The sequence below is a fragment of the Micromonospora sp. NBC_01699 genome (assembly GCF_036250065.1).
Classification (GTDB): domain Bacteria; phylum Actinomycetota; class Actinomycetes; order Mycobacteriales; family Micromonosporaceae; genus Micromonospora_G.
In genome coordinates this window covers 6,570,001-7,029,904 of sequence record NZ_CP109199.1, presented here as the reverse complement: position 1 = coordinate 7,029,904, position 459,904 = coordinate 6,570,001, and the positions used below count along the sequence as shown (strand labels likewise).

The 459,904-nt window shown below is 70.8% G+C and carries 409 protein-coding genes, 4 tRNA genes, 8 pseudogenes and 1 riboswitch; of the genes and pseudogenes, 256 read left to right on the top strand and 165 right to left on the bottom strand.

Annotation, left to right across the window (positions count from 1 at the left end; all coding sequences use genetic code 11):
- Positions 1-310: 310 nt before the first annotated feature.
- Positions 311-1,261 carry a diacylglycerol/lipid kinase family protein gene (locus tag OG792_RS28850; RefSeq protein ID WP_329104157.1) on the bottom strand — a complete coding sequence of 317 codons (951 nt, stop codon included), beginning with the start codon at positions 1,259-1,261 and terminating at the stop codon, positions 311-313.
- 61 nt (positions 1,262-1,322) lie between these two features.
- On the opposite strand from OG792_RS28850, the gene OG792_RS28845 reads away from it, so the two are divergent.
- Positions 1,323-1,712 (top strand): hypothetical protein, encoded by a 390-nt coding sequence (locus tag OG792_RS28845; protein WP_442932512.1) that lies wholly within the window; start codon positions 1,323-1,325, stop codon positions 1,710-1,712.
- A gap of 99 nt (positions 1,713-1,811) precedes the next feature.
- Here the strand turns inward: OG792_RS28845 and OG792_RS28840 are convergent, their stop codons facing one another.
- Positions 1,812-2,174: an ATP-binding protein gene (locus tag OG792_RS28840; protein ID WP_329111490.1), complete on the bottom strand. Its 363-nt coding sequence runs from the start codon at positions 2,172-2,174 to the stop codon at positions 1,812-1,814.
- A gap of 1,179 nt (positions 2,175-3,353) precedes the next feature.
- Between OG792_RS28840 and OG792_RS28835 the strand changes: the two are divergent.
- The 5 genes and pseudogenes from OG792_RS28835 to OG792_RS28820 all read left to right on the top strand — a co-directional run.
- Positions 3,354-3,683, top strand: a pseudogene (locus tag OG792_RS28835) (Scr1 family TA system antitoxin-like transcriptional regulator); the annotation flags it as partial.
- A 14-nt stretch (positions 3,684-3,697) separates the two neighbouring features.
- Positions 3,698-3,904 (top strand): DUF397 domain-containing protein, encoded by a 207-nt coding sequence (locus tag OG792_RS28830; protein WP_329104154.1) that lies wholly within the window; start codon positions 3,698-3,700, stop codon positions 3,902-3,904.
- Between the two features lie 2 nt (positions 3,905-3,906).
- Positions 3,907-4,068, top strand: coding sequence for a hypothetical protein (locus OG792_RS28825; protein ID WP_329104152.1), 162 nt, complete (start codon positions 3,907-3,909; stop codon positions 4,066-4,068).
- 154 nt (positions 4,069-4,222) lie between these two features.
- Positions 4,223-4,414: an ankyrin repeat domain-containing protein gene (locus OG792_RS34850; protein ID WP_442932319.1), complete on the top strand. Its 192-nt coding sequence runs from the start codon at positions 4,223-4,225 to the stop codon at positions 4,412-4,414.
- A gap of 62 nt (positions 4,415-4,476) precedes the next feature.
- Positions 4,477-5,403: an aminoglycoside phosphotransferase family protein gene (locus tag OG792_RS28820; protein ID WP_329104150.1), complete on the top strand. Its 927-nt coding sequence runs from the start codon at positions 4,477-4,479 to the stop codon at positions 5,401-5,403.
- 101 nt (positions 5,404-5,504) lie between these two features.
- On the opposite strand, the gene OG792_RS28815 is transcribed toward OG792_RS28820, so the two are convergent.
- Positions 5,505-6,395 (bottom strand): IS5 family transposase, encoded by an 891-nt coding sequence (locus OG792_RS28815; protein ID WP_442932452.1) that lies wholly within the window; start codon positions 6,393-6,395, stop codon positions 5,505-5,507.
- Between the two features lie 291 nt (positions 6,396-6,686).
- Between OG792_RS28815 and OG792_RS28810 the strand changes: the two genes are divergently transcribed.
- Positions 6,687-6,908 (top strand): hypothetical protein, encoded by a 222-nt coding sequence (locus OG792_RS28810; RefSeq protein ID WP_329104148.1) that lies wholly within the window; start codon positions 6,687-6,689, stop codon positions 6,906-6,908.
- A gap of 8 nt (positions 6,909-6,916) precedes the next feature.
- Here the strand turns inward: OG792_RS28810 and OG792_RS28805 are convergent, their stop codons facing one another.
- A complete protein-coding gene (locus OG792_RS28805) occupies positions 6,917-7,540 on the bottom strand; it encodes a TetR/AcrR family transcriptional regulator (protein ID WP_329104146.1) in 624 nt (207 codons plus the stop codon).
- Between the two features lie 233 nt (positions 7,541-7,773).
- On the opposite strand from OG792_RS28805, the gene OG792_RS28800 reads away from it, so the two are divergent.
- Both OG792_RS28800 and OG792_RS28795 read left to right on the top strand, forming a co-directional pair.
- On the top strand, positions 7,774-8,205 hold the full coding sequence (locus OG792_RS28800) for a VOC family protein (RefSeq protein WP_329104144.1): 432 nt from the start codon (positions 7,774-7,776) through the stop codon (positions 8,203-8,205).
- A 169-nt stretch (positions 8,206-8,374) separates the two neighbouring features.
- Positions 8,375-9,415 (top strand): helix-turn-helix domain-containing protein, encoded by a 1,041-nt coding sequence (locus OG792_RS28795; RefSeq protein ID WP_329104142.1) that lies wholly within the window; start codon positions 8,375-8,377, stop codon positions 9,413-9,415.
- A gap of 55 nt (positions 9,416-9,470) precedes the next feature.
- On the opposite strand, the gene OG792_RS28790 is transcribed toward OG792_RS28795, so the two are convergent.
- The 3 genes from OG792_RS28790 to sodN form a co-directional block, all read right to left on the bottom strand.
- Positions 9,471-13,250 (bottom strand): S8 family serine peptidase, encoded by a 3,780-nt coding sequence (locus tag OG792_RS28790; RefSeq protein WP_329104140.1) that lies wholly within the window; start codon positions 13,248-13,250, stop codon positions 9,471-9,473.
- Between the two features lie 227 nt (positions 13,251-13,477).
- Positions 13,478-13,909 (bottom strand): GNAT family N-acetyltransferase, encoded by a 432-nt coding sequence (locus tag OG792_RS28785; RefSeq protein WP_329111489.1) that lies wholly within the window; start codon positions 13,907-13,909, stop codon positions 13,478-13,480.
- 104 nt (positions 13,910-14,013) lie between these two features.
- Entirely contained in the window at positions 14,014-14,421 is a 408-nt protein-coding gene (gene sodN, locus OG792_RS28780) for a superoxide dismutase, Ni (protein ID WP_329104138.1), read from the bottom strand.
- A 90-nt stretch (positions 14,422-14,511) separates the two neighbouring features.
- On the opposite strand from sodN, the gene OG792_RS28775 reads away from it, so the two are divergent.
- The 5 genes from OG792_RS28775 to OG792_RS28755 all read left to right on the top strand — a co-directional run bounded on the left by OG792_RS28775 (position 14,512) and on the right by OG792_RS28755 (position 19,663).
- A complete protein-coding gene (locus OG792_RS28775) occupies positions 14,512-14,877 on the top strand; it encodes a S24 family peptidase (RefSeq protein ID WP_329104136.1) in 366 nt (121 codons plus the stop codon).
- Between the two features lie 145 nt (positions 14,878-15,022).
- Complete coding sequence (locus OG792_RS28770) at positions 15,023-16,201, top strand: NAD(P)-dependent malic enzyme (RefSeq protein WP_329104134.1); 1,179 nt, start codon at positions 15,023-15,025, stop codon at positions 16,199-16,201.
- 120 nt (positions 16,202-16,321) lie between these two features.
- The gene (locus OG792_RS28765) at positions 16,322-17,284 is read left to right on the top strand and encodes a zinc-binding dehydrogenase (protein WP_329104132.1); all 963 of its coding nucleotides are present in this window, start codon (positions 16,322-16,324) and stop codon (positions 17,282-17,284) included.
- A gap of 465 nt (positions 17,285-17,749) precedes the next feature.
- A complete protein-coding gene (locus OG792_RS28760; protein WP_329104130.1) occupies positions 17,750-18,949 on the top strand; it encodes a hypothetical protein in 1,200 nt (399 codons plus the stop codon).
- 516 nt (positions 18,950-19,465) lie between these two features.
- Positions 19,466-19,663: a hypothetical protein gene (locus tag OG792_RS28755; RefSeq protein WP_329104127.1), complete on the top strand. Its 198-nt coding sequence runs from the start codon at positions 19,466-19,468 to the stop codon at positions 19,661-19,663.
- Between the two features lie 105 nt (positions 19,664-19,768).
- Here OG792_RS28755 and OG792_RS28750 read toward each other — a convergent pair whose 3' ends face one another.
- The 4 genes and pseudogenes from OG792_RS28750 to OG792_RS28735 all read right to left on the bottom strand — a co-directional run bounded on the left by OG792_RS28750 (position 19,769) and on the right by OG792_RS28735 (position 27,427).
- Positions 19,769-20,995 (bottom strand): acetate/propionate family kinase, encoded by a 1,227-nt coding sequence (locus OG792_RS28750; protein ID WP_329104125.1) that lies wholly within the window; start codon positions 20,993-20,995, stop codon positions 19,769-19,771.
- 112 nt (positions 20,996-21,107) lie between these two features.
- Positions 21,108-23,177: pseudogene (gene pta, locus OG792_RS28745) on the bottom strand (phosphate acetyltransferase); the annotation flags it as partial.
- Between the two features lie 183 nt (positions 23,178-23,360).
- The gene (locus OG792_RS28740; RefSeq protein WP_329104123.1) at positions 23,361-23,540 is read right to left on the bottom strand and encodes a DUF6104 family protein; all 180 of its coding nucleotides are present in this window, start codon (positions 23,538-23,540) and stop codon (positions 23,361-23,363) included.
- 80 nt (positions 23,541-23,620) lie between these two features.
- A complete protein-coding gene (locus OG792_RS28735; protein ID WP_329104121.1) occupies positions 23,621-27,427 on the bottom strand; it encodes a multifunctional oxoglutarate decarboxylase/oxoglutarate dehydrogenase thiamine pyrophosphate-binding subunit/dihydrolipoyllysine-residue succinyltransferase subunit in 3,807 nt (1,268 codons plus the stop codon).
- A gap of 349 nt (positions 27,428-27,776) precedes the next feature.
- Between OG792_RS28735 and OG792_RS28730 the strand changes: the two genes are divergently transcribed.
- The 10 genes from OG792_RS28730 (at position 27,777) to OG792_RS28685 (ending at position 38,687) form a co-directional block, all read left to right on the top strand.
- Positions 27,777-28,574: a GNAT family N-acetyltransferase gene (locus tag OG792_RS28730; protein WP_329104119.1), complete on the top strand. Its 798-nt coding sequence runs from the start codon at positions 27,777-27,779 to the stop codon at positions 28,572-28,574.
- Entirely contained in the window at positions 28,571-29,452 is an 882-nt protein-coding gene (locus OG792_RS28725; RefSeq protein WP_329104117.1) for a lysophospholipid acyltransferase family protein, read from the top strand. Before OG792_RS28730 ends, OG792_RS28725 begins: the two co-directional genes overlap by 4 nt.
- Before the next feature lie 284 nt (positions 29,453-29,736).
- Positions 29,737-30,546 (top strand): DUF4097 family beta strand repeat-containing protein, encoded by an 810-nt coding sequence (locus OG792_RS28720; protein ID WP_329104115.1) that lies wholly within the window; start codon positions 29,737-29,739, stop codon positions 30,544-30,546.
- The gene (locus tag OG792_RS28715) at positions 30,543-31,145 is read left to right on the top strand and encodes a PadR family transcriptional regulator (protein ID WP_329104113.1); all 603 of its coding nucleotides are present in this window, start codon (positions 30,543-30,545) and stop codon (positions 31,143-31,145) included. Before OG792_RS28720 ends, OG792_RS28715 begins: the two co-directional genes overlap by 4 nt.
- Before the next feature lie 125 nt (positions 31,146-31,270).
- Positions 31,271-31,969 (top strand): response regulator transcription factor, encoded by a 699-nt coding sequence (locus OG792_RS28710; RefSeq protein WP_329104111.1) that lies wholly within the window; start codon positions 31,271-31,273, stop codon positions 31,967-31,969.
- A complete protein-coding gene (locus OG792_RS28705; protein ID WP_329104109.1) occupies positions 31,966-33,531 on the top strand; it encodes a sensor histidine kinase in 1,566 nt (521 codons plus the stop codon). Before OG792_RS28710 ends, OG792_RS28705 begins: the two co-directional genes overlap by 4 nt.
- Before the next feature lie 91 nt (positions 33,532-33,622).
- On the top strand, positions 33,623-35,335 hold the full coding sequence (locus OG792_RS28700; protein WP_329104107.1) for a trypsin-like peptidase domain-containing protein: 1,713 nt from the start codon (positions 33,623-33,625) through the stop codon (positions 35,333-35,335).
- Between the two features lie 226 nt (positions 35,336-35,561).
- Positions 35,562-36,050: a BON domain-containing protein gene (locus OG792_RS28695; RefSeq protein WP_329104105.1), complete on the top strand. Its 489-nt coding sequence runs from the start codon at positions 35,562-35,564 to the stop codon at positions 36,048-36,050.
- A gap of 86 nt (positions 36,051-36,136) precedes the next feature.
- Positions 36,137-37,243 carry a glycosyltransferase family 4 protein gene (locus OG792_RS28690; RefSeq protein WP_329111488.1) on the top strand — a complete coding sequence of 369 codons (1,107 nt, stop codon included), beginning with the start codon at positions 36,137-36,139 and terminating at the stop codon, positions 37,241-37,243.
- A 115-nt stretch (positions 37,244-37,358) separates the two neighbouring features.
- Complete coding sequence (locus OG792_RS28685; protein WP_329104103.1) at positions 37,359-38,687, top strand: ABC transporter ATP-binding protein; 1,329 nt, start codon at positions 37,359-37,361, stop codon at positions 38,685-38,687.
- Between the two features lie 109 nt (positions 38,688-38,796).
- Here the strand turns inward: OG792_RS28685 and OG792_RS28680 are convergent, their stop codons facing one another.
- Entirely contained in the window at positions 38,797-39,990 is a 1,194-nt protein-coding gene (locus OG792_RS28680) for a hypothetical protein (protein ID WP_329104100.1), read from the bottom strand.
- 184 nt (positions 39,991-40,174) lie between these two features.
- On the opposite strand from OG792_RS28680, the gene OG792_RS28675 reads away from it, so the two are divergent.
- The gene (locus OG792_RS28675; RefSeq protein ID WP_329104098.1) at positions 40,175-41,758 is read left to right on the top strand and encodes a chitinase; all 1,584 of its coding nucleotides are present in this window, start codon (positions 40,175-40,177) and stop codon (positions 41,756-41,758) included.
- Between the two features lie 289 nt (positions 41,759-42,047).
- Entirely contained in the window at positions 42,048-42,194 is a 147-nt protein-coding gene (locus OG792_RS28670; protein WP_326557325.1) for a hypothetical protein, read from the top strand.
- Positions 42,195-42,399: 205 nt separating this feature from the next.
- On the opposite strand, the gene OG792_RS28665 is transcribed toward OG792_RS28670, so the two are convergent.
- Together OG792_RS28665 and OG792_RS28660 are read right to left on the bottom strand one after the other, a co-directional pair.
- Positions 42,400-43,959 carry a serine/threonine-protein kinase gene (locus tag OG792_RS28665; RefSeq protein WP_329104094.1) on the bottom strand — a complete coding sequence of 520 codons (1,560 nt, stop codon included), beginning with the start codon at positions 43,957-43,959 and terminating at the stop codon, positions 42,400-42,402.
- A gap of 135 nt (positions 43,960-44,094) precedes the next feature.
- Positions 44,095-45,267 (bottom strand): hypothetical protein, encoded by a 1,173-nt coding sequence (locus OG792_RS28660; protein WP_329104092.1) that lies wholly within the window; start codon positions 45,265-45,267, stop codon positions 44,095-44,097.
- Positions 45,268-45,518: 251 nt separating this feature from the next.
- Here OG792_RS28660 and OG792_RS28655 point away from each other — a divergent pair, with 251 nt between their 5' ends.
- The 8 genes from OG792_RS28655 (at position 45,519) to OG792_RS28620 (ending at position 55,124) form a co-directional block, all read left to right on the top strand.
- Positions 45,519-46,256 carry an SDR family NAD(P)-dependent oxidoreductase gene (locus OG792_RS28655; protein ID WP_329104091.1) on the top strand — a complete coding sequence of 246 codons (738 nt, stop codon included), beginning with the start codon at positions 45,519-45,521 and terminating at the stop codon, positions 46,254-46,256.
- Positions 46,257-46,357: 101 nt separating this feature from the next.
- The gene (locus tag OG792_RS28650; RefSeq protein WP_329104089.1) at positions 46,358-47,194 is read left to right on the top strand and encodes a patatin-like phospholipase family protein; all 837 of its coding nucleotides are present in this window, start codon (positions 46,358-46,360) and stop codon (positions 47,192-47,194) included.
- Entirely contained in the window at positions 47,194-48,240 is a 1,047-nt protein-coding gene (locus tag OG792_RS28645; RefSeq protein WP_329104087.1) for a 1-acyl-sn-glycerol-3-phosphate acyltransferase, read from the top strand. Before OG792_RS28650 ends, OG792_RS28645 begins: the two co-directional genes overlap by 1 nt.
- 10 nt (positions 48,241-48,250) lie before the next feature.
- Positions 48,251-48,571 carry a divalent-cation tolerance protein CutA gene (cutA, locus tag OG792_RS28640; RefSeq protein ID WP_329104085.1) on the top strand — a complete coding sequence of 107 codons (321 nt, stop codon included), beginning with the start codon at positions 48,251-48,253 and terminating at the stop codon, positions 48,569-48,571.
- A gap of 82 nt (positions 48,572-48,653) precedes the next feature.
- Complete coding sequence (locus OG792_RS28635; RefSeq protein WP_329104083.1) at positions 48,654-52,433, top strand: SCO7613 C-terminal domain-containing membrane protein; 3,780 nt, start codon at positions 48,654-48,656, stop codon at positions 52,431-52,433.
- 134 nt (positions 52,434-52,567) lie between these two features.
- Positions 52,568-53,599, top strand: coding sequence for a fatty acid desaturase family protein (locus OG792_RS28630; protein WP_329104081.1), 1,032 nt, complete (start codon positions 52,568-52,570; stop codon positions 53,597-53,599).
- A gap of 74 nt (positions 53,600-53,673) precedes the next feature.
- Entirely contained in the window at positions 53,674-53,967 is a 294-nt protein-coding gene (locus OG792_RS28625; protein WP_329104079.1) for a 4a-hydroxytetrahydrobiopterin dehydratase, read from the top strand.
- The gene (locus OG792_RS28620) at positions 53,964-55,124 is read left to right on the top strand and encodes an FHA domain-containing protein (protein ID WP_329104078.1); all 1,161 of its coding nucleotides are present in this window, start codon (positions 53,964-53,966) and stop codon (positions 55,122-55,124) included. The genes OG792_RS28625 and OG792_RS28620 overlap by 4 nt, the downstream gene beginning before the upstream one ends.
- Before the next feature lie 91 nt (positions 55,125-55,215).
- On the opposite strand, the gene rocD is transcribed toward OG792_RS28620, so the two are convergent.
- The 3 genes from rocD to OG792_RS28605 form a co-directional block, all read right to left on the bottom strand.
- Complete coding sequence (gene rocD / locus OG792_RS28615; protein ID WP_442932511.1) at positions 55,216-56,415, bottom strand: ornithine--oxo-acid transaminase; 1,200 nt, start codon at positions 56,413-56,415, stop codon at positions 55,216-55,218.
- An 11-nt stretch (positions 56,416-56,426) separates the two neighbouring features.
- Complete coding sequence (gene ddaH, locus OG792_RS28610; RefSeq protein WP_329104076.1) at positions 56,427-57,248, bottom strand: dimethylargininase; 822 nt, start codon at positions 57,246-57,248, stop codon at positions 56,427-56,429.
- Positions 57,249-57,628: 380 nt separating this feature from the next.
- The gene (locus tag OG792_RS28605; protein WP_329104075.1) at positions 57,629-58,519 is read right to left on the bottom strand and encodes a thrombospondin; all 891 of its coding nucleotides are present in this window, start codon (positions 58,517-58,519) and stop codon (positions 57,629-57,631) included.
- 237 nt (positions 58,520-58,756) lie between these two features.
- Between OG792_RS28605 and OG792_RS28600 the strand changes: the two genes are divergently transcribed.
- Together OG792_RS28600 and OG792_RS28595 are read left to right on the top strand one after the other, a co-directional pair.
- Positions 58,757-59,971 (top strand): low temperature requirement protein A, encoded by a 1,215-nt coding sequence (locus tag OG792_RS28600; RefSeq protein WP_329104073.1) that lies wholly within the window; start codon positions 58,757-58,759, stop codon positions 59,969-59,971.
- Positions 59,972-60,439: 468 nt separating this feature from the next.
- A complete protein-coding gene (locus OG792_RS28595; RefSeq protein WP_329104071.1) occupies positions 60,440-61,108 on the top strand; it encodes a YceI family protein in 669 nt (222 codons plus the stop codon).
- A 35-nt stretch (positions 61,109-61,143) separates the two neighbouring features.
- Here OG792_RS28595 and OG792_RS28590 read toward each other — a convergent pair whose 3' ends face one another.
- Both OG792_RS28590 and OG792_RS28585 read right to left on the bottom strand, forming a co-directional pair.
- Complete coding sequence (locus OG792_RS28590; protein ID WP_329104070.1) at positions 61,144-61,695, bottom strand: GNAT family N-acetyltransferase; 552 nt, start codon at positions 61,693-61,695, stop codon at positions 61,144-61,146.
- A gap of 36 nt (positions 61,696-61,731) precedes the next feature.
- The gene (locus OG792_RS28585; protein ID WP_329104068.1) at positions 61,732-62,229 is read right to left on the bottom strand and encodes a DinB family protein; all 498 of its coding nucleotides are present in this window, start codon (positions 62,227-62,229) and stop codon (positions 61,732-61,734) included.
- A 125-nt stretch (positions 62,230-62,354) separates the two neighbouring features.
- On the opposite strand from OG792_RS28585, the gene OG792_RS28580 reads away from it, so the two are divergent.
- On the top strand, positions 62,355-62,726 hold the full coding sequence (locus OG792_RS28580; RefSeq protein WP_329104066.1) for an MmcQ/YjbR family DNA-binding protein: 372 nt from the start codon (positions 62,355-62,357) through the stop codon (positions 62,724-62,726).
- A gap of 10 nt (positions 62,727-62,736) precedes the next feature.
- On the opposite strand, the gene OG792_RS28575 is transcribed toward OG792_RS28580, so the two are convergent.
- Positions 62,737-63,591, bottom strand: a complete 855-nt coding sequence (locus OG792_RS28575; RefSeq protein WP_329104065.1) for a DUF4262 domain-containing protein — start codon at positions 63,589-63,591, stop codon at positions 62,737-62,739.
- A 79-nt stretch (positions 63,592-63,670) separates the two neighbouring features.
- A complete protein-coding gene (locus OG792_RS28570) occupies positions 63,671-64,066 on the bottom strand; it encodes a hypothetical protein (RefSeq protein ID WP_329104063.1) in 396 nt (131 codons plus the stop codon).
- A 228-nt stretch (positions 64,067-64,294) separates the two neighbouring features.
- Here OG792_RS28570 and OG792_RS28565 point away from each other — a divergent pair, with 228 nt between their 5' ends.
- The 3 genes from OG792_RS28565 to OG792_RS28555 all read left to right on the top strand — a co-directional run bounded on the left by OG792_RS28565 (position 64,295) and on the right by OG792_RS28555 (position 67,202).
- Positions 64,295-64,918, top strand: a complete 624-nt coding sequence (locus OG792_RS28565) for a TetR/AcrR family transcriptional regulator (RefSeq protein ID WP_329104061.1) — start codon at positions 64,295-64,297, stop codon at positions 64,916-64,918.
- 163 nt (positions 64,919-65,081) lie between these two features.
- Entirely contained in the window at positions 65,082-65,891 is an 810-nt protein-coding gene (locus OG792_RS28560) for an Fpg/Nei family DNA glycosylase (protein WP_329104059.1), read from the top strand.
- A 111-nt stretch (positions 65,892-66,002) separates the two neighbouring features.
- On the top strand, positions 66,003-67,202 hold the full coding sequence (locus OG792_RS28555; RefSeq protein WP_329104057.1) for a low temperature requirement protein A: 1,200 nt from the start codon (positions 66,003-66,005) through the stop codon (positions 67,200-67,202).
- Here the strand turns inward: OG792_RS28555 and OG792_RS28550 are convergent.
- From OG792_RS28550 to OG792_RS28525, 6 genes are all read right to left on the bottom strand, one after another.
- A complete protein-coding gene (locus tag OG792_RS28550) occupies positions 67,153-68,343 on the bottom strand; it encodes a low temperature requirement protein A (protein ID WP_329104054.1) in 1,191 nt (396 codons plus the stop codon). The genes OG792_RS28555 and OG792_RS28550 overlap by 50 nt on opposite strands.
- 112 nt (positions 68,344-68,455) lie before the next feature.
- Positions 68,456-69,880, bottom strand: coding sequence for a WGR domain-containing protein (locus tag OG792_RS28545; RefSeq protein ID WP_329104052.1), 1,425 nt, complete (start codon positions 69,878-69,880; stop codon positions 68,456-68,458).
- Between the two features lie 113 nt (positions 69,881-69,993).
- Positions 69,994-71,370 carry an FAD-dependent oxidoreductase gene (locus OG792_RS28540; RefSeq protein ID WP_329104050.1) on the bottom strand — a complete coding sequence of 459 codons (1,377 nt, stop codon included), beginning with the start codon at positions 71,368-71,370 and terminating at the stop codon, positions 69,994-69,996.
- A 9-nt stretch (positions 71,371-71,379) separates the two neighbouring features.
- The gene (locus tag OG792_RS28535) at positions 71,380-72,558 is read right to left on the bottom strand and encodes a carboxylate-amine ligase (protein ID WP_442932510.1); all 1,179 of its coding nucleotides are present in this window, start codon (positions 72,556-72,558) and stop codon (positions 71,380-71,382) included.
- A 168-nt stretch (positions 72,559-72,726) separates the two neighbouring features.
- Complete coding sequence (locus OG792_RS28530; RefSeq protein ID WP_329104046.1) at positions 72,727-74,100, bottom strand: DUF1501 domain-containing protein; 1,374 nt, start codon at positions 74,098-74,100, stop codon at positions 72,727-72,729.
- A gap of 9 nt (positions 74,101-74,109) precedes the next feature.
- Complete coding sequence (locus tag OG792_RS28525; protein WP_329104044.1) at positions 74,110-76,005, bottom strand: DUF1800 domain-containing protein; 1,896 nt, start codon at positions 76,003-76,005, stop codon at positions 74,110-74,112.
- Between the two features lie 161 nt (positions 76,006-76,166).
- Here OG792_RS28525 and OG792_RS28520 point away from each other — a divergent pair, with 161 nt between their 5' ends.
- The 4 genes from OG792_RS28520 to OG792_RS28505 all read left to right on the top strand — a co-directional run bounded on the left by OG792_RS28520 (position 76,167) and on the right by OG792_RS28505 (position 80,516).
- Entirely contained in the window at positions 76,167-76,463 is a 297-nt protein-coding gene (locus OG792_RS28520) for a DUF6412 domain-containing protein (protein WP_329104042.1), read from the top strand.
- A gap of 139 nt (positions 76,464-76,602) precedes the next feature.
- A complete protein-coding gene (locus OG792_RS28515) occupies positions 76,603-77,349 on the top strand; it encodes a YidC/Oxa1 family membrane protein insertase (protein ID WP_329104041.1) in 747 nt (248 codons plus the stop codon).
- A gap of 88 nt (positions 77,350-77,437) precedes the next feature.
- Positions 77,438-78,856, top strand: coding sequence for a carbohydrate-binding protein (locus OG792_RS28510; protein ID WP_442932318.1), 1,419 nt, complete (start codon positions 77,438-77,440; stop codon positions 78,854-78,856).
- Between the two features lie 250 nt (positions 78,857-79,106).
- Positions 79,107-80,516: a chitinase gene (locus OG792_RS28505; protein ID WP_329104039.1), complete on the top strand. Its 1,410-nt coding sequence runs from the start codon at positions 79,107-79,109 to the stop codon at positions 80,514-80,516.
- A gap of 185 nt (positions 80,517-80,701) precedes the next feature.
- On the opposite strand, the gene OG792_RS28500 is transcribed toward OG792_RS28505, so the two are convergent.
- Positions 80,702-81,385 (bottom strand): DedA family protein, encoded by a 684-nt coding sequence (locus OG792_RS28500; RefSeq protein ID WP_329104037.1) that lies wholly within the window; start codon positions 81,383-81,385, stop codon positions 80,702-80,704.
- A 146-nt stretch (positions 81,386-81,531) separates the two neighbouring features.
- Between OG792_RS28500 and OG792_RS28495 the strand changes: the two genes are divergently transcribed.
- Both OG792_RS28495 and fabG read left to right on the top strand, forming a co-directional pair.
- Positions 81,532-83,190: an alpha-amylase family protein gene (locus OG792_RS28495; RefSeq protein ID WP_329104035.1), complete on the top strand. Its 1,659-nt coding sequence runs from the start codon at positions 81,532-81,534 to the stop codon at positions 83,188-83,190.
- Positions 83,191-83,227: 37 nt separating this feature from the next.
- On the top strand, positions 83,228-84,007 hold the full coding sequence (gene fabG / locus OG792_RS28490; RefSeq protein ID WP_329104033.1) for a 3-oxoacyl-ACP reductase FabG: 780 nt from the start codon (positions 83,228-83,230) through the stop codon (positions 84,005-84,007).
- A gap of 53 nt (positions 84,008-84,060) precedes the next feature.
- On the opposite strand, the gene OG792_RS28485 is transcribed toward fabG, so the two are convergent.
- Both OG792_RS28485 and OG792_RS28480 read right to left on the bottom strand, forming a co-directional pair.
- Positions 84,061-84,447, bottom strand: coding sequence for a hypothetical protein (locus tag OG792_RS28485; protein ID WP_329104031.1), 387 nt, complete (start codon positions 84,445-84,447; stop codon positions 84,061-84,063).
- 79 nt (positions 84,448-84,526) lie between these two features.
- Positions 84,527-84,901 carry a hypothetical protein gene (locus tag OG792_RS28480; RefSeq protein WP_329111485.1) on the bottom strand — a complete coding sequence of 125 codons (375 nt, stop codon included), beginning with the start codon at positions 84,899-84,901 and terminating at the stop codon, positions 84,527-84,529.
- A gap of 189 nt (positions 84,902-85,090) precedes the next feature.
- On the opposite strand from OG792_RS28480, the gene OG792_RS28475 reads away from it, so the two are divergent.
- The 7 genes from OG792_RS28475 (at position 85,091) to OG792_RS28445 (ending at position 91,189) form a co-directional block, all read left to right on the top strand.
- Positions 85,091-85,798 (top strand): hypothetical protein, encoded by a 708-nt coding sequence (locus tag OG792_RS28475; protein WP_329104029.1) that lies wholly within the window; start codon positions 85,091-85,093, stop codon positions 85,796-85,798.
- A 120-nt stretch (positions 85,799-85,918) separates the two neighbouring features.
- Complete coding sequence (locus OG792_RS28470) at positions 85,919-86,824, top strand: Gfo/Idh/MocA family protein (protein ID WP_329111484.1); 906 nt, start codon at positions 85,919-85,921, stop codon at positions 86,822-86,824.
- A 93-nt stretch (positions 86,825-86,917) separates the two neighbouring features.
- Positions 86,918-87,043, top strand: coding sequence for a hypothetical protein (locus tag OG792_RS28465; protein WP_329104027.1), 126 nt, complete (start codon positions 86,918-86,920; stop codon positions 87,041-87,043).
- Between the two features lie 178 nt (positions 87,044-87,221).
- On the top strand, positions 87,222-88,193 hold the full coding sequence (erm, locus tag OG792_RS28460) for an ErmE/ErmH/ErmO/ErmR family 23S rRNA (adenine(2058)-N(6))-methyltransferase (RefSeq protein WP_329104025.1): 972 nt from the start codon (positions 87,222-87,224) through the stop codon (positions 88,191-88,193).
- Positions 88,194-88,308: 115 nt separating this feature from the next.
- On the top strand, positions 88,309-88,851 hold the full coding sequence (locus OG792_RS28455; protein WP_329104024.1) for a hypothetical protein: 543 nt from the start codon (positions 88,309-88,311) through the stop codon (positions 88,849-88,851).
- A 19-nt stretch (positions 88,852-88,870) separates the two neighbouring features.
- Positions 88,871-89,875 carry a hypothetical protein gene (locus OG792_RS28450; RefSeq protein ID WP_329104022.1) on the top strand — a complete coding sequence of 335 codons (1,005 nt, stop codon included), beginning with the start codon at positions 88,871-88,873 and terminating at the stop codon, positions 89,873-89,875.
- A 57-nt stretch (positions 89,876-89,932) separates the two neighbouring features.
- Positions 89,933-91,189: an erythromycin esterase family protein gene (locus OG792_RS28445; protein ID WP_329104020.1), complete on the top strand. Its 1,257-nt coding sequence runs from the start codon at positions 89,933-89,935 to the stop codon at positions 91,187-91,189.
- Between the two features lie 37 nt (positions 91,190-91,226).
- Here OG792_RS28445 and manD read toward each other — a convergent pair whose 3' ends face one another.
- Positions 91,227-92,438: a D-mannonate dehydratase ManD gene (gene manD, locus OG792_RS28440; protein ID WP_329104018.1), complete on the bottom strand. Its 1,212-nt coding sequence runs from the start codon at positions 92,436-92,438 to the stop codon at positions 91,227-91,229.
- Between the two features lie 220 nt (positions 92,439-92,658).
- Here manD and OG792_RS28435 point away from each other — a divergent pair, with 220 nt between their 5' ends.
- Positions 92,659-93,351 carry a hypothetical protein gene (locus OG792_RS28435; RefSeq protein WP_329104017.1) on the top strand — a complete coding sequence of 231 codons (693 nt, stop codon included), beginning with the start codon at positions 92,659-92,661 and terminating at the stop codon, positions 93,349-93,351.
- A 171-nt stretch (positions 93,352-93,522) separates the two neighbouring features.
- Here the strand turns inward: OG792_RS28435 and OG792_RS28430 are convergent, their stop codons facing one another.
- The 3 genes from OG792_RS28430 to OG792_RS28420 form a co-directional block, all read right to left on the bottom strand.
- Entirely contained in the window at positions 93,523-94,056 is a 534-nt protein-coding gene (locus tag OG792_RS28430) for a MarR family winged helix-turn-helix transcriptional regulator (protein WP_329104016.1), read from the bottom strand.
- A gap of 191 nt (positions 94,057-94,247) precedes the next feature.
- Positions 94,248-95,258: a coiled-coil domain-containing protein gene (locus OG792_RS28425; RefSeq protein WP_329104014.1), complete on the bottom strand. Its 1,011-nt coding sequence runs from the start codon at positions 95,256-95,258 to the stop codon at positions 94,248-94,250.
- Positions 95,259-95,261: 3 nt separating this feature from the next.
- Positions 95,262-95,393: riboswitch (cyclic di-AMP (ydaO/yuaA leader) on the bottom strand.
- 230 nt (positions 95,394-95,623) lie between these two features.
- Complete coding sequence (locus tag OG792_RS28420) at positions 95,624-96,496, bottom strand: copper resistance CopC family protein (RefSeq protein ID WP_329104013.1); 873 nt, start codon at positions 96,494-96,496, stop codon at positions 95,624-95,626.
- Positions 96,497-96,584: 88 nt separating this feature from the next.
- On the opposite strand from OG792_RS28420, the gene OG792_RS28415 reads away from it, so the two are divergent.
- From OG792_RS28415 to OG792_RS28395, 5 genes are all read left to right on the top strand, one after another.
- Positions 96,585-96,959, top strand: coding sequence for a hypothetical protein (locus OG792_RS28415; protein WP_329104011.1), 375 nt, complete (start codon positions 96,585-96,587; stop codon positions 96,957-96,959).
- Entirely contained in the window at positions 96,956-98,290 is a 1,335-nt protein-coding gene (locus OG792_RS28410) for a hypothetical protein (RefSeq protein WP_329104009.1), read from the top strand. Before OG792_RS28415 ends, OG792_RS28410 begins: the two co-directional genes overlap by 4 nt.
- A 178-nt stretch (positions 98,291-98,468) precedes the next feature.
- Positions 98,469-99,383, top strand: a complete 915-nt coding sequence (locus OG792_RS28405; protein WP_329104007.1) for a cation diffusion facilitator family transporter — start codon at positions 98,469-98,471, stop codon at positions 99,381-99,383.
- A gap of 76 nt (positions 99,384-99,459) precedes the next feature.
- A complete protein-coding gene (locus OG792_RS28400; protein ID WP_329104005.1) occupies positions 99,460-100,068 on the top strand; it encodes a copper resistance CopC family protein in 609 nt (202 codons plus the stop codon).
- A complete protein-coding gene (locus tag OG792_RS28395) occupies positions 100,065-102,122 on the top strand; it encodes a cytochrome c oxidase assembly protein (RefSeq protein WP_329104003.1) in 2,058 nt (685 codons plus the stop codon). Before OG792_RS28400 ends, OG792_RS28395 begins: the two co-directional genes overlap by 4 nt.
- 121 nt (positions 102,123-102,243) lie before the next feature.
- Here the strand turns inward: OG792_RS28395 and OG792_RS28390 are convergent, their stop codons facing one another.
- The 4 genes from OG792_RS28390 to OG792_RS28375 all read right to left on the bottom strand — a co-directional run bounded on the left by OG792_RS28390 (position 102,244) and on the right by OG792_RS28375 (position 106,655).
- Complete coding sequence (locus OG792_RS28390) at positions 102,244-103,071, bottom strand: YcnI family copper-binding membrane protein (protein ID WP_329104001.1); 828 nt, start codon at positions 103,069-103,071, stop codon at positions 102,244-102,246.
- A 65-nt stretch (positions 103,072-103,136) separates the two neighbouring features.
- Positions 103,137-103,811, bottom strand: coding sequence for a response regulator transcription factor (locus tag OG792_RS28385; RefSeq protein ID WP_329103998.1), 675 nt, complete (start codon positions 103,809-103,811; stop codon positions 103,137-103,139).
- Positions 103,799-105,235, bottom strand: coding sequence for a sensor histidine kinase (locus OG792_RS28380; RefSeq protein ID WP_329103997.1), 1,437 nt, complete (start codon positions 105,233-105,235; stop codon positions 103,799-103,801). Before OG792_RS28380 ends, OG792_RS28385 begins: the two co-directional genes overlap by 13 nt.
- A gap of 196 nt (positions 105,236-105,431) precedes the next feature.
- Positions 105,432-106,655, bottom strand: coding sequence for a glycosyltransferase (locus OG792_RS28375; RefSeq protein ID WP_329103995.1), 1,224 nt, complete (start codon positions 106,653-106,655; stop codon positions 105,432-105,434).
- A gap of 125 nt (positions 106,656-106,780) precedes the next feature.
- On the opposite strand from OG792_RS28375, the gene OG792_RS28370 reads away from it, so the two are divergent.
- Together OG792_RS28370 and OG792_RS28365 are read left to right on the top strand one after the other, a co-directional pair.
- Entirely contained in the window at positions 106,781-107,425 is a 645-nt protein-coding gene (locus OG792_RS28370) for a TetR/AcrR family transcriptional regulator (RefSeq protein ID WP_329103993.1), read from the top strand.
- Complete coding sequence (locus OG792_RS28365) at positions 107,410-108,135, top strand: GAP family protein (RefSeq protein WP_329103991.1); 726 nt, start codon at positions 107,410-107,412, stop codon at positions 108,133-108,135. The genes OG792_RS28370 and OG792_RS28365 overlap by 16 nt, the downstream gene beginning before the upstream one ends.
- 7 nt (positions 108,136-108,142) lie before the next feature.
- Here the strand turns inward: OG792_RS28365 and OG792_RS28360 are convergent, their stop codons facing one another.
- Positions 108,143-108,775 carry an NADPH-dependent F420 reductase gene (locus OG792_RS28360; protein WP_329103989.1) on the bottom strand — a complete coding sequence of 211 codons (633 nt, stop codon included), beginning with the start codon at positions 108,773-108,775 and terminating at the stop codon, positions 108,143-108,145.
- 88 nt (positions 108,776-108,863) lie between these two features.
- Here OG792_RS28360 and OG792_RS28355 point away from each other — a divergent pair, with 88 nt between their 5' ends.
- The 4 genes from OG792_RS28355 to OG792_RS28340 all read left to right on the top strand — a co-directional run bounded on the left by OG792_RS28355 (position 108,864) and on the right by OG792_RS28340 (position 113,323).
- A complete protein-coding gene (locus OG792_RS28355; protein WP_329103986.1) occupies positions 108,864-109,391 on the top strand; it encodes a winged helix-turn-helix transcriptional regulator in 528 nt (175 codons plus the stop codon).
- 5 nt (positions 109,392-109,396) lie between these two features.
- Complete coding sequence (locus OG792_RS28350; protein ID WP_329111482.1) at positions 109,397-109,810, top strand: YciI family protein; 414 nt, start codon at positions 109,397-109,399, stop codon at positions 109,808-109,810.
- A gap of 44 nt (positions 109,811-109,854) precedes the next feature.
- Positions 109,855-111,087: an RNA polymerase sigma factor gene (locus tag OG792_RS28345; RefSeq protein ID WP_329103984.1), complete on the top strand. Its 1,233-nt coding sequence runs from the start codon at positions 109,855-109,857 to the stop codon at positions 111,085-111,087.
- A gap of 172 nt (positions 111,088-111,259) precedes the next feature.
- Entirely contained in the window at positions 111,260-113,323 is a 2,064-nt protein-coding gene (locus OG792_RS28340; protein ID WP_329103982.1) for a S8 family serine peptidase, read from the top strand.
- Between the two features lie 70 nt (positions 113,324-113,393).
- Here the strand turns inward: OG792_RS28340 and OG792_RS28335 are convergent, their stop codons facing one another.
- Both OG792_RS28335 and OG792_RS28330 read right to left on the bottom strand, forming a co-directional pair.
- On the bottom strand, positions 113,394-113,792 hold the full coding sequence (locus OG792_RS28335; protein WP_329103980.1) for a DUF5615 family PIN-like protein: 399 nt from the start codon (positions 113,790-113,792) through the stop codon (positions 113,394-113,396).
- Positions 113,750-114,199: a hypothetical protein gene (locus OG792_RS28330; RefSeq protein WP_329103978.1), complete on the bottom strand. Its 450-nt coding sequence runs from the start codon at positions 114,197-114,199 to the stop codon at positions 113,750-113,752. The genes OG792_RS28335 and OG792_RS28330 overlap by 43 nt, the downstream gene beginning before the upstream one ends.
- Before the next feature lie 105 nt (positions 114,200-114,304).
- Between OG792_RS28330 and OG792_RS28325 the strand changes: the two genes are divergently transcribed.
- Positions 114,305-114,700, top strand: coding sequence for a hypothetical protein (locus tag OG792_RS28325; RefSeq protein WP_329103976.1), 396 nt, complete (start codon positions 114,305-114,307; stop codon positions 114,698-114,700).
- A gap of 152 nt (positions 114,701-114,852) precedes the next feature.
- On the opposite strand, the gene OG792_RS28320 is transcribed toward OG792_RS28325, so the two are convergent.
- Positions 114,853-115,656 carry a helix-turn-helix domain-containing protein gene (locus tag OG792_RS28320; protein ID WP_329103974.1) on the bottom strand — a complete coding sequence of 268 codons (804 nt, stop codon included), beginning with the start codon at positions 115,654-115,656 and terminating at the stop codon, positions 114,853-114,855.
- A 138-nt stretch (positions 115,657-115,794) separates the two neighbouring features.
- On the opposite strand from OG792_RS28320, the gene OG792_RS28315 reads away from it, so the two are divergent.
- Positions 115,795-116,139, top strand: a complete 345-nt coding sequence (locus OG792_RS28315; RefSeq protein ID WP_329103972.1) for a DUF1330 domain-containing protein — start codon at positions 115,795-115,797, stop codon at positions 116,137-116,139.
- A gap of 164 nt (positions 116,140-116,303) precedes the next feature.
- Here OG792_RS28315 and OG792_RS28310 read toward each other — a convergent pair.
- From OG792_RS28310 to OG792_RS28295, 4 genes are all read right to left on the bottom strand, one after another.
- Positions 116,304-116,378, bottom strand: a tRNA-Arg gene (locus OG792_RS28310).
- 86 nt (positions 116,379-116,464) lie between these two features.
- Positions 116,465-117,145, bottom strand: coding sequence for a winged helix-turn-helix domain-containing protein (locus OG792_RS28305; RefSeq protein ID WP_329103970.1), 681 nt, complete (start codon positions 117,143-117,145; stop codon positions 116,465-116,467).
- 103 nt (positions 117,146-117,248) lie between these two features.
- Entirely contained in the window at positions 117,249-118,019 is a 771-nt protein-coding gene (locus tag OG792_RS28300) for a DUF305 domain-containing protein (protein WP_329103968.1), read from the bottom strand.
- 27 nt (positions 118,020-118,046) lie between these two features.
- Complete coding sequence (locus tag OG792_RS28295; RefSeq protein ID WP_329103967.1) at positions 118,047-118,874, bottom strand: DUF3105 domain-containing protein; 828 nt, start codon at positions 118,872-118,874, stop codon at positions 118,047-118,049.
- 95 nt (positions 118,875-118,969) lie between these two features.
- On the opposite strand from OG792_RS28295, the gene argS reads away from it, so the two are divergent.
- The 4 genes from argS (at position 118,970) to thrC (ending at position 124,575) form a co-directional block, all read left to right on the top strand.
- A complete protein-coding gene (gene argS / locus OG792_RS28290; RefSeq protein ID WP_329103966.1) occupies positions 118,970-120,637 on the top strand; it encodes an arginine--tRNA ligase in 1,668 nt (555 codons plus the stop codon).
- Positions 120,638-120,640: 3 nt separating this feature from the next.
- A complete protein-coding gene (gene lysA, locus OG792_RS28285; RefSeq protein WP_329103964.1) occupies positions 120,641-122,026 on the top strand; it encodes a diaminopimelate decarboxylase in 1,386 nt (461 codons plus the stop codon).
- Positions 122,023-123,357, top strand: coding sequence for a homoserine dehydrogenase (locus OG792_RS28280; RefSeq protein ID WP_329103962.1), 1,335 nt, complete (start codon positions 122,023-122,025; stop codon positions 123,355-123,357). Before lysA ends, OG792_RS28280 begins: the two co-directional genes overlap by 4 nt.
- 168 nt (positions 123,358-123,525) lie before the next feature.
- The gene (gene thrC / locus OG792_RS28275; RefSeq protein WP_329103960.1) at positions 123,526-124,575 is read left to right on the top strand and encodes a threonine synthase; all 1,050 of its coding nucleotides are present in this window, start codon (positions 123,526-123,528) and stop codon (positions 124,573-124,575) included.
- Positions 124,576-124,629: 54 nt separating this feature from the next.
- Here the strand turns inward: thrC and OG792_RS28270 are convergent, their stop codons facing one another.
- On the bottom strand, positions 124,630-125,091 hold the full coding sequence (locus tag OG792_RS28270) for a MarR family transcriptional regulator (protein ID WP_329111480.1): 462 nt from the start codon (positions 125,089-125,091) through the stop codon (positions 124,630-124,632).
- A gap of 205 nt (positions 125,092-125,296) precedes the next feature.
- On the opposite strand from OG792_RS28270, the gene OG792_RS28265 reads away from it, so the two are divergent.
- The 6 genes from OG792_RS28265 to rho all read left to right on the top strand — a co-directional run bounded on the left by OG792_RS28265 (position 125,297) and on the right by rho (position 134,633).
- Positions 125,297-128,551: an efflux RND transporter permease subunit gene (locus OG792_RS28265; protein ID WP_329103958.1), complete on the top strand. Its 3,255-nt coding sequence runs from the start codon at positions 125,297-125,299 to the stop codon at positions 128,549-128,551.
- 109 nt (positions 128,552-128,660) lie between these two features.
- Positions 128,661-129,908, top strand: a complete 1,248-nt coding sequence (locus OG792_RS28260) for an MFS transporter (RefSeq protein ID WP_329103956.1) — start codon at positions 128,661-128,663, stop codon at positions 129,906-129,908.
- Between the two features lie 70 nt (positions 129,909-129,978).
- On the top strand, positions 129,979-130,833 hold the full coding sequence (locus tag OG792_RS28255; RefSeq protein ID WP_329103954.1) for an SPFH domain-containing protein: 855 nt from the start codon (positions 129,979-129,981) through the stop codon (positions 130,831-130,833).
- A 14-nt stretch (positions 130,834-130,847) separates the two neighbouring features.
- Positions 130,848-131,111: a hypothetical protein gene (locus tag OG792_RS28250; RefSeq protein WP_329103952.1), complete on the top strand. Its 264-nt coding sequence runs from the start codon at positions 130,848-130,850 to the stop codon at positions 131,109-131,111.
- An 85-nt stretch (positions 131,112-131,196) separates the two neighbouring features.
- On the top strand, positions 131,197-132,270 hold the full coding sequence (gene thrB / locus OG792_RS28245; protein WP_329103950.1) for a homoserine kinase: 1,074 nt from the start codon (positions 131,197-131,199) through the stop codon (positions 132,268-132,270).
- A 296-nt stretch (positions 132,271-132,566) separates the two neighbouring features.
- Positions 132,567-134,633 (top strand): transcription termination factor Rho, encoded by a 2,067-nt coding sequence (gene rho, locus OG792_RS28240; RefSeq protein WP_329103948.1) that lies wholly within the window; start codon positions 132,567-132,569, stop codon positions 134,631-134,633.
- Positions 134,634-134,720: 87 nt separating this feature from the next.
- On the opposite strand, the gene OG792_RS28235 is transcribed toward rho, so the two are convergent.
- Complete coding sequence (locus tag OG792_RS28235; protein ID WP_329103945.1) at positions 134,721-135,617, bottom strand: phosphatase domain-containing protein; 897 nt, start codon at positions 135,615-135,617, stop codon at positions 134,721-134,723.
- A gap of 3 nt (positions 135,618-135,620) precedes the next feature.
- Positions 135,621-136,709, bottom strand: a complete 1,089-nt coding sequence (locus OG792_RS28230; RefSeq protein WP_329103943.1) for an RNA ligase — start codon at positions 136,707-136,709, stop codon at positions 135,621-135,623.
- A 214-nt stretch (positions 136,710-136,923) separates the two neighbouring features.
- On the opposite strand from OG792_RS28230, the gene rpmE reads away from it, so the two are divergent.
- Complete coding sequence (rpmE, locus tag OG792_RS28225) at positions 136,924-137,148, top strand: 50S ribosomal protein L31 (RefSeq protein ID WP_121156762.1); 225 nt, start codon at positions 136,924-136,926, stop codon at positions 137,146-137,148.
- 115 nt (positions 137,149-137,263) lie between these two features.
- The gene (gene prfA, locus OG792_RS28220; protein WP_329103940.1) at positions 137,264-138,352 is read left to right on the top strand and encodes a peptide chain release factor 1; all 1,089 of its coding nucleotides are present in this window, start codon (positions 137,264-137,266) and stop codon (positions 138,350-138,352) included.
- Between the two features lie 21 nt (positions 138,353-138,373).
- On the opposite strand, the gene OG792_RS28215 is transcribed toward prfA, so the two are convergent.
- Positions 138,374-139,930, bottom strand: coding sequence for a GGDEF domain-containing protein (locus OG792_RS28215; protein ID WP_329103939.1), 1,557 nt, complete (start codon positions 139,928-139,930; stop codon positions 138,374-138,376).
- Between the two features lie 73 nt (positions 139,931-140,003).
- Between OG792_RS28215 and prmC the strand changes: the two genes are divergently transcribed.
- The 16 genes from prmC (at position 140,004) to OG792_RS28135 (ending at position 153,266) form a co-directional block, all read left to right on the top strand.
- Positions 140,004-140,978: a peptide chain release factor N(5)-glutamine methyltransferase gene (prmC, locus tag OG792_RS28210; protein ID WP_329103938.1), complete on the top strand. Its 975-nt coding sequence runs from the start codon at positions 140,004-140,006 to the stop codon at positions 140,976-140,978.
- Entirely contained in the window at positions 140,978-141,622 is a 645-nt protein-coding gene (locus OG792_RS28205) for an L-threonylcarbamoyladenylate synthase (protein ID WP_329111479.1), read from the top strand. Before prmC ends, OG792_RS28205 begins: the two co-directional genes overlap by 1 nt.
- A gap of 1 nt (position 141,623) precedes the next feature.
- Positions 141,624-142,247 (top strand): arsenate reductase/protein-tyrosine-phosphatase family protein, encoded by a 624-nt coding sequence (locus OG792_RS28200; RefSeq protein WP_329103937.1) that lies wholly within the window; start codon positions 141,624-141,626, stop codon positions 142,245-142,247.
- Between the two features lie 101 nt (positions 142,248-142,348).
- Positions 142,349-143,626 (top strand): serine hydroxymethyltransferase, encoded by a 1,278-nt coding sequence (gene glyA / locus OG792_RS28195; protein WP_329103935.1) that lies wholly within the window; start codon positions 142,349-142,351, stop codon positions 143,624-143,626.
- Between the two features lie 79 nt (positions 143,627-143,705).
- On the top strand, positions 143,706-144,083 hold the full coding sequence (locus OG792_RS28190) for a hypothetical protein (protein WP_329111478.1): 378 nt from the start codon (positions 143,706-143,708) through the stop codon (positions 144,081-144,083).
- A gap of 162 nt (positions 144,084-144,245) precedes the next feature.
- Positions 144,246-144,488, top strand: coding sequence for an AtpZ/AtpI family protein (locus OG792_RS28185; RefSeq protein WP_329103934.1), 243 nt, complete (start codon positions 144,246-144,248; stop codon positions 144,486-144,488).
- A 12-nt stretch (positions 144,489-144,500) separates the two neighbouring features.
- The gene (gene atpB, locus OG792_RS28180; RefSeq protein WP_329103932.1) at positions 144,501-145,295 is read left to right on the top strand and encodes a F0F1 ATP synthase subunit A; all 795 of its coding nucleotides are present in this window, start codon (positions 144,501-144,503) and stop codon (positions 145,293-145,295) included.
- A 67-nt stretch (positions 145,296-145,362) separates the two neighbouring features.
- The gene (locus OG792_RS28175) at positions 145,363-145,596 is read left to right on the top strand and encodes a F0F1 ATP synthase subunit C (RefSeq protein WP_329103930.1); all 234 of its coding nucleotides are present in this window, start codon (positions 145,363-145,365) and stop codon (positions 145,594-145,596) included.
- 31 nt (positions 145,597-145,627) lie between these two features.
- Positions 145,628-146,164: a F0F1 ATP synthase subunit B gene (locus OG792_RS28170; protein ID WP_329103928.1), complete on the top strand. Its 537-nt coding sequence runs from the start codon at positions 145,628-145,630 to the stop codon at positions 146,162-146,164.
- The gene (locus OG792_RS28165) at positions 146,164-146,985 is read left to right on the top strand and encodes a F0F1 ATP synthase subunit delta (RefSeq protein WP_329103926.1); all 822 of its coding nucleotides are present in this window, start codon (positions 146,164-146,166) and stop codon (positions 146,983-146,985) included. The genes OG792_RS28170 and OG792_RS28165 overlap by 1 nt, the downstream gene beginning before the upstream one ends.
- 67 nt (positions 146,986-147,052) lie before the next feature.
- Entirely contained in the window at positions 147,053-148,705 is a 1,653-nt protein-coding gene (atpA, locus tag OG792_RS28160) for a F0F1 ATP synthase subunit alpha (protein ID WP_329103924.1), read from the top strand.
- Positions 148,706-148,714: 9 nt separating this feature from the next.
- Positions 148,715-149,644: a F0F1 ATP synthase subunit gamma gene (locus OG792_RS28155; protein ID WP_329103922.1), complete on the top strand. Its 930-nt coding sequence runs from the start codon at positions 148,715-148,717 to the stop codon at positions 149,642-149,644.
- Complete coding sequence (gene atpD / locus OG792_RS28150; protein ID WP_329103920.1) at positions 149,644-151,080, top strand: F0F1 ATP synthase subunit beta; 1,437 nt, start codon at positions 149,644-149,646, stop codon at positions 151,078-151,080. Before OG792_RS28155 ends, atpD begins: the two co-directional genes overlap by 1 nt.
- Before the next feature lie 192 nt (positions 151,081-151,272).
- Positions 151,273-152,409 (top strand): LCP family protein, encoded by a 1,137-nt coding sequence (locus tag OG792_RS28145; protein WP_329103918.1) that lies wholly within the window; start codon positions 151,273-151,275, stop codon positions 152,407-152,409.
- A gap of 104 nt (positions 152,410-152,513) precedes the next feature.
- Positions 152,514-152,798 carry a F0F1 ATP synthase subunit epsilon gene (locus OG792_RS28140; protein ID WP_329103916.1) on the top strand — a complete coding sequence of 95 codons (285 nt, stop codon included), beginning with the start codon at positions 152,514-152,516 and terminating at the stop codon, positions 152,796-152,798.
- Positions 152,799-152,810: 12 nt separating this feature from the next.
- Positions 152,811-153,266, top strand: a complete 456-nt coding sequence (locus OG792_RS28135; RefSeq protein WP_329103914.1) for a DUF2550 domain-containing protein — start codon at positions 152,811-152,813, stop codon at positions 153,264-153,266.
- 102 nt (positions 153,267-153,368) lie between these two features.
- On the opposite strand, the gene OG792_RS28130 is transcribed toward OG792_RS28135, so the two are convergent.
- Complete coding sequence (locus tag OG792_RS28130) at positions 153,369-153,971, bottom strand: class I SAM-dependent methyltransferase (protein WP_329103913.1); 603 nt, start codon at positions 153,969-153,971, stop codon at positions 153,369-153,371.
- Between the two features lie 175 nt (positions 153,972-154,146).
- On the opposite strand from OG792_RS28130, the gene OG792_RS28125 reads away from it, so the two are divergent.
- The 3 genes from OG792_RS28125 to OG792_RS28115 all read left to right on the top strand — a co-directional run bounded on the left by OG792_RS28125 (position 154,147) and on the right by OG792_RS28115 (position 157,056).
- Positions 154,147-155,328 (top strand): sensor histidine kinase, encoded by a 1,182-nt coding sequence (locus OG792_RS28125; RefSeq protein ID WP_329103911.1) that lies wholly within the window; start codon positions 154,147-154,149, stop codon positions 155,326-155,328.
- Positions 155,329-155,461: 133 nt separating this feature from the next.
- Positions 155,462-156,193, top strand: a complete 732-nt coding sequence (locus OG792_RS28120) for a response regulator transcription factor (protein ID WP_329103909.1) — start codon at positions 155,462-155,464, stop codon at positions 156,191-156,193.
- A gap of 239 nt (positions 156,194-156,432) precedes the next feature.
- Positions 156,433-157,056 carry a DedA family protein gene (locus OG792_RS28115; RefSeq protein WP_329103907.1) on the top strand — a complete coding sequence of 208 codons (624 nt, stop codon included), beginning with the start codon at positions 156,433-156,435 and terminating at the stop codon, positions 157,054-157,056.
- A 54-nt stretch (positions 157,057-157,110) separates the two neighbouring features.
- Here OG792_RS28115 and OG792_RS28110 read toward each other — a convergent pair whose 3' ends face one another.
- Positions 157,111-157,683: a cob(I)yrinic acid a,c-diamide adenosyltransferase gene (locus OG792_RS28110; RefSeq protein WP_329103905.1), complete on the bottom strand. Its 573-nt coding sequence runs from the start codon at positions 157,681-157,683 to the stop codon at positions 157,111-157,113.
- Positions 157,684-157,834: 151 nt separating this feature from the next.
- On the opposite strand from OG792_RS28110, the gene murA reads away from it, so the two are divergent.
- Together murA and OG792_RS28100 are read left to right on the top strand one after the other, a co-directional pair.
- Positions 157,835-159,298, top strand: a complete 1,464-nt coding sequence (gene murA / locus OG792_RS28105; RefSeq protein WP_442932509.1) for a UDP-N-acetylglucosamine 1-carboxyvinyltransferase — start codon at positions 157,835-157,837, stop codon at positions 159,296-159,298.
- 202 nt (positions 159,299-159,500) lie between these two features.
- Positions 159,501-160,349 carry a 3-hydroxyacyl-CoA dehydrogenase family protein gene (locus OG792_RS28100; RefSeq protein ID WP_329103903.1) on the top strand — a complete coding sequence of 283 codons (849 nt, stop codon included), beginning with the start codon at positions 159,501-159,503 and terminating at the stop codon, positions 160,347-160,349.
- A gap of 1 nt (position 160,350) precedes the next feature.
- Here OG792_RS28100 and OG792_RS28095 read toward each other — a convergent pair whose 3' ends face one another.
- The 5 genes from OG792_RS28095 to OG792_RS28075 all read right to left on the bottom strand — a co-directional run bounded on the left by OG792_RS28095 (position 160,351) and on the right by OG792_RS28075 (position 164,288).
- Positions 160,351-161,187, bottom strand: a complete 837-nt coding sequence (locus tag OG792_RS28095) for an ABC transporter permease (protein WP_329103901.1) — start codon at positions 161,185-161,187, stop codon at positions 160,351-160,353.
- Positions 161,187-162,032, bottom strand: coding sequence for an ABC transporter ATP-binding protein (locus OG792_RS28090; protein WP_329103899.1), 846 nt, complete (start codon positions 162,030-162,032; stop codon positions 161,187-161,189). Before OG792_RS28090 ends, OG792_RS28095 begins: the two co-directional genes overlap by 1 nt.
- A 57-nt stretch (positions 162,033-162,089) precedes the next feature.
- Positions 162,090-162,584, bottom strand: a complete 495-nt coding sequence (locus OG792_RS28085) for a levansucrase (protein ID WP_329103897.1) — start codon at positions 162,582-162,584, stop codon at positions 162,090-162,092.
- Positions 162,585-162,661: 77 nt separating this feature from the next.
- Positions 162,662-163,591, bottom strand: coding sequence for a polysaccharide deacetylase family protein (locus OG792_RS28080; protein ID WP_329103895.1), 930 nt, complete (start codon positions 163,589-163,591; stop codon positions 162,662-162,664).
- 79 nt (positions 163,592-163,670) lie between these two features.
- Positions 163,671-164,288 (bottom strand): DUF4126 domain-containing protein, encoded by a 618-nt coding sequence (locus tag OG792_RS28075; protein WP_329103893.1) that lies wholly within the window; start codon positions 164,286-164,288, stop codon positions 163,671-163,673.
- Between the two features lie 116 nt (positions 164,289-164,404).
- Between OG792_RS28075 and nucS the strand changes: the two genes are divergently transcribed.
- Positions 164,405-165,064, top strand: coding sequence for an endonuclease NucS (nucS, locus tag OG792_RS28070; RefSeq protein ID WP_329103891.1), 660 nt, complete (start codon positions 164,405-164,407; stop codon positions 165,062-165,064).
- Positions 165,065-165,239: 175 nt separating this feature from the next.
- On the opposite strand, the gene OG792_RS28065 is transcribed toward nucS, so the two are convergent.
- Together OG792_RS28065 and OG792_RS28060 are read right to left on the bottom strand one after the other, a co-directional pair.
- Complete coding sequence (locus OG792_RS28065) at positions 165,240-165,899, bottom strand: class I SAM-dependent methyltransferase (RefSeq protein WP_329103890.1); 660 nt, start codon at positions 165,897-165,899, stop codon at positions 165,240-165,242.
- An 81-nt stretch (positions 165,900-165,980) separates the two neighbouring features.
- Entirely contained in the window at positions 165,981-167,480 is a 1,500-nt protein-coding gene (locus OG792_RS28060) for an aldehyde dehydrogenase family protein (RefSeq protein ID WP_329103888.1), read from the bottom strand.
- A gap of 211 nt (positions 167,481-167,691) precedes the next feature.
- On the opposite strand from OG792_RS28060, the gene OG792_RS28055 reads away from it, so the two are divergent.
- The 4 genes from OG792_RS28055 (at position 167,692) to OG792_RS28040 (ending at position 172,074) form a co-directional block, all read left to right on the top strand.
- Positions 167,692-168,216, top strand: a complete 525-nt coding sequence (locus tag OG792_RS28055; RefSeq protein ID WP_329103886.1) for an FHA domain-containing protein — start codon at positions 167,692-167,694, stop codon at positions 168,214-168,216.
- A gap of 118 nt (positions 168,217-168,334) precedes the next feature.
- Positions 168,335-169,387, top strand: a complete 1,053-nt coding sequence (locus tag OG792_RS28050) for an alpha/beta hydrolase (protein WP_329103884.1) — start codon at positions 168,335-168,337, stop codon at positions 169,385-169,387.
- The gene (locus OG792_RS28045) at positions 169,384-170,292 is read left to right on the top strand and encodes an alpha/beta hydrolase (RefSeq protein WP_329103882.1); all 909 of its coding nucleotides are present in this window, start codon (positions 169,384-169,386) and stop codon (positions 170,290-170,292) included. Before OG792_RS28050 ends, OG792_RS28045 begins: the two co-directional genes overlap by 4 nt.
- Positions 170,293-170,400: 108 nt before the next feature.
- Positions 170,401-172,074 (top strand): 3-hydroxyacyl-CoA dehydrogenase family protein, encoded by a 1,674-nt coding sequence (locus tag OG792_RS28040; protein WP_329103880.1) that lies wholly within the window; start codon positions 170,401-170,403, stop codon positions 172,072-172,074.
- Here OG792_RS28040 and OG792_RS28035 read toward each other — a convergent pair.
- Positions 172,064-173,158: an FG-GAP-like repeat-containing protein gene (locus OG792_RS28035; RefSeq protein WP_329103878.1), complete on the bottom strand. Its 1,095-nt coding sequence runs from the start codon at positions 173,156-173,158 to the stop codon at positions 172,064-172,066. The genes OG792_RS28040 and OG792_RS28035 overlap by 11 nt on opposite strands.
- 198 nt (positions 173,159-173,356) lie before the next feature.
- Positions 173,357-174,472, bottom strand: a complete 1,116-nt coding sequence (locus tag OG792_RS28030; protein ID WP_329103876.1) for an FG-GAP repeat domain-containing protein — start codon at positions 174,470-174,472, stop codon at positions 173,357-173,359.
- Between the two features lie 182 nt (positions 174,473-174,654).
- On the opposite strand from OG792_RS28030, the gene OG792_RS28025 reads away from it, so the two are divergent.
- Both OG792_RS28025 and OG792_RS28020 read left to right on the top strand, forming a co-directional pair.
- Entirely contained in the window at positions 174,655-174,981 is a 327-nt protein-coding gene (locus OG792_RS28025) for a hypothetical protein (protein WP_329103874.1), read from the top strand.
- A gap of 85 nt (positions 174,982-175,066) precedes the next feature.
- Entirely contained in the window at positions 175,067-175,861 is a 795-nt protein-coding gene (locus OG792_RS28020) for an alpha/beta hydrolase (protein ID WP_329103872.1), read from the top strand.
- Here the strand turns inward: OG792_RS28020 and OG792_RS28015 are convergent.
- The 6 genes from OG792_RS28015 to OG792_RS27990 all read right to left on the bottom strand — a co-directional run bounded on the left by OG792_RS28015 (position 175,849) and on the right by OG792_RS27990 (position 182,192).
- Entirely contained in the window at positions 175,849-176,814 is a 966-nt protein-coding gene (locus OG792_RS28015; RefSeq protein WP_329103870.1) for a glycosyltransferase family 2 protein, read from the bottom strand. The genes OG792_RS28020 and OG792_RS28015 overlap by 13 nt on opposite strands.
- A complete protein-coding gene (locus tag OG792_RS28010; protein ID WP_329103868.1) occupies positions 176,811-177,674 on the bottom strand; it encodes a glycosyltransferase in 864 nt (287 codons plus the stop codon). Before OG792_RS28010 ends, OG792_RS28015 begins: the two co-directional genes overlap by 4 nt.
- Positions 177,671-178,513: a glycosyltransferase gene (locus OG792_RS28005; protein WP_329103866.1), complete on the bottom strand. Its 843-nt coding sequence runs from the start codon at positions 178,511-178,513 to the stop codon at positions 177,671-177,673. Before OG792_RS28005 ends, OG792_RS28010 begins: the two co-directional genes overlap by 4 nt.
- Positions 178,514-178,538: 25 nt before the next feature.
- Positions 178,539-179,891: an O-antigen ligase family protein gene (locus tag OG792_RS28000; protein ID WP_329103864.1), complete on the bottom strand. Its 1,353-nt coding sequence runs from the start codon at positions 179,889-179,891 to the stop codon at positions 178,539-178,541.
- A 35-nt stretch (positions 179,892-179,926) separates the two neighbouring features.
- Positions 179,927-180,841, bottom strand: coding sequence for a Wzz/FepE/Etk N-terminal domain-containing protein (locus OG792_RS27995; protein ID WP_329103862.1), 915 nt, complete (start codon positions 180,839-180,841; stop codon positions 179,927-179,929).
- A 61-nt stretch (positions 180,842-180,902) separates the two neighbouring features.
- The gene (locus tag OG792_RS27990) at positions 180,903-182,192 is read right to left on the bottom strand and encodes a glycosyltransferase family 4 protein (RefSeq protein WP_329103860.1); all 1,290 of its coding nucleotides are present in this window, start codon (positions 182,190-182,192) and stop codon (positions 180,903-180,905) included.
- A 460-nt stretch (positions 182,193-182,652) separates the two neighbouring features.
- Between OG792_RS27990 and OG792_RS27985 the strand changes: the two genes are divergently transcribed.
- Both OG792_RS27985 and OG792_RS27980 read left to right on the top strand, forming a co-directional pair.
- Positions 182,653-186,336, top strand: a complete 3,684-nt coding sequence (locus OG792_RS27985; RefSeq protein ID WP_329103858.1) for a PQQ-dependent sugar dehydrogenase — start codon at positions 182,653-182,655, stop codon at positions 186,334-186,336.
- Positions 186,337-186,961: 625 nt separating this feature from the next.
- On the top strand, positions 186,962-190,699 hold the full coding sequence (locus tag OG792_RS27980) for a PQQ-dependent sugar dehydrogenase (RefSeq protein WP_329103856.1): 3,738 nt from the start codon (positions 186,962-186,964) through the stop codon (positions 190,697-190,699).
- 179 nt (positions 190,700-190,878) lie between these two features.
- Here OG792_RS27980 and OG792_RS27975 read toward each other — a convergent pair whose 3' ends face one another.
- From OG792_RS27975 to OG792_RS27960, 4 genes are read right to left on the bottom strand one after another with little or no spacing between them, the layout of a single operon-like run.
- Positions 190,879-192,402, bottom strand: coding sequence for a lipopolysaccharide biosynthesis protein (locus tag OG792_RS27975; RefSeq protein WP_329103854.1), 1,524 nt, complete (start codon positions 192,400-192,402; stop codon positions 190,879-190,881).
- Positions 192,402-193,316, bottom strand: coding sequence for a glycosyltransferase family 2 protein (locus OG792_RS27970; RefSeq protein ID WP_329103851.1), 915 nt, complete (start codon positions 193,314-193,316; stop codon positions 192,402-192,404). The genes OG792_RS27975 and OG792_RS27970 overlap by 1 nt, the downstream gene beginning before the upstream one ends.
- Before the next feature lie 59 nt (positions 193,317-193,375).
- Positions 193,376-194,545 carry a class I SAM-dependent methyltransferase gene (locus OG792_RS27965; RefSeq protein ID WP_329103850.1) on the bottom strand — a complete coding sequence of 390 codons (1,170 nt, stop codon included), beginning with the start codon at positions 194,543-194,545 and terminating at the stop codon, positions 193,376-193,378.
- The gene (locus OG792_RS27960; protein ID WP_329103848.1) at positions 194,542-195,582 is read right to left on the bottom strand and encodes an NAD-dependent epimerase/dehydratase family protein; all 1,041 of its coding nucleotides are present in this window, start codon (positions 195,580-195,582) and stop codon (positions 194,542-194,544) included. The genes OG792_RS27965 and OG792_RS27960 overlap by 4 nt, the downstream gene beginning before the upstream one ends.
- Positions 195,583-195,760: 178 nt before the next feature.
- On the opposite strand from OG792_RS27960, the gene OG792_RS27955 reads away from it, so the two are divergent.
- Genes OG792_RS27955 through OG792_RS27935 form a run of 5 tightly spaced genes read left to right on the top strand, consistent with a single transcriptional unit; the run spans position 195,761 to position 201,194 of the window.
- Positions 195,761-197,074 (top strand): class I SAM-dependent methyltransferase, encoded by a 1,314-nt coding sequence (locus OG792_RS27955; RefSeq protein ID WP_329103846.1) that lies wholly within the window; start codon positions 195,761-195,763, stop codon positions 197,072-197,074.
- Positions 197,074-197,946 (top strand): sugar phosphate nucleotidyltransferase, encoded by an 873-nt coding sequence (locus OG792_RS27950; protein ID WP_329103845.1) that lies wholly within the window; start codon positions 197,074-197,076, stop codon positions 197,944-197,946. Before OG792_RS27955 ends, OG792_RS27950 begins: the two co-directional genes overlap by 1 nt.
- A complete protein-coding gene (locus OG792_RS27945; protein WP_329103843.1) occupies positions 197,946-198,584 on the top strand; it encodes a PIG-L deacetylase family protein in 639 nt (212 codons plus the stop codon). Before OG792_RS27950 ends, OG792_RS27945 begins: the two co-directional genes overlap by 1 nt.
- Before the next feature lie 22 nt (positions 198,585-198,606).
- A complete protein-coding gene (locus OG792_RS27940) occupies positions 198,607-199,908 on the top strand; it encodes a polysaccharide pyruvyl transferase family protein (protein WP_329103841.1) in 1,302 nt (433 codons plus the stop codon).
- Positions 199,905-201,194 carry a Coenzyme F420 hydrogenase/dehydrogenase, beta subunit C-terminal domain gene (locus tag OG792_RS27935; RefSeq protein ID WP_329103839.1) on the top strand — a complete coding sequence of 430 codons (1,290 nt, stop codon included), beginning with the start codon at positions 199,905-199,907 and terminating at the stop codon, positions 201,192-201,194. Before OG792_RS27940 ends, OG792_RS27935 begins: the two co-directional genes overlap by 4 nt.
- Before the next feature lie 27 nt (positions 201,195-201,221).
- On the opposite strand, the gene OG792_RS27930 is transcribed toward OG792_RS27935, so the two are convergent.
- The 5 genes from OG792_RS27930 to OG792_RS27910 all read right to left on the bottom strand — a co-directional run bounded on the left by OG792_RS27930 (position 201,222) and on the right by OG792_RS27910 (position 209,097).
- Entirely contained in the window at positions 201,222-202,559 is a 1,338-nt protein-coding gene (locus OG792_RS27930) for a hypothetical protein (protein WP_329103837.1), read from the bottom strand.
- Between the two features lie 115 nt (positions 202,560-202,674).
- Positions 202,675-203,694, bottom strand: a complete 1,020-nt coding sequence (locus tag OG792_RS27925) for an AI-2E family transporter (RefSeq protein ID WP_442932508.1) — start codon at positions 203,692-203,694, stop codon at positions 202,675-202,677.
- A 289-nt stretch (positions 203,695-203,983) separates the two neighbouring features.
- Positions 203,984-206,224, bottom strand: coding sequence for a hypothetical protein (locus OG792_RS27920; protein ID WP_329103834.1), 2,241 nt, complete (start codon positions 206,222-206,224; stop codon positions 203,984-203,986).
- 282 nt (positions 206,225-206,506) lie between these two features.
- Positions 206,507-207,751, bottom strand: a complete 1,245-nt coding sequence (locus tag OG792_RS27915) for a cell division protein DivIVA (protein WP_329103832.1) — start codon at positions 207,749-207,751, stop codon at positions 206,507-206,509.
- Positions 207,752-208,116: 365 nt separating this feature from the next.
- Positions 208,117-209,097 carry a TIGR03621 family F420-dependent LLM class oxidoreductase gene (locus OG792_RS27910; protein WP_329103830.1) on the bottom strand — a complete coding sequence of 327 codons (981 nt, stop codon included), beginning with the start codon at positions 209,095-209,097 and terminating at the stop codon, positions 208,117-208,119.
- Positions 209,098-209,262: 165 nt separating this feature from the next.
- Here OG792_RS27910 and OG792_RS27905 point away from each other — a divergent pair, with 165 nt between their 5' ends.
- Entirely contained in the window at positions 209,263-210,144 is an 882-nt protein-coding gene (locus tag OG792_RS27905) for a hypothetical protein (protein ID WP_329103828.1), read from the top strand.
- Positions 210,145-210,218: 74 nt separating this feature from the next.
- On the opposite strand, the gene mce is transcribed toward OG792_RS27905, so the two are convergent.
- Positions 210,219-210,689, bottom strand: a complete 471-nt coding sequence (mce, locus tag OG792_RS27900; RefSeq protein WP_329103826.1) for a methylmalonyl-CoA epimerase — start codon at positions 210,687-210,689, stop codon at positions 210,219-210,221.
- A gap of 65 nt (positions 210,690-210,754) precedes the next feature.
- On the opposite strand from mce, the gene OG792_RS27895 reads away from it, so the two are divergent.
- The 6 genes and pseudogenes from OG792_RS27895 to OG792_RS27870 form a co-directional block, all read left to right on the top strand.
- Positions 210,755-211,954 (top strand): acetyl-CoA C-acetyltransferase, encoded by a 1,200-nt coding sequence (locus OG792_RS27895; protein ID WP_329103824.1) that lies wholly within the window; start codon positions 210,755-210,757, stop codon positions 211,952-211,954.
- 2 nt (positions 211,955-211,956) lie between these two features.
- Complete coding sequence (gene meaB, locus OG792_RS27890) at positions 211,957-212,928, top strand: methylmalonyl Co-A mutase-associated GTPase MeaB (protein ID WP_329103821.1); 972 nt, start codon at positions 211,957-211,959, stop codon at positions 212,926-212,928.
- A 171-nt stretch (positions 212,929-213,099) separates the two neighbouring features.
- Positions 213,100-213,561 (top strand): Asp23/Gls24 family envelope stress response protein, encoded by a 462-nt coding sequence (locus OG792_RS27885; RefSeq protein WP_329103819.1) that lies wholly within the window; start codon positions 213,100-213,102, stop codon positions 213,559-213,561.
- Positions 213,562-213,768: 207 nt separating this feature from the next.
- A complete protein-coding gene (locus OG792_RS27880) occupies positions 213,769-215,457 on the top strand; it encodes an acyl-CoA mutase large subunit family protein (RefSeq protein WP_329103817.1) in 1,689 nt (562 codons plus the stop codon).
- Between the two features lie 256 nt (positions 215,458-215,713).
- The gene (locus OG792_RS27875; protein WP_329103815.1) at positions 215,714-216,643 is read left to right on the top strand and encodes a tetratricopeptide repeat protein; all 930 of its coding nucleotides are present in this window, start codon (positions 215,714-215,716) and stop codon (positions 216,641-216,643) included.
- A gap of 219 nt (positions 216,644-216,862) precedes the next feature.
- Positions 216,863-217,904: pseudogene (locus tag OG792_RS27870) on the top strand (arginase family protein); the annotation flags it as partial.
- Positions 217,905-218,919: 1,015 nt separating this feature from the next.
- On the opposite strand, the gene OG792_RS27865 reads toward OG792_RS27870, so the two are convergent.
- Positions 218,920-220,884 (bottom strand): penicillin-binding transpeptidase domain-containing protein, encoded by a 1,965-nt coding sequence (locus OG792_RS27865; protein WP_329103813.1) that lies wholly within the window; start codon positions 220,882-220,884, stop codon positions 218,920-218,922.
- A 316-nt stretch (positions 220,885-221,200) separates the two neighbouring features.
- Between OG792_RS27865 and OG792_RS27860 the strand changes: the two genes are divergently transcribed.
- A complete protein-coding gene (locus OG792_RS27860) occupies positions 221,201-226,267 on the top strand; it encodes an NAD-glutamate dehydrogenase (protein ID WP_329103811.1) in 5,067 nt (1,688 codons plus the stop codon).
- Between the two features lie 320 nt (positions 226,268-226,587).
- Positions 226,588-227,214, top strand: a complete 627-nt coding sequence (locus OG792_RS27855) for a hypothetical protein (protein WP_329103809.1) — start codon at positions 226,588-226,590, stop codon at positions 227,212-227,214.
- A 72-nt stretch (positions 227,215-227,286) separates the two neighbouring features.
- Here the strand turns inward: OG792_RS27855 and OG792_RS27850 are convergent, their stop codons facing one another.
- The 3 genes from OG792_RS27850 to OG792_RS27840 all read right to left on the bottom strand — a co-directional run bounded on the left by OG792_RS27850 (position 227,287) and on the right by OG792_RS27840 (position 231,851).
- The gene (locus OG792_RS27850) at positions 227,287-229,590 is read right to left on the bottom strand and encodes an esterase-like activity of phytase family protein (protein ID WP_329103807.1); all 2,304 of its coding nucleotides are present in this window, start codon (positions 229,588-229,590) and stop codon (positions 227,287-227,289) included.
- A 190-nt stretch (positions 229,591-229,780) separates the two neighbouring features.
- Positions 229,781-230,527, bottom strand: a complete 747-nt coding sequence (locus OG792_RS27845) for a class F sortase (RefSeq protein WP_329103805.1) — start codon at positions 230,525-230,527, stop codon at positions 229,781-229,783.
- The gene (locus OG792_RS27840) at positions 230,511-231,851 is read right to left on the bottom strand and encodes a hypothetical protein (protein ID WP_329103803.1); all 1,341 of its coding nucleotides are present in this window, start codon (positions 231,849-231,851) and stop codon (positions 230,511-230,513) included. Before OG792_RS27840 ends, OG792_RS27845 begins: the two co-directional genes overlap by 17 nt.
- A gap of 845 nt (positions 231,852-232,696) precedes the next feature.
- Between OG792_RS27840 and OG792_RS27835 the strand changes: the two genes are divergently transcribed.
- On the top strand, positions 232,697-234,484 hold the full coding sequence (locus OG792_RS27835) for a glycoside hydrolase family 6 protein (RefSeq protein WP_329103801.1): 1,788 nt from the start codon (positions 232,697-232,699) through the stop codon (positions 234,482-234,484).
- Positions 234,485-234,571: 87 nt separating this feature from the next.
- Here the strand turns inward: OG792_RS27835 and OG792_RS27830 are convergent, their stop codons facing one another.
- From OG792_RS27830 to OG792_RS27820, 3 genes are all read right to left on the bottom strand, one after another.
- A complete protein-coding gene (locus OG792_RS27830) occupies positions 234,572-234,937 on the bottom strand; it encodes a hypothetical protein (RefSeq protein WP_329103799.1) in 366 nt (121 codons plus the stop codon).
- 202 nt (positions 234,938-235,139) lie between these two features.
- A complete protein-coding gene (locus OG792_RS27825) occupies positions 235,140-235,970 on the bottom strand; it encodes a hypothetical protein (protein WP_329103797.1) in 831 nt (276 codons plus the stop codon).
- Between the two features lie 13 nt (positions 235,971-235,983).
- Positions 235,984-236,637, bottom strand: a complete 654-nt coding sequence (locus tag OG792_RS27820) for a hypothetical protein (protein WP_329103795.1) — start codon at positions 236,635-236,637, stop codon at positions 235,984-235,986.
- A 392-nt stretch (positions 236,638-237,029) separates the two neighbouring features.
- Between OG792_RS27820 and OG792_RS27815 the strand changes: the two genes are divergently transcribed.
- The 5 genes from OG792_RS27815 (at position 237,030) to OG792_RS27795 (ending at position 242,938) form a co-directional block, all read left to right on the top strand.
- The gene (locus OG792_RS27815) at positions 237,030-238,520 is read left to right on the top strand and encodes a catalase (protein ID WP_329103793.1); all 1,491 of its coding nucleotides are present in this window, start codon (positions 237,030-237,032) and stop codon (positions 238,518-238,520) included.
- Between the two features lie 340 nt (positions 238,521-238,860).
- A complete protein-coding gene (locus OG792_RS27810) occupies positions 238,861-241,557 on the top strand; it encodes a sensor histidine kinase (RefSeq protein WP_329103791.1) in 2,697 nt (898 codons plus the stop codon).
- Positions 241,557-241,976 (top strand): roadblock/LC7 domain-containing protein, encoded by a 420-nt coding sequence (locus OG792_RS27805; protein WP_329103789.1) that lies wholly within the window; start codon positions 241,557-241,559, stop codon positions 241,974-241,976. Before OG792_RS27810 ends, OG792_RS27805 begins: the two co-directional genes overlap by 1 nt.
- A complete protein-coding gene (locus OG792_RS27800) occupies positions 241,966-242,355 on the top strand; it encodes a DUF742 domain-containing protein (protein ID WP_329103787.1) in 390 nt (129 codons plus the stop codon). The genes OG792_RS27805 and OG792_RS27800 overlap by 11 nt, the downstream gene beginning before the upstream one ends.
- On the top strand, positions 242,336-242,938 hold the full coding sequence (locus OG792_RS27795; RefSeq protein WP_329103785.1) for a GTP-binding protein: 603 nt from the start codon (positions 242,336-242,338) through the stop codon (positions 242,936-242,938). Before OG792_RS27800 ends, OG792_RS27795 begins: the two co-directional genes overlap by 20 nt.
- 13 nt (positions 242,939-242,951) lie before the next feature.
- Here the strand turns inward: OG792_RS27795 and OG792_RS27790 are convergent, their stop codons facing one another.
- From OG792_RS27790 to OG792_RS27775, 4 genes are all read right to left on the bottom strand, one after another.
- The gene (locus OG792_RS27790) at positions 242,952-243,671 is read right to left on the bottom strand and encodes a LutC/YkgG family protein (RefSeq protein WP_329103784.1); all 720 of its coding nucleotides are present in this window, start codon (positions 243,669-243,671) and stop codon (positions 242,952-242,954) included.
- A 100-nt stretch (positions 243,672-243,771) separates the two neighbouring features.
- Positions 243,772-245,217 (bottom strand): LutB/LldF family L-lactate oxidation iron-sulfur protein, encoded by a 1,446-nt coding sequence (locus OG792_RS27785; protein WP_329103782.1) that lies wholly within the window; start codon positions 245,215-245,217, stop codon positions 243,772-243,774.
- On the bottom strand, positions 245,214-246,020 hold the full coding sequence (locus OG792_RS27780) for a (Fe-S)-binding protein (protein ID WP_329103780.1): 807 nt from the start codon (positions 246,018-246,020) through the stop codon (positions 245,214-245,216). The genes OG792_RS27785 and OG792_RS27780 overlap by 4 nt, the downstream gene beginning before the upstream one ends.
- Before the next feature lie 45 nt (positions 246,021-246,065).
- Positions 246,066-246,749, bottom strand: a complete 684-nt coding sequence (locus tag OG792_RS27775; protein ID WP_329111477.1) for a GntR family transcriptional regulator — start codon at positions 246,747-246,749, stop codon at positions 246,066-246,068.
- Between the two features lie 215 nt (positions 246,750-246,964).
- Here OG792_RS27775 and OG792_RS27770 point away from each other — a divergent pair, with 215 nt between their 5' ends.
- The 3 genes from OG792_RS27770 (at position 246,965) to OG792_RS27760 (ending at position 251,791) form a co-directional block, all read left to right on the top strand.
- Positions 246,965-248,029 carry a lactonase family protein gene (locus OG792_RS27770; protein WP_329103778.1) on the top strand — a complete coding sequence of 355 codons (1,065 nt, stop codon included), beginning with the start codon at positions 246,965-246,967 and terminating at the stop codon, positions 248,027-248,029.
- Between the two features lie 241 nt (positions 248,030-248,270).
- Positions 248,271-250,037, top strand: coding sequence for a substrate-binding domain-containing protein (locus OG792_RS27765; protein ID WP_329111476.1), 1,767 nt, complete (start codon positions 248,271-248,273; stop codon positions 250,035-250,037).
- 269 nt (positions 250,038-250,306) lie between these two features.
- Positions 250,307-251,791 (top strand): sugar transferase, encoded by a 1,485-nt coding sequence (locus OG792_RS27760; RefSeq protein ID WP_442932317.1) that lies wholly within the window; start codon positions 250,307-250,309, stop codon positions 251,789-251,791.
- A gap of 77 nt (positions 251,792-251,868) precedes the next feature.
- Here OG792_RS27760 and OG792_RS27755 read toward each other — a convergent pair whose 3' ends face one another.
- Entirely contained in the window at positions 251,869-253,239 is a 1,371-nt protein-coding gene (locus OG792_RS27755) for an ROK family transcriptional regulator (RefSeq protein WP_329103775.1), read from the bottom strand.
- Positions 253,240-253,313: 74 nt separating this feature from the next.
- Here OG792_RS27755 and xylA point away from each other — a divergent pair, with 74 nt between their 5' ends.
- Both xylA and xylB read left to right on the top strand, forming a co-directional pair.
- A complete protein-coding gene (gene xylA, locus OG792_RS27750) occupies positions 253,314-254,501 on the top strand; it encodes a xylose isomerase (protein ID WP_329103772.1) in 1,188 nt (395 codons plus the stop codon).
- A 57-nt stretch (positions 254,502-254,558) separates the two neighbouring features.
- Positions 254,559-256,004: a xylulokinase gene (xylB, locus tag OG792_RS27745; RefSeq protein WP_329103770.1), complete on the top strand. Its 1,446-nt coding sequence runs from the start codon at positions 254,559-254,561 to the stop codon at positions 256,002-256,004.
- 187 nt (positions 256,005-256,191) lie between these two features.
- On the opposite strand, the gene OG792_RS27740 is transcribed toward xylB, so the two are convergent.
- Both OG792_RS27740 and OG792_RS34845 read right to left on the bottom strand, forming a co-directional pair.
- Positions 256,192-257,232 carry a hypothetical protein gene (locus OG792_RS27740; protein WP_329103769.1) on the bottom strand — a complete coding sequence of 347 codons (1,041 nt, stop codon included), beginning with the start codon at positions 257,230-257,232 and terminating at the stop codon, positions 256,192-256,194.
- Positions 257,233-257,458: 226 nt separating this feature from the next.
- Positions 257,459-257,701 carry a DUF397 domain-containing protein gene (locus OG792_RS34845; RefSeq protein WP_442932316.1) on the bottom strand — a complete coding sequence of 81 codons (243 nt, stop codon included), beginning with the start codon at positions 257,699-257,701 and terminating at the stop codon, positions 257,459-257,461.
- A 514-nt stretch (positions 257,702-258,215) separates the two neighbouring features.
- Here OG792_RS34845 and OG792_RS27730 point away from each other — a divergent pair.
- Complete coding sequence (locus OG792_RS27730; RefSeq protein ID WP_329103767.1) at positions 258,216-259,682, top strand: MFS transporter; 1,467 nt, start codon at positions 258,216-258,218, stop codon at positions 259,680-259,682.
- Between the two features lie 177 nt (positions 259,683-259,859).
- Here the strand turns inward: OG792_RS27730 and OG792_RS27725 are convergent, their stop codons facing one another.
- From OG792_RS27725 to OG792_RS27685, 9 genes are all read right to left on the bottom strand, one after another.
- Positions 259,860-261,464, bottom strand: a complete 1,605-nt coding sequence (locus OG792_RS27725) for a glycoside hydrolase family 13 protein (RefSeq protein ID WP_329111473.1) — start codon at positions 261,462-261,464, stop codon at positions 259,860-259,862.
- A gap of 277 nt (positions 261,465-261,741) precedes the next feature.
- Positions 261,742-262,764 carry a LacI family DNA-binding transcriptional regulator gene (locus tag OG792_RS27720; protein WP_329103766.1) on the bottom strand — a complete coding sequence of 341 codons (1,023 nt, stop codon included), beginning with the start codon at positions 262,762-262,764 and terminating at the stop codon, positions 261,742-261,744.
- A 68-nt stretch (positions 262,765-262,832) separates the two neighbouring features.
- The gene (locus tag OG792_RS27715; RefSeq protein WP_329103764.1) at positions 262,833-263,798 is read right to left on the bottom strand and encodes a carbohydrate ABC transporter permease; all 966 of its coding nucleotides are present in this window, start codon (positions 263,796-263,798) and stop codon (positions 262,833-262,835) included.
- A 1-nt stretch (position 263,799) separates the two neighbouring features.
- Positions 263,800-264,873, bottom strand: coding sequence for a carbohydrate ABC transporter permease (locus OG792_RS27710; protein ID WP_329103762.1), 1,074 nt, complete (start codon positions 264,871-264,873; stop codon positions 263,800-263,802).
- Positions 264,874-264,943: 70 nt separating this feature from the next.
- Entirely contained in the window at positions 264,944-266,290 is a 1,347-nt protein-coding gene (locus tag OG792_RS27705) for an ABC transporter substrate-binding protein (RefSeq protein WP_329103760.1), read from the bottom strand.
- Positions 266,291-266,754: 464 nt separating this feature from the next.
- A complete protein-coding gene (locus OG792_RS27700; protein ID WP_170208550.1) occupies positions 266,755-266,898 on the bottom strand; it encodes a GPGG-motif small membrane protein in 144 nt (47 codons plus the stop codon).
- The gene (locus OG792_RS27695; RefSeq protein ID WP_329103755.1) at positions 266,889-267,665 is read right to left on the bottom strand and encodes a metallophosphoesterase family protein; all 777 of its coding nucleotides are present in this window, start codon (positions 267,663-267,665) and stop codon (positions 266,889-266,891) included. The genes OG792_RS27700 and OG792_RS27695 overlap by 10 nt, the downstream gene beginning before the upstream one ends.
- 10 nt (positions 267,666-267,675) lie before the next feature.
- Complete coding sequence (locus OG792_RS27690) at positions 267,676-267,951, bottom strand: hypothetical protein (protein ID WP_329103753.1); 276 nt, start codon at positions 267,949-267,951, stop codon at positions 267,676-267,678.
- Positions 267,948-268,577 carry a nucleotidyltransferase family protein gene (locus tag OG792_RS27685; RefSeq protein ID WP_329103751.1) on the bottom strand — a complete coding sequence of 210 codons (630 nt, stop codon included), beginning with the start codon at positions 268,575-268,577 and terminating at the stop codon, positions 267,948-267,950. Before OG792_RS27685 ends, OG792_RS27690 begins: the two co-directional genes overlap by 4 nt.
- Positions 268,578-268,803: 226 nt before the next feature.
- On the opposite strand from OG792_RS27685, the gene OG792_RS27680 reads away from it, so the two are divergent.
- The 4 genes from OG792_RS27680 (at position 268,804) to OG792_RS27665 (ending at position 273,104) form a co-directional block, all read left to right on the top strand.
- Positions 268,804-269,556: a dTMP kinase gene (locus tag OG792_RS27680; protein WP_329103749.1), complete on the top strand. Its 753-nt coding sequence runs from the start codon at positions 268,804-268,806 to the stop codon at positions 269,554-269,556.
- A gap of 119 nt (positions 269,557-269,675) precedes the next feature.
- On the top strand, positions 269,676-270,689 hold the full coding sequence (locus OG792_RS27675) for an NAD-dependent epimerase/dehydratase family protein (protein WP_329103747.1): 1,014 nt from the start codon (positions 269,676-269,678) through the stop codon (positions 270,687-270,689).
- Between the two features lie 90 nt (positions 270,690-270,779).
- The gene (locus tag OG792_RS27670; protein WP_329103745.1) at positions 270,780-271,718 is read left to right on the top strand and encodes a MurR/RpiR family transcriptional regulator; all 939 of its coding nucleotides are present in this window, start codon (positions 270,780-270,782) and stop codon (positions 271,716-271,718) included.
- Between the two features lie 396 nt (positions 271,719-272,114).
- Positions 272,115-273,104 (top strand): sigma-70 family RNA polymerase sigma factor, encoded by a 990-nt coding sequence (locus tag OG792_RS27665; protein WP_329111471.1) that lies wholly within the window; start codon positions 272,115-272,117, stop codon positions 273,102-273,104.
- A gap of 83 nt (positions 273,105-273,187) precedes the next feature.
- Here OG792_RS27665 and OG792_RS27660 read toward each other — a convergent pair whose 3' ends face one another.
- Positions 273,188-273,859, bottom strand: coding sequence for a hypothetical protein (locus OG792_RS27660; protein ID WP_329103743.1), 672 nt, complete (start codon positions 273,857-273,859; stop codon positions 273,188-273,190).
- A gap of 9 nt (positions 273,860-273,868) precedes the next feature.
- Complete coding sequence (locus OG792_RS27655; protein ID WP_329103741.1) at positions 273,869-274,831, bottom strand: C40 family peptidase; 963 nt, start codon at positions 274,829-274,831, stop codon at positions 273,869-273,871.
- Positions 274,832-275,542: 711 nt separating this feature from the next.
- Here OG792_RS27655 and OG792_RS27650 point away from each other — a divergent pair.
- A complete protein-coding gene (locus tag OG792_RS27650) occupies positions 275,543-276,091 on the top strand; it encodes a DUF6232 family protein (protein WP_329103739.1) in 549 nt (182 codons plus the stop codon).
- Positions 276,092-276,118: 27 nt separating this feature from the next.
- Here the strand turns inward: OG792_RS27650 and OG792_RS27645 are convergent, their stop codons facing one another.
- Positions 276,119-276,982: a helix-turn-helix domain-containing protein gene (locus tag OG792_RS27645; RefSeq protein ID WP_329103737.1), complete on the bottom strand. Its 864-nt coding sequence runs from the start codon at positions 276,980-276,982 to the stop codon at positions 276,119-276,121.
- 305 nt (positions 276,983-277,287) lie between these two features.
- Here OG792_RS27645 and OG792_RS27640 point away from each other — a divergent pair, with 305 nt between their 5' ends.
- Entirely contained in the window at positions 277,288-277,488 is a 201-nt protein-coding gene (locus tag OG792_RS27640; RefSeq protein WP_329103734.1) for a DUF397 domain-containing protein, read from the top strand.
- Between the two features lie 272 nt (positions 277,489-277,760).
- Here OG792_RS27640 and OG792_RS27635 read toward each other — a convergent pair whose 3' ends face one another.
- Both OG792_RS27635 and OG792_RS27630 read right to left on the bottom strand, forming a co-directional pair.
- On the bottom strand, positions 277,761-278,096 hold the full coding sequence (locus OG792_RS27635) for a DUF3817 domain-containing protein (protein WP_329103732.1): 336 nt from the start codon (positions 278,094-278,096) through the stop codon (positions 277,761-277,763).
- 16 nt (positions 278,097-278,112) lie between these two features.
- Positions 278,113-278,538, bottom strand: a complete 426-nt coding sequence (locus OG792_RS27630; RefSeq protein ID WP_329103730.1) for a hypothetical protein — start codon at positions 278,536-278,538, stop codon at positions 278,113-278,115.
- A 137-nt stretch (positions 278,539-278,675) separates the two neighbouring features.
- On the opposite strand from OG792_RS27630, the gene OG792_RS27625 reads away from it, so the two are divergent.
- The 3 genes from OG792_RS27625 to OG792_RS27615 all read left to right on the top strand — a co-directional run bounded on the left by OG792_RS27625 (position 278,676) and on the right by OG792_RS27615 (position 280,061).
- Positions 278,676-279,029, top strand: a complete 354-nt coding sequence (locus OG792_RS27625) for a DUF6158 family protein (protein WP_329103729.1) — start codon at positions 278,676-278,678, stop codon at positions 279,027-279,029.
- A gap of 4 nt (positions 279,030-279,033) precedes the next feature.
- Complete coding sequence (locus OG792_RS27620; protein WP_329111470.1) at positions 279,034-279,366, top strand: hypothetical protein; 333 nt, start codon at positions 279,034-279,036, stop codon at positions 279,364-279,366.
- A 122-nt stretch (positions 279,367-279,488) separates the two neighbouring features.
- On the top strand, positions 279,489-280,061 hold the full coding sequence (locus OG792_RS27615; protein ID WP_329103728.1) for a DUF1360 domain-containing protein: 573 nt from the start codon (positions 279,489-279,491) through the stop codon (positions 280,059-280,061).
- Between the two features lie 45 nt (positions 280,062-280,106).
- Here OG792_RS27615 and map read toward each other — a convergent pair whose 3' ends face one another.
- Positions 280,107-280,889: a type I methionyl aminopeptidase gene (gene map / locus OG792_RS27610; protein WP_329103727.1), complete on the bottom strand. Its 783-nt coding sequence runs from the start codon at positions 280,887-280,889 to the stop codon at positions 280,107-280,109.
- Positions 280,890-280,955: 66 nt separating this feature from the next.
- On the opposite strand from map, the gene OG792_RS27605 reads away from it, so the two are divergent.
- The gene (locus OG792_RS27605; protein WP_329103725.1) at positions 280,956-281,258 is read left to right on the top strand and encodes a helix-turn-helix transcriptional regulator; all 303 of its coding nucleotides are present in this window, start codon (positions 280,956-280,958) and stop codon (positions 281,256-281,258) included.
- Between the two features lie 29 nt (positions 281,259-281,287).
- Here OG792_RS27605 and OG792_RS27600 read toward each other — a convergent pair whose 3' ends face one another.
- On the bottom strand, positions 281,288-281,494 hold the full coding sequence (locus OG792_RS27600) for a hypothetical protein (protein ID WP_329103724.1): 207 nt from the start codon (positions 281,492-281,494) through the stop codon (positions 281,288-281,290).
- Between the two features lie 363 nt (positions 281,495-281,857).
- Positions 281,858-284,317, bottom strand: a complete 2,460-nt coding sequence (locus OG792_RS27595) for a penicillin-binding protein (RefSeq protein WP_329103722.1) — start codon at positions 284,315-284,317, stop codon at positions 281,858-281,860.
- 229 nt (positions 284,318-284,546) lie between these two features.
- On the opposite strand from OG792_RS27595, the gene OG792_RS27590 reads away from it, so the two are divergent.
- Positions 284,547-285,839, top strand: a complete 1,293-nt coding sequence (locus tag OG792_RS27590) for a M16 family metallopeptidase (protein ID WP_329103721.1) — start codon at positions 284,547-284,549, stop codon at positions 285,837-285,839.
- Positions 285,836-287,182 carry a M16 family metallopeptidase gene (locus OG792_RS27585; protein WP_329103718.1) on the top strand — a complete coding sequence of 449 codons (1,347 nt, stop codon included), beginning with the start codon at positions 285,836-285,838 and terminating at the stop codon, positions 287,180-287,182. The genes OG792_RS27590 and OG792_RS27585 overlap by 4 nt, the downstream gene beginning before the upstream one ends.
- 75 nt (positions 287,183-287,257) lie before the next feature.
- Here the strand turns inward: OG792_RS27585 and OG792_RS27580 are convergent, their stop codons facing one another.
- The gene (locus OG792_RS27580) at positions 287,258-288,424 is read right to left on the bottom strand and encodes a phosphatase PAP2 family protein (protein WP_329111469.1); all 1,167 of its coding nucleotides are present in this window, start codon (positions 288,422-288,424) and stop codon (positions 287,258-287,260) included.
- 191 nt (positions 288,425-288,615) lie between these two features.
- Here OG792_RS27580 and OG792_RS27575 point away from each other — a divergent pair, with 191 nt between their 5' ends.
- From OG792_RS27575 to OG792_RS27545, 7 genes are all read left to right on the top strand, one after another.
- Positions 288,616-289,056, top strand: coding sequence for a hypothetical protein (locus OG792_RS27575; RefSeq protein ID WP_329103716.1), 441 nt, complete (start codon positions 288,616-288,618; stop codon positions 289,054-289,056).
- Complete coding sequence (locus OG792_RS27570) at positions 289,053-290,081, top strand: MFS transporter permease (RefSeq protein WP_329103714.1); 1,029 nt, start codon at positions 289,053-289,055, stop codon at positions 290,079-290,081. The genes OG792_RS27575 and OG792_RS27570 overlap by 4 nt, the downstream gene beginning before the upstream one ends.
- Positions 290,082-290,119: 38 nt before the next feature.
- Complete coding sequence (locus tag OG792_RS27565) at positions 290,120-291,151, top strand: aspartate-semialdehyde dehydrogenase (RefSeq protein ID WP_329103712.1); 1,032 nt, start codon at positions 290,120-290,122, stop codon at positions 291,149-291,151.
- A 77-nt stretch (positions 291,152-291,228) separates the two neighbouring features.
- The gene (locus OG792_RS27560) at positions 291,229-291,669 is read left to right on the top strand and encodes a PPOX class F420-dependent oxidoreductase (RefSeq protein ID WP_329103710.1); all 441 of its coding nucleotides are present in this window, start codon (positions 291,229-291,231) and stop codon (positions 291,667-291,669) included.
- Positions 291,670-291,806: 137 nt separating this feature from the next.
- Positions 291,807-293,042, top strand: a complete 1,236-nt coding sequence (locus OG792_RS27555; RefSeq protein ID WP_329103708.1) for a M20 family metallopeptidase — start codon at positions 291,807-291,809, stop codon at positions 293,040-293,042.
- Between the two features lie 214 nt (positions 293,043-293,256).
- Positions 293,257-294,417 carry a carboxylate-amine ligase gene (locus OG792_RS27550; protein ID WP_329103706.1) on the top strand — a complete coding sequence of 387 codons (1,161 nt, stop codon included), beginning with the start codon at positions 293,257-293,259 and terminating at the stop codon, positions 294,415-294,417.
- 153 nt (positions 294,418-294,570) lie between these two features.
- Entirely contained in the window at positions 294,571-295,170 is a 600-nt protein-coding gene (locus tag OG792_RS27545; protein ID WP_329111468.1) for a nitroreductase family protein, read from the top strand.
- 33 nt (positions 295,171-295,203) lie between these two features.
- Here OG792_RS27545 and OG792_RS27540 read toward each other — a convergent pair whose 3' ends face one another.
- Positions 295,204-296,829, bottom strand: a complete 1,626-nt coding sequence (locus tag OG792_RS27540) for an NAD(P)-binding domain-containing protein (RefSeq protein ID WP_329103704.1) — start codon at positions 296,827-296,829, stop codon at positions 295,204-295,206.
- A gap of 153 nt (positions 296,830-296,982) precedes the next feature.
- Between OG792_RS27540 and OG792_RS27535 the strand changes: the two genes are divergently transcribed.
- The 4 genes from OG792_RS27535 (at position 296,983) to OG792_RS27520 (ending at position 301,261) form a co-directional block, all read left to right on the top strand.
- Entirely contained in the window at positions 296,983-298,053 is a 1,071-nt protein-coding gene (locus tag OG792_RS27535) for a Gfo/Idh/MocA family oxidoreductase (RefSeq protein ID WP_329103702.1), read from the top strand.
- Positions 298,054-298,109: 56 nt separating this feature from the next.
- Positions 298,110-298,526: a CBS domain-containing protein gene (locus tag OG792_RS27530; RefSeq protein WP_329103700.1), complete on the top strand. Its 417-nt coding sequence runs from the start codon at positions 298,110-298,112 to the stop codon at positions 298,524-298,526.
- A gap of 246 nt (positions 298,527-298,772) precedes the next feature.
- Complete coding sequence (locus tag OG792_RS27525) at positions 298,773-299,147, top strand: SCP2 sterol-binding domain-containing protein (RefSeq protein WP_329103697.1); 375 nt, start codon at positions 298,773-298,775, stop codon at positions 299,145-299,147.
- A complete protein-coding gene (locus tag OG792_RS27520; protein ID WP_329103695.1) occupies positions 299,144-301,261 on the top strand; it encodes an amylo-alpha-1,6-glucosidase in 2,118 nt (705 codons plus the stop codon). Before OG792_RS27525 ends, OG792_RS27520 begins: the two co-directional genes overlap by 4 nt.
- Before the next feature lie 20 nt (positions 301,262-301,281).
- Here the strand turns inward: OG792_RS27520 and OG792_RS27515 are convergent, their stop codons facing one another.
- The 7 genes from OG792_RS27515 to OG792_RS27485 all read right to left on the bottom strand — a co-directional run bounded on the left by OG792_RS27515 (position 301,282) and on the right by OG792_RS27485 (position 307,772).
- The gene (locus OG792_RS27515) at positions 301,282-301,542 is read right to left on the bottom strand and encodes a hypothetical protein (protein ID WP_329103693.1); all 261 of its coding nucleotides are present in this window, start codon (positions 301,540-301,542) and stop codon (positions 301,282-301,284) included.
- A gap of 173 nt (positions 301,543-301,715) precedes the next feature.
- A complete protein-coding gene (locus OG792_RS27510) occupies positions 301,716-303,797 on the bottom strand; it encodes an amylo-alpha-1,6-glucosidase (protein WP_329103691.1) in 2,082 nt (693 codons plus the stop codon).
- Complete coding sequence (locus OG792_RS27505; RefSeq protein ID WP_329103689.1) at positions 303,794-304,168, bottom strand: SCP2 sterol-binding domain-containing protein; 375 nt, start codon at positions 304,166-304,168, stop codon at positions 303,794-303,796. The genes OG792_RS27510 and OG792_RS27505 overlap by 4 nt, the downstream gene beginning before the upstream one ends.
- Positions 304,169-304,221: 53 nt before the next feature.
- Positions 304,222-305,475 carry an MFS transporter gene (locus OG792_RS27500; protein ID WP_329103686.1) on the bottom strand — a complete coding sequence of 418 codons (1,254 nt, stop codon included), beginning with the start codon at positions 305,473-305,475 and terminating at the stop codon, positions 304,222-304,224.
- Positions 305,476-305,816: 341 nt separating this feature from the next.
- Positions 305,817-306,509: an ABC transporter permease gene (locus tag OG792_RS27495; RefSeq protein ID WP_329103685.1), complete on the bottom strand. Its 693-nt coding sequence runs from the start codon at positions 306,507-306,509 to the stop codon at positions 305,817-305,819.
- A gap of 82 nt (positions 306,510-306,591) precedes the next feature.
- Positions 306,592-307,437 carry an ATP-binding cassette domain-containing protein gene (locus OG792_RS27490; RefSeq protein WP_329103683.1) on the bottom strand — a complete coding sequence of 282 codons (846 nt, stop codon included), beginning with the start codon at positions 307,435-307,437 and terminating at the stop codon, positions 306,592-306,594.
- A complete protein-coding gene (locus OG792_RS27485; RefSeq protein WP_329103681.1) occupies positions 307,434-307,772 on the bottom strand; it encodes a PadR family transcriptional regulator in 339 nt (112 codons plus the stop codon). Before OG792_RS27485 ends, OG792_RS27490 begins: the two co-directional genes overlap by 4 nt.
- Before the next feature lie 200 nt (positions 307,773-307,972).
- Between OG792_RS27485 and OG792_RS27480 the strand changes: the two genes are divergently transcribed.
- The 3 genes from OG792_RS27480 to OG792_RS27470 are packed head-to-tail and all read left to right on the top strand — an operon-like array spanning position 307,973 to position 310,150.
- On the top strand, positions 307,973-308,497 hold the full coding sequence (locus OG792_RS27480; RefSeq protein ID WP_329103677.1) for a hypothetical protein: 525 nt from the start codon (positions 307,973-307,975) through the stop codon (positions 308,495-308,497).
- 19 nt (positions 308,498-308,516) lie between these two features.
- Positions 308,517-309,332, top strand: coding sequence for an alpha/beta fold hydrolase (locus OG792_RS27475; protein WP_329103675.1), 816 nt, complete (start codon positions 308,517-308,519; stop codon positions 309,330-309,332).
- A gap of 35 nt (positions 309,333-309,367) precedes the next feature.
- On the top strand, positions 309,368-310,150 hold the full coding sequence (locus OG792_RS27470; RefSeq protein ID WP_329103673.1) for a lysophospholipid acyltransferase family protein: 783 nt from the start codon (positions 309,368-309,370) through the stop codon (positions 310,148-310,150).
- Between the two features lie 124 nt (positions 310,151-310,274).
- Here the strand turns inward: OG792_RS27470 and OG792_RS27465 are convergent, their stop codons facing one another.
- Positions 310,275-310,682 (bottom strand): VOC family protein, encoded by a 408-nt coding sequence (locus OG792_RS27465; RefSeq protein ID WP_329103671.1) that lies wholly within the window; start codon positions 310,680-310,682, stop codon positions 310,275-310,277.
- A 115-nt stretch (positions 310,683-310,797) separates the two neighbouring features.
- Here OG792_RS27465 and OG792_RS27460 point away from each other — a divergent pair, with 115 nt between their 5' ends.
- The 10 genes and pseudogenes from OG792_RS27460 to hpnH all read left to right on the top strand — a co-directional run bounded on the left by OG792_RS27460 (position 310,798) and on the right by hpnH (position 322,535).
- The gene (locus tag OG792_RS27460) at positions 310,798-312,171 is read left to right on the top strand and encodes an MGDG synthase family glycosyltransferase (RefSeq protein WP_329103669.1); all 1,374 of its coding nucleotides are present in this window, start codon (positions 310,798-310,800) and stop codon (positions 312,169-312,171) included.
- 30 nt (positions 312,172-312,201) lie between these two features.
- Complete coding sequence (locus tag OG792_RS27455; RefSeq protein ID WP_329103667.1) at positions 312,202-313,044, top strand: DMT family transporter; 843 nt, start codon at positions 312,202-312,204, stop codon at positions 313,042-313,044.
- Between the two features lie 170 nt (positions 313,045-313,214).
- Positions 313,215-314,507: a squalene/phytoene synthase family protein gene (locus OG792_RS27450; RefSeq protein WP_329103665.1), complete on the top strand. Its 1,293-nt coding sequence runs from the start codon at positions 313,215-313,217 to the stop codon at positions 314,505-314,507.
- Positions 314,504-315,397: a presqualene diphosphate synthase HpnD gene (hpnD, locus tag OG792_RS27445; protein WP_329103663.1), complete on the top strand. Its 894-nt coding sequence runs from the start codon at positions 314,504-314,506 to the stop codon at positions 315,395-315,397. Before OG792_RS27450 ends, hpnD begins: the two co-directional genes overlap by 4 nt.
- Entirely contained in the window at positions 315,394-316,743 is a 1,350-nt protein-coding gene (hpnE, locus tag OG792_RS27440; protein ID WP_329103661.1) for a hydroxysqualene dehydroxylase HpnE, read from the top strand. Before hpnD ends, hpnE begins: the two co-directional genes overlap by 4 nt.
- Complete coding sequence (locus OG792_RS27435) at positions 316,740-317,789, top strand: polyprenyl synthetase family protein (protein ID WP_329103659.1); 1,050 nt, start codon at positions 316,740-316,742, stop codon at positions 317,787-317,789. Before hpnE ends, OG792_RS27435 begins: the two co-directional genes overlap by 4 nt.
- A complete protein-coding gene (gene shc / locus OG792_RS27430) occupies positions 317,789-319,996 on the top strand; it encodes a squalene--hopene cyclase (protein WP_329103657.1) in 2,208 nt (735 codons plus the stop codon). Before OG792_RS27435 ends, shc begins: the two co-directional genes overlap by 1 nt.
- A gap of 53 nt (positions 319,997-320,049) precedes the next feature.
- Positions 320,050-320,484, top strand: a pseudogene (locus OG792_RS34840) (5'-methylthioadenosine/S-adenosylhomocysteine nucleosidase family protein); the annotation flags it as partial.
- Positions 320,485-320,574: 90 nt separating this feature from the next.
- Entirely contained in the window at positions 320,575-321,531 is a 957-nt protein-coding gene (gene ispH, locus OG792_RS34835; protein WP_442932507.1) for a 4-hydroxy-3-methylbut-2-enyl diphosphate reductase, read from the top strand.
- Positions 321,528-322,535 carry an adenosyl-hopene transferase HpnH gene (gene hpnH, locus OG792_RS27420; protein WP_329103653.1) on the top strand — a complete coding sequence of 336 codons (1,008 nt, stop codon included), beginning with the start codon at positions 321,528-321,530 and terminating at the stop codon, positions 322,533-322,535. The genes ispH and hpnH overlap by 4 nt, the downstream gene beginning before the upstream one ends.
- Before the next feature lie 221 nt (positions 322,536-322,756).
- Here the strand turns inward: hpnH and OG792_RS27415 are convergent, their stop codons facing one another.
- Entirely contained in the window at positions 322,757-323,518 is a 762-nt protein-coding gene (locus OG792_RS27415; protein WP_329103651.1) for an SDR family NAD(P)-dependent oxidoreductase, read from the bottom strand.
- Positions 323,519-323,780: 262 nt separating this feature from the next.
- Between OG792_RS27415 and OG792_RS27410 the strand changes: the two genes are divergently transcribed.
- The 11 genes from OG792_RS27410 to OG792_RS27360 all read left to right on the top strand — a co-directional run bounded on the left by OG792_RS27410 (position 323,781) and on the right by OG792_RS27360 (position 334,225).
- Positions 323,781-325,127, top strand: coding sequence for a sensor histidine kinase (locus OG792_RS27410; RefSeq protein WP_329103649.1), 1,347 nt, complete (start codon positions 323,781-323,783; stop codon positions 325,125-325,127).
- A complete protein-coding gene (locus tag OG792_RS27405) occupies positions 325,108-325,572 on the top strand; it encodes a roadblock/LC7 domain-containing protein (protein ID WP_329103647.1) in 465 nt (154 codons plus the stop codon). Before OG792_RS27410 ends, OG792_RS27405 begins: the two co-directional genes overlap by 20 nt.
- Positions 325,573-325,704: 132 nt before the next feature.
- On the top strand, positions 325,705-326,028 hold the full coding sequence (locus OG792_RS27400) for a DUF742 domain-containing protein (protein WP_329103645.1): 324 nt from the start codon (positions 325,705-325,707) through the stop codon (positions 326,026-326,028).
- Positions 326,021-326,641, top strand: coding sequence for a GTP-binding protein (locus OG792_RS27395; RefSeq protein WP_329103643.1), 621 nt, complete (start codon positions 326,021-326,023; stop codon positions 326,639-326,641). The genes OG792_RS27400 and OG792_RS27395 overlap by 8 nt, the downstream gene beginning before the upstream one ends.
- Before the next feature lie 29 nt (positions 326,642-326,670).
- Positions 326,671-327,906, top strand: a complete 1,236-nt coding sequence (locus OG792_RS27390) for a styrene monooxygenase/indole monooxygenase family protein (RefSeq protein WP_329103641.1) — start codon at positions 326,671-326,673, stop codon at positions 327,904-327,906.
- Between the two features lie 67 nt (positions 327,907-327,973).
- Positions 327,974-328,477: a DinB family protein gene (locus tag OG792_RS27385; RefSeq protein WP_329103639.1), complete on the top strand. Its 504-nt coding sequence runs from the start codon at positions 327,974-327,976 to the stop codon at positions 328,475-328,477.
- A 109-nt stretch (positions 328,478-328,586) separates the two neighbouring features.
- Entirely contained in the window at positions 328,587-329,546 is a 960-nt protein-coding gene (locus tag OG792_RS27380; protein ID WP_329103636.1) for a VOC family protein, read from the top strand.
- Between the two features lie 249 nt (positions 329,547-329,795).
- The gene (locus OG792_RS27375) at positions 329,796-329,927 is read left to right on the top strand and encodes a hypothetical protein (protein WP_329103635.1); all 132 of its coding nucleotides are present in this window, start codon (positions 329,796-329,798) and stop codon (positions 329,925-329,927) included.
- Positions 329,928-329,980: 53 nt separating this feature from the next.
- Complete coding sequence (locus OG792_RS27370) at positions 329,981-332,065, top strand: DUF6624 domain-containing protein (RefSeq protein ID WP_329103633.1); 2,085 nt, start codon at positions 329,981-329,983, stop codon at positions 332,063-332,065.
- Positions 332,062-333,099, top strand: a complete 1,038-nt coding sequence (locus OG792_RS27365) for a hypothetical protein (protein WP_329103631.1) — start codon at positions 332,062-332,064, stop codon at positions 333,097-333,099. The genes OG792_RS27370 and OG792_RS27365 overlap by 4 nt, the downstream gene beginning before the upstream one ends.
- Entirely contained in the window at positions 333,092-334,225 is a 1,134-nt protein-coding gene (locus OG792_RS27360) for a JmjC domain-containing protein (RefSeq protein ID WP_329103629.1), read from the top strand. The genes OG792_RS27365 and OG792_RS27360 overlap by 8 nt, the downstream gene beginning before the upstream one ends.
- A gap of 55 nt (positions 334,226-334,280) precedes the next feature.
- Here OG792_RS27360 and OG792_RS27355 read toward each other — a convergent pair whose 3' ends face one another.
- Complete coding sequence (locus tag OG792_RS27355; protein ID WP_329103627.1) at positions 334,281-335,549, bottom strand: MFS transporter; 1,269 nt, start codon at positions 335,547-335,549, stop codon at positions 334,281-334,283.
- A 116-nt stretch (positions 335,550-335,665) separates the two neighbouring features.
- Here OG792_RS27355 and OG792_RS27350 point away from each other — a divergent pair, with 116 nt between their 5' ends.
- The 4 genes from OG792_RS27350 to OG792_RS27335 all read left to right on the top strand — a co-directional run bounded on the left by OG792_RS27350 (position 335,666) and on the right by OG792_RS27335 (position 339,184).
- Positions 335,666-336,598: a LysR substrate-binding domain-containing protein gene (locus OG792_RS27350; RefSeq protein WP_329103626.1), complete on the top strand. Its 933-nt coding sequence runs from the start codon at positions 335,666-335,668 to the stop codon at positions 336,596-336,598.
- A 98-nt stretch (positions 336,599-336,696) separates the two neighbouring features.
- On the top strand, positions 336,697-337,503 hold the full coding sequence (locus OG792_RS27345; RefSeq protein ID WP_329103624.1) for an SDR family NAD(P)-dependent oxidoreductase: 807 nt from the start codon (positions 336,697-336,699) through the stop codon (positions 337,501-337,503).
- A 257-nt stretch (positions 337,504-337,760) separates the two neighbouring features.
- On the top strand, positions 337,761-338,117 hold the full coding sequence (locus OG792_RS27340) for a nuclear transport factor 2 family protein (protein ID WP_329103622.1): 357 nt from the start codon (positions 337,761-337,763) through the stop codon (positions 338,115-338,117).
- Between the two features lie 440 nt (positions 338,118-338,557).
- The gene (locus tag OG792_RS27335) at positions 338,558-339,184 is read left to right on the top strand and encodes a hypothetical protein (RefSeq protein WP_329103620.1); all 627 of its coding nucleotides are present in this window, start codon (positions 338,558-338,560) and stop codon (positions 339,182-339,184) included.
- 72 nt (positions 339,185-339,256) lie between these two features.
- Here the strand turns inward: OG792_RS27335 and OG792_RS27330 are convergent, their stop codons facing one another.
- Positions 339,257-339,922, bottom strand: coding sequence for a lysophospholipid acyltransferase family protein (locus tag OG792_RS27330; protein WP_329103617.1), 666 nt, complete (start codon positions 339,920-339,922; stop codon positions 339,257-339,259).
- A 98-nt stretch (positions 339,923-340,020) separates the two neighbouring features.
- On the opposite strand from OG792_RS27330, the gene OG792_RS27325 reads away from it, so the two are divergent.
- Complete coding sequence (locus OG792_RS27325) at positions 340,021-340,641, top strand: TetR/AcrR family transcriptional regulator (RefSeq protein ID WP_329103615.1); 621 nt, start codon at positions 340,021-340,023, stop codon at positions 340,639-340,641.
- A gap of 312 nt (positions 340,642-340,953) precedes the next feature.
- Entirely contained in the window at positions 340,954-341,580 is a 627-nt protein-coding gene (locus OG792_RS27320) for a hypothetical protein (protein ID WP_329103613.1), read from the top strand.
- A gap of 75 nt (positions 341,581-341,655) precedes the next feature.
- Here the strand turns inward: OG792_RS27320 and treZ are convergent, their stop codons facing one another.
- The 4 genes from treZ to OG792_RS27300 form a co-directional block, all read right to left on the bottom strand.
- A complete protein-coding gene (gene treZ, locus OG792_RS27315) occupies positions 341,656-343,389 on the bottom strand; it encodes a malto-oligosyltrehalose trehalohydrolase (RefSeq protein WP_329103612.1) in 1,734 nt (577 codons plus the stop codon).
- Positions 343,386-345,695, bottom strand: coding sequence for a malto-oligosyltrehalose synthase (treY, locus tag OG792_RS27310; RefSeq protein ID WP_329103610.1), 2,310 nt, complete (start codon positions 345,693-345,695; stop codon positions 343,386-343,388). The genes treZ and treY overlap by 4 nt, the downstream gene beginning before the upstream one ends.
- Position 345,696: 1 nt before the next feature.
- A complete protein-coding gene (gene glgX / locus OG792_RS27305) occupies positions 345,697-347,814 on the bottom strand; it encodes a glycogen debranching protein GlgX (RefSeq protein ID WP_329103608.1) in 2,118 nt (705 codons plus the stop codon).
- Positions 347,815-347,934: 120 nt separating this feature from the next.
- Complete coding sequence (locus tag OG792_RS27300; protein ID WP_329111466.1) at positions 347,935-348,924, bottom strand: sigma-70 family RNA polymerase sigma factor; 990 nt, start codon at positions 348,922-348,924, stop codon at positions 347,935-347,937.
- Between the two features lie 199 nt (positions 348,925-349,123).
- Here OG792_RS27300 and OG792_RS27295 point away from each other — a divergent pair, with 199 nt between their 5' ends.
- Entirely contained in the window at positions 349,124-349,486 is a 363-nt protein-coding gene (locus OG792_RS27295; protein WP_329103607.1) for a VOC family protein, read from the top strand.
- Between the two features lie 8 nt (positions 349,487-349,494).
- The gene (locus OG792_RS27290) at positions 349,495-350,100 is read left to right on the top strand and encodes a DinB family protein (RefSeq protein WP_329111465.1); all 606 of its coding nucleotides are present in this window, start codon (positions 349,495-349,497) and stop codon (positions 350,098-350,100) included.
- Between the two features lie 147 nt (positions 350,101-350,247).
- Here OG792_RS27290 and OG792_RS27285 read toward each other — a convergent pair whose 3' ends face one another.
- Both OG792_RS27285 and OG792_RS27280 read right to left on the bottom strand, forming a co-directional pair.
- Positions 350,248-351,525, bottom strand: coding sequence for an MFS transporter (locus OG792_RS27285; protein WP_329103605.1), 1,278 nt, complete (start codon positions 351,523-351,525; stop codon positions 350,248-350,250).
- Positions 351,526-351,611: 86 nt separating this feature from the next.
- The gene (locus OG792_RS27280) at positions 351,612-352,235 is read right to left on the bottom strand and encodes a hypothetical protein (RefSeq protein WP_329103603.1); all 624 of its coding nucleotides are present in this window, start codon (positions 352,233-352,235) and stop codon (positions 351,612-351,614) included.
- Between the two features lie 334 nt (positions 352,236-352,569).
- Between OG792_RS27280 and OG792_RS27275 the strand changes: the two genes are divergently transcribed.
- From OG792_RS27275 to OG792_RS27245, 7 genes are all read left to right on the top strand, one after another.
- The gene (locus OG792_RS27275) at positions 352,570-354,486 is read left to right on the top strand and encodes a sigma-70 family RNA polymerase sigma factor (RefSeq protein ID WP_329103601.1); all 1,917 of its coding nucleotides are present in this window, start codon (positions 352,570-352,572) and stop codon (positions 354,484-354,486) included.
- A 482-nt stretch (positions 354,487-354,968) separates the two neighbouring features.
- Positions 354,969-355,997: a glycoside hydrolase family protein gene (locus OG792_RS27270; RefSeq protein WP_329103599.1), complete on the top strand. Its 1,029-nt coding sequence runs from the start codon at positions 354,969-354,971 to the stop codon at positions 355,995-355,997.
- A gap of 112 nt (positions 355,998-356,109) precedes the next feature.
- Positions 356,110-356,745 carry a DUF305 domain-containing protein gene (locus OG792_RS27265; protein WP_329103597.1) on the top strand — a complete coding sequence of 212 codons (636 nt, stop codon included), beginning with the start codon at positions 356,110-356,112 and terminating at the stop codon, positions 356,743-356,745.
- Positions 356,746-356,852: 107 nt separating this feature from the next.
- On the top strand, positions 356,853-357,371 hold the full coding sequence (locus OG792_RS27260) for a hypothetical protein (protein ID WP_329103595.1): 519 nt from the start codon (positions 356,853-356,855) through the stop codon (positions 357,369-357,371).
- A gap of 130 nt (positions 357,372-357,501) precedes the next feature.
- Positions 357,502-357,975 carry a MarR family winged helix-turn-helix transcriptional regulator gene (locus OG792_RS27255; protein WP_329103593.1) on the top strand — a complete coding sequence of 158 codons (474 nt, stop codon included), beginning with the start codon at positions 357,502-357,504 and terminating at the stop codon, positions 357,973-357,975.
- A gap of 113 nt (positions 357,976-358,088) precedes the next feature.
- Complete coding sequence (locus OG792_RS27250) at positions 358,089-358,361, top strand: hypothetical protein (protein WP_329103591.1); 273 nt, start codon at positions 358,089-358,091, stop codon at positions 358,359-358,361.
- A gap of 149 nt (positions 358,362-358,510) precedes the next feature.
- Positions 358,511-359,341: an FkbM family methyltransferase gene (locus OG792_RS27245; RefSeq protein WP_329103589.1), complete on the top strand. Its 831-nt coding sequence runs from the start codon at positions 358,511-358,513 to the stop codon at positions 359,339-359,341.
- Between the two features lie 257 nt (positions 359,342-359,598).
- Here OG792_RS27245 and OG792_RS27240 read toward each other — a convergent pair.
- Positions 359,599-359,674 (bottom strand) — tRNA-Arg (locus OG792_RS27240).
- A gap of 168 nt (positions 359,675-359,842) precedes the next feature.
- Between OG792_RS27240 and OG792_RS34830 the strand changes: the two are divergent.
- Positions 359,843-360,109 (top strand): annotated as a pseudogene (locus OG792_RS34830) (hypothetical protein); the annotation flags it as partial.
- A gap of 526 nt (positions 360,110-360,635) precedes the next feature.
- Here OG792_RS34830 and OG792_RS27230 read toward each other — a convergent pair.
- Positions 360,636-361,661: pseudogene (locus OG792_RS27230) on the bottom strand (alpha/beta hydrolase); the annotation flags it as partial.
- Between the two features lie 179 nt (positions 361,662-361,840).
- On the opposite strand from OG792_RS27230, the gene ssb reads away from it, so the two are divergent.
- Positions 361,841-362,734, top strand: a complete 894-nt coding sequence (gene ssb, locus OG792_RS27225) for a single-stranded DNA-binding protein (protein WP_329103586.1) — start codon at positions 361,841-361,843, stop codon at positions 362,732-362,734.
- A 70-nt stretch (positions 362,735-362,804) separates the two neighbouring features.
- Here the strand turns inward: ssb and OG792_RS27220 are convergent, their stop codons facing one another.
- Both OG792_RS27220 and OG792_RS27215 read right to left on the bottom strand, forming a co-directional pair.
- Complete coding sequence (locus tag OG792_RS27220) at positions 362,805-363,086, bottom strand: hypothetical protein (RefSeq protein WP_329103584.1); 282 nt, start codon at positions 363,084-363,086, stop codon at positions 362,805-362,807.
- On the bottom strand, positions 363,083-364,303 hold the full coding sequence (locus OG792_RS27215) for a helix-turn-helix domain-containing protein (protein WP_329103582.1): 1,221 nt from the start codon (positions 364,301-364,303) through the stop codon (positions 363,083-363,085). The genes OG792_RS27220 and OG792_RS27215 overlap by 4 nt, the downstream gene beginning before the upstream one ends.
- A gap of 221 nt (positions 364,304-364,524) precedes the next feature.
- Between OG792_RS27215 and OG792_RS27210 the strand changes: the two genes are divergently transcribed.
- Both OG792_RS27210 and OG792_RS27205 read left to right on the top strand, forming a co-directional pair.
- Positions 364,525-365,283 carry a helix-turn-helix transcriptional regulator gene (locus tag OG792_RS27210; protein WP_329103580.1) on the top strand — a complete coding sequence of 253 codons (759 nt, stop codon included), beginning with the start codon at positions 364,525-364,527 and terminating at the stop codon, positions 365,281-365,283.
- Positions 365,284-365,286: 3 nt separating this feature from the next.
- Entirely contained in the window at positions 365,287-365,757 is a 471-nt protein-coding gene (locus OG792_RS27205) for an NUDIX hydrolase (protein WP_329103578.1), read from the top strand.
- Here OG792_RS27205 and OG792_RS27200 read toward each other — a convergent pair whose 3' ends face one another.
- Complete coding sequence (locus tag OG792_RS27200; RefSeq protein ID WP_329103576.1) at positions 365,758-366,306, bottom strand: HD domain-containing protein; 549 nt, start codon at positions 366,304-366,306, stop codon at positions 365,758-365,760.
- A 68-nt stretch (positions 366,307-366,374) separates the two neighbouring features.
- Between OG792_RS27200 and OG792_RS27195 the strand changes: the two genes are divergently transcribed.
- From OG792_RS27195 to OG792_RS27185, 3 genes are all read left to right on the top strand, one after another.
- Entirely contained in the window at positions 366,375-366,767 is a 393-nt protein-coding gene (locus tag OG792_RS27195) for a hypothetical protein (RefSeq protein WP_329103574.1), read from the top strand.
- Positions 366,768-366,883: 116 nt separating this feature from the next.
- Positions 366,884-367,945, top strand: a complete 1,062-nt coding sequence (locus OG792_RS27190; protein WP_329103572.1) for a helix-turn-helix domain-containing protein — start codon at positions 366,884-366,886, stop codon at positions 367,943-367,945.
- A gap of 73 nt (positions 367,946-368,018) precedes the next feature.
- Entirely contained in the window at positions 368,019-368,357 is a 339-nt protein-coding gene (locus OG792_RS27185; protein ID WP_329103571.1) for a PPC domain-containing DNA-binding protein, read from the top strand.
- Positions 368,358-368,366: 9 nt separating this feature from the next.
- Here the strand turns inward: OG792_RS27185 and OG792_RS27180 are convergent, their stop codons facing one another.
- Positions 368,367-369,152: a class I SAM-dependent methyltransferase gene (locus OG792_RS27180; RefSeq protein WP_329103569.1), complete on the bottom strand. Its 786-nt coding sequence runs from the start codon at positions 369,150-369,152 to the stop codon at positions 368,367-368,369.
- A gap of 47 nt (positions 369,153-369,199) precedes the next feature.
- On the opposite strand from OG792_RS27180, the gene OG792_RS27175 reads away from it, so the two are divergent.
- The 7 genes from OG792_RS27175 (at position 369,200) to OG792_RS27145 (ending at position 376,994) form a co-directional block, all read left to right on the top strand.
- Positions 369,200-369,757 (top strand): helix-turn-helix transcriptional regulator, encoded by a 558-nt coding sequence (locus OG792_RS27175; RefSeq protein WP_329103567.1) that lies wholly within the window; start codon positions 369,200-369,202, stop codon positions 369,755-369,757.
- A 339-nt stretch (positions 369,758-370,096) separates the two neighbouring features.
- Complete coding sequence (locus tag OG792_RS27170; protein ID WP_329111464.1) at positions 370,097-371,116, top strand: cobalamin biosynthesis protein; 1,020 nt, start codon at positions 370,097-370,099, stop codon at positions 371,114-371,116.
- Positions 371,113-372,696 carry a cobyric acid synthase gene (locus OG792_RS27165; RefSeq protein WP_329103565.1) on the top strand — a complete coding sequence of 528 codons (1,584 nt, stop codon included), beginning with the start codon at positions 371,113-371,115 and terminating at the stop codon, positions 372,694-372,696. Before OG792_RS27170 ends, OG792_RS27165 begins: the two co-directional genes overlap by 4 nt.
- A 46-nt stretch (positions 372,697-372,742) precedes the next feature.
- On the top strand, positions 372,743-373,417 hold the full coding sequence (locus OG792_RS27160) for a uridine kinase family protein (RefSeq protein WP_442932315.1): 675 nt from the start codon (positions 372,743-372,745) through the stop codon (positions 373,415-373,417).
- 147 nt (positions 373,418-373,564) lie between these two features.
- A complete protein-coding gene (locus OG792_RS27155; protein ID WP_329103563.1) occupies positions 373,565-374,932 on the top strand; it encodes a dipeptidase in 1,368 nt (455 codons plus the stop codon).
- A 95-nt stretch (positions 374,933-375,027) separates the two neighbouring features.
- Positions 375,028-375,234, top strand: a complete 207-nt coding sequence (locus OG792_RS27150) for a hypothetical protein (RefSeq protein ID WP_329103561.1) — start codon at positions 375,028-375,030, stop codon at positions 375,232-375,234.
- A 44-nt stretch (positions 375,235-375,278) separates the two neighbouring features.
- Positions 375,279-376,994, top strand: coding sequence for an ATP-dependent DNA ligase (locus OG792_RS27145; protein ID WP_329103559.1), 1,716 nt, complete (start codon positions 375,279-375,281; stop codon positions 376,992-376,994).
- A 16-nt stretch (positions 376,995-377,010) separates the two neighbouring features.
- On the opposite strand, the gene OG792_RS27140 is transcribed toward OG792_RS27145, so the two are convergent.
- A complete protein-coding gene (locus OG792_RS27140) occupies positions 377,011-377,832 on the bottom strand; it encodes an SURF1 family cytochrome oxidase biogenesis protein (RefSeq protein ID WP_329103557.1) in 822 nt (273 codons plus the stop codon).
- A 226-nt stretch (positions 377,833-378,058) separates the two neighbouring features.
- Here OG792_RS27140 and OG792_RS27135 point away from each other — a divergent pair, with 226 nt between their 5' ends.
- Both OG792_RS27135 and OG792_RS27130 read left to right on the top strand, forming a co-directional pair.
- Positions 378,059-379,645, top strand: a complete 1,587-nt coding sequence (locus OG792_RS27135) for a cobyrinate a,c-diamide synthase (protein ID WP_329103555.1) — start codon at positions 378,059-378,061, stop codon at positions 379,643-379,645.
- Positions 379,642-380,211: a GNAT family N-acetyltransferase gene (locus OG792_RS27130; RefSeq protein WP_329103553.1), complete on the top strand. Its 570-nt coding sequence runs from the start codon at positions 379,642-379,644 to the stop codon at positions 380,209-380,211. The genes OG792_RS27135 and OG792_RS27130 overlap by 4 nt, the downstream gene beginning before the upstream one ends.
- A gap of 21 nt (positions 380,212-380,232) precedes the next feature.
- Here OG792_RS27130 and OG792_RS27125 read toward each other — a convergent pair whose 3' ends face one another.
- Entirely contained in the window at positions 380,233-382,398 is a 2,166-nt protein-coding gene (locus tag OG792_RS27125; protein ID WP_329103551.1) for a transglycosylase domain-containing protein, read from the bottom strand.
- A gap of 123 nt (positions 382,399-382,521) precedes the next feature.
- On the opposite strand from OG792_RS27125, the gene cobC reads away from it, so the two are divergent.
- The 3 genes from cobC to cobA are packed head-to-tail and all read left to right on the top strand — an operon-like array spanning position 382,522 to position 386,110.
- Complete coding sequence (gene cobC / locus OG792_RS27120; protein WP_329103549.1) at positions 382,522-383,640, top strand: Rv2231c family pyridoxal phosphate-dependent protein CobC; 1,119 nt, start codon at positions 382,522-382,524, stop codon at positions 383,638-383,640.
- Positions 383,640-384,809, top strand: coding sequence for a nicotinate-nucleotide--dimethylbenzimidazole phosphoribosyltransferase (locus OG792_RS27115; RefSeq protein WP_329111461.1), 1,170 nt, complete (start codon positions 383,640-383,642; stop codon positions 384,807-384,809). The genes cobC and OG792_RS27115 overlap by 1 nt, the downstream gene beginning before the upstream one ends.
- A gap of 8 nt (positions 384,810-384,817) precedes the next feature.
- Entirely contained in the window at positions 384,818-386,110 is a 1,293-nt protein-coding gene (gene cobA, locus OG792_RS27110; RefSeq protein ID WP_329111460.1) for a uroporphyrinogen-III C-methyltransferase, read from the top strand.
- A gap of 171 nt (positions 386,111-386,281) precedes the next feature.
- On the opposite strand, the gene otsB is transcribed toward cobA, so the two are convergent.
- The gene (gene otsB, locus OG792_RS27105; RefSeq protein WP_329111458.1) at positions 386,282-388,852 is read right to left on the bottom strand and encodes a trehalose-phosphatase; all 2,571 of its coding nucleotides are present in this window, start codon (positions 388,850-388,852) and stop codon (positions 386,282-386,284) included.
- 26 nt (positions 388,853-388,878) lie between these two features.
- Positions 388,879-390,279 carry an alpha,alpha-trehalose-phosphate synthase (UDP-forming) gene (locus OG792_RS27100; RefSeq protein WP_329111456.1) on the bottom strand — a complete coding sequence of 467 codons (1,401 nt, stop codon included), beginning with the start codon at positions 390,277-390,279 and terminating at the stop codon, positions 388,879-388,881.
- A gap of 313 nt (positions 390,280-390,592) precedes the next feature.
- On the opposite strand from OG792_RS27100, the gene ettA reads away from it, so the two are divergent.
- From ettA to OG792_RS27080, 4 genes are all read left to right on the top strand, one after another.
- Positions 390,593-392,269 (top strand): energy-dependent translational throttle protein EttA, encoded by a 1,677-nt coding sequence (gene ettA / locus OG792_RS27095; protein ID WP_329103547.1) that lies wholly within the window; start codon positions 390,593-390,595, stop codon positions 392,267-392,269.
- Positions 392,262-392,726, top strand: a complete 465-nt coding sequence (locus OG792_RS27090; RefSeq protein ID WP_329103544.1) for an acyl-CoA thioesterase — start codon at positions 392,262-392,264, stop codon at positions 392,724-392,726. The genes ettA and OG792_RS27090 overlap by 8 nt, the downstream gene beginning before the upstream one ends.
- Positions 392,727-392,785: 59 nt before the next feature.
- Positions 392,786-393,493, top strand: a complete 708-nt coding sequence (locus tag OG792_RS27085) for a hypothetical protein (RefSeq protein ID WP_329111455.1) — start codon at positions 392,786-392,788, stop codon at positions 393,491-393,493.
- A 149-nt stretch (positions 393,494-393,642) separates the two neighbouring features.
- Positions 393,643-394,245, top strand: coding sequence for a YbjN domain-containing protein (locus OG792_RS27080; protein WP_329103542.1), 603 nt, complete (start codon positions 393,643-393,645; stop codon positions 394,243-394,245).
- Between the two features lie 159 nt (positions 394,246-394,404).
- On the opposite strand, the gene OG792_RS27075 is transcribed toward OG792_RS27080, so the two are convergent.
- From OG792_RS27075 to OG792_RS27065, 3 genes are all read right to left on the bottom strand, one after another.
- On the bottom strand, positions 394,405-394,869 hold the full coding sequence (locus OG792_RS27075) for a globin (protein WP_442932314.1): 465 nt from the start codon (positions 394,867-394,869) through the stop codon (positions 394,405-394,407).
- Positions 394,870-394,902: 33 nt separating this feature from the next.
- Positions 394,903-396,288, bottom strand: coding sequence for an MFS transporter (locus OG792_RS27070; protein WP_329103538.1), 1,386 nt, complete (start codon positions 396,286-396,288; stop codon positions 394,903-394,905).
- Between the two features lie 271 nt (positions 396,289-396,559).
- Positions 396,560-397,618, bottom strand: coding sequence for a mechanosensitive ion channel family protein (locus OG792_RS27065; RefSeq protein WP_442932313.1), 1,059 nt, complete (start codon positions 397,616-397,618; stop codon positions 396,560-396,562).
- Positions 397,619-397,942: 324 nt separating this feature from the next.
- Here OG792_RS27065 and OG792_RS27060 point away from each other — a divergent pair, with 324 nt between their 5' ends.
- Entirely contained in the window at positions 397,943-398,479 is a 537-nt protein-coding gene (locus tag OG792_RS27060; protein WP_329103536.1) for an HNH endonuclease, read from the top strand.
- A 115-nt stretch (positions 398,480-398,594) separates the two neighbouring features.
- Here OG792_RS27060 and OG792_RS27055 read toward each other — a convergent pair whose 3' ends face one another.
- The 3 genes from OG792_RS27055 to OG792_RS27045 all read right to left on the bottom strand — a co-directional run bounded on the left by OG792_RS27055 (position 398,595) and on the right by OG792_RS27045 (position 400,589).
- Positions 398,595-399,434, bottom strand: a complete 840-nt coding sequence (locus OG792_RS27055; RefSeq protein ID WP_329103534.1) for a class F sortase — start codon at positions 399,432-399,434, stop codon at positions 398,595-398,597.
- A gap of 13 nt (positions 399,435-399,447) precedes the next feature.
- Positions 399,448-399,870 carry a hypothetical protein gene (locus OG792_RS27050; RefSeq protein WP_329111453.1) on the bottom strand — a complete coding sequence of 141 codons (423 nt, stop codon included), beginning with the start codon at positions 399,868-399,870 and terminating at the stop codon, positions 399,448-399,450.
- Positions 399,871-400,130: 260 nt separating this feature from the next.
- Positions 400,131-400,589, bottom strand: coding sequence for an Lrp/AsnC family transcriptional regulator (locus tag OG792_RS27045; protein ID WP_329103531.1), 459 nt, complete (start codon positions 400,587-400,589; stop codon positions 400,131-400,133).
- 203 nt (positions 400,590-400,792) lie between these two features.
- Here OG792_RS27045 and OG792_RS27040 point away from each other — a divergent pair, with 203 nt between their 5' ends.
- The 4 genes from OG792_RS27040 (at position 400,793) to OG792_RS27025 (ending at position 403,997) form a co-directional block, all read left to right on the top strand.
- Positions 400,793-401,767 carry a tryptophan 2,3-dioxygenase gene (locus tag OG792_RS27040; protein WP_442932506.1) on the top strand — a complete coding sequence of 325 codons (975 nt, stop codon included), beginning with the start codon at positions 400,793-400,795 and terminating at the stop codon, positions 401,765-401,767.
- A 56-nt stretch (positions 401,768-401,823) separates the two neighbouring features.
- Positions 401,824-403,095 carry a kynureninase gene (gene kynU, locus OG792_RS27035; RefSeq protein ID WP_329103527.1) on the top strand — a complete coding sequence of 424 codons (1,272 nt, stop codon included), beginning with the start codon at positions 401,824-401,826 and terminating at the stop codon, positions 403,093-403,095.
- 169 nt (positions 403,096-403,264) lie between these two features.
- Positions 403,265-403,579 carry an aa3-type cytochrome oxidase subunit CtaJ gene (gene ctaJ, locus OG792_RS27030; protein ID WP_442932312.1) on the top strand — a complete coding sequence of 105 codons (315 nt, stop codon included), beginning with the start codon at positions 403,265-403,267 and terminating at the stop codon, positions 403,577-403,579.
- A 7-nt stretch (positions 403,580-403,586) separates the two neighbouring features.
- Positions 403,587-403,997: a DUF5130 family protein gene (locus OG792_RS27025; protein ID WP_329111451.1), complete on the top strand. Its 411-nt coding sequence runs from the start codon at positions 403,587-403,589 to the stop codon at positions 403,995-403,997.
- Positions 403,998-404,072: 75 nt separating this feature from the next.
- Here the strand turns inward: OG792_RS27025 and pepN are convergent, their stop codons facing one another.
- On the bottom strand, positions 404,073-406,622 hold the full coding sequence (gene pepN, locus OG792_RS27020) for an aminopeptidase N (protein WP_329111450.1): 2,550 nt from the start codon (positions 406,620-406,622) through the stop codon (positions 404,073-404,075).
- 241 nt (positions 406,623-406,863) lie between these two features.
- Here pepN and OG792_RS27015 point away from each other — a divergent pair, with 241 nt between their 5' ends.
- The 4 genes from OG792_RS27015 to OG792_RS27000 all read left to right on the top strand — a co-directional run bounded on the left by OG792_RS27015 (position 406,864) and on the right by OG792_RS27000 (position 409,793).
- On the top strand, positions 406,864-407,466 hold the full coding sequence (locus OG792_RS27015) for a DsbA family protein (protein WP_329111448.1): 603 nt from the start codon (positions 406,864-406,866) through the stop codon (positions 407,464-407,466).
- 171 nt (positions 407,467-407,637) lie between these two features.
- Complete coding sequence (locus OG792_RS27010; RefSeq protein WP_329103525.1) at positions 407,638-407,928, top strand: hypothetical protein; 291 nt, start codon at positions 407,638-407,640, stop codon at positions 407,926-407,928.
- A 110-nt stretch (positions 407,929-408,038) separates the two neighbouring features.
- Positions 408,039-409,238: a DUF1015 family protein gene (locus OG792_RS27005; protein WP_329103523.1), complete on the top strand. Its 1,200-nt coding sequence runs from the start codon at positions 408,039-408,041 to the stop codon at positions 409,236-409,238.
- Positions 409,239-409,322: 84 nt separating this feature from the next.
- On the top strand, positions 409,323-409,793 hold the full coding sequence (locus tag OG792_RS27000) for a ribose-5-phosphate isomerase (protein WP_329103521.1): 471 nt from the start codon (positions 409,323-409,325) through the stop codon (positions 409,791-409,793).
- Between the two features lie 78 nt (positions 409,794-409,871).
- Here the strand turns inward: OG792_RS27000 and OG792_RS26995 are convergent, their stop codons facing one another.
- Complete coding sequence (locus tag OG792_RS26995) at positions 409,872-413,831, bottom strand: S8 family serine peptidase (RefSeq protein WP_329103519.1); 3,960 nt, start codon at positions 413,829-413,831, stop codon at positions 409,872-409,874.
- A 371-nt stretch (positions 413,832-414,202) separates the two neighbouring features.
- Positions 414,203-414,409 (bottom strand): annotated as a pseudogene (locus OG792_RS26990) (hypothetical protein); the annotation flags it as partial.
- A 581-nt stretch (positions 414,410-414,990) separates the two neighbouring features.
- On the opposite strand from OG792_RS26990, the gene OG792_RS26985 reads away from it, so the two are divergent.
- On the top strand, positions 414,991-415,533 hold the full coding sequence (locus tag OG792_RS26985; RefSeq protein ID WP_329103517.1) for a hypothetical protein: 543 nt from the start codon (positions 414,991-414,993) through the stop codon (positions 415,531-415,533).
- A 215-nt stretch (positions 415,534-415,748) separates the two neighbouring features.
- On the top strand, positions 415,749-416,837 hold the full coding sequence (locus OG792_RS26980) for a glycosyltransferase family 2 protein (protein ID WP_329103515.1): 1,089 nt from the start codon (positions 415,749-415,751) through the stop codon (positions 416,835-416,837).
- 79 nt (positions 416,838-416,916) lie between these two features.
- On the opposite strand, the gene OG792_RS26975 is transcribed toward OG792_RS26980, so the two are convergent.
- Positions 416,917-417,705, bottom strand: coding sequence for a polysaccharide deacetylase family protein (locus OG792_RS26975; protein ID WP_329103513.1), 789 nt, complete (start codon positions 417,703-417,705; stop codon positions 416,917-416,919).
- A gap of 375 nt (positions 417,706-418,080) precedes the next feature.
- Here OG792_RS26975 and OG792_RS26970 point away from each other — a divergent pair, with 375 nt between their 5' ends.
- Positions 418,081-418,497, top strand: a complete 417-nt coding sequence (locus OG792_RS26970; RefSeq protein ID WP_442932311.1) for a Fur family transcriptional regulator — start codon at positions 418,081-418,083, stop codon at positions 418,495-418,497.
- Between the two features lie 93 nt (positions 418,498-418,590).
- Here the strand turns inward: OG792_RS26970 and OG792_RS26965 are convergent, their stop codons facing one another.
- The 3 genes from OG792_RS26965 to OG792_RS26955 all read right to left on the bottom strand — a co-directional run bounded on the left by OG792_RS26965 (position 418,591) and on the right by OG792_RS26955 (position 421,702).
- Positions 418,591-419,445: a helix-turn-helix domain-containing protein gene (locus OG792_RS26965; RefSeq protein WP_329103511.1), complete on the bottom strand. Its 855-nt coding sequence runs from the start codon at positions 419,443-419,445 to the stop codon at positions 418,591-418,593.
- A 637-nt stretch (positions 419,446-420,082) separates the two neighbouring features.
- On the bottom strand, positions 420,083-421,132 hold the full coding sequence (locus OG792_RS26960; RefSeq protein WP_329103508.1) for an SMP-30/gluconolactonase/LRE family protein: 1,050 nt from the start codon (positions 421,130-421,132) through the stop codon (positions 420,083-420,085).
- A 105-nt stretch (positions 421,133-421,237) separates the two neighbouring features.
- The gene (locus OG792_RS26955; RefSeq protein WP_329103505.1) at positions 421,238-421,702 is read right to left on the bottom strand and encodes a MarR family winged helix-turn-helix transcriptional regulator; all 465 of its coding nucleotides are present in this window, start codon (positions 421,700-421,702) and stop codon (positions 421,238-421,240) included.
- 79 nt (positions 421,703-421,781) lie between these two features.
- Between OG792_RS26955 and OG792_RS26950 the strand changes: the two genes are divergently transcribed.
- The 3 genes from OG792_RS26950 to OG792_RS26940 all read left to right on the top strand — a co-directional run bounded on the left by OG792_RS26950 (position 421,782) and on the right by OG792_RS26940 (position 425,623).
- The gene (locus OG792_RS26950) at positions 421,782-422,300 is read left to right on the top strand and encodes a hemerythrin domain-containing protein (RefSeq protein ID WP_329103503.1); all 519 of its coding nucleotides are present in this window, start codon (positions 421,782-421,784) and stop codon (positions 422,298-422,300) included.
- A gap of 81 nt (positions 422,301-422,381) precedes the next feature.
- The gene (locus tag OG792_RS26945) at positions 422,382-423,020 is read left to right on the top strand and encodes a hemerythrin domain-containing protein (protein WP_329103501.1); all 639 of its coding nucleotides are present in this window, start codon (positions 422,382-422,384) and stop codon (positions 423,018-423,020) included.
- Positions 423,021-423,514: 494 nt separating this feature from the next.
- Positions 423,515-425,623, top strand: coding sequence for a discoidin domain-containing protein (locus OG792_RS26940; protein ID WP_329103500.1), 2,109 nt, complete (start codon positions 423,515-423,517; stop codon positions 425,621-425,623).
- A 154-nt stretch (positions 425,624-425,777) separates the two neighbouring features.
- Here the strand turns inward: OG792_RS26940 and OG792_RS26935 are convergent, their stop codons facing one another.
- The 3 genes from OG792_RS26935 to OG792_RS26920 all read right to left on the bottom strand — a co-directional run bounded on the left by OG792_RS26935 (position 425,778) and on the right by OG792_RS26920 (position 428,449).
- Positions 425,778-426,608: a CPBP family intramembrane glutamic endopeptidase gene (locus tag OG792_RS26935; RefSeq protein ID WP_329103498.1), complete on the bottom strand. Its 831-nt coding sequence runs from the start codon at positions 426,606-426,608 to the stop codon at positions 425,778-425,780.
- A 154-nt stretch (positions 426,609-426,762) separates the two neighbouring features.
- Positions 426,763-427,035, bottom strand: coding sequence for a hypothetical protein (locus OG792_RS26930; protein ID WP_329103496.1), 273 nt, complete (start codon positions 427,033-427,035; stop codon positions 426,763-426,765).
- A 481-nt stretch (positions 427,036-427,516) separates the two neighbouring features.
- Positions 427,517-428,449, bottom strand: a complete 933-nt coding sequence (locus tag OG792_RS26920) for an SDR family oxidoreductase (RefSeq protein WP_329103494.1) — start codon at positions 428,447-428,449, stop codon at positions 427,517-427,519.
- Positions 428,450-428,542: 93 nt separating this feature from the next.
- Between OG792_RS26920 and OG792_RS26915 the strand changes: the two genes are divergently transcribed.
- Positions 428,543-429,139 (top strand): TetR/AcrR family transcriptional regulator, encoded by a 597-nt coding sequence (locus OG792_RS26915; protein ID WP_329103491.1) that lies wholly within the window; start codon positions 428,543-428,545, stop codon positions 429,137-429,139.
- Positions 429,140-429,233: 94 nt separating this feature from the next.
- Here the strand turns inward: OG792_RS26915 and OG792_RS26910 are convergent, their stop codons facing one another.
- Positions 429,234-429,641 (bottom strand): hypothetical protein, encoded by a 408-nt coding sequence (locus tag OG792_RS26910; RefSeq protein WP_329103490.1) that lies wholly within the window; start codon positions 429,639-429,641, stop codon positions 429,234-429,236.
- A 133-nt stretch (positions 429,642-429,774) separates the two neighbouring features.
- Between OG792_RS26910 and OG792_RS26905 the strand changes: the two genes are divergently transcribed.
- The 3 genes from OG792_RS26905 to OG792_RS26895 all read left to right on the top strand — a co-directional run bounded on the left by OG792_RS26905 (position 429,775) and on the right by OG792_RS26895 (position 432,027).
- Complete coding sequence (locus OG792_RS26905; RefSeq protein WP_329103488.1) at positions 429,775-430,632, top strand: helix-turn-helix domain-containing protein; 858 nt, start codon at positions 429,775-429,777, stop codon at positions 430,630-430,632.
- 79 nt (positions 430,633-430,711) lie between these two features.
- Positions 430,712-431,476, top strand: coding sequence for a hypothetical protein (locus tag OG792_RS26900; protein ID WP_329103487.1), 765 nt, complete (start codon positions 430,712-430,714; stop codon positions 431,474-431,476).
- Positions 431,477-431,664: 188 nt separating this feature from the next.
- A complete protein-coding gene (locus OG792_RS26895; RefSeq protein ID WP_329103486.1) occupies positions 431,665-432,027 on the top strand; it encodes a YciI family protein in 363 nt (120 codons plus the stop codon).
- Between the two features lie 47 nt (positions 432,028-432,074).
- Here OG792_RS26895 and OG792_RS26890 read toward each other — a convergent pair whose 3' ends face one another.
- On the bottom strand, positions 432,075-432,650 hold the full coding sequence (locus OG792_RS26890) for a GNAT family N-acetyltransferase (protein WP_329103485.1): 576 nt from the start codon (positions 432,648-432,650) through the stop codon (positions 432,075-432,077).
- Positions 432,651-432,700: 50 nt separating this feature from the next.
- On the bottom strand, positions 432,701-433,717 hold the full coding sequence (locus OG792_RS26885; RefSeq protein WP_329103484.1) for a glycosyltransferase: 1,017 nt from the start codon (positions 433,715-433,717) through the stop codon (positions 432,701-432,703).
- Positions 433,718-433,987: 270 nt separating this feature from the next.
- Here OG792_RS26885 and OG792_RS26880 point away from each other — a divergent pair, with 270 nt between their 5' ends.
- Positions 433,988-436,240, top strand: a complete 2,253-nt coding sequence (locus OG792_RS26880; RefSeq protein ID WP_329103483.1) for an MMPL family transporter — start codon at positions 433,988-433,990, stop codon at positions 436,238-436,240.
- 87 nt (positions 436,241-436,327) lie between these two features.
- Here the strand turns inward: OG792_RS26880 and OG792_RS26875 are convergent, their stop codons facing one another.
- A complete protein-coding gene (locus OG792_RS26875) occupies positions 436,328-437,140 on the bottom strand; it encodes a DedA family protein (protein WP_329111445.1) in 813 nt (270 codons plus the stop codon).
- A gap of 291 nt (positions 437,141-437,431) precedes the next feature.
- Between OG792_RS26875 and OG792_RS26870 the strand changes: the two genes are divergently transcribed.
- Genes OG792_RS26870 through OG792_RS26860 form a run of 3 tightly spaced genes read left to right on the top strand, consistent with a single transcriptional unit; the run spans position 437,432 to position 441,154 of the window.
- Positions 437,432-437,914: a (2Fe-2S)-binding protein gene (locus OG792_RS26870; protein ID WP_329111444.1), complete on the top strand. Its 483-nt coding sequence runs from the start codon at positions 437,432-437,434 to the stop codon at positions 437,912-437,914.
- On the top strand, positions 437,901-438,920 hold the full coding sequence (locus tag OG792_RS26865) for an FAD binding domain-containing protein (RefSeq protein WP_329103481.1): 1,020 nt from the start codon (positions 437,901-437,903) through the stop codon (positions 438,918-438,920). The genes OG792_RS26870 and OG792_RS26865 overlap by 14 nt, the downstream gene beginning before the upstream one ends.
- Positions 438,917-441,154 (top strand): xanthine dehydrogenase family protein molybdopterin-binding subunit, encoded by a 2,238-nt coding sequence (locus OG792_RS26860; RefSeq protein WP_329103479.1) that lies wholly within the window; start codon positions 438,917-438,919, stop codon positions 441,152-441,154. The genes OG792_RS26865 and OG792_RS26860 overlap by 4 nt, the downstream gene beginning before the upstream one ends.
- 21 nt (positions 441,155-441,175) lie before the next feature.
- On the opposite strand, the gene OG792_RS26855 is transcribed toward OG792_RS26860, so the two are convergent.
- Positions 441,176-441,751, bottom strand: a complete 576-nt coding sequence (locus OG792_RS26855) for a MarR family winged helix-turn-helix transcriptional regulator (protein ID WP_329103476.1) — start codon at positions 441,749-441,751, stop codon at positions 441,176-441,178.
- 156 nt (positions 441,752-441,907) lie between these two features.
- On the opposite strand from OG792_RS26855, the gene OG792_RS26850 reads away from it, so the two are divergent.
- Positions 441,908-442,567: an FMN-dependent NADH-azoreductase gene (locus OG792_RS26850; RefSeq protein ID WP_329103475.1), complete on the top strand. Its 660-nt coding sequence runs from the start codon at positions 441,908-441,910 to the stop codon at positions 442,565-442,567.
- A gap of 106 nt (positions 442,568-442,673) precedes the next feature.
- Here OG792_RS26850 and OG792_RS26845 read toward each other — a convergent pair whose 3' ends face one another.
- The 3 genes from OG792_RS26845 to OG792_RS26835 form a co-directional block, all read right to left on the bottom strand.
- Positions 442,674-443,873, bottom strand: a complete 1,200-nt coding sequence (locus OG792_RS26845) for a low temperature requirement protein A (protein WP_329103473.1) — start codon at positions 443,871-443,873, stop codon at positions 442,674-442,676.
- Positions 443,874-444,115: 242 nt separating this feature from the next.
- Positions 444,116-445,516: a glycosyl hydrolase family 18 protein gene (locus OG792_RS26840; protein ID WP_329103472.1), complete on the bottom strand. Its 1,401-nt coding sequence runs from the start codon at positions 445,514-445,516 to the stop codon at positions 444,116-444,118.
- A gap of 308 nt (positions 445,517-445,824) precedes the next feature.
- On the bottom strand, positions 445,825-446,022 hold the full coding sequence (locus OG792_RS26835; protein ID WP_329103470.1) for a CsbD family protein: 198 nt from the start codon (positions 446,020-446,022) through the stop codon (positions 445,825-445,827).
- A 212-nt stretch (positions 446,023-446,234) separates the two neighbouring features.
- Here OG792_RS26835 and OG792_RS26830 point away from each other — a divergent pair, with 212 nt between their 5' ends.
- Both OG792_RS26830 and OG792_RS34825 read left to right on the top strand, forming a co-directional pair.
- Positions 446,235-447,005, top strand: a complete 771-nt coding sequence (locus OG792_RS26830) for an MBL fold metallo-hydrolase (protein WP_329103468.1) — start codon at positions 446,235-446,237, stop codon at positions 447,003-447,005.
- A complete protein-coding gene (locus tag OG792_RS34825) occupies positions 447,002-447,559 on the top strand; it encodes a DedA family protein (RefSeq protein ID WP_442932310.1) in 558 nt (185 codons plus the stop codon). Before OG792_RS26830 ends, OG792_RS34825 begins: the two co-directional genes overlap by 4 nt.
- Before the next feature lie 978 nt (positions 447,560-448,537).
- Here the strand turns inward: OG792_RS34825 and OG792_RS34820 are convergent.
- A pseudogene (locus OG792_RS34820) lies at positions 448,538-449,431 on the bottom strand (alkaline phosphatase family protein); the annotation flags it as partial.
- Positions 449,432-450,155: 724 nt separating this feature from the next.
- Between OG792_RS34820 and OG792_RS26815 the strand changes: the two are divergent.
- The 4 genes from OG792_RS26815 (at position 450,156) to OG792_RS26800 (ending at position 452,433) form a co-directional block, all read left to right on the top strand.
- Entirely contained in the window at positions 450,156-450,968 is an 813-nt protein-coding gene (locus OG792_RS26815) for an MEDS domain-containing protein (protein WP_329103464.1), read from the top strand.
- Positions 450,965-451,405: an ATP-binding protein gene (locus OG792_RS26810; RefSeq protein WP_329103462.1), complete on the top strand. Its 441-nt coding sequence runs from the start codon at positions 450,965-450,967 to the stop codon at positions 451,403-451,405. The genes OG792_RS26815 and OG792_RS26810 overlap by 4 nt, the downstream gene beginning before the upstream one ends.
- 177 nt (positions 451,406-451,582) lie before the next feature.
- Positions 451,583-451,903 (top strand): ArsR/SmtB family transcription factor, encoded by a 321-nt coding sequence (locus tag OG792_RS26805; protein WP_329103460.1) that lies wholly within the window; start codon positions 451,583-451,585, stop codon positions 451,901-451,903.
- Positions 451,900-452,433, top strand: a complete 534-nt coding sequence (locus OG792_RS26800; RefSeq protein ID WP_329103458.1) for an SRPBCC domain-containing protein — start codon at positions 451,900-451,902, stop codon at positions 452,431-452,433. The genes OG792_RS26805 and OG792_RS26800 overlap by 4 nt, the downstream gene beginning before the upstream one ends.
- 322 nt (positions 452,434-452,755) lie before the next feature.
- On the opposite strand, the gene OG792_RS26795 is transcribed toward OG792_RS26800, so the two are convergent.
- Entirely contained in the window at positions 452,756-453,448 is a 693-nt protein-coding gene (locus tag OG792_RS26795) for a hypothetical protein (RefSeq protein WP_329103456.1), read from the bottom strand.
- A gap of 262 nt (positions 453,449-453,710) precedes the next feature.
- Positions 453,711-453,784: transfer RNA gene (locus OG792_RS26790), tRNA-Gly, on the bottom strand.
- A 215-nt stretch (positions 453,785-453,999) separates the two neighbouring features.
- Here OG792_RS26790 and OG792_RS26785 point away from each other — a divergent pair.
- The 6 genes from OG792_RS26785 (at position 454,000) to OG792_RS26760 (ending at position 459,372) form a co-directional block, all read left to right on the top strand.
- Positions 454,000-454,073: transfer RNA gene (locus tag OG792_RS26785), tRNA-Pro, on the top strand.
- 115 nt (positions 454,074-454,188) lie between these two features.
- Positions 454,189-455,541 carry a trigger factor gene (tig, locus tag OG792_RS26780; protein ID WP_329103454.1) on the top strand — a complete coding sequence of 451 codons (1,353 nt, stop codon included), beginning with the start codon at positions 454,189-454,191 and terminating at the stop codon, positions 455,539-455,541.
- Between the two features lie 171 nt (positions 455,542-455,712).
- Positions 455,713-456,354: an ATP-dependent Clp protease proteolytic subunit gene (locus OG792_RS26775; RefSeq protein WP_329103451.1), complete on the top strand. Its 642-nt coding sequence runs from the start codon at positions 455,713-455,715 to the stop codon at positions 456,352-456,354.
- 11 nt (positions 456,355-456,365) lie between these two features.
- Entirely contained in the window at positions 456,366-457,028 is a 663-nt protein-coding gene (locus OG792_RS26770) for an ATP-dependent Clp protease proteolytic subunit (RefSeq protein ID WP_329103449.1), read from the top strand.
- A 208-nt stretch (positions 457,029-457,236) separates the two neighbouring features.
- A complete protein-coding gene (clpX, locus tag OG792_RS26765; RefSeq protein ID WP_329103447.1) occupies positions 457,237-458,529 on the top strand; it encodes an ATP-dependent Clp protease ATP-binding subunit ClpX in 1,293 nt (430 codons plus the stop codon).
- A 45-nt stretch (positions 458,530-458,574) separates the two neighbouring features.
- A complete protein-coding gene (locus tag OG792_RS26760; RefSeq protein WP_329103445.1) occupies positions 458,575-459,372 on the top strand; it encodes a carbon-nitrogen hydrolase family protein in 798 nt (265 codons plus the stop codon).
- A 111-nt stretch (positions 459,373-459,483) separates the two neighbouring features.
- Here the strand turns inward: OG792_RS26760 and OG792_RS26755 are convergent, their stop codons facing one another.
- Positions 459,484-459,708 carry a hypothetical protein gene (locus tag OG792_RS26755; RefSeq protein ID WP_329103444.1) on the bottom strand — a complete coding sequence of 75 codons (225 nt, stop codon included), beginning with the start codon at positions 459,706-459,708 and terminating at the stop codon, positions 459,484-459,486.
- Positions 459,709-459,904 lie beyond the last annotated feature (196 nt).

The following is a 459,904-nucleotide window of genomic DNA, read 5'->3' as shown; positions in this document are numbered from 1 at the left end:
GTTGTGCGCTTGGGAGCGCCGCGTGAACAACTCGCTTAGCGGGTAGTTCGAGGCAACGTCCCGGTAACTCAAGTTCGCTTGTGAATACTTTCACGAACTCCCGTGATGTCAAGGGGACCGCTCAGAAAAACTCTGGACGGGTGAGCAAGCCCACAACCCTTTTGTCCGAATTCCGGCGCTTGCCGGGACCCGGCGTGCCACAGCCAAGGATCAATATAGTACAGTCCACGCGACATTGCTGGCATTTCCGACACTCGTCCCCTCGTCCGGCTCGCTTTCAGGGGGCCATGGAGGAGGCTGTACCCCAGCGCTAGCAGATTACTCTTAGTGCGGCGCTTACGGAGGCGAATCGAACTTTTTCTCGTTCGCCGAGGTAGTCCCCGTCGAGCTGGAACGCCTGCGGACGACCCGCGACCAGGGAGAACTCCTCCAGGTCGTGCATCCGAAGAATTTGGCGGCCGTGCGGCTGAGTTTTCCGCGAGAGCAGCTGCGTCACCGTACGTGCGGTACTCGGCACTCGGAGCCGGCGTACGGCCATCACGTCGAGCCCGAGGTCGAAGGACGCGTCCGGGTTCGGGTTCACCTCACGGTCGCCGATGTACGTCCACGGGGCGGTGTTCTGGATCGCGACGGTGGCCAGTTCGTTCGCCACCACGCCGTCCGGCAACTCCAGCGTGATGTCCGGGTGCCGGCGCTCGGAACCGACGGCGTACTGCGTGAGCATCGCGCGCAGGTAGAGCGACGGGGTGGAGACCCGACCCCGTCGCCGGGCCTGCTCCACCCGGTGGATCACTGCGGCGTCCAAGCCGAAGCCGGCACAGAACGTGAAGTAGCGGTCATCGGCCCGGCCCAGCCCCACCGACCGGAACCGCCCCAGCCGTACGCCGTCGAGGATCACGCTGGTCGCCTCCGGCCACTCCCGGGGCAGACCCAGTGCACGTGCGAAGACGTTCGTCGAACCACCCGGTACCACCGCCAGTGCCGGCAGCCGCTCGGCCGGGGGACGGTCCGGGTCGGCCGTCGACGGCTCGGCCGTCATCAACCCGTTGACCACCTCGTTGACCGTGCCGTCGCCACCCAGGGTGACGACCAGGTCCATCGCATCCCGTACGGCCTCGCGGGCCAGGGTGACCGCGTGGTCCCGCCGCCGGGTGTACTCGACGGTGAGGTCGACCTCGCTGCGCAGGGCCCGGACGAGCACGTCCCGGCTGCGCTGGCTGGTGGCGGTGGCCTTGGGATTGACCACCAGAAGGGCCCGCATGGGCGGCACTGTACCGCGACAAAGCGCGGGTATCGTTTCGCGCGTGACCACCGACTCACCCGTGACCAGCGAATCTGTCCTGGTGCCCGGTCCGCTGCGCTGGGCCGTGTGGCTGCTGCGCGGCGAGGCGACCGGCCTCGGGTTGCTGGCCGCCTACCTGATCTACGCGGACCTGACCGCGGACGCCACCGACCTGGTGAACGCACTGTTCGTGACCGCTTTCACGGTCGGCGGCGCGCTCGTCCTGTGGCTGCTCGCCGGGGCGCTCGTACGGCGTCGAGCCGGTGCCCGCGCACCCGCGATCGTGCTCCAGTTGATGTTGCTGCCGGTCGGCTACTACATGATCCAGGGCGGGCTGGCCTGGCTCGGCCTCCCGCTGATGGCGCTCGGCGTGTTGGTCATCGGCCTGCTGGTCTGCGCCCCCACCGCCCGCGCCCTCGGCGTCGGCTGACCGCACACGGCTCGCTTTCCGGCCCGGCTCGTGTTCCGGCCGGCTCGTGTTCCGGCCGGGTTCGTCGTGCGCCCGGCCCGGCTCGTGTTCCAGTCGGGTTCAGAACTCGGCGGCGCGACGGGTGAGCAGGGTGATCGTCGCCTGCCGCCCATCGGCGGTGGCGTTGGCGGACGTGGTCAGCGCGGTCAGCACCTTCCAGGCGAACGACGACTCGGCCGGCAGTCGGGCACCCGAGGTGGTCGGCACGGTCACCTCGACGGTGAGGGCGTCGTCGGTGACCGAGAACCGGCACTCAAGCTCGGCGTCGCGGGTGGCGATGGCGAGCAGCATCGCGCACGCCTCGTCCACCGCGATCCGCAGATCCTCGATCTCGTCCAGCGCGAAGTGCAGCCGGGCGGCCAGACCGGCGGTCGCCGTACGCAGCACCCCCAGATACCCGCCGTCGGCGGGCACCGTGAGCATCACGATGTCGTCGTCGACCGTCGGCTGGGTATTTGATCGAGTCACCGGTGCCCATCTCCCTCGGCTGCGTACGCTCGGCGATCACACCGGTCCCCTGAACGGGACCCGCCCCGGCCCGTCGAGCACCCTCACCGTACCGCCCGCCCTCTCCCCTCGCCCCCGCCACCGCCCCACCCCGCACCAACTACTCGTTGATCATGAAGTTAGCGCACCGCCAAGGGCGAAAATCGGTCATTAACTTCATGATCAACGGCTGTTGGGCTCGGGTGGGGAGGGTGGGGTGCAGGGGCAGGGGCAGGGGCAGGGGCAGGGGCAGGGGTGGGGGTGGGGGCGGTGCGGTGCTCGGGGGTCTCGACCGCTCGGCGGTCGTCGCCCAGCTCGGCCGCCGTCGTTGGCCGCCTGTCGCGTCGTGGAGCGGGTGCGGCAAAAACCCGAGGAGTACGTCGTACGTCCGTGCTGGTACGCCAGTCGGGTGTAGTCGGCTGCCTTGGCCATGTCGCTGAGTGGTGGTGGTCGGGCCTGCCCGAGTTGGGCGTGCCCTGATGCAATGTGGAGCGGTTCGGGTTGGCGGTGGTTGGTGTGAGGTCTTTACTGAGAAATAGTTCGACGTTGATTAGTAGTGCGTCGGTGATCTCATTCAGCACCGAGAGCCTGTCGAGTCGGCGGACACTCCGCTCGACCTTCTCCATCCAACTCGTCGGCGTCGGCGGTGGTGGGTATTGGCTGGTGGGCGGCGGGTTGGCGGTCGGTTCGCGGGGTGGCGAGGGCGGGGAGTTGGCAGTCTGGGGCTGCGGAAACGCCTTCCGGGTTGGATTCTGGGTCGGGCATGACGGGGCTCCCGGAGAGCGTCGTGGCAGGGGCCGCCGCGGGGATCGGTGGGGAAGTCGGGGTGGCCCCGTAGTTACGCCCGTACGGGTTCAGTTGAATTTGAGCGTTTTCGCCAGTGACACTCTATTGTGGTCGTAATAGCAATCGATGCACGAGTACGCCCCAAGGCGCTGATCGCGTACTGCGAATCGGCGGCTTCTATGAGCGCCTGGCCATGACGGGGTTGTTGAAGATCGAGGCGTACGCCCACGCGGTCTTCGCCAACGGCGGCCCGCCGCCGCCGGACGAGGCTGAGCGACGGGGTGACCGTCGGGTTGGAGCGACAGGCGGTGCTCAGCCGGGAGAAGCCGCCCGCAGATCGTGGCCATGCTCGACGAGGGGATGCTGCACCGGTCGGTGGGCGGGACCGAGGTGATCCGGCAGCAGTCGCTCCACCTGGTGAAACTCGGCGCCGATCCGCCACGCCTCCGCTTGCGCGTCATACCACCGTCGGTTGGTGGGTACGCTGGTTTGAGCGGCCCCTTCGTGCTTGCCACCATGCCCGACGGGGAAGAGGTCGTGTATCTCGACACCCAGTTGCAGGGTCAGGTGGTGAACGAAACGTTCGGTCTGATGTGGATCCGCAAGGCTTGGGATTCCATCCCGGGCTGGGCGTCGCCCCCCAACAGTCCACCGAGTTGATAAGTGGCGGAGAAATGGATCTGACCAGCGCAAAGTCGCGTGGGAGCACCCGGAGCAGCCGGAGCAGCCAGAACGGCGGCGACTGCGTCGAGGTGGCGGACAACCTGCCGGGCGTGGTCGCCGTACGGGATACGAAGAACCCTGGCGGTGGCGTGCCGACCCTCGCGCCGGCCGCGTGGCGCGCGTTCGTCGGCGCCGTCCCGGCGAAGCGAGGTGGGTGATCGTGTCGGAAGAGTGGCTGGTGGTGATGGCGATGATCGGCATCCCGATCGTCGGAATCGCCGTGCTGTTGTCCGTTCTCGTGCTGCTCGGGCGCCGCGCACGAGCCGGCGTACGTTCCGGCCGTAACACCGCGCGGCCGGGGAACTCGTGGAACAACTTCTGATCCGGCGATGAGCCGATCGGCTGTCAGTCCCGTGCGGGCTGAATCAGGACGTGATGGAAGCGGACCTGGAAAGACTTGATGCCCGCCATCTCGGAGCTTCCTCGTCGAAGTCGGCGTAGCCAGGTCAGCACCGCGGTGATCAGGGCGCGCCGCTGTGTGCGGCCGCGCCTGGGGTCACCCCGACGTCGTACGCGAACTTCTCGCCCACGGTGCGGACGCTGACCTGCACGAGGACCGGGGGAGCGGCGACTCACCACTCGGCTGGGCACTACGCGGCAGCCACCCGGAGACGGTGGAGTTGCTTCGGGTCGCAGGCAGAGAATCTGATGGGTCGAGTTCTCGGTGATGGCTGCCGGCGTACCGGCAAAATCGCTTGCAACCCGTTCACGGTGGCACAACTCTGGTCGAATGGACCGGGACGAAATAGATCAGGTGGATGCCGACGCCTTCCCGACGATCGATGTGGCGCTGGTGCGGCGGCTGGTCCGGGCACAGTTTCCACGCTGGGCCCAGCTTTCGATCCGGCCCGTCGAATCCGGTGGCTGGGACAACCGGACCTTCCACCTCGGCGACGAGATGACCGTCCGGCTGCCCAGCGGACCGGGGTACGAGCCACAGGTCGCCAAGGAACACCGGTACCTGCACAAACTCGCCCCACACCTGCCGCTACCCATCCCGACCCCGCTGGCGTTGGGCGTGCCGGGCGAGGGGTACCCACTGAACTGGTCCGTCTACGGGTGGATCGAGGGTGAGATCGCGGGTCTCGACCGAATCCGTGACCTGACCGAGTTCGCCACCGACCTGGCCGGCTTCCTCAACACCCTGCAACGGGTCGACGCGAGCGACGGGCCGCCGCCGGGACTGCACAGTGCGTTCCGGGGCGGGCCGTTGGAGACGTACGACGACGACACCCGGCGGGCGATCGCCGAGCTGGGCGACAGGATTCCCGGCGATAGGGCCACGGCACTGTGGGAGGCGGCCCTCAGGACGAAGTGGGAACGTACGCCGGTCTGGTTCCACGGTGATGTCGCCCTCGGGAACCTGCTGGTCCGCGACGGCCGGTTGGCGGCCGTCATCGATTTCGGCTGTTCGGGCGTTGGCGACCCGGCCTGCGATGTGACGGTCGCCTGGACCCTGCTCTCCGGGCCGAGCCGCGAGGCGTTCCGGGCCGCGCTCGACGTCGATCCCGACACCTGGACCCGGGGACGTGCCTGGGCCCTGTGGAAGGCGCTGATCGTCGTCGCCGGTTTCGGAGGACTCCACCCCGCCCGCCAGGCAGCAGAAAAGCTGGTCCTCAACGACATCCTCACCGATTACACCCAAACCCCCCGCTAAAACACCCCCGCGTCCCCGCGTACGCGCGCAAGTCGCCCGCGATCTAGGGCAGATGGTTGTTGATAGAGATCAACTAGCACGTATTTGCCCTAGGCCGTGTTTCATAAGCCTGGTCGGAGCCACTCGTTGATCGTGGCGATGTGCACGGTGGCCTGATAGCGGACGGCGAGTTTGTCATAGCGGGTGCCCAGGGCTCGGTTGCGTTTGAGCTGGTTGATGCCGCATTCGACGGCGTGGCGTTGCCGGTAGGTGATGGGGTCGAAGGCTGGTGGCCTTCCGCCCTTCGAGCCCTTCCTCTGTCTGCTCGCGGCCTGGTCGATCTTGATCGGAATGGTCGCGGCGATCCCTCGACGGGCCAGATACAGGCGGTTGGCGCGGGAGCTGTATGCCTTGTCGGCCAAGACCCGGTCCGGTCGCGTACGGGGGCGGCCGGCGCCGGGGCGAGGAACCCGGATACCGGCCAGGACTGGGACGAACTGCGGGCTGTCCCCACGCTGTCCGGCGGTCAACACCGTCGACAGCGGCTTGCGTCCCTGCTCACAGGCGAGATGCAGCTTCGTGGTCAGCCCACCCCGGGACCGTCCCAGGGCGTGATCGTCGGGTTCGTCATCGACACCACCGGGGGACTCGACCTGTAACTCCGGGCGGGTACGGGCGCCGGCGGCGTGCTGGTGGGCGCGGGCACTGGTGGAGTCGACACTGACGTCCCAAGTGATCAACCCAGCCGCGTCCGCCCTCGCCTGCAACCCGGTGACGACGTCCCGCCAGACCCCGGCACGCTGCCACCGACGGAACAGTCCGTAGATGGTCTGCCAGGGCCCATACAGTGCGGGCACGTCCCGCCACGGCGAGCCGACCCGTGTCCGCCACCGGATCCCGTCGATCAACTGCCGTCTGCTCCACTTCGGCGGACGTCCTGACCCACGTGGCCTGGGCAGCAACGGCACCAGCGCCGCCCACTGGGCGTCGGTCAGGTCGTGTCGCCTCGTCACCGCTAAGGTGGCCACGAGGTCTCCGGTTATGGGTTCTTCTTCGTCGTTGAACCACCTACCGGAGACCTCACCGTCTATCGATCACCGACACGCCGAGCTTCGGATCCGACGATCTCCCCTTCTATGCACCGCCAGGCGGCGAAGCTGCCATGCCGCAAGAAGGTCTGCCCAGGCATCATGGTCACCATGAACGCTGATTGGGTCACTATCGCAGCCTACGAGAACACCCCTGGCTGTCCGCGGCCGTTGGCTGCGGCCCGCGCTTGACTGCGTGACCGGGGCATCGATTGGATGCCCTTCGAGTCGAGCGAGGTCTACTGGGGTCTGGCCTGCGGTATTGGCCCTGATGGTCACTGGCACGGCTGGTTCGACGTCCGTATCCAGGCTGCCGCTCTGCGCCGCCTCGGGCTGCATCCCGACCAGCCGACCGCGACGGTCACCGGGCCGACCCCGCCCGGCTGGTGGCATGCCGCCGCAGAACGCAACGCTCAGGGAAACAGCAATCACTTTTGAAACACGGCCTAGATCGCGAGTGGGGTGGGGTGGGGGGAGGGGAGGGGGGGGAGGGGGAGGAGGCCGGTTAGGAGGTGGGTTAGGGCGGTCATGGTGGTGTTGGGGGCGGTTGGGTCGGGGGAGGTGGCCAGCCAGAGGGCGGCCTCGTTCATTGCGCCGGAGAGTAGGCGGGTCAGTGGCTCGACGGGCTGCGGGGCGATTATTCCGGCGGTGATCAGTGCCTTCAACGCCTCGGTCAGGTGGTGGGCGGAGGAGGAGTCGTCCATCGACCGCCACTCGTTCCAGCCCAGCACGGTCGGCGCGTCGATCAGCACGATCCGCCGGATCGCCGGATCCGACCCGGCGGTCAGGAAGGCCCGGCAGCCGGCGAGCAGTTGCTGCCACGGGTCGTCGTACGCGTCTGCGGCGGCCGCCACGCTGTCCGCCAGTTCCTGTTGCGCCTGTTCGACCACGGCGCGGAACAGCCCGGCCTTGCTGCCGAAGTGGTGGTACGCCGCACCCTTCGTCACGCCGACGGCGTGCGCGACCTCCTCCAGCACCACCGCGTGGAAGCCGTCGCGGGCGAACCGTTGCCGGCCCTCCGCCAGCAGCGCGCGCCGGGTCTCGGCCCACTGTTCCGCCCGTCTCACCATGCCCGTCTCACCATGCCCGTCCCACCATCCCCGGCTCCATGCTCGGCTGACCTGACTGACTCACCATGCTCGGCTCACATGACTGACTCGCCATGACTGACTCGCCATGACTGACTCGCCATGACTGACTCGCCATCGGCTGTCCCGTCCGTCGACCACGGTTGACATACCGAGAGTATGTTACTAGCGTCCGTTCGCATACCCAAGGTATGTGACCGGACGACGGAGGTTCCATGGAAACCAGGCTGACCAGTTTCTACCCGGTGATCTGTACCCGCGACGTGGCCGCGTCCCGCGACTTCTACACCCGGCACTTCGGCTTCGAGACCACCTTCGAAGCCGACTGGTACGTCAGCCTCCGCCGCCCCGAGTCACCGCACTACGAACTGGCGCTGCTCGACCACACCCACGAGACGCTGCCCGACGGCTACCGGCGGCCGGTCCAGGGGCTGATCCTCAACTTCGAGGTGACCGATGTGGACGCCGAGCACCGGCGGCTGGTGCACGAGGCCGGGCTAACCGAGCAGCTCTCCCTGCGCAGCGAGGACTTCGGTCAGCGGCACTTCATCGTCGGCGCGCCCGACGGGGTGCTGGTCGACGTGATCACCCCGATCGCCCCCACCGCCGCGTACGCCGCCCAGTTCGCTCCGGCGGCCGACCACTGAAAACCGTACGGCCGGGGCCCCGCACCGTTTTGTGATCAACAAATTTTCGCTTCGGCGGATCCGTGCCGCCGCCCGCACCGTCGAAAGCTTCGCGGCCCACCCGCGCGCCATCCCGGGCAACGGCGGGTTCGTAGAGTTCGACCTGGTGACGGGGTGCAGGGGAGGCACGATGTTCGACGACACCGGGCTGCTGGGGGCCGGGGAGGAAAGGGCGTACCGGCTGCTGCTGCGGCTCTCGGCGGCCAGTCCCGCCGACCTGGCGGGGCTGGCCGCGCTGCCGGTGACCGAGGCGGCGGCACTGCTGGAAGCGTTACGGAGCAAGGGACTCGCGGTGGCCCGACCCGGCCCCGATCCGGTGTTCGAACCACTGCCGCCGGACGTCGCCCTCGGCAACACCCTGTTGCGCCGGCAGGAGTCGCTCGAAACCGCCCGGCAGGCGGTCGCCGCGCTGACCGAGGAGTACCGGGCCAGCGCCCGCCGCCGCGACGCCGACCACCTGGTGGAGGTGGTCGTCGGCGCGGCCGCCTTACGCGACCAGCTTCGGGACCTGCAAAACTCGGCCCGCGAGGAGATCCTCTGGTTCTGCCGGGCCAACCCGCTGGCCATGTCCGGGCCGGAGAACGTCGAGGAATCACCCGCCCTGACCAGGGGAGTGCGGTACCGGGCGATCTACGAACGGGCGCTGCTGGAGATGCCCGGCGAGATGGAGAGCGTCGCCGAAAGCGTACGCGGCGGCGAGGAGGCCCGGACCCTGCCGGCGCTACCGGTCCGGCTCGCCATCGCCGACCGCTCCACCGCTATCTGCCCGCTCGTACCCGACGACAACCAGGGGATTGGCGAACCGACCGCCGCCCTGATCCGGCGCAGTGAACTGCTGGACGCGCTGCTCGCGCTCTTCGAGAGCCACTGGGACCGGGCCAGCCCGATCCGCTGGGACGGCGAGTTCGGCAACCCGGGCGGCGGACTCGGCGCCATTCCCGGCACCGGACCGGGTGTCGTCACCACCGAGACCGGCGACGACAAACTGGACGAGAGCGAACGGTTCCTGCTGTCGCTGTTCGTCGCCGGCTTCCCGGACAAGTCGATCGCGTCGCAACTCGGCATCAGCCGCCGTACGGTGCAACGCCGGCTGGAGCGGCTGATGCTGCTGGCCGGGGTGGACACCCGTACCGGCCTGGCGTTCCAGGCCGCCCGGCGGGGCTGGCTCTGACTCCGGGCGGCGCCCTCGGGCGGGACGACCGGTCGGCCGCCCCGCCCGACGGGACTCAGACCAGGCCGTACGCCCGGATCACGGTCTGGGTGATCGCGTTGCCGGACCGGTCGGTGGCCCTGACCCGCAGCGACACGGTGCCCCGGCCGGCCGGAACGGTCGCCCGGTAGTCCGTACCGCCCCCGGTCACCCTGACCCTCTTCCAGGTGCGGCCCTCGTCGAAGGACACCTCGGCGGTCAGCTCGGTGCCCCGGGGCGCCGACAGCCCGTCCTGGCCGCGCAGGGTCAGACCGAGCGTGTGCTGCCGGTCGGACGCCCGACCGGACAGGTCCACCGGTACGGCGTAGTCCACCTGCAACAGCGGCAGCGGCCTGGCCCGGTCACCCGACTGCTGACCGGAGCGGAAGTCCCACACTGTCTCGGTACGCGTACCCCAGCGCCACTCGTCGTCCACGCGTTCGGTGCTCAGCGCCAACCGGTACCGGGCCTGCGCCGAGGTGGTGCTGACATCCCGGCGCGCGTCCGGCAGCTCGGCCAGCAGCTTCCCGTCCCGCCACAGCTTCGCCTCGACCCGGCTCGCCTCACCGATGGTGAAGTGGCCGTCGGCGTCGACAAACTCGGGCACCCGCAGCGCGAGCGTGTTCCCGGTCCGGGTGGAGACCAGCTCCGGCACCCCGGTCGGCGACGCCGGCCGGACCACCGGGGCGAGCCAGCTCTCCCGCGCGCTACCGGCACGGTAGGCGGTGGGTGCCTCGGTCATGCCGACGGCCAACGCGCCGAAGTCGTTCCACGGCCAGTTGTGCACCACCCGGTGCTGCCACAGTGAGTCCCCGCTCGTCACCCACTCCTCGCGGACCAACGGGGTCGCGACGAAGCGGGACGAGTCGTTCCACGAAAACGTCTGCCAGGGGCGCCATCCGAATCGTTGCTCCTTCTGCCATGAGAGTCCGCCGTTGTCGGCGTAACTGGAGGTGATGCGTACCGAGTTGGCCGGGGTGACCCGGTAGACGATCCGGTCCGGGACCCGGCCGGTTTCGACGTGCTGCACGTCGTACAGGTAGGGGCTGGAGGTGGTCAGGGTCAGGTCCAACCTGGCCCGGCCCCCGGCCGCGCGGGCGATCAGCCTCTCCCCGGCGTCGGCCGCCACGGCCAGCATCGGGATCGGCTCCCGCTCACCGGTCGGCTTCCACACCGTCCACGCCGACCAGTCCGCCGGCCGGACCATCAGGGTCAGCGCCGCACCGGCTGCGGCTGCGGCGGCGGTCACCTCACCCTCGCTCGGCGCGTCCTCACCGCCCGGTTCGTTGCCGGAGCGGATGAGCACGGCGGCACCGCGTACCCTCACCGCCGCCAGCTCGGCTGGCGTCCCCCGACCGGCGAAGACCAGCGGAAACTCGCGCTTGCCGGCGTACGCCGGAGACTGCCCGGTCAGATTGATGTCGAGCGGGCCGGACACCCCGTCCACCTTCGCCTGCACCATCGGCGCGACGAGCTGCCAGCGGGAGGAGAACTCGAACGTCCCGCTCGCCACCTTCCTCGTCGGGGTGACGTTGACCTGCTTGACGGTGCTGTAGTGCATGGTCCCGTGGTCGATCCGCCGACCGGTGCCGGTGACCCGGTGCACGTAGTAGCTCAACACCGCCTGCTGCTCGGCCGGCTTCGGCGTCTCGATCCGGATCGGGGTGCCCTTGCGGGCGTCGAGCAGCACCTCGATGTCCCGGTCGACCCGCAACTCCGGGTCGAGGATCGCCGTCGCCTGCTCGTTCTGTACGCCACCGTCGGAGATCAGCGCGTCCAGCAGGTAGGTGCCCTGCTCGACCTGCACCGTCTGGGTGGTGCCCGCCCACAGGAAGCCGAGGAAGTCAGAGCGGCTGCTGTCGCCCTGGAGGGAGACGAACGGCACCGCCACCGGCCCACCGGCCCGGTCGACCGCGCGCAGGGTCACTGTGTGCCGGGGACCCTCCGAGGTGACCGCCAGCGCCGTCGTGACCAGCACCCCACCGGGACCGGTCGCGGTGATCCAGCCGCCGTACCGGCCGGGGGCGAGCTTCGCCAGGTCGACGGTGACCGGTACGTCCACCGAGCCGCCGGCCGCAACGGTCACCGATCCGGTGCCGGCCGTGATGGCACCGGTCTGCGGGGCACGGGTGCCGAGATTCGACACGTCCACGGCCAGCGTCAGCGTCACCGGCGCGGTTCCGTCGTTGGCGTACGTCACCGTCCGGCTCACCGGCGCGGTGTCCGGCCCGGCGCCGGTGACCAGGCCGAAGTCGGCCACCCCGGTGGCGAACACCCGCTGGCCCACCGCGCGGGCCAGGTCCACCCGACCGGCCCCCTCGGCGAACACCGACAGCTCCCTGTTCGTACGGGCGGTGCTGACCAGGGCGTTCTTCAGTCGTGCCGGTGACCAGTCGGGGTGCTGCTGGGCCAGGAGTACGGCCGCGCCGGCCACGTGCGGGGTGGCCATCGAGGTGCCGGACGCGGCCGTGTAGAGGTCGTCGACCGGCGTACCCATGGTGGTGCCGGCGGCGCGGGCGGCGACGATGTCCACGCCCGGAGCGGTGATCTCCGGCTTGAGGCCCTCGTCGCCGAGGCGCGGGCCCCGGCTGGAGAAGTCGGCCAGCGACTCGTCCCGGTCCACCGCGCCGACGGTCAGCGCCGACGGGGCGACGCCGGGCGTACCGACGCTGTAGTCGGCGCCGTCGTTGCCGGCGGCGATCACGAACAGCGTGCCGTCCTCGGCGGTGATCCGGTCGACCGCCTGGCTGAGCGGGTCACTGCCGTCGGTCGGGCCACCGCCGAGGCTCATGTTGACCACCGCCGCGCCCTCGTCGGCGGCCCACTCCATGCCGGAGATGATCCACGACTCGTAGCCGCTGCCGTCGTCGCCGAGCACCTTGCCGACCAGCAGACTCGCGCCCGGAGCGACCCCCTTGCGGGTGCCGCCGGACCCGGCGCCGGTGCCGGCCACGGTCGCCGCGACGTGGGTACCGTGACCGAAGTGGTCGGTGGTGTCGGCGCTGTCGGTGAAGTTCTGCGCCAACGCCACCCGGCCGGTGAGGTCGGGGTGGGTCGGGTCGATGCCGGTGTCGAGCACGGCCACCCTGACCCCGGTGCCGTCGAAGCCGGCCTGCCAGGCGGCGGGCGCGCCGATCTGGGCGGTGCTCCGGTCGAGCACCGGGTGGATCTTCCCGTCCAGCCAGATTTGGCTGATCCCGGCGCCGAACGCGGGCGTACCGACGGGCGTACCTGAGTTCGCGCCCGGTTTCGCCGAGCGGACGGCCGGGTTCGGCGGTGCGGCGGTTTGCCAGAACCCGGCCAGCGAGTCTTTGCGGGCGGCCAGGGCGGCACCGCCGATGCTGGCCAGCGGGCGGGTGGCGGTCGTACCGGCGAGGGCGGCGCGGGCGGTGGCGCCGGGGTCCCGGTAGCGGACGATGAGCGGCAGGCTGGTCGCCGTACCGTCGCCGTATCCGTCGGCGATCAGCTCCTGGACGTCGAACAGGTCCGCGTCCAGGGTGCCGGCCGAGACGTACGGGACGACGTCGCTGGGCAGCACCCGCAGTCCGCCGTCGACCTCGACGGTGTGGAAGGTGATCCGCTCCCGGCCTGCGGCGGGGTGGACCGACGCGGCGTACCGGCCGTCACCGGCCGGGGCGACCTCGACCACGTCACCGGTGATCAGGGTGATCCTGGACGAGGTGCCGGTCAGCGGGTTCGGTGCCGTTCCCGGTGGTGCGGCCGTCGGTGGTGCGGCCGATGCCGGGGGCGTGCCGGCGGCGGTGATCGCGAGTACGGCCACCAGGCCGGCGGCCGTACGACGCAGGGGGGTGGACATTGCCCAGACTCCTCGGGTTCAGCGGGCGCCATCAAAATGGCGACAGCTCGGAGTCTGTGGCTGGAACATTTCTCTGGTCCCGCATCGGCGGTGCCGCAGAGGCGACATGGCGCTAAGTGGACATCGCGCCGCAGCACGGCGTGAAGCATCGATCAACGGTTGGTGACCGGCCATGAGCAGGCGGAAGTGTCGGCGACGCCGAACGGTTCAGGTGCCCGCGGCCGATCTCAGGCGGTGTGCCGGGCGAGGTCGGTGAGGGCGGCACCGGTGAGGCGGTACGGCAGCCACCCGTCCATCGCGGTGGCACCGATCGCGTGGTAGAACTCGCGGGCCGGGTTCCAGCTCAGCACCGACCAGTCCAGCCGCTCGTAGCCGCGCTCGACGCAGACGGCGGCCAGGGTGGCGAGCAGTCGGCGCCCGGTGCCGGTGCCACGGGCCGCCGGACGGACGTAGAGGTCCTCCAGATAGATCCCGTGTACGCCACGCCAGGTGGAGAAGTTGAGGAACCAGAGGGCGAGCCCGATCGGGTTGCCGTCGGTGTCGACCGCCACGTGCCCGAACAACGCCGGCTGCTCGGCGAAGAGGGCGGCGTGCAACTGCTGCTCGGTGAGGTGGCACTCGTCCGGGGCTCGCTCGTACTCGGCGAGCTCGTGGACCATCGCGACGATGGCCGGCACGTCCGAGGGACGCGCCGGCCGAATCGCGGGTACGGGACTGACGTCCCCCTGGTCGGCGGGAAGCCGGCCGGTGGAAACGGTGGAACTCACGCCTGCTTGGTCTCCCAGAAGATCTTCGAAATCTCGTCGATCTTCTGCAACAGCTCGTCGGCCTTGGCCGGGTCGGTCGACGCCTTGGCGCCGCCACCGCCACCGGCCAGCTTGGTGGCCTCGTTGAACAGCGAGTGCAGGTTCGGGTACTTCTCGAAGTGCAGCGGCTTGAAGTAGTCGGTCCAGAGCACCCACAGGTGGTGCTTGACCAGCTCAGCGCGCTGTTCCTTGATAATCAGGGCCCGGGTCCGGAACTCCGGGTCCGAGTTTGCCTGGTACTTCTCGCAGATCGCCTTGACGGACTCGGCCTCAATCCGAGCCTGGGCCGGGTCGTAGACCCCGCAGGGCAGATCGCAGTGGGCATGCGCGACGAAACGTGGTGTGAGGATGCGTGGAAGTCGCATCAAGGCCCTCCGTGGGATGTTTGCGATGATCCGAGACGACATTACTCCTGACTTACGTCCCCAGGGGCGGGGAGGTGAAACCTGGTGCGGATGGGACCAGCGGTAGACCCGGCGACTCCGCCCGACCGTCCCGTGCCGCCGGGGCGCGGGCTGTTCGCCGTACTCGTGATCGGTCCGTCCATGGTGCCGACGCTGCGTCACGGCGACGCGGTGCTGGTCCGGCGCGGTGGTCGCGCGGTCCGGCCCGGTGACGTGGTGGTCGCGGTCTTCCGCAGCCGCCCCGACCTGGTTGTGGTCAAACGGGTGGTCCGCGCCGAGGACGGCGGCTGGTGGCTGCGTGGTGACAATCCGCTGATCACCGACGACTCCCGAGCGTACGGGGTGGCCGATGTGCTCGGTCGGGTGGTGCTGCGCTACTGGCCGAGCCCCCGGAGGTTCGGTTACCCCTCGGTATGACCCTGCTCACAGGTACGGTAAACAGACGACAGTATGCTCATTGGCCGTGCCCGGGTGATCCCCCCGCACCGCACCGCCGGTCATTCGCCGACCTCGCGTCGAGCCGGTTGGGTCCAACAACTGCTCGACGAATCCTGGAGTTCCCATGTCATCCACTTCTGTGGATCATTCTGATCCGGTCTTCGAACTGCATCGCGGGGGCAAGTTGGCGGTTGCCTCGACCGTACCGCTGACCAGCCGGGAAGACCTTTCGCTCGCGTACACCCCGGGGGTTGCCCGGGTCTGCGAGGCGATCGCCGCCGACCCCGCGCTCGTCGACGACTACACCTGGGTCTCGCACACCGTCGCCGTGGTGACCGACGGGTCGGCCGTGCTCGGGCTGGGCAACATCGGCCCGCGCGCGGCGATGCCGGTGATGGAGGGCAAGGCGGTGCTCTTCAAGCAGTTCGGCGGGATCGACGCGGTGCCGATCTGCCTGGACACGCAGGACGTGGAAGAGATCATCTCGGTGGTGACCGCGCTGGCCCCGTCGTTCGGTGGGATCAACCTGGAGGACATCAGCGCGCCCCGCTGCTTCGAGATCGAGCGCCGGCTGGAGGAGGCGTTGCCGATCCCGGTCTTCCACGACGACCAGCACGGCACCGCGATCGTCGTGCTCGCCGCCCTGCGCAACGCCGCCACGCTGCTCAACCGCAAGCTCGGTGACCTGCGCGTGGTGGTCAGCGGCGCGGGCGCGGCCGGCGTCGCGGTGACCAGGATGCTGGCCGCCGGCGGGGTCAACCCGGACGACATGGTGGTCTGCGACTCGCGCGGCATCCTGCACCGGGACCGGGACGGGCTCACCGAGGTCAAGGCGGAGCTGGCCGAGTTCACCAACGCGGACCGGCGACAGGGCGACATCACCGCCGCGCTGCGCGACGCCGACGTGCTGATCGGTGTCTCCGGCGGGCAGATCCCGGAGCAGGCGATCGCCGGCATGGCTCCCGGTGGCATCGTCTTCGCCCTGGCCAACCCCACGCCCGAGGTGCACCCGGACGTCGCGGCCCGGCACGTCGCCGTGGTCGCCACCGGCCGCAGCGACTTCCCGAACCAGATCAACAACGTGCTCGCGTTCCCGGGCATCTTCCGGGGCGCGCTCGACGCGCGGGCCACCCGGATCACCGACGGCATGAAGGTGGCCGCCGCCGACGCGATCGCCGCGGTGGTCGCCGATAATCTGACCGCCGACGCCATCGTCCCGTCGCCGCTCGACCCTCGGGTCGCCCCGGCGGTGGCCGAGGCGGTCCTCGAAGCCGCCCGCCGCGACGGCGTCGCCCGCGCCTGAGGTCGAGGGCAGGGGCGCCTCCCCGCCGTTCCCGGCCGGGGAACCGCCCCTGCCCGTTCCCCTGCGCGGCGGCGGTTGTGGTGATGGAGGCGGTTCCGGTGGCGGACCGACGCTGTTAGCGTGCGGATCATGCGTGCCGCCTTCGCCTCGACGTTCGATGCCGACAATCCGCTCGCCGCGCTCTCCGTCGGCGACCGGCCGGAGCCGGTCCACCCGGCCGACGACTGGGTGACGGTCGAGGTCAGGGCCACTTCGCTCAACCGGCACGACCTGTGGTCACTGGCCGGGGTCGGGCTCGTCGCGGAGCAGTTGCCGATGATCCTCGGTTGCGACGCCGCCGGAGTCGACCCGGACGGCAACGAGGTGGTCGTCTACCCGGTGGTGGTGGATCCGGCCGACCCGCGCGGGGTGTCGATCCTGTCGGAGCGGTTCCCGGGCACGCTCGCCGACCGGGTCGCGGTGCCGAGGGCGAACCTGGTGCCCGTACCGGTGGGGCTCTCGCTCACCGATGTGGCCTGCCTGCCGACGGCCTGGCTGACCGCGTACCGGATGCTCACCGGCCCGGGGCGCGTCGCCGAGGGCGACGCGGTGCTGGTGCAGGGCGCCGGGGGCGGGGTGGCGACCGCCGCCGTCGTGCTCGCGGTGGCGATGGGCAAACGGGTGTACGCGACCAGCCGCGACGCCGCCAAGCGGGACCGGATAGGCGCGCTCGGTGCGACCGCGCTGGCACCCGGTGCCCGGCTGCCGGAACGCGTCGACGTGGTCATCGAGACCGTCGGCGCGGCGACGTTCGACCACTCGATGAAGTCGGCCGCACCGGGCGCCCGGATAGTGGTGTCCGGCGCGACCTCCGGGTACGAGCCGAAGGTGAACCTGCGCCGGGTGTTCGCCATGCAGTTGGCGATCCTCGGTACCTCGATGGGGACCCCGGCCGAGCTGGCCGAGTTGCTCGCCCTCTGTGTCGAGCGGGGGATCCGCCCGGTGGTCGACTCGGTGTACGGGTTCTCCGAGGCGGCCGACGCGTTCGCCCGGCTCCAGTCCGGCGAGGTGTTCGGCAAGGTGGTGCTGGACCACTCACGGTGAGCGCCCCCGTCCGTTCCGTACGGCGGCACGGGCGTCTCGCGTACGGTAGCGAGTTGAACACGCGCGACCACGCGATTTGAAAATCCGGACCTTTCCCCCTGGGCAAAGCGGGGCAAACGAGCGGGATAAGGCCCTTGAAAAGCGGAGATAAGGCTTGGGAAAGCCACACTTCAGGAAAACTAAAGGTTCGGTTTCCGATCTCCTTGTGATACCTCATGGTCACCTTGTGTGCGCGGTACAGTCAGGCGGCTCTGCTCTGCTGATTGCGGACTATATGTAGGTCGAAGGGGTTAGATCTTGAGGTTCTCGGCGGCGCACAAAGATATTGAACAAGAATCACGATCCTCGCGAGGCGGGCATAAGTTATTTAGCCGACGCCCGCGTTCATTATTGGTAATTCTGACAACCCTCGCTATTGCCGTTGCCGGAATCGGGGTCGCCGTCGCCGGCAACCGCGACGGTTCGATGGCGGTCTACAAGGACGGCACCGTGATCGACGGCGCCGTGATCAACGGCTACCTGCACGTACGGGCGAACAACGTCACGATCAAGAATTCGACCATCCGGTACGGCGGCGCCTCGCACGCGCTGCGCGTCTTCGACGGTTTCTCCGGGACCGTGGTCGAGGACACCAAGATTCATTGTGGTTCGGCCCGGACCAATGGCCTGGTCTTCGGTAACTACACCGCCCGGCGGGTGCAGATCTTCGGCTGCCGCAACGGCTTCATGTACTCCGACTCGTCGCCGGCGACGATTGTCGACTCGACCTGGAACGGCAAGGCGATCACCGCGGGAGCGGAACTCGGGCCGGCGCCCGAGCGACCCCCGGCGGAGGCGACTGCGACCCCCAGCGCCAGCCCCAGCCCCAGCCGTACCACCGCGCCGCCGGCCAGCAACGCCCCGCCGCCCGAGGCGATCGGCCGGATCCCGGACTCGTTCCCCGGCCCGAACACGACCGGCGTACCGGCCGGCGTCACGCTCAAGGCATCCGGCTCGATCAACGCGACCAAGGACGGCCAGGTCTTCACCGGGCTCGACATCAAGGGGTGCGTGACCGTCACCGCGAAGAACGTGGTCCTGCGGAAGTCGCGGATCAGCTGCGGCGGGCTCTACTCGATCAAGACCACCGGCGCGGTCAACCTGGTGGTCGAGGACGTCGAGATCAACGGGCAGGGCAAGAACTCGGCGGCCGTCTGCTGCGGCGACTACACCCTGCGCCGAGTCGAGATCACCAACACCATCGACGGCCCGCGCCTGGGCAGCAACACGGTGATCGAGAACTCCTGGATCCACCATCTCGCCCGGGCCAGCGGCTCGCACAACGACGCACTCCAGACCACCGGTGCCTCGAACATCGTCGTACGCGGCAATTCCCTGGAGGCGTACAACCCGACGACGAAGGATCCGTTCAACGCCTGCATCATGATCGGCTCGACCACCGGCCCGGTCGTGTCGAACCTGACGTTCGAGCAGAACTACTGCAACGGCGGCAACTATTCGATCGGGGTCCGCGAAGACCTCAACGCCTCGAACATCAGGTTCCGGCAGAACGTGTTCGGCCGGGACTACCGGTTCGGTGTGGTCGCCCGACCCGGCCAGGCCGGAATCAGCTGGGACAGGCCGAGCAACGTCTGGGCGGACGACCGCAAGCCGGTTGTCCCGTAACCAGGTCGCACGCTCCGGTAGCCCGGAGCCCGATGCTCTCGTAGCTCCACCCGAGCCACCCCCCGTCGCGGGCCCGTGCACACGCACGGGCCCGCGACGCGCGTTCGAGGCAAAGGGGGTACGGGCGGGCGGTACCGCGACCGGAGATCGAGCGTACGCACGCCGACCGCGTACGTTCTCTCTCCGGCGCTCGACGGGGCGGCGTGTGCACTCGCCCCGGGGCGGCGACCGCCCGCCCGTGACCGGTGTGCGGGCTCGACCGGGCAGGATGACGGACCCGATCGCGGTCGTTTCCGCGCACCACATTGACCGTAAGCGTGCGCTGTGCGTTACGCGGCCACCCGTCCGGCTCTCGTACGGCGGCCAGCCGGTCGATGTTGACCGGCCACCTTGGTGGCCCGAGCGCCGCCGGACGGGTCGGCGCAGGGGTCAGGGGATTGGTCTCGCGGCCCCCGGACCCGGACCGGCCGGCGGGACCCGGCCGACCCGAGGCGGCTGTTCGCTATGGTCTTCGGCATGCCTGACAGTTACCAGGACCCCAGTGGCAACACCGAGGCGTTCCGTGCCTTCGCACACCCGTCCACCGAATCGCCCGCCGAATCGCCCGCCGAATCGCCCGCCGCCGTCAAACCGTCGACCAACCTCCCGTTGATCGTCGGCGGAATCGTCGCCGCCCTGGCAGTCATAGCCCTAATCACCTGGCTGGCCCTCTAACCCCCACCCACCCCACCACCCCACCCCCGCCTCCCACCCCACTCACCTCGTTGATCATGAAGTTAGCGCGACGACACGCCGGTGCCGGGCGCGCTAACTTCATGATCAACCGGGTTGGTGGGTGAGTAGGGCGGCGGTTTGGCGGGCGATCTCCAGTTCCTCGTTGGTGGGGATGACCGCTACTGCGGTGGGGGAGGTGGGGGAGGAGATCAGGCGGTCGCCGGTGGCGTTGGCGGTGTTGCGGGTTGGGTCGACGGTGATACCCAGGTGGTGCAGGTCGGCCAGGGCGGCGGCACGGACGGGGGCGGCGTGCTCGCCGACACCGGCGGTGAAGGTGACCGCGTCGAGCCGGCCGAGCATCGCGAAATACCCACCCACATAAAACTTGATCCGCTGGCAGTAGACCTGGAACGCCAGCTCCGCGGCCGGGTCACCGGCCACCCGACGGCTCAGCACCTCGCGCATGTCGTTCGCCCCGGTCAGCCCGAGCAGGCCGCTGCGGTGGTTGAGTAGGTCGTCGATCTGATCCACCGACATTCCGGCGACCCGCCGGAGCTGGAAGACGACCGTCGGATCCAGGTCACCGCTGCGAGTCCCCATCACCAGGCCGGCTAGCGGCGACATCCCCATCGAGGTGGCGACGCTCCGGCCACCGGCGACCGCACACGCGCTCGCCCCGTTGCCCAGGTGCAACGTGATCGTGTTGACCTGCTCGTACGGCCGTCCGAGCAGCGCCGCCGTACGCCGGGAGACGTACGCGTGCGAGGTGCCGTGGAAGCCGTAGCGGCGGATGCCGTACTTGTGGGCGGTTTCGGCGTCGATGGCGTACGTGGCGGCGGCCTCGGGCATGGTGCGGTGGAACGCGGTGTCGAAGACCGCGACCTGCGGTACGCCGGGCAGCAGTTGCCGGGTGACCGCGATCCCGGTCAGGTTGGCCGGATTGTGCAGCGGGGCGAGCGGCACCAGGTCGGTGATCTCCCCGAACACCTCGTCGCTCACCAGGGTCGGCTCGGCGAACCGCTGCCCGCCGTGCACCACCCGGTGCCCGACCCCGGTCAGCCCGGTGAGGTCGATCCGGTCCAGCACCTGCCGGATCGCATTCTCGTGGTTCGCCGGCCCGCCGCCGGGCTCGCCGATCCGCTCGATTACACCCTGCCCGAGCACCACCGGCCCGCCGCCGGCCCCGGGTGCCCTGTCACCGGCATCGTCGCCATCGGCCACGGCTATCTGGTTCCCGTCCGTCACCGGTCTGTCGTCAGCGGCGTCGACACCGTCATAGAGGCGATACTTCAGCGACGACGAACCGCAGTTCACCACCAGGATCCGGCTCACGACACTGCCCCGTCCCGCACCAGGATCCGGCTCACGACACTGCCTCGTCCCGACGGCCGGGCCGGTCGCTCGTCGAACGGTCCCGGTGGCTCGGCGCATCCCTTTCGGCGGGACCGGTCGCCGCCGCCTGGATCGCGGTGATCGCGACCGTGTTCACGATGTCCTTCACCGTCGCCCCCCGGGACAGGTCGTTCACCGGACGGCGCAGCCCCTGCATCACCGGGCCGACCGCCACCGCCCCGGCCGAGCGCTGCACGGCCTTGTACGTGTTGTTGCCGGTGTTCAGATCCGGGAACACGAACACGGTGGCCCGGCCGGCGACCGTACTGCCGGGCAGTTTCGCCGCCGCGACAGCGGGATCGATCGCGGCGTCGTACTGAATTGGTCCCTCGACCAGCAGGTCCGGCCGGCGGGCCCGGACCAGTTCGGTGGCGGCCGCGACCTTCTCCACGTCGGCGCCCGCACCGGACGCTCCGGTCGAGTACGACAGCATCGCCAGCCGGGGCTCGACACCGAACCGGGCGGCGGTGTCGGCCGAGGAGAGCGCGATGTCGGCGAGCTGGGCCGCGTCCGGGTCCGGGTTGACCGCGCAGTCGCCGTACACCAGCACCCGGTCGGTGAGCAGCATGAAGAAGACGCTGGACGCCACCGAAACCCCGGGCACGGTACGGATGATCTCGAAAGCCGGGCGGATCGTGGCGGCGGTGGTGTGGGTGGCGCCGGAGACCATGCCGTCGGCGTGACCCAGGTGCACCATCATCGTGCCGAAGTAGTTGGGACTGGCCACCACGTCGTGGGCCAGGTCCAGGGTGGCGCCCCGGTGGGCGCGCAGCCGGGCGTACTCGGCGGCGAAGTCGTCCCGCCACGCGTTGGCGGCGGGGTCGACCAGGTCGGCCTGCTCGATGTCGACGCCCAACTCGCGCGCCTTGCGGCGGATCTCGCCCGGATCACCGAGCAGGGTCAGATCGGCCACCCGGCGGCGGAGCAGGATCTCGGTCGCCCGCAGGATCCGCTCGTCCGTACCCTCGGGCAGCACCAACCGGCGGCGGGCCGCGCGGGCCCGGTCGATCAGGTCGTATTCGAACATCAGCGGGGTGACCCGCGCGGACCGGGCGACCCGCAGCCGTCGGGACAACTCCGGGGTGTCGACCGCGGCCTCGAAGGCGCCGAGCGCGGCCTCCACCTTGCGCGGATGAGCGGCGCTCGGCCGACCCTCGATCCGGCTGGACGCGGCGACCGTGTGGTAACTGTCACCCGGCACCGAGAGCACCGCCAGCCCGGTACGCAGCCGTTCCACCAGCCGCATCACCCGAGGATCGGGCTGCTCGCCGAGGGTGAGTACCAGCCCGGCCACCGAGACCTGCCCGGCGACGTGCGCCGCGGCGGCGGCCACCAGCAGGTCGGCCCGGTCCCCCGGAGTGATCATCAGGGCGCCGTCGGTCAGGTGGTCGAGCAGGGTCGGCACATGCGCCGCCCCGACCACGAAGTCGAGCACGTCCCGGTCGAGCGCGGCCCGGTCACCGGCGAGCAGGGTGGCGCCGAGCGCCGCCGCCACCTCGGCCACCGTCGGCGCCGACACCGCCGCCACCTCGGGAATCGCGTACGCGGGCACCGGTAGTTCCGGCAGTCTCATCGGCCCCGGCACCCGGTTGGCGACCACCGCCAGTACGGTCGTACCCAGGTCCTCCAGGTCGTGGTACGCGCTGCGCGCCGCCGCCGCGATCGTCTCCGGCTCCTGGCCGAACCCGTCCACGACCGCAACCACCACGCTGCCGAACTCGTTGGCCAGCCGGGCGTTGAAGGCGAGTTCGCGGGAGAGCCCGCCGGTGCCGCTCTCGACCGCGTCGTCGAAGTCGCTGCCGACCACGACCACGGCCGGACAGCCCCGCTCGACCGCCCGGTAGCGCTCCACGATCCGGGAGATCAGCTCTTCCCGTTGACCGTCGGCGACCAGCGCGGACGCCTCCGCGTAGGTGGTGCCGTACAGGTCGCCGGCCGGGGTGTCGATCCGGTAGCGGTCGCGCAGCAGGGCCAGGATCGGATCCTCGTCGGTCCCGCCGACCAGTGGCCGGAACACGCCGATCCGCTCGACCTGCCGGGAGAGCAGTTCGGCGAACCCAAGCGCGATCGTCGACTTACCCCCGCCATGCCCCAGCCCAGCAACATAGACACTCCGCGCCACGCCCCCAACCTACAAGATCGAGCCCCCCTCCCCCTCCCTTCCCCTCCCCCCCCTCTCCTCCCCCCTCTCCTCCCCCCGCCCCTCTCCCCGTCGATCTAGGGCAAATGGTGGTGATCGGAGATCAACAAGCACGTATATGCCCTAGATCGACGAGGAGAGTGGCGGGGGGGGGAGGGGAGGGGGTTATTCGTCGTGGTCGTCGTCGAGGCGGGCTAGCCAGGTGGCGAAGCGTTCTATGGGGGTTTCGAAGTCGGGGTTGAGGTCTACGAAGTCGCGGAGGCGTTCGGCCAGCCACTCCAGGGTGACGGTCTCGTCGCCTCGGCGCTCGACCAGTTCCTCGATGCCCCGGTCGGTGAAGTACATGGTGGTCCCTTCGGACGACGGGGCGGATCGAGGTGTGCACCTCGATCCGCCCCGGTCTCAACTGCGGCGATACTGATTGATCAGGGGCGGGGAAGTGCCGCCTCGATCAGTGCGGTCTGCTCGACCTCGTGCATCTTGGCCGAGCCCACGGCGGGAGCGGCGGCGGCCGGGCGGGAGATCCGCCGAAGCCGTACGCCCTCCAGGTGCTCCAGCAGGTTGAGCGCCACGAACGACCAGGCACCCTGGTTGGCCGGCTCCTCCTGGACCCAGGCGAAGTCCTCCGCGTTCGGGTACTCGGCCAGGGCCGCCCGGATCTCCTCCACCGGCAGCGGGTAGAGCTGCTCCATCCGTACGATCGCGGTGTCCGTGATCTTGCGCTCGTCGCGGGCCTGGAGCAGGTCGTAGTAGATCTTGCCGGTGCAGAGCAGCACCCGCTTGACCGACTCCGGCTTGGCGATGGTCCGGTCGCCCAGCACCGGCTGGAAACCGCCGGTGGTGAAGTCCGCGACGCTGGAGACACAGAGCTTGTGCCGCAGCAGGGACTTCGGCGTGAAGACCACCAGCGGCTTGCGCTTCTCCGACAGCGCCTGGCGGCGCAGCAGGTGGAAGTGGTTCGCCGGGGTGGTCGGGATGGCCACCCGCATGTTGTCCTCGGCGCACATCTGTAGGAAGCGCTCCGGCCGGCCGGAGGTGTGGTCCGGCCCCTGACCCTCGTGGCCGTGCGGCAGCAGCAGCGTCACCGCCGACTGCTGGCCCCACTTGACCTCGCTGGAGGAGATGAACTCGTCCACCACCGACTGGGCGCCGTTGGCGAAGTCACCGAACTGCGCCTCCCAGAGCACCAGCGCCTCGGTGTTCTCCACCGAGTAGCCGTACTCGAAGCCCATCGCGGCGTACTCGCTGAGCAGCGAGTCGTGGACGAAGAACCGGGACCGGTCGTTGGTCAGCGCGGACAGCGGCAGGTGCTCCCTGCCGGTCTTGGAGTCCACGATGACCGCGTGCCGCTGCACGAAGGTGCCCCGGCGCGAGTCCTGACCGGCGAGCCGTACGGTCACCCCGTCGTGCAGCAGCGAACCGAACGCGATGATCTCGCCGAAGCCCCAGTCGATGTTGCCGTCGGTGGCCATCTTGGCCCGCCGGTCGAGCAACTGCTGGATCCGCTTGTGCGGGGTGAAGCCCTCGGGCAGCGTCGTGTGCGCCGTACCGATGGCATGCACCACGTCCGCGCTGATCGCGGTCTGGACCTGCGGCTCCGGCTCGGCCTGGCGGCGCGGGCGGGCCGGCTGCCGGCCCGGCGTCGCGGCGTCGCGGGTGGCCTTGAAGACCCGTTCGAGCTGGGCCTGGAAGTCGCGCAGCAACTCCTCGGCGTCCTCGACGGTGATGTCCCCGCGCCCGATCAGCTCCTCGGTGTAGAGCTTGCGGACCGACCGCTTTGAATCGATGATCTGGTACATCTGCGGGTTGGACATCGAGGGGTCGTCGCCCTCGTTGTGGCCACGCCGCCGGTAGCAGACCAGGTCGATCACGACGTCCTTGTTGAACGCCTGGCGGTACTCGAAGGCCAGCCGGCCGACCCGGACCACGGCCTCCGGGTCGTCCCCGTTGACGTGGAAGATCGGCGCCTGGATCATCCGGGCGACGTCGGTGCTGTAGAGGCTGGAGCGCGAGTATTCCGGGGCGGTGGTGAAGCCGACCTGGTTGTTCACGACCACGTGTACGGTCCCGCCGGTGCGGTAGCCGCGCAGCTGGGACAGGTTGAGCGTCTCGGCCACCACGCCCTGCCCGGCGAACGCGGCGTCGCCGTGCACCGCCACCGGCAGCACGGTGTAGCCCTCCAGGCGCAGGTCGATCCGGTCCTGCTTGGCCCGGACGATGCCCTCCAGCACCGGGTCGACCGCCTCCAGGTGCGAGGGGTTGGCGGTCACCGAGACCTTGATCGCGTGCTCGCCGTCCGGGGTGCTGAACTTGCCGGCCTGGCCCAGGTGGTACTTCACGTCACCCGAGCCCTGGGTCGACCGCGGGTCGAGGTGCCCCTCGAACTCGGAGAAGATCTTCTCGTACGGCTTGCCGACGATGTTGGCCAGCACGTTCAGCCGACCCCGGTGGGCCATGCCGATGACGATCTCGTCCAGCCCACCCTCGGCCGCCGCCTCCAGCACCTCGCCGAGCAGCGGGATCAGCGACTCGCCGCCCTCCAGCGAGAAGCGCTTCTGGCCGACGTACTTGGTCTGGAGGAAGGTCTCGAACGCCTCGGCCGCGTTCAGCCGGTTGAGTACGTGCTTCTGCTCGTCGGCGGACGGCTTCTCGTACTTGCGCTCGATCCGGTCCTGGATCCAGCGCCGCTCCTCCGGGTCCTGGATGTGCATGTACTCCACGCCGACCCGCCGGCAGTAGGAGTCACGCAGCACCCCGAGGACCTCGCGGAGCTTCATCTTCTGCTTGCCGTTGAAGCCGCCGACCGGGAAGTAGCGGTCCAGGTCCCAGAGGGTCAGGCCGTGCTGGAGCACGTCCAGGTCCGGGTGCTTGCGGATCTTGAATTCGAGCGGGTCGGTGTCGGCCATCAGGTGACCGCGCACCCGGTACGCGTGGATGATCTCGATGACCCGGGCGGTCTTGTCGATCTGACCCTCGGAGGTCACCGCCACGTCGCGCATCCAGCGCACCGGCTCGTACGGGATCCGCAGCGACGTGAAGATCTGGTCGAAGAAGCCGCGCTCGCCGAGGATCAGCTCGTGCATCACCTTCAGGAACTCGCCGGACTGGGCGCCCTGGATGATCCGGTGGTCGTACGTGCTGGTCAGCGTGATGATCTTGCTGACCGCGAGGTCGGCCAGAGTCTCCTCGGACATGCCCTGGTACGGGGCCGGGTACTCCATCGCACCGACACCGATGATCGTGCCCTGCCCGACCATCAGTCGGGGCTGCGAGTGCACCGTGCCGATCCCGCCCGGGTTGGTCAGCGAGACCGTCGTGCCGCCGTAGTCCTCCATGGTCAGCTCGTTGCGCCGGGCCCGCCGGACCACGTCCTCGTACGCCTGCCAGAACTGGCGGAAGTCCATCTGCTCGCACGCCTTGATCGACGGCACCACCAGGTTGCGTGAACCGTCGGGCTTGGCCAGGTCGATCGCGATGCCCAGGTTGACGTGCTCCGGCCGGACCATCACCGGCTTGCCGTCCACCTCGGCGTACGAGTTGTTCATCTCGGGATGTTCGGCCAGCGCCCGGACCAGCGCCCACCCGATCAGGTGGGTGAAGCTGACCTTGCCGCCCCGACCCCGCGCAAGGTGATTGTTGATCACGATGCGGTTGTCCACCAGCAGCTTCGCCGGGACCGCGCGGACGCTGGTCGCGGTCGGCACCGACAGCGACGCGTCCATGTTCTGCACGATCTTCGCCGCGACACCGCGCAGCGCCGTGGTGCTGCTGCCCGCGGCCAGCGGCTGGGCCGGCGCGGCCTTCGGCTTGGCCTGGGGTGCGGCGACCGGAGCACCGGTCTTCGCCGCCGCCTCGGTCTTCGGCGTGGCCCCGGTCTTCGGGGCGGCCTCGGTCGGCTGCGCCGCGGCCGGCTTGGGGGCTGCGGGCTTCGCGTCGGTGGCCGGTACGGTCGCCGGTCGGGTCTGCGCGGCCGGCGGGGGCGGGCTGGCCGCTTCCTTCTTCACCCCCGGCGCAGGCTTGGCCGCTGCTACTGTTTTCGGACCCGACCCGTTGCCGTCAGCCGCGGCCGGAGCCGAGTCGGTTGCCGGTCGGTAGTCGGCAAAAAAGTCGTGCCAGGCTGAATCGACGCTGGTGGGGTCGGCGAGGTAACGCTGGTACATCTCCTCGACGACCCACTCGTTCGGGCCGAAACCCGCCAGTGGGTTGTCCTGCGAAGTCTGCTGGGTCGACACGGCCAGTGATCGCCTCTTTCACGCGGGTTCTGCGGTTCACGCGGGTTCTGGCCGCCGCCCTGGGCCGGGGTCAGAAATCAGTGTCCAGGCTACGCCGTACGCTATCGGCCGGCATTGCCGCATCCGGCCCGTGTCGTGATTCACACCGTGAAAGTGCTGTTCACCTGGTATTCAGTCGGCTGTCGTCGCCCGGTCGGCGGAGACCGGGCCGGTACCGGCCGCCGCGGACCGATCCGTAGCCGCGCGGCGCCCCGCGCCGTCTGCCCTGAACAGGGCCGTTCATCCGATCGACACCCACGCATCCGGTGCGCGACACGCCGACGGTAGGCAGTGACCTTACACATACCCCATGGCTGTTCTGCTTACCGCTCCCGCACCCACCGGGACCAGCGGTTACACCCTGCTGATCGCCGACGACGCGGCCCAGCTCGCCGCCGCGCAGCGGCTGCGCCACGACGTCTTCGCCGAGGAACTCGGCGCCAACCTCCACTCGGACGTCCAGGGACTCGACACCGACGAGTTCGACGCGCACTGCGACCACCTGCTCGTCCGGGACGACAACACCGGCGCGGTCGTCGGGACGTACCGGATGCTGCCGCCGGACCGCGCCGCGCGGGCCGGCCGACGGTACGCCGAGGGCGAGTTTGACCTGTCCGCGTACGCCCCGCTGCGCGACGAGCTGGTGGAGATCGGGCGATCCTGCGTGCACCCGGATCACCGCACCGGCGCGGTGATCAACCTGATGTGGGCCGGCATCGCCCGCTACCTGCACCTGCGCGGGCTGCGCTGGCTGGGTGGCTGCGCCTCGCTGCCGCTGGACGACGGCGGCGCGAACGCGGTCGCGGTCTGGCAGCAGGTCGCCGCCCGCAACCTCGCCCCGCCGCCGCTTCGGGTCCGCCCGCACCGGCCCTGGCTGGCCGAACCCGCCGCGGTGGCGGCGCTCGCCGCCCGTGCCGAGCGGGCCGACAACCCTCCCGCCGCCATGCCCGCCCTGCTCAAGGGCTACCTGCGGCTCGGCGCCTGGGTCTGCGGCGAGCCCGCGTACGACCCCGACTTCCAGGTCGCCGACCTCTACGTACTGCTCTCGATGGACCGGATGCACCCCCGCTACCGGCGGCACTTCCTCGGACTCGGAGACGAAGGATGAACCAGCTCTGGCAGCCCCGTTCGGCCTGCGGGCCGCACTGCCTGCCCCGTCCCGGGGAGACCCCCACGGTGTCCTCGCTCCGGCAGGCCGGCCGGATGACCGCCCTGTTCGGCGCGCTGCTGTTCGGGGCGCTGCTGGTCGGCGTACTCCCGGTGTTGCCGCCGGCGGGCCGGCAGGCCGCCGGGCGCTGGTGGGCCCGGCTGGTGCTCGGCTCGCTGGGGGTGACCCTGCACGTACGTGGCCGGCTGCCCCGGCGGCGGGCGCTGCTCGCCGCGAACCACATCTCCTGGCTGGACATCATGGCCACGCTCGCCGTCTCACCGGCCCGGATGCTGGCCAAGCAGGAGGTACGGCAGTGGCCGCTGATCGGGTCGCTGGCCGCCTCGGGCGGCACCATCTTCGTGAACCGGACCCGGCCGCGGGCGCTGCCGCAGACGGTGGCCAAGGTGGCCGAGGCGCTGCGGGCCGACCGGGTGGTCGCGGTCTTCCCGGAGGGTACGACCTGGTGCGGCAAACCCCGAGCGGCCGACGCCTGCCCGGCGGCGGGACGGTTCCGGCCGGCGATGTTCCAGGCGGCGATCGACGCCGGGGCACCGGTGGTGCCACTCACCATCGGCTACCGCACCGGCCCGGGACGCGACGGTACGACCGCCGCCGCCTTCCTGGGCGAGGACAGCCTCTGGGTGTCGCTGCGACGGGTCCTGGCCGTACGCGGACTCTGTGTCACGGTCACCGCCGCGCCGGCGCTGCACCCGGAGCGGTCCGCGTCCCGCCGCCGCCTGGCCCAGGCCGCCGAGTCAGCAGTCCGCTTCGCCGTCCCCCACCCCGCCACCCCCACCCCTCTCCCCACCCCAACCTCCCTCTCCCTTGCCGCGTAACCCCTCCCCCCTCCCTCCCCCTCCCCCTCCCTCCCCCTCCCCCTCCCTCCCCTGGGCTCGTCGATCTAGGGCAAATGGTGGTGGCTAGTGATCAACTAGCACGTATTTGCCCTAGATCGACGAGGAGAGGGGCGGGGAGGGGGAGGGGGGCGGGGTGGGGAGGGGTGGTGTGTCGCGATGTATCGCGTTAGGGTGGGGTGGATGGTAAGGGGTTTTGTGGGGACGGGGTGGGTGGGATGGGGAGATGGACGGTTGAGGGGCCGCGGCGGCTCACGATCGACGGATTGGTTACGCGGTTGGAGGTCAGCCTGATCGGGGGGCGGCTCAACGTGGTGGCCACCGACGGTCCCGCCCGGGTCGAGATCACCAGGGCCAGTTCCCGGCCGGTGATCACCGTGGAGCACCACGACGGTCGGCTCTCCGTACGTCAGGACTGGACCCGGAACTGGCATCGCCTGTTCTGGTGGTTCGGCCGGCGGTTCCGGGTCGACGTGTCGATCGCGGTGCCGGCGCACGTGCTCGCCGACCTGCGACTGGTCGACGGTTCCGTGATCGTTTCCGGCCTGCGCGAGGACACCAGCGTCAACGTCACCTCGGGGCAGGTCACTCTGATGGGGCTGGCCGGACGGACCAGCGCCAAGGTGGTCTCCGGCCCGGTCGAGGCGCTCGGCGTCTCCGGCGAACTGACCATGGAGACGGTCTCCGGTGAACTGGTCCTCGCGGACGGCTCCGCCACCCGGGTACGGGCCACCACCATCTCCGGCGCGATCACCTGCGACCTTGACAATCCACGGCGCAGCGAGATCCGGCTCAGCACCACCTCCGGCAGCGTCACCGTACGGGTGCGGGCGGACAGCGACCTGGCGGTGCACCTGCACACCACCTCCGGCCGGATCACGAGCGCGTTCCCGCAGCTCAAGACGAGTGCGATGAGCTGGTCGAAGGAGAGTCACGGCCGGTTGGGCGCCGGTGAGGGCAAGCTCTGGGCCAACTCCACCTCGGGCAGCATCGCCCTGCTGGCCCGACCGGCGGACGCGGACGACGACTTCGCGGACGACGACTTCGCCGACGACGAGCGGCGGGAGACGGCATGACCGGGGTGTTCAGCCACGGGCGGCTCCGGCTCTACCTGCTCAAGCTGCTCGCCGACGGGCCCAAGCACGGCTACGAGTTGATTCGGCTGCTGGAGAACAGGTTCCTCGGCCACTACGCGCCGAGTGCCGGCACGATCTACCCACGGTTGCAGCGGCTTGAGGTGGAGGGTCTGGTCACCCACACCGCCGCCGGCGGGCGCAAGGTGTACGAGATAACCGACGCCGGCCGGACCGAGCTGGGTCAGCGGGACAGTGAACTCGCCGATCTCGAATCGGACATCCGCGCCTCCGTGGCGGATCTCTCCAGCCTGGCGGGGGAGATCCAGACCGAGGTACGCGGCTCGGTGCGGGACCTGAAGCGGGAACTGCGCGCGGCCACCCGGGAAACCCGGCACGGCGGCTGGACGGTTCCGGGTGCCACCCGACCCGCCCCGCCGCCCGACGCAGATCTCGGGGCGGAGTTCGACCGTCGGCTCACCGACTTCACCACCGACGTACGCGCGCTGGTGCACAACCGCCGGCTCACCGACAGTCAACTGCGTACCCTGATCCGGATCCTGGACGGCGCGCTCGACGGGCTGCGTCGACTGCTGCGCTGAGAGGTCCGGGGCGAGGCGCCTGTGGGGCCGGGCCGGTCGGGCCTCCCAGCCAACTCCGGGGTGTTCCCAGGCAGTTTTCAGGCTACCTCCAGCCCGCGCGCAGCGGGGCGGCGGATGATGACGACATGGCTGCGCAGACCGAGGCACGACTACTCGTCGTAGAAGACGACCCCAACATCCTGGAGTTGCTCTCCGCCAGCCTGCGGTTTGCCGGGTTCGACGTGGCCACGGCGACGAGTGGCAGTGCCGCCGTCACCGCGGCCAAGGACCGTCGCCCCGATCTGGTCGTGCTCGACGTCATGCTGCCCGACCTGGACGGTTTCGAGGTCATCCGGCTGATGCGGGAGAGCGGTACGCGTACTCCGGTGGTGTTCCTGACCGCGCGGGACGCCACCGACGACAAGATCCGTGGGCTGACCCTCGGCGGTGACGACTACGTCACCAAGCCGTTCAGCCTGGAGGAGTTGACCGCCCGGATCCGGGCGGTGCTGCGGCGTACGGCGACCGGGGAGCAGGCGCCGTCCCGGCTCAGCTTCGCCGACCTGGAGCTGGACGAGGAGACGCACGAGGTGCACCGGGCCGGGCAGCGGGTGCAGCTCTCGCCGACCGAGTTCAAGCTGCTCCGCTACCTGATGCTCAACGCGAACCGGGTGCTCTCCAAGGCGCAGATCCTCGACCATGTCTGGAACTACGACTTCCGTGGTGACGACAACATCGTCGAGTCGTACATCTCCTACCTGCGGCGCAAGGTCGACACCGGTCAGCCCCGGCTGATCCACACCCTGCGGGGCGTCGGCTACGTGCTGCGTAAGCCCGCGGCGTGACCACACCCGTATCGTCGCTGAAGAGCCGGCTGCGCAGTACCCCGCTGCGGTTCAAGCTGGTCACCGCGGTGCTCGCCCTGGTCGCCGCCGCACTGCTGGTGATCAGCGTGATGACCACCGTGTTCCTGCGCAGCTATCTGGTCAGCCAGGTGGACGCGGAGCTGCACACGTCGGAGAGCAGTCTTCAGTCGCTGTCCACCTCGCCGCGCGGCGGGACTTTCTCGCTGCCGCTGGCCGACTACATAGTGGTGCTGACCACCGACGACCCCCAGCAGCCCGACCTGAAGTACGACACCGACCGGTTCCGCCCGGCCGACCTGCCGCCGTGGCCGTCGGACCCGGACGGCTTCGCGAAGTTGAAGGGCGACCCGTTCACGGTCAAGTCGCACGACGGTACGGTGCGCTGGCGGATGCTGTACACCCAGTTGCCCAGCGGTCAGATGGCCGCGGTGGGGCAGCACCTGACCGACATCGACGAGGCGGTGCAGCAGCTCGTCTGGATCGACCTGCTGGTCGGCGGCGCGGTGCTGATCCTGCTCGCCTCGTTGGGCGCGGCGATCGTCCGGACCAGCCTCCGACCCCTGATCAAGATCGAGCAGACGGCGGCGGCGATCGCCGACGGTGACCTGACCCGACGGGTGCCCGATCCCGAGCCGGGGGAGGCGGAGCCGAAGACCGAGCTGGGCCGGCTGTCCCGCGCTTTGAACGCCATGCTCACCCAGATCGAGGCGGCGTTCACCGCTCGGGCCGCGTCCGAGACCGCCGCCCGTAACGCCGAGTTGGGGGCGCGGGACGCGGCGTTCGCCGCCCAGGCGTCCGAGACCCGGGCCCGTCGTTCCGAGGAGCGGATGCGGCAGTTCGTCGCGGACGCCTCGCACGAGCTGCGTACGCCGCTGACCACCATCCGCGGCTTCGCGGAGCTGTACCGGCAGGGTGCGGCCGGCTCGCCCGAGGGCACCGCCCGCCTGGTCCGCCGGATCGAGGACGAGGCGGCCCGGATGGGTTTGCTGGTCGAGGACCTGCTGCTGCTCGCCCGGCTGGACCGGGAACGGCCGCTGGTGCTGGGGCCGGTGGAACTGCCGGTGCTGGCCACCGAGGCGGTGCAGGCGGCGCAGGCCATCGCGCCGCAGCGGCGCATCACGCTGGAGACCACGCCGGGTGCGGGGGACCTGGTCGTCCTCGCCGACGACGCGCGGCTGCGGCAGGTGCTCGGCAACCTGGTGACCAACGCGCTCACGCACACGCCACCGGATGCCTCGGTGACCCTGCGGCTGCGTACCGAGGCCGGCAACCTGGCCGTGGTCGAGGTGGCCGACACCGGTCCGGGTCTTCCACCGGAGCAGGCCGAACGTGTTTTCGAACGGTTCTACCGGGCCGACGCGGCCCGGACCCGGCGGGCCGGTGGCGCCGCCGGTACGGGTCTCGGGCTGGCCATCGTGGCCGCGTTGGTGGCGGCGCACCACGGCAGCGTGGAGGTGTTCGAGACACCGGGCGGCGGCGCGACCTTCCGGGTCAGGTTGCCGCTCGCCCCGACCGTCGCCGACGCGGCCGAGAGCGAGTAGCGGCGGTGTGTCGCGGCGGCGCGCGTGATTCACAGCCAACGTCCAGTGCGATTCCAGGTGGGTCGCAGAGCTACCGGGCAAGGTAGGTGCCATGAGCGAGTACGAGACCGACCCGCAGCGGCCTTCGGCCAACGCCGACGCCGACGCCAAGCCGTCGTATCCCACCGCGGAGTTGTCGCCCGTCGAGCGCGGGCCGGCCGACTCCACCGCCGCGGCCACCGGCCCGGCCACCGGCCCGGCCACCGCCGGCACCGAGCCGTCCACCGTCGCCGACGGGCAGCCGTACCCGGCCCCGACCGGCGCCTCCGAGCAGCAGCCCGGTTCCTATGCCACCACCGGCACGAACGCGGGTGCCGACGCGGGCACCGAGCCGACGACCGGTGGACCGGCCGGGCCGACCGGAGCGACGACCGACCACCCGTACGGCGGCCCGTACGCCGGGCCCGGTGTCCCCGCGCCGCAGCCGGCCGGGCCGTACGCCGGTTATCCGAGGCCGACCGACCCCTACGCCGGCCAGTACGGCGGCGCCCAGCCCGGTCCCGCGGCGCCGGCCGGCTATCCGCCGAGCCCGTGGCACCCGGCCGCCCAGAACCAGCCGACCTGGACCGGCAACCCCAGCTATGCCGGGCAGCACGCGTCCGGTGCCCCGATGCCGCCGCAGCCGCCGCACCTCGGTGGCAACCCGCCGCCGATCTGGGCCCAGGGCCCGGGTGGGCCGGGCCACCCGCAGCGGCCGAGCCGGCTGGGCCGGTTCGCGGCGATCGGTGCCGCCGCGCTGGTGCTGATGGCCGGTTCCGGCATCGCCGGCGGGGCCGTGGCGCTGGCACTGGACGGAGGTTCGTCCGGCACCACCCGGACCTACACCGCCGCGCCGATCATCAACAGCGCCGACCTGCCGAAGATCGCCGCGTCGGTGGAGAACAGCGTCGTCTCGATCACCACCGGCAGCGGTGAGGGCTCGGGTGTGGTGCTCAGCGCCGACGGTTACGTGCTGACCAACAACCACGTGGTGGCCAGCGCCAGCGGTGACACGGTCCGGGTGGTCTTCGCCGACGGCAAGACCGCCCAGGCGAAGATCGTCGGTACCGACCCGAAGACCGATCTCGCGGTGGTCAAGGCGCAGGGGGTCAGCGACCTGAGCCCGGCGAAGTTCGGTGACAGCGACGCGATGCAGGTCGGCGACACGGTGCTCGCCCTGGGGAGCCCGCTGGGTCTTCAGGGCTCGGTGACCGCCGGCATCCTCAGCGCCAAGGACCGGACCATCCAGGCCGGCGGCGAGGAAGAGTCCCAGCCGCAGAACCCGTTCCAGCAGCAACAGCCGCCGCAGGCGGCCAGCTCGATCTCCGGGCTGCTCCAGACCGACGCACCGATCAATCCGGGTAACTCCGGCGGCGCCCTGATCAACACCAAGGGCGAGGTGATCGGCATCAACACGGCCATCGCCACCGCCGGCAGCAACGGCAACATCGGCGTCGGCTTCGCGATCCCGAGCAACAAGGCCAAGGACGTGGCCGGCAAGCTCCAACAGGGCCAGAAGGTCAGCCACCCGTTCCTCGGGGTGAGCGTGACCGAGTCGGACAACGGCGGTGCCGTGGTCAACGGGGTGACCGAGGGCAGCCCGGCCGCCCAGGCCGGCCTCCAGCAGGGCGATGTCATCAGCCGGCTCGGCGACAAGGCGATCAACGACTCCAACGATCTGGTCGGGGCCGTGCAGACGGGCAAGGTGGGCGACCGGTTGCAGGTGACCTTCACCCGAAATGGTGTTGAGAAGACGGCAACCGTGACGCTCGCCGAGACGTCATAGCAGGAGTACCCGTTCGTACCTGAGGGCGATTTCTTCCGTAACCCGGAAGTGCGCCTCCTCCCCAAGCGGCGGGCGATGTGACCAAGGGGGTTGGTCACATCGCCCGCCGCGCCCCTTTTCAGACCCGTACCCGGTTCACCTCGGCGGGGTGACGGGCGGTCACCCCGATCGGCGCGATCCTGGCCGGGACGGGATGTGCAGGGACTCCATCGGGGGTGCGACGGCGATGACCACGGCGACCACGACCCGCGACGACACCGCCATCCGCGGTGATCTGTTGGCGGAGCTGGAGTGGGAGGCGCGGGTGCAGCCCAACGAGGTCGGGGTGATCGTGCGGGCGGGCGTGGTGACGCTGACCGGCCGGGTGGACAGCCACGCGCGGAAATGGGCCGCCGGGCGCACGGCACACCGCATCCGCGGCGTCCGTGCCCTGGCCAACGAGATCGAGGTACGTCCGGCGGACGTGGCCGGGCGTACGGACACCGTACGGGCGGGCGAGCGGGTCAGTCCGGAGGTGCGTAAACGGGACATCCGGCGCGCCCTGGCACGGGTGATCGAGGACAACGCCGATCACATCGTCGTCGACATCGAGGCGGACACCGTCATCCTCGCCGGGACCGTCCGCTCGTGGATGGAACGCGAGGAGGCACGTCGGGCGGCCTGGTCCGCGCCGGGGGTCCGGGAGGTCGACGACCGGCTGGGCATGGGGGTCTGACCCGGTTATCCCCGGCCGAGCAGGGAAACCCGAACTATCCGGCGGGTCAGCCGGAGCGGTGGGGAGGGCTCGACGTCGTGAACCACATGCCGATCGACCGGTTCGACCAGACCGTACCGTTGCGGATCGCGATGGTCGTGCCGCCCTGGTACGAGCTGCCGCCCTCCGGGTACGGCGGGGTGGAACAGGTCTGCGCGGCACTGGTGGACGCGTTGGCCGCTCGGGGGCACGAGGTGACCCTGTTCGGAGCGGGTACGGGTTCCGGCACCGCCGCCCGATTCGTCGGCACGATGCCGGAACTCCAGCACGAGCGCCTCGGGCAGTCGCTGCCGGAACTGGCCCACCTGGCCCGAGCCGACCAGATGATCAACCCGGACGTCTTCGACGTGGTGCACGACCACACCACCATCGGCCCGTTCGTCGCGCCCCGGCGCTCGGTGCCGACGGTGGCCACGGTGCACAACCGGCCCACCGGGGAACTCGGCGACATCCTGGCCGATGTCGACCGTTCGGTCGGACTGGTGGCGATCTCGCACGCCCAGCGACGGCTGCGGCCGTACCTGCCGTGGGCGGCGACGGTGCACAACGGGCTGGCGCTGGACGACGTACCGCACAAGTCGCAGCCCGGCACCGGGCCGGTGCTCTGGCTGGCCCGGTTCAGCCCGGACAAGGGCCCGGACCTGGCCGTACGGGCGTGCCGGGCGGCCGGACTGTCGCTGGTGCTGGCGGGCAAGTGCGACGAGCCGGAGGAGCGGCGTTACCTGGCCGACGTGATCGAGCCGTTGCAGGGCCCGGATCTGACCGTGCTGCGCAACCCGGATCGGGAGACCTGCTTCGAGCTGATGCTCTCGGCCCGTTGCCTGATCATGCCGATCCGGTGGGAGGAGCCGTTCGGCATGGTGATGGTCGAGGCGATGGCCACCGGTACGCCGGTGGTGGCGCTCGACCGTGGCGCCGTACCGGAACTGGTCCGGCCGGGTGAGACGGGCCTGGTCTGCGTCGACCCGGACGACCTGCCGCAGGCGCTGCGCGACGCGGGCGGGCTGGACCCGGCCGCGTGCGTTGCCCACGTGCGCCGCGCGTTCTCGGCCGAGGGCATGGCCGAGGGCTACGAGCGGGTCTACCGGCAGTGGGCCACCACCGCCCGGCACCGCGTCGCCGACTCCGCCCTCGCCCCCACCGGCGCCTGGTAGAGCGGTCGATCGCCTCGGTGGGGTGGCCGAGCACTCCCGGCCGTACACCGACGGCGGTTCGGGGCTGGCGCGGGTGCCGTACCGGCCCGGACGATGGGGGTAGGAGGTGGTCGCCGTGGTCACCATCACCATCGACCGGCTGACGAAGGTCTTCGACGGCGGGGTCGTGGCGGTCGAAGACCTGAGCCTGGAGATCGGGTCCGGGGAGTTCGTCGCGTTGCTCGGGCCGACCGGTTGCGGCAAGTCGACAATCCTGCGGCTGGTCGCCGGGCTGGAGGAGCCGACCACGGGCCGGGTCCTGTTCGACGGTGAGGCGCCGGACGAGCGGGCCGCGACCCGGCAGCGGGTCGCCATGGTCTTCCAGGACCATGCGCTCTACCCGAACCTGACCGTGGCCCAGAACATCGGTTTCCCGCTGCGGCTCGGGGCGGAGCCGGTCGGGGCGCTCGCCGACCGGGTCGCCGAGGCGGCCGCGCAACTCGGCATCACCGACCTGTTGCACCGCCGGCCCGGTCGGCTGTCCGGCGGGCAGCGCCAGCGGGTGGCGCTGGCGCGGGCGATCGTCCGCCGGCCGCACGCCTTCCTGCTCGACGAGCCACTGTCCAACTTGGACGCAGGCGTCCGGGCCGAGCTGCGTACGGAGCTGAGCGGCCTGTCCCGCCGACTCGGCGTGACCACCGTGTACGTCACCCACGACCAGGTCGAGGCGATGACGATGGCGGACCGGGTGGCGGTGCTGCGCCGGGGCCGGCTGCAACAGCTCGGCACCCCGGCGCAGGTGTACAGCGACCCGACCAGCCTGTTCGTCGCCGCCTTCCTCGGCACCCCGCGCCCCGGCCTGTTCCAGGGCGCGGTCCACGTCGAGTCGGCGCGGGTCCTGATCGACCTCGGCTCGCAACTGCTGGAACTGTCCCGGGACGACCCGCGCACCCGTGAACTGGTCGGCCGGCACACCGAGCGGGTGACCCTGGCAATACGCCCGGACGCGCTCACCCCGGTGGTCGGCGACACCGACTCCGGTGCGGTGTTGCGGGGCACCGTACGGTCGGTGGAGCATCTCGGGCACGAGGCGCTGGTGCACGTGGACATCGGTGGGGTGCCGACCTCGGTCGCCGAGTCCCGGCTGGAGCATCCGGACACCGGTACGCACCTGGCCGACGTACTCGCCGAGGAGCCGCCGAGCGGGCACCCGTTCCGGCACACCCTCGGCCGGCTGATCCCGCACCAGCGTACGAGCGAACCGCCCGCGACCGCCCGGACCGAGTACGGCTTCTACCCGGTGTACGACCCCGGCCCCGACGGCGGGCAGCCGCCCCCCGGGGACCTCGTGGTACGGGTGCCCGCCCCGGTCCCGCCCCGCCCCGGTGCCCCGATGATGCTCGCCGTCGACCTGGACCGACTGCTGCTGTTCGACCGGGCCGGCGACCGGATCAGACTCGACTGACCGCCCTCGCACCGGCCCGCCACCGCCGAGGCGCGCTGACTCAGTACGCCGAGGCGGTTCCGCTCAGTACGCCGAGGCAGATCGGCTCAGTACGCCGAGGCGGTTCCGCTCAGTACGCCGAGGCGCGTACCGCGAAGACCGAGCGGCTGCCGGCGTACTCGGTCAGGGACCAGAGCTGGTCCTTCGCCGGCCAGTAGGAGAGGTCCTCGGGGCCGATCGGCAGCGCGTCGGTGTGCATGACCACCGAGCCGCCGGGGCTGAACGTGGCGAGGTCGCCCTTGTTGCCGCTGCCGTCGCTGGTCGACAGGTAGAACCTGCCGTTGATCGCGGTCGCGCCCTGCATGCTGGTGACCGAGACGTCGTACGCCTCGGAACCGTGTGCGTAACCGTCGCTGCCGGTGGTCAGCATCCGGGTGGTGTAGTCGATCGGGAAGCGGACCAGTCGGGTGCCGGTGCCGGGGTTGGCGTACTCGCCGATCACCACGCTGTCCGGGGTGCTGGTGCGGTCCAGCGCGACGAACGAGTGGGTCAGGTTGGCGTACCCGCCGGTGGTCGAGCGGGTGTACGTCAGCGCCTGCGGCAGCACGTACTTGTAGCCGTACGCCTGGTAGCTGCCGTCGGACTGGAGACCGATGACGGCGTCGTTGCCGGTGGCGGTCTGCCAGAGGTGCCGCATGTCGAAGACCCGGAAGCCGGCGCTGGTGGAGGCGACGTAGAGGTAGTGGCCGTACCAGAACATGCCGCCGGCGTGCACGTTCACCGGGCGGAACGAGGCTTGCCCGTCGCTGCGCGCGTACGGCTCGACCAGCAGCACGTGCCGGTAGGTCGGCGCGCTCGGCGTGGAGTAGTCCACGAAGGACACCCGTACGCCCCGGTCGGTTCCGTCGGAGGCGTCGTCGTACCAGCTGACCAGGATGGCAGTGGCGCCCTCGTAGGTGCCGACCTCGTACGCGTCCGCGGTGGTGGTGATGGCCTGCGGGATCCAGTAGGTGACGTTGTTGTCGCCGCTGTTCCAGCAGAACGAGGCGACCCGGTTGGCGGCGGCGGGGGAGCAGGCGGTCGCCGCCCGGTTTCCGTCGCCGACGACGGTCGGCACGCTCACGTTCGGCAGGGCGGCGTCCAGGTCGTCGATCAGGCTGCCGTAGGAGCTGGCCAGGAGCCGGAAGTTGGCCGCGTTCAGGGTGACCGCGGTGGTGGTGGTGGTGCCGGTCGGGTCGCCGGTCGGGCGCGCGGTGGCCGGTCCGGCGGTGGTGACGAGCAGGGTCGCGGCCAGCGCCGTGATGAGCGTTGTCCGAGCTTTCACGAGGATCCTCCTTGGACGGTCGGAAGTGCCCGTTTGGTACGTGACTCTGGCCATGCCCGTACCCGCTGTCAACGTACGTCGATGATCTTTCTCGGTCGCCGGGGCTTTACAGAAACAGTTAACAGTCCTAATAATTAGCCAACTGTCGATGGCCGCGTGAGCCATGACCGGTCGGGAGGACTGGATGAGACGCTCCAGATCGTTGATTGTCGGTGTGGTGGCCGCGTTGGCCGCCGGGGTGGGCGCGATCTCGGTGGCGATGCCGGCGTTCGCCGCCGGCCCGACCGCGACCTTCGTCAAGGTCTCCGACTGGGGCTCCGGTTGGGAGGGGAAGTACACCGTCACCAACGGCGGGACGACGACCCTCTCGTCCTGGACGGTGGCGTTCGACCTGCCGGCGGGCAGCAGCGTCGGGACGTTCTGGGACGCCACGATGACCTCGTCGGGCCAGCGGTTCACCTTCACCAACCGGTCCTGGAACGGGAATCTGGCACCGGGCGCGTCGGCGTCGTTCGGGTTCAACGGCACCGGCGCGGGCAGCCCGGCCAACTGCACCCTGAACGGCGCGGCCTGCGGCGGTGGCACCACCCCCACCACCCCGCCGGCCACCACGGCCCCGCCGACCACCCGCCCGCCGACGACCCCGCCGCCGACCACCCGCCCGCCGACCACGCCACCGCCGCCGAGCACCCCGCCGCCCACCACCCCGCCGCCCACCACCGGCCCGCCGCCGAACACCGGCCTGCCGAAGCACGCGCTGATCGGCTACCTGCACAGCAGCTTCGCCAACGGCTCCGGCTACCTGCGGATGGCCGACGTGCCGGCCGACTGGGACATCATCAACCTGGCCTTCGGCGAACCGACCTCGGTCACCTCCGGCGACATCCGGTTCCAGCTCTGCCCGGTGGCCGAGTGTCCCGGTGTCGAGACCGAGGCGCAGTTCATCGCCGCCATCCGGGCCAAGCAGCAGCAGGGCAAGAAGGTGCTCATCTCGATCGGCGGCCAGAACGGGCAGGTGCAGCTCACCACCACCGCCGCCCGGGACAAATTCGTCAGCTCGGTCGCCGCCATCATCGACCGGTACGGCCTCAACGGGCTCGACATCGACTTCGAGGGGCACTCGCTCTCGCTCAACACCGGCGACACCGACTTCAAGAATCCGACCACGCCGGTGATCGTCAACCTGATCTCGGCGATCCGTACGCTCAAGGCCCGCTACGGTGCCGGCTTCGTCCTCACGATGGCGCCGGAGACGTTCTTCGTGCAGCTCGGCTACCAGTACTACGGCTCGGGGCCGTGGGGCGGACAGGATCCGCGCGCGGGGTCGTACCTGCCGGTGATCCACGCGCTGCGCAACGACATCACGGTGCTGCACGTGCAGGACTACAACTCGGGTCCGATCATGGGGCTGGACAACCAGTACCACACCATGGGCGGGGCGGACTTCCACATCGCCATGACCGACATGCTGCTCGCCGGCTTCCCGGTCGCGGGCAACACCGCCAACGTCTTCCCCGCCCTGCGCGAGGACCAGATCGCCTTCGGGACGCCCGCAGGCAGCAGCGCCGGCAACGGGTACGTCGCACCGGCCGGCGTACAGCAGGCGGTCAACTGCCTGGTCCGGGGCACCAACTGTGGCGGCTACACCCCCCGCAGCGGCACCAATCCCAACTTCCGTGGACTGATGACCTGGTCCATCAACTGGGACCGGTTCTACAACTGGGAGTTCAGGAACAGTCACGAGCCGTTCCTGAACGCCCTACCCTGACCCGACGACCCAGACCAGATAGGAGGAAGGGCCCCGGCATCGCGCCGGGGCCCTTCCTCAATCGAACCAGGGCTTCTGGTTGAGGACGCCCACCGCCGAGCCTGACCCGCGCAGCCGGCTCTGATCGTCCAATGGGCGTGGCCGTCCACGTTCGACTCCGGGTGCGCGACGTGGTGCTGGCTCGACCCTCGTCGGCTGGCTGGCCGCGATTTTGAAGGTTGCCGAAGCTCCGCATTGGGTAGGGGTTCGCTGGTTCACCACTGTCCATCACCAAGCCCGGAGGCCCGCCGTGACCCTCTCGCTATTCCTCTACATTCTCGGCACCATCGCCCTCGCGCTCGAAGCGATCGGCGTCCGGGCCCCCCGGGTCTCGCTCGGCTGGCTCGGCCTGACCCTCATCGCCTTCACCGCGTTGATCCTGCCCGAAATCGATTGACGCTCAGGGCACGTAGAGAGCGCAAGCCCCTCGGCATCGTCTTGAGCCGCCGAGCGTGCCCTGTCGCGGCTGGTGCCGTGACCACCAACGTTCGCCGGGCTGTTCAGGCGGCTCGCGCCCGCTGCGCGGGGCCACCCCGGATTCCCCGCCGGGGTGGCCCCGCCTCCGACGTCGAGGAGGTGCAGACATGTTTGCCTGGCCTCGCTCAGCCGGCGGCGGCGAGCCGGGTCAGGGCGGCGTCGAGCTGTTCGGCGTAGCCGACCGTGATGCCGCCCTCGCGTACTCGGAGGGTGACGGCCCCGCGCATCCGGTCGACCGGCCCCGTCAGGTCGACCGGTCCGTCGATCGTCGACGCCTCCAGATTGCGCACCTGGTTGCGCAGGTCGAGCCCGATGTCCTCGCGGATCGCACCAGTGGCCAGACCGCGACCGACGAGTTGGTCGAACTGGTCCACCGCCTCGCCGACCGAGTCGGGCGGGGCGCCGAGGTCGGGGACGGGCGTGCCCCGGCCGGTCGACGGGTTGCCGGCCGGTGGCGGTGCGGCGGCGGACGTTCGGGACTCGGCACCTGTCGGGGTCGGCGCGCTGGGCAGGCCGACCTGACGGGCCGGCGGTGACTCGTTGAGGAAGACACCGACGAGGACGGCCAGCCCGAGCACGGCCACCGCGCCGAAGGCCAGGCCGATCGTCTCGATCCTGGGCCGCCCGCCACTGCGGCCCGGCCGTCCGGCCGGTGCGTCGGTGCCGGGCGCGAACGCCCTGGGCGCCGGGGCGGGGACCTGCGAGGACAACGGCCCGGCCTGGTCGGGGCGCGGCGGCAGCACCCGTACGCCGGTGGTTGCCCTTTCCCATGCCTGCGCCACCGCGGCCGGTGCCAGCGGTGGCAGGGTGATCATGGCCGGTCGTGCCACCGGCGGGGCGGGCGCCTCGGCGGTGAGCAACTCGTCCCGGAGCAGTTCGCCGACCTCGTACGCGGTCGGCCGGTCGGCCGGGGCGCGGACCAGGCAGCGTAGGCAGGCGTCGGCCACCCTCGGCGGCAGATCGGGTACGCCGGTCAGCGGTGGCACCGGGCCGCCGGTGCGCAGCGCCTCGGTCAGGTCGTCCCAGGTCTCGGCCGGATAGGGCACCCGCCCGGTGAGCGTCTCGTAGAGCAGCACCCCCAGCGAGTACGTGTCCGTCGCGGGCTGGGCCGGGGTGCCGTCGAGCCGTTCCGGCGCCACGTACGCGGGAGTGCCGAACGTCTCGCCGTCCTCGTCCTCGTCCGGGGCGCCGATGTGGGTGGCGATCCCGAAGTCGAGCACCTTCGCCCCGACCGAGGTCATCATGATGTTCGACGGGGTGATGTCCCGGTGCACGATGCCGAGTTCGTGCGCCGCTGCGAGCGCCTCGGCCACCTGGGCGCAGATCTCCACCGCCTCGGCCCACGGCAGCGGCCCGTCCAGCAGCAGGGTTTCCAGCTCCTCGCCGGTGAGCAGTTCCATCACCACGAAGGCGGTGACCGTACCGTTCGGGGCGATCTCCTCGCCGTAGTCGTGCACCGCCGTGACGTGCGGGTGGACGAGTTGGGCGGCGGCACGTGCCTCCTCGCGCACCATGTCGCGGAACCGCGCGTCGGCGGCCAGGGACGCGGCGAGCACCTTGATCGCGATCACCCGGTCCAGCACCTCGTCGCGGGCACGCCAGATGACGGACATGCCGCCGGCGCCGATCTGGTCGATGAGACGGTACCTGCGGGCGAGCAGGCCGCCCGCGTACAGCGCAGACATGGTTCGCAGCACCTGCCTGGGGAGGGGGTCGTATCAGGTTGCGCGAATGTAACCATTATGTCAACGATCAATGGCCCGACCCGGCATTTGCCGCCAACCGCTGGTCGAACCCCTATCCCCGTGCGCTCCGGCGGGTCATTTCGCCGTGCCGGTCTGCCAGACGGTCCGACCGTTCGCCGAGATCACCACGTTGCCGTCGGCCCGCAGGACGAGGACCGCCGCGTTGTTGCGGGGCGTGTGCGAGGACCAGACCGTGGCGCCGACCCGGGAGTAGAGGACCAGGTTCCCGTCGGCCTGGAAGACCAGGAGCTCGCCGCCCCGGCCGCCGGTGTTCGACTTCCACACCGTACGTCCCTGGTCCTTCAGCACGATGTCGCCGCCGTCGGCGAGGGTGAGCTGCAACCGGTTCGAGGTCCACGACTGGCCGACGCGCAGGACCGTGGTCGACCGGACCACCCGCTCCTGCCACACCGGTGTCGGCGGCGCGGCGGTTGTCGGTGCCGGCGAGGCGTTCGTGGCGTTCGACCCGGGCGCGGTCGGGTTGGGGCTCGGCGGCCGGCTGCCGCCCGGCGTCGGGCTCGGCGACGAGGGACCCCGGCGGGTCGGGGTGGCGGACCGGGGCGCCAGCCGATCGTCCCGTTCGTAGTACGCGGTGTAGTCCGACACCATCTCGGCGAACGTACGCAGGCTCGGGGCGTCCGGCACCCCGCCGGCCTCGCGTACGGCCTCGGTCCCCCACTGGAACGCGGCCAGCGCGACCGGATAGGGCTCCCCGTCGAGCTGCTCGAAGTCCTGGACCAGGGCGCACATCGCCACGCCGAGCGCGGGTACGGCCGTGTTCGGATCGGTCGGTGAGGCGGTGGCCGACGGCCCGTACGCCCGCCACAGCTCGGGCCGGAACTGCGCGACGCCCTCCGCGCCGTCCTCGCCGAGCACCTCCGGGTCGAAGCCGGAGGCGGCCATCAACTGCGCCGCGATCCGGGCCGCCGGCACCGCCGGACACACCTTCCCGGCGGCCAGTACGAGCGGGACGTAGCCGTCCGGCAGCGGCTTCGGTGGGGTGCCGGGGCTCGGCGCCACCCCGAGCGGTGCCGCCGCGATGCCCCGGTTGCCGCCGTCGCCGTCGGTTGACCGGGCGTCCACCACCGGTACGCCGCCGAGCCTGGTGCTGACCACGACCCCGACCAGCACCAGGATCCCGACCAGTCCGATCAGCGTGCCGATGGCGACCCAGCGCAGTGGACCGGGAGCACGGAAGATCGTGCGCCGGAGTCGGGTGAGGGCGTCAGAACCGGGCGGTAGGGGCACTTCCTGGTCTCCTCGGCCACCGTTTTCGGGGTTACCCCGAAGGGGCGTTTCGCGATCGGTCCCGCCGGTCGACTGGTCCGGCCGGTGTGGTCCGGAATCGACGCGTCGGTCGAACCGGTCGCGGCGGTCAGTATGGGTGGGCACATGTTACCGAAGCGCGGGGACGGCCGAAACGCCGTCGGTCCGCTGCGCAGTCACGTTAGATTTGGCCTGCTCGGGGGCATCCGCCCGGTCGGGGAAAGGGCAGCGACGTGGCTGAGGAACTGTACGGTCGGTGCGCGCTGGTCACCGGCGGTTCCGGTGGGATCGGCGGGGCGATCTCGCTCAGCCTGGCCGCGGCCGGCGCCGACGTCGTCCTGACCTACTCCGACCACCGGGCCCCGGCCGAGGGGATCGCCGACCAGATCCGGGCCCTGGGCCAGCGGGCCCTCGTCCTCGCCGCCGACCTCCGGATGCCGGATGCGGCGGCGGCCACCGTCGACGCCGCCCGCGCCGAGTTCGGCCAGGTCGACGTGCTGGTGGCGAACGCCGGGGTCGGCCACCAACTCTCCTGGGAGCAGGTCGAGCTGGACCTGTGGGACGAGACGATGGCGGTCAACCTGCGCGCACCCTGGCTGATGACCCGGGCCGTACTGCCGGAGATGATCTCCCGCCGGTACGGCCGGATCCTGTTCCTGTCGTCGATCGCGGCACTCAACGGCGGCGTCATCGGGCCGCACTACGCGGCCAGCAAGGCCGGTCTGCACGGACTGATGCACCACCTCGCCGCCCGGGTGGCCGGTGCCGGGGTGACGGTCAACACCATCGCCCCGGCGCTGATCGCCGGTACCGGGTTCACCGCCGTCAACCCGGACAATCCGGCGATGCCGGTGCCGGTCGGGCGCCTCGGCTCCGCCGACGACGTCGCCGCGATGGTGCTGGCGATGCTGACCAACTCGTATCTCACCAACAAGGTGATCACCCTGGACGGCGGCATCTACCCCGACTGACCGCGCCCGTCCGCCCCCACCCGCGGTGGTCGGGGAACCGATCGGGGCGACCACGGGCCGCGCCGAGTGCGACCGTGACCGGTCGTGCCACGATGAAAGGCATGGTCAAAGGTCCGGTCGCGTTCGTGCTCGGCGGCGGAGGCGTACTCGGCGCGGTCGAGGTCGGCATGCTCCGGGCGCTGTTCCGCGCCGGCATCCGCCCCGACCTCGTCATCGGTACGTCGATCGGCGCGGTGAACGGTGCCCTGGTCGCCGCCGACCCGACCGAGGCGGTGACCGACCGGCTGGTGCGGCTCTGGGCGTCGCCGGAGGCGAGCGAGGTGTACGGCGACTCGGTCGCCCGGCAGCTGCGCCGCTTCGCCGCCCGTACGCACCTGCACTCGCCGCGCCCGCTGCGTCGGCTGCTGGAGGCGGAGCTGGGGGAGCAGACCACCTTCGCCGACCTCAAGGTGCCGTTCCGGTGCTGCGCGGCGAGCATCGAGCGGGCCGCCGAGCACTGGTTCTCCAGCGGGCCGCTGGTCGACGCGGTGCTCGCCTCCGCCTCGGTGCCCGGCCTGCTGCCGCCGGCCCAGATCGACGGGGAGCACTTCGTCGACGGCGGGATCGTCAACTCGATCCCGATCGGCGAGGCGGTGGAGAGCGGCGCCAAGCAGATCTTCGTACTCCAGGTCGGTCGGATCGAACGGCCGCTGACGCCGCCGCGACGGCCCTGGGAGATCGCCCAGGTCGCGTTCGAGATCGCCCGCCGGCACCGGTTCGCCCGCGAGATGGCGGCGCTGCCGGACGACGTGGACGTGCACGTGCTGCCGACCGGCGGGTCGCAGCCGCGCGACGACACCCCGTGGGCCTACCGGGACATGGCGGCGGTCGGGCGACGGATCAGCCGGGCGTACACCGCCTCCCGGCGCTACCTGCACTCGCACGTCGAAGGCGTCTGATGCGGCTGCCGCCCCGGTGGCTGCGGCGGGTGCTGTTCGGTCCGGCCGTGGTGCTGCTCGCGTTCGTACTGGTCAGTGCGATGCCGGTCTGGTTGCTGCTGGCGGCGGCGGCCTCGCCGCTGGTGCCGGGATACCTGCGCCCGCTGCGCGTGCTCTGGATGACGATCATCTACCTGGCCTGGGACGCCAGCGCGCTGATCGCACTCTTCGGCCTCTGGGTCGCCTCCGGCTTCGGCTGGAAGAAACGCTCACCCTGGTTCCAGCGCGCCCACTACGTGTTGACCGGCTGGTTCCTCGACTTCCTCTTCTGGCAGGCCCAGTGGGCGCTGCGGTTGACCATCGAGGTGGTCGGCGCCGACCCGAACAGCGCCCTGCCGGGACGTCCGCAGCTGGTGCTCTGCCGGCACGCCGGTCCGGGTGACTCGTTCATCCTGATCCACGCGCTGGTCAACTGGTTCGACCGGGAGCCGCGGATCGTCCTGAAGGAGACCCTCCAGTGGGACCCGGCGGTGGACGTGCTGCTCAACCGGCTGCCGAACCGGTTCATCGCGCCCGGTCGGGCGCAGGACCCGGCGGTCGGCGCCGACAGTCGGCAGCCGGGCCGGACCCTCACCGAGCAGATCGGGCATCTGGCCGTCGGTCTGGACAGCAACGACGCCCTCGTGATCTTTCCGGAGGGCGGCAACTTCACCCCGCGTCGCCGGATCCGGGCCATCGCCCGGCTGCGGGCCCGCGGGTTGGAGAAGATGGCCGTACGGGCGGAGGGGATGCGGCACGTGCTGGCGCCGCAACCGGGTGGCGTACTGGCGGCGCTGGACGCGGCACCGGACGCGGGGGTCATCTTCGTCGCGCACACCGGACTGGATCGGATGCTCACGGTGGCGGACGTCTGGCGCGAACTGCCGATGGACAAGAAGATCATCATGCGTTTCTGGTCGGTACCGTCGGAGGAAATACCCGCCGGGCGGCAGGAGCGGATCGACTGGCTCTACGACTGGTGGAAACGGATCGACGAATGGGTCGATCTCCACCGCATCAACGCGTAGGGTGCGCGGCGTGGACCAGCTCTGCATCGTGACGACCGTGGTGGATTCCCGGTCGGTGGCGGATCTGCTCGCCGCCGCGGCGGTCGCCGGCCGGCTCGCCGCCTGCGCCCAGGTCGGCGGCCCGATGGACAGCACCTACTGGTGGCAGTCCCGAATGGAAACCACCCGGGAATGGTCGGTGCAGTTCAAGACCGCACCGGACCGGGTGGAGGCGCTGGTCGAGCACCTGCGCAGCGCGCACCCGTACGAGGTGCCGGAGGTGCTGGTGCACTGGGTGGAGGGGGGAAACCCGGACTACACCGCCTGGGTGCACGAGCAGACCCGGACCTGATGTCGGCTATCCGTCCGCCGGAGACCGCCGATGAGTACGCGGACTCTGGGCCGGGCCTCGACTTCGGGACCACCATGCGGGGGTGAGCACTGCGCCGAGTTCCTATCCCTGCCCCGCCTGCGGGGCGGGCGCCAATCTGAGCACCGGGTGCCCGCGCTGCGGCCGGGCACCGGATCCGGTCGCCGCCGAGGTGATCCGGCTCGACGGCGAGATCGTCGCGCTGGCCGGACGGGTCGAGCAGGCCCGACAGGCGTACACGGCGCTGACCGGGGCCCTCGACGAGCTGCGTCGGCGCCGTGCCGACCTGGTCGTCCGGATCCGGACGACGGTGTACGCCAACCGCCCGCTCGTCACCGCGCCGGTTCCGCCGGGCGCCCCGCTCACCGCCGCCCCGCCGGTCGCACCACGGCCGATCCCCGCACAGGTCGGCCCCGTACCGCCGATCCCCGCACAGGTCGGCCCCGCACTGCTGAGCCCCGCACCGGTACGCCCGGAGGCGTCCACCCGGGCCGTACAGAATCTGCTCTTCGTCCTCGGTGGACTGCTGCTCTTCGCCGCCGCCGTTGTCTTCATGGTGGTCACCTGGTCGGTCGTCGGGGTGGCCGGACGGGCGGCGATCCTGGCCGGAATCACCGGGCTGGTGCTGGCCCTGCCGCCACTGGCGAAGCGGCGCGGCCTCACCGCCACCGCCGAGACATTCTCCGTGGTCGGGCTGCTGCTGGTGGCACTCGACGGGTACGCCGCCTGGTCGGTGGACCTGTTCGGGGTCGCCGACTGGTCGGGCAGCTCCTACGCGGCACTGGTCTGCGGGGTCGGCGCCACGGTGGCGGCCGGATACCGGCGACTCACCCGGCTGCGGGCACCCTGGTTCACCGCACTGGTGCTGGCCCAGCCGGTGCTGCCGCTGACCGCGGCATCGTGGCGGCCGGAGACGGCCGGTTGGACGCTGGTCTTCGCCGCGCTGGCCGGGCTCAACCTGGCGGTGCTGCACACCACCCGCGTCGAACCGGATCCGGTCGGCGTGCGTGTCGGCGCTGGGGAATCCGGCGGGGCGGCGCCCGGAGGGGTGGCGCTGGCCCGCCAGGTGCTCGGCTGGGTGGCGTACGCCGTCGCCCTGGCCGGCGCGGGGCTCTGCGGCCTGGCCGCACTGCTGGTGGCCGACGGGCCCGGCTCGCCGGTGCTGGCCGGCGGCCCGCTGCTGGTCGCGGTGGCGGTCCTGGTTGCCGGTGCGGTGCTCGCGCGCAGCGCCGGCTTCCAGGCCGCCGCCGGGCTGGTGGTCGTGGTCAGCCTCGCCGGGGCGGTGCTGCGGCCGGTCGCCGAGTGGGACGCGTCGGTGCTGCTGGTCGCCGGCGGCCTGGTGGTCGCCGGGCTGGCCGGCGCGGTCGCGCTGACCGGGCCACGGCTGCCGGCCGGAGTACGCGGTGGCCCCCGGGTCGGCGGCCTGCTGCTCGCCGGCGGGCTGGGTCTGGTGGTCGGCGCGATGACCATCGCGATCGCGTACGAGGCGGTGACCCGGTCGCTGCCGGTCTGGCGGGGCACCGGCACCGGTCGGGTGAGCATCCTCGACTGGCAGGTGCCGGTCACCGTGCTGCTGCTGGCGGTGGCGTGCGCGGTGCTGCTGCCCCGGTCGGCCCGGGAGCTGATCGGGGTGCTCGGCACCGGGCTCGTGGTGCTCGCGGTCCCGGCGGCGGTGGCGCTGCCCTGGTGGGCGCTTGCCGCCCTGGAGTTGACCGTGGCGGCGCTCCTGCTGGTCGCCGCCGTCCGGCTCCCGGCGCCGGGTGTGCCGACCCTGCTGGTCCGGGCCGGTACGGGAACCGTGCTGACCGGGCACGCGTTCCTGCTCGGCCTCGCCCGCCCGGTGAGCGCGGCCGCCGTACTCGGCGTGATCGTGCTCGTCGGGCTGGGGATCGGCGTACTCGCCGGGCCGGTGCCGGGGGACCGGCTGGCGGGGGTACGGCGGGCGATCGGCGGGATCGGGCTCGGGGTCGGGCTGGTCGCCGTACCGGGCGTGGTGACCGTGGGACTGTTCGCCGCCGGGGTCGCGCCCTGGTGGCAGACACGGGCCGCGCTCGCCAGCGGCGTACTGCTGCTCGGGGCGGTGGTCGTGCTGGGCCGCCGCCGCCCCGACCACCTGCCGTACGCCGACACCGCGCTCACCGCCGCCGCACTGGTGACCGGACTGTCGCCGCTGTTCGGTCGGACCGGTGAACCGGTCGGGCTCTACGCGGCGGTCGGAGTGCTGCTGCTGGTCGCCGCGCTGTATCTCACCGGTTGGCTCGCCACCCGGCCGGTGTCGGCGACCCTGTTCGGCGTACCGGTGCTGGCGTTCTCGGCCGTCGTGGCGGTCACCCCCGCGATCGGGGCGGTGCTGCTCGGCCCGTACGGCTGGCTGGGGCGGATCTGGTCCGGGTCGCCCGCCGGGGCGGGGCTCACCCCGGGCGGGTGGCCGGTCGACGTCCCGTCCGGGGCGGCGCTGGCGGTGCTGGCGGTCGCCGCGACCCTGACCGGCTGGGCCGGGCGCCGGACGGTCACCGGGGCGGTGCTGGCCGGGATGGCGCCCTCCACGGTGGCGGCCCTGGTCGTACTCGCCGGGGCGGGTGCCCGGTGGCCGGTGGTGCCGGCGGTGGCCCTGCTCGGCGGTCTCGCCGCCCTGCTCGCCGCCACCGTTGCGACGCGCCCGACGCCCACACCCGAGGGCGCGCAAGCACCGGACCGGTCGACAGCCCCGGCATCGGACCGGTCGACAGCCCCGGCATCGGACCGGTCGACAGGCCCCGCATCGGATCGGTCGACAGGCCCGACATCGGACCGGTCGGCAGTTCCGTTGACGCAGCCGTCACCGGCCCGGTTGGCGGGGCGCGGCGGTGTCGGTGGCCGGCTGGTGCTCGTACCGCTGGGTCTGCTGCTGACCGGTGCGGGCCTGGCCGGCGCGCTGCCGACCCCGGCCACCACCCTGGTCGCGCTGGGCCTGCTCGTGCTGACCGGCGCGGCGATCGGCGCGGCCGGTGCCGCCGACGGGTCGCCCGGCCGGGTGCCGGCGGTACGGATCGCCGGCTGGCTGGTCGCGATCGGCGCCGGGCTGGTCTTCGCCGTCGCCGCCACCCGGGCCGCCGACCTGCCGCTGCGACTGGCCGCGTTCGCGGTGCTCGGGGTGGCCGCGGTGGCGCTCGCCGGCGGTGCCGTGCTGCGCGGTCGACGGCCGGTGGAGGCGGTCGCGGTCGAGGCGTCCGCGCAGGCCGGTGCGGTGGTCGCGCTGCTGCTCACCACCGGTACGCCCAGGTACGCGGCGGCCGTCGCCACCCTCTGGGGGGTGGCGGTGGGTGTGCGTGCCCTGCGCCCCGGTGAATCGGCCCGGCGCCGGTCGGTGCTGGCCCTGGTGGCCGTCGGTTGTGAACTGCTCGCGGTCTGGCTGCTGCTCGGCTCGGCGGAGGTCGCGCTGCTGGAGGCGTACACCCTGCCGGCGGCGCTCGGTGCGCTGATCGTCGGCGCGCTCGCGCTGCGGGCCCGGCCGGCGCTGAGTAGCTGGGTGACGTACGGCCCGGGGCTGGCGGCGGCGCTGCTGCCGAGCCTCGCCTCGGTCCTGGTGGCCGGGGACCAGCCGTGGCGGCGACTGCTGCTCGGGGTCGGTGCGCTCGTGGTGGTGCTCGCCGGTGCGCACTGGCGGCGGCAGGCGCCGGCGGTGCTCGGCGGCGCCACCCTCGCCATCGCCGCCCTGTACGAGGTGGTCGGTGCGTGGGACCGGCTGCCCCGGTGGATCTTCCTGGCCCTCGGTGGCCTCGCCCTGATCGGCCTGGCCGTCACCTACGAGCGGCGGCGCCGGGACCTGGCCCGGTGGCGTGCGGCGGTCGGTCGGATGAGCTGACCCGGCGCGGTAGGGCTGGCACTACCGCTCATTAGGGGGTTTCCAGGGTTACTCAGTGCAAGCGTGGCCGTGACACTTGAGTGAGCGCGTCTCGCCCGACGCGTCATGAAATCCCAGCATCCTGAGGAGAAGTGATGACGGTCGGCGCGGTGGCGGAGCCTGCTCTCCGCCGGGGAAGCGACTACGCACAGTTATCTCGACGAATCAGTCGGGCGGGTCTGCTCGACCGCCGACCGGGCTGGTACGCCGCCAAGATCGCCATCACCGTCGGTCTCTTCGCCGCCGGCTGGGTCGCGGTCCTCCTCGTCGGCGACTCCTGGTGGCAACTGCCGGTGGCGGTCGGACTCGCGATCGCCACCACCCAGGTCGCCTTCCTCGGCCACGACGCCGGACACCGGCAGATGTTCCGCAACCGCCGGGCCAGCGAGGTCGCCGGACTGCTCGCCGCGAACCTGTGCACCGGCCTCAGCTACGGCTGGTGGATCGACAAGCACAACCGGCACCACGCCAACCCCAACCACGAGGACCACGACCCCGACGTGGGCGCCGGCGCCCTGGTCTGGACCGACGAGCAGGCACGGGAACGGCGCGGCTTCGGGCGCTGGCTGGCCCGGCACCAGGCGTACCTGTTCTTCCCGATGCTCACCCTGGAGGGGCTGAACCTGCACTGGGCCAGCTTCCAGGGGCTGTTCCGCTCGCCGATGCGGTACCGGGCGATCGAGGCGGTGCTGCTGGTCGCACACCTGGCCGGCTACCTCGGCGTACTGTTCACCGTCCTGTCCCCGGTCAAGGCGCTGGTCTTCATCGCCGTACACCAGGGGCTGTGGGGGGTCTACATGGGCTGTTCGTTCGCGCCCAACCACAAGGGCATGCCGGTGCTGACCGCCGAGGACGACCTCGACTTCCTGCGCAAGCAGGTGCTCACCTCGCGCAACGTACGGGGCAGTCGGGTGGTCGACTTCGCGCTCGGCGGGCTCAACTACCAGATCGAGCACCACCTCTTCCCGAGCATGCCCCGGTCCAACCTGCGCCGGGCGCAGCCGATCGTCCGGGCGTACTGCGCCGAGCAGGGCATCCCGTACGAGGAGACCGGCCTCCTCGACTCGTACGCGCAGGCGCTGCGGCACCTGCACAGTGTGGGCGCCGAACTGCGCGCCGACCGGTGAGGCGGGAGCGTCCGGCGGGTGGGCCGGCCACGGTTGCTCACCCCGGTGCCCGACGGCGGCGGTAAGGTCTGCCCATGGCAGAGGTGCTGGACGCCGAGGCGGTCCGCGGCGAGCTGGAGCGGTTGGACGGCTGGTCGGGCCACTCGGCGGTGATCACCCGAACCGTCGAGCTGGGCAGTTTTCCCGAGGCGATCGGCGTGGTGGACCGGGTGGCGGTGGTGGCCGAGGAACTCGACCACCACCCCGACATCGACATCAGGTGGCGCACCGTGACGTTCCGGTGCGCCACCCACTCAGTCGGGGGAGTGACCCGCCGCGACATCCAGCTCGCGCAGCGTATCGACCAGATTCTCGGGGGAACGGCGTGAGATTCGAGATCAGCAAGGTCCTCGACGCGATCGAGGGACGGGTCTGCACCGACCCGGCGCTCGCTCGGGCCGTACTCGACCTGGCCGAGGTGGTCCGCTACACCGATTTCGACGGCGGCCGTCCGGCCAGCATGCTCCGGCTCGGCATCGTCATCGACGCGCTCAGCCGGCAACTGGAGGAGGACAGCGTCCCGGTCTACCCGGTCGTGCACCGGGCCCTGCTCTCCGATGCCGACCTGACCTCGAACGAGCGGATGGTGGTCCGCCGCTGGGCCGACGACGGGCTGGTCGAGGTGCTGCCGAACCCGGTCGAACGGATGCTGGAACTGGCCGACCTGCTCGGCCTGCCGGTGCTCAGCCGGATGCGGTTCGACGGCATGCTCGGCCGCTACCCCTGGCTCGGCTCCCAGCCCGGTCGCCTGCTCGCCCCGGTGACCGGCGCGAACGGCCCGGCCCTGGTGGCGCAGGCCGGTGGCGGCGCGGTCTGGACCTCGCCCGGCCCGTCACCGACCGGGGCGAAGCTGCTGTCCCGGCTCTGGCGCTGCCCCGAGCCCGGCTGCGTACTGTTCGGCGGCGGTGGTGGCGGGGGCGGCGGTTCCTTCGCCGACCTGGCCCGGTCCGATCGCGAACCGGGCGGACAGCCGCCGCCTACCCTGCGCTCCGGCTCCCCGGGCTGCCCCCGGCACGACCTGCGGCTCACCGACGCCGGCCCCCGGCCGGGCACCGAGGTGCTGTCGGTCCGGGTCGGTGGACAGGTCCGCCGCCGGTTCGTGGTGTCGGCCGACCGGCCGGTGACGGTCGGGCGGGCGCCGGAGGAGTCCGGCGGGATCATGCTCGGCCAGTGGCTGAGCGAGGAGGCGCGGCGCTGGATCAGCCGCAACCACGTCCGGTTCGAGTTGCGCGGCGGCGACCTGGTCGCCTTCGACGTCAGCACCAACGGCTCCGGTATCCGACCGGGCGGCTCGATGGACGAGGACGAGCGAATCGCACTTACCCAGCAAACCAACCGGGCGCTGCGCAGCAACGACATCGTCGAGCTCTACCCCGGCGTCCAGATCGGCCGCTCCAGCAACTGGACCTCCGGCGGCGTCATCAACCCCACCTCCGTCATGGCCGAAGCCCCGACGATGGCCATGCGCGTCATAGAACGCCCCTGACCCTGCACGTCCACACTTGTGGAGAAAGAGTGGTTATCCGGGCCCGGATAACCACTCTTTCTCTGAACGAGGCGCCCTCGGGGCGGGTGGGTCAGGTGAGGATGGTACGGAGTTGGGTTACGGCGAAGTCGAGTTCTTCGGGTTCCACCACCAGGGGTGGGGCCAGGCGGATGGTGGAGCCGTGGGTGTCCTTGGCCAGGACGCCGTGTTCGGCCAGGCGCTCGCAGGCTTGGCGGCCGGTCATCAGGGACGGGTCGATGTCGATGCCGGCCCACAGGCCACGGCCGCGTACGGCGACCAGGCCCTCGCCGATCAGCCCGTTCAGGGAGGCGTGCAGCCGGGCGCCCAGCTCGGCCGAGCGGCGCTGGAACTCGCCGGTGGCGAGCAGGCGTACGACCTCGGTCGCCACCGCGCAGGCCAGCGGGTTCCCGCCGAAGGTCGAGCCGTGCTCACCCGGCCGCAGCACGCCGAGTACCGACCTGTCCGCGGCGACCGCGCTGACCGGCACTATGCCGCCGCCGAGCGCCTTGCCCAGCAGGTACATGTCCGGCCGGACACCCTCGTGGTCGAGGGCGAACGTGGTGCCGGTGCGGCCCAGCCCGGACTGGATCTCGTCGGCGAGGAAGAGCACGTTCTGTTCGGTGCAGAGCTGCCGTACGCCGGGCAGGTAGCCGGCCGGCGGTACGACCACGCCCTGCTCACCCTGGATCGGTTCGAGCAGTACGGCGACCGTGTTCTCGTCGATCGCCTCGGACAGGGCGGTCAGGTCCCCGTACGGGACGATCTTGAAGCCGGGGGTGTACGGCCCGAAGTCGTTGCGGGCGTCCGGGTCGGTGGAGAAACTGATGATGGTGGTGGTCCGGCCGTGGAAGTTGCCGTCGGCGACCACGATGGTGGCCTTGCCCGCCGGCACGCCCTTGACCTGGTAGCCCCACTTGCGGGCGACCTTGATCGCGGTTTCGACCGCCTCGGCGCCGGTGTTCATCGGCAGTACGAGTTCGGTGCCGCAGAGGTCGGCCAGCTCATGACAGAAGGTGGCGAACTGGTCGTGCACGAAGGCGCGGCTGGTCAGGGTGAGCCGGTCGAGCTGTTCGTGTGCGGTGGCGACGAGCCTGGGGTGGCGGTGGCCGAAGTTGAGCGCCGAGTAGCCGGCGAGGCAGTCGAGGTAGCGCCTGCCGTCGATGTCGGTCACCCAGGCGCCCTCGGCGGAGGAGATGACCACCGGCAGCGGGTGGTAGTTGTGCGCGGTCCAGCGTTCCGCGTCGCGTACCGCCTCGGGGGTCAGCAGCATATCGTCCACGATCACTTGCTTGCCTCTCGTTCCCGCAGCACCAGCGTGCAGCACTTCGGCCCGCCGCCTGCCTTGAGCAGCTCGGACAAATCAACACCAATTGTGTTGTATCCGCGCTCGCGCAGCCTAGTTGCCAGGCCGGTGGCCCGCGTCGGAAGCACCACATTCCGGCCGTCGCTGACCGCGTTCAGGCCGAACACCTCGGCGTCCGCGATGTCGGCCAGGACCGCGTCCGGGAAGAGCCGACGCAGTACGGCCTGACTCCCGGCCGAGAACGCCTCCGGCAGGTACGCCACGGTCCGCTCGTCGAGCACGCAGAGCGCGGTGTCCAGGTGGTAGAAGCGCGGGTCGACCAGTTGCAGCGTCACCACCGGCCGGCCGAACACCTCCTGCAACTGGGCGTGCGCGGCGTGCGCCGTACGGAACCCGGTGCCGGCCAGCAGCATCCCGTTGACCAGCAGGATGTCGCCCTCGCCCTCGTTGACGTACTTGGCCTCGTGCACCGGATACCCGGCCCGCTCGAACCACGACCGGTACGCCGGGGCCTCGTCGGCCCGCTGGGGGTCGCGGAACTGTACGGCGAGCACCTCGCCGTCCACCACGGTTGCGCCGTTTGCGGCGAAGACCATGTCGGGCAGGCCGGGCACCGGCTCGATCTCTTCGACCGTGTGGCCGAGGTCAAGGTAGGTACGGCGCAGTGTTTCCCACTGTCGGATGGCGAGCGCGGCGTCGACCGGGGCGCTCGGGTCCATCCAGGGGTTGATCGCGTACGAGACGGCAAAATATGTGGGCCGGCACATCAGATAGTGGCGGCGGGTGGCATCAAGCGTCATGCCCTGCTCCCAGTGGTCGGGCGCGCCCGGCCAAGGTCGGCTCACGGGCTGGCGCGATACCCAACGCTATGCGGCGGGAGCCGAGGGAAACCACCGGTGGAAGTTGCGTCGTACCGTTGATCGTTGCGTGTGAGGCGGGTGCCGGCGACGATTTGTTGCGTCTGTGACCGCGGTCGCCCTGCCAAGCTGTTTCGTGCCCCGCCCCGAGCTGTTCCGTGCATCGCTCCGAGCTGGTTCGTGCATCGCTCCGAGCTGGTTCGTACATCGCTGCGGGGGCGGCTTGTCGCCGCCCCCGTCACCGAGTGAGCTCTGGCGGTGAACCACCGCCCGGCGAGCTGGGCCGGAGCGGTGAACCACCGCTCCGACGTCATATGTGCCCCCTAGAACCGGTCCACAAACTGTGCGTCAAGCCACTCCCGGAAGCGCAGCACCCAGTCGCCGTCCGTGGTGGGCCAGGTGAACTGGCCGGTCATCGCGAGGATGCCGATGACCACCGCGGTGAGGCCGAGCCCCAGGCCGAGTAGGGCGTCGGACTTGCCGGCCACGTGCCGACGGCTGGTGGCCGAGATGCCGGCGACGCCGAGCAGCGCACCGAGGGTGCCGACCGCGATGCCGTACCCGGCGAGGGTGCCGGTGAGCACGAAGAGGGCGGCGGCGACGCCGAGGACCAGGCTGAGGGTGGCGAGCAGGCTGGCGCGCGGGCGCGGCCCGGCGGGCACCACCACCGGCGGCTCGCGGTCCGCCCGCTCGTCGATCGTGTCGGTCCGGTCGTCGGTCCGGTCATCGATCGGGTGGCCGGTCCGGTCGTCGGTCCGGTCGTCGGTCCGGTGGTCGGATCGGTCGAGGCCGTCGCGTACCGGGCGGCCGTCGGTGCGGGTGGCGTCGCCGAGCGGACGGCCGTCGGTCCGGGCGGGTCCGCCGAGCGGGCGGGTATCGGTCGCGGTGTCGGTGCCGCGCGATCGGTCGAGCACCGGTGCGGCCGCCGTCGCCGGTCCGGCCGTCGAGCTGCGGTACGTCGCCCGCTCGCTCGCCGGGGTCACGTCACCGGTACGGGCCCGTTCGCTCGCCGGCAGTACGGCGTCGGAGTGCGCCACCGCCCGGTCGGTGCGTGGCGGTGCGGTGTCCGTACTTCGGGCCACCGGGGTGGTGGCGGCCACGGGTGTGGCGTCGCGTTCGTCGATCCGGCCGTCGCCGTTGTTGTCCCGGGTCGGCACGGTCACCGTCTCGGGTGCCTTCTCCGCGCGCCGCGAGAGCGAAGGAATTCTGACCACAACACACCTCCAGTTCGTAGCGCGGCTACCTACGCCTATCCGCCGGTGCCCACGCGGTCTACCCCATCGCCATACCCCGATCCCCCTCCCCCCAACCGCCACCCATGTTGATCATGAAGTTAGCGACCATTTCCGGGCTTGAAATGGTCGCTAACTTCATGATCAACGCGCCGAACTGGAGGGTGGAGGGGAGGGGGTGGGGGAGGGTGGGTGGGGTGGTGAATGGGGGTGGGGTGGGTGGCGGATGTTGGGGACAGTGTTCGGGGGCTGCGGGGGGCGGCGGGGCGTGGGCGGGTCACGTTCGTGGAGTTGTTCTTCGACCTGATCTACGTACTGGCGGTCACACAGCTGACCCATTTGCTGCTCACCCACCTGACTCCGCTCGGAGTGGTGCAGACCCTGCTGCTGTTGCTCGCGCTCTGGTGGGCCTGGGTGGACACCTCCTGGGTCACCAACTGGTTCGACCCGAACCAGCTCGGCGTACGGCTGATGCTGGTCGGCCTGATGCTGCTCAGCCTGATCCTCTCGGCGTCCCTGCCGGAGGCGTACGGGAAGCGGGGCATCTGGGTCGCCGGGGCGTACGCGGCGATCCAGGTGGGGCGCAGCGTCTTCGTCCTGCTGTCCCTGAGCCGACCCGGTGCGGACGAGTCGGCCGAGCAGAAGCGCCAGCGGCTCGGGCTGCGGGTGAACTTCCAACGCCTGCTGGCCTGGAAGGCGGTCACCAGCGCGCTCTGGGTGGCCGGTGGCCTCAGCCACGGCGGGACCCGGCTGGTGCTCTGGGCGGTCGCGGTGGTGATCGAATACTTCGCCGCGATGAGCGGCTTCTGGATTCCCCGGGTCGGCAGGTCCACCCCGTCGGACTGGCCGATCAGTGGTCGGCACCTGGCCGAACGCGGCCAACTGTTCATCCTGATCGCGCTCGGTGAGTCCATCCTGATCACCGGTTCGGTCTTCGGGGACCGGCCGGCCGGGGCACCGCACCTGTTCGCCTTCGTCGTGTCTTTCCTGGGCAGCGTGGCGCTCTGGTGGCTCTACTTCGACCGCAGCGCCGAGGCGGCCAGCGAGGTGATCGACCGGTCCGAGGATCCGGGTCGGATCGGCCGCTCCGCCTACACCTACTTCCAGTTGCCCATGGTCGCCGGCATCATCGTCGAGGCGGTCGGGGACGAGCTGGTGATCGCGCACCCGGACGGCCATACCGGCACGGCGACGATCGTCACCGTGCTCGGCGGGCCGGCTCTCTTCCTGGCCGGCCACGCGCTGTTCAAGCACTCCGTCTTCGGTGGGGTGTCGAAACCCCGGCTGGTCGCGGTCGGTGTGCTGGCGGCCCTGGTACCGGTCGGGCCGGTCGTGTCGCCGGTGGTGCTGGCCGTGCTCGCCACCCTGGTGGTGGCGGGCGTCGGGGTCTGGGACGCGACCCTGCTCCGCCACCGCGCGCCGGCCACCACCTGAGGGTACGGACGTGGTGTCGCCCCACGGAATTGTCCATGGGGGACGGAGCTGTGATTTCGCTTGCCTGTGGCCGGGTGTGGTTTTCGGTGGTATCCGGGCGGGATAGCCGGGCGGAAAACATCCGAAGCTCGGGTCGAGAAGTGAGCGTTCTCACGCTGTCGAGCCGCCAATGGTCACCGGGTCGAGCGCCGCGATCGAACTCGGTCGAATTGTGATTCGACCCACCCTCTCCGAAGTGTCAACGGGGTCGTGAAATGACCGGAATGCGGTGCGAAACCACTGCCGTACGCGCCCATTTCAACAGCGGGGGGTCAGTCTTGATCCACTGTTCGGTGGGGCCCGGGAAGCCGGCCCGAAGCGTCCCTATGCTGGGCGGGAGGGCACGGGAGCCGACGCGTCGGGTGGACCCCGCGTGCCCGGCGGCACAACTGGTAAACACCCGGCACGGTCGGGGGGAAGGCAACAACGATGACCGATTACGTCACACGGATCTGGGACGGCATGACCATCCCGGCTGCCGGCACCTATCTTCTCGATCAGGCGCACAAGCGGATCGGTTTCCTTGCCCGGCACATGATGGTGAGTCCCGTACGCGGAGAGTTCGCCGAGGCGACCGCGCGGATTTTCGTGGCCGACGACCCGTTGGGTTCCTCGGTGAGTGCGACCATCCAGGCGGCGAGCATCACCACCGGAAGTACCGATCGGGACACCCATCTGAGCAGTCCCGACTTTCTCGACGTCGAGCGGTATCCCACCCTCGAATACCGCAGTACGGGCATCAAATGGCAGGCCGCCGAAGAGGACCCGATCTTCTACTGGGCCCGGCTGCGCAACCACCGGCTGGGTCAGCGGGGCAGGACGCAGAACGTGCCGCAGCCCGCCGCCGCCACCCCCGGCCGATTCACGCTCACCGGGGAGCTGACGGTCAAGGGGATCAGCCGGGCGGTCGACCTTGCGGTGGAGTTCGGCGGCGCCAGGCGTGACCCGTACGGGCAGGACATCTTCGGGTTCAGTGCGACGGCGGAGATCAATCGTGAGGACTACGGGCTGATCTGGAACGTGGCACTGGAGAGCGGCGGAGTCCTGGTCGGCAAGAGCGTACGGATCGAGATCGCCGGCGAGGCCATCCGCCAGTGACGGCCGAGCGGCCCCTCGGTCGACGGGGGGACCGGCTAGGCGGCGCCGGGCCACTCGTCGGCGAGTACGGACCAGTACTGCTGGTCCTTGCGGCGCCCCTCGCCGGCCGGTGAGTACTGCCGCAGCACGCCGTCCAGGCTCATGCCCAGCCGCTTGGCCACGTTCACGCTGCGTACGTTGTCCGGCAGGGTGCGCCACTCGGCGCGGGACAGTCCGCGTACCCGGAAAGCCCAGTCGATCATCAAGCGGACCACCTGGGTGATCAGCCCGTGTCCCTCCGCGGCGGGTTCGAGCCAGCAGCCGACCTCGCACACGCCCGAGGCCGCGTTGAAGCTGACGAACATGGTGCCGCCGACGAGGGTGCCGTCGAGCCAGATCCCGTAGATGCGCTGCCGGTCGACGGCCTGGCCGTCGGCGTACCGCTGGAGCACCTCCCGCGCGCCGTCGAGATCGGACGCGACGAACGTCGCGCCCACCCAGGGTGCGATGTGCGTACGGGCGCGCTCCAGGTGGGTGAAGAACTCCTCGGCGTACCACGGTTCGAGCACGCGCAGTTCGGCATTGTCACGCAGCGGGATGGCGAACATCGGTCCTCTTCAGCCGTGGGGACGTCATGAAGGTGATCATATGGCGGCGCGGACCAGGCGGAGTTGACCTATCTCGGCGGAGTTCTTCATCAGCTCCGCGTTGAGCCAGCCGAGCATGTGGGCGATGGTGTGCTCGGGATCGTCCTGCCACGGGAACGGTGCGACCCGGTCCAGGTCGGCGTCGGTGAACCGGTCGAGCACACCCAGCCACTCCGTACGCAGACCGCGCAACCAACCGACGGCGGCCCCGCCGGGACCGGGCCAGCGGATGTCGGTGCGCTCCGGTGGCGTCCGTCCTCGGGCGTGCGCGATGGACACCGTCCACCACCAGCCGATGTGCCAGGTGAGCCAACCGATCGTGGGGACCGGGATCGGATCGGGCTCGACGTCGGCCCAGTCCGGCACCCAGCCGCCGTCGGCGGTCGGCCGGACCGTCCAGCAGTGCTCGGCGGGTTCCCAGAGGAAGTCCGCCGGCTCCAACCGTTCCAGGTGGTACTCGAACAGCGACCAGGTCAGGTCGAACTGCCAACGCAAGAGATCACCACGGGTTACCGGCACCGGGGGATCGTCGCATCGGCGTACGCATCGGTCGAGGGGTTATCTCTCGCACGTAATGTCGTGCCAGGGTGAGAGCCTGGTCGCCGAGAGTGGGGTTGCGGATGACAGTGAGGTCCCGCGCGACGTGGGCGGACGTGCTCGACTACTGCCTGGCCAAGCCGGGCGCGTGGCGGGACGAGCCGTGGGAGAGCGACGTGGTGGCGAAGGTCGGCCCCAAGATCTTCGCGTTCCTCGGCGGGGAGTGCGGGTCGACCGTCGGGGTGAAGTGCGGCCCGAACCGGGAGGTTGCCGACGAGTGGTTGCTGCGCTACCCGCACGATGCCACGGTGATGCCGTACATCGGGCGCTACGGGTGGAACAGCCTGCGGATCGGCGGGCTGATCCCCGGCGACGAGCTGTTCGAGGCGATCGACGCCTCCTACGAGACGGTGGTCGCCAAGCTGCCCCGCAGCGAGCGCCCCGGAACCGGGTGACCCCTCCCGGTCAGCCGGGCTGTGAGAGGGACTCCCAGAGCCGGGTGCTCTCCCGGCGTTCGTGCTCGGCGAGCCGGGCCCGGATCCAGATCCGGTCGTCGCTGGTGATCGCCACCTGACCCTCGCCGAGGTCGGCGCAGGCGCCCAGTTCCGGATACCTGATCACGAGGTCACCGAGGAACGCCAGGCGGAGGTCGTCGGCGTCGTAGCCCCGTTCGTCCAGCACGTCGTAGGCGCCCTCGTCCAGGCCGACCCGGGCCACCGGACGTACGCCGTCGAGCACCGCGGTGGTGGTCAGCGCCCACGAGTCCGGGCCGACCGGGAACGGGAAGTCCGGCTCCAACTCGCCGACCAGCCGCCATGCGCCCGCCGGGTGCTCCGAGACGGGCAGCCACGCGTGCGCCTGCCGGTTTCGGCTGCTCGCCGTGGCCCGCTCGTCCCACGGCCAGCGTCCATCGCGGTCCGGCCAGACCAATTGCTGTACGGGCATCGCCACGCCGCCGTAGAAGCGGTGCGCGGTGCCGAACAGCGCGTCCCGCCACGAGTCGTCGACCGGCCGCAACTGGGTGGCGAAGCCGTCCAGTACGCCCGTGAACGCCTCCCCGGGCTCGGGCCAGCCCCGGTCCCGCCCGAGCGCCACGCAGGCGTTGAGCCAGTGCTGCATGCTCTCGCCGTCGAGGCCGAACATCACGATCTCCGGCCGGCGGAACGTGTGCCACAGCCCGACCGTGTACGCGAACTCGACCCAGCCGCCCGCGATCCGCAGCGCCGACCAGCCGTGTTCCCGGACCGTGTCGACGACGCCGCCGCCGCGAGCGTCGGGATGGTCGGTGCAGATCACGCAGGGACAGGAGGATTCGCGCACCGGCCGACTCTACCGAGGCCCCGAATCCGCCACCCCGAGTGCTCGCGGCCGACGGGACACTGGCCGGCGTCAGCCCCGGTCAGGCCGCGTCGTCGGTCGGTGGCCGTAGTGCCCGGAAGCGGCGGAGTAGTTCCACCGCGGGCTTGCTGTCGGGGTCGAAGGTGAACATGTCGGTATCCGCTATGCCCGAGGTGAGCAGCAGCCCGTTGTGGCACTGGAAGCAGAACGCCACCTCGGCCAGCGTGCTCCAGCCACGACGGAGGCGGATCGCGTAACTCGGTACGAAGCAACGCATCCCTTCCGCCTCGGGCAGTGCCGCCACGAGTCCGAGCACCTCGTGGACCCGTTCGTCCTCCCAGGTGCCGATGACGTCACCGGGAACCGTGTCCCAGCCGCCCCAGTGTGGGTCGCGGTCGAGTTCGACCGCGATCACGTCGATTTCGCGTACGTCCCGTGCGCCTTCGATCAGCGGCATGTTCGCATCCTGCCCGAACCGGTCGGCAAAGGGCTACGCCGGTTTCGGCCGTACGTGCCTGTTCGGGTGGCGCACGGCGCCGGATACTTCGACCCGAGAATCCTCGGACCCTGCACAGAGCACCGCCGAGCAGCCGTTACCGCAGGGTACGCAATGATGCTTATGTTGTTGCGCGCTCCCAACTGGAGGTCACCGGTGTCCCCTCGTTCCCCGCGGGTGAACGTCCAGATGCGTCACCGGTCCCAGGAGCGGATCATCGGCGCGGCGTTGGAGGTCTTCGCCGCACACGGGTACGAGGGCGCGACCATCTCGCAGATCACCGACCGGGCGGCGGTGTCCCGAGGGCTGATCTCGTACTATTTCGCCTCGAAACGCGACCTGCTGGAGGCGGTGCTCGGCCGGTGGCTGGACGCCATGCTGGGGATGCTGGACGACCAGGGGCCGGAGGTGCCGGCCGACCAACTGCTCGCCACCGTGATCGATCGGGCGCTGTTCGGGGCTCGGGGCAACCTCGAAACCCAGCGGTTGATGCTCTGCCTGATGCTCCAGCCCGGCACCCGCGAGGTGTTCGCGCGAGTGGAGCGGTCGCGGGAGGCCACCGTACGGGCGTTCGAGGACCGGGTACGGGCAATCTTCGTGGCCCGGGGGGCGGTCGACCCGGCGGTCGAGGAGGTGCTGCTGCGCAGCCTGCTCGAAGGTGTGGTCTACAAGCTTGCCGTGTACGAGGACATCTATCCGTTGACCGAGGTCCGCAACCGGCTGTACGTGGTCTACCAGCTCGGCGAGCCCGGTCCGCTGCCGTTGCCCCCGGACACCTTCCACGACACGGAGCGGCTGCGCGCACCGGTCTGAGCGGTGGACTTGCCAACGCGTTCTTGACTAGCTGATGATCGGGCTCGTAGGGTCAAGTCGACATTGGACTGGATGGACGTACAGTCAGTGTGCCGTGACCCCAGTGTCCCCTCGCGCCTCCGCCATGGCCGGGGGGACACTGGTCCGGCTAGGCTTGTCGGTCATGCCCGAGGGACACACGATCCACCGGCTCGCGGCGCGCCACCGGGCGCTCTTCGCGGGCGACAAGGTGCTGGTCGACAGCCCTCAGGGGCGGTTCGCCGAGGGCGCCGCGCTGCTGTCCGGCACCGTCCTGGACGACACCGAGGCGTACGGCAAGCACCTGCTGCACCACTACGCCAACGGCGTCAGCCTGCACGTGCACCTGGGGCTCTACGGCAGGTTCGCCGACGGTGACGGCGAACCGCCGGCCCCGGTGGGGCAGATCCGCCTGCGGCTGAGCAGCGACCGGCACTGGCTGGAACTGCGCGGACCGACCGCCTGTGAGCTGCTCAACCCGCCCGAGGTCGACGCGCTGCGGCACCGGCTCGGCGCCGATCCGCTGCGCGCCGACGCCGACCCGGACCCGGCGTACGCGCGGATCGGGCGCAGCCCGACACCACTGGCGGCGCTGCTGCTGGACCAGACGATCGTGGCCGGCACCGGGCTGATCTTCGTGACCGAGGCGCTGTTCCGGGCCGGGACACACCCGCGTACGCCCGGCCGGCAGTTGAGCCGTACCGGCTGGGCGGCGCTCTGGACCGACCTCGGCGCGCTGATGCGTACCGCCGTGGGGACCGGCCGGATCGACACCGTGCACGACCGGCACCTGCCCGAGGCGATGGGCCGCCCGCCCCGGGTCGACCGGCACGGCGGCGAGGTGTACGTCTACCGTCGCGCCGGCCAGCCCTGCCACGTCTGCGGTACACCGGTCCGCCAGGCCGAACTGGTCGGCCGCAACCTGTACTGGTGCCCGACCTGTCAACCCGGCTAGCCGTTCGGGCTGTCTGAGCACGTCCGATTTTGTATGTTCGGAGGTGGTACGAAGACAGCCGGGATGCCAGCGCCTCCTCTTCCGGTCCGGCGTGCCTAGGAGGCGTACGTCGTGACGTCGAGCCCGCTACCCCGGATTCTGCGCAAGGGCGACGAGCCCAAGTATCCGACGTTCCTGGAACTCTTCTTCGACCTGGTCTACATCTTCATCCTCTCCCGGATCGCGGGAGCCCTGGCCAGCGACCCGACCCCGGCCACCGCGGCGCGAATGGCGGTGGTGCTGCTCGCCGTCTGGTGGGTCTGGGTGCTGACCGCGTGGCTCACCGACCTGTTCAACCCGCAGTTGCCGATCATCCAGGCCACGGTGCTCCTGGTCATGCTCGGCACCCTGATCATGGCGGTGACGGTGCCGCGCGCGTTCGGTGACCAGGGGTGGATCTTCGTCGCCGGCTACTTCGGCATCCACCTGGTCCGTGACTCGGTGCTGATACCCGGCACCCGGGTGAACCCGTACATCCAGGCCAGGAGCATCCGGGTCTTCTTCTGGTTCGGCGTCACCGGCCCGCTCTGGGTGGCCGGCGCGCTCGTCGACGGTACGGCCCGGCTGGTGCTCTGGGCCGTCGCGGTGGCGCTGGACCTCGGCTCGGCCCGGATCGGCTGGCCGACGCCGAGACTCGGCCGGACGGAACTGGCCAGTCAGATCTTCACCGGCACCCACCTCACCGAGCGGCACCGGGAGATCTTCATCATCGCGCTCGGCGAGCTGATCCTGACCATCGGAATACGGCTCTCCGCCAGCGGGTACGAGGCAGGTCGGGTGGCGGCCTGCGCGGTGGCGTTCGCCAACGCCGTGCTGCTGTTCCAGCTCTACTTCCACCGGGTACGGCAGCTGATGGCGCCGCCCAACGTCACGTTGGTGGAGCGGGTCCGGTCGGGCACCTCGACCTCGTACACCCATCTGGTGATGGTGGCGGGGGTCGTGGTCATCTCGGCCGGCAACATCCTCGTCATCGGCCGCCCGTTCGGCGCGCCGCCGACCGGCTGGATCGTGGCGATCCTGGGCGGCCCCGCGCTGTTCCTGCTCGGCGGCTGCCTCTTCGACTTCGTGGTGACCGGCGGAATCCGCCGGTCCCGGGTGGTCGCGATAGTCGTGCTGGGTGCCGTCGGACCGGCGATGCCGCTGCTGCCGCCACTCGTGATCATGATCGTGGTCAACCTGGTCCTGCTGCTCACCCTGCTCGGCGAGACGCTGCTCCGGCGGGTCAGCCCAGCGCTGGCGGCGCCGGGGCGCGGGGCCGGGACCGGGTACTGAGGAGGTTCGCCACCGCGATCACTTGCAGGATGATCATGACGAGCAGGGCTGTCTCGATCATCGACAACAGATGGGTCACCGGCGCCACCGCGCCGAGCAGGACCAGCCCGGCCGGCCGGGACCGGGACACCCGACCGAAGACTATGTAGTCGAGCAGCCCTCGGCCGAGCAGGAACAGGCCGGGCCCGGCGAGCATGGTCGCCGCCCAGGCCGGCGGGGCGTCGTCGAAGGGGTGTGCGATGACGAACTGGCAGGCGGCGGCCGTACCGACGATGCCGGCCACCATGATCAGGTGGGTGACGGCGGTGAACTGGCTCAGCCGGGACGGGTCCTCCGACCGGGAGATGGCCACGGTCATCAGCTCACCGGCGCGGTAGATGTAGATCCGCCACATCAGCACCGTGATCAGGAATACGACCACCAGCGCCCAGCCCTGGTCGACGGGTTGCGTCCGGGTCTCGCTGAAGGACTGGCCGGCTACGAAGATCGATGTCCCGAGCGCGATGATGACGAACTTCCGGTACCGCTCGGACAGCCGCCCGCCGGCCAGTCGCCGTTTCCGCGAGTGGTGGCTACTGTCCAGCCGGGGGACGGGCCAACCGAACCCGACCCCGGCGTACTCGATCGCGATCGCCACCGCCCAGAGAACAGCTCGGGCCGTGCCGGTGGCCAGGCCGCCGCCGATCCACCCGATCGCGGCGACGCTCTCCCAGAGGATGATCCGGCGAGAGTGGTCCACCGCCGGGCGGGTCCGGGCCGTGGCCAGGTTGTAGAACACCGAACCGAAGTGGATCAGCACGTAGGTGATCGCGAACAGGAGGCCACGGCTGCCGTACGCGTCGGGCACCAGGGCCGCCAACAGCAGGCTGCCCGCCATCGTCCAGATCACCTGCGGCTGGGCCATCGGCCGGCTCAGGTCGACCGTGCTGCCCGCCCACGCGGTCAGCGCCCAGATCAGCGCGAACGCCAGCAGCAGCACCAGGACCTGACCGGCTCCCGCCCAGGTCATCTGCCGCGTCAGCTTCTCGGCGAGCGAGAGCAGCGCGAAGACGTAGACCAGGTCGAAGAACAGCTCCAGGAAAGCCGGCCGATCCGCCTCCTCCGCCGAGGTCGCCGCCTCGGCGCTGCCGTCCGTCGCCATCGACCACCCCCGCCCACCCGTCCGGTCCGCACCACTGCCGCGCAATCCGACCCTAGGGGGAGCAAGGTGTCGGTGTGGGGCGAACCGGACCCGCGCCGGCCCTGGCCGAGCCCTAGCCGCGCAGGCGGCGGATGTCGCCGTACGCCCGGTAGAAGCCGCCCCGACCCGACTCCCGGACCTCCGGGACCAGGTAGCGGGCCCGCGGCTCCCGGATGCCCTTCGGGAACTGCACCAGCCAGTCCCGCCGGTAACCCGGCGACAGTACGTGGATGCGCAGCCGGCCGCCCTCCTCGACGCACTCCACCAGCACCCCGTCGCCCGCGTCGTGGGTCACCTCGACCGTGGTCGACACCGCGACCGCCGGCATCCGGGGCGGCGCCTTCACGTCCACCACGTCCGGCACGCTGCCCTGCTCAGCCGCCCGGATCGCCACCTCGCTCGCGTCGACGCAGGCCAGCGCCCCGCTCGTGGTGACCAGGTAGAGCCGCTGCTCGTGGTACTGCATCGAGTAGGCCGATCCGCAGCCGGTGCCGAGCTTCCACAGCCGGTTGCCGGCGGCGTCGAAGCAGTAGATCGACGAGTGGCTGTCCCCGGCGAAGACGAACTCGCCGTCGGCCGAGGTGGCACAGGAGTAGACCGGGGCGTCGCACCGGTACGTCCGCTCGGACCGGCCGTCCTTGCTCAGCCGGACCACCTGGCTGGTGGCCGTACCGGCATAGAGGGTGCCCGGCTCCTGCCAGCCGAACAGCACCGCGCCGGTCGGCTGGTGCCACACCTCCCGGCCGGTCCGCCAGTCGTAGCTGGTCACCCCTCGGGAGTGCCCGTGGTGTACGGCGTCCGCGTCGCAGCGCACCATCCACCCGGAGGAGCCGTTGCCCTGCCGCCGCCAGAGGAACTCGTCCTCGTGGTCGATGCTGGCGATCCCGCCGCCGGAGTCGGAGACACCGAGCACCCCGTCGTGGATGTCCAGCCAGTAGATGTCGATGTCGTCGGCGATCCGGTACGCCAGCCGGGGCACCTTGCCGGAGATGTCGTACACGTTGCCGTCGTCGCAGCCGGCGTACCGCCAGTCGTCGTCGGCGACGATGCACTTCACCCCGTCCGGCAGCCGGTACTGCTGCACCACCTCGGCGTCGTGGTTCAGTGCGGTGATCACGCCGTGCTCGTTGCCGACCAGGCAGCCGTACCGGTCGACGAAGATGCCGAACGCCGGGGCGCCGGAGTCGTAGCGCCAGAGCACCGGGGCGCGGCGGGCGGTGGACACGACACTGGCGATCTGGCGACGGGACACGCCGCGCTTGGGCCGCTGGCCCGGCACGGCCGGGGCGTAGCCCTTGCGTACCTTCTCGCCGAGCTTGCGGGACGCCTCCACCCGGGCCCGTTCGGCGCTGGCGAAACTGCTCCGCTTGACCTGACCGGCGTCGCCGATCCGGCCGTACCGGACGGTCAGGTCCGGTCCGTCGACGGTCACCTCGTAGAACTTGTGCGAGCCACCGTCGGCCTCGGACAGTTCGAGGTACGTCGTCTCCTGCGGCATCGGGGGTTACCTCCGGGATGGCGTGACTGGCGCCGGCGGGGGGCACCGGGCGCATCGACGGACCACACCGTAAAGACCGGGACCGACAAAATCCCGGCCGGGCTCGGGGACGCTCAGCGCAGCGGGTGCAGCTTGTCGACCGCCTTGCGGGCCGCGACCAGCACCGGGTCCCAGACCGGGGAGTACGGCGGCGCGTAGCCGAGGTCGAGCATCGACATCTCGTCCACCGTCATCCTGTTCCAGAGCGCCACGGCCAGCGTGTCGATCCGCTTCGCGGACTGGGACCGGCCGACGATCTGCGCGCCGAGCAGCCGCCCGGTGCCCCGTTCGGCGATCAGCTTGACCGTCATCGGGGCGGCGTCGGGGAAGTAGCCGGCGGTGTTGGTCGACTCGACGGTGACGGCGATGAACTCGAACCCGGCGATCCGCGCCTCCGGCTCCAGCAGCCCGGTCCGGGCCACCTCCAGGTCGCACACCCGGGTCACGGCGGTGCCGACGATGCCGTGGAAGGTCGCGTAGCCGCCGCCGATGTTGATGCCGGCCACCCGGCCCTGCTTGTTGGCGTGCGTGCCGAGCGGGACGTAGACCGGCTGGCCGGTCGTCCTGTGCAGGGTCTCGACGCAGTCGCCGGCCGCCCAGACCCGGGGCACCCCGATCACCCGCATCCGCAGGTCGGTACGGATGCCGCCGGTCGGGCCGATCGGCAGCCCGGCCTCGGTGGCGAGCCGGACGTTCGGCCGTACGCCGGTGCCGAGCACCACCACGTCCGCCGGGATAGTGGTCTCGGCGGTCCGTACGCCGGTGACCCGGCCCTGTTCGGTGCTGAGCCCGGTGATGTCCACCCCGGTACGCACGTCGATGCCGAGCCCGACCATGGCGTCGCGGACCAGTCGGCCCATGTCCGGGTCGACCGTCGACATCGGCTGCTCGCCCCGCTCGACCAGGATCACCGAGAGCCCGCGCTCGATCATCGCCTCGGCCATCTCGACCCCGATGTAGCCGCCGCCGATCACCACCGCGCGTTTCGGTTTCGGGTCCCCGTCGAGCCATTGCCGCAGCGCCTTGCCGTCGTCGAGGGTCTGCACCCCGAACACCCCACCGGCATCCGTACGCGCCCACGGCGGGATGGTCGGCACCGCGCCGGCCGCGTACACCAGGTCGTCGAAGCGTTCCCGGACCTCGCGCCCGCCGTTGTCCAGGTCCCGCGCGACCACCTCGTGGCGTTCCAGGTCGATCCCGGTCACCTCGTGCCGGGTCCGGACGTCGATCTGGTGGTCCCGGCGGTGCGTGTCCGGATCACGGGTGATCAGTTCCTCGTAGTCGACCAGCCCGCTGATCCAGTACGGGATGCCGCAGGCCGAGTACGACGTGAAGTGTCCCCGCTCGAACGCGATGATCTCCAGGTCGTCCGGGTCCCGACGGCGCCTCGCCTGGGACGCGGCGGACATGCCAGCGGCATCCCCGCCGATTACGATCAGTCGCTCGGCCATAGCTTATTGTCACCGCTCCGAGGTGTTGTCACCGCGGGTCTGGCGAGCCAGGTCGGTGACAACGTCGGTGAGTTCACCCCGACGCGCGTACGCCGCCCGTTGCCGGGTCGCGCCGGTGCCGTCCTTGCGCAACCGATCCAGCAGCTCGGTCACCTCGGGCAGGTCGCCGTGCCGCTCCAGTTCCGGGCGGATCCGGTCGACCAGCTTGTCCAGCAGTTCCCAAGCCGGCATGGTGCCGCCGCGCACCGGGTCGACGGCGAGCCCGTCCAGCCCGTCGTGCGCGGCCCGCCAGTGTGCGGCGGTGAGCAGGTGGTGGTCGATCCGTACCGGTTCCCGGCCCTGTTCGACGTCGGTCAGCGCGGTGCCGACCAGGGACCGGACCAGCGCCGCGACCAGGATCGTGTCGTCCAGGCTCGGGCAGACGTCACCGATGCGGATCTCCACCGTCGGGTAGTGCGCGGAGAGACGGGCATACCAGTAGACCATTCCCTCGTCCAGCAACATGCCGGTTGCGACGAGCTGGTCGACCAGCCACTGGTAATGCGCGTGCGATTCCAGCCACGGGGTCGGCGCGACCGACGGCCAGCGCTCCCAGAGCACCGAACGCCAGCTCGCGTACCCGGTGTCCTGCCCGTTGTGGAACGGCGAGTTGGTGGTGACCGCGTGCAGGATCGGCAGCCACGGCCGCAGGTGGTTGAGCACCCGTACCCCGGTTTCCGGGTCGGGGATCCCGACGTGCACGTGCATGCCGTTGTTGCCGGGACCGTCGACCAGCGGGCCGAACTGCTCGACCATCCGGTGGAAGCGGGGGTTGTCGAACACCGGTGGTACCGGTCCGTCGACCAGTCCGGCGCCAACCGCTACCAGCCGTACGCCGGCCGCCTCGGCCGCGTCCGCGAGCCCGGACCGGAGCAGCCCGAGTGAGTGCCGCAGGGCCCCCAGCTCAAGCCCCGGCGGACTGCCGATCTCGATCTGGCTGGTCTGGAACTCGTGCTGCACCTGCCCGCGCAGGTCGTCCGGCACCTGCTCCAGCACCCGGTCCACCGCCGGTACGGCCTGCCCGGTGTCCGGGTCGACGAGCAGGAACTCCTCCTCGACCCCGACCGTACGCAGCCCCGGTTGGTCGCTCGCCTGGGCCGCCGTGTCCCGGCCGGTCGTGTCCTGGGGAACCGTCGCGTTCTGGGCCATCGCCACACTGCCGGCCATCGCCACCACCCGCCGTTCGTCGAGTTGCCGTCGCGCCGCCAAGGGCGCCTGACGACTCCGTTACCCAACGCGGTGACTCCGGGAAACGCCGAACCGGCGTGTCGACCCGCACCGAGCACCCGGCGACCCGCGGCGAACAAACGCGGTTGGCTAGCGGAAAACGCCGATTTTCTGCGGCTTGAGGCCGGGGAAGATGGCCTTCGGGTCGGCCACGCCCATCCGGGACCTGAGCAACTCGGTCAGCACGTCGCGGTAGTCGTTCGCGCCGGCCAGGTCGCCCTGGTCCAGGGCGGAGGCGGCAAGGCCCGGCCAACGGCCGTGCACCTTCCCGCCGTTCATCCCGCCACCGAGCATCAGCATCAGCCCGCCGTGCCCGTGGTCGGTGCCGGAGCTGCCGTTCGCCTCGACCCGGCGGCCGAACTCACTCATGGTGACCACCGAGACGTCGTCCAGTGCCGGCCCGAGGTCGGTGGCGAACGCGCCGAGCGCGCCGGCCAGCTCGCCCAGCCGGTTGCGCATGTCGCCGCCGTCCGACCCGCCGATGTTGGTGTGCATGTCCCAGCCGCCGATGTCGACCGCGGCCACCCGCAGTCCCACCTTCGCCTTGATCAGTCGGGCCACGTCGCGCAGCTGGTCGGCGAAGCCGCCGCCCGGCCACTGCGCCGTCGACCGGTAGTCCTTGCTGGCGATCTTGCGGGCGGCTGCGATCGACGCCAGGGTCTCGGTGGCCTGGGTGGCCAGCGGGTGGTCGTCCAGGCCGGTGTAGAGCGCCTTCAGCGCGGTCAGCGTGCTCGCCCGTACGCCGCTGAAGCCCTGTAGGTCGAACTCGCGGATGCCCTGGAGCACCAGCTTGTTCTCGCCGCCGACCAGCGAGCGGGGCAGTGCCGAGCCCTCGGCGATGGCCCGGAAGGTGGTGCCCGGACCGAGCGCGGTCAGCACCCGGTCCAGCCAGCCGGTGTGCACCCCGGTCGAGGCGGCACCCCGTTCCAGGCAGTCCTGCGCCTGGAAGTGGCTGCGGCTGGCGTCCGGCGAGGCGACCGCGTGCACGGCCGCCATCTTTCCCGACTTCCAGAACGGCTCCAGCGGCGCGAGCGCCGGGTGCAGGCCGAACCGGTCGTCCCCGGCGATCAACGCTCCCGGCTGCACGGCGATGTTGCGGCGGGCGTTGAGGTAGTTGCGGTCGCCGCGCGGCACCACCACCGACAGGCCGTCCATGCCGCCGCGCAGGAAGACGACCACCAGCGTGCGGTTGGTGCTGGCCGGGGCGCCGAACGCGACCCGGGTGGTGGCGATCTGCCCGGCGAGGCTGGCCACGCCGACCGCACCCGCGCCGGCCATCACCCGACGGCGGGTGAAGCCGTGCCGCCAGCGGTCCCGCTGCTCGGTCAGCTCACCGGTGACCGCCTCGGCGTGCACCCGGATCGCCGCCTCGGGCAGGTTCGGCCCGTATCGGCGCAGCTCGTCGGCGGTATGCGGGCTCGGCGGGCCGTCGTCGCGCGTACGCGGAGAGTTGTCCTGCGTCATGGTCTCTCCTCAGCGCAGCGCGTGGTAGATCGAGTCGAGGAACAGCGGGGCCAGGTGTTCGATCTTGCCGCCCAGGGTGGCGTTCTTGACCGCCGTACCCTCCTTCGAGCCGAGGAAGGCCAGCAGTGCCTGCTTGTCCTTGGCGGCCAGCGGCTGTTGCAGCAACCGGGCGGCGAGGGCGTCGAGGTACTGGCCCGTGGTCGGCGGCCGTTTGCCCACCAACCCCTCGGGCTTCGGGTAGGACAGCCCCTTCTGCGCCCCCTGCACCAGCGCCCGGTGGCTGTTCCAGATGGCCAGGGTGGCGTGTGCCGAACGCCACGCCGGTGCCACGTCGGGGTAGCCGTTCGGTGGCACCCAGCCCAGCGGCGGCTGCCCGAACCGCTGGGTCAACCGGTAGAGCCCCTCGATCCCGGCGCGGGTGTCGCCACCGGGCGCCACGCCGAGCGAGCGGGCGGTGGCGACGAAGTTTTCCAGCGGTCGGCGGGCCTTGAGCCCGGTGGAGATCCAGAACTCCTGCGAGCGGAACAGCACCCGCAGCACCGGGGCGATCGCGGTCCCGTTGGCCAGGTACGCCTCGGCCAGCCGCTGCACCAGGTGGTGCGGCGGGGTGTCGGCGACGAACCGGACCGCCAGCTTGCGGGCGATGTTCTTCGCCGTCGCCTCGTGGGTGGCGAGATATTGCAGGTAGCGGTCGCCGAGTGCGAGCCCCTTGGGCCTCGACGGGTTCTTGTCGGTGAAGCCGAGCACCTTCACCGGGTCGATCCAGTGCCGGTCGTTCTCGTACCGGAACTCGCCCTCGTTGGTCACCGTCCGGCCGGTCATGATGTACGCGCTGTTGCGTACGTCGGATTCGGTGTAGCCGCCGTCGATCCCGACCGTGTGCAGTTCCAGCAGCTCGCGGCCGTAGTTCTCGTTGACCGACCTGCGGTGCGACTCGTTGTTGTTCAGGTAGCGCAGCATGGCCGGGTTGCGGGCGCTGGCGGCGAGCATGTCGGAGAACTTGCCGAGCGCGTGCTTGCGGATCACGGCCGTGTCGAACGAGGTGCGTACGTCCCAGCCGCCGTCGAACGGGTTGGTCACGTTCAGGTGGTTGGACCAGAAGTCGACCATCACCTCGAAGAGCTGGCGGCTGCTCCAGAACTGGCGGGCCAGGGTGGCGTGGCCCAGCTCGTACTGGGCGGCCCAGTCGAACTCCTTGACCGAACGCCGGATCTGGGCGGTCGACATGCCGACCGTGGGGAACGAGGCGAGCACCTGCTCGCCGATCGGGTCGGCGACCCTGCTCGGGTCGAGCTGCTGTTCGATCCAGGCGTCGATGCCGGCCGCGCGGACCGCGTCCGCCTCGGTCCGGGTCGGGCCGAAGGAGGCCCGGCGCAGCAGGTGCAGCACGGGGTCGCGGCTGAGCGGGTTGGGGAAGACCGGGGTCGCCTTCAGCGCCGCCTCGGCGGCCCTGGCCGGGGTCTCGGCGAGCCCGGAGGCGCCGAAGTTGATCGACTCGCCGAGCGACTGGCTGTAGCTGGCGTCCCGGTCGGCGAAGGAACCCGCGTCGCGGGGCGACCGGGTCGAGGTCGCCTGGTCGCTCATTGCCGCGGCGATCCCACCACCCCCACCGAGTACGGCGGCAGCCGAGCCGACCGCGCCCGTGGCGACCGCGGCGGCGCCCAGCCCGATGACCACCTGGCGGCGGTTGCGCAGCAGGTTGAACAGGGCCGGCTCGCCGGCTCGGGCGGCGCGGGCCATCGTGCCGAGCACCGGCGCCAGCCGCCCCGCCCCGCCGCGGCCGGTCTCGCCCCGGCTGGACCCGCCCCGGCGCTCGACGCTGGTTCCGGTCGTCGCTCGGGTGGGCGCCCGGTGCCGGGACTGCCCGTCGCGCTCGGCCAAGCCCGGCTGTTCCCGCTCGGCCATCCTGGGCGCACCTCTTCGTCGATCCGGGGGGTCGGGCGGGCGTCCGGCAGCCAGCGCCCCAGGCGCACCCTAGCCAGCCGCCGATCGGTCGCTCAACCATCGAGGCGGATTGTTAAGCCGGAGCAAAGGAACCGGCTGGCGCGGGTGACTACACTGGGCCGGTGCCGGAGCCGCTGATGGTCGTCGTGAGCTGGTGGGCGTACGCCCTCGCGCACGTCGTGACGGTGGCTGCCCGACCGTCCGAGCTGCTCGCCGGAGCGGTGGCCGTGGCCGCGCTGCTGGCCGTCGCGATCGCCGTACACCTGGTGGGTGGGGCGCGCGGGACGGCCGGTGAGTTGACCCGCGGGCTGACCATCCGGGAGCGGGCACGCCGGGCGCGGGTTCCCCGCCAGCTCGATCCGGACGCGGCCGGTCGGCCCCGTCCCCGAGCCCCGACGGTGCTCCTCTCGGCCGCGTAGCGGCTCCATCTCCCCGCCGCCACGCGGCCGGTTCCGTTCTTCACCGTCCACATCGGACGTTGTCTCCCGGCTTCGCCACCGGTGCTGACCACGCGCACCGGTGCCGAGCCGTCCCGGAATCGGACCGAGGGGTTCACCCATGCTTGCCTTCGCACCACTCGACGGCGCCGTCGGCGTCGCCGCCACCTTCGTCCACGCGCTCGCCACGGCGGTCACGCCCCTGGCCGGCTCCGCCGCCACCGCCGCCGCCGTCGTGTTCTTCACCATCGCCGTACGTCTGCTGATCACGCCCCTGACCCTGGCCCAGGTACGCGGCGAGCGGCGTCGGGCCGCGCTCGCTCCGCAACTGCGGGAGCTCCAGCGGCGCTACGGCAAGGACCGGGCCCGGTTGCAGCAGGAGATGCTCGATCTGCACCGGGAGGCCGGGGCGAGCCCGCTCGCCGGTTGCCTGCCGGGGCTGTTGCAGGTGCCGTTCTTCGTGGTCATGTACCACCTGTTCACCGCCACCGGGCCGGTCGGCGGGGGTGCGGATCTGCTCGCCGAGCGGCTGGTCGGGGTGCCGCTCGGGCACCACGTCGCGGACGGGCTCGGCGGTGCGGCGGGACCGCTGTTCGGCGTACTGGTGGTGTTGTTGCTGGCCCTGGCCTGGTGGACGTCGCGGCGGATGCGTCGCGACGCCGCCCTGGCCGCCGCACAGCCGGGCGGTACGGAACAACCCGGTGCCGCCGTGCTGGCCCGGTTGCTGCCGTTGCTGCCGTACGGGACGGTGTTGGCGGCGCTGGTGCTGCCACTGGCGGCGGTGCTCTACCTGGTCACCACGACCGCCTGGACGGCACTGGAACGGGCGGTGCTGCGCCGGCCCCCGGCCCAGGTGGCGGGCAGTTAGACATCGACAAACGTTGACATGAGTGGGCTCGGGACGTACAACCGGACAGAGAGCGCTCTCTCCTCCGTCCCGTAGAGAGGCCAACATCATGACCAACACCGTCCCGGCCCCGGCCGGAACCAACCCGAGACGACGGCGGCTCATGCTGCTGGCCGTGCTCGCCACGGTCCTCACCGTGGTGAGCACGGTCTCGGTGACCGCCCGCGCCGCCGTGCCGCCGACCCCGCCCGGCTGGAGTCTGGTGTGGAGCGACGACTTCACCGGCGCCGCCAACACCCTGCCGTCGGCCGGCAACTGGATCATCGACACCGGCACCAGCTATCCGGGCGGCCCGCCCAACTGGGGCACCGGCGAGATCCAGACGTACACCAACAGCACCGCCAACGTCAGCCACGACGGCGCCGGCAACCTGCGGATCACCCCGATCCGGGCCGCGAACGGCCAGTGGACCTCGTCCCGGATCGAGACCGTACGGACCAACTTCAAGCCGCCGGCCGGTGGTGTGCTCGCCATCGAGGGCCGGATCCAGATGCCGAACGTGACCGGTGCCGCGGCGGCCGGCTACTGGCCGGCGTTCTGGGCGCTCGGTGCGCCGTACCGGGGCAACTACCAGAACTGGCCGGCGATCGGCGAGTTCGACGTGATGGAGAACGTCAACGGGATCAACTCGGTCTGGGGCGTACTGCACTGCGGGGTCGCGCCGGGCGGGCCGTGCAACGAGTTCAACGGCCTCGGCGCCAACCGGGCCTGCCCCGGCTCCACCTGTCAGGCCGCGTTCCACACGTACCGCTTCGAGTGGGACAGCGGTTCCAGCCCGCAGCAACTGCGCTGGTACGTCGACGGCCAGCTCTACCACACCGTCACCCAGACCCAGGTCGGCCAGCCGCACTGGACCAACATGACCAGCCACGCCGGCTACTTCCTGCTGCTCAACGTGGCGATGGGCGGCTCGTTCCCGAACGGGGTGGCCGGCGGCACGACGCCGACCGCGGCGACCGTCTCCGGTCGGCCGATGCTGGTCGACTACGTCGCGGTGTGGAGCCGGGGCGGTGGCACCCCACCCACCACCCCGCCGCCGACCACTCCGCCGCCCGGTGGTGGTGGCAGCGCGTACGCGACGATCCAGGCCGAGGCGTACAACGGGCAGAACGGCGTACAGGTCGAGGCGTGCAGTGAGGGCGGGCAGAACCTGAGCCACCTGGCCGCCGGTGACTGGGCCCGGTTCGACAACATCGACTTCGGCACCACCCCGGCCCGCGACTTCGTGGCCCGGGTCGCCTCCGGGGCCCCCGGCGGGGTGGGTGGCCTGGTCGAGGTACGCCTGAACAGTCCGACCGCCCCGCCGATCGGCAGTTTCGCCCTCGCCAACACCGGCGGCTGGCAAACCTGGCAATCGGTCCCCGGCAACATCACCCCCACCACCGGCCGCCACACCGTCTACCTCACCTTCAGCAGCGGCCAACCGGCCGACTTCGTCAACGTCAACTGGCTAACCTTCCGCCGCTAAACCCCCCTCCCTCCTCCCTCCCTCCCCTCCCTCCTCCCTCCCTCCCCTCCCTCCTCCCTCCCCTCCCCTCTCCCCTCCGTCGATCTTGCAGTTGTGGTGGTCGCAATGTGCCCTTGAGGGCTTTTGTGTGCCGCCACGACTGCAAGATCGGCGCTGGGGAAGGGTGGGGTCTGGACAGAAACAGTTAAGAGTCTTAATAATTGGCCAACTGTCGATGTCTGCCGATGCCTGACCGGCCGTGGAGGCCCGAATGAAGCGCTCCAGAATCCTGCTCCTGTCCTTGATCACGACCCTGGTGGCGGCATTCGGCGCTGTCTGGGTGGCGATGCCGGCGTTCGCCGCCGGCCCGACCGCGACCTTCGTCAAGGTCTCCGACTGGGGGACCGGTTGGGAGGGTAAGTACACCGTCACCAACGGCGGGACGACGACGATCACCGCCTGGACGGTCGCCTTCGACCTGCCCACCGGCAGCCGGGTCGGCACCTTCTGGGACGCCACGATGACCTCGTCGGGCCAGCGGTTCACCTTCACCAACCGGTCCTGGAACGGGAACCTGGCCCCGGGCGCGTCGGCCTCGTTCGGGTTCAACGCCACCGGCGCCGGCAGTCCGACCAACTGCACCCTGAACGGCGCGGCCTGCGGCGGCGGCACCACCCCCACCACCCCGCCGACGACCCGCCCGCCGACCACCCCGCCCACCACCACCCCGCCGACCACGCCGCCGCCCACCACCCCGCCGGTCACCCAGCCGCCGAACTCGCCGCTGCCGAAGCACTTCCTCACCGGCTACTGGCACAACTTCGACAACCCCGCCGTCGAGCTGCGGCTGCGTGACGTACCGAACGAGTACGACCTGATAGCGGTCGCCTTCGCCGAGGCCACCAGCACCCCCGGCGCGGTCACCTTCGGCATCGACCCCGGCCTGTCCAGTGCGCTCGGCGGTTACACCAACGCCAACTTCGTCAGTGACGTACAGACCCTGCACTCGCGCGGCAAGAAGGTGATCCTGTCCGTCGGCGGCGAGACCGGCCGGGTCGCGGTCAACGACGCCACCTCCGCGACCAACTTCAGCAACACCGTCTACGGCCTGATCCAGCAGTACGGCTTCGACGGCGTCGACATCGACCTGGAGAACGGGCTCAACCCGACCTACATGGCCCAGGCGCTGCGCAGCCTGCGGAACCGGGTCGGCGCCAACCTGATCATCACGATGGCGCCGCAGACCATCGACATGCAGAACCCGACGGTCAGCTACTTCAAGCTCGCGCTCGACATCCGGGACATCCTCACCGTCGTACACACCCAGTTCTACAACTCCGGTTCGATGCTCGGCTGCGACCAGCAGTTCGCGTACGGCCAGGGGACGGTCAACTTCATGACCGCGCTCGCCTGCACCCAGCTCGAAGCCGGCCTCCGGCCGGACCAGGTGGCGCTCGGCCTGCCCGCCGGACCCGGTGCGGCCGGCGGCGGCATCGTCGCACCGGCCCTGGTCAACCAGGCGCTCAACTGCCTCGCCCGGGCCACCAACTGCGGCAGCTTCGTGCCGCCGCGCACCTACCCCGGCATCCGGGGCGCGATGACCTGGTCGATCAACTGGGACGTCTCCAACGGCAACAACTTCGCCCGTACGGTCAAGCCGCACCTGGCCACGCTGCCGTGACCGCCGGTTCTCCGGCGACGTTCACCGTCGGCACCGCCCGGCACTGACGACCGGTCGCCCCGGCACCCAACCGGTGCCGGGGCGACCGCTCCGACCCGCAACCAGGGCGCGCGGGACGAGTGGCTGGTCAACGGTGATCAGCCGCTTGTCCCGCGCCCGGGTCGGGACAGACCGGGGTACGCGGCTCAGCGGACCGGCGTACGTTCGGCCCGGTCCCGGCTCTCCGGGCGCCGTGACCGGCGGCGGCGGACCCGCTTGAGCACCCAGGTCGAGACGACGAGTACGAAGCCGGCGAGCAGTGCCAGGTCGAACCAGGTGCTGTACCGGTCGATCTGCTGCCAGCGCGAGCCGAGCGCGAACCCGAGCCCGATGAAGATCGAGTTCCAGATTCCGCTGCCCAGCGTGGTCAATGCCAGGAACCGGCCGATCGGCATGCGGTTGGCGCCGGCCGGCACCGAGACCAGGCTGCGGACCACCGGCACCATCCGGCCGAGCAGCACCGCCCAACTGCCGTACCGCTCGAACCAGCGGTCGGCCCGGTCCAGGTCGTCCGCGTCGACCAGCGGGATCCGGTCGAGCCAACGCTTGAGCCGCTCCTCGCCGAGGACCGCGCCGACCCAGTAGAGCGCCAGCGCCCCGACCACCGAGCCGACCGTCGCCGCGACCCCCATCACGAAGACGTTCGCGCCGCCCTCGCCGGCCAGGTAGCCGGCCAGCGCGAGCACTATCTCGCTCGGGACCGGCGGCACGAGATTCTCCAGGGCGACCAGCAGGCCGACCCCGAACGGCCCCAGCGTGTCGATGACCGAGGCCACCCACCCGGTCAGCCCGCCCATCTCGGTCGGCTCCGCCGCGGTGCTGACCAACATCGACGCTGCTCCCTCGGTAGCCCTCGACCCGTTCCGGACGGGCGGGTGGAAACAAACCTCCTACCCGCCACGATCCACTCCTACACCCGCCGGCCCCGACCAGGGATCGGTTTGCCGGTACGGCGTACCGGAAAAGGCAGTCGGGCATGGGTGACCGGTGGTATTCCGAGGCAGTCGTCTACTGCCTCGACATTGACACGTACGCGGACTCGGACGGCGACGGGGTCGGCGACCTTCGCGGGCTGATCGGCCGGCTGGACTACCTGGCCCGGCTCGGGGTCACCTGCCTGTGGCTGCACCCGATCCACCCGTCGCCGAACAAGGACGACGGTTACGACGCCACCGACTTCTACAACGTCGACCCGCGCTTCGGCACCCTCGGCGACTTCGCCGAACTGCTGCACCAGGCCCGGAACCGGGGCATTCGGGTGATCATCGACCTGGTGGTGAACCACACCTCGGACGAGCACCCGTGGTTCCGGTCGGCCCGCTCGTCGCCGGACTCGCCGTACCGGGACTGGTATGTCTGGTCCGACGAGGCGCCGCCGGACCGCAAGCAGGGCATGGTCTTCCCCGGCGAGCAGGACGAGACGTGGAGCTACGACCGCACCGCGAAGTCCTGGTTCTACCACCGGTTCTACCGGTTTCAGCCGGATCTGAACATGGCCAACCCGGCGGTACGCGAGGAGATCAAGAAGATCGTCTCGTTCTGGCTCCAGCTCGGTGTCTCCGGGTTCCGGATCGACGCCGTGCCGTTCATCATCGAGCTGACCGAACCGGGCAACCCGGACTCGCCCAAGGACTTCGAGTTCGTCACCGAGCTGCGCCAGCACGCGCAGTGGCGCCGGGCCGACGCGGTCCTGCTGGCCGAGGCGAACGTCGAACCGGCCCAGCTCGTGCACTACTTCGGCGACCGGGGCGGCTCCGCCAACCGGCTGCACATGCTGTTCGACTTCATGCTCAACGGGCGCCTGGTGCTCGCCCTGGCCCGGCAGGACCCGGAGCCGATCATCGAGGCGTTGCGGGACACCCCCGAGTTGCCCTACGGCGGGCAGTGGGCCACCTTCCTGCGCAACCACGACGAGATCGACCTGTCCCGGCTCACCGCCGAGCAGCGCGACCAGGTGTTCGAGCAGTTCGGCCCGGACGAGGGGATGCGCCTGTACGGCCGGGGCATCCGGCGGCGGCTGGCCCCGATGCTCGGTGGCGACCGGCGGCGGATCGAGCTGGCGTACGCGTTGCAGTTCTCGCTGCGCGGCACACCGGTGCTGCGCTACGGCGAGGAGATCGGGATGGGGGAGGACCTGTCGCTGGACGGGCGGGACGCGATCCGTACCCCTATGCAGTGGTCGTTCCAGGACAACGCCGGCTTCTCCGCCGCCGAGCCGGAGCACCTGATCCGCCCGGTCATCACCGGCGGCGAGTACGGCTACGAGCGGGTGAACGTGACCGCGCAACGGCACGACCCGGGTTCGTTGCTGTCCTGGTTCGAGCGGATGATCCGTACGCTGCGGGAGGCCCCGGAGGTCGGCTCGGGCCGGTGTACGGACCTGGACCGGGTGATGCCGCCGGGGGTGCTGGCGCATCGAGCCGACGGCCCGAGCGGCACGATGCTGTTCCTGCACAACCTCGGTACGTCCGACGCGGTGGTGGACCTCGGCGACCTGTACGCCGAGGCGGATCTCCCCGGTGACGTGCTCGCCGACCAGGAGTACGCCCCGGTCGGCAAGCTCGACGCGCTGGCCGTGGCCGGGTACGGCTATCGCTGGATCCGGTTGCACCGCGGCCCGGGCATGCTGGGTTAAGCTCCTCCCGCCGAGCGTAAGTTACCGGGAGGTAATCATGTCGGAACAGCCCACTGTCGAGTCGGAACAGTCCCGCGTCGCCATCGTCACCGGCGCCGCCCGAGGCATCGGGGCGGCCACCGCCCGGCGGCTCGCCACCGACGGCCTGGCCGTCGCCGTGGTGGACCTGGACGAGTCGGCCGCCGCGGCGACCGTGGAGTCGATCGTCGCGGCCGGTGGCCGGGCGCTCGCGGTCGGTGCCGATGTGGTCGACCCGGAGCAGGTGCAGGCGGCGGTCGAGCGGGTCGCCGCCGAACTGGGCGCGCCCGCCGTGCTGGTGAACAACGCCGGGGTGCTCCGGGACAACCTGCTGTTCAAGATGACCGACGCGGACTGGGACACCGTACTGGGCGTCCACCTGCGCGGCGCCTTCCTGTTCACTCGGGCGGTGCAGAAGCACATGGTCAAGCAGCGCTGGGGCCGGATCGTCAACCTGTCCAGCACCTCCGCCCTGGGCAACCGGGGGCAGGCCAACTACGCGGCGGCCAAGGCCGGGTTGCAGGGCTTCACCAAGACCCTGGCGATCGAGCTGGGGCCGTTCGGCATCACCGCGAACGCGGTGGCGCCCGGCTTCATCGTGACCGACATGACCGCCGCGACCGCCGCCCGGATCGGGGTCGACTTCGACGATTTCCAGCGGGCCGGTGCCGCCGAGATCCCGGTCCGCCGGGTCGGCCGGCCGGAGGACGTGGCGCACACCATCTCGTACCTGGCCAGCGAGGGGGCGTCGTTCGTCTCCGGTCAGGTGATCTACGTGGCGGGCGGCCCGCGCGACTAGCCGGCGACCGCCGCGCGGGTCAGGCTGCCGCCCGGGTCAGGCTGGTGTCCGGGTCAGGCTGGTGTCCGGGTACGGCGCAGCCAGAGCAGGCCGAGCACCGGCAGTACCAGCGGAATGTAGCCGTAGCCCGCGCCGAAGCCGGACCAGACCGTGTCGTCCGGGAAGAGAGCCGCGTCGAGCAGGCTGGTGGCGCCGACCGCCAGCACGCCGACGAGTTCCACCGTGCAGCAGACCAGGGCGATCCGGCGACCGGTACGACCGGCGCGGGCCAGCCCGACGGTGGCCACTATGTAGACCACCGCCGCGAACGCCGACAGCAGGTACGCGACCGGCGCCTCGTCGAACTTCGTCGCGATCTGGAGGGCGGCGCGGGAGGTGGCGGCGATCGCGAACAGGATGTAGACCGCGATCAGCACCCGGCCGGGCCCGGCGTTGGTCACCCGCCCCGCCGACGAGGGCGACGCCCCGGTCGTCGTTCCAGCTTTCGTCGTTCCGGGTTCCGACGTTCCGGTCGGTTGTTCAGCCACCGGTCACCTCCCAGGTCTGCTGGAGCCGTACCACGACGACCGGGATGACCAGGCAGACCACCGTCACGATCACCGAGCCCCACCGGGTCGGTTCCATCCGGGCCAGCACTCCGGCCAGCGGCGGCAGGCAGACCAGGGTGACCAGGTAGCCGAAGAAGGTGCCGGGTTCACCGGGCTGCTCGCCGCCGGCCCACGCGGCGAGCGCCAGGCCGGCGAGGACCAGCAGGCTCGCCTCCACGATCGCCAGGCCGACCAGGTGGGTCAGGTCCGGTGCCCGGTTGCGCAACGTCGTGATCAGGCTCCACCCGGCGAGTACGAGCGAGAGCACGATCGTCACCGTCACCAGGGAGCCGTTCACGCCCGACAGCCTAGTGAGCCCGCCGCGGGCCACTCCGACCTGCCCACCGGGCACCCGTCACGGCTGGTCACTCCATCAGCACACGTCTATCATCGGTCCGGTTGGGCTCCGAGCCGGGCCGCACCGGTTCACAACGGGGTCCGGCGGGGTTCCGGGCAGGGCTCCGGTTGGGCGACACGGACCGTGGGGAGCGACGGCGTGGGCGCGACGGGTGTGTGGGCATTGCTGATGGCCGGCGGTTTTGTCGTGCTCGCCCTGCTCGGGCTGGCGGTGCTGGCCGACCACTCCCGTACCCCGCGTCCCGACCCGGGCCGGTTGCGCGAGGAGGCCGACGAACTCGCCGTACACGCCGCCCAGGCCCAGGTCGACGCGGCCGCCGCAGCCGAGCGGGCGCTGCTGGCACGGGCCGAGGTGGCAATCGCGGAGCAGGCCAGGGATGCCGCCTGGACCGCCCAGGAGACCGTCGAGCAGGCGTACGACCGGGCCTGGCAGGCGGCGCTCGCCGGCCGGCGAGCGGCCAGGGTCACCGACGGCGCCCCGGCCGACGACCCGGAGCGGGAACGGGCAGTGTCCCGGGCCGCGCTCTCCGCCTACCGACGCGGGGACATCTCGGTGCAGGAACTGCGGGAGGTGTTCCGCCGGTCCGGTGACTGGGACCCGGCCCAGGAGGAGCGCGAACGCGCCGCCGAACGCTGCCGGATCGAGCAGGGCGCGGCCCGCCGGGCGCACGACCGGGCCGCGGCCGGGCTCCGCCGGGCCGAGCAGGCGGCCAGGGTCGCCGAGGTGGCCGCCGAGGCGCTGGTCGACGAGGCGGCCGAATCCGCGGCCGAGGCGGACGAGGCCCTGCTGGCCGTGCAGCGGCACACCTCCCGCCGCCGGTTCCTCCGCCCCCGGCGTCACCGGTAGGGCTGCTCGCCGGAGCCTGCCGTGTTGCGGGCCCGGTGAGGCGCTAGGTTAACCACGGTGGCCGGGTACGGCCGGACACCGGCGCCACCGGCGCTGGCCGGGCGAGGAGAGGAGCCGGCGTTGCTACGGTTCGGGCTGTTCGGCACGGGTCACTGGGCCGCCGAGACACACGCGGCGGCGCTCGCCGCGCACCCGAAGGCGCAACTCGCCGGCATCTGGGGCCGTGACCACGACAAGACCAGGGCGCTGGGCCAGCGGTACGGCGTACCGGCCTTCGACGACGTGGACGAGTTGATCGAGACGGTCGACGCGGTCTCCGTGGCGCTACCGCCGGACATCCAGGCTGACATAGCGGTCCAGGCCGCCATCGCCGGCAAGCACCTGCTGCTGGACAAGCCGCTGGCGCTGAGCCTGCCCGACGCGGAGCGGGTGATGAGCGCCACCGCGCGGGCCGGGGTGGCGTCGCTGGTCTTCTTCACCAATCGGTTCCACCCGAACGTGGCCGGATTCCTCAGCTCGACCGCGGCCGCCGGCGGCTGGTACGGCGCCCGCGCCACCATGTTCGCCTCGATCTTCGAGCCGGGAAACCCGTACGGCGCGTCGCCGTGGCGGCGGGAGCGGGGCGCGCTCTGGGACATCGGCCCGCACGCCCTGTCGATCATCGTGCCGGTGCTCGGCCGGGTGACCCAGGTGTCCGCGCTGGACGGCCCACGCGACACCATCCACCTGATGCTCGCCCACGTCACCGGCGCGACCAGCACCCTCTCGCTGACCCTGAACGCGGCACCGGCGGCCCGGACCTTCGACTTCGTCTTCTACGGCGAGAACGGGGTGGAAAGCGTGCCGAGCGGGAACGGCACCGCCGTGGAGGCCCTCTCGCTGGCCCTGGACCAGTTGGTCGAGGACGTCGACTCCGGTGCCCGGGACCACCCGTGTGACGTACGGTTCGGCCGGGAGGTGGTGGCCGTACTCGACGCCGCCGAGGCGGCCCGCCGGCAGAGCCGTACGGTCCGGCTGCCGGGCTGAGTTTCGGGGCGTCCCGCCGCCGGGCTGAGTTTCGGGTGTCCCGCCGCCGGAAATCGGTTGCCGGGGATATCGCCCATGGTTAGCGTGGCCGCCATGTGCACGTTCACGCATGCCCTGATCAACGTGGCCGCCGCGCCGGCCGCGTGGGGCCAGCTGTTGGCGTCCCGCCCGCGAGTCCGGCGTACGGCCCTGGTCTGCCAGGACGTGCACGCCGCCTGATCTTCCGAGCCCGCTGGACGGCACCAGGCCGGTCCAGTGGCTCCGCTGCGCCGTGTCCGCCGCGCACACCCAGGGCCGATCCGAGTCCAGATCCCGCTCGGACAGGCCCCGACTCGTCGTGCCTGTCCGGATCGCCGCCCGGTCCTGTTCACCGTGGCGGCAGACAAGGACACCGGCCGTGGCACCTCGCCAACCCGTCAACCGACCGCACCAACCCGCCGGGACCGCCCGGCACCCTGACAACGAGCCACCCCCGCCCGCGCGGCAACCCGAGAGCGGGCCGTCCCCACTCACGCGGCAACCCGACAACGGGCCACCCTCGGCCGCCGGGGCCGCCCGGCAAGCGGGCCGTCAGCCGGGCCGGAACACCGAGCGTGACCGGTCCCGTCGCGTACTGTCGCAGAACTTCCTGCATCATCCCGACGCCGTCCGGCAGATCGTGGCCGCCGCCCGGCCCGGACCGGACGACCTGGTCGTCGAGGTGGGCGCCGGGCGCGGGGTGCTGACCCGGGCACTGGCCGCGCGGTCCGGCCGGGTGCTGGCGTACGAGATCGACCCGTACCTGGTCCCGGTGCTGGCCGACACCTGCGCACCGCTGACGAACGTCACCTGCCTGGCCGAGGATTTCCTCGCCGCCCGCGCACCCGACGAGCCGTACGCGGTGGTGGGCAACATCCCGTGGGCGCTGACCGCCGGGGTGGTCGACCGGTGCCTGCGGGCACCCCGGCTCACCTCGGCGACCCTGCTCACCCAACTGGAGTACGCCCGCAAACGCACCGGTGACTATGGCCGGTGGAGCCGGCTCACGGTGCTCACCTGGCCGTCGTTGCACTGGCGGCTGGCGGGCCGGGTGCCCCGGTCGGCGTTCCGTCCCGTACCCCGGGTGGACGCGGGCATTCTCCGGCTGGACCGGCGGGTCAGTCCACTGGTGGCACCGGCGCTGTTGCCGGCGTACCAGCGGTTGGTGGAGCTGGGTTTCGGTGGCGAGGGCGGTTCGCTGTACGGGTCGCTGCGCCGACGCTATCCACGGTCGCGACTCGACGCCGCCTGCCGGGCGACCCGGCTGGCCGTCGACACCCCGGTCGGGTTCGTCTGGCCGGAGCAGTGGCTGGCCCTGTTCCGCCTGCTCCAGCCGTACGCCCCGGACTGACCGGTAGTGCACGAGTTGCGTCGAATATTGAGTTTGTAGGGCAGTGGGGCAGAGCTGAAATTAAGCTGACGACTTGTCGGCTCTGCCCTTTTTGCTGCAAATAATGGAGAGTGTCATGAAGAGAACGAAGGTACTGGTCGGCGGCGTGGCCGGCCTGGCGCTGGTCCTCGGCCCGGCGACCGCCGCGATGGCGGAGGACACCATCGTCACCCTGACCGTGACCGCCGAGGACGGGCTCACCATCACCGTTCCACCGACGGCGAACATCGGCTCGGCCAACCCGGGTGACACCGCGACCGGCCAGATCGGCCCGGTGACCGTGGCCGATGAGCGTGCCGCGCTCAACGCCGCCTGGACCGCGACCGTCATCTCCACCGACTTCACCACCGGCGGCGGCACCCCGGCCGAGACGATCCCCGACATCAACGTCCTCTACTGGTCCGGTGGCGCCACCGCGACCAGCGGAAACGGCACCTTCACACCGGCCCAGCCGACCGCGGCCGACGCCGTGATCATCAACGTGCCGCGGACCGTCTTCACCCACACCGCGGGCAGTGGTGACAACTCCGCGACCTGGAACCCGACCCTGCTGGTCAACATCCCGGAGACCGCCGTCGCCGGTGTCTACACGGGCACGGTGACCCATTCTGTTCTCTGATCGCCTCCGCCGGCTGGCGGTGCTGGCCGCCGTCGCCGTACTGACGGTCACGGTGCCCGTACCGCCGGCCGGCGCCGTGTCCCGCGCCCCGAACGGGGACGACGAGGATGGCCGGATCAGCATCCGACTGCTGGACATCCCCGCCGCCCGGGTCCAGGATCCGCGCGCCCGGACGTACATCATCGACCACCTCAAGCCCGGCGCGACCATCAATCGCCGGATCGAGGTCCGCAACTCGTCGTCCGAACAACGGAAAATCGAGCTGTACGCCGCCGGCGCCTCGATCGAGGAAAGTGTCTTCGTCGGTGCCGACGGACGTACCGCCAACGAGCTGAGCGACTGGATAGGCGTCGAGGTGCCGAGCGTCGACCTGGCCCCGAACAGCAAGAAGCTCGTCCGGGTCACCATCACCGTGCCGGAGACCGCCTCGGCCGGCGAACGGTACGCGGCCGTCTGGGCCCAGGTCACCCGGCCGCCGTCCGACGACAGCAACGTCGGCCAGATCCGCCGGGTGGGCGTACGGGTCTACCTCGACATCGGTACGGGCGGCGAACCGGCGACCGACTTCCGGGTCGACGGACTGGCGTTCGGCCCGCCCGCCGGCCAGTGGCCGGTGGTCACCGCCGAGGTGCACAACACCGGTGGACGCGCCCTCGACATGGCCGGCACCCTCACCCTGGCCCACTCCTCCGGCACCCTCAGGGCCGGACCGTTCGACGTGGCCAGCGGCGTGTCCATCCTGCCGGGCCAGTCCGGGCAGGTGCATGTGGTGCTGGACCAGCCGCTGCCGGACGGCCGCTGGGACGCGCGGTTGGTGCTGCTCAGCGGCACCGTCGAGCGGGTAACCGAGGCGACGCTGACCCTGCCGGCACCGGTCGGCGCGATAGTGGCGGAACCCGACGGGCGCTCGGCACCCGTGCTGGCCATCGGCGCCGGGCTGCTGCTCGCGGTCGTGGTCGTCGCCTTCCTGGCGTACCTGGTGCGCCGCAACCGCGCGACGCGCGCCGGGGCCGGCGCGGCCTGAGCCGACGGCGGCGCCCGCCGGTCGGTTTGTCGTCGGGTCGGCCGGGTAGGCCCGGACATGCAGGTGCACCGGCTCGGGGGACCGGGCGACTTCGATCCGTTGCTGGCCCACGTCGGCCGCGCCCGAGTGGTGATGCTGGGCGAGGCGAGCCACGGCGGGTACGACTACTACCGGCTGCGCGAGCAGTTCACCCGCCGGCTGATCGCCGAGTGCGGGTTCAACTTCGTGGCCGTCGAGGGCGACTGGCCCGACTGCGACCGGGTACACCGCTCGGTGACCGCCGCACCGGGCGCCGACACCGACCCGCAGGTCGCGCTGGAGCGGTTCGAACGCTGGCCCACCTGGATGTGGGCCAACGCCGAGGTGGCCCGGTTCTGCCACTGGCTGCGCGCCTGGAACTCCGACCGGGCGGAGCCGGACCGGGTCGGCTTCCACGGGCTCGACGTCTACAGCCTGTGGGACTCGATGCGGGCGATCTTCGACTACCTCGGTGAGGACGACCCGGCCGCGGTGGCCGCCGCCCGGGAGGCTTACCGCTGCTTCGAGCCATACGGGCAGCAGGTCGAGGAGTACGGGCTGGCCAGCCGGTTCGTCTCGGCCAGTTGCGAGGACGAGGTGATCCGACTGCTGGCAGCCGTACGGGCCCGCGCCGCGTCCGACGGGGCGGACCGGTTCGCCGCGTGGCAGAACGCCGAGGTGGTGGCGGGCGCGGAGCGGTACTACCGGGCCATGGTGGCGGGCGGCCCGCAGTCGTGGAACGTACGCGACACGCACATGGCGGACACCCTGGACCGGCTGCTGGACCGGTACGGGCCGGACACCCGGGCGGTGGTCTGGGCGCACAACACCCACATCGGCGACGCGCGGGCCACCGACATGGCCGACGCCGGCATGACCAACCTCGGCCAGTTGGCCCGTGAGCGGCACGGGGCCGACGAGGTGACCCTGGTCGGCTTCGGCGGCTACCAGGGAACGGTGGTCGCCGCGCCGCGCTGGGGCGCACCGGCCGAGATCATGACCGTGCCGCCGGCCCGCCCCGGCTCGCTGGAGGACCGGATGCACGGCATGCTGCCCGAACGGGCGCTGCTCGTGCTCTCCCACGGCGACCGTCCGGAGTGGCTGAACGAGCCGGCCGACCACCGGGCGATCGGGGTGGTCTACGACCCGTCGTTCGAGGAGTGGGGCAACTACGTACCTACCCGGTTGGCCGACCGGTACGACGCGTTCATCTGGTGCGACCAGACCACCGCCGTACACGAATTGCAGGCCTTCGCGGAGCCGGGCGAGCTGGAGACGTACCCGGCGGGGCTCTGAGACCGACCCCGCGCGACCCGGCGGCGGCCCACGGGTCTCACCAGTCGTGCATCGAGCCGTCGGCGAGCCGGTTCACCGGCAGATACCTGGGCGTGTACGGGTACCGCGCGGCGGCCTCCTCGTCGAACCGGACACCGATGCCCGGCTCGTCACCGAGGTGCAGCATCCCGTCGGCGAACCGGTAGCCGGCCTGGAACACCTCACCGGCCGGGTCGAGGTGGTCCATGTACTCCTGGATGCCGAAGTTCGGGATCGTCAGGTCCAGGTGCAGCGCCGCGGCGATGCCGATCGGCGAGACGTCGCCCGCCCCGTGCGAGCCCGACTTCACGCCGTAGGTGTCGGCGAAGTCGAAGACCCGCTTGGTGTGGGTGATCCCACCGGTGTGCGGCACCGACGTACGGATGTAGTCGACCAGCCGCTCGGAGATCAGGTCCTTGCAGTCCCAGATCGTGTTGAAGACCTCCCCGACCGCCAGCGGGGTGACGGTGTGCTGCCGGATCAGCCGGAACGCCGACTGGTCCTCGGCCGGCGTACTGTCCTCGATCCAGAACATCCGGTACGGCTCCAGCGACTTCCCGAGCCGGGCCGCCTCGATCGGGGTGAGCCGGTGGTGCACGTCGTGCAGCAGGTGGAAGCCGTAGCCGAGCTGGTCGCGGGTGGCGGCGACGAGCTTCGGCACGAAGTCGAGGTAGGCGGCGGTGTCCCAGACGTCCTCGGCCGGCCGGTCGTGCGCGGCCGGCTCGTAGGTCAGGCCGCCGCCGACCCGGATACCGTAGGTCGAGGTGAGTCCGGGGATCGCGGACTGGACCCGGACCGCCCGGTAACCGGCTTCCAGGAAGCGGGCCACGTCGGCCACCGCGTCGTCGATCCCGGCGCCGCTGGCGTGGCCGTAGACCGTGACACCGTCCCGGGCCGCCCCGCCGAGGAGCTGGTAGACCGGCAGGCCGGCGGCCTTGCCCTTGATGTCCCACAGGGCCACGTCGACGGCGCCGATGGCGGTCATCGTCACCGGACCCCGCCGCCAGTAGGCGCCCCGGTACAGGTACTGCCAGGTGTCGGAGATCCGGGCCGCGTCCCGCCCGACCAGCAGCGGAACGAGATGATCCCGCAGGTACGACGCGACGGACAACTCACGGCCGTTGAGGGTGGCGTCGCCGTACCCGACCAGGCCGTCGTCCGTGGTGATCTTCAGGGTGACGTAGTTGCGGCCGGGGCAGGTGACGAAGACGTCGGCGGCGATGATCTTCATTGGGTGCCTTCCGAGGGGACGGGCGCGGGTGGTGGCGCGGGCGCGGGTGGCGGCTCCGGTGGCGGCGGGCGGTGTGGGCGGTGTGGGCGTTCCTCAGGCAGCGTATTGCCTTCGGTTTGGTCGATGTCCGGTTCGGGGTAGCAGAAGTGGGTGGGCGGATCCCGTGGCGCCGCCACGATCGGCGCGACGGTAGCCGCCACGGACAACTGGAGGAGGAAGAATGCGTACATCGGCGATAGCGGCAGTGGCGGCCCTGGCCGGACTGGGCCTGGCCGCGAGCGGCTGCACCGATGGTGGAGCCGTCGGTCTGGCCACACCGAGCCCGTCCGGCGGTACCGGCACCGTGGCGCCGTCCGGCAGCGCCAGCGCCAGTGCAGGACCGGCGACCGGCGGCCCGGTGGCGTCCTGCGTGACCGGGAACTGGCGTACCGCCTCGGCGGCCGGGCAGACCGGCGGGACGCTGGCCAGCGCCAGCATCAGCGGCGGGGACGGGGTCCTGGTGCAGGTCGGTCCGACCGGCGCGACCACTGTCGACTTCGGCACGATGAAGCCGGTGACCTTCAAGGCGCAACTCGGCGACGCCAGGATCTCCGGCACGTTCAGCTACGCCGGCAAGGCCAGCGGCACGGTCAGCACCGGTGCCGGCGGCGGCTCGACCGGCGACTGGGCCCCGGTGCCACCGTTGCAGTGGGGCGACACCCGCGTCACCGTGGCGTTGACCGAGCCGACGCCGGCCACGCTGTTCGAAAACGTCAAGATCTCCGAGTACGTCGGTGACGGTGCCAGCCGCAGCGGCGACGTGGTCGACATCCAGCCGCTGCTCGGCGAGGGCCGCTACCAGTGCGGCACCGACACCCTGACCCTGACCCCGAAGGACGCTGGCGGCCTGACCTGGGTGCTCAACCGCGCCTGACCGGCCGCAACCTCGGCCGTCCCCGGGCCAAACCTCAACCGCGCCCGACCGGCCGCAACCTCGGCCATCCCCGGGCCAAACCCGCCGGTCCCACCGTGAGGCCGGGTCTTCGGCGCAGGTCCGGCCTCATGCCCCCCGGGGCACGGGCCGGTTCTCGTCGTAGGCCCGGTGTCAGTGGTCGCCGGGCACGGGCTCCGCGTCGAACGGGTCGGCGGTTTCGGTGTCGCAGGGTTCGGGTTCGGTGTCCTGCTCGAATCCGGCCCGCACGATGTCGGAGATCTCCGCGAGGGCGTCCAGTTGCTCGGGAGTGAGTACGTCGACCACCCAGCGCCGTACGTGCGACACGTGTTTCGGTGCGGCCCGCGTGATCTCCTGGAGACCGGTGTCGGTGATCAGGATGAACGCGCCCCGGGGGTCGGTGACACACGGCTCCCGCTCGACCAGCCCGCGCCGGGCCATCCGCCCCAGGTGGTGGGTGAGCCGGGTCTTCTCCCACTGGAGGTGGGCCCGGAGCTGGAAGATCCGCAGCCGCATCCCGGGCGCCTCGCTGAGGTGGACCAGCACGGCATAGTCGCTCTCGGAGAGTCCGGTGTCGGCGAGCAGTTGGCGGTTCAGCCGGCTCTGCAACTCCATCTGCATCGTGATGAAGGAACGCCAGGCACGCTGCTCCCGCTCACTGAGCCACCGTTCCCCGTTCGCCGCCACCCACCCATGATACCCACCAAGGATGACACGTCATCCTCCTCCAACCCCCTCCCCTCCCCTTCCCTCCCCGCGTGCCCTCACCCTCTCTCCCCGTCGATCTAGGGCAAATGGTGGTGAATAGAGATCAACAAGCACCCATATGCCCTAGATCGACGAGGCGAGGGGGTGAGGCACGCGGGGAGGGGGAGGGGTTAGAGCATGGACATGTGTACGTGGTCGGTGTGGTCGCTCTCGCCGCTGTAGGACTTCCAGCCAGTGGCGGGGAACCAGATTTGCTTGTACCAGATGACGTAGAGAATGCCGAGCTGCTCTGCGTTGCGGACCAGGAACGCGGTGAGGTTGTTGCCGTACAGCCGCTGGTCCTGGTTGCGGGCGGAAGCGAATCCGCTGTTGAGCAGGGACCAGTCGCAGGCGCGGCCCTTCGGGTGCTCGAACGGTCCACCGTTGCGGTGACAGCCGACGAAACGGTTGAAGCCGGCCTTCTTCACCTCGTTGTACGCGTGCAGCGTGCGCGGGGTGATGCAGCCTCCGGTGGTCGGGTCGTCCTTGCTGCACGACTCCCTCGGCCAACCGCCACTGGCCGTACGCGGGGCGGCCTTCGCCACCGGCGAGTTCGCGTTGACGAAGCCGTTGGTCAGTCGCTTGCCGCCGACCAGGGCGAGTGAGCGTTCGGCGTCCTGCTTCTGCCGCGCCATCACCGTCGCCTGCTTCTCCTGCTCCTTGACCTCGGCGTCGGCCAGAGCCTTGGCACGTTCGGCCAGTTCGCGGGCGGCGTTGAGCTCGCGCAGCTTCTGGTCGTTGACCGCGTTCATCTCGTCCATCGCGACCGCCCGTTGCAGGAACAAGTCCGGGGAGGCGCTGTTGAGCAGCGCCGATACGGCGCCGAGCTTGCCGGTGCGGTAGGAGCGGGCGGCGATCTCGGCGATCTGGGGGGTCAGCTCCTCGATCTGCGCCTCGGCCTTCCCCAACTCGGTGGCGAGGACGGCCTGTCGCTTCTTCGAGGCGTCGAGCGCGGCCTTCGCTTCGAGGTAGCGGCGACCGGTCGCCTCAAGAACCTCACTCAGCAGTGGCGTGTCGGACTCGGCCGGCCCGGGCGGGGTAGCCGGCGCGGCGAGGGCCGGAGCCGAGAACGGTGCCACCATGAGCAGGGTCGTGACCAATGCCAGGGCAGGCGTGAACCATCGGCGGAGGGGTGCCGTCATGCATGATCCTTCCGTTGGTCGCCGACCGGGTTAGCTGACGGGTTCGGGATGGAAGTGATCCCTACCGCTGTCGCGGATTCACCCCACGTACTCGGTTCCCCGGTTCGTCCAAGGACGATTAGGCGACGGTCCCGCCGGCGCCGGTTGGCGCCGATTGGCGTTGACCGCGAAGAATTCTACCGTGTGATCCGTACCGGTGGACATGCCCGTCCGGTGCGAAAAGCGTTATGGGACAACAACTTTCGGTTATCATTCGCCGTTCTGACTAACGTGGATACCGGCTGTAATGACGGCGGTGCCGATTGTCGAATCAGCGGTCGACGGCCGGTGATCCGTGTCAGTGATCGGCGGCCGGCGATCCGTGGTCAGCGGTTGCCGCGTTTGCGTGACGGCTGTGCCTTTCCGGTGGACCGGGAGCCGGTCGCCGCTTTCCTGGCCGCCGCCGCACGGCGGGCCGCGGCGGTGGTGACCGGTCGCCTGCGGTTCGCCGGCCCGGTGTTGATCCGTGCCGTCCGCCGGGGTCGCAGGGTCAGGCCCACGATGACCGCCACGCCGACGAGGAGCAGCACCGGCAACAACCAGACCATCGGGCTGCCGTCGTCGGTGGCGCCGCTCGCGGTGTCCGGAACCGGCGCCGCCGGTGCGGTGCTGCTGCCGGTAACCGCGCCGGGATTGGCCGAGGCCGGCCGGTCCGGGTTCTCGGCGGCGGCGAGCAGGGCCGGGTCGGCGGCGTTCGTCGGTGCGGTCCAGCCCTGCGGCGCGGCGGTCGGCGCCCCGGAGTAGGAGAACTTCACCGTTCCGCGTACGGGCTCGCTGTCGGAGGCGACCGAGAGATAGCTGGCGGTGTACTCGCCCTTCTCCGGCCAGTGCGAAACCTGGACGAACGCGGAGTATCCGGTGTGATAGAGCTTCGGCTCCCACTTGCCGTTGACCAGGTTCAGTTCGGTGACCGGGCGGTCGAGCCGCTTGTCCGGACCGGGCTGCCAACCGGCGTCGACCCGTACGCCGCTCGGTGTCGTCAGGGTGAAGTACGCGTTGGCGGTGGGAGCCTCGGTGAAGTACAGCTCCAGCGCCTGCATCGGCCGCGACAGGGTGGCGCCGGCAACCGGGTCGGAGACGGCGAGCTGACCGTGGGCCGACGCGGGCGCGCCGGTCACGGCGAGCACGATCGTGGCGCCGAGCGCGACGGCGAGCAGGCGGCATGCCGCGCGGACGGTGACCAGGGGGGTCGATCGCATCGGCCCATCATGGTGGCTTCCGCTGTGCCCGGCAAGACGCTACAGTCGCTTCCCGATGTGGCGGGACCGGCTGACTGGGGAGACAGTGATGATGTTCTCTATCGGCCGTCGTCGTGCACTGGCCGCTCTGTTCGGCTCGGCCCTGCTGGCCCTCGCCGGCACCGGATGCGGTTCCACCGACGAACCGGTGGACGCGAGCGCCCCGGTCGAGGTGGCCATCACCGTCACCGAGGGCCGCGCCGAGCCGCAGCCGGGTCGGGTGGACGCGAAGAAGGGCCAGTCGGTCCGGATCACCGTGACCAGCGACGTGCCGGACCGGGTGCACGTGCACGGGTACGACGTCGGCGCCGAACTTCCCGCCGGTCAGCCGGCCACGGTCGAGTTCGTGGCGGACCGGGACGGCCTGTTCGAGGTCGAGACGCACGAGTCCGGGCTGCTGCTGTTCCAGCTACTGGTCCGATGAGGACGGTGCCCGAGCTGCTCGCTCACGGGGTCGGCGGGCGGCAGGACCTGCCCATCCCGTTCGCGTACGCGGTGACCGGTGCGGCGCTGGCCCTGGTCATCTCGTTCGTCGTGCTGGGCGCGTTGTGGCGGGAGCCGAGGCTGGGCGACCCCGAGGCGGGTCGGCCGCTGCCGGAGCGGGTCGCGCGGCTGGTCGACTCGGCCGGGTGGCGGTGGACGCTGCGTGGCCTGGGACTGGTGTTCGCCGCCTACTTCGCGCTCGGACTCTTCTTCGGGCCGGATGTCGACCGCAACCCCACCGCGGGCCTGTTCTACGTGGTGTTCTGGGTCGGGCTGGTGCCCGCCTCGCTGCTGTTCGGACCGGTGTGGCGGTCGCTGAATCCGCTGCGTACGGTCTATCTGCTCGGTGCCGCGCTGGTTCGACGGGATCCGCGGCGGGGGTGGCGGGCGCTGCCGCCGCGACTCGGTTACTGGCCGGCCGCGCTGGGCCTGCTGGCCTTCGTCTGGTTGGAACTCGTCGCGCCGGACCGGGCCACCGTGCCGGTCATCCGTACCTGGTTGGTGCTCTACGCGCTGCTGATGCTGGTCGGCGCGGCCCTGTTCGGGGTCGACTTCTTCGACCGGGGCGACGCCTTCGAGGTGTACGGCGACCTGGTCGGCCGGCTCGCGGTGGTCGGTCGTCGGGACGACGGGACGCTGGTCTGGCGCAATCCGCTGGAGGGGATGAGCGGTCTGTCCCCGGCGCCGGGACTCACCGCGGTGGTGGTGATCCTGCTCGGCTCGACGCTGTTCGACAGCCTGTCCAACGCCCCGGCCTGGTTCCGGTTCGTGCAGAACACCGAACTGCCGGCGGCGCTGACCAACACCGTCGGGATGCTGGCGCTGATCGGCCTGGTGCTGGCCGCGTACGGCCTGACCTGCCTGCTCGCGGCGAAGCTGGCGCCGGGCGTGCGGCCGGTCGACGTGGCGGGCGAGATCGCCCACGCCATAGTGCCGATCGCGGTCGGGTACGTGCTGGCGCACTACTACTCGCTGCTGGTCCTGGAGGGGCAGCGGACGGTGGCGCTGCTCTCCGATCCGCTGGTCACCGGGGACGCGAACTGGCTGGGGACGGCTGACTGGTCGGTCAGTGCCGCCCTGGTCACCCCGACCGGGGTGGCCATGTTGCAGGTCACGCTGATCGTGCTCGGGCATCTGCTCGGCACCGTGCTCGGTCACGACCGGGCGCTGGTCCTGTTCCCCGGCCGGTCCGCGATCGCCGCGCAGGTGCCGCTGCTGGTGCTGATGGTCGGCTACACGGTCGCCGGCCTGCTGCTGCTCTTCGCCGGCTGACCCGGCCGCTCGTCGCCGGCTGACCCGGCACCTTTTCCGCCGGCTGACCCGGCACCTTTTCTCGTTCATCGAGCCTGGGTCCATCGAAGCTGGCAATGGGTCTCACTTCTAACTTGCACACATAGCGATGTACGCATACTTTGTGGGAGGTGCACGCGACGACGGAGGAGGGCGAGCCATGGGCGCAGGCCACGACCACGGCGCACACGTACTGCGGGCAGGGGAGAAACACCGCCGCCCGCTCTGGGCCGCCTTCGCCGTACTGACCGTGTTCATGGTGGTCGAGGCGGTCGCCGCCTGGCTCACCGGCTCGCTCGCCCTGCTCTCCGACGCCGGGCACATGTTCACCGACGTACTCGGCATCGGCATGGCGCTGGCCGCGATCACCGCCGCCAGCCGCGCCGGCCGGGACACCCAGCGCACCTTCGGCCTCTACCGGCTGGAGGTGCTGGCCGCGCTCGCCAACGCCGTACTGCTCTTCGGGGTCGCGATCGCGGTGCTGATCGAGGCGGTCCGCCGGTTCGGCGCCCCACCCGAGGTCGCCGCCGGCCCGATGCTCGTCGTCGCGGTCGGTGGCCTGGTCGCCAACATCGTCGCCTTCCTGCTGCTGCGCTCCGGGGCCAAGGAGAGTCTGAACGTGCGCGGCGCCTACCTGGAGGTGCTCGGCGACCTGCTCGGCTCGGTCGGCGTCATCGTCGCCGCGGCCGTCATCACGTTCACCGGCTGGCTGTACGCCGACCTGGTCGTCGCGGTCGCGGTCGGCCTGTTCATCCTGCCGCGTACCTGGCAACTCGCCCGCGCCGCGATCCGGGTGCTGGTGCAGGCCGCCCCGCCGCACGTCGACGTGACCGAGGTACGCACCAGCCTGGCCGCCGTGGCCGGGGTCTGCGACGTACACGACCTGCACGTCTGGACCCTGACCTCCGGCATGGACGTCGCCTCCGCCCACCTCAGCCTTGACCCCGGCGCCGATGCGGGCGGGGTGCTGACCGCCGCCCGCGAACGGCTGCACGAGAGCTTCGGCATCGACCACGCCACCCTCCAGGTCGAACCGCTAACCTCGGCCCGGTTGTGCCAGGACAGCCACTGGTGAACGGCCGGGAACTATCCGGCCGGCCAGCGCGACTATCCGTGGGGCTGTCTGCCATCGCCGTTGGGAGTTGAGCTGGATGCGAGTGTTCCGCCCACTTGCCGTCATCGCCGTCGCCTGTGCCGCCGCGCTCATGGTCGCGCCCGCACCCGCCTGGGCGCACAACGAGCTGCGGGCCAGCAACCCGGCCAAGGGGGCCAGGCTCGCCGCCGCACCGGCCGAGGTGGTGCTCGACTTCGCCGAGAAGCTCAACCCCAGGTTCACCACCATCGCGGTGACCGATAGGTCCGCTACGGCCGTCGGCGACGGTCAACCGCAGGTCACCGGCGTGCGCGCGGTCCAGCGGCTGCGTCAGCCACTGGCCGCGGGCGACTACACCGTGGCGTACCGGGTGGTGTCGGTCGACGGGCACCCGGTGAGCGGCAAGTTCACCTTCACCGTGACCGCCCCGCCGCCCACCACCGCCCCGGCGACACCGTCGGCGGGCGCGCAACCGCCGACCGAACCGAGCCCGACCGGCGCGACGGCGATCCCCTCGGACGCCCTGCCGGGTGCACTCGCCGGCGACGAGAGCAGCACCGACGGCGGGCGCGGTGTCGTACCCGGCCTGCTGCTCGGCGGCGTCGCCGTGCTGGCGATCGGCACCGGATTCCTGCTCGTCCGGCGACGCCGGACCGGCCAGCCATGAACGCACCGGACCGCCCGGTAGTGGAGACGCCGGAGCAGTCGGCCACGGCCGCGTCGGACCGTCTGGCCGTGGAGACGCCGGAGCAGTCGGCCATGGCCGCGCCGGGGCGGCCGGTCGTGGAGACGCCGGACCGGGCAGCCGTGCGGGCACCGGTCGGACCCGGCCGGTCGTACCCCGGTAGTTGGCCGGTCGCGGCCGCCGGGCTGCTGGTCGCCGTCGGGGTGCTGGCCGCACTGCTCTGGTACGGCGGCGCCACCCGCCGGGAGATCCTGCCCGGCCTGGTCGACGCCGGCCCGATCACCCCGTGGCTGCTGCCTGCCGCCCGGCTCGGCATGCAGGTCGGCGCCGTCGTCACCGTCGGCCTGCTGCTGGCGGCGGTGCTGTTCTCGGCCCGCGCCGCCGGTGGTGGCCTCTCCGCCACCGGCTACCGGCGGGTCCGGGCGGCGGCCTGGTCGGCGCTGGGCTGGTGCCTCGCCAGCCTCGCCGCGCTCTGCCTCACCCTCGCCGACGTGCTCGGACTGCCGATCGCCGAGGCGGTGTCGCCGACCTCGGTCGTCAACTTCGCCACCACCGTCCAGCTGGGACAGGCACTGGCGCTGTCCGGCTGGATGACCGGGGCGATCTTCCTGATCTGCCGGGCCGCGCTGACCCCGCGCACCGCCGGGGTGGCGCTCCTGCTCGCCGTACTGGCGATGGTGCCGCCGGTCTTCACCGGGCACGCCGCGGCGGCCAGCAACCACCAACTCGCGGTCTCCGGCCTGCTGCTGCACGTCGTACCGGTGGCGGTCTGGGCCGGTGGGCTGCTCGCCCTGGCACTGACCGGTCGCGCCAGGACCGACCAACTAGCCATCGCCGTACGCCGGTTCTCCCCGCTCGCCGCCGGTTGCCTGCTCCTGGTCGCCGCCTCCGGCCTGGTCTCCGCGTACGTGCGCCTGCCCGGCCCCGGTGCCCTCGTCGACACCCCGTACGGCCAACTCGTCCTGCTCAAGACCCTCCTGCTCGGTACGCTCGCCGCCGCCGGCTGGTGGCAGCGGCGTACCGCCCTGCCCGCCCTGCTCGGCGGCGACCGGAGCCGGTTCATCCGGATCGCGGGCGTCGAGGTGCTGCTGTTCGCCGCCGCGATGGGCACCGCCGTGGCCCTGTCCCGGACCCCGGCGCCGGTGCCCGGCGGACCCGAGGAGAGCATCGCCCAGGCGCTGCTCGGTTACCCGCTGCCGGCGGCACCCGACGTCGCCCGGCTGCTCGGCGACTGGCTGCCCGAACCGATCCTGATCGCCGTCGCGCTCGCCGCCGCCGGCTACTACCTCGGTGCGGTGACCCGGCTCCGGCGTACCGGCGGGGTTTGGCCGGCGTGGCGTACGGGCGTGTTCCTGCTCGGCTGCGCCGTGATCGTGGTCGCCACCTCCAGCGGCCTGGCCCGGTACGCGCCGCTGCTGTTCAGCGTGCACCTGATCCAGCAACTGCTGCTCACCATGGTGGCGCCGCTCCTGCTCGTGCTCGCCGCCCCGCTCACCCTGGCCCGGCGGGTGCTACCGACCGCCGTCACCCCCGGCTGGCCGGGCGTACGGGAGTGGCTGCGGGCGGCCGGGGCATCCCGGCTCGGGCTGCTGCTGACCCGGCCGCCGGTGGCGATGGTGCTGCTCGCCGCCACCGGGTTCCCGCTCTACTTCACCGGGATCTACGACCAGACCCTGCGGTCGCACGCCGCGCACCTGCTGATGATCGGCTACTTCCTGGCCGCCGGCTGTCTCTTCTTCTGGGTGGTGCTCGGCGTCGACCCGGTACCCCGTCGGTCCGGCTATCCGACCCGGTTGTTGTCCGTGCTGCTACTGGTGGTGTCGCAGGTCGTACTCGGGCTGGTGCTCGCCCGGTCCGGCAGCCTGCTCGCCGCCGACTGGTCCACCGCCCTGGCCCGCCCCTGGGGCGACCCGCCGCTGGTCGACCAGCAGACCGCCGGCCACCTGCTCTGGTCCCTGGGCAACCTGCCCCCACTCGCCGCCCTCGTACTGCTGGCCGTCCGTCGGCGCCGCGAAACTGTCCCCAGACACCCCTGACCCGTCCCCGAACCCCCACCCCTCCAGGCACACCGGGCCCGCACTTCCACTGAAAGCGGCGCTATTCCGCGCCGAATAACCACACCTTTCAGTGAGAGTGTGCGGATCTACGGGTGGGGAGTCAGGGGCGCAGGCGCCAGCGGGTGGGGGTGGGTTCGGGGTCGGTGGGCGGTTCCGGGGTGGCGTCCGGGGTGGGGGTGGTCGGTGCGGCGGGGGAGGTTGCGGGGTGGCGGCGGCGGGCTACGGCGGCGCCGCCGAGTGCGGCAGTGGCTAGCAGCACGATCAGCAGTCCGACCCGCAACACGTCGGAGAAGCGGTCGGTGGCGACGTCGTCACCGGCGGCCACCTCGTTCGTTCCGTCGGAGTCCGTGGCCGGTGGCGGGGGTGGCGGGGCGGCCGGGGCCAGCAGGGCGACCACGGGTGCCGGGCCGGTGCCGGCGCCGGTCGCCGAGCCGGGCGGGGTGCTCCACCGCACCTGGGTACCGTCGGAGTAGGTCTGGGTCACGTCGAAGACGAGCTGCTCGGCCTCGGGCATCGGTCCCAGCGCCACCACCAGTTCGGCGACGCCCGGCGACGCGGGCGGTGCCGTACGGGTCCAGATGATCGCCGAGGTCACCTCGGTCACGTTGCCGTGGTGGATGCCGCCCAGCGGCTGGGTCACCGGACGGGTGGTGGTCGTCGGCCCCCAGTCCGGCACCGACATCGGATACACCTCGGCGACCGGTGCCGACTCGGGCAGCCGCAACTCCACCCGGCTGGTGTACGCGCCGGCGCGCTCGTCCGGCACCCGGAAGGTGAGTTTCGCGGCGTCCCCCCGGTACGCCTGCGCCGGCGTCACGGTCACGTCGGCACTCGCGGGCGTGGCGAACCACAGGCCCCCGGCCAGTGCGACGCCCAGCAGCGCGATGCGTACCGCCGGGGTTCTGCCGGCCCGTACCGATCCTGGCATCAGGGACCTCCCTCGATCCGTACCCGTGCCCCACCCTGGTAGTTCGCAGACGGGGCCGGAAAGGTTCAATCCGCGGGCGATTCGGTATCGCTGCCCAGGTACGCCAGCACCGCCAGCACCCGGCGGTTGGTGTCCTCGGTCGGCGGCAGGTCGAGCTTGGCGAGGATGTTGCCGACGTGCTTGCCGACCGCCGCCTCGGAGACGACCAGGGTACGCGCGATCGCCGCGTTCGAGCGTCCCTCGGCGATCAGGGCCAGCACCTCCCGTTCGCGTACGGAGAGCCGGGCCAGCGGGTCGCGGCGGCGGCGCAGCAGTTGTCGTACCACCTCGGGGTCGACCACCGTGCCGCCGGTCACCACCTGGCGCAGCATGCCGACGAACTCCGGCACGTCGACCACCCGGTCCTTCAGCAGGTAGCCGACCCGTCGGCCGTTGCCGGAGTCGAGCAGCTCGGCGGCGTAACCGGGGCGGACGTACTGGCTGAGCACGACGACGGCCAGGTCGGGGTGGGCGCGGCGTAGCCGTACCGCCGCCCGGAGCCCCTCGTCGGTGAAGCCGGGCGGCATCCGTACGTCGGTCACGACCAGGTCCGGTGCGTGTTCGGTGACGGCCGCGACCAGCGTCTCCGCGTCGCCGACAGCCGCGACCACCGCGAATCCGAACCGGTCGAGCAGCCCGACCAGACCCTCCCGGAGCAGCACCCCGTCCTCGGCGAGGACCACCCTGGTCACCGGGGACACGGTAGCTCCACCCGGAGCAGGGTCGGCCCGCCGGGCGGGCTGGACAACAGCATCCGCCCGCCGACCACCGCCACCCGGTCGGCCAGCCCGGTCAGCCCGGTACCGAGGTGCGGGTCGGCACCGCCCCGACCGTTGTCGGTCACCTGTACGGTCACCAGCCCGGACCGCTGCCGCAGGGTCACCGCCACGGCGGTGGCGTGACTGTGGCGGGCCGCGTTGGTGAGTGCCTCGGCGACCACGAAGTAGGCGGTCGCCTCCAGGTGACCCGGCAGCCGTCCGGCTAGTTCACTGTGGACGGTGACCGGGATCGCGCAGCGGTCGGCGAGTTCGCCCAGCGCGGCCGGCAGCCCGCGTTCGGTGAGGATCTGCGGGTGGATCCCGTGGATGATCTCCCGCAGCTCGACCATGGCCTGTTTGGCCTGGTCGTGCGCGGCGGCCAGGGTGTCCGCCGCGGGCGAGTCGGCGGGCAGGTCGAGCCGGGCCAGGCCGAGTTGCAGGGTGAGGCTGACCAGCCGTTGCTGGGCGCCGTCGTGCAGGTCACGCTCGATCCGGCGCCGTTCGGACTCGAACGCGTCGACCAGCCGGGCCCGCGAGTGGGCCACCTGCACCAGTTCCGCCCGCAGTTGCTCGCCCTCGCCGCCGCCGTCGTGCAGCAGCAACCGGGCCACCGCGCCGTGTGCGCCGGCAAGCACCGCCACCAGGTACGGCACGGCGGGCAACAGGAGCAGTCCGGCGACCGCGTACGGCAGGGCGCCGCCGACCGAGTCGACCGTGCCGAAGCCGAGCGACACCGGGCCGACGTCCTGCCCGACCAGGAACGGGCTGATCAGCAGGGTCACGATCAGCAGGGGTACGGCGAGCACCGCGCCGTACAGCAGCGGGGCGGCGGTGACCAGCAGGAACGTGTAGCCCAGGGCGCGCCAGGTGGCGGCTTCGGTGTACCGGGTGCGCAGCCAGGGCCACGGGCCGGTGGCGTTCGGTCGGCGGTGCCCGGCCAGCAGCGGGCCGGTGTCGATCAGGCGCAGCCGACGCCGTTCCAGCGCCGCCACCGGCAACGCCAGCAGCGGCCCGAACGCCGCGATCAGCACCGCACCGACGAGTACGACCACCAGCAGGGTGCCGAGCGGCCGGAGGTCCCCGGTGGTGATCCGGCGGAGCGCGACGAGCCAGGGCAGACCGAGCACCAGCAGCGGCAGCCCGACGGCGGCCGCCACCGGTGCCGTGCCGAGCAGGTAGATCAGCGACCGCCACGGCCAGCCGCCGATCAGGAATCGTCGGCGGGTGACCGATTCCAGCGGAGTTCGCGACGTGTCGGAGAAAACGGATTCATTGTCGGTGGGTAGGGACTTCTCGTGGATGGGTACGGGTTTCTCGGTGGTGCGCGTGGATTGGTTGGTGAACGCTGATTCTTCGTCGGGGAGCACGGAATCGACGCTAATCGTCCGTACCCGGCGGATCCATCGGGCTGGCGATAGACCTCTGGTATACCCAGGTATACCCCGAGCGGGAGATTGCGCTTGGTGCGTTCCGGTGATTCGGATGGTTACCCGACCCCGATTCGGAACGGGAGAGTGGACATTTGCCTGACCCGTACGACGGGCGATTTCCGGGTGGGTCGGTTCAGTCCGCCAGCACGGGGCGTCGTTGCGCGGCGAGCCATTCGAGCAGCGGTATGGCGTGTTCCGGTCCGGGTAGGGCGGCGATCTCGTCCCGGAGCCGCCCGGCGGCGCGGCGGTAGCCGTCGTCGGTCAGTACGCCGGTGACCGCCTCGGCGGCGGCTGCCGGGGTGACGGCGTACGCGTCGAGCACCCGGGCGACGCCGAGTGCCGCACAGCGGCCCGCGTTCGCCGGCTGGTCGGCACCCATCGGCGCGAGCACCATCGGCAGGCCGTGTTCCAGCGCCCCGAGCACGCTTCCCGATCCGGCGTGCGAGAGCACCAGGTCGCAGCCGGGCAGGACGAGCGCCTGGGGAACGTAACGCTCGATGCGTACGTGTGCGGGCTGTCGACCGAATTCCGCCGGATCGATCTGCTGTCCCACCGTGACGAGCAGGTTGATGTCCAGTTCCCCGAGTCCGGCGATGAGCCGGGGGAAGAGGTCACCGGATTCCATGTTGAACTCGGTGCCGAGGGTCAGGTAGACACCGGGCCGACCGTCGGAGCGTCCCGCCCACGGCGCGATCGCCGGGGCCACCGGTGGATGCGGGGTGACCGGGCGGATCGAGTGGGCCGTGGCGGGCAGCGGGAAGGCCGGGTCGCGGTAGCTACGCGGGGCGGGGGAGAGGACCAGATAGCGGCTGAGCATGCCGAGTCCGGGATCGGGTGGCAGGTCGTACGCGGCGCGCAGTTCGTCCAGCGGTTCGGTGACGAGGTCCGGCCGGATCAGCGAACCGGCGGCGAGCACCAGCACGCTCGCGTACGGCAGGCCGAGGCGTTCGGCCGCGACCATGCAACCGAAGTCCGCCTCGTCGCAGACGACCAGATCGGGTTGCCAACCGGGGCAGATGTCGAGCATCCGGGCGGCGTTTCGCCGGGCGGCCCGGCCGGCGAAGATCTCGCGTATCTCGCGGTCGATCTGCGCGTGGTCGATCGGCCGCAGCGGGCTGCGCTCCGGGCTCGGGGCGGGCGCGACCTGCGGTGGAGCCTGCGGCGCGACCTGCGGTGGAGCCTCGGCCGGGGGTGTCTCGGCGACGACGGCGGTGAAGCCGGCCGCCTCGACCCTCCCGGCGGTCCCCGGTGTGCAGGCGAAGGCGACCTGGTGGCCGGCGGCCTCGGCGGCGTGGGCGATCGGCACGAGCGGGATGAGGTGGCCGCTACCACCGGCGAAGCTGAAGAGGATGCGCACCCGGAGACCCTTACCTATCGGACCGGCGGATTCAACCGGTATTGCCGCATTGGTCGGTACGGTGTCCTGGGTCTTATTTCGCACAGCTGTGTTGAAACGCTGGTCGATGGGTGCTAGAAAGGGGCGTGCCCAAGGTCGTCGACCATGATCAGCGTCGGGAGGAACTCGCCCGCGCGGTCTGGGCCGTGATCGCCCGAGCCGGCGTCGAGGGTGCGACCGTGCGCGCGGTGGCGGCCGAGGCCGGCTGGTCGATGGGGGCCCTGCGCTACTACTTCGCCACCCAGGACGGCCTGTTGCGGTTCGCCCTGGAGGTGATGCTCCGCCGTACGCCCGAGCGCCTCCGGATCCAGCTCGCCAGCGGCCAACCCGGCCTCGAACGGGCGCAACGAATCATCGAGGAACTCCTGCCGCTCGACCCCGACCGACTCGCCGAGGGGCTGGTCTGGCTGGCTTTCCTGACCCGCGCCCGGGTCGACCGGAGTTTCGACGACCTGCGCGAGACGGGCTGGCGCGGCGAGCGCTATGTCTGTCGGCTCGCGGTCGCCGAGATCGCCGGCTGCCCCTGGCCGGTTGAACTCAACGACACGCTGCCCGGCGAGGAGTTGGAGGCCGCAGCCGCGGACCTGCACACCTTCGTCGACGGGCTCACCCTCCAGGGCGCCACCTTCCCCGAGGAACTACCACCGGAGCGACTGCGCGGGCTGCTGCGCCGACGGCTCGAAGTGCTCGAACCCGCCGTACGAGAGGATGGTCGATGGACGCCGGGCTGATCGGATCCCTGGTCCTGCTTGCCCTGATCGACAGCACCAGCTTCGGGACACTGCTGATCCCGATCTGGATGATGCTAGCCCCCGGCCGACTCCACCCGTCCCGGCTACTGATCTTCCTGGGTACGGTCGCGATCTTCTACCTCGCGCTCGGCGTCGCGCTGACCGCCGGGGCCTCGGCACTGCTGGACGACATCCGGCCGCTGCTCGACACCACGCCGTTCCAGGTGGTGCAACTCCTGCTCGGGCTGGTCCTGCTCGTCCTCGCCTTCCGGACCGGCCGAAAGAGGTCGGGGTCGGAGCCGGGCCGGCTGATGCGGTGGCGCGAGCGGGCGATGACCGGCGAGGGGTCCTCGAAGGCACTGGTCGCCCTGGCCCTGACCGCGGTCACGCTGGAGGCGGCGACGATGCTGCCGTACCTGGCCGCCATCGGGCTGCTGAGCGCGGCCGAACTGGCGCTGCCGCTGACCGTCGCCGTACTCGCCGGGTACTGCCTGGTGATGGTCCTGCCGGCACTGGTGCTGCTGGGTGCCCGGATCGTCGCGGCCAACGCGGTGGCGCCCGTACTCGTCTGGGTCAACGGGTGGATGACCCGCAGCGCAGCCGAAACCACCGGGTGGATCCTCGGCATCGCCGGGTTCCTGCTCGCCTCGAACGCGGCCCGCGAACTGGGTCTCTTCGACGCCATCGACGCCCTCTCCGGTGCGAAGTAGGGGCGGCTCAACGAGCTATCGCCAGCCCGAACGGGACCGGCCCGAGCGCGTGCACCAGCGGGCGTACGACGAGGGGGAAGGTCTCCGTCCACCGGGCGGAGGCGAGGCCACCGAGGTCGACCACCCACTCGGGCCGCCAGCCCAGATCGGCCAGGAGCATTCCGGTGGCCCGGCGGGCGTCGGGGTGATCACCGGAGACGAAGACCGTGGGTGGGGTGGGCAGGCTGCCGGGGTCGGCCATCAGCGACACGTGCATCGTGTTCAGCGCCTTGACGACCCGGGTCGTCGGCAGGGCCGCCTGGATCCGCTCGGCCAGGCTGCTGCCGGGATGGAGCAGGGAGGTCGCGAAGCCGTCGGCGCCGATCCGTACCCCGTTGGCGACGTCAACCAGGATCCGGCCGGCGAGCGACGGGCCGAGATCGACCAGCACCGGCAGTGATACCGCGCCCGGCAGGGCGTTGACCACGATCTCGGCCCCGGCGACCGCGTCGGCCGGGGACGCGACGGCGACGCCGTCGTCATCCCAGGACAAACCATCCGGCGTACGGGAGCCGACCACGACCGGATGGCCGTTGGCGGCCAGCGGTCCGGCGAGCGCTCGGGCCACGTTGCCGGATCCGAGAATGGCGATGCGGGTCATCCGTGCTCCAGAGGTGGTGATCGCGAAACTGGGAAGCCGGTGCCGACGCTACGGTTGACCGCCAGCCGCGGGTAGTAGGCACTTTCGGGTGCCCAGGGCACTTCGGGAGGACATGGTGGTGGTCCGCAGCGCCGCGCAACGGAAGGCGACGGCACGGGGTACGCACCTCGACGCGATGGCCGGCTGTCCGGGGCACCGGCTGCTGGACCGGCTCGGTGACAGGTGGGTCAGCCTGGTGCTGAAGGAACTCGGTGCGGGGCCCCGCCGGCACGCCGACCTGGCCCGTTCGGTCGCCGGCGCGAGCCAGAAGATGCTCACCCAGACCCTGCGCGGGCTGGAGCGCGACGGGCTGGTCACCCGTACGGTCACGGTCGGTGTGCCCGCCCGGGTCGACTACCGGCTGACCCCGCTCGGCGCGGGGCTGCTGCGGGCGATGCTGGTAGTGGTCGACTGGGCCGAGCGGCACGTTCCGGAGATCGACGCCGCCCGCGCCCGCTACGACGGAAAAAATCATGGTCCGGTGGCGGGCCGATCCGTCCGGACCGGGCCGGCGGCTCCGACGTCTCCGGTGAGCGGCACCGAAGGGGTGTCGGCGGAGAAGGAGGATCACCCGTGAAGTACATGATCTTGTTGTCGGGCTCGCAGCGGGACTACGACGCGCTGGGCGGCAGGCCCGGCAACGGACCGGCCTGGTCGCCCGAGGACGTCGCGGCGATGCACGAGTTCATGGCGGCGTGGAACAACGACCTGGTCGAGTCCGGGGAGTTCGTCGACGGCCAGGGGCTGAGCGCCCCGGTACACACCCGCCGGATCCAGTTGCGCGACGGCGTCCCCGTCGTCACCGACGGCCCGTACGCCGAAACCCAGGAGGTCCTGGCCGGCTACACCATCGTCGAGTGCGTCAGCTTCGACCGGGCCACCGAGATCGCCGCGCGCCTGACGAACACCCCGCACCCGGTGCAGGCCGGATCGGAGCGGGAGTGGTACGTCGACGTACGGCCGATCGTCGAGGGCATCGAGCAGCTGGACCTCTGATCGGACACCCGCCCGACACCGAGGTCGAGGACCTGTTGCGCCGGTTGGCGCCGCAGGTCCTCGGCGCGGTGGTGCGCCGCTACGGGCACTTCGACACCGCCGAGGACGCGACCCAGGAGGCGCTGTTCGCGGCGGCGACCCAGTGGCCGACGGACGGCCTGCCGGACAACCCGCTCGGCTGGCTGATCACGGTCGCCGCGCGCCGGCTGACCGACCTGCTTCGCAGCGAACAGGCCCGGTTGCGCCGGGAGGACACCGTCGCCCGGTGGACCCTGCCGGAGCAGTGGCTCGCGCCCGCCGCCGACCGTCCGGTGACGGACTCCGACGACAGCCTCATCCTGCTGTTCATGTGCTGCCACCCCGCGTTGCCGCCCGCCGCGCAGATCGCGCTGACCCTGCGTGCGGTCGGTGGCCTGAACACCGGTGAGGTGGCGCGCGCCTTCCTCGTACCGGAGGCCACCATGACCCGGCGGATCAGCCGGGCCAAGCAGCGGATCAGGGAGAGCGGAATCCCGTTCGGCCTGCCCCCGGAGGCGGAACGCGCCGCCCGGCTCGGTGCCGTCCTGCACGTGCTCTACCTGATCTTCAACGAGGGGTACGTCAGCACCACCGGTCCCGGCCTGCACCGGGCCGAACTGTCGGCGGAGGCGATCCGGCTGACCCGGCTGGTGCACCGGCTGCTGCCCGGTGACGGCGAGGTGGCGGGACTGCTGGCGCTGATGTTGTTGACCGACGCGCGGCGGCCGGCGCGTACCGGGCCGGACGGCGGGCTGGTGCCGATGGCGGAGCAGGACCGTGGCCGGTGGGACGCCGGGCAGATCGCCGAGGGGGTCGACCTGCTCACCGAGGCGCTGCCGCGCGGGGCGACCGGCCCGTACCAGCTCCAGGCGGCGATCGCCGCGATCCACGACGAGGCGCCGACCGCCGAGGCCACCGACTGGCCCCAGATCGTCGCCCTGTACGAGCTGCTGCTGCGGATCTCCGACAGCCCGGTGGTGGCCCTGAACCACGCCGTCGCGGTGGCCATGGCCAGCGGCGCCGATGCCGGGTTGGACCTGCTCGGCAGGCTCGGGGCGGACCAGCGGATCACCGGCGACCACCGCCTGTACGCCGTCCGCGCCCACCTGCTGGAGATGTCCGGCGACCACGCGGCGGCCCGCACCTCGTACGAGACGGCCGCCCGGCTGGCCACCGGTCTCGCGCAGCAGCGTTACCTCAATACCCGAGCCGCCCGTTTGGTCGCCGGTGTCGAAACCGGGCCCGAGGCGGATTCCTGACTCTCGCCGGGCAACTCCTGTTTGGTGAATCAGCCGAACGGCTGACACGCACCGGCAGGGTTTCTTGGAGTATTGGACGGCCGGTTCCGGGGACGAAATCAAAAATGTCACCCGGTGCTCGTACTCTACTGTCCCAAGAGGACACACAACCGAACAACGGGGAGAACGCTTCATGAGACGCCGTGGCGTAGTACGCCGCTCGGCGGTGGCAGGGCTTGCCCTGATCACCGCGACCACCATCATCGGCGCCGCCCCCGGCGGTGTGGCGGCGGCCGCACCGTCCGCGCCATCCACCCCCTCGCGGGCACACGCGCCGAACGTCCCCAGCGGGGGCGTCGTGAAGGACCGCTACATCGTCGTCCTGAAGGACGGCAAGGCCAGCGCCGGCGCGACCCGCACCAAGGCAGCGTCGCTTGCCGGCGCCTTCGGCGGCTCGGTCCGCCAGGTTTACACCAGCGCCCTGCGGGGCTTCTCCGCGCAGCTCAACGCCACGCAGGCGAAGCGGCTCGCGGCGCACGCCGACGTGGCCTCGATCCACCCGGTCCGGATCTACTCGGCGAGCGACACCCAGACCAACCCGCCGTCCTGGGGCCTGGACCGGGTCGACCAGACCGTCCCGGCGCGCAGCCGCTCGTACACCTACCCCAACACGGCGGGCAACGTCACGGCGTACGTCATCGACAGCGGGCTCCGGACCACCCACCCCGACTTCGGCGGGCGGGCCAGTTCCGGCTACGACTTCATCGACAACGACGCGGACTCGGACGACTGTAGCGGCCACGGCACGCACGTCGCGGGCACCGTCGGCGGCACCACGTTCGGCGTCGCCAAGCAGGTCAACCTCGTCGGCGTACGGGTGCTCGACTGCGAGGGCAGTGGCACGACGGAAAGCGTCGTCGGCGGTGTCGACTGGGTGACCGACAACGCGGTCGAGCCGGCCGTGGCGAACATGAGCCTCGGCACCACCGTGCCCGACCCCGTCGTCGACCTGGCGGTCCAGGCATCGATCGCCTCCGGCGTGTCCTACGCGGTCGCGGCCGGTAACGGTACCTCTCAGGTGGTCGCCCAGGACGCCTGCCTGGCGTCGCCGGCGCGGGTGGCCGCGGCCATCACCGTCGGGGCGACGGACAACGTCGACTTCCGCACCTACTTCTCGAACTACGGGTCCTGCCTGGACCTGTTCGCCCCGGGCGCCAACATCACCTCGGCGGACCTCGGCGGCGGCTCCGTGAACGCCAGCGGTACGTCGATGGCCTCGCCGCACGTGGCGGGTGCCGCGGCGCTGCTGCTGTCGGCCAACCCGACCTGGACCCCCCAGCAGGTGCGGGACGCGCTCGTCACCGGCGCGATCTCCGGTGCGGTCCAGGACCCGCAGGGTTCGTCGAACCGCCTGCTGCGGGTCGGCGCCATCGAGCCGGCACGTTCCGCCGTCGCCCTCCGGGCGCTGGTGAACAACCGGTACGTCGCACCGGGCAACGGCACCCAGCGGGTGATCGCCAACCTCGCGACGGTCACCGCGGCAGACAGGTTCGACCAGGTCGACGCCGGCAGCGGGTACGTCGCCCTGCGGTCCCGGGCCACCGGAAAGTACCTGACGGCCGACGGCGCGGGCACCCTGCCGCTGATCACCAGGGGTCTCGTGATCGACATCTGGGAGAGGTTCCAGGTCTTCAACAACGCCGACGGCTCCGTGAGCTTCAAGGCCGTCATCAACGGCAAGTTCGTGTCGGCCGACGGTGGCGGCTCCCGGCCGCTGATCGCCAACGGTCCGGCGGTCAGCGCCTGGGAGCGGTTCGAGTACGTCGCCCCGGCCCCGATCGTGGCCATCAAGGCGGTGTCCAACCAGAAGTACGTCTCGGCGGACGGTGGCGGGTCGCGGTCGCTGATCGCCAACGGTCCCGCCGTCAGTTCCTGGGAGCGGTTCGAGCTCATCGACGCCGGTGAGGGCTACTTTGCCCTGAAGGCGATCATCAACGCCAGGTACGTGACGGCCCTGGCCGCCGGTGCCCAGCCGCTGATCGCCAACCGCACCGTGGTCGGCCCGTGGGAGAAGTTCTTCCTCTGGGACTACAGCCCCGACGGCAGCATCAGCTTCGTCGCGGACATCAACTTCAAGGCGGTGACCACGCCGGCAGCCGGCGCCTCGCCGCTGATCGCCTCGCGCACGCTCGACCCCGCCCTCCCGAACGCCGGCATCGGTGCCTGGGAGAGCTTCGTCATCGAAGCAATCGTCTAGCTCTGACCCGCAACACCGGCGCCCGCCGAGTTCGCCCAGCGAACCCGGCGGGCGCCGCCCTGTTGTAGGGCTATTGATCGGACCTGAGCCAGATGATGGCGTCTCGTCCAGGCAATTGCTCCGAAATCAGCACCTTGTCAAGCGCGTCACCGAGCCGGATGAGTCCGCTGGAGGTTCGTGGAAACCGTTGAGCAAGGACCAGAACGAGCCCACAGTGCGCGACACCCTGCGACGCGAGCCGTGCGAAGTCGCTCACGTTCTCAGTGACGAGGCACCGATTGTTACGATTTGCCCAAGCCAACACGTCGTCGTCTGACCTGGATGCGAGGCCAACCTCGACATCCAGCGCTGCCATCGCATCGTGGCCGCTGTCGCGTAACCGCTTTGCCAGTGCTGGTGGATACATCTCGTCGAGCAGGATGCCGGTCAGGACTTTCGCCGCCGCAGAATGGTCTGCTGGGCCGCCCACAGTCGCTCCTCCCGCTCTGCGACATCCCTGTTGCTGGTTACCCGCTCGTCCACCTCGTCAGGGTAGGCGGCGTAGTACCGCAAAGCCGTCGTCAACTGCGCGACGCTGAGGCCGGTAACGTGGCCAATTTCGGCCAAGAGTAAGGAATCATCCAGGTCGGGATCCTCATCACGGACGGCGTTCAACGCACCAACAACTTCCCAGATGTCAGGGCCGCCGGAGAGAGCTGCTCGTCGACCTGTGGGCCCAGCGCGGAAGACGATGCCAGGATGCTCGTGGACCCTGAGTGATTCGTCGATGAACATGTTGGCGACCGACGATGACGACGAGCCGGGATGTTCCTTGACATACCGATCAAGGCGGGACAGCACCTCCTCGTCGAAACGCACAGACCGTGGAGTCGTCATGACTACATCGTAGTCGCCTGTAGTAGGCGACGCCCAGAGTAGTCGGAGCTCCTGTCGGCGTCAACTCTGCTTCTCAGACTCCTCCGGAGGAGTTAAGCTGCGAGGGTGGAAGTAATCGAGATTGACAGCAGAACTTTCAGGGAGTTGACGCTCATCGCCAAGGCGGCCGGACTCACGCACGGCCAGGCGGTCGCCTTCCTGATCGAAGAATTCCACCGGGCATCAAGCCCGGCGCAGGTCAGCCAGGGGGTACCCGACGGTATCCCAGTGCACGCCACCTACCAGGGGCAACGTGTTGAAGGGGTGTTCGACACCGCAACCGGCGGATTGACCGTGACGTCTGCGCCGCTTCCGGGAAAATGGTTCCGTTCTCCCAGCGGTGCCGCTAAGGCCGTTGTCGCCGCTCTCAAACCGGACGTGACCCCAAACCGCAGCGGATACGACTTCTGGTTCGTCAACAGCACCGGCAAGACCCTTGCCTCCATCCGCTCAGGCAGGTAGCCGCTCAACGCCGTGCGCGGCGACACCGCGGGCCGTGCGGGGCATGGGTCAAGCCGCAGCAGCTCTCGTCGCCTTCCTGTATCCCGAGTGAGTTCTCATTAACGGTGGCCGGATCAGCCCAAAATGGCGTCACAGCGAGGCCATGGACCGGTTCACGCCTTGCCGAGGGCGCGGATCGCTTCAGTGGTCGCCGAGTCGGCAGGGAAGAAGGTCTCGATGGCCAGCCCCGCGACGGTGACGTCCAACGGGGTGCCGAAGAGGGTGGTGGTGCTGATGAAGGACAGCACCTGGTCGCTGTGGCGGTATCGCAGTGGGACGACGAGGCTCGAAACAGCATCGCTGATCGGGGCCGCATGGCCATCGCCGCCAGGGTAGCCGCGAAGCTCCTCGTGCAGTCCGTACAGGGCGGGGTCGTTGGTTGTCACGGCCTGCTGGTGCAGCCGGTTGAGCAGATGGGCGCGCCACTCGGACAGGTTGAGGATGCGCCGGGCCATGCCGTCGGGATGCAGGCTGAGCCGCAGCACGTTGATCGGCGGGATCAGGAGACGGGGCTCGGCATTGGCAGTGAACAGGGTCACGGCAGGGTTGGCTTCGACGAGGTGCCAGTGCCGGTCAACGAGCGCCGCGGGATACGGGCTGTGCCCGTCGAGGATCTGCCGTACGGCGGCACGTACCGGGGCCAGTTCCGGGTCGCTCAGCTCGTGGCTGGGGTAGGCGGGCGCGTGGCCGCCGGCGAGCAGCATCGTGTTGCGCTCCGCCAGCGGTATGTCAAGCTGCTCCGCCAGCCGCAGGATCAATTCCGGGCTCGGCCGAGACCGCCCGGTCTCCACGAAGCTGAGATGCCGGGCCGAAACCCCCGCCTCGATCGACAGGTCGAGCTGACTCATCCGGCGACTTCGGCGCCAGCCGCGCAGCAGTTCCCCGACTGGTCGCCCGGGTCCGGTAACACTCCTCACGCCACCGACCCTAATCACCGCGCCGGCACATCCACCATTACCTGCGAGGTAATCGACAGCCCGCAACGGCGCCGGGAAGGATCTCCTCCACGAGGCGACCACAGCGCCGCCCCGGTCCCGAAAAAAGGAGACAGAGCCATGACCGCGTACGCGCTTGCTCACCTGCGCAGGGCACCCCTCCACGCCGAGGTGCTGGAGTACCTGGAGCGCATCCAGGCCACTCTCGACCCCTTCGGCGGCCGGTTCATCATCCACGGTGGAACCGTCGACGTGATCGAGGGCGATTGGCCGGGCGATGTGGTGATGATCGAGTTTCCCGACCTGACCAGCGCCCGCTCCTGGTACGGCTCCCGCATCTACCAGGAGCTCAAGCCCTTGCGGACAAGGCACCTCGCCGGTGAGGTGATCCTTGTCGAAGGTGTCGAGCCCGGCCACAGCTCATCGCAGATGGCTGCCGAACTCCGTCAGGCCAATGGTCTGTAGCGTCGTGACTCAGACCCCTGCCCGACGCACGCTCCTCGGCAGATCCGAAAGCCGAGCCGCGCGTCGTTGGACGGTCGAAGGCATGGATCAGCCCTGTGGGCTAGGTGGCAACGGGCAGGTTGTCTGCACCACCACTAAACGGCCAGGCGTGGCACAGTTCTTTTTGGTGCCCCCGGCAGGATTCGAACCTGCGCCACCGCCTCCGGAGGGCGGTGCTCTATCCCCTGAGCTACGGGGGCTCAGCGACCGGGAAAGAGTAGCAAACACCCGGCCCGGGAGCCGAATCGGTATCCACCGCACGCCGCCCCCAACCCCCAGTACAGCGTTACGAACGCCCGCAGGAGGGCAGCGCGTACGGGGCGATCCGGGGTGGCAGGCGGCGGGGCCACTCACCCCGTCCCCAGGATCCGTCCACCACCACGTGCACCAGTCGCCCGTCGACCCCGCTCAACCGCAGCAGGAAGTCCCGGGGCAGCGGTGGATCCACCGTGGGCGTGGTGATCATGAACTTGACCCGGCCCCGCTGCGACATCGCCGAGATGACGTCCGCCGCCGGTGCGACACCGTGCAGCCGCGTACGGCCGAGCCAGCAGAGTTCCGCACGGTGCTCCTGCGCGGAGCGGACGATGGCGGGGTACTCCTGGCGCACCCAGACGCGTACGGCGTCGACGCAGAGGCCGCAGGCGCGGTCGGTGGGCTCCCGTGGGCCGAGTCCCCATGCCTGGAGATACTCGCCGACGGTTGCCGGATCGATGGTGAGCCCGAACCGGCGCTGGATCAGGGCGGCGACGCTCTGCCTGGTCCAGAGCGGATCGTCGAGCCCGAACTGGTCCGGGTACCTGCCCCGCAGCGCGTCGATCAGCTCAAGCTCCTGATCGCGGCTGAGTGCTTCTGCCGGGCCTGACCGCTGCCCCCGGCGAGCGGCCACCGCACCGTCGCCGCCGATGGTGTGTCGCCGGCACCAGCTGGTGACGGAACGTCGCGCGTCTTTGAGAACAACCCCCACGACTGGGGCAACGAGCCCGGATCATGACTGGTCACGATATCTACGGAGAAAACTCCCCAAAGCGCACAGTCGGGCATAAGGGTACGTATCGGGGTAGAGTGGACTAGTTCGCGTCTACTTTGTCGATCAATGCCTGGATTGCGGTGATTTCCTTCTTCTGACCGGCGACCATGGTCCCGGCCAGGGACTGCACCTGCTCGTCGTCGGAGAGATCCAGGGCCGCCTCGGCCATGTGGATGCCGCCGAGGTGGTGGTTGAGCATCAGCCGGAGGAACATCACGTCGAAGTCCCGGCCGGTGGCCGCCCGCAACTGGGCCCGCTCCGCGTCGGTCGCCATGCCGGGCATCAGGCCGTCGCGGATCGTGCCACCGCCGTCCGGCATCCAGGCCATCCGCCGCTGGGTGCCGGTCGGGCCGAGCTTCCAGTCGCGCAGCCAGGTCTGCATGATGCCGATCTGGGCCTGCTGGGTCAGCGCGATGTCCGCGCCGAGCGTCCGTACGTCCGGGTCGGTGGCCTTCTCGTGCGCGAGCATGGCCATCTCGACGGCCTGGGCGTGGTGGGTCGACATGTCCCGGGCGAACCCGGCCTCGGCCGAGGTCTCGCCGGGCCGGGTCAGTCCCGGGATCAGCAACCCGACGGCGACGCCGAGGACCAGCCCGACCACGATCCCGACCGCCACCCAGGCGGTGCCGAACCGCCGGTGGCCCTCAGCCGTGGCCGAGCCGTCGTCGAAGGTGCCGGAATCGTCGTCGTCGCCCGCCGAGCCGTCCCGCTCGAAGTCGTCCCCGAGATCGTCGAGGTCCCCGAGCCGCTGGTCGTCGGCGCCCGACGCGCCGGCCGGAGCCGACGCGTCGGGGCGGGTTGCTGTACCCATCGATGTCCTTACTCGTACCGGATGGCGCTACTGCTCGGTGGTGCCTTCCTTGCCGAGGTCGCGCGGGGTGGTGCCGGTGGCGGTGATGCCGCCGGAGCAGCTCGCGCCCTGCTCGATGCCGGCGTTGTTACGCAGCGCCCGGATGAACGTGTCGATCCGGCTGTCGTCCGCGTTGTCGACCTTGAGCTGGTAGCCCCAGGCCTGCAAGGAGATCGGCTTGTCCAGGTTGTCGACCGGGCTCATCAGCATGTACTCGTTGCCGCGGACCTTCTCGGCCAGCGCCGAGACCTGGTCGGCCGGGAGGCCCGACTTGTACGTCACCCAGACCGCGCCGTGCTCCATGCTGTGCACCGCGTGCTCACTGGCGATCGGGGCGTCGTAGACGTCACCCATGCAGTTCTGCCAGTTGAAGTTGTGCTTGCCGCCGACGGGCGGGGTGATGGTGTAGCTGACCGGGCCCCAGGCGTGCTCCGAGGCGGTCAGCGACTTGTCCGGCGAATCCCGGTAGTCCTTGAGCTCGTCGATGCCCTTCGCCTGGTCCTGCCAGGGCTTGGCGCCCTGGAAGACGGCGAATCCGCCCCACCCGATGATCCCGACGGCGAGTAGGCCGACCGCGACGAAGAGGGCGATCGGGCCCCAACTGCGGCCCTGGCTCACCTTGACCGGGGCGATCGGCTTGCGCGGGCCCTTGCCGCCACCGGCCGCGCCCCGACCTCCTCCGCCGGGGCGAGCGCCACCGGCGGTGCCGGTCGCTGGCTTGCCACCCGCCGCCGGCTTACCACCGGCCGCCGGCTTCTTACCGGTGCTGACCACGGACGGACGGCTTTGATCGCCACCCTGGGTGCTGATGCTCATGGTGCCTCGTCAGGTCGGTCGGTCAGGGGGTGGCGGGTCACAAAGGCGCAGGGTGTCCGCCGAGTGACCGAGTCTACCCCCGGTAACATGTTTCGGTGACTCCCGCCAATCTCGCCGAGGTCGTCCGTACCGCCGCCCAGGCGGTCTTCATTTCCCGTGGGCTCGATCCGTCCCTGCTGCCGGAGTCGGTGACCCTGGAGCGACCGCGCAACCCCGAGCACGGCGACTACGCCTCGACGCTCGCCATGCAGCTCGCCAAGCGGGTCGGGCTGCCGCCGCGCGAGCTGGCTGCCAGCCTGGCCGAGGAGCTGAGCCGGGCAGTCGGCATCAAATCGGTCGAGATCGCCGGACCCGGCTTCCTCAACATCCGTCTCGACGCCGCCGCCGCCGGGCAGCTCGCCCGCGTCGTGGTCCAGGCGGGCCGGGAGTACGGCCGCGGCGACGCCCTGGCCGGCGAGCGGATCAACCTGGAGTTCGTCTCGGCCAACCCGACCGGCCCGGTGCACATCGGCGGGGTCCGCTGGGCGGCCGTCGGCGACGCGCTCAGCCGCCTGCTCCGGGCCACCGGTGCCGACGTCACCACCGAGTACTACTTCAACGACGCCGGCTCGCAGATCGACCGGTTCGCCCGCTCGCTGTTGGCGGCAGCCAAGGGTGAGCCGGCCCCCGAGGACGGCTACGGCGGGCAGTACATCGGCGAGATCGCCGACGCGGTCCGGGCGCTGCGTCCGGACGTACTGGACCGGCCGGACGAGGCTGCCCAGGAGGTGTTCCGGGTCGAGGGGGTCGCGTTGATGTTCGACGAGATCCGCTCCTCGCTGGACCAGTTCGGGGTCCGGTTCGACGTCTACTTCAACGAGAAGGACCTGCACGACCGGGGCGAGCTGGACCTGGCCCTGGTCCGGCTGACCGACCAGGGCCGCACCTACGAGCTGGACGGTGCCACCTGGCTGCGGACCACCGACTTCGGTGACGACAAGGACCGGGTGCTGCGCAAATCCAACGGCGAGTGGACCTACTTCGCCGCCGACTGCGCCTACTACCTGGACAAGCGGGAGCGCGGCTTCGGCCGGGTCGTGATCATGTTGGGGGCCGACCACCACGGCTACGTCGGCCGGATGAAGGCGATGGCCGCCTGCTTCGGCGACGACCCGGAGCAGACCCTGGAGATCCTGATCGGCCAGCTGGTCAACCTGGTCCGGGACGGTCAGCCGGTCCGGATGTCCAAGCGGGCCGGCACCGTGGTCACCCTGGAGGACCTGGTCGAGGCGATCGGCGTGGACGCCGCCCGGTACGCGCTGGCCCGCTACTCCAGCGACTCCCAGATCGACATCGACGTCGAGCTCTGGACCCGGGCCAAGAGCGACAACCCGGTCTTCTACGTTCAGTACGTCGCCGCGCGTACGGCCGGGATCAGCCGGCAGGCTGCCGAGGTCGGGCTGACCCGGGGCGAGCCGGACGCGTTCCGCCCCGAGCTGCTTGACCACGAGAAGGAGAACGAGCTGCTCAAGGCGCTGGCCGAGTACCCGGCCGTACTCGCCTCCGCGGCCGAGCTGCGTGAACCGCACCGGGTGGCCCGCTATCTGGAGGAGCAGGTGGCGCAGTCGTTCCACCGGTTCTACGACAACTGTCGGGTGCTGCCGCTGGGCGACGAGGAGATCACCGACCTGCACCGGGCCCGGCTGTGGCTGGTCGACGCGACCCGTACGGTCATCGCCAACGGACTGGAACTACTGGGGGTCTCGGCCCCGGAGAAGATGTAACCGATGCGTGCTCATGAGGCGGGGGCGCTGCACGGCGACCTCGGCAGTCGGGGACCGGCGTGGCTGCGTACGCCGGAGGACGTCAACGCCCTCGTGCCGCAACTGTGGCCGCGGACCGTCACCCGCGACGCGGACGGCGAACTGACCGTCGGCAACCTGCGGATCGGGGAGCTGACCAGGAGGTTCGGCACCCCGATCTACGTGCTCGACGAGGAGGACCTGCGGTCGCGCTGCCGGGACTTCCGGGCCGCCTTCCCCGACGACGACATCTTCTACGCGGGCAAGGCGTTCCTCTGCAAGGCCGTGGTCCGGATCATCGCCGAGGAGGGACTGTTCCTCGACGTCTGCTCCGGCGGTGAGCTGGCGGTGGCGCTCGCCGCCGAGATGCCGGCCGAGCGGATCGGCTTCCACGGCAACAACAAGTCGGTGAGCGAGCTGTCCCGCGCCCTGGACGCCGGGGTCGGCCGGATCATCGTCGACTCCTTCGACGAGATCGACCGGCTGACCGAGCTGGCCCGGCGGCGCGGGGTCCGCCCCCGGGTGCTGCTCCGGGTCACCGTCGGGGTCGAGGCACACACGCACGAGTTCATCGCCACCTCGCACGAGGACCAGAAGTTCGGCTTCTCGCTGGCCGGCGGGGCGGCGGCCGAGGCCGCGTTCCGGATCCTCGACGACGACGTGCTGGAGCTGCGCGGGCTGCACTCGCACATCGGCTCGCAGATCTTCGACACCAGCGGCTTCGAGGTGTCGGCCCGGCGGGTGCTGAGCCTCCAGGCGCAGATCCGCGACGCGCGCGGGGTCGAGCTACCCGAGCTGGACCTCGGCGGCGGCTTCGGCATCGCGTACACGACCCAGGACGACCCGTCGACGCCGCACGACCTGGCCAAGCGGATCAACAAGATCGTCGACGGGGAGTGTGAGGGGCTGCGGCTGGCCAAGCCGCACCTGAGCTTCGAGCCCGGCCGCGCGATCATCGGCCCGGCCATGTTCACCGCGTACGAGGTCGGCACGGTCAAGGACGTCGATGGGCTGCGGACGTACGTGAGCGTGGATGGCGGGATGAGTGACAACATCCGTACCGCTTTGTACGGCGCCTCGTACTCGGCGACGCTGGCCGGCCGGCGCTCGGCCGCCGAGCCGATCCTGGCCCGTGTGGTGGGAAAGCATTGCGAGTCCGGGGATGTGGTGGTGAAGGATGAATTCTTGCCCGCCGACGTACGGCCCGGAGATCTTCTCGCCGTGCCCGGCACGGGTGCCTACTGCCGGAGCATGGCCAGCAACTACAACCATGTCCCGAGGCCCCCGGTGGTGGCGGTCCGTGGCGACGAGGCACGCGTGATCGTCCGGCGGGAGACCGAAGACGATCTGCTGGCATTGGATGTGGGATGACGAAGCCTGTCCGCTTGGCGCTGCTCGGTTGTGGCACGGTCGGCAGCGAGGTGGTCCGGCTGCTGCACGAGCAGGCCGTCGACCTCGCCGCCCGGATCGGCGCGCCGCTGGAGATCGCCGGCATCGCCGTACGCCGAAAGGGCCGCAACCGGGGTGACCTCCCGGTCGATCCGGCGGTCTTCACCACCGACGCGCTCGGCCTGGTCAAACGGGACGACGTCGACGTGGTGGTGGAGATGGTCGGCGGCATCGAGCCGGCCCGTACCTGGCTGGTCGAGGCGCTGCGGGCGGGCAAGAGCGTGGTGACCGCGAACAAGGCGCTGCTCGCCGAGGACGGCGGGTCGCTGCACGACGCCGCCGCGGAGAGCGGTGCCGACCTCTACTACGAGGCGTCGGTCGCCGGGGCGATCCCGCTGCTGCGCCCGCTGCGCGAGTCGTTGCAGGGCGACACGATCACCCGGGTCACCGGCATCGTCAACGGCACCACCAACTTCATCCTCTCGGCCATGGACGCCACCGGTGCCGGCTTCGCCGAGGCCCTCGACGAGGCCACCGAACTGGGGTACGCCGAGGCCGACCCGACCGCCGACGTGGAGGGCTTCGATGCGGCGGCGAAGGCCGCGATCCTCGCCTCGCTGGCCTTCCACACCCGGGTCAGCGCGGCCGACGTCTACCGCGAGGGCATCACCGAGGTCACCGCCGCCGACGTGGCCAGCGCCAACGCCATGGGCTGCACGATCAAGCTGCTCTGCATCGCCTCGCGTGGCCCGGACTCCACCGGCGCGGAGTCGATCGGTGTCCGGGTGTACCCGGCGATGATCCCGCGCAGCCACCCGCTGGCCAGCGTCGGGGACGCGTTCAACGCGGTCTTCGTGGAGGCGGTCTCGGCCGGGCAGTTGATGTTCTACGGCCGGGGTGCCGGCGGTGCGCCGACCGCGAGCGCGGTGCTCGGCGACGTGGTGGCGGTCTCCCGCAACCGGCTGGCCGGCGTCAGTACGCCCAGCGAGTCGGCGTATGCGGCGCTGCCGATCCGGCCGATGGGTGAGGCGGTCACCCGCTACCACATCAGCCTCGACGTGGCCGACCGCGCCGGTGTGCTGGCCACCGTGGCCGGGGTCTTCGCCCGGCACGAGGTGTCGATCGCGACCGTCCGGCAGGCGTCCGCGAGCACCAGCGGTACGGCGACCGCCGGGCGGGGCGGTGACGCGATCCTGGTGATCGTCACCCACGCCGCGCCGGATGCCGCGCTCGCCGCCACCGTCGAGGAGTTGCGCGGTCTCGACATCGTCCGTTCGATCGCCAGCGTCCTGCGGGTCGAGGGCGGGGTCTGAGTCGATCGGCCGGCGCGCCCGGTCGGGGGCCGGGGGCGGGGCGGCGGTGTCCCGCCAGATGGGTAACGATGGGTGCGCGGGCACGGCCGCCGGCACCCTGGGTCACGCTTGACCCACCTTCACCCGGCGTCCGCCCCCAGGCGGCAACGCATCGACGAGGAGATCGACATGTGGCGGGGTTTGATCGAGACCTACCGGGACCGGCTGCCGGTCACCGACGCCACACCCGTCGTCACGCTGCACGAGGGGAACACCCCGTTGCTGCCCGCGCCGGTGCTCTCCGCCCGTACCGGCTGTGACGTCTACCTGAAGGTGGAGGGGGCCAACCCGACCGGTTCGTTCAAGGACCGGGGGATGACCGTGGCGGTCTCCCGCGCGGTCGAGACCGGCAACAAGGCGATCATCTGCGCCTCGACCGGCAACACCAGCGCCTCGGCCGCCGCGTACGCCGCACGGGCCGGGCTGAGCTGCGCGGTGCTGGTGCCGCAGGGCAAGATCGCGCTGGGCAAGCTGGCCCAGGCGCTGGTCCACGGGGCGAAGCTGTTGCAGGTCGACGGAAACTTCGACGACTGCCTGGCGCTCGCCTCCAAGCTCGCCCAGGACTACCCGGTGGCCCTGGTCAACTCGGTCAATCCGGACCGGGTGCACGGCCAGAAGACCGCCGCCTTCGAGATCGTCGAGGCGCTCGGCGACGCACCGGACATCCACTGCCTGCCGGTCGGCAACGCCGGCAACATCACCGCGTACTGGTTGGGCTACCGGGAGGACGTGGCGGCCGGCAACGCCACCCGACACCCCAGGATGTACGGCTTCCAGGCGGCCGGCGCCGCCCCGATCGTCAACGGCGAGGCGGTACGCGAGCCGTCGACCATCGCCACCGCCATTCGGATCGGCAACCCGGCGAGCTGGACCGGGGCGCTGGACGCGCGGGACGCCTCGGGCGGGCTGATCGCCGCGGTGACCGATCGGGAGATCCTGGCCGCGTACCGGTTGCTTGCCCGTGAGGTGGGCGCGTTCGTGGAACTCGGCAGCGCGGCCAGTGTCGCGGGCCTGCTCCAGCAGGCCGAGGCGGGTACGGTTCCGGCCGGCTCGACGATCGTCTGCACGGTCACCGGGCACGGGCTGAAGGATCCGGAGTGGGCCATCTCCACCGCACCGTCGCCGACCACCATCGGCAATGACCCGATCGCCGCCGCCCGCGCGCTCGACCTGGTCTGACCAGCGGTTTTCCGCCCTGTATCGACCTCGGCGCCGGCTCACCCACGGCCGGCGCTACCGGTCGGTGGACCGGTCTTCTCGGGCCGGGTCCGGCCGGTCACCGGGTACGGCCACGGACCCGGCTTCGCGGTGCTCGGCGATGGCCGCGTCGAGCAGCAGGGCGGTGGCCCGTTCGACGGTCGCCAGCTCGTCGACTGAGAGCCGGCTGAGGAGGCTTTGCATCCGGGCGTTGCCGGCGGTCAGGATGCCCTCCATGAGCTTGCGGCCGGACGGGCTCAGCTCGACCCGGCGGACCCGCCGATCGCGTGGGTCCTCACCCCGTACGACGAGATCCTGGGTGACCAGACGGTCGACGATGCCGGTCATGGTCGCCAGGCTGACCCCGACGCTGCCGGACAGTTCCCGGCCGGAAGCGCTGCCGCTGTGTGCGAGCAGGAGCAGGATTTTCAGCTGCGGCAGGGTCAGGTGCAGCGAGAGGAGCGGATTGGAGCGGTCGGAGGCGAACACGTGTTGCATCCGACGTTGACCATCCATGATGGCCGCGATGAGCCGGGACCGATCGCCCAACGCTTCGCCCGCCTCCTCGCCGTCGCGGTGGTGGCGGTGACGGAGGTCGTGCCACTGGCCACCGGACGTTAGCAGGCCCCCCGGCCTCACGCGAATTGTTCGTGTCAGGCAAAATATTCGTGTCGCGCCCTGACTTCCCCAGGAGAGCTCGCCCATGTCGTTGTTTGCCAGGCTCAGTCTCGCCAACCGAGGGCTGGTCGCCCTCATCGCGGTGGTGATCACGGGCTTCGGGGTGTTCGCCGTCCCCTCGCTGAAGCAGCAACTCCTACCGTCGCTGGAGTTCCCGGCGGCGTTCATCGTGGCCAGCTACCCGGGCGCCTCGCCCGAGATCGTCGAAGCCCAGGTCACCGAGCCGATCGAGAACAGCATCCAGGGCGTCGCCGGTCTCACCAAGGTCACCTCGACCTCGCGTGAGGGCGCCACCACCGTCCAGGTCGAGTACGAGTTCGGCAGCGACCTCGACGGCATGGTCAACAAGATGGAGACCGCGCTCAACCGGATCAGCACCCAGCTGCCCGAGGGCGTCGACCCGCTGGTCTTCGCCGGTAGCACCGACGACCTGCCCGCCGTCGTACTGGCCGCCAGCGGCGGCGGGGACCGGCAGGCGCTCGCCGACAAGTTGCGCGCCACCGTCGTACCCGAGATCGAGGGGATCGACGGGGTCCGCACGGTCGAGGTGACCGGTGCGCCCGACCAGCAGGTCGTGATCACCCCCGACCCGGCCAAGCTCGCCGGGCTCGGCATCGCGCCGACCGCCATCGGCACCGCGCTCCAGACGAACGGGGTGGCCATCCCGGCCGGCACCCTGGTCGACGGCACCCAGGCCCGTACGGTGCAGATCGGTACCCGGATCGGCACCATCGACGACCTGCGCGGCATCTTCGTCAGCCCGTCCACTCCGGGCGCCCCGGCGGTTCGGCTCGGCGACATCGCCACCGTGGAGAAGCAGGTCGCCGCGGCGACCGCGTTCACCCGGACCAACGGCAAGGAGAGCCTCGGCATCCAGGTCACCGCGTCGCCGGACGGCAACGCGGTGCAGATCTCGCACGAGATCCGGGACCGGCTCGCCGACCTCGGTCAGGCATCCGGCGCCGACCTGACGGTCGTCTTCGACCAGGCACCGTACGTCGAGAAGTCGATCGAAAGCCTGACCACCGAGGGCCTGCTCGGCCTGGTGATGGCGGTCCTGGTCATCCTGGTGTTCCTGCTGTCGGTGCGGTCCACCCTGGTCACCGCGGTCTCGATCCCGCTCTCCGTGATGGTCGCGCTGATCGCGCTCTGGATCGGCGAATACTCGCTCAACCTGCTCACCCTCGGCGCGCTGACCATCGCGGTCGGCCGGGTGGTGGACGACTCGATCGTCGTCCTGGAGAACATCAAACGACACCTCGGGTACGGCGAGGACAAGCGCGGGGCCATCATCACCGGCGTCCGCGAGGTCTCCGGCGCGGTGACCGCCTCCACCCTCACCACGGTCGCGGTGTTCGCGCCGATCGCCCTGGTCGGCGGCTTCGTCGGGCAGATCTTCGCCCCGTTCGCGATCACCGTCACGGTGGCGCTGCTCGCCTCGCTGGTGGTCTCGCTGACCGTCATCCCGGTGCTGGCGTACTGGTTCCTGAAGCCGGCCGCCGGTGGCGCCGGCGAGGCGGCGGTACGCGCGGCGGCCGAGGAGAAGGAACTGCGCAGTCCGCTCCAGCGGGCCTACCTGCCGGTGATCGACTTCGCGACCACGCGTCGCTGGGCCACGGTGGCGATCGGGCTGGTGGTGCTCTTCGCGACGTTCGGCCTCTCCACCCAGCTCAAGACGAACTTCCTGGACGACTCCGGCCAGGACACCCTCAGCATCAGCCAGAAGCTGCCGGTCGGCAGCAGCCTGGCCACCACCGACGCCGCGGCCAAGCAGGTCGAGGGGATCCTGGCCCGGACCGACGGGGTCGAGACGTACCAGGTCACCGCCGGTGGCGGGGGCAACCCGTGGGAGGGCGGCGGTGGCGGCGCCAGCGCGAGCTTCTCGGTGGCGCTGCACGAGGGCACCGAGGCCGGACCGCTGCGGGACAGCCTGCGGGCGGAGTTCGACAAGCTGAGCAATGCCGGTGAGATCACCTTCGGCGGCGGCAGCCAGTCGACCAACCAGCTCGCCGTGATCGTCCAGGCGTCCGACAACACCATACTGGCGCAGGCGACCGAGCAGGTACGCAAGCTCGTGGCCGACACCCCGGACGTCGAGGACGTCGAGACGAGCCTGGCCGACAGCGCACCGCGGATCGACGTCGCGGTGGACCGGGCCAAGGCGGCCCAGTTCGGGCTCTCCGAGGCGGCCGTCGGCCAGCTCGTGGGGCAGGCATTCCGGGGCAGCCCGCTCGGGCAGGTATCGCTCGACAACGATCAGCAGGACGTGGTGCTGCGCTTCGGCGCGAGCCCGGCCACCGTCGATGAGCTCAAGGCGCTTCCGATCGGCCCGGCGAAGCTCGGTGACCTGGCCGTCGTCAACGAGGTGGCGGGCCCGGTCTCGATCACCCGGATCGACGGCGAGCGCAGTGTCACCGTCACCGGTACGGCCACCGGCGCGAACCTCGGCGCCACCAGCGCCGAGTTGCAGAAGAAGCTGGACGCGCTGGAGGTGCCGGGGGCGAGCTTCGCCATCGGCGGGGTCAGCGCCGAGCAGGCCGACGCCTTCGCCGACCTGGGGCTGGCCGTACTCGCCGCGATCGCGATCGTCTTCGTGATCATGGTGGCGACCTTCCGGAGCCTGATCCAGCCGCTGATCCTGCTGGTCTCGATCCCGTTCGCGGCCACCGGTGCGATCGGCCTGCTGCTGGTCACCGGGACGCCGCTGGGCGTACCGGCCCTGATCGGTGTGCTGATGCTGGTCGGCATCGTGGTGACCAACGCGATCGTGCTGCTGGATCTGATCAACCAGTACCGGGAGCAGGGCCTGAGCGTCCAGGACGCGGTGGTCGAAGGGGCCCGGCGCCGGTTGCGGCCGATCCTGATGACCGCCATCGCGACCATCTTCGCCCTGCTGCCGATGGCACTCGGCCTCACCGGCGAGGGCGGCTTCATCTCCCAGCCGCTGGCGGTCGTGGTGATCGGTGGCCTGCTCAGCTCCACCCTGCTCACCCTGGTCCTGGTGCCGACCCTCTACACGATGGTGGAGGGCCGGCGGGAGCGGCGCCGGGAGCGGCGCAACCTGGCCAAGGGCGATGCCCCGTCCGGCTCGGCTCCCGAGCCGGTGCTGGTCGGCGCCGGTGCGCCGGCGACCGGTACGGCCGGCAACTCGACCGACGCGGGTCGGTTCGGCGTCGACGCGGCGCCCAGGCCGTCGGGTGCGCTGATCGACGGTACGGACCAGTTCGAGGTGCTCCGGCTGCCGAAGACCCGGCGTTCGCCGCTGCCACCGGCTGAGTAGTCCGGGCAACGAGCGGTTGGGCTAGTCCGGGTCGTCCCGGGTCGGTGTAGATCACCGGCCCGGGACGACCCGTCTGTGGGCCGTTCACCTCCGGGTAGGGTCCGGGTCCGTGTCGTCGTCTCCGCTGCGGGTCCTGGCCCGAAACCGTGACTTCCGGAACCTGTTCTGCGCCGAACTCGTGGTCTTCGGCGCCGACTGGTTCGTCATGGTGCCGTTGCTGGTGCTGCTGCCACAGCTCACCGGCAGCGGTGTGTGGGGCGCGCTGGTGTTGGCCGTCGACACCGGGCTGACCGCGCTGATGCTGCCGTACAGCGGGATGATCGCCGACCGGATCGACCGCAAGAAGATCATGATGGTGGCGAACCTGGCCGCGCTGGTGGCGATCCTGCTGCTGCTCTGGGTACGCAGTGCCGACACCGCCTGGTTGGCGCTGGTCGCGATCGGTGCGGTCGCGGTGTCGAAGGCGTTCTACTCGCCCGCCGCCCAGGCCGCCCTGCCGAACGTGCTCGCCCCCGAGGACCTGGCCGCCGGCAACGCGGTCGCCGGCGCGGCCTGGGGCACCATGGCGGTGGTCGGGGCGTCGCTCGGTGGGCTGCTCAGCGAGGTCGTCGGACCGTACGCGTGTTTCTGGATCGCGGCGGCGGCGCTGGCCGGCGCGGCCGGTCTGGCCGGGTTGATCCGCCGCCCGTTGCAGGCCCCGCGCGACCACGGCGAACCGGCGCAGCGGGGCTGGGCGGCGCTGGGCGAGGCGTTGCGCTACATCTCGGCCCGGCCCCGGCTGCGGGCCCTGGTCACGGTCAAGTCGGCGGTCGGCCTCGGCAACGGTGTGCTGACCGTGTTCCCGCTGCTGGCCGGCGTGTACGGGGTCGGCGCGCTCGGCGCCGGCCTGCTCTTCGCCGCCCGTGGCGCCGGTGCGGTGGCCGGACCGGTGCTGATGCGTCGGGTGCTCACCCGGCGGTCCTGGCTGCTGCCCGGCCTGGCCCTGTCGATGTCCGGCTACGGCCTGGCCTACCTCGGGGTTTCCCTGGTCAACTGGTTCCCGCTGGTGCTGGCGCTGGTCTTCGTGGCCCATTTCGCCGGTGGCAGCAACTGGGTGCTCTCCAACTTCGCGTTGCAGGGCGAGGTGCCGGACCGGCTGCGTGGCCGGGTGTTCGCCACCGACCTGATGCTGGCCACGTTCGCCATCTCGATCAGCCAGCTCGCGGTCGCGGCGGTGGTGGACCACGTCGATGAGCGGGTGGTGCTGGCCGGCTGTGGCCTGGTCACCGTGGTGTACGCGATCGGGTGGCGGATCGCCACCCGCAAGCTCGCCCTCACCGAACCCGAGCCGGCGCTGGACGTCGAGCCGAAGCGGTAGGGATATGGGGTTGTCCGTCGTGCGGCCGCTCGCTATCGTGGTGATATCACTTTGCTACTAAGGAGATGTCATGGAGCGAGTGGTCTTCCGGATGTCCGGATTCCTCATGGTCGCGGTGCTGGTCGTGCTCGCCGCCATCGCGGCCGTCGTGCTCGCCGCGAGCGGCAGCGACCAGGCGATCATCGCCACCGCCGTCGGCTACGCCGTACTGGCTGCCCTGGCCGGCACCGGGTTCACCATCGTCAACCCCAACAACGCGCAGGTGGTGCAGTTCTTCGGCCGCTACGTCGGCACCATCCGCGAGGCCGGATTCCACTGGACCCTGCCGCTGACCGCCCGTACCCAGGTGACGCTGCGGGTGCGCAACTTCGAGACCGCCCGGCTCAAAGTCTCCGACGCCGACGGCAACCCGGTCGAGATCGCCGCCGTTGTCGTCTGGCGGGTGGTCGACGCGGCCAAGGCCGTGTTCGCCGTCGACGACCACGTCGAGTACGTCGCCGTGCAGGCCGAGTCGGCCGTCCGGCACCTGGCCACCAGCTACCCGTACGAGGCGCACGACTCCGGTCGGGCCAGCCTGCGCGACAGCGCGGTGGTCAGCGAGGAGCTGACCCACGAGTTGCGGGAGCGGTCCGAGATGGCCGGCGTCGAGGTGCTCGAATCGCGTACCACGCACCTCGCCTACGCCCCGGAGATCGCCCAGGCGATGCTGGCCCGCCAGCAGGCCAGTGCGATCGTCGGCGCCCGTTTCAAGATCGTGGAGGGCGCGGTCGGTATGGTCTCGCTGGCCCTGGACAAGCTGCGCGAGGAGCACGTGGTGGACCTGGACGAGGAGCGCAAGGCACAGATGGTGGCGAACCTGCTGGTCGTACTCTGCGGCGACCGGGCCGCCCAGCCGGTTGTCAACGCCGGTTCCCTCTACAGCTAGAGGCGGTCCGGCTGATGGCCGAGCGCAAGAAACTCCTGCTCCGGCTCGATCCGCAGGTCTACGACGCGGTCGCCCGGTGGGCCACCGACGACCTGCGCAGCGTCAACGCCCAGATCGAGTACGCCCTCCGGCTCGCCCTGCGTACCGTCGGGCGCCCACCGAAACCGTCAACCGCCCCCGGTACGTCGACCGAACTCGATACGACAACCGAACCGCAGACATCGGATGACCCCGGTACGACGAGCGAGTCCGCCACGTCGACCGAGCCGGACGGGTAGCGGCGTCGTCCGCGACCGCCGTCCGAATGTTGACCAAACGTGGGCGGCCGGCAGCCGTACGAGCCGGCCGCCCTAGCATGAGCGGATGGCGTTGTCCTTCGTTGCCGGTCCGGTCCGGGTCCGGGTGCCCGCGACCAGTGCGAACCTCGGGCCGGGTTTCGACTCGCTCGGCCTCGCGCTGGCGCTCCACGACGAGGTCAGCGCCCGGGTGACCCCGAGCGGCTGCCGGGTCGCGGTGACCGGCGCGGGTGCGGGTGAACTCCCCGACGACGAGACCCACCTGGTGGTCCGGGCCATGCGGGCCACCTTCGACCTGCTCGGCGGCCAGCCGTCCGGACTGGCGCTGGACTGCGCGAACCGGATTCCCCAGGCGCGTGGCCTGGGCTCGTCGTCGGCGGCGATCGTCGCCGGGGTGCAGTTGGCCCGGGGACTGACCGTCGACGGTTTCGACCGGTTGGACGACGCGGGCGCACTGCGGTTGGCGGCCGAGATCGAGGGACACCCCGACAACGTGGCCCCCTGCCTGCTCGGCGGCTTCACCATCGCCTGGACCGAAACCGCGCCGCTCGCGGCCGGCACTTTCGCCACCGCTGGGGCGGATGAGGTCGGCGGGACCGCTGGGACTCACGTGACCGGCGGGGAAGACGAGGCGGCCGGGACCGCCGGAACGCGGTGGGCGGCATCGGTTGCCGGTGCTCGTGCCGTTGCCCTGCGGCCGTCGCCGGACATCGCGCCGGTGCTTTTTGTGCCCGAGGAACGGGGACTCACCGCCGTGGCGCGGGCCGCGTTGCCGGCCACGGTGCCGCATCACGACGCCGCGCGGAACGCCGGTCGGGCCGCGTTGCTCGTGCACGCGCTCACCGCCGACCCGTCGTTGCTGTACGCCGCGACCTCCGACCGGCTGCACCAGGACTACCGCGCGGCCGGCATGCCGGGCACGGCGTCCCTGCTCACGGCCCTGCGGGCGGCCGGAGTGGCAGCGGTGGTCAGTGGTGCGGGACCGACCGTGCTGGCCCTGTCCGCGCTGCCGGAGAGCTTCGACCCGGGAATGGGTTGGTCCGTACGGCTGTTGCCAGTAGACGTGACCGGCGCCCAGGTTGATAGGGTTAGACTGGGACACGCCGAGCGGGACCCTGTTGCCGCAGGTCGGAAGAGTTGATTACGCTCTAGACTTAGCACAGCCGCGAAGCATGCGAACTCCTGCGGGTCGGTGCACCCCCGAAGCTTTCGGCGGTTAGCCCGTCTCACCCTTGCCTAGGCCCACGCCGCACCGCAGTTTTCCACCGGTCGTCGCAGGCGGCGAAAGACTGCTCACCGGCGTTGGTGAGTCGGGAAAACCGGCTGCTGTGTTACAGACTCCCGTTACGCGCGACGCGAGGCGGGTGTACCGAGGCCGCCCGGCCACCTTGTTTGTCGATCCCGGGTAGCCCCGGCCTTATCGAGGGAAGGAATCCATTGAGCGACACCACCGACGTGACGTCGGATGTTTCCAACGTCGCTGGCGAAGCCACCGCGGGTCCCGTCCGTCGCCGCCGGACCGGCACCGGCCTGTCGGCGATGCTGCTGCCGGAGCTACAGAGCCTGGCCGCGTCGCTCGGCATCTCCGGTACTGCTCGGATGCGCAAGGGCGAGCTGATCAGCGCGATCTCGGAGCGACAGGGCGGCGCCGCCGCCGGTAGCCCGCCGCGTCCACGGGTCGAGGTCGCCGCTGCGGCCGCGCCGGCCCGGGACCGGGACGAGGTACGCGCCGAGGTACGGGACACCACCGAACGGCGTGGCGCGGACGAGACCCCGGCCCCGGCGGCACAGCCGGCGACCACCGAGGCGCCCGTACGCGAGCGGTCCTCCCGCCGGTCCAGCCGTGCTGCGGCAACCGCCGCCGCCACGACGACGGCAGAGCCGAAGGCCGACGAGCCGGTGGCCGAGACCGCCGAGCGGGTCGACCGGGCCGAGCGGGCCGAGTCCCGCACCGGCCGGGAGCGCGGCGACCGGGCCGAGCGCGGCCCGCGCAACGGCGAGCGGAACAGCGACCGTAACGGCGAGCGTGCCAACGACCGCACCAGCGACCGTAACGGCGAGCGCGCCAACGACCGCACCAGCGAGCGCACCGGCGAGCGTGCCAACGACCGCACCAGCGACCGTAACGGCGAGCGTGCCAACGACCGCAACGGCGAGCGCGTGAGCGACCGCAACGGCGACCGTAACGGCGAGCGCAACCTCGACCGCAACAACGACCGGAACATCGATCGCAACGACGATGACGATGACGGCGAGGGCGGTGGTCGCCGCAGCCGCCGCAGCCGGTTCCGGGACCGTCGGCGCGGTCGCAACGACCGCCCCGAGGGCGCCGAGGTCACCACCGCTGGCCGGGAGCCGCAGGTCAACGAGGACGACGTGCTCGTCCCGGTGGCCGGCATCATCGACGTGCTCGACAACTACGCCTTCGTCCGGACCACCGGTTACCTCTCCGGGCCGAACGATGTCTACGTGTCGATGTCCCAGGTCAAGAAGTACGGCCTGCGCCGCGGTGACGCGGTCACCGGTGCGGTCCGGGCGGCTCGCGACGGTGAGCAGCGGCGGGACAAGTACAACCCGCTCGTACGGCTCGACACCATCAACGGGATGGAGCCGGACGAGGCGAAGCGGCGGCCGGAGTTCTACAAGCTGACCCCGCTCTACCCGCAGGAACGGCTCCGTCTGGAGACCGAGCCGCACATCCTCACCACCCGCGTCATCGACCTGGTCATGCCGATCGGCAAGGGCCAGCGGGCGCTCATCGTCTCCCCGCCCAAGGCGGGTAAGACGATGGTGTTGCAGGCGATCGCGAACGCGATCACCCACAACAACCCGGAGTGCCACCTGATGGTGGTGCTGGTCGACGAGCGGCCCGAAGAGGTCACCGACATGCAGCGCTCGGTCAAGGGCGAGGTCATCGCGGCCACGTTCGACCGGCCGCCGCAGGACCACACCACGGTCGCGGAGCTGGCGATCGAGCGGGCCAAGCGCCTGGTCGAGCTGGGCCACGACGTGGTCGTACTGCTGGACTCGGTGACCCGGCTCGGGCGGTCGTACAACCTGGCGGCGCCGGCCAGCGGCCGGATCATGTCCGGTGGTATCGACTCGACCGCGCTCTACCCGCCGAAGCGGTTCCTCGGCGCGGCGCGCAACATCGAGAACGGCGGCTCGCTGACCATCCTCGCCACCGCGCTGGTGGAGACCGGTTCCATGATGGACACGGTCATCTTCGAGGAGTTCAAGGGCACCGGCAACGCAGAGCTGAAGCTGGACCGGAAGATCGCCGACAAGCGGGTCTTCCCGGCCATCGACATCCACCCGTCCGGTACGCGTAAGGAAGAGATCCTGCTCGCGCCGGAAGAGTTGGCCATCACGCACAAGCTGCGCAAGGTGTTGCACTCGCTGGACTCGCAGGCGGCGTTGGACCTGCTGCTGGACCGGCTCAAGCAGAGCCGTACCAACATCGAGTTCCTGATGCAGATCGCGAAGTCGACGCCGGGGGAGTAGTAGTCCCGGTGACGTAGGCGAAAGGGGCACGGCCGGAAACGGCTGTGCCCCTTCGTCGTACCCGACCTGCGGTGGCCGCCGCGACCGTCAGAAGTCGCCCTCGGCGACCTGGAAGACGGTCAGGCCGAGCTCGCGCCACATCCGTACCACCTGCATGCGGTCGTCGAAGACGCCGACCACCCGGAAGCGGGGGTGGATCTCGGACTCGAAGATCTCCCGCTTCACCACCGAGTCCCTGCGGCTGTCGCCGTACTCGCGCATGTGCAGTTCCAGGTACGGCACTGCCACGTGCAGGTCCAGCCAGGCTTCGGTCTCGGCCCGGCAGGAGTCGTCCCGACCGGAGCAGAAGACCACGCCGTAGCCGGCCGAGTGCATCGCCCGTACCGCCGCGATCACCGCCGGATTCGGCAGGTCCTCGCCGACCCGGCTCATGTCGTACGGGCTGCGCGCGCCCATCAGCGCCACCGTGCCGTCGATGTCGACCAGCACGATCTCCGGGGCGCCGGACGTCGGCCGGTACACGGTCGCCGGCCCGCCCGGGGTCACGTACGGCACCGGCAGCGGCAGGTTGCGCCCGGCCAGGTAACGCTGGTGCATCCGGCGGATCGCCTCCTCGCCGACCCGGTCGTCCTCGGCCCGGTCGGCGTCCCGGCGTACGCACTCATCCACCGGTACGTCGGTGAAGTCGTGCACCTCCAGCGTGGCGCCGAACCGGGCACCCAGTTCGGCCCAGTCCCGTACGGTCTTCGACCGCAGGTTGGTGTCGTCGATACAGACGTCGACCCGGGCCCGCAGCAGCGCCTCGACCTGGGCCCGCTGTACGGCGGTCACCTGCCCCTCGGCCCACTGGGTGAACAGCCGGGTGCCGTGCAACATCCGGCGCAGGTCGTCGCGGTTGACCCGGACGACGCCGGGCTGGAGTTTGCGGGCGAAGGTGGTCTTGCCGGAGGCGGGCAGCCCTCGGGTGAGGATCAGTCGGGTCATCGGTCACTCCGGGTTGTGCGGGGTACGGTCACCGGTCGGCTTGGCCTGCTGCCAGAGCAGCGAATGATGGTCCTCGCCGTCGAGTCGGAGGAAGAGGGCGGCGCGTTCCGGGTGGGCCAGGGCCCGGCCGGCGAAGTCGCGTCGGGTCCAGCCGTCGGGCAGCCCGGCGACGATCTCACCGTACGCGGTCTCGATCTGCGCGGCGCGGGCCGCGACGGTCGCGGTCAGCTCGGCCGCGACGGCCTCGACCCAGGCGCGGAACTCGTCCGGCAGCGGCTCGACCAGGGCGGCCAGACTGCCGCCGCGGACCAGGATCTCCCAGACCGCTCGGGCGTTGAGGCCGTAGACCAGGCGGTGCAGCCGGACGTAGTCCGCGTATTTGATCTTCACCCGCTGGTCGGTGTCCGGCCAGTGCACCACCAGCCCCTCCCGGTCCTCGCGCGGCGGCGCGGCCAGCGCCTCGGCGAGCGTGCGGTAGGGCAGCCGGTCCACCACCGGACCGGGCCAGTCGGGCACCGCCGCCGGGCCGTGGCTGCGACCGGTGGCGATCTCGACCGAGCCGAGCAGCACCAGGTCGTCCAGGCCGGCGTAGTCGAGCACTATCCGGTTGGCCGGGTAGACGATCTCGACCAGCACGGTGTGCCCGGCCGGCGGGACAAAACCGGAATAGCGGGTGCGCAGCAGAACGGTCGCGTGCCGAGCCTGGTCGGAGGCGAACGAGCCACGGGTGGCGACGGCGTACCCGGACGGGGTCGGAAAGATCACACCGAGCGAGCCGTCCGCCTTGTCCGTGACCACCGCCGGGGCGTCCGGGCGGAGGTCCGGCGCGCCCGGCTGGTCGTGGTTGAAGAACTTCGGGTACGGCCGGGCCAGCACCGCCCCGGTCGTGTCGTCCACGATCAGCCCCCGACAGGCCAACGTCACCGGTGTCCAGGCCGACGCGTACGTGCACGCCTCGGTGTAGTTGTAGATCGACAACGGCAGCTCGGGATGGCGCTGCACCCGGACCAGCCCCTCGGCCAGTGCGGCGGCCAGGGCCGACGGGTCGAGGACCTGCGAGAGCGTCACCGGTACGCGGACAGGGGTGGTCACGGGGTATGCCTTCCGGCGGGAGGGGAATGCACGGGGGTGCGGGAAACGTTAACCACCACGGATCAGGTGTGCAGCCCGATTTCGAGGTGGGCCAAGGCCCATGGCACACTGGTCAATCGGCCACCGGTTCCGGTTCACGCCCGAGCGCGCCACGCGATCGTGACGAGCGTTGACGGCGACCCGGCGACCACTTGACGAAAGGGACCGAGGCGACATGAAGCCCAACATCCACCCGGAATACGTCACCACCGAGGTGACCTGTTCCTGCGGTAGCACCTTCACCACCCGCAGCACCGCCAAGGGCGGCTCGATCCACGTCGAGACCTGTAGCGCCTGCCACCCGTTCTACACCGGCAAGCAGCGCGTTCTCGACACCGCCGGCCGGGTTGCCAAGTTCCAGCAGAAGTACGCCAAGGTTCAGGCCAAGAAGGCCAAGTAGCTGCGTCGACGGCGCCCGCGTCCCGGTTCGTACCGGGCGCGGGCGCTGTCCGTATGTGCCCGCGGTTCGCCTTTCCCGCCGCGGTTCCCCCGCTCGGTCATGAGGAGTACGGGTTATGAGCAGTGAGCGGTTGGCTGGCCTTCTCGACGAGTACACGCAACTTGAGAAGCGGCTGGCGGATCCGGCGATCCACGCCGACCAGGCGACCGCCCGCCGGGTCGGCCGCCGGTTCGCCGAGCTGACCCCGCTGCACAAGGCCGCCGGCGAGCTGTCCGAGGCCCGCGCCGACCTCGACGCCGCCCGCGAACTCGCCGCCGAGGACCCGTCGTTCGCCGGCGAGGTGGACGCGCTGGCCGCCGCCCTGCCGGCGCTCGAACAGCGGCTGGCCGAGCTGCTCGCCCCGCGCGACCCGCACGACGCCAAGGACGTGATCCTGGAGATCAAGGCCGGTGAGGGCGGGGACGAGTCCGCGCTGTTCGCCGGTGACCTGCTCCGGATGTACACCCGGTACGCCGAGCGGCACGGCTGGGTGACCGAGGTGCTTGAGGTGCAGGACTCCGACCTTGGCGGGGTGAAGGACATCTCGCTCGCGGTGAAGACCAAGGGCGTACCGGAGGGCGGCAACGGCGTCTGGTCCCGGCTCAAGTGGGAGGGCGGCGTACACCGGGTGCAGCGGGTGCCGGTGACCGAGTCCCAGGGCCGGATCCACACCAGCGCCGCCGGCGTACTGGTGCTGCCCGAGGCCGAGGACGTCGACGTCACCGTCGACCCGAACGAGCTGCGGATCGACGTTTTCCGCTCGTCCGGCCCCGGCGGCCAGTCGGTCAACACCACCGACTCGGCGGTGCGGATCACCCACCTGCCGACCGGGATCGTGGTCTCCTGCCAGAACGAGAAGAGCCAACTCCAGAACCGCGAGCAGGCGATGCGGATCCTGCGGGCCCGGCTGCTCGCCGCCGCCCAGGAACAGGCCGACGCGGCCGCGTCCGACGCCCGCCGGCTCCAGGTGCGTACGGTCGACCGGTCGGAGCGGATCCGGACGTACAACTACCCGCAGAACCGGATCACCGACCACCGGATCGGCTACACCGCGTACAACCTCGACCTGGCGCTCGCCGGGGACCTGGACGCCGTGCTGGACGCGCTGACCGAGGCGGACCGGGCAGCCAGGCTGGCCGGCGAGAGCGAGCTGTCCCGCCGCTGACCGGCGGGTCGCGACCGAGGGTCAGGAGCCCCGGGGGCGGGTGGTCTTCGCCCGCAGCATCTCCCGGTCGGCGACCTTGAACGCGGTGCTCAGCGCCTCCCGCAGGTTGGCACCGGCTCCGCTCACCTCGGCGAAACCGACGCTCACCCCGACCGGGGTGCCCGGCACCAGCGCCGCCCAGTCCTCGCCGTGCACCGCCGCGACGATCCGGCGGCCCACGTCGGCCGCCTCGGCCATGCCCGCGCTCGGCAGCACCACGATGAACTCGTCACCGCCGAACCGGGCCACGAAGTCGCCCCGCCGCATCACCCGGTTGATCACCCCGGCGATGCGTTGCAGCACCAGGTCACCGGAGTGGTGGCCGTGCGCGGTGTTGACCGCCTTGAAGCCGTCGAGGTCGCAGACCCCGATCACCGCCCGCTCGCCCCGGCCCACCATCGCCGCGACGTACCGCTCCAACCGGCGGCGGTTCGGCAGGCCGGTGAGCGGGTCGGTGAGCGCCTCGTCCTCGTACCGGGCCGCCTCGCGGCGCAACTCCTCGTGGTCGATCCTGGCCGCGATGCCGTCCACGTACACGTCGCGGAGCCGGTCGTTGCGCTGGGCGGCGAGCCGGAACGCGAACCGGTCGGCCCGGTGCGCCGCCGCGTGGTCACCGGCCCTGCTGTACGCCATGCTGCGCAACCGGGCGTGCTCGGCCGCGCCGAGGGTCTCGGCGGCCACGGTCACCGTGTCCAGCCGGGTCATCGCCTCGATCGGTCGCCCGGCGGCGATCGCCAGGCACGCCTCGCCGAGCTGCCGCATGTCGCGTGCCCGCGCGCTGTCCCCGCCCTTGCTGAGCAGTGAGGTGGCCGAGATCCCGGTCGGCAGCTCGGTCGGCTCACCGAGCGCCGCCCGGCGGGCGACGGCGTAGCCGTACGCGACCAGGCTGCTCGGCCGCAGCCGGGAACCGCCGCTGGTGGAGACGAACCGGTCCAGGTCACCGCCGATGTCGCGGAGCACCCGCAGACAGCCGTCGCTGTCGCCGTGGTGGTCCAGGGTGACCGCGTTGCGCAGCCGGATGCCCGGCGCGGCGAAGGTCTCGTCGGATATCCCGGCGGCGACACCGAGCTGGCGGGCCCGTTCGATGGCGGACAGCGCGTAGCCGTGGAAGCTGAGGTAGGAGTAGGCCATGGCCAGGTCGTGCCAGGCCCAGGCGGTCTCCCGGTCCGGGTCCTCCACCGCGGCCAGCGCCTGGGCGCTGCGGACCAGGTGGGTGACGCACCGGTCGAGGGCGCCGTGGTCGTGCGCGGCAAGCGCGGCCAGGGCGTGCAGGTGCCCGTGCAGGTACGGCTCGGAGACGAGGTCGCGGGCGGCGTCGAAGGCCCGCTCGACGGCGGTGGTGTATTCGGCGGTCCGGCCCAGGTTGATCAGCGCGGACAGGCGTTGGACCAGCGCGTCGGCCCGGGAGTAGGGGTCCTCGGTGCTGCCGATGACATCCTCGAAGGTCTGACACGCCGCGGCGGACCGACCGGCCTCCATCAGCCCACGAGCGTGCATGAGGACCTCGGCCTGGTCTTTGACCCGGTCGAGCCAGCTCACGCGGAACCTCCTACGAATCGCGGACGAACGCCGCCCGTGTCCGGTGCCCCGTCCGACGTCCCATGATTATGGCGTGACAGATTTCCTACAGCAGCCCGCCGAAGGGTCAGAACGGTTGCGGCCCTCGGTCGCCGTCGGCCGGGCGAGCGGCGTACTGGCCGCCGCCGGGATCGGGCCGGCTCGGGCCGAAGCGGAACTGCTTGCCGCGTACGTGCTGGACACGTCGCGTGGCAGGTTGGCGCTGACGGCCAGGTTCACCCCCGCCCAACTTGACCGGTTCGAGCAACTTGTCGGCCGCCGGGCGGGGCGTGAGCCGTTGCAGTACCTGCTCGAATCGGCACCGTTCCGTTATCTGGAGCTGGCGGTCGGGCCCGGTGTCTTCGTACCCCGCCCGGAGACCGAACTGCTCGCCGGTCGGGGCATCGAGGCGGCCCGCGAGGTTGTCGCCGCGGCCGGGGGCGGGGCGCCCGCCGAGCCGCTCGTGGTCGACCTGTGCAGCGGCAGCGGGGCGATCGCCCTGGCCGTCGCCGACGAGGTGCCGCAGGCCCGGGTGGTGGCGGTCGAGCGGTCCCCGGAGGCGCTGGCCTGGCTGCGCCGCAACGCCGCCGAGCGGGCCGCCGCCGGGGACCGGCCGATCGAGGTGGTGGCCGGCGACGTCACCGATCCGGGGCTGCTCGCCGGGCTGGCCGGGCGGGTGGACGTCCTGCTGTGCAACCCGCCGTACGTGCCGTCGGCGACCGCCGTACCCCCGGAGGTGGCCGACCACGACCCGGCGGAGGCGGTCTTCGGTGGCCCCGACGGCCTGTCGGTGATCCGGCCGGTGCTGGCCCGCGCGGCCGACCTGCTGCGCCCCGGCGGGCTGCTCGGCATCGAACACGACGACACCCACGCCGAGGCGGTGCCGGCGCTGCTGCGCGCCGACGGCCGGTTCGACGAGGTACACGACCACCAGGACCTGACGGGTCGGGCCCGGTTTGTCACCGCGTGTCGCACTGTCGGCACCCGTGCCGCCGATGCCGCTCCGGCGTGGCAGACTGGCTCCTCGTGATGCTCTACGACTGTCGGTCCCTGGCCGAGCGCGACCGCGGTATCGCCGCCGCGATCGAGGCGGTCAAGAACGGCGAACTGGTCGTGCTCCCCACCGACACGGTCTACGGGATCGGCGCGGACGCGTTCACGCCGTACGCCGTCACCGCGCTGCTGAACGCCAAGGGGCGCGGCCGGTCCATGCCACCGCCGGTGCTGGTCGGCTCCCGGCACACCCTCGACGGGCTGGTCTTCACCCTGCCGTCGATCGCCCGGGACCTGGTCGCCGCGTTCTGGCCGGGCGCGTTGACGATCGTCGTCGAGCACTCGCCCAGCCTCCAGTGGGACCTCGGCGACACCGCCGGCACGGTCGCCGTACGGATGCCGATGCACCCGGTCGCGCTGGAGGTGCTGCGGGAGACCGGTCCGATGGCGGTCTCCTCGGCCAACAAGACCGGGCAGCCCGCGGCGAACACCGCCGAGGAGGCCCGCGACCAGCTCGGTTACGCCGTCCGGGCGTACCTGGAGGCGGGGGCGGCGCCGGATCCGGTGCCGAGCACCATCGTCGACGTCACCGGTGAGATTCCCCGGGTGCTGCGCGAGGGCGCGATCCCGCTGGAGAAGCTGCGCGACGTCGTACCGGACATTCAGGGCCGGGCGGCCTAGGGTGCCACCGTTCACCGTCCTGCACGTCTGTATGGGCAACATCTGCCGTTCGCCCATGGCCGAGCGGCTGCTCACCCTGGCGGTCCGTGAGCGGCTCGCCCGGCGGGCCGACGGTGTGACGGGTGGGCCGGGCAGCGCCGACGAGCTGCTGCACAGCCACAGTGCCGGCACCGGCGGCTGGCACGCGGGCGAGGAGATGAACCCGCCCGCCGCCCGGCAGGTCCGCCTCCGCGGCGGTGACGTCGACGGGTTCGCCGCCCGCAAGCTGCGTTCGGACCAGATCGACGCGGCCGACCTGGTCCTGACCGCCACCGCCGACCAGCAGGACTACGTGGTCGCGCTGCGTCCCGACGCGAGCGGGCGGACCTTCGTGCTCGGCGAGTTCGGCCGGCTGCTCGCCGCCGTCGACCTGACCCGGCTACCGGCCGCGGCGGCCACCCCGGACGAGGTGTACGCCCGAGGCGTCGCGCTGGTCGAGGCGGTCGACGCCACCCGGCGGGGCGGCGCACCGCTGCCGGCGGACGACCTCGACGACCCGTGGGGCCGGGGCGACCAGTGCTTCAGCCGGGTCGCCGACGAGATCGAGGAGAGCGTCGACCCGCTCGCCGCCGCCCTGCTGCCCTGAGCGCCGACGGCCGGGTTGTCGTCCCGACCAGGGCATGGGTGGGTCCCGCCGGGGTGCCTCCGTACACTCCACTGCGGTGGCGCACTCGACGAGGAGACCACATGAGCAAGTTCTACGGGCCCGACTTCGACGAGTTGGCAGCCACCGATCCGGAGATCGCCGACGTGGTGCTGGGCGAGTTGGACCGGCTGCGGGGCGGGTTGCAGCTCATCGCCAGCGAGAACCTCACCTCGCCGGCCGTGCTGGCGGCACTCGGCTCGACCCTGACGAACAAGTACGCCGAGGGCTATCCCGGCCGGCGCTACTACGGCGGCTGCGCCGAGGTGGACCGGGCCGAGGAGATCGGCATCAGCCGGGCCAGGGACCTGTTCGGCGCCGAGCACGCCAACCTGCAACCGCACTCCGGGGCGAGCGCCAACCTGGCCGCGTACGCGGCGCTGGTGCAGCCGGGTGACCCGGTGCTGGCGATGGAGCTGCCGCACGGCGGTCACCTGACCCACGGCAGCCGGGTGAACTTCTCCGGGAAATGGTTCTCCCCGATCGGCTACACCGTCCGCCGGGACACCGAGCTGATCGACTACGACGAGGTACGCGACCTGGCGCTGGCGCACCGACCAAAGCTGATCATCTGCGGCGCGACCGCGTACTCCCGGCTGATCGACTTCGCCCGGTTCCGGGAGATCGCCGACGAGGTCGGGGCGTACCTGATGGTGGACGCGGCGCACTTCATCGGGCTGGTGGCCGGTGGCGCGATCCCGTCCCCGGTGCCATATGCCGACGTGGTTTGCTTCACCACGCACAAGGTGCTCCGGGGACCGCGCGGCGGCATGATCCTCTGTCGGGAGGCGCTCGCCGAGCGCATCGACAAGGCGGTGTTCCCGTTCACCCAGGGTGGTCCGCTGATGCACGCCGTCGCGGCCAAGGCCGTCGCCCTGCGCGAGGCCGCCCAACCCGACTTCAAGGCGTACGCCACCCAGGTGGTCCGCAACGCCCGTGCGCTCGCCGCCGGGCTGGCCGACGAGGGCATGCGGCCGGTCTCCGGTGGCACCGACACCCATCTCGCCCTGATCGACCTGCGTGAGTTGGACGTGACCGGGCGGGACGCGGAGGAACGGACCGGTCGGGCGGGGATCACGCTGAACAAGAACGCGATCCCGTACGACCCGCAGAAGCCGATGATCGCCTCGGGGATCCGGGTGGGCACGCCGAGCGTCACCACCCAGGGAATGCGGGAGGGGGAGATGCGGCAGATCGCCACCCTGATCTCCCGGGCCGTCCGGACCGATCCGACCGCCACCGGTGGCGAGGAGATCCTGGCCTCCGTCGCCCACGAGGTCACCGAGCTGGTGGCCGGCTTCCCGGCGTACCCCCGTGGCTGACCACGACCTCGCGGCGAAGGACGCACCCGCCGCCGACGCCGTCACGGACCCTGCGACCCCGACGGACAGACACTGGCGGCTGCGGCATCTGCCGGTGCTCCTGCTGGCCTCGGCGGGGCTGGTGGCGCTGGCCGCGCTGGTGGGCGGCCTGACCTCGGGTACGACCGGGGCGATCGGCGCGGCGATCGGCGTCGCCGTCGTCACTTTCAGTTACACATCGTCCACGTTGGTCGTGGCCTGGGCCGATTCGGTCGACCCGCAGCTGGTCCTCCCGTTCGGCCTGGCGATGTACGCGGCCAAATTCTCCGTGTTCGGCGTGTTGATGGTCGCCGCGGCTGCTACTGGCTGGCCAGGGCTGGTGCCGTTGGCGCTCGGCGTGGTCGCCGGCGTGTCGGTCTGGACCGGGGTGCACATCTGGTGGATCACCGCTGTTCACCTGCGGCGGACCGCCCGATAGCACGGCGCGGCGAAAAACTGTCCGTGATCGGTCATTTCCCAGCGGGCCCAAGGGGAGTAGCGTGCCTCCAGACGACGCCGCGCCCCAGAACGCCCACACACATCGGTTGTGCGGGGGGTGCCTCCTTGCCTCGTATTTCTGGCTGATATCGTTCGCCCCGTCATGGCCGGTGACCAAACCCCCCAACCCGCTGACGGCACAGGCGACTATCAGCCGCCCAATGCCGGACAGGGCTGGACCGCGCTCGCATACCTGATCGCAGGGATGTTGGTGTGGGGTTTCATCGGCTGGCTGGTCGACCGGTGGCTCGAAACCGATGGTGTCGCCATCGGAATCGGCGTGGTACTCGGCGCGGCCGGGGGGATCTACCTGGTCATCCGCCAACTCGGCGCGCCGCCTAACTAGGGAAGGGACGCGGTGATCGGACAGTCGGTCGTCCTCGCGGAGGGCGATACCCCGTTTCCACCCAGCGTGGGGGACTTCTTCCTGCCCAGCATCGCCCCGTGGGGCGGACACTCGCCGTGGGTCACCAAGATCACCCTGTTGGTCTGGCTCGCGGCTGGTTTGCTGATCCTGTTCTTCCTGCTGAGCTACCGCAAACCGCAGCTGGTGCCGAGCAAGAAGCAGTGGTTCGCCGAGTCGATCTACGGCTTCGTGCGCAACAACATCGCCGTGGAGATGATCGGGCACCGCGGAGTCGCCTTCGCGCCGTACTTCACCACGCTCTTCTGCTTCATCCTGCTGACGAACCTGTTCAGCATCGTTCCAGTAATCCAGATCTCGCCGAACTCACACATCGCCTTCCCGGCGATCTTCGCGGCGGTCAGCTACGTGATGTTCATCTGGGTGGGCATCCGGCACCACGGTGCGGGCAAGTTCTTCAAGAACGCGCTCATTCCGCCGGCGCCGTGGTACATCCTGCCGTTGCTGGTCCCGATCGAGGCATTCTCGACGTTCGTGGTCCGTCCGTTCTCGCTGGCCGTGCGTCTGTTCGCGAACATGTTCGCCGGCCACATGCTCCTGCTGGTCTTCACCCTCGGCGGATTCGCGATGCTCAACGCGACCCCGTTGCTCGCGCCGGTCTCGGTGCTCTCCTGGGTGATGACCGTCGCGCTGACCTTCCTCGAAGCACTGGTCATCGTCCTACAGGCCTACGTCTTCGTCGTGCTGACGGCAAGCTACGTGCAGGGCGCTGTCGCCGAAGAGCACTGATCCACAACCGCACAACCGTTGTCGTCCCGCGTGACCGTCACGCGTGATAACCAGGAGGAACCAACTAATGGACATCGCCGCAGTAGAGGGCAGCGTCGCCGCCATCGGTTACGGCCTTGCCGCCATCGGCCCCGGCATCGGCGTCGGCCTGGTCTTCGCCGCGTACATCAACTCGACGGCGCGTCAGCCCGAGTCGTCGCGGATCACCCTGCCGTACGTCTGGATCGGCTTCGCCGTGATCGAGGCGCTCGCGCTGCTGGGCATCGCGTTCGGCTTCATCTGGGCCGGCACTTCCGCCTAGTCCCGCCCACCTTCGTCGACGGAGGGTTCACATGTATTCACTCGCTGCTGAGGGCGCGGCAGAGCACAACCCGATCCTGCCGCTCTGGCAGGAGATCGTGGTTGGCTCGGTCGCCTTCGCGGTGCTCTGCTTCGTACTGATGAAGTTCGTCTTCCCGCGCATGGAGCAGACCTTCCAGGCGCGGGTCGAAGCGATCGAGGGCGGCATCAAGCGGGCCGAGGTCGCACAGGCCGAGGCCAACCAGCTCCTTGAGCAGTACCGGGCCCAGTTGGCGGAGGCACGTACCGACGCCGCCAAGATCCGCGACGACGCGCGGGCCGACGCCGAGGGCATCCGACAGGACGTCCTGGCCAAGGCACGCGAGGAATCCGACCGGATCATCGCGCTCGGCAAGGAACAGCTCGCCGCCGAACGGCAGACCATCTCGCGCGAACTGCGCGCGGAGCTCGGCACGCTCGCGGTCGACCTGGCCAGCAAGATCGTCGGTGAGTCGCTCGCCGACGAGGCGCGTCAGAAGGGCACGGTCGAGCGTTTCCTGACCGGGCTTGAGAGCGCGGGGGCCCGCTGATGCAGGCCGCCAGCCGGGAGTCGTACGCCGCCGCGGCGGAACGTCTGGACGCGTACGCCCAGACCGCCCAGCCGTCGGCGATCGCCGACACCGCCGACGGGATCCTCGCCGTGGCCGATCTGTTGCGCCGGGAGGCGCGGCTGCGGCGGGCCCTGTCCGACCCGGCCCGCTCCGGCGAGGAGCGGGCGGGCCTGCTGGGCAGCCTGGTCGGCGGCAAGGTGACCTCGGACGCGTCCGAGTTGCTCACCGCCCTGGCGACCGGGCGCTGGTCGGCACCGTCCGAACTGCTGACCGGCACCGAGCGGCTCGGCGTGGAGGCACTGCTGGCCAGTGCCGACCGGGCCGGCGACCTCGGTGAGGTCGAGGACGAGCTGTTCCGCTTCGGCCAGGTGGTCGGGGGGGACACCGGACTGAGCAACGCCCTGTCCGACCCGATCGCGCCGGTGGCGCAGCGGGCCGAACTGGTCCGGACGCTGCTGTCCGGCAAGGCGAAGCCGTCGACCATCCGCCTGGCCGAGGTGGCCCTGGCCGGCTTCGGTGGACGGTCCGTGTCCAACGGGCTCACCCGCCTGGTGGAGCTGGCCGCCGACCGCCGTGACCGGCAGGTGGCCTACGTGACCGTCGCGGCGCCCCTCGGTGAGGAAGAGGAGCGCCGGCTGAGCACCAAGCTGACCGAGATCTACGGTCGGGAGGTCACCGTCAAGCAGACGGTCGACCCGCACGTGCTCGGCGGGCTGAGCGTCCAGGTCGGTGCCGATCTCTACGACGGCACCATCCTGCGCCGACTCACCGAAACCCGTAACGCGCTGACCAAGCGCTGAACGAACTACGCCGTACTTAGCCTGCCGCTCTGAGTTAACTCCGGGCCCTGAATAGAGGAAGCAGAGGATGGCCGAGCTGACCATCTCGTCGGAGGAGATCCGCGGCGCCCTGGAGCGCTACGTCTCCTCCTATTCGCCCGACATCTCCCGCGAGGAGGTCGGCGCTGTCGCCGACGCCGGTGACGGCATCGCGCACATCGAGGGACTGCCCTCGACGATGGCCAACGAGCTGCTGGAGTTCGAGGACGGCACGCTCGGCGTGGCGCTGAACCTCGACGTCCGGGAGATCGGCACCGTGGTGCTCGGCGACTACGCCGGCATCGAGGAGGGCCAGCGTGTCAAGCGCACCGGCCGGGTGCTGTCCGTTCCGGTCGGCGACGCCTTCCTGGGCCGCGTGGTGAACGCGCTCGGTGCCCCGATCGACGGTCTCGGTGAGATCGCCAACGAGGGCTTTCGCGAGCTTGAGTTGCAGGCGCCGAACGTCATGGCCCGACAGGGTGTCACCGAGGCGCTACAGACCGGCATCAAGGCCATCGACGCGATGACCGCGATCGGCCGGGGTCAGCGTCAGCTGATCATCGGTGACCGGAAGACCGGCAAGACCACGGTCGCGATCGACACGATCCTGAACCAGCGGGACAACTGGCGGTCGGGTGACCCGGCCAAGCAGGTCCGCTGCATCTACGTGGCGATCGGCCAGAAGGCCTCCACCATCGCCTCGGTGAAGGGCCTGCTGGAGGAGCAGGGCGCGATGGAGTACACCACCATCGTCGCCTCGCCCGCCTCCGACCCGGCCGGCTTCAAGTACATCGCCCCGTACGCCGGCTCGTCCATCGGGCAGCACTGGATGTACGGCGGCAAGCACGTCCTGATCGTCTTCGACGACCTCACCAAGCAGGCCGAGGCGTACCGCGCCGTGTCGCTGCTGCTGCGCCGCCCGCCGGGCCGCGAGGCGTACCCGGGTGACGTCTTCTACCTGCACTCCCGCCTGCTGGAGCGCTGCGCCAAGCTCTCCGACGAGCTGGGCGGCGGCTCGATGACCGGTCTGCCGATCATCGAGACCAAGGGCAACGACATCTCGGCGTTCATCCCGACCAACGTCATCTCGATCACCGACGGACAGATCTTCCTTGAGGGCGAGCTGTTCAACCAGGGTGTCCGGCCGGCGATCAACGTCGGTACCTCGGTCTCCCGGGTCGGTGGCGCGGCGCAGGTCAAGCCGATGAAGAAGGTCGCCGGCCGGCTCCGGCTGGACCTGGCCCAGTACCGCGAGCTGGAGGCGTTCGCCGCCTTCGCCTCCGACCTGGACAAGGCCTCCCGCAACCAGCTCGACCGCGGTGCCCGCCTGGTCGAGCTGCTCAAGCAGCCGAACTACTCGCCGTTCGCGGTCGAGGAGCAGGTGGTGTCGGTCTGGGCCGGCACCGAGGGCAAGCTCGACGACATCGCGGTGGCCGACGTCCGCCGGTTCGAGAACGAGTTCCTTGAGTTCCTGCGGCACAACTACAAGTCGACGCTGGATTCGATCGCGGCCTTCAACTGGGGCTCCGACGAGCCGGCGGCGCTGGACGAGGCGATCAGCCGGTTCAAGGCCCAGTTCCTGGGTAAGCAGGACGAGGTGAAGGTCAACGACGCCGCGGCCGAGCCGCTCGAAGGCGACGAGAACCGCGAGACCGTGACCCGGTACCGGGATGGCGGGACTGACGCTGCGGTAGAGAAGTAGGGCTGACCAATGGCGGCCCAGGTTCGCGTTCTTCGTCAACGAATCCGCTCGGCGAAGTCGATGAAGAAGATCACCAAGGCGATGGAGCTCGTGGCGACGAGCCGGATCGCCAAGGCCCAGGCCCGGGTCGCGGCGTCCCTGCCGTACGCCCAGGCCATCACCGGTGTGCTCACCGCGCTGGCGTCCAACGCGGCGATCGACCACCCGCTGCTCACCGCCCGTTCGCGGGTACGGCGGGCCGGGGTCGTGGTGGTCACCAGTGACCGCGGCCTGGCCGGCGGTTACAGCTCCAACGCGATCAAGATGGCCGAGTCGCTCATAGCTCGGCTGCGGGACGAGGGCAAGGAGCCGGTGCTCTACGTCATCGGCCGTAAGGGCGTCACCTTCTACCGGTTCCGCAACCGGCCGATCGAGGCGAGCTGGACCGGGTTCTCGGAGCAGCCGTCGTTCGCGGACGCCCGCGAGGTGGGCGAGACGCTGATCAAGGCGTTCGGTCACGGCGCGGACGACGAGGGCGGTAGCGGCGGCATCGACGGCGTGCTGGGTGTGGACGAGTTGCACATCGTCTACACCGAGTTCAAGTCGTTGATGACGCAGAACCCGGTTACCAAGATCATTGGTCCGATGGAGGTCGAGGACCGTCCGCGGTCCGAGGGCCTGCTGCCGGCGTACGAGTTCGAGCCGGAAGCCGAGGCGCTGCTCGACGCGCTGCTGCCGAAGTACATCAACACCCGGATCTACGCGGCGTTGATCGAATCGGCGGCGAGTGAGTCGGCGGCACGCCGGCGCGCGATGAAGAGCGCGACCGACAACGCCGAGGACATGATCGACAGATACACGCGTGAGATGAACTCGGCCCGCCAGGCCGGGATCACCCAGGAGATCAGTGAGATCGTCGGCGGCGCGAACGCGCTGGCCGCGTCGGGAAGTGAAGTGTGATGACTGCACCAGTAGAGACGAAGACCGCCACCGGTCGGGTGGTACGGGTCATCGGCCCGGTCGTCGACGCCGAGTTCCCGCGCGACTCGATGCCGGAAATCTTCAATGCCCTCAACGTCACCGTCTCGCTCTCCGGTGGAGAGAAGACGCTGACCCTGGAGGTCGCCCAGCACCTGGGTGACAACATGATCCGGGCCATCTCGATGCAGCCGACCGATGGCATGGTCCGCGGCGCCGAGGTGCGGGACACCGGCAACCCGATCATGGTGCCGGTGGGTGACGGCACCAAGGGTCACGTGTTCAACGCGATCGGCGAGTGCCTCAACCTCAAGGAGGGCGAGAAGCTTCAGGTCTCCGACCGGTGGGGTATCCACCGGAAGGCCCCGGCCTTCGCCGACCTGGAGCCGAAGACCGAGATGCTGGAGACCGGCATCAAGGTTCTCGACCTGCTCGCCCCGTACGTCAAGGGTGGCAAGATCGGCCTGTTCGGCGGCGCGGGTGTGGGCAAGACCGTGCTGATCCAGGAAATGATCATCCGGGTGGCGAACAACTTCGGTGGTACCTCGGTGTTCGCCGGGGTGGGGGAGCGTACCCGCGAGGGCAACGACCTCATCCACGAGATGACCGAGTCCGGGGTTATCGAGAAGACCGCCCTGGTCTACGGCCAGATGGACGAGCCGCCGGGCACCCGTCTGCGGGTCGCCCTCTCCGCGCTGACCATGGCGGAGTACTTCCGGGACGTGCAGAAGCAGGAGGTGTTGCTGTTCATCGACAACATCTTCCGGTTCACCCAGGCCGGCTCGGAGGTGTCCACCCTGCTGGGCCGGATGCCGAGCGCCGTGGGTTACCAGCCGACGCTCGCCGACGAGATGGGTGAGTTGCAGGAGCGGATCACGTCGGTCCGGGGGCAGGCGATCACCTCGATGCAGGCGATCTACGTGCCCGCCGACGACTACACCGACCCGGCACCGGCGACCACCTTCGCCCACCTGGACGCGACCACCAACCTGGAGCGGTCGATCTCCGACAAGGGCATCTACCCCGCGGTGGACCCGCTGGCGTCCTCCTCGCGGATCCTCGCGCCGGAGTACGTCGGTCTGGAGCACTACACCGTCGCCTCCGAGGTGAAGCGGATCTTGCAGCGCTACAAGGACCTGCAAGACATCATCGCCATCCTCGGTATCGAGGAGCTCTCCGAGGAAGACAAGATCACCGTCGGGCGGGCCCGCCGGATCGAGCGCTTCCTGTCGCAGAACACCTTCGCGGCGGAGGTCTTCACCGGCATCAAGGGTTCGTACGTGCCGGTCAAGGACACCGTCGAGGCGTTCAAGAAGATCAGCGAGGGTGAGTTCGACCACTTCCCCGAGCAGGCGTTCTTCATGTGCGGTGGCCTGGACGACCTGGAGCGCAACGCACGCGAGCTGATGAAGGACTAGTTTTTCCGTACCACGAAAGGGACCGGGCCGGCTGACCGCCGACCCGGTCCCTTCTCCGTGGGCCGGGCAGCGGGTCCGGCCGAGTTGATCTTCCGGGGGTTTGCCCAGAAACCGGCGCTACGCTCTGCAACGTCCGTGCCCCCGCCCGGGGGTGCCCGCAATCCGTCGGGGCGCGACGATGGGAGATGCCTGGTGACCGACCTCGGTACGCCGACCACGCACGGCAGGCGCAGGAAGACGTCGGCGGTGCCGCGCTGGGCGCGAATCTGCACGATCTTCGGCACCGTGCTGATAGTCCTCAGCGGGGTCGTACTGGTCGGGTTCGAGGCGTTGCTCTCCCGCTACCAGGGTGCGGTGGCCAGTGCCGACCTCTTCGGCGACGAGGGCCCCGGCAGCCCGCCGCCCAAGGTCTCCGACATCAAGGGCCCGATCAACATCCTGCTGGTCGGCATCGATCCCCGGCAGCCGTCCACCCCGCCGCTGGCCGACTCGATCATGATTCTGCACGTGCCGGCCGGGATGGACCGGGCCTACCTCTTCTCGATGCCCCGCGACCTGCGGGTGGACATCCCCGCCTTCCCCGAGGCGAACTACGCCGGCGGCAACGACCGGCTCAACGCGGCCATGTCCCACGGCAGCCTGGTGCCCGGCAAGAATCCGGACGCGGCCAAGGGCTTCGAGCTGCTGCAAACCACTATCAGTAACTACACCGGCATCAAGCGGTTCGACGCGGGCGCGATCCTCAACTTTGGCGGCTTCAAGAAGATCGTCGACGCGATGGGCGGCGTCGACATGTACATCGACGCCGACACCAAGTCCGAGCACCTCCGGCCGGACGGCACCCCCCGGCCGGGCAACCCGAACGGCGAGGGCTACATCGGGCCGCAGCGCGAGTACAAGAAGGGCCAGACCCACCTCAACGGCTGGCAGGCGCTGGACTACGTACGCCAGCGCAAGACGCTGGTGGACGGCGACTACGGGCGGCAGCGACACCAGCAGCAGTTCATCCGGGCGATGGCCAGCCAGGCGCTCAGCCGGGACGTGGTGACCAACCCGCTCAAGCTCGACGCGGTGCTGCGCGCGGCCGGTCAGTCCCTGATCTTCAGTGGTCGCGGGCACAGTGTCGCCGACTGGGCCTTCGCCCTGCGTGACCTGCGGGCCGACTCGATGACACTGATCAAGCTGCCGCATTCCCCGGTCGGCACGGCCAGCAACTACCAGGGCGAGCAGTTGAAGGCCCCGGCCCCGGACTTCTTCGCGTCCGTACAGGCCGACACGCTCGACACGTTCGTGGCCGCCCACCCCGACCTGATCAACACGGACAAGTAGCCGGGCGGTGCTTCTCGCCACCCGCCGTGGGAACGGGGCGGGTGCGCGACTAGACTCGGTTGCATCCCGTCGCAGTACAATCCGTCGCCGTACAAGGAGACAGCGTGGCAAATCAGCTACACGTCGAGCTCGTAGCCGTCGAGGAGCGGGTCTGGTCCGGTGACGCCGAAATGGTCGTCGCGCGGACGACCGAGGGCGAACTCGGGGTGCTGCCCGGTCACGCACCGCTGCTGGGACAGCTCGCGGAGCCCGGCCAGGTCCGGATCAAGCTTGCCGGCGGTGAGCAGATCACCTTCGAGGTGGCCGGTGGCTTCCTCTCGGTGACCGGCTCGGGCGTCACCGTCCTCGCCGAGAGCGCCACCCCGGTTACCGCCGCTTCGACGCGCTGACCCGGCACGTCGGTGCGGGTTCTGGGGTGGATCGGGGTCGGCGTACTGGTCGTGCTCGCCGGCCTGTTGGTGCTCTTCGTCCGGCGTGCCCTGGTGACCCGCTCGGGCGGCATCATCCGGCTCAGCGTACGGGTGTCGACGATGCTCGATGGCCGGGGCTGGTCGCCGGGTTTCGGCCGGTTCACCGACGACGAACTGCGCTGGTACCGGATGTTCAGCTTTGCCATCCGGCCCAAGCGGGTGCTCGCCCGTCGCGGGCTCGCGGTGGAGCGTCGCCGGCTGCCGGAGGGCCAGGAACAGCTCTCCATGCCGGCCGACTGGGTGATCCTGCGCTGTACCAGCCACCAGGCACCGGTGGAGATCGCGATGGCGCAGTCCACGGTGACCGGGTTCCTTTCCTGGCTTGAGGCCGCCCCGCCCGGGGCGGTCTCGCCGCGTCTGGGGGCCCACGACTGGCCGGCGGCCTGACGGACCGTCGGCCGGCCCGGACGGCGGCACCCGCGGCAACCGAAACGCCCGACCCCGTACACCGGGGCCGGGCGTGTGTCGTACCGGGTGCGAGCGGTCCGGTCAGTCGGTGGCGTCGCCCGTACCGCCGCCCAGCGCGGCCAGTGCCGGGTCGAACGAGCGGCTGCGGATCGGCCGCCGGCAGTGGTAGACCAGCGCCGGGGGCAGGTTCGCCCAGACCGTACGGCCCAGGGTGACCTCCTCGAACCGGGACCGGAGCGCGGTGCGCAACCGGGCGGCCGGCGGGGTCCAGATGGCGAAGAGGTACGCGAACGTCGTGAACGCCCCGTCGGCGCTCAGGCCGTCGGCGACCGCGTCGAGCAGCGAGTGCTGGAGGTCGCCGGAGAACGCGGCCCAGGGCAGCCCGCTGACGATCACGTCGGCCTGTTCGTGCCCACGGGACGCCAGCAGGTCCCGCAGGTTCCTGGCGTCGGCCGAGATCACGTCGACGGTGGGGTAGCGCCGGCTGAGCGCTCCGGCGAACTCGTCGTTGATCTCGATCGCGATCTGGTGGCCCCGGCCGCCCAGCCGACGCTGGATCTCGCCGGTGAAGGCACCGGTACCCGGTCCGAGCTCGACCACCACCGGGTCACCGGTGCGCGGGACCGGAGCAGTGATCTTCCCGGCCAGGGCCGGCCCGCTGGGGTAGACCGCGCCGACCGACATCGGCTGGCGGACAAACTGGGTCAGGAACGTTAATTTCTCATTGGCCACGGCCCCCAAAATAGGCGATCGCCGTTCGCTGCCCGTCGTCCGGATGGCCCGATCTTCGGCCACTCGGAGGACCCGCCCCGACCGGAGGCAGGACGGTCGGGAAAGTCCGACTACGTATGGTTGCCGGATGGGGATGAGCCGGCCATGGCGCGTGGACGTGCTGCTCGGCCTCGTCGGCGTCGCCCTCGGACTGACCAACGGCCTGCTCGGCTGGGCGGACAGCGGCGACGTACCGGTGGCCGTTGGCCTGGCGACCGCCGCCGGGGTGATCCTGGCCGGGGTACGACGCTGGCCGTGGCCGGTCCTGCTGGTCGAGTGCGTGCTGCTCGTGGTGACCGACCGCCTGGCGCCGACGAACAGCGGCATCGCGCAGATCGGGCTGGCCATCGGGCTCGCCGTGGTGGCGTACCACGAGCGCTGGCCGGGGACCGGGCTGGCGTTCGTGCTCTCCTTCGCGGCGACCCTGGTCGACGTGATCGACCCCGGCACCCAGCAACTGCTGCTCGGCCGCCAGGCCGTCGTACGGGTGCTCGCCATCGCCGCCCTCGTGGCCGCGCCGATCGCGTTCGGCCGGTACCTGCGCGGGCAGCGCCGGGCGGCCCAGGTCGCCGAGGAACGGGCCCGCGAGATGGAAGCCCGGCGGGCGGTGGAGACCCGCGCCGCCCGCCTCGCCGAGCGCACCAGCATCGCCCGCGACCTGCACGACATCGTCGCCCACCACGTCAGCGCGATCGCGCTCCGGGCCGGTTCCGCCCAGTACGCGGCCCGGCACACCGGCGGGGTGGACGAGGCGGTGCAGGCCCTGGGTGAACTGCGCGCCACCGCCGGCCGGGCGCTCGACGAGCTGCGTGAGCTGCTGGAGGTGCTGCGCGACCCGGAGGCGGTCGAGTCGGACGCCGTACTGGTCGAGCCCGAGCAGGTGCTCGGCGAGGCCGTACAGCGGATCCGGGCGGCCGGGATGACCGTACGGCTCGACGTCGCCGAGCCGGTGGCGACCGCGCCGCTGGTGGTGCGTACGACCGCCGCCCGGTTGGTCCAGGAGGGGTTGACCAACAGCCTCAAGCACGCCGGCGCCGGTGCCACCGTCTCGGTGCGCCTGCACACCGATCGCGGCGCGCTGCTGGTGGAGGTGCTCGACAGCGGCTCCGAGCGGGCGCAACCGGGCCGGTCGGCGCTGCCGCCGTCCGGACACGGTCTGGCCGGGATGCGGGAGCGGGTCGACCTGCTCGGCGGCCGGATGACCGCCGGTCCGAACGGCGTGGGCGGCTGGCGCCTGGCTGCCCGGCTACCGATCCGGGAACACCCGTGAACGGCCGGCCCACCGTTCCGGGAGCCGGTGAAGTGCCCGACGCTCCGGTAACGCGTGAAGTGCCCAACGCTCCGGTAGCGCGTGAAGTGTCCGACGTTCCGGTAGCGCGTGAAGTGTCCGATCAGGGGGACCGGTGATCCGCGTACTCGTGGTGGACGACCAGGCGCTGGTCCGCGCCGGCGTCACCCTGTTGCTGCGTACGGCCGGCGGGTTCGACATTGTCGGCGAGGCCGGCGACGGGCATGAGGCCGTACGCCTGGCCGAGCGACTGCGCCCGGACGTGGTCCTGATGGACCTGCGGATGCCCCGGATGGACGGGATCGAGGCGACCCGCCGGATACTCGACCACCATCCCGCCAGCCGGGTGCTGGTGCTGACCACGTTCGCCGACGACGCCAACATCTACGGTGCGCTCGGTGCCGGTGCGATCGGTTACCTGGTCAAGGACGGTGCTCCGGAGGATCTGGTCGACGCGGTGCTCCGGGCCGCCCGGGGTGAACCGCTGCTCGCGCCGCCGGTGCTGGCTCGGATCGTGGGCCGGGCGCTGGCCGCGCACGACCGGGAGGCGCGGCGCGAGACCGACGACCTCCGTTCGCCCCGGCGGTTGCTCAGCGGCCGGGAACGCGAGGTGCTGGCCCTGGTCGGCGCCGGCCTGTCGAACGGCGAGATCGCCGCGCGGCTGCACCTGGGCATCACCACCGTCAAGACCCACGTCTCGGCCGCCATGGAAAAGCTCAACCTCCGCAACCGAGTGCAGGCAGCAGTGGTGGCACACCGCCTCGGACTCGTCGACCATAACTTCAACCCGATCGCCCCAGCACCGCCCAACCCCAACCCCAACCCCAACCCCAACCCCAACCCCTGACCCCCACCCCCCACCCCCTCACGGCGCCGATCTTGCACTTGTGGTCGGGAGTAAATCCGGACGAGTGCCCTAATCCGGGCGCCAAAAGTGCAAGATCGTCGAGGAGTGGAGGGGGAGAGGAGTGGAGGGGGAGAGGAGGGGAGAGGGAGGGGAGAGGAGGGGAGGGGCGGCTAGATGGAGGAGGTGGGGCGGCTGGGTGGAGGGCGCCGGGCGCCGTCGGCGCGAGCCACGGTGGTCGGATGGAGATCTTTGTGGTGTTCGTCGACTGGCTCACTCGTCTGCCGACCGGTTGGTTCTATCTGTCCGCGGCGGTGGTGCTGACCGCCGAGGTCGGGATCCTGGTCGGCATGGTGCTGCCGGCGGCCACCACCATGCTGACCGTGGGCTTCCTGGCCCGCGCCGGTGACCTCGACGTGCCGACCGCGCTCGCGGTGACCAGCGTGGCGGCGATGCTCGGTGACCACGTCGCCTTCCTCGAAGGGCGGCTGGTCGGTCCCCGGCTGCGGCGGGGGCGGTTCGGCCGCCGGATCGACGCCGACCGGTGGGAACGGGCGGAGCGGCTGCTGACGACCGGGGGTGGCTCGGCGATCGTGCTCGGCCGGTGGACGCCGTACGTGCGGACCCTGGTGCCCCGGGTGGCGGCGGTGGCAGGCCTGCCGTACCGACGGTTCGCGGTGTACGACGCCGCGGCGGTGCTGGTCTGGGTGCCCGGCATCTTTCTGATCGGCTATCTCGCCGGGGCGTCGTACCTGCGGATGAGCGGGGTGATCGGCACGGTCGCGGTGCTGGTGCTGGCGGTTGGCGCGCTGGCCGGCGCGGTGGTCTGGGCCCGCCGCCGTAAGGAACGGAACCGCTCGTCGTGATGATCAGACTCGGCCGAGCGTCATCTCCGGGCGGTGATCAGGCTCGGTCGAGCGTCACTTTCGGCCGCCGGGTACCCATAGCACATCGCCGTCGGGATTGGCCGTTCTTGCCAGGATGAACAGCAGATCCGACAGCCGATTGAGATACTTTGCCGGAAGGATGCTGGTTCGTTCCTGATCGTGGTTCACCAGTGCCCAGGCGGCCCGTTCGGCGCGCCGGGCCACCGTGCGTGCGACGTGCAACAGCGCCGCCCCCGCGGTGCCGCCGGGCAGGATGAAGGAGTCGAGCTTGGCCAGTTCCGCGTTGTACTCGTCGCACCAGCCCTCCAACCGGGTCACGTACTCCTCGGTCACTCGCAACGGCGGGTACGCCGGATCCGGCTCGACCGGCGTGGCGAGATCGGCGCCGACGTCGAAGAGATCGTTCTGGATCGCGGCGAGGACCGTACGCAACCCGTCGTCGAGTTGGCCGAGCGCGAGGGCCACCCCGATCGCGGCGTTGCACTCGTCCACGTCCGCGTACGCGGCGATCCGTGGGTCGGTCTTCCCGACCTGTTCGTTGTTGCTCAACCTGGTCTGGCCGGCGTCGCCGGTCCTGGTGTAGATGCGGGTGAGGTGAACAGCCATGACGGACAGCGTACGGAGGTCCGACGGCGAGCCGCCCACCCAGACGGCGACCGGTGGCGGAGCCGACCCGGACGGGGTCGCGCCCAGCGGTTGGTCGGCCGGGGGGACCGGTGTGAGCGGTGTGACCGCCGACGTGGCGGCCGACCCTACGATGGCCGACGTGGACGTGATCAGGGTCAGCGGCGGTGCCCGGCTCGTCGGTGAGGTGCACGTCGTCGGGGCGAAGAACTCCGCGCTCAAGCTGATGGCGGTGGCGCTGCTGGCGCCCGGCCGCAGCGTGATCACCAACGTGCCCCGGATCACCGATATCGCGATCATGGGCGAGGTGCTGCGCCGGCTCGGCTGTGAGGTCTCGTTCGGCGAGGACAACGGCGCGTCGACCGGCACCATCGAGGGCATCCCGGTGGTCGGGGTGGCGGACGGCGTACCGGTGGAGGTGCCGCCGGTGGACGGCGGCGGCCCGGTCCGCGACGTCGCCTCGACCGCGAGCGGCGAGGCCCAGGCGGCGGTCGACCTCGGCGCCCTGCCCGGCCGGGCCCGGACGGTCACCATCGACGTGCCGGCGGAACCGGGCACCGACGCCGACTACGACCTGGTACGGCGGCTGCGCGCGTCGATCTGCGTACTCGGCCCGTTGCTGGCCCGGCGCGGCTACGTCCGGGTGGCCCATCCCGGTGGCGACGCGATCGGCTCCCGGGGGCTGGACATGCACGTCTCGGGCCTGGCCCGGATGGGCGCCGAGATCTCCGGCTCGCACGGCTTCGTGATCGCCTCGGCGCGCAACGGGCTGCACGGTGCCACCATCTGGCTGGACTTCCCCAGCGTCGGCGCGACCGAGAACCTGGTCATGGCGGCGGTGCTGGCCAAGGGCGTCACGGAGATCGACAACGCGGCCCGCGAGCCGGAGATCGTCGACATCTGCACGATGCTCTCGGCGATGGGTGCCCGGATCGAGGGGGCCGGCACCTCCACCATCCGGATCGAGGGCGTACGCGAGTTGCGGCCGGTGCGGCACCGTACGGTCGGCGACCGGATCGTCGCCGGGACCTGGGCCTTCGCGGCGGCGATGACCCGGGGCGACGTGACCGTGACCGGTGCCAGCCCGAGCTTCCTGGAGATCGCGCTGGACAAGGTGGTCTCCGCCGGCGGCCTGGTCGAGACCCGCACCGACGCGTTCCGGGTACGGATGGACCGCCGGCCCACCGCGGTTGACGTGGTCACCCTGCCGTTTCCCGGCTTCGCCACCGACCTGCTGCCGATGGCGATCGGGATGGCCTCGGTCAGCGAGGGGGCCTCGTTGATCACCGAGAACATCTTCGACGGTCGGTTCATGTTCGTGAACGAGATGGCCCGGCTCGGTGCCGACATCAAAACCGATGGGCACCACGCCGTGGTCCGGGGGCGGGAGCGCCTGTCCAGTGCCCCGGTCCGGGCCACCGACATCCGGGCCGGCGCCGGGCTGGTGATCGCCGGCCTCTGTGCCGACGGGGTGACCGAGATATCGCACGTGCACCACGTCGACCGGGGCTACCCGGACTTCGTGGCCGACCTGCGTGCGCTCGGCGTCGAGGTGGAACGCGCCTCCGCCCCGGTGGAGCAGAACTTTTCGCTCTGAGATCGGCCGCCCGTTCCGCCGCGCTCGCCCCGCCGCCTGTCCCGCCGCCGCCTGTCCACCGCCTGTCCAGCGTCAGCCTTCCAGCGTCACCCTTCCAGCGTCACCTTTCCAGCGCCGCCTGCACCGCGTCGCCTGAAGGGGCGTTCAGTTGGGCGGATAGAGTGCGGTGACGTACAGGCGTACCAGGTAGGGAGATGGGCGGATGGCGGGTCGACTCGCGGTCATCGGGGCCGGACTGATGGGTTCGGGCATCGCACAGGTGGCGGCGCTGGCAGGTTGGCAGGTGACGCTCCGCGACCTGGACGACGCGGCGACCCGGCGCGGACTGGACGGCATCCGTGGCTCGCTGGAGAGGTTCGCCAGCAAGGGCAGGATCGAGGCCGGCGAGGTCGACGCGACCCTCGCCCGGATCACCCCGACCACCGAGTTGGACGCGGCGGCCGACGCCGACCTGGTGGTCGAGGCGGTGTTCGAGCGGCTGGAACTCAAGCAGGAGGTGTTCCGCGAGCTGGACCGGATCTGCCGGCCGGACGCGGTCCTCGCGACCAACACCTCCGCGATCCCGGTCACCCAGATCGCCGCGGTGACCGACCGGCCGGAGTCGGTGGTCGGCACCCACTTCTTCTCGCCGGTCCCGATGATGCAGCTCTGCGAACTCGTACGCGGCTTCAAGACCAGCGACGAGACGCTGGCCACCGTCCGCGCCTTCGCCGAGGAAATCGGCAAGACCTGCGTGGTGGTGAACCGGGACATCGCCGGCTTCGTCACCACCCGCCTCATCACGGCCCTGGTGATGGAGGCCGTCAAGCTCGTCGAGTCCGGCGTCGTCTCCGCCGAGGACCTCGACACCGCCTGCAAGCTCGGCTTCGGGCACGCCATGGGCCCGCTCGCCACCACCGACCTGACCGGTGCCGACGTGCTGCTGCACGCCACCCAGAACATCTACACCGACACCGGCGACACGAAGTTCTTTCCGCCCGAGTTGCTCCAGCGCATGGTCACCGCCGGTGAACTGGGCCGCAAGACCGGGCAGGGCTTCTACTCGTACTGAGTCACCCGTCGCGTCGGCTGGTCCAGCGGAAGGTGCGCAGGCAGAGGACCAGCCCGATGACGCACCAGACGCCCAGGACCAGGGCGACCCGGCCCAACTCGTACGAGCCGGCGGGCTCCTGGGCGCCGAACGAGGCGGGTAGGAACACCGAGCGCAGCCCCTGGCACATCCACTTGAGCGGGAAGATCGCCGCGACCTGCTGCATCCAGGTGGGCAGGTCGGTGAAGACGAAGAAGACGCCGGAGATGAACTGGAGGATCAGGGCGACCGGGGTGACCGTGCTGGGTGCGCTGCGGCCGCTGCGGGCCAGCGACGAGAAGGCGATGCCGCACAGGGTGCAGGCGGTGATGCCGAGCGCGGAGACCCAGCCGAAGGTGAACCACTTGGTCGCGGTGTCCGGCAGCCTGAGGTCGAACAGCAGTACGGCGACGGCGAGCAGCAGGACCGTTTCGGCGACGCCGATCACGGCGACCATGACGGTCTTGCCGGCGAAGTAGACCCACTTCGGCATCGGGGTGCCGCGCAGGCGCTTGAGGACGCCTCGGTCGCGTTCGATCGGGATCTGGATCGCGAGGCTCTGGAAGCCGACGGTGAGCAGGCCGGTGGCGATCATGCCGGTGACGAAATACTGGGTGAACTTGACGCCGCCGCCGATCTCGCCCTTGAAGATCGACGCGAAGATCAGGATCAGGACGACCGGGAAGAGCATGGTAAAGACCACCGACTCGCGGCTGCGCAGGAACTGTCGCAGTTCGAGTCGTCCCTGACGCAGACCGAGTTCGAGCGGGCCGGTCCGGCGGGACACCGCTACCGGGGCGGCTTCCGTGGTGGCACTCATCAGTGTCCGATCATCCGCAGGTAGACGTCTTCCAGGGTCGGGCGGGCCACGGTGAGGCCGGGCACCTCGCCGCCGTACCGCGCGGCCAACTCGGCGATCAGGGCCGTCGGCGTCGCGCTCTCCGCCCGCTGCGGCGTCCCGTCCGGGGTACGCCAGGAGACCACCGGCAGTGCCTGCTGCCGGTTGCCCAGCTCGGCCGGGGTGGACACCTCCACGAGTTGGCCGGCGGTGATCACACCGACCCGGTCGGCGAGTGACTCCGCCTCGTCCAGGTAGTGGGTGGTCAGCACGATGGTGGTGCCGGCGGCGGCCAGGTCGCGGATCAGCTCCCAGAACTCGCGCCGCGCCTCGGGGTCGAAGCCGGTCGTCGGCTCGTCCAGGAAGAGGAGTTCGGGTCGGCCGATGATGCCGAGGGCCACGTCGAGTCGCCGCTTCTGGCCGCCGGAGAGGGTGTGCGTACGGGCGCGGGTCTTGTCGGTGAGGCCGACCCGGCCGATCACCTGGTGTGGTTTGTCCGGGTTGGGGTAGAAGGCAGCGAAATGGTCGACCACCTCGCCCACGGTCAGGTCGTCGAACTCGCCGGTTCCCTGGAGCACTATGCCGACCCGGGACCGCCAGTCCCGACCGGCGGTGTTCGGGTCGACGCCGAGCACGCTGACCTCGCCACCGTCGCGCCGCCGAAAGCCCTCCAGGATCTCCACCGTCGTCGTCTTGCCGGCGCCGTTCGGGCCGAGCAGGGCGAACACCTCACCGGCCCGTACCGACAGGTCGAGACCGGCGACGGCGACGTGCTCGCCGTACGACTTGCGCAACCCCCGTACGGAGATCGCGAGCTGGTCACTCATGCCGAACACTATGCGCGCCGGTGACGGACGGTGGGCACCTGGGGTCCCGGTGGGCGGCTATCCGAGCGGGGTCGGGGGGAAGTAGAGGCCGAGCTTGCGGCGCAGGTGGGCCGAGTAGACCAGGCCGAGGGGAGAGGTGCCCCGGAAGGCGGTGGCGGTGCCACGGGCGGTGTCGACCACCACCGGCCGTCCCATGCAGGCGAACTGGTTGCGCTGCCGCCGGCCCGCCCACTGGCTCGCGGACGGGTCCACGCGGTCGCTGATCAGGGTGGGGAAGGCGGCGACACCGACCTGCGCGCCACGGGTCACGCCGCGCTTGGCGTACTCCATGGCGTGGCTGGTGAACGCGGCGATGCTGCCCGCGTCGACGCTGGAGACGTCCGCGGCGATCGTGATCAGGTGCAGCTTGGTGGCCAGCCACTGGAGCCGGAAGTCCGACCGGCGGCCGACCAGGACCGGCATCCCGCCCCAGTCCTCGCGGGTGACCGAACAGCCGTCGGCGGTCAACCGCTCCGACAGCGAGTGCAGGTACGCCTGCGGTGCCGTGGTCATCTTCGGTGCCTCCCGCCGGCCGCCCCGGCGCGCTCGCCGGGCGAGGCGTCACGCTACCCGGTGGTGGCGGGGGCCGGTCAAGATCCGCCCAGTACCTCGGAGAGGGTCGCCGGGACCAGGCCACGGTCGGCCAGACCGGCGAGAATGTGCGGCAGCGCCTCGTCGGTCATCGCGGCGTTCGCCTCGGTCACGTGCATGATCACCACCGAGCCGGGGCGTACCTGGTCGAGCACCGCCCTGACGATCGGCTGCCAGGCGGTGGCGAACGGGTCACCGCTGACCACGTCCCCGTCGACCACGGTCAGGCCGAGCGGGGCGAGCGCGGCCAGGGCCGCCGGGTCGTGGCACAGTCCGGGAAAGCGGAAGTAGCGGGTCTGCCGGCCGCCGTACGGCTCGATCACCCGGAACGTCTTCGCCACGTCCTCGGTCATGCTGTTGGCCGGCACCCGGGGCAGGTCGTAGCAGTCCCCGGTGAACGCCAGGTGCCCGTACGTGTGGTTGGCCAGCTCGAAGCGGGGATTGCCGGCCAGTCGACGGGTCAGGTCGGGGTAGCGCTCGACCCACTTGCCGGTCAGGAAGAAGGTGGCCGGCAACCGTTCCCGTTCCAGCAGGTCGATGATGCGCAGGTTGGCGTACGACTTCACCCTGCCCGTACGCAGGCTGTAGAGCATGCCGTCGGTCATGTCGGCGTCGAAGGTCAGGGCCACCCGGTTGCCCGTACGCGGTCCGTTGTCGACCACCGGTGGCCTGGTGCCCGCCCGCGTGGCGCCGGGGACGGTCCCGCCCGGCGCGCGGGTTGCGGGGTTCGTGGGGGTGACGGCGGCGGGAGCGGTCGGTGTGCCGGCCGGGCCGAGCGCGTGGCTGCCGCCGGCCGACGGGTCGGTGAAGCTCGACGCGCGGTCCGGGGGCGACAGGGTCATGGTCAGCCCGACGGCGGAGGTGGCGGTGCCGACGACGGCCGCCGCCACCAGGACGCCGAGCAGCAGACGGGACCGGGGTCGACTCACCCGGCAGATCATTCCAGAGGTGAGGAAGGTTCAAAGCCCGGTCCGGCGTACCCCCGGTCGGTTCACCCGTTGGGGCGGGTCAGACCCGGAAACCGGCGGCGCGTGCGGCTTCCCGTTCGCGGTTGCGTTCCCGTCGGCGATGCAGCGTCCAGGGGACCAGGATCACGAAGCCGACCAGGAAGAGCAGCACCAGCACCGGCAGGACGATCGCGACGAGCGACACGACCACGCTGGTGGTGTCCTCGACCGTGCTGGCCACCGGGGCACCGAAGCCGGCGGTACTGGCGTTGATCAGCGGCCGGGCCGCCGACTTGATGCTGTGTACGCCGAACGCGACCACCATCCCGACCACTATCGGCACCCACTGGTTGGAGGAGAAGAAACTCCCCGGGTCGCTGACCGTCACCGTCTCGGAGCTGGAGCCGGCGCTGAATGCCAGGCCACCGGCGGTCGGCCGGACCACCGTCTGGACGAGATCGTTGACGTGGTCGACCACCGGCACCTTGTCGGCGACGAACTCGACCGCCAGCAGCACCGCCAGGATCGCCAACACCCAGCCGTTGGCCAGCCACTGCCAACCGCCGGGCAGGTCGATCAGACCGGTGAACCGGGCCAGTAGACCCATGGTCAGCAGCGGGATGTACGCGTTCAGGCCGGCCGATGCGGCGAGACCCGTACCGGTGAGGGCTTCCAGCACGGGGACAGCATCTCACCGTCGCGCCACTTCTGCTCGATTGGCCGGTTACGGCGGCTTCCGGCGGCTTGTCGGCGTGCGCGGCGGGCGGCGGGATGGCTCTCCGCTACCCTCGTCGGGTGCGGTTGGTGATAGCGCGATGCGCGGTGGACTACGTGGGACGACTCTCGGCGCACCTGCCGCTGGCCACCCGCCTGCTGATGGTCAAGGCGGACGGGTCGGTGTCGATCCATGCCGACGACCGGGCGTACAAGCCGCTCAACTGGATGAGCCCGCCGTGCAAGCTGGAAGAGGCACCCGGCGTGTGGCGGGTGGTGAACAAGGCCGGCGAGGAACTGCGGATCACCCTGGAGGAAATCTTCCAGGACACGTCGTACGAGCTCGGCGTCGATCCCGGCCTGCGTAAGGACGGCGTCGAGGCGCACCTACAGGAGTTGCTGGCGGCGAACCCGACCACGCTGGGCGACGGCTTCACCCTGATCCGACGGGAGTACCCGACCGCCATCGGCCCGGTCGACCTGCTCTGCCGCGACGGCGCCTCGGTCACCGTGGCGGTCGAGGTGAAGCGGCGCGGCGACATCGACGGGGTGGAGCAGTTGACCCGCTACCTCGAACTGCTCAACCGCGACCCGCTGCTCGCCCCGGTGCACGGTGTCTTCGCCGCCCAGGAGATCAAGCCGCAGGCCCGCGTGCTGGCCAACGACCGTGGCATCCGCTGCGTGGCCGTCAACTACGACCGCCTGCGCGGCATCGAACGCGACGAACTGACCCTGTTCTAGTTCCTCACCCGGTCCAGTCCCTCAGCCGGCGCCGAACCCCCCCGAGCTCCGGCTCCCGGCGGCTCCGCACCGGGGGCGGGTAACGCGCCGAGGACGGCCGCGTTGACCATGAAGTTAGCGCCGAGATCTGGGCTGGAAAACGTCGCTAACTTCATGATCAACGCGCTGGGTGGGGTCAGGGGGCGCCGAGGATGGCTATGAGGGATTTGGGGAGGGTGGCCAGGCGCTCGATCCGGATGTGGGACTGGGGGAAGTAGTGGCGCATTTGGGAGCGGTCGACCAGCTCGGTCCAGAGGACCTGGCGGATGGCGGCCTCGTGGCTCTTGGCCGGTGAGTGCGCCAGCGGCCACTTGCGGGCCATCAGCGTACGGAGGCGGACGGGCAGGAACTGCATGCCCGGCGCTATCCAGTGTGGCTCGATCGGGAAGTACCGGTACGGGGTCTGCACCCAGTGTGCGTGACTGAGCAGGTGCACCGACTCGGCGAACCGTACCCGGCGTTCGTGGCCGCCGACGTGTTCCAGCACCGAGTTGGAGAAGACCAGGTCGTACCGGCGGCTCAGGATGTTGGCCGGAAGCGCGCAGGCGTCGCCGTGGTCGACCTCGGCCCAGGACGGGACCTCGGGCGGCGGTGACTCCAGGTTGACCACGTGTACGTGCTTGGGGCGTACCGACGCACGTGCCCACGTCTCCAGCCGGCCGCCGAGGTCGATGATGGACATCTGGGCGAGATCAGGGAACGTCTCGACCAGCCAGTCCGCTCGTCGGCTACGACGTCGGGCGGCGAACGAGTCTTCGTTCTCGACCAGGCGAGATCGCAATCCGTGTATCCCCACCCGACGGAATGTAGGGGTACGTCGGCTTGGGTCGGTATCTCCAAAACGCCTATTCCTAGCGCACGATCGGTTGTGTAAGGGTCACCGACCGTACAATAGTTTGACGGCTTTTGCGATTTTCGCTACTTGTGCGGGGGTGCGTTCGAAGGTTGTCGAGGGCAGCAGCGACGGTCCACGTCGTACGGTCATCGCCTTTGCCCGACCGAACTCGCGCAGCCCGTCGTCCCCGTGGATCCGCCCGAAGCCGGACTCGCCCACCCCGCCGAAGGGCAGTGTGGACATACCGACGAAGGTCAGCGACGAGTTCACCGCCACCATCCCGGAGCGCAGCCGACCGGCGATCTCGACCGCCCGGCGCTTGCCGAACACCGACCCGCCGAGCCCGTACGGGACAGCGTTTGCCCTGGCCACGGCGGCGTCGGCGTCCTCGACCCGGCTGATGGTGAGGGTTGGTCCGAAGGTCTCCTCGCGAACCGCCAACGCATCCTCGGGCACGTCCACCAGGATGGTCGGCCGCACGTACGGGGGCTGCACCGCGTCCGCCCCACCGAGCACCGCGCGACCGCCCCGGGCCAGGGCGTCGTCGATGTGGCGACGGATCACGTCGAGCTGTCCGGGCATGGTGATCGGGCCGAGATGTGCCTCCGGTTCCGGCCCCACGGTGAGCTTCTCGGCCTTCGTCACCACCCTGCTTACGAAGTCGTTGTAGATGGCTTCCACCGCATAGACCCGTTCGATCCCGATACAGGTCTGGCCCGCGTTGGTCAGCGCACCCCAGACCGCCGCGTCCGCTGCGGCGTCCAGGTCGGCGTCGGCGTCCACGATCATCGCGTCCTTGCCGCCCGCCTCCAGCAGGACCGGCGTCAACGATTCGGCACACGCGGCCATCACCCTGCGGGCGGTCGCGGAGGATCCGGTGAACGCCACCTTGTCCACCCCGGCCCGGCAGAGCGCGGCCCCGACGTCGCCGAGCCCGTGCACCGACTGGAGCACCGGCTGCTCCGGCACCACCTCGGCGAAGCTGTCGACCAGCCACTGCCCGACCGCCGGGGTGTACTCGCTCGGCTTGAGCAGCACGGCGTTGCCGGCGGCCAACGCGTACGCCGTCGAGCCGATCGGGGTCAGCACCGGGTAGTTCCACGGGCCGATCACGCCGATCACCCCGTACGGCTGGTATTCGAGCCTGCCGGCGAACTCGGCGACGATCAGCCGCGAGCGGACCCGGCGGCGGCCGAGCACCCGTTTGGCGTTGCGGGCCGCCCAGTCGATGTGCTCGATGGCCGAGGCGATCTCGACGATCGCGTCCGCGACCGGTTTGCCGCCCTCGGCCTGCATCAGGGCGGCGAGTTCCTGGATCCGGTGGGCGAGCAGCGCGCGCCAGCGCAGCAGTCGCGCCCGACGCCCGGCGAAGTCCAGCCCGGCCCACCAGGCCGCGGCCGTACGCGCCCGGGACACCCGTTGGACCAGGTCCTCGGCGCTGGCCACGGGGAAGCGGCCCACCTGCGCCCCGGTTGCCGGGTGGGTGGAAACCAACTCACCGTGATCGATCACCGGTACGCCGGGACCATGCGGAGCCGTCATGTCGGAAGTCTAAACCTGAAAATTACTCACGGGTACGCTCCGCCGCCCACCGAACCGGTGACCCGAATTCACCCACCGGACGAACAAGTCCATCCTGCGGGTAATGGAGATGGGAGCCGCTCGATGTCAGGCTGGTGCCGTGCGCCAAGGGGGGCGCGGTGGCCGGCGCCCGGGGGGACGCCGGCCGCAGACGGACGGGTGCGGAGAGTCGATGTCGGACGAGTTGAATCTGCTGCCACTGCTGATGGTGGTCAACGGCCCGCTGCGGGGGGCGAGCTTCAGGTTGCGGCCGGGTACCCGCCGGATCGGCCGCGAGGAGGGCGTCGACATCGTGATCGACGACCGGAAGGTGAGCCGGCGGCATGCGACGGTCGAGTTGGCCGACGGCCGCGCCGTACTGACCGACTGTGGGTCGACCAACGGCACCTGGCACAACGACCAGCGGATCTCCCAGTTCAGGGAACTGCGCGACGGTGACCGGATCCGGGTCGGCAACGTCGAGCTGCGGTTCTTCGACCCGTCGGCGGCGCTGACCGATCCGGTCGGCGCTATCCGGTACACCCAGGCGTACCCGCCACCGCCGCTGCGGGCCGTCGACCAACCGGCCGCCGCCGCGCTCGGTGCCCCGACCCAGATGATGTCCACCGGACGCCGGTCCGGGCCGCTGCTCTGGATCTTCGGCGGGGGCGCCGTGCTGGCCGGCTGGGTGGCCTGGGCGTACCTGGTATTGAACTAGCAGATTTGTCCGGTTTGGGGCGACAGGGTGGGGCGGGTGGGGCCGCCATGTCGCTCCGGCCGGCTTATGTGGCGACGCCACACTGCAAGGTTCCGCGTACGGTGGCACCATCGCGGGGATGGAAACCGAACAGGTGAACATCACCGCCCGGGGCATCACCCAGAACGTGCTCGTCGCCGGGCCGGCGGACGGCAGCCCGGTCCTGCTGATCCACGGCAACTGCTCGTCCGCCGACTTCTGGATACCGCTGCTGCGCCACCTGCCGCCCACCCTTCGGGTGGTCGCACCCGACCTGCGCGGCTACGGCACGACCGAGACCGCGCCGCTGGACGCCACCCGTGGCCTGCGGGACTTCTCCGACGACGTGGCCGCGCTGCTCGACGCCCCCGGTCTGTTCGGCACCCCCGGCGCCCGGCCGGTGGTGGTGGCCCACTCGATGGGCGCCGGCGTCGCCATGCAACTGCTGGTCGACCACCCGGACCGGATCCGCGCGCTACTGCTGGAGTCGCCGCTGTCGCCTTACGGGTTCGGCGGCACCCGGGACCTGGACGGCACCCCGACCAGCGCCGACTTCGCCGGCACCGGGGCCGGCACGGCCAACGCCGACTTCGTCGCCCGGATCGCCGCCAAGGACCGGGGCGAGGACGCGCCGACCAGCCCGTGCAACGTCATGCGCACCGCGTACGTGGCGGATCCGGCGGCGTTCGGCGACGACGAGGACCTGCTGCTCGACAGCATGCTCAGCACCGCCATCGGCGAGGCGAACTACCCCGGCGACTCGACCACCACCGAAACCTGGCCCGGCGTCGGTCCGGGTGGCCGGGGCGTGCTCAACACCATGGCGCCAAACCACTTCCGGGTGGCCGACGAACTGGTCGCCGTCCCCGTCAAGCCACCGATCACCTGGGTACGCGGCGACACCGACGTGATCGTCTCGGACACCTCGCTGTTCGACCTGGCGTACCTCGGCTCGCTCGGCCTGGTCCCCGGCTGGCCCGGCGCCGACGCGTGCCCGCCCCAGCCGATGGTCGGCCAGACCCGGGCGGTGCTGGACCGCTACGCGGCGGCCGGCGGCACCTACCGCGAGGTCGTCTACCCCGAGTGCGGCCACTCGCCGCACGTCGAGCGCCCGGCCGACTTCGCCGCCGCCCTGCTGGACCTGATCCTGTGAGTGTCGCGGACGAGCCGGGCCGGGTGCCCTATGCGCGACGGAGCTTGCCGGTCGACGGCGGCGAGCTGACCGTCGGGGAGTGGGGGACCGGTGGCGACGGCCCGCTGCTGCTCGCCGTGCACGGGATCACCTCGTCCCACCTGGCCTGGGCGGTGGTCGGTGAACGACTCGGTGTCGACCACCGGCTGGTCGCCGTCGACCTGCGCGGGCGCGGCGGCAGCCGGGACCTGCCCGGCCCGTACGGCATGACCCGGCACGCGGCCGACCTGGTCCGGGTGATCGAGGCGTACGGCGGCGGCCCGGTGGTGCTGCTCGGCCACTCGATGGGCGGCTTCGTCGCCGTCGAACTGGCCCGGACCCACCCGGAACTGGTCCGGCGGCTGGTGCTGGTCGACGGCGGCGCCCTGCTGCCGGCCCCGCCCGGACTCGACGCCGGCGCGGACGAGCAGACCATCTCGGCGCTGATCTCGGCCACCGTCGGACCCGCGTTCGACCGGCTGACGAAGACCTTCCCGGACCGGGAGTCGTACCGGGCGATGTGGCGGCAGCACCCGTCCTTCGCCGACTGGACCCCGGCGGTCGAGCGCTACGTCGACTACGACCTGGTCGGCACCGCGCCCCGGCTGCACCCCGCCTGCCGGCTGGAGGCGGCCGTCCGTGACGCCCGCGACCAGTTCGCCTACCCCGGCGTCGCGCCGGAACCGCTGCCGGTGCCGGCGGTCTTCCTGCGGGCCCCCCGAGGCATGCTCGACGAGCCGGACAAGCCGCTCTACCCGGCCGGCTACGCCGCGCACTGGCTGCCCGCAGTGGTGGAGGAGACGGTGCCCGGTGTCAACCACTACACCATCGCCCTCGGTGACAGCGGCGCCGCCGCGATCGAGGCGGCCGTCCGTACCGGCGGCTGACCCGTACCTCGCCCGGTGGGTTCCCGGACCGGGTGGCCGTGGCAGACTCGCGCGCAGAACTTAGCGGCCGTTCACCCGACGGGCGGCCCGGAAGCGGTGGAGGCGGCTGTGGCACGCGAGATCGGCAGCGTCGGCGTCGTCGGCCTGGGCACCATGGGCGCCGGAATCGTCGAGGTGTTCGCCCGCAACGGCGTCGACGTACTCGCGGTGGAGATCTCCGAGGCGGCGCTGGAGCGCGGCCGGGTCACCCTGACCGGCTCCACCGACCGTGCGGTCGCCCGGGGCAAACTCGCCCCCGAGCAGCGTGACGCCCTGCTGCGCCGGGTCACCTTCGCCGTCGGACTGGCCGCGCTGGACGACGTCGACCTGGTCATCGAGGCGGTGCCCGAGCGGCTCGACCTCAAGCGGCGGCTCTTCGCCGACCTCGACCGGATCTGCCGGCCGGACACCATCCTCGCCACCAACACCTCCTCGCTGAGCGTCACCGAGATCGCGGTCGCCACCGGCCGGCCGGAGCAGGTCGTCGGCATGCACTTCTTCAACCCGGCGCCGGTGATGAAGCTGGTCGAGGTGATCCGGACCGTGGTCACCGCGCCCGAGGCGGTCGCCGACGTCGAGGCACTCTGCGCCCGGCTGGGCAAGGTCGGCGTCACCGTCGACGACCGGGCCGGCTTCATCGCCAACTCGCTGCTGTTCGGCTACCTCAACCAGGCCGTGGCGATGTTCGAGGCCCGGTACGCCACCCGCGAGGACCTCGACGCGGCGATGCGGCTCGGCTGCGGGCTGCCGATGGGGCCACTGGCCCTGCTGGACCTGATCGGCCTCGACACCGCGTACGAGATCCTGGACACCATGTACCGGCGCGGCGGACGGAACCGGCGGCACGCGGCCGTACCGCTGATCCGGCAGATGGTCACCGCCGGGCTGCTCGGGCGCAAGTCCGGCCGGGGGTTCTACACCTACGAGCGGCCGGGCTCGGCTGTTGTCGTACCGGACGATCTGACGCCGCCGGCGGTCGAGTCGGCGGCCGGCGACGCGGCACCGGGTGTCGTCGGCCTGGTCGGCTCGGGTCCGCTCGCCACCGCGCTGGCCGGGGTCTTCGCCGCCGCCGGCTACCGGGTGGTGGCGGTGTCCGGGGGCGAGGGGCCGGAACTGGACCGGCTGGCCGAGGTCGACCTGGTGGTCGAGGCGCTCGACGGCGAAGCGGCCGACCGACGGGCGCTGTTCACCCGGCTCGACGCTGTCTGCCGGCCCGCGACGGTGCTCGCCACCGCCGGCACCGGGCCGGTGATCGACCTCGCGATGGCGACCGGGCGCCCGGCCGACGTGATCGGGCTGCACTTCCCGTACCCGGCGGCGGACCGGCAACTGGTGGAGATCGTCCGGACCGTTCGTACCTCGGCGCGGGCCACCGCCGTCGGTCGGGCGGTCGCGCTGGCGCTCGGCCGCACCGGTGTGGTCTGCGCCGACCGGGCCGGGTTCGTCGTCGACGCGCTGCTGTTGCCGTACCTGAACGACGCGATCGGGATGCTTGAGGCGTCGTACGCGACCGCCGAGGACATCGACCACGCGATGCGGCTCGGCTGCGCGTACCCGGTCGGCCCGTTCGAACTGCTCGACCGGGTGGGACTCGACGTGGCGCTGGACCTCCAGCGGGGCATCTACCGGGCGGCGCGGGAGCCCGGACTGGCCCCCGCGCCGCTGCTGGAGCAGATGGTCACCGCCGGTTATCTCGGCCGGGGGAGCGGCCGGGGCTTCCGGGAGGGGACCGTCAGCTCTTGACCCGGATCGTCACCCCGGCGACGTCGTCCTTGCCGTCGACGGTGAGCCGGTAGACGAACTTGTCGGTCTGGGTGTGCTGGCCGTTCGGGGTGTAGAGGACCGTGCGACGGCTGGTGATCTGGAGCTTGCCGTACTTCGGCTGGGTCACGATGGTGATCTTCGTGTTGCTGGTGGCGAGGTCGTTCGCCAGCACCGCGATGTCCACCTTCTTGGTGCCCTTGGTCGAGGCCGCGTCGTCGTCGGCGAGCGGGGCCGCGCCGAAGCCGCCCGAACCGTTGCCGAGAAAGTGGGTGACCTCGCCGGTGGTGGTGTTGGTGGTTTTGACGTCCTGGATCCCGTCGCCGTTGGCGTCCAGCACGCTGATCCCCCAGTAGCTGTCGCCCCAGGTGTCCGCCTCCAGGTGGACCACCGCGCCGTTGTCGAGCACCACGACCACCCCGGTCTCGTACTCGCAGTCCCCGGCGTAGCTGATCGCCACGTCGGTGGCGCCGTTGCGGTTGAAGTCGGCCAGCACGTACGCGGGGTCCCAGCCGCACGTCCACCTGACCGGGCCGGGCACCAGTTGGCCGGAGGCGGTGTTCAGGTAGGTCAGGAAGCCGTCACCCTGGTCGGTCCACTGGTAGACGTCCTGGCGGCCGTCGCCGTTGAAGTCGGCCAGTCCGATGTAGCTGGGCTGGTAGATCGCGTCGAAGCCGGCGACCGGCTGGTAGTCGCGCAGCACCAGCAGGTCGCTCTCCGCGCCCGGCGGCCGGCCGTCGAACCAGGCCAGTACCAGTTCCGCCGTGCCGTCCCCGCCGAGGTCGACGACCACTCCCATGTCGGGGCAGTGGTCGTACTCGGTGGAGGGGGTGTCGTAGAGGTAGGTGGTGGCTGCGCCGTACCCGCCCGAACCGTTGCCGAGCGCGACCTGTACTCCGCAGTCGGTCGGTCCGCCGCCGGTCAGGACCGCCCGGTCGACGATGCCGTCGTCGTTCAGGTCGCCGTAGAGGGGTTCACCCTGATACCCGGCCAGGGCGGCCGGTGCCGCACCCGTAATGGCCATCGCCACCGCGACTGCCAGTACGGTGATCCGCTTCCTCCACATGACGTTTGCCTCCGCGTTTCGTGCCGGCCCGATGCCGGCGTGGTTGCCCGACGATGCCGGCCCGTGGACCGACTGCTCACAGACTGTGCCGGGTCGAACGCCGATCCGGAACGCGATGACGGTGATCTGTCTTTCGGCCTGACCAGCCGGTCAGCCGGGCATCAGCCGGCCGGACCGGTGGGCGCGTACGCGGTCTGCTCAGCTCGTGATCCGGACCGAGACCGTGGTGTCGGAACTGCGGCCGTGGTCGGTCAGCCGGTAGACGAACCGATCGGTCTTGCCGGGCTTGCTGCTCGGGGTGAAGACCACGGTCCGGTTGCTGGTGACCGTCACCTTGCCGTACCTCGGAGCGGTGACGATCGTGATCTTCGCCTGCTTGGTGGCGGCGTCGTTGGTGAGCACCGGGATGCTGGTCTTCTTGACGCGGCTGACGTCGGCCCTGTCCGCCACGGCCTTCGGCGTCTTGATGAAGCTGCCGTCGCCGTTGCCGATGAAGTACGTGAGTTCGCCGGTGAACGAATCCCTGGTCACCACGTCGAGGATGCGGTCGTCGTCGGCCTGCTGCACCTTGACCGTCCAGGTGTGGTCGCCGTACGGGTCGCCCTGTAGGTGCCAGGCCACCCCGTCGTCGCGGATCGCGACCACCCCGGAGAAGTAGTCCGCGCATCCCTCCACGTAGGCGATGACCACGTCCATCGCCCCGTTGCCGTTGAAGTCGGCCAGGCTGTACTGCGGGCGGCCGGAGCACCAGGCGACCGGGCCCGGGGTCAGGCCACCGTCCGGGGTGTTGAGGTAGGTGGCGAACCCGCTGCCCTGGTCCGTCCACTGGTAGACGTCCTGGCGGCCGTCGCCGTTGAAGTCGGCCAGCCCCATGAAGCTGGGCTGGAAAATCGCGTCGAAGCCGTTCGTGGGCTTGAAGTTCTTCAACACCAGCAGGTCGTGCTCGACCGGGTACGGGCGTCCGGCGAACCAGGCCAGGACGAGTTCGATGTCGCTGTCCCCGCCGAGGTCGACGGCCACCCCCAGGTCGGGGCAGTTGGCCTCCGGCCCACTCAACGTGAGGTACGGATACTCCGTCGGCGCCTGGTAGCCGCCACCGGACTTGCCGAGGCGTACCGAGACCGTGCAGTCGAGCAACGGGGCGCGGTCGGGGGACGGGGCGCTGTCGAGCGTGGCCAGGTCGACCAACCCGTCGCGGTTGAGGTCGCCGAACATCGGCTCACCCGGCCCCCCGGCCCAGGCATCGGGTGTCACCGCACCCAGAGCAGCCATGGTCGCCACCACGGCCACCACCGCTACACGCTTTCCCCACATGAAGATCTCCTCGCCACACGGGTCAACCCCCGCAGAGCCGACCTCTATTCATGGACGTTAGAGCCTTTATAAGGACAACCGGAACTTACTGACTGTGATCTGACATTCAGCTTGTGTCACGGATACAGGGCGTGTCGGTACATTCTGGCACCGCCCCGGGTGGCCCCGTATTGTTGCTGAACGTGAGCCCCCGTCGTAATCGACCCCGCGCCGAGGACGTCGCCCCGCTGGACGGCGACCGGGCCCGGCGCGGCGTCGAGGCAGTGCAGAGCTGGCGGGACGGCGACTGGCAGGTGCGTTCCATCACCGCCGGTGCCGCCGTCAAAACCTACCGTTGCCCCGGCTGCCAACAGGAGATTCCGCCCGGCACGCCGCACCTGGTGGCCTGGCCGGCCGACGGACGCGGCGACCTCACCGACCGCCGACACTGGCACAACGGCTGCTGGCGGGCCCGCGAGCGGCGTTCCCCCACCGTCGAACGCTCCCGCAGCGCCCCCCGGTACGGCTGAACGCCGCCGCGCCGGATCGGGGATCTTCGTCACCCTGGACCCGTCCCGGCTGACGCTACCGACCCTGTCGGGCCACACTTGACCGGTGAGCACAGCGATCCGCGCGTCGTCCATCCTGCCCGCCCGGCGGGACGAGATCGAACTGCACACCGCCGACGGGCTGCGCCTGGTCGGCGAGCTGGCCCTGCCGGCCGACCGGCCACCGGTCGCCACCCTGGTCTGCCTGCACCCGCTGCCCACCCAGGGCGGGATGATGGACAGCCACGTGCTGCGCAAGGCCGCCTGGCGACTGCCCGCCCTGGCCGATCTGGCCGTGCTCCGGTTCAACACCCGCGGCACGACCAGCGTGCAGGGCACCAGCGAGGGCGAGTTCGACAACGCCGTCGCCGAACGGTTCGACGTCGCGGCGGCGATCGAGTACGCCGAGTTCGCCGAACTGCCCGACATCTGGCTGCTCGGCTGGTCCTTCGGCACCGACCTGACCCTCAAGTACGGCTGCGACCCGGGCGTGACCGGGGCGATCCTGCTCTCCCCGCCGCTGCGCTTCTCCGTGGACGCCGACCTGGCCGTCTGGGCCGAATCCGGCAAGCCGGTGACCGCGCTGGTTCCCGAGTTCGACGACTACCTGCGCCCGGACGAGGCCCGCCGCCGGTTCGCGGCGATCCCGCAGGCCGAGGTGGTCGGCGTACCCGGTGCGAAGCACCTCTGGGTCGGCAACGCCGAGACCGTGCTCGACGAGGTGGTCCGGCGGGTCAACCCCGCCGTACCGGTGCCGCTGCCGTCCAACTGGGACGGACCGATGACCGTCGGCGACGCCAGCGCCTACGCCGACCGTACGGTGGCGGCGTTCGCCAACCGGCCGACCGATCAGACTCCCTGAGCCGAATCCGGCTCGACGACCTCCACCGTCGGCAGTTCCGCCCCCGGCGGCCAACCGGCCAGCCAGGTACGCCGCTGCGCCCAGACCTCGCGCCAGTAGCCGGCCCGGCCGGTCAGCCGGGCACCGGCGGCGCGTGCCGCCACGCCGGTGGCCAACAGCGCCCGTCCGGCCGCCGCGCGCCGCCGGGGCCAGCGCAACCGCAGGTACGTGGTCTTGCCGCGGAGCACCATGATCCGCTTGCCGACACCGGTCGAGGACGCCCCGCCGACGTGCACCACCCGTGCCTCGGGCACCAGCACCGGCGACGCCCCGAGCAGGGTGGCCCGGTGGCACAGGTCGATGTCCTCGCTGTACATGAAGTAGTCCGGCAGGAACCCGCCCAACTCCGCAAACAGCGACCGCTGCAACAGCAGCAGGCAACCGGACGCCGCCGGTACCGGCGCCGGCACCGAGCGGTCCAGTCCGGGCAGCTCCTCCGGGTTGAACAGCCGGGACCGGCGGAAGACGGTGGAGAGCCCGGTGGCGAAGCAGACGTACCCCCACAGCGACGGCAGGGCGAACGTCGACCGCCCGTCGTCGGTGTGATCGGCGTGCAGCGTACGGCCGGTGTAGACCCGGTGCTCCGGGTGCGCGTGGGCGTACCTGACGAACTCGCCGATGACGTCGCCGACCGGTTCGGTGTCCGGGTTCATCAGCAGTACCCAGGTACCCCGGGCGCGGGCCGCGCCGACGTTCACCGCCCGGCCGAAGCCGACGTTGCGGGCCAGCCGGACCACCCGTGCCTCGGGGAACTCCGCCTCCACCGCGTCCGCCGAACCGTCGGTGGACGCGTTGTCGACCACGATCACCTCGTACGAGCCGGACCGGCTCGCCGTACGCAGGGTGGCCAGGGCGCGCCGGATCAGGTCACGGGTCTGGTAGGAGACGATGACGACGCTGACCGCCGGGCTCATCGGGAGGCTCCTTCCGCCGGGGTACGGCTTGACTCGTCCCGACCCCAGCCCTGCTGGGTGGCGGTCCGCCGGGCGGCGACCCCGGCCAGCACGGTGAGCACCGCGTAGCAGACCCCGGCCGGCAGCAGCCACGGCCGGGGCAGCACCACGTCGACCAGCCAGGAGGCGCGTCGGGCCCGGCGTACGCGGGTGTCGGTGGCCCGCATGGCGGCGTTGCCGGCCCGGACCCGGCCGAGCCGGCGGAGCAGGTCCCGGGTCCGCCGGGGCGTCGCCACCACCGTGGTGACCGCCGGGATCTCCCGTTTCTCGCCCACCTCGAACAGCGAGTCCAGGAACAGGTCGTCGGCGATCAGGCCGGGGAACCGGTCGAAGCGGGCCCGTCCGGCGGCGGAGAGCACGATGGCGCCGCGGCCGAAGAGCGCGTCCCGGAAGGCGGGCAGCCGCGAGTTGACCGCGTAGTAGCCGCGTACCGCCAGCGGCCGGCCGGTGACGTCCAGCCGCCGGCTCGGCGCGGCGGCGAGCAGCGGGTCCCCGGACGCCGTACCGCCGGGGGTGCTGACCGCCGCGGCCAGGGTCCGGGCACCGGCCGCGGAGAGTTCGATGTCCGCGTCGAGGTAGATCCGGGGGAACCGGGTGGCGGTCGTGTCGCCCGCGTTCAGCGCCGCCGACTTGGACGCCTCGACCAGTTCCAGCACCCGTACGCCGGGCACCGCGCGGGCCACCTCGGCGGTCGCGTCGGTGCAGCCGTTGGCCACCACGAGCACCTCGAACTCGCCCGGGTCGGCGCCGTCGAGCAGCCGGTGCAGGCACCGGGGAAGCACAGCCGCCTCGTTGTGTGCGGCGATCACCACGCTGGTCACCAGGGTGCCCGTCCGGTCAGGGCGAGCCGGATCCGGCGGGTCACCGTACGGCGGCGCTTGCGCCAGCCCCGGTATTCCCGCAGGTCCAGCGAGGCGGCCTGGACCACCCGGGCCGAGTGCCGCATCTGTTCGGTCCACTCGGCGACCGTGGTGACCCCGGTCCGTTTCGCCGACAGCGGGCGGCGGGCCATGAAGTCCTCGTCGGTCAGGTAGATGGTGTTCGGGCTGCGCGGGTCGTCCATGTGGTCCTCCGGCAGGAACGGGTGGTACCAGCCGTTGACCCAGCCGAGCCGGGCCGCGCGCAGACACCAGGTGGTGAAGGTGTCCTGGTCGGCCAGCGGACCCACCTGGCGGACCACCTCGCGCTTGAGCAGGTATCCGCTGCCCTGCACCCAGTGGTTGCGCAGCAGTCGGTGCCCGCCCGGATAGCCGGCCAGCTTCGCGGCGACCAGGTTGTCGTCCACGTCCTCGTCCGGGAACCGCCAGGTGCCGATCACCCCGAACTGGGGTACGTCGTCGTGTGCCTGGCGCAGCGTGGAGAGCCAGACCGGGTCCGGCAGGCAGTCGTCGTCCACCTTGCTCAGGTAGTCGCCGGTCGCCTCCCGCCAGAGCCAGTTGGTCGGCTCACGCAGACCGGCGTTGACCTCGCTGTGGTGGAACCGGTGCACCTTCGGGTGGTCCCGGAACTCCGCGACCGCGTCGAGGGTGGCCCGGTCGGTGCCGTTGTGCCAGAGCCAGACCCGCGCGTCCGGCGGGCAGGTGCCGAGCAGGTGCGGCAGCGAGAGCCGGACGTACTCCGGCCGGTCGTACGTGATCATGAGAATGTCGATGCCTGTCACGCGTACACCTCGGTGGTTCGCTCGGTCATGACGCCCCGCTGGAGTTGATGCGTTCCGCCCGGCTCAGCCGCCACATCGCCCCGGCCAGGCCGAGCAGCACGTGCACGGTGATGAAGTAGGTGGTGAAGTAGAGCGCGTCGAAGGTGAACGCGGAGACGGCCGCCACCCCGATCGTCACGGCCAGCACGGCGGCCAGGTCCCGGTCGCGCTCGCTGGCGGCGAACCGGCGGACCCGGCCGGCGACCACGATGCCGGCCAGGAAGAAGACCGCCAACCCGACCACCCCGACAACGCCGGTGCTGACCAGCGTGACCAGCCACTGGTTGTCGAGCAACTGGTAGAGCTCGGGCAACCAGGTGCCGACCCCCCGACCGAACCAGAGCCGTTCCTTGATGTACGGCGCGACGAACGCGTAGTCCTCCAGCCGCCCCTGCACGCTCGGGTCGTTCTCCCCGGCGAACAGCAGTGCGCGCAGGGTGGCCAGCAGACCCGGCTTGCCGACCTGGATCAGCGCGGCGAGGAAGAACCCGATCACCAGTACGTTGAACGTGGTCCGCAGCGGCCAGACCAGGATGAACAGCAGGATCGCGGCGGCGAGTGCGAGCACCCCGGTCCGGGAGAGCGAGATCGGGATGACCGCTGCCTGGATCATGGCCAGGGTGCCGTAGATCTGCCGCCCGCGCCGGGTGTCCGAGAAGCGGGCGTAGTGGATCGCGACCACCAGCCCGATCACCATCAGCACGCTGAACTCGATGTAGTGCCCGGCCGTACCGGCGACCCGGACCAGCCCGCCGCCGCCCCGGGCGTCGAAGCCGATCAGGTCCTTCTGGAAGGTCAGCAGCGGCGGCAGCTTGAGGTACGTGGTGAAGTCGATCCGCAGGATGAACTGGGCCAGGGCGAACAGCGCCATCACCGTCGAGCCCCAGGCCAGCGCCCGAAGTACGTGGTCGACCCGTTCGCGGGTGAGCACCCCGTCGGCCGCCGCGAGCATCACGCCCGCCCCGGCCAACGCCATCAGGATGGTCCGGTCCGCGCTGTTCGCCTCCAGCACCGACATGCCCCGGGCCTCGCCGGCGATGTACGACATGCCCATGGTGGCCAGGTAGAACGCCAGCGCCCAGCGCATCGGCTGCTGACCACGGGTGACCAGGGTGGGGTGCAGTCGGCTCAGGCCCCACCAGACGATCAGGAAGAACCCGACGATCACGCCCGGTCGGCCGAGCGTCGTCAGCGGCGGGAAGATCAGCCGCGCGGGCAGCAGGTACGCGAGCAGGACCGAGCTGATCAGGACCGCGGTGGCGTCGGGAAAGTGGTGTACGCCGGGTGTGACCCCGTCGTACACGGTGGCGGATCGTCGCGAGGAAAGGTACGTGGGCACGTCATCCGCTCCGTCGGTACGTCATCGGGGCGTGGTTATTTGCCCGTGTCGTCGGTGGGACGGCGGACCGCCGTGAGCAGGATCGTGTCGTCGGACTGCGGTGCGCGGACGAAGTCCGCCGAGATCTGCGGCGGCACCCCGCCGGACCGGTCGCCGGCGCCCGAGTTCGAAGCGGGGTGGACCGGGGCACCGAAGTTGCTCACCACCTGGGTGGCGTCGGCGGAGTCCAGGCTGCCCTTTGGTCCGGGGGTCGGACGTCGGGCGGAACCGACGGTCGCCTGTCCGGCGTTCCAGGCCATCGACGGGCGTGCCCCGTGCCGGTCGGCGAGCCGGGCCCGGTTGCGTCGACGGACGATCGCGTCGTAGCCGACGGACGACGCGGCGGCGAGCAGCAGGCCGATCGCGATCACCACGATCTGGGCGCGCAGCACGTTGGACCGGGACTGGACGATGTTCAGGCCCGGGTCGAGCACCTGGGTGGTGATCTGCTCACCGGCCTTCGGCTTGTACTCGGCCTGTTTGCCGGCGACCTCCTCGCCGATCAGCTTGGTCACCGCGGTGACCGTGGCCAGCGCCTCGCCGTGGCTGGCGGCGGTCACGTCGATGGTCAGGATGGGACTGCGGTTGACCAGCCCGACCTCGTACTCGGTGTTGCCGCCGGCCGCCTCGACCTTGGTGCGGGCCTCGTGGGCGGAGATCGAGATCTGGACGGCCTGGGCCATCGCGTTCTCGCCGACCCGCAACCACGGGTTGCCCGGCTGGGGGTTGGCGTTCGACGCGGGCGCGGCCGGGCTGGTGGTCGGCGGTACCAGCAGGACCGCCGCCGAGGTCTTGTATTCGGGTTGGATCACGACACTGAGCGTGAAGGCAGCCGCGAGGGTCAGGACCACGACCGGGATCGTGACATACCATCGCCGAAACATGAGTTTCAGCAGGTCGAGAAGGTCCATCGATCGACCCCTTTGGGTGCGCGAACGGATGCGTCAGAGAAATGGCGAGGTTGTCCCGGACTCACGGGACCGCCTCTTTCGTACCATGCTGGGGCCCGGTCTGGCGCGTGGCATCCGTCCCGGTTTCGGGCGAAACCGAGTTGTAATGCACTGGATTGCGCCGAAGTAGCTGATCCCAGAGTCGGATGTAGGACTTCGCCTGGTGGTCCCAGGCTAGCTGCTCGGTGAACCGGCGCCGGGCCACCACGCTCATCGCGGCGCGGGCGGCGTCGTCGCCGAGCAGCTGGTCGAGGGCCTTGGCGAGTTCGTCGGGAGAGCCGGTCGGTACGTAGCTGGCCGCGTCCTCGGCGGTACGCCGGGTCTCCAGCAGGTCCACCGCGACTACCGGTAGGCCACGGGCGACGTATTCCACCGTCTTCGCCATCGTCGACAATTCGGCCATTCGGGTCGGCGGGTCCGGCTGAATGGCGATCGAAGCCGACCGCAAGAGCTTGTCGACCTCGTCGGCCTCCAGCCAACCGGTGAAGCTGACCACATCGGAGATACCGCGCTGACTGACCAACTGGCGTAGCTCGGGCAGGCTGTCGCCGTCGCCGGCCACCACCAGCTGCCAGTCCTCGTTGCCGCGCAGCCCGACCAGCCGTTCGGCGGCCAGCACGGCCGCGTCGACGTGGTCCTGCGGATTGATGACGCCGAGGTAAACGATGGTGTGGCGGCTCGGTGCGTCGGTCGCCGGAACCTTGCCGTCGGACCCGACCTCGGCCAGCGTGGGTCCATTGCGGACCACCACCACCCGCTCCGGATCGCAGCCGCCCCGACCGATGGCCAGCTCGCGGTACGACTCGTTGGTCGAGACCACGGCCGACGCGCAACGCCAGGAGAGTTTCTCGAACAGCCGCAGGATGCGCAGTACGGCCGGCCGGTGCGGACCCGGCTTGCACTCGTACAACTCGGGGCTCAGGTCGTGGTGGTCGAAGACGAACGGCCGGCCGAGCGCCCGCATCAGGAGGGCGAGTGGCCAGAACACGTCCGGGGGGTTGCACGCCTGCACGGCGTCGACCCGGCCGCGCAGCATCACTCCGAGCAGTCGGGTGGTGACCGCGATCAGGGCCCAGGCGAACTCGGCGGCGAAGGAGAGCACCCCGGAACCGGCCAGCGGCTGGGGGAAGGACCGGATCGCGGTGCCCGCGGATCCGGGCAGGTGGGTCAACCGCCCCGGGCCGCGTGGGCAGATCACGGTGACGCGGTAGCCGGCGGCTTCCAGCGCCAGGCACTCCCGGATCACCCGGCGGTCCCGTTCGACGGGCAGGTTGACCACCACGATGACGACGTGTGGGCGTGGGCTGGCCATCCCCGACTCCGATCCGCGCAGCTCGGACGACGTTTCCGACGGACGGCCGTGGCGTGTGGACGCCGCGACCGGAAGTTCCCCGGATACCGGGACACCGTTCTACCGAAACATTTCCCTATCTGCGGGAGATGGGCAAGCAGCGGCGATTCGCGAGTGATGTCGACTTAATTACAAGGCGGAGGCCGATCGGCCGATTGCTCTTTCATGCGTTCATCCGGACTTCATCAGTACGTACGGACCGGGTCGTCCCCTGGCGTCCGGCCATCGATTCCGGGCCGGCCTGCTGAAACGGCCGTCGCCGCGAAAGCGCCGGTCAGTCGGTCGGAGTCGGAAGTCGGAGAGGGCATTTGTAAATGTTGATGGGATGGCTACCCTGTGCCTGCGGTCGCTCGGCTGGCACCGGACGAACGCACGCGGTACGCGGCCCGCGTACTCCGGTGGGGGTGTGGGGAGGGGTGCGATGACGCGTCTGCGTCGAGTCATGCGACTGGCCCTGGTGGGGGCTCTGCTGGGCAGCGTGCTGGCACCGTTGCGGGCAACCGTGGCGGAGGCGGTCACGCTGCCCAGCGGATTCCAGGAACAGATCGTGTTCACCGGGCTCAATCAGCCGACGAACATCGAGTTCGCCCCGGACGGGCGGATCTTCGTGGCGGAGAAGGGCGGCCGGATCAAGGTCTTCGACGACCTGGCCGACCCGACGGCCACCGTCTTCGCGGATCTTTCCACGAACGTACACAACCAGTGGGACCGGGGCCTGCTCGGCCTGGCGCTGCCACCGGACTTCCCGACCACCCCGTGGGTGTACGTGCTCTACACCTACGACGCGCCGCCCGGCCAGACCGCCCCGGTCTGGAACGACACCTGCGGCGACGCCAACAACGGCCGCTGCGTCGTCACCGGCCGGCTGTCCCGGTTGCAGGCCAACGGCAACGTGATGACCGGTACCGAACAGGTGCTGATCCACGACTGGTGCCAGCAGTACCCCAGCCACTCGGTCGGCGACCTGCGCTTCGGCGCGGACGGCATGCTCTACGCCAGCGCGGGCGACGGTGCCAGCTTCAGCGCCACCGACTACGGCCAACTCGGCAATCCGGTCAACCCGTGCGGCGACCCGCCGGGTGGGGCGATGACCCCGCCGACCGCCGAGGGCGGCGCGCTGCGCGCCCAGGACGTACGGACCACCGGTGACCCGACCGGCCTGGACGGCACGGTGATCCGGCTGAACCCGACCACCGGTGCCGCCGCCGCGGGCAACCCGCTGAGTTCCTCGCCCGACCTGAACGCGCGCCGGATCGTCGGGCAGGGGGTGCGTAACCCGTTCCGGTTCACCATGCGCCCCGGCACCAACGAGGTGTGGCTCGGCGACGTCGGCTGGAACGTCTGGGAGGAGATCGACCGGTTGGCCGACCCGACCGGGGGCGTGACCAACTTCGGCTGGCCCTGCTACGAGGGCGCCGGCCGGATGTCGAGCTACGACAACGCCAACCTGAACCTCTGCGAGACGCTCTACTCCGGCGCCGGCCAGACCACGCCCTACTACACGTACAACCACAGCGCGGCCGTGGTGCCGGGGGAGAACTGCGCCGCCGGTGGGGACGCCATCTCCGGTCTGGCGTTCTACCCGACCAGCGGCGGCAACTACCCGGCCGCGTACGCCGGTGCGCTGTTCTTCGCCGACTACTCGCGCAACTGCATCTACGCCATGCGCCCGAGCACCCCGGGCGGGCTGCCCAGCCCGACCAACATCGAGGCGTTCGGCCAGGCCGCGGCGAACCCGACCGACCTGGCGATCGGTCCGGGCGACGAGCTCTACTACGTCGACCTGGGCGGCGGCACGGTCCGGCGGATCCGCTACTTCCCCGGCAACCAGCCGCCGACCGCGGTGATCGCCGCCCAGCCCACCTCGGGCACCGCGCCGCTGACGGTCGCCTTCGACGGCACCGGCTCCACCGACCCGGACCCGGCGGACGAGGGCCGGCTGACCTACAAGTGGGACTTCACCGACGACGGCACGGTCGACGCCACCACCCCGACCGCCAGCTTCACCTACCCCGGCACCGGCACGCGCACCGCCCGGCTGACCGTCACCGACACGCTCGGCGTCTCGGCCAGCACGACCGTGACCATCCAACCGGGCAACAGCGCACCGACCGCGGTGCTGGACTCCCCGATCGCCGGGACCACCTGGAAGGTGGGCGACACGCTCAGCTTCGCCGGCCACGCCAGCGATCCGCAGCAGGGCTCGGTACCGGCGGCGGGGCTGCACTGGCGGCTGCGGATGGAGCACTGCGAGTCGGTGGGCAACTGCCACACCCACCAGCTCCAGGAGTGGACCGGGGTGGCGTCCGGCTCGTTCGTGGCGCCGGACCACGAGTACCCGTCGTACCTGGAACTGGAACTCACCGCCACGGACACCGACGGGCTGTCCGACACGGTGGTCCGCCGGCTCGACCCGCAGACGGTCGACCTGACCTTCGCCAGCAACCCGGCCGGGCTCCAGCTCAGCGTCGGGGCGACGGCCGGGACCACCCCGTTCACCCGTACGGTGATCGTCGGCTCGACCAACACGGTCAGCGCGCCGAGCCCGCAGAGCGCCAACTCGCAGACGTACACGTTCGCGAACTGGTCCGACGGCGGCGCGGCGACCCACGTGATCACCGCGCCGGCCGGTCCGACCACCTACACGGCGGCGTACACCGGCGCCGCGGGCTGCGCCGACAGTTTCGGCTACACCTGCACCACGACCACCGGCCGCCCGTTCGAGCCGGCCGACGACGCGGTGCTCCCGTTGACCGGTGACGAGGGGGTCGCCCAGGTCAACCTGCCGTTCGGCTTCCCGCTGTACGGCCAGACGCACGGTACCGCCTGGATCTCGACCAACGGCTTCCTCTCCTTCGTCGACCCGACATCGGCGGCGCCGGTGAACACGCCGGTGCCGGGCGCCGCCCCGCCGAACGCCGCGATCTACCCGTTCTGGGACGACCTCGTGCAACGGGCCGACTCGACCGTGCGTACGGCGGTGCGCGGCACGGCACCGAACCGCCGCTACGTGGTCGAGTGGCGCAACAGCGGCCTGTACGGCTCGTCCTCGGCCCGGGTCACCTTCGAGGCGGTGCTCAGCGAGCAGGGTGAGATCACCTTCAGCTACGCCGACCTGGCCGCGAACGGGCGGGAACAGGGTGACTCCGCGACCGTGGCGATCGAGGACGCCGCCGGTGCGGTGGCGCTGAGCCACTCCACCGACCAGCCGGTGTTGCGCAACGGCACCTCGGTGGTCTTCACCCCGCCGGGCGGCACTCCGCCGCCGACCACCGGCACCGTCGGTGGCGTGGTGACGGCGCTGGGCACCGGGCTGCCGGTGGCCGGTGCGACGGTCAAGCTCACGCCCGGCGGGCGGACGGCGACCACCGGGCTGAACGGCTCCTACAGCCTGGCCGGGGTGACGCCGGGCAGCTACACCGTCTCCGGCTCGGCCCTCGGTGGCCTGCTCAACGGCTCGACCCCGGTCACCGTCACGGCCGGCGGTACGCACACCGCGAACCTCTCCCTCACCCTGCTGCTCGGCGAGGAGGGCGGGTACGCGAAGTCGACCGAGAGCCGGCCGTTCGTGCCGGCGGAGGGTTCGCTGGTGCCGTTGACCGGTGACGACTCGGTGGCCCAGGTGGCGTTGCCGTTCCCGTTCACCTTCTACGGCCAGCCGTACAGCTCGGCCTGGGTGTCCAGCAACGGGTTCCTCTCCTTCAACGATCCGAGCGGGCCGCAGCCGCTCAACACGGCGGTGCCGGACGCGGCGGTGCCGAACGCGGCGCTGTACCCGTTCTGGGACGACCTGGTGATCCGGGCCGACACCACGATCCGGACCGCGGACATCGGCACCGGTCCAGACCGGAAGTTCGTGCTGGAGTGGCGCAACGTCGGAATGTACGGGTCGGCCTCGGCCCGGATCACGGTGGAGGCGGTGCTTTCGGTGGACGGCGAGATCGCGTTCAACTACGCGGATCTCGCCGGCACGAAACCGGCCGAGTTGGGTGGCGGCGCGACGGTCGGAATCGAGAACCCGGCCGGTACGTCGGCAATCCAACACTCGCTCGACCAGCCGACGCTGGCCAACGGTACCGCCGTCGTGTTCCGCCCGGCCGCCTGACCGAATCCTCGGCGGACGATGGTTGATCGGCCGACCAGGGCAGCTGACCGTTCGTTAAGTCGATCCGGTTGGCTACCCTCGGCGGTCGGCGACCTGACAGCCCCGCGCGATTCGTTCCGGTAATTCTGAGACGGCACCATTTCGACGGTTAGCGGGTTGATGACGGTGGTCGTCGGAACGGATGCGCGGCGACCCGCGCTGCGGCGGGTCGGCGGTGGCAGTGGGGCCACCTGCCTGGCCGGGCGCCGGGACCGGCCGAGGTCGGCGGGGTCCAGAAGTTTCGGACCCGGTCGGACTGGAGAACCCGGAAGTCACGTAGGCGTGCCAGCAACAACACGCTAAGTGATGTGCGAGGCGATGCGGACGGCCCGGCCGGACCGTCCACATCGGACGGCGTCGACCGCCGTTCTCGATAGAGTGACCCGGTCCCAAGTGGAACCGTCTTCCGTGCGGGTCGATCGGACGATGCAGTTCGGCTGACCGGGTGCCATTTCAGGCCGTCAAGGGGGCCGAAAAACCGTTCCCGACTGACAGCCTGACGGCGACACCCCCATGCGCTGATTCGGTGTCCGCCGGTAGTTTCCGCGGACACTCCGGTACCGCGCCGTGAGATAGGAGAGCAGTGATGCCGAAGCTATTGCGGCGCGCACTGTCAATGGTGTTAGCGCTGGCCCTGAGTTTACCCGTGGTGACCGGCCTGCTACTCGGTGCCGACAAGCCCGCGGCGGCAATTCCGCCGGGATTCACCGAACAGGTGGTATTCACCGGGCTGACCCGACCGACCAAAGTGGTCTTCTCACCGGACGGACGGGTCTTCATCGCCCAGAAGAACGGGCAGATCAAGGTCTACGACAGCACCTCCGACACCACCGCCACGGTCTTCGCCGACCTGCGGGCCAACGTCTACGACTACGAGGACTTCGGTCTGATCGGCCTGGCCCTGCCACCGAACTTCCCCGCCGACCCGTACGTCTACGTCAGCTACAGCTACGACGGCGTGATCGGCGGCAGCGCCCCGACGTACAACGACACCTGCCCGGTCACCGGCAACTGCGTGTCCAGCTCCCGGGTCTCCCGGCTGCGGGCCAACGGCGACGTGATGACCGGAACCGAGCAGGTGCTGCTGCACGACTGGTGCCAGCAGATCGAGTCGCACTCGATCGGCGACCTCAACTTCGGCCCGGACGGCGCGCTCTACGTCGCCGGCGGCGAGGGCGCCTCGGCCACCTTCACCGACTACGGCCAGGCCGGCAACCCGACCAACCCGTGCGGCGACCCGCCGGCACCGGCCGGCGGCGCGCAGACCCCGCCCACCAGCGAGGGCGGCGCACTGCGCTCCCAGGACATCCGCACCTCCGGCGACCCGACCGGGCTCTCCGGCACCCTGGTCCGGATCAACCCGGCGACCGGCGCGGCGATGCCGGACAACCCGCTGGCCAACAGCACCGACCCGAACAACCGGCGGATCCTCGCCCACGGGCTGCGCAACCCCACCCGGTGGACGTTCCGGCCCGGCACCAGCGACGTCTGGATCGGCGACGTCGGCTGGCGTACCTGGGAGGAGATCAACCGGATCCCGAACCCGGCCGCCGGACCGCTGCGCAACTACGGCTGGCCCTGCTACGAGGGCAACGGGATGCAGGGCGGCTACAACTCGGCCAACCTCACCCTCTGCGAGAGCCTCTACAGCGCACCCGCCGGCACCGTCACCCCGCCGTACTACACGTACGCGCACAGCCAGGTGGTGGCACCCGACGACGGCTGCTCGACCGGTGGCTCGGCCCCGTCCGGCATCGCCTTCTACCCGGCCACCGGCGGCAACTACCCGGCCGCGTACGCGGGCGCGCTGTTCTTCGCCGACTACTCCCGCGAGTGCATCTGGGCCATGCGCGCCGGTGCCAACGGCGAGCCCGACCCGGCCAGCATCATCCCGTTCTCCAACACCGTCTCCGGCCCGGTCGACCTGAAGATCGGCCCGGACCAGGACCTCTACTACGTCGACCTGACCGGCGGCACCGTCCGCCGCTTCCACTACAGCTCGGGCAACCAGCCGCCGGTCGCGGCGATCAGCGCCAACCCGGTCTCCGGCAACGCGCCGCTGCGGGTGAACTTCGACGCGACCGGCTCGACCGACTCCGACCCCGGCGACATCCTCAGCTACCAGTGGGACTTCACCAGCGACGGGACCTTCGACGCCACCGGTGCCACGACCAGCTACACGTACTCCACCGTCGGCACGTACACGGCGCGGTTGCGGGTGTCCGACATCGGCGGTTCCAGCGACATCGAGACGATCCAGATCAGGGTCGGCACCAACGCGCCGGTACCGGTGATCGACTCGCCCGCCAACTCGTTCAACTGGCAGGTGGGGCAGACCGTCACCTTCTCCGGGCACGCCAGCGACCCGCAGGAGGGCAACCTGGGGCCGGCGGCCCTGCACTGGGAACTGATCAACCGGCACTGCTACGCGGCCGACAACTGCCACACCCACCCGGTGCAGAACGTGACCGGGGTGGCGTCCGGCTCCTTCACCGCACCGGATCACGAGTTCCCGTCGTACCTCGAACTGATCCTGACCGCGACCGACAGCGGCGGTCTGACCGGAAGCACGACGGTCCGCCTCGACCCGCGCACGGTCAATCTCAACCTGGCCAGCAGCCCCAGCGGGCTGACCCTGAACGTCAACGGCGCGGACGTCGTCACCCCGGCGACCCGGCAGGTCATCGTCGGCTCGACGAACACGGTGAGCGCGCCGACACCACAGGCGGTCGGCGCCTCGACCTTCGACTTCGACCGCTGGTCGGACAACGGCGCCCGGACCCACGTGGTGACCGCACCGGCGACCGCCACCACCTACACCGCTACCTACACAGCCGACTACGGCGGCGGAGACTGCGGTGACACCTTCGGCTACACCTGCGCCACCGCCACCGGCCGGGCGTTCGTGCCGGTCGACGGCGCGGTGCTGCCGCTGACCGGGGACGAGGGGATCACCCAGGTCACGCTCCCGTTCCCGATCCCGTTCTACGGGCACAGCTACACCAGTGCCTGGGTCGACGTGAACGGCAAGATCTCGTTCACCGATCCCGGACCGATCCCCTCGGGCGTCAACTCGCCGATACCGGAACCGGTCGCGCCCAACGCCTCGATCTACCCGTTCTGGGACGACCTGTTCGCGCGGGCCGACTCCAGCGTGCGGACCGGCGTGATCGGCACCGCACCGAACCGCCAGTTCGTGGTCGAGTGGCGCAACAGCGGCATGTACGGCTCGTCGTCGGCCCGGGTGACCTTCGAGGCGCTCATCTCCGAGACCGGGCAGATCACCTTCAACTACGCCGACCTGGCCAACACCAAGCCGGCCGAGCTGGGCGGTGGCGCCACCGTCGGCATCGAGAACGCCGCCGGCACGGTCGCCACCCAGTACGGCATCAACCAGCCGTTGCTGGCCAACGGCAAGGCGGTCATCTTCACCCCGCCGAACGGCGGTCCCCCGGCCGAGCCGGAGCCGCCGACCACGGGCACCGTCACCGGCACGGTGACCAGGGCAGCCGGCGGTACGGCGGTCGCGGGTGCGACGGTCACCCTGTCACCGGGCGGCCGGACGGCCACCACCGCGGCGAACGGGACGTACACGCTGACCGGGGTGACGCCGGGCACGTACACGGTTGCCGGCACCGCCACCGGTGACCTGACCGGGTCGGGTCCGGTGACCGTGGTCGCCGGCAGCACCCACACGGTCAACCTGGCGCTGAACGCGCCCCCGCCGCCGGAGGAGCCCCCGCCGGGCGGCGACGGCGACTACACCAAATCGACCGAGACCAGGGCGTTCGTCCCGGCCGACGGAACCGTGCTACCGCTGACCGGCGACGACGCGGTGGGCGAGGTGACCCTGCCGTTCGCCTTCCCGTTCTACGGGCAGACGTACGCCTCGGCCTGGGTGTCCAGCAACGGGTTCCTCTCGTTCGTCAACCCGAGCGGAGCCCAACCGGAGAACGCGGCGCTGCCGAGCGTGGCGCTGCCGAACGGAGCGGTGTACCCGTTCTGGGACGACCTGGTGATCCGCGCCGACACCACGATCCGAACCGCCTCCCTCGGTACGGGCACCAACCGCCGGTTCGTGGTCGAGTGGCGCAACATCGGCATGTACGGGTCGTCGTCGGCCCGGATCACGGCCGAGGTGATCCTCTCGGTCAACGGCGAGATCGCCTTCCACTACGCCGACCTGGCCACAACAAAGCCGGCCGAGCTGGGCAGCGGCGCCACCGTCGGGATCGAGAACCCGGCCGGTACCGCAGCCTTCCAACACTCGTACAACCAACCGATCCTGCTCAACGGCCAGGCGATCGTCTTCCGCCCCGAGTAGACCCCAACAGGTACGGCGGAAGGGGCCCCTCCGATGGATCGGAGGGGCCCCTTCCGCCGTCGTACCGCCCCTCGCCCCCCGGCGTGTCCCACTCGTGTAGAGAAAGAGTGCCTTCCCCGCCCCGAATAGCCACTCTTTCTCTACACGAGGCGAGAAGCGCGAGGGGGAGGGAGCGCGGGTTAGCGGGTGGGGCGGAGGCGGGTGAGGATCAGGCGGCGGGCGCGGGCGTCGGTGGAGAGCAGGAGGGTGGCGGCGACCAGGCCGGCGGCGGCGCCGAGGACGAAGACGCCGAGCAGCGGGTGCAGGTCGTTCACCCCGAGCCGGTCGGTGGCCAGCGGGGTCAGCGCGGCACCGGCGGCGGCCAGCAGCGCCGGCAGGGTCGGTACGAGGAACCGGACCACCGAGGCACCGATCGCCTTGCGCACGGTGACCCAGATGGAGACGGCGTTGACCACGAGCTGCATGCCGATGCCGGCGATCGCGACCGCACTCGCCTCGGTCACGTCGTCGCGCCCGTTGAGCAGGGTGCCGACCGCGGCCAGGGTCGCCACGCCGAGGATGCCCCGGGTCCAGAGGATCGCGGCGAGCTTCGCCGGCTGCCCGATCGCCTGGAGTGCCGGGCCGAGCAGCACGCCGTACACGTTGATCACGCCGAAGAGGCAGAGCAGCCGCAGCGGGATCTCGGTGCCGGCCCACTCCGGACCGAGGAAGCCGACCAGCGGGGTCGCGGTGGCGGTGAGCACGCCCAGCACCGGCAGGCCGGCGATCGCGCCGAGGTGTTGCAGCTTGGTGAGGTGGGTGGCGAACGCCTCCCGTTCCGCCTGGAGCCGGGACAGCGACGGCAGCGCGACCTGTTGCAGCGACCGGACCGTCACGTCGACCAGCATGTCCGGCAGCCGCGCGGCGAGCCGGTAGATGCCGGTGGCGGCCGGGCCGAAGAAGATGCCGGTGAAGATGATGTCGGCCTTGGAGCTGAGCATGAGGCCGAGGCCGGCGTTCGCCGAGTGGGCGGAGAAGGCCCACAGGTCGCGGATGGCGCCGAGCCGGGGGCGCCGGCTCGGCCGCCAGGGGCAGACCGTCCAGAGCACGATCAGGCTGACCACGGAGGTGGCCAGTTGCTGCGCCACCAGGGCCCAGATGCCCGCGCCGGCCAGGGCGAGCGAGATGCCGACGACGCCGCTGATCGCGGCGGCCAGCAGGGTACGGATGGCGACCGAGCGGAATTGCAGGTCGCGACGGAGCAACGCCTCCGGCACGATGGCCAACCCCTGGAGCAGTACGAGCGGGGAGAGGGCGAGGCAGACCTCGGTCAGCCCGTCCGGGCTGCGGTTGACGAACGCCCAGACCGGGCTGAGAAGGGCGGTGAGCGCGCCGACACCGAGGCCGGCGAGCAGGGTCACCCCGAAGGCGGCGTCGAGGTGCTCCGGGGTGAGCTTGTCCCGCTGCACGATCGCCGAGACCAGCCCCTGCTGGATGATCGTCTGGGCGATGGTGATGAAGACCGTGGCCATCGCCACCAGCCCGAACTCGTTCGGGCCGAGCAGCTTCGCGAGCAGGAAGGTGACCACGATCGAGGAACCGACCCGGCCGGCGGTGAGCAGGTAGGACCAGCCGATGGCCGAGCGGATGCGGCCGCGGCTGGGCGCCGGCGGGGATTCGGTCGGTACGGACTCGGTGGGTGCGTCGGGCGTTGCGCTGACCACTAGACGTTTCCCTCTGCCGTGCTGGCCCTCGACCGGCGACTGAGCCGGCGGCGCCAGCGGCCGACAAACACCCGGACCCGCCGGGCCCACCAGGCGCCGAGAAAGGCCAGGGCGGAGCTGATCCGGGTGCCGAGCGGGTCGTCCCCGGTCAGCAGGGTACGGAGGGTCTCCAGCAGCATCCGCTGCCGGGGTGCCCTGACCTTGGCGTTGTCCTGGGCGTACCAGGACAGGGCGGATGCGAGGGTGGCGTCCTTGGCCTGGCGGCTGGAGGCGCCGTGCATCCGGCGCAGGAACAGCGACTGGTTCACCTCGTGGATCTCACCGAGCCGGGCCACCTCCGCGACCAGGGTGTAGTCGGAGGAGAGGAACGGCCGGATCATCCCGGTGCGGCGCAGCGCGGAGAGCCGGAACACGCCGAAGTGGGCGTGACAGAGGTTGATGTTGCGGGCCACCCCGGCGACCCGCCGCCAGGGGCGGTGGTCGCGCAGGTCCAGCCGGTCGGCGTACGGGCCGATCACCGAGCCCTCCTCGTCGATCAGCACGGTACGGGGGTAGGCGAGTACCGCCTGTGACCCTGCGGCGTCCAGTGCCGCCACGCAGGTGCTCAGGAAGGTGGGGAGGCAGACATCGTCGTACGCGACCCACTTGAACAGCTCGCCCTGGGCGAGTTGGGCGACCCGGGCGTAGTTGACGTGGCCGCCGAAGTTGCGCGGGTTCTGGTAGAGCCGGAACCGCGGATCGGCCGAGGCGTAACGCTGGCAGATTTCCCAGGTCCGGTCGGTCGAGGCGTTGTCGCTGACGATGATCTCGAAGTCCTGGTAGTCCTGCGCGAGCAGCGCGTCCAGACAGCCTTCGAGGTACCGCTCGGCGTTGTAGAGGGGAACGCCGAGACTGACCCGGGGCGCTCCGTCCATCACTCTCCTCAGCTTCGGCTGAACGTCGATGAATGTCGGTGTGATCCGGGGGCCGTTGATCAGGCCACCATCACTTCGGCCTCGACACCGAGCGCGCGGAGTGCGGCGCCGATCTCGTTCCGGTAGGCGGGGTTCGTGATGATCACCGAACGGGTACCCAGCTCGGTCAGGCTCGCAGGGGAGCCTACCTCGTGCCCGGTCACCGGCAGGTATCTGCCCCATTTGCGTGGATTGACGTCGACCACCGCGGCGAGTCGGCCGTCCGGGTCGGCGAGGTGCAGGAACTGTACGCCGCGCGAGCCGGCGCCCCAGAGCACCGGCCGGTCACCGGCGGCGAGCAGCCGGTCGATGGTGGACCGCCAGCGTTCCCGTTCGGCGGCGTGCCGGGCGGCGAAACCGGCGATCGACTCCAGTTGCCGGTCCCGGTCGGCCGGACCAGGCAGCTCGCCCGAGCCGCCGCCCGCCGGCAGGTTCACCGCGATCTCCACGAACCGGAACATGCCGGAGAAGAGCGGACCGGTGTCGGTCACCTGCCAGCCGGCCCGCTCGACCACCCGGCGCAACGAGTACGCGTCGAAGTACGAGACGTGCGGGTAGATCACCTCCCACCCGGCGGTGGCGAGGTCGTAACAGGCGTCCGGAACTTCCAGATAACCGCGTACGGGCCGGTCGCCGGCGAGTTCACGGAGCCGGACGAGGAAGCCGTACGGGTCGTCCAGGTGCTCGAACCAGTGCCGGGAGGTGACGAAGTCGAACTCCGGCGTGCTGTCGTCCAGTGGTGCGTGCCCGGCGTGGAAGATCGCGCCGGACGGGTCCGGACCGGTCGGGCCGGCGTACATCGCGTCGTAGCCGTGGCCCCCGGCCCCCGCCACGTGGCACAGCTCGCGCAGGAACTCGCCCTGGCCGCAGCCGATGTCCAGCACCGACGCGCCGGCCAGCGGGTAGCGCTGCACCAGGTGCTTGACCAGCTCGGCGGAGAAGGTCTGGAACGCCGGCGAGTGGTGCAGGTTGGTGTCCATGGTGGCGTCGTAGACCAGTGCGGCCGGGTCGAAGGCGAGGTTGCGCACGTACGCGCACTCGGGGCAGTAGGCCAGCTCCATGGCGCCCAGCGGCGAGGCGAGCGCCTCGTCCCGACTGGCCCAGTGCACCCCGCAGAACACCGGGATCTCACCGAGGTCGGCGAACGGGACGAGGCTGGCGCCGCCGCAGGCGTCGCAGGTCCGGGTCATGCCGGCACGTCGGCGGACCAGCGCAGTTGCGCGTCGAGCCGGCCCGCGCCCTGGAGCGCCTGGATCCGGCGCAGCCGCTGGTGTCGTTCGCCGCGGAACACCTCGATCGTCAGCCCGTGCCGCTGGTACGCCTCGACCAGTTCCTCGATGCCCTTGCGCACGGTCCAGCGCGGTCGGAAGCCGGGCACCTCGGCGGCGATCAGGTCGCAGCTCACCCGGTAGTTGCGGGAGTCGGCCGAGGCGCCACCGGCGAATGTGACGGTGGATCCGTCGACCACCTCGGCGACCAGTTCTGCGACGTCGCGGATCAGGTAGTTCTCGCTGCTCACGCCGACGTTGTACGCCTTGCCGTGGACCTGCTCGCGGGGCGCCTCCAGCAGGGCCAGGAACGCGGCGCAGATGTCCTCGGCGTGCACCAGCGGACGCCAGGCGGTGCCGTCGGAGAGCAGCCGGACCTCGCCGGTGAGCAGGGCGCTCGCGGTCAGGTCGTTGACCACCAGGTCGCCGCGCAGCCGGGGGGAGAAGCCGTACGCGGTGGCGTTGCGCAGGAAGACCGGGGAGAAGTCGTCGTCGGCCAGCGCGGTCAGGCCCTGTTCGGAGAGGATCTTCGACTCACCGTACGGGGTGACCGGTGCGAAGCCGGCGTTCTCGTCCAGCGGCCGGTCGTCCAGCCCGGCGCCGTAGAGGCTGCACGAGGAGGAGAAGAGGAAGCGGGTCACCCCGGCCGCCTTGGCCGCCTCGGCCAGCCGCACCGTGGCCCGATGGTTGACGTCGTACGTCAACTCGGGGTTGAGGTTGCCGATCGGGTCGTTGCAGAGGGCCGCCAGGTGGCAGACCGCGTCGAAGCCGGCAAGGTGCTCCGGCCGTACGTCGCGCAGGTCCAACCGCAGGGAGGGCACTTCGGCGGGCGCCGGCCCGAGCAGGCAGTCGGCGAAGAGGTCGGTGTCGAGCCCGGTGACCCGGTGGCCCGCCGCCTGGAGCAGCGGAGTCAGCACACTGCCGAGGTAGCCGTGATGACCGGTGACGAGAACGCGCACGGCAAAGCTCCCGAGGATCCGCGGGGGTGAGAAGGAGAGTTTATGAGGGCCGGGTGATCACGGCCGAGTAGTGTCGGACTTTTTACTGAACAGCCCGGCCCTTAAGCGCCGGAACTAGCGTGTCCGAAGCGTGCCGGCGGGCGCCGCGCGATGTGGGCGGATAATCGGGGTGGATGGCATGACCATTGCGGAATGTCGGCTCTGTGGCACGGCATTGACCGAGACGTTCGTGGACCTGGGCATGTCGCCGTTGTGCGAGAGCTACCTGCCCGAGGACCGGCTGGACAGCGCCGAGACCTTCTACCCGTTGCACGTACGGATCTGCTCCGGTTGCCTGCTCGTGCAACTGCCGGCATATGTGCCGGGGGAGGACATTTTCTCCGACTACGCCTATTTCTCCTCCTATTCCGATTCCTGGGTCGCGCACGCCAAGCGGTACGCCGACACGATGACCGAGACGCTCGGACTCGGCCCGGACAGCCTGGTCACCGAGGTGGCCAGCAACGACGGTTACCTGCTCCAGCACTTCGTCGCCCGGGGCGTCCCGGTGCTCGGGGTGGAGCCGGCGGCGAACGTCGCGGAGGTGGCGCGGGCCAGGGGGATCCGTACCGAGGTGCACTTCCTGGGGGCCGAGACCGGCGCCGAGCTGGCCGCCCGGTACGGCCGGGCCGACCTGGTCGCCGGCAACAACGTCTACGCCCACGTGCCGGACCTGATCGGGTTCACCGCCGGGCTGGCCGCGCTGGTGAAGCCGACCGGGCTGGTCACGCTGGAGTTCCCGCACCTGCTGCGGCTGATCGAGCGCCGGCAGTACGACACCATCTACCACGAGCACTACCAGTACCTCTCGCTGCTCACCGCGCAGCGGGCGCTGGCCACCGCCGGCCTGGCCGTCGCCGACGTCGAGGAACTCTCCTCGCACGGCGGCTCGCTGCGGGTGCACGCCCGGCCGACGACGCCGTCCGTCGCCGGACCGCCGGCGGTGGAGATCGAACCGGGTCGGCCGCGGACCGCGGAGAGCCTCGGCCGGGTGCCGTCGGGCCCGGGTTGGGAGCCGTCCAGTAACGTCAAGTCGGTGCTGGAGGCGGAGGCCGAGGCCGGGCTGCACACGCTCGACGGGCACCGGGGCTTCGCCGAGGCGGTGTTCACCATCAAGCGCAACCTGCTCGACTTCCTGCTCACGGCGCGGGCCGAGGGCAAGCGGGTGGTCGGGTACGGTGCGCCGGGCAAGGGCAACACGCTACTCAACCACTGCGGGATCCGGTCGGACCTGCTGGCGTACACGGTCGACCGGAGTCCGCACAAGCAGGGCAGGTTCCTGCCGGGGACGCACATCCCGATCCACGCGCCGGAGCGGCTGGCCGTGGACCGTCCCGACTACGTGCTGGTCCTGCCCTGGAACCTGCGTACCGAGATCTCCACCCAGCTGGCGTACGTCCGCGAGTGGGGCGGCCGGCTGGTCTACCCCATTCCGGAGCTTGAGGTGGTCTGATGAAGGTCGTCCTGTTCTGTGGCGGACTGGGCATGCGGATGCGGGAGGGGGCCGCGTCGGCGCCCAAACCGATGGCGATGATCGGTGACCGCCCACTGCTCTGGCACGTCATGCGCTATTACGCCCACTTCGGACATACCGAATTTATCCTCTGTCTGGGTTACGGTGCCGCGGCGGTCAAGGACTACTTCCTGCACTACGACGAGACGCTCTCCAACGACTTCACTCTCACCATGGGCGGTCGGGACGTGCGCCTGTTCGCCACCGACATCACCGACTGGAACATCACCTTCATCGACACCGGGCTCGGCGCGACCATCGGCGAGCGGCTGATGCGCGTCCGCAAGTACGTCCAGGACGACGAGATGTTCCTGGCCAACTACGCCGACACGCTCACCGACGCGCCCCTGCCCGAGATGATCGCCCGGTTCCGGGAATCGACCTCCACGGCCAGCCTGCTCGCCGTACCGGTGCAGTCGACCCACCACGTGATCGACATCGACGAGTCCGACCAGGTACGCCGGGTCCGGCCGATCCGCGAGCTGATGCAGTGGGAGAACGGCGGCTACTTCATCCTCCGCCCGGAGATCTTCGACGAACTGCGCGAGGGCGAGGACATGGTCCCGCACGCCTTCGACCGGCTGCTGCCGCAGCGGCGGCTGATGGCACAGCGCTACACCGGCTTCTGGCGGGCCGCCGACACCTTCAAGGACCGGGCCGAGCTGGAGGAGCTCTACCACTCCGCCTGCTGCCCGTGGATGCTCTGGGACGCCAACCGGCACAGCGGCGCCCCGATCCCGTCCCCGCTCGGCATACCGGGCGACGCCCCGGCCGAGCTCGCCGGACCCGGCACCCCGGCCCTGATCCGTTGATGGGCGCGCTGCGGTTGGGTGCGGTCCGCTCCCTGGTCGTCGTCGGGGCGCACCCGGACGACATCGAGATCGGCGCCGGTGGGCTGCTGCTCGCGCTCGGCGCCGCCAACCCCGACCTGCGGGTGCACTACCTCCTGCTGACCGGTACGCCGGACCGGCAGGCCGAGGCGCGGGAGGCGGCAGCCGCCTTCCTGCCCACCGCCCGGATCGATTTCGACCTGCACGAACTCCCCGACGGGCGGGTGCCCGCGCACTGGGAACGGGCGAAGGAGATCGTCAACGCGGCGGCCGCCGCAACCGACCCGGACCTGGTGCTCGCACCGGGTACGGACGACGCCCATCAGGACCACCGCACCCTGGCCGAACTGGTACCCACCTCGTTTCGCCGCGCGTCGGTGTTGCACTATGAAATCCCCAAGTGGGACGGTGACCTGGGCCGGCGCAACATTTACCTGCCGCTCACCGACGAGCAGACCAGGCGCAAGGTGGAGCTGCTACACACCAGTTACCCGTCCCAGAAGGACCGGGACTGGTGGGACGACGAGGTCTTCCTCGGGCTGGCCCGGCTGCGGGGCATGGAATGCCGATCCCGGTACGCCGAGGCGTTCCGGTGTGAGAAAGCGGTAATCGAGTTATGACCCAGCACAGCGAGCCGGCCCGATGACCGGCGAAGTGCTTTCCGCCTGCCTGTTCGGCGTACCCGGATCCCACCTCAACCTCGGCGTGGGCGCGCTGCGCGCGGCCACCCTCGGCGGGTTACTGGCGCGCGAGCCGCAGGCCGACGTGACCGTCTTCGACGACGGCTGGGGCGAGCGGTCCGGCCACGCCTTCGTCGGCGGCCGACCGGTCTCGATCTCGCTGGCCGGCGCCCGGCACTCGCGCCGATACCACCGGCCCGAGTCCTACCTGAACATGCGGGTCAGCGCCGCACTCGGCGGATTCGGCAACTCCGGGGTCGCGAGGATCGACCGGGCCGACGTGGTGCTCGACGTCAGCGGCGGAGACAGCTTCAGCGACATCTACGGCGAACACCGGTTCCGCACGGTGGCCTGGCCGAAGCGGCTCACCCTGCTGCGCCGCCGACCGCTGGTGCTGCTGCCGCAGACCTACGGGCCGTTCCGCTCGGACCGGATCCGGGCCGAGGCCGCCGCGCTCATCCGCGGCGCCACCATGGCCTGGGCCCGCGACCCGGAGAGCTACGTCGCCCTGAGTGAACTGCTCGGCGCCGATCTGGACCCGGCCCGGCACCGCGAGGGCGTCGACGTGGCCTTCGCCCTGGAACCGCGCCAACCGGACCAGCCGGCGCTGGACACCCTGAACCGGTGGTTCGACGCGGCCCCCGGCCCGGTGATCGGGATCAACATCAGCGGCCTGATGGCCCGCGCCGAGGGCCGGACCCAGTTCGGCCTGGCCGCCGACAGCGCCGAGGTGGCCCGCCGGCTCTGCGAACGGCTGCTCGACGAACCGGACACCCGTGTGATCATCGTGCCGCACGTGCGCAGCCCGCACGGCGCCGACGACGACACCACCGCCAGCGAGCGGCTGCACGCCGCCCTCGTCGGAAAGTACGGCGACCGGATCACGGTCAGCCCGCCCGGCCTCGACCCGCACCAGAGCAAGTGGGTGATCGCCCGGACCACCTGGTTCTGCGGCATGCGGATGCACGCCACCATCGCCGCGCTCTCCTCCGGTGTGCCGGTGGCGAACATCGCGTACAGCCTCAAGGCGCGCGGGGTCTTCGCCAGCGTGGGCCAGGAACGGCACGTCGCCGAAGCCCGTACGCTCGCCGACGACGACCTGCTCGACGTGCTCTGGCGGTCCTGGACGTCCCGCGCCGAGACCGCCGTCGAACTCGCCGAACGGATACCGGTGGCGATCGGCCAGGCAGGGCAGCAGATGGACGAGATCGTCGCCGTGGCCCGTGCCGAGCGGGCGCGGCGGAGCGCGGGAGCACGTCGGTGAGCCGGCCGGAGACCGTACACGACGTCGCGGCGCACAAGCTCTGCACCGGCTGCGGCGTCTGCGCGTACCTCGCCCCGGACGAGATCCGGATGGTCGACGTACTCGACCAGGGCCGCCGGCCGATCCCGATCACCCCGATCGGCGGCCCGAGCACCGGTGCGGCGGCCGCGCTGGCCTGCTGCCCCGGCGTCAAGCTGGAACACGAGGCGAGCGCGCCCGCGCCGGGTGAGATCCCCGAGCTGCGGGCCGCCTGGGGCCCGGTCCGCAAGATCTGGGAGGGGTACGCCGCCGACCCCGAGATCCGGTACGCCGGCTCCAGCGGCGGGGTGGCCACCGCGTTGGCCGCGTTCTGCCTCGAACACGAGGGAATGGCCGGGACGCTGCACATCGGCGCCCGAGCCGACGTGCCGTACCTGAACGAGACCCGGATGTCGCGCAGCCGGGCCGAACTGCTCGCCAACGCCGGCTCCCGCTACGCACCGGCCAGCCCGGCCGACCGACTCGACCTGATCGAGTCGGCCGAGGCACCGGCCGTGTTCATCGGCAAGCCCTGCGACGTCGCGGCGGTCCGGATGGCCCGACAGGTCCGGCCCGCGCTCGACGCCCGGGTCGGGCTCACCATCGCCGTCTTCTGCGCCGGCACCCCGAGCACCCAGGGCACCCTGGAGATGATGCGCCAGCTCGGGGTGACCGACCCGGACCGGGCGGAGTCCGTGCACTACCGGGGCAACGGCTGGCCGGGGCTGGCCCGTACCCGGATGGTGGACGACCCGCCGGGGGAGCTGCGGACGCTCACCTACGAGCAGTCCTGGGGCGACATCCTCCAGAAGCACCGGCAGTGGCGCTGTTACCTGTGCGCCGACCACACCGGCGAGTTCGCCGACGTGGCCGTCGGTGACCCGTGGTACAGGCCGACCGGCGACGATCCGGGGCGCTCCCTGGTGCTGGCCCGCACCGAACGGGGCGTACGGCTGGTGGAGGCGGCCATCGCGGCCGGCGCGCTGGTGCTGGAGCCGGTGGCGGCCGAGATCCTGCCCGCCTCGCAGCCGAACCTGCTGCGCGCCCGGGGTGCCGTCTGGGGCCGGATGAGTACGCTGCGCGCCGCCGGCCTGATGACGCCCCGGCTACGCCGGCTGCCGATGGCCCGGATGTGGTTCCGGCACCTGTCCACCAAGGAGAAGCTCCAGTCCACCGTCGGTACGGTGCGCCGGATCAAGCGCAAGCGGCTGCGTGAACCGGCCGACCTGACCCCGTACGGCGACCGGCACCGCTCGGTCGGCGGTTAGCCGCTGGACCCCGTCGGCGGGCGCCGGTCACCTGACCACCGGTTGCCCGCTGTCGAACCAGACGTTGCTGCCCCGGTCCCAGGTGATGCCGGCCTGGTCGGCTCGGGCGATCACGCCGTAGCGGAAGTCGCGGCCGAACCGGTTGCCGCGGATCACGATGTTCGACCCGACCAGGTCGTCCCGGACCCCGATCGAGTAGTTGCCGCCGTTGCAGTAGTTCTCCTCGACCAGCAGGTTGTCCACCGAGTCGCTGGTGGTCGAGCCGATCATGAGGCAGGCGTTCGACGGGTCCCGGGTGTCCGGGTCGTGCGGCTCCAGCCGGTTGTGCCGAACCACAATGTTGTTGCCGCCGGTGGTCTGCAACGTGTCGTTGTGCGAGTCCGGGATCCGTGACAGGTCGTGGATCCACGAGTCGACAACGGTCGTGTTGGCGCTGAGCCGGGGGCCGTCGACGACGTGGTGGATGTTCACCCGGCGGAGGGTGTAGTTGGCGCAGCAGACCGCGGCCGAGTTCTTCCCCATCCCGTTGATCTCCACGTTCTCCACCAGCAGGTCGGTGGCCGAGTCGTAGGTTCGGATGGAGAAGGTGGCGCTGTCGCAGGTGATCCGGGAGTTGCGGATGGTCACGTTCTTCGCCCGTACGGTCACGCAGCCGGTGATGTCGAGGTTGCTGACCACCACCCCCGGCTCCCGCAGGTCCAACGAGCCGGACGGCCGCAGCGCGGTGCCGGCCGGTACGCCGGTGTTCCCCGGTCCGGGCCAGTAGCTCATCGGGGTGGGGGCGCCGGCGACGTTCGCCGCGGGTGCTCGGGTGCCGAAGTCCATCGGGCTCGGTGTGGCGCCGCCCGTCGCCCGGCCCCGGTTGAACGGGCGGCCGTTGACGGTCGAGTCGACGATCGTGGCGGGCGCGTCGGCGCGCTGCTGGAACGGGTCGCGACAACCGTCCACCCGTACCCGCAGGGCGGAGTAGCCGCCGGGCACTATGCCGTCGGTCCGGTCCTCGGCGCAGTCGATCCGGGTGTCCTCGATGACGGTGTTGCGTACCCCGTCCCGGATCCGGATCGCGGCGGACCCGCCGGCCTGGATGGTGACCCGCCGGAGCGTGACGTGGTCGGCCGCGATCTCGATCGGGCGGCTGATGGTCTGCCCCCAGAGGACGGTGTTCGGCTGGTCGAGCACGAGCGGCCCGTCCCGTCCCGGCCCGACGAGGGTCACGATCAGGTAGCCGGTGCCGATGATCACGGCGAGACAGATGCCGATGACGATCACGAGCAGCGGGCCGCGCCGGACCGATCGCGGCGCCGGCTCGGGCGGCTCGGCCGGGGGAGCCGGCGGGACCGGTGGTAGCGCTTCGACACCGGTCATCAACGTCCCCCTTAGTGATCAAGAATGATCCTACAAGTGGGTGCGGAAGCGAAGGAATTGTTAATTCTGACAACTTGTGGACAACTATTTCGACCTCGGTCCACCCGTCGGCCGGTCAGCGGGCCTGCTGGCGCGGCAGCACCACCTCGCGCAGGATCAACTGGATCGCCGCCATCGCGGGAATCGCCACCAGCGCACCGATCACGCCGAACAGAGCCACCCCCACCAGCGCGGCGACGATCGCCGCCACGTCGTTCACCTTGACCGACCGCTCCATCACCTTGGGGTAGATCAGGTAATTCTCAAGCTGCTGGTAGATGACGAAGAAGACGAGGCACGCGATTCCCGCCGGCAGATCGGTGGCGAATCCGACCAGGCTGACGATGACCGCGCCGAGGGTCGCGCCGATCTGCGGAACCAGGTCGCAGACGGCCACCACGACGGCCAACGCGAACGGGTACGCCAAACCGACGATCATCGCGAAGACGAAGGTGCAGACCCCGGCGAGTACGGCGATCGCCAGCGCGCCGACCATGTACGCGCCAACCTTGGCCAGTATCTCGTCCGTGATCAGGGTGACCCGGTGCCTGCGGCTGGCCGGCACCAGGGCGTACCCGAGCGTCTTCAACCGGTCGAAGGCGGACATGAAGTAGATGGTCAGGACCAGCACGGTCAGCACGTTGAAGATGGCACCGAAGATGAACTGGGCGCCGCCGAAGACACCGCCGACCGCGTGGCCGAGCGTCTCCGGGTTCGCCGCCGCCTGGATCCGGTCCATCAGGTCGTACCGCTCGACCAGGTCGTTGACCGTGGCGTTGCGTCGCAACTCCGCCACGTACGTGGGGACCTGGTCGAGGAACTGGCCGGTCTGGGTCACCACCGGTGGCACCAGCGCGAAGATCCCACCGGCGAGCACCAGCAGCACGGTCAACGCGACCACCGTCACGGCGAGCCCGTGCGGCAGCCCCCAGCGGCGCAACCGGGCCACCGCGGGATTGAGCCCGATGGCGAGGAAGAGCGCGATGAAGATCAAGATCAACATCGAGGCGGCCCCGCGTACGGCGAGGAACGTCGTGTACGCCAGCAGCAGCCCCAGCCCGCCGGTGAACCCGATCAGGAAGCTGTTGCGGCGCAACGGCCGACCGGGCTGCCCAAACCGGCCGCCGGCGTACTCCGGTTCGCCGGCACCGGTCCGGTCCGGCGCGTCGGTCGGAGCCGGCCGGTCGGCGTTGTCCTCCGTACCGCCGACCCCGCCGGTACGGCGCTGCTCCGGCGGCGTTGTCGCCCACTGGTCCTCGGCAGACCCCGCCCTCGGCTCCTCGCCCGCCACCGGCCCTCCCGCCCCGCGCCCACCTGTTCGGGCAGGCTATCGGCTCGGCCCGACCCGGCCCCGGCCAGGGCCGTGCCACCGGATCCGTCGAGGGCTACTCGGACTCGACCGAGACCTTCTGCTCGGCGTCCACCGAGACCTTCTTCGGTTTCGCGCTGCGCTCGTCAGTGGTCGGCTTGGCGCTGCGCTCGTCAGTGGTCGGCTTCGCGCTGAGCTTGCCACTGTCCCCGGTGCTGGTGATCTTGGTGGCGGTCGCCTCCCGGCCACCCTCGCCCGGCACCGCCGCCACGGTCGGCTCACCGTTCACGTCGGCGGTGATCGCGTCCGCGTTGACCGGTGCCTCCGCCGGAGCGGTCGGGCTGGTCCGGGGCGCCGGCCGGTCGACCGCGCTGTCGGCCGCCCGCTGTACGTCGGCGCCCGCCTCCACCACGAGCTGCTCGGCCTCCTCGGCCGACCGCTGGGTGCCGGTCAACCGCTGCTGCTCACCGGCCAGTTGCTGGTGCGCCTCGGCCAGCCGACGCTGGATGTTGTCCGACTCCTGCCGGGACGCCACGGTCTCCTGCCGCAGGTCGGCGAGCTGCTGCTGCGCCTTCGCGATCTCCTGCATCACCTCGGCGAGCTGCTGCCGGCCGGCCGCCGCCTCCTGCTGCGTGGTGGCCAGGTGCTGCTGGGTGGTGGCCAGGTGCTGCTGGGCGGTGGCGGTGTACTCCTCGAACTGGCGCCGGGACGCCGCCGCGTGCTCGTCGGCCTCCTGCCGCGCGGCGGCGAGGTGCTCGTCGGCCTCCCGCTGCACCTGCTTGGCGTGCTCGTCGGCCAGCCGGCGGATCTCCCCGGCCTCCCGCTCCAGCTCCGCCCGCTGGGCGGCGTGCTGCTGCTCGATGTTGGTCCGCCACTGGGCGAACTCCTGCTCGGAGGCGGTACGCCGGGCGGCCAGCTCCTGCTCCGCGGCGCTCCACCGGCCGGCGATCTCCTCGTCGATGGTGGCCCGGCGCTGCTCGATCTCGTGGTCGACGCTGGCCCGCCAGCCGTCCAACTCGCGCTGCGTCTGGGCGCGGACCTGCTCCACGTACGCGTCGGCGTCCACCCGGGACCGCCGGACGATCTCCGCGGTCTGCTCGGTGATCTGCTGCGCCTCCCGCTGGGCCTTGGCGTGGGCGGCCTCGCCGGCCTCCCGCAGCGTGGCACCCTCCTGCCGGCCCTTCGTCGCCGCCGTCTCACCGGCCTCGCGGAGCTGGGCGGCCTGCCGCTGCGCCTGCGCAACCGCCGTCGCCCCGTCCTGCCGGGCGCGGGCGACCAGCGTCTCGCTCTCCTGCCGGGCCATGGCCAACTGGGCTTCGGCGTCCTGCTTGGCCTTGGCCAGCGTCGCCTCGCCGTCCTGCTTGGCCTTGGCCAGGGTGGCCTGGGCGGCTTCGCGGAGCCGGGTCGCCTCCTGCCGGGCCTGGGTGAGCGTGGTCTCCCCGTCCTGGCGCGCCTTGGCCAGGTGGGCATCGCTGTCCTGCTTGGCCTTGGCGAGGGTGGCCTGGGCCGTCTCGCGTAGCCGGGCCGCCTCCTGCCGGGCCTTGCCGAGCATCGACTCGCTCTCCTGCCGGGCCTTGGCCAGGGTCGCTTCGCTCTCCTGCCGGGCCTTCGCGAGCGCCGCCTCGCCGTCCTGCTTGCCCTTGAGTCGAGTCGCCTCGCCCTCCTTGCGGGCCTTGGCGAGGGTGGCTTCGCTCTCCTGTCGGGCCTTCGCGAGTGCGGCCTCGCCGGCCTGGCGCAGCTGCGCGCCCTCCCGGTGCCCCGTCTCGTGCGCGACCTTCCCGGCCTCCTGGAGCCGGGCGGCCTGCTCGGTCGCGGCGGCGACGGCGGCATCCACCTTCGCCTTGCGGGCGGCGGCGGCCTGCTCCTCCTCCCGGCGGCGCGAGGAGAGGGCGAGCTCGAAGTCGCGCAGCGCCGTGGCGGCGTGGTCGCGTGCCTCGGTGAGGATCCGGTTGGCCTCGCCGCGGTACGCCTCGGAGTCGCTCGTCGCCTTCGAGAGGGTGATCTCGGCCTGCTCGTGGGCGAGGGCCAGGATCTGCCCGACCACCGGGCCGACGTGCAACAGCGATGCCTGGTCCACCGTGCCGGCCTGACGCCGTACGTCGGTGAGTTCCCGTTGCATCTGCTCGACCTGACCGGCGAGCTTGTGGATCTGGGTGAACGCCTGGTCACGTTCGGCGGCGAGCGTGGTTATCTCGTTCTCCGCCCGGATGACGTACCGGTCCACCTGTCGTCTGTCATAGCCCCGCAGGGCCGACTCGAAGCTGGGCTCCGTAGCCACTTCCCCGCCAAGAGCGAACAGTTCCTCGCCGTGCGACATGTCCCCATCCTCACATGCGGTGTGGCGTCCCGCGGCGATACCGTCCGGCCCGATGGGATGATGGCAACTACTTCGTTATTGTACGGGCTGTCCGTTTTGTTGGCGTCAGCCGGGTTAATCCACGATGGCCGAGCCGAGTCCGGACAGGCCGCGGGGCCGTACCGGCATTATCCGGTACGGCCCCGCGCACTCTCCTGCCCCGCTCGGCGGGTCCCACCCGAAAACGGGCCGGACCCGGGCCGACAAACCTGCCCGACGAACCCACGCCTGCCGGAACCCCGGTCAGCTCGCCGCGTCGGCGGTCTTCCGCTCCTCCGCGTCGTCCTTCTTCGCGACCGGTGCCGGCGCCGGTGCCGTCGGCACGATGCCGGCCAGACCGGAAAGCATCTGCCCGAGCTGCGAGGTGACCGCGTCCTTCTGCCGGGTCAGGTCCTCGACCTCGCGGCGAGCCGCCTGCGTGGTCAGGTCCGCCTCGGTACGCGCCTCGTTCAGCAGCCGGTTCGACTCGGCCCGAGCCTCGTTCAGGGTCTTGTCGGCGAGCGCCTTTGCCTTCTCCACCGTCTCGTGCGCGTTGCGCTCGGACTCGATCCGGCGCGCCTCGGCCCGCTGCTCGATCTCCTTCGCCCGATCCTGCGCGGCGCGGGCCCGCTGCTCGGCCTCGCCGACCAGCTTCTGCGTCTGCGCCACCTGGGCGGCGTGCCGCTCGGACTCCTCCCGCTCGGACTTCTCCCGGCGCTCGGCCAGCTGAAGCTCCAGCGCCTGGAGGTCCTTGTCCCGCTTGTCGCGGGCGTCGGTGAGCAGCTTGGTCGCCTCGGCGCGCTTCTCCTCGGCCTCCCGCGCCGCCTTCGCGCGCTGCTGGGTGATCTCCCGCTCGGCGGTGGCGCGCAGGGTGGCGACCTCCCGCTCGACCGTGGACTTCAGCTCGGCCACCTCGTGCGCGGTCACCGTACGGAGCTGCTTGGTCTCCCGGTCGGCGTCGGCGCGCAGCGTGTCCGCCTCGCGGCGGGCCTGCACCCGCACCTCGGCGGCCTCCCGCTCGGCGGTGGTACGGACGGTGCCCGCCTCCCGCTCGGCGGTGGCCTTCATCGCGGCGGCCTCGGCCCGCGCCTTGTCGGTGATCTCACGCGCTTCGAGCCGGGCGGCGGAGAGGATGCCCTCGGACTCGCGCTTGGCCTCGCTGCGGTGGTCGTTGGCCTGCTCCTCGGCGAGCCGCAGGATCTGCTCGACCCGGGTGCCGAGCCCGGACAGGGTGGGCCGGCTGTTCTCTTCGAGCTGCTTGTTGGTGTCGGTGAGCTTCTGCTCCACCGAAGCCAGGCGCTGCTCGGCCTGACGGAGCCGACGCTGGGCGTCGTTCATCCGCTGCTCAGCCTCGGCGCGTGCCTGCTCGGACTGGGCCAGCGCCGCGGTCAGCCGCCCGAGGTGGCCGTTGACCTGCTCGCGGTCGTAGCCGCGGAGGGCCACCGTGAAGTCGGGTTGCGAGTTCGCGTTCTCGAAGAACGTAAGAGGGGAGGACTGCTGCTGGGGCATTGGCACATACTGGCAGACACACCGGGGTCCTTCGCAAGAGCTGACCGGCGTTATCACGCCCTGTTCACACGGTCAACGAGGGCACGTCGGACCGGCGTACCCTGGTGTGATCTTGCCAGCTCCGGGGGCCGGCGGCGGCCGTCGCGCCGCCCGCGCGACGGCCGAACGCACCGGTCGTCGCTCCTTTCCGGAAGGTCGCGGTAACGCGTTCCCGGCTACCCCCGAACCACACAATGAGCCCGGATCGAACGGACGGAATACCAATCCCGGACCGTCGGAATGGTCGTCGATGCGGGTCGCAGAGATAGCAGTGCGTAGTCGACCCGGCCCGGCGGCACCACCGACGCCCCGGCCGGGCGGTGCCGTCAGCGACCGGCGAGCCGGGCGACGATCGGCGCCGCGGCGTCCAGGTTGCCGCCCAGGTGCAGGTAGTTGATGCCGAACCGGTCGCGGAGCGCGAACAGCCGGTCGACGCACTCGTCCACCGAACCGTGCAGCACCGACGGCGAGGCGGCCAGCGCGGCCGGCTCGGCGAGCGCCGCGTGACTGGACGTCGACCGGTGCTCCACCCCCCGGTGGGTGACCCGGACGTCGAACATCCGCAACTGGAACTCCAGCGTCGCCGGATCCCGACCGGCCGCCCGCGCGGCCTCCCGGGCCCAGGCCACCTTCCGGTCCATCCGCTCCGGACTCATCTCCGCCACCGCGGCGAGCGGGTCGACGTCCGGCGCCAGCCGAGGGTTGATCCCGACGATGTCGGCCGTCCGGCCGGCCAGTTCGAGCACCCGGCGACTGCCGCCGCCGACCAGCAACGGCGGCCGGGGCCGCTGCACCGGCTTGGGCAGCCCGTCCAGCTCGGTGAGCCGGTAGTGCCGGCCGGCGAAGCTGACCGGCTTGTCGCCGAACAGGCCGGTGACCACCTCGATCGCCTCGGCCAGCCGGTCGACGCGTACGCCCGGCGGGTCGAACGGCAGGCCGGCGGCGTCGTGGTCGTCGCGCAACCAGCCGGCACCGAGCCCCACCTCGACCCGCCCGCCGGAGAAGACGTCGAGGTTGGCCATCGACTTGTGCAGCAGCACCGGGTGCCGGAAGTCGTTGCAGAAGACCATGCCGAGCACCCGCAGCCGGGTGCTGGCCTCGGCCGCCACCGTCATCGCCACCAGCGGGTCCATCGCCCAGCCGCCGGTGAAGTGGTCGGAGACCGACACCGAGCTGAAACCGAGCTGCTCGATCCGCCGGATCTCGTCGCGCCACTGCGGCACCGGGCGGTTCAGCGCCGGCATCGAGGCGGTGAACCGGAACGGCCGGGGGCCGGCGACGGCGGTAGGGTCCGGGAGAGGGGGCATCGCCCGACTCTAGGCGGGCCGCCGACTCGTACGTGTGGTCGGGGCGGGCCGCTACCCAGTCGGATTCTCGACAGCGGACCCGGGTGTGACCACGAGGTCCTTTCGGCTTCGGCCCGGCGCGGCATACCGTGGCCCCCGGCTGGGAACTCTTCGCAGGAGGCCGCGATGACGGTGGTGTACTTCGACTCGCCCATGTCCGACGACGAGCGGCGGCGCAAGCTCTTCGGCGGGGACCTTTTTGTCTACTCGCCCACCCCGCACTCGATGGCGCTGGTCGCCTTCGCGCGGGAGATGGCCGAGTCGGCGTTCGCGCCGCACTTTCCACCGGACGCCCAGCACCACCTGTCCGGGCCCGAGTACGTGCGGGTGCTGGCCGACCTCAAGCCGACCTTCATCAACCACCCCCGGAGCAAGGAACTCGTCCGGGGGATGCTCGCCGACCTGGGCGCGGACGTGGAGCAGACGTACTTCGACGTGCCCCGGCTGCGGAGCATGACCAGCGAGTACCTCAACGCCGGGCTGACCCTCCAGTTCGAGTCGCACCGGGACACCTGGTTCTCCGCGCCGATGTCGCAGCTCAACTTCTGGATGCCGGTGTACGACGTCGAGGAGGCCAACGTGATGGCCTTCCACCCGCCGTACTTCTCCAACGGGGTGCGCAACAGCTCCCGCGACTACAACTACGCCCAGTGGGTGGCGCACGGGCGTACCGCCGCGGCGCAGCAGGTCGACACGGAGACCCGCAAGCAGCCCGAGGCCGAGGAGCAGATAGCGCGCGAGCCGGACATTCGGGTGATCACGCCGCCCGGTGGCGTACTGCTCTTCTCCGGTGCGCAACTGCACACCACGGTCCCGAACACCTCCGGCAAGACCCGTTTCTCGATCGACTTCCGGGCGGTCAACCGCCGCGACGTCGAGCAGCGGGTCGGCGCGGCGAACGTCGACTCCGCCTGCACCGGCACCACCCTCGGTGACTTCCTGCGCGCGACCGACCTGGAGCCGCTGCCGGCCGAACTGATCGAGTCGTACGACACCGTGCCGGCCTGACCCGACGCGGTAACCGCCCCGGGCGTCGTTCGGTTTCCCCGAACCGGCCCGGGGCGGTTCTCGTATCCCCCCGGTCAGGGGCGGGCGGGCTCGACCAGTTCGACCAGCACGCCACCGGCGTCCTTCGGGTGGACGAAGTTGATCCGGGAGCCGCCGGTGCCGCGCCTCGGGCTCTCGAACAGCAGCCGCAGGCCGCGCTCGCGCAGCGCCGCGCCGGCCGCCTCCACGTCGGTGACGGTGTACGCCACCTGCTGCACCCCCGGACCGGACCGGTCGAGGAACTTCGCGATGGTCGACTCCGGTGTCAGCGGGGCGAGCAGTTGCAGGTGTCCGCCGTCCGGGGTCGGGCCGACCTGGAGCATCGCCTCGCGTACGCCCTGTTCGTTGTTGACCTCGGTGTGTACGCACCGCATGCCGAAGGCCCGCTGGTAGAACTCGATCGCGGTGTCAAGGTCGGCGACCGCTATACCGACGTGGTCTATGCGTTGGAGACCGATGCCTGTGACGTAGTCCGCAGCGGTCTCGGCGAGGTGCTCTTCTGCCATAGCGCTAGTCTGGCCGAACAATCGTTAAGGTGCACGTACGGCCCACCCCTCGGAGGCGGAGAGTCATGGCTTCGGTGATCGTCAGCGGTGCGCGTACCCCGATGGGGCGGCTGCTGGGCAACCTCAAGGACCTGTCGGCGAGCAAGCTCGGCGGGATTGCCATCCGGGGTGCGCTGGAACGGTCCGGGGTCGCCGCCGACCAGGTCCAGTACGTGATCATGGGGCAGGTGCTCCAGGCCGGGGCCGGTCAGATCCCGGCCCGGCAGGCAGCGGTCGAGGCGGGCATCCCGATGTCCGTACCGGCGCTGACGATCAACAAGGTCTGCCTCTCCGGTCTCGACGCGATCGCCCTGGCCGACCAGCTCATCCGGGCCGGCGAGTTCGACATCGTGGTCGCCGGTGGCATGGAGTCGATGACCAACGCCCCGCACCTGCTGCTCAACCAGCGCACCGGCTACAAGTACGGCGACGTGACGGTCTCCGACCACATGGCGCTGGACGGGCTCACCGACCCGTGGGACTGCTGCGCGATGGGGGAGTCGACCGAGCGGCACGGGGTGCGGCACGGCATCACCCGCCAGGAGCAGGACGCCTTCGCCGTGGCCAGCCACCAGCGCGCCGCCGCCGCCCAGAAGAACGGCGTCTTCGCCGACGAGATCGTCCCGGTGGAGTTGCCGCAGCGCAAGGGCGACCCGCTGGTGATCAGCACCGACGAGGGGGTCCGGCCGGACACCACGGTCGAGACGCTGGCCCGGCTGCGCCCCGCCTTCACCCCCGACGGCACGATCACCGCCGGCAGCTCGTCGCCGATCTCCGACGGCGCGGCGGCGGTGGTCGTGATGAGCAAGACCAAGGCGATCGAGCTGGGGCTGACCTGGCTGGCCGAGATCGGTGCGCACGGCAACGTGGCCGGACCGGACAACTCGCTGCACTCGCAGCCGTCCAACGCGATCAACCAGGCGCTGCGCAAGGCCGGGCTCGGCATCGACGACCTGGACCTGGTCGAGATCAACGAGGCGTTCGCCGCGGTCGGCATCAAGTCCACCCGTGACCTCGGGATCAGCGGCGAGATCGTCAACGTCAACGGTGGCGCGATCGCCCTCGGGCACCCGCTCGGCATGTCCGGGGCCCGCCTGGTCCTGACCCTCGCCCTGGAGCTGCGTCGGCGCGGCGGCGGCACCGGGGCGGCGGCACTGTGCGGTGGCGGTGGGCAGGGCGACGCGCTGATCATCCACGTACCGAGCGGTGCCGGCGAGCGGGAGTGACGGTGCGACGCGGTCGGGACGTACCGCTGCTGGTCGAGCGGGCCCGCGACGGTGACGCCCGCGCGGTGGCCCGGCTGATCACCCTGGTCGAGTCCGGGGACGACCTGCTGCCGCAGGTGGCGGCGGCACTCGCGCCGTACGCCGGTCGGGCCCGGGTGATCGGCCTGACCGGTGCCCCGGGGGTGGGCAAGTCGACCACGACCAACGAACTGGTCCGGGCCCTGCGGGCCGGCGGCCACCGGGTCGGTGTGCTCGCCGTGGACCCGTCGAGCCCGTTCACCGGCGGCGCGATCCTCGGCGACCGGGTCAGGATGCAGCAGCACGCCACCGACCCCGGTGTCTACATCCGCTCGATGTCCAGCCGGGGTCACCTCGGCGGGCTGGCCGCGGCGACCCCGCAGGCGGTCCGGGTGCTGGAGGGCGCCGGCTGTGACGTGGTGCTGGTCGAGACGGTCGGGGTCGGCCAGGCCGAGGTGGAGGTCGCCTCGCTGGCCGACACCACGCTGGTGCTGCTCGCGCCGGGCATGGGCGACGCGATCCAGGCGGTCAAGGCCGGCATCCTGGAGATCGCCGACATCTTCGTGGTCAACAAGGCCGACCGGGACGGTGCCGACGCCACCGTCCGCGACATCCAGGGCATGATCGCGCTGGGCGAGCGCGGGCCGGGGCAGTGGCGTCCGCAGGTGCTGCGCGCGGTCGCCTCCCGGGCCGAGGGGATCGACGACATCGTCGCCGGGATCGAGCGGCACCGGGACTGGCTGGTCGAGCACGACGAGTTGCGCCGCCGCCGGGAGGCGCGGGCCGCCGCCGAGGTCGAGGCGATCGCGCTGGGCGCGCTGCGGGCCCGGCTGGGCTCACTGCGCGACGGTACGGGCCTGCCGACCCTGGCCGCCAAGGTCGCCGCCGGTTCGCTGGACCCGTACGCCGCCGCCGGTGACCTGCTCGCGGAGCTGGACCAGCGATCCACCGGATGAGCCGACCGCTTTCGTTTCCGGGCCTCGGGTTCCCCGCCGTCGTACCGGGATCGACCCCGCCGTCCTCGGTGGACACTATCCGTCAGGCCATGCCGGGATCGGGGTGCGGCGAGTAGGCTCCCTGATCGCGCAGGCGCCGGGGTCGGCGCCGAGACCAGGGGAGAAGCCAGCATGAGCGAGGTTGTGCAGAACACCGCGGGCGACGCCGCGGGCAGTGCCGAAGCCGGGGCGGCAGCCGTTCCCGCGCCGAGCACGCCGGCCGCCGCACCCCGCGGAACCACCGCGGTTTCCGAGGAGGTCGTGGAGAAGATCGCCGGCTTGGCCGCGCGTGAGGTGCCCGGTGTCGCCGACCTCGGTGGCGACGTGGCCCGCTTCTTCAACAACGTGCTGGACCGGATCGGGCTGGACGAGGTGGGCGACGCCGGCCGCGGTGTCTCGGTCGACGTGAAGGGTACGGCCGCCACCATCAACGTCGTCATCGTGCTCGAAGCCGGTCACGTGGTCGGCGAGGTCACCGAGGCGGTACGGGCCAAGGTCATCGAGGCGGTCGAGAAGTACGGCCTCCAGGTGACCCAGGTGAACGTCAAGGTCGACGACATCGAGCTGCCGGCCGCACCGGCTGCCGGCGCCTGAGCCCGGACCCGGTTCGGGGCCCGGCTCGGGTTCGGGCCTGAGCCACGGGTCACCCGGCCACAATTGCTGCGATTCTGGGACCTTTCGCTCCGGATCACTCTCGATCCGGTGGCGGAAGGTCCTTGATCGGCAGGCTGGCTTAGCGATCGTTCAGGAATGCCCTCTATGCTCGACTGGCAGTCGAGGACTCAAGGAGGAGCTCTCCGGATGAACGCCGACGAGATCGATGCCGGCCGGGCCCGTTGGCAGGCCCGGTACGACGCGGCCCGCAAACGGGACGCCGACTTCACCACCCTGTCCGGCGCGCCCGTCGACCCGGTCTACGGACCGCCGCCCGGCACCGACCACCCCGGCTTCGAGCGGATCGGCTGGCCGGGGGAGTACCCGTACACCCGGGGTCTCTACCCGACCGGCTACCGGGGGCGGACCTGGACCATCCGGCAGTTCGCCGGCTTCGGCAACGCCCAGCAGACCAACGAGCGCTACAAGATGATCCTCGGCGCCGGCGGTGGCGGACTCTCGGTCGCCTTCGACATGCCGACCCTGATGGGCCGCGACTCCGACGACCCCCAGTCGCTCGGCGAGGTCGGGCACTGCGGTGTCGCCATCGACTCGGCCGCCGACATGGAGACCCTCTTCGACGGCATCGGGCTGGCCGGCACCACCACCTCGATGACCATCTCCGGCCCGGCCGTGCCGGTCTTCTGCATGTACCTGGTCGCCGCGCAACGGCAGGGCGCCGATCTGTCCACTCTGGACGGCACGCTCCAGACCGACATCTTCAAGGAGTACATCGCGCAGAAGGAGTGGCTCTTCGAACCCGAGCCGCACCTGCGCCTGATCGGCGACCTGATGGAGTACTGCGCCAAGGAGATCCCGCGCTACAAGCCGCTGTCGGTCTCCGGCTACCACATCCGCGAGGCCGGCTCGACCGCCGCGCAGGAACTGGCGTACACCCTCGCGGACGGTTTCGGCTACGTCGAACTCGGCCTCTCCCGGGGCCTGGACGTCAACGTCTTCGCCCCCGGCCTCAGCTTCTTCTTCGACGCCCACCTCGACTTCTTCGAGGAGATCGCCAAGTTCCGGGCCGCCCGCCGGATCTGGGCCCGGTGGCTGCGCGAGGTCTACGGCGCCACCGACGAGCGGGCGCTCTGGCTGCGCTTCCACACCCAGACCGCCGGCGTCTCACTGACCGCGCAGCAGCCGGTCAACAACGTCGTACGGACCGCGGTGGAGGCGCTCGCCGCCGTACTCGGCGGGACCAACTCGCTGCACACCAACGCCCTGGACGAGACCCTGGCCCTGCCGACCGACGAGTCGGCCGAGATCGCGCTGCGGACCCAGCAGGTGCTGATGGAGGAGATCGGCGTCACCAATGTCGCCGACCCGCTCGGCGGCTCCTGGTACGTCGAGGCGCTGACCGACCGGATCGAGGCCGAGGCGGAGGAGATCTTCGCCCGGATCCGCCAGCTCGGCGGCGACGGACCGCACCGGATCGGCCCGATGACCTCCGGCATCCTGCGCGGCATCGAGGATGGCTGGTTCACCGGCCACATCGCCGAGGCGGCGTTCAGCTACCAGCAGGCGTTGGAGAAGGGCGAGAAGAAAATCGTCGGGGTGAACGTACACACCGGGACGACGGCCAAGGAGCTGGAGATCCTGCGCATCTCGCACGAGGTGGAGGTGGAGCAGCGCCGGCTGCTCGCCGAACGCAAGAGCGCCCGGGACACCACCGCGATCACGGCCGCCCTGGACCGCATGCTCGCCGCCGCCCGTACCACCGAGAACATGATCCCCGCCATGCTCGACGCCGTACGCGCCGAAGCCACCCTCGGCGAAATCTGCAACGCCCTCCGCACCGAATGGGGCACCTACCAAGAACCCCCCCGCTTCTAGCCCCCTCCCTCCCCCTCCCCCTCTCCCTCCCGTGCCCCCCGCGCGCCAGTCCTCCTGGTCCGCGATCTAGGGCATATGGGTGCTTGTTGATCTCCATTCACACGTATTTGCCCTAGATCACCGGGTGGAGGGGTGGGCGGGGGGTGGGCGGGGGTGGGGGTGGGGTTTATTCCTGGGTTTGGGGTGGGTGGGGTGATGTTCACTGGCCGTGGCGGTGGGTCTGGGTTGGGCTTCGCGCGTGCGAGACTAGACAACCATGAGCGACCCACGGATCACCTCGTCGATCTTCACCCGCGGCGCGGTAGACCTCGGCGCGCTGCGCAGCGCCGCCCAGCCGACCGCACGACCCGCCGGCCAGCCGCCGGCCAGCCCGTCCGCACCCGCTGCCACACCGGCCGGCGTCGCAGGTGGAGGTGGGGTCACCGTCATCGACGTCACCGAGGCGACGTTCCAGACGGAGGTGCTGGAGCGGTCCCTGACCACACCGGTGGTGATCGACTTCTGGGCCGAGTGGTGCGAGCCGTGCAAGCAACTCTCGCCGGTGCTGGAGCGGCTGGCGATCGAGGGCGATGGCGCCTGGGTGCTCGCGAAGATCGACGTCGACAGCAATCCGCGAATCGCGCAGATGTTCCGGGTGCAGGGCATCCCGATGGTCTACGCGGTGATCGGCGGCCAGCCGGTCGACGCCTTCTCCGGCGTGGTGCCCGAGTCGCAGTTGCGACAGTGGCTCGACGCCGTACTCAAGGCCGGTGGGGTGGCGGTCGACACGCCCGAGGATCCCCGACTGGGTGAGGCCGATGAGGCGCTCATCACCGGCGACCTCGACTCGGCCGAACGGGCGTACAAGAAGATCCTGTCGGACGCACCGGCGGACGCCGCGGCCGAGGCGGGCCTGGCCCACGTCGCGCTGGCCCGCCGGGTGACCGGGGTCGACCCGAACGTGGCCCTCGCCGCCGCCGCGGCCAACCCCGACGACGTCCCGGCGCACCTGCTGGCCGCCGACATCGAGGTGCTCAGCGGCCTGGCGGAACAGGCGTACGCGCGGCTGGTCAACCTGATCCGGCGCAGCTCGGGTGAGGACCGCGAGGGGATTCGTCGCCACCTGCTCTCCCTGTTCACCGTCGCCGGCCCCGACGACCCGGCCGTCGCCGGAGCCCGCCGGGCGCTCGCCAGCGCACTGTTCTGACCGACGCCGGCACGCTGTCCTGACCGGTCCCGGTCGGACGGTGGCCGAGGTGGTCCGGGTAGCGGTTGACCATGGAGCGTGAAAAGTCTGACGAGGCAAGTGCGAAATGCCTGACCCTGGTTACGAGAAAAGTGTGATCACATGGGTTCGGGGGCCTGACCAGGTGAGTACGAGCTGCGTACCGGTCGGCCCCGGGGTCGGGAACGAGGACGGGAGCCCATGATGCGCCGGATCGCCGTCCTCGACGCACCCTCGAACCTGGGCCTGCGCCCGCCCACCGCCACCTCGGTGCCGGGCTGTGCGAAGGCGCCGGGGGCGCTGCGGGACCAGGACCTGATCGCCCGGCTCGCGGCCCGCGACGCCGGCTGTCTCACCCCGTCGCGGTACGACCCCGGCGACTGGCGCCCCGGCGACGGCGTCAGCCACGCCGGGGCGATCGGCGCGTACTCGCGGGCGCTGGCCGACCGGATCGGGGCGATCATCGACCGGGGCGAATTCCCGGTCGTACTCGGCGGCGACTGCTCGATCGTGCTCGGTTCCGCCCTGGCGATGCACCGGCTCGGCGAGGCGGTCGGTGGCCGGATCGGGCTGGTCTACGTCGACGGCCACTCCGACTTCCGGCACCCCGGCAACGCCTCCTACGTCGGTGCCGCCGCCGGTGAGGGCCTGGCCCTGGTCACCGGTCGGGGGCAGCCCGACCTCGCCTCGATCGAGGGCCGCCGACCGTACTTCCGGGACATCGACGTGGTGGTGCTCGGGATCCGGGCCCAGGACGAGTACCGGCTCGACCTGCAAGCGGCCGGCATCGTCACCCGCCCGGTGCCGACGCTGCGCGCCGAGGGAGCCGCCCGGACCGCGCAGTGGGCGCACGACCAGCTCGCCGACTGCGCCGGTTACTGGGTGCACATCGATGTGGACGTACTCGACCCGGCGGTGATGCCGGCGGTCGACGCGCCGGACCCGGGCGGGATCGCCTTCCCCGAGTTGGAGCTGCTGCTCGCCGGACTCGTGGACACCCCACACTGCCTCGGTGTGGAGATCACCGTCTTCGACCCCGACTACGACCAGGACGGGGCGTACGCGGCCGAGATCGTCGCCACCCTGGCCGCAGGTCTGGCACCGGTCGCCGCCCCGGAGACGCCCCCGGCCCGGCTGCTGCCGGCCCAGTCGTCGGCCACCGCCCGCGGCGGCCTGCGCCCGGTCCGCAAGACCACCACGGGTACGCCTTCCGGCACCCGCACCTCGGCCGTCGCGACCTCATCCGGCCAGCGTGCCTCGACGAGCGCCTTCGGCCCGGTCACCGCCCTCGGTACGGACACCATGAACGCCGGTACGGACCGCCACTCGGCCCGGCCAGCCAAATCACCCAATGCCCTGCGCCGTGGCCTGTCGTCCGTCGCCGGGATGGGCGTCGACGAGTCACCGGGCCAGCTCGACCCGTCGCCACGCCCCGCACGCCCGGCCGAGCCCACCACACCCACCGAGCCCACCCTGGTTCGTAAGCCCGCTCCGGTTCGCGAGCCCGCTCCGGCCGCCGAGTCCGCTCCGGTTCGTGAGTCCGTTCCGGCCGTTGACTCCGCTCCGGCCGCCGACTCCGCTCCGGTTCGTGAGTCCACCCCCACCTCGGAGGCCGAGTCCGCTGCGGTTTCCGGGCTCAGCCCGCTCGCCGAATTCGCTGCGGTTCGTGAGCCCGTTGCGGCCACCGACGGATCGGGGCCGGGCGCCGGTGAGTCGATGCCGGTGACCGAGCCGTTCGGGGTCGCCGACCCGATGCCGGCCGCGGAGCCGACTCCGGTAACCGAGCCGACGGAGGAGCCCGACCCGGCTCCGGCCGCCGAGTCGAACTCGATCAGTGGCCCGTCCTCGGCCGCCGGTCGGGCGTCCGCTACCCAGTCGTCCCCGGTTGTCGAGCCGTCCCCGGTTGTCGAGTCCTCCCCGGTTGTCGAGGGTCCGGGTGCTCTCGATCCCGTTGCCGTGTCCGCCGGCACCACCCCATCGGCCGGATCGCCGAGGATGGTGCGGGTGGAGCGGGAACCGCGGCGTGATGGTGGCGGCCGGGACCGGTCGCGGGTCAACCGCGACGAGACGCGGACCGTTGCCGCCGCTGCCCGGGAACCCCGTGCACCGGAACCCGTCGGCCCCCCACCGTCCGCCGGACCGGGGCGGCTGCGCCGTACGCCACCGGCCGAACCGCCTCCCGCCCCCGAACCGCCCGGCCCGGCCGCCGAACCGGCCTGACCCTGCCGCCCCGCCGGACCCGACTCGCGTCAGGGGGGTCAGCGGGCGGCTAGGTTGCGGAGGAAGTGTTCGGTGATGGGGACGGCGGTTTCGCCGCTGGCGCCGCCCTTTTCGACGAAGACGGCGAACGCGATATCGCCCTGCCAGCCGACGAACCAGGCGTGGGTGTGGGCCGGGTTGTCGTCGTACTCCGCGGTTCCGGTCTTGCCCTGGACGGGTGCGCCGGGGACGTCCTTGAGCGCGGTGGCGCTGCCGAGGGTGACCACTTCGCGCATCATCGTCCGCAGCGGCTCGACCGAGCCGGTCTTGAGCTGCGGTCCGGCGGGCGCCGGTGCGCCGGGGGCGGGGTCGAGGACCAGCTTCGGCTGTTGCCACTGGCCCTTGGCGACGGCGGCGGTGGCGGCGGCCATCGCGATCGGGCTGACCAGGTTGGTGCCCTGGCCGAAGGTGGCGGCGGCCCGTTCGGCGGCCGAACCGCCGGTGGAGATCTTGCCGGTGAAGACCTCGGCGCCCAGCTCCCACCGGGCCTCCAGACCGAGGCTGCGGCCCGCCTCGGCCAGCCCGGTGTCACCGAGCTTCGGCGCCAGGGCGGCGAACGCGGTGTTGCAGGACTTGGCGAAGTCGGTCCGGAACGGCACCGTGCCCAGTTCGAAGTTGTCCGAGTTCTTGAACGGGCGTCCGTCGACGGTGAAGTTCTTCGGGCAGTCGACCCGGCCGTCCAGGGTGACCGCGTTCAGGTCGAGCAGGCCCAGCGTGCTGACCATCTTGAAGGTCGAGCCGGGCGGCACCTGCGCGGTCAGGGCCAGGTTTTCGGTGCCGCCTCCGGGGCCGTCAGCGACGGCGAGGACCGAGCCGTCGCTGACCCTGACCGCCACCAGGGCGGTACGGTGCGGGTCGGCGGCGAGCGCGGCGTCGGCGGCGTTCTGGGTCCGGACGTCGAGGGTGGTCTTCAGCGGCGTACCGGGCTTCGGTTCGATCCGGAACAGTTCCTGGTCGGTCGGGGCGAGTTCGCCCGCGGCGTTGCGCCGGCTGATCACCACGGTGCCGCCGGGGGTGCCGCGCAGCGGCTTTTCGTACCGGCCCTGTAGGCCACCGTGGCCGACCAGGTCGCCTTCGGCGTACACGCCGGGGTTGGCGTCGAGGTCGTCCTTGAGGGCCGGGTCGACCGAGCCGAGCAGGGCGCGGGCGAACTCGCGGGTGGGTGCCAACTCGCGCTGCTCCTCCCGGAACTTCGTCCCCGGCAGGTCGTAGATGCGCGGTTTGATCTGCTGGTACGCCTCTTTCCGCAGACTGACCACGTCGACGAAGGCGTCCGGTTTCGCCGCACTGATCCGGGCCGGCAGGTCGCTGAGGTCGATCGGCGGGCTGATCGCCGGCCGGATCGCCTTGAACGCGGCGTCCAGGTTCCTGACCAGGGCCGGTACGTCGGGCACCTCGCTCGGTTGCACACCGACCGCGACGATCGACCGGGCCGCGACGATCGGCTGGCCGGCGCCGTCGAGGATCTGTCCGCGCGGGGCGGCCACCCGGCGTACGGTCAGCGTGTCGCCGGCGGTCAGCTTCTCCTGTGCCACCCGCGGTTCCCAGATGATCCGCCAGTGGTCCTCGGCGTCACGCTTGAGTCGCACCGCCGACGGGTACGCCCAGTGCGTGCCGCCCGGTAGCGTCCAGTCGATCGTCAGGTTCGCCGTCGCGGCGTCCTCACGGACCTGCGCGTCGCCGTCGCGGCGCGGCTTCGCGGTCAGCTCGCCGGAGAGCAGCTTGATCTCCTCGGCCACCCTGGCTCCGGTGATCCCCTGGCCCTGGGTGTCGTCGAAGCGGAGCTGGTCGAGTTTTCCGTCCTGCCAGCCGCGCAGGAAGGCGTCCACCGCCTGTTCCGGCGACTCCGCCCGGGAGCAGGCGGTCAGCAGCCCGGCCACCAGGCCCAGCCCGGCGAGCGTGGCGATGATCGGCCGACAACGGCGGATGAGGGTTGCACGGGTGCGGTGTTCGTACGGGCGCATGTGGCGGCGGCCGCCTTTCGGTCGTTCGTCCCCGATTTTGGTCCTGACGGTAGTACGCCCGTGCTGCCGGGGCGGTTGCGTACCGGGTCCGAAGGCAACCGACGTACCGGGTTCGAAGGCAACTGAGATCCAGGTGTGATGACCCGCTGAGTGGGGGTACTCAGGAACACCCGTGCTCCGTACCCACAAGGGGCGAAAGGGCGAAGTCGCGATCCGGACGTCCGGTGCGTCGGTCCGCCGATCAAGGGGTGAACCGGCAAGGCATAGGCTGGGCGAGAGTGACCCACAACGCGGTGGGTCGAGGGGAGTGGCACCGATGGACCGGCGTCCGGCGATTAGTTTTCCGGAGTCCGATCTCCGGCAGGTCGATACCGGCCGGGACGACAACTTCGATCCGGCACATGACGACGGCCATGGCCCCGGCCAGGACAGCGGGGTCACGGGTGCCAGCGTGGACACCCTGTACGACCTGGGTCTGCCACCGGACGCGTTGACCGACGACGTCGAGGACGCCGATCTCGACGAACCGGTACCGAACGCCGAGCGGCTCGTCGCCCAGGCGGTGGCGCTCGCCGGGGACGATCATGACGCGGCCACCCTGGTCGACCGGTTCTGGCGGTTCGCGCCGGACGAGGAGTTGATCGGGTTCACCGCAGCGGAGATGCTGGCCGCCGCACAGGCGCACCGGGATCTGGCGCAGCAGCGGGTGCCGGGTGAGCTGAAGCTGCGGATCCACGAGCCGGCCCCGGAGCAGCAGCACACGGTGATCGAGATCGTCACCGACGACATGCCGTTCCTGGTCGACTCGGTGACCGCCCTGCTCACCGCGCAGCACCTCGACCTGCACATGCTGGTCCACCCGCTGGTCGTCGTACGCCGGGAGCCGCTCGGTCGGCTCGCCGAGGTTGCCGCGGACGTGGAGCCGGACGACGCGATCGACGGCGACGTGGTCGAGAGCTGGATGCGGATCGAGATCGACCCGGTTCGGGACGCCGCCGTCAGGGACAGGCTCCGCAGTGAGTTGCAGCGGGTGCTGACCGACGTGCGCGAGGCGGTGGAGGACTGGCCGAAGATGCGTCAGCGGGCGCTCGCGCTCGCCGACGAGCTGTCCGCCGCCCGTACGTCGCAGTCCCGGCCGCCGGTGCCGGAGAAGGACATCACCGACTCGGTGGAGCTGCTGCGCTGGCTGGCGCACGAGCACTTCACCTTCCTCGGTTACCGGGAGTACCGGCTGGTCGACACGGACGGGACCGACACCGACGGGGCCGAGCAGGCACTGGAGGCGGTGCTCGGCACCGGTCTGGGCATCCTGCGGCAGGACTCGACCGCGCCCCGGGTGCTCGCCTCGATGACGCCGGAGGCCCACGATAAGGTGCTGGAGAAGCGCCTGTTGATCATTACGAAGGCGAACTCGCGGGCGACCGTGCACCGGTCCGCCTACCTCGACTACATCGGCTTCAAGATCTTCAACGACGCGGGTGAGGTGGTCGGCGAACGCCGCTTCCTCGGCCTCTTCTCCACCTCGGCGTACCGGACCAGCGTCCGGGAGCTGCCGGTGGTCCGACGCAAGGTCGCCGAGGTGCTGGACCGCTCCGGGCTCAGCCCGCGCAGCCACTCCGGCAAGGACCTGCTCCAGATCCTGGAGACGTACCCGCGCGACGAGCTGTTCCAGATCAAGACCGACGACCTCTACCACGCGGTGATCGGCGTACTGCGGATGGCGGGGCGCCGGCAACTGCGGCTCTTCCTGCGCCGGGACGGCTACGGCCGGTTCATCTCCTGCCTGATCTACCTGCCCCGGGACCGGTTCACCACGCAGAACCGGCTGCGGATGCAGGAGATCCTGCTGCGCGAGCTGAACGGCGTCGGGGTCGACTACACCACCCGGGTCACCGAGTCGATGCTCGCCCGGGTGCACTTCATCGTCCGTACCGATCCGTCGAACCCGCCCGGCGGGGTGGACGCGGACCTGCTCGCCGAGCGGCTCGCCGACGCCACCCGACTCTGGGACGACGACTACCGCCTCGTCCTCGAACGCAAGCTCGGCGACGAGCAGGCCAAGCACCTGTTCAGCCGGTACTCCGACGCCTTCCCCGAGGGCTACAAGGACGACCACACGCCGTACGAGGCAATGAAGGACCTGGCCAAACTGGAGCTGCTGGAGGAGCCCGGCCAACTGGCCATGCACATGTTCCGCAAGCAGCGCTCGCCCCGGCCGGGCAGTGCCGCCGTCCCCTCCGACGAGGAGATGGAGGTCAGGTTCAAGGTCTACCGGTACGGCGAGCCGATGGTGCTCTCCGCCGTCCTGCCCGTCCTGCACTCGCTCGGGGTGAGCGTCGTCGACGAGCACCCGTACGAGGTCGACCGGGTCGACGGCCGGATCTACCTGTACGACTTCGGCCTGCGCCTCCAGGACGGGGCCCGGGACCTGGCCGAGGTACGCCCGCACGTGGAGAACGCGTTCTCCGCCACCTGGCGCGGCGAGGCCGAGGTGGACGGCTTCAACGAACTGGTGCTGCGCGGCGGCCTCACCTGGCGGCAGGTGGTGGTGCTGCGGGCGTACGCGAAGTACCTGCGCCAGGCCGGCACCGTCTTCTCCCAGGAGTACATGGAGTCGACGTTCATCGCGTACCCGGAGATCGCCGGCCTGCTGGTGCAGCTCTTCGAGGTCCGGTTCTCGCCCACGTCGCAGCTTGACACCGCCCAGCGGGAGGTGCAGAGCAAGCAGCTGGTGACCAGCATCGGCGAGGCGCTGGACGAGGTGACCAGCCTCGACCAGGATCGGATCCTGCGCTCGTACCTGACGCTGATCCAGGCGACCCTGCGGACCAGTTTCTACCAGCGGGCCACCGACGGTCGGCCGAAGGCGTACGTGGCGTTCAAGCTGGACCCGCAGGCGATCCCGGAGCTGCCGGCGCCCCGCCCGAAGTACGAGATCTTCGTCTACTCACCCCGGTTCGAGGGAGTCCACCTGCGGTTCGGGCCGGTGGCCCGGGGCGGGTTGCGCTGGTCCGACCGGCGCGAGGACTTCCGTACCGAGGTGCTGGGCCTGGTCAAGGCACAGATGGTGAAGAACGCGGTGATCGTGCCGGTCGGCGCCAAGGGCGGCTTCGTGCTGAAGCAGAAGCCGGGCGACCGGGACGAGGCGGTCATCTGCTACAAGGAGTTCATCTCCGCCCTGCTCGACGTGACCGACAACCTGGTCGGCGGTCAGATAGTGCCGCCGCGCGAGGTGGTCCGGCACGACGTCGACGACCCGTACCTGGTGGTCGCGGCGGACAAGGGGACGGCGACCTTCTCCGACATCGCCAACGAGATCTCGGTGTCGCACGGCTTCTGGCTGGCCGACGCGTTCGCCTCCGGCGGCTCGGCCGGCTACGACCACAAGAAGATGGGCATCACCGCCCGTGGTGCCTGGGAGTCGGTCAAGCGGCACTTCCGCGACATGGGCATCGACACCCAGACCCAGGACTTCACCGTCACCGGCGTCGGTGACATGTCCGGTGACGTGTTCGGTAACGGGATGCTGCTCTCCGAGCACATCAAGCTGGTGGCCGCGTTCGACCACCGGCACATCATCCTGGACCCGGACCCGGATCCGGCGGTTTCGTTCGCCGAACGGCGGCGGCTGTTCGACCTGCCGCGTTCGTCGTGGGAGGACTACGACACCAGCCTGATCTCCGAAGGCGGCGGCATCTTCCCGCGTACGTCGAAGACCATCCCGGTCACGCCGCAGGTGCGCGCGGTGCTCGCCCTCGACGAGGGAATCGACAGCATCTCCCCGCAGGACCTGATGAAGGCGATCCTCGGCGCACCGGTCGACCTGTTCTGGAACGGCGGCATCGGCACCTACGTCAAGGGCGCCGCCGAGTCGAACAGCCAGGTCGGGGACAAGTCGAACGACGCGATCCGGATCGACGGCAAGGCCCTGCGGGCCAAGGTCGTCGGCGAGGGCGGCAACCTCGGCTTCACCCAGCTCGGCCGGATCGAGTACGCCCTGGCCGGCGGCCGGATGTACACCGACTTCATCGACAACGCGGCCGGGGTGGACACCTCCGACCACGAGGTCAACATCAAGATCCTGCTCGGTGCCGCGGTCGCCGACGGCGAGCTGACCATGCCCGAGCGCGACGAGCTGCTCGCCGAGATGACCGACGAGATCGCCGAGCACGTGCTCCGGGACAACTACGACCAGGCCCGCGCCATCGGCAACGCCCAGGCCCAGGCCGCGTCGCTGCTGCCGGTGCACCGCCGCATGATCAGCGACCTGGAGAAGTCCGGTGCGCTCAACCGCGAACTTGAGGCGCTGCCGCCGGACGAGGAACTGGCCGTACGCACCGAGAACGGCCTGACCGCGCCCGAGTTCGCGGTGCTGCTCGCGTACGTCAAGATCGTGCTGGAGCGGGAGATCCTGGCCGACGGCCTACCGGACGAGCCGTGGACCACCGAGGTGCTGGAGGGATACTTCCCGACCCCGCTGCGCGAGCGGTTCGCCAGCCGGATGGCCGACCACCGGCTGCACCGGGACATCGTCACCACCGTGCTGGTCAACGAGGCCATCAACCGTGGCGGCATCTCGTTCGTCTACCGGGTGGTGGAGGAGACCGCCGCCTCCGCCGCCGACGTGATCCGGGCCTACGTCGTGGTCCGCGACGTGTTCCGGCTGCGGGACATCTGGGCCGCCGTCGAGGACCTCGACAACAAGGTCCCGACCGAGGTGCAGACCGGCGTCTACCTGGACACCCGGCGACTGCTCGACCGGGCCGTACGCTGGCTGGTCACCAACCGGCGCTCGCCGATCGACGTACCCGCCGAGATCGACCGGCTGCGTGACGGCGTCTCCCGGCTGCTGCCGGAACTCGACCAGCTCTTCTGCGGCTCCGAACGGCAGGCGCTGGACGCGCACGTCGACCTGCTGATGTCGCGCGGCATCGAGCGCGAGCTGGCCGAGCAGGTCACCCGGCTGATGTACAGCTTCGGCCTGCTGGACGTGGTGGAGACCGCCGCCACCAACGGGCGGGACGTCGGTGAGGTGGCCTCGGTCTACTTCGTCCTCTCCGACCGGTTCCGGGTGGACGCCCTGCTGTCGAAGATCTCGCTGCTGCCACGGGAGGACCGCTGGCAGACCCTGGCTCGGATGGCGCTCCGCTACGACCTGTACGCGGCGCTCGCCGCACTCACCGCCGAGGTGCTCCACTCGACCGCCGACTCGGTTCCGGCAGACCAACGCGTACGCGAGTGGGAGGAGTCGAACGCGACCTCGATCACCCGTACCCAGAAGGCGATGGGCGAGTTCGACGAGTCCCGCTCAGACCTGGCCGCCCTCTCCGTCCTTCTGCGCCAAATCCGCACCCTAGTCCGCACCTCCGCCGCCAGCAAGTAACACCCCCCCCGCACCACACGCTAATACAGAGAATGAGTGGCTATCCCGCCCCGGATAGCCACTCATTCTCTGTATTGGTGGGGCCTGTGGGTGGGGTGTCGGGGGTGCGAGGTTTTTGGGGTTGATCGACTCGGGTCGGGGGTCGGTTGGCGGAATGTTGGCGGGGTCGGGTCGGTTATACATCGCGTACGACCGGAGCAGCGCCGGGGCATGATCCCCCCGCCTCGTGTGTGCTGTGGCCTCGTACTTCTCACCTGAGCGCAGGCGCCTTTCCCCTTGTGGGCGCGCGTCGGGTACCCCCGATTGAAAGGTGAACCATCGTGAAGACGACTTTCACCACTTTTGCTGAGACTTCGTTTGTTCGTAAGACCGCTCTGGGTGTTGCCGGCCTGGCCTTCATCGGTGGCGCTGTTGCGGGGCCGGTGAGCCACGCGTTCACGTCCCCGGCGGAGCGTGCCGCCCCGGCGATGACCACGGTTGCGCAGGTGACCAGCGAGAAGCCGGGCATGGACAAGCTCGTGCCGCACGGTACGCAGGGTGCGCAGTCGAACATCAGCCTGAGCAAGGAGCAGACCGACAACGCCAAGGCCATCACGGATACGGCGAAGAAGTTGGGTATGGGTGAGCGTGGCGCGGTGATCGCGGTTGCTACCTCGATGCAGGAGTCGAAGTTGGAGAACCTGGGTCATCTGGGTGACATGAACGACCACGACTCGCTGGGGTTGTTCCAGCAGCGGCCGTCGTCGGGTTGGGGTACGCCGGAGCAGATCACGGATCCGGCCTACGCTTCGACCGCGTTCCTGAAGAATCTGAAGCAGGTTGATGGTTGGCGGGATATGCCGTTGACGGATGCGGCGCAGAAGGTTCAGGTGTCGGCGTTCCCGGATGCGTACGCGCAGTGGGAGAACCAGGCCGCGCACATCGTGCAGGACGTCTGGACCAAGTAAGCATTACGAATAGCCAGTGGCCGGGTCCCCGTGGTTTGGGGGCCCGGCCACTGGCGTCTGTCGACTGAGGAGCTATCGCTGGTCGAAGACCCGCCTGCTCGGGCCGAGGTGCAGGAACACCGTCTCGCCGGTGGCGTCCTGGACCGCGTCGTTGTCGGTGATCGCGTACACCTGACCGTCGCCGGCAACGGTCAGACCCTCAAGCTTCTCCTGGGTCCAGCCGTTCGTCGCCCGCAGGTCGGGCAGCACGTCGTACGCCAGGGTCTTGGGCAGGACCCGCAGCGGACCCGGCGCCGCGGCCGCGCGCGGCAGGTCCACGGTGTAGATCCGCTTGATCTTGGCGGCCGGGCCGTTGAGCTTGTCCCGCTCGATCACCGCGAGCTTGTCACCGACCACGGTGATCTCGGAGAGGCCGATCCAGTCACCGGGCGTGGCGGTGCTGGCCAACCGGTAACCGAACCAGCTCCAGGTGCCCGCCGACACGTCGTAGCGGCCGAGCCGGACCGTGCCGGCCGGGTCGGTGGTTACCTCCCGCTGCAACGCGGCCCAGAGCACCTCGCGACCGCGCGAGTCGGTGGTCGCGGTGACCCCCTCGAAGCCCTGCTTGGCCAGGCCGGCGGCAACCTCTGCCGGCAGCTCCACCACCTGCTGGGTCACGCCCTTGCGGTCGAGCCGGACCAGCTTGTTGCCGGCACCGGTGGTGCCCTCGACGGCGAGCCAGAAGCCGCCCTGTGGACGGGCGAAGATGCCCTCCGCGTCGTAGCCGACCGGCTGACCGGCGGCGTCCGAGACGGTCAGCGCGGCGGTGATGACCGCCGGCGTACGGGTCGGGTCGACGGTGAGGATCCGGGTCGGCGAGTACGCGGCGTCGGTCACGCTGTAGAGCAGGTGCGACTTACCGGGTACGGCCGACAGCGCACCGAGCGCGCCCCAGCCGATCGGTGCCTTCGCCTTGTCAGCGGAGACGATCGTCGGGAAGGCCGGCTTGCCCCTGCCGAGCTCGTACACGGTCACCGAGGCACGTACGCCGACCTCGGCGTCGTCCTCCTCGCTGGAGACCACGAGCAGGTTGCGACCCGGAATCGGCAGCAGCCCCTCGGGACCGTTGGTGGCCGGCAGCACCTGCTTGAAGACCGGCTTGGTCGGCCGGCTGACGTCGTAGACGGCGACGAAGTTGCTCCGCTCCGAGCCGACGAAGGCGTACCGGACGCCGTCGTACTCGGCGATCGCGACGCCCTCGGGCTCGGTGCCCTTGTTCTCCGCGCGGTCCTCGTTGTGCAGGCCGTACGTGACGGCGAGCCGCTCGAAGCTGTTGCCGGCGTCCCAGGCCACCCGCCCGGTACGGCCGTCGAAGACGGTCCAGCCCCGGCTGCCGCCCAGCCAGTCACCCTCGTTCGCGGTGGCGAGGTAGTGGTCGTCGATCCAGGCCACGGCGTCGGGCTCGCGCGGAACATCGGTGATCGAGCCGGTCAGGTCGATCGCACCATCCTCGACCGTGTCGATGCCGCTGACCGAGGCGGTACCCGCGCTGAACACACGGATGATCCGGCCGGTCGGCAGGTCGACGATCACCACGCCGTTGTTTTCCTGAAGGGTGACGGCGACCTCGTTCTCGCCGTTGATGGAGACGTACTCCGGCTCCGGGTCGGTCGGCGCGGCGAACCCGGCACCGACGAACGCCGGCAGCGCCTGGCCGTCGGCGGCGGTGAACGCCACCGGCCGGGTCTTCCAGCGGGTCGGGTTGTTGCCGGTCAGGTCGACGATCTGGAGGAAACCGGCCGGGGCCTGCGGCAGGTCGCCGTCCTCACCTCCGGGCGGGGCCACGTCCTCGTCGCGTTCGTTCTCGATCGCGATGGCCGCGTACCGCTTGTCCTTGCTGATCGAGATGGAGTCGGGCTGGCCGCCGAGGTCGAAGCTCGCCACCCGCTGCCGCGTACGCAGCGAGATGACGTCCAACCGGCCGGACGGTGCGGTGAAGCTGGGGCTGGTGTTGACCACGACCAGGACGTACTGGCCGACCACGGCGACCGAGGTGGGTTCGTCCTCGGCGTCGCCGAGCTGGTCGAGGGCGAGAGTGCCCAGGCCACGGGGCTTGTCGGGGTTGCTCAGGTCGAGGAAACCGATCCGCCGGGCCAGCGCGTCGGTGTAGATCAGCGTACGGCCGTCCTCGCTGACCGCCGAGATCTCGGCGACGGTCGGGGTGGCCGGGTCCTCGCCTGCGGGCCGGTTCTGGAAGACCGGATAGGTGGCGGTACGGTCGAACGACAGCGGTTGCCGGTCCGACTTCTGGTGCGCGGTGGCCGTTCCCGCACCGGTGAGGGTGCTGGCGGCGACGGCCGCGACGGTGAGGGCCGTATATATCTTCCTGGCGGGCATCTATTCTCCGTTGCTGCTCGGGTCCCGACCTTGGAAGGTTGCACGGGCAGACGAGCGGTAACGATCCCGCGGGTGAACACTGGGCAAAGAAGTTGATCCTGGTCGGGCCCCCGTGAGGACCCGACCAGGACCGGAAAGGATGCGCGTCGATCGCCCGCCCCGGCGCTGGCGCTATCGGGTGACGGTGACGTTATCGCGCAGCGGTGGCGGTGGCGAAGACGATGATGTTGTCCGGGTAGCTGTGTTTCTTGCGGTCGAACTTCCCGCCACAGGTGACCAGCCGCAAACTCGCCCGGTCCGACGGTCCGTAGACCAGGTCGGTGGGAAAGGCCGCCTTCGGGTACGACTTGACGCCGTCGACGGTGAACTCGGCGACGCTGCCGTCCCGGCGAGCGACCTTGATCCTGTCGCCGGTCTTCAACGCCCCGAGCTTGAAGAAGACCGCCGGCCCGGTTTCCTGGGAGTCGACGTGGCCGACGATCACCGCGTTGCCGATCTCGCCCGGGGTGGGCCCGAGCCGGTACCAGCCGGCCAGTTCGGCCTGTGTCAACGGTGGCACCTCGATCATCCCGACCTTGTCGACGCCCAGCGACATCAACTTCGCGTCGACGCCGATCTTCGGGATCGTGACGCCGGTGGGTTCGGATCGTGCCATTTCGCCCGATCGGAATGCCGGTGTCGCCGACGGATCGGGGTTCGCCGCCGCCAGGTCCGGGTCGACCGGCGTCGCCGACGCGGGTGGGTTCGGGGCGGCGTACTCCGGTGCGGCCTCCGCCGCAGGTTGGGGCGGAAGTTCAGTGGGTTGGTTCAGTGATGCGCCGACGAGACCGGCGCCGACCAGGGCGAGCACGGCGACGAGGGCATAGCCGGCGGCACGCCACGTAACAACGTGGCGGCCGCCGGCCCGTCCCCTCGACGCCTCAGACGAGTGCGTCATCGATCCGACGCCGCCGCATCAGCACGATGCCGCCGAGCGCGGCCGCGCCCAGCATCGCGGCACCGCCGCTCGCCAGACCGTTGCCGTCGGCCCCGCCGTCGCCGCCGTCGCCGCCGTCAACCCAACCGGTGGGTACGACCACCAGGGTCCCGAAGCCGCAGGAGCCCTTGAGCTTGTAGTGTCCCGGCTTCGTGTCCGCCGGGATCTCGGTGGTGGCCCAGTAGGTGTGGGCACCGGTCTTCTCGTCCGACTTCGAGCCCTCGTCCCACTTGGCGTCGGCGTCCTCCTCGGTACCACCGTCCTCGCCGTACGGGTCCCCGGCCGGCTCACCCTTCTCGGCGTCGGGCTTGCCGTGGGCGTCGGCACCCTCGGACCAGGCCTCCTCGCCGGCCGTCGGTTCCCCGCTCTCCTCGGCCATCGGGTCCTCCACCGCCGGAGCGGCGCCGGTGGCCTTTGCGGCATCCTCGGCTTCCGTGCCCGCCTCAGCGGGATCCTCGACCTCGGCCGGTGCCCCGGCCTCCGGTTCCGCCACCTTGGCCGGGTCTTCGGCCTTCGCCGGGTCTTCGGCCTTCGCTGGGTCACCCGGGTGGGCGTTGGCGTGGTCGTCCGGCTTCGCCGCCGGGTCGGCTGCCGGGGCGGCCTCCTCGGGTGCGTACTCCTCGACCGGTCCCAGGTCGGCGGCCGGCGGTGCCTCCTCGGGAGCGGCCGAGCTGTCGCCCGGAGCAGCGGGGATCGCCGGGGCCGTCAGATCCTCGGGTACGAGTTCGTCGACAAGGCCGTCGGGCGTCACGGGCTCGGCAAGTCCACTGGTCGGTGCGGCCTCGACCGCCCCGTCCGGCGCGACGGCCTTTTCCTTCTTGCCCCGGTACGCCTTGTACTCCAGGTACTCCTTGTACTTTTTGTACTCCTGGTATTCCTTGTCTAGCTGATAGTCCTGGTTGTCCTCGTATTCCTTGTACTGTTCGGTCTCCTTGTAGCCCTTGAGTTCCTCGCGATCCGGAAGGGTGTCCGGGACACTCTGGGCGGTTTCGCTGCCCTGGGCTTGCTTGGGGCCTTTTGGCCCCTTCTTGTCGAGTTTGGGCGTCAGCTCCAATTTTCCGGTCACCTTCGACCAGACCCAAGGGCTCTCCTGCGGCTCCTTGCAGATCTCGACGATGGTCACTTCGTGGCCGGGCTTCGCCCATTGCGGTTTCGCCGAGACCTGGCCCGTTTCGGCCGCGGTGGGAGGGCCATCCGCCGAAGCGATCCCGGGTGCACCGACGAGCAAAGACGCGCCGCCGAGGGCAGCTCCGGCGACGACCTTGCCGAGGAACTTCTTAGACATGGCTTCCGTCACTCCTTCCCCTGTTCACCGTGGTCCGACGAAAGCCGAACCATGACCGAGGCTAACTGGTTTGTGAGCTTTCGTCGGATTAATGCGCCTTTTCTTCTATCGCCTCGAACGGGTGATGCCCCGTGCTATCCCAGCCATCGGGCGATAGGCGCCACCTGCTGTTTAATACGGGGCCATCCGTACCCACCGGGCGCTAACGAGAACTTCCGGCGCACTCGAACCGGTGACGTACCCAACGCCGCCCGCCTCCGCTATGCCCCGCCCTCTCCCAAACAGTTTCACCACCCCCGCCCCACCATTCCCCCCATTCCCCCAACCCCCAAAACCCCCCAACCACCCCACCCCACCCACTCCCCCCACCCACCCCCACCCACCCCCACCCACCCCCACCCACCCCCTCCCACCCCCTCCCACCCCCTCCCACCCCCTCCCACCCCCCCGCGCCGCGCCCCCTCTCCCCGTCGATCTAGGGCAGATGGTGGTGTTTGGAGATCAACAAGCACGTATTTGCCCTAGATCCACGGGGAGAGGGGCGGGGGGGTGCGGGGAGGGGGAGGGGTGGGGTGTTGTGGTGGAAGCGCTCCCATGCAAGAATTCATCCACTGTGTAGGGGAGCCATACCGCGCAGTGGACGTCGAGGGCATCCGGTTCTCCGGACGGCGTCATCCCGGCCGAAGGCTGCGGCCGGCAACCACCACCGCTCTCTGCTGCCCGTCCGGGTCGGGCACTCGAAGTCCCCATGGCGCCTTGTGGACAACCCACCGGTTCACGTCCGTGAGGCCGCCGCGCGCCGGGTCCCGCCCCCGCGGTCCGGCTGGCCCAAGGAGATCAGTCGCATGAATTTACGGAGTAAATTGTCCGGCCGACGCAAAGCGCTGGTGGCGGCGGCCGCGAGCATGTTGGTGGCCGCCGGCCTCGTCACCCTTCCGGTCACGGTCGCCCACGCGGCCACCCAGTGCAGCGTCACGTACGCCGCGAGCCAGTGGCAGGGCGGCTTCAGTGCCAACCTGACCATCCGGAACATCGGTGACCCGCTCAACGGGTGGACTCTCAGCTTTACCTTTCCCAACAGCAGCCAGCGGGTTCAGCAGGGCTGGTCGGCGACCTGGACCCAGTCCGGCAGCCAGGTGACCGCGCAGAGCCTGTCGTGGAACGGCTCGCTGGCCACCGGAGCCTCCACCGGCATCGGCTTCAATGGCGCCTGGAGTGGCAGCAACCCCGCACCGACCTCGTTCAGCATCAACGGGACCGTGTGCAACGGCGGCACCCCGCCGACCACCCCGCCGACGACGCCGCCCACCACGCCGCCGACGACGCCACCGACCACCCCGCCCACCACGCCCCCGCCCACCACGCCGCCGACCACTCCGCCGCCGGGCGGACCGCGGGTGGACAACCCGTACGTGGGTGCCACGGGTTACGTGAACCCGGACTGGAAGGCGAAGGCGGACGCCGAGCCGGGCGGTAGCCGGATCTCCAACAACCCGACCGGCGTGTGGATGGACCGGATCGCCGCGATCAGCGGTTCCGCCTCCGCCCGTGGTCTGCGGGCTCACCTGGACACGGCGGTGGCGCAGGGCGCCGGCTACATCCAGATCGTCATCTACAACCTGCCGGGCCGGGACTGTTCCGCGCTGGCGTCCGCCGGTGAGTTGGGGCCGACAGAGCTGGACCGGTACAAGACGGCGTACATCGACCCGATCGCTGCGATCATGGGCGATGCCAAGTACCGCAATCTCCGGATCATCAACGTGATCGAGATCGACTCGCTGCCGAACCTGGTCACCAACACCGGCAGTCGGCCCACCGCCGTCCCGGCATGCGACGTCATGAAGGCGAACGGTAACTATGTCAACGGCGTCGGGTACGCCCTGGCGAAGCTGGGCGCGCTGCCGAACACCTACAACTACATCGACGCCGGCCACCACGGCTGGATCGGCTGGGACGACAACTTCGGCCCGTCCGCGACGCTGTTCGCCGAGGCCGCTCGGGCCTCCGGCAGCACGGTGAACAACGTGCATGGCTTCATTGTCAACACCGCCAACTATGGCGCCCTGATCGAGCCGTACTACAACATCAACAGCACCGTGGGCGGTACGTCGGTGCGGCAGTCCAAGTGGGTCGACTGGAACCGGTATGTGGACGAGCAGTCGTTCGCACAGGGGTTCCGTACCCAGCTGATCAGCGCCGGGTTCAACTCCAACGTCGGCATGTTGATCGACACCAGCCGTAACGGTTGGGGTGGCTCGGCCCGTCCGACCGGCCCCGGCCCGCAGACGAATGTGGACACCTTCGTCGACGGCGGCCGGCTCGACCGGCGAATCCACACTGGCAACTGGTGCAACCAGAGCGGTGCCGGTATCGGCGAGCGCCCGCGGGCCGCGCCGGCCGCCGGAATCGACGCCTACGTGTGGATCAAGCCCCCGGGTGAGTCCGACGGCGCCAGCCGGGAGATCCCGAACGACGAGGGCAAGGGCTTCGACCGGATGTGCGACCCGACGTACACCGGCAACGCCCGTAACGGCAACAACATGAGTGGTGCCCTGCCCGACGCCCCGCTTTCCGGGCAGTGGTTCTCGGCCCAGTTCCGGCAGCTGATGCAGAACGCGTACCCGCCGCTGTAGGTGGTCGGGTAGGCAGCTCAGACACCACAGGGGGATCCCCGGCCCGACCGGTCACGGTCGGGCCGGGGATCCCTACGCGTACGCGTTTCAGGGAACTGTCTTCTCGACCGCGGCCGGACCCTCCTCGGCGAGCACCCGGCGGGCCCGTTCGACGTTGGCCGGGGTGGGGTCCTGGCCCCACGCCACGACCAGATCCTCCGGGTCCCAGGGCTGTTCGGCACCGGTACGCGTCTCGTCCGAGCCGGGTACGCCGCCGCCCTGCGAGTCGCCGATCAGCTCCTCGGTGGGCGGAAAGTCACCCGGTACGTCGTCCGGCGCGAGGAACCGCGGGTTGTTCGCGTCCCCTCCGCCGCCCGTTCTGAGCTGCGGAAGGGTGCTCTCGTCGGCGGCGGCCGAGGTCATCTCCGGGGACTCCTCCAACGGCCGGTCCAGGCCCGGATCGCGCTCCGACATGTTGCTGCCCTCCTGTCCGGTGGTGGCGTCGTTCCCGTCGGGCTCGGCTACCCGCGATCGCCCGTAGCATGCCGCCGCCGGTGCGGTGCCCGCGGTCGATCACCGGGTTGTGGCCGGGGAGTCCGGATGTGGCCAGGGCGTCCGGGTGTGGCCGGGACGGTGCGCGCGAGCGAGCGGCCGGGTCCGGGCGCGGGTGACGGGGTCAGTGGGCGAGCACCCGGTCGAGGAAGTCGCGGTAGCGGCGGATGCGCAGCCGGATCCGCTCGGTCTCGCCGGCATCGTCCGCGCCGTCACCGTCCTGGTCGAGCCTGTCCCGCTGGTCGGCGATTGCCGAGGTCAGCGAGTCGACGGCCTCGCCGACCAGGCCGCGTGCCTCACCGAGGGCGGCCTGTGGGTCGTCCACGAAGCGCAGCTGCACCTCACGCCAGCGGTCGCGCAGTCCGGCGATGGCGTCCGGGTCGAGCAGCGGCCCGACTCCGTCCGCCCCGTCGGGAGCGGTGGCACCGGGAAGCGCGGTATCCGACACCCCGGCGTCCGCAGCCGCGGTGCCCGAACCAGTCGTGCCCGAACCAGTCGTGCCCGGAGCCGTAGTGCCCGGAGCCGTGGTTCCCGGAGCCGTGGTTCCCGGAGCTGCGGTGTCCGGGGTCGAGGTGGCGGGTGTGGCTGTGGCCGTACCCGAATCGGTGGTCGTGGTGTCCGATGCCCGGCCGTCGGCGCGGCCGTTGTCGGGGCCGACCGTCTCGTCGTCCCGGGCGTCGAACTCGTCGGTCCGGTTTCCGCTGGCCAGCGCGGATGCCGCTACCGCGCCGCTGACCGTCGGGGCGCCGAAGGTGGTGGGCAGCGGTGCCGGCTCGTGGTACTCGGTCCGGTCGAGGTCGTCCACCCGGTCGGGGTTGTCGGTGGTGTCCCGGCCGTTGCGCCGGTCGGGGTCGTCGGTCAGGTCCGGGTCGTCGGGCCAGTCCCGGTCGTCGACCTGTACGGGGGTGCGGCCGGCCTGCTGGTCGTCCTGTTGCTGGCGGTCGTGCTGACGCATGGGGATGTACTCCTCACCGGCTTGGCGCGTCCTGCGGCGACTGCCGCGGGGCGGGCTCTGGGGTGTGCTGAGGCTTCTGGGGTAGGGGGTCCGATTCGCTGGCCCCGGAACGGGCGGCCGGCTCGTCCGGGCGTACCGGGTCGGTGCCGAGCAGATCGGCGAAGAGCGCCCGGTAGTGCACCAGGGCCTGACGCAGGTCCTCGGTGCCGGCCTCGCCGCGCTGGTCGCGCAGGCGGATCTCGTGGGCGTCGCGGTAGTGGGACAGGGTGCGGGCGTGTTCGACGGAGAGGGTCGCGAGCTGCTCGTCGTAGTTCCCGGTCGGGTAGCCGCGCTCGGCGATCAGGCGGGTGACCAGTTCGTCGGCCGCCCCGACCGAGTCGTTGGGCGCGTCGACGAAGTTGGCCTGGATGTCCGCCCAGGTGGTGGCGTACCGCTGGCGGGACTCCGCGGGGAGGGGGGTGAGGCTCAGCTCGGCGTGCCGGCGGGTACGTTCGCGCAGTTCCCGCTCGGCGTCGCCACGGCTCTCCCGTTCGGCGACCGCCTGGTCGTACTCCGGACCGAAGCGTCGTCGCAGTGCGGCCCGGCGGGTGACCGCCCAGATCGACGCGGCGACGACCACGACGAGTACGGCGGCCACGACAATGACGATGACCTGCGTGGGTGACATGGGATCCTCCTTCGCCCTCTGCTATTCCCGCTGCGAGGTGATCGCCAATCCCCGGTCGGGACATTTTCGTTTTGAGGTGTGATTGATCATCCCGTCCTGGGGGGTATGTCTGGTATTGCGGGTGATCCAGGGCTCCGCTGGGAACACCCGCCGACCCGGGTTGTTAACTTGACTGATTCCAAAAAACGCGCTTGGGTGGGGTGGTGTCCGGCTGCGGCGCCGCGGCTCGGACAACCCGGACATGCTGGGGTGATCACGCAAAGTGTGCGGATCATCTCGGTAGGCTTGCCAATCAAGCGGTTACCGCCGTTATGCGGTATTTGACCGCCGCCAGGCTGATTCGCCGGTTCGACTGGCGGGTCCTGGCCGCCAGGAAACGTCAGGAGGAGAAGATGAGCGATTCCCAGGCCGAGAAGCCGACGCTCACGACCCGTCAGGGTCACCCCGTGCACAACAACCAGCAGCAGCGCACGGTCGGGTCACGCGGCCCGGCGACGCTGGAGAACTACCACTTCCTGGAGAAGATCAGCCACTTCGACCGGGAGCGGATCCCGGAGCGGGTGGTGCACGCCCGCGGCTTCGTCGCCCACGGCGAGTTCGAGGCGTACGGGCGGATCGGCGACGAGGCGGCATCGACGTACACCCGGGCCAAGCTGTTCCAGACCGAGGGCAAGAAGACCCCGGTCTCGGTGCGCTTCTCCACCGTCATCGGCGGCCGGGACTCGTCCGAGGCGACCCGCGACCCGCGCGGCTTCGCGGTGAAGTTCCGCACCGACGACGGCAACTGGGACCTGGTCGGCAACAACCTGCCGGTCTTCTTCATCCGAGACGCGATCAAGTTCCCGGACGTGATCCACTCGCTCAAGCCGGACCCGGTGACCTTCCGTCAGGAACCCAACCGGATCTTCGACTTCATGTCCAACACCCCCGAGTCGCTGCACATGCTGACCTGGCTGTTCAGCCCGCGCGGCATCCCGGCCAACTACCGGACCCAGGACGGGTTCGGGGTGAACACCTACCGGATGGTCAACGGCGCCGGTGACGGTGTGCTGGTCAAGTACCACTGGAAGTCGCGGCAGGGAATCGAGTCGCTGACCGAGGAGCAGGCCGGCGCGATCCAGGCCACCGAGCTGGGGCACGCCTCGAAGGACCTCTACGAGGCGATCGAGCGCGGCGAGTTCCCGCAGTGGGAGCTCAACGTACAGATCATGAGCGACGACGAGCACCCGGAGCTGGACTTCGACCCGCTCGACGACACCAAGACCTGGCCGGAGGACGTCTTCCCGCTGCGCCCGGTCGGCGTGATGACGCTCAACCGCAACGTCACCGACCACCACAACGAGAACGAGCAGATCGCGTTCGGCACCGGTGTGCTGGTCGACGGGCTGGACTTCAGCGACGACAAGATGCTCGTCGGCCGGACGTTCTCCTACTCCGACACCCAGCGCTACCGGGTCGGCCCGAACTACCTCCAGCTTCCGGTGAACGCGCCGCGCGAGGACGTACGGGTGAGCACCAATCAGACCGGCGGCCAGATGTCGTACGGGATGGACAACCGGGGCGTCAACCCGCACATCAACTTCGAGCCGTCGTCGGTCGCCGGCCTGCGGGAGGCCGACGAGTCCTACCGCGAGTACCGGCCGCACGTCTCGGGTCAGGTGCTGCGCGCGCCGATCGACCGGCAGAACAACTACGCCCAGGCCGGTGAGCGGTTCCGCACCATGCCCGAGTGGGAGCGTGACGACCTGGTGCGCAACCTCGTCGACCTGCTGGGCCAGTGCGACAAGCACATCCAGGAGAAAATGGTGTGGCACTTCGACCAGGCCGACGAGGCGTTTGGGCGCCGGGTCGCCGAGGGTCTCGGGCTGACCACCAACAGCTGATCCGATTGGTCGATGCCGATGCCGCCGCGAGCGGTCCACCGTCTCGGCCCGACTAACGCGCGGTACCGGCGGGGTGTTCCGGAGATTGTCTCCGGGACACCCCGTTTCGCCTGTTCGGGGCGGGTACGGGGCGCGGCGGCTTCCCCGACCGTTCGGGCATCAGCCGAATATGGTCGAGATTGGACAGTACTTCGGAAGCCCACCCGGGACGTCCGGTAGTGCATACGTCGCCGATTACGTATCCTGCCGGAGGCGCACGCTCGTATTCCGTGACTCCGTCGGGAGGATGCGGACCGACCGGGCCCGGTTTTCCCTCCTGCCACCCCCCGGGCGAGGTCCGATGAACAGCCGTAACTGGACGATCCGTTCAAAGATCATCGCGCTGGTCGCGGTGCCGATCGCCGCGTTGTTGGCGTTGTGGATCTTTGCCACCCTGCTCACCATCGAGCCCGCCACCCGGCTGCTCTCCGCGCAGTCCCTGCTCGACAAGGTGGGAAAACCGGGCACCGTCGTGGTCGGTGAACTACAGGCCGAACGCCGGCTCTCCATCCGCTACCTCGCCGGCGGCGACCTGGCCGCCCTGAACGAGCAGCGGGCGGAGACCGACCGGGCGATCGCCGAGATGCGCCGCCTCACCGACGACAGCGGTCTGCTCGACTCCGGCGGCGACCAGCTCCGCGGCCGGATCGACCAGCTCTTCGTGGCCCTGGAGGCGTTACCCGCCGGCCGGGGCTTCATCGACCGCAAGGACATGGACCGGGCCGGCGCGTTCGGGCTCTACAGCAGCACCATCTCGCTGACCTACCGGGTCTTCGACGCGATGGCCGCGCTGGGCGTCGACGGCGTCAACGTGGAGTCGCTCAACGTGATCTCCCTCGGCGGCGCTCGCGAGGTACTCGACCAGGTGGACGCCGTACTCGCCGGGGCGTTCGTCGCCGGACGCTTCGCCGAGGGCGAGTACCCGCAGGTGGTGCAGGCGATCGGCACCCAGCGGTTCCTCTACGAGGATGCGGTGGCCGACCTGCCGGACAGCGACCGGGCCGCGTACCAGCGGATGGTCGACGGCGAGGACTTCGTCCGGGTCCGGGCGATGATGGCCGACGTGGTCGCCAAGGGCCGGACCGGTGCCGCGGTGCCGGTCGGCGCCGAAGCATGGCGGACCAGCTACGACAACGTCCAGCAGCAGTTGTACGACTTCGAACTGGCCGCCGCGGACACGCTGACCGACCGGGCCAAGCCGGTCGCGGTCCAGGTGCTGGTCCGGCTCGGCCTCGCCGGCCTGCTCGGGCTGGCCGCGGTCATCCTGTCCATGTTCATCGCGGTCCGGGTCGGCCGCTCGCTGATCGGGCGGCTGACCGGCCTGCGTACGGCCGCACTGGAACTCGCCGGCACCCGGCTGCCCGATGTCGTCGGGCGGTTGCGCCGGGGCGAGGACGTCGACGTCGCCCGCGAGTCCCCGGACCTGGAGTACGGCCGGGACGAGATCGGCCAGGTCGGAAACGCGTTCAGCGAGGTGCAGCGCACCGCCGTACGTTCCGCGGTGGACGAGGCGGGGCTGCGGCGCGGGATGAACGAGGTCTTCCTCAACATCGCCCGGCGCAGCCAGACCCTGCTGCACCGCCAGCTCGCACTGCTCGACAAGATGGAACGGCGGGTCACCGAGCCGGAGGAGCTGGAGGACCTGTTCCGGATCGACCACATGGCCACCCGGATGCGTCGGCACGCCGAGGACCTGGTCATCCTCGCCGGTGCCGCACCCGGTCGGGGCTGGCGCAACCCGGTCGCCATGGTCGACGTGATGCGGGGCGCGATCTCCGAGGTCGAGGACTACGCGCGGGTCGACGTGGCCGCCGTACAGCCGGCGTCGGTCGTCGGCCCGGCGGTCGGTGACGTGATTCACCTGCTGGCCGAGCTGATCGAGAACGCCACCTCGTTCTCGCCGCCGCACACCCGGGTACGGGTCACCGGGCAACTGGTCCCCAACGGGTACGCGATCGAAGCCGAGGACCGGGGCCTGGGGATGACCCCGGAGGCGCTGGACGCGGCGAACCGGCGGTTGGCCGACCCACCCGAGTTCGACCCGGTGAACAGCGCCCGGCTGGGCCTGTTCGTGGTCGCCCAGCTCGGTGCCCGGCACGGGGTCAAGGTGCAACTGCGCTCGTCCCCGTACGGCGGGGTGACCGCGGTGGCGCTGATCCCCGGTGAACTCGTGGTGCCCGGCAACGGCCCGCTCGCCCTGCCCGGCCGACCGGTGGAGCCGGTCCGGTCGGTCGACCCGATCGAGGTCGGCGAGCTGGTGGACGCGGACTCGGGGCCCGGCACGGGCTCGGCGCCGCTGTCCGGGGCGACGCTCGCGTCCCGGCTCGGTGCCGGTCCGGGAGCACGGGCGGGCCTGGCCGGCAGGACCGGTTCGGGACAGCGGATCGGGTCGGGCGTACCGGAGCGCCGGGCCAGGACCCTGGGGCGGTTGACCGCGGTGCCGAGTGCACCGGACCGGGACGTACCGGATCGGCCGGGTGGGCCGTTCGCGGCGCCCGCGACCGTCGGTACGCCGGCCGGGGCGAGCCCGCCGGCAACCGAACCCACGGCGGTGCCGGTGGGCGACGACGGCCTGCCCCGCCGGGTCCGGCAGACCAGCCTGGCGCCGCAGCTGCGCGAGCCGACGGTGTCGGCCGAGCCGGCACCCCGGGACGCGGAGCCATCGGTGCAGCCACCGAAGCCGGCCGGGCGCACACCAGAGGAGATCCGGGCGATGATGTCGGCGATGCAGGCCGGCACCGCCCGGGGCCGCCGGGACGCGGCGAGCCCGACCGACGCACCCACCGTCCAACTGGCCACCCTCAAACCGGCCACCCTCAGTCCGGCCACCGCCGCGCCGAGGACCACCGTTCCCCCGGAGATGACTCCGGCACCGGCACCCGCGCCGACGCGGGCCACCGCCGCCGGGAACGACGAGCCGGTCGTCGCCGCGCCGGCCAGCCCAGCCGATGCCCCGGTCGCCGACCCGGGCTCCACCGATTCTGGAAGGGACGCGTAGTGGTGCACCCGACGAGACCGGCCGATCTCGCCTGGCTCCTCGACGACCTCGTGGAGCGCGTACCGACCGCGGAACAGGCCGTGGTGCTGTCCGCGGACGGGTTGCTGATGGCCGCGTCCCGCGGGCTGGCCCAGGAGGACGCCGAGCACATGTCCGCCATGGCCGCCGGCTTCCAGAGCCTGGCCAAGGGGGCCAGCCGGCAGTTCACCGCCGGCCCGGTACGACAGACAGTGGTCGAGATGGAGTCGGCGTTCCTCTTCGTCACCGCCGCCGGGCAGGGCGCCTGCCTGGCCGTGCTCTGTGGCGCCGACTCCGACATCGGCCTGATCGCGTACGAGATGGCGATGCTGGTGACCAGGGTCGGCGAGTTCCTGAGCACACCGAGCCGTAGTGCTGGGGTGACAGCCGATGCGAGATGAGCTGCCCGGACCACACCACGACTGGCTGGATTCCGACGCCGGGCCGGTGGTCCGCCCGTACATGATGACCGGTGGTCGGGTCCGGCCGGCGGTCGGCGGCTTCGACCTGGTCGCGTTCGTGGTCGCGGCCGTGGCCGGTGGTGACGGCCGGGCCGAGCAGCTCCAGCCGGAGCACCGGCAGATCGTCCGGTTGAGCCAGGAGCCGATCTCGGTCGCCGAGGTCGCGTCCCATCTCGACCTGCCGTTGGGGGTGGTCCGGATCCTGCTCGCCGACCTGCTCACGGCCGAGCTGATCGCCATGTACGAGCCCTCGTCGGCACCCAGTTTCCCGGAAGACGACATTCTCAAGGCGGTGGTCAATGGACTCCGTGCGCTCTGACCGGGCCGAATCCGCCCGGCGGATCCCGCTCGCGTTGAAGATCCTGGTCGCCGGGGGATTCGGGGCCGGCAAGACCACGTTGGTCGGCGCGGTGAGCGAGATCAGGCCGTTGCAGACCGAGGAGGTCCTCACCGACGCGGGGGTGGGCACCGACGACCTGGCCGGTGTCGAGGGCAAGACCACCACCACGGTGGCAATGGACTTCGGCCGGATCTCGATCAACGAGGATCTCCAGGTCTACCTGTTCGGCACTCCCGGCCAGGATCGGTTCTGGTTCCTCTGGGACGAGTTGGCGTTCGGCGCGCTCGGGGCGGTGGTGCTGGCCGACACCCGGCGGCTGGCCGACTGTTTTCCCTCGGTGGACTACTTCGAGCGACGGGGTACGCCGTTCGTGGTCGGGGTCAACTGCTTCGAGGGCGCGCAACAGTTCAGCCCGGCGTCGGTGCGGGTGGCGCTGGATCTCGATCCGGACGTGCCGGTCGTGCTCTGCGACGCCCGCAGCCGCCAGTCCGGCAAGGGCGTACTGGTCACCCTGGTCGAGCACGTCGCGGCCCGGCGCGGCGTAGCGGTCTCGGCGAACTGACCCACCGCGCCGGTCAGCCGGCGACGATGAGCACGTCCAGTCGCCGTGGTCCGTGCACGCCCTCGACCCGGTTCAGTTCGATGTCGCTGGTCGCCGAGGGCCCGGAGACCAGGGTCAGCGGCCGGGTCGGGTCGGCCAGCCGGCGCAGCGCCTGCGGCACCCCGCCGACGACCTGACCGGCCCGGACCACGCAGACATGATGGTCGGGGACCAGGGTGAGCAGCCGCCGCCCCTGGTCGGCGCCGGTGTCGAGGATCAGCGTGCCGGTCTCGGCGATCGCCACCGCGCAGCCGGTGACCACGGCGAGCCCCGGCGCGTCCAGGTCGGTCACCGTCAGGGGCCGCGGCTCGCCGTCGCGCACGACCATCCCCGGGTACGCGGACAGCCAGCCCGCCGGCAGTCCCGCCGGCACCGCCACCGCCGGTACGCCGCCCAGCAGCCCGCCGAGCGCCTCGGCCACCCCGTCGGGGTCGCAGCGCGTGACCGTGGCCCGGTAGTCGACCAGCCGGTCCACCAGCAGCTCGACCAGCGCCGGATCGATCGATGCCGAATCGACCAGCGCCGGATCGGTCGGTGCCAGCTCGACCGGCACGGGGTCGACCGATGCCGGATCCGTCGGTGCGGGTCGGGCCGGGTCCGGGCCGGTGTGGTACTGCCGGGGCACGGTGACCGGGGCGATCGGTGCGACCGCCCGGAGCCGGGCCATGATCTCGTCCCGTGCGGTCATGGTCATGACAGCCCCTCCATCGCCGGCCGTGCCGGGTGCGATCCGTCGGTTGTCAGCGGACCGTGGTCGGGTCCGCCGGTGTTCTTCGGCGCCGGTCACGGCCGGGTCAGCCCCGGCCACGGCCGGCCCACCATTCCCGGAACGTCTCCGGTGCCGGCAGCGGTGCGTCCCGGCTGGCCGTCCAGCCGGAGAGCGGCCAGGGCAGGTGCCGGATCGAGGTCTGCCGGCCGCCCCGCCGCAACGGCGCCGAGCCCCGGCGGGCGGCGCGCAGGGCGGCGGTGTACCGGCGGCGGTCCCGCATCACCCAGGACATCGCCCGCATGGCGGTCCGTTCCGCCGACGGCCGGCCCCGTTTCGCGTCCACCCCCTGCTGGCGCAGGTGCACCAGCACCTCCGGGATGTCGATCCGGACCGGGCAGGCGTCGAAGCAGGCGCCGCAGAGCGTCGAGGCGTACGGCAGGGTTCGGTTCGCGCCCGCGTCCGGCCCGGTCATCTGCGGCGAGAGGATCGCGCCGATCGGCCCGGGGTAGACCGAGCCGTACGCGTGTCCGCCGACCCGCTCGTACACCGGGCAGACGTTCAGGCAGGCGGAGCAGCGGATGCAGCGCAACGCCTGCCGCCCGACCGGGTCGGCCCGGGTGTCGGTACGCCCGTTGTCCACCAGCACGATGTGCACCTGCCGTGGCCCGTCGCCCTCGGTGACCCCGGTCCACATCGAGGTGTACGGGTTCATCCGCTCGCCGGTCGAGGACCGGGGCAGCAGTTGCAGGAACACCTCCAGGTCGCCGAAGGTGGGCAGTAGCTTCTCGATCCCGACCACCGAGATCAGCGTCTCCGGCAGGGTGAGGCACATCCGCCCGTTGCCCTCGGACTCGACCACCACCAGTGTGCCGGTGTCGGCGATGGCGAAGTTGGCGCCGGAGATCGCGACCTTGGCGGAGAGGAACTTGGCTCGCAGGTGCCGGCGGGCCGCCTCGGCGAGTGCGGCCGGTTCGTCGGTGAGCGCGGTGGGGTCCACGCCGGGCATCCGCTCGGCGAAGATGTCCCGGATCTGGTGCCGGTTGTAGTGGATCGCCGGGACCAGGATGTGCGAGGGCTGGTCGTCGGCGAGCTGCACGATCAACTCGGCCAGGTCGGTCTCCACGGCGGCTATCCCGACCGCTTCGAGCGCCTCGTTCAGCCCGATCTCCTGGGTGGCCATCGACTTGACCTTGACCACCTCGTCGGTGCCGGTCTGCCGGACCAGTCGGGTGACGACCTCGTTGGCCTCCCGCGCGTCCCGGGCCCAGTGCACGGTCGCGCCGGCCGCGGTGGCGGCGGCCTCGAACCGATCCAGCAGTTCGGGGAGCCGGGCCAGCACGTCGTCCTTGATCGCCGCACCGGAGACCCGCAGCGCCTCCCAGTCGGGCACCTCGCCGACCATCCGCAGCCGCTTGTCCCGGATGGTGTGGGTGGCCCGGCGCAGGTTGGCCCGCAACTGCGGGTCGGCGAGCCTGGTCCGGGCGGCCACCGGGAACGGCTGCCGCGCGACGATGTTCCCGGTCCCGGTCATTTCGTTCCCTCCGCCGTGGTGGCGGGGGCTTCCGCCGTGGTGGCGGGAATGTCCGCCGTGCCGGCCAGGATCTCGGCGTAGTGGATCGCCCGTACCTCGGGGCGGGTGCCGCCGTCGCCGTCGGGTTGGCCGGTACGGCGGGACAGCCCGCCGCCGATGTGGGCCAGGCAGGAGTTGTCGGCGGCGGCGACATACTCGGCTCCGGTGGAGCAGACCGCGTCGCACTTGTCGGCCAGCATCGCGCCGGAGACGCCGGCGTTCTTGACCGCGAACGTGCCGCCGAAGCCGCAGCACTCCTGGGCGCCGGGCAGCTCGACCAGGTCGATGTCGCGTACGGCGCGCAGCAGTTGCAGTGGCTTGTCGCCCAGCCGCAGCATGCGCAGGCCGTGACAGGTCGGGTGGTACGTGACCCGGTGCGGGAACGAGGCGCCGAGATCGGTCACGGCGAGCACGTCGACCAGCAGTTCGGACAGCTCGTACGTGCGCGGGGCAAGGTCGGCGACCCGCCGCGCCAGCGCCGGCTCGGACGCGGCCAGCCGGGGGTACGACTCACGCACCATCGCCACGCACGAGCCGGACGGGGCCACCACGGCGTCGTACGGGCCGAAGGTGTCGACGAACCGGCGGACCAGCGGCATCGCCTCGGCCCGATAGCCGCTGTTGGCGTGCATCTGGCCGCAGCAGCTCTGTTCGGTGGGGAACTCGACGGTGTGGCCGAGCCGTTCCAGGATCGTCACCACCGCCCGCCCGGTGCCGGGGAACACCAGGTCGTTTACGCAGGTCACGAAGAGCGCGATGCGCACGGGATCTCTTTTCGCGGCGGGTCGGCCCATCCGGAGGGGGGCATGTCAGGCGGTCTCGAAGAAGGGGAGCTGCCGGTCCCGGGCGGCGAGCAGGTGGGCGCGCATGGCGGCAGCGGCGTCGTCGGGGTCGCCGGCGGCGACCGCGTCGACTATCCGGTGGTGTTCCCGGGCGCTGATCCCGTGGTGGGTGGCCGGGAAGTAGAGCCGGAACAGGTGCAGGTGGGACCGGAGCCGGACGACGGCGTCGTGCAGCAACTGGTTGCCGGCCCGCTCGGCGACGAGGTGGTGGAACCGGGCGTCCCGGTTGGTGAACTCCGCGATGGCGGCGAAGCCCTCGGTGCCGGGTGCCGGGCCGGGGAGTTCGGCCGCGCCGCGGAGCTGGTCGAGCGCTTCGGCGGGGTTGGGCAGCCCGGCGATCCGGCGGGTGGCCCGTTCGGTGGCGACCGGTTCGAGGATCAGCCGCATCTCGACCAGTTCGTCGAACTCGGGCCGGGTGAGCAGCGGGGTGGCGGTGTAACCGGCGAGCGCGCGCTTGCGGACCAGGCCGTCGGATTCGAGCCGGGCGAGTGCTTCGCGGACCGGAGTGGGAGAGACCTGGAGCTGTCGGGCCAGCGCCTCGATGTTGATCCGTTCGCCGGGCGCCACGGCATGGTCCATCACCAACGTACGCACCGACTCGTAGACGTCGTCGGCGAGTGTCGTCCGTCGCGCGGGCCGTAGTACCTCCATCACGATCGAAGATCCTATAGGATTCGTGCCCCGCTAAGGAAGGCTATTCGTCGCCGCATTTCTGCCACCTCCGTTGCGTCCTGCCGGGCGGGGCGGGCCGTGCTCTGGTTGGATCGAGCGGGTGCACCGGGATTCCCACCGGTGGGGTGCACCAGGACCAGAACCGGGCCCCGGAGCGCGCCAGGACCGGGACCGGGCGGCGGACGGAGCGGCGGATGGCTGACGGCGGCGAGATCGTCTATCTCGGTTGTTACACCGGGGAGGCCGGCGGGCGCGGGAGCGGCATCGTCGCGGCCCGACGGGACCCGGTCACCGGTGCGCTCGACCCGCTCGGCACGGTCGCCCCGACCGTCTCGCCGTCGTTCCTGGCCCGACACCCGACCCAACCCGTGCTGTACGCGGTGAACGAGGTCACCGAGGGGACGGTCAGCGCCTGGGCGATCGACGCCGACACCGCCCTACGCCCGCTCGGCACCTGGTCCACCGGTGGCGACAGCCCGTGTCACCTGGCCGTCGGGGCGGGCGGCCGGCACCTGTTCAGCGCCAACTACGGCAGCGGCAGTGTGGCCGTACATCCGTTGGATTCCGCCGGGGTGCCGGGTGAGCGGACCGACCTGCGCGCGCACGACGGACATGGTCCGGTCCCGCAGCGGCAGGAGCGGGCCCACGCCCACATGGTCTCGCCGGGCCCGGACAACGGCTCGTTGCTCGCGGTCGACCTGGGCACCGACACCATCTACCGGTACGACCTGGACGCACTCGCGGGGCGGCTGCTGCCGCGCGAACCGCTCACCCGGACCCGGCCCGGCACCGGTCCCCGGCACCTGGCCCGTCATCCCGACCGGCACCGCTGTTACGTGGCCGGCGAGCTGGACGCGTCGATTGTCGCGTACACAATGGACAGTAACGGCACGCTGCGCGAACGCGGCCGGGTCGCGGCGAGCGCCCGGCACGGGGCGGTGCAGCCATCCGAGATCGCCGTACGACCGGACGGCCGTTTTCTCTACGTCGGAAACCGGGGAGTGGGCACGGTCTCGGTGTTCGCGCTCGACGAGGAGGTCCCGCGATACGTCACCGAGGTGGCCACCGGAGGCACCTGGCCGAGGCATTTCGCATTGATCGGTACGCACCTCTACGTCGCCGACGAACGGGCCGACGTGGTGAGTGTGTTCACCGTCGACCCGGCCAACGGGATCCCCGAGCCGGCCGGTTCGGTCGCGGTCGCGAGCCCCACCTGCGTGCTGGGACCGCTGCCCTCGGTGCCCGTGGCGGGTCACTGAGTCATCCTCGGCGATGGTGATAATTTTTACCGACATAAATGCTAATCACCGAGAGCCGTCGAATGCACGACATGCTCCGGTTGGAAAGCATGAGCACGAAAACTGGCCCGCTGGGCGGATTACCCGACAGTTTGACGTCATTCGGCTACGCACTGTGAAATTTGAGGTGCGATCCGTATCTCCTGCGTAACTTTCGACCGAACGTAGGTGGCATTATGCGGAGTCGTTACGCAAGATGGTCATCGTGTCGGGCCGCCATCGCATGCGTAACAGTATTCGTGGAGCAGGCGCCATCGCAGCGGCGATGGCGCTTGTCCTTGTCGTGGTGGGAGCGTGGTTCGGCTATCGACAGTTGGCCGAGCCGGCCTGCACCGGGCAACTGCGACTGAACGTCAACGCCGCCCCGGAGATCGAGCCGGCCGTGGCGGCCGCCGCCGCCCAGTGGGCCGAGAACGGCGCCGCCGCCGAGGGCGTCTGCGTCGACGTCGCGGTCACCGCCAGCGACCCGGCCGACGTGGCGGCCATCCTCGCCGGCAAGCACGGGGTGTCGCTGTCCGGGGTGGGTCAGGCGCCCGGCGCCGCGGTGACCCCGGACGTCTGGATTCCCGACTCCAGCACCTGGTTGCAGCGGCTGAGCAAGGAGGCGGCCGGCTTCGCGCCGACCAACAACGCGACGATCGGCCGCAGTCCGGTGGTGGTCGCCATGCCGCAGCCGGTCGCCGCCTCGGTCGGCTGGCCGGACAAGAAGATCACCTGGACCGACCTGCTCAAGCAGGTCACCACCGGTACCAAGCTGCGGACCGGGATCGTCGAGCCGACCCGCGACGCCGCCGGCCTGTCCGGCCTGCTCGCCCTCGGCGCCGCCGCCGGCGCGGCCGGTGGTGCCCAGGCCCAACAGGCCACCACCTCGGCGCTGCGCGCCCTGGCCACCGGCCGCTCCGCGGTACGGCAGGACCTGCTGGCCAAGTTCCCCCGGGCCAACGACCCGGCGACGATCGCCTCCGCCCTCAGCGCCGCCGCGCTGTCGGAGGAGGACGTCATGGAGTACAACGCCAAGCAGCCGCCGATCCCGCTCGCCGCGCTCTACGTCGAACCGACGCCGATGTCGCTGGACTACCCGTACGCGGTGATGCCCGGCATCGAGCCGGCGCGGGTCGCCGCCGCCGAGGGGCTGTTCAAGGTGCTCACCGAGGCCAGCTTCAAGGACCGGTTGGCCAAGCAGAACCTGCGCGGACCGGACGGCACCTGGGGCGAGGGCTTCAGCGCACCCCAGGGCGCCCCCAGCCCCGCCGGTACGCCCACCTCCACCGCGTCCCCGACCGCCGGCGGTACGGCGGCCGGAGGGCCCGATCCGGCCGCGATCAGCCGCGCCCTGTCCACCTGGACCGCGATCACCCTGCCGTCCCGGATGCTCGCCGTGATCGACGTGTCCGGCTCGATGCTGGAGACGGTGCCGACCGCCAACAACGCCACCCGCGCCCAGGTCACCCTGGCCGCCGCGCAGGGCGGTCTGGACCTGTTCGACGAGTCGTGGGCGGTCGGACTGTGGGTCTTCTCCACCGAACTGGTCGGCGCCCGCGACTACCGCGAACTGGTGCCGATCGGCCCGCTGACCAGCCAGCGCGGCCAGCTCAAGTCGGCGCTGGCCGGCATCGCGCCGAAGCGCAACGGCGACACCGGCCTCTACGACACCGTGCTCGCCGCGTACAAGGCGGTGCAGGACGGGTGGGAGCAGGGCCGGGTCAACTCGGTGGTGATGCTGACCGACGGCAAGAACGAGGACGCCAACGGCATCACCCAGGAGAAGCTGCTGGCCGACCTGAAGGCGGCGGCAAACCCGGAACAGCCGATCCAGGTTGTCATCATCGGTATCGGTACCGGTGTCAACCGTGGCGAACTGGACGCGATTACCAAGGTGACCGGTGGCGGCGTCTTCGTCACCGAGGACCCGGCGAAGATCGGCGACATCTTCCTACAGGCGATCGCGCTGCGGCCGGCACCGCGCTGAACCGGGTGGTCGGGCGGCTGATCGCCGACCGGCCGTCCGGCGAACGGTCGGCCGGACATCAAACGAACCACCGACGCGGATCGCACGCTCGGGGGGTTAGGGTACGCCCGGCGGGTACCCGGCCTCCCGGGAAGTGACAGTAATTTGTCCGAAGCTCTCGGTAATCGGATCCGTAGGTGAAGATGTTCGAGATGTCCCGGCACCGCAGGTCCGATGGGGAGGACCGGCGGTTGAACCGGGATTCTCCGTGAGTGCGCTGGGGAGGGCCGGTGACGTCGGCAACACTGCTGAGCTCCGCGACTTTGCCTCCGGAATTGCCACCGGGAGCATCCGCTGTCACGACCAGATCACGGCATCGGGCGTACGTCCGAACCACCGTCGTCTTCGACAGCATCGCCCTCGGAGTCGCCGTACTGATCGGATACTTCGCCCGCTTCGGCGGCGACGATCCGCGCGGCTCCGACATCTCTTACTTCATCATCGGTCCCGCCCTGGTGCTGGTCTGGTTGCTCTCGCTGCGCGGACTGCGCTGCTATGACGACCGGGTGCTGGGCTACGGCGCGGACGAGTACCGGCGGGTCACCGCCGCCAGCCTGAGGTTGGCCGGCGGGATCGCGATCGCCGGCTACATCGCCGACGTCGGCGTGTCCCGTGGTTTCCTCGGCATCTCGTTCGCGGTCGGCACGGTCGGCCTGGCGGTGGCCCGGTTCGCCGCGCGCAAGCGGCTGCACCGGGCCCGCTCCAGGGGGACCGGGTGGGCCCGGCAGGTGCTGGTGGTCGGGGACACCCCGCACGTGCTGGAGTTGGTGCACACGCTGCGTCGGGAGCCGCACGCCGGCTACGAGGTCATCGGTGCCTGCATCCCGGACGCGTTGCTGGCGCCGGTACCGCAGCGGCTGGGTGACGTACCGGTGGTCGGTTCGTTGCGCGGGGTGGCCGAGGCCGCGCTCGCGGTCGGGGCCGACACGGTCGCGGTGACCGCGTCCGGTGAACTCACCTCCACCCGGTTGCGGCGGCTGGGCTGGCAGCTTGAGGGCACCGGGATCGACCTGGTGCTGGCGCCGGCACTGACCGACGTGGCCGGGCCGCGGATCCACACCACGCCGGTTGCCGGGCTGCCGCTGATCCACGTGGAGGCGCCCGAGTTCCGGGGGGCCCGCAAGGTGGTCAAGGGTTTCGTGGACCGGGCGGCGGCCTTCGCGGCGCTCACCCTGGCCCTGCCGATCCTGGCCGTGCTGGCGTTGGCGATCAAGCTGGACAGCCGGGGGCCGGTGATCTTCCGGCAGATCCGGGTCGGCCAGGGTGGGCGCGAGTTCGGCGTCTACAAGTTCCGCACCATGGTCACCAACGCGGACGCGCTGCTGGCCGAGCTGACCGCGCGGAACGAGACCGACGGCCTGATGTTCAAGATGCGCGACGACCCGAGGGTGACCCGGGTGGGCAAGTTCCTGCGCAAGTGGTCGCTGGACGAGTTGCCACAGCTCGCGAACGTTCTTTTCGGCCACATGAGCCTGGTCGGCCCGCGCCCGCCGCTGCCCTCGGAGGTGGCCCGCTACGACGGCGATGTCGCCCGCCGCCTCCTGGTCAAGCCCGGTATGACCGGCCTCTGGCAGGTCAGCGGCCGCTCCGACCTCACCTGGGAAGACGGCATCCGCCTGGACCTCTACTACGTAGAAAACTGGTCCCTGGCGGCAGACCTGACCATCCTCTGGAAAACCTTCGGCGCCGTAGTAAACAGCCGAGGCGCCTACTAACCCCGATCGATGCGTTGATCATGAAGTTAGCGCGGGTTTCCGGCCGGAAACCCGCGCTAACTTCATGATCAACGAGGTCAGGTGGGTGGGGTGAGCCAGTGGGCGGGGTTGGATAGGACGGCGCGGACGACCGAGCCGGCGGCGCCCAGGACGGCGGCGTCGCGGGTCAGGCGGGACGGGCGCACGGTGACGGGGGACCAGGCGGCGGTGAGGACCCGGCGGGCGATTTCCGCCTCCAGGGGTGGGCGGAGCCAGGTCACCAGGGGTGCGTAGATGCCGCCCAGCACGACGGTGTCCAGGTCCAGCAGGTTGATCACACCCGCGATGGCCACACCGAGCGCGGTGGCCGCCTCGGTGAGCGCCCCGAGCGCGGCCGGGTCGCCGGTGCCGGCCCGTTCGGCCAGCCGGGCGATCGCCGCGTCGGCGGGCAGCCCCCGGCCGGCGAGTCCGGCCCCGGTCAGGATCGCCTCCTGGCCGGCGTACTGCTCCAGGCAGCCTCGGGAGCCGCAGCGGCAGGGGCGGCCGGTGGGGTGCACCGGCAGGTGGCCGAGTTCGCCGCTCCAGCCCCGGGCCCCCCGGAACAGGGCACCGTGCAGCACGATGCCGGCCCCGATGCCGATTTCGCCGGAGACGTACAGGAAGGTCGCCGGGCCGGGCGGCCCGGCGTGCAGTTCGCCGAGCGCGGCCAGGTTCGCCTCGTTGTCGATGGTCAACCAGCCACCGCTGCCGGTCCGCTGTCCGGACGGGCCCCGCGCGGTGGCCCCGCCGGGCCCCTGGCCGGGTACGCGTCCCGCCGGTCGAGCCGGTGCCGGGGCGGCCACTCCCGGTTGACCGGGTGCGGTGAGCCGGTGACCGGCCAGCGCCGGATGGGTGTTGAGCCCACCGGCCAGGTCGACGTCCCGCCAGCCGAGGTTCGGCGCCAGCCGCACCACCCCGGTCGAGGTGACCAGACCGGGTACGGCCAGCGCGGTCCCGGCCAGCACCAGGCGCTGCCGGTGCGCCTCGGCGCGGGCGGTGGCGGCCAGGTCACCGAGGTCGTTGAGCACCTCGGCGGGCGAAATCGGGCGCAGGTCGACCCGGCGGACCGCCCGGTGCCGGACGGCGCCGGTCAGGTCGACCACGCAGGCGGCCAGGTAGTCGACGTTGATCTCCAGACCGAGCCCGGCCGGACCGTCGGTCGCCAGCACCAGGCCGAGCGCGGGTCGGCCTGCGCCGGTACGCGGAGCGGGGTCGACCTCGGTCAGCAGGTGCCCGCCGATCAGGTCGTCGACCAGGGCGGAGACGGTGGCACGGGTCAGCCCGGTGGCGGTGGCGAGGTCGGCGCGCGACGGCGGACGCGGCGCGTCGGCGATGTGGCGCAGTAACAGGGCCAGGTTGTGCTCACGCAGGCTCGCCTGGCGTACGGCTGTGCCGGCCGTACCCACCTGGCCGTTGCCGGGTTGCGTCACGTCTTGACAATGCCACAGGCCGGTCAAATAATTCAACGGGTAAACAAATCAAGTATGTTACGTGGAGGTCATCGATGGCTGCCCAACCCACTCGCGCCGACAAGTTCTCGTTCGGCCTCTGGACCGTGGGCTGGGAGGCCCGCGACCCGTTCGGCGACGCCACCCGCGCCCCGCTGGACGCGGTGGAAGCGGTGCACAAGCTCTCCGAGCTGGGGGCTTACGGCATCACCTTCCACGACGACGACCTGATCCCGTTCGGCTCCGACGACGCCAAGCGCGACCACCACATCAGCCGCTTCCGCAAGGCGCTGGAAGAGACCGGCCTGGTGGTGCCGATGGTCACCACCAACCTGTTCACCCACCCGATCTTCAAGGACGGCGGGTTCACCAGCAACGACCGCGACGTACGCCGGTTCGCCCTGCGCAAGGTGCTGCGCAACGTCGACCTCGCCGCCGAGCTGGGTGCCAAGACCTTCGTCATGTGGGGCGGCCGGGAGGGCTCGGAGTACGACGTCGCCAAGGACATCCGGGCGGCACTCGACCGCTACCGCGAGGCGGTCAACCTGCTCTCCGAGTACGTCATCGACAAGGGCTACGACATCAAGTTCGCGATCGAGCCGAAGCCGAACGAGCCCCGTGGCGACATCCTGCTCCCGACCGTCGGCCACGCCCTGGCCTTCATCAACGAGCTGGAGCACCCGGAGCTGGTCGGCCTCAACCCGGAGACCGGGCACGAGCAGATGGCCGGGCTCAACTACGCGCACGGCATCGCTCAGGCGCTGTGGGCCGGCAAGCTGTTCCACCTCGACCTCAACGGCCAGCGCGGCATCAAGTACGACCAGGACCTGGTCTTCGGTCACGGTGACCTGATGAACTCGTTCGCCCTGGTCGACCTGTTGGAGTTCGGCGGCCCGCAGGGTGCCCCGGCGTACGAGGGCCCCCGGCACTTCGACTACAAGCCGTCCCGGACCGAGAACTTCGACGGGGTCTGGGCGTCGGCCGCCGCCAACATGCGCACCTACCTGCTGCTCAAGGAGCGGGCGGCGGCGTTCCGGGCCGACCCGGAGGTGCAGGCCGCGCTCGCCGCGAGCAAGGTCGCCGAGCTGTCCACCCCGACCGTGGCCGCTGGCGAGACGTACGCCGACCTGCTCGCCGACCGGACCGCGTTCGAGGACCTCGACGTGGCCGAGGTGTCGGCGCGCGGCTTCGGCTTCGTGCAGCTCAACCAGCTCGCGGTCGAGCACCTGCTCGGCGCCCGCTGACCCGCTAGGTAGTAGATCACCCCCCCACCACCCCTCAGCCCGCCTCGGAGGCCGGAGATGGCGCTCGTCGCCGGGGTCGACTCGTCGACCCAGTCGTGCAAGGTCGTGATTCGCGACGCGGAGACCGGTGAGCTGGTCCGCTCCGGGCGGGCCGCTCACCCGGAGGGCACCGAGGTGGATCCGGCGGCCTGGTGGGGGGCGTTGCAGGATGCCGTGGAGCAGGCCGGCGGCCTGGCGGATGTGGTTGCCGCCTCGGTCGCCGGCCAGCAGCACGGCATGGTCTGCCTGGACGAGCGGGGCGAGGTCGTCCGCCCCGCCCTGCTCTGGAACGACACCCGGTCGGCCGGTGCCGCGGTCGACCTGATCGAGGAACTGGGCGACGGCAACGTGGCTGGCGGGGACCGGGTCGGTGCGCTGGTGGCCGGTCGGCAGGCGTGGGCGGAGGCGGTCGGCAGCGTACCGGTGGCCAGTTTCACCGTGACCAAGCTGCGCTGGCTGGCTCGCAACGAGCCGGCGTCGGCCGAGCGGACCGCTGCGGTCTGCCTGCCGCACGACTGGCTCACCTGGCGGCTGGCCGGGGCGCACGGGCTGGACGCGCTGCGTACCGACCGCGGCGACGCGAGCGGCACCGGCTACTGGTCGCCGCGTACCGGCGAATACCGGCTCGACCTGCTGGAACGGGCGTTCGGTCGGCGGCCGGTGCTGCCGGTCGTGCTCGACCCGACCGGTCGGGCCGGCGAGCTGCCCAACGGGGCCCCGCTCGGCCCCGGCACCGGCGACAACGCCGCCGCCGCGCTCGGGGTCGGCGCGCTGCCCGGTGACGTGATCGTCTCCATCGGCACCTCCGGCACCGTGTTCAGCGTGGCCGAGACGCCGTCGCAGGACAGCTCCGGCGCGGTGGCCGGGTTCGCCGACGCCACCGGCCGCTTCCTGCCGCTGGTCGCCACCCTCAACGCGGCGCGGGTGCTCGACGCCGCCGCCAAACTGCTCGGCGTCGACCTGGACCAGCTGGCCCGGCTGGCACTGTCGGCACCCTCGGGCGCCGACGGGCTGGTCATGGTGCCGTACCTGGAGGGCGAGCGCACCCCCAACCGTCCACTGGCGACCGGCGCGGTGCACGGCCTGACCCTGCGTACGTCCACCCCCGCGCACCTGGCGCGGGCGGCGGTCGAGGGTCTGCTCTGCGGCCTCGCCGACGGCCTCGACGCGATGGTTGCCCAGGGGGCCACGGTCAACCGGGTGATCCTGGTCGGCGGCGGTGCCCGCTCCGAGGCCGTCCGCCGGATCGCCCCCGAGGTCTTCGGCTGCCCCGTCCTGGTCCCCGCCCCCGGCGAGTACGTGGCCGACGGTGCCGCCCGCCAGGCCGCCTGGGTCGCCCAGGGTGGCGAGGCGCCGCCCACGTGGTCCGCCACCACCACCCAGGAGTACGACGCCCGCCCCGCCCCCCACATCCGCGACCAGTACGCCACCGCCCGAGACCTGATCACCAACCGCCCCACCTAACCCGCGCCTAACCCCCACCCCACCCCCCACCCCACCCCACCCCGCGTTCTCCCCGTTGATCATGAAGTTAGCGCAGGTTCGAGTCTGAAATGTCCGCGTTAACTTCATGATCAACGGGAGGGGGCCGGGTTCGGCGGGCCTGGTGCGCGCTAACTTTATGGTCAACGGGGTCTGTGGTCCGGGGGGGTCAGTCCTTGATGGAGTTGGGTACCACCGGGACCGTCACCGAGGTGCCCGCGCCATTGGTGATGTCCGGCACCAGGATCTCGGTAATCTCGATCTCGGGGCGCTGGGTCCGCTTGGCGATGCTGTCCGTCTCCCGCTTCACCGGGCAGAACGGCAGGTCCGGCCAGAACTTGGCGAACACCTCCCACGCCGCGGTTTCCTGCTTCCGCAGCTCCTCGACGTTTACGTTGTGGCGCTCGCCCTCACCGATGTCGGGCAGGCTCGCCGCGTCGAACGCCTTGGCCAGCAGGCTGACCATGTCGTTGTACCGATCGGAGTTGATGGAGCGGCCGAGGCCCCAGTTGTCACGGGTCTGGTTCAACCGGAATCGATCCTCGTTGGAAACCTTCGTTTCCAGCCCCTCCCGGACGAGCAGCCCTTCCTCGTCCTTCCCGGTCCACCAGCTGGCGTAATAGGTGCTCTGGTAGCCCTGGCAAAGATACCGGTTGCCCTTCGGGTGGACTTCCAGAAGAAACGTGTGCACCGCCGGGAAAGAGCAGTCGAGGAGCAGGATCTGTCCCTCCTGTGGCACCTTCCGGAGGATCTCTGCCAACCGTTTCCCCGCACCCGATCCGACCTTCGTCGAGAGGCCACCATTGATACCGTTCACGAAGCTGGGATGGAGCTTCTTCAGTCCGACCAGGATGTTCTGTGCCGTCGCGCCGCAGTTGGCCCAGCCGACACTGCTCATGGCCATCTTGAACAGGTCCTCGTTGCGGGACTCCACCTTGGTTGTGTTCCCCAGGCCCAGCAGGCCACCGGTCTTCAGCCGCATCTGGGCTGCCCGTACGGCCTGCTGCCAGGACGGGAATGCTTCCTTGTGCTCCGGTCCCGACCACACGACGAGCTGTTGCAGGATGGCCTGCCGTTGGGGCTCCTCCAGCTCGTCACCGGTCGATAGCTGGTATTGACTGAACGCCTGTTCGATATCCTCGGCGTACGGGTCCAGTGCGCCCTCTGTGCCCAGGTTCGGAATCAGTATCTTGGCGATGGTCAGCAACATCTGCTCCTGGGGACGGCTTTGGCTTCGGCGTCGGAACGACTCCGACACCGAAGAATGCCGTACCGGTGGGTCCGGGTGCACGTTCTGTCAGAGATCCGCTAGACCGGCACGCCGTTCCACCTGAATTGGCCCGGTGACGACTTTTCGGACAGTCATCCGACGGATAGCGGGCAATTGCCGACCGACCCGAAACAGCCGTTGCCCAAGACAGCTATCACGCCCGGGTTCAGTGGCGGGTGAGATCGGCCACGAAGGCGCGCCACGGGTAGGGGGCGAAGGTCAAGGTCCCGGCGGTACGGTCCTTCGTGTCCCGAACCAGCACCCGGCCGGGCAGGTTGTCCGCCACCTCGACACAGGTTCCGGGCCGCCACCTGTGGCTGCACCTGGTTGTCCAGGTATGCGAGCTTCTCGCCGTCGACCAGCCGGGCGATGACGAACTGTCCGTTGGGGCCGGCGTAGGCGCCCGCACCCGCCGGGACCTCGTGCAGCCGGACCCGAGCCGGCTCGCCGGCCAACTGGCGCGCGGGCGTAGTCCTCGGTTTGCAGGAGGCCCGGGATTCAGGACTGCTCGTACCAGCGAAGCATGGTTGCGTCGCGCTCCATGGTTGCCCGCTCACGGACCAGGGCGGAATTCCGTCCAGCTCGGAAGGCTCGCGCCACCTTCGCTCGAACAGCCCGCCGGTGTTGCGTGCCTGGTCAACGGCCCGAAGGTAGTCGAGTGTGGGCGGGCGGCCTCCCGTCTCGACGGAACTCATGTGGGACCCGGAGAATTGCACCTCTTCCCGAACTTCTCCCGAGACTCGTCCGACGCGATCCGCGCCTCTCGGTCGAGCTGTGCTGACCAGCCATCAAGCCTAGGGATGGGGGCGACCCCGCGTGAGCCTGCGACTCCTCAGCGCAGCTCAATTCCGGCTCGGATTCCCCGGCGGCCCCGGATGCGGACCCGGGTGGGGTGCTTGGCGCATGCTGTTCGGGTGTCGGAGATGACCAAGAGCGATGGCGGTGGCCGGGAGGTCCGGGGCGGTGGACCCGGACACCGGTTCTACAGCGTCGTTGTCTTCGTCGTGCTCGCCTCGCTGGACAACGTGGCCATCGGGCTGGTGCCGCCGCTCTACACGCCGATCAGCTCCACCCTCGGCGTCAACACCTCGGCGATCGGGCTGGTCACCGCGATCAGCTTCCTGGTCAGCGCGATCGCGGCGGTCGGCTGGGCGTACGTCGGCGACCGGACCAACCGCAAACCGCTGCTGATGATCGGCACCCTGCTCTGGGCGCTCGGTACGGCCGGCAGTGCCGCCGCCGGAAACTACCCGGACTTCTTCGGTGCCGCCGGCGGCTACCCGGCGTTCTTCCTCGCCCAGGCGGTGGCCGCGATCGGCCTCGGTGCCGTCGGTTCGGTCGGCTTCTCGGTGGTCACCGACCTCATCTCGCCCCGCCGCCGGGGGCTGGTGATGAGCTTCTGGGGACTGTCGCAGGGCATTGGCACCCTCGGCGGAACCCTGCTCGGCGGCATCCTCGGCTCGACCGACTGGCGGCTGCCGTTCCTCGTGCTCAGCGTGGCGGGGTTGGTCGCCACGGTCGCGTACTTTTTCACGTACGACATCCAGCGGGGGGAGAGCGAACCGGAACTTGCCGGGGTGCTCGCCACCGGCCACGAGTACGACTATCGAATCAGCCGGGCCGACCTGCCGAGGATCCTGGACCGGCGCACCAACCGTTGGCTCATTCTCCAGGGGCTGACCGCGCAGGCGGCCTTCGGCTCACTGGTCTGGTTGCCGGTGCTGTTCCAGGAACGCGCCGAGGACCAGGGCTTCTCCAACTCGACAGCGATCATCATCGGCAGCGTCTTCGCCACCCTGTTCCAACTCGGCGGGGTGCTGTCCATCGTCGGTGGACTCGTCGGCGACGCGCTGCAACGGCGTACGCCTCGGGGCCGGGCGTTGGTCGCGGCCGTCGGCATTCTCGCGGCCGTGCCGTTCTACCTGGTCCTGTTCTTCGTGCCGATCCGGATCGACGTCCCCGACGGCGCCGGCGCCGGTACGGTGATCACCTCCGTGCTGGGCAGCGTGTTCACCGAGCCGACGATCGGTTTCAGCCTGCTCACCGCGCTGGTCGCGCTCGCCCTGACCTCGGCGAACTCGCCGAACTGGTTCGCGTTGATCGCCGACGTCAACCCGCCCGAGCACCGGGGCACCGTCTACAGCCTCGGCAACCTGGTCAACGGCGTCGGCCGAGCCGCCGGCAACGGCCTGGTCGGGATCGCCTTCCAGGGCCTTCGGGCGGCCTTCCCGCCGCCGCTGAACTTCGCCGTCGGCCTGGCCGCCTTCCAACTCTTCTTCATCCCCACCGGCATCATGTACTGGCTGGCCTCCCGCACCTCCCCCGAGGACATCAAAAACGTCCACGACCTCCTACACGCCCGCGCCACCAAGGTCCCCCCCAACCCCTAACCCCACCCCGTCCCCCCGTCCTCCCCGTCCCCACCCCCTCCTCGCGCGATCTTGCAGTTGTGGCGCCCAGTTTGTCCCACTCAGGGCTTATGTGAACGACCACAACTGCAAGATCAACGCGCGAGGCGGGGTGGGAGGGGGACGGGGGACGGGGGTGGGGGTGGGGGTGGGGGTGGGTTAGGGGCGGAACCAGGCGGTGACGTTGGTGGGGACGTGGTTGTTTGGGGTGAGGGGTTCGCTGGTCTGGAGGATGGTGGCGCCGGGTGGCAGGGGCACCGGGTCCGGGCCGAAGTTGGTCAGCACCGACAGGTTGCCGTTGCGGAAGGAGATCACGTCGTCCGCGCTGGCCAGCCAGTAGACCGTGCCTCGGCCGAGGGCGAGTTCGCGGCGCAGTCGCAGGGCGGTCCGGTACAGCTCGTACGTCGAGCCGGCCACGCCGCGTTGCAGGTCGAGGGCGTACTCGGCGTAGAGGGTCGGCTGCGGCAGCCAGCTCCGGTCGGTGGGGCCGAAGCCGTACGACGGCGCGTCGGACTCCCACGGGATCGGCACCCGGCAGCCGTCCCGCCCCCGGTGGGTGTGGCCGCTGCGCTCCCAGGTCGGGTCCTGGCGGGCCTCGTCCGGCATCGTGGTGTGCTCGGGTAGGCCCAGTTCCTCACCCTGGAACAGGTACGCCGAACCGGGCAGGGAGAGCATCAGCAGCGTCGCCGCCCGCGCCCGACGCAAGCCGAGTACGCCGTCCGGCTGCGGGTCGTCGGCGCCGATCCCGTTCGGCCGGGGCTGGCCGACCGGCAGCCCGAGGCGGGAGGCGTGCCGGATCACGTCGTGGTTGGACAGCACCCAGGTGGTGGGGGCGCCGACCGCCGCACTGGCCTCCAGCGAGCGGGTGATCACCGCGTACTGGGCCGGTGCGGTCCAGGCGGCCTCCAGGTACTCGAAGTTGAACGCCTGGTGCATCTCGTCCGGGCGGACGTACGCGGCCAGCCGCTCGGCGGGCTGCACCCACGCCTCGGCGACCAGGATCCGTTCGCCGGGGTAGCTGTCCAGCACCTGTCGCCAGTCCCGGTAGATGTCGTGCACCCCGTCCTGGTCCCACATCGGCGGGCGCGGACCCTCGGTGCCCTCGCCGGACAGCGGCTCCACCGGGTAGTGCCAGTCGGCCAGGTCGGCCTGCTTGATCAGGCCGTGCGCGACGTCGACCCGGAAGCCGTCGACGCCCCGGTCGAGCCAGAACCGCAGGATGTCGAGGAACTCGGCGCGTACCTCGGGTCGGTCCCAGTTCAGGTCGGGCTGGCCGGTGTCGAACAGGTGCAGGTACCACTGACCGGGCTGACCGTCCGCGTCCTTGGTACGGGTCCAGGCGGGGCCGCCGAAGACGCTCTGCCAGTCGTTGGGCGGCTCGTCGCCGGACGTACCCCGGCCGTCGCGGAAGATGTAGCGCTGGCGCTCCGCGCTGCCGGGGGCGGCGGCCAGGGCCGCGCCGAACCAGGCGTGGGCGGACGAGGTGTGGTTCGGCACCAGGTCGACGATCACCCGCAGGCCGCGCGTGTGCGCCTCGCCGATCAGGGCGTCGGCGTCGGAGAGCTGGCCGAACAGCGGGTCGACGTCCCGGTAGTCGGCCACGTCGTAGCCGGCGTCGGCCTGCGGTGACGGGTAGAACGGGGAGAGCCAGACCGCGTCGGCGCCGAGTTCGACCAGGTGGTCCAGGCGGGCGGTGATGCCGGGCAGGTCCCCGATGCCGTCGCCGTTACCGTCGGCGAACGAGCGCGGGTAGATCTGGTAGATGACCGCATCCCGCCACCACTGGGTGGGTTCCGGCTGGTCGGTCCCGACCGGCGCGGTCGGCGACGACTCGGTGGTCGACGGCGGAGTCTGCTGGCTGTTCAGGGCGTACTCCCATGGGTGTCGGGCACGGTGGAACTCGGGCGACCGGCCGGTGGCCGGCGTGGTCCGGTGGTGGTGCGGTGCTGCCGGGTACCAGTCTGCCGGCGTTGCGCCCGACCCGCCCGGCGGCGGGCGGGTCGACTCGCGCACGGCGTGGGCCAGGGGCGCGCGGGCGGGGTCAGCCGGCCCGGGGTGGGCCGGTGGACTCGCGGACGACCAGGGCGGTGGGCAGGATGACCGAGGCGGTCGCGGCCGGCCGGGGGCGACCTTCGAGGGGGTCGAGCAGCAGGCCGGCGGCGAGCCGGCCGTGGGCGGCGGCCGGCTGGGCGACGGTGGTCAGTCCGACGGCGGCGGCCAGGTCGTGGTCGTCGAGGCCGATCACGCTCACGTCCTGCGGCACCCGGAGGCCGGCTGAGCGCAGGGTGGACATGGCACCCATCGCCATCTCGTCGCAGGCGGCGAAGATCGCGGTCGGGGGTTCGCCCCGGTTGAGTAGTTCGGTGGTGGCGGCGCTGCCGCCGTCCACGGTGAACTCGGCTTCGACGTCGAGTCGCGGGTCGGGCATCAGGCCGGCGGCGCGCAGCGCCTCCTGGTAGCCCCGCCGCCGGTCGAGGTGGGTGGTGAAGGAGAGTTCCGCGGAGGCGTCGCCGGCCAGGTGGGCGATCCGGTGGTGACCCAGCGAGACGAGGTGGGCGGTCGCGGTCCGCGCCGCGTCGACGTCGTCGATCCGCACGCTCGGCCAACCGGGTACGGCGGCACCGGAGCTGACCGTGACGCCGGGCAGCCGCAGCTGGGCGATGGTGGCCAGGTCGGCGGCGCCGAGCGGGGTGGCGACCAGCATCAGCGCGTCGACCCGTTTTTGCAGGTTGGTGGTCTGGAACAGTTGCCGGCGGTTCTGTTCCCGGTCGCCGAGGTTGTAGAGCAGCAGGTCGTACCCGGCTTCGCGCAGCGTCTCCTCGGCCGCGTCGACCACGGTGCCGAAGAACCAGCGGGTGACCTGGGGAACCACCACCGCGATCGAGCCGGTCCGGCCGCCGGCCAGCCGGGAGGCGCTGGGCGAGGCGGTGTAGTTGAGTTGTTCGGCGGCGGCCAGCACGCGGGCGCGGGTGGCCTCCGACACCGTCGGCAGCCCGCGTAGGGCGCGGGAGACCGTGGCGGTGGACACCCGCGCCAGCCGTGCGACGTCGTCGATCTTGGTCACGTTGTCACGTGCTCCGCTCACTCAGGCCGCCGGTCGCGGCCCCCGTCCTTCGTCGGGCGCCCCCGGCCTCAGCCCTTGACGCTGCCGGCGAGCAGGCCGCGTACGAAGTAGCGCTGGAGGGAGAGGAAGACGATCAGCGGTACGACGATCGAGATGAACGCGCCCGAGGTGAGCCGTTGCCACTCGCCGCCCCGGGTGCCGGCCATCTCGGCCAGCCGTACGGTCATCGGCGCGGTCTCGTCCCCGCCCCCGGCGAAGATCAGCGCGACCAGCAGGTCGTTCCAGACCCAGAGGAACTGGAAGATGCTGAACGCGGCCAGCGCCGGGGTGATCAGCGGCAGCACGATCGTCCGGAAGATCTTCGGGTGGGTGGCGCCGTCGACCCGGGCCGCCTCCATCAGGTCGCGCGGCAGTTGCGAGACGAAGTTGTGCAGCAGGAAGACGGCCAGCGGCAGGGCGAAGCAGGTGTGCGCGAACCAGACCTGGATGAACCGCTGCTCGTCGACGAGGTCCCAGGCGGGCATCAGGGTGATGCCGCCGACGCTGACGCCCTGGGAGAAGAAGCTGAGCAGCGGCACCAGCGCCATCTGCAACGGCACGATCTGGAGCGCGAAGATGCCGATGAAGACCCAGTCCCGGCCCTTGAAGTTGATCCAGGCCAGCGCGTACGCGGCCAGCGCGGCGAAGGCCAGCGGGAACAGCACCGACGGGATCGTGATCACGATCGAGTTGGTGAAGTAGCTGGCGAGCTGCCCCGAGGAGGACGACCGGCCGAACAGCACCTGCTGGTAGTTCTCCAGGGTGAGCTGCGGGTTGCTGAAGAAGGTCCACCAGCCGGTGGTCTTGATCGCGTCCTCGGGGCGGAACGAGGAGATGAACAGGCCGAAGGTGGGCAGCGTCCAGACCACCGCGATGACGATCGAGACCACGGTCGCGGTCCGGCTGCTGAGCCGCTTGCGTACCCGGCCGGCGACGGTCTTCGGCGGATCCGTGTCGACGGTGGCGTCGACGCGTACGGGAACGGCGGTGGTCATGTCATACCTCCCGCTGCTTGCGCAGGTTGCGGATCTGGTAGATCACGATCGGGATCACCAGGACGAAGAGGAAGACCGCGAGGGCCGAGCCCTGGCCGGTCTCGCCGTAGCGGAACGCCTGGTTGTACATCTCGCTGGCGATCACGTTGGTGTCGAAGTTGCCGTTCGTCGCGGTCCGGACGATGTCGAAGACCTTGAGCGTGCCGATCGAGATGGTCACCACCACCACTATCAGCGCCGGCCGGATGCTCGGGAGCGTGACCTGCCAGAACATCTGCCACGGGGTGACCCCGTCCAGCCGGGCCGCCTCGACGATGTCGCCGGGGATGGCCTTGATCGCGGCGGAGAGCACCACCATGGCGAAGCCGGCCTGGATCCAGATCAGGATCACGATCAGCAGCAGCGTGTTCAGCGGCGGTTCCTGCAACCATTGGCGGGGGACGCCACCGAACCACACCACTATCTGGTTGAGCAGGCCGATCTGCGTTTCGCCCTCGCCCCGGTAGGCGTAGACGAAGCGCCAGATGATGCCGGCGCCGACGAACGAGATCGCCATCGGCAGGAAGATCAGCGACTTGGCGACCGCCTCGAACCGCGCCTTGTCCACCAGTACGGCGTAGAGCAGGCCGGTGGTGGTGGCCAGCAGCGGGACCAGGATCACCCAGATCAGGGTGTTGACCAGCACCCGGACGATCTCGTCCTGGCTGAACAGCCAGCCGTAGTTCTGCAACCCGACCCAGCTGTCGCTGCCGCCGTCCATGAACGAGAGCGCGACCGTACGGATGGCCGGGATGACCAGGCCGATGAGCAGCAGCAGCACGGTCGGCAGCAGGAAGAAGAGGCCGAACAGTCCTTCGGTGCGCCAGGGCCGTCGGGGCCGGGCGAGCGGGTTGCCGCCGGCCACCGCGCCGCCGCCGGCCGAGACCGCGATCAGCCGGGACTCACGCCTGCGGGCGAACCAATTGGGTACGACGTCGAGCAGGAGCAGCAGGCCGCCGACCACGACGACGAAGGCCACCAGCCCGTACAGCAGCATGACGAGCTTGGGTGTCTCGTCCGCGAAGTCGAAGTTCATCCGCCCTCCCGGGGCCGTCTACGAACCGGTGGTCCGGCCCGACGTCATCGGGCCGGACCACCGGTGGAACTCATTTCGGCCAGGTGCTCTCGATCTGGGAGAGCGTTGCGGCGGTGTCCTTACCGTTGACCCACTCGATCATGCCCTTCCAGAACGTGCCCGCGCCGACGGCGGCCGGCATCAGGTCCGAGCCGTCGAACCGGAAGACGGTGTTCGGGTCCTGGAGGATCTGTACGGAGAGCTTGTCGATCGGGTTCGGGACGTTGTTGATGTCCAGGCCCTTGTTGGCGGAGACGTTGTTGCCGAGCTTGGCCCGACCGTTGGCGTACTCGGGCGAGGCCAGGTAGGTCTGCACCTTCTGCACCTCGGGCCGGTCGGCGAAGGCGACGGTGAACTCGCCACCACCCAGCACCGGCTTGCCCTTGGCCGGGTCGATCGCCGGGAAGTAGAAGGCGTAGACGTCGCCGTCCTCGGCCACCTTGGTGCCCTGCGGCCAGTTGTTGGCGTAGAACGACGCCTGGCGGTGCAGCGCGCACTTGCCTTCGAGGATCGGCAGACCGGCCTCCTGGAACGAGGTCGCCGCGATGCTCTTGACGTCGCCGTAGCCGCCGTTGACGTACTTCGGGTTCTTCAGGATCTTGCCGGCCTCGTTGAGGGCGGAGGCGACCTGCGGGTCGTTGAACGGGATGCCGTGGGTGGTCCACTGGTCGTAGACCTCGGGCGTCACCGTCCGCAGCATCAGGTCTTCGATCCAGTCGGTCGCCGGCCAGCCGGTGGCGTCACCGGACTCGATCCCGGCACACCACGGCTTCTCGCCGGTGGCGGCGATCTTCTCGCTGAGGGTGAGCAGTTCGGCCCAGGTGGTCGGGACCGTCCAGCCCTTCTCCTTGAAGGTCTTCGGCGAATACCAGACGAAGGACTTCACGTTGGAGCCGAGCGGCGCCCCGTAGAAGGTGCCCTTGACCGTGGAGTACTTCAGCCAGTCCGCCGGGTAGTTCTTCTCGGCCATCGCCTTGGTCTCGGCCGACGCCGCCTTGAGCTTGCCGGCCTCGGCGAAGCGGTTGAGCAGGCCGGGCTGCGGGATGAAGCTGATGTCCGGGGCGTTTCCGCCGTCCACCCGTACCTGGAGCTGGGCCTCGAACTCGCCGCTGCCCTCGTAGTCGATCTCGATGCCGGTGCAGTCCTCGAACTGCTTCCAGGATTCCTGTAGGACGTCGGCCTCCGCGTCCCGGATGGACGCGTAGACGGTGACCTTTTCTCCGTCGCTGTCCTGGTATGCCGAGTAGGCGGCGCACTCGGGGGAGTCCGCGTTGCTGCTGCTGTCGCTATCGCTCGAAGAGCAGGCGGTGGCGCTGAAGGTCAGCGCCAGCGCGCTGGCGATCACGAGGGCCTGGCGTGGTCTGGTGAAGACCGCCATGCCGTCCTCCTTCCTTCGCCGGCGCGTGGGGAGACCCCCGGGGGATCCGCGCCGGCCCTGATGGGCGTCCCCACATGTAAGCGCTTGCAGGAGGGGCCGTCCACCCCTGGAGCGGCACGAGGCCGTAACGATTCGGAAACCTGTTCGTTTACTGGCATGCCCTCTGACGAGGGGCGGGACGAATCGGCCCGTTCCACATACTGGATCTTGCAACATTCGGCAATCGACAAATGTGAACATTCAGGTATCGATTGGACTGGATTTTCCAGTGGGTGACCGCGAAGGTGGTGACGACGAAAGCGCCGGGGCCGTCGCCCCGGGCCTTCCGTCGGGGAGGACGAAGACCCGGTACGACGACCCCGGCGGGCCGAAGGGAACCGAAGTTCCGGGAGGGGGGAGGAACGGGAGGGAAGGGGGAGGAGCGGGAGGAGGGATGGGGGAACAGTCGGGAGGGGATGGGGTCGCTAGTTGAAGATGCTGACCCCGCCGGGGCCCACGAGCAGGCCGATGATGATGAGCACGATGCCCCAGAGGAGCTGCCGCCGGAACAGTGCGAGCACGCCCGAGACGACCAGTACGACTGCGAGAATCCAAAGAATCAGGTCCATGAACGGTCAGTACCCGACCCGAATTCCGCAGAAACCTTCTCTCGCTCCGCCTGCTCTGCGAGGTGGAACACACTGTAGGCCTGCTTGATCACCGGGTGTGCCACGTTGCGTACGCGTACGCCACCGGGTGTGGTGCCGCGCTCGGTCCCGTGGTGCGCGTGGCCGTGGATGGCCAGTGCGGTGGGTGCCGAGTCGATGGCCTCGCCGAGCAGGTACGAGCCGAGGAACGGATAGATCTCCAACGGCTCACCGACGAGCGTGTCCGGCACCGGGGCGTAGTGGGTCAGCGCCACCCGTACGTCAGCGTCCAACTCCCGCAGTGCGGTGCCGAGCCGGTTCGCGACCTCGGTGGTCGTACGGATGAACGCCTTCATCTCCGGCTCGCCGAACTCGCTGGCGCAGCGGCCGGCGAACCCGCCGCCGAAGCCCTTGGCCCCGGCGATGCCGAGCCGGTGCTCGCCGCAGCGCAGCACCACCCCGGTCCCCTCCAGTACGGTGATGCCCGCGTCCTCCAGCACCCGGACCACCGCCGGGACCTGGTCACAGTGGTGGTCGTGGTTACCGAGCACCGTCACCACCGGTACGTCCAGCCCACCGAACTCGGTGGCCACGCAGCGCGCCTCGGCCTCGGTGCCGTGCCGGGTCAGGTCACCGGCGAGCAGCAGCACGTCGGCGTACTCCTTGATCTGGTCCAGCGCCGGTCGGAACCGGCCGACGACGTCCTCGTCCAGGTGCACGTCGCCGACGGCGGCGATCCGGATCACCACGTTCTCCCCCTCACGGCAGCTCCTCCACCTCGGTCGGGGCCTGGGCGCGGATCAGTCCTATGTCGACCTTCAACGGCAGGTCCGGGTACGTCTCGGCGACCCGGCGCAGGATCTCCTCGCGCCGCTGCTGGCTCTCCACCTCGCCGTAGAGCACCAGTGACCCGTCCCGGCGGTCGACGGTGATGCCCTGTTCGGCGATGTCGGTGTTCTCGGTCAACAGCCGCTGTACGGCCGCCTCCAGGTAGTCGTCGGACCGCTCGGCGGCGGCCCGGTCGGATCCGGTCATGCCAGCACCTCCTTCTCGGTCCGGTTGGCCTCCGCCCGAGCAGCCTCGGTCCGGGCCGTCGCCTCCGCGGTCGCGTCCGGTACGACCTCCAGTCGGTGCAGCAGGATCAGGAACGCCTCCGCGTACGGCGAGTGCCCGGTCTCCTCCCGGACCCGGTCCCAGTCGATCTGCTCGCGCAGGGAACGGGCCAGCGGCAGGCCGCGGGCGAAGTCGCAGTAGTGCTGGGAGAAGCTGAGCAGCTTGTGCACCATCAGCCGGGTGGCGGTGAGCACCGGCATGTGGATCGCGTCGACCGGGCGGACGACGGTGTCGAGCAGGGTGTCGTCGGTGACCGGGGTTTCGATCGGGCGATGGATCAGGTCCACCAGCCGGCCGTCGTCGTACACCTTGACCAGCCAGTCCTCCGGCGGCCGTTCGGCGACGAAACCCTCGGCCACCAGGGCCTCCAGTGCGCGTTCGGTGTCCTGCTCACGAAGCAGGAAGTCGACGTCGTGGTCGCTGGAGTGACCGCCGTGGGCGTAGACGGCGAAGCTTCCGCCCAGCGCGAAGGGAATCTCGGACTGTTTGAGGACGGCGGCGACCCGCTTGAGGGTATGCAGTAGACCCTCGTCCCCGCGGTGATCCATAACGTCTCCCGTGGTGGTTGGTGGCGGGCATCTGGTCGGTTGGTGCCGAATTTGTCGGTACCCGGCACCCTGCTCCTTCACACCTCGGTCGGGATGTCGGCCCGGAATCCACCCCTCTGCTAATTGCCTCATCATCGGCGAAAGCCGGCGCAGGATTTCCGGAAATTCGCCACATACGATCACGAAAATCATCGAGGGGTGCGAGCGCCCGGTACCGTTGCTGGGCGTGGCCCCATCTGCGCAGGATCGGCACGTTGAAACGGTCGGCAGGGGGCGGCTTCGCGTCGTCGCGCTTGTCGGCATCGATGGCTCGGGCAAGACGACCCAGGCGCACCGACTCGCCGCCGCACTGGACCGCGCCGGAGTACCGACCACCTACTCACGCAACGCCGGTGGCCGGCGCTGGTTCGGCCGGGCCGCCCGGCGACTCGGCCGCCCCGACGCCCGGCGACTGCTCGGCGACCGGGGACTGCTGTTCGCCGAGTCGGTACTCCGGTGGCTGGCCATCGCCCGCGCGCTGGTCCGGTCCGCCGTCGGCCGCCGGCTCGCGGTCATGGACCGCTACTCCTTCGACCAGTACGCCAGCATCCGGGTGCACCGTGGCACACCCCGCGCGCAACGACTGGCCCGGCTCGGCTACCGGGTCTTCCCCGAACCCGAGGTCACCTTCCTGCTGGTGGTCGACCCGGCCGAGGCGTACCAGCGGATCGAACGGCGGGGCACCGACCACGAGAGCATGGAGTACCTGACCACAGCCGACGCCGCCTACAGGTCCCTGCCCGAGTACGGCACCTTCGTGGTGATCGACGCGAACCGGACGCCGGACGAGGTCACCGCCCAGATCGCGGTGTACCTGCGCCCGTGGCTGTCGCCGGAGCCGCCGCCGGCCACCCCGCCGACCCGGCTGCCCGAACCACCGCCGTCACCGCCGCTGCCGCCACCGGCGGTGCTGAGCCGAACCGCCCACCCCGGCAGCTGAGCCCTCGGCGGTGGGAGGCTTGCGCCGTCGGCGGTGGGAGGCTTGCGCCGTCGGCGTAAGCCTTCTGCTGTCGGCAGACCGGGCTGGTCACCGGGCCCGATCGGCAGCAGGATCGGCGTATGCGTCTACTCGTACTCGGTGGCACCATGTTCCTCGGCCGTGCGGTCGCCCGACTGGCCGCCGCGGCTGGCCACGAGGTCACCTGCGCGGCCCGTGGGGTGTCCGGTGAGCCGGTGCCCGGCGTCCGGTTCGTGCAGGTGGACCGCGACGACCCGGCCGGACTGTCCGCCCTGGACGGTGAGCGGTTCGACGCGGTCGTCGACGTGACCCGGCGTCCGAGCCACGCCCGGCACGCGGTGGCCGCCCTCGCCGACCGGGTCGACCACTGGTCGTACGTCTCCACCTGCTCGGTCTACGCCGACAACGGCACCCCCGGCCAGCGGGCCGCTACGGCGGAGATGCTCGCGCCCGCCCCGGAAGGGGTGGACAACCCCATCGGCGAGCACGCCGAGTTCTACGGCCCGTGCAAGGTCTCCTGCGAGCAAGCCGTACTCGACACGATCGGTGCGCAGCGCTCGTTCGTCTGCCGGGCCGGCCTCATCGTCGGGCCGGAGGACCCGAGCGACCGGTTCCCGTACTGGGTCGACCGGCTGGCCCGGGGCGGCGAGGTGCTGGCCCCCGGCGCACCGGACGAGCTGGTCCAGTACGTCGACGTCGCCGACCTCGCCCAGTGGCTGCTGTACGCGGCCGAAACCGGCCTGACCGGCACCTTCGACGGCATGGGCGCACCGCTGTCGAGGGCCGGGTTCCTGGCCGGGGTGGCCGCCGGTGTCGGCCGCCCCGACCCGGAACTGACCTGGGTCGCGCAGGACTTCCTGGTCGAGCGGGATGTCCGGCCGTGGTCCGGTGAACGGGCCCTGCCGCTCTGGCTGCCGCTGCCCGAATACGCGGGATTCCTGACTCGGGACGTGACCGACTCGCTCGCCGCCGGACTGCGTACCCGGCCGCTCGCGGAGACCGCCGCGAGCACGCTGGACTGGATGCGTACCCACCCCGACGACGTACGCCGGGGTGGGCTGGAACCCGCCGACGAGGCGAAGGTGCTGGGGGAATGGTCGGCCAGGATCGCCTGACGGTGGGGTCGGCCGCCCGTTCGGCCGTATCCGCCCGACCGCGCCCGGCGCGTGGTTGACGCTCTCCGAGCCCATGAGTAACTTTCGCTGGTGGGGAAGATTGCGAAGATTTCCGCAGGTCATGTGCCTGGCGGCCTGATCGTCCAGATCAGTGGTCTGCTTCCGTCGCTGTCCCCGGCACAACTGCGGGTGGCCCGGTTCGTGCTCGCCGACCCGGCCGAGGTCGCCCGCCGTACGATCACCGATCTCGCCACCGCCGCCGAGACCTCGGAGGCCACCGTCGTCCGGTTCTGCCGCTCGCTCGGGCTCACCGGATACCCACAGCTACGGATCCGGCTCGCCGCCGAGGCGGCCCGGCGGGTTGATCCGCCGGACGCCCGGGTCGTCGGCGGCGACATCCCACCCGGTGCCGACCTGGCCCAGATCATCGCCACCATCGCCTTCCACGACGCGCGGGCGGTGGCGGAGACCGCCGAGCAACTCGACCCGGCCGTCTGCGAGCGGGTTGTCGCGGCGATCCACGCCGCCGGACGGATCGAGATCTACGGCGCCGGCGCCAGCGGCCTGGCCGCCGTCGACTTCCAGCGAAAACTGCACCGGATCGGCCGGCTCGCCTTCTGCTTCCCGGACGGCCACACGGCCCTGACCTCGGCCGCCCTGCTCGGCCGGGGCGACGTGGCGGTGGCCGTATCGCACACCGGCAGCACCGCCGAGTCGATCGGGGTGTTGGCGCGGGCGCGGGCGCGCGGCGCGACCACGGTGGCGCTGACCAACCACCCCCGTGCGCCGATCGGGGCGGTCGCCGACTTCGTGCTGGCCACGGCGGCCCGCGAGACGTCGTACCGCAGCGGTGCGTTGGCCAGTCGGCTGGCCCAGCTCACCGTGATCGACTGCCTCTTCGTCGGGGTCGCCACCCGCGACCGGGCCCGGACCGGACGGGCCCTCGAACTCGCCGCCGAGGCGCTGCCGGTCAGGGCCGGCAGACCCGCCACCAAACCCGTCGCAAGACCCATCGCCGGACAGGGTTGATCAAGGGGACTTTGCTGGCCGGCCGGATTGTTCACCACGTACAGGGGTAACCCTCAGCCGTGGTGAACCGTTCATGCTCCTGGTGCGTGTTGGTGTAGTGACGAGGATCGCAGGTCGGTGGTGATGCGGATCGCTGCGCGTCGTTGTGTCGTGGTGTTGCTATTTATCCGGCCGAAGAGTGCGCAATCGATCCGACAGTCGTCTACGGATACGGGTTGCACCGCAGCTGAAGAGCCCTCCTGACAGCAAACGTCGATCGTGCTCACAGCAACTACTCAGGCATTCGTGACACTTTCGACCCACGGGATGGAATCCCCAACGCGTCTCAACTGTTGTGTAGGTGTCAGCGCCACAGGGCACAGCAGGGGTTACGGGGGAGGGCTGATGAACGTGGGGATGGCAGGTAACCGGGCAACCGGGGTAGACGAGGGGACCGTGAGCGACGTGGAGAAGAGCATCGTTATGCGTACCGACGAGGTCGCCGAGGAGCGTGACCTGGTTGGCGTCTACCTGCACGAGATCTCTCGCACACCGCTGCTCGACGCCGCCAAGGAGGTCGACCTCTCGAAGTCGATCGAGGCGGGCCTCTACGCGGAGCACCTGCTCGAAGAGGGCCGTGTTCCGGTGGGTGTCGGCCGCGAGGAGCTGGAGCGCCTGGTGGTCGAGGGGGGTCGGGCGAAGGATCTGTTCATCCGGGCGAACCTGCGACTGGTGGTTTCGATCGCCCGTCGTTACGTCCGGTCCGGGATGCCGATGCTCGACCTGATCCAGGAGGGCAACACCGGCCTGGTCCGGGCGGTGGAGAAGTTCGACTACGAGCGCGGCTACAAGTTCTCGACGTACGCCACCTGGTGGATCCGCCAGGCGATCAGCCGGGCGATCGCCCAGCAGGAGCGGACCGTACGGCTGCCGGTGCACCTGGTCGAGGACGTCAACCGGATGCGCAACGTGGCCCGTCAGCTCACCCGCGAGCTGGGCGCCGACCCGGAGCCGGAGCAGATCGCGAAGTCCCTGGGCGTGACGGTGGAACGGGTGCACGAGCTGGTCCGCTGGTCGCAGGACACGGTGTCGCTGGACACCCCGGTCGGCGACGACGGCGACACCAACCTCGGTGACCTGGTCGCCGACAGCGACGCGCCGTCGCCCGAGGAGATCGTGCTGACCGCACTGGAGCGGCAGCGGATCGAGGGCCTGCTCAACCACCTCGACGACCGTTCGGCCGGCATCATGCGGGCCCGCTACGGCCTGGAGGACGGGCGCGAGCACTCGCTCACCGAGGTCGCCTCGCGCTTCTCGCTCTCCCGCGAGCGGATCCGCCAGCTTGAGATCCAGGCGCTCGGTCGGCTGCGTGAGCTGGCCCGCGCGGAGGGCCTACAGGCCGCCTGAGCCTGATCACACACCCAACGGCGAACGTGGCCGGTGTCTCCCGGAAGTTCGGGGGACACCGGCCACCGCCGTTTCCACCACGTTCAGTTGCCGAATCCCGCCACCACGTCGCCGAGCCGGCGGTCCGGGGCGCTGGCACAGGCCTGGGTGACCACGGTCAGGGCCAGCGGGGTGTCCAACTCGGGCACGCCCCGGGCCAGCGCGATGGCCCGCAGGGCACGGGACCGGTCCTCCCGTGGCGCCTGCCGGAACTCGGCACAGGAGGACTGGGTGGTGAGGCCGCCGCTGTCGTCCAGGTCGGCGAGGATGTTCCGGGCCACCAGGCAGACCACCAACACCGCGACGGCCGACACCGCCAGGGTGACGAGCAGCGTACGTCGGAACAGCCGCCGGGTGCCGGTGGACCGGCTCCGGTCCGGGGCGTCGGCCGGGGGACCCGCGCTGGCCGCGGTCTGCGAGCCGACGGGTGGGACCGCCGCGACGGCGGCAGCCAGCTCGGCCGCGTACGCCGGGTCGTCCCGGACGGCGGTCGCGAGCAGTCGGCGTACGAGGGAGTTGTTGCGGGGTTGCCGGACGAACTCGGCCAGCGCCTCCGCTTCGCCCAGGGCACGCAGCCGGGCGGCCACGGTCTCGTAGAGCGACCGGACGGCGGGGTCCCCGTGCCCCACACCGGCTATGCCGATCGCCGGCAGGTACGGCGTCAGGAGTTCGATCGCCGTACCCGCCAGCGGGTCGGGGTGGTCGGGCGTGGTCACCCGGGCAGGTTAGCGGACCCGGCCGTAGCCGTACGGCTTCATCATGTCCACGCTGGCGAGTTTGACGCTGTCGCCGAAGCTCGGCGCGTGGATCACCTGGTTGCCGCCGACGTAGAGCGCGACGTGTCCGAGACTGCTGTAGAAGACCAGGTCACCGGGTTGCAGTGAACTTCGGCTGATGTGCGCCACCTTGCCCCACTGCATCTCCGCGTTGTGTGGCAGGGACTTGCCGGCCACCTTCCACGCGGCCAGGGTCAGCCCGGAGCAGTCGTACCCGTTCGGCCCCTCGGCCGCCCAGACGTACGGCTTGCCGATCGCCTTGTACGCGTACGTGACGGCGGCGCCGGCCTTGCCGGAGACGGCCGGGATCTTGCCGGTGTACTTGGTGCCGGTCGAGGTCGCCGAGCCGTACGCCTTGCGGCGCAGCTCGGAGAGCTTGGCGATCTCGGCCTCGATCTTCTTCTTGCCGGCATCGAGTTCCTTGGCCTGTGCGGTCTGCCGGGCCAGCGTGCCGTCGAGCTTGGCCTTCTGGTCGACGTACTGCTGCTGGGCGGCGGTCAGCCCGGCGAGCTGCCGCTCCCGGTTGCGGGCCAGGTAGTCGAGGGTGCCGAGCCGGGCGATCAGGCTGTCCGCGGCGTTGTCGCCGAGCAGCGCGTCCGCCGTACGCAGCCCGCCCCCCTTGTACGCCTTGGTGGCGAGTGCGGCCACCTCGGCGCGGCTCTGCGTGGCCTGCTGTTCCAGCGGTGCGAGTTTGACGCCCAGTTCGGCGGTCGCGGCCTTGGTGCTCTTGATCTGCTCGTTGAGCTTGTTGTACGACTCGACGATCTTTTCCAGCTCGGTCGAAGCCTTGTCGATCTGCTGCGTGAGCTCGGCGGCGGACGGTTCCGCCTGGGCGATCGTGGTGGGCGCGATCAGCCCGACCGACAGACCCGCCAGGACGAGCGCGCGCAACAGGATCCGCGTGGATGGCAAGAGTGCGGAGCCCCTTCCTTTCCCGCCGCCGAACGGGTGTCCCGATCGCGGTCCGGGTGGTGCCGGACCGGGTTCGAGCCGGCGTTCCGCTTCACGGGCAGCGGTGTGTCCGCTGGTCGGCCACCGCCGAACGAGCGGTGTCCGTTGTGGAGCGATCGCGGACCGCGACTGCGGAGTGTCACTGCGTGGTCGGGTCCGGCCGGAGCGCTTCGGCGGCGCCGGGCCGGCATCACCCAGGGGGATGACTGACCACCGGACCAGCGGAACCAACCTAGTCCCAGGTCGGGCGGCGACAACAGTGGGGGCCGAGCGTTCTGCGGCAAGCGGCAACGGATAGGCGGAATGTCGTGATCACTAGCCGTGCTGGGTCCGAGTCGCTTGGTGATATGGCGGGTGGGTCCCGTACCGGGACTCGCCGAGTGCCCTTTTGGCCGGTGTTGGCAAATGGGGTAGTGCCCATTGGTGGGGTAAACCATCACAAAGAAGGACATAAATCTGTCCAGGGCGCTAGCTGCCGCCTGGAAATCTGCCAGGTGGCTGAAATCGCCCTTCCCACTGCTGGCGTGTCCTTCGCACAATGATTGCAGGGCCGGAATCAAATTCCGGCAACGGCATCGTTGCAAAAAACGATGATCGGCACCTGGCTGCCACCAAGTGCCGATCTTTACAGACCCCCACATCAGCCCGCCTCACGAGCCGTTGGAGGCTGTCATGCATCCTACGCGCGACTCCGCGCGCCGAACAGGTGCACAATCCGTAACCGAAAGGCGGGCGGGTCGGCCCGCTCCGGTCGAGTTCTACCGGCAGCCCGGCGTACAGGTCACGAGCGAGTCGTTCACCGTGGCGGGCCACCGGTTCCCGGTCGCCGAACTGACCCAGCTCAGGACCGCCCGGGGCCCACACGACCCGCTCACCGTACGGACCGTGGTGGTGACCGGTGCTGTGCTGGTCGTGATCGGGGTCGCCTTCGGCTACACCGGCGAGTTCTACCGGCTCGACGCCGCCACCTACCTGGCCCTCGGCGCCGCCGCGTTCCTGCCGGTGGTGCTCGCGTTCCTCGGCCACCGGCTGCGCCCACCAACGCACGAACTGTGGGGACGGTACCGGGGCGAAATGATGCTGTTGTTCAGCAGCGACCAGGAGCGTCAGTTCGGCCAGCTCACCCGGGCCCTGCGCCGGGCCCAGGAGGTCGCCCGGTCCGGTGGCGTCGCCGATCCGCTGGTCACCCTCTCGCCGCCCTGGGAACCACCGGCCCGCTGACCGATCGCCCCGCCCCGGCGGTGCCGGTCAGGTCAGGCCGCGGGCGATGGTGGCGATCCGTTCGAGGGACTCCGCCGGGCTCAACGCCGCCCGCCGCAGTCCCTCGAACGTCACCAGGTGCGAGGTGACCGACTCCGGATGGTCGAGTACGTCCTCCAGCCCGGTGCTCTCCAGGTAGACCGCGTCGGTCTCCTCCGACCCGGCGAAGCAGACGATCACGAACTGGCCGAGCGGGGTGTAGATGGTCGAGGTGAACGGCAGCACCTGGATCGTGATGTGCTCCACCTCGGCGAGCCGTACCAGATTGAGCAGTTGTTCGCGGATCACCTCGCGGCCGCCGGTCTGCCGGTGCAGGGTGGCCTCGTCCAGCACCACGTCGATGGTGGGCGGGTCGGGCCGGTCGAGCACCTCCCGCTGGCGGCGCAACCGTAGTGCCACCGACGCCTGGGCCTCCGCCTCGTCGTTGAAGTTCGGGATCACCGAGTGCACCACGGCCTGGGCGAACGCCTCGGTCTGCAACAGTCCGGGCATGCCGACCGACTGGTAGAAGCAGAGCCGCGACGCCTCCGCCTCAAGTCCGATGTAGGCGTAGTAGGCCGGCGGCACGCTGTCCCGGTACTGCGACCACCAGGTGCGTTGACGGGCCACCCGGGCCAGTTCGACCAGCTTCGCCACCTGCGCCGGATCGGTCACCTGGTAGTGGTGCAGCAGGGCCTTGACGTCGTTGGTGGAGATGGAGACGTAGCCGGACTCGATCCGGATCAGCTTGGAGAGCGACCAGTCCATCGCGAGGGCGACCTGCTCCTGGGTGAGCCCGGAGGCCTCGCGGGCCCGGCGGATCGCCGAGCGGAGCCTGCGCCTGCCCACCGTCGGGCCGAATGCCGTGGTCATCAGACTCTCTCCGTCAACGGCAGACCGGCGGCGGGGCGAGGGGTCGCCGTGCCGGTGTCGTCAGGATGCCACCTGGCTATCCGCTACCTGCCGGACCGGCGGACTATCGAGCAGGCTACACCGGGCGCGCAAACGAATACCAGGGTTCGCGCAGCGTTCAGCGACCGATCGGTAGCGATCGGTACAGGCTATACATGAAGCACCATAATGTACGCATTTCCGGGCTATCCGCCTCGCTGGCCGACCGGTATCGTCTGCTCGTCGCGGCGCCTGCCGTGCGAGGTAGCGGGTGTCAAGGAGGATGCATGTCGCAGCCGGGTCCCGGCACGGGTACGTGGCGGAAGAGCACTCGATGCGAGTCGCAGAAATGCGTCGAGGTTGCCGAGGTCACGGCCGGAATGGCGGTCCGCAACTCCACCGACCCGGACCGGTACGTCGTCTTCCCGGCAACCGCCTGGCAGGCGTTCGTCGACACCGTACGCGCCCGCGAGTTCGATCACGGCTGACCGCTCGCCCGCCGGGCGTACCGGCGGTCGGCGACGGGGTGTCGGTGACGTCGCCGACCGGTGGATTCACGTGCCTGCTCACGGTTCACTCAGGGGCCGCCGCCTTCTGCGGCCGGTCCCGCCGTGCGACATTTGGATCGAGACGGAACGTCCCGACATGCAGGTCGTCGGCGCCCCGCCGATCCGTCTCGCGGAGCCGCCCGTCCGCCCCGCCGGGCGTTTCCGTGCTGCACTGCGGGAGGGGTGCCTGCGGTCTCGAACCGGCCCGGGGGTCAGCCGGCGACGGTCTGCGGCTGCGGTCGCTCCTCCCGTAGCTGGGCGGCGATCCGGCGACTCACCACCCGTTCGGCATAGAACGACACGAACGGGACGGTGCCGGCGAGCATCACCAGCAGCATCTGACCGAGCGGCCACTTCGCCCGGCGGGTCACGTCGAACGCGGCGACGAGGTAGATCATGTACAGGAAGCCGTGTGCCGGGCCGATCGTCTCCACCACCACCGGCTCGTCCCAGCCGTACTTCAGTGGCATTCCCACCAGGACCAGCAGGATCAGCACGACACCTACGACGTAGGCGATCACACGGTATCGGGTCAGGGCTGCGCCCACTTCGTTCCGTTCCTTCCTACCGGCCGGGGCCGGGGTAGTCGCCGGGCTTGGCGCCCGGATTCGCGTTCAACCACGACAGGTAGTGGTTGTACTCGCTCAACTCGGGATCGCTGTCGTCCGGTTCGGGACCACTGCCCCGGGCCGCCACCAGCATCCGGGCGGAACGGACCGGTCGCCGTACGCCGGGAGAGCCGGCCGGCGGCGGTGCCGGCGCGGTCGGTGCGGCCGGTTCCTCCGGGCGCAGGGTGTGCCGGGCCTCGCGGATCCAGAGGAAGATCACAAAACCGGCGAAGATCGGCCACTCTACCGCGTACGCCCAGCTGAGTGTGTTGCCCGCCGAGGCCCGGCTGATCTGCCACCAGCCGAGCGCCAGGAACCCGGCCACGAGCGCGATCGTGAGCACGTGGCGGCCGATCCACGCCGGTGTCCACAACCGTCTCATGGCTCTAGAGCGTACCGGCGGCCGAGCCGGTTCTCCGACGCGGCGTCGTAGTCCGCGCCCACCCGGGTCTGGTTTGGGGTCGGTCCGGCGTGGGCAACCGTCCAGTCGCCAACCCAGTCGAGCAACCGGGGGCGATAATGACCGAATCAGTACGCGGTGCCCAGTTCGGGGCACCCGGATCCGTCGACGACAGCCCCGAGCAACGAGTCGGAGAGTGGGACGGCGACCACCCCGCCACCTCCGGTACGGTGGCCGCCGGCTTCACCGAGGACGAGACCGAGGACGTCGGCATCGACCCGGCCGAACTCGGTGACGACGACCTGATCCGGGAACTGCACAGCCTGCACCGGACCCGGCTGGACACGCTCCGGCACGCCGCCGACACGGCGCTGGCCAACCACCTGCGCCGCACCGCCGAGCTGGAGACCGAATACCTCAGCCGGCATCCGGGCCGCGAGGTCGACCCGGCCCGGCTCCGGAACGGCGACTGACGTGGTGGCGCACGCCGAACGGGGCATGTCCGCGCCGCCCGAGGTGGTCTTCAACACCGCGACCGACCCCGACCGGGTGGACGCCTGGCTGCCCGCGCCACTGCGCCGCGACGGCGGCACACCGGCCGGGATCACCGACCCGCTCGGCGCGCACTGGCGGACCAGCGGCTCGCCGACCTGGTCGGCCCGGCTTCAGGTCCGACCGGGCGATGCCGGCGGGGCCAGCGTACGGCTGGAGCTGGCGGCCGACCCGCAGGACCGGGGACTCGACCGGCTCGCCGACGAGTCGCTGGTGAACCTCGCCCGCGAGGTGGCGGACAACCTCACCCCCGGCTGAACCCTCGGCGAATCCCCGCTCGGCCGGGGTGACCGGCCACCGGTGAGGTGGGAGGACCAGGCGCCGGTCCTGCCGGCAGCGAACGAGACCGCACCGCACCGGATCGATAGAGGGAGTCGGCAATGAGTGTTCGGGACAGGGTCGCGCGCTTGCGCCGGGCGTACGCGCCACACGAGCACCGGCCGCTCGGCGGTTACCTGGTGGCGCTCGGTGCGTACGCCGGGGTCACCGCCGGGCTGACCGCAGTGGTGCGGGCGACCCGTACCCCGGTGCCGGACGCCCCGTCGACCAAGGACATCGTCCTGCTCGCCATCGCCACCCACAAGCTCAGCCGACTGCTCACCAAGGACGCCATCACCAGCCCGCTGCGTGCCCCGTTCACCAGCTACGACCGGCCGAGCGGCCACGGTGAGGTGATGGAGCAGGTACGCGACCAGGGCAGCAGCGCCCGGCACGCCCTCGGTGAACTGTTGAGCTGCCCGTTCTGCCTGGCCGTCTGGGTGGCCACCGGACTCACCGGGAGCCTGGTCCTCGCCCCTCGCCTCACCCGGCTGACGGCCACCGCCCTGACGGCCATAGCCGCCTCCGACTTCCTCCAACTGGCCTACGCCACCGCCCAACAGGCCGCGACCGGCCCCCACCCCCCGACCACCCCGTCGCCGCCCGCCGCCGCGTCGGGTCTGGGCGAGGTCTAGGCGAGGTCCAGGTGTACCGACCGGGGACCGCGGATGGCCGTCAGCTCACGGTTGTGCCGGCCTCGGCAGGGTGAGAATCTCGGCTCCGTCGTCGGTGATGGCGATCGTGTGCTCGCTGTGCGCCGTCCGGCAGCCGGTCGCGCTTCGGAGTGTCCAGCCGTCGGCATCGGTGACGAGCCTGGCGGTGTCCGCCATGACCCATGGCTCCAGTGCCAGCAGTAGCCCGGGGCGCAGCCGGTAGCCGCGACCGGGCCGCCCCGTGTTCGAGACGTGCGGGTCCTGGTGCATCGTCGAGCCGACGCCGTGACCGCCGAACTCGGTGTTGATCGGATATCCCGCCGCGCTGAGGACCGAGCCGATGGCATGGGAGATGTCACCGATGCGAGCCCCGGGACCGGCCGCGGCTATCCCCGCGCTCAACGCGCGTTCGGTCGCGTCGATCAGCGCGACGCTCTCCGGGGGCTTCGAGTCGCCCACGATGAAGCTGATGGCGGAGTCGGTGACAACTCCGCCGGTGGAGACGGCGAGGTCGAGCGACAGCAGGTCGCCGTCGGCGAGCGGGTAGTCGTACGGCAGTCCGTGCAGCACGGCGTCGTTGACCGACGTACAGATGTAGTGGCCGAATGGCCCGCGTCCGAACGACGGCTCGTAGTCGACGTAGCAGGACTGCGCTCCGGCCTCGATGATCATGGTCTGGGCCCACCGGTTGATGTCCCGAAGGTTCGTGCCGACCGTGCTGCGGCTCTTCAGGGTCTGCAATATGCCGGCGACCAGGGCGCCGGTGTCCTTCGCTTGCAGCAGCTGGGTGGGGTTCAGGATCTCGATCATGCGGCGCCTAACCTGTACGGCCAATAAGTATCCCGGCCATGTTATACCGGTACTAGAATCGCGGCCATGGTTAGGTTGCCGCTCACTCCCGCGGAGGTCGAGCGCGGACAGCGCCTCGGCGCCATCCTGCGTCGAGCCAGGGGGGAGCGTTCGATGCTCGGTACCGCGCTGGCCGCGGGTGTCTCGCCGGAGACCCTTCGGAAGATCGAGACCGGTCGCGTGGCCACCCCCGCCTTCCCGACCATCGCCGCGATCGCCGACGTCCTCGGCCTTTCCCTCGATGCGGTGTGGTCGGAGATCAACCAGTCGGACGGCGGGGTCGAACTCGCTGGATCGGGCCGCAACGCGGCCGAGCGGTTGGCCTCGTAGGCGCCGACCCCGTTGCGGTTCGAGGTGGGCTACGGGGAAGTGCCGCCCAGTAGGTCGGCGGCTTCGTCGTCGGCGTACTCGCCTTCCGGCATGGCGTTGATCCGGGTCAGCAGCTCGGCCGGGAGTTCGGCGGCGACCGCTCGGCGGTGGATCTCGCCCTGGGTGAGCCGTTCCTGGCCGGCATAGAGATCGTCGAGCAGGTCGTCGAGGGCGGGGCGGAGCGGGTCATCGGTCACGAAAGCCCAGCTACCCGGATCGAAATGGGCCAAACACGGCGCGTACGCCGAGCGGGTGTCGGGCAGTGACATCTCCCACAGGGGCGGGTGGAATCCGGGACGGGGTCGGCTCGTTGTGATGACTGTCGGTGTGACCAGTGTCCCCGGGCCTCACCTAACTGCCCTCGCGGAATACCGTTCGGCTGGAGCCGCGTCGTGCCACTCGCCGAGAGGCGACCTGCACACCGACACCCGCGCCGCCCATGGCAACAGCCGTGGGCGGCGTATTTTTTCGCCCTGATCCGTACCCTTTCCCGGGTTTCCACCCGTGCCGCCCACGACTCGGGTCGTGGGCGGCATCGTGGGCGGCCTCCCCAGGCGCGGTCAGCGGTCGGGCGGGACGGATAGACCTGCCATCGGGGCGAACCGCCCGTTGCTCAGCCGCAGGACCACCACGGCCCCGGCGACCGACCGGGTGCCGGGAGAGGTTTCGGCGGCGGTGCCGCCCGGGCAGTCCGAGTCGATCGGATCCGGGTGCACCGCGACCCGGAAGCCGGCCGACCGCAGCCGCTGCGCCGCCTCGCCCGCCGGAGCGCACTCCACCCCCGGAAGGGGTTGCTCGGGCAGGCCCATCAGGGTTGCCGTCGTCCTCGGGAAGTCCCGCTTCGGCTTGCCCTTCATCGCGTCGGCCAGGGTCAGCGACACCGCCGGATTCACCACCTCGCGCGGCATCTCGGTGGTGCCGTCCGGCCAGTCCGGGTCGGCCAGGACGCCGGCGACCGTGAGCGAGGTGGTCGTCTCCACCACCGAGGCCGTACGGCGGCCGTCAGTGGTGCCGGTCTTGCCGGCCAGCGGGTGCCCGACGAGCCGACGGGCGTCGCCCACCGTCCCCTCCCGGCACCGGTTCGCGGTCGACGTGTCCCCGACCGGGCAGCGGGCGGCGTCGATCGCCGCGTACGCGACCTCGGGGCGGACGGCGCGCTTGCACCGGGGGCGCACCGCGTCGAGCGGACCGCCGGTCCGATCGCGGATCTCCTGCACCGGCGTCGGTACGCAGTACCGACCCCCGGCGGCCAGGGTGGCGTACGCGTTGGCCAGCTCCAACGGGGTGGTCGACGACACGCCCAGGGTGAACGCGCCCCACCGGTCGGCCGACTTCGGATCGCCGGCCAGTGCCGCGTCACCCTGTGCCCGGAACCCGATCCCGAGCCGGCGGGCCACATCCACCGCGTTGGCCGCCCCGACCCGTTCGACCAGCGGGACGAAGTACGTGTTGACCGACGAGCCGAACGCGGACCACATGTCGTGCCGGCCGGCCATCTCCTCGTCGTAGTTACCCGGGCAGTACCGCTCCGTACCCGGACAGGCGGCCGGACTGTCCCGTTCGACGGCGTACGACGACTCGTACCGCAGCGGTGCGTCGATGGTGGTCGACAGCGGGATGCCCTGCTCCAGGGCGGCCACCACGGTGAAGATCTTGAACGTGGAGCCGGCCTGGTAACCGACCACGTCGGTACCGCCGGTGAGCAGCGGATTGGTCGTACGCGGATAGGTGCCCCGGATCCCGGCCGCCGCCTTCGCCGGATCGGTGGCCGGGCCGTTGGTCGGCTCCGCCGGGTCGTCCAGGGCGAAGGTACGGTTCGTCGCCAGGGCCCGTACCCGGCCGGTGCCCGGCTCGACGGCGGCCAGCATCAGCGCCTGCGCCGTCCCGGTCGGCAGTTCACGCTCGACGTTGCGGTGCGCCGCCGCCTGGGTCGGCGCGTCCAGGGTGCTGACGATCCGGTACCCGCCGCCCTTCAGCCGCCGCTCCCGGTCGTACTCGGTGCCGCCGAACGTGTCCTGACCGAGCCACCACCGGTAGAAGTAGTCACAGAAGAAACCCCAGTCCTGCCGGCCGGTGACCGAGCAGCCGTTCGCCGGCACCCGACCCTGCACCGCCAGCGGCACCGCCCGCGCGGCGCTCGCCTCCGCCTCGCCGATCGCCCCGGTCTCGACCATCTGCCCGATCACCCAGTCGCGCCGGTTGCGGGTCTCGGCCGCGCCCCGCCCGGTGTGGTCCAGCGCGTCGTAGAAACTCGGCGACTTCACCAACCCGGCCAGCATCGCCGCCTCCGGCACGGTCAGCTCCCCGGGCCGCTTGCCGAAGTAGAACCGGGCGGCGGCCGAGACGCCGTACGTGCCGTGGCCGAACGGGGCCAGGTTCAGGTAGCGCGCCAGGATCTCGTCCTTGCTCAGGTGCGCCTCCAGCACCGAGGCCCGACGCATCTCCCGTAGCTTGCGGCCACCGGTGTCCTCGCTGGCCGCGACCACCGTCTGCGGGTCCGACGCCGAGTAGGTAACGGACATCCGTACAAGTTGCATGGTCAGCGTCGACGCGCCCTGGCGGCCACCGACGCTGTTCGCGACCAGCGCCCGCAGGAAGCCCCGCAGGTCGACGCCGCCGTGCCGGTAGAAGCCGTGGTCCTCGGCGGCGACGATCGCGTCCCGCATTGCCGGGGCGATCTCCGCGAACGCCACGTCCCGGCGGTTCTCGTCGAAGAACACGGCCAGTGGGGTCCGGCCGTCGGCGGCGAACACCCGGCTCGCCTGCGGTGCCTGGGCCACCCGCAACTCCACCGGCAGACTCTCGAACGTCTCCACTCCGGCCCTCGTCAACAGACCGGTGAACGCCAGACCGGGAAACGCCAACCCGGCGACCAGCACCCCGGCCGCCAGACCGGCGACCAGCATCGTCCCGATCCTGGTCAGCCGGACCCGCCGGGGCGACCGACCGGGCGACCGGTCGGCCCGGTGGACACCGCGCCGGCCGAACGGACCGGGTCGGACTTGTCGGTGCGCGAACATTCGACACCACCTTCGGGTACGACCGGCAGCGGACAGGACGACCGGTGCAGCCGACCCGGACCACCCGCCACCGATCCCTGCCCAGTAGATCTGCCGGGCGGACCGGCGGTGGCCGACGCGGCGAGGATCCCCCGAAGGGGATCGCGATCGTGGCCCGCGCACCGACGGCTCGGCAGTTCGCAAGACCACCTGTGCCGCGACGGCGCCCGGATCGGATAGCGTCGTGCCCATGCCCGAGACCGGTTACCCCTGGCCGATCGAGACCACCCGGCTGGACAACGGCCTGCGTGTGGTCGTCAGCGAGGACCGCACCGCCCCCGTGGTGGCGGTCAACCTCTGGTACGACGTCGGGTCGCGCCACGAACCCGACGGCCAGACCGGCTTCGCCCACCTCTTCGAGCACCTCATGTTCGAGGGCTCGGTGAACGTGGCCAAGACCGAGCACATGAAGCTGATCCAGGGCTCCGGCGGTTCGCTCAACGCGACCACCAACCCGGACCGGACCAACTACTTCAACACGGTGCCGGCCGAGCACCTGGCCCTGGTGCTGTGGCTGGAGGCCGACCGGTTGGGCGGCCTGGTGCCCGCGCTGACCCAGGAGACGCTGGACAACCAGCGTGAGGTGGTGAAGAACGAGCGGCGTCAGCGCTACGAGAACGTCCCGTACGGCGACGCGTGGCTGCGCCTGCTGCCACTGCTCTACCCGCCGGGGCACCCGTACCACCACTCGACGATCGGGTCGATGGAGGACCTGAACGCCGCCGACCTGGCCACCTTCCAGAACTTCCACAGCACCTACTACGCGCCGAACAACGTGGTCCTCACCGTCGTCGGCGACACCTCGGCCGGCGAGGTCTTCCGGCTGGTCGAGCGGTTCTTCGGCGGGCTGAAGCCGCGAGCCGACATCCCGCCGGCACCGGACGGGCTGGTGGTGCCGGCGACCGGCGCACCGGCACGCGAGACGGTGTACGCCGACGTACCGGCGCCGCGGGTCTACCTGGCGCACCGCACGTACCCGTTCGGCACCCCGGAGTACGACGCGGTGACCGTACTCGGCTATCTGCTCGGGCACGGTCGGGGCAGCCGGCTCTACCAGCGGCTCGCCGACGGGGCCCGGCTCGCCCAGCCGGACAACATCGGCGCGTACGGGGTCGACCTGGCGCACGCGCCGGCCCCGCTGATCATCACCGCCACCGCCCGTCCCGGTGTGTCCGCCGAGGAGCTGACCGCCGGGCTGACCGAGGTGGTCGACGAACTTGCCGACGGCGGGGTGACCGGGGCGGAACTCGACCGGGCCCGCGCCCTGCTGACCACCGCCTGGTGGCGTTCGCTCGCCACGGTCGACGGCCGGGCCGACACCCTCGGCCGGTACGCGCTCCAGTTCGGCGACCCGGCCCGCGCCGCCGACCGGCTGCCGGGCTGGCTCGGTGTCGGTGCCGACCAACTGGCCGAGGTGGCCGCCGAGGTGCTGCGTCCGGCCGACCGGGTGACCCTGACCTACCTGCCGGAGGAGAAGGCATGACGCTCATCGCTGACCGTCCGGAGACGGGCGAGCCGAGGCCGTACCGGTTCCCGAACGTGGTCCGGCGGACGGTGGCCGGCGGTGAGGTGGTCGCCGCCCACCTGCCCGGCCACAACCTGGCCGCCGCCACGCTGCTGCTCGACGCGGGCGCCGGCCGGGAGCCGCTCGGCCGCGAGGGGCTCGGCGGGGTGCTGGCCAAGGCCCTCGAAGAGGGGACCGCCCAGCGGGACTCGTCGGCGTACGCACTGGCCCTGGAGGGGCTCGGCACCGAGCTGAGCATCGGCAGCGACTGGGACGCCTTCCAGGTCGGGGTGCAGGTGCCGGTCCGCCGGCTGCTGGCCGCGGTGCAACTGATGGCCGAGGCCGTCCGGACGCCCAGGCTCGACCCGGCCGACATCGATCGGGTACGCGACGACGAGGTCACCGCGCTGCGGATGTACTGGGCCAACCCCGGCCCCCGGGCCGACGCCGCGCTGCGGGCCGACCTGTTCGGCGCCGACCAGCGGCACGGCCGCCCGATGGACGGCGACCCGGACTCGGTGGCCGCGATCGGGGTGGACGACGTCAAGGCGTTCCACGCCGACTGGCTGCTCCGGCCCGGCACCCTGCTCGTCGCCGGTGACCTGGACAAACTCGACCTCGACGCGCTCGGCGAGGCGGCGTTCGCCGGAGCCGCCGGGCAACCGGCACCGGTCGAGGGGCCGATCGGGGTCGCCGTACGCGAACAGCGGCGGATCATCGTGGTGGACCGGCCCGGTTCGGTGCAGTCGACGTTGCGCCTCGGGCACCCCGGACCGCACCGCGCGCACCCGGACTACGTGCCGATGACCCTGGTCGGCACCGTGCTCGGCGGGGCGTTCACGTCGCGGCTGAACCACCTGCTGCGCGAGGTGCGCGGCTACACGTACGGCATCCGCTCCGACTTCGGCCTGTCCCGGCGGTTCGGCCGGTTCGTGGTCGCCGGCAACGTACAGACGGCGGTGACCGCGCCCGCCCTGGTGGACGCGATCGGCGAGATCAGCCGTACGGCGGCCGAGGGCGTGACCGAGCCGGAGTTGGCGGTCGCCCGGTCCTGGCGAGCGGGTCAGCTCTCGGTCGAGTTGCAGTCGCCCCGGGCCATCGTCGGCGCGCTCGGCACCCTGGTGCTGTACGGGCTGCCGGACGACTACCACGCCACGTTGCGTACCCGGTTGTTGGCCGCGACCGAGGCGGAGGTCTCCGCGGCGGCCGCGACCCACCTGCACCCGGACGGCCTGACCCTGGTGGTGGAGGGCGACGCGGCGCTGATCCGGGACGAGATCGTGGCCACCGGCCTCGGCGACGTGGTCGACGCCGAGCGGTAACCGCCCGGTTCGAGTGTGCGGAGCCGGCCGGTTCGAGCGTGGTCGAGCCGGCCGGTTCGAGTGCGTGGGGGCCGGTCAGCGGGGACGCTGGCCGGCTTCCGTGCGGTCGTCGGTGCCGAGCCGCGCGCCGTCCTGCTCGGGAGCCGACCTCGGGCGCGGTGTCCCGGCCGGGTCCTTGCCGCCGGTACCGGTGTCGGCCATACCGGTGTGGGGTGCCCCGCTCGGCCGGCCGCCCGGTTCGCCGGGGACCTGCGTCGGGCCGCCGGGATCGGTCGGCGCGCCGCTCGGACCACCGGGACCGGTGGTCGGGTCGACCGGCGGCGCGGTGTGCGGGCCGCCGGCCTCCGGGCCCGGGCCGGTCGGGCCGGCCAGCCGCGCCCGACGCGCCGCCCACCAGCGCTCACCCGCACCGACCAGCAGGAACACCCCCACCACGTACGCCCAGCCGACCAGCACGTCGAGCACGTAGTGCTCGCCGGTGTAGACCAGGGTGAAGGTCATCGCCAGCGGGTACGCCAGCAGCAGCGGCCACCACCGGCGCTTGACCGACGGCAGGAAGAACAGCACCACGAACAGCGCGAACGCGGTGTGCAACGACGGCATCGCGGCCACCGGGTTCGAGGCGAGCTGGAGCAGGTTGAGCGAGTTGCCGGCGCCGTGCAGGCCGAACTCCTGCCAACCCCGGTTCGAGATCCGGAGCACCTCGACCGGCAGGTAACCCTCCACCGAGGCCCACCACGGCGGGGCGGCCGGGTAGACGAAGTACGTGATCAGACCGGCCAGGCTCAGCGCGAACCAGCGGCGCATGAAGGCGGCCCAACGCGGGCGTGACTTCATCCAGAGCACTACCGCGGCGGCCAGCGCGGCGACGAAGTGGGAGAAGTAGACGAAGCTCGCGAGTACGTCGTACCAGCGGACGTCGGGGTGGTAGAGGTGCTGCTGCAACCAGATGGTGGGGATCTGGCCGCCGGTGGCCCAGCCGAACATCCACTCGTCGGCGTGGATCAGCTCGGTCACGTGCGGGTCGAAGTAGTCGTCGGCGAACCCACGGGAGATGTTGTAGACCACCAGCAGGAGCACCACCGGCAGCCAGTCCCGGGCGAAGACCAGGTGCTGCCGCCAGGGCAGGTGGCTGCGCCACGCCACGGTCGCCGCCCAGAGCCAGAAGAAGGCGTAGAGCGGGTCGGTGGGCAACCCGATCAGCAGCCAGCCGGCCACGAAGACGACGACCCAGGCCGCCATCGCAGCTGTCCGCCGCACACGCAGCTCAGCGGGGGTGCGTTCGGTGGTGGGCCCGGCCGGTTGCTTCCTGCTCATGGCGACCCAGGCTAGCCGGCCGGGTCGGGCCGGGCCGACGGTGGGGCGGATGTCCGGGATGGGACGACCCGGCCGGGGTGGGAAATTTTCCGGGCCCCGGCAGTATTGTGCGGCAAATGGAATCGCTGACCGCCCGCGGTCGCCTGGTCCGGGTGGTGGTGACCCTGGTCGGCGCCGGTCTGTTGTTGGCCGGGACGCTGGTCGGCTCCGACGACAACTTCCCGTTCGGCCCGTTCCGGATGTACGCCACCACCGACCGGCTCGACGCCCCGGTGGCCGAGGCGCTGGTGCTGGCCCGGGACGCGGCGGGGGACAGCCTCGTACTGACCGAGCGGGAGACCGGTATCCGCCGGGCGGAGATCGAGGGGCAGATGAGCCGGTTCACCGCCGACCCGGCGCGGCTGGTCCTGGTCGTGGACGCGTACCACCGGCGTAACCCGGACCGGCCACCGCTGGCCACGGTCTCGATAGTGATCCGCCGGCACGCCATGGTCGACGGGCGGCCGACCGGGGTCGACACCGACGAGACCGTCGTCAACTGGCAGGTGACCCGGTGAGGCGGGTCGGCGACTGGCTCACCACGCCGGTGCCGCTGGGCCGGGTGGCGGCGTTCCGTACGGTGGCGTACCTGCTGGTGGCCGCCGACGTCGTCTTCTTCACCGGCTGGCTGCGGGGCCGGACCGCGGTCTCCGGCGAGCTGTACGCGCCACTGCTGGTCGGCCGGATGCTGCCGCTGCCGACCCCGAACGCGGCCCTGGTGACCACGCTGTTCTGGGTGCTGCTGGCGGCCACGCTCGCCGCCGCCACCGGCCGGGCGCCCCGGCTGCTCGGCTGGACGGTGCTGGCCCTCTACTTCGAGTGGCTGGTCATCGCGTTCAGCTACGGCAAGGTCGACCACGACCGGTTCGGCATTCTGGTCGCCCTGGCCGTGCTGCCGACCGTCGGCCGGGCCCGGCACGGTGACCTGACACCCAGCGCCGCGGCGGGTTGGGCGTTGCGGGCGACCCAGCTCGCGGTCATCGCCACCTACTTCCTGGCCGCGTGGGCGAAGCTGCGCTACGGCGGGCTGGACTGGCTCACCGGCGCCACCCTGGCCCGCGCGGTGATCCGGCGCGGCACCTTCGCCAGCGACTGGCTGCTCGACGTGCCCGTACTGCTGGTCATCGGGCAGTTCGGGATCATGGCGTTCGAGCTGACCAGTCCGCTGGTGTTCGTACTGCGCGGCCGGGCCCGGTACGCGATGATCGGTTTCTTCTACGTCTTCCACGCCGTGACCTGGTCGGCGATCACCATCTCGTTCATGCCGCACCAGGCGGCGATGACCAGCTTCCTGCCGCTGGAACGGGTGCGCCCGGTGGTCTGGGTCCGGCGCCGCCTCACTCGTGCGCGGAGCGGCCCGCTCGGCGTACCGGTGTCGCCGGCCGGACCGGTGGCCCCGCCGCCGGCCGTTCCGCCACCGGTGGCGGTGGCGGTGGCGGTGGCCGGGGTCGCCGAGCCGGGTCCGCCGCCGGTCGAGGACGCCGGCGGGGCCGGCGGTGCCGGCGGGAGCGGTGCCGCCGAACGGGCCGGCGGTGGGAACTGAGTGCCGGTCCCGGCGATCTTCTGGGTAGCCTCACAGACATGAGGATTGGCATTGTGGGCGCCACCGGCCAGGTCGGCGGCGTCATGCGGCAGGTGTTGGCGGACCGGCGGTTCCCGGCGGAGCAGGTGCGGTACTTCGCCTCGGCGCGGTCCGCCGGTCAGGTGTTGGCCTGGGGTGACACCGAGGTGACCGTCGAGGACGCGGCGACCGCGGACTACCGCGGACTGGACATCGTGCTCTTCTCCGCCGGTAAGGGGACGTCGCGCGAACTCGCGCCACGGGTCGCCGAGGCCGGCGCGGTCGTGATCGACAACTCCTCGGCCTGGCGGATGGACCCCGACGTGCCGCTGGTGGTGGCGGAGGTCAACCCGCAGGCCGCGGCCGTACGGCCGAAGGGCATCATCGCCAACCCGAACTGCACCACGATGGCGGCGATGCCGATCCTGCGCCCGCTGCACGACGAGGCCGGACTGGTCAGCCTCGTCGTCGCCACGTACCAGGCGGTCTCCGGTGCCGGTCTGTCCGGCGTCGCCGAACTCGACGAGCAGGTACGCAAGGTCGCCGAGCAGGCCAGCGGCCTGACCTTCGACGGATCGGCGGTGGACTTCCCGGCCCCGCGCCAGTTCAGCGCGCCGATCGCGTTCAATGTGCTCCCGCTCGCCGGCTCGATCGTCGACGACGGGTCGGGCGAGACCGACGAGGAACAGAAGCTGCGCAACGAGAGCCGCAAGATCCTCGGCATCCCCGGGCTGCTGGTCTCCGGAACCTGCGTACGGGTGCCCGTGTTCACCGGTCACTCGTTGCAGATCAACGCCCGCTTCGCCCGGCCGATCAGCCCCCGGCGCGCGGTGGAACTGCTCGCCGACGCGCCCGGCGTGGCGCTGGCCGAGGTGCCGACCCCGCTTGCGGCGGCCGGTCAGGACCCGACCTACGTGGGGCGGATCCGGGCGGACGAGACCGTCGAGCACGGCCTGGCGCTCTTCTGCTCCAACGACAACCTGCGCAAGGGCGCCGCCCTCAACGCGGTCCAGATCGCCGAGCTGCTCGCCGGCACCGGTTCACCGGCCTGAGGTATCCGTACGCGAACGGGTCGCCGGTCAGCGTCGCCCGGCGGCCGGCGGTGGAACAGTCAGTGGAGGAGGACGACATGGCGGACGACGAGTTCGACGGGGCACTGCTCGACCTACTGGGCAGCCGGCCGTACGGGGTGCTGACGACGATCAAACGCGACGGGCGACCCCAGCTCTCCAACGTGGTCTACCACCTGGACCGGAAGCGGAACCTGATCCGGGTCTCCGTCACCGACGGCCGGGCCAAGACCGCCAACCTCCGGCGGGACCCGCGGGCGAGCATGCACGCCACCTCGGCCGACGGCTGGGCGTACGCGGTCGCCGAGTGCGTCGCCGAGCTGGCTCCGGTGGCTACCGACCCGCACGACGACACGGTCGAGGAACTGATCGACCTCTACCGGTCCATCGGCGGCGAGCACCCGGACTGGGACGACTACCGGCGGGCGATGGTGGCCGACCGGCGGCTGGTGCTGCGGCTGACCATCGGGCGCGTCTACGGCATGCCGCCCCGGAACTGACCCACCCCGCCGGCCGGTGCCGGGCCCGATCGTCGAAGGTAACGCCGGATTGCTCTCTTGTCGTGGTCACAGTGGCGGAAATGCTCTCTTGTCGCTGATCGGCGATCCGGGCGCATTCCCACTCCTACCATCGGGCAATGGTGCATCTCGATGCGATCCGATCAGCAGCCCGGTCCCTCACCCCGACGTGTAAGGACCGGATCGGCGAACTTGTCTCGTGTGAATCACCGCCCGGAGCCCTGCCCCAACTGAATGCCTGTGCCGACCTGCTCGCCGGCTGGGGCGAGGCCATCCTCGGCCGTCCCGCCCAGCGGGTGTTCCGCGACGGACTGCCCCACCTGCTCTGGCCCGCGCAGCGGCAGCAGGTGCTGCTGCTCGGACACTTCGACACGGTGTGGCCGGCGGGCACCATCGACGAGTGGCCGTACCGGGTACGGGACGGGATCGCCACCGGTCCCGGCGTCTGCGACATGAAGGGCGGCATCGTCCAGCTTTTCGCGGCGCTGTCCCTGCTCACCGACCCCTCCTCGGTCGGGGTGCTGCTCACCTGCGACGAGGAGACCGGCTCGACCACCTCGCGGCCACTGATCGAGGAGCAGGCCCGGCGCTCGGGCGTCGTACTGGTGTGTGAGCCGTCCACCGAGGACGGGGCACTCAAGGTGGCCCGCAAGGGCGGCTCCGTGTACCGGGTCGAGGTGCACGGCCGGGCCGCCCACGCCGGGGTGGAGCCGTTCCGGGGGATCAACGCCACCGTCGAGCTGGCCCACCAGGTGCTGGCCGTACAGGCCCTGGCCTCCGTACCGGACGGTACGACGGTGACGCCGACCGTGGCCGCCTCCGGCACCACGACGAACACGGTGCCGGAGGCGGCGAGCTTCAGCGTCGACGTCCGCTCCTGGAGCCGGGCCGAACTGCACCGGGTGGACCGGATGATGCACCGCCTGGTGCCCCGGCTGGCCGAGGCCGGGCTGACCCTGCGCGGCGGCCTCAACCGGTACCCGATGACCCGCGCGGTGGCGCTGCCGCTGCTCGCCGCGGCCCGGTCCGCGGCGGTCGCGATCGGCCTGGAACCACCGGTGGGGGTTTCCGCTCCCGGCGCGTCGGACGGGAACTTCACCGCCGCGCTCGGTGTGCCCACCCTGGACGGACTCGGCGCGGTCGGTGGCTTCCCGCACGGCCGGGGCGAGTACATGGACCTGCGTCGGATGCCGGAGCGGGTGGCGATGCTGACCGCACTGGTCGAGCGGCTGCTGGCCGGGCCGCTGCCACCGCACCTCGCCCCGGCCGCACTCGACGGATCGCCCGTGACCGGCGACCCGGTCGGAATGGACGTTCCGGCCGTGCTCGACGTGCCGGCCGGTCAGCCCGGCTGAGGTCCACCGGGGCGGCGAACGGTCGTACCCGCCCGCCCGGCGGCAGTCCCGTCGGCGACACCCGGCGAGCGTAGTGCGCGGAGTTCGGTCCGGCTGCCTAGGATCGGGGCAGCACTGCTGTCCGCCGTTTCCGGGTCCGGCGGACCGGGCCCACGCCGTTCGTGACGGCCGCCGGCCGGCTCGCCGAGCGCACCCGGCGAAGGTGAGCGCGGGTATGACCGGCACAGCCGAGATCGCGGCGGAGCTTCCCGCCGGCACCGTCGTCGGCCCCCGGTTCGGGGTCGAGGAGGAGTTCCTGGTCGTCGATCCGGAGACCAGGGAGGCGGTGCCGCAGGCGGAGGCGGTGCTGCGGCGGGCCCGGCCGGAACTCGGCGACCTGGTCGGCGGCGAGATCACCACGTTGCAGGTCGAGACGAAGACCGCGCCCTGTGACAACGTGGCGGACCTGCACCGGCAACTGGTACGGGGACGGGCCGTGATCGGGGCCGCCGCCGCGGCCGAGGGACTGCGGGTGGTGGCGAGCGGCAGCGCGGTGCTGGGCGACGTCGTCCCGCCGCCGATCGTCTCCGGCGAGCGCCCGGCCCGGGGTACGGCGACCTTCCGTGGCCTGCACGACGAGGTGGCGATCTGCTCGGTGCACGTGCACGTCGAGATGCCGGACCGGGACCGGGCGGCGCTGGTCAGCAACCATCTGCGGCCGTACCTGCCGGTGTTGATCGGGTTGACGGCGAACTCGCCGTACTGGGCGGGACGGGACACCGGGTACGCGAGCTGGCGCACCATCGCCTGGCACCGCTGGCCGGTGGCCGGGCCGCCGCCGTACTTCACCTCGGCCGAGCACTACGACCGGACAGTGGACACCCTGCTCGACGCCGGTGCGCTGGTCGACCTGGGCACCCTGTTCTGGGACATCCGGCTGTCGGCACACCTGCCCACCCTGGAGATCCGGGTCGCCGACGTACCGATCACCGCCGAGGAGTCGGCGCTGTTCGCCGCGCTGGTCCGGGCGCTGGTCGTACGCGTCGGAGTAGAGGTCGACCGGGGCGAGCCCGGACCGGGCGTCCCGGCCGAACTGCTCCGGGTGGCCTACTGGCGGGCCGCCCGCGACGGGCTGGCCGGACACGGCGTCGACCCGCTCACCGGCGAGCTGTGGCCGGCGGTCGAACTCGTCGACCGGCTCCACCGGTACGTCGCGCCGGTGCTGGCGCGAAACGGTGACCTTCCGTCGGTCACCTCCTGGTTGGACCGGCTGCTCGGCTCGGCGGCCGACGGCGCGGTGCGCCAACGTCGGGCGGCGGCCCGCCGCGACCGGCTCACCGACGTGGTGGACGATCTTGTCGCACAGACCGTGCCGGAGCTGGTCGAGGTCGATTGAGCACGCTCGCAGTGGGCAGCCGCCCCGGTCCGGGCCACCCTTTAGAGGTACGGCCACACACCTGGGGAGGCGTGGATGAACACCGCGCAGCAAACGATCGGACCGATCCAGTCCACCCGACTGGTCCAGTCGACTCGGCGTCCGCCGGCCGAGATGGTGAGTACCGCACGGGCGTACGCGGAGCAGATGTGCGCCCGCCGGTCGGTGCGTGACTTCTCCCGCGAGCCGGTGCCGCCGGAGGTGATCGAGGCGGCGGTGGCCGCCGCGGCGAGCGCGCCGAGCGGGGCGAACCGGCAGCCGTGGCGGTTCGTGGTGCTCACCGACCCGGACCGCAAGCGGCTGTTGCGGGAGCGCGCGGAGGCGGAGGAGCGGGATTTCTACGACCACCGGGCCAGCGACGAGTGGCTGAGCGCGCTCGCCCCGATCGGCACCGACTGGCGCAAGCCGTTCCTTGAGGTGGCGCCGGTGGTGATCGTGGTGTTCGAGGTGCACCGGGGTGGGGAGAACCCCAAGCCGTACTACGTGAAGGAGTCGGTCGGCATCGCGGTGGGGATGCTGATCAGCGCCCTGCACCTGGCCGGGCTGGCGACGCTGACGCACACCCCCAGCCCGATGCGGTTCCTCAACGAGGTCTGCGAGCGCCCGGCGCACGAGCGTCCGTACCTGGTGCTGCCGGTGGGTTACCCGGCCGACGGCGCGCGGGTGCCGGAACTCACCCGCAAGCCGCTGACCGAGGTGATGATCGAACGCTGACCCGGCGAGCCGGGTCAGCCCGTCGGGGCGGGATCAGACCGGTGGCGACACCGCCGGTACGCCGGACCGGCCCAGTTCGTCCTGGAAGAACGCGTGCAGCGGGGCGATGTGCCGGTCCTGCCGGGTCCACTCGGCGAGTAGGTCCTCCAGCAGGTGCCGCTCGGCTACCAACTCGCCGTTGCGGTAGTGCCGGACGACCGGGTGGATGAAGGCGCTCTCGGCCGCCCGGTCCGGCGACGGGTGGCGTTCGATCGCGAAGACGTCGGCGTACTCGTCCCGGCCCCAGCGCAGGGTGACGGTGTAGCAGTCGCCGAACCGGTCCACCGCGTAGTCCTCCGGCAGGTCCTGGTAGTACCGGAACTCACCGGTGTCCTCGTCGGGCACCAGCGCGTCGCAGAGGTACTCGAACTGGGTCCAGAGGGCCGAACTCCAGTTCAGCCGCTCCAGCACCAGCGAGGTCATCTCCTTCGGCTCGGCCGGCAGCACGTCGTACGGCAGCGGCTCCTCGCCGTACGCCTCGCGGAGCAGGCGGGTGAGCGTACGCAGGTTGTAGCGGAACCCGTCGATGAAGGCCGACGAGGCGCGTTTGAAGTCCCGGGCCTGGGCGATGGTGCCGGCGAAGTACAGCCCCGGCACGTTGGTCGACTGCCAGTCCGGGCCGGTCGCCGGCATCCGCCCGTTCGGGGCCAGCTCCGGCCGGCAGTTCGGGGCGAACACCGAGGTGTCCATCACGAACCCGGTGCAGCGGATCACCGAGTCGTACTCCAGCAGCTCCCGTTCGCCGTCGGCGTGGGTGTAGCTGATCTCGACCTCGTACGCGTCGCCGGCCGGGCGGATCACGTCGACAACGCAGTCGAGCACCGCGTGCAGCGTCTTGAACTGGTAGCTGTCCAGCATCGCGCCGTAGTGGGTCCGTACGTTGCCGGGGTGTTTGGTGTTCCAGGCGAGCTGGAGCGTTCGGGGGCTGGCCACGTGCACCATCGCCGCGTGGCCGAGGATCGCCGACGCCGTCTCGAAGGCCGAGTTGCCCTTGCCGATGATGAGCACCCGCTGGTTGGTGAAGGCCGCCGGGTCGGTGTCGACCGTCTCGTAGCCGATGGCGTGCTCGATCCCGTCGATCTGCGGTACGTAGGGCGTCGCCCAACCGGTGGCGACGATGACGCAGCGGGCGCGGATCAGCCCCCGACCGGTACGGACCAGGAAACCCCCGCCGTCGGCCTCGTCGAGCCGTTCGATTCGTTCGACGGCCTCGTTGAACCGGATCCCGAGCCGGTGTTCCCGCTGGAAGTCGTCGAGATAGCGGACCAGGTCGTCGGCGTGCGGGAAATAGTCGCTGCTGTAGTGCGGGAAGTGCAGGTCGGCCCGGTCGTTGAGCAGCGAGTTCCAGTCCCAGCGGAGCCGGATCTCGGGGTCGTTGCTGTGCGTGTGCACCTTGTTGAGGGAGATCAACCGGCGGTGCCGGGGGTAGTGCCGGAAGAAGGTCGCCGGCTCCGGTTCGCGCTCCAGGGTGACGTAGTCCGCGCCGGCTTGTTGCAGGTAGTAGCTCAGTTGGATCCCGGCCGGGCCGCCGCCGACGATCACGTACCGGTGCTGTTCCGGCTCTGTCGTGGAGTCCCCGCCGGTCGGCCGATGTTGCTCGCTGGTCCGATTCTCGGTCACGCCGCTACCTCCAGGTTGCTTACCGCTAGAGATCGACCATGGAGGATTCCTTGGAGCCTGTCAACGGGAGTTCGGAAGGGCCCGTTCCCACCTAAAAGGCAATAACAAGGGGCCCTTCCTGCCGTTTCCGGCGAGCGCTGTTTAATACCGATCATGAGTACGGACACAAGCACTGACCTGCGGGTCGGCATTCTCGGATACGGCATCGGTGGACAGCGGTTCCATGCCCCGCTGGTGGCGGCGACGCCGGGCCTGTCGGTGGCGGTGATCGTCACGAGCAGCCCGGAACGCGCCGACCGGGCGCGGGCGGACTATCCGGGGGCGCGGGTGGTGCCGACCGCCGACGACCTGTTCACGCTCGCCGACCAGCTCGACCTGGTGGTGGTCAGCACGCCGAACCGGACCCACGTGCAGCTCGCCCTGCGGGCCATCGAGGCGGGGCTGCCGGTGGTGGTCGACAAGCCGTTCGCGCCGACCGCGGCGGACGCCCGGCAGGTGGTCGAGGCGGCGGCACGGGCCGGCGTCGGGCTGACCGTGTTCCAGAACCGGCGGCTGGACTCGGACTTCCTGACCGTACGCGGGGTGCTGGCGTCGGGACGGCTGGGCGAGGTCTACCGCTTCGAGTCGCGCTACGACCGCTGGGTCCCGACGCCGAAGGAGAACTGGCGCGAGTTCGGCGACCCGGCCGAGGCCGGTGGGCTGCTGTACGACCTCGGCGCGCACATCGTCGACCAGGCGCTGCAACTGTTCGGCCCGGTCGCCCAGGTGTACGCCGAACTCGACCGCCGCCGGCCGGGGGTGCGGGTGGACGACGACACCTTCGTCGCGCTGCGGCACGTCAACGGGGTGCGTACGCACCTGTGGGCGTCGGCGCTCGCCGGCACCCGCAACCCGCGCTTCCGGGTGCTGGGCGACCGGGCCACCTTCACCAAGTACGGGCTGGACGTGCAGGAGCCACAGGTGCTCGCCGGCAAGCGGCCCGGTGACCCGGGCTGGGGGATCGAGCCGGCGGAGAACGCCGGGGTGCTCGGGGTGAACGACACCATCGAGACGGTACCGACCGAGATCGGCCGGTATGAGCTGTTCTACGCCGAGGTTCGGGATGCCCTGCTGGGGCGCGGCGAGTTCCCGGTCGACCCGGCCGGCGCGGTGGAGGGCCTGCGGGTGATCGAGGCGGCGTACGCGTCGGCGACGCAGGGCCGGGTGGTCGTGCTCGACCACTGAGGTGTCGGGGGTGGTCAGGCGGGTAGACGGCAACCGCCGACAGAGAGAGGAGCACCATGACGACCGTCGGAGAGTTCATGACGACCCGGTTGGTGACCATGGACGGCACCGACACGCTCACCGCCGCGGCCCAGGAGATGCGGGACAGCGCCATTGGCGATGTGATCGTGACCAGTGGGGACGCGGTGATCGGCATCGTCACCGACCGTGACATAACGGTACGTGGGGTGGCCGATGGGCTGGACGTCACCAGTGCGACGCTCAGCCAGATCCTGAGCAACGACGTCGTCACGGTGACCCAGTACGACGATGCCGTGGCCGCCGCCGACCTGATGCGGACCTACGGCGTACGGCGGCTGCCGGTGATCGAGGAGGGCCGGCTGATCGGGCTGGTCTCGCTCGGCGACCTGGCGGTGGAACGGGAGCCACAGTCCGTACTCGCCGACATCAGCGCCGACGACCCGAACAACTAGCGCGACCAGCACAGTTCGTACCACGTACCACGTACCACGTACCAATGACGACAGGCCGTGACCGCGCCGATCCCCGTACCGGGAGTCGGCGCGGTCGCGTCGTGCGCCCACGGCCGCGCGGTGGCCGGTGTGACGGCTGTTGCCCGACCCGTCGAACCTCACCCCCGGCGGAGGATGACCGGCCACCGGAGTGTGCGCGACGCTGCGGTGACGTGGGCTATTCGTGCGGCACCCGAGGAGGAACCGATGGCAGATCCGACCGCCGACTTCTTCGACGGCCTCGGCCATCGCGGGCCCGAGCCGCTGCTGACGAAGGTCCGGGGCACGGTCCGGTTCGACCTCGGACACCGGGACGGGACCGACCACTGGGTCCTGGTGATGAGCGAGGGGAACATCAGCGCCAGCCGGGGGGAACGGCCGGCGGACTGCGTGATCAGCACCCAGCTCCAGTTCTTCGACAAGGTGACCCGGGGCGAGGCGAACCCGATCGCGGCGCTGCTCCGCAACGAGATCACCGTCCAGGGAAACCTGCTGCTGTTCCACTACTTCCAGCGGCTCCTGCCGGGTCCGCCGGGCGCGCACGACCCCCGTGAGCTGGTCCGGGAGAGGAGGCAGAAGTGACCGACAACATGGTGAGCATCCTCGACGGCAACACCTTCCTGGTCAGCGACAGCCGGGGCGACATCGACCCGTCGCCGACGTTCCCCACCGGCCTTTTCTCGTTCGACACCCGGTTCCTGTCCCGCTGGGAACTCACCATCGACGGGGAACGGCTCAACGCCCTGTCCATCGACGACCTTCAGTACTACGAGACCCGGTTCTTCCTGGTGCCCGGCGAGCCGACGCACTACGTCGACGCGAAGGTGTCGGTGGTCCGGCAGCGGACCATCGGCGGCAGCTTCGACGAGCAGCTCACCGTGCTCAACCACCAGGGCGAGCCGGTCGAGCTGACCATCCGGATGGAGGTCGGGTGCGACTTCGCCGACCTGTTCGAGATCAAGGACGTACAGGAGAAGGTCGGTGCGGCGCAGGCGTACGTCGAGCAGGGGCGGCTGCGGCTCAGCTACCGCCGGGACACCTTCCGGCGCGAAACGTTCATCACGTCCAGCACCCCCGCCGAGATCGACGAGCACGGGCTGACCTTCCGGGTACGGATCCCGGCGCACGCCGAGTGGACCACCACCCTGCACGTGGAGACCATGGTGGAGGGCGCCGGCGGACGCGACCTGCGGCTCGGACTGATCAGCCACACCAGCCGGGTCAGGACCCAGATGCAGCACGACCTGGCCCAGTGGGTCGACCGCGCGCCGAAGCTCGCCTGCGACTGTGAACCGCTCGGCGACACGTACGAGCGCAGCCTGGTCGACCTCGCCGCACTGCGCTACACCCCGCTCTCCTTCGAGTCGAAGGTGCCGACCGCCGGCCTGCCCTGGTTCATGACCCTGTTCGGCCGGGACAGCATCTTCACCTGCCTCCAGTCGCTGCCGTTCACCCCGGAACTCGCCGGCCCGACGTTGCAGATCCTGGCCATGAAACAGGGCACCAAACTGGACGACTTCCGGGACGAGGAGCCGGGCAAGATCCTGCACGAGCTGCGGTACGGGGAGTCGGCCGCGTTCGAGGACCAGCCGCACTCGCCGTACTTCGGGGCGGCCGACTCGACGCCGCTGTTCGTGATCCTGCTGGACGAGTACGAGCGCTGGACCGGCGACGTGGAACTCGTCCGGCGGCTGGAGCACGAGGCACGCGCCGCACTGCGCTGGATCGACACGTACGGCGACATCATGGGCAACGGATACCTCTGGTACGAGCGGCGCAACGGCCGCAACGGGCTGGAGAACCAGTGCTGGAAGGACTCCTTCGACGCCATCTCGTACCGGGACGGGCGGCTGCCGTCGTTTCCCCGGGCCACCTGCGAGCTACAGGGGTACGCGTACGACGCGAAGATGCGCGGGGCACGACTGGCCCGCCGGGTCTGGCACGACCCGGTCTTCGCCGACCGGCTGGAGCAGGAGGCGATGGACCTGAAGAGCCGGTTCAACCGCGACTTCTGGGTCGAGAACGGCGAGTACTACGCGCTGGCGCTGGACGCCGAGGGCGGCCAGGTCGACGCGCTGTCGTCCAACATGGGCCACCTGCTCTGGAGCGGCATCGTCGACCCGGACCGGGCCGGCAGGGTGGCCGAACACCTGCTCGGGCCCCGGCTCTTCTCCGGCTGGGGGGTACGCACCCTGGCCGAGGGCGAGGGTCGCTACAACCCGGTCGGATACCACGTCGGCACGGTCTGGCCGTTCGACAACTCGTTCATCGCCTGGGGGCTGCGCCGGTACGGCTTCGACGAGGAGGCCGGTCGGATCGCCGAGGCGATCATCGACGCGTCGCAGTACTTCCGGGGCCGGCTGCCGGAGGCGTTCGCCGGCTACGACCGGGTGCTGACCAAGTACCCGGTCCAGTACCCGACGGCGTGCAGCCCGCAGGCGTGGTCGACCGGTACGCCGATGCTGCTGCTCCGTACGATGCTCGGCCTCGAACCGCACGACGAGCATCTGGTGGTCGACCCCGCCCTGCCGAAGGGGATGGGCCGGCTCGAACTGCTCGACATTCCCGGCCGCTGGGGCAAGATCGACGCGTTCGGCCGGGGTCGGGTCGACATCCACCACGAGCAGGAGGCCGTCGACCTGGAGAGCGACCGGTCGACCCAGCCGTTGGTGCAGGCGCTGCCGGACGGCCGGTAGCGGCCCCGGACCCGGTGGCGTCAGCTCCAGGTACGGCCGGCGCGCAGCGGACGCTCGCTCCAGTACACGAACCGTTCGGCGAGCTGCTCGTCGGTCAGCGCCGGCAGGTCCTCGCGGGCCTGCCGCAGCAACAACCGCAACTGCCGGCCCAGCCCGGCCGGATTGCCCTGGTAGAGGTACTTCAACTGGTGCTTGCGGACGATGCACGGCCACTCCTGGCCGCAGGCCCGGCAGGACCAGTCGGGTCGGGCGGGTACGTGCACCGCCGGCACCTCGGTCACCGTGCCTGCCCTGTGCGCACCGCTCGTGGGCGACGGATCGCGTCGCGCTCGTCCTCCATGACCCTCATCCCGATCCGATCGACGTCTGACCTGGGTCAAACGGAAACTGGCAGGTTGGCGTGACGGTAACCGCTGTCGCGTCCCCACCCGTGGAACAGTCGTATTTCCGGCAGTTATGCGGGACCGTCGTGATTGGTCGGGTTGGTCGCCGGCTGGGCCGTGGTATGCAGTCGACCCCGCCCGAACGCGTCGATCCGTCCCCACCGGCCCGGTATCCCGAGCAGTTCGATCCGGCCCAGACTGGCCGGCACCGCGGGCCGCACGGTCAGCCCGTCCTCCTGCGGTTCGAGGCCGAGCATCGTACGCAGCAACAGCAGTGGCGTACCGGCCGACCAGGCCTGCGGGCTGCACGCCGTCGGGTACTGCACCGGGTACGTGGTCAGCTCCCGGTCGTAGCCGGCGAACGCCTCCGGCAGCCGGCCCTGGAAGTACTTCGCCGCGTCGATGATGCTCTCCGCGATCCGGGCCGACTCTTCGGTGAAGCCGTACCTCGCCAGACCGGAGGCGATGATCGAGTTGTCGAACGGCCAGACCGTGCCGACGTGGTAGCCGAGCGGGTTGTACCGACCGTTGCCCTCGGCGAGCGTACGCACACCCCAGCCGGAGAACATTCTCGGACCGAGCAGGTGCCGGGCCACCAGCGCCGCCCTGTCGTGATCGACGATCCCGCTCCAGAGCAGGTGTCCCATGTTCGAGGCGAGCCCGTCGACCTGCCGGCCCTCGCCGTCGAGCGCGAGCGCGTAGTACTCCCCGTCCTCCACCCAGAAGTCGCGGTTGAAACGCACCTTCAGGTCGGCCGCCTCCCGCTCCAACCGGTCGGCGAGTGCCGGGTCGTCCCAGAACTTGCGGGCCATCCGGGCACCCCGGATCTTCGCGTCGTAGGCGTACCCCTGGATCTCGCAGGTGGCGCGGGGGAAGCCGGGCAGGGTGCCGTCACGGAAGCAGATGGCGTCCCAGGAGTCCTTCCAGCACTGGTTCTCCAGGCCGTTGCGGGTGTTGCGGCGCTCGTACCAGACGTAGCCGTTGCCGAGCAGGTCGCCGTGGGTGTCGATCCAGCGCAGGGCCTGCCGGGCCTCGTCGGCCAGTTCGCGGACCAGGGCCGTGTCGCCGCTCCAACGTTCGTACTCGTCCAGCAGGATCACGAACAGCGGGGTCGCGTCGGCCGAACCGTAGTACGGCGAGTGCGGCTGCTCCTCGAACGCCGCCGACTCGCCGTAGCGGATCTCGTGCAGGATCTTGCCGGGCTCCTCGTCGCGCAGGTTGTCCAGCCGGGCCCCCTGGAGGTCGGCCAGGGTGCGCAGGGTGGGCGGGGCGATCTCCGGGATGAACGGCAGCGACTGCAAACAGGTGATCATGCTGTCCCGGCCGAACAGGGTCATGAACCAGGGCAGGCCGGCGGCGGGCAGCTTCTCCTTGCGCAGCAGACCGGTGTAGCGCAGCGCGGCCAGGTCGGTGATGCTGCGCTCGTACGAGTCGTTCAGCGGCTCGCAGTCGCAGGCCAGGTGTGGTGCCCGCGCCATCCACTCGTCGAGCCGGCGCTGCATGTCGGGCCGTCCCCGTCCCCGCTGCGACGTCGGCAGTTCCGCCGCGGCCGAATCGTCCGCGCTCGGGAAGAGCGTGACCACCCGCAGGACCGTGGTCCACTTGCCGTGCGGCTCGACCCGGATCCGGAAGGTCATGCCCTGCTCGTCGATCTCGGCCCCGCTGCTGGCCGAGATCACCGTCTCTCGGTAGAAGGCGTCCCGCCGGTAGCTCAGCCGCAGCGTGTCGTCCTGCACCCGGGTGGTGATGTCACCACGCTTCGGCAGCAGGTTCTTGATCTCGAACAGGTCCGCGAAGTCGCTGGCGATCTCCATCCGTACGGTGAAGTCGACCGGCTCCTCCTGATGGTTCAGTACGGTCAACCGCTCCTCGAACCCGCCACCGACCGTACGTTGCCGGATCACCGAAGCCTTCGCGTCGATGTAGTGCGTCGGCTCGCCTGGGGCGAGGAAGAAGCTGGTCTGGAAGTACCGCAGGTCGTCGACGGAGAGCGAGTGCAGGTGCTCGCCGTTGATGGTCAGTTCCCAGCGCGCAATGAACCGGGTGTCGAGGGCGAACAGGCCGGTGGGAAAGGTCGGCGACGGGTCGATGTCGCCGTTGCGGCTGCTCACCACGAAGGTGGCGCCGTCGAGGATGCTGACCGGCTGGCTCACCGGGTGTCCCGCTCCCGGACCAACCGGCGCGGGTCGACCGCGTCCGGAGCGGCCGGAAAGAACCGTCGGAACATCATCAGCAGCGGGATGTTGCCCTCAAGGACACAGTCGGTACGGATCATCGCGGAGATGACGTTGGCGTCGCCGGTGGCGAACCGGTCGAACAACTCCCCGGCGACGTGCACCACACAGTCGGCGTCCCGCCGGTCCTGCGAGACCGACATGTTGCCGTGGTGCATGGAGACGAACCAGTGCTCGATCTCCGCCCCGTGGCGCAGGTCGAACCGCAACGTGCCGTGGGCGCGCCTCGGCAGCAGGTCGGGCGCGCGTTCGCCGAGCCCGTGGAAGAAGCTCGTGGTGACCTCGCTCATCGCGTACTCCTCCTCGTAGGAAGAAGCATCACCCGGTACGCCCGGCGGGCACATCACCCGGAGGAGGTGAACCCGTCGCCCGTCGCCTCGTTGCTCGTTGCCCCGTCGCCCGTTGCCCCGTCGCCCGTTGCCCCGTTTCCTCGGGCCCGTCGTCCGAGCAGTAGGAGCAGGCCGCTGGCCATGGCGGCGGCGACCGGGGCGAGCACGAAGCCGACGGTCACCCGTCCACTGGTGTCCAGCAGCGCACCGTTGACCGCCGCACCGGCGGCGTTGCCGACCGAGAAGGCGGTGGCCGCCCAGGCGAACGCCTCGGCGACGGTGCCGACCGGGGCCACCCGGTCGATCGCCACGAACGCGACGGTGAGCAGCGGCGGCAGCGCGAGCCCGCTGACCGCCATCAGCACCAGCATCGCGGGCGGGGCCGGGGTGAGCAGCAGGGGCAGGTAGCCGGCCGCGAAGACCGCCGTCGCCCGGGGCAGGGTGGCGTACCGGCGCAGGCCGGCGAAGCGTACGTAGAGCAGCCCGCCGACGAGTGCGCCGGTGGCCTGGGCGGCGAGCAGCCAGCCGGCCCAGGATCGGGCCCCGGACACCTCGGCGTAACCGGTCGCGGCCACCGTCACGCTGCCCACCCCGGCCCCCACCAGCACCAGCGCGCCGAGGATCAACCGGAGCCGGGCGGCGCGCAGCGGGCCGGCCCAGTGCCGTACGGCCGGCTCGCCCCGCCACCGACGGACCGCGCCGGTGGTGGCGAACCAGGCGGTGCCTCCGGCCTGGAACAGCGCGGCGGCGGCCAGGCCACCGGCCGGGCCGACCAGGCCGACCGCGCCGAGGGTGACCACCGGGCCGAGAATGAAGATCGACTCCTGGACCGCGATGTCCAGGGTGTACGCGGTCTGCACCTGGTGGGCCGGGAGCAGGCCGCGCCAGAGCACCCGCAGGCACGACTCGAACGGTGGCGCGCCCACCCCGGCCAGCGCGGCGGCGAACACGGTCACCGGCAGGCTGATGTGCGCGGCGGCGAGCGCGAAGCCGATGGTGGAGACGACCATCGACAGCCACAGCACCGGCGGTTGCCGCCACCGGTCGGCGACCCGGGCCAGCATCGGCTGACCGATCGCCATGCCGGCGGTGTACGCGCCGACCAGCAGCCCGGCCACGGTCAGCGACATCGTCTCGCGGGCGAAGATCAGCAGGGCCAGTGGTGCCGCACCGAGCGGGATCCGGCCGAGCAGGCTGGCCGCCAGCACCCGGGCGGCCTGCGGCGCCCGCAGCACGGTCAGCGCGGAGGTGTTCGCCGGGGCTTCCATCGGTGCTTGCGTCGGCGGTGCCTGCACGGGCGGTGTCGGGCGTGCAACGGTGTCGGAGTTTTCGGGCATGACGGGACGCTCCCGGATCGGGCGAGGGGGACCGGACGATGATCGGTTCGGCGAACCCGTCAGGGAGCGAAGTCTGCGCGGTCGTGGTCGTTGCCGTAGAGCGGCAGCGCGGGCGTGATCCAGCACCGGTAGGCGGCTGCGGTCGCGTCGAGCGGGATCACGCCCGCAATCGTATCGGTGTGGCGGCCGAGCGGATCGGACTGAACCTTCGGACGGCCGAGCGGATCGGACCGAACCCTCGGACGGCTCAGCGGATCGGACCTTCGGACGGCTCAGCGGATCGGACTGAACCTCAGGTGTGCGCGCTGCCGCAGCCGGAACCCGGAGGCGAGCGCGACCAGGGCGGTGAGCGCCACCGCGAAGACCACGCCGTGCACCAGGCCGCGGGCCAGGTAACCGCCGTCGGTGTGGTCGACCGCGTACGTGCCGATCTCCCGGCTGGCCCAGAACGGCAGGAACCGGGCGGCGGTCCCGGCCGGGTCGAGCATCATCTGCAACCCGAACACGATCAGCAGGACCAGGGTGCCCTCCAGCTCACGCGGCAGCACGGCGCTCAGCAGCAGCCCGAACGGCGCCGCGGTGGCCACCGTGAGCAGCATGATCAGGGCGATCGCGCCGTACCGGACGTCGTGCTGGTCGAACCGGACGAGCAGGAAGTACGGCACCGAGAGCCCGAGGCCGACGATCCAGAGCGCGAGCAGCCGGCCCAGGTGCAGGTGGTACGCCCGGTAGCCGGAGAGCCGCAGCCGGGGTTCGATCTCCCGGGCCGCACTGCCGGCGAACAGGGCGGCGGTGCTCAACGCCCAGCCCAGCCCCAGGCAGACGAACCGGATCGACTGGCCCAGGTGGTCGCCGCGCCGGCTCAGATAGAACAGCAGCGGCAGCACCAGCAGAATCACCAGCACCGCCCGTCGCCGCACCATCTCCCGCAGTGCCATCTCGGCAACCGTCAGCAACTTGATCATTTCGTTCCGTCCCCGCCGCTCGTCCGGTTTTTCTCGCTCGACCCGTTTCCGCCGCTCATCCGGTTTTCTCTGTTTCCGCCGCTCATCCGACCGGCTGCCGGGACGGGCTCAGGTCGAGCACGGTGTCGACCCGGTCGAGCTGGTTGAGCAGGTGGGTCACCACCACGATCGCCTTGCCGGCCGCCCGCCAGTCCCACAGCTGGTGCCAGAAGTCGAGGTAGGTGCCCCGATCGAAGCCCTGGTAGGGCTCGTCCAGCAGCAGCACGTCCGGGTCGCCGAGCCCGGCCAGCACCAGGTTGAGCTTCTGCCGGGTGCCGCCGGAGAGGTGCCGGGCCTGGGTCGGCCCGGTCGGATCCCAGTCCAGCCCGGCGGCGTGGCGCCGGCCCGCCGACCGCGCCGTGTCGCGGGCCAGTCCACGGCCCGCGCCGACCAGCACAAAATGCTCCTCCGGTACGAGGAAATCGTTGGTCCCGCCGGACTGCGGGCAGTAGCCGATGGTGCCGTGCACGCGTACCTGTCCCCGGTCGGGGCTGGCCAGGCCGGCGCAGATGCGCAGGAAGGTGCTCTTGCCGGAGCCGTTCGCGCCGACCACCGCCGCGATCTCACCCGCCCGTACGGTCAGGTCGAGCCCGGTCAGCACCCGGTGCCGGCGGTAGCGCTTGCTGATGCCGCGCGCCTCCAGTCGTACCGGCCCCGGTGCGGCGCGGTAGACCTGCGGTTGCGCCGCACCGACGCTGTCCGCCACCGCCGCCGCGTACGACGCCGGGGGCCCGAACACCCGCAGTGGCGCCTCTCCGCTGTCGCGCAGGTGGGTGGCCGCCTCGGCGACCACGTGCCCTGCCAGGTCCCGGTCGACGCCGTGCCGGCGCAGTTCGCCGGCCAGGGCGGCCAGCCATCCCTCGTGGTTCGCCGGTTGCTCGTCGCTCACCGCGTGCTCCCCTCCCGCAGAATCGCGCCCACCCCGTCGCTGAACGCGGCCCAGTCGGCGGTGGTTCGGCGCAGCGTCTCGTCGCCCGCGACCGTGATCCGGTAGTACTTGCGGGCCGGGCCGCTCGTGCCCTCCCGCCACTGCGCGCTGACCAGGCCGGTGCGCTGCAACCGGAGCAGCACCGGGTAGAGCGTGCCGCCCTGGATCGGCCCCACCCCGGCCGCGTTCAGCGACTGGGCCAGCTCGTACCCGTACGACTCCCGCCTGGCGAGCAGTGCCAGTACGCAGAGGTCGAGTACCCCACGCAACCACTGCCCCCGCCGTTCCTGATCCACACCAAGCAAGCTAGCACCCCTACCTACCTTGCACCACCACCTACCTTCCTCCCCTTCCTCCCCTTCCTCCCCGCCCCAAGATCCGCACTTAGGTAGAGAAAAGAGTGGCCCCCTCATGGGTGGGGTTGACGGGAGGCGTCAAGTGGTTGACAGTGGGTGTCAAGTGGTTGGTGAGTGGTGTTGAGAGGGGAGGCATTGTGGTGGTGGATCGGAAGCAGCTTGCCGAGCAGCTCGTTCGGGTGCTTGACATCCGGTTGCTCGACCCGCTGGAGATCCTGCTCGACGGGGACGACAGCGTTGCGGCGCTGCGTACCGTGGTCCGGATCCGGGCGGCGACCTGGGCGGACCGGATCGTCGACGGCGACGACCGGACCGCGATCGGCACGATCATGCGGGTGGTGTCGACCCTCTACCCGGACGACGGGCCGTTCGAACCGCCGCTGGACTGGTGGCGCACCCCGCTGGGCCGGGCCGTCAGCCGCCGGGTCGGCCACCCCACGGCCCCAGCCATCTCGTACGCGGTGGCCGGCGCGATGCTCGGCATCACCCGACAGGGCGTGCACGATCTGGTCAACCGGGGGCGGTTGGCCCGCCACCCGGACGGCGGGGTGGTGCCCGCCTCGGTCCGGGACCGGCTGCTCCACCTCGACGGCCAGGCCGACCGCGCCCACCTCGACGGCCAGGCCGACCGCGCCCACCTCGACGGCCAGGCCGGTCATGCGTGACGCGACGGGCGGGTCGGGCGTGGGTGATGTGATCGTGGCGGGCGCCGGGGTGCCGCTCGCCGTACGGGACTTCGGTGGGACCGGGTCGCCGGTGGTTCTGCTGCACGGGGCGGGCGGCAGCCTGGCCGACATGGAGGCGCTGGGCGGGGAGCTGCGGTCGGCGTACCGGGTGGTGACGATGGACCTGCGCGGACACGGCCGGTCCGGCGACGGCCGGTGGACCACGGACGCGGTCCTTGCCGATCTTGACGCACTCGCCGGTGAGCTGGGCCTGGCCGCGCCCGCCATCGTCGGCTGGTCGCTCGGCGGGATGGTCGCCACCGAGTGGGCCCGGCGGCATCCCGAGTGTCCGGGCGTGGTCAGCCTGGACGGCGTGCCGGCACCGACCCGGCCGGACCAACTGGCCGGCCTGGCGCCCGACCACGCGGCGGCCGAACTGGACCGGCTGCACACCGCCTTCGCGGCGATGACCGTCGAACTGGCCCGGTCCGGATCACGCCCCGGTCCGGAGACGGTCGAGCAGGTACGCCTGGCGATGGCATCATTCGACCTGGTCGCGGCGCTGGGGGCGGCGAAATGCCCGCTGCTGCTGGTGCTCGCCACGGCCGATCTTCGGCCGCAGCAGCCGTTCCGGGAGCTGTACGACGCCTATCGGCGGGGCACCTCGGCCGGGATCGCGCGGGCGGTGGCGGTGAACCCGGGGCTGCGGGTGGTCGAGCTGGCCGGGGCGACGCACGGCATGGTCGTCGACCGACCGGAGCGGGTGGCCGACCTGGTCAGGGCGTTCCTCGCGGACCCGAAGGGGGAGCGCGCGGGCGAACCGGCCGGGGCGTGAGTTACCTCGCGATGTGGTCCGGGTAACGTTTGACGATGCCAGAACTCGTGTACCCGCCCGTGATCGCGACCGCCAAGACGCTCTTCCGCGCGCTCGACCTGCGGCTGCGAGTGGAGGGCGGGCAGCACGTGCCCCGCTCCGGTGGCGCCGTGATGGCCAGCAACCATGTCAGCTACCTCGATTTCATTTTCTGCGGCCTGGGCGCCCAGCCGTCCCGTCGGCTGGTCCGGTTCATGGCAAAGCAGGAGGTTTTCACCAACCGGTACGCCGGCCCGCTGATGCGCGGCATGCGGCACATTCCCGTCGACCGGGACAACGGCGCCGGCTCGTACGCGACCGCGGTGAGCGCGTTGCGCGCGGGCGAGGTGGTCGGGGTCTTCCCGGAGGCGACGATCAGCCGCTCGTTCACCCTCAAGGGGACCAAGAGCGGGGTGGCTCGGATGGCTGACACGGCCGGCGTACCGGTGCTGCCGGTCGCGCTCTGGGGCACCCAGCGGCTCTGGACCAAGGGCAGACCGAAGACCCTGACCCGGCGGCACACCCCGATCACGGTGCTGATCGGCGAGCCGCTGGCGCCGGCCGACTTCGGCACCTCGGGTGGGCTGATGGCGGAGCTGCGTCGGCAGCTCACCGCCCTGCTCGACCGGGCCCAGCGGGAGTACCCGGACCAGCCGGCCGGGCCGGACGACACCTGGTGGCAGCCCGCCCACCTCGGCGGCTCCGCCCCCACCCCGGAACAAGCCGCCGAACTAGACGGCGAAACCCCCCGCCGCCCCCGCCGCCCCCAACCCACCCTAATCACCGAACCCGATCACTAACCCCCGCGCCCCCTCGCCCCCCGCCCCCCGTGCCCGCTTCCCCCGTCGATCTAGGACAAATACAGGCTTGTTGATCTCTAATGACCACCATTTGCCCTAGATCGACGAGGTCAGGGGGTGGGGGTCAGGGGTGGGGGTCAGGGGGTGGGGTGGGGTGGAGGAGGTCCCAGCGGTTGCCGTAGGGGTCGGTGAAGATGGCGACGGAGCCGTACGGCTCGTGGCGGGGCGGTTCGGTGAAGTGGACGCCGGCGGCTGTCATGCGGCGGTGGTCGCGGTCGAAGTCGTCGGTGTACAGGAACAGGGCTACCCGGCCGCCGGTCTGGTCGCCGATCCGGGCGGCCTGTTGCGGGGTGGCGGCGCGGGCCAGCAGCAGCGCGGTCTCGGTCGAGCCGGGCGGGGCGACCACCACCCAGCGGGTGCCGTCACCGCGTGGGGTGTCCTCGATCAGGCGGAAGCCGACCCGGTCGACGTAGAAGGCGATGGCCTCGTCATAGTCGCGTACGACGAGGGTAACCAGTCCGAGATGGGGCATCCCACCATGATCGTCGCTCGCTCCGCCGGTCCGGTCACGGGGGGAGCGGGGCAGATATCCGGGCAGAATGCCGATTGCCGAGGATTCTTCGTACCCGGTTCGGGTAGATGGCCGGATGCGATTGATTCGCGGGTGGCGCGGGGCGCGCCCGGCGGCCGAGCCGAACGGCGGCACGCCGAGGCCGGCGACGTGGGACCCGTACGCCTCGGCGGGGGTTCCGTCGGGGCGGCACGGTCTGCCGGAGCGGCCAGCGCGCGTGGTGATCATCTCGGCCAGTGCGGGGGCCGGGCACGAGGGTGCGAGCCGCGAGTTGGCGCACCGCCTCCGTGGCCGGGGATTCGAGGTGGACTGCCGGGACCTGGCGGACATCTTCCCGTACGGGCTCGGCAAGCTGCTGCGCGGCACGTACCACGGGATGCTGAGCAGGTTCCCGTGGATCTACGGGTCGCTGTTCGCCATCGGCTGCAACTTCACCGGCGCCGGCCCGATCACCCGGGCCCTGCTCCGCCCGGTCCGGCCCGAGGTGAGCCGGCTGGTCGGACCGGACACCCGGGCGGTGGTCTCGACGTATCCGATCGCCACCCAACTGCTCGGACCGCTGCGGCGCAAGGGGCAGCTCGGCGTACCGGTCATCACGTACCTGACCGACTTCGCGGTCAACCCGCTCTGGGTCTCGCCCGGGGTGGACGTCTACTGCGCCGCGCACCCGACCAGCCGGGCCCAGGCCCGCGCGCTCGGCGCGACCGAGGTACGGGTGGTCGGCCGGCTCGTCTCCGCCGGCTTCGGCCCCGGCACGGAACGGGCCCGGCGACACGCCCGTGAACACTTCGGTCTGCCGGTGCAGGGGCGACTCGCCCTGCTGGTCGCCGGCTCGTGGGGGGTCGGTGAGGTGGCGACCACCGCCGCCGAGATCGCCCGGACCGGGGTGGCCACCCCGGTGGTCGTCTGCGGGCACAACGAGGCGCTCTACCGTCGGCTGTGCCGCCAGCGGGTGGCCCACGTCTTCGGCTGGGTGGACGACATGCCCGCGCTGCTGCGCGCCGCCGACGTACTGGTGGAGAACGCCGGTGGGCTGACCGCGCTGGAGGCGATGGCCAGCGGGCTGCCGGTCGCCACCTACCGGCCGATTCCCGGTCACGGCCGGGCCAACGCGGTCACCATGGCCCAGGCCGGGATGGTGAGCTGGGTACGCCGGGCCGAGGACCTGGGGCCGACCCTGGTCGAGCTGACCGACGGCGTACGCGGTCGGGAGCAGCGCGAGGCCGGGCTGGAGCTGTTCGAGTCCGATCCGGCGCGGGTGGTGGCCGACATCGCCCGTGGGGTGGAGGCGCTGCCGAACCCGTTGCCGAGGCCGTCGTCGCGTAGCCGGGGGCGGCGCGGTCGCCGGGCCCGGCGCGCCGGTGTCCTGGTCTGCCTGGCGGTCGCCGCCCTGAACTGGTACGTCCACCATCACGCCCAGCAGCCCACTCCACCGGGACGGCGCAGGTGAGGTCGAGCCCGCGCGGTACGGGCTGATCCGATGGCCCTCCTCGCGGTCCTGCTGGGCCTTGCCTCGGCGCTGTTCTTCGCGTTCAGTTCGGCGCTCGAACAGCACGCCGCCAAGCAGGAGAAGCCGACCAGGGCCGGCGACCCCCGGCTGCTGATCCGGTTGCTGCACCGGCCGCTCTGGCTCTTCGGCGGCATCCCGGACGTGATCGGCACCGGGCTCCAGGCGGTCGCGCTGCGGTTCGGTCCGCTGGCGCTGGTCGAGCCGCTGCTGATGAGCGGCCTGTTCATGGCGATTCCGCTGGAGGCGGCGCTGGAGAAGCGCCGGCCGCACCGCAAGGACCTGATCCTGGCCGGGGTCGGCATCATCGGGCTGGCCGCCTTCCTGGTCACCGCGAACCCGCGGGCCGGGGTGTCCCAGCCGTCGACGATGGCCTGGCTGGGCGTCGGCGGGGTGGTCGGCGGCCTGATCGCCATCTGCCTGCTGGTCGCCTGGCGGACCAGGGACGCCCACCGGGGCACCCTGCTCGGCATCGCCACCGGCCTGCTGTACGCGGTCGCCGCCGCGCTGCTGAAGACGATCAGCGAGGACCTGACCAAACACCCGTGGACGCTGCTCGCCCACTGGCACGTCTACGCCCTGTTCCTGGTCGGACTGGCGGCGCTGATCCTGAACCAGAACGCGTACCAGAGCGGGCCGATCGCCGCGCCGCTGACCGCGATCACCCTGCTCGACCCGTTCGGCGGGATAGTCATCGGAGTAACCGCGTTCCACGAGACGCTCTCCACCGACGGGCCCCGGTTGGTGATCGAGATCATCGCCGTGATCTTCATGATCGTCGGGATCTCGCTGGCCAGCACCACCCGTTCGAAGTAGCCCGGCCCGATCGGAACCTGAAACAGACTTCGCCGGCCTCACCGTCCAGGCCGGTGAAGTTGGGTACGCTCAGTCACGACTACTTAGCGCGAGTGATGGGTTACTGACATCTGGTGCGGCGGTCCCGGCCGGCTCGCGTCGACAGGTGGACTCTGCGCGAGAGGCTGCATGTGCTCGAATTGACCGGCAACGTCTCCAGCCAGCCGCCAGGGGACCCAGCCGCCCGGCCATCCGGAGACCCGTCCGCGCTGCGGCGGATCCCGGACACCGCGCTGTCCGGCGAGAACTTCCCGGTCGCCCTGCGGATCCTGCCCGGCACCATCCGCCGGCACCTGCTGGCGCTGTACGGGTACGCGCGCTATGTGGACGATCTCGGCGACGAGCCCGTGGGCGACCAGCCCGCACCGGTGCGCGGCCGCGAATCGGCGCGCGGCGGGGAACCTGGTCGCGGCCGGGGACCGGCGTACGGCCGGGAGCCCGCGCGTGACCCGGTCAGCGAACCTCCGCGTGATCCCGGCAGCCAGCCGCCACGGGACCCGAACAGTCCACCCGCCCGCGACCCCGGCAGTCCACCCGCCCGCGACCCCGGCAGCCTGCCGCCGCAGGACCCGACCAGCCCGCCCGCCCGCGACCCGGCCACCGGCCACCGGTCAGCCGGGCACTACGACACCCCGGCCGGCCACTACGACACCCCGGCCGGCCACTACGACACCCCGGCCGGCCACTACGACACCCCGGCCGGCCACTACGACACCCCGGCCGGGCACTACGACACCCCGGCGGCCCGGTCGGCGGCGCTGCACCGCTTCGAGGACGAGCTCCGGGCCATGTACGACGGCCGACCACCGACCCATCCGGTGCTGGTAGCGCTCGCCCCGACGGTGGCCGACCGCCGGCTGCCGATCGAACCACTGCGCCGGCTCATCGCCGCCAACCAGCGCGACCAGGTGGTACACCGCTACGACACCTACGACGACCTGGTCGACTACTGCCACCTCTCCGCCGACCCGGTCGGTGAACTGGTGCTGCACGTCTTCGAGGCGCAGTCGGCCCGGCGGATCGCCCTGTCCAACCGGATCTGCACCGCGTTGCAGGTGGTCGAACACCTCCAGGACGTCGCCGAGGACTACCGCCGGGGGCGGATCTACCTACCCGCGACCGACCTGGACCAGTACGGCGTGGCGCCGGACGACCTGGCGGCGCCGTACGCCAGTGACGGGCTGCGGGCGGTGATCCGGTTGCAGGCCGTACGGGCCGGCGCCGCGCTGGACGCGGGTGCGCCGCTGGTCGGCGCGTTGCACGGCTGGGCCCGGTTGGCGGTCGCCGGCTACCTGGCCGGCGGGCGGGCCGCGCTGGCCGCCCTAGCCCGCTCCGACCACGACCCGCTGAGCCGGGTGCCCCGGCCGACCCGGGCCGGCACCGCCGGGCAGTGGCTCAAGACGCTGATCGCGAGGCCCGGATGACCGCCCCGGGCCGGACCGCCGGCTCCCTGCTGGACCGGGCCTACCGGGAATGTGAGCGGATCACCCGCACCGAGGCCCGGAACTTCTCGTACGGCATCCGACTGCTGCGCCCGGAGCGGCGCGGCGCCCTCTGCGCGGTGTACGCGGTGGCCCGGCGGATCGACGACATCGGCGACGGTGACCTGCCGTCGGCGGCCAAGGTGGCCCGGCTGGACCAGGTCCGGGCCGCGCTGCACCAGTTGCCCGAGGCCGGCGGCGACCCGGTGCTGCTCGCCCTGGCCGACGCCGGTGACCGGCTGCCGATCCCGCTGCCCGCGCTGGACGAACTCGTCGACGGCTGCCTGGCCGACGTCAAGGGCACCACCTACGACACCTTCGACGACCTGGTCGGCTACTGCCGGCAGGTGGCCGGCTCGGTCGGCCGGCTCTCCCTCGGCGTCTTCGACGTCCGGCCGACCGTGTCCCGCGACGTCGCCAGCGAACTGGCCGACACGCTCGGCATCGCGCTGCAACTGACCAACATTCTCCGGGACATCGTGGAGGATCGCGGCAACGGCCGGATCTACCTGCCGCGCGAGGACCTGGACCGGTTCGGCTGCACCCTGGCACCCGCGCTCGACGGCGGCCTCGCCGACCCGTCGGACCGGCTCGCCGGCCTGGTCCGCTGGCAGGCCCAGCGGGCCGAACGCTACTACCGCACCGGACTGCGGCTGCTGCCGCTGCTGGATCGGCGCAGCGCCTCGTGCGTCGCCGCGATGGCCGGCATCTACCACCGGCTGCTGGCCCGGATCGTCGCCGACCCGCTGGCGGTCACCCGGCGCCGGGTCTCGCTGCCCGGCTGGCAGAAGGCGTACGTCGCGGCACGGGCGATGACCCGGAGCAGCGCGTGAACGGCGACGAGGTGTGCGTCGTCGGTGGCGGCCTGGCCGGGATCGCCGCCGCCCTGCGCCTGGCCGACGCCGGGGCACGGGTCACCCTGCTGGAGGCCCGGCCGGAACTGGGCGGGGCCACCTACTCGTTCCGCCGCGACGATCTCGTGGTCGACACCGGCCAGCACGTCTTCCTGCGCTGCTACCACGAGTACCGGCAACTGCTCGACCGGCTCGGTACGACCGGCGGAGCGCGTCTACAGGACGTGTTCGCGGTGCCGATCCTGCGCGTCGGCGTACCGCCGCACCTGCTCACCCGTACCCGGCGGCTGCCGGCACCGGCGCACCTGCTGCCGGCACTGGTCAACTACCGGCCACTGCGGATGGGGCAGCGGTTGGCCGCGATCCGGGGCGCCGCCGCGCTGCGTACCGTCGACCCGGACGACCCGGCCAACGACGACATCAGCTTCGGCGACTGGCTCACCGGGCACGGGCAGGACGCGCCGACCGTACGGCGGTTGTGGGAGCTGATCTGCGTCGCGGCGCTGAACGCGCCGCCGCACCGGGCGTCGCTCGCGCTGGCCGCGCGGGTGTTCCGGACCGGGCTGCTCGACCGGGCCGACGCCGGTGACATCGGCCGACCCACGGTGCCGCTGTCCGAACTGCACGGTGAACCCGCGCGGGCGCTGCTGCGCCGCGTCGGCGGCACCGTGCACACCGGGGTCAGGGTGCGCGAGATCGCCGCCGACCGGGGCCGGTTCCGGGTCAGTGCCGACGGGGTACGGCTGAGCGCCGCGGCGGTCGTGCTGGCCGTCCCGCACCCGCAGGCGGCCCGACTGGTCCCGACCCAGGCGGCACCCGACCGGGAACGTTGGGCCGGGCTCGGCGCGGCGCCGATCGTCAACGTGCACGTCCGCTACCGGGAGCGGGTCACCGACCTGGAGTTCGCCGCCGCGCTGGACAACCCGGTGCAGTGGGTCTTCGACCGGACCCCGCCCGGCGCCAGTGGCCAGTACCTGGTCACCTCCATCTCGGCGGCGGAGACCGTACTGCGGACGCCGTCGGCGCAACTGGGCCGGGGCCAACTCGCCGCGCTCGCCGACCTCTTCCCGGCGGCACGGCGGACCCCGGTACACGACGTGTTCGTCACCCGCGAGCCCCGGGCCACCTTCCGGCAGGGGCCCGGTACCCGCCGGGACCGGCCGGCGGCGGGTACCCGGCTGCCGGGGATGGTGCTGGCGGGAGCGTGGACCGACACCGGATGGCCGGACACGATGGAGGGCGCGGTACGCAGCGGCCGGCAGGCCGCCGACGTCGTGCTCGCCCATCTCGGGTCGAGATCGAGTACGACGGAGGCGCTGAGATGACCATGACCTTGCCTGGCTTCCTGGCCGAGGTGGACACGCTCGTGCAGCCCGAGATCCGGGCGGCGCTCGACCGGATCGACGAACGCACCCGGTTGACCGCCGGCTACCAGCTCGGCTACTGGGACGCGCAGGGGCAGCCGACCACCCGTGGCGGTGGCAAAGGGCTGCGACCAGCCCTGGTACTGCTCTCCGCGCGGGCCGCCGGCAAGACCGCCGAGGACGCGCTGCCCGGCGCGGTGGCGGTGGAGCTGGTGCACAACTTCTCGCTGCTGCACGACGACGTGATCGACGGGGACGCCGAACGCCGGCACCGGCCGACCGCCTGGGCCGCGTTCGGCATCGGCCCGGCGATCCTGGCCGGCGACGCGCTGCTCAGCCTCGCCGGTGACGTCCTGTCGGCGATGCCGGGGCACGGCGGCACCTGGGGGCTGCGTTACCTGAACGCGGCGGTGCGCCGGCTGATCGCCGGCCAGGCCGCCGACGTGGCGTTCGAGCACCGGGACACGGTCACCCTGGACGAGTGTCTGACCATGGCCCGGGACAAGACCGCGGCCCTGCTGTCCTGCTCGGCGACCCTGGGCGCGGTGCTCTGCGGTGGCCCGCCCGCGCTCACCCTGGGCCTGGCCCTGTACGGCGACCGGCTCGGGCTGGCCTTCCAACTCGTCGACGACCTGCTCGGCATCTGGGGCGAACCGGCGGTCACCGGCAAACCGGTCCTGTCCGACCTGGTGGCGCGGAAGAAGTCGGTGCCGGTGGTCCGCGCCCTCACCGCCGGCGGTACGGCCAGCGACCAGCTCCGCGAGCTGTACGCCACCCCGGGCGAGCTGTCCGGCTCCGACCTGGCCCTGGCCGCCACCCTGATCGAGGAGACCGGGGCCCGGGACTGGACCGAGAAGGAGGCGGACCGGCTGCTCACCGAGGCCCTCGCCGAACTCGACCGGCTGACCGAACTCGGCACGACCGGCGGGCCGGACGCGAACACGCTGGCCGACGTACACCGGGAACTGGTGGAGATCGCCCGGTTCATGACCGGCCGGGACCACTGATGGCCACCACCCGCTCGTCCACCGGGGCCGACGCCGTTCCCGTTGCCGAGCCGGCCGTCGACGGGGCGGTCGAACTCGGTGTCGAGCACGCCGTCGACCTGGCCGTCGCGGAGGCGGTCGACTCGGCCGTACTGCCGAGCATCGGCTCGGTGGGCGGCGTCGCGCCGGGACTGCCGGGGGAGCCGGCCGGTGACGTCGACTCGGCCGGAGCCGATCGGCGGGAGCGGCTGGTCGCCGGGCTCGACCGGGCACGCGAACACCTGCTCGCCGCCCAGCAGCCGGGCGGCTGGTGGCAGGGGGAACTGGCCACCAACGTGACCATGGAGGCCGAGGACCTGCTGATGCGGCAGTTCCTCGGGATCCGCACCGACGAGGAGACCGAGGCCACCGCCCGGTGGATCCGGGGTCGGCAGCAGGGCGACGGCAGCTGGGCCAACTTCCACGGCGGACCGGGTGACCTGTCCACCACCATCGAGGCGTACGCGGCGCTGCGGCTGGCCGGGGACCAGGTGGACGACGACCACCTGCGCCTGGCCCGCGAGTTCGTGCTCGCCCACGGCGGCATCGAACGCAGCCGGGTCTTCACCCGGATCTGGCTGGCCCTGTTCGGCGAATGGTCCTGGGACCGGATCCCGGCGGTCCCACCGGAGGTGGTGCTGCTGCCGTCCTGGGTGCCGCTGAACATCTACGACTTCGCCTGCTGGGCCCGGCAGACCATCGTGCCGCTGTCGATCGTCCGATCCCTGCGCCCGGTCCGCCCGCTCGGCTTCGCCCTGGACGAGCTGCGCACCGGCGTCCGTACGGCACCGGTCACCTCGCTGCGTACGCGTACCGGCTGGTTCCAGCGGCTCGACGGGGTGCTGCGCGGTTACGACCGACACCCGGTGCGGGCCGTACGCCGCAACGCGCTGCGCCGGGCCGCGGAGTGGATCATCGCCCGGCAGGAGGCGGACGGCTCCTGGGGCGGTATCCAACCACCGTGGGTCTACTCGCTGATCGCGCTGCACCTGCTCGGCTACCCGCTCGACCACCCGGTGCTGCGTACCGGGCTGGCCGGACTGGACCGGTTCACCGTGCGGGAGGCCACCCCGGACGGTGAACTGCGCCGGCTGGAGGCGTGCCAGTCCCCGGTCTGGGACACCGCGCTCGCGGTGACCGCGCTCGCCGACGCCGGCCTGCCGGGCGACCATCCGGCGCTGGTCCGGGCCAACCGCTGGCTGCTCGACGAGGAGATCCGGGTCGGCGGCGACTGGGCGGTCCGCCGGCCGGACCTGCCGCCGAGCGGCTGGGCGTTCGAGTTCGACAACGACGGCTACCCGGACACCGACGACACCGCCGAGGTGCTGCTGGCGCTGCGGCGAAGCGACGGCGACCCGCGTACGCCGGAAGCCCTGGAGCGGGGCGAGCGGTGGCTGCGCGGGATGCAGTGCCGCGACGGCGGCTGGGGGGCGTTCGACGCCGACAACACCCGTACGCTCGCCCGTGAGCTGCCGTTCTGCGACTTCGGTGAGGTGATCGACCCGCCCACCGCCGACGTCACCGCGCACGTGGTGGAGGAACTGTGCGCCCGTGGACCGTCCGACTCGGCGGCGGTCCGGCGCGGGGTGGCCTGGCTGCTGCGGGCCCAGGAACGCGACGGCTCCTGGTTCGGCCGCTGGGGCGCCAACCACGTGTACGGCACCGGCGCGGTGGTCCCCGCACTCGTCGCGGCGGGCCTACCGGTCGACGACCCGGTGCTGGTACGCGCCGTCGGCTGGCTGCACCGGGCGCAGAACCCGGACGGCGGCTGGGGTGAGGACATGCGGTCGTACCGGGACCGGTCCTGGCGGGGCCGGGGCGACTCGACCGCGTCGCAGACCGCCTGGGCGCTGCTGGCCCTGCACGCCACCGGAGCCGGCGACGGTGAGCCGGCCCGGCGCGGCGTCGACTGGCTGCTGGCGACCCAGCGCGCCGACGGCGGCTGGGACGAGCCGCAGTACACCGGCACCGGCTTCCCCGGCTACTTCTACATCAACTACCACCTCTACCGGCTGGTCTTCCCGATCAGCGCCCTCGGCCGCATCCTGACCACCCTCCCCACCGGTGCCGGTGCCGGTGCTGCGGCCCTGGCCGCCGTCGGCGCGGCCAGCGGTGCTGCCACCGCCGCCGACCCGGCTGCCGGTGCTGTCGCCGCCGACGGCTCGGAACCCGTCAGGGGGCGTGGGTGACCGGGCTCGGCGAACGCATCGACCGCTCCGGCGACTGGGTGCTGTTCGCCCCGATGCGGATGGAGGCGCACGCGTTACGCCGGTCGCTGCCGGCGGACGTGCCGCTGCGGCGTACCGGTCGAGGGTTGCTCCGGGCCACCCGCGCGGCCGCCGGCTACGGTGGCACGTCGGCGCTCGCGGTCGCCGGTATCGCCGGTGGCCTGGACCCGGCGCTGCGGCCGGGTGACGTGGTCGTCGCCACCGAGGTACGCCGGGACAGCCGGACCGGGGACGAGCGCCTGGCCTGCCCGTCCGCGCCGATGCTCGCCGCCGCGCTGCGCCGCCACGGGCTGACCGTGCACCTGGGACCGGTGGTGAGCTGTGACCGGCTGATCGACGGCGCCGACCGGGAACGGCTGGCCGCCACCGGCGCGCTGGCCGTGGACACCGAGTCGTCCGCGCTGCTCGCCGGCCCACCGGACCGACCCACCGCCTGCGTACGGGTGATCGCCGACGTGGCACCGGAACCGCTGTTCCGGGCCGCCACCCTGAATCGGATCGCCACCGCGCTGCGGGTGTTGACGCTGGTCGGGCCGGCACTGACCGAGTGGGCGGCGGCGACCACCGTACGGGAGGTGGTGCTCGCCTCGCCCCGGTCGTTCTGCGCCGGGGTGGAACGGGCCATCGCCGTGGTCGAGCAGGCCCTGGACCGGCACGGTGCACCGGTCTACGTGCGCAAGCAGATAGTGCACAACACCCACGTCATTGACGACCTGCGGCGGCGCGGTGCGGTGTTCGTGGACGAGTTGACCGAGGTGCCGGACGGCGCGGTCACCGTCTTCTCCGCACACGGCGTCTCCACCGAGGTACGCGAAACCGCCGCCACCCGTGGGCTGCCGGTGATCGACGCGACCTGCCCGCTGGTGACGAAGGTGCACAACGAGGCGCGCCGGTTCACCGGCCAGGGCCGTACGGTGCTGCTGATCGGTCACGCCGGACACGAGGAGACCGAGGGCACGCTCGGCGAGGTGCCCGGCGGGATCACCCTGGTGCAGAGCCCCCGCGAGGCCGAACGGGTCGAGGTGGCCGACCCCGGTCGGGTCTCCTACCTGGTGCAGACCACCCTCGCGGTGGACGAGGTGAGCGGGGTGCTGGACGTACTGCGCCGCCGCTTCCCGGCGCTGACCGGGCCCTCCTCCGACGACATCTGCTACGCCACCACCAACCGCCAGGTCTCGCTCCGGGCGATCGCCGACGATGCGGACCTGGTGCTGGTGGTCGGCTCGGCGAACTCCTCGAACTCACTCCGGCTGGTCGAGGTGGCCAGCCGGGCCGGCACCCCCGCCCACCTGGTCGACGACGTCGGCGCGGTGGACCTGCGCTGGCTCGCCGGTGCCCGCACCGTCGGCGTCACCGCCGGGGCGTCGGCTCCACCGCACCTGGTCGACCAGACCGTCGAGGCCCTGGTCGGGCTGGGTGCGCGGGCCGTACGGGAACGCACGACCAGTACCGAAGATGTGCATTTCACCCTGCCGAAGGAGAAACGTCCGCGATGAGTATGCCGTTGCGTCAGAGCATCCGGGTCGGCCGCTACCTGATCGGGCAGAAGCTGCGCCGTAAGCAGTATTTCCCGCTGCTGGTGGAGTTGGAGCCGCTGTTCGCCTGCAATCTCGCCTGCGCCGGCTGTGGCAAGATCCAGCACCCGGCCGACGTACTGAAACGGCGGATGCCGGTGGAGCAGGCGGTCGGGGCGGTGATGGAGTCCGGGGCACCGATGGTCTCGATCGCCGGTGGCGAGCCGTTGATGCACCCGCAGATCGACGTCATCGTCAACGAGCTGGTCAAGCGCCGCAAGTTCGTCTTCCTCTGCACCAACGCGGCCCTGCTGATCAAGAAGCTGGACAAGTTCCGGCCGTCGCCGTACTTCTCCTTCGCCGTGCACATCGACGGCCTGAAGGAACGGCACGACGCCTCGGTCTGCAAGGACGGCGTCTTCGACGAGGCGGTGGCGGCGGTCAAGGAGGCGAAGCGGCGCGGCTTCCGGGTCACCAGCAACACCACGTTCTTCTCCACCGACACCCCGCAGACCGTGATCGAGGTGCTCGACTACCTCAACGACGAACTCGCCGTCGACCAGATGATGCTCTCCCCGGCGTACGCCTACGACAAGGCGCCGGACCAGGAACACTTCCTCGGGGTGGAGGAGACCCGGTCGATGTTCAGCAAGGCGTTCGCGGACGGCCGGCGGCGCAAGTGGCGGCTCAACCACTCGCCGCTGTTCCTGGACTTCCTTGAGGGCAAGGTCGACTTCCCGTGCACCGCCTGGGCGATCCCGTCGTACTCGCTGTTCGGCTGGCAGCGCCCCTGCTACCTGATGAACGACGGCTACACCAAAACGTACAAGGAGCTCATCGAAACCACCGACTGGGAAACCTACGGCCGGGGCCGCGACTCCCGCTGCGCCAACTGCATGGCCCACTGCGGCTACGAACCCACCGCCGTCCTAGCCACCATGAACTCCCTAACCCAATCCATCCGAGCCCTCCGCTCCGCCTCCTAACCCCTCCCGCCTCCCTCCCCCTCCCCTCCCTCGCGCGCGTCGGCGTCCCTCCTGCGCGTCGGCGTCCCTCCTGCGCGTCGGCGTCCCTCCTACGCGTCGATCTAGGGCATATGGGGGCTAGTGGATCTCTAATCACACGTATTTGCCCTAGATCGGCGAGGACTGGGGTGGGCACGGGGGGCAGGGGGGCACGGGGGGCAGGGGGGCGGGGAGGGGAGGGGTTAGCTCCAGCGGTGGGAGAGGGTTCGGTAGGTGTGGGGGAGGGTGGCTCGGAGGGCTATGGGGAGGCGGAGCCAGGTGGGGAGGTAGGTCTCGGGGCGGCCGGCGAACATGGCGGTGAGCAGGGCGGCTGAGGCGCGCTCGGGGGGCACCGGCCGTGGGGAGCGGCGGTCGTAGGGGCGACCCCGGCGTACGAAGAACGGGGTGTCCACGACGGCCGGTACGAGTTCGGTGACGACTATCCCGTGTCCGGCCGTCTCCTGGCGCAGGCTGTCGGCGAAGACGCTCAGCCCGGCCTTGGTCGCCGAGTAGACCGCCTCCTCGCGTACGCCGAGCCGACCGGCGATCGAGCCGACGAAACCGAGATGTCCCCGGCCCCGGGCCAGCATGTCGGGCAGTACGGCACGGGTCAGCAGGATCGGCGCGGTCAGGTTGAGCGCGACCATGCGCGCGATGTCGGGCTCGGTCATCCCGGTCACCGGCCCGGCCCAGCCCTGACCGGCGTTGTTGACCAGCACGTCGACCCGCCCGGCCTCGGTCAGCACCCGCTCGGCCAGGTCGGCCGCACCGGCCGGTTCGGTCAGGTCGCCGATCACCGCCGTACCGCCGATTCGGTCGGCGAGTTCGGTGAGCCGGGTGGCGTCCCGGCCGGCGAGGAAGACCTTGGCGCCGGCGCCGGCCAGTTGCCGCGCCGCCGCCGCGCCGATGCCGGACGACCCACCGGTGACCAGCGCCGTGGCGCCGTCGATGCGGAAAACTCCCATGCCGGTAGTGTCGCCGCTCGACGCCCCGAAGACCGGCAGACCGGACAAATTCGGCGTGCCGCATGGCTGGCCGTCGATGTGCCTGCCCCTAGGGGTATGCACCGCGTGTGGAGCGCGAACCCCTATTGCCGTTCCCGTCCGGGACTGATTAGCTACAGCGAGCTATGACCCAAACCCCTCGAACCATAAATAAATGGTGTGCCCGTGGTGAGTTCGTCACTGATCCGGAAGAACAGGATATGTGCTGCTCAAAGGCTTGCCGATGAACCGGCCGGGTGGACTACGACGTCGGGTCGCCCGCTGGCTGGACCCGTCCATGGACGACGGGTTCACGCCCGGCCCGACCGGCGCGTACGAGGCCGCTCCGCCCGCCGTACCCGGTCCGGATGCCAGCGCCGCACAGGCCTGGCCGGCGCTCTGTGAACAGTTCGCCCTGCGGATCCTGTCCGCCGCCTACCAGACCGGCGGCCAGCTCGCGGCGGTCGAGGCGGACGAGCAGGATCCGGGCCGGCTGGCCCAGTTCTACCGGATCGACCACGCCAACACCCGGATCCGCCGGCAGGCGGAGAACCTGCTGGTGCTCGCCGGCCGTACGGTCGACGACGCCGGCCGGCAGGTCACCTCGCTGCTCGACGTCGTACGGGCGGCGACCTCCGCGATCGAGCACTACCCCCGGGTACGCCTCGGCGTGATCGCCCATCTCGCCGTGGTCGACTTCGCGGCCGACGACGTGATCCGGGTGCTCACCGAGGTGTTGGACAACGCGGCCCGGTTCTCCCCGCCGACCGCGCCGGTCACCGTGTCGGCCCACCTGACCGAGGCGGGCAGTGTGCTGCTGCGGGTCGAGGACATCGGGCTGGGCTTCGGCCCCGCGCAACTCGTCGACGTCAACGCCATGCTGGCCAGCACCGCCCCGGTGGCCGTGATCGAGTCCGGCGCCAGCCGGCTGGGCCTGCTGGTGGTGCAGCGGCTCGCCGCCGCGCACCGGATCGGCGTACGGCTGACCGCCCGACCCACCGGCGGTACGACCGCGACCGTGCTGCTGCCCGCCGGACTGCTCTGCGAGATCCCGTCGGCACCGGAGCCCCCGGTCCCACTCCCACCCGTCCGCCAACACCCTTCACCCGGCCAACACCCTTCACCCGGCCAACTTCCACCGCCCAGCCAGTTCTCGGTGGGACCGCGCAACGGCAGTGATCCGGCAGGACCGCGTACCGGCACTGATCCGGCGGGCCCGCGCAATGGCAGCGATCCTTTCGGTCCGCGCACTGCCAGCGATCCTTTCGGTCCGCGTAACGGGAGCGATCCGGCCGGTTCGCGTAACGGGAGCGATCCGGCCGGTTCGCGTAACGGCGGTGGCCCGGCCGGTTCGCGTGGCGGGGGTGGGGTGTCGGGTGTCCGGGGCGGTCTGCCCCGGCGTGAACCGGCCAGCCTGCGCGGGGACATGCCGCCGCCCCGACCGGCGGCACCGGCCGGACCGACCGTCGGGTCCGACCAGCTCGCCTGGCCGGACGAGACGATCGACTTCGCCGCCGGGTTCCGCGATGGGCGGGAACCCCACTCCAGCAACCGTTCCGAAGGACACCGTGATGACCAGCCCCCGCAATGATCTTCCGCGTCCGTCGACCACGGTCCACTCGCCACAGGACTTCGCCTGGCTGATCGGGCGGTTCGCGGCCGAGACCTCGGGGGTGACGCACGCCCTGCTGGTCAGCCTGGACGGGCTGCAACTCGTCGCCTCCGAGGCGGTGCCGCGCGACCTCGGCGACCAGCTGGCCGCGTTGACCTCCGGCCTGCTCAGCATGGCCGATCGCAGCGCCGCCCTGCTCGACCTGGGCCTGTCCGAGTACCTTACGGTCCGCCTTCCCGGTGGGCACCTGCTGTTCATGCGGGTGGGTGACTCGGCCGGGCTCGCCGTGGCGGCCACCAGCGGCTGCGACCTGCGGGTGGTGGCGTACCAGATGACAAAGTTCGTGGCCTCGGTCGGTCACCTGCTCAGCCCACAGATGCGCAACGACCTGCAACGGCGGACCGCGAGCCAGGGCGCCGGCTGATCACCACGGACCACCGCACATCCGCGTACGCACGTCGGCCGTCTCGGCGGCGGATTGGCGCGTACTCGTCGGAGATCCTGACCCCGCACTCTTGAGGGAGCGAACGCCACCGTGGCTACCGCACATTGGAAGGTGCGACCCTACGTACTGACGGGCGGTCGTACCCGGACCCGGCAGCGCCTCTTCGTGCACACCCTCATCTCGGTGCCGTACTACGACCCGAGGTTCGCCGCCGGTCTGCCACCGGAGACCAGGACGCTCTACGACCGGGCCCGGCGGACCACGTCGGTGGCCGAACTCTCCGCGTACTCCGGGATGCCGCTGGGCGTGACCCGCGTGGTCATCGACGATCTTGCGACCACCAACCGGTTGCAGGTCCACCCGGACACCTACTCGTCCCCGTTCGATTCCCGGCTTCTGGAAAGACTCCGTGATGGCCTCCTACAGCTTGCCTGAGCACCCCGTGCCGACCTCGGCGAAGATCGTCGTGGCCGGTGGCTTCGGGGTGGGTAAGACCACCTTCGTCGGATCCATCTCGGAGATCCCGCCGGTCAACACCGAGGCGTGGATGACCGCGGCGAGCGAGCCGGTGGACCGGCTCGACCCCGGCATCGACAAGACCACGACCACCGTGGCGATGGACTTCGGCCGGCGGACCGTCGCCGAGGACCTGGTTCTCTACCTCTTTGGTACGCCGGGACAGGCGCGGTTCTGGCCGATGTGGGACGACCTGTGCCGGGGTGCGGTCGGTGCCGTGGTGCTGGTCGACACCCGCCGGTTGGACGTGTCGTTCGCGGCGGTCAACTACTTCGAGCAGGACAGCAACCTGCCGTTCGTGGTCTGCGTGAACCTGTTCGACGGCCGGCTCAACCACCAGTTGGCCGACGTACGCCGGGCGCTCGCGCTCGGCCCGGACGTGCCGGTGATCACCTGCGACGCCCGCGACAGCGGCTCGGTCGCCCGCGCCCTGCTCGCCGTCGTGGACCACACCATCCGCCGGACCGGTGGCGGACCGACCGGCCGGTTCACCGCTCCCGCGCCGGCTGCCCCCGCCTCCGCCCACCGATAGCCCCACCACCCCACCCCTCGGGAGAAACGATGCGGAAAATCCTGATTGTCGGTGCCGGACAGTCCGGCCTACAGCTCGGTCTCAGCCTGCTCGCCGAGGGCTACCAGGTGACCCTGATGTCGGCGCGCACCCCCGAGGAGATCCGCGCCGGCTGGGTGACGAGCACCCAGGCGATGTTCCACCAGGCCCTGGAGACCGAGCGCGCGTACGGGCTGAACCTCTGGGAGGACAGGGCGCCCCGGATCGAGGGGCTGCACGTGTCGCTCTCCGCACCGCCGGGCCAGCGGGCACTGAGCGTCGTCGCGCCGCTGGACTCCCCGGGGCAGAGCACCGACCAGCGGCTGAAGATGGCCGCCTGGCTGGAACTGTTCGAGGAGCGCGGCGGGATAGTGCACTACCAGGGGGTCACCACGGCCGACCTGGACGGGCTGACCCGGATCGGCCGGTACGACCTGACCGTCGTCGCCGCCGGCAAGGGTGAACTCGTCGGCGTCTTCGACCGCGACCCGGCCCGGTCACGGTTCACCGCCCCGCAGCGCGGGCTGGCGGTGTCGTACGTGCACGGGCTGGCGCCCGACCCCCGGTTCCCGGCGCCGAGCGTCGGCTTCAACGCCGTACCCGGTCTTGGGGAGTTGTTCGTGATCCCGGGCCTGACCCACAGCGGACCCTGCGACATCCTGTTCTGGGAGGCGGTGCCGGACGGGCCGCTGGACCTGTGGCAGGACCGGCTCGACCCGGCGGAGCAGCTCAAGCTGACCATCGAGTTGGCCCGTCGCTACACCCCCTGGGTGTACGACCGCTGCGCCGCCGTCGAGCTCACCGACGCCCGCGCCACCCTCTCCGGCCGGTATACCCCGACGGTCCGGCACCCGGTCGCCGAACTGCCCTCCGGCGGGCTGGTGCTGGGCATGGCCGACGTGGTCGTCTCCAACGACCCGATCACCGGCCAGGGCAGCAACACCGCGGCGAAGTGTGCCGCCGCGTACCTGGAGGCGATCGTCCGGCACGGCGACGGGCCGTTCGACCGGTCCTGGATGGAGGGGACCTTCGCCGACTTCTGGGACCGGACCGGCGCGCCGGTGACCGACTGGACCAACGCCATGCTGGCGCCGCTGCCCGAGCACGTGCAGCAGATCCTCGGTACCGCGGCGGTCAACCCGACGGTGGCCCGCCGGTTCGCCAACGGCTTCTCCGATCCGGCCGACTACACCGACTGGCTGATGGACCCGGCCAAGACCGCCGCCTATCTCGCCTCCGTCGGCTGAGACCCCCATCGTCTGCTGTGGCGTCCGGCGGACAGCGGGGGCCGGGCCGGCTCGGTTATCGTGGCTCATGGAGACGATGTCGCTCACCCCGCCCTTCGGACCGGAACTCGTCGTCACCGCGGACGAGCGGAGGGTGCTGGAATCCTTCCTCGACTTCTACCGCCGGATCATCGTGACGAAGCTGCACGAGGTGCCGGACGCCGACGCCAAGCGCCGGCTCGTGCCGTCCGAGACCACGCTCGCCGGGGTGCTCCGGCACCTGGCCGTGGTCGAGCGGAACTGGTTCCAGCACCACCTGGCCGGGCAGCCGACCCCGGACGAGGACGCCGACGGCGGCTGGTCGGTCGAGCAGACCACCATGGCGGAGCTGCTGGAGGCGTACTCGCGGGAGTGTGCCCGGTCCCGCGCGACCGCCGCCGGGTACCGGCTCGACGACACCGGCACCCATGACCAGCTCGGCCCGGTGTCGCTGCGCTGGATCTACGTCCACATGATCGACGAGACCGCCCGGCACGCCGGCCACATCGACATCCTGCGTGAACTCACCGACGGGTCCACCGGGGCGTGGTGACCTCCCGCCGGGGTGCTCGGATGCGCCGCATCCGTCGTCGATGGTCGGATGCGCCACATCCGTTGTCGGCGGCAACCGCCGGGGACCCCGGCGGTCTATAACTGAGCAGGTGGACGGGGACGCGCGACTCTCGGCGGAAGACTTCCTGCGGACGCGGGGAACGGAGGAGATCGCCCATCCGGGCGGGACGCTCTACGACCACCTGTGCCGGGTGGCGGACCGGCTCGCCGCCTGGGGTGCGCCGCCCGACGTCCAGCTGGCCGGGCTCTGCCACGCCAGCTACGGCACGGACGGATTCGACACCGCCCTGCTGGAGCCGTCCGAACGGGCCACCCTGGTCGAGGTGATCGGTCCGGCCGCCGAGGCGCTGGTCTATTGGTACGGGAGCTGCGTGCGCCGCGCCGTCTACCCCCGGCTCGGTGAACCCGGTCCGGTGCCGTTCACCGATCGGTTCACCGGCACGGTGGAGCAGCCGACCGAGGCGGAACTGCGCGCCTTCGTGGAGATCACCGTCGCGAACGAACTCGACGTACTGGGCCACAATCCCGCCCTGGCCGCCGAGCACGGTGCCGCGCTGGGGCGGCTGTTCGGCCGGGTCCGGCCCCGGATGTCGTCCGCCGCCTGGCAGTCCTGCCAGCACCTGTTCGACGACAACGGCGACTGGGCCGGGGAGCCGCCGGTCGGGGCGGTGCAGATCGACGTACTCGATCATCTGGTGCTGACGGTGGCCGACCTCGACCGTACGGTCGACTTCTACCGGCGGGCCCTGGGCATGCGGCCGGTGAGTTTCGACGCGGGCCGGCGTGCGTTGGCCTTCGGCACCAGCAAGATCAACCTGCATCAGCTCGGTGCGGAGCGGACCCCGCGAGCGGCCCGCGCCACACCCGGCAGCGCCGACCTCTGCTTCGTCGCCGGCACCCCACTGGCGGAGGTGCTCGCCCACCTGGCCCGTGAAGGGGTGCCGGTGGAGCTGGGGCCGGTGTCGCGTACCGGGGCGATGGGGCCGATGAACAGCATCTACCTGCGTGACCCGGACGGCAATCTGATCGAGATCAGCAACTACCCGTAGCGCGCAGCTCGTTGCCGGAGCCGGAGCCGGCGATGGCGCTGATGGACCACGCCGCCCGCAGGCCGGCGCGTTCGCGGTGAACCGGCACCCGGCACCCGGACCCCGACGCGGTGGCGCGGTGGAGGCCCCGTACGAAAGGGCCGAAGCTGATTATGTCCCATAAACGATAGTTTGACCTTGAGGGTCATCAATGTGGAAAAGCCGTGGTTACACTTTCCAACATCATTGATCTTCGCGGAGGAGGCAGTCATGACCGACGTCACCAGCTCGGAGCAAACTGAGGTGGAGGAGCTCGACCTCGTCGTTGGCGAGCTTGAGCAGGTAATCGAGGAGGGCGCCGCCCAGCGCGGTACCTGTATCCGCCACTACTACTGCATCTGATCGCGATGGATGGTGGGCCGGTGCAACCGGCCCACCATTCCGAGGGGCCGCACATGACCATTGCCGCACTGTTCCCTCCGGTAGTGCGTTTAGCCGCCGAGAACGTGTTTGTCGTCGATCGACCCCTCCGCGCCGACGAGGTCGCCGGCATCCTCGCGGAGCCACGCTTCGCGCCAGTGGTGGAGCTGCTCGAACGGCTCAACCAATGGGCTCCGACGATGCACAGCGACAGGGTGGCACCGGGCGTGTTCGACCCCGCGAACGCCGACCTGTTCGGCCCGTTGGTGAGTGAGCTGCTCATCCGGTGTGCCCGCGAGGACGCAGCACAGGCCCGGGTCGAGGCCGACATGTTCCTGTCTTTCATGGAAGAGTTTCTTGCGCGGCTCGACGCGGATGCCTGGCCCGATCATCCAGCGTTCGCGTTGCCCATAACGGGGATCACCGCGATGCCGGGAGAGACCCACAACGGACGCAGACGGGTGCTCCGGCTGCAATGCCACGGGGGTGCGGCCGTGGCCTACAAGGCTCGTCCGGCAAACGGTGAGCTGCTGTTCCTAGCCGAACGGGATTCAGTCTTCGGCGTTCTCGGCCTGCCGACGCTGCGGTGCTGGACCGGCGAGCGCCCAGATCGTCTGGCCTATCTGTGGCAGGAATGGGTGGACCCGCCGTCCGAATGGGGCACGCTGCGCAGCTCGCCGGAGCTTCGACTGGCCGGCGCCGTGCTGAGCCCCACCCAAGCTCGCCGCTACTTCCGATCTGCCGGGGGAGTTTCGGCAGCCTGCTTCGGATTCGGAATCGGAGACCTGTTCGAAGGGAACGTGCTGATCGGGGCGGATCACCGCATGTATCCGGTTGACTTGGAGGTATTCCTCACCCCGGTCGGCCGGCTGTCGGACACCGGCCTGATCGCCGTCCCATCCGGCAACCATCATGTGGGACTGGAAAACCAGGCGCGGTGGTGCGCCGCCGAGGGCCCGTCGCACGCGTTTGTGGATGGCCGGCGGATCGACCGGCTCAACGCCCCCTGGGCACGGACGCAGACCCGAACAGTCGTCGCGGACGTGGACGGAAATATTGGGTATGGACCGTACCTGCCGGTGTTCCTGCGGGGGATGTTCGATACCTGGGTGCGGATGTGCCGCAGCCGGGAGCGTCTTGCGGAGCTGATTCAGGACCGGGCGGATGAACTTCACGTTCGCGTGTTGCTGGCGGATACCGCCACCTACGGCAAGGCGCTGGCCGGTGAGGTCCCACTCGACGGGTTCAGCCCGGCTGAACGGGCACAGCTGACACGCGCGGACGTTCCCTACTTCTTCCGTTGTCTTGCCGGTGGACCGCTGATGATGGTGGGGCAGGACGGCGAGTTTGTCGAGGTGGCCGACGGCGAGGAGCACGTCGTCGGGTTCGATCCCGACCGCCTTACGCTCTCCGGCCTCGGCATGGCCCTCCGGGACGCCGTCGAGTACGCGGGCGTTTCCGAGGACGATGTCATCGACGATCGCGAGTTCGGCGTCCATGTCGGCCCGACGGAGGTGGAGTTCGACTGGGCGCAGACCGGCAAACGGGTTCGCTGGTTCTGGGATGAAGCCACTGTTCACCTCCGGATCGACCCGTTGGAACACGGATTCGACGACCCGGTGCGGCGCACCCTGATGCGGATCGACTCATGGGATGCGCGGTTGCGTACACGCTGGGCGCGTGATGGATTCGTCGATGACGACGCGGCACGACAACTTGCCGCGCACACGGCGCAGGCGATGGTGTGGCTTGAGGAAGTGATCGGGCAGCAGGGCTGGCCGGGACATGCGATGGTAGGGCCCGATGCGGCCGAGGCCGCCTGCCGCCTCGTTCAGCATGCTGAGGGCCAGCAGACCTTTCGTGAACACTGCTTGGACCTCGTGCGCTCGGCCGCGGCGGCCGGTGATCTGCCGGCCCGTCAGGTCGCCTACCTCACCGACGCGCTCCGCGTACAGGCCGGGCAGCCGCAGGTTTATGGCACCAAGTTCCGGATCGTCGACGGCGAGCTGGGACCCCATCCTCTTGAGTCTCCCGTCCGGGTAGATGTCCGACGCGCGGCTGTCGGGCTGGAACCGTTGACCGACTACGCACAGCGCTTGCGAGAGGAGTTTGGCCTGTGATCCCCGTCGACTCGGCCTATCGCACCCTGACGACAGCGTGTGCACCATTCCGTGCGGGCAGCCGATTTGGTGCCCTCCCCGATGTGCGATTCGACGTCGTAGCGGGGCAGATCGGCCTACCCGGGCAACTTCTGCCGGGGGCTGACGACCTGACAGCGGCGTCGTATACGGAGCGACTACATGCCGCCCTTGATGGTGACGGATACCTGGTGACCGTTCGGCACCCGCTGTTCCTTGACTTCACGGTGTGGGCGCAGGTGCGGGCCGGACTGACTGAGCTGTGGAAGCAGTGGGGATTTCCCATTCAGCCGGTCCTGACCGAACTCGCCATCGGGAATTGCTTCACGCTGCGGACACAGCCTGTGCCGCGTCGGGCGACAGCTCTGTGGGTGCTCTCCGGATCGGTACGGGTCGACGGCACCGTGATCAAGGCGGGCGATATGTGGCAAAGTCCGCCCGGCGCGATGCACACCCAGGAAGAGTACGAGAACGGCCTCGTACTGCGGGTGCACGCGCCAATGGACGCGGATCTGCCCGGCGACGAACTGAAAGGTATGCTGGCTGATCTCCTGGACCGGACCAGCGGCCCGAATCCGCCCATGCCGCATTCGCCCTGGCCACCGCCGGTGCGGTCGGACGGATCCACCGCACCGCTACCGGACCTCGAAAGCTCAGGGCAACGGGTACGTGAGCTGCTAGCCGGCCCAGAATTGCGACGGCACAGAAAGATGGCCTGGTTGCGCCGCGTCAGTGCCGGTGGTCTGGAGCCGGTGCCGGCCCCCCGCAAACCGACTGAGTTGTCCCCCTCGGACATTGTCACGATCGTCCATCCGGTCCACCGGATGGACAACGACAACGAATGGCTATGGGCAGGCAACGGGCACGTCTTTCCGGTGCGTGGGACACTCGGCGACCGGATCCTCGATCAGCTACAGCAGGGTCCGTGCTCGATTGCCGACCTGTGCCGGCCCCATCCCGGCGTGCTCGGTCTACTGCGCATGCTGTATTCGATAAGGGTGATCGATCATGCTTGAGTACGCGGTAGCCGATCAATTCGACTGGGACGAGTTCGTGGAACTCCACTGGGATCGACGTCCAGTCCACTATCGCGGTGTCGGGGTTGCGCCGTTCGACCAGACATCGACCTTCCGGGCGGCGGTGGGTGCTGCCCCTGTCGACGTACGGCTCACCCTCGACCAGGTTCGGCAGTCGGCCCCGCAGCCGTGGCTTCCGGTTGCCTCGGACGGCTCATGGGACGGGTATCAGCGACGTATGGCTGTCATTCTGCCTGATCGTCGACATGCCCTGATGATCAATCGGTTCCACCGGTTCGACCGGGCGATGTGGAACCGTGAGCGCGACTTCTACTCCGAGCTGTGGAAGCGGGTGGGTCTGCCGTTGGACAGCGCCATCACCACCCTGTTCCATGGCGATTATGAGCATAGCCCGGTAGGTGTGCACAAGGACCGCTTCGCCACCTTCATGTTTCCGTTGCGTGGACGCAAGCGGATGCGGTTCTGGGCCGACCGTCCCTGGTCCGAGCCGGTCAGCACGCAGGCCGATTATGCGTCGTATCTGGAGATGTCGTTCGCCGTCGATGTAGAGCCGGGAGATGTGCTCTACTGGCCGTCCCGCTATTACCACGTCGGCGAGACCACCGGAGCGGCGACCAGCATCAATGTAGGTGTCGCGCGGGAGGAGCACCTCACCGCGTACGAAATCGACGACATCGTCGCTGTGTCCTCGGCGGATGCGGTGACCTCGACCGCCATGCCGCCGCAGCCGAGGGCGACGGTCGACCCACGGCGGATAGCAGAGGTCTCCCTGCGGAGACTGACGGCGGCAGGTTTCGAACCAGCGCCCGAACCACGGTCGGCGAATATGTCTCTCGACGGTGTTGTCCTGCAAGGAAACTCACGGTTTCCGGTGCGATGGACTGCTGTCCCCGACGGGTGCGTATGCGGCGTCGACGGTCACACCATTTACACGCCGTTGCCCGCGGAGACGGTAGCGCCCGTGATTGCCCAGCTGGCGACTGGCACCAGAACCAACCCGGCGGCACTGGTCGCCCGCGCCCGGCCCGACGAGCGCACGGAGATCGAGTCGTTGCTCAACGAACTCGTGTCCCGTGGCGTTGCGATCGCGGCAGCCGACGGCTGAGGGACGGACCTGACCGGCCGGGCCACGCTGCCCGGCCGGTCAGATGTTCGGGAGGTCAGCGCTGGGCGGCGACCAGCGGCCGGGCCGCCGTCGTGGTCGGGCGCGGACCGGCCAGCAGCCGCCGCGCCACGGCCAGCACCCCGACCCCGACGAGTACGGCGAAGCCGAGCAGCGCCACCCGCGCGCTGACGTGCTGCAACGCGATGCCGATCCCGATCACCGGTACGGAAAGCCCGAGGTAACCGGCGAGGAAGAGTCCGGCCAGCGACTCCGCCCTGCTCTCGTCGTGAGAGATGGCCACGGTGGTGCCGAGGGTGCCCTTGAACATCGAACCGGCGCCCGCCCCGGTCAGCACCCCGCCGACCAGGAAGACCGCCAGGCTCGGGGTCGGCAACCAGGCGGCGAGGACGACCAGCCCGATCCCGGCCAGCAGCGCGCCCATCCCGAACGCCAGGCTGCGCCGGATCGACCAGGCGGCGGTGGTCAACTGGATCACCACCCCGGCGGCGAAGACCAGGAAGACCGCCGCCCCGGCGAGTGCGCGGGAGGGGTGGTGCAGGGTCCCGGCGAGGAACGTGCCGGAGAGCCCGGTGAGCACCCCGAGCCCGCCGAAGGCGAGAAACGCCCCGCTCAGCGCGGCGTAGAACCGGTTCCGGGACGCGGCCGGTACGGCGACCCGCTGCACCCGGTAGCGCGGGCGGGGGTTGGGCAGTTCCCGGACATCCGGCGAGAGCAGTACGCCGACCAGCGCCAACGCCAGCGCGACGAGCAGCACCGCGTACGGCAGCCGCAGCGGTTGGGGGGCGTACTGGGCGAGCAGGCCGGCGATCAGCGGGCCGAGGCCGAGTCCACCGAGGTTGGCGGTGGCGGCGACGAGTTGGGCCCGCCGGGCTGAGGCGTCCGGCCGGTGTGCCCGGTGCAGTTCCGCCAACCAGACGGTGGCGGTGGCGGTCACCACACCGACCGAGAGGCCGCTGAGCACCCGGGCGACGAACAGGCCGGGCAGGGCCGGCCAGAGCAGGAAGACCACGGCGCTGAGCGCGCTGAGGGCGACCGCCGGGGCGAGGATCCGGCGCCGGCCGTGCCAGTCGGAGATGTGCCCGGCGGTGAACAGGGTGACCATCACACCGGCGGCGTACGCGGCGTAGATCAGCGTGATGGTGAAGGTGCTGAACCCGTCGTGCTGCTGGTAGAGCGGGTAGAGCGGGGACGGCACCGTACCGAGCGCCATCACCGCGACGAAGGCGAGCGCGACCGCCCAGAAGCCTCGACCGTGCTGGCGTACGGATGGCTGTGGCCGGAGGCTGGTGCTGTGCGTGGACATGTTCGGAGCACCTCGTGGTGAAGCAGTTGGGTCGGTCCCGATGATGCCCCGGCGCTCGATCGCCGGCCACGAAGATAACTTCTATCCATTATCTTGATCCGTGATAAACACGGGGGATGGAACTCCGGCACCTCGCCACCTTCACCGCCGTCGCCGAGGAGGGCAGCTTCACCCGGGCCGCCGACCGGCTGCGGGTGGTCCAGTCCGCCGTCTCCGCCGCCGTCCGCAACCTGGAGCGGGACCTCGGCGTGGCGCTGTTCGATCGGACCACCCACCGGGTCGAGTTGACCGACGCCGGCCGGCTGCTGCTGCCGGAGGCCCGGCGTACGCTCGCCGCCGCGGCCGGTGCCCGTGAGGTGGTCGACCAGCTCCGGGGCGGACTGCGCGGGACCGTACGGCTGGGCATGATGCAGGCCCAGCGCGCCTCCACGGTCAGCGTGGCCCGACTGCTCGCCGAGTTCCGGGCCGAGCACCCCGGCGTCGACATCGAACTGCGGGTAGGCGCGAGTGCCGCCCACGCGGCCGACCTGCGCAGCGGGCGCCTCGACCTGGCGTACCTCGCGCTGCCGGCCGGGTCGGCCGCCGGCCTGGCCCTGGTCCCGATGGATGCCCAGAGCATGCCGCTGGCCTGCCCCGCCGATCATCGACTGGCCGGACGGACCGATGTCGAGCTGGCCGAACTGGCCGACGAGACGTTTGTCGACACCCCGCCGGAGTGGGGCAACCGGATCGCCACCGACCGGGCGTTCGCCGCCGCCGAGGTACGCCGGACCGTCCGGTACGAGGTCGGCGACCTGGGCAGCGTGGTCGACTTCGTGCGGTACCGGCTGGCCGTGGCGATCGTGCCGCGGACCGCTATCGGCGCCGGCTCGGATCTGCGCCTGATCCGGATCCGGCACCACGCACCGGTCTTCCGGACCTCGATCGCGGCCCCGGCCGAGCGCCGGCTCGGCGCCGCCGCCCGCGCCCTGCTCGCCACCGCCCTACGCCAGGCCGCCCCCACCGACCCGTCCCCTGACGAGCCGAGCCGAGCCGACCCCGTCCCCTGACGAGCCGAGCCCTTCACCGACCGGACCGGCGAACCCTGCCGGATAGCTCGACTGCCACTACGGTCGAATCGGCGGAGTGTCGGGTAGACCGGAAGAGGATGACCATGACCGTGAACATCGACCTGACCGGCAGGACCGCGCTGGTCACCGGATCGACACAGGGCATCGGGGCGGCCATCGCCACCAAGCTCGCCCGAGCCGGTGCCCGGGTGGCGGTCAACGGTCGTACCGCCGGGACCGTGCAGCAGGCGGCGAAGACACTGCGGGCCGACGTACCCGACGCCGACGTGGTCGAGGTCGCCGCGGACGTCACCGGTGACGAGGGTACGGCGCGCACCCTCGAACTCCTGCCGACCGTCGACATCCTGGTCAACAACCTCGGCATCTTCGGTTCCCGACCGGCGCTGGAGATCACCGACGAGGAGTGGCGGCGCTACTTCGAGGTCAACGTGCTGGCCGCGGTGCGGCTGACCCGCGCGTACCTGCCGGGGATGGTCGAGCGCGGCTGGGGCCGGGTGCAGTACATCGCCAGCGACTCGGCGGTTGCCATCCCGGCCGAGATGATCCACTACGGGGTGTCGAAGACCGCCCTGCTCGGTGTCTCCCGTGGGTTCGCCAAGGCCGCCGCCGGCACCGGCGTCACCGTCAACTCCGTCATCGCCGGCCCCACCCACACCGGTGGTGTGGAGGACTTCGTGTACGAACTCGTCGACAAGAGCCTTCCCTGGGACGAGGCGCAACACGAGTTCATGCGCCTGCACCGCCCGCAGTCCCTGCTCCAACGCCTGATCGAGCCCGAGGAGATCGCCAACATGGTCACCTACCTGGCTTCCCCGCTAGCCTCAGCCACCACCGGCGCCGCCCTCCGCGTCGACGGCGGCTACGTAGACGCGATCATCCCCTAACCAGACACCGCCACTAATACGGAGAATGAGTGAGCCCTCTCCATCCTGGTGGTGCTGGTCAGGAGAGACATACGAGCGAGGCAGGACAGGGGTCGACATGAGGGGAGGCTCCGGTAGGACCTTGGCGGTTTCAGTTGGGCCGACCAGGGTCGTGCCGAGGTTCGGTTGTGCCGTGAACGCCCTACCGGGCTGACGTCGCCGTTCTGCCGCGAGCGAACCCGCTTGTCTCGTTGCGGCGCGCTGCGGAGGATCGGTGGATGGATCTCCTCACCGCGGAACGGCAACTCCAGGCCGCCCAGCGCGCCGCCGACGTCGAGTCCCTCGACGCGCTACTGCACCCGCAGGTCGTGGGTGCCGGACCGGACGGCACGGTCTTTACGAAGGAAGACGACTTGGAGAGCTACCGCTCGGGTGCACTGCGAATCACCAGCCTGGTGGAGGAGTCGCTCGACGTCCAGGAAGACGGTCAGACCGGGGTGACTCGCATGGTCGCTGCGGTGGATGCCGTTCAGGGCGGTGCCGCTATGTCCGCGCGGTTGCGCTACACCCGACTTTGGGTGCGTGAGGACGGCAACTGGCGGGTGTTGGCCGCCACCTTCGTCCCGGTCTGGTGAGCCTTTTCAACTGCCGTGCACCGGGTTCTCGACGCCCAAACCAGCCGGCCGGCCGGGTCTGCGATGACTTCCCGGTGTCGACATAGGACGAGGCTCCCGGTAAGACAAGCAATTTCCACCCGGCCGTGACCTGCACCGTCACGATGAAAAGGTTCAGTGGTTATCCCGCCCCGGATAGCCACTCATTCTCTGTATTGGTGGGGTCTGTGGGCGGAGTGTCGGGGGTGCGAGGTTTTTGGGGTTGATCGACTCGGGTCGGGGGTCGGTTGGCGGAATGTTGGCGGGGTCGGGTCGGTTATACATCGCGTACGACCGGAGCAGCGCCGGGGCATGATTCCCCCGCCTCGTGTGTGCTGTGGCCTCGTACTTCTCACCTGAGCGCAGGCGCCTTTCCCCTTGTGGGCGCGCGTCGGGTACCCCCGATTGGAAGGTGAACCATCGTGAAGACGACTTTCACCACTTTTGCTGAGACTTCGTTTGTTCGTAAGACCGCTCTGGGTGTTGCCGGCCTGGCCTTTATTGGTGGTGCTGTTGCGGGGCCGGTGAGCCACGCGTTCGCGTCCCCGGCGGAGCGTGCCGCCCCGGCGATGACCACGGTCGCGCAGGTGACCAGCGAGAAGCCGGGCATGGACAAGCTGGTGCCGCATGGTACGCAGGGTGCGCAGTCGAACATCAGCCTGAGCAAGGACCAGCTTGCTAACGCCAAGGCCATCACGGATACGGCGAAGAAGTTGGGTATGGGTGAGCGTGGTGCGGTGATCGCGGTCGCTACCTCGATGCAGGAGTCGAAGTTGGAGAACCTGGGTCATCTGGGTGACATGAACGACCACGACTCGCTGGGGTTGTTCCAGCAGCGGCCGTCGTCGGGTTGGGGAACTCCTGAGCAGATCACCGATCCGGCCTACGCTACGACCGCGTTCCTGAGCAACCTGAAGCAGGTTGATGGTTGGCAGGATATGCCGTTGACGGATGCGGCGCAGAAGGTTCAGGTGTCGGCGTTCCCGGATGCGTACGCGCAGTGGGAGAACCAGGCCGCGCACATCGTGCAGGACGTCTGGACCAAGTAAGTAATACGGAAGCCGGGTCCCCGTCTCGGGGGCCCGGCTTTTCGCGTACCCGTTTTCACGGTTGGGAAATCGCTACACCCGGCTCGGGTCGTTGTATCCGGGAACGTACTCCTGGCCGGAGAGGGCGCCGATGGCCTGCACGATCTCGTCGGTTGCCCGGCGCCGGTCGGACGCGGACGCCGCCTCGCCGTAATCGGGTCCGAAGTGCAGTGGGGTGCCGAACCGGATCGTCACCCGACTGATCCTCGGTAGCCTGCTGCCGACCGGTTGGATCCGTTCGGTGCCGCTGAGTGCGACCGGGACGACCGGTGCGCGTGCGGTCAGCGCCAGCCAGCCGACGCCGGTCCGGCCACGGTAGAGCCGGCCGTCCACGGAACGGGTCCCCTCGGGGTAGATCCCGAAGGCGTCACCGGCGGCGAGCACCTCCAGGGCCGCGTCGAGTGATGCCTGTGCGGCCCGGTTGGCTCCCCGCTGTACGGGGACCGAGCCGATGGCGGTGAAGAACCAGCGGACCAACCGTCCCTTGAGGCCCCGACCGTGGAAGTACTCGGCCTTGGTCAGGAACACCACCTTGCGGGGCGCCATCAGCGGGATGACGATGCTGTCGAAGAACGACTGGTGGTTGCTGGCGAGGATCACCGGACCCTGCGCCGGTACGTTCGACCGGCCCTCGATGACGGGTCGGAAGAAGAGTCGGACCAGTGGAATCAGTAGCAGTCTGGCGATCCGGTAGAGCACGGGGGCTCCCCTCGCTGGCTGGGCGGACGGTGGTGCAGGCACTATAGCGTCCGAACGGTCGTACGCTAAGCGGGTCGCTGCTGGCTATAGTGAGCGCCGTGAGTCCGCGTCGATCGAACACCGAAGCCGGTCGGACCCGTGCCGCGATCCTGGCGCGTGGGGTGGCGGTCGCCTCGGTCGAAGGGCTGGAGGGACTCACCATCGGCCGACTCGCGAGCGATCTGGGGCTGAGCAAGTCCGGCCTGCTGGGCCACTTCGGCTCCAAGGAATCCCTCCAGCTGGCGGTGGTCGACACGGCCGCGGAAATCTTCTTCCGCGAAACATCTGACCATGGGGTCGGCGCCGCGCCGGGGCTGCCGCGTCTGCGGGCGATGTGCGAGTCGTGGATTTCCCACCTGGAGCGCGAGGTCTTTCCGGGCGGCTGCTTCTTCACCGCCGCCGCCAGCGAGTACGACGACCGCGACGGTCCCGTACGCGACGCGGTCGCCGGGCTCGTCGGGTTGTGGGAGCGTGACCTGCGGCTACACGTACGCCTGGCAGTGGAAGCGGGCGACCTGCCCGTGGAGACCGACCCGGACCAGATGGTGTTCGAGTTGGTCGGCCAGATGCTCGCCCTCAACCACACCCTCCGCCTCCACCGGGACCCTGCCGGCCCGGCCCGCGCCCGCCACGCGATGAACCGCCTACTCCACCACCCGCACCGCACCCCCACCCCATAACCAGACACCGCACCAATACGGAGAATGAGTGGTTATCCCGCCCCGGATAGCCGCTCTTTCTCTACCTGGGGTGCGTCGGTTGGGTGGGGTGTCGGGGGTGCGAGGTTTTTGGGGTTGATCGACTCGGGTCGGGGGTCGGTTGGCGGAATGTTGGCGGGGTCGGGTCGGTTATACATCGCGTACGACCGGAGCAGCGCCGGGGTTGTTTTCCCCCGCCCCGTGCAGGCTGTGGCCTCGTACTTCTCACCTGAGCGCAGGCGCCTTTCCCCTTGTGGCGCGCGTCGGGTACCCCCGAATGAAAGGTGAACCATCGTGAAGACGACTTTCACCACTTTTGCTGAGACTTCGTTTGTTCGTAAGACCGCTCTGGGTGTTGCCGGCCTGGCCTTTATCGGTGGCGCTGTTGCGGGGCCGGTGAGCCACGCGTTCGCGTCCCCGGCGGAGCGTGCCGCCCCGGCGATGACCACGGTTGCGCAGGTGACCTCGGAGAAGCCGGGCATGGACAAGCTCGTGCCGCACGGTACGCAGGGTGCGCAGTCGAACATCAGCCTGAGCAAGGAGCAGACCGACAACGCCAAGGCCATCACGGATACGGCGAAGAAGTTGGGTATGGGTGAGCGTGGTGCGGTGATCGCGGTCGCTACCTCGATGCAGGAGTCGAAGTTGGAGAACCTGGGTCATCTGGGTGACATGAACGACCACGACTCGCTGGGGTTGTTCCAGCAGCGGCCGTCGTCGGGTTGGGGTACGCCGGAGCAGATCACGGACCCGGCCTACGCTACGACCGCGTTCCTGAAGAACCTGAAGCAGGTTGATGGTTGGCAGGATATGCCGTTGACGGATGCGGCGCAGAAGGTTCAGGTGTCGGCGTTCCCGGATGCGTACGCGCAGTGGGAGAACCAGGCCGCGCACATCGTGCAGGACGTCTGGACCAAGTAAGTAATACGAACAGCGAATACGGAAGCCGGGTCCCCGAGAGGGGGCCCGGCTTTTCGCGTACCGGAAAGTCCTGAGCTAGACCGCGACGATGACGGCGGATTCGGCCGGTAGTTCGACTCCGTTGCGGGTGACGATCGCGCCGGGGCCGGTGGCCAACAGCACGGTGCGTACGACGCTGGCGAGGTCGATCCGTTGCGGCTTGCCGGCCAGGTTCGCCGCGATCACACAACGTCCCCGGCGGACGACCACGAACCGGTCGCCGTAGCGTACGTCGATCCGGTCCAGCCGGGGGTCGGACAGGTCGGGGCGGCTGCGCCGCAGCGCGATCAACCGCCGGTAGAAGTCGAGCATCTCCCGGTGTTCCGGCTTGTCCAGCTCGGCCCAGTCGAGCCGGGACCGGGCGAACGTCTGCGGATCCTGCGGGTCCGGCACCTCACCGTCGGACCAGCCGTGGGCGGCGAACTCGCGGCGGCGGCCGGTCGCCACGGCGGCGGCCAACTCCGGTTCCGGGTGGCTGGTGAAGAACTGCCACGGCGTGCTCGCCGCCCACTCCTCGCCCATGAACAGCATCGGTGTGAACGGTGCGGTGAGCAGCAGGGTGGCGCCGACCCGTTGCAGGCCGGGGGAGAGCGACGCGGACAGCCGGTCCCCGGTGGCTCGGTTGCCGATCTGGTCGTGGTTCTGGAGGTACGCGACGAACCGGTGACCGGGCGTCCGGTGCCGGTCGACCGGGCGCCCGTGACCGCGCCCCCGGAAACTGGACCAGCCACCGGCATGGAAGAACGCCCCGGTCAGTACGTCGTGCACCGACTCCAGCGAGCCGAAGTCGGCGTAGTAGCCCTGTGCCTCGCCGGTGAGCAGGGTGTGCAGGGCGTGGTGGGCGTCGTCGTTCCACTGCGCGTGCAGGCCGAAGCCGCCGGCCTCCCGAGGGGTGATCAGCCGGGGGTCGTTCAGGTCCGACTCGGCGATCAGCGACAGCGGTCGGCCGACGTGGGTGGAGAGCGCCTCGACCTCGCTCGCCAGCTCCTCCAGCAGCGGAATCGCCCGCTGGTCGCGCAGCGCGTGTACGGCGTCCAGGCGCAGCCCGTCGAGGTGGTAGTCGCGCAACCACATGATGATGCTGTCGACGATGTAGCGGCGTACCTCGTCGGAGTGGGGGCCGTCGAGGTTGACCGAGCGCCCCCAGGTGTTACTGGTCTCGGCCAGGTACGGGCCGAACAGCGGGGCGTACGCGCCGGAGGGGCCGAAGTGGTTGTAGACGACGTCGAGAATCACCCCCAGCCCTCGGGCGTGGGCGGCGTCGACCAGCCGTTTCAGCCCGTCCGGCCCGCCGTAGCCGTGATGCGGGGCGAACCAGCAGACACCGTCGTACCCCCAGTTGTGCTCGCCGTTGAACGCGTTCACCGGGAGCAGTTCGATCAGGTCGACGCCGAGGTCGACCAGGTGGTCGAGCCGCTCGATGGCGGAGTCGAAGGTGCCCTCCGGGGTGAAGGTGCCGACGTGCAGCTCGTACAGCACCCCGCCGGGCAGTTGCCGCCCGGTCCACCGTTGGTCGGACCATGTGTACGCAGCGTGGTCGTAAACCCGGCTGCACCCGTGTACGCCCTCGGGCTGCCACGGCGACCGTGGATCGGGCAGCGCCCGGTCGTCGTCGCCCAGCAGGTACGCGTAGTCGGTGCCCGGTCCGGCGGTCGGCACGTCCACCCGCCACCAGCCGTCCGGGGCGGCCACCATCTCGTGGTCACCGGCTCCGACCAGGCGAAGGCGTACGCGACCGGCGTCCGGCGCCCAGACCGTGAACTCGGTCATGATGTCTCCACGGGCTCGCTTCGGATGAGCAGTGCGACCGGGTAGTCGGCCAGCAGTTCGGCCAGGAGGACCCGCCCCCCACTGTAGACGCGGCCGGTGAACAGCTCGGTCACTTGATTAACGGACGGTGACAGCCAGGTGCTACCCCAACCGCCGCCCCGGGCCAGGCCCAGCGGCAACCGGGTGGCGACCGCCGTCACCCCGCCCCGGTCGAACGCGACCGCGTGTTCGGCGGCCGGTCCGTGCACCGGCACCGGGCGGTAGCCGGTGAAGAGTCCGGGCCGGTCCCGGCGCAGCCGCAGGGTACGGGACACGACCAGCAGCTTCGCCGCCCCGCTCGGGTCGACCGGGGGCCGCCAGCCCGCGTCGAGCCGGTCCAGCAGTTCTCGGCGTACGGCGAAGTCGACCGGGCGGCGGTTGTCCGGGTCGACCAGGGAGTTCTCCCACAGTTCGGTGCCCTGGTAGGTGTCCGGCACCCCCGGCATGGCGAGCTGCACGAGTTTCTGACCCAGCGAGTTGGACCAACCCGCAGGCGTGATCCGGTCGGCGAAGGCGGTGAGCTCGGCGTGCAGGTCGGCGTCGTCGTACAGCTGGTCGACCAGGGTGTGCAGGGCATCCTCGAAGACCGGGTCCGGGTCGGACCAGCTCGTCGAGGCCGCCGCCTCCCGGGCCGCCTTCTCGGCGTACGCGTGCAGCCGGTCCCGTTCGATCGGCCAGGCGCCGATCGCGGTCTGCCACAGCAGGTGCGCCAGACTCGGGTCGGGCAGCGGGAAGCGGGCCGACCAGTCGCGTACCTGCCGGGCCCAGTCACCGGGCAGCTCGGCGAGTACGGCCAGCCGGGCCCGTACGTCCTCGCCGCGTTTCGTGTCGTGGGTGGAGAGCGTCGTCATCCCCGCCGGCCAGTTCGCCTGCCGGTCGGTGGCGGCCCGGTGGAATTCGGTCGGCGGCACACCGAACTGGGCCGGGCTGCCACCCACCTCGTTGCACGCCACGAACCGGGTCCACCGGTAGTAGGCGGTGTCCTCCACCCCCTTCGCCATCACCGCGCCGGTGAACTGCGGGAACCGCAGGGCCAGCTCGTCGTCGGGGTCACGCAGGTGGGCGGTGATCGCGTCCAGGGTGGCGGTCAGGTCGGGTCGGCGCCGCCCGGCCTCGGACCGGGCCATGGCCAGGTGCCGGGCACCGTGCGGCGGGTAGCCCCGGTAGACCGGGAAGCAGGCGGCCAGTTCGGCGAGCGCGGCGCGGGCGGACTCCGCCGACACCTCCGGCACGAGCCGGGCCAGCCGGTTCAGCTCGGCGGCGAGCAGGCTGGTGGCGACCACCCGCTTGCACCGATGGGTCAGCGAGGGCCACGAGGTGGGCCGCCCGGTCAGGGTGGTGTCCAGGACGGTGAAGTCGCCGGCCGCCGCCGGGTCGACGAACAGGCCGCAGATCGCGGCCAGGGACTCGTACCCGGTGGTGCCGTCGACCGGCCAGTCCGGCAGCTCCTCGCCGTACTCCAGGATCTTCTCCACCACGAGCCAGGCGTCCGGCGCCGCGGCCCGGAGCCGGGTCAGGTAGCCGGCCGGGTCGCGCAGGCCGTCGGGGTGGTCGACCCGGATGCCGTCGACCTCGCCCGCGTCGACCCAGCGCACTATCTCGGCGTGGGTGGCCGCGAACACCTCCGGGTCCTCGACCCGCAACCCGGCCAGGTCGGAGACGGCGAAGAACCGCCGGTAGCCGAGTTCGGCGTCGCCGCGCCGCCAGGAGACCAACTCGTAGTGCTGCCGGTCGTGCACCTCGCGCGGGCTGCCGCCGGCCGTGCCCTCGGCGATCGGGTAGCGGTGTTCGTGGTAGCGCAACTCGCCGTCGGCCACCTTGAGGTCGCCGAGCGCGTCCGGGGTGTCGGCGAGGACCGGGAGCAGCAGCCGGGGCCGCGTCCAGTCGATGTCGAACCATCCGGCGTACGCCGACGAGCGTCCCCGCCGCAGCACGTCCCACCAGGCCGGATTCGCCGCCGGTACGGCAACCCCGGCGTGGTTCGGCACGATGTCCACGACCAGGCCGAGCCCGGCCTCGCGCAGCGCCTGCACGAGTCGCCGCCGCCCGGCCTCGCCGCCGAGTTCGGGGTTGACCGCGCGCGGGTCGACCACGTCGTAGCCGTGCGCGGAACCGGGGGTGGCGGTCAGCAGGGGCGCGCTGTAGAGGTGGGTGACGCCGAGGTCGGCGAGGTAGCCGGCGAGGCCGGCGGTGGCGTCCAGGTCGAAACCGGGGCGGACCTGCACCCGGTAGGTCGCCGTGATCCGGGGGTACGCGCCCGTCGGCATGTCACACCATCCTCTCCAGCGCTACCAGGCAACGGTCCGGCACCCGTACGGTCCCGCCGGTGTCGATCACCGTGGGTTCGTCCGGGTCGGGGTCGGCGGTGCTGACAACGCGTTCCCACTTCTGCCCGAACTCGCCGCCGGGCAGGACGAAGTCCAGGGCGTCGTCGTGTGCGTTGAACAGCAGCAGGAACGAGTTGTCCCGGTGCCGCTGGCCGTACTGGCCGCGTTCGCGGATGCCGTCGCCGTTGACGAACAGCGCGATCGCCCGGCCGAAGTCGTTGCCCCAGTCCTCGCCGGTCATCTCCCGCCCGTCCGGGGTGTACCAGGCCAGGTCGGGGATGTCGGCGTCGGCGGACCGGGTCTGCACCGGCAGGCCGGTGAAGAACCGCCGCCGGTGGAACACCTGGTGGCGGGCGCGGAAGGCGGACAGCGTACGGACGAAGTCGAGCAGCTCTTCGTCGACGTTGTCCCAGTCGACCCAGGCCAGTTCGTTGTCCTGGCAGTAGGCGTTGTTGTTGCCGTGCTGGCTCCGGCCCAGCTCGTCGCCGTGCCCGATCATCGGTACGCCCTGCGACAGCAGCAGGGTGGCCAGGAAGTTGCGCCGTTGCCGGGCCCGCAGGGCGAGCACCCCCGGGTCGTCGGTCGGCCCCTCCACCCCGCAGTTCCAGGACCGGTTGTGCCCCTCTCCGTCCCGGTTCTCCTCACCGTTGGCGTCGTTGTGCTTGTCGTTGTACGACACCAGGTCGGCGAGGGTGAAGCCGTCGTGGCAGGTGACGAAGTTGATGCTGTGGAACGGGCGGCGCCCGTCGTTCTGGTAGAGGTCGGCGGAGCCGGAGATCCGGGAGGCGAACTCGGACAGGGTGGCCGGTTCGCCGCGCCAGAAGTCCCGCACGGTGTCCCGGTACTTGCCGTTCCACTCGGTCCAGACCGGCGGGAAGTTACCGACCTGGTAACCGCCGGGGCCGACGTCCCACGGCTCGGCGATCAGCTTCACCCGGCTGATCACCGGGTCCTGCTGGACCACCTCGAAGAAGGTGGAGAGGCGGTCGACGTCGTAGAACTCGCGGGCCAGGGTCGCGGCCAGGTCGAACCGGAACCCGTCGACGTGCATCTCCTGCACCCAGTAGCGCAGCGAATCCATGATCAGTTGCAGCGAGTGCGGGCTGCGTACGTTGAGGCTGTTGCCGGTCCCGGTGTAGTCGACGTAGTAGCGCCGGTCGGACTCCGAGAGCCGGTAGTACGACGGGTTGTCCACGCCCTTGAAGGCGAGCGTCGGGCCGAGGTGGTTGCCCTCGGCGGTGTGGTTGTAGACCACGTCGAGGATGACCTCGATGTTGGCCGCGTGCAGCGCCTTCACCATGCCCCGGAACTCCTGCACCTGCTGGCCGAGTCGGCCCATCGCCGAGTAGCCGTGGTGCGGGGCGAAGAAACCGATGGTGTTGTAGCCCCAGTAGTTGCGCAGCCCCAGGTCGGACAGTCGGTGGTCGTGCACGAACTCGTGCACCGGCATCAGCTCGATGGCGGTCACCCCGAGCCGGGTCAGGTGCTCGACGATCGCCGGGTGGGCGATGGCGGCGTACGTACCGCGCAGTTCCTCCGGGACCTCCGGGTGCCGCCGGGTCAGCCCGCGTACGTGCGCCTCGTAGATCAGCGAGTGGTGGTACGGCGTACGCGGCGGCTTGTCGTTGCCCCAGTCGAAGTACGGGTTCACCACCACCGCCTTCGGCATGTTCGGCGCCGAGTCGGTCTGCGACATCCGGCCCGGGTCGGCGAGGTCGTAGTCGTACACCGCCGGGTCCCAGGTCACCTCACCGTCGACGGCTTTCGCGTACGGGTCGAGCAGCAGCTTGTTCGGGTTGCAACGAACCCCGAACGCCGGGTCGTAGGGCCCGTGCACCCGGAAGCCGTAGCGCTGCCCCGGCTGCACCCCCGGCAGGTACGCGTGCCAGACGTACGCGTCCACCTCCTGGAGCCGGACTTTCCGCTCGGCGCCGAGGTCCCACTCGTCGAAGAGACAGAGTTCGACCGACTCGGCGACCTCGGAGAAGATCGCGAAGTTGGTGCCCGTGCCGTCGTAGGTCGCTCCCAGCGGATACGGTTCCCCCGGCCAGACCTGCATGCTGCTCCTTCGCCCCACGATCGACTAGGCGACGGGCAGCGGTCAACCCGACGCGCAGGGGTAATGCCCAGCCGTCGTACTCGCCAATCCACCCGTTCGGGGCATCGCCGGTGGCTCGGGTCAGGGCAGCGAGGCGGGCAGCCCGAAGGCCGGGAAGTCCTCCGGGGCGAGGAACGAGGTGATCTCGGCGATCTGCTCGCCGCGCAGCGTCAGCACGGTGATCCCCCAGGCCAGGTGCGTGGCGGTCGCGCTCTCGCCGAGGTAGAACGCCACCGCGGGCTGGCCGTTCGCGCCGGTCGTCAGGTACCGCCAGCTCGGGCAGCGGGTGAGCGGGACCTCCACGGCGAAGTCCATCACCGCGTCGAGGCCGTGGTACCAGTGCGCCAGCGGCGGCATCGACCAGGTGACGTCCTTGGTCAACAGGGCGACCAGGGCGGTGGCGTCACCGCGTTCCATGGCGGTGCAGAACGCGCCGACGACCTCCCGCAGGCGGGTGTCGTCGATCTCCCGCAGCGTCTGCTGCTGACTGGGCCCGGGGATCTTCTCGGTGACGATCCGGCGGGCCCGTTGCAGGGCGCTGTTCACCGAGGCGGTGCTGGTGTCCATCATGATCGCGATCTCGGCGGCGGAGAAGCCGAGGACCTCGAACAGCAGCAGCGCCGCCCGCTGGTTGCCCGGCAGGTGTTGCAGGGCGGCGACGAAGGCGAGTTCGACGGCCTCGCGCTGCTCGTACCGCGCCTCCGGGGCGGCCGGGCCTGCACCGAGCCCCGCGTCCGGGTACGGGCCCAGCCAGGCGATGTCGGTCAGCGGCTGGGCCAGCACCGCATGCTCGCTGGACGGCCCGAGGTCGACCGGCAGCGCCCGCCTGCCCCGGGTCTCGACAACATCCAGGCAGGTACGGGTGGCGACGGTGTAGAGCCAGGAGCGCAGCGATCCGCGCCCCTCGAACCGGTCGAGCCCCCGCCAGGCCCGCAGCAGGGCATCCTGGAGCGCGTCGTCGGCGTCATGGGTCGAGCCGAGCATGCGGTAGCAGTGGGCGTGCAGTTCCCGGCGCAGCGGCTGTACCAGGCGGGTGAACGCGGCGTCGTCCCCGTCGCGCGCCCGGACCAGGTCGCGCTCGGCCGAACCCTCCGTCGCCGGCTCCGGGTCCGACGTCTGCCGCTCCGGGCTCGACGTCCCCGGCTCCGGGTCCGACGTCGTCGGCTCCGGCGTCGACCGAGAAATGTCGTTCACGAGCGATGATTCTGCCCCATCACGGCGGTCTTCCTTATCGACCGAGCAATACCGGGCACTGCCAGACAAGGACGCCATGACTCAGACCGGACACAACCCGACACCCGCGTGGTTCGACATCTCCACCCCCGACGGCCCCCGGGCGCACCGCTTCTACCAGGACATGTTCGGCTGGCCGGTGCACGTCCTGGACGGCACGTACGCGCTGGTGGGCGGGGATGGCGGGCCACCGGTCGGCGGGATCGGCCAGGCCGGCCCGGACAGCCCGTACACCGGGATCGTCGTCTACTTCCGGGTCGACGACGTCGATGCCGCGCTCGCGCGGGCCGAACAGCTCGGCGGAACCCGGACCATGGACCCGGTCAGCGTGCCGGGGCAGGGGCGGATGGCCGTGTTCGGCGACCTCGACGGCAACCCCGTCGGACTGCTGGGACCGTGACCGTGACCATGACCGATGCGGAGCTGAAGGCCGACTTTCACCGCTACCTGCGGGAGGCCCGCGAGGCCCTGGTCTGGAAGCTGGAGGGGCTCTCCGAGTACGACCTCCGCCGGCCGCTGACACCGACCGGCACCAACCTGTTGGGGCTGGTCAAACACCTGATCAGCGTCGAGCTGCTGTACCTGGGATTCGTCTTCGGCCGGGACTTCGCCGAACCGGTGCCGTGGTTCCGGCCGGACCTGGGGCCCGACGCCTTCGCCCCCAACACGGACATGTGGGCCACCGCCGACGAGTCCCGCGAGTACGTCGTCGACCTTTACCAACGGGTCTGGAAGCACGCCGACGCCACGATCGAGGAGTTGGCGTTGGACGCCACCGGCCTCGTGATGTGGTGGCCGGAGCAGGACCGGCGGGCGACACTGCACCGGATCCTGGCCCATCTGATCGCCGAGACGCACCGGCACGTCGGACACGCCGACATCGTCCGCGAGCTGATCGACGGGGCGGCCGGACTACAGCGGGACGAGAACTTCCTGCCACCGGGTGACGAGGCGTGGTGGCAGGACTACCGGAACCGGTTGGAGCGGGTGGCGGAGCAGGTCGGCCGGAACTGACCGGTACCGGCGTGTGCGGGTCGATCCGGGAAGGCCGGGCCGCGCGGGAACCGGCTCGGACCCTGGTTATCGGGGGTGGTCCGGGCGAGGTCCCGTACCCGGCTTTCCCGGGTCGACCGACGGTGACCGACGGGTACCGGTCGGCCGTCACCGCCGCGCCACGTCCGCCACGCCCCGGTCGGACCCGATGCCCGGTTCGACCGGGGCGGAGTCCCCGGCCGGAGTGGAGTCCCCACCCCGTGGGTCGTAACGGCGGGTCAGCACCCAGCCGCCGGCCAGCAGCGTGCCGAGTGCCGACACGCCGAGCGGGATCCGGTAGTCGAGCAGGGCCAGCAGCCCGGCCCCGGTCAGCAGGGTGAGCGAGGTCGGCGCGAAGACGAGCGAGTTGGCGGTGGCGGCGACCCGGCCGAGCAGTGCGTGCGGTGTCTGCCGCTGGACCGCGGTCATCGCCGCGATCACCGTCCATGGCAGGCCGACACCGATCAGTAGGGCGCTGACCAGCACCGCCGGGGTCCACGGCAGGCACCGCAGGGCCGTACCGGCGGTGAGCAGCAGCGCGCCCCAGCCGGCGAGCGGCAGTTCGCCGTACCGGTTGAGGAACTGGCCGGCGAGCAGGCCGCCGGCGATCGACCCGACGCCCTGCACCGAGGCGAGTACGCCGAGGAAGGCGACCGGCTGGTGCAGACCGTCGTCGACCACCGCGTACTGCACGGCGGTGCCGAGTCCGGCCATCAGCATGCTGACCGCGGCGACCAGCACGGCCGCGCGCAGCGGTCGATGCGACCGCAGGAAGTCCAGCCCCGACAGGAAGGAGCGCTTCGTTCTCGTCTTGACGGTGGAAGGGGCGGCCCTGCCCGGTGGTGCGTTGGTGGTGCGGACGGCGGCGTACAGGGCTGCGGCGACGGCCAGCAGGGTCGCGGTCAGCACCGCGACCGCCGGGCCGCCGACGCGGGTGAACAGGGCGGCGCCGACCAGCGGGGCGACCAGTTTGGTGCCCTCCTGGGCGGTCATCCGCAGGCCGTTGAGCTCACCGAGCCGCTCGTCGGGCAGCGCCGTCGGAAGCACCGCCGCCTCGCCCGCGTCCAGCAGTACGTAGCTGACGCCGTAGCCGAGCATCACCGCGTAGAGCAGCCACAACTGGTCGGCGGAGCGGACGACGAGCAGCAGGAGCAGCAGTCCGGCCAGGATCAGGCTGGTCCAGACCAGCAGGGGTCGGCGGGGCAGCCGGTCGACCAGCGCACCGAGTAGCGGCCCGGCCAGGCTCGGCAGGAAGACGCACGCCCCGGCGATGGCGGCCAGGCTGGCCGAGCCGGTCAGGTCCATCGCCCACAGCCCGGCGGCGAGCGACATCGCCGTACCGGCGAAGCCCGCGACCAGCGAGACGCCGACGAAGAGGAGTGTGTTGCGGTCCCGGAGCAGTCGCACCCTGAGCCTCCCCAAGCTTGAGTCGAACAGGCTCAATCCTGGGTGAGGCCCGGTACGGGTGTCAAGCCGGGTACGCCGTGCCCGCCTCAGCCTCCGGGCACCGGCCGGGCGGCGTCGACCGCCCGGCGCAACCGGTCGAGTGCCGTACGCAGCGGTTGCGGCAGTGGTTGTGGCGGCGGGGTCGCCGTCATCGCGTCCAGATCCGCCATTGCCTCGATGACCAGTGCGAACAGCGCACCCGGTGGAGCCGTGCGGGCCGCCTCGACGCTGGTCCGGGCCAGCGCCGCGCGCGGGTGCCGGGCATCCCAGTCGGGGTCGGCGTCGAGCTGCCGGTACGCGTTGACGGTGGCCGTCCGCAGGCGCCGGATCGCTACCCCGTACGCGTTGTCAATTGTTCGTTGACGTTGTGGCGTGTTGCGTACCTGGACCGGATCCCGACCGCCCTCGGCCCTCAGCCGCAGCCAGCGCTGCTCGGCCGCCTGCCGACTGGCCAGGCCCAGCGCGGCGGCGATCCGGGCCCAGCTCGTCCGTTGCTCCCGCGCCGAACCGATCAGCACGCGCTCGATCCGATCCAGATCCGCGCGTACGCCGTCCAGCAGCGCCAGCGCCGCCAGCACCTGCTCCGGGCTCGGGTCGGCGGCGGCCGCGGTGGTCGCCAGGGTGCGGTGGTCGCGCAGCGACCGGCTCGGCCGCTCGGCGGGATCTGCCATGCCCGTGATGCTCCGGCCGGTCGCCGAAAATGTCAACGGATCATTGCCATCGGTGAGCCGGTGCCGGCACCGCCGCAACCGTCCCGACCTGCGTCGATGGCCGCCCGCACCGGGGTTGACAGGATGTTCGAGAGTTGCCTAGCCTGCGCCGACCGACCGGCCGGACCCGCGCCCTGAATTCGCGGAGGTTTTCGTAATCTTCCGGGCCCGTGCCAGTCTCCTGACAGGGAGAGGTCGGACGAAGTCCGGCCCAACGCGCCCTGACGCTCGGGCGCCTCGCCACAATCGGGCGGACAGCCGCACCGGCGGTCAGATCGAAGGGGAGTGAGACGCCATGTCCGGAGTCGGTCGGGGCGTACCCGATACCGGAATGGTCATCGCGGCCCAGCGCGGCAGTCAGCACGCGCTCGACGATCTGGTGGCGGACTCCCTGCCGCTCGTCTACAACATCGTCGGCCGGGCGCTGCGCGGTCACGTCGACGTTGACGACGTGGTCCAGGAGACCCTGGTACGGGTCGTCCGGCACCTGTCCGACCTGCGTGACCCCGAGGCGTTCCGGCCCTGGCTGGTCGCCATCACGATCCGTCAGATCCGCAACTGGGAGCAGCACCGCCGGACCGCGCTGATCCGCGACGCCGGGGTGGAGGCGATCCACGAGGTGCCCGATCCGGCCGCCGACTTCGCCGAGGTGACGATCCTCCGGCTCGGCCTCACCGACCAGCGCCGCGAGGTTGCCGAGGCGACCCGCTGGCTCGACTCCGACGACCAGGAACTGCTCGCCCTCTGGTGGCTGGAGGAGACCGGCGAACTCGACCGGGCCGACCTGGCCGCCGCGCTCGGACTCAGCGCCAGCCACGCCGCCGTACGGATCCACCGGATGAAGGAGCAGATCCAGACCGCCCGTACGGTCGTCCGGGCGCTGCGCGGTCGGCCCGGCTGCAACGAGTTGCGCGGCATGACGGCCGGCTGGAACGGCACCCCCACCCCGCTGTGGCGCAAGCGCCTGGCCCGGCACGTACGCGACTGCGTGGTCTGCGGCCGTTACCGCGAGGACTTCCTCCCGATCGACCGGCTGCTCGCCGGCCTGCCGCTGCTCCCGCTGCCGGCGAACTTCGGCAACCAGTTCGCCGCTGCCGCCGCCACCCACGCCGGCGCGGCCACCCCGCACGCCGCCGCCACGTCACACCAGGTCGGCGCCGGCAGCGGTACGCCGTTGACACCCGACCCGTCCACCGTCGACGCCCCCGGCTGGCTGGGCAACCTGTTCAGTGGCGGCCTCGGTAAGGCGGCGGTCCCGTTCGCCGCCGCGGCCACCGTGACCGCGCTGGTGGCCGGGGCGCTGGTCGTGACCAGGCTGACCGGCCCGCCGCCGTCGTCCGCCGCGCCGCCGGCGGCCGAGGCACCACTGAACGCCACCGCGACCGTCGCGCCCACCCCGTCGCCGAGCGTGTCGCCGAAGGTCACTCCGAGTGCCAAGCCGAGCAGCAAGGCGCCGGCCGTCGGACCGGCGGTGTCGTCGGCGAAGAAGGGTGTCTCGGTCTGGGACTTCAACGGTGCGAGTCAGGCGCTGGCGAACTCCAAGGCGAGTTGGTACTACAACTGGAACACCGGGCATCCGGGGATCACCACCCCGCGCGGGGTGACCTTCGTGCCGATGATCCGGGCTTCGACCAATGTCACCGCCGCCGAGCTGGCGCGGGCGAAGGCGGCCGGGCCGTACCTGCTCACGTTCAACGAGCCGGACATGGCGGAGCAGGCGAACATGTCGCCGGAGGCGGCGCTCGACCTGTGGCCGCAATTGGTCGCGACGGGTGCGACGTTGGGGAGTCCGGCGGTGGCGTGGGGCGGTGCGGACGCGGGTGGTTGGCTGGACCGGTTCATGTCCGGTGCGAAGGCGCGCAACCTGCGGGTCGACTTCATCGCCCTGCACTGGTACGGCGGCGACTTCAACACCACCAACGCCGTCAACCAGCTCAGGCAGTACATCCAGGCGGTCTACAACCGCTACAAGCTCCCGATCTGGCTGACCGAGTTCGCGCTGATGAACTTCGTCAACGGCGGCCAACGTTTCCCGACCCAGGAGCAGCAGGCCGCGTTCGTCACCGCCTCGGCGAAGATGCTCGCCGGTCTGCCCTTCGTACACCGGTACGCCTGGTTCGGTCTGCCGGCCACCGACAGGGACCAGTCCGGACTGTTCCGTACCGGTACCGAGGCGACCGCCGTCGGCCGCGCGTTCCAGGCTGCCGGCTGATTGCGCGCGGGGCGGCGGTCGACGTGCCGCCGCCCGTGCGACCGTCATTTTTCCCGCGCGCTCGCCGCACTGTGGCAGACCTTTCACGGTCGCATCGATCAAACCAATCATCGCGCCCGTGGATGACCGCGGCCGGCAATTCCTCGTGCTCTTCGTGGGATTGGCCACAAATTCCGTAATCGAAGCCGCGAGGCGTGGGCGGGGTTCGGTGTGCCGCTCATCCGGTGACCATTGCCGTGCCCGTACCGGCCCGTCGTGACCAGCGCTTATGTGTTGTCGACGGGTGGCCGTCCGACTTGTCGTCCACCCGTGGTGAGCGTCGTCGGATCCGTGGGATTACAGATTTAAGGTGAAGATAAAGCGCGGCCGTACGGGCTGATACGGGGCCAGGAGTTAAGTGAAAGATAAGGGATCCGAGTCGAGTTCGTCGACCCTGTCCACGTATTGTCTCGGGCGGAGAGAGAAAGGTGTGTGCCCACCGTATGACCACACGACCCATCCTCGGAAGACTTCGACCCGTCACCGCTGTTCTGTTGCTCAGCGCCGTGTTGTTCAGCGGTTGTGCGGACACGTCGGGCGTACCCGGAGCCGCCGGTCCGGACGCGTCCGCCTCGGCGGAGACCGGCTCCGGCCCGGCGGGCACGGCCGGGCCGTCCGGTTCGCCCGGTGTGCCGTCCGGGTCGCCCGTCCCGTCGCCCACCGTCAGCACCTCACCGAAGGTGCCGCCGACGGCCAAGCCGACCACCAAGCCTCCGGCCGGCGGTCCGGCGGTGTCGTCGGCGAAGAAGGGCGTTGCCGTCTGGGACTTCAACGGCGCGAGTCAGGCGTTGGCGAACTCCAAGGCGAGCTGGTACTACACCTGGAACGCCGGCCACGCGGGCATCACCACGCCGAGCGGGGTCAACTTCGTACCGATGATCTGGGGTGCGAAGAGCGTCAATCCCGGCGAACTCGCCAAGGCCAAGGCGGCCGGGCCGTACCTGCTCGGTTTCAACGAGCCGGACATGGCCGAGCAGTCGAACATGTCGCCCGAGGCGGCGCTCGACCTGTGGCCGCAGCTGGTCGCCACCGGCGCCACCCTGGGTAGCCCGGCGGTGGCGTGGGGCGGTGCCGACGCGGGCGGCTGGCTCGACCGGTTCATGTCCGGTGCGAAGGCGCGCAACCTGCGGGTCGACTTCATCGCCCTGCACTGGTACGGCGGCGACTTCAACACCACCAACGCCGTCAACCAGCTCAGGCAGTACATCCAGGCGGTCTACAACCGCTACAAGCTCCCGATCTGGCTGACCGAGTTCGCGCTGATGAACTTCGTCAACGGCGGCCAACGTTTCCCGACCCAGGAGCAGCAGGCGGCGTTCGTCACCGCCTCGGCGAAGATGCTCGCCGGTCTGCCCTTCGTACACCGGTACGCCTGGTTCGGTCTGCCGGCCACCGACAGGGACCAGTCCGGACTGTTCCGTACCGGTACCGAGGCGACCGCCGTCGGACGAGCCTTCCAGGCCGCGGGCTGAACTGACGCGGGCTGGACTCACGCGGGCGGCGGTCCACCTACCGCCGCCCGCCCCGCCCCGTTTCGCCGGGTCCGTCCTACCGCCGCGCGGAGAGAGAAAGGGTGTGCCCCCTATGACCACCGCCCGTACCCCGAACTACCGACTTGTCGGCGCCGTCGCGATCCTGGTCGCGACGGTGCTGGCCGTGGCGCTGGTACAGGGTTGGGGGCGGGACGGATCGCGGGCGAGAGCGGACCAACCGGCGGTGAGCGCGACCCGACCGGCGACGACGCCGGCAGCGGTCGAACTCGGCGGGACGGATCTGGCGTACCTCCAGCTGATGGTTCCGATGAACGACAGCGCGCTGGCCTTCTTCTCCTACCTCGACACCAGCGAGGCCGCCCCGCCGGCCCTGCGTGACCTGGCCGGTCGGCTCGCCGGGACGCACCGGGCCGAGGTGGGCGAGATGCGGTCGCTGCTGGCCGCCGGCAACGTGGTCGAGGAGAACATCCACGAGGGCCACCAGATGCCGGGCATGGTCACCGAGTCGCGGGTCGCCGACCTCAAGCAAGCACCGGCCGCCGAGTTCGCCACCCGTGCGGCCACCCTGGTACGGGAGCACCTGGCCCAGAGCGTGCTGTTGTCCAAGGGGGAGCAGGAGTCCGGCGGCAGCGACCAGGTCAGGGCCCTCGCCGCCGGGGTGGAGCGGGCCCGTAACGCCGAACTTGCCGAGCTGGCGGCACTGCCGGGAGGCTCGGCGGCGGGCTGACCGGACCGGTCGCGCGACACACCGGCCCTACCCGTCCGTTCGCACACCTGTCGGGTAACTTCGACCTCTGGCCCTGGCAGTACCACCGGACAGGAGAAGTTTCACGCATGGGTAGAAAGACCGTTCACGTCTCCGACTTCAGCGGCAAGGTCCTCCAGTCCGACGACGAGGTGGTCCGCGTCATCGTCCTGGAACATCCCGACCTGGTCGCCGGACCCGTGCAGTTGGAGGCCCGGTCGGTCGAGGTGGAGAGCATCGACGACGCGTCGCTGGACGTGGCGATCGTCGAGATCTACGACAGCCACGGCGGCGGTGAGCCGCGCCGGGTGGTGCTCACGGCCAGTGAGTTCGACACGTTGGCGACCGACGTACCGATGGCGCAGTTGCTCAGGACCGCGGAACGGATCAAGCCGCCGAGGGCGGCCAAGAAGGCCGTTGCCGACCGGCTCGACTACGCCACGCTGGAGCACGCCGGCAAGCCGCACCGTGGCAAGACCACCGACGAAGAGGCGCAGCTCGTCCGCGAGCACCTGGACGAGATCAACAAGCGGCTGGCCGACGAGGGCATCCGCCAGATCGACCCGGCCGATCCCGAGCACGCGGCCCGGTACGGCTTCCCGGTCTGAGCCACCCGCACGACGGCACACCGCCGGCCGGGTACCGCGCGTACCCGGCCGGCGGCGTCTGTCGGGCCCGGTAGCCTTCGCCCCGAGGTGCGGTGACACCGGGTACGGGTGAGCGAGCGGGGGAACGGCGATGGGTGACGGGCGGGAACTGGTCGACCCGTTGGCGCTGGAGCGGCAGATCTGTTTCGCGCTCTCGGTCGCCTCCCGGAACGTGGTGGCGATCTACCGGCCGCTGTTGGAGCCGATGGGGCTGACCCACCCGCAGTACCTGGTGATGCTGGCGCTGTGGCAGACCACACCGCTGTCGGTCAAGGCGCTCAGCCAACTGTTGCAGCTCGACCCCGGCACGCTGTCCCCGCTGTTGAAGCGGCTGGAGGCGAACGGCCTGATCCGGCGGGAGCGGGACCCGCAGGACGAGCGGGTGCTCGCCGTGGTGCTGACCGAGTCCGGCCGGGTGCTGCGGGAGCGGGCGGAGCGGATCCCGCCGGCCGTGGTCGAGCGGCTCGGCATGGAGCTGGACGAGTTGCAGCGCCTGCACGAGTCGCTGACCCGGCTGATCGGCGCCACCCGGGCCGTCGGCGACGGCGGTACGCCCACGGGCTGAACGGCCGGCGGGATCGGATCGATCACAGTCCCGGCCCCTTGCCCGAGAAGTATTTGGTGTGCAAACTATTGGTGTACCAAATATCGGGGCGTGACGACGGGAGTGTGGTCGGCGTGGGCGGATCCGGAGCGAAACGACCGTTGCTCGGCCGGGTGGCCGGGCAGGACCGGATGTTCGACTTCCTGTTCAAGATCCTCGGGCCGCCGACGGTGGAGAACGCCGTACAGGGCACCACCGCTGAGGCGCGCGAAGGCTGGCGGCGCGACCTGGCGGCCCGCAAGCGATACAGCGCCGAACAGCGGGCCAGGCGCGAGGAACGCCGGCGCGACAGCCGCTCCTCGACCCCCTTCCTCGCCCCGGCCAACCCGGCGAAGCCGATCGACTGAGCCGCCTGACCGGCGCCTTCCGCTCGCCGTACGGTCGATCGGGTCCACGACAGAGCGTCACCTTCCGGCTACCTGCATCGTTGCGGTGAGGGCGCGTACTCCGTGCGCGTGATTCAGGCGAGCGGGCTGGAGCAGGAGGGAGGCGAGGCGTGGCCAACTTCCGGTCGGTCCTACGACAGGCGTTCCACATCTCGGGTGGACAGCGGGTACGCATCGTCGCGCAGCGGACGGCGTTGCGGGCGCGGTCCGGTGCGTTCCGCAACGAGATCGGCGTACGCATGCACGCCGATCCCGCCGACATCCGGGGCGTACTGCTCGCGATGTACAACGGAAACCTCGACCGGAGCGCGGTCGCCACCTGGCGCCGGCTCGCCGGGGAACTCCGCCCCACCGTCGCCCTGGACATCGGCGCCAACTACGGCGAGGTGGCCTTCTCCACCCGCTACCACCGGCGGCTGCGCCAACTGCACCTGGTCGAGCCGAATCCCGTGGTGCTGCGCCGGCTGCGCGAGACGGTACGGCACACCGCCGAGGACTACCCCCAGATCGTGCTGCACGAGGGCGCCGCCAGTGACGAGGCGGGGACCGCCCGGCTGAACTTCCACAAGCACTCCGGGGTCTCCTCGCTGCGTCTGCCGAGCGACCGTGGCGTGTCGGTGGACTGCTTCCGGTTGGACGAGCGGATCACCCTCGAACCCGACGACTCGCTGCTGTTCAAAATCGACGTCGAGGGACACGAACTGGCGGCGTTGGAGGGGATGGCCGGCCTGCTGCGCGGTCGTACGGTCGCCGGCATCTGCGAGGTGATGCACGCCGACGACGAACTGCTCACGTTCCTCTGCGAGCGGTTCACCGTCAACATCATCCGGGCTGGTGTGGAGCAGGCGGTCGACGTACACGGGCTGCGGGACGCGATCACCGGGGCTCGCGCCACCGGCTGGGCCGGACTGAGCAAGGACGTCGTCCTGCGCTCCGGATAGTGCGCGCCGAACCACCAAAGGGCCGGCTGCGGTACGCCTCGCCCCCTGGGCCAGGTCGAGTGGGCTGTACCGGCGGTGACGTCGGCACAGCCCACCTCGGTTGATCGGATCAGCCGGGGCGGCGGGGCCTGACGGGGTGCACGCGCGGAAATTTTTTCGCGATCGGGTTTTGGTCACGGTGAGTCATGGAGTCGGCACGGAAGGTCTGGAAGCGAGTCGCTCCTTCCTGGCTTGACTGCTCCTGACCTGCGATTTTCTGGTGCGCCCGGTAGGGATCGAACCTACGACCTTGGGATTAGAAGTCCCCTGCTCTATCCGCTGAGCTACGAGCGCCTGCTGTGTTCGCGCGCGAGAAGGGTACCCGCGCTGCCGGACGGTTGTCCGGCTGGACGGGGGTCGCCGGCCCGGCCAGCACATACTAGGTTTTCACGGGTGCAGGTGACGAGCACCCAGTTTTTGCCGCTGCTTGTGTCGACTGTTGATGAGCAGCTCGGCGGGGACATGCTGCTCGACGAGTTCTCCGACGACATAGGCATCGCCTACTCGTTCGGCCCACCGTACGGTGAGCGCCTGGTTACCTGGGCGGACCTGGAGCGAAGCGGGGTCGGGCGGCGGGCCCTGCGGCGTACCGCGATGCAGAACCTCGACCTGGCGATGAGCCGGCTGCGGATCTCCGGCCAGCCGCCGGCGCTGCTGCTCTCCTTCGACGGCCTGGAGTCCAGCGTGCTGCTGGTCGACGAGTTCTGGAACGACCTGCAACAGTCGGTCCCCGGTGAGCTGGTCATCGGCGTCCCGGCCCGGGACGTGGTGATCGTCACCGGGTCCCAGTCACGGCCCGGTCGGGAGAAGGCACGCCGGGCGGTGGACCGGGTCTTCTTCGCCGGTGACCCGCACCCGCTCAGCCGTGACCTGCTGGTCTGGCGGCAGGGGATGTGGTTGCCGTTTCATCCGGCGGCGCCGACCGCCGGATCGGCTCGTCGGGTGGTCCAGCAGCCACCCCGGCCGCCCTACCAGCCGTCACCGGAACGCCCGGTGCCTCCTCCGGCGACGGAACGGCCGGGTCCCCGGCGGAGCGCCGAACAACCGGGTCCGCAGCCGCCGACGGAACGGTCGGGTCTGCGGCCGGTGGGCGAGCGGCCGGGTCCGCGGCCGGGAGCGGATCGACCGGCGTACGAGGAGTCGAATCGGCCGGCGTACCCGCCGCCGGGGCGTTCGGGGTACCGGGAGCCGGCTCGGCTGCCGTACCGGCCCGTGTCGGTGCAGCCGGAGCCGGTGCCGTACGGGGAGCCGGACCGGGCGGAGCCGTCGGAGCCGGAGCCGGCTGCGGAGTCCGGTCCGGTGGTGCGCTGGTCGGAGTCTCCGCAGCCGGGGGAGTTCGGGCGAGGAAGGCGTCGATCCACCGATCCACCTCGCTGAAGAGCTGCTCGCGTATTGCCGGGCTGGACAGGGTCAGATCGTGCAGGCCGCCGTCGAACCGGACCAGGGTCACGTGCCGTCCCAGCATCGGTGCCCACCGGGCCATGTCCGCCACGTTGAGCACGGTGTCCGCGAGCGTCGCCGACTCGTGCCAGGTCGTGCTCCGGAGGCTGCGCGTCGACGAGGTGAGCAGAACCGGTACGGAGATCGCCAGCCCGGTCTGCACCTGCCGCTGGGCGCGACGGATCGCGGCCAACCAACCGGCCCGTACGGGGAAACCGCCGAGCGGCTTCCAGGTCAGGTCGTAGGTCCACTCGCCCCGGTGCTCGGTGTGCAGGCTCTGCCCGTACACCGGGGAGAGCGCGATCGGGATGACCAGGTACGGCATCCGCCGGGCCAACTGGGCCACGGCGGCGGCGAGCGGCCTGCGGGCCAGCCACGGCGCGTTGAGGTCGAAGAACGGGCTGTTCAGGAACAACCCGTCAACGAGTCGGCTGTCCCGCCTCGCGTGCGTCCAGAGGGCCCCGAGCAGGCCGCCGGTGGAGTGTCCGTTGACCAGGAGGGTGTGGTTGCCGTCCTGGTTGCGGATGATGTCGGCGGCGGCGTCAAGTTCGGGGAAGTAGTCGGTCAGGTCGAGGCAGAAGTTGGGCGTCTGGTGCGGGAGCAGGCTGCGGCCGTACTTGCGCAGGTCGAGCGCGTAGAAGTCCCAACCGCGTTCGACGTAGAAGTCGGCCAGGTGGGCCTGGAAGAAGTAGTCGGCGAATCCGTGCAGGTAGAGCACGGCGCGACCGGTGGGCCGGTCGGCCCGACGGCGGACCAGGGTGGCCCGCACCGGCCCCTCGTCGTCGTGCCCGAGATCGATCGTCTGGCTCTCGTACGCTCCGCCGAGCACATCGGGTTCCACGGGCTTGACGTTATCTCGACATAGCACATTCGCGCTTGATCAGGTCTTTATCCACCGGTCGCCGGGTTGTCCACAGGTCGCGCCCGGCCGGTGGCGTCACGGCTGCCCGCCCGCCAGGCTCGACGGCGAGTCGACTCGCAGCCATTCGCCTGATTCATCGTGAAAGCTATGGAGAGAGAATGTTCGACACCTATGTAACTGTCGTGGGTAATGTGCTCACCGCCCCGGAGTGGCGGCGTACCAACCAGAGCGGCACGCTGGTGACCAACTTCAAGGTCGCGTCGACCGCGCGCCGGCTCGACCGGGAGAGCGGACGCTGGGTCGACGGCAACAGCCTTCGGGTACGGGTCAACTGCTGGCGCAAGCTCGCCGAGGGCGTCGCCTCCTCGGTGATGACCGGCGACCCGATCGTCGTGGTCGGCCGGATGTACACCCGCGACTGGGTCGACGACGCCGGTAACCACCGCACCATGTACGAGATGGAGGCGGTCGCCGTCGGTCACGACCTGTCCCGGGGCCGGGGCAAGTTCGCCCGCAACCGCCCGACCATGACCACCAGCTCGATCGAGGACGCCGAAGCCGAGCAGCGGGTGCGGGGCGAGGAGACCGCACCGGTGCCGGACGCGCAGGCGCCGGCCCGGCCCGACGACCGGCCGCTGGACGACGAACCCGGCTACGCCCCCGTACCGGTCTCGCCGGCCCCAGGCTTCACGCCCGGCCCGGGCTACGGCACGGGTACGGGCTACGAGCCCGACACCGGCTACGGCCCCGGAACGGGCTACCCGTCCGACAGTGGCGAAGCCGCCGGAGACGGTGCCACCCAGCGCTTCCTGACGCTGCGCGACGAGTTGCCGAGCCTGCCGCCCGCCGACGACCCGACTGGGTTGCCGGCGGAGGAGGCTCCAGCGGGTGAACTGCGGGACGACGACCGGCCAGCCGGGCCGACCGGGGACGGGTTCACCGGTGACGAGCGGCTGCTCGGTGGCGAACCGGCGACGGGTCAGGGGGCTGACGACAGGTCGGGCAGCGGTCGTGCCCGGCGTGGGCGCAGTCGGGTGCCCGTACCGGCCTGACCGGGGCGGTCCGTCGGTGGTGGGGTGTGTGAGCACCGGGTGTGCTCGCCGCCCCACCTCGGCCGGAAGATCAGACCGACCGCAACCGGCGCCGCACCGGCGGGTCGTGGACCCAGCCGACGAACCGGGTTTCGGCCTGCTCGGCGGTCAGGTTGTCCAGGTCGGCGGTTGCCTTGTCGCGAAAGTGCCGCATGAACGTCGTGAACCGGTCGCGGTCGTTGCGGTAGAGCGACCACATGCGGCGCTTGAAAACCTGACACGGCCACTCCTCGCCGTCGTCGCGACAGCGCCAGTCGGTGCCGGGGCGGTGCGGGGCGCCCATCGGGGCGCCGTCGCCCTGGTCGTCGCTCACACCCTGGCCCCCATCCGGTCGGCCAGTTCCGCGACCAGCGCGGGTGGGGCGCCTCTTGTGCCTCGCAGCACCGCCGACATGATGTCCCGCGCCATCGGCCGCGAGCGAATCTCGGCCGGGGCGTGCTGGTCGCCTTCGAGGAGGGCGTCCCCGGCGCGGGCCATGTCGCCGACCAGGAGGTAGCCTCGGGCGACGTCGAGCAGGGCGTGGGCGCGGCGCTCGGGCATCAGCGCAGCGAACGGGCGCGGTGGTAGGGCGTTGTGAGTGGCGATGGCCTGTCGGCCGTCGCCCAGTTCGACGGCGGCCGCCGTACGGTGAAGTTCGACGTTGGTCGGGCCGAAGGAGGTCCGGTACCGGTTGTCGTCCCTGCCGAGGGCGGTCGCCGCTACCTGCGCCTCCCGCAGCAGCTCGCGAACGCTCGGGTTGTCGCCCAGGTGTGCCGCCGCCATCGCCCCCTGCAACAGCAGCGACCCATAGACGGAGACCCGGTCGGCATCGGCCCAGGTGGGGCCGTTCGGGGCGAGGCGGTGCGCCATGACGATGTTCGCCTCGAACGCCGCGCGCACATCACTCGCCGCGAGCAGCGCGTTGGCGAACCTGGTCGTACCCGTACCGGCCAGCAACGGATCGTCAGCCCGTAACGCGGCGTCGATCGACCGCTCGGCGGCGAGCCGGGCCAGATCGTGGGCGCCGAGCTTGCGGGTCACCGACGATATGACCTGGTAGACCTGCCCGACCAGACTCGCGGCCCGAATTCGGTTGTCCCCACTGTGGTAGCCCTCGGCGGTGTGGACGTCACGCAGCAGGCGCGGCAGCGCGTGGACCAGCACGTCGTAGCGGCCGTACTGACAGGTCAGCCACGCGTGGGTGACCGCCTGTTCCAGTTCGTGCAGTAGCGGTCCGGTACGGGAGGTTCCCAGGTACGCGACCGGCGCGAAGCGGGAGAGCGTACGCCGGATCCCGTCCAGGTCGATCGGCTCGGTCGGGGTCACCCGGGCGGTGTTCTCCCCTCCGCCGAGCAGCACGTCCACACTGATCCCCAGGGCCCCTGCGATCGTGTGCACCACGGAATATTTGTCCAACCGCCGCTCGCCCCGCTCGACCTTGTCGACCCAACTCTTCGACTTGCCGATCCGGTCACCGAACACCTGTTGCGACATCTTCCGACGACCACGCCAGTACGCCACCCGCCGCCCGATCGGCAGCTCGTTCTCCACCGGTCAGTCCTCCGGGTTCCGCCGTACGCGACCGGACACCCCGACCGCGAAGAATTCCGATGGGACGGGCATCGTCGCGGCACAATTCGCAGTGGTTGACATCGGCTCGATCATGTCCATTACTTTCCTGAATTCACTATCGAAGGAGCACCACAGCACTGGACAACCTTGGACGTCCGGTCATAGATTGAGTCGTCCCTAGACGTCTCTCGGAGGTTGGCGTGCCAAATGAGCGTCTGCGCGATGCCATGCATCGGAAGCGCCTTACCCCAGGTGATCTCGCTGTTGTGACCGGAGTTGATCCGAAGACGGTCGAGCGGTGGATTACGCGGGACCGCATCCCATATCCCCGACATCGGTACGCGCTCGCCGCGCATCTCGGCGAGACTCAGACGTACCTGTGGCCGGATGCCCTGCTGCCGGGGCGCGCCGCCGAAGTCAGTGAGTCGGAACTGATCCAGATCTATTCACGCCGTGTGGCGGTGCCCGTCGAACTATGGCGACGGCTGCTGACAACGGCAGGTCAACAGATCTCGATCCTGGTGTACGCCGGGCTTTTCCTGCCTGAGCAACATCCAAACCTGGTCGCCATCCTGCGGGAGCGGGCTGAGTCCGGTGCGAGAGTGCGAATCCTTCTTGGAGATCCAGATTCGCCGGAGGTCGCACAGCGCGGCGCGGACGAGGGAATCGGTGACGCAATCTCGGCGAAGATCCGCAACGTCCTCGCCTGGTACGGCAAACTCGATGGCGTTGAGGGAGTCAGCCTGGGTCTGCACCGGACGACGCTGTACAACTCGATCTACCAGTTCGATGACGAGATGCTGGTCAACCCGCATGTCTTCGGATTTCCAGCCGCTCACGCGCCGACGCTTCACCTTCGTAGGCTTGCCGGTGGAGACCTGTTCAACCTGTACGCCGACAGCTTCGACCGAATCTGGTCCACCGCCCGGCCGCTGCGCGAGCACCGAGAGGCGCTGTAGGACATGGCACGAACCGAATATTTCCACGATCCCATCGCTCCCAAGCCCAACAGCATCGTCGTCGCGGTCACCGCCTTCGTACTCGATGACCAAGGCAGGGTTCTACTCATCCGGCGCACCGACAACGAGCTCTGGGCGCTGCCGGGGGGAGCCCAGGACTTCGGGGAGTCGATCGCGGAGACAGTGGTCCGTGAGACGAGAGAGGAGACCGGCATCGTCGTCGCGGTCACCGGGCTGGTCGGCACCTACACCGATCCGAACCACGTCATCGCGTACAGCGACGGCGAAGTGCGGCAACAGTTCTCGCTCTGCTTTCGGGCTCGCTACCTGTCCGGAGAGCCGACCGAGAGCGATGAGTCATCCCAGGTCGCATGGGTCGATCAAGCCGTTCTGGACGATCTGAGCATCCATCCTTCGATGCGCCTACGCATCGACCACGGGTACGCGAACCTGCCTCAGCCGTACATCGGCTGATCACAGCGCGGCGAGACGCGCCTCGGTCCGCCGTACGGCCGCGACAATGTCGGGTTCTGCTCGGTCGATGAAGCGGGTTACCAGGTCGTCGGGGCCGTAGCGGGTCCGGATCTCGATCAGACGCTCGAACACGTCGAGATCCTGTCCATCAGGGCCGGTAGTCGCGTCGCAGTACCAGAGCGCGTCGGCGGTCGGTGACTCTTCCCGTCGGAACTCGGCATCCAACGCGCCGGCCAGTCCTCGCTCCTCTGCTTCGAGTATCGCGCAGGTATGGTGCGCGACCAGGCAGGCGACCCGCTCGCCGAGGCGACGCGACCGCAACCACCGCGCACCGTCCAACGGGTGGAACCCGCTATGTGCCAACGGCGGGGCGTACCCGATGTCGTGCAACCAGGCTGCCGCAATCAGCACGTCCTGATCCGCCCGGTCCAGCATCGCCGAGACGCGCTCTGCTTTCGCAGCCACCGCTTTCACATGTGCCCACCGTCGAGGCAGCGACTCGCTCAGCATGGATGTGGCCAGGTCACGTGCCTGCGTCGTCAATTTCACACCGGCAGACTACGGATCAAGGGCTGCGCCCACACCGGTTGTGGCTCGGGGGCTACACGTCTTACTTCGTGTGGCTGGACGTGCCGGACGGGGGCGCTAGCCTCGCCGACCGGGTGGCGTCCGGTGCTGACGTTCGGTTCCTCCTAGGCGACCCGGAAAGCCCGGCAACGGCTGAGCGTGAGCGGGTGGAGGCGTCACCCCTGACACTCTCGACCCGGATCGCGATCACACAGGCGGAGATCGGCAAGCTTCCGGCCCCGCCCGAGGTCCGGTTGACCGACAGGCACCTGGCCCTGTCCGTGTGGGTCTTCGACGATGACCTGATCGTGGCTACTCACATTGGAGCGTTACTCGGGCAGGAGTCCGTGACGATGTATCTTCGGCGCCGGCAGACTGGTGGCGCTTTTGACCGTTATTGCGAACACTTCGTGACATTGTGGGAGGACGCCCGGCCGGGCTGATCGCGTCGAATGGCCGACGCTTTCGGGGCTGCTGCCAATGCGGGTGCGTCCAGTCTCGTGATCGTGGCGTTAGGCTCGGAAGGCATGCCTTCAGAACCCCTCAGGAAGGGCGGCCGGTGAGCGATCTCGGCGCGCGGCTACGGCAGGCTCGAACCGAGGCCGGCGTCACGTTGGCCTACATCGCGGCCCGGTCGTGTTACTCGGCTACTCACCTGAGCAACGTTGAGGCCGGTCGCCGGACCGCGACGGACGATGTCGTGCTCGCGTACGCGCGGGCGTTGGGAGATGCGGACGTGAACCGCAGGCAACTACTCGCAGGCGTGGTCGGCCCTGTTGCGGCCAGCGAACTCATCAGGTCTGGTTTCAGCGCTGCTCTCAACGGCCGAGGCGCTGAAGAGGACTGGCAGGAGCGTGTGGCGCAGTACGGTCGGGACTACATGGAGATTGGCGCGGACGCACTCCAGAGTCGACTCGCGGGCGACCTCGTGATCATGCAACAGCACCTGGACACGCCCCTGATGTGGGCGAGCGCGGCGCGGGCGCTTGCGGTTTACGGGAAGACCACAAAAGACCCACGCGAGGCGGTCAGGTGGTACGACCTCGCGGCGACGGCAGCCGACCGGTCCAGCGACCTGGGCGTCCGGGTGTGGGTCAGGGGACGGGCGGCAATCGCGCTCGCCTACGAAGGGGCGGCGCTCCCTGTCGCCAAGCGCTATTCAGACGAGGCAATCGGGCTCTCCGACCGGCCGTCACTCGGGCGTCTCAATGCGCTTATGGCACGCGCTCATGTCGCGGCCGGGCGCGGCGACCTCACCGGAGCGATTGCGTCGGACGAGGATGCTCGGCGGATATTCGACCGGGTCGCGTCCGACGAACTGATCTCGGATTTCGCCGTGCCCGCCTGGCGGATGGCCACGTTCCGGTCGATGCTCTACGCACGGCTCGGGATAGTTGGGCCCGGCAGCGGGGCTCAAGACGAAGCGGACCGACTACGGCCCGCGTCCCTGACGCGGTTCGCGACCCATATCGAGCTACACCGGGGCCTGATGATGGCCAAGGCCGGTGACAAGGCAGCCGGCGTGACACATGCCCGGCGAGCGTGGGCGGCGCTGCCGACAGACCGACGGTCACAGACCCTCGGCCTCGTCCTGCAAGAGGTCGAGCGGGCGGGCCGGTGATGGTCTGCCGCTGGGGTCGATCGGTTCGGTCAGATCCGGTGGTTGATCATCCGGTGACTTCCGGGAGGCCCCGATGATCCTCGTTTCCGTCCGGCCCGGCCAGGAAGTCGTGTCCACGCTGAAGGCCGAACTACGGGCGCGCGGTGTGACGGATGGTGCGGTCGTGTCCCTGATCGGGGCGGTGGAGGGATGTTGTATCTCGACCATGGCGGCGGATGACCACGCGAAGGACATCCTCACGGAGTATGCCGAGCCATTCGAGTTGTCCGGCACGGGTGAGATCAAGGATGGGACCGTGCATCTTCACGTCGTACTCGGCGGGGAGGGTGACGAAGCGAAGGCGGGTCACCTCCACTGGGCGAAGGTTGAACACTTCTTCGTCAACGCGTACATAGTTCCTCTTGAGGGGTAGTCGCCGGGGCTAGCGACGGGCCAGCCAGATCGTCCGTTCGGTGCGTACGCTGAGGTCGTCGCGGTCGCCAAGGCCCGCGACAACCTTGTTCAGGGCCGCGAGATCGGACGACGACAGCCGCTCGTCCAACCCATGGCGCATCCGGAGCAGGCAGACCTCGGCATACCGCGCGGTGGCTGCGGGCAGCGGCGGCCGGAGGTCGATGTCGATGTGTCGCTCGGTCACCGCCTTGAATCCGGCTTGGGTGATCCGGTCGCCCCAGTTCTCGTGCATGTGCAGGCCCGCCTCGGCCCGACGTTTCGCCATTTCGGCGTGACCGCGCTCCTCCACGCCCTCGTCCGGGGTGCCGGCCAGGAAGTGCGGGAACGAGTCCAACTCGGCGATCACCAACAGCCCACCCGGCCGCAGCGCACCGAATGCCGATGCGAGCGCACGGCCGGGGTCGCCCATGTGGTGCATCGAGGATGCGGCCCAGATCACGTCGGTCGGTCCGAAATCGGGCCAGGGTCGATCGAGGTCGGCCTCGATGGTTCGGATCCGCTCGCCCAGCCCGGCGGCGTCGGCCCGGCTGCGCAGGTGGGCCAGCATCTCCGGGGACAGGTCGACTGCGGTGATCTCGGATCCGGGCAGTTCCCGGGCGAGGGCGAGGGAGCCGGTGCCGCTGCCGGCCCCGAGGTCGAGGACGCGAGGCCGGTCGACGGCCTCCCGGCCGACCCAGCCGATCAGGTCGCGGTGGTATTCGTGCAGGACCTCGGCGTCCAGGTCGAGCATCTCGATCAGGTGGTCGTGTGCCATGCGTCGACGGTAGCCGCCCGTTGCGGTATTGGCATAGTGTCTTGCGTATGAAGCAAGACGACGACCTGGAGGCCCTGGTCCGGCAGCGGATCCGCGGCCTGCGAGTGGCCCGCGGCTGGTCGCTGGACGAACTGGCCACCCGCTGCCTGCTCAGCCCGTCCACGCTCAGCCGAATCGAGACCGGCCACCGGCGGATCGCCCTGGACCAGCTGGCCGCGATCGCCCGAGCGCTGGGCACCACGCTTGATCAGCTGGTCGAGTCGGATGCCGACGACGACGTCGTGATCCGCCCGCATTGCAACGATGAGCGCGGCATCACCACCTGGCTACTGTCCCGGGACAGTAGCCAGACCGTCGCCAAACTGCGGGTCACCCGTGAGGTGCCGGCAGAGCTGCGGGTGCATCCGGGACGTGACTGGTTCACCGTGCTCTCCGGCACGATCGTGCTGCGTCTCGGCGAGCGAACGATCCTGGTGGGGGTGAACGAGGCAGCCGAGTTCTCCACGATGGTCCCCCACGCATTTGGCGCGCAGGGCGGCCCGGCCGAGATCCTCTGCATCCTCGACCACGAGGGCGAACGCAGCCACCTGGGTCCTGAGCACTAGTTGCTGGTCAGCGCCGTCACCGGATTCCCACCGCCGCCGGCTGCCAGCGTCTACCCGGGCCGCGCACCCATGCGTCCTGCGGCCTTCGGCGGCGACCTGCCTGCTGGGCCGGACGATTCGCTCCCACCGGGCGGCGCCGGCTCGACGGGCAGGTGCACCCGCAAATGCTTCCGGCCTGAAAGCGGAGTGCTCGCCGCCCCGTCGCGTCCGGCAGGCATCCGCTGGCTAGGCTGCCGGCCGGGGGTGGTCGGAGTGCGACCGAAGGCGATCGATCGTCGGATCGAACGGCGGGACGGAACCAGCGTGCCAAGATCCAGAGCCCGCGCGAGCGGGTCGTGGCTGGGCAGTGGCACCGCCAACGCGGCCGGGCTGGCCGCCGGTTACGCACTGGACGCACTCTTCGGCGATCCCCGCCGGCTGCATCCGGTCGCGGGGTTCGGGCAGGCCGCCGCCGCCCTGGAGAGCCGGCTCTACCAGCCCAACCGGTCCGCCGGTACGGCGTACGCGGCGCTGGCGGTGGGCGTACCCGTGCTCGTCGCGGTGGCCGCGGCGACCGCGACCCGGCGCCGGCCGGTGGCCCGTGCGGCGCTGGTCGCGGCCGGCACCTGGACCGTGCTCGGCGGGCGGACCCTGCGGCACGAGGCGACGGTGATGAGCCGGTCGCTGCGCCGGGGCGACCTGCCGGCGGCCCGGCAGCGACTCGGCCACCTCTGCGGTCGGGACCCGTCGACGCTGGACGAGCCCGAACTGGCCCGCGCCACCGTCGAGTCGGTCGCGGAGAACACCTCCGACGCCGTGGTGGCGCCACTGGTCTGGGGTGCCGTCGCCGGCCTGCCCGGACTGGTCGGTTACCGGGCGGTCAACACCCTGGACGCGATGGTCGGACACCGGTCGCCCCGCTACGAGCGCTTCGGCACCGCCGCCGCCCGCCTCGACGACCTGCTCAACCTGGTGCCGTCCCGGCTGACCGCGCTGCTCACCATCGCCGCCGCCCCCTCCGTACGCGGAGACCGGGCGCGGGCCTGGCGGGTCTGGCGCCGGGACCGCAACGATCATCCCAGCCCCAACGCCGGACAGTGCGAGTCCGCGATGGCCGGCGCGCTCGGCGTACGGCTGGGCGGGCGCAACGTCTACTTCGGGCGCTCCGAGGTGCGGCCCTTCCTCGGGGACGGCCCCCGGCCGGAGGCGCGGCACATCCGCCGGGCGGCCAAGCTCTCCGGCACGGTCGGGCTCGGTGCGCTCGGCGTCGCCGTGGCGTACGCGATCACCGCCCGACCCCGGCGGGCCGTGCTGGGCGGTCTCGGCCGGGTCGTCGGCGCGACCGCGGTCTCCTCCCGAGCACGGCGGAAGCCGCGGTGAGCGGCGGGCTGCTCGTCGCCGGCACCACCTCGGACGCGGGCAAGAGCGTGCTCACCGCCGGCATCTGCCGGTGGCTGCGTCGACGGGGGGTCAACGTGGCCCCGTTCAAGGCACAGAACATGTCCAACAACTCGGCCGTGGTGGTCGGGCCGGACGGCCGGGGCGGGGAGATCGGCCGGGCCCAGGCCATGCAGGCCGCCGCCTGCGGACTCCCGCCCGACCTGCGGTTCAACCCGGTGCTGCTGAAGCCGGGCAGCGACCTGTCCAGCCAGGTCGTGCTGCTCGGCGAGGCGCTGCGCGAACCAGCCGGGGACGCGGCCGAGCGGGCCGGTACCGCCTCGATCACGGCGACGAACTTCCGGGCGCTGCGGCCCCGGCTGGCCCGGACCGCGTTCGCCGCCCTGGCCGAACTGCGCGCCGAGTACGACGTGGTGATCTGCGAGGGCGCCGGCAGCCCGGCCGAGATCAACCTGCGGGACACCGACTACGTCAACATGGGCCTGGCCCGGCACGCCGAACTGCCCACCATCGTGGTCGCCGACATCGACCGGGGCGGTGTCTTCGCCTCACTGTTCGGCACCGTCGCCCTGCTCGACCCCGCCGACCAGGCACTTGTCGCCGGATTCGTGATCAACAAGTTCCGGGGGGACCTCGGACTGCTCCAGCCCGGCGTCGACATGCTCGCCCGGGTCACCGGCCGACCCACGTACGGGGTGCTGCCCTGGGACCGTGACCTGTGGCTCGACGCCGAGGACTCGCTCGCGTACGACCGGTTGCTCGGTCGGCCGGCACCGCCGCTGGGCACCGAGTGGCTGGACGTGGCGGTGATCCGGCTGCCCCGGATCTCCAACGCCACCGACCTGGAGGCGCTCGCCACCGAACCCGGCGTACGGGTCCGGCTCACCGTCGAGCCGAGCGAGGTCGCCGCCGCCGACCTGGTGGTGCTGCCCGGCACCAAGTCGACCGTGGACGATCTTGCCTGGCTGCGGCGTACCGGCCTCGCCGACGCGGTGCTCGCGCACGCCGGGGCCGGTCGCCCGCTGCTGGGCATCTGCGGCGGGTTCCAGATGCTCTCCCGAGCCATCCACGACGAGGTGGAGAGCCGGCGCGGCACGGTCGACGGGCTCGGGCTGCTCCCGACGGAGATCGCCTTCGCCCCGCGCAAGACGGTGACCCGGTCGGTGGGCACGGCCTACGGTTCACTCCCGGTGCACGGCTACGAGATCCACCACGGGTACGTCTCCAGCGCCGACGCCGACCTGCCACCGCTGCTCACGTACGCGGACGGGCGGGCGGAGGGGGCGAGTGTCGGTGCCGTCCTCGGCACCCACTGGCACGGCGCGTTCGAGTCGGACGGGTTCCGCCGCCGGTTCCTGACCGAGGCGGCCCGGTTGGCCGGTCGGCACGGCTTCCGGGTCGCGCCGGACACCTCCTTCGCCGCCGCCCGGGAACGTACCCTCGACCTGCTCGGCGACCTGGTCGAGGAACACCTGAACACCGAGGCCCTCTGGCGCCTGATCGACTCCGGCGCCCCCACCAACCTCCCCTTCATCCCTCCCGGCGCACCCTCGGCCGCCTGAACACCCCGGCGGTATCGGGACAGGGGCGGGCGGTAGCGTGCCGTGGGTGGTTGGGCGGGTGGAGACGTACGCGGATCTTGCTCGACTGATTCTGGAGCGGACGGCGCGGCTCGGGCGTACCCGGTTGGTGGCGGTCGACGGGCCCAGCGGCGCGGGTAAGACCGTTTTCGCCGGTCGCCTCGCCGCCGCGCTGGGGGGTGGCGGTGCCGGTGCGCAGGAGGTGCCGGTGGTGCATACCGATGACCTGCTGGACGGCTGGGACGACCAGTTCAGCTTCTGGCCCCGGCTGGAGGAGTGGGTGCTCGGCCCGCTGCGCGCCGGTCGGCCCGGACGGTACCGCCGCTACGACTGGGTACGCGAGGAGTTCGAGCCCGGCTGGGTCACCGTGCCGGCCGCGCCGGTGGTGCTGCTCGAAGGGGTGAGCAGTGGCCGGACCGCTATCGCGCCGGAGTTGACCCTGACGGCCTTCGTGACCGCGTCGGCCCGACTGCGGCTGGACCGGGCGGTGTCCCGCGACGGCGCGGAACTGCTGCCGTACCTGATCCGGTGGCGGCGGGGCGAGCGCCGACACTTCCGTACGGACGCCACCGCCGAGCGGGCCGATCTGGTGGTCGACGGCGCACCCGACGAGCACCCGGCGCCGGCAGAGTCGGATGCTCACGCCGGGGGTGTCGGCGGGGCGGCGTTCGATCCGCAGATCCACTACGTTCGATTGGCCTGACTGGTATGTCCGAACCGTGGACGGCAACGGGCCGCTGCGGCACGATCGCGGCTTCGACGAGGTGGTCCGGTCGTTCTTCGGGATGTGGAACGAGCACGGGCGGGCTCGGCGGGCAGCCAGCGGTAACGTCGGCCTACGATTCCGGTCATGACCAGACCGATCTTCACCGAGGCCGGGTTGCGGGCCGCGATCGAGCGGGAGCTGCCGGGCGTCCGGGCCGACCTCGAACGCCTCGTCCGGATCCCCGGCATCGCGTTCGACGGCTTCGACCACGCACACGTGGAACGCTCCGCCGAGGCCGTCGCCGAACTCCTGCGTGGTTGCTCGCTCGACGTACGAATCGTGCGTTCCGGCGGGCAGCCGGCGGTCATCGGTCGGCGGGCCGCGCCGCCCGGGGCGCCGACCGTGCTGCTCTACGCCCATCATGACGTCCAGCCGGTCGGCGACCTGAGCCTCTGGGAGAGCGACCCGTTCGAGCCGGTGGAGCGCGACGGGCGGCTCTACGGCCGGGGCGCGGCCGACGACAAGGCCGGCATCATGGCGCACGTGGCCGCGCTGCGCGCGTTCGGCGACGACCTGCCGGTCGGCGTGGTGCTGTTCATCGAGGGTGAGGAGGAGTTCGGCTCCGACTCGCTGGAGCGGTTGCTCCGGGAACACCGTGACGAGATCGCCTCCGACGTGATCGTGATCGCCGACTCCGGCAACTGGGACATCGGCGTACCGGCGCTGACCACCTCGCTGCGCGGCATCGTGAACTGCTTCGTCGAGATCCGCACGCTCGACCACGCCGTACACAGCGGCATGTTCGGCGGTGCGGTGCCGGACGCGCTGACGGCGCTGACCCGACTGCTCGCCACGCTGCACGACGACGCCGGTGACGTGGCGGTGGACGGGCTGGTCAGCCGGGGCGGCGCGACCGTCGACTACCCGGAGGACCGGCTGCGGGTCGAGTCCGGCCTGTCCGACGGTGTCTCCTTCATCGGCACCGGTCGGCTCACCGACCGGATCTGGACCAAGCCCGCGCTGGCGATCCTCGCCATCGACGCGCCGCCGACCGTCGGTGCGCCCAACGCGCTGGTCCCGGCCGCGAAGGCCAAGCTCAGCGTACGGCTGGCGCCGGGCGACCACCCGAAGCAGGCGTACGCCGCGCTGCGGGCGCACCTGGAGAAGAATGCCCCGTGGGGCACGACGGCGGTGGTCACCATCGAACACGACGGCGAGCCGTGCGTGATCGACGCGACCGGGCCGTACTTCGACGCGGCGCGGGGCGCTTTCGAGGCGGCCTGGGACGGGGTCCAGCCGGTCGACATCGGGGTCGGTGGTTCGATCCCGTTCATCGCCACCTTCCAGGAGATGTTCCCGCAGGCGGCGATCCTGGTCACCGGCGTGGAGGACCCGCACGCGCGGGCGCACGGGCCGAACGAGAGCCTGCACCTCGGCGAGTTCGCCCGGGTCTGCCTGGCCGAGACGCTGCTGCTGGCCAACGTCGCCGAGGCGGCCGCCGCCAACGGCTGACCAGCACCGGACACCGCAGGAGTCCGGGTCACCATGCCAGGAGAAAACGGCGAAGTTCCGGCGTACGTCCCGAGTCGTGCAGTATGGTTTCGAACATGAGTACGAACGAGGCCATTGTGCGGCTCCACGCCGCTGTCAGTGCTCTGGGGGACGTCAACGTCTCCGCATGGTCGGAAGAGGTGCTGACCGACCAGCTCGGCGAGCTTTCCAGTGTTCTCTGCGCGCTCGACTCCGTACTCTCCCGGGTCGCCGACGAGATACGGGCCCGGGGGTTGCGGGTCGAGGAGCCGATCTCCGTTTAGCTTTGCCCGACGGTTTGTCGGGGGTGGCTGCCAGGATTGGGGACGTGCGGTTCCTCGACCTGGCGGCCACCTCCGCCGCCGTGAGCGCGACCTCCGCCCGACGGGCGAAGGTCGAGCTGCTGGCCGCCGCCCTGCGGGGGCTCGCCCCGGACGAGATCCCGGCCGGCTCCGCCTACCTGGCCGGCGAGCTGCGCCAGCGGCAGACCGGGGTCGGCTACGCCGGCCTGCGCGACCTGCCACCACCGGCGGAACATCCGTCGCTGACCGTGGCCGACGTCGACGCCGCCATCGACGGCATCGCCGCCGTCTCCGGTCCCGGGTCGCAGAACCGGCGCCGGGAGCTGATCGGCCGGCTGTTCGGTGCCGCCACCGCCGACGAGCAACGGATGCTGGTCGGGTTGTTCGGCGGGGAGTTGCGTCAGGGCGCCCAGGCGGGGTTGCTGGCCGACGCGGTCGCCCGCGCCGCCCAGGTGCCGCTGCCCGCCGTACGCCGGGCGTTGTTGCTGGCCGGCGACCTGAAGGCGGTCGCGACGGCGGCCCTGACCGGCGGCGCCGCCGCACTCGGTGAGATCAGCCTGCGGGTCGGTCGGCCGCTCGCGCCGATGCTCGCCGCCAGCGCGCCCTCGGTCGACCAGGCGATCGAGGCGACCGGGACACCGGCCGTGGTCGACGTCAAGCTCGACGGCATCCGGATCCAGGTGCACCGCTCCGGCGGTGAGATCGCCGTCTTCACCCGCAGCCTGGACGACATCACCGCCAGGGTGCCCGAGGTGGTGGCGGCCGTGCGCGCGCTGCCGGCCCGTGAACTCGTGCTCGACGGCGAGGCGATCGCGCTGGACGCCACCGGCCGACCCCGGCCGTTCCAGGAGACCGCCAGCCGGGCCGCCACCCGGGGCGCCCGCCGCAGTCCGACCGCCGGGCTCTCCGCCGAGGTGGCCGCCGAGCAGTCGGCGACCGAACCGGTCCGGTCGTTCGGTGCCTCGCCGGCCGCCCCACCACCGCCGACCGATCCGCCCACACCGGCCCAGCTACCCGTGCCGGTCCGCCCCGAACCGGCCGCCCCGGCGGTAAGGGCGGCGGCCGGCAGCACCGGCAGCACCGTGCTCACCCCGTACTTCTTCGACCTGCTGCACCTCGACGGCACGGACCTGCTCGACGCGCCCGGCCGGCAGCGGTGGGCGGCCCTGGCCGACACGGTCGCCGCACCGCAACTCGTCGGCCGGGTGACCGTCGACAGTGTGCTGGCCGCCGCCGACGCGTTCGCCGCCGCGCTCGACGCCGGGCAGGAGGGGGTGGTGGTGAAGTCGCCGGACGCGCCGTACGAGGCCGGTCGGCGCGGCGGCGGCTGGATCAAGGTGAAGCCCCGGCACACCCTCGACCTGGTGGTGCTCGCCGTGGAGTGGGGCAGCGGCCGACGCCAGGGCTGGCTGTCGAACCTGCACCTCGGCGCCCGCGACCCGGCCACCGGCGGGTTCGTGATGCTCGGCAAGACCTTCAAGGGCCTCACCGACGACCTGCTGCGGTGGCAGACCGAGCGCTTCCTCGAACTGGCGGTCGAGCGGGGCGACTGGGTGGTCCGGGTCCGACCCGAGCAGGTGGTGGAGATCGCCTTCGACGGGGTGCAGACCAGCTCCCGCTATCCGGGCGGGATGGCGCTGCGGTTCGCCCGGGTGGTGCGTTACCGCGCCGACAAGACCGCCGCCGAGGCGGACACGATCGACCTGGTCCGGGCCATCCACGCCGGCCGGGTCGGCGGCTGAGCCGGGTGCGTTGCGGTCAGGCGGGTGCCGGGTCGGCGGCCCGGTCCCGGTTGCGCGGGGTGGTGCCACCACCGGTCGGCAGGGTGTCGCCGAGCGCCTCGCGCCGGGCCAGCCAGCCGAACCCGTAGAGGGCCATCAGCGCGAACAACCACCACTGGATCACGTAGCCGGCGTTCTGCCAGTTGTTCTCGTGCTGGATCGGCACCGCCGCGAAGGTTGGGTCGGCCGCCGGGCTCTGCTCGCCGACCAGCAGGTACGCCCCGTAGACCGGGTACGGCAACTCGCCCGCCAACCGGGGTACGGCGACCCGGCGGGTCTCCAGCCGGCCGTCGCGCCGGTCGACCGGACCGGGCTTGCTCTCCGACAGGTGCACCCGGCCGACCACGGTCACCTGCCCGGTGGGCATGGCCGGAATGTGCGGCTGTTCGGTAGCGGAGCCGCCCGGTGGCGGCACCCAGCCGTGGTCGACCAGGACCGCGCTGCCGTCCCCGAGCAGCAGCGGGGTGACGACCTCGAAGCCGACCTTGCCGTCCACCGTCCGGCCCCGGACGACGATCGTGTTCGTGGTGTCGTAGCGCCCGGTGACGGTGACCCGGGTCCAGGCCGACTCCTTGGCCGGTGCGCGGCCCGCCACCCCGGCCGCCCCGCCCGCCGGGGGCAGTACGTCGGTCAGCGGCACCGGTGCGATCCGGTCGGCCGCGTCGATCCGTTCGTTGATCGCGGACCGCTCCCGGTAGCGGCTCAGCTGCCAGTTGCCGAGCAGCACCATCACCGCGGCCGCGGCCAGCGTCAGGGCGAGGATGCCCAGCCAGCGTGGGCTCAGCAGGAAGCGGTACACGACACGAGGTTACCCGTGTGACGGCAGCCACTACGCTGGTCCCCGGATCGGCGGCCGGCGGGTCTCTCCGGGGCCCGGTATCGTCACGCCCGGCGATCCGGTAGCCGGGTCGACCCACCCCGCCGCGCCCGCTCACGGTCCGGGTCGGGGGACCCGGCCGCCCGGTAACCGTGCCCGTCAGCCACCCAATCTCCGGTAAAGCCGTCCCGCCACCGAGGAGCCGACCATGACCGCCGTGCCGCGCGTACTGGTGAGCGCGCCCTCATCCGGACACGGTAAGACCGCGATCGCCGTCGGCCTGCTGGCCGCGTACGCCGGACGGGGGTTGGCCGCCGCCGGGTTCAAGGTCGGCCCGGACCAGATCGACGCCGCGTACCTGGGGCTCGCCGCCGGGCGGCCGGGGCGCAGCCTCGACCCTCGGCTGGTCGGCCCGCACCGGGTCGCGCCGATCTTCGCGCACGGCTCGGTGGGCGCGGACGTGGCGGTGGTCGAGGGCACCATGGGCCTGTTCGACAGCCTCGCCGGGCGGTCCGAGACGGATTCGACCGCCGCCGTGGCGACCGCGCTACGGGCGCCGGTCGTGCTGGTGGTGGACGTGGCGGCGATGGGCCAGTCGGTGGCCGCGCTGGTGCACGGCTTCCGCGCGTACGACGAGATGCTGTGGCTGGGCGGGGTGATCCTCAACCGGGTCGCCTCGGACCGGCACGAACAGTTGCTCCGGGACGCGCTCGACGACATCGGCGTACCGGTCTTCGGCGCGCTGCGCCGCCACGAACTGCCGGCCGTGCTGCCGTCCCGCGAGCACGGTGTGGTGCCGGTGCTGCACCGGGGCGTGGACGCGTACCGGGGGATGCGCCGGTTGGGTGAGGCGATCACCGGCACGGTGGACCTGGACCGACTGCTGGCGCTGGCCCGATCGGCGCCCCGGCTGGCGGTCGAGCCGTGGTCGGCGGCGGAGGCGCTCGGCCAGGGTGCCGGCCCGGCCAACCCCAACGGGCGGCGGCCGGTGGTGGCGCTGGCCGGCAGCACCGCGCTGTCCTACTCCTACCCGGAGACGGCCGAACTGCTCGTCGCCGCCGGGGCCGAGGTGGTCCCGGTGGACCCGCTGCGGGACGAGGAACTGCCCGAGGGAACCGACGCGCTGGTCGTCGGCGGCGGGCTGCCCGAGTCGTACGCGGAGGAGCTGTCCGCCAACCGCCGGCTCGGCGCCGAGGTGGCCGACCTGGCCCGGTCCGGGCGCCCGGTGCTCGCCGACGGGGCGGGTGTGCTCTGGCTGGCCCGCGAGTTCGACGGGCGGCCGATGTCCGGGGTGTTGGACGCGACCGGCGTCAGCACCGACCGGATAGTGGTCGGCTACCGGGAGGCGACCGCTCGCGCGGCCAGTGTGGTGGCCCCGCTCGGTGCCCGGCTGGTCGGCTACAAGCAGCATCGGGGCCTGCTCAACCCGAGGGCCGGGCAGACGCCGGCGTGGACCTGGGGCAGTGGTACGCCGGAGGGCTTCGTCTGGCGTCAGGTGCACGCCTCGCAGCTCATCCTGCACTGGGCCGGTACGCCGGAGATCGCCGGTCGGCTGGTCCGGGCGGTGGCGGCGGTGAACCCGCTGGCGCCGAGGGCGGGTGCCGAACCGGTCGGCGGGGCGCGGGTCGGTCCGGTGACCGGGCCGCTGGCCCCCCGAGCGGGTGCGGAACCGGTGGCCGGGCCACGGCTGGGGCTGGTGCCCCGCCCGGGTGCCCCGGTCGCCACGGCCGAGTCGGTGCCGGAGCAGCCGGATCCCCGTACGCCGGGCGGCCCCACCGGTGGGATGTCGGCGTGACCGGCGAGGTGGCGGTCCGCCGGTTCCCGACCCTGACCGTCTCCACCCCGCGCGCCCACGTACGGCCGCTGCTGGCGTACGACATCGCGGCGGTTGCCGAGATCTTCGGCGACAAGTTGACCCAGCGCTGGTTGCCGCTGCCGGAGTCGTCCGACCGGATCGACGCCACCGCCTGGTGTACGGAGATGGCGAAGGAGCGGCGGGACAGCGGCAACGGCGACCACTACGGGGTGGTCCGGCGCGAGGACGACTCGGTGGTCGGGGCGCTGTGGACCAAGCGCACGGACTGGTCCGGCCGGGTCACCGAGATCTGCTACGCGATCGCCCCGCAGGCGCGCGGCTTCGGGCTGGCGGCCGAGTCGGTGCTGGCCCTGGCCATCGCGTTGATCCTGGAGCACGGTTTCCAGCGGATCGAGCTGCGGGTGGCGCCCGGCAACGTCGCCTCCCGCCGGGTCGCCGAGAAGGCCGGTTTCAGCTACGAGGGGCTGCTGCGCAACGCCGGGTACGTCCAGGGCGGCCGGGTCGACCTCGAATCCTGGTCGTTCGTCTCGGCCGACCTGCGCTGATCCGGAGTCGGACGGCCCCGGTCAGCTTGTGATCTTGAGTGATGGTGGGGCGAACTGACGTACCGGTTGGTCCTTGAGGGCTTCCTTCAGGGTGTCGGAGACGGTGCTCACCGGTTTGTTCGACTGCGCTTCACCGACCGCGTTGAACGGGTTGTCCGGGTCGGCGAGGAAGCTCGCCATCGCGTACTCCGGGGTGTAGCCGACGAACCAGGCCGACCGGTCGCTGTCCGTGGTACCGGTCTTGCCGGCGACCGGGCGACCGACGGTGCCCTTGACGCTGTCGGCGGTGGACCAGCCGCCGCACGAGCCCCGGGCCGGGGTGTCGCCGGTCGGGCAGCGGGCGGCGTCGGTGGCGGCCCGCGCCGCGTCCGCGCTCACCTCCTGGTGGCAGCGCGGCTTGGCGGCCTCGACCTGGCCACCGCTCCTGGTGGTGATCATTGTCGGGGTGCCGTCCGGGTTGTTGATCGAGGTGACCGGGATCGCCTCGCAGAACCGGCCGTCGGCGGCGATCGCCGCGTACGCGTTCGCCATCTCCAGCGGGGTCACGTCGGAGACACCGAGCACGAACGCGCCCCACTCCTTGCGCTTCTCCGGGGACGCCTGCCGCTGGTCCACCTCCGTACGCCACTGCAATCCGAGCCGTTCGGCCAGGGCAACGGCCTTGTCCGCGCCGATCGCCTGTTCCAGTTGGACGAAGTAGGTGTTCACCGACTTGCCGAAGCCGGACCACATGGTCTGCCGGCCGGTCATCGCCGCGCTGGCGTTGGACGGGCACCAGAGCCCGCCGCAACTGCTGGTCGTACCACCGCCGGGATAGATCGAAGTGATCTTCATCGGTGAGTCGTACGCGGTCGACAGCGGCATGCCGGCGTCGAGCGCGGCCAGCATGACGAACATCTTGAACGTCGATCCGGCCTGGTATCCGGGCAGGTCACCGCCGCCGAGCAGCGGGTTGACCGTGTTCGGGTAGTTGCCCTTCATCCGGGCCCGTTTCTCCGGGTCCGAGTGCGGGCCGTTCTCGCTGGAGTCGAGCGAGTAGATCCGGTTGATCGCCATCGCCTTGACCCGGCCGGTGCCGGGCTCGACCGCTACCAGGCCGTGCGCGAACGGGCTGCTCTCGCTCTCCTTCGCCAGTACGTTCTTCTCGGCGATCTCCTGCACCCTCGGGTCGATGCTGGTCACGATCTTGTAGCCGCCCCGGCGGAGCTTGTCCTGCCGTTCGAGGGTGTTGCCGCCGAAGCCCGGCTGGGCGGACCACCACGCCTTCAGGTAGTCGCAGAAGAAGCCCCAGCTGTTGTACTCCTTCGACACCGAGATGCAGTCGTTCGGTGGCGTACTGAGCCGCAGTTTGATCGGTTCGGCCTGCATCGTCGCCGCCATGTCCGGCGAGATGTAGCCCATGGTCCGCATCCGGTCGATCACGTAGTTGCGCCGGTCGGTGGCGGCCTTCTGGTCGTTGACCGCCGGGTCGTACTCGGAGGGGGCCTTGACCAGGCCGGCGAGGGTGGCCGCCTCGACCGGGCTGAGGTCCCTGGGGGTCTTGGAGAAGAAGATCTCGGCGGCGGCGTAGATGCCGTACGCGCGGTGGCCGAAGTAGGCGGAGTTGAGGTACCGCTCCAGGATCTCCGACTTGGTCATCTCCTTTTCCAGGTCGAGCGCGATCCGCATCTCGCGCAGTTTGCGGATGCTGGTCTGTTCGGTCGCCTCCTGCACCTCCAGCGGCGTCTGCGCGCTGTCCCGCAGCGCCATCCGGACGTACTGCATGGTCAGCGTCGAGGCGCCCTGGGAGACCCCGCCGGCCTGCCGATTGGCGACGAACGCGCGGGCGACACCCTTGGCGTCGACGCCGTTGTGCTTGTAGAAGCGGGAGTCCTCGGAGGCGACGATCGCCTGCTGGATGTACGGCGACATCTCCCCGATCGGGGTGTACTTGCGGTGCTCCTCGTAGAACGTGGTGAGCAGCGTCTTGCCGTCGGAGCCGTACACGTAGGTGGTCTGCGCGGGTGAGACGTGGCGCAGGTCGCGCGGCCGGTCCCGGACCAGGTCGGCGGTTGCCTTGGCGCCGAGGCCGCCGATGGCGGCGAGCGGGTAGGCGGCTGCGGCGAGGATCACCCCGGCGATCAGTCCGGCCCGGAGCAGGGGAAGGAAGCGGTTGCCTTCGGCAGGCTTTGGGGTGGGGTTCGTCACCCTCTTAAGCTATGACATGGGCCATAATAACCCGATAAAAATTCGCGAACGTCGCGGTCGAAACCCGCCCACCCGACGCGCACGCGTTGGCCCCCGATCCCGCCGCCGGGCAGGATCCCCGTCATGCAACCGCAGGTAACCGCGCCGCACCCACCGGCACCCACCGGCCCGCCGCCCGTCACCGGGATCGACGCCGACGTGGACCTGGGGCACCACGGCGACGCCGAGGTGGTACCCGGCCTGGTCGACCTCGCGGTCAACGTCCGCCGGGCGCCGATGCCGGACTGGCTGGCCGACCCGATCACCGCCTCCCTCGGTGACCTGGCCAGCTACCCCGACCCCGGCCCGGCCCGCGCGGCGGTCGCCGCCCGACACCGCCGGCCCGGCGCCGAGGTGCTGCTCACCGCCGGTGCCGCCGAGGGCTTCGTGCTGCTCGCCCGGGCGCTGCGGGACGCTCGCCGCCCGGTCGTGGTGCACCCGCAGTTCACCGAACCCGAGGCGGCGCTGCGGGCCGCCGGGCACCGGGTCGAACGGGTCCTGCTGCCCGCCGAGACCGGCTTCCGGCTGGACCCGGCGCTGGTGCCGGCCGACGCCGACCTGGTCTTCGTGGGCAACCCGACCAACCCCACCTCGGTCCTGCACCCGGCCGCCGTACTCGCCGAACTGGCCCGGCCCGGCCGGGTACTGGTGGTGGACGAGGCGTTCGCCGACACCACCACCGACCCGGCCGCCACCGGCACCGAGCCGGAATCGCTCGCCGCCCGGCGGGACCTGCCCGGCGTCGTGATCGTGCGCAGCCTCACCAAGACCTGGGGCCTGGCCGGGCTGCGGATCGGCTACCTGCTCGGCCCGGCCGACCTGATCGACCGGCTGGCCGCCGTACAGCCGCTCTGGGCGGTCGGCACGCCGGCCCTGGCCGCCGCGCGGGCCATCGCGACGCCGGTCGCGGTCGCCGCCGAAAGGGAGATCGCCGTACGGCTCGCCGCCGACCGCGAGTACCTGGTCCGCCGCCTGGCGGCCCTGCCCGGCGTACGCGTCGAGGGCACCCCGGCCAGCGCGTTCGTGCTGATCCACCGGCCCGGCGCCGCCGACGTACGGCTCGCGCTGCGCGCCCGTGGCTACGCCGTACGCCGGGGCGACACCTTCCCCGGGCTGGGCGCCGACTGGCTGCGGGTGGCGGTGCGGGACACTGCCACCACTGACGCGTTCGTCGCCGTACTGGCGGAGATCCTGGAGGCATGATGTTGGAGGCGCTGATCACCACGATCCGCCCACTCGACACCGAGGCGATGGCGGCCGCCCGCCTGCTGCACAGCCGGCTGACCAAGCCCGCCGGCTCGCTCGGCGCCCTGGAGGACCTCTCGGTACGCCTCGCCGGGCTGGCCGGCGTCTGCCCGCCCCCGCTGCCGGAACCCGCCGCCGTGGCGATCTTCGCCGGAGACCACGGCGTACACGCCCAGGGGGTGACGCCCTGGCCGCGTGAGGTGACCGCGCAGATGGTCGGCAACTTCCTGGCCGGCGGCGCCGTGGTGAACGCCTTCGCCCGGCAGACCGGCGCCTCGGTCACCGTGGTCGACATCGGCGTAGCCACCCCCCTGCCCGACGCCGACCCGACCACCGTCGATGAGCTGACTGCCCTGGACGACCTCACCGCCCCCGACGCCCTGGTCGACCTCGACGGGCCCGTACCGACCGTCCCGGCGCGGCGGTCGGCCCCCGACAACACTCCCGCCCTGATCCGGGCCCGGATCCGCGCCGGCACCCGGGACATGACCGTCGAGCCGGCGCTCACCCGGGACGAGGTGCTGGCCGCGATCGAGGTCGGCCTCCGTACCGCCGACGAACTGGTCGACGCGGGCGCGGGAATCCTGCTCACCGGTGACATGGGCATCGCCAACACCACCGCCGCCGCGGCGCTGATCGCCGTACACACCGGGGCCACCCCGGCCGAGGTGACCGGCCGGGGCACCGGCGTGGACGACTACACGTACGCCCGCAAGGTGGCCGTGGTCACCGCCGCGTTGGCCCGGCACCGCCCCGACCCGGCCGACCCGGTCGGCGTACTCGCCGCCGTCGGTGGTCTGGAGCACGCCGCGCTGACCGGCTTCATCCTGGGCGCCGCCGCCCGGCGTACGCCGGTGCTCCTGGACGGGGTGAGCACGGTGGCCGCGGCACTGGTCGCCGCCGCCCTCGCGCCCGACGCCGTCGGCGCCATGATCGCCGGGCACCGGTCCGCCGAGCCCGGTGCCGGCGCCGGCCTGCGCGCCCTCGGCCTGGAGCCGCTGATCGACCTCGGACTGCGCCTCGGCGAGGGAACCGGTGCGCTGCTCGCCCTGCCGGTGGTCGCCGGCTCGGTCCGGGTACTGCACGAGGTGGCGACGTTCGACGCGGCGGGAGTTTCGGAGAAGTGACGCAACAGATCGGCGCCAACCCCTACCCGCTCGGCCTGCGGCTCGCGGGGCACCGGGTGCTCATGGTCGGTGGGGGAGCGGTGGCGACCCGTCGGGTCCCGGCACTGCTGGATGCCGGCGCGCTGGTCGAGGTGGTCTCGCCCGAGCTGACGCCGGCCCTGCGGGCCCAGGTGGACGCCGGCCGGGTGCGGTGGACGCCCAGGACGTTCGAGCCCGCCGACGTGGACGGTGCCTGGCTGGTGCAGGTGGCCGTGGACGATCCGATCGCCGCCGAGGCGGTCAGCGCCGCCGCCCTCGATCGCCGGGTGTTCTGCGTACGCGCCGACGACCGGATCGCGGCCACGGCCTGGACCCCGGCGGTGGTCCGGCACGGCGCGGTGACCGTGGCGGTGCTCGGCGGTGGCGACCCGCATCGCGCGGTGACCGTTCGGGACGCCATCCGCGACCGCCTGGCCGACGGCACCCTGCCGGCGGGCAGGGGTTCCCTGTCCTCGGATTCCGTGTCGCCGGATTCCGTCGCCGAGGGGGCGGGTCCCAACCGCGCGCAGCGGAGCCGGCCGACCGCCGGACGCGTCGTGCTGGTCGGCTCCGGCCCCGGTGACCCGGAGCTGATCACCGTCAAGGGCCGCCGGCTGCTCGCCGAGGCCGACGTGGTGGTCGCCGACCGCCTGGTCCCCGGCCTGCTCCTGGACGAACTCCGACCGGACGTCGAGCTGGTCGACGCCTCGAAGATCCCCTACGGCCCGTCCCGGGCCCAGGAGGAGATCAACCGGATCCTGGTCGACCGGGCCCTGGCCGGCGCCTTCGTGGTCCGGCTCAAGGGCGGCGACCCGTACGTCTTCGGCCGCGGTGGCGAGGAGGCGCTCGCCTGCGCGGCGGCCGGCGTACCGGTCACCGTCGTCCCCGGCGTCACCAGCTCGATCGCCGCACCGGCACTCGCCGGCATCCCGGTGACCCATCGCGGGGTGGCGCACGAGTTCACCGTCGTTTCCGGTCACCTGCCCCCCGACGACCCGGCCTCGCTGGTCGACTGGCCCGCGCTGGCCCGCCTGCGCGGCACCCTGGTGGTGCTGATGGGCCTGAAGAACCTGCCCGCGATCGCCGCCACCCTCCAGGCACACGGCCGCCCGCCGACCACCCCGACCGCCCTGGTCCAGGAGGGCACCACCACCGCCCAACGCTCCCTCCGCGCCACCCTCGGCACGATCGCCGACGCCGCCCACACCGCCCGCATCCGCCCCCCCGCCGTGGTGATCATCGGCAACGTCGTAACCACCCTCCCCACCACCACCTCGACCTGACCCACGCACGCAAAAGCTCCGGCCGGACCCCTCCGACCGGAGCAGAACCCCAAGGCGTCACCGCTCAAGCAGAACCCAAACGGGTAGAGGTTGGGCCCCACCGTGCCCGGCGAGGGGATCAAGCCTGACGGCCCTCGCTGGGCACGGTGGGGCCCAACCCCCACACACCAACTACAAAGCCCCATCCAACAACAACGCACACCGAATCAACCCGAGATGGCTGTACGCCTGCGGGTGATTACCCAACCCCCGCTCCACCAGCGGGTCGTACTGCTCCGGCAGCAACCCCGTCGGCCCGGCCGTGTCGACCATCTGCCCGAACAGCTCCTCGGCATCGGCCCGCCGCCCGGTACGCAGGTACGCCTCGATCAGCCACGCCGTGCAGATGTGGAAGCCGCCCTCGCGCCCCGGCAGCCCGTCGTCCCAGTGGTAGCGGTACACGACCGGCCCGCTGCGCAGATCAGCCTCGATGCGCAGCACCGTGGACAGGAAGCGCGGGTCGTCGTCGGGCAGCAGTCCGGACAGCCCGATCCAGAGCGAGGAGGCGTCCATCTCCTCGTCGCCGTACGCGACGCTGTAGGCGCCGACGCCCTCGTGCCAGCCGTACTCCAGCACGTTGTGCCCGATCCGGTCGCGCAGTTCGACCCACTCGGGCCGCTCCTCGCCGCCGTGCCGGCGCACGATCTGTAGCGCCCGGTCCACCGTCATCCAACACATGACCTTGGAGTAGACGTGGTGCCGGGGGGGAAGCCGGGCCTCCCAGAGGCCGTGGTCGGGCTCGTGCCAGCGGCGGCTGACCGCCTCGACCATCGATTCCAGCACCCGCCACTCGGTCTCCAGCACCGAGCCGCGCAGGTCGGCGACGGCCGCGAGCAAATCGGCGATCGGCCCGAACACGTCGAGCTGGAGCTGGTGGTTGGCCAGGTTGCCGACCCGGACCGGTCGGGAGCCGGCGTAGCCGGGCAGGGTGTCGATCACGGCTTCGGCGCCGAGTTCGTAGCCGTCGACCGTGTAGAGCGGGTGCAGCCGCTCCGGGTGGCCGCCGGTACGCTCGACGCAGCCATCGACCCAGCGCAGGAACGCCTCGGCCTCACCGAGCGAGCCGAGGTCGACCAGTGCCCGCGCGGTCATCGCCGCGTCCCGCAGCCAGCAGTAGCGGTAGTCCCAGTTGCGTACGCCGCCCAGCTCCTCCGGCAGCGAGGTGGTCGCGGCGGCGAGGATCGAACCGGTGGCCTCGTGGCAGAGCCCGCGCAGGGTCAGTGCGCTACGGGCGACCAGCTCGCGGTCGTGGCTGGGCAGCTTCAGGCTGGCCACCCAGTCGCGCCACGGTTGTTCGGCGGCGGCCTGCCGTTCGGCGATCGGCACCCGGTGGTGCGCCAGGCTGTGTGAGCCGAAGCGCAGTTCGAGGGTGATCGATCCACCGGCGGCGGCGAGGTCGACCACCGCACGGGCGGTCTCGTAGCCGCCGTCGGTGACCACCTGCCACTGCACGCCGGGGGCGTAGAGCGCGATCGGCTCGTTGGAGCCGAGCACCAGCAGCCCTTCGGCGAGCGGTTGGAGCTGGACCGCGACCTGGCCGAACTCGGGCCGGGGGGCGAACTCCAGGCGGACCCGGCCGGATCCGGTGAGCACCCGGACCAGGGTCGAGTCACCGGAGACGACGGCCGACCCGCTGGGCACGTTGTCCGACGACGGCCGGTCCAGCCAGTCGGTGACGGTCAGCCCGGACCAGCGGGTCTCCACGGTCATCGTGCCGGGCCGGTAGCGCTGCCCCAGCGGCAGGCCGCCGCGGTCGGGGGAGACGCTGAAGTGGCCGGCCGGCGGGCCGCCGACCAGGTCGGCGAAGATCGCCGAGGCGTCCGGCTTCGGGTGACACAGCCAGGTGACCTTCGCCTCGGGCGTGAGCAGGGCCACCGTACGGCCGTTGGCCAGCATCGAGTGCCGCTCGATCGGCACCGCCCGCTCGCCGAACAGCCAGGTGCGGCGGACCTGGAGCAGCAGGCCGAGCACCCGGGCGGCCTCGGTCGGGTCGGCGACCCGGTAGGCCGCCTGGGTCTCCCCGCTGCCGATCTTGATGCCGAGATCGGGGCCGTGCAGGTTCGCGAAGGCGTTCTCGTCGGTCACGTCGTCGCCCATGAAGAGCACCGCGCTGGCCGAGATCTGGGTACGCAACTGGTCGACCGCGGTCCCCTTGTGGGTGGGGATCACCGACAGCTCGATGACCTCCTTGCCCTGGGTCACGGTCACCCCGGTCCAGCTCGCCGGGCCCTCCTGCACCGCCGTGATCACCCGGCTAGCCACCTCGGGCTTGGCGCCCCGGGTGTGTACGGCGATGCTGGCCGGCTTGCTCTCCAGCCGTACGCCGGGCTGTTCGGCGGTGATCCGGCGCAGCTCGTTGCGGAGCCGGGTGCGGATCTCGACCAGTTCGGGGGCGAGACGCTCGACGAAGCCGATGTCGAACTCGGATCCGTGGCTGCCGACCAGATGCACCTCGCTCGGCAGCCGGGACAGGGTGGCCAGGTCACGCAGTGCCCGGCCGGAGACCACGGCGACCGTGGTCTGCGGCAGGGCGGCCAGCGCCCGTACCGCCGCCACCGACTCCGGCAGCGGTACGGCCTTGCTCGGGTCCTCGACGATCGGCGCCAGGGTGCCGTCGTAGTCGCAGGCGACCAGTAGCTGGGGTGAGCGGGCGATCCTGCCGATCGCGTCCCGCAGCACGGGATCGATCGAGTCCAGGGCCATGGCCCCGGTGTCCAGTACGGACGTGCTCACACTGCCTCCGTTTCGGGCACGCCCAGCTCGTTCAGGAAAGACCGGGCCCAGTGTTCGACATCGTGGGTACGCAGGTGACGCTGCATGATCCGCATGCGCCTCCGTGCTTCCACCTTGTCGACGTGGACCGCGCGCAACAGCGCGTCCTTCACCCCGTCGGGGTCGTGCGGGTTACAGAGGAAGGCCTGGCGCAACTCGGTGGCGGCGCCGGCAAACTCACTGAGCACGAGCGCGCCGCCAGAGTCGGCGCGCGATGCAACGTACTCCTTGGCCACCAGGTTCATTCCGTCTCGCAGTGGGGTCACCATCATCACATCTGCCGCGCAGTAGAGCGCGGCAAGTTCACTGCGACTGTACGACTGGTGCAGATAGTGAACAGCAGGCACGCCCACCCGGCCAAATTCCCCATTAATCCGGCCAACTTCGCGCTCGACCTTCACGCGTAGTGCCTGGTAGTGCTCGACCCGCTCGCGGCTCGGCGTGGCCACCTGCACCATAACGGCGTCGGGAACTGTCAACTTTCCGTCAGCGAGAAGCTCGCGGAATGCCTTCAGTCGAAGCTCGATGCCCTTGGTGTAGTCGAGCCGGTCGACGCCGAGCACGACGGTCTTCGGGTCGCCCAGTTCGGCCCGGATCTGCTTGGCCCGCGCCTGCACCGCCGGGTCGGCCGCCATCCGCTCCATCTCGGCGACGTCGATCGAGATGGGGAAGGCGCCGGCCTTCACCTGACGCCCGTCGACCTGGATCATCTGGCCCTCGTACCGCAGGCCGAGCAGGTGCCGGGCCAGCCGGACGAAGTTCTGTGCCGCCAGCCGCTGCTGGAACCCGACCAGGTCGGCGCCGAGCAGCCCGCGCAGCACCTCGGCGCGTAGCGGCATCTGCATGAACAGTTCGATCGGCGGGAATGGGATATGGAGGAAGAAACCTATCCGTAGGTCCGGGCGGAGCTCGCGCAGCATCGCCGGCACGAGCTGAAGCTGGTAGTCCTGCACCCAGACGGTCGCGCCTTCCGCCGCCACCTCCGCGGCGGCCTCCGCGAACCGCGCGTTGACCAGCCGGTACGCCTCCCGCCAGCGACGCTTGTAGGCCGGGGTCTCCACCGCGTCGTGGTAGAGCGGCCAGATGGTGGCGTTCGACTGGCCCTCGTAGTAGCGCTCCAGTTCCTCGGCGCTCAGCGGCACCGGGTGCAGCCCGATGCCCTCAAGATCGAACGGTTCCGGGGCCGCGCCGACGCCACCGGCCCACCCCACCCAGGTGCCCTGGTGCTGCACGAGGACCGGGTGCAGGGCGGTGACCAGGCCCCCCGGGCTCCGGCGCCATTGCCGTCCCTCTGGGGTGTTCACCTCGTCGACCGGCAGACGATTCGCCACGACTACGAACGAGCTACGATCCGTCACGATCTGTGCACCTCCGGTGATTCCGCAGTCCACCGCTGAGCGTACTGAGCGTAGCTGTGGCTCCTGCCTCGCGGTGGCACTCTTACTGCCCTGCGGGACGGTGCGGGCAAACCGACAAGTGATCTTGACAATATCGTTCCCTTTCGTCCCTGCTCGGGTGCTCCGGCGGGGTGATGTGGGCGGACGGCGCTCCACCTGTCAGGATTGACGACGGCCCGCGCGGGGTTGACCCTGGCTCGCGCCCCGCGCCCGCAGGCTCTCAGGGGCTCGGGTAGAGCTCCCTGTTCCGCAGACTCTGGAGGTAGGCCGCACCGTGGCCCAGTACATCTACGTTCTGGAAAAGGCGCGCAAGGCGCACGGCGACAAGGTCGTGCTCGACAACGTGACGCTGAGCTTCCTGCCCGGGGCCAAGATCGGTGTGGTCGGCCCGAACGGCGCCGGTAAGTCCAGTCTGTTCAAGATCATGGCGGGGCTGGACCGGCCGAGCAACGGCGAGGCCCGGCTGATGCCCGGCTACACCGTCGGCATGCTCGCCCAGGAACCGCCGCTCAACGACGCCAAGACCGTCCTCGGCAACATCGAGGAGGCGGTCGCGGAGACCAAGGCCAAGCTGGAGCGGTTCAACAAGATCGCCGAGCAGATGGCCACGGACTACACCGACGAGCTGATGGAGGAGATGGGTCGGCTCCAGGAGGAGTTGGACAACGAGGACGCCTGGGACATCGACTCCAAGCTCGAACTCGCCATGGACGCCCTGCGCTGCCCGCCGCCGGACGCCGACGTCATCCAGCTCTCCGGTGGTGAGCGCCGCCGGGTCGCGCTGTGCAAGCTGCTGCTGGAGGCGCCCGACCTGCTGCTGCTCGACGAGCCGACCAACCACCTGGACGCGGAGAGCGTGCAGTGGCTGGAGCAGCACCTGGCCAAGTACGCCGGCACCGTCATGGCCATCACCCACGACCGGTACTTCCTGGACAAGGTCGCCGGCTGGATCCTGGAGCTCGACCGCGGCCGGGCCATCGGGTACGAGGGCAACTACTCCACCTACCTGGAGAAGAAGGCCGCCCGGCTGGCCGTCGAGGGGCGCCGCGACGCCAAGATGAAGAAGCGGCTCACCGAGGAACTCGAATGGGTCCGGTCCAACGCCAAGGCCCGGCAGACCAAGTCCAAGGCGCGGCTGGACCGCTACGAGGAGATGGCCACCGAGGCGGAGAAGACCCGCAAGCTCGACTTCGAGGAGATCCAGATCCCGCCGGGCCCGCGCCTGGGCAACACGGTGATCGAGGCGCACCAGCTGACCAAGGGCTTCGGCGACCGGACCCTGATCGAGAACCTCGGCTTCACCCTGCCGCGCAACGGCATCGTCGGCATCATCGGCCCCAACGGCGTCGGCAAGACCACCCTGTTCAAGACCATCGTCGGGCTGGAGCAGCCGACCGACGGCTCGGTCAAGGTCGGCGAGACCGTGAAGCTGTCGTACGTCGACCAGAACCGGGAGGGTCTGGACGGCGACAAGACCGTCTGGGAGATCGTCTCCGACGGGCTCGACTACCTGATGGTCGGCAAGGTCGAGATGCCGTCCCGGGCGTACGTGGCCGCCTTCGGCTTCAAGGGCCCGGACCAGCAGAAGCCGACCAAGGTGCTCTCCGGCGGCGAGCGCAACCGGCTCAACCTCGCGCTCACGCTGAAGATCGGCGGGAACGTGATCCTGCTCGACGAGCCGACCAACGACCTCGACGTCGAGACGCTGTCCTCGCTGGAGAACGCGCTGCTGGAGTTCCCCGGCTGTGCCGTGGTCATCTCGCACGACCGGATGTTCCTGGACCGGGTGGCAACGCACATCCTGTCCTGGGAGGGTGACGACGAGAACATGGCGAAGTGGTTCTGGTTCGAGGGCAACTTCGACGCGTACGAGAAAAACAAGATCGACCGGCTCGGCGCGGAGGCGGCCCGACCGCACCGGATCACCTACCGCAAGCTCACCCGTGACTAGTCCGGTCGCGGCCGAGCACCCGCCGGCAGCCCGGTACGTCTACCACTGCGCGCTGCGCTGGTCCGACCTGGACGCGTACGGCCACGTCAACAACGCCCGCTTCCTCACCCTGTACGAGGAGGCCCGGGTGGCGCTGATGTTCGTCGGCGGCCGGGCCTGGGGGCTGAACTCGTTCGCCGACGGTGTGGTGATCGCCCGGCACGAGGTGGACTACCTGCGTCCGGTCGACTACGCCCTCGGCCGGGCCACCGCCGAGCAGGCGCCGATGGTCCGGATCGAGCTGTGGGTGGAGGAGATCAAGGCATCCCGGTTCACCATCGGCTACGAGCTGTTCGACGGCGAGACGCTGGCCAGTCGGGCCCGGTCGGTGCTGGTCCCGTACGACCTCGAACAGGGACGGCCCCGCCGGCTCACCGAGGACGAGCGGGCCTTCCTGCGGCCCTACCAGCTGTCGTGAGCGGGTCGGCCGAGTCCGGTCCGGCGCCCATCGGTTCCGGCCCGGTGCCGGGGGCGCCGATCGGGCACGGGCTGACCGGGGTGCCCGACGCGGGTGCCTTCCTGGCCCGGCTGACCCGGCTCGACCCGGCGGCGGTGGTACGGCTGCGTCCGGCGGGTCCGGCGGGTCGTACCACGCTCTGGGCGCGCCTGCCGTGGGCGGTGCTGGTCAGCCGTACGGTGGCCGGGGCCGGTCCGGGTGACGTCACGGTCTCCGCCGACGCGCTCCTGGCCGAGCTGGCCCGGGGCGGCACCGGATTGCCGGCCCGCCGCGACGCCGACTGGAAGTGGCCGCTGCCCGGTTCGACCGGTCAGCTCGTGGAGACGATGCCGGGAGCGGACGTACGCCGGATCGCGGCGGCGGCGGCGGGCACGCTGCGCGACGCGGCGGATCACGGCGTCGGGGGCAGGGCGGTGGGGCAGCGGGTGCTCCGGGACGCGTTGCTGGACCACGTGGCCGTGGTGGTGACCGGCCCGGCACAGGTCGGCCCGGTGGGCCCGATCGAGGTGTCGCAGCGACTGGTGCAGGCGGTGGTCCGGATGGGCTTCCTCGGTCCGGGCGGGGCGGCCGGACCGGATGGCGCCGACTCGGGCGAACCGGGTCGGAACCGCGCTGCCGGGGCGGATCTGGTCCAGGTGCGGGTCGCCGGCCGGTGGACCGGGCTCTCCGCGCCGTACGGAGCTGTGTGGTTACTCAGGGCGAGTCAGCTGTCGATCACCCCGGTCTGAGATCGCCTGAACGGCTGATGCTATATAGTTCCTCTGGTCATGGGCGTCCGTTGGGGGGATGCTTCCGAACGGCTATCCGGGTACCGTCGTCCCTCGGATCCAACGCACCGTAGGCGACTGGATCCGCTGGGGAGCGAGGTGCGCGAGCAATGCCGTGGTGGTCATGGCGCCCCGGTCACACCGTCGCGAGCGGTGAGCCGGAGACTCGAAGCAGGATCTCCGTGGACGAGGCCGTCCGGGTAGGACCGCCCGCCCCGCGAGAGCCGGAGCACGATTCCGATCAGACTGAACCAGTCACGACAACCGAACGGCCCGCGCCGGTCGAGCCCGCCGTCGTCGCACCGGTCACCCTGCGCCGGCTCGGCGACGCGCTCGACCTGCTCGACGTGCGCTACCTCGCCGACGGCGACGGCAGCCTGCTCGCCATGTGGGAGCGGCACGCGGTGCTCTTCACCCTCGAAGGGCCCGAGGACGAGATCCTGGTGATGCGCGCCCGGCCGTACTCCACCGTGCCGCCGGACTGGGCCGACCGGGCCTACCGCGTCGTCAACGAGTGGAACCACGCCCAGCGGTTCGCCAAGGCGTACGTGGGCGACCCGACCGAGCGCGGCCAGTTGCCGATCTACGCCGAGATGCAGGTGCCGATGCGCTCCGGTGCGCACGACGCGCTGCTGGTCGAGGTGCTCGACTGCGGCGCAGCGATGGCAACCACCTTCGTCGACTGGCTCCACGACGAAGGCGCCCTCCTCTAACCCCTTCCCGCCCCGTCCCCGCCCGTTCCCCCGTCGATCTTGCACTTGTGGCGCCCGAATTAGGGCAACCGTCCCTATTTATGCACGACCACAAGTGCAAGATCGACGCGCCGTGGGGGGGTGGGGGTGGGGGTGGGGGGGTGCGTGGGGGTGGGTGGGTTAGGGGGTTTGGGGTGGGGTGGCGGGGGTGTCGTCGTTGGTGTTGACCATGAAGTAGGCGGCTCGCTCCAGGTAGTCCCAGAGCGTCTGCTCGTACTCCTGGGGTAGGGCCAGGCTGTCCACGGCCCGGCGCATCGCCCGCAGCCAGGCGTCGCGCTCGGCCGGTCCGACCCGGAACGGCGCGTGCCGCATCCGCAGCCGGGGGTGTCCCCGCTGTTCGGAATAGGTGCCCGGGCCGCCCCAGTACTGCATCAGGAACAGGGTCATCCGGTCGGCCGCCGGGCGCAGATCCTCTTCGGGATAGAGCGGGCGCAGCAGCGGGTCGCTGGCGACCCCGACGTAGAACTCGTCGACCAGCTTGCGGAAGGTCGGCTCGCCGCCGATCGCTTCGAACAGGGTCGCCGGCGTACGCGCCTGGTCGCCCTCACCTGGAGACGTCACCGTTCCATCCTGCCAGGTGCGCATTGATCGGTCGCGGCGTGGTCGGCGCGGGCCTGATCACAGTGTGCTGACGCCGCTCGGCGAGGTCGGGGCACCGGGTGCCCGGTCGCCGACCGGCTCGTCCGCCGGGCGGTGCGCCTCGGCCGGGGCCGGTGACTGCCGGGTGGCCTCCGCGATGGCGGCGTTGAACTCGGCGGTGGTGGGCCACTGGGTCGCGACGACCAGCATCAGCAGCACCCCGCCGACGCTCCACAGGCCGACCACGAGCGGGATGTCGAACTGCCCGGCCAGGACCCCGGTGACCAGTACGGCACCGCCCTGGAGCACCTGCATCCCGCTGCTCATCACGCCGAACGCCCGAGCCCGGAAACCGGGCGGCAGGGCCTGCACGAACAGCCCGTTGGCGACCGGCAGCAGACCGGCCACGGCGAAGCCGCTGACCAGTGCCATCAACGCGATCAGGGGCGGGGTCGGGTTGAGTAGGGCCGGCACCAGGGCGAGCGGGGCCAGCACCGCGAACGGGCGGATCAGTGCCCGGCGCAGGTCCGGCCGCAGTCCCCGCCCGATGGTCAGCCCGCCGAGGATAAAGCCGAGCGGGCTGGCGATCATGATCATGGCCTGGGTGAATCCGCGTCCGGGATGGTCGCCGTCCGAGACCGCCGCGAACTCGGCCGCCCAGCCGGCGGCCAGGCCCTCCGGCACGATCGCGAAGAGCATCGAGGCGAAGACCACTATCGCGATGGCCCGCAGCACCGGCGTGCCGAAGACCAGCCGGAAGCCCTCGGCGGTCTCCCGGAGCAGGTGGCTGCGGTGCTCCTCGCTCATCGCGGCCGGTCGCTGGTGGATCCGGAACCGGATCAACGCGGCGGAGAGCGCGAAGGTGCCGGTGTTGATCAGCAGCGCGGCACTCGGGTTCAGCGTGGCGACGGAGGCGCCGAGCACGTACCCGACGATCTGGGCGGCCTGGCCGGTGCTGGTGCTGACCGCCAGACCGACCACCAGGCGGTCACCGGTGAGCAGCATCGGGATCAGCGCCGAGCGGGCCGCCTGGCTCGGCGGATTGGCCAGGGTGATGCCGAACAGCAGCACCAGGATGACCGGGACCGGCAGGCCGGGGATCGCGATGATGCCGATCAGCACCATCCGGGTCAGGTCGCAGACCACCATCACGGTCCGGTACGGATGCCGTTCCGCCACCGCGGCGAGCAGCGGACCGCCGACCAGCCAGGGCAGGAAGCTCACCGCGAACGCGGCGGCGGAGAGGGCTACCGAACTGGTCTCCTGGAAGACGAGTACGGTGACGGCGGCACGGGCCAGATAGTCGCCGAGCCAGGAGAACGCGTTGGCCGTGTAGAGCGCCCGGAACTCCGGCTGCGCGAACACCTCGCGGAACGTAGCCGGCCCTTCGGGCGTACGTGTCGCGTCGGACACGGGGGCCTCCATCGTTCTCGACCGCTGACCAACCGAGATGGAGCCGTCGGGAAACGTTTGTCAGACGTCAGGGGGCAAGTTGTCCTCGTCACGCTCCGAGAGGAGCTTGTCCCGGATTCTGCCCGATCGTCAGACATCTGGCTAGGGTGAAGGGGTAGATCGTCGCATCCTTGACTGAACGAACGGACGATACCTGACCGCCCGTGTGGTCCGCGACCCCCGCTTGCCGGCGACCTGACCCCCGTTTCCGTAATCACCCCGTGCCCGCCCGCGAAACCGCCGCTCAGGTGGCTCCACCCTGGCCGGTCTCGTGACCCTCCGGCGGTGGCGACGGCGACCGCAGGTACATCCGCGAGGCCGCGATCTGTGCCGTGATGCCCGAGTTCTCCAGTGCCTCGGCCAGCCGCCGACGCAGCTCCCGTCCGACCGGCAACTGACCATCCGCGGTCGTTTTGACCACCGTACGGATCACCGCACCGTCCACCGTGACCTGTTCGACGCCGAGCACCTCCGGTGCCTCGACGATCTCCGGTGCGAGTTCCGGGTCCACCGCCACCGACGCCGCCGCCGTACGCAGCACCGCGGTCGCCTCCTCCGTACCGGCGAAGCCGATCGGCATGTCGACCACCACCATCGCCCAGCCCTGGCTCTTGTTGCCGACCCGGATGATCTCGCCGTTGCGGATGTACCAGAGCACGCCCCGGCCGTCCCGGATCGTGGTGATCCGCAGCCCGACCGCCTCGACCACCCCGGTCGCCTCGCCGAGGTCGACCGTGTCACCCACCCCGTACTGGTCCTCCAGCAGCATGAACAGGCCGGCGATCAGGTCCTTGACCAGCGTCTGGGCGCCGAAGCCGAGCGCCACCCCGGCGATTCCGGCGCTGGCCAGCAGCGGTGCCAGGTTGAAGCTGAGTTCGCTCAGCACCAGCAGTACGGCGATCCCGAAGACGATGGCGGTGACCAGGCTGCGCAGTACCGAACCGATCGCCGCGGCCCGTTGGCGCCGCCGCTCCGGTACGACCAGCGACGGGTCGACCGCGGCGGTCGGGATCCGCTCCCGCAGCGGCTTGAGTACGGTCGGCACGCCCTCCGCGGTGGCGTCCACCAGTCGGCTGATGGTCCGGTGCAGCAGGAACCGGATCAGCATCGCGACGAGCACGATCGCGATGATGCGCAGCGGCTTGATCAGGATGTAGTAGCTGCCCTCGGCGAACCAGGGGGTGTCGGTCGCGTCCAGCACCGCCCGGCACAGGAAGCTGTCCAGGCAGCTCTGGCTGGGGCGCGGGGTGGAGGTCACCGACGGGCTCGGTGTCGGTACGGCGGACAGGATCGCGAGATTCACGCCTGCCTTCGTACCGCACCGGCGGGCGCGGGTGCCCGGCGCCCCGCCGGGCAGCGGCCCCGGCGGATGTGTCCGGGGCGCGGACGCGGGCCCGACGACGCCCAGGTTAACCGGGCGGAACCGGTCATCCTGCCACAGGACACAAAAGCTTCATGAGGGACCCCGGATTAGTACGTGCAATCGGGGGTCCCATCGGGGACTATTGGCGCACGGACGCCGGTGATCTGCCGGCGTCGGCCGCGGTCGGTGACGAACCGCGCCGTCGGTCGACACACGGCAGATGACAGGAGCGGGGCGTCAGCCACGACCGGAAGGGTGATCGCGATGCCTGACATACGACCCACGGTGGGCTCTGGCTCGTTGGTGCTCAACGCTACGTATGAGCCGCTGTGTGTCGTTTCGGTGCGTCGAGCCGCGATCCTCGTCCTCTCCGCGAAGGCGGTCTGTGTCGCCGACGGCGAGGGCATGCTGCACAGCGCCCGCAACTCGCTCCCGGTCCCGTCGGTGGTCCGGCTGACCCGCTTCGTCCGGGTGCCCTACCGCAGCCACGTCGGCCTCTCCCGTCGGGCGATCTTCGCCCGGGACGGCTCGCGGTGCGCGTACTGCCGGGGGCCGGCGGAGACCATCGACCACGTCTTCCCGCGCAGCCGGGGTGGCCGGCACGCCTGGGAGAACGTCGTGGCGGCCTGCGCCAAGTGCAACCACAGCAAGGGCGACAAGACCCCGGCCGAGCTCGGCTGGCGGCTGCACGCGCTGCCGGCCCCGCCCAAGGGCACGGCCTGGCGAGTGCTCGGCCACCGCGCCCCCGACCCGCGCTGGGCCGACTGGCTCGACCTACGCGAAGCCGACCTAGCCGCCTGACCGCCCGCGACACCACCCCTCCCCGACAGTCGCACACTTTCAGAGAATGAGTGGTTATCCCGTCGTGGGTAGCCACTCTTTCTCTGTCTTTGTGCCGGGTGGGGAGGGGAGAGGGTTATGGCGGGCGGGTGGAGACGAGTGAGGCGAAGACCACCACGTTGTCCGCGTAGCCGGTGGCGCCGCCGACCCAGCGGCCACCACAGGTGATCAGACGCAGGCCGGGGCGGTTGAAGTCGTCGAACACCCGGTCGGTGGGCAGCTCCGACTTGTCGTACCGCTTGACCGAATTGACCTCGAAGACGGCCACCGACCGGTCCATCCGGGTCACCTCGATCCGGGCACCGGGCCGGACGTCGGCCAGGTCGTGGAAGACCGCCGGCCCGGTCCGGGTGTCCACGTGGCCGACGATCACCGCCGGACCGTACTGGCCCGGGGTGGGGCTCTGGTCGTACCAGCCGGCCTCCTGGTAACGGTCCGGCGGCGGTACGGCGATCGAACCGTCCGGTGCGATCCCGACCCGGTGGACCCGGGCCCGCACATCCAGCGAACCGATCGAGATGGCGGTCGGTGGGCTCGGTTCCATGACCGGGAACTTGCGCGGCGGCGGGCGGCTGCCGGAGCTGAAACCGGGCAGGAAGTTCGTGCCGGTCACGTACTGCACCCCGAACCCGGTGATGATCAGGCCCATCAGCACGATGATGATCGGTATCGGTCCGGGACGTCGCCGTACGCCGCCGCGTACGCGGGTGACCCGCTGACCGGGTGGTTGGGCGGTGCCGACCGCACGGGCCGTACCGACCGCCCGCCCCGAGCCCGGCCGCAGCGTTCCGGGCGCGGTCCGGTCGGCGGTGTCCGGGGTGACGATGCTCGCCGCCGACGCCTCGGTGGCGAGCCGCCGGGCGAGGCGGCACATCCGGCTGTGCGCCGCCCGGACCGGCGCTCGGCGTTCACCCATCGGCCGGGCTGGCTCAGGGTCCCGTCTCGGGCCGGCGCCGCGCGCTGAGCAGCCAGAGTCCGCCGCCGAGCACGATCACGGCGAGGCCGCCGGCGAGCACCAGGGGGCCGCCGAAGCCGCCGGCCGTACCGCCACCGCCGGTGGCCGGGCCCTGGGTCGGTTTGCTCATGTTCACCACGGTCAGCATGGTGTGTGCGGTGTTGCCGTTCGGGCAGTTCAGGTTCACGTCGAAGGTGCCCGGTGCCCGGTTGCCGGGAATGGTCACCGCGCCGGTGAGGAAGCCGTTGTTCGGTCGTACGACGACCCGGCCGAACGCCTGTGAGTCCACCGTCGCCTGGTTGTTGTTCCCCTGGTCGCAGCTGGCCCGGATGTTCACCCGGGTGCCCGGCTGGGCGGTGTTCGGGGTGACCTCGACGAAGGCGTTGCCGCTCTGCATGGGGGTCGGGTTCGGTGTCGGGGCCGCCGCCACCGGCGCCGCCGGCGTGGCCAGTGCGATCACCCCGGCCGTCGAGACGAGCGCCCGACGGACTGCTGCGCCACCCTGCATGACCTCCCCCTTCCGGCCGTCCGGCCGGCCACCGCGTGGTCCGCGTTCGCCCACGGTGTTCCCACCCGGCTCCGCGAATCACGCCCGATCGGCGGCCGGGCGTGATTCGGCTCCGGCCGGTGCCGATCCGCCGGGTGGTGGGGGCGGGCTCAGGGTTCGACCGGCTCCGGCGGCGGCAGCGGGGTGACCGGGTGCCAGTTCAACGGGGACGAGAGCACCATCGTGCTCGACGGCTGCCCGTACGGGGCGAGCCGGTCGATCACCTGCTCGAAGGCGTCGATCGACCCGGCGGCGACCTTCAGCACACTGCACGCGTCACCGGTGATCCGGTGGATCTCCAGCACCTCCGGCCAACCGGGGACGGACGGGTCGCGCAGGATGCACCGGGGCCCGTAACAGGACATTCGGATCAGCGCCACCACGCTCCGGCCGGCCCGAGCCAGGTCGACATGCGCGTGGTAGCCGGTCACCACCCCGGCCTCCTCCAGCCGGCGGACCCGCTCGGCGACCGCCGGTGGGGACAGGTGCACCCGGCGGGACAGCTCGCTGAACGAGAGCCGGGCATCGGCCTGCAACTCGCGCAGCAGCGCCCAGTCCATGTCGTCCACGCCACACACCTTTCCTTCGTGAAGTGGTTTTCCAATCTAGCCGCGCAACCGGAGGGTCGGAACGGTCAGGCGCCGTTGGTTCGGCATTCCGCGCCCCGGCCGCCAGGGGAGATCATGACGCTAGGCCGACAGCGGAGAACGCCGGGCCGACGGAGGGGAAGGGGACGGCGATGACGAACCCGGAGCGTGGGGCAGCGGTGACGGTGGTCGGGGACCCGACCCGTACCGGTGGGGTGATCCGGCAGGTGAACGCGGCCGAGCGGGCCGCCCGCGCGGCGGCGAACGCGGGCGAGCCGACGCTGGAGTTCGTCGACCGTACGCCGTACGACGCGTACGTGCACGCCAGCACCCTGCACACGTTGCAGCAGACGCTGAGCAAGGATCCGGGCGAGATGTCGTTCCTGATGGTCAGCCAGATCATGGAGCTGTACTTCGGCCTCACCTGTTTCGAACTGCGCGAGACCCGGCAGCGGTTACGCGATGACGACGTCTGGGGTTCGCTGCCCTCGCTGCGCCGGGCGGCGCTGCACCTGGAGGGGCTCAACGCGGCCTGGCGCGGCCTGCGCTGGATGACCCCGGCCGACTTCAACAAGTTCCGCGACCTGCTCGGCGAGGGCTCCGGCTTCCAGTCCGCGATGTACCGGCAACTGGAGTTCCTGCTCGGCCTGAAGACCGCCTCGCTGGTCCGCCCGTTCCGCCGCCAGCCGGCGGTGTACGAGGCCCTGGTCGACGCTCTGCACGAACCGAGCCTCTGGGACGAGACGCTGGCGCTGCTCGCCCGCCGGGGCTTCGATCTCGCGGTCGCCCCGCCGGACCGGGACCCGACCGACCCGACCGAGTCGACCGACCCGACCGAGTCGACCGACCCGACCGAGTCGACCGAGTCGACCGAGTCGACCGCGCCGACTGAGCCGACTGAGCCGGACGCGGCGGTCGAGCGGGCCTGGGTCGAGATCTACGCCGACACCGGCCCGGAGAACCTGCTGCGCCCGCTCGGCGAGGCGCTGACCGAGGTCGCCGAGCAGTTCGGCGACTGGCGCTACCAGCACCTCAAGGCGACCCAGCGGGCGATGGGCGCCAAGGCCGGCTCCGGTGGCTCGGGCGGCGTGACCTGGCTGCAACGGAGCATGGCCCGTACGGTCTTCCCCGAGCTGTGGTCGGCCCGGACGCTGATGTGACGTACGGGTCGACCGACCGGGAACCGGAACACCCCTTTCGCGAAGTGGACGAACGCATGCACGCTGCCGAAGAAGAAGCCCACCGTCTCGACGCCGCCGACCCCGGACACCGGGACCTGTTCCTGATCCCGCCGGCCGAGGGCGGCCGGTACGCCGACAGCGCCTACCTGGTCGGCAACTCCCTCGGCCTCCAGCCCCGGGCGACCCGTACCGAACTGCTGGAAGAGCTGGACAAGTGGGCCCGGCTGGCGATCGAGGGCCACTTCGAGGGTGACCGCCCCTGGACCCCGTACGTCGGGTTGCTCACCGGACCGGCCGCGCGACTGGTCGGCGCCCTGCCGGCGGAGACCGTGGTGATGAACACCCTCACGGTCAACCTGCACCTGCTGATGGTGTCGTTCTACCGCCCGTCCGCCGACCGGTTCCGGATAGTCATCGAGGACGGCGCGTTCCCGTCGGACAGTTACGCCGTCCGCAGCCAGGCCGCCTTCCACGGGCTCGACCCGGACGAGACGGTGGTCCGGCTGCGCGCCCGGCCGGGCGAGGAGAACCTGCGCACCGAAGACGTGCTCGACTACCTCGATCGGGAGGGTGACCGGGTCGCGCTGGTGCTGCTCGGCGGGGTCAACTACCTCACCGGCGAGCTGATGGACATCGAGGCGATCACCCGCGCCGGTCGGGCGGCCGGTGCGGTGGTCGGCTGGGACCTCGCCCACGCCGCCGGCAACGTGCCGCTGCGGCTGCACGACTGGGATGTGGACTTCGCCGCCTGGTGCACGTACAAGTATCTGAACTCGGGGCCGGGGTCGGTGGCCGCCGCGTTCGTGCACGAGCGGCACCTCGGCAACCCGGACCTGCCCCGGTTCGACGGCTGGTGGGGCAACGAGCCGGCGACCCGGTTCGAGATGACGGCGGAGATCCGCCGGCCGGGCACCGCCGACGCCTGGCAGGTCTCCAACCCGCCGATCCTGGCGATGGGCCCGGTCCGTACGTCGCTGGAGCTGTTCGACTCGGTCGGCATGGTCGCGCTGCGCGAGCGGAGCGTCCGGTTGACCGGGTACGCGTTGCGCCTGCTCGACGAGGTCGTGGCGACCCGGCCGCTGACCCTGCTGACCCCGCGTGACCCGGATCGGCGCGGCGCCCAGCTCTCGCTGCGGATCGGCCGGGGCGGTGCCGCCGAACTGGCCCGTCGGCTGCGGTTCGAGCACGGGGTGCTGACCGACTCGCGGGAGCCGGACGTGATCCGGGCCGCCCCGGTGCCGCTCTACTCGACGTACCACGACTGCTGGCGGCTGGCCGACGCGCTCGCCCGTACGGTCGGGCAGTAGCCCGGCGGGTGGTATGGCAGGTCAGCGGGGGGTGGGATCACCACCCCGAGATACGCGGCGCGCCGCACTCCGATACCGTTGACATCGTCTGAGTCGGAGCGGACCGGCAGCCTGGCCGCCCAACCCTGGGCCGGGTGTTTGGTCCCTATCACGCCTGGGAGCGTTGAGGTTGTCTGCTACCGAGCAGTGGACGGTTACCGACACCTTGCTGTATTTCGTCGGGATCCCGGCTGCCGTGGTGCTGGTGATCGCCGTGCTGGCGCTCGCCGGTAGCGGCGGACGGAGTGCCCGACGGTATCGGCCGGGACGGCCATTCGACTTCACCCCGGTCTGGTTCCTGTCCGCGCCGGAGAACCTGGCCGGTTCGGCCGCCGCAGCCCTTCGGGGCAGCGGCCGGGCCGCCGAGCTGACCGGCGCGGAGACCGAGACCACGGGTACGCCGAGTCAGGCGGGCACAACGGGAGGCGCAAGTGACCGCTGGTGAGCAGGCGTTGACGAAGTACAGCCCGGCGGAACCGGAGCCGGCCGGCCACCCGGACGTGCTCGACGGTCCGTTCTCGACCCGCCAGCTGCTCCGCATCGACGAGGCGCTCCGCCTCGCCGACCAGGGCAGCGGGCTGGTCTTCACGGTCTACGTCGGTGCCCTCGACGAACCCACCCGCGAACACGCCGTACGGCTGCTGGAACAGCTCGCCGAGCCGGCCCGGTCGGTGCTGATCGCCGTCTCGCCGAACCAGCGGCTGCTGGAGGTGATCACCGGTGCCGAGTCCCGCAAGCGGATCCCGGACCGGGACGCCAAGCTGGCCGCGCTGTCCATGGTGGCCGCCTTCGGTGGCGGCGACCTGGCCGGCGGCATCATCAGCGGTCTCGACCAGCTCGCCAGCCGCGCCGGCAAGGCGTAACCCGCCGCTACGAGATACCCCGCTACCACGAGAAACCCGGCCGCGTCGGCTGACGCGGCCGGGTTCTCTGTGTACTCAGGCGGTGGCGGCGTCCCGGGCGCGGGCGTCGATCGCCCGGACCACACCGTCGCGACCCTCGGTCACCAGCCGGCGCAGCGGTGCCGGGTGACCCGGCTGGGCCAGCCACTCGTCGGTGGCGGTGATCGTCTCCGGGCTCACCTGGTAGGCCGGGTAGGCCAGGATGACGAACTCCTGCGCGGGCTCGCTGTCCCGGCTCGCCCAGACCCGGCCGAGTGCCTCGAAGTACCGGCCCGTGTACGGCGCCGCCAACTCCACCTGGGCCGGGTGCTGGAAGCCCTGAAGCAGGGCCCGGCTGCGCCAGTTCGGCAGGATCTCGTCCCCGGTCAACGCCGCCCAGACCTCGGCCTTGTGCTCGGCCGTCGGCACCAGCGCGCGGGTCAGCGCCGCCTCGCGCTCACCGCTCGCGGTCCGGTCACCGGCCAGCTCGGCGTCGATCTCGGGGGTGCCGGCGGCACCGGTGGCGACCAGGGCCCGCAGTACGGTCCAGCGCAGCTCGGTGTCGATGGCGAGCCCGTCCGGCACGTCGGTGCCGTCGAGCCAGCCGCGCAGCGTGGCCAGGTCCTCCTCGGACCGGGCCGCCGAGGCGTAGGTACGCGCCCAGGCGAGCTGTAGGCCGCTGCCCGGTTCGGCGAGCCGGACCGCGGTCCTGGCGGTACGGGCCAGGTCCGCCCAGCCGGTCGGCGCCCAGTCCGGGTCGGCGTACATGGCGAGCGTGCTGGCGGCCTGACGCAGGGTCTGGGTGACCAGGTTGATGTCACTCTCGGCCGGCAACCCGGCCAGCACCAGCGCCACGTAGTCGCGGGCGGACAGTTCGGCGTCGCGGACCATGTCCCAGGCGGCGGCCCAGCACAGCGCCCGGGGCAGGGACGACTCGAACGCGCTGACGTGCTGCACCACCGTCGCCATCGACCGCTCGTCGAGGCGCAGCTTCGCGTACGTCAGGTCGTCGTCGTTGAGCAGCAGCACGTCCGGCGCGGCCACCCCGGCGAGCTGGGTCAGCTCGGTGGCCTCACCGGACACGTCGACCTCGATCCGGTCCCGCCGGACCAGCCGGCCGTCGCGCAGGTCGTACAGGCCGACGCCGATCCGGTGCGTACGCAGGGTCGGGTAGTCGGCGGGCGCCTCCTGGCGGACGACCACCCGCTCGTACGTGCCGTCGGCGGCGATCGTCACCTCCGGGCGCAACGTGTTGACCTGCGCCGTCTCCAGCCACTGGGCGGCGAACTTGCGCAGCTCCCGGCCGGAGGCCGTCTCCAGTTCGGAGAGCAGGTCGTCGAAGGTGGCGTTGCCCCACGCGTACCGGCCGAAGTAGCTGCGCAGACCGTCCCGGAACGGCTCCTCGCCCACGTACGCGACGAGCTGCTTGAGCACGCTGGCGCCCTTGGCGTACGTGATGCCGTCGAAGTTGACCTCGACCGCCTCCAGGTCCGGCATCTCGCAGTAGACCGGGTGGGTCGAGGTGAGCTGGTCCTGCCGGTAGCCCCAGTTCTTCCGGATGGACAGGAAGGTGGTCCACGCGTCGGAGAACCGGGTGGCGTGCGTGTTGGCCCAGTGGCTGGCCCACTCGGCAAACGACTCGTTCAGCCACAGGTCGTTCCACCAGCGCATGGTGACCAGGTTGCCGAACCACATGTGGGCCAGCTCGTGCAGGATCGTGTTGGCGCGCTGCTCGTACTCGAAGTCGGTGACCTGGGAGCGGAAGATGTAGTGCGTCTCCGAGTGGGTGACGCAGCCGAAGTTCTCCATCGCACCGGCGTTGAAGTCGGGCACCCAGAGCTGGTCGTACTTGGGCAGCGGATAGCGGACCCCGAACTGCTCGTGGAAGAAGTCGAAGCCCTGCGTGGTGATCAGGTGCAGGTCGTCGGCGTCCATGTGCTCGGCCATGCTGGCCCGGCAGTAGTAACCCATGCTGATGCCGTCGTGGCTGTACCGGACCTCGTGGTACGGGCCGGCGCAGAGCGCGGTGATGTAGCTGCTCATCCGGGCCGACTCGGCAAAGTGGACGGTCTTTGTCGCGCCGCCGTCGGTCTCCTCGGCCACCACCGGCATGTTGGAGATCGCCCGCCAGTGCGCCGGAACGGTGGCGTGCCAGGTGTAGACGCTCTTCAGGTCGGGCTGGTCGAAGCAGGCGAAGACCCGCTGCGCGTCGGCCGTCTCGAACTGGCTGTAGAGGTAGGTCTCGCCGTCCACCGGGTCGACGCTGCGGTGCAGGCCCTGCCCGCTGGCCGAGTAGAGGAAGTCGGCGTCGACGACCAGGGTGTTCTCGGCCGCGAGATCGGTCAGGGTGAGGCCGTTCTCGGCCGACCAGGTGTCGAGGTCGACGGGCGCGCCGTTGAGGGTGGCCGCCCGGACCGAGTCGGCGGCCACCTCGATGAAGGTGCTGGCACCGGGCTCGGCGCAGCGGAACCTGACTTCGGTCACCGACCGGAAGGTGCGGTTGTCGGCGGCGAGGCCGCCGGAGGTCAGATCCAGGCTGATGTCGTACCCGGCGACGTCGAGCAGGCGGGCCCGCTCGGTCGCCTCGACCTGGGTAAGGTTGCGCACTCCCGGCACGTCATATCTCCATCCGCAATTCGCCCGCTGTCCTCACTGACAGCGAAGATCCACCCCCGGTGGCTCCCGTCGAGTGTTTCACGTGGGGGAGCGGGCGGGGGTGGTCCAACTCACGGTCTCATCTCCGTGCTGTCCGGGTGTGTCCGGGGTGAAGATTTGTTCAGGTGGATTGCAATTCGTCTTATCTTGGATATTGAAGGGAGTCGCCGTGCCCGAGCGCGCGAGCGTCACGATGTACTTTGACCCGGCCTGTCCCTGGGCGTGGATGACCTCCCGCTGGTTGCTGGAGGTGGAGCAGGTCCGCCCGGTCGACGTGGAATTCCGGGTGATGAGCCTGGCGGTGCTGAACGAGGGCCGGGACCTGCCGGCGGAATACACGGAATTCCTCAAGACCGCGTGGGGTCCGGTGCGCATCTGCATCGCCGTCGAGCAGAAGTACGGCCAGCAGGCGGTACGGGACCTCTACACCGCGCTCGGCACCCGAATTCACCCCGGCGGCGAGAAGCGGGGCCCGGAGCTGTACGCCGCCGCACTGGCCGACGTCGGCCTGGACCCGGGACTCGCCGCCGTGGCCGACGCGACCGAGTACGACGAGGCGCTGCGGGCCAGCCACGAGGCCGGTATGCGGCCGGTCGGCACCGACGTCGGCACCCCGGTGATCCACGCCCCCGGCCCGGTCGACGGCGAGACGGTCGCCTTCTTCGGCCCGGTGGTCACCCCGGCCCCCAAGGGCGACGCCGCCGGCCGGCTCTGGGACGGCGTGCTCCTGGTCGCCGGCACCCCCGGCTTCTACGAGCTGAAGCGCTCCCGGACGATCGGCCCGATCTTCGACTGACCGGCCCGATCTTCGACATCGGCCCGATCTTCGACATCGGCCCGAACCGGCGACACCGGGCGGGCCGGTGGTACGGCGTGACCGGGCGGTGACCCCGCTCGTTGGACCCAGCGTCCGTCGCGGCCGGTGCCACCGGCCGCCCGGTCACGTCGACCCACCGGAGAGGCCCCGATGCCGAAGCACCACCACGACCGTGACCAGCACCCCGCCATGACCCCCGAGGTGGCCCGGAACCTGGGCGGCGCCTACTGGTCGGTGGACGACTGCCGGTGGCCGGCACTGCACCCCGGTCTGCCCGAGCACCTGGCCGACCTGGTCGCCCCGCCGATCGTGGTCGGGGCCGCGCCGGTGCCGGCCAGCGCGCTGGCCGCCACGTCGCCGGTGGCGCGCCGCCGGGCCGGTCGGCACCGCCGTACGGCACCGATCGGCGCAGCGTCGACCGGTCGGGCGTCGGGCGGCTGAGCGTCGGCCGCAGGCAGGCCCAGCCGGTGAACCGGAGGCAGGTCCAGCCGGTGGACAGGCGCGGGGGATCCACGTTCCGCGCTCGCGACGGCCCGGTAGCGTCACCGGACATGACGGTCGTACACCCGATCAACCGGGCCTGGATCACCACCGGCGGCACCGGTGCGCAGAACTACGACGAGTTCGCCGACGACGCCGAGATCACCGCGATCATCGAGGCCAATCCGCACAGCGCACTCGCCATCGAGATGCCGCACCGGGCACCGGAGAGCCTCGGTCGCTCCTTCGTCGAGGCCCTGCCCGACGCGGTCGCCCGGCTGGCCGAGGCGAAGGCCGACGGCAGCTACACCCCGGCCGACGAGGTGGTGGTGCTGTACCGGATCAGCTCACCGGTCGACGAGCCCGGCTACGGGATGTTCGCCCTGGTCGACACCGACGAGATCTCCACCAGCGCGGACGAGCCGGGCCTGGTGATCCGCAACGAGGACGTCTTCATCGCCAAGGTCCGGGAGCGGGTGGCACTCGCCGACGCCACCGGGCACCTGCTCTCACCCGTACTGCTGCTCCAGACCGGGCGGGGCGACGAGCTGCACGCCGCGCTCGCGGCGGCGACCGAGACGGCCGGGGCGCCCGCGGCGACCGACACCGACCAGGCCGGTCGGACGCACGCCATCTGGCTGCTCGGTCCGGGACCGGCCCAGGACGAGCTGCGTGCGCTCGCCGGTGCCGGCGAGCTGGTCGTCGCGGACGGCAACCACCGCAGCCTGGCCGCCCAGACCGGTGGCCTGCCGCGCTTCCTCAGCGTGATCACCACCCCGGCCTCGGTGGCCATCCAGCCTTACAACCGGCTGATCAGCGAGCTGACCAGCGGCGCCGAGGAGTTGCTCGGCCGACTCCGGGAGGCGGGCGCGCGGGTCGAACCGGTCGCCGGGGCGCCGGTCGTGCCGGCAGCCGGCGAGCCGGTCGTGCTCTACCTCGCCGGGCAGGCGTACGCGGTCAGCCTGCCGGCCGGGTCCGGCAACGTGGTGGAGAACCTCGACCACGCCCTGGTCGAACGGGTGCTGCTGCGCGACGCCCTCGGACTGGATCCGGGCGACAAGCGGATCACCTACGTCGGCGGCGACTACCCGGCCGGCTGGCTGGCCGGCGAGGTCGACTCCGGTCGGGCGGAGCTGGCCGTCCTGATCGCCCCGGTCACCGTGGACGACTTCGTCGCGGTGAACCTGGCCCGGCAGAAGATGCCCCGCAAGAGCACCTGGTTCACCCCGAAGGCCCGCGGTGGCCTGGTGCTGGCGGAGCTGAAAGCATGAACCGGCCGGGTACGGGTGTGAGCCGCGCCGGGTTGTCGACGCCTGCGCGTCGGGCCGTCGGTGCGGGCTGAGAGACTGCCTGTCATGCGCGTCTACCTGGGATCCGACCACGCCGGCTTCGAGTTGAAGGTGCACCTGGTCAACCACCTGGCCAAGCAGGGCTACGAGGTGGTCGACGTGGGTCCGCACGTGTTCGACCCGGACGACGACTACCCGGCGTTCTGCCTGCACACCGGCGACAACGTGGTCGACGACCCGGACAGTCTCGGGGTGGTCATCGGCGGCTCCGGCAACGGCGAGCAGATCGCCGCGAACAAGGTCGTCGGGGTCCGCGCGGCGCTGGCCTGGAGCGTCGAGACGGCCCAGCTCTCCCGGCAGCACAACGACGCGAACGTGGTCGCGGTCGGCGCCCGCCAGCACACCCTGGACGAGGCGACCGCCATCGTGGAGGCGTTCCTGACCACGCCGTTCTCCGGCAACGAGCGGCACGCGCGGCGGATCGCCCAGGTCACCGAGTACGAGGAGACCGGCGCGCTGCCGCACCTGCCGTCCTGACCACACCCGTGACCGGGACCGGTGGCCGCCGGAGCGCAACTGCTCCGGCGGCCACCGGGTGGTCGTGGGCCCATCCGGTCAGAGACCGCCGAACCGGCTTCCGCAGGTGCGTACCGGGTCGAGGGTGAAGTCGACCGTCGACACCAGGCCGGCGCTGACCGCCACCCGTCGACCCTGCGGCTTCCAGCCGTCCCGGGCGACGATCATGTCGTACCGGCTGCGGGGCAGCCAGATGGCGTACCGGCCCTGGTCGTCCGCGCTCAGCGTGTAGCCGGTGCCCGGATCGTTGGCCAGGTTGATCTGCACGGTCGCCGACACCGGCACCGGGTCCCCCGTACACGGCTTGCCCAGCACGGTTCCCTGGAGCTTGCCCCAGCTCGGCGGCGGCGCGACGTTCGTCCGGACGGCCACGGTCGGCGTCGGGTAGGGGATGTCGGCCCGGATCCCGACCGTGGCGGCGTACGCGCCGGGTTGGTCGATCCCGGCCGCCGAGGTGGCGGTCAGGCTGACCGTCACCGTCCTCGACTCGCCCGGTGCCAGGGTGAAGACGCCCGGCGTCAGCGCCAGCCACGGTACGTCCAGCGTCTCGTGGCAGGACTCCAGCCCGCCGAGCAGCTCGGACTCGGCGGACGGGGTCCACGGCTCCGGCATGCCGCCGAGCTTGTACGCCCCGCACGCGCCGGCACCCCGGTACTGCGCGAACTGCGAGACGGGCAGGTCCCGCCAACCGCCCTGCACCGGGTCGTACGCGATGGTGCGGTTGGTGATCACGTCCTGGTCGGCGTGGATCCCGCCGTTGATCACGAGTAGCCCGCCGGCGGCGGCGTACTGCGAGCCCCAGAGGGCCACCGGCGGTGCGGGCAGCGGTGTCCAGGCGTCGGTCGCCGGGTCGTAGACGTACGCCTCGTTGCCCGGCTCGTCGGCGCTGCCACCGGCGCAGTAGACCCGGCCGCCGATGCCGCCGCAGGACACCCAGGAGGTCGCGCGGGGATAGTCGGCCCCGGTGCGGAACTCGTGCGTCGCCGGGTCGAAGATGACCAGGTCGGCCGACTTTCCGCAGGCCGCGTCGACACAGCCGCCGACCAGGTAGAGCTTGCCGTCGGCGACGGCGGTGCCGGCACCGGCCCGGGGCGCGGGGTTGGTCACGCCGGGCAACTGCTGCCAGGCGCCACCGGTGGCCAGGTCGTAGGCGACGACGTCGGCCAGCGGGGGAGCGTCCCAGTCGTCATCGTCCTCCCAACCGCCGATCACGTAGACCTTGTCCCCGGCCACCGTCACCGACGGTTTCCCCCGCCCGACCGGCAGGTCCGGCAGGCCGCTCCAGGCGTTGGTCGCCGGGTCGTACACGGTTGCCCGGCGGGCGGTGCCGGTGCCGATGCCACCGCCGATCGAGTAGACCTTCCCCGCCCAGACCGCGGCCGAGTGGTCGAACGAGGCGGTGGGCAGGTCGGCGATCCGCTGCCAGCTCTCGGCCGCCGCCGGTGCGGCCCGCGTCGCCGCCATGGGTGCGACCGGACCACCCGACCGGGTCGTCCGGGAGGCCGTACTGACGCCGGTGAGGTGGCGTTCGACCGGTGCCGCCCCGGGCCGGGAGAGCAGGTCGAAGGTGCCCGGCCGCTCCAGCAGTTCGACCTCGGTCGGGGCGGTGCCGGTGTTGCGCACCGTGACCGTGGCGGTACGGGTGCTGCCGTACGGCTGGTGGATCTCGACGCTGCCGGGGGTGACGGTGAGCCGGCCCGCCCGCAGCGCGAAGTCGGCCCGGCTGACGCCGTCCGCGACCACGGTCACCGCGGCACCCGCGGTGGCGTACGCCGCCCGGCTGGCCCGGAACTGGAGGCTGCCGACCCGGTCGGAGAAGAGGTGGTAGAACCCGTCCGGCTGGTTCGGGTCGTCCGGGGTGGCCGCCGACAGCCCGTACGGGTGACCGGCCACCCAGTCGGCCCGGACCACCCGGACCGCGTTCAGTGCCGTACCGGTGTTGTGGTCGAAGGTGTTGCCGACGACCAGGCCGCCCGGCACCGGCGCGCAGCCACCACCGGCGGCGCTGCGGTAACCGGGGGCGGTGCAGTCCGCCCCGACCGGTACGGCGATGTTCGCCGTGCGGCCCGCCTCGCCGAGCTTCAGCTCGGTGGTCACCGGCGGGTAGCCGGGGTACTGGACGGTGGTGGTGACCTGGTAGGTGGTGCTGCCGGGCACGGTGAAGCTGAACTGTCCGGTGACCGGGTCCGTGAAGATCGGCCCGCCGGGACGGTCCGGGACGGCGATCGCGGCGTAGAGCGGCCAGCGGTGGCCGGAGCCGTCGCCGACCCTGCCCGTGACGGTCACGATCGGCGCCGCGACCAGGGCGAAGTCGCGGGTGACCGAGCCGTCGGCGGGGACCGTAACGGTCTCGGTCCGGGCGACGAAGCCGTATGCGGCGGCGGTGACCCGGTGCTGGCCGGCCGGCAGCGCGAACGCGTACCGGCCGTCCGGTCCGGTCCGGTACGACCGACCGGCGACGCTGACCGTGGCGTCGGCGATCGGGGCGCCGCCGGCCGCCGCGGTCACCGTGCCTCGAAGCTGACCGACCGGTCCGCGGGGGGCGGCCTTCACCGCCTGGTACGCGTTCAGCCGGCCCTCGCCGAAGGTGTTGTTGTCGGCCACGGTTCCGCCGCACTCGACCGCGTCAACGTCGGTCGCGGTGCTGTCGAGCAGTTCCTCGGTGGCGGCCAGGTCCCCGCGCAGGGCCGGCGCGGCCGACCAGATCAGGGCCACCGTGCCGGCGACGTGCGGGGTCGCCATCGAGGTGCCGCTGAACCAGGCGTACGTGTTGTCCGGCGTGCTGGAGCGGATCTCCTGGCCGGGGGCGGCGATGTTCGGCTTGATACCGCCGTCGACCGCGGACGCGCCCCGGCTGGAGAAGTCGGAGATGGTGTTGTCGGCCGCGTACGAGCCGGCGGCGTAGGAGCCGGGGTAGTCGCCGGGGGAGCCGGCGGTGCCGCAGTCGGGGCCGGAGTTGCCGGTGGAGAAGCTCGGGAAGATGCCGACCGCCCGCCAGGCGTCGACGGTGTCGGCGTACCAGCGGTCGCCGGAGCCGCCGCCCCAGGAGTTGTTGACGATGTCGGCGTGCAGGTCCGGGCGGGGATTCTTGCCGTTGCCGTCGGTCGGGGCGAGCACCCACTGGCCGGCGGCGAGCAGCGAGGTGTCGGAGCAGCTGCTGCTCTCGCAGCCCTTGGCGGCGATCCATTTCGCGCCCGGCGCGACCCCTATCTGGTTCTCGGGGCCGTCGTCGCCGACCATGGTGCCCATGGTGTGGCTGCCGTGCCCGTCGTTGTCGCAGGGGGCGGCGTCGGGGCAGACGGCGGCCGGGTCGTACCAGTTGTAGTCGTGGTCGAAGTTGCCGTTGCCGAGGTTGCCCCGGTACTTGCCGACGAGCGCCGGGTGCGCGTAGTCGACCCCGGTGTCGATGTTGGCCACCACCACGTCCGCACCGCGTACGCCAAGCTCGGTCCAGACGCGCGGCGCTTCGATGCTGGTCAGACCCCATTCGGCGGCGGCTGTTCCGGATCGCGCGACCGGTTTCGCGGGCTCCGGCCGGACCAGTTCGTAGCTGCGGGACGCGACGATCCGCTCGACCTCGGGGCGGGCCGCGATCGCGTCGACCAGCGCCCTGTCCCCCTCGACCCGGACCGCGTTGCTGATCCAGTACGCGGTGTGCCGGGCCTTCCGACCGGTCAGCTCGGCGAGCAGGGCGCGCTGCGTACGGCTCGCGGTGTCGGTGAGCCGCCGGTGCACCTCGGTGGCCCGTGCGTCCGAGCCGCCCAGCCTGGCCGCGCCGGTCAGGTCGGCCCGTTCACGCAGGTAGACCAGGAAGGCGGTGCTGGTACGCGTCTGGAGTGCGGCCGACACCTCGGGGCTGATCGGGGCCGGGTTGGCTCGCGTACGGGTGCTCGCCCGCGCCGGTTGTGCGCTGCCGACGAGTACGACGACCAACAGCACGGCAAGTACGCGCCAGAGTCTGCCGCCGTGCTCGCCGGGCTTGGGTTGTGGGTCCGACATCCGTGCCCCCTGCCTGAGCCCCCGGCGCCGGTGCCGGTTGCGGGGTGCCGATCAGGCCCGGGAAAGCGACCACCACCGGCGCGCCGTAATGTCCGGCTCGGACGGTCTTGGGGCATCGTCCTGTGCGGAACGTACGGATCGGATTTACGCAGGGTCATCATGCGGGCGGCAACACGAGTGACCGATCCACGACAGTCGGCCGGTCCGATCGGCGGGCACACCCCGGCGACCGGTCGCCACGGGCCACCCGATCGCCCGCGTGTTGCACCCCGCGTCCCGCCCCCGGGCCGGCTACCCGAGACGACAGCCCGGCACCCTCCCGGAACGGCTCGGCGCCTGGTGGGGGCGGCCCGCCACGACTCCCCGTACGCTCAGCGGCCGTTGCGGGGCAGGTCCTCGCGCGGCACCCAGTTGCGCCGGATCACCACCACCCGCTGTTCGGCCTCGGCCAGGTCGGCTTCGGTCGGCCGGGACGCGTCGCGGGCCCGCATGGCCGCGCCGACGCCGACCTGGGACGCTCCCGAACCGACCAGTCCGCGCAGGCCACGCTCACTGTCCCGGTCGTCCGCCCCGCCATTCCCGCTGCCGCCGTGTCCGCCCCCGCCGTTTCCGCTGCCGTGACCACCACCGTGGCCCGCCCCGCCGTGCCCGCTGCCGGATCCGGGGTGCCCGCCGCTGGTCCCGGAGTGTTGGCTGCCGGTTCCGGGGTGCCCGCTGCTTCCGGGGCGCTGGCTGCTGGTTCCGGGGTGCCCGCTGGTTCCGGTCTGCTGGCTGCTGGTTCCGGGGTGGCTGCTGGTTCCGGGGGGCTGGCTGCCGGTTCCGGGGTGCGGGCCGCCGCCCGCCCAGCGGCGCGGGCCGCCCGCCTCCGGTGTCGGGTCGTGCACCTCCGAGGTGGCCGCCGTCCGACCCTCGGGCGTCGGTTCGTCGCCAGCGGGGTTGTGTCGCAGCCGGCGCCGCCGACGCTCGGGATCAGCCATCTGCCGACCGTACCCGCCCGGCGGTCGAACGGGGCGACCCGTTCACCGGGCGGTCGGCGGATCGGTGCACGGGCGACCCCGGACCACCCCGTCGATCGATGCCGGCGCGGCGGATACTTCGCCGGCTGGTTACCCTCGAATCGGGACGGGTCACCGGCCCCGATGGGGGAGGACAGGGACAGATGGCAGACCAGACGCAGCCGTGGGCCGAGCAGACCGTCGAGGTGACGCCGCAGCAGCGCGACGGCTTCCGTCGCGGGGTGGCCCCGGTCGGCCCGCGACCCCCGCGGACCGAACGGAGCACCGAGTCGTTCCCGGTCGCTCCGCACGAGGAAACCGGGACCGGCTGGCCGGTGGTGGAGGACGAGCCACGGCAGCGGATGCCGCTCGCGTACCACCTGCGGCAGTTGCGCATCGGCGGGCACTGGAGTGCGCTCGGTGGCCTGTTCGCCTTCGTCTGCTGGGGGATCTGGGCGATCTCGGCCCGGGGCGACTTCACCAGCCCGGTGGTGGCCTTCCTGCTGACCCTGCTGGTGGCGGTGGGCCTGTTCGCCCTGGCCCGGCTGCTCGGCCGGGTAGTGCTGGAACGGCAACTGGGCCGGGTCCGGCGCAGCGCCCGTGGCGCCCACCTGCTCGCCGGGGTGTTCCTGGCCGGTGTGGGCGTGGCCTACCTACGCCAGACCGAGTGGGTGGTCGACGCCTGGAACTGGATCGCCGGCCTCTGACCCACCCACCCACCCACCGCCGCGCCGCACGAGCGAGGCCCGGCCGATCCGCTCACGGGTGCGGGGCGACCCCGGCTCTGCTCAGGGTGCCGGGTGACTCGCTGGGCCGATGCGTCGCGCGACGACCCGGGCGGGTCGGTCGTTGACCAGGTGCCTGGTTCCGGGCCGGCCGGGGCCCGCCCATCCCGGTCCCCGCTCCCCGGAGGTCGCGACCGGTGGCTCTGCTCAGTGTGGTCATCCCCGTCTATCGGGTGGAGGAGTACCTCACCCGGTGCCTGGACTCGGTCCTGCGGCAACCGTTCACCGATCTTGAGGTGGTCGCCGTCGACGACGCCTCGGACGACGGCTGCGCCGACATCCTGGCCCGGTACGCGGCCACCGAACCCCGGCTCCGGGTGGTCACGCTCAACCACAACCAGGGCCTGGGAGCCGCTCGCAACGCCGGCCTGGCAAGCGCGACCGGAACGTACGTCTGGTTCGTGGACAGCGACGACTGGCTGCCCGACGGCACCCTGACCGCGGTCGCCGACCGGCTCAACCGGACCCGCCCCGACCTGCTGGTCACCGGATTCAGCCGGGTCTGGCGGGACGGCCGGGTCCGGACCGAGTCGGTGAACCGGGTCGCCGGCCCGCCCGGCTCCCCGTCGGTGTTCGCGCTGCGCGACCGACCGGCGCTGCTCTCGGTGCTGCACATCGCCTGCAACAAGATCGTCCGGCGCCGGTTCCTCACCGACCTGGGCCTCACCTTCGGCGACGGCTGGTACGAGGACGTCTCGTTCAGCTTTCCGCTGATGCTCGCGGCCGGGCGGATCAGCCTGCTTGATCGCACCTGCTACGTCTACCGGCAGCGCCAGGCCGGCGGGATCACCCACACGCTCAGCGGACGACACTTCGAGCTGTTCCCGCACTGGGACCGGGTCTTCGCGTTCATGGCCGCCCGGCCGGAGATCCCGGAAGCGCTGCGCGGGCTGATCTTCGAACGGATGATCTGGCACTTCCTCCAGGTCCTCGGGCACCCCCAGCGGGTGCCGACCGCCCGTCGCCGGGAGTTCTTCACCGCCATGGTCGAGCGGTTCCGCCGGTACCGGCCGGTGACCGGGTACCAGGTGCCACCGGGCGCCGCCGGGATCAAGCACCGGCTGGTCGCCGGTGGGGCGTACCGGCTGTTCGAGGCGCTGCGCCGGGCGAACCGGGTCGGCGGCGTACTGGCCCGCCGACGTACGCCGGTGCGCGGCGGTGCCGGCCTGCATCCGGTACGCCGCGACTCCGACCGTCCGGTCCGCTCTCCGTTCCGAACGAGATGACCGCGGTGAGACCGTGCGGCAGAGTCAGTCCCCGACGGCCGCCGGACCGGGTGCACTGCTCCGAGCGGCAGCACCACCGCTACTGCGTCGCCGCCCGTCCGGCGCTGCGGTGCGTCCCGTCCCGTCCCGGCCGGCGCGGTGGCAGCCCGTGCTCACCCAGCGGGCCCACCCGCCAACCCCGTCGGGCGCACTCGTCCAGCAGGTACGGCAGCGCCGCCAGGCTCGACCGCCAGGCACCTGGTGCGGAGGAATGGTCGGAGTCGTGCAACAGGATCGTGCCGCCGCCGCCGAGTCCCGTACGCAGCGTGGCGAGGACCGAGGCCGGTGTCGCGGTACGGGTCCAGTCCCGCCCCCAGCAGGTCCAGAGCACCGGGCTCAGCGCCAGTCGACGGGCCGCCAGCAGTGCCGCCGCGCTGAGCACCCCGTACGGTGGGCGGTAGAAGCGGGGGGTCTGCCCGGTGGTCTCCTGGACCAGGTCCCGTGCCCGAGCCAGATCATGGTGGGTCGAGTACGGCCCGCGCAGCAGCAGGTTCCGGTGCGCCCACCCGTGTACGGCCACCTCGTGACCGGCGGCGGCGAGGTCCCGCCCGACCGACGGCGCATCGGCCAGGGTGGAGCCGAGCAGGAAGAACGTCGCCCGGATCCGATGGGCGGCGAGCGCCTCGGCGAACCGTGGTGTGGACGCCGGGTCCGGCCCGTCGTCGAAGGTGAGCGCCACGTGGTCGACGGCGCCGAATCCGCTGAGCCGGGGAAAGAGCCGCAGTCGCAGGCTGGGCAGCACGGTGACCGCCGGTACGGCGTTCGCCACCGCGCCGAGTGTCGCCATCAACGCCGCCCGTCGCCCCGACCGCTGCGTCTGCCCGTTCATGCTGCCGCCCCGCCACTCCCGGCGGTGCCACACCCACCCGCCGCAGGGCACCCCAAATGCACCCCACCCCCAGCGCCCCTCCACCATCCCACGCCCCTCCTTACCCCCTCCCTCCCCCCTCACACCTCCCCCTCTCTCCCTCCCTCCCTTCGCGTGGCGCAAAGCCCCGTCGATCTAGGGCAAAAGCGTGCTAGTTGATCCCTAATCGCCACCATTTGCCCTAGATCGACGGGGATGGCGACGGGGCGGGGGCGGGGCGGGGATGGCGACGGGATGGGGATGGGGCGGGGATGGGGGTGGTGACGGGGCTAGGGGGGGCGTGGGGGTGGGTCGTAGACTGGCGGCGCTTGTTTGGTGGAGTGGGGAAGGTGGTTGGTGGTGATCAACTCCGTGCCCGGGGTCACTCGCCACACTCGGCAGCGTGGCGAGGTTGTTGCCCTGCTCGGGGAGGTGACCGAGTTCCGCAGCGCGCAGCAGCTCCACGCCGATTTGCGTCAGCGCGGTGTCGGGGTGGGACTGACCACGGTCTACCGGACTTTGCAGACGCTGGTTGACGCGGGCGAGATCGACGTCATGCGGCTGCCGAACGGGGAGCAGCTCTACCGCCGGTGCAGCCCGACCCATCACCACCACCTGGTCTGTCGGCACTGCGCCCGTACGGTGGAGGTGGCCGGACCGACGGTCGAGACCTGGACCAAGCGGGTCGCCGACGAGCACGGCTTCACCGACGTGGGGCACACGCTGGAGATCTTCGGCACCTGCGCCCAGTGCGCGGCCCAGCGACAGGAGTGAGCGGTCGACTCCGGGAGATCGCCCGACAAACCGGCGAGATAGCCGCGACCGGTCAGTTGCCCGGAACGCCGGTCCACGCCGCGTTCGAGGAGGTCATGCGGGGGTGGCGAGACCGGCCAGCGTCGTCTGGATGATCTCGCGGGCGTGCTCGCCGTGCCGGGCCACGTCGTGCAGCCGGTCGAAGATCCGGCCGAACCGCTGCGCGTCGGCCGGGGTCTGCCAGGTCTGTTCCTCGGCCCAGGTCTCCACCGTGACGGTGTCGTCGAACATGACAAACCCGTGCAGCGGGGCGAGTGGCAGCCGGGCCGAGGTGGGGATGACGCCGAGTTCGACGTTGCTCATGCCGGTCAGCGCGGTCAACCGGTCGAGCTGCCCGCGCATCACGTCCACCGGGCAGAGGGACATTCGCAATACGGACTCGGTCACCACGAACCGGAAGTGCTTGGCGGAGTCGTACAGCACCTGCTGGCGCTGGATCCGCAGCAGCAGCGCGTCCTCCAGGTCGTCGCCGGGTGCGCCGTGGAACTCGACGTTCTCGGCGAGGCGTACGCGGGCGTAGTCGGCGGTCTGGAGCAGGCCGGGAACCACCCCGAGTTCGAAGTTGCGGACCAGGGTCGCCTCGGCCGCCAGCTCCATCATGGAACGTTGGGTGCCGGTCTGGGCCGCGTCCGTCGCACCGCGCCGCCAGGCGATGTGTTCCCCACGCAGTTCCCGCAACTGTCGCAGCAGCTCGTCCAGCAGGGACTCGTCGGCGCCAATCACCGCACCCCAGGCCCGTACGTCGTCCTCGGTGGGCAGTTGTCGACCGGTCTCGATCCGGGAAACCTTCGACTGGACCCAGCCCAGCCGGCTCGCCAGACTGACCCCGGAGATGCCTTCGCGGGCGCGGAGTTCCCGCAGTCTCGCCCCCAGTGCCCCTCGGTCGCTGCCGGTCTGGTTGCTGGACATCACCTGCTCCTAAGCTGCGCTTGGGTAGGCGTCACGGTACCGCTGCGCCGCCGTGCGGGCGGTGGAGCAGTGGCGATGACCAGCCGGTGTCGGGCCGTACGGCCGGTTGCGGTGCCGGCCCGGCGGCGGATCCTCAGTCGTCCAGCTTAGGGCGATCGGCTCACCGGCGGGTTCCCCTGGCGGTACGGGTACTCCTGGTCGGTGAGCCGATCTCCGTGGTTACAGGGCCTTGGCGATCTCCGCCAGTACGTCGGCCGGGACCTCGACCACGGTTTCGTGCGCGGGTACGTCGAGCTGAGCCAGGGCTTCGGGGTCCGACACCCGCCATCCCTGGACTACAAAGGTGTCGCGGTCGGTGCGATATAGGGACGGGCAGTTGTTTACCTGAGACAACGCAGTCTTTCGAACGAAGGTGAGCTTCACGGCTCCACCTCTCACTCTCGGTATGTCGCTTTTGGCCGGATGCCATGCGACCTGCGTTGCATTATGCGGCTGCGCGATCGGTGGTCAACGCACCTGAGGGCGCGACACACGGCATCAAAACAGCCTTAACTTTGGCTCAGTCGAACATATCCGACACGTACCTCATTCATGCATGATCCATTCGTGCCGCACCATGCATGATCCGTGCATGGGATCACTGGTGATCGTTCGGTGCGGGTCCGGCACCGACATGCATCTTGTAGATCCACACCGGATACTCGACCGCCTGTACGCCACCGTTGAAACCGGCGGTGCGGTTCAGCTGGGGGACCGGGATCCACAGGTCGCCGGCGTGGTCGAGCCACATGGCGTCGGCCCAGACCAGGCGCGGATCGGCGACCACCGTCTCCACCTCGCGGTCCGGACTGATCGCCAGCAGTCGCCGCTGGTTGGTGTCGCTCAGGTAGATCACGCCGTTCGCGTCGATCGCGGTGCCGCCGGTGGTCGGCGTGTCCAGCCAGTCCTCCACCTGGTCGGCCAGCTCGCCGGGGGTGACCGAGGGGTCGTCCAGCCACCGGGTGCCGATCCGGGACATCGGCCCGGACGCCGGCTGGTAGTAGAGCTGTCGGCCGTCCGGGGAGACCTCCAGCTGGTCGGCGTGGACCAGCACCTCGTCGCCCTCCGCGCCACGGGCCTTGCGGTGGTCGGCGTACAGCGGGCGCTGGTCGGTGGTGCTGGGATGGTCGTCCAACAGCCGGCGAAGCTGTCCGGTGCCCAGGTCCAGCACAATCAGTCCGGGCTCCCCGGCGTCGGTGAGGTAGATCCGGTCACCGTTGAACCGCAGGTCGTCGAGGTAACTGCGGGGACGGGTCGCCGGACTGAGGTCGTACACGTCGCTGACCGTGTCGGTGCTCAGATTCACCACGATGAGCCGGGCACCGCCGTCGATCGCCGGTCGGCCGATACCGGGTGCGCCCGCGTCGATGATCCACAGCCGCCCGTCGGGGCCGATCCGTAGGCCGTTGACCTGGACGAACGCGCCCTCCGGATCATGGTCGTCCCGGACCGCGTTCCAGGCGGCGTTCGGGTAGGGCACGTGCTGACCGTCGGGGCCGAGCTCGGCCACCTGGATGCCGGGTCGGTCGGCGTTGGGAAAGCTGACGAAGACCCGGCCGTCGCCGCTGGTGGTCACGCCGCTCCAGACCCGGTCGGACCGGTACGTCGCCTCCAGTCGAGGGTCGTTCTCCGTCGGTAGCTCGATCATCGGGCCGACTCCTCCCCGTACGACCGGGGCGTTCGGCGCCGCCCCGGTGCTCGTCGGTGGGGGCGTACCCGCTGCGGGTCGGCGTACCCCTGCCGTGGGGGAGGGTCAGGCTTCGCGGCAGGCGTCGTCGTCGACGGCGGTGTTGATCCGGCTTAGCAACTCGTGCAGGGTGGCGACCTCGTCGGCGTCGAGGTGGGCGAGCAGTTCGCGTTCCACCGCCGCCATCGCGGCGTCGACCCTGGTCAGAGCCGACGAGCCGGCGTCGGTGAGCACGACGATGTGCCGGCGCCGGTCGGCCGGGTCCCGTCGCCGTTCGACCAGGTTGTCCCGTTCGAGGTCGTTGAGGATGGCCACCAGGGCGCTGGGATCGACCCCGAGCGCCTCGACCAGTGCCTGTTGCCCGATCGGGCCGTTCTCGGCGAGGTGCATCAGGGTGATGCCGGCCCGGGTGCTCAGGCCGGTGGCCTCCAGCGCCTGGCGGATGCGGGCGTTGCTGATGCCGCCGTGCCGGGCCAGCAGCAGGCCGATACGGTCCATCGCCCGCCGGTCCCGGGTCTCCTCGACCGTCATGCGGTTATGTTAGCAGAGGCAAAATGATTTGCCCCACGTAATTATTGGTCTACATCAACGATCTGGTACGGTCGTTCGCATGAGTCGCGCTCGCGCCCCCCGACCCGCGCCGGGGGAGCACCTGGTCGAGGAGCTGAGATGGATCCACGGCGTGCTGCGCCGTGACCTCAACCAGCTCCGCAAGCTCGCCGACCAGATCGGCCGGGGCGCGTCACCGGACCGGGTCCGTTCGACCGTGCGGTCGTTGCAGACCCGTGGTCCGCTCTGGCAGCTCCGTACCAACTGCCTGAGCTACTGCCGGCTGGTGCACTCACACCACGGCAACGAGGACGTCCGGCTCTTTCCGGCCCTGCGCCGCTCCAACCCGGCCCTGGTTCCGGCGGTCAAGCGGCTGGAGGCCGACCACCGCCGGATCTCCGACCTGCTCGACCAGGTGGAGGCGCTGGCCGACCTGCTCGGCGGCGACGACCGCCCGGAAACCAGGAAACGCCTGGTCGTGGCCCTGCAAGCGGTTGGCGCCGAGCTGCTGGCCCATCTCGACCTGGAAGAGCAGACGATCATTCCAACCCTGCGGCAGTGGCGGGACTGGCCCCGCTGACCGCCCCGCCCCGCCCCCGCTCGTCGCGGCGGCATCGACACCACCAACCCCGGCCGTCCGTACCGGAGAGACAGGAAGACCGTGACCGACACCGACCACTGGGTGACCAGCCGTACGGGACTCACGCCCACGCCGCCGCCGACGACCCGGCACAGCGGCACCCGGGTCTGGGACGAGAGCACCCGGCCGAGCGTGCCCGAACCGGCGCGGGAGGTGCGGTTCACCGGGCGTGGGCTCTCCGCCGGCAAGCACCTGATCGACGTGCACAACCACTACCGGGAAGAACTTGCCCGGGTACGCGACATCCTCGACCAGGTACGCGCCAACGCCATGGACGTCGGGACCGCTCGGGGCGAGGTGAACGCGATGACGCTGCGGTCCAACAACTGGACCCTGGGCTCCTTCTGCCAGTCGTACTGCGTGTCGCTGACCCAGCACCATACGATGGAGAGCGGCGGCATCTTCCCGCACCTGAGGGCCTCGGATGGGCAACTGGCGGCCGTGATCGACCGGCTCGACCAGGAGCACCAGGTCATCCACGAGGTGCTCGAAGGGGTGGACCGGGCCCTGGTCGAGCTGGTGAGTCATCCGGACGACCTGTCCGGCATCCAGGAGGCGGTCGACGTGCTCAGCGACGCCCTGCTGTCGCACCTCGCCTACGAGGAGCGTGAGCTGATCGGGCCGCTGTCCCGGTACGGCTTCTTCGGCGGCCAGGTCTGACCCCTCGCCGGGACTCGACCCGACCCTCACCGGGACTCGACCTGAAACAGTTCAATCCTCGGAAGTTACCGGCGACTTTGTACGTAAGTCAACGGTCGATGCCTTCCCACTGGCAAAAGCGGGCGCCAGGTTGGGGAGGGCGTTGTTTTCCTTGACACCTTCGTAACGTCCTGGATATCTTGGCTGCGGCTTATTGAAACGGTTCATCTCCTTGCGGAATTCCCCCGCTCCCCTTAGGAGGCTCCGAAATGCCGCAGCTACCCCCGCCGTCCCAACCCCGTCCCGCCCGATCCCTATCCCGACCTCGATCCTGGCCCTGGCGCGCCGCCGGGTCGGCCGTGGCACTGCTCGCCGTGCTCGCCCCACCCGGCCCCGCCCGAGCCGAAACCGCACCGCCAGCCGCCCCGGCACCCGCTGTCGCCCCGCCACCCGTCAACGCTGCCGTGCCCGCCGGCGCCCCGGCACCCGCCGCTGCGCGGATCGTGCCGAATGTCGTGACCACAATCGACACCAGAGCCGCCGGTGGCGGGGCGCGTCCGCTGTTCGGCGACGTTACCGGGGACGGCCGGCTCGACATCGTCTACATGCAACCGCACTACGTCGCCGACGACCGGTTCGAAGGAGCGCTGGTCGCCGCGCTGACCGCGTACGACCTGGACGGTCGGCTGCTCTGGCAGGCGGGCACCCCCGACCCGCGTGGGCGCAACAACGGTAGTGACATCCCGGCCCAGGTGCACGACGTGGACGGGGACGGGGACAACGAGGTCGTGGCGATCATGCACCCGGGCGGCGACACCCGCCAGCCCGGCCGGTTCATGGTCTTCGACGGCGCCACCGGGCAGCTCGTACGCGACTTCGCACTGCCCGACCGGCTGGCCCACGACGCGATCGTCTTCGCCAACCTGAGCGGCGGGAACACCGCCCGGGAGATCATCCTCAAGGACCGTTACGACACCGCGTGGGCGCTGGCGGCCGACGGCACGCTGCTCTGGACCCACCGGGGCAACACCGGTCACTACCCCTGGCCGTACGACATCGACAACGACGGTCGGCAGGAGGTGATGATCGGCTACGACATGGTCGGCCCGGACGGGCAACTGCTCTGGCAGCACCGGGGCGACGGTCACGCCGACACGATGTGGATGGCCGACATCGCCGGTGACGCCGAACCCGAACTCATCCTCGGCGGTGACGCCGCCGTCGCGCACGACCTGCGTACGGGTGCCGAACTCTGGCGCAACAGCGACATCGTCGAGACGCAGAACATCATGACCGGCGACTACATCCCGGAGTTGCCCGGACTGGAGTCGCTCGGCCTGGACCGGATCGACCGGACCGCCAACGGCTACGACGGGCTGTTCCTGCTGGACGAGCGGGGCGGCATGGTCTGGCAGGAGGCGCGGACCACCCGAGGCTGCTGGGGCTCGATCCCGGAGCCGATCCACAACTGGACCGGCGACCACAGCGATCTGATCATGGTGTGGAACCGGGGCTGCGGCGAACCGACCACGATCATGAACGGCAGCGGCGACGTGATCAGCGTCCTCGACCCGGCCGCCCGGCTCTGGCACGCCGACTTTTGCGGCGACGACAAGGAAGAGGTCGTCGAGTACGTCCAGGGCGCCTCGCTGACCATCAAGAGCAACGGCCCGTGCGACCTGGCCGCGAAGGTGACCGGCACCCCGTTGCCGCAGGCCAAGCGGCTCTACAACTACACCCGCTACACCGCGGGCGACACCCCGGTCGACGTCTCCGCCGGTCGTCCCGCCACCGCCACGAGCGCGCTGCCCGGACACGATGCCACGCTGGCCACCGACGGCGACCCGGCCACCGCCTGGAAGGCCGCCGACACGTCGACCGGGCAGCGCTGGCAGGTCGACCTCGGCCGCTGGCGCACCCTCGCCGGGATCGAGCTGACCTTCCCGCGTACGGACGTCCGCGACGCCTGCACCCGTACGGTCGAAGGCACCCATGCCGGCCCGCTCACCGTGACCGACGGTCTCACCTGCCTCACCGGCACCGTCAGCGGCCCGGTCACCGTGCGCCCCGGCGCCTCGCTGGTCGCCGACAACGCCACCGTCGCCGGTCCGGTCACCGCGACCGGGGCGCTAGTGGTCCGGCTCACCGGCAGCCGGATCGCCGGCCCGGTCTCGATCAGCGGCGCCACCGGCCAGGTCACCCTGACCGGCAACCAGATCGCCGGCCCGGTCACCCTCTCCGGCAACCGCACCGGCAACCGACCGCAGGCGGTGTCGGCGAACGCCGTACGCGGGCCGCTGGCCTGCACCGGCAACCAGCCGGCGCCGGTACGCGACGGCGAACCGAACGCGGTCGCCGGTCCCGCCACCGGCCAGTGCGCCACCATCCCGACCGGTGCCGGCGAGGCCGCCCAGTTCGGCTACGGCTACACCGTCGAGGTGTCGAAGGACGGTCTGACCTGGTCGAAGGTGCTCGACCGACCCGCCGACCCGGCCGCCGCGCAGACCCAGCGGGCGCTGTTCACCGCCCTCGGACGCCACGTCCGGGTCACCCTCACCGCCCTCCCCGACCTCCCGCTCGCCCGACCCGGACTGGCCAAGGTCAGCATGCTCAGCACCCGCTGACCCCCGCCCCCTCCCTCCCTCCCTCCCTCCCCTCCGCCCGCGATCTAGGGCAAATACGTGCTAGTGGATCTCTATCCACCACCATTTGCCCTAGATCGCGGAAGGAAGGAGGAGGGGGAGGGGGGAGGGGAGGAGGGGGAGGGGAGGGGAGGGGTTAGTGCGGGAAGGGGGAGCGGATTTTGGGGGGAGTGTGTGATGGGGGTTTGGTGGGTGTTGCGGGGGCGTGAGGTGCGGGTTCGGTGGGTGGTGGGTCGGGGTTGGTGCGGGGGGCGGGTGGCGGGGTTGTCGGGTGTGGTGGGACCAGCAGTAGGGCTACCAGGTCCTGCCAGATGTGCACCACGATCGCCAGCAGCAGGCTGCCCGAGATCAGGTAGATGGCGGTGAGCAGGGCGCCGGTGTAGGCGACGCCGAGCAGCGCAAGCCGGCCCTGGTAGACGTGTGCCGCCACGAACAGGGCCAGGCTCACCGCCGCGACCAGTATCAGTGGCAGGTCATACAGTTGTGTGCCGACGGCGATCAGCAGCCCACGATAGAGAGCTTCCTCGGTGATGCCGGCGGTGAACGAGACCGCCACGGCCAGCCGGCGTTCCGTCGCCGTCCGCGGGATGACCGCGGCCGCACCGGACCTGCCGGGGTACGCGTGGCCTCGGCGCATTCGGTACCGGGCCAGCAGGCCACCGACCCCGAGTGCCACGAACATGGCCGCGGCGAACAGGTAGTCCAGCCCGTCGCCGTGAGGCCAGGCCCAACCGACGTCGGCGGCCGTCAGCTCGGCGCTGGTGAGCACGATCAACGGTACGAAGGCCGCCATGATCCACGCGTTGATGATGGCGTGCCGGTAGAACCAACTCCGCCCGTCCGGTGCGGAGGCGATTCGCTGGCGGAAGCGGTCGCGATACTTCGCCAGCCGAACCACCCCCACCACCGCGATCGCCAGCAGTGCCAGCACCAGGATGTGCGTCGTCAGTTCGAGGGCCCCGTCCACGATCGATGATCATGGCCGTACGTCGACGCGATGGCAACCCTCGACCGTCGTGACCGTGCCGCCGAAGCGGACCGCGAGGTTTACCGAATGGTACGGACGCTACGGCCGAAGCAGTTCCTCTCCTTGCCCTGCTCCTGGTGGAAGGGCGGCGTCGTCAGATCGCGCGGAGTCGACGGCGGGTCGGCGGATCCTTTATCCAGCCGATGAACCGGTCTTCGACCTGTTTGGCGGTTAGTTCCGGCAGCGCGGGCGCGGCCTTGTCACGGAAGTGGCGCATGAACGCCGCCAACCGATGGGGATCATTCGGATAGAGCACCCACATCCGGCGTCGGAAGATCGGACACGGCCACTCCCGCCCGTCGTCGCGGCAGAGCCAGTTGTCACCGGGGCGGTGTGATGCGCTCAGGTCGTCGTCCTCGTCGGTCACGCCAGCGTTCCTCTCGTCGTGTGCCGTGGTTCGCTCCCCATCAGGTACGGCGCACGGGTACCCAGCCGATGAAGCGTTCGTGGAGAACGCGCGAGTCGGGCGGTGCGCCGAACTCGGGGTCGATGGTGTTGAGGTCACAGGGCCAGGGCTGGGCGTCGACCCGACAAATCCACAATGGACGCAAGGGTAGATGTGACTCCGGGACGAAGATCGACCGGGCCACCGCACATCCGACAAAAGATTTTTGATCATGTGGGCCACGGGGATCAACCGCTCGGCTCCGGCGCCGGTAAGCCTGCGGGTCAATCGGCGGGCGCATCCGTGTGCCTGGATGGATGTGACCGTCGGCCCCGGCGCGTGGCGGGCACCGCGGGGCAGGGGCGGCATCCACTGCACCCCGCGCAACGACGGAACGCTGCGGGTGGGCCCGGTCCGGGTCACCATCGACAAATAGCTGCACCGAGTCACCGGTCAAGAGGACCTAGGAGAAGTAGTGGCCCTGCCGGAGATCGGCGATCAGTCCGAGGCCGACGGGTTGCCATCCGAGCAGGTCACGGGTGATCTCTGCCGAGGCGGGTCCGTCGATTGGCCAGAGGCCGCCGAGCCAGCCGACGTAGTCGCCAGCTTCCTCGGGGCTGACGGAGACCGCGGGAAGGCCCAGATTCGCGGCGATAGTCTCGGCGACCGTACGGATCGGCACGCCCTCGTCGCCGACCGCGTGCAGCACGGAGCCGGCCGGCGCGGACTCGACCGCGAGGCGGAACAGTCGAGCGGCGTCATCGCGGTGTACGGCGGGCCAGCGGTTGCCGCCGTCGCCGACGTACGCGGCGGCGCCCCTCTGGCGTGCGAAGCCGATCGCGGTGGTGGTGAAGCCGTTGTCGCCCTTGCCGTGCGTGGCGGGTGGGAGCCGCACGATCGAGGAGCGGACCCCGTGGCCGGCGAGCGCGAGAGCCTGGCGGGCGTTCGCCATCCGTCCGGCGGCGCCGCTGATCGGGCCCGTGCTGCCGGCCTCGGAGGTCAGCCCGTCGCGTTCGGTGGCGACGACACCGGACGGCAGCCCGAGCACGCCGAGCATGCCGGAGGCCATGACGAACGGCTTGTCGGTGCCGGCGAGGGCTTCGCCGAAGGTATCGATCGCCGCCCGGTCGGCGTCGGTGGCGCCGGCGAAGTCGCCGGAAAAGAACATGTCGTGCTTGAACGCGAGATGGACGACGCCGTCGGCGGCGGTGGCCGCGTCGCGCAGGGCGTCGAGGTCGTCGAGCGATCCCGGGTGGACCTCGGCCCCCATCGCCCGCATGGAGAGGGCCGCCGCATCCGAGCGGGCCAGCCCGGTGACCTTGTGGCCGGCGGCGATCAGCTCGGGGACGAGCCCTCGGCCGACCCAGCCCGACGGTCCGGTGACGAACACACGCATGAGGACCTCCCAGATCCTAGAACGATCGTACGAGAAACAACCGTAGTACGATCGTTCTAGGAACCGCAATGCGAGAGAAATCACGAGGCGGCGATGACGGGACGGCCGGTCAATCACCAGCGGCGAGCCGACCTGCTCGACGCCGCGGTCGACTACGCGGTACAGCACGGGTTCGCCGAACTGTCGTGGCGGCCGGTGGCCCGCGCCCTCGGGGTGTCGACCACAACGCTGGTGCATCACTTCGGCACCAAGGAGCAGATGCTGGAGGCCATGCTCGGGCGGTTGCGCGAACGCGCTTTCGCGGCCACCAGCGATGCGGTCGGCGACCAGCCCGACCTGGCCGCGGCCGCGCGTGCGGTCTGGACCCGCACCTCCGACCCGCGCCAGTGGGCGGAGTTCCGACTGTTCTTCGCGGTCTACGGACGCGCGCTACAGGCGCCGCAACAGTTCGCGGAGTTCCTTGAACGCGTCGTGGCCGACTGGATGAGCGCACTGGTCGACGCGCAGGGACCGGACACCGACGTGGCGACGGCGCGGCGCACCGCCACCCTGGTGATCGCGACCATCCGCGGGCTGCTGCTCGACCTGCTGGCCACGGGCGACCAAGACCGGGTCCAGGATGCGGCCGACAGCTTCCTGGCGACCCTCGAACACGGCCCGCGATCACAGAGCGACAGACAGCCACGCTGAGTGGCCGGCAGTGGTAACGCGACAAGCGATCATCCGGCACCCGGCGGCACCTATGGCATATCCGACTGCCGGTACCGCCGGGGACCATCAGGGGTCAGAAGGCGAGCGCTCCGGCGAACCGGCTGGCGCCGGCGTCGATGGCCACGTAGAACTGGGTGCCGTCCAGCACATTGGAGGCGATGACCTCCCAGCCCTGGCCCCGGTTGACCCGTTGTACGTCGTTGCAGGCCCCATTGCGGAAGCACACCCGTGCATTGAGGAAGGCGGGTCCGGTGGTGTACCGGAAGTTGATGTCGACGCACCGGTTGGTAGTGGTCCACCAGCCGGTGTTGGGGACCCGCCCGTCTCCGTCCTCGACCGCAGTCGACGGGTTGTAGCAGCTCAGCGCGGCGGCGGGTGGGTGCGTGGCGGGCGCGGCCGAGGCCGTCGGCGCGGCGAGGAAGTTGCCCGCTGTGGTGAGCGCCAGCACGCCCATCGTCGCCGCGATCCTTTTCAGTCTCATTGTCTTTCCTCTCATGTGGTCCGTCATTCCTGACTTGCATTCATAGGATTGACGTTCGCGCATCGCGCAGGGAGGTGCCCGTTGGTACCCTGGTTAACCAGGCGTCGCCGTGCGTGTCACCAGTGGGGGACTAGTGGATCGACGGACGGAACTGAGTGCGTTCCTGCGTTCCCGCCGAGGCCGGCTCCAGCCGGAGGAGGTCCGAATTCCGATCTTCGGCGGTGCTCGCCGGGATCCCGGACTGCGACGCGAGGAACTGGCCCGACTGGCCGGCGTGAGTACGGACTACTACATCCGGCTGGAGCAGGGACGCAACGAGAAGGTGTCGGGATCCACGCTGGACGCGGTCGCCCGCGCCCTTCGGCTGACCGAGGTGGAGCGCGTCCACCTGCACAATCTCGCGCGACCGCCACGGAAGCCGTACCTGCCGGCCGAGCCGGAGCAGGTCATGCCGGGACTACGGCAGTTGCTCGACACCATGGTCGACGTACCGGCGTACGTGATCGGCCGCAGAACCGACGTGCTGGCGTGGAACACACCCGCGTGCCTGATTTTCGCGGACTTCGACATGCTGCCCGCACAATGGTGCAACATGGCCCGGCTGGTGTTCTTCGATCCCGCCGCACGACAGGTGTACCGCGACTGGGAGGCCAAGGCGCGCGACGTGGTCGCCTATCTACGACTCAACTCCGCCCGCCGACCCGGCGACGGCGCGACCTCCGCACTGCTCGCCGAATTGTCTCGGCAGAGCGCTGAGTTCCGCCGTTTGTGGGACCTGCAACAGGTGCACGAGAAAACCACCGGCTATTACCGGCTGCACCATCCGGAGATCGGGCCGTTCCGCCTGCGCTACCGGGCGCTGCGGCTGCCGGAGGAACCGGGGCAGAGCCTGATCACCTACATCGTCGATCCGGACACCCCGGTGGCGGCGAGACTTCGCCGGCTCGCGGTGCCCATCCCCGCCGGCACCGTACGCCACGACGGCGGATGAGCGGGTGCGGAACCCACCGTCCGAGTACGGTGATCACCACGATCACGGCGGGAAGCGACGCGGATTTCGTTGGAGGCGTGTGCTGATCATCGAGGAGCCACGCCGAAACCGGCCGCGCTCGGTCCGTACGGTGATCGCGGTCCTCGCGGCGTCCGCGATCGTGGCGGCGGGCGCGGCCCTGTGGGAGTACGGGCGCCGGTTGGGAGCCGCCGCCCCCGAGGTCAGCTTCATCGTGCTCGTCACCATCGGCATACAACTCGCCGGTGAGCGGTGGCTGCGCACGCGACACCGGCGAGCCGACCTTCGGTGGCGGGCGGCACTGGTGCTGCGCGACGGCGTACATCCCGGGTTGCAGGGCCGTTGGTCGCGGGCCGCGCTCGTTTTCGACGCGGTCGGGACCACCGGCTTCGCCTGGGGTGGATTGTTCTTCTTCGGCGGGCAGGTGGGCGCGGGCAGCCAGTGGTCCGGTCCGATCGGGTCGATCCTCGCCGGGGTGGCGACCATCGTGCTCGCCGCCACCGCCTTCGGACGGCTGCGCCGCTCCGGGTACGTGACCATCACCTCGCGCGGCGTCACCGTCGGCGACGACACCGTGGGCTGGGAGCGGATCGAGGCCGTCTACCGCGACAGCAAGGGCGCTCACCTGCGCGGGAAAACACCAGAAGATCCACGGTACGTCCGGATCGGCGGCCCGGACTGCGCCGTCTCCGACGAGCGTCTGGCCGAGGTGATCGAGTTCTACCTCGCCCACCCGCACCGCCGCTCCGCCCTCGATGACGGACCCGGCCAGGTCGTCCTGCCGGCCCGCCGGGAACCCACCCCGGCGCCGTCGAAGACAGCGTGATCCGGGTCACCTCCCGTCGCGATCCCCGTGTCGGCCGGCGCTGCCGAATATTGCCTGGTGGCAGCCGCCGCAAAATTTTCCGGTAGAAAGTGTCGAGACGGCGGGTCGTCGTTCGACGGGGGTGTGACGGCTGGTCACAGCGTCCGGGCCTGCCCCGGACCACGGCCCGACATGACAAGGGAGCGGTAATGCGGTTTTTGATGATGCACCGGCTCGACGAGAGTGCGCCGGAGGCGTGGAACCCCAGCCAGGAGTTCATCGGCAAGATGGGGGCGTTCATCCAGGATTCGATCGAGAAGGGCATCCTGATCACGGCCGAGGGCGTCCACCCGTCCGAGCGGGGCTCGCTGGTCCGCAAGACGCGGGACGCGGCGATCGCCGTGACCGATGGACCGTTTGTCGACGCCAAGGAGGTCATCGGCGGCTTCGCGCTGCTGAACTTCAACGACCGCGCCGAGGCCGTCGAGTTCGCCCAGCGTTACGCCGACCTGTTCGAAGAGGTCGAGGTCGAGGTGCGCGAGATCTTCGAGTTCGACGAACAGTCGGCCTGACCGGCTCCCGAGTCCCGCCGCTGCTCGATCGTGGGCCGGTCCGCGCGTCACGCCGCGCGGGCCGGCCACACCATCCGCACTTTGCGGGGGCTGCCGTCGAGCCGGGTCGGGTCACCGCCGGGCGGCTCCACCGTCGCCGCCTCCGCGCGGGTGGCTCCGCACGCGCGGTAGAACCGCTGGGCGGCCGTGTTCTGCTCCAACACCCACAGGTACATGCCGGTGCCGTTCGCCCGGTCGGCGACGGCTCGGGTGGCGCGGTCCAGCAGCTCGGTGCCGATGCCCGTACGGTGCTGGTCGTGGGCGACGTGCAGGTTGTCGACCAGACTGCCCCACACCGGGTCGTGGTCGAACATGACGTGGACGAAGCCGGCCAGTCGGCCGCCCCGCTCGGCGACGACGGTCGCACTGTTCGCCGCCGAGGCGAGGCGGGTCGACCATACCGAGCGGCGTTCGGTCGTGACGTCGCCATCAAGGTACGAGTCGGCGTAGGCGCCCCGGTAGTGCCGACGCCAACTGTCGGCGTGCAACCCGGCGATCCGCTCGGCGTCGTCCGGCTCGGCGGGTCGGAACCGTACCGACGCGAGCCGTGGGCTTCGCCCGTCGGGCACTGTGGGTTGGATCATCGGTACGCCACTTCCTCCCCTGACAATCGGCGACTCTGATGATCGGTGACTCAGCCGCGCTCGGTGTACTCGGGCAGGCGGCGGGCGACCTCGTCCGGGGAGGGCATGGCGGCGATCTCCTCGGCGATCGCACCGGCCGCGTCGCGGTGACCCGCGGGTCCGGCCTGCGGCAACAGCTTGCGGACCTGCTCGGCGACGGCGTCCGCGCTGACCTCGTCGGCGAGCAGGCGCAGCCCGGCGCCGGCCGCGCTGACGGCGTCGGCGTTGGCGAACTGGTCGGCTCCCTGGGGTAGGAACAGCTGCGGGGCGCCGACGGTGAGCGCGCCGAGGGTGGTGCCGCTGCCGCCGTGGTGGACGACCACGTCGACGTACGGCAGCAGTTGTGCCTGCGGCACCCACGCCCGCACGATGACGTTGTCCGGCACCTCGCCGAGCTGCTCCGGTCCCACCCGACCGGCGGCGACCACCACCCGCGCGTCCAGGCCGGCCAGTCCCTCGATGGCGACGGTGAGCAGTTCCGCGGTGCCGAACGCCGTACCGAGCGTCAGGTAGATCAGTGGCTTCGAATCGTGCCGGCCGCTCCAGGTTGGCAGTGCGGCCGGCGTCGAGAAGGGGACCGGCCGCAGGACGATCCGGTGCTCGGTGGCGAGGAAGTCCTTGTCCTGTAGGGACGGTGGGCAGATGTCGACGTGTGGCCGGCCGGGGGCCTCGGTGTTGCCGGTGGGTGATTCGAGCCCGATTCCCTCGGGGATCGCACGCCCGAAACCGTGCCAGATGCCGGGGATTCCGGCACGAGCCGCGGCGACGGCGGCTCCCGGCAGCCCCCACTCGTGTACGACGAGGTCGGGGCGCAACCGGGCCAGCTCCGGTTCCAGGTCCTCGGCGTACACCTCGTAGAACGAGTCCGCCGGACGGAACGGCCGCAGCCCGTTCGCGGCCAGCGGCGGGTGCACGTCCGCACCGGCGGCGAAGTGCACCTCGTGCCCGGCGTCCCGTGCGGCGATCGCGAGCGGGATCAGCGGATAGGTGTGTCCGACCGACGCAAGGCTGGCAAACAGTACGCGCATGCCGACGAATGTACGTCCCACCCTCCGACGCCCGTGCCCGGCAACCGACGCCATCGGGACACCCTCGACGGACGCACGCCCAGGAGCTGGATGACGGCGTGCTGTTTCAGGAACCTGCGGTGCCATTATGAAACGGTTCATGATTGATTGCGGGTGCGGGTGATCCCGTACGGGTCGGGGCAGCCCTACCCCGCCGCCCCGGACAGCCCTACCGGAAACCGGGGTGTGAGCTGGATCGATCCACAACCGGCCGATCCATAGCGTCGAAGCATGACCACGACGACCGTTCTCCCGCCGCCGACACCCCGGCCGGACCCGTACGCCCGACCGCGCCACCAGCGGCCCGGCAACCTCGCCGCGCGGATCGCCGGCTGGAGCGCCCGGCACCGCACCACCGCCATCGTCGGCTGGCTGCTGTTCGTGGTCGTGGCGACCGCGCTCAGCGCGGTGCTGGGCACCGTGCAGGCCGCCGACAGCTCGTACGGTCACGGCGAGTCCGGCCGGGCCACCGAACTGATCGCCGCCGGCGGCTTCCCCGACCGGGCCGGCGAGATGGTGCTGATCCACAGCGACGACCAACTCGCCGACTCGCCCACGTTCACCGAGGCCGTCACGGCCACCGTCAGCGCGGTCGAGGGCACCGGCCGGGTGGAGAACGTATCCGCCGACACGATCTCCGCCGACCGGCACTCGGCCCTGGTCACGTTCGACCTGTCCGGGCCGGCGGACACCGCCGTCGACCGGGTGGACGCCGTACGCGACGCCGTCGCGGGCGTGCAACGGCAGTTTCCGGACCTGCTGGTGGCCCAGACCGGGGACGCCAGCCTGGACCAGTCGATCAACGAGATCCTGGCCGGTGACATGCACCGGCTGTCGCTGCTCTCCATCCCGGTCACGCTCGGCATCCTGATCGTGGCGTTCGGCGCGCTGCTGGCCGCCGTACTCCCGATGGGCCTGGCCCTGACCGCGTTCCTGGCCTCCCTCGGCCTGCTCGCCGCCGCCAGCCGGCTGGTGCCCGCGGTCGACACCACTATGCACCTGATGCTGCTGATGGGCCTCGCCGTCGGCGTCGACTACTGCCTGTTCTACCTGCGTCGGGAGCGGGAGGAGCGGGCCCGCGGCGCCGACCCGGAGCGGGCCCTGGCGATCGCGGCGGCCACCTCCGGCCGGGCCGTGATGATCTCCGCGTTGACCGTCATCGTCGCCACCTCGGGCATGTTCCTCACCCGCGACACCGTCTTCGCCAGCCTCGCCACCGGCACCATCCTGGTGGTCGCGATCGCCGCCCTCGGCGCGCTCACCGTGCTGCCGGCCGTGCTGTCCAAGCTCGGCGACCGGATCGACCTCGGCCGGGTGCCGGGGCTGTACCGGCGTGAGACGAACGGCCGGGGCTGGGCCCGGTTGCTCAACCTGGTGCTGGGCCGGCCGGGGCTGTCCGCGATCCTGGCCACGCTCGCGCTGGTCGCGCTCGCCGTGCCGGCGCTCGGCATGCGTACCGCCGAGGAGGACATCACCGCGCTGAAGACCTCCGCCCCGGCGCTGGACACGTTCATCAGGGTCGGGGCGGCCTTCCCCGGCGGCGGCGACCCGGCCGTACTCGCCGTCCGGGCCGACGACGTGACCACCCCGGCGCTCACCGCCGCCATCGATCGGTTCAGGGCCGAGGCGCTGGCCACCGGTGTGCTGCACGAGCCGGTGACGGTCGAGGTCAACCCCGACCGGACGCTCGCCGTGGTCAGCGCCGGACTGTCCGGCACCGGCATCGACACCGTCTCCGAGCAGGCCGTACGCACGCTGCGCGAGGATGTCATCCCGCGTACGGTCAACGGCGTCGACGGGGCCGAGGCACTGCTCACCGGACGGGCCGCCGACTCGGTCGACTACAACGACGCGATGGGTCGCAGCGCCCCGCTGGTGTTCGGCTTCGTGCTCGGCCTGGCGTTCCTGCTGCTGCTCGTCTCGTTCCGGTCACTGGTGGTGGCGCTGACCGCGATAGTGCTCAACCTGCTCTCCGTCGCCGCCGCGTACGGGCTGCTGGTGCTGGTCTTCCAGCACGGCTGGGGCGAGAGCGTGCTCAACTTCGAGTCCGCCGGTGCGGTCACCAACTGGGTGCCGCTGTTCCTCTTCGTGATCCTGTTCGGGCTATCGATGGACTACCACGTCTTCGTGCTCAGCCGGATCCGCGAGGGCCATGACCGGGGCTGGCCGAACAAGCTCGCGGTGTCCCGGGGCATTCGCGGCACCGCCGGCACGATCACCAGCGCCGCCCTGGTCATGGTCGCGGTGTTCGGGCTGTTCACCACCGGTTCGCTGGTCTCGATGAAGGAACTCGGCTTCGGCCTGGCCGTCGCGGTCCTGATCGACGCCACCATCGTCCGGGCCGTGCTGCTGCCCTCGGTGATGGTCCTGCTGCGGGAACGGAACTGGTACCTGCCGGGCTGGCTGGCCTGGCTGCCCACCCTCTCCCACGGCGAGGCGCACGACGACGACGTCGATCGGGTACGGCAACCGGTCGGGGTCTGAACCGGGGCACAACGGGGGCGGACGCCGTACGGGGCCGGGGGGCTCGTACGGCGTCCGGCGCCGTCCACCGTGTCTACCGTTGCCGGTTCACCACTCGTCGTGCGGTCGGCGCGGGGTGCCGTAGAGGGTGCCCCGGGCGGCGCGGGCCTGCGCCACCGGATCGGCCTGCCCCTGGTACCCCGGGTAGCCGTCCGGCGCCGGATAGCCGGTGTACGCGTCCGGCGCCGGCCGGTCCTGCGGCGGTTCCGCCTCCTCCGGCGAGAGCCGGGCCCGCCGCGCCCGCAGTAGCCGGGTGGTGACGAACCAGCCCACCCCAAGTACGCACACCACGATCACGACGTTCTGGAGGATTCCGACGTACCCCTCCACCACGTGCCAGTTCTCGCCGAGCAGGTAGCCGGCCATCACGAAGACGGTGTTCCAGATCAGGCTGCCCAGGGCGGTGTAGAGCAGGAACGTGGTGACCCGCATCCGTTCCACCCCGGCCGGGATGGAGATGAGGCTGCGGAAGACCGGGATCATCCGGCCGAAGAAGACCGCCTGCACCCCGTGCCGGAGGAACCACGCCTCGGTCCGGTCCACGTCGGCGAGCTTCACCAGCGGTAGTTTCGCGGCGATCGCGCGTACCCGGTCGCGGCCGAGCAGGGCGCCGACGTAGTAGAGGGCGAGTGCGCCGACCACGGAACCGATGGTGGTCCAGATGATCGCGCTGGCCAGGCTCAGGTTGCCCTGGCTGGCGGTGAATCCGGCCAGCGGCAGGATCACCTCGCTCGGGATCGGCGGAAACAGGTTCTCCAGTGCCACCGCGAGGCCGGCGCCCGGACCACCGAGTTTCTCCATCAGGCCGGTGACGAAGCCGACGATCCCGCCCGACTCGGGCGACGGATCGGCGGCGAGCAACGAGCTGGTGTTCCACTCCCAGGTTCCATTCACCCGGAAAACGGTACGGGGCCATCCTGAGCGGTCACCATGAGGCGGGCCGCCGTCGGTGGGCCGGGGAACCCCAGCGCTCGACTGCGGTGAACCACACCCGGGCGGGCCGCGGGTGGCGATCACGGGGTTTTTGTCGGATACCAACCGAATTCTGGATACCCTCGCCTGGACCGGAAAGCGGGGTGGTGCGGGGTGAAGTCGTACGTCGGGGCGGTGAGCACCGCCGACACGGCGGTGATACGCGGCCCGGGGGAAGTGATGGTCACCCTCTCGGTGAACGGTGTGCCGCGCACGATCCCGATCGAGCCACGGGTGAGCCTGCTCGACGCGCTGCGCGACCGGCTCGACCTGACCGGCACCAAGAAGGGCTGCAACCAGGGCGCCTGCGGCGCCTGCACGGTCTGGGTGGACAAGCGCCGGGTGCTGGCCTGCCTCACCCTGGCGATCACCTGCGAGATGCGGGAGATCACCACGATCGAGGGCCTCGCCGTCGGCGGTGAACCGCACCCCATGCAGACCGCGTTCGTCGAACTCGACGCCTTCCAGTGCGGCTACTGCACCCCGGGGCAGATCATGTCGGCGGTGGCCTTCCTCGCCGAGGGGCACCCCCGGGACGACTCGGGGATCGGCGAGTGGATGAGCGGCAACCTCTGCCGCTGTGCGGCGTACCCGAACATCAGGGCCGCCATCCGCCGGGTACGCGACGCGAGCCTCGACGGGAGCGGCGATGCGACCGGTTAGCTACTCGCGGGTGCCGGACGTCGCCACCGCGATCGGCGCGGTCAGCAGCGACCCCGACAGCGCGTACCTGGCCGGCGGCACCACCCGGGTCGACCTGCTGCGGATCTACGTCGAACAGCCCGGCCGGCTGGTCGACATCAACGACCTTCCGCTGCGTCAGGTCGAGTCGATCGACGGCGGCGGGCTGCGGATCGGCGCCACCGCCCGAATGAGCGACGTGGCCCAGGCCCAACTGGTCCGGCAGCGGTTCCCGGTGATCTCCCAGGCCCTGTTACTCGGCGCCTCCCCGCAACTGCGCAACATGGCGTCGATCGGCGGCAACCTGATGCAACGGGTCCGCTGCGGCTACTTCCGCGACCTCGCCGCCGGCTGCAACAAGCGGGCACCCGGCAGCGGCTGCGCCGCGCTGCACGGCATCAACCGGGGCCACGCCATCCTCGGCACCAGCGAACGCTGCATCGCCACCCACCCGTCCGACCTGGCCGTCGCCCTGGTCGCGCTGGACGCGGTGGTGCACACCGAGAGCACCTCCGGGCGGCGGGAGATCGCCATCGACGACTTCTTCCTGCTGCCCGGCGACACCCCGGACCGGGAACACCCGCTCGACCACGGCGAGCTGATCGTGTCGGTCGAGGTGCCGGCCACACCGGCCGCCGCCAGGTCGCACTACCTCAAGGTCCGCGACCGCGAGTCGTACGAGTTCGCGCTCGTCTCGGTGGCCGTCGCGGTCCACCTGCACGGCGGTGTGCTGAGCGAGATCCGGCTCGCCCTCGGCGGTGTCGCCACCAAGCCGTGGCGGGCCCGCCAGGCGGAACGGATGCTGATCGGGGCCCGCCCGACGGTGGAGAACTTCACCGCCGCCGCACGGGAGGAACTGCTGCCGGCGGTCTCGTACGGGCACAACGAGTTCAAGATCGAGCTGGCCCGACGTTCCATCGTGCGCGCCTTGGAGACGATCACCGACGACGGCTGGCAGACCGCCACCGCCACCGGCGGTACGGCGTGAGTCCGGCCATCGGTCTGGCCCTCGACCGGGTCGAGGGGCGGGCGAAGGTCAGCGGCACCGCCCGCTACACCGCCGAACTGGTGTTCCCCGGACTGGTGCACGCGGTCCTGGTCGGCGCCCGGATCGCCAGCGGCCGGGTGATCGGGATCGACACCGGCCGGGCCGACCGGGCCGAGGGGCTGATCGCCGTACTCAGTCACCTCAACCTGCCGAGGATCCCCGGCAGGCCGAGGCTGCTGCCGTCGCTGGTCGGGCTCGCCGCACCGGGCGAGAGCTTCTTCCCGATGCAGGACGAGCTGGTGTACTACGCCGGGCAGCCGGTGGCGATCGTCGTCGCCGACACCATCGAGCGGGCCGAACACGCGGCCAACCTGCTCCGGATCGACTACGCGGAACTGCCCGCGCACACCACGCTCGACGAGGTACGCGACCACGCGTACGAGCCGCAGCGGATCTTCGGCGGGATGCTGCCCGGCCGGAACCAACGGGGTGACGTCGAGGCCGGGCTCGGTCAGGCGAAGCACCGGCTCGACCTGACGTACACGATCGCGCCCAACCACCACAACCCGATCGAGCCGTCGGCGACCACCGCGATCTGGGACGACGTCGACCGGCTCACCCTCTACGACAGCACCCAGGGGCCCACCGCCACCCAGATGACCGTGTCCACCCTGCTCGGCCTGGCTCCCGGCCAGATCAAGGTGATCAGCGAGTACGTCGGCGGCAGCTTCGGCTCCAAGGCGATGATCTGGCCGCACGTGACCCTGGCCGCGCTCGCCGCCGGCCAGTTGCGACGGCCGGTCCGGCTCGCCCTGAACCGGGAGCAGATGTTCCACTCCTGCGGCCACCGGGAGGAACAGGAGCAGCGGATCACCATCGGTGCCCGCCCCGACGGCCGGCTCACCGCGCTGCGCCACCACAAGCTCTCGCTCACCTCCCCGTTCGACGACTGGGCCGAGCCGTCACTCCAGTCGCCCGGGGTGTTCTACGACTGCGCGAACTACGAGGGCGTCTACCGGTTGGCCCGGGGCAACACCATGACCCCGACCTTCATGCGCGCCCCCGGCGAGGCGTCCGGCATGTACGCCCTCGAATGCGCGATGGACGAGCTGGCCGAGGAGGTCGGCGTCGACCCGGTCGAGTTGCGGCTGCGCAACTTCGCCGAGACCGACCCGAGCAGCGGCAACCAGTGGTCGAGCAACGGCCTGCGGGAGTGTTACCGGCGGGCCGCCGACCTGTTCGGCTGGGCCGATCGGGATCCGGCACCGGGCGCCCGCCGTGACGGGAACTGGCTGATCGGGACCGGGATGGCCGGGGCGGCGTACCCGCACGCGGTGCCGCCGAACCAGCAGCGGGCCCGCGCCCGGCTGTACGCCGACGGCAGCGCCGTGGTCGAGGCGGGCGTGTCCGAGTTCGGCACCGGTGTCACCACCGCCATGCGGCAGGTCGCCGCCGACGGCCTCGGCCTGCCCGTCGAACGGGTGCGTTTCGTCGGCGGCAGCAGCGACCTGCCGAACATCACCGCCGCCGTCGGGTCGGCCGGCACCGGTGCGGTGAGTGCCGCCGTACACCTCGCCACCACCGAACTGCGCCGACAACTGATCATGCGGGCGATCGCCGACCAGCGGTCGCCGCTCCACGGGGCACACCCGGAGACGGTCACCGTCGCCGACGGCCGGCTGCGGCTCTACGACCAGGACGGGGTCGGCGAGACGTACGCCGAGTTGCTGGTGCGCGGCATGACCCCGGACGTGGAGGCGTTGGGTGTGTGGACCCCGCCGCCCCTGACCACCCCGTACGGCATGCAGACCTTCGGGGCGCAGTTCGCCGAGGTCGCCGTCGACGCGGATCTGGGCCTGGTCCGGGTACGCCGGATGGTGGGGGTCTTCGCGCCGGGGCGGGTGCTCAACCGCAAGACCGCGCACAGCCAGTTGATGGGCGGCATGCTGTGGGGGATGAGTCAGGCGCTGCTGGAGGCCACCTGGATGGACCCGCGTACGGGCCGGTGGGCGAACCCGAGCTTCAACGACTATCTGATTCCGGTGAACGCGGACGCGCCCGACGTGATGGTGGAGACGATCGAGGTCACCGACACCGTGGTCAACCCGCTCGGGGTGAAGGGGGTCGGGGAGATCGGTGTCGTCGGCGCCGCCGCGGCGATCGCCAACGCCGTACACCACGCGACCGGGCGCCGGATCCGCAAGCTCCCGATCAGCCTCGAAGACCTGCTCTGAGCGTCGTACGGCTTCTGTTCGTCAGGTCCGGCTCGGCCGGCGACGGGGGCGCGGGCCGCGGTCCTCGGTGAGGTCCTCCACGACCTGGCAGGCGTTGTTGACCGGGTCGAGGCGGTCGGCGTGCATCGCCACCCGCTGGAGCAGCTCCTTGAAGGCCGCCTGGTCACCGCCGAGAACCGACAGGATGTCCGCCTCGGTCTGGGCGAAGGCGTTCTGCCGGTCCCGCCAGAGGGCCAGTCCGGCTTCGGTGGCGACCACCCGGCGACTGCGCCGGTCGGTCGGGTCGGGCTGGCGGGCGACGAGTCCGGCGCCTTCCAGATCGTCGATCAGGTACGTGAGGACGGTCCGGTCGATGCCCAACTGCGCGGCCATGGCGCCCTGGTTGACGGCGAGGTTCTGGATCGCCGAGTTGATCACCTGGTAGCCCCGGGGGCCGCCGGGAACGTCGACGACGATCTCCTCCACCGCCCTCAGGTAGCGGCGCAGGATCACGCCGAGTGACCAGCCGAAGTCGTCCTTGAGCAACTCGGCGGCCGTCTGCTCGCCGCGGTCCGCGGAGCCGGGGACGGGCGGCACGATAGCTGCTTCCTGGGGCACGGGACCAGTGTACCCACCGTGCAGATAATCTGTAACAAAGACTTTCGGTGTAACAAACATGTTGTTGATCAGATGATCTAAATCACAGGTTGCGTGTTCGGGAGATGTTCTGTGCTTAATTTAATCGTCAGCACAGAACATCTGATGGAGGTAGTAGTGAGCCTGTTCCGACTCGATTCGAGCATCCTCGGCGAGGCGTCCACGAGCCGCGCGGTCGCCGACACGGCCGAGAAGGCGTGGTCCCGTACCCACCCGAGCGGCCGGATCGTCCGGCGCGACCTGGTCGCCTCGCCGATCGCGGTGCAGGACTGGACCTCGGCGGTCTCGGCCGGGTTCGTGCCGGCCGATCAGCGTACCGAGGAGCAGACTCGGGCCGTCGCGCTCGCCACGTCCCTGGTCGACGAACTTCTCGACGCCGAGGCGTACCTGCTGGCCGTCCCGCTCTACAACTACGGCGTCTCGCAGCACGTGAAGGCGTGGATCGACCTGCTGCTGACCGACTCGCGGCTCAGGGACGCGGCCGAACCGCCGCTGGCCGGACGCCCGGCCGCACTCGTCACCACCCGGGGCGGCGGCTACGGTCCGGGCACCCCGCGCGAGGGCTGGGATCACGCCACCCCGTACTACCGGCGGATCTTCGGCGACCGCTTCGGGCTGGACCTGCACGTCAGCGAGGTCGAACTAACCCTCGCGGAGAGCAACCCCGCAATGGCCCCCCTGCGCGACCAGGCCCGCCAGGAGTTGGCCGCCGGCCACTCCTCCGCCGAGAAGCACGGCGAACTCCTGGCCCACCACGCCCTGACCCGGACGCCCTAACCCCCACACCCCACGCCAAGATCCGCACTGATGGAGAGAAAGGGTGGCTTCCCACGTCGGGATAGCCACTCTTTCTCTGTATTAGTGCCGGCGTGGTGGAGGGGGGTTAGAGGGGTGGGGTGGGGGGCTCGGGGGTGGTGCGGGCTCGGGAGCGGAGGGCGTCGGCTACGGCTACTCCGGCCAGAACTGTTGCCGCGGCGGTGCTGGCGACCAGCGGTGGTACCTGTAGCAGGGCCGGTACGAGCAGGGCCAGGACCACCAGCCCGCCGATCCGGGACCGGGACACCCGGGCGAACACCTGGTACTCGAACTGGGCTCGGCCGGCGAGGAAGAGCGCCGGGCCGCCGAGAATGGTGTAGAGCCAGACCGGTGCGGTGTGCCCGAGCGGATGGGCGATCGACAGTTCGTAGCCGACCGCGGTGAGGACGATGCCGGCGATCATGAACAGGTGGGAGAAGGACATCGACCGGCCGAACCGGGCCGGTTGGCGGGCGCTGGTGATCGCCATCGGCAACAGGTGTCCGGCCTGGTGGAAATAGACCCGCCAGAGCAACACCGTGGTCAGGAAGGCCAGCAGGAACGCGACGGTTCTGTCGGTCGCGAAGCTGGAGCCGCTGAAGGTCAGGCCGATGACCAGGATCGACTCGCCCAGGGTGATCAGCAGGAACTGCTGGTAGCGCTCGGCCAGGTGTTCGCCGGCGATCGGGACCTCGGTGGTGGGCGCGCGGCCCAGTACCGGGATGGGCCAGCCGGAGATCGCCCCGCCGTAGTCGAGCAGGATGGCGATGGTCCAGAGCACACCGCGCAGACCCGCGTCGTCGACCACCCCGCCGAGCAGCCAGGGCACCGCGCTGAGCCCGAGCCAGACGAGCAGCCGGACCGCGACGTCCCGGTCGCGTCGATGGGCGAGAAAGAGCAGCAGCGTACGGCCGATCTGGACGGTGATGTACGCGGTGGCGAAGATGATCGCCCGTTCGCCGAAGCCCTTCGGCACCGAAACCGCCATCACCATGGCGCCGAACATGCTGCCCACCACGACGAACTGGATCGCCGGCTGGTCCGGATCGAGCCGACTGGTGGTGAGCGCGGTGAACGTCCAGATCAGCCAGAGGGCCAGGAAGAGCAGCAGGGTCTGTCCGGCCTCCGGCAGCAGGATCCGTCGTTCGGTGTTGAAGTCGGTGATCAGCCGTTGCGAGATCCGGGTCAGCGCGAAGACGAAGACCAGGTCGAAGAAGAGTTCGAGGAAGGTGGCCCGCTGTGAACTCTCCGCGCTGCGGAGGACTCCGGCCTCCTCGGCACCGGTCATCGGGCAGCCAGGCCGAAGACGTGCACGGCGCCCCCTCACCGATCGGCGATCCCCAGATCCCAACGAGCCAGCCCCCGTACGGACGCTGGCCGTTGGTGCCGCCCCGGTTCGCCGCACAACACCTGGTACGACGCCGTGATCGGCCGATCCACCGGCCGGATAGCGGACAGTCGAAGGGCCCCCGGTCGACGCGGTGAGCGTCGGCTGGGGGCCCGTTCGAGCGGGGCCTTCCTTCAATCAGGTCAGGGGAGCTGCCAGATCTGGTTGCTCGTGTTGTAGCAGTCCCAGATCTGGAGCCGGGTGCCGTCGGCGGAGCTCTTGTCCGTGACGTCGAGGCACTTGTTCGACGCCGGGTTGCGTACGGTGCCGTTGGACTGGCCCTGCCAGACCTGTGCGCCGCTGCCGTTGCAGTCCCAGAGCTGGATCTTGGCACCGTTGGTGGTCGAGGCGCTGGTCACGTCCAGGCACTTGCCCAGGCCCCGGATGGTGCTGTCGGTGCTGACCGTCCAGCGCTGCGCGGTGCTGCCGTTGCAGGCGTACAGCTGGATCGGGGTGCCGTTGGCGGTGCCGGCCGCCGCGATGTCGACACACTTGCCGGCGAGGCCGGTGATCTGACCGGTACGGCCGGCCGGCGGCGGGGTGGTGCCACCCATCACCGTGTCGTAGATCGCGCTGACCAGCGACGTCGAGGTGTTCGTGTCCTGGGACAGCTCCCAGTTCATCATGCCGCCGGCGTTCGCCAGGGCCCACTGGGTCTTACGCTTGACCGTCGGGACGCCGTTGTAACACTGCTGGGCGCCGTTGGCGGTGGTGCAGTCCCGGTTGGCGTTCGCCGGGTCGATAGCCACGAGCTGGCTGTACGTGAGGTAGCCGGGGCGGCTGTAGAACGGCACGCCGAGCACGGTCTTGCTCGCCGGCAGGCCCCGGTTCTTCCAGCCCTGGGCGTTGCTGATCGACCAGTCGTAGTTGGCGTGCGGTTCGCCGCCGTCGTACAACATGATGTTGAGGAAGTCGACGTAGCCGAAGACGGCCGGTTGGATGCCGTTGGCGGTCCCGCCACCGGAGACGACAGCGGCCGTGAGCAGCTTGCCGCGACTGTGCATCGCCGTGCTGAGCTGCTGCATCAGCAGGGTGTAGTTGTTGGCCGAGGCACCCGGGTCGGGGTACTCCCAGTCGATGTCGACGCCGTCGAGGTTGTACTGGTTCACGAAGTTGACCATGTTGTTGACGAACGTCGTACGGGTGCCGGAGTTGGCCGCCAGCGCCTCGAAGGCGGAGTCGTTGCCGTCGTTCCAGCCGCCGACCGCGATCAGCACCTTGACGTTGTTGGCGTGCCCGAGTGACACCAACTGCTGGAGCTTGCCCGGCTGGTCGACCGCCTGGAGGCTGCCGTTGGAGTTCGGCAGCACGAACGAGTAGTTGATGTGGGTCAACTTGTTGTACTGGATGTTCGCCACGTTGCCGGCCCAGGACGGCATGTAGCCGACGCTCTTGAACCCGTTCGGCAGCACGGCGGCGGACGCCGGGGTGGCCGGGGCCAGCGCGGTCACCGAGCCGGTGAGGGCGGTCACCAGGGCGAGCGCTCCGGTGAGGAGTCGGGACCTGCCGGCCCGTCTGGTGGGAGCGGTGGGTGTGTCAGACATGTTGTGACCTTTCGCGGCGTACACGCCATCGGCCCCACGGCGGGTGGGGCGGGTGCTCTTGCGCGCTCGGCCGACCAGGGCCCGGGGCCGGGTCGAGGCGGGGGTTTGGGGGTAGTGCGTGGTACTTCGCCTCAGGTGGCTGAAAGTTTAGGAAACTTAACTATTAAAAGTCAATGGATGTGAATTCGTTGCGGCTCCGCCGGTGGCCGAGGTGTGGCTGCTTCCCTGTACGTGGAGGCAGAAAGCCGGGCGGGGCGCTCCGAAATCGGAGCGCCCCGCCCGGCGGGTCAGGTGGTCAGTTACGAGCGTCAGGGATGGCGCAGTGCGTCCCTGGTGTCGTGGGCGGCGTCCTTGACGTGGTCGCCGGCCTGCTTGATCTGCGCCTCGGTACGCTGCGTCGCGCCCTCGGCCTGTAGCCGCTCGTTGTCCGTGGCGTCGCCGACCTTTTCCTTCACCGTGCCGACGACCTCTTCGGCCTTGTGCTTGATCTTGTCGCCAATGCTCATCGTGTCCTCCGAGTTTCGCTTCGAACGGCTCCGGTCTCCGCTGCCGGCATTAGTGCCCCGGAGCCCGAGCGGCGAAACCGCCACCGGTACGCGAGCACCCCGAAGACCCGGTACGCGAGCACCCCGAAGACCCGCTCACGAGCGCCCTGAAGGACGGCTCACGAGCGCCCCGGAAGACCGGTTCCGGGCGGAGCCCGTACGGTGGCGGGGTGATGTCCGCGGTCAAGGTCACCTGGTGGGGGCACAGCACGGCCTGGATCGAGGATTCCGGGGTCCGGCTGCTGACCGACCCGGTGCTCCGGGACCGGGTAGCCCACCTGCGGCGGATGCGCGGACCGACCCCGCAGCTTCCCGGTACGCCGGACGCCGTACTCGTGTCCCACCTGCACGCCGACCACCTCGACGTCGCCTCGCTGCGCCGGCTGCCGGACCGGGTCGCGCTGATCGTGCCGGCCGGATCGCGCCCCTTTCTGCGGCGCCGGCTGGGGGCGGCCGCCGCCGCGCGGGCCGTCGAGCTGGCGCCGGGCGAGGAGTACCGGGTGGACGAGGTCACCGTGCGGGCTGTGCCGGCGGCACACGACGGCGGCCGTGGGCCGTGGTCGCGGCACCGGGCCATGGCCGTCGGTTACACCGTGCACGGCCGGGCCGACACCTGGTTCGCCGGTGACACCGGGCTCTTCGCCGGCATGGCCGACCTCGGGCCGCTCGACCTGGCGCTGATCCCGGTCGGCGGTTGGGGTCCGACGCTGGGTCTCGGCCACCTCGACCCGGTCCGGGCGGCCGAGGCCGTCCGGCTGACCACCCCCCGGTACGCGGTACCGGTGCACTTCGGCACCTTCTGGCCGGCCGGTCTGGCGTTCCGCCGGGGGATGTTCCACGAGCCGGGGCGCCGTTTCGTCGACCACGTCGCCGGCACCGCACCCGGCACCCGCGTCACCGAACTGCAACCGGGGGAGACGCTCACGGTGGAACCGGCATCGTGAACAACGCCATCGGGGTGTTGACCTCGCTGTTCGCGCTGGTGGCCTTCGGCGCGGTGCTTCCCGTCGTACCCACCGGCGCGGCGGTCAGCGCGGCGGCGGCGCTCGCCTTCCACCAGCACTCGCTGATGGTGGTCCTGGTCGTGGCCGCCGGAGCCGCCGGCGCCTACCTCGGCGACGCCGTCACCTACGTCGCCTGCCGGTACGGCGGTGAGAAACTGGCCCGACGGCTGCGCTGGCTGCGCAACGGCCAGCGGCTCGACGGCCTCGCCGCTCGGCTGCGCGAACGCCAGGTGTCGGTGTTGCTGGTCTCCCGGCTGGTGCCCGGTGGACGGATCCCGGTGCTGCTCACCATCGCCCTGACCGGTCTAGGCTGGCGGCGCTTCGCGCTGGCCAACGCCCCGGCCTGCGGGCTCTGGTCGGTGGTCTACGCCGGCTTCGGCGTCCTCGGCGGCTCGATCTTCCCCGAGCCCTGGCAGGGCGTCCTGGTCGCGGTGGTGATCGTGCTGGCGATCAGCCAGATCGTCGCGCTGGTCCGCCGCCGCACCGGTGACTGAGCACTGGTCCGCCGCCGAACCGGCGATTGACCGACCCACCGCCGACACCTGCGCCGGTACGACCGCCAGGTCCGCAACCACCGCCAGGTCCGACACCAGCACGTGGTCCGGCACCACCTTCGACTCCGGTACGGCCTCGTCGCGCAGCCCGAGCTGGTGCAACCAGGTCACCAACTGCCGGTGTACGGCCACCGGCCCGTCCAACGGCTCCTCGGCGACCGCCCACTCGGCCGGGTGCAGCAGGAACGCGTTCGTCTGCCAGCCGCCGAGCCCACCGTGGCTGCCGACCAGCTCCTCGAACGCGGCCACCTCCTCGGTGCCCGAGTCGACCGCGCTGATCAGCACGAGGTCGCCGACGTGCTCGACCCCCTGGTGCCGGAGCAGGTCGGCGCGGGCCCGTGGCCCGTACGCGGCCAGCGGGTCCTCGCCGCTGACCCGGCCGTCACGCAGGTGGTGCTCGCCCCGGTTGCCGATCGCCACCGGACCGGACCCGTCGTCGACCACGACCAGCCCGACACCGGGGTGCGCGGCGAGGCCGTCCACCAGCCCCGGATAGGCGGCGTGGATCTCCGTACGGGTGGGCTTGCCGGGGTGCCGGGTGAAGTAGACCATCGCGAGGTTGCCGGAGGCGACGACCAGCACGTCCGTGCTGGAGATCTCGTGCGCCTCGCCCGCACCGGCCAGGCCGATCGGGCTCTTGCGTTCGCCGGCCGGTCCGAGGGTGACCTCCCGGTCGACAGTGCGCGAGCGTACGGCGGCGCGGGTGGCGGCCGCACCGGCACCCGGCCGACCGCTGATCTCGGTGAGCAGGGTGTTGACCGGTCCCCAGGGCTCGACCGGGCCGGTCGCCGCCGACGCCGTACGGTCCGCCCGAGCCGCCGTACGCTCCGCCCGAGCCGACCCGTTGACCTCGGTCCGGCCGGCTCCTTCCGGTTCGGCCCGGTCGGTGCCGTTCACTATCCGGTCCACCGTCTGGGCCAGCGACTCGCCGTAGCGCTGCCGGAAGGTCTCGCCCTGGCTCTGGCCGTGGTCGGAGAGCACCACCAGGTGGTAGCGGCGGTCGGCCTCGGCGGACAGCCGCTCCAGCACGCCGAGGACCTGGTCGAGCCGGCCGAGCGCGTCCAGCGACTCCGGCCGGGCCGGGCCGGCGTGGTGGGCCACCTCGTCGTAGTCGACGAAGTCGCAGAAGATCACCGGCGTGCCCAGCGCCATCTGCTCGGCGATCAGCGAGACGTTCATGTCGCGCAGCATCCCGGCCAGCGGGCGTAGCACCAGGAACGCCCCGGACCGGCTGACCCGTGGCCGGATGTCACGCAGCCGCTGCCCACGGGCCTGGTGCAGCTCCTTGAGGATCCGGCCGAGGCCCAGCACGATCGCGCGGGCGAAGCCGTACGGGCTGATCATGAACTCGGCGTAACCCCGGGACGAGCGGCCGGGCAGGGTGGCCCGGCTGACCGTGAACAGGGTGGCGGACGCGTCGCCGGAGAAGACGTTGCTGATGCTCGCCCCGCCGTGGGCGAGCAGTCCGGCACCGTCGGAGATCTGCCGCTCCACCTCGGCCGCGTCCCGGGGCCGGTTCGCCACCATCAGCCTGCCCGTCCGCTTGTCGTACCAGCGGAAGGCCGGCACCGACCGGTCGTCGCCGTGCAGGATGCCCGCCTGGGCGCCGGGCGTGGTCGCCGGCAGGCCGGTGTGCCAGGTGCCCAACCGGTGGCTGCGCAGCCGCAGCCAGCGACCGATGTTGGGCAGGTTGCCGGCGTGGATCGCCCAGCGCAGCAGCGGCGCCGACACCCCGTCGAGCTGTACGACGAGCAGCCCCTCACCGCGTGCGGCCGTACCCCGTTTGTGGGCCGCCCGGCTGACCTTGTGCATCAGCCGCAGCGCCTCGCTGACGAAGGCGTCGTCGGTGCCCGAATCGGTCAGCCAGTTCACCAGTGCGGCCAGCGCCACCGCCGCCCACGACGCCGCGAACGCCGCCGGTATACCGGACAGGTCCGCGTCCGGTGCCAGCCGCAACGCCACGTACAGGACGATCGTCTGGAGGCTCGCGCCGACGATCAACGCGCCCAGCCCGCCGAGCACGGTCGCCAGCGCCAGCAGCACCGGCCGCAGCAGGGCCCCGACGACCGCGACCAGGACAACCACCCAGAGGATCGCGGTCAACCCGCTCACGTCGATGCCCGGCATCAGCCAGAGCGTGCCGGCCAGCACCACGAACGAGGTGACCGCACTGCGCAGCAGGCCGATCAGTCGGGCCAGGGTCGGGCGCCAGGACCGCAGCTCCCGCAGCATGAGTCGCATCCGGCCGGGCCGGGCCGGGCTCGGCGTACGGGACGACGGGTCGGGGGCGGTCACCGCCCCACCTTGGCACAGCGCCGCAGCCTCCGGTCCGGTCGTGACGTACGGCAACCGCTCGATGTGATCAGTGCAACAGTCGAGCGCCCGGAGGGCCGCCCGGCCTGCCTCCGGTCGCCCCCGAGATGACTGACCGGCCGCCGGGCCTTACGGTGGGGCCAGCTTCATCACGGTACGGAGGCGGGGCTGAATGGCCGAGGCTGTCCGGGTAGACGAGCTCAAGCTCGGGGATCACGGGTGTTTGACCTTTTCTGACTCACAGGAGCGGCTGGATCTGCTGGCCGCGTTCGTCCGCGACGGCCTGCGCCAGGGGCAGAAGGTCCTGTGCTGGACCGACGCCGTCGACCCGGAGCAGTTGGGCCGGCAGTTGGTGGGTCGCTCGGTGCGTACCGGTGGCGCGGTGCGGCGGGGGCAGCTGCGGTTCGCCACGGTGGAGTCGTCGTTGCTGGCCGGACGGCCGGCGGACGCGCAGCGGATGGTCGACGTGCTCGCCGAACAACTCGACCTGGCCGGTCGGGAGGGGTATCCGGGGCTGCGGGTGACCGCGGACATGTGCTGGGCGACCCGGCCGCTGACCCACCCCGAGGAACTGCTCACCTTCGAGCAGGAGGTCGGCGCGCTGTTCGCCGACGGCCGGCTGTGCGTGATCTGCCAGTACGACCGGGAGCGGTTCGACGCGGTCACCCTCGCGTTCGCCGCCAAGGCCCACCCGAAGACGGTCGCGGCGCTGGCGTACCACGACGACGCGCTGCTGCGGATCTGCCGCCAGTACAGCCCGCCGGGCATCCGGATCGCCGGCGAGCTGGACTACCAGCACCTGGACGTCCTCAATCGGGCGCTCACCGAGACCGTACGCCTGGACCGGCACCCGCACGTGAACCTGACCGGGCTGGACTACATCGACGCCGCCTGCGCGTCGGCCATCGCGCACGCCGCGCTGAAGCTGCCCAGCGCCCGGCGGATGACCGTCACCTGCCGTGGCCTGGTGTACAAGATGATGGACCTGGTCGGGTCGGACGGCTCCGGCCGACTCCGGGTGACAGCGGCGACATGACCAGCCCCGATCCGCGTACGACCGCTTCGGAGCAGGGAGAAGTCCCGGCGCCGGCGGAGGTCGCGCTCGACCACCCCTTCGACGGCGACGGCCTGTACGGCATGCGAGCGACCATCGCCGCCCACGCCGAGCGCCTCGGCGTGGACGACGAGCAGTTGCAGCAGTTGCTGATCGTCGCGGGTGAACTGGCGAGTAACGCGGTCCGGCACGGAGGCGGCGGCGGGCGGTTGCGGATCTGGCGGGCGGACGACCGGCTCTACTGCCAGGTCCGCGATTCGGGGCCGGGCATCGGCGAGGCCGCCGCCGGCACCACCCAACCCGAGGCCACCCAGATCGGTGGTCGGGGTCTCTGGATCGTACGGAGTCTGAGCACCGACGTGTCGATCGTGGACGACGGCCGGGGCACCACCGTAACGGCGGTCATCGGCGCCGGCTGACGCCGTCCACCAGTCCCGTGCTGGGCGGAACACGCCCGGGTCGTTGTGGTGGTGCTGTCGTCCCACCGATCCGCATCTCCATGTCCCCACTTAACAGGCATCGGAGCCGTGTCTCCATGCGCGGTTGCGTCCTCGCCTGGGTTGACATGTGACCATTGGGTCACATAACTTGGGGTCATGACGGACGACGACCGGGTCTTCAAGGCGCTGGCCGACCCGACCCGTCGCTTCCTGCTCGACCTGCTCTTCGCCCGCGAGGGTCGAACCCTCACCGAGCTCGAATCGGAGCTGGAGATGAGCCGGTTCGGTGTGATGAAACACCTGAAAGTGCTGGAAGAGGCGGGTCTCGTCATCGCACGCCGGTCGGGCCGGGAGAAGCTGCACTTCCTCAACCCGGTACCGATCCGGCTGATCCACGACCGCTGGATCGACAAGTACACGGAGCGTCACGTGACGGCGCTCGTCGACCTGAAAAACCAGTTGGAGGAGCAACCATGACCACGAGCACCGACACCGCGACCGACCTGACCACCCAGGTCTACCGCGTCTACATCAAGGCCGCACCGCAGAAGATCTGGGACGCCATCACCGAGCCCGAGTGGAACGCGCGCTACGGCTACGGCGCCCCCGGCGTGTACGACCTGCGCCCCGGCGGCGCGTACACCTCCACGGCCAGCGACGAGATGCGCAAGTACGCGGCCGAGAACGGCTTCCCGATGCAGGACGTCATCGTCGACGGCGAGGTGATCGAGGTCGACCCGCCGCGCAAGCTCGTCCAGACCTGGCGACTGCTGATGGACGAGAGCACCGCGAAGGAGCCGTTCACCCGGCTCACGTACGAGATCTCCGAACTGCCGGCGCAGCCCGGCGTCTGCCGTCTCACCGTCACCCACGACGTGACCGGCGCCCCCGCCACCAACGCCATGACCGGCGGCGCACTTGAGGAGTCGGGCGCCGGCGGCGGCTGGGCCTGGGTCCTCAGCGACCTCAAGACCCTCGTCGAAACCGGCTCGGCCTTCTCCTCCTGATCCATCCACACCTCTGTACGGGGCCGGTGGCGAAAACCGCCATCGGCCCTCATGCCCCACCGGCCCCACCGGATGTCACGGTTGGGGTCGGCGGCCGGTTATCCGCCCTTCCGGCCAGGGCGATCCGGTGAATCGGCTGGGAGGGCCTGCCCATGCCTACCGTCTGACTTCTGCGAGCATGTCACCTGGCACGGTGGCCTCAAGTCGCGCTGGCCTCGCCGGCGACCGAATGGGGCGGTGGTGCTGCGCTCTGCGATTGTCTGCGCCAGGGGAGTGGCGCCACCCGGCTCCGTGCGGGCTGGACAGTTCGGTTGGCCGTCACCTACCCGAGTGGGAGGCGGCGGAGCATGGCGGCTTGAACGGTGAATTGGTCCGTTCCGTCCTCGGCGGCTACACCGTCGACGGCTGTGGAAACCACCAGTAGCGGCGGTCTGGCCTGGCCTTGTCCGGGGAGGACGTCAACTACCGTGCCGCGGACTGCCGCTGGCGCCGGAAGCACCGACTCGGCCGTGACGTTGGCCTCAAAGATTGGCGCCTTGTCAACAAGGAACCAGGTGCGATCCGCAGCGTCGGTTAGGCGAACGCGTATCCAACCCGGGAAGTCGTCGGATACCCAGCTGACCACCTCACAGATGAGCGAGACGCGGGCGCCTCGCCGCAGCCGATAGCCCAGGTGCTGATCGACCCCGAGGACCGCGACTACCGCTGTCAGGTCGTGCGTGAGGAAGAGCTGGTAGTGGTAAGGCGGATCGGTCACCTTCACCGACCCGATCCGCACCGGCCGCTCGCCGTAGGCGTGCAAAGCCTGTACAGCCGCGGCGAACCCTACGGTCGGGATGCCCGCTGCCCTGTGGTGCGCGCCCCGCCCGGCGCACGTCTCGACGAGCCGAGAGGCGGGCGCGGGCGGCCCTGCCGCACTGACCTGGAACGAGGCACCTGTCAGCACCGCTTGCCGGCAGGCCTCGGACGCGTCGTCTCGGCCGACGAGCAGCCGAGCAAGGTCAGCTCGATCCACGACATAAATCTATCGAAACGCCAGATGGGGTGAGCTTGCCCCACCGACGGAAGGGGCAGCAATGGCGTGAGAGACGGTGACGCCACAATCAAGACGTGCTCGTAGGAGGAGGTCATTTCGACCCTGGAAGTTCCGATGCTCCTGCGGTTGGCCGGGCGCGGTTGGGGCCGTGGAGGAGAACCGTGACATGAACGCCCGAAACGACCGAACCTGATGGATGGCCGACCCGAGCCGAGAGGTGCTGTTGACCTGCGGATACAGATGGAGCGGGCGACGAGAATCGAACTCGCGTAGTCAGTTTGGAAGACTGAAGCTCTACCATTGAGCTACGCCCGCGCGCGCCGCGGTCGCCCGTGGCGCGCCCCCAGCTTACGGGAAGCGCCCCGGGAAGCGCGAAGCGGTATCGGCCGGGGCGGGGCGGGCGGGCGTTTTCGCGTACGCCGGGACCTTGAAATTGCCTGCTCACGGCGCTCGGTGCCGAGCGGTCGGGCGTGGCGGGCGGATACCAGGCGGCGCGGACCGGCGCCGACGGCATACACTGCTGGTCGCCACGGGGTGTGGCGCAGCTTGGTAGCGCACTCGCTTTGGGAGCGAGGGGCCGTGGGTTCAAATCCCGCCACCCCGACTGTGATCCACCAGCGCGGTGTCGGGCGCCGCAGGGTCTTTCAGACAGCTCGCCTACACTCGATGGGCTGAATCACGCCCATGACAAAGACTGAGATCCGTCAAGGAGTACGCCTGTGAAGAGCACCGTCGAGACTTTGAGCCCGACGCGCGTGCGGCTCGCCATCGAGGTGCCGTTCGCCGAGCTCGAGCCGAGCCTCAGGAAGGCGTACCGGGAGATCGCCCAGCAGGTCACCGTCCCGGGCTTCCGCAAGGGCAAGGTGCCGTCAAACGTGATCGACCAGCGGGTCGGTCGGGGCACCGTGCTGAACGAGGCCGTGCAGGAGGCCATCCCGGAGAACATCCTGGCCGCCGTACGTGAGCACGACGTGAAGACGCTCGGCCGGCCCGAGGTCGAGATCACCGAGTTCAACGACGGCGACGCGCTGAAGTTCACCGCCGAGGTCGACGTACGGCCGGAGATCGCCCTGCCCGACTTCACCACCGTCGAGGTGACCGTCGACGAGCTCCAGATCGACGACAGCGAGGTTGACGAGCAGGTCAAGGGCCTGCGGGAGCGCTTCGCCACGCTGAAGACGGTCGAGCGCCCGGCGCAGGACGGCGACTACACCCAGATCGACCTGGCGGCGACCGTCGGCGGCGAGGAGGTCCCCGGCGGTTCGGCGACCAACATCTCGCACGAGGTTGGCAGCAAGCAGCTGCTCCCCGGGCTGGACGAGGTGCTGGTCGGCCTCTCGGCCGGCGACTCGACCACCTTCGTGACCCAGCTGGTCGGCGGCGACTTCGCCGGTCAGGACGCGGATGTCGCGGTGAGCGTGCGGACCGTCAAGGAGAAGGAGCTGCCCGAGCTGGACGACGACTTCGCCCAGCTCGCCAGCGAGTTCGACACCCTGGAGCAGCTCCGCGACGACCTGCGGGAGCGGATCACGCGGAACAAGCAGGTCGAGCAGATCTACGCGGCCCGGGACAAGGCGCTCAAGCAGCTCGTCGACGCCGCCGACGTGCCGGCGCCGGAGGGTGTCGTGCGCGACGAGGTGGACAGCCGCAAGCAGGCCATGGTCGACCAGCTTGAGCGGATCGGCGCCTCCCTGGAGGAGTACCTCGCCGCCGAGGAGAAGACCGAGGAGCAGATCGACGCCGAGCTGACCGAGGCGGCCACCGAGGGGGTCCGGGTGCAGCTTCTACTGGACACCCTGGCCGACGCCGAGGAGGTCCAGGTCTCCGACGACGAATTCGGACACGAGATCGTGCACCGGGCGCAGCGGGCCGGAATGGCCCCGCAGCAGTACTACGACCAGCTTGTCCGGTCCGGCACCGCCGGTGCGGTCTTCGGTGACGTACGGCGCGGCAAGGCGCTCGCCTCGGTGATGGACCGCATCAAGATCACCGACTCGGCGGGCAACGCGGTCAGCCTCGACGCGCTGCGTGCGGCGGCCGACGAGGAACACAACCACGCGCACGAGCACTGATCGACTGGCGTTCTCCGGCCGCCGCGCGGGTCCTCCGCACGGCGGCCGGAACCCTTCCGGGGTACCTCCCGGGTAGCTGCGCTGAGAGCGAACAGTGCCCGGAGGAGGAAGCTCGGACCCCTCGCAGCGGTTAGTGTCGGCGTAAGACGGTACGGAGAGCGAAGGGCTGCCATGACCGAAATGAACATCCCAGCGATGCCCCTGCGGGCGATCGAAGCCCGTGGCGGGGACTCGATTGGCAACCTCGACGACTCGGTCTACAACCGGCTGCTCAAGGAACGCATCATCTTCCTGGGCAGCGAGGTGACCGACCAGGTCGCCAACCGCATCTGCGCGCAGCTGCTGCTGCTCGCCGCGGAGGACCCCGACCGCGACATCAACCTCTGGATCAACTCGCCGGGTGGCTCGGTCTACTCCGGCATGGCGATCTACGACACGATGCAGTTCATCGACAACGACGTCTCGACCGTCGCGATGGGGATGGCCGCCTCCATGGGCCAGCTGCTCCTCTGCGCCGGCACCAAGGGCAAGCGGTACGCGCTCCCACACGCGCGGATCATGATGCACCAGCCGTCCGGTGGGATGGGCGGCACGGCGTCGGACATCGCGATCCAGGCCGAGCAGATGCTGTACACGAAGCGGATGTTCCAGGAGCGGGTCGCGTTCCACACCGGCCAGGACCAGGCGTCCATCGAGGCCGACTCCGACCGGGACCGTTGGTTCACCGCGGCCGAGGCCAAGGACTACGGCTTCATCGACAAGGTGATCACCGGAGCCACGCAGGTTCCGGAAGGCGCCGGGACCCTGAGCTGAGGAGCTTGACGATGACTGACCTGACGCTGCCGCCGCAGTTCGCACCAGTGCACAACCGTTATGTGCTGCCGTCGTTCGTCGAGCGCACGTCGTACGGGGTCAAGGAGTCGAACCCGTACAACAAGCTGTTCGAGGACCGGATCATCTTCCTCGGGGTCCAGGTGGACGACGCGTCGGCGAACGACGTGATGGCCCAGCTGCTGACGCTGGAGGGCACCGACCCGGACCGCGACATCATCATGTACATCAACTCGCCCGGCGGTTCGTTCACCGCCATGACGGCGATCTACGACACCATGCAGTACGTCCGTCCGGACATCCAGACGGTCTGCCTCGGCCAGGCCGCGAGCGCGGCCGCGGTGCTGCTCGCCGCAGGCACGCCGGGCAAGCGGATGGCGCTGCCGCACTCCCGCATCATCATCCACCAGCCGGCCACCGAGGGCGGCTACGGGCAGGGCTCGGACATCGAGATCCAGGCCCGGGAGATCCTGCGGATGCGTACCCAGCTGGAGGAGATGCTCTCGCGGCACTCGAACCAGGCGGTCGACAAGGTCCGCAAGGACATCGATCGTGACAAGATCATGACGGCCGAGGAGTCCCGCGAGTACGGCCTGGTCGACACGATCCTGACCAGCCGTAAGAAGGGGCTGCTCGCGGCGAACGCCGCAAGCTGACCGGCGTGGTTCGGGAGTGGCCGGGACGGATTCGTCGGCCGCTCCCGGACACACCCGGTTTTGGGGGTCGGAGAATGCTCCGACAGCGAGTAACGTCGGGTCTGCACCGCTTCGCCGGTCAGTCCGGCGAGCGATCTAGATCGACGAGGCGTACCGTCCTCAAGCCAGGGCCGGGTTGATCCGGCCGATGAGCGCAGGGAGAACGTAGGTGGCACGGATCGGCGACGGCGGCGACCTACTTAAGTGCTCCTTCTGTGGCAAGTCACAGAAGCAGGTCAAAAAGCTCATCGCGGGCCCAGGGGTCTACATCTGTGACGAGTGCATCGACCTCTGCAACGAGATCATCGAAGAGGAATTGGCCGAGTCCGGCGAGGTGAAGTGGGAAGAGCTTCCCAAGCCGATGGAGATCTGCCAGTTCCTCGACAACTACGTGGTCGGCCAGGACCAGGCCAAGAAGGCCCTCTCGGTCGCGGTCTACAACCACTACAAGCGGATCCAGGCAGAGGCTGCCGGCGCACCCGGTGCCGGTAACGACGCGGTCGAGCTGGCCAAGTCGAACATCCTGCTGATCGGCCCCACCGGGTGCGGCAAGACCCACCTGGCGCAGACCCTGGCCCGGATGCTCAATGTCCCGTTCGCCATCGCCGACGCCACCGCCCTCACCGAGGCCGGATACGTCGGCGAGGACGTCGAGAACATCCTGCTGAAGCTGATCCAGGCCGCCGACTACGACGTCAAGCGGGCCGAGACCGGCATCATCTACATCGACGAGGTCGACAAGATCGCCCGGAAGTCGGAGAACCCGTCGATCACGCGGGACGTCTCGGGCGAGGGTGTGCAGCAGGCCCTGCTCAAGATTCTTGAGGGCACGGTGGCGAACGTACCGCCGCAGGGCGGCCGCAAGCACCCGCACCAGGAGTTCATCCAGATCGACACCACCAACGTGCTGTTCATCTGCGGTGGCGCCTTCGCCGGTCTCGATCAGATCATCGAGTCCCGGACCGGGCAGGGCGGCACCGGCTTCGGCGCCCACCTACGCGCGGTTTCCGAGCGGTCGACCGACGACATCTTCGGCAAGGTGATGCCGGAGGACATGCTGAAGTTCGGCCTGATCCCCGAGTTCATCGGCCGGCTCCCGGTGATCACCAATGTCCGGAGCCTGGACCGCGAGGCCCTGGTGCAGATCCTGACCGAGCCACGCAACGCTCTGATCCGGCAGTACCAACGCCTGTTCGAGCTGGACGGCGTGGAGCTTGAGTTCGAGCCGCCGGCGCTCGCCGCGATCGCCGACCAGGCGATGTTGCGCGGCACCGGTGCCCGCGGCCTGCGCGCCATCCTGGAAGAGGTCCTGCTCTCCGTGATGTACGAGGTCCCGAGCAATCCCGACGCGGCCCGGGTCCTGATCACCCGTGAGGTGGTCCTGGAAAACGTGAACCCGACCATCGTGCCGCGGGAGTTCACCGGCCGGCGGCGGCGTGACCGTGAAGAGAAGTCGGCCTGAGCGCAGGTCTGGTCTGAGGTGGGCGGCGGCCCGTACGCTTCTTTCATGCGTGTCGCCGTCTGCCAGCTCAATGCCCGCGCCGACCGACAAGCCAACCTCGCCGCCGCATCCGATCTGCTCGACCGGGCCGCGGCCGCCGGTGCCGACCTGGCGATCCTGCCGGAATACGTCGACTATCTCGGCCCGGCCGCCGGGCAACCCAAGCCCGAGCCGGTCGACGGCGAGTTCGCCGAGTTCTTCGCCGCAGCCGCGCGCCGGCTCGGCATCTTCGTGCACGCCGGCTCCTTCCACGAGGTCGGCCCGGACCCGCGGCACACGTACAACACGTCGCTGATCTTCGACCGGGCCGGCGAGCTGGTCGCCACCTATCGCAAGATCCACCTGTACGACGTGGAGATCCCCGGTCGGGTGTCCTACCGTGAGTCCAGCTCGGTGGCTCCGGGTCCGGAACCGGTGACCGTCACCGTCGACGGCGTACGCGTCGGCCTCTCGATCTGCTACGACCTGCGCTTCCCCGAGCTGTACCGGCAGCTGGCAGTGGCCGGTGGTGCGCAGTTGCTGGTGGTTCCCGCCGCGTTCATGACGCACACCGGGCGGGACCACTGGGAGGTGCTGCTGCGTGCCCGGGCGATCGAGAACCAGTGTTTCGTGGCGGCGGCCGGCCAGATCGGCGACCACGACCCGGGGCGGAACTGTTTCGGCCGGAGCATGGTGATCGACCCGTGGGGGACGGTTCTCGCCCAGGCACCGGACACCGTCGGCCTGGTCTGCGCCGATCTCGACCTCGGTCGGCTGCACACGATCCGGGCGGAGTTGCCCAGTCTGGCCAACCGCCGGCTCTGACAACCCGTACGCGTGGTTGCGGCGCGTTGGGTCCCTTCGGACGCGGATGGGCGATCTATCGCTGTGCGGGCTGTATGACGGGCTGCTGCGGTGTGCCGGGTAGAGGCTCGCTCAGTGTCCTTCGAGAAACACTCCGATGACCGCGAGCCCCACGATGGCCGCCGCCGTGACCAGTAGGCCGGTGGTCATCCGGGTCGGCCCGCGCCGGGCCAGTCGGCGGACCGACATGACGAGCACCAGCAGTACGAGCCCGCCGATGACCAGCTGCCAGATCGGCAGCAGAAGCCCGACGACGGCGTCCGCGGCAAGTAGGCGTTCCTCGGGTACGGCAACCATGGCTGCCACTCTGGCACGGCGACCGCACCAACGTGGTGATGGACGTTGATTTGCGTTCGGGAGAGTCCCTCGCGTAACTTTCTCTCTGCAAGCGGAACACCGGACAAAACAGCCGGAACCGCAAGCGCCCAGGGTCGTGGCGGGTGACCGCCGAGCGAGGCTGGGACCGGGTGGTGCGATTTACCGGCTGAGCCGG

Coding starts and splice junctions, on each gene's coding strand:
- OG792_RS28100 (WP_329103903.1), top strand. CDS start 159,501: ATGGCGGGTCGACTCGCGGTCATCGGGGCCGGACTGATGGGTTCGGGC.
- OG792_RS27000 (WP_329103521.1), top strand. CDS start 409,323: ATGCGCGTCTACCTGGGATCCGACCACGCCGGCTTCGAGTTGAAGGTG.
- kynU (WP_329103527.1), top strand. CDS start 401,824: ATGCACGCTGCCGAAGAAGAAGCCCACCGTCTCGACGCCGCCGACCCC.
- OG792_RS27920 (WP_329103834.1), bottom strand. CDS start 206,224: ATGTCGCACGGCGAGGAACTGTTCGCTCTTGGCGGGGAAGTGGCTACG.
- OG792_RS28650 (WP_329104089.1), top strand. CDS start 46,358: ATGGTCAAAGGTCCGGTCGCGTTCGTGCTCGGCGGCGGAGGCGTACTC.
- OG792_RS27710 (WP_329103762.1), bottom strand. CDS start 264,873: ATGAACTTCGACTTCGCGGACGAGACACCCAAGCTCGTCATGCTGCTG.
- OG792_RS26975 (WP_329103513.1), bottom strand. CDS start 417,705: ATGAACGGGCAGACGCAGCGGTCGGGGCGACGGGCGGCGTTGATGGCG.
- OG792_RS28465 (WP_329104027.1), top strand. CDS start 86,918: ATGTGCACGTTCACGCATGCCCTGATCAACGTGGCCGCCGCGCCGGCC.
- OG792_RS27270 (WP_329103599.1), top strand. CDS start 354,969: ATGACCACACGACCCATCCTCGGAAGACTTCGACCCGTCACCGCTGTT.
- OG792_RS27730 (WP_329103767.1), top strand. CDS start 258,216: ATGACCAAGAGCGATGGCGGTGGCCGGGAGGTCCGGGGCGGTGGACCC.
- OG792_RS28280 (WP_329103962.1), top strand. CDS start 122,023: ATGACGAAGCCTGTCCGCTTGGCGCTGCTCGGTTGTGGCACGGTCGGC.
- OG792_RS27265 (WP_329103597.1), top strand. CDS start 356,110: ATGACCACCGCCCGTACCCCGAACTACCGACTTGTCGGCGCCGTCGCG.
- OG792_RS27070 (WP_329103538.1), bottom strand. CDS start 396,288: ATGGAGGCCCCCGTGTCCGACGCGACACGTACGCCCGAAGGGCCGGCT.
- OG792_RS28595 (WP_329104071.1), top strand. CDS start 60,440: ATGACCGATTACGTCACACGGATCTGGGACGGCATGACCATCCCGGCT.
- OG792_RS28645 (WP_329104087.1), top strand. CDS start 47,194: ATGCGGCTGCCGCCCCGGTGGCTGCGGCGGGTGCTGTTCGGTCCGGCC.
- OG792_RS27050 (WP_329111453.1), bottom strand. CDS start 399,870: ATGCAGAGCGGCAACGCCTTCGTCGAGGTCACCCCGAACACCGCCCAG.
- OG792_RS28675 (WP_329104098.1), top strand. CDS start 40,175: ATGAGACGCTCCAGATCGTTGATTGTCGGTGTGGTGGCCGCGTTGGCC.
- OG792_RS26985 (WP_329103517.1), top strand. CDS start 414,991: ATGGCAGACCAGACGCAGCCGTGGGCCGAGCAGACCGTCGAGGTGACG.
- OG792_RS27205 (WP_329103578.1), top strand. CDS start 365,287: ATGGCACGAACCGAATATTTCCACGATCCCATCGCTCCCAAGCCCAAC.
- OG792_RS27370 (WP_329103633.1), top strand. CDS start 329,981: ATGACCATTGCCGCACTGTTCCCTCCGGTAGTGCGTTTAGCCGCCGAG.
- OG792_RS27525 (WP_329103697.1), top strand. CDS start 298,773: ATGGCAGATCCGACCGCCGACTTCTTCGACGGCCTCGGCCATCGCGGG.
- hpnH (WP_329103653.1), top strand. CDS start 321,528: ATGAGTATGCCGTTGCGTCAGAGCATCCGGGTCGGCCGCTACCTGATC.
- OG792_RS28205 (WP_329111479.1), top strand. CDS start 140,978: ATGCTCTACGACTGTCGGTCCCTGGCCGAGCGCGACCGCGGTATCGCC.
- ssb (WP_329103586.1), top strand. CDS start 361,841: ATGTTCGACACCTATGTAACTGTCGTGGGTAATGTGCTCACCGCCCCG.
- OG792_RS28690 (WP_329111488.1), top strand. CDS start 36,137: ATGCCGATCGACCGGTTCGACCAGACCGTACCGTTGCGGATCGCGATG.
- OG792_RS27435 (WP_329103659.1), top strand. CDS start 316,740: ATGACCATGACCTTGCCTGGCTTCCTGGCCGAGGTGGACACGCTCGTG.
- OG792_RS28400 (WP_329104005.1), top strand. CDS start 99,460: ATGCGAGTGTTCCGCCCACTTGCCGTCATCGCCGTCGCCTGTGCCGCC.
- OG792_RS28550 (WP_329104054.1), bottom strand. CDS start 68,343: ATGGCGACGGACGGCAGCGCCGAGGCGGCGACCTCGGCGGAGGAGGCG.
- OG792_RS27115 (WP_329111461.1), top strand. CDS start 383,640: ATGTTGGAGGCGCTGATCACCACGATCCGCCCACTCGACACCGAGGCG.
- OG792_RS27625 (WP_329103729.1), top strand. CDS start 278,676: ATGACCGAATCAGTACGCGGTGCCCAGTTCGGGGCACCCGGATCCGTC.
- OG792_RS27685 (WP_329103751.1), bottom strand. CDS start 268,577: ATGGATCACCGCGGGGACGAGGGTCTACTGCATACCCTCAAGCGGGTC.
- OG792_RS28740 (WP_329104123.1), bottom strand. CDS start 23,540: ATGTACTTCACCGACCGGGGCATCGAGGAACTGGTCGAGCGCCGAGGC.
- OG792_RS27815 (WP_329103793.1), top strand. CDS start 237,030: ATGAGCGATTCCCAGGCCGAGAAGCCGACGCTCACGACCCGTCAGGGT.
- OG792_RS26880 (WP_329103483.1), top strand. CDS start 433,988: ATGACCACGACGACCGTTCTCCCGCCGCCGACACCCCGGCCGGACCCG.
- OG792_RS27790 (WP_329103784.1), bottom strand. CDS start 243,671: ATGACCATGACCGCACGGGACGAGATCATGGCCCGGCTCCGGGCGGTC.
- OG792_RS27830 (WP_329103799.1), bottom strand. CDS start 234,937: ATGTCGGAGCGCGATCCGGGCCTGGACCGGCCGTTGGAGGAGTCCCCG.
- OG792_RS27175 (WP_329103567.1), top strand. CDS start 369,200: ATGAAGCAAGACGACGACCTGGAGGCCCTGGTCCGGCAGCGGATCCGC.
- OG792_RS26965 (WP_329103511.1), bottom strand. CDS start 419,445: ATGTCCAGCAACCAGACCGGCAGCGACCGAGGGGCACTGGGGGCGAGA.
- OG792_RS28785 (WP_329111489.1), bottom strand. CDS start 13,909: ATGGTCCACGAGCTCGCCGAGTACGAGCGAGCCCCGGACGAGTGCCAC.
- OG792_RS26885 (WP_329103484.1), bottom strand. CDS start 433,717: ATGCGCGTACTGTTTGCCAGCCTTGCGTCGGTCGGACACACCTATCCG.
- OG792_RS28570 (WP_329104063.1), bottom strand. CDS start 64,066: ATGCCGCTGATCGAAGGCGCACGGGACGTACGCGAAATCGACGTGATC.
- OG792_RS27995 (WP_329103862.1), bottom strand. CDS start 180,841: ATGGACCTTCTCGACCTGCTGAAACTCATGTTTCGGCGATGGTATGTC.
- OG792_RS27990 (WP_329103860.1), bottom strand. CDS start 182,192: ATGGCCAGCCCACGCCCACACGTCGTCATCGTGGTGGTCAACCTGCCC.
- OG792_RS26870 (WP_329111444.1), top strand. CDS start 437,432: ATGGTCACCCTCTCGGTGAACGGTGTGCCGCGCACGATCCCGATCGAG.
- OG792_RS28445 (WP_329104020.1), top strand. CDS start 89,933: ATGCAGGTGCACCGGCTCGGGGGACCGGGCGACTTCGATCCGTTGCTG.
- OG792_RS28820 (WP_329104150.1), top strand. CDS start 4,477: ATGGACCGGGACGAAATAGATCAGGTGGATGCCGACGCCTTCCCGACG.
- OG792_RS27455 (WP_329103667.1), top strand. CDS start 312,202: ATGGCCCTCCTCGCGGTCCTGCTGGGCCTTGCCTCGGCGCTGTTCTTC.
- OG792_RS27825 (WP_329103797.1), bottom strand. CDS start 235,970: ATGCGTCAGCACGACCGCCAGCAACAGGACGACCAGCAGGCCGGCCGC.
- OG792_RS27980 (WP_329103856.1), top strand. CDS start 186,962: ATGCCGAAGCTATTGCGGCGCGCACTGTCAATGGTGTTAGCGCTGGCC.
- OG792_RS27080 (WP_329103542.1), top strand. CDS start 393,643: ATGCCGTGGTGGTCATGGCGCCCCGGTCACACCGTCGCGAGCGGTGAG.
- OG792_RS28560 (WP_329104059.1), top strand. CDS start 65,082: ATGCCCGAGGGACACACGATCCACCGGCTCGCGGCGCGCCACCGGGCG.
- OG792_RS27135 (WP_329103555.1), top strand. CDS start 378,059: ATGACCGCCGTGCCGCGCGTACTGGTGAGCGCGCCCTCATCCGGACAC.
- OG792_RS27795 (WP_329103785.1), top strand. CDS start 242,336: ATGGACTCCGTGCGCTCTGACCGGGCCGAATCCGCCCGGCGGATCCCG.
- thrC (WP_329103960.1), top strand. CDS start 123,526: ATGTGGCGGGGTTTGATCGAGACCTACCGGGACCGGCTGCCGGTCACC.
- mce (WP_329103826.1), bottom strand. CDS start 210,689: ATGGCAGAAGAGCACCTCGCCGAGACCGCTGCGGACTACGTCACAGGC.
- OG792_RS26890 (WP_329103485.1), bottom strand. CDS start 432,650: ATGATCCAACCCACAGTGCCCGACGGGCGAAGCCCACGGCTCGCGTCG.
- OG792_RS26910 (WP_329103490.1), bottom strand. CDS start 429,641: ATGAGACTGAAAAGGATCGCGGCGACGATGGGCGTGCTGGCGCTCACC.
- OG792_RS26805 (WP_329103460.1), top strand. CDS start 451,583: ATGACGGACGACGACCGGGTCTTCAAGGCGCTGGCCGACCCGACCCGT.
- cobC (WP_329103549.1), top strand. CDS start 382,522: ATGCAACCGCAGGTAACCGCGCCGCACCCACCGGCACCCACCGGCCCG.
- OG792_RS27345 (WP_329103624.1), top strand. CDS start 336,697: ATGACCATGACCGTGAACATCGACCTGACCGGCAGGACCGCGCTGGTC.
- glgX (WP_329103608.1), bottom strand. CDS start 347,814: ATGCAGGTCTGGCCGGGGGAACCGTATCCGCTGGGAGCGACCTACGAC.
- OG792_RS28770 (WP_329104134.1), top strand. CDS start 15,023: ATGTCATCCACTTCTGTGGATCATTCTGATCCGGTCTTCGAACTGCAT.
- OG792_RS28535 (WP_442932510.1), bottom strand. CDS start 72,558: ATGGCCCAGAACGCGACGGTTCCCCAGGACACGACCGGCCGGGACACG.
- OG792_RS28830 (WP_329104154.1), top strand. CDS start 3,698: ATGGATCTGACCAGCGCAAAGTCGCGTGGGAGCACCCGGAGCAGCCGG.
- OG792_RS27785 (WP_329103782.1), bottom strand. CDS start 245,217: ATGACCGGGACCGGGAACATCGTCGCGCGGCAGCCGTTCCCGGTGGCC.
- otsB (WP_329111458.1), bottom strand. CDS start 388,852: ATGGCCCTGGACTCGATCGATCCCGTGCTGCGGGACGCGATCGGCAGG.
- OG792_RS26915 (WP_329103491.1), top strand. CDS start 428,543: ATGACGGGACGGCCGGTCAATCACCAGCGGCGAGCCGACCTGCTCGAC.
- OG792_RS27275 (WP_329103601.1), top strand. CDS start 352,570: ATGTCCGGAGTCGGTCGGGGCGTACCCGATACCGGAATGGTCATCGCG.
- OG792_RS28350 (WP_329111482.1), top strand. CDS start 109,397: ATGATCTTGTTGTCGGGCTCGCAGCGGGACTACGACGCGCTGGGCGGC.
- OG792_RS26950 (WP_329103503.1), top strand. CDS start 421,782: ATGAGTCGCGCTCGCGCCCCCCGACCCGCGCCGGGGGAGCACCTGGTC.
- OG792_RS27560 (WP_329103710.1), top strand. CDS start 291,229: ATGGCGGACGACGAGTTCGACGGGGCACTGCTCGACCTACTGGGCAGC.
- OG792_RS27530 (WP_329103700.1), top strand. CDS start 298,110: ATGACGACCGTCGGAGAGTTCATGACGACCCGGTTGGTGACCATGGAC.
- OG792_RS27470 (WP_329103673.1), top strand. CDS start 309,368: ATGCCAGAACTCGTGTACCCGCCCGTGATCGCGACCGCCAAGACGCTC.
- OG792_RS27835 (WP_329103801.1), top strand. CDS start 232,697: ATGAATTTACGGAGTAAATTGTCCGGCCGACGCAAAGCGCTGGTGGCG.
- OG792_RS27875 (WP_329103815.1), top strand. CDS start 215,714: ATGAGCGACCCACGGATCACCTCGTCGATCTTCACCCGCGGCGCGGTA.
- OG792_RS27775 (WP_329111477.1), bottom strand. CDS start 246,749: ATGGAGGTACTACGGCCCGCGCGACGGACGACACTCGCCGACGACGTC.
- OG792_RS26775 (WP_329103451.1), top strand. CDS start 455,713: ATGACCGAAATGAACATCCCAGCGATGCCCCTGCGGGCGATCGAAGCC.
- OG792_RS26895 (WP_329103486.1), top strand. CDS start 431,665: ATGCGGTTTTTGATGATGCACCGGCTCGACGAGAGTGCGCCGGAGGCG.
- OG792_RS27865 (WP_329103813.1), bottom strand. CDS start 220,884: ATGCGCCCGTACGAACACCGCACCCGTGCAACCCTCATCCGCCGTTGT.
- OG792_RS27375 (WP_329103635.1), top strand. CDS start 329,796: ATGACCGACGTCACCAGCTCGGAGCAAACTGAGGTGGAGGAGCTCGAC.
- OG792_RS27965 (WP_329103850.1), bottom strand. CDS start 194,545: ATGACCCGGACCTGCGACGCCTGCGGCGGCGCCAGCCTCGTCCCGTTC.
- OG792_RS28165 (WP_329103926.1), top strand. CDS start 146,164: ATGCAGGCCGCCAGCCGGGAGTCGTACGCCGCCGCGGCGGAACGTCTG.
- OG792_RS28015 (WP_329103870.1), bottom strand. CDS start 176,814: ATGAGCCCGGCGGTCAGCGTCGTCATCGTCTCCTACCAGACCCGTGAC.
- OG792_RS28055 (WP_329103886.1), top strand. CDS start 167,692: ATGTCGGACGAGTTGAATCTGCTGCCACTGCTGATGGTGGTCAACGGC.
- OG792_RS28715 (WP_329104113.1), top strand. CDS start 30,543: ATGACCGGGGTGTTCAGCCACGGGCGGCTCCGGCTCTACCTGCTCAAG.
- OG792_RS28340 (WP_329103982.1), top strand. CDS start 111,260: ATGAGACGCCGTGGCGTAGTACGCCGCTCGGCGGTGGCAGGGCTTGCC.
- OG792_RS28500 (WP_329104037.1), bottom strand. CDS start 81,385: ATGTTGGTCAGCACCGCGGCGGAGCCGACCGAGATGGGCGGGCTGACC.
- OG792_RS26955 (WP_329103505.1), bottom strand. CDS start 421,702: ATGACGGTCGAGGAGACCCGGGACCGGCGGGCGATGGACCGTATCGGC.
- OG792_RS27005 (WP_329103523.1), top strand. CDS start 408,039: ATGACGGTCGTACACCCGATCAACCGGGCCTGGATCACCACCGGCGGC.
- murA (WP_442932509.1), top strand. CDS start 157,835: ATGGCCGACGTGGACGTGATCAGGGTCAGCGGCGGTGCCCGGCTCGTC.
- map (WP_329103727.1), bottom strand. CDS start 280,889: ATGATCGAGATCCTGAACCCCACCCAGCTGCTGCAAGCGAAGGACACC.
- OG792_RS27590 (WP_329103721.1), top strand. CDS start 284,547: ATGCCCGAGACCGGTTACCCCTGGCCGATCGAGACCACCCGGCTGGAC.
- OG792_RS27585 (WP_329103718.1), top strand. CDS start 285,836: ATGACGCTCATCGCTGACCGTCCGGAGACGGGCGAGCCGAGGCCGTAC.
- OG792_RS28360 (WP_329103989.1), bottom strand. CDS start 108,775: ATGACCCGCATCGCCATTCTCGGATCCGGCAACGTGGCCCGAGCGCTC.
- OG792_RS27555 (WP_329103708.1), top strand. CDS start 291,807: ATGGTGCATCTCGATGCGATCCGATCAGCAGCCCGGTCCCTCACCCCG.
- OG792_RS28505 (WP_329104039.1), top strand. CDS start 79,107: ATGAAGCGCTCCAGAATCCTGCTCCTGTCCTTGATCACGACCCTGGTG.
- OG792_RS28405 (WP_329104007.1), top strand. CDS start 98,469: ATGGGCGCAGGCCACGACCACGGCGCACACGTACTGCGGGCAGGGGAG.
- OG792_RS27645 (WP_329103737.1), bottom strand. CDS start 276,982: ATGACCACGGCATTCGGCCCGACGGTGGGCAGGCGCAGGCTCCGCTCG.
- OG792_RS27770 (WP_329103778.1), top strand. CDS start 246,965: ATGGCTGACGGCGGCGAGATCGTCTATCTCGGTTGTTACACCGGGGAG.
- OG792_RS27385 (WP_329103639.1), top strand. CDS start 327,974: ATGGAGACGATGTCGCTCACCCCGCCCTTCGGACCGGAACTCGTCGTC.
- OG792_RS28415 (WP_329104011.1), top strand. CDS start 96,585: ATGATGTTCTCTATCGGCCGTCGTCGTGCACTGGCCGCTCTGTTCGGC.
- OG792_RS26800 (WP_329103458.1), top strand. CDS start 451,900: ATGACCACGAGCACCGACACCGCGACCGACCTGACCACCCAGGTCTAC.
- OG792_RS27705 (WP_329103760.1), bottom strand. CDS start 266,290: ATGGCGGTCTTCACCAGACCACGCCAGGCCCTCGTGATCGCCAGCGCG.
- xylA (WP_329103772.1), top strand. CDS start 253,314: ATGGCTGCCCAACCCACTCGCGCCGACAAGTTCTCGTTCGGCCTCTGG.
- OG792_RS28030 (WP_329103876.1), bottom strand. CDS start 174,472: ATGTGGGGAAAGCGTGTAGCGGTGGTGGCCGTGGTGGCGACCATGGCT.
- OG792_RS27410 (WP_329103649.1), top strand. CDS start 323,781: ATGAACCGGCCGGGTGGACTACGACGTCGGGTCGCCCGCTGGCTGGAC.
- OG792_RS28390 (WP_329104001.1), bottom strand. CDS start 103,071: ATGCCAGGATCGGTACGGGCCGGCAGAACCCCGGCGGTACGCATCGCG.
- OG792_RS27150 (WP_329103561.1), top strand. CDS start 375,028: ATGAGTACGAACGAGGCCATTGTGCGGCTCCACGCCGCTGTCAGTGCT.
- OG792_RS28185 (WP_329103934.1), top strand. CDS start 144,246: ATGGCCGGTGACCAAACCCCCCAACCCGCTGACGGCACAGGCGACTAT.
- OG792_RS27505 (WP_329103689.1), bottom strand. CDS start 304,168: ATGAGCGAGGTCACCACGAGCTTCTTCCACGGGCTCGGCGAACGCGCG.
- OG792_RS26810 (WP_329103462.1), top strand. CDS start 450,965: ATGACCAGCCCCGATCCGCGTACGACCGCTTCGGAGCAGGGAGAAGTC.
- OG792_RS27355 (WP_329103627.1), bottom strand. CDS start 335,549: ATGTCCACGCACAGCACCAGCCTCCGGCCACAGCCATCCGTACGCCAG.
- OG792_RS28760 (WP_329104130.1), top strand. CDS start 17,750: ATGGCGGTCTACAAGGACGGCACCGTGATCGACGGCGCCGTGATCAAC.
- OG792_RS26830 (WP_329103468.1), top strand. CDS start 446,235: ATGTCCGCGGTCAAGGTCACCTGGTGGGGGCACAGCACGGCCTGGATC.
- OG792_RS26835 (WP_329103470.1), bottom strand. CDS start 446,022: ATGAGCATTGGCGACAAGATCAAGCACAAGGCCGAAGAGGTCGTCGGC.
- OG792_RS28625 (WP_329104079.1), top strand. CDS start 53,674: ATGGCAGAGGTGCTGGACGCCGAGGCGGTCCGCGGCGAGCTGGAGCGG.
- OG792_RS27055 (WP_329103534.1), bottom strand. CDS start 399,434: ATGGGTGAACGCCGAGCGCCGGTCCGGGCGGCGCACAGCCGGATGTGC.
- OG792_RS28155 (WP_329103922.1), top strand. CDS start 148,715: ATGGCGGCCCAGGTTCGCGTTCTTCGTCAACGAATCCGCTCGGCGAAG.
- OG792_RS27955 (WP_329103846.1), top strand. CDS start 195,761: ATGACCATTGCGGAATGTCGGCTCTGTGGCACGGCATTGACCGAGACG.
- OG792_RS27405 (WP_329103647.1), top strand. CDS start 325,108: ATGACCAGCCCCCGCAATGATCTTCCGCGTCCGTCGACCACGGTCCAC.
- OG792_RS27910 (WP_329103830.1), bottom strand. CDS start 209,097: ATGCCCCCTCTCCCGGACCCTACCGCCGTCGCCGGCCCCCGGCCGTTC.
- OG792_RS28250 (WP_329103952.1), top strand. CDS start 130,848: ATGGCCGAGCGCAAGAAACTCCTGCTCCGGCTCGATCCGCAGGTCTAC.
- OG792_RS27800 (WP_329103787.1), top strand. CDS start 241,966: ATGCGAGATGAGCTGCCCGGACCACACCACGACTGGCTGGATTCCGAC.
- OG792_RS27840 (WP_329103803.1), bottom strand. CDS start 231,851: ATGTCTAAGAAGTTCCTCGGCAAGGTCGTCGCCGGAGCTGCCCTCGGC.
- OG792_RS27280 (WP_329103603.1), bottom strand. CDS start 352,235: ATGGCAGATCCCGCCGAGCGGCCGAGCCGGTCGCTGCGCGACCACCGC.
- OG792_RS28060 (WP_329103888.1), bottom strand. CDS start 167,480: ATGACGGCTCCGCATGGTCCCGGCGTACCGGTGATCGATCACGGTGAG.
- OG792_RS28710 (WP_329104111.1), top strand. CDS start 31,271: ATGGCTGCGCAGACCGAGGCACGACTACTCGTCGTAGAAGACGACCCC.
- ddaH (WP_329104076.1), bottom strand. CDS start 57,248: ATGACGCTTGATGCCACCCGCCGCCACTATCTGATGTGCCGGCCCACA.
- OG792_RS28035 (WP_329103878.1), bottom strand. CDS start 173,158: ATGTGGAGGAAGCGGATCACCGTACTGGCAGTCGCGGTGGCGATGGCC.
- OG792_RS27495 (WP_329103685.1), bottom strand. CDS start 306,509: ATGATCAAGTTGCTGACGGTTGCCGAGATGGCACTGCGGGAGATGGTG.
- OG792_RS27295 (WP_329103607.1), top strand. CDS start 349,124: ATGACTCAGACCGGACACAACCCGACACCCGCGTGGTTCGACATCTCC.
- OG792_RS26840 (WP_329103472.1), bottom strand. CDS start 445,516: ATGTCTGACACACCCACCGCTCCCACCAGACGGGCCGGCAGGTCCCGA.
- treY (WP_329103610.1), bottom strand. CDS start 345,695: ATGCCGACGGGCGCGTACCCCCGGATCACGGCGACCTACCGGGTGCAG.
- OG792_RS27465 (WP_329103671.1), bottom strand. CDS start 310,682: ATGCCCCATCTCGGACTGGTTACCCTCGTCGTACGCGACTATGACGAG.
- OG792_RS27970 (WP_329103851.1), bottom strand. CDS start 193,316: ATGGACGGAGCGCCCCGGGTCAGTCTCGGCGTTCCCCTCTACAACGCC.
- OG792_RS27535 (WP_329103702.1), top strand. CDS start 296,983: ATGAGTACGGACACAAGCACTGACCTGCGGGTCGGCATTCTCGGATAC.
- OG792_RS27715 (WP_329103764.1), bottom strand. CDS start 263,798: ATGACCACCGCCGTTCCCGTACGCGTCGACGCCACCGTCGACACGGAT.
- OG792_RS28435 (WP_329104017.1), top strand. CDS start 92,659: ATGCGTACATCGGCGATAGCGGCAGTGGCGGCCCTGGCCGGACTGGGC.
- OG792_RS27675 (WP_329103747.1), top strand. CDS start 269,676: ATGCGTCTACTCGTACTCGGTGGCACCATGTTCCTCGGCCGTGCGGTC.
- OG792_RS28810 (WP_329104148.1), top strand. CDS start 6,687: ATGCCCTTCGAGTCGAGCGAGGTCTACTGGGGTCTGGCCTGCGGTATT.
- OG792_RS28850 (WP_329104157.1), bottom strand. CDS start 1,261: ATGCGGGCCCTTCTGGTGGTCAATCCCAAGGCCACCGCCACCAGCCAG.
- OG792_RS27665 (WP_329111471.1), top strand. CDS start 272,115: ATGGCAGGTAACCGGGCAACCGGGGTAGACGAGGGGACCGTGAGCGAC.
- OG792_RS27460 (WP_329103669.1), top strand. CDS start 310,798: ATGCGATTGATTCGCGGGTGGCGCGGGGCGCGCCCGGCGGCCGAGCCG.
- OG792_RS27740 (WP_329103769.1), bottom strand. CDS start 257,232: ATGTTGCTGACCATCGCCAAGATACTGATTCCGAACCTGGGCACAGAG.
- OG792_RS28775 (WP_329104136.1), top strand. CDS start 14,512: ATGGGACCAGCGGTAGACCCGGCGACTCCGCCCGACCGTCCCGTGCCG.
- glyA (WP_329103935.1), top strand. CDS start 142,349: ATGAGCAAGTTCTACGGGCCCGACTTCGACGAGTTGGCAGCCACCGAT.
- OG792_RS27885 (WP_329103819.1), top strand. CDS start 213,100: ATGAGCGAGGTTGTGCAGAACACCGCGGGCGACGCCGCGGGCAGTGCC.
- OG792_RS27340 (WP_329103622.1), top strand. CDS start 337,761: ATGGATCTCCTCACCGCGGAACGGCAACTCCAGGCCGCCCAGCGCGCC.
- OG792_RS28130 (WP_329103913.1), bottom strand. CDS start 153,971: ATGTCGGTCGGCGCGGTCTACCCCAGCGGGCCGGCCCTGGCCGGGAAG.
- OG792_RS28700 (WP_329104107.1), top strand. CDS start 33,623: ATGAGCGAGTACGAGACCGACCCGCAGCGGCCTTCGGCCAACGCCGAC.
- OG792_RS28565 (WP_329104061.1), top strand. CDS start 64,295: ATGCGTCACCGGTCCCAGGAGCGGATCATCGGCGCGGCGTTGGAGGTC.
- rpmE (WP_121156762.1), top strand. CDS start 136,924: ATGAAGCCCAACATCCACCCGGAATACGTCACCACCGAGGTGACCTGT.
- OG792_RS27185 (WP_329103571.1), top strand. CDS start 368,019: ATGATCCTCGTTTCCGTCCGGCCCGGCCAGGAAGTCGTGTCCACGCTG.
- OG792_RS27155 (WP_329103563.1), top strand. CDS start 373,565: ATGACCAGACCGATCTTCACCGAGGCCGGGTTGCGGGCCGCGATCGAG.
- xylB (WP_329103770.1), top strand. CDS start 254,559: ATGGCGCTCGTCGCCGGGGTCGACTCGTCGACCCAGTCGTGCAAGGTC.
- OG792_RS28270 (WP_329111480.1), bottom strand. CDS start 125,091: ATGCAACACGTGTTCGCCTCCGACCGCTCCAATCCGCTCCTCTCGCTG.
- OG792_RS27690 (WP_329103753.1), bottom strand. CDS start 267,951: ATGACCGGATCCGACCGGGCCGCCGCCGAGCGGTCCGACGACTACCTG.
- shc (WP_329103657.1), top strand. CDS start 317,789: ATGGCCACCACCCGCTCGTCCACCGGGGCCGACGCCGTTCCCGTTGCC.
- lysA (WP_329103964.1), top strand. CDS start 120,641: ATGCGTGCTCATGAGGCGGGGGCGCTGCACGGCGACCTCGGCAGTCGG.
- sodN (WP_329104138.1), bottom strand. CDS start 14,421: ATGCGACTTCCACGCATCCTCACACCACGTTTCGTCGCGCATGCCCAC.
- OG792_RS28170 (WP_329103928.1), top strand. CDS start 145,628: ATGTATTCACTCGCTGCTGAGGGCGCGGCAGAGCACAACCCGATCCTG.
- OG792_RS28665 (WP_329104094.1), bottom strand. CDS start 43,959: ATGTCTGCGCTGTACGCGGGCGGCCTGCTCGCCCGCAGGTACCGTCTC.
- OG792_RS28755 (WP_329104127.1), top strand. CDS start 19,466: ATGCCTGACAGTTACCAGGACCCCAGTGGCAACACCGAGGCGTTCCGT.
- OG792_RS27350 (WP_329103626.1), top strand. CDS start 335,666: ATGGAACTCCGGCACCTCGCCACCTTCACCGCCGTCGCCGAGGAGGGC.
- OG792_RS28525 (WP_329104044.1), bottom strand. CDS start 76,005: ATGGCCGAGCGGGAACAGCCGGGCTTGGCCGAGCGCGACGGGCAGTCC.
- atpA (WP_329103924.1), top strand. CDS start 147,053: ATGGCCGAGCTGACCATCTCGTCGGAGGAGATCCGCGGCGCCCTGGAG.
- OG792_RS27630 (WP_329103730.1), bottom strand. CDS start 278,538: ATGAGACGGTTGTGGACACCGGCGTGGATCGGCCGCCACGTGCTCACG.
- OG792_RS26770 (WP_329103449.1), top strand. CDS start 456,366: ATGACTGACCTGACGCTGCCGCCGCAGTTCGCACCAGTGCACAACCGT.
- OG792_RS28300 (WP_329103968.1), bottom strand. CDS start 118,019: ATGGGTACAGCAACCCGCCCCGACGCGTCGGCTCCGGCCGGCGCGTCG.
- OG792_RS26920 (WP_329103494.1), bottom strand. CDS start 428,449: ATGCGTGTGTTCGTCACCGGACCGTCGGGCTGGGTCGGCCGAGGGCTC.
- OG792_RS28805 (WP_329104146.1), bottom strand. CDS start 7,540: ATGGTGAGACGGGCGGAACAGTGGGCCGAGACCCGGCGCGCGCTGCTG.
- OG792_RS27575 (WP_329103716.1), top strand. CDS start 288,616: ATGGAATCGCTGACCGCCCGCGGTCGCCTGGTCCGGGTGGTGGTGACC.
- OG792_RS27850 (WP_329103807.1), bottom strand. CDS start 229,590: ATGCCCGCCAGGAAGATATATACGGCCCTCACCGTCGCGGCCGTCGCC.
- OG792_RS27595 (WP_329103722.1), bottom strand. CDS start 284,317: ATGTTCGCGCACCGACAAGTCCGACCCGGTCCGTTCGGCCGGCGCGGT.
- OG792_RS28110 (WP_329103905.1), bottom strand. CDS start 157,683: ATGGCTGTTCACCTCACCCGCATCTACACCAGGACCGGCGACGCCGGC.
- OG792_RS28365 (WP_329103991.1), top strand. CDS start 107,410: ATGGACGCCGGGCTGATCGGATCCCTGGTCCTGCTTGCCCTGATCGAC.
- OG792_RS27930 (WP_329103837.1), bottom strand. CDS start 202,559: ATGACCGGTGTCGAAGCGCTACCACCGGTCCCGCCGGCTCCCCCGGCC.
- OG792_RS27075 (WP_442932314.1), bottom strand. CDS start 394,869: ATGCGCACCTGGCAGGATGGAACGGTGACGTCTCCAGGTGAGGGCGAC.
- OG792_RS28455 (WP_329104024.1), top strand. CDS start 88,309: ATGAAGAGAACGAAGGTACTGGTCGGCGGCGTGGCCGGCCTGGCGCTG.
- OG792_RS28115 (WP_329103907.1), top strand. CDS start 156,433: ATGGAGATCTTTGTGGTGTTCGTCGACTGGCTCACTCGTCTGCCGACC.
- OG792_RS28495 (WP_329104035.1), top strand. CDS start 81,532: ATGGGTGACCGGTGGTATTCCGAGGCAGTCGTCTACTGCCTCGACATT.
- OG792_RS28420 (WP_329104013.1), bottom strand. CDS start 96,496: ATGCGATCGACCCCCCTGGTCACCGTCCGCGCGGCATGCCGCCTGCTC.
- OG792_RS28840 (WP_329111490.1), bottom strand. CDS start 2,174: ATGCTCACGGTGCCCGCCGACGGCGGGTATCTGGGGGTGCTGCGTACG.
- OG792_RS28265 (WP_329103958.1), top strand. CDS start 125,297: ATGTCGTTGTTTGCCAGGCTCAGTCTCGCCAACCGAGGGCTGGTCGCC.
- OG792_RS27940 (WP_329103841.1), top strand. CDS start 198,607: ATGACCGGCGAAGTGCTTTCCGCCTGCCTGTTCGGCGTACCCGGATCC.
- OG792_RS28125 (WP_329103911.1), top strand. CDS start 154,147: ATGGGGATGAGCCGGCCATGGCGCGTGGACGTGCTGCTCGGCCTCGTC.
- OG792_RS27700 (WP_170208550.1), bottom strand. CDS start 266,898: ATGGACCTGATTCTTTGGATTCTCGCAGTCGTACTGGTCGTCTCGGGC.
- rocD (WP_442932511.1), bottom strand. CDS start 56,415: ATGCTGCTGACCCCCGAGGCGGTACGCGACGCGGAACGCTGGACCGCG.
- OG792_RS28530 (WP_329104046.1), bottom strand. CDS start 74,100: ATGACGCAGGACAACTCTCCGCGTACGCGCGACGACGGCCCGCCGAGC.
- OG792_RS27255 (WP_329103593.1), top strand. CDS start 357,502: ATGGGTGACGGGCGGGAACTGGTCGACCCGTTGGCGCTGGAGCGGCAG.
- OG792_RS28090 (WP_329103899.1), bottom strand. CDS start 162,032: ATGAGTGACCAGCTCGCGATCTCCGTACGGGGGTTGCGCAAGTCGTAC.
- OG792_RS27880 (WP_329103817.1), top strand. CDS start 213,769: ATGAACGCCGACGAGATCGATGCCGGCCGGGCCCGTTGGCAGGCCCGG.
- OG792_RS27545 (WP_329111468.1), top strand. CDS start 294,571: ATGGTGAGTACCGCACGGGCGTACGCGGAGCAGATGTGCGCCCGCCGG.
- OG792_RS28695 (WP_329104105.1), top strand. CDS start 35,562: ATGACCACGGCGACCACGACCCGCGACGACACCGCCATCCGCGGTGAT.
- OG792_RS27945 (WP_329103843.1), top strand. CDS start 197,946: ATGGGCGCGCTGCGGTTGGGTGCGGTCCGCTCCCTGGTCGTCGTCGGG.
- OG792_RS27390 (WP_329103641.1), top strand. CDS start 326,671: ATGCGGAAAATCCTGATTGTCGGTGCCGGACAGTCCGGCCTACAGCTC.
- OG792_RS27650 (WP_329103739.1), top strand. CDS start 275,543: ATGCATCCTACGCGCGACTCCGCGCGCCGAACAGGTGCACAATCCGTA.
- OG792_RS28255 (WP_329103954.1), top strand. CDS start 129,979: ATGGAGCGAGTGGTCTTCCGGATGTCCGGATTCCTCATGGTCGCGGTG.
- OG792_RS27580 (WP_329111469.1), bottom strand. CDS start 288,424: ATGGCGGCCTGGGTCGTCGTCTTCGTGGCCGGCTGGCTGCTGATCGGG.
- OG792_RS27010 (WP_329103525.1), top strand. CDS start 407,638: ATGCCGAAGCACCACCACGACCGTGACCAGCACCCCGCCATGACCCCC.
- OG792_RS27605 (WP_329103725.1), top strand. CDS start 280,956: ATGGTTAGGTTGCCGCTCACTCCCGCGGAGGTCGAGCGCGGACAGCGC.
- OG792_RS28580 (WP_329104066.1), top strand. CDS start 62,355: ATGACAGTGAGGTCCCGCGCGACGTGGGCGGACGTGCTCGACTACTGC.
- OG792_RS28085 (WP_329103897.1), bottom strand. CDS start 162,584: ATGACCACGGCACCGCAGGCGTACCTGCACTCGCTGTCGGAGCGGTTG.
- OG792_RS26755 (WP_329103444.1), bottom strand. CDS start 459,708: ATGGTTGCCGTACCCGAGGAACGCCTACTTGCCGCGGACGCCGTCGTC.
- OG792_RS28295 (WP_329103967.1), bottom strand. CDS start 118,874: ATGAGCATCAGCACCCAGGGTGGCGATCAAAGCCGTCCGTCCGTGGTC.
- OG792_RS28395 (WP_329104003.1), top strand. CDS start 100,065: ATGAACGCACCGGACCGCCCGGTAGTGGAGACGCCGGAGCAGTCGGCC.
- OG792_RS27860 (WP_329103811.1), top strand. CDS start 221,201: ATGGACCGGCGTCCGGCGATTAGTTTTCCGGAGTCCGATCTCCGGCAG.
- OG792_RS27500 (WP_329103686.1), bottom strand. CDS start 305,475: ATGGAAGCCCCGGCGAACACCTCCGCGCTGACCGTGCTGCGGGCGCCG.
- OG792_RS27015 (WP_329111448.1), top strand. CDS start 406,864: ATGTACTTTGACCCGGCCTGTCCCTGGGCGTGGATGACCTCCCGCTGG.
- OG792_RS27845 (WP_329103805.1), bottom strand. CDS start 230,527: ATGACGCACTCGTCTGAGGCGTCGAGGGGACGGGCCGGCGGCCGCCAC.
- OG792_RS28515 (WP_329104041.1), top strand. CDS start 76,603: ATGCTTGCCTTCGCACCACTCGACGGCGCCGTCGGCGTCGCCGCCACC.
- prfA (WP_329103940.1), top strand. CDS start 137,264: ATGAGCAGTGAGCGGTTGGCTGGCCTTCTCGACGAGTACACGCAACTT.
- OG792_RS27360 (WP_329103629.1), top strand. CDS start 333,092: ATGCTTGAGTACGCGGTAGCCGATCAATTCGACTGGGACGAGTTCGTG.
- OG792_RS27260 (WP_329103595.1), top strand. CDS start 356,853: ATGGGTAGAAAGACCGTTCACGTCTCCGACTTCAGCGGCAAGGTCCTC.
- OG792_RS27985 (WP_329103858.1), top strand. CDS start 182,653: ATGACGCGTCTGCGTCGAGTCATGCGACTGGCCCTGGTGGGGGCTCTG.
- OG792_RS27810 (WP_329103791.1), top strand. CDS start 238,861: ATGAACAGCCGTAACTGGACGATCCGTTCAAAGATCATCGCGCTGGTC.
- OG792_RS28725 (WP_329104117.1), top strand. CDS start 28,571: ATGAACCAGCTCTGGCAGCCCCGTTCGGCCTGCGGGCCGCACTGCCTG.
- OG792_RS27415 (WP_329103651.1), bottom strand. CDS start 323,518: ATGGGAGTTTTCCGCATCGACGGCGCCACGGCGCTGGTCACCGGTGGG.
- OG792_RS26865 (WP_329103481.1), top strand. CDS start 437,901: ATGCGACCGGTTAGCTACTCGCGGGTGCCGGACGTCGCCACCGCGATC.
- OG792_RS28175 (WP_329103930.1), top strand. CDS start 145,363: ATGGACATCGCCGCAGTAGAGGGCAGCGTCGCCGCCATCGGTTACGGC.
- OG792_RS27895 (WP_329103824.1), top strand. CDS start 210,755: ATGGCTTCGGTGATCGTCAGCGGTGCGCGTACCCCGATGGGGCGGCTG.
- OG792_RS26960 (WP_329103508.1), bottom strand. CDS start 421,132: ATGATCGAGCTACCGACGGAGAACGACCCTCGACTGGAGGCGACGTAC.
- OG792_RS27950 (WP_329103845.1), top strand. CDS start 197,074: ATGAAGGTCGTCCTGTTCTGTGGCGGACTGGGCATGCGGATGCGGGAG.
- OG792_RS27290 (WP_329111465.1), top strand. CDS start 349,495: ATGACCGATGCGGAGCTGAAGGCCGACTTTCACCGCTACCTGCGGGAG.
- fabG (WP_329104033.1), top strand. CDS start 83,228: ATGTCGGAACAGCCCACTGTCGAGTCGGAACAGTCCCGCGTCGCCATC.
- OG792_RS28315 (WP_329103972.1), top strand. CDS start 115,795: ATGACCGCGTACGCGCTTGCTCACCTGCGCAGGGCACCCCTCCACGCC.
- OG792_RS28410 (WP_329104009.1), top strand. CDS start 96,956: ATGAGGACGGTGCCCGAGCTGCTCGCTCACGGGGTCGGCGGGCGGCAG.
- OG792_RS27615 (WP_329103728.1), top strand. CDS start 279,489: ATGAGTGTTCGGGACAGGGTCGCGCGCTTGCGCCGGGCGTACGCGCCA.
- OG792_RS28095 (WP_329103901.1), bottom strand. CDS start 161,187: ATGAGTGCCACCACGGAAGCCGCCCCGGTAGCGGTGTCCCGCCGGACC.
- OG792_RS28540 (WP_329104050.1), bottom strand. CDS start 71,370: ATGGCCGAGCGACTGATCGTAATCGGCGGGGATGCCGCTGGCATGTCC.
- OG792_RS28235 (WP_329103945.1), bottom strand. CDS start 135,617: ATGACCCGACTGATCCTCACCCGAGGGCTGCCCGCCTCCGGCAAGACC.
- OG792_RS28590 (WP_329104070.1), bottom strand. CDS start 61,695: ATGTTCGCCATCCCGCTGCGTGACAATGCCGAACTGCGCGTGCTCGAA.
- OG792_RS28545 (WP_329104052.1), bottom strand. CDS start 69,880: ATGCCGCAGGAGACGACGTACCTCGAACTGTCCGAGGCCGACGGTGGC.
- OG792_RS27565 (WP_329103712.1), top strand. CDS start 290,120: ATGAGGATTGGCATTGTGGGCGCCACCGGCCAGGTCGGCGGCGTCATG.
- OG792_RS28800 (WP_329104144.1), top strand. CDS start 7,774: ATGGAAACCAGGCTGACCAGTTTCTACCCGGTGATCTGTACCCGCGAC.
- OG792_RS27905 (WP_329103828.1), top strand. CDS start 209,263: ATGACGGTGGTGTACTTCGACTCGCCCATGTCCGACGACGAGCGGCGG.
- OG792_RS28510 (WP_442932318.1), top strand. CDS start 77,438: ATGACCAACACCGTCCCGGCCCCGGCCGGAACCAACCCGAGACGACGG.
- OG792_RS28330 (WP_329103978.1), bottom strand. CDS start 114,199: ATGACGACTCCACGGTCTGTGCGTTTCGACGAGGAGGTGCTGTCCCGC.
- OG792_RS28425 (WP_329104014.1), bottom strand. CDS start 95,258: ATGACGGCACCCCTCCGCCGATGGTTCACGCCTGCCCTGGCATTGGTC.
- OG792_RS28790 (WP_329104140.1), bottom strand. CDS start 13,250: ATGTCCACCCCCCTGCGTCGTACGGCCGCCGGCCTGGTGGCCGTACTC.
- OG792_RS28050 (WP_329103884.1), top strand. CDS start 168,335: ATGGAAACCGAACAGGTGAACATCACCGCCCGGGGCATCACCCAGAAC.
- OG792_RS27060 (WP_329103536.1), top strand. CDS start 397,943: ATGCCTGACATACGACCCACGGTGGGCTCTGGCTCGTTGGTGCTCAAC.
- hpnD (WP_329103663.1), top strand. CDS start 314,504: ATGACCGCCCCGGGCCGGACCGCCGGCTCCCTGCTGGACCGGGCCTAC.
- thrB (WP_329103950.1), top strand. CDS start 131,197: ATGGCGTTGTCCTTCGTTGCCGGTCCGGTCCGGGTCCGGGTGCCCGCG.
- OG792_RS27180 (WP_329103569.1), bottom strand. CDS start 369,152: ATGGCACACGACCACCTGATCGAGATGCTCGACCTGGACGCCGAGGTC.
- OG792_RS27550 (WP_329103706.1), top strand. CDS start 293,257: ATGACCGGCACAGCCGAGATCGCGGCGGAGCTTCCCGCCGGCACCGTC.
- OG792_RS26995 (WP_329103519.1), bottom strand. CDS start 413,831: ATGTCGGACCCACAACCCAAGCCCGGCGAGCACGGCGGCAGACTCTGG.
- OG792_RS27915 (WP_329103832.1), bottom strand. CDS start 207,751: ATGCCCCAGCAGCAGTCCTCCCCTCTTACGTTCTTCGAGAACGCGAAC.
- OG792_RS26760 (WP_329103445.1), top strand. CDS start 458,575: ATGCGTGTCGCCGTCTGCCAGCTCAATGCCCGCGCCGACCGACAAGCC.
- OG792_RS28795 (WP_329104142.1), top strand. CDS start 8,375: ATGTTCGACGACACCGGGCTGCTGGGGGCCGGGGAGGAAAGGGCGTAC.
- OG792_RS26845 (WP_329103473.1), bottom strand. CDS start 443,873: ATGACCGGTGCCGAGGAGGCCGGAGTCCTCCGCAGCGCGGAGAGTTCA.
- manD (WP_329104018.1), bottom strand. CDS start 92,438: ATGAAGATCATCGCCGCCGACGTCTTCGTCACCTGCCCCGGCCGCAAC.
- atpD (WP_329103920.1), top strand. CDS start 149,644: ATGACTGCACCAGTAGAGACGAAGACCGCCACCGGTCGGGTGGTACGG.
- OG792_RS27640 (WP_329103734.1), top strand. CDS start 277,288: ATGTCGCAGCCGGGTCCCGGCACGGGTACGTGGCGGAAGAGCACTCGA.
- OG792_RS28730 (WP_329104119.1), top strand. CDS start 27,777: ATGGCTGTTCTGCTTACCGCTCCCGCACCCACCGGGACCAGCGGTTAC.
- OG792_RS28630 (WP_329104081.1), top strand. CDS start 52,568: ATGACGGTCGGCGCGGTGGCGGAGCCTGCTCTCCGCCGGGGAAGCGAC.
- OG792_RS27820 (WP_329103795.1), bottom strand. CDS start 236,637: ATGTCACCCACGCAGGTCATCGTCATTGTCGTGGCCGCCGTACTCGTC.
- treZ (WP_329103612.1), bottom strand. CDS start 343,389: ATGACCGAGTTCACGGTCTGGGCGCCGGACGCCGGTCGCGTACGCCTT.